Source organism: Cedecea selenatireducens, from assembly GCF_042138895.1.
In the GTDB taxonomy this organism is placed as follows: domain Bacteria; phylum Pseudomonadota; class Gammaproteobacteria; order Enterobacterales; family Enterobacteriaceae; genus Cedecea; species Cedecea selenatireducens.
The window spans coordinates 172,181-541,807 of record NZ_JBHIKW010000002.1; the positions used below are offsets into that span (position 1 = coordinate 172,181).

The 369,627-nt window shown below is 55.4% G+C and carries 343 protein-coding genes, 7 tRNA genes, 6 pseudogenes and 1 other annotated feature (1 of these 357 running past the window's edge); of the genes and pseudogenes, 143 read left to right on the forward strand and 213 right to left on the reverse strand.

Going from position 1 to position 369,627, the window contains the following annotated elements; genetic code table 11:
• The 6 genes in view from ACE38U_RS03625 to ccmA are tightly spaced (at most 30 nt apart) and all read right to left on the reverse strand, a layout consistent with a single transcriptional unit that may run on beyond the window.
• Window positions 1-908 carry the beginning of a heme lyase CcmF/NrfE family subunit gene (locus ACE38U_RS03625; RefSeq protein WP_375529185.1) on the reverse strand. 1,048 nt of this gene lie to the left of the window's left edge, so only the first 908 of its 1,956 coding nucleotides appear in the window; the start codon lies at window positions 906-908; the stop codon falls past the left edge of the window.
• Complete coding sequence (ccmE, locus tag ACE38U_RS03630) at window positions 905-1,384, reverse strand: cytochrome c maturation protein CcmE (protein WP_375529186.1); 480 nt, start codon at window positions 1,382-1,384, stop codon at window positions 905-907. Before ccmE ends, ACE38U_RS03625 begins: the two co-directional genes overlap by 4 nt.
• On the reverse strand, window positions 1,385-1,597 hold the full coding sequence (ccmD, locus tag ACE38U_RS03635) for a heme exporter protein CcmD (RefSeq protein WP_038480676.1): 213 nt from the start codon (window positions 1,595-1,597) through the stop codon (window positions 1,385-1,387). It abuts the gene before it with no gap.
• Complete coding sequence (locus ACE38U_RS03640) at window positions 1,594-2,334, reverse strand: heme ABC transporter permease (protein WP_038480673.1); 741 nt, start codon at window positions 2,332-2,334, stop codon at window positions 1,594-1,596. Before ACE38U_RS03640 ends, ccmD begins: the two co-directional genes overlap by 4 nt.
• Before the next feature lie 30 nt (window positions 2,335-2,364).
• Window positions 2,365-3,024, reverse strand: a complete 660-nt coding sequence (gene ccmB, locus ACE38U_RS03645) for a heme exporter protein CcmB (RefSeq protein ID WP_038480670.1) — start codon at window positions 3,022-3,024, stop codon at window positions 2,365-2,367.
• Complete coding sequence (ccmA, locus tag ACE38U_RS03650; RefSeq protein ID WP_038480666.1) at window positions 3,021-3,626, reverse strand: cytochrome c biogenesis heme-transporting ATPase CcmA; 606 nt, start codon at window positions 3,624-3,626, stop codon at window positions 3,021-3,023. The genes ccmB and ccmA overlap by 4 nt, the downstream gene beginning before the upstream one ends.
• A gap of 212 nt (window positions 3,627-3,838) precedes the next feature.
• Between ccmA and ACE38U_RS03655 the strand changes: the two genes are divergently transcribed.
• The 9 genes and pseudogenes from ACE38U_RS03655 to ACE38U_RS03695 form a co-directional block, all read left to right on the forward strand.
• Window positions 3,839-4,771: a formate/nitrite transporter family protein gene (locus tag ACE38U_RS03655; protein ID WP_375529304.1), complete on the forward strand. Its 933-nt coding sequence runs from the start codon at window positions 3,839-3,841 to the stop codon at window positions 4,769-4,771.
• A 110-nt stretch (window positions 4,772-4,881) separates the two neighbouring features.
• Window positions 4,882-5,733, forward strand: coding sequence for a MurR/RpiR family transcriptional regulator (locus tag ACE38U_RS03660; protein ID WP_176982653.1), 852 nt, complete (start codon window positions 4,882-4,884; stop codon window positions 5,731-5,733).
• 221 nt (window positions 5,734-5,954) lie between these two features.
• Window positions 5,955-6,386 (forward strand): PTS sugar transporter subunit IIA, encoded by a 432-nt coding sequence (locus ACE38U_RS03665; protein ID WP_375529187.1) that lies wholly within the window; start codon window positions 5,955-5,957, stop codon window positions 6,384-6,386.
• Window positions 6,387-6,397: 11 nt separating this feature from the next.
• A complete protein-coding gene (locus ACE38U_RS03670) occupies window positions 6,398-6,871 on the forward strand; it encodes a PTS sugar transporter subunit IIB (RefSeq protein WP_375529188.1) in 474 nt (157 codons plus the stop codon).
• 96 nt (window positions 6,872-6,967) lie between these two features.
• On the forward strand, window positions 6,968-7,756 hold the full coding sequence (locus tag ACE38U_RS03675; RefSeq protein ID WP_375529189.1) for a PTS mannose/fructose/sorbose/N-acetylgalactosamine transporter subunit IIC: 789 nt from the start codon (window positions 6,968-6,970) through the stop codon (window positions 7,754-7,756).
• Window positions 7,753-8,604 (forward strand): PTS system mannose/fructose/sorbose family transporter subunit IID, encoded by an 852-nt coding sequence (locus tag ACE38U_RS03680; RefSeq protein ID WP_375529190.1) that lies wholly within the window; start codon window positions 7,753-7,755, stop codon window positions 8,602-8,604. The genes ACE38U_RS03675 and ACE38U_RS03680 overlap by 4 nt, the downstream gene beginning before the upstream one ends.
• An 11-nt stretch (window positions 8,605-8,615) precedes the next feature.
• Entirely contained in the window at window positions 8,616-9,677 is a 1,062-nt protein-coding gene (locus ACE38U_RS03685) for a tyrosine-protein phosphatase (RefSeq protein WP_375529191.1), read from the forward strand.
• 123 nt (window positions 9,678-9,800) lie between these two features.
• Window positions 9,801-9,875, forward strand: a tRNA-Arg gene (locus ACE38U_RS03690).
• Between the two features lie 177 nt (window positions 9,876-10,052).
• Window positions 10,053-10,397: pseudogene (locus ACE38U_RS03695) on the forward strand (IS66 family transposase); the annotation flags it as partial.
• Window positions 10,398-10,510: 113 nt separating this feature from the next.
• Here the strand turns inward: ACE38U_RS03695 and ACE38U_RS03700 are convergent.
• The 32 genes from ACE38U_RS03700 to ACE38U_RS03855 form a co-directional block, all read right to left on the reverse strand.
• Complete coding sequence (locus ACE38U_RS03700) at window positions 10,511-11,938, reverse strand: protein kinase family protein (protein ID WP_375529192.1); 1,428 nt, start codon at window positions 11,936-11,938, stop codon at window positions 10,511-10,513.
• Between the two features lie 74 nt (window positions 11,939-12,012).
• Window positions 12,013-12,837: a DUF1460 domain-containing protein gene (locus tag ACE38U_RS03705; RefSeq protein ID WP_375529193.1), complete on the reverse strand. Its 825-nt coding sequence runs from the start codon at window positions 12,835-12,837 to the stop codon at window positions 12,013-12,015.
• Between the two features lie 108 nt (window positions 12,838-12,945).
• Window positions 12,946-13,995, reverse strand: a complete 1,050-nt coding sequence (locus ACE38U_RS03710; protein ID WP_375529194.1) for an EscU/YscU/HrcU family type III secretion system export apparatus switch protein — start codon at window positions 13,993-13,995, stop codon at window positions 12,946-12,948.
• Window positions 13,988-14,761 (reverse strand): EscT/YscT/HrcT family type III secretion system export apparatus protein, encoded by a 774-nt coding sequence (locus tag ACE38U_RS03715; RefSeq protein ID WP_006820312.1) that lies wholly within the window; start codon window positions 14,759-14,761, stop codon window positions 13,988-13,990. The genes ACE38U_RS03710 and ACE38U_RS03715 overlap by 8 nt, the downstream gene beginning before the upstream one ends.
• Window positions 14,758-15,024 carry an EscS/YscS/HrcS family type III secretion system export apparatus protein gene (locus ACE38U_RS03720; protein WP_038480631.1) on the reverse strand — a complete coding sequence of 89 codons (267 nt, stop codon included), beginning with the start codon at window positions 15,022-15,024 and terminating at the stop codon, window positions 14,758-14,760. Before ACE38U_RS03720 ends, ACE38U_RS03715 begins: the two co-directional genes overlap by 4 nt.
• Entirely contained in the window at window positions 15,021-15,668 is a 648-nt protein-coding gene (sctR, locus tag ACE38U_RS03725; RefSeq protein WP_038480628.1) for a type III secretion system export apparatus subunit SctR, read from the reverse strand. The genes ACE38U_RS03720 and sctR overlap by 4 nt, the downstream gene beginning before the upstream one ends.
• Before the next feature lie 59 nt (window positions 15,669-15,727).
• Window positions 15,728-16,732 (reverse strand): YscQ/HrcQ family type III secretion apparatus protein, encoded by a 1,005-nt coding sequence (locus tag ACE38U_RS03730; protein WP_038480625.1) that lies wholly within the window; start codon window positions 16,730-16,732, stop codon window positions 15,728-15,730.
• Window positions 16,713-17,078, reverse strand: a complete 366-nt coding sequence (locus tag ACE38U_RS03735; RefSeq protein WP_176982646.1) for a Secretion system apparatus protein ssaP — start codon at window positions 17,076-17,078, stop codon at window positions 16,713-16,715. The genes ACE38U_RS03730 and ACE38U_RS03735 overlap by 20 nt, the downstream gene beginning before the upstream one ends.
• Window positions 17,068-17,439, reverse strand: a complete 372-nt coding sequence (locus ACE38U_RS03740; RefSeq protein WP_375529195.1) for a hypothetical protein — start codon at window positions 17,437-17,439, stop codon at window positions 17,068-17,070. Before ACE38U_RS03740 ends, ACE38U_RS03735 begins: the two co-directional genes overlap by 11 nt.
• Window positions 17,439-18,752: an EscN/YscN/HrcN family type III secretion system ATPase gene (locus ACE38U_RS03745; protein ID WP_370527402.1), complete on the reverse strand. Its 1,314-nt coding sequence runs from the start codon at window positions 18,750-18,752 to the stop codon at window positions 17,439-17,441. The genes ACE38U_RS03740 and ACE38U_RS03745 overlap by 1 nt, the downstream gene beginning before the upstream one ends.
• Window positions 18,748-20,808, reverse strand: coding sequence for an EscV/YscV/HrcV family type III secretion system export apparatus protein (locus ACE38U_RS03750; RefSeq protein ID WP_304515776.1), 2,061 nt, complete (start codon window positions 20,806-20,808; stop codon window positions 18,748-18,750). The genes ACE38U_RS03745 and ACE38U_RS03750 overlap by 5 nt, the downstream gene beginning before the upstream one ends.
• Complete coding sequence (locus ACE38U_RS03755; RefSeq protein ID WP_375529196.1) at window positions 20,796-21,161, reverse strand: type III secretion system protein SsaM; 366 nt, start codon at window positions 21,159-21,161, stop codon at window positions 20,796-20,798. The genes ACE38U_RS03750 and ACE38U_RS03755 overlap by 13 nt, the downstream gene beginning before the upstream one ends.
• Window positions 21,162-21,216: 55 nt before the next feature.
• Window positions 21,217-22,200, reverse strand: a complete 984-nt coding sequence (locus tag ACE38U_RS03760; RefSeq protein ID WP_375529197.1) for a TyeA family type III secretion system gatekeeper subunit — start codon at window positions 22,198-22,200, stop codon at window positions 21,217-21,219.
• The gene (gene sctL / locus ACE38U_RS03765; RefSeq protein WP_176982644.1) at window positions 22,187-22,861 is read right to left on the reverse strand and encodes a type III secretion system stator protein SctL; all 675 of its coding nucleotides are present in this window, start codon (window positions 22,859-22,861) and stop codon (window positions 22,187-22,189) included. The genes ACE38U_RS03760 and sctL overlap by 14 nt, the downstream gene beginning before the upstream one ends.
• Window positions 22,843-23,529 carry a type III secretion system domain-containing protein gene (locus ACE38U_RS03770; RefSeq protein ID WP_375529198.1) on the reverse strand — a complete coding sequence of 229 codons (687 nt, stop codon included), beginning with the start codon at window positions 23,527-23,529 and terminating at the stop codon, window positions 22,843-22,845. Before ACE38U_RS03770 ends, sctL begins: the two co-directional genes overlap by 19 nt.
• Window positions 23,430-24,149 (reverse strand): EscJ/YscJ/HrcJ family type III secretion inner membrane ring protein SsaJ, encoded by a 720-nt coding sequence (ssaJ, locus tag ACE38U_RS03775; protein WP_038480603.1) that lies wholly within the window; start codon window positions 24,147-24,149, stop codon window positions 23,430-23,432. The genes ACE38U_RS03770 and ssaJ overlap by 100 nt, the downstream gene beginning before the upstream one ends.
• Window positions 24,146-24,421 (reverse strand): type III secretion system inner rod subunit SctI, encoded by a 276-nt coding sequence (gene sctI, locus ACE38U_RS03780; protein ID WP_038480599.1) that lies wholly within the window; start codon window positions 24,419-24,421, stop codon window positions 24,146-24,148. Before sctI ends, ssaJ begins: the two co-directional genes overlap by 4 nt.
• A gap of 18 nt (window positions 24,422-24,439) precedes the next feature.
• Window positions 24,440-24,655, reverse strand: a complete 216-nt coding sequence (locus ACE38U_RS03785; RefSeq protein WP_235212886.1) for an EscG/YscG/SsaH family type III secretion system needle protein co-chaperone — start codon at window positions 24,653-24,655, stop codon at window positions 24,440-24,442.
• Window positions 24,656-24,681: 26 nt separating this feature from the next.
• A complete protein-coding gene (gene sctF / locus ACE38U_RS03790) occupies window positions 24,682-24,897 on the reverse strand; it encodes a type III secretion system needle filament subunit SctF (RefSeq protein ID WP_006820327.1) in 216 nt (71 codons plus the stop codon).
• A 56-nt stretch (window positions 24,898-24,953) separates the two neighbouring features.
• Window positions 24,954-25,700 carry a pathogenicity island 2 effector protein SseG gene (locus ACE38U_RS03795; protein ID WP_375529199.1) on the reverse strand — a complete coding sequence of 249 codons (747 nt, stop codon included), beginning with the start codon at window positions 25,698-25,700 and terminating at the stop codon, window positions 24,954-24,956.
• A complete protein-coding gene (locus ACE38U_RS03800) occupies window positions 25,694-26,503 on the reverse strand; it encodes a hypothetical protein (protein WP_038480590.1) in 810 nt (269 codons plus the stop codon). Before ACE38U_RS03800 ends, ACE38U_RS03795 begins: the two co-directional genes overlap by 7 nt.
• 29 nt (window positions 26,504-26,532) lie before the next feature.
• Window positions 26,533-26,967 carry a SycD/LcrH family type III secretion system chaperone gene (locus ACE38U_RS03805; protein ID WP_052049021.1) on the reverse strand — a complete coding sequence of 145 codons (435 nt, stop codon included), beginning with the start codon at window positions 26,965-26,967 and terminating at the stop codon, window positions 26,533-26,535.
• 17 nt (window positions 26,968-26,984) lie between these two features.
• Window positions 26,985-27,416, reverse strand: a complete 432-nt coding sequence (sseE, locus tag ACE38U_RS03810; protein ID WP_375529200.1) for a type III secretion system effector protein SseE — start codon at window positions 27,414-27,416, stop codon at window positions 26,985-26,987.
• A gap of 17 nt (window positions 27,417-27,433) precedes the next feature.
• Window positions 27,434-28,072: a type III secretion system translocon protein SseD gene (gene sseD / locus ACE38U_RS03815; RefSeq protein ID WP_235212885.1), complete on the reverse strand. Its 639-nt coding sequence runs from the start codon at window positions 28,070-28,072 to the stop codon at window positions 27,434-27,436.
• 9 nt (window positions 28,073-28,081) lie between these two features.
• The gene (gene sctE / locus ACE38U_RS03820; RefSeq protein WP_235212884.1) at window positions 28,082-29,542 is read right to left on the reverse strand and encodes a type III secretion system translocon subunit SseC family protein; all 1,461 of its coding nucleotides are present in this window, start codon (window positions 29,540-29,542) and stop codon (window positions 28,082-28,084) included.
• The gene (gene sscA, locus ACE38U_RS03825; protein ID WP_038480581.1) at window positions 29,523-30,032 is read right to left on the reverse strand and encodes a CesD/SycD/LcrH family type III secretion system chaperone SscA; all 510 of its coding nucleotides are present in this window, start codon (window positions 30,030-30,032) and stop codon (window positions 29,523-29,525) included. Before sscA ends, sctE begins: the two co-directional genes overlap by 20 nt.
• The gene (sseB, locus tag ACE38U_RS03830) at window positions 30,032-30,631 is read right to left on the reverse strand and encodes a type III secretion system translocon protein SseB (protein WP_006820335.1); all 600 of its coding nucleotides are present in this window, start codon (window positions 30,629-30,631) and stop codon (window positions 30,032-30,034) included. Before sseB (ACE38U_RS03830) ends, sscA begins: the two co-directional genes overlap by 1 nt.
• Before the next feature lie 18 nt (window positions 30,632-30,649).
• A complete protein-coding gene (locus ACE38U_RS03835) occupies window positions 30,650-30,934 on the reverse strand; it encodes a hypothetical protein (protein ID WP_038480576.1) in 285 nt (94 codons plus the stop codon).
• The gene (locus ACE38U_RS03840) at window positions 30,921-31,163 is read right to left on the reverse strand and encodes an EscE/YscE/SsaE family type III secretion system needle protein co-chaperone (RefSeq protein WP_038480573.1); all 243 of its coding nucleotides are present in this window, start codon (window positions 31,161-31,163) and stop codon (window positions 30,921-30,923) included. The genes ACE38U_RS03835 and ACE38U_RS03840 overlap by 14 nt, the downstream gene beginning before the upstream one ends.
• 12 nt (window positions 31,164-31,175) lie before the next feature.
• Window positions 31,176-32,366 (reverse strand): type III secretion system inner membrane ring subunit SctD, encoded by a 1,191-nt coding sequence (sctD, locus tag ACE38U_RS03845; RefSeq protein WP_176982640.1) that lies wholly within the window; start codon window positions 32,364-32,366, stop codon window positions 31,176-31,178.
• On the reverse strand, window positions 32,359-33,843 hold the full coding sequence (locus tag ACE38U_RS03850; RefSeq protein ID WP_038480568.1) for an EscC/YscC/HrcC family type III secretion system outer membrane ring protein: 1,485 nt from the start codon (window positions 33,841-33,843) through the stop codon (window positions 32,359-32,361). The genes sctD and ACE38U_RS03850 overlap by 8 nt, the downstream gene beginning before the upstream one ends.
• Before the next feature lie 7 nt (window positions 33,844-33,850).
• Entirely contained in the window at window positions 33,851-34,225 is a 375-nt protein-coding gene (locus ACE38U_RS03855; RefSeq protein ID WP_038483291.1) for a pathogenicity island protein, read from the reverse strand.
• Between the two features lie 259 nt (window positions 34,226-34,484).
• On the opposite strand from ACE38U_RS03855, the gene ACE38U_RS03860 reads away from it, so the two are divergent.
• The 5 genes from ACE38U_RS03860 (at window position 34,485) to ACE38U_RS03880 (ending at window position 41,966) form a co-directional block, all read left to right on the forward strand.
• Window positions 34,485-37,235 carry a two component system sensor kinase gene (locus tag ACE38U_RS03860; protein ID WP_375529201.1) on the forward strand — a complete coding sequence of 917 codons (2,751 nt, stop codon included), beginning with the start codon at window positions 34,485-34,487 and terminating at the stop codon, window positions 37,233-37,235.
• Between the two features lie 42 nt (window positions 37,236-37,277).
• Window positions 37,278-37,913, forward strand: coding sequence for a two component system response regulator (locus tag ACE38U_RS03865; RefSeq protein ID WP_038480562.1), 636 nt, complete (start codon window positions 37,278-37,280; stop codon window positions 37,911-37,913).
• 111 nt (window positions 37,914-38,024) lie between these two features.
• Window positions 38,025-40,580, forward strand: coding sequence for a hypothetical protein (locus tag ACE38U_RS03870; protein WP_375529202.1), 2,556 nt, complete (start codon window positions 38,025-38,027; stop codon window positions 40,578-40,580).
• 350 nt (window positions 40,581-40,930) lie between these two features.
• Entirely contained in the window at window positions 40,931-41,470 is a 540-nt protein-coding gene (locus tag ACE38U_RS03875) for a DUF2058 domain-containing protein (protein ID WP_038480556.1), read from the forward strand.
• A gap of 145 nt (window positions 41,471-41,615) precedes the next feature.
• The gene (locus ACE38U_RS03880; RefSeq protein WP_038480553.1) at window positions 41,616-41,966 is read left to right on the forward strand and encodes a hypothetical protein; all 351 of its coding nucleotides are present in this window, start codon (window positions 41,616-41,618) and stop codon (window positions 41,964-41,966) included.
• A gap of 691 nt (window positions 41,967-42,657) precedes the next feature.
• On the opposite strand, the gene ACE38U_RS03885 is transcribed toward ACE38U_RS03880, so the two are convergent.
• On the reverse strand, window positions 42,658-42,885 hold the full coding sequence (locus tag ACE38U_RS03885) for a hypothetical protein (protein ID WP_071842988.1): 228 nt from the start codon (window positions 42,883-42,885) through the stop codon (window positions 42,658-42,660).
• A gap of 221 nt (window positions 42,886-43,106) precedes the next feature.
• Window positions 43,107-44,297 carry an MFS transporter gene (locus ACE38U_RS03890; protein WP_375529203.1) on the reverse strand — a complete coding sequence of 397 codons (1,191 nt, stop codon included), beginning with the start codon at window positions 44,295-44,297 and terminating at the stop codon, window positions 43,107-43,109.
• A gap of 104 nt (window positions 44,298-44,401) precedes the next feature.
• Here ACE38U_RS03890 and ACE38U_RS03895 point away from each other — a divergent pair, with 104 nt between their 5' ends.
• Window positions 44,402-45,310: a LysR family transcriptional regulator gene (locus ACE38U_RS03895; RefSeq protein WP_038480547.1), complete on the forward strand. Its 909-nt coding sequence runs from the start codon at window positions 44,402-44,404 to the stop codon at window positions 45,308-45,310.
• Between the two features lie 132 nt (window positions 45,311-45,442).
• Window positions 45,443-45,688 (forward strand): DUF2543 family protein, encoded by a 246-nt coding sequence (locus tag ACE38U_RS03900; RefSeq protein ID WP_038480544.1) that lies wholly within the window; start codon window positions 45,443-45,445, stop codon window positions 45,686-45,688.
• A gap of 24 nt (window positions 45,689-45,712) precedes the next feature.
• Here the strand turns inward: ACE38U_RS03900 and ACE38U_RS03905 are convergent, their stop codons facing one another.
• From ACE38U_RS03905 to ACE38U_RS03925, 5 genes are all read right to left on the reverse strand, one after another.
• Window positions 45,713-46,411, reverse strand: a complete 699-nt coding sequence (locus ACE38U_RS03905) for an RluA family pseudouridine synthase (RefSeq protein WP_375529204.1) — start codon at window positions 46,409-46,411, stop codon at window positions 45,713-45,715.
• A gap of 116 nt (window positions 46,412-46,527) precedes the next feature.
• Window positions 46,528-47,730, reverse strand: a complete 1,203-nt coding sequence (locus ACE38U_RS03910; RefSeq protein WP_176982635.1) for a cytochrome c — start codon at window positions 47,728-47,730, stop codon at window positions 46,528-46,530.
• Between the two features lie 6 nt (window positions 47,731-47,736).
• The gene (locus tag ACE38U_RS03915; RefSeq protein ID WP_375529205.1) at window positions 47,737-49,641 is read right to left on the reverse strand and encodes an NAD(P)-binding protein; all 1,905 of its coding nucleotides are present in this window, start codon (window positions 49,639-49,641) and stop codon (window positions 47,737-47,739) included.
• 156 nt (window positions 49,642-49,797) lie between these two features.
• Window positions 49,798-50,271, reverse strand: a complete 474-nt coding sequence (locus ACE38U_RS03920) for an ester cyclase (RefSeq protein ID WP_375529206.1) — start codon at window positions 50,269-50,271, stop codon at window positions 49,798-49,800.
• An 11-nt stretch (window positions 50,272-50,282) separates the two neighbouring features.
• Window positions 50,283-51,710: a gamma-aminobutyraldehyde dehydrogenase gene (locus ACE38U_RS03925; protein WP_038480530.1), complete on the reverse strand. Its 1,428-nt coding sequence runs from the start codon at window positions 51,708-51,710 to the stop codon at window positions 50,283-50,285.
• A 236-nt stretch (window positions 51,711-51,946) separates the two neighbouring features.
• On the opposite strand from ACE38U_RS03925, the gene ACE38U_RS03930 reads away from it, so the two are divergent.
• Both ACE38U_RS03930 and ACE38U_RS03935 read left to right on the forward strand, forming a co-directional pair.
• Entirely contained in the window at window positions 51,947-52,666 is a 720-nt protein-coding gene (locus ACE38U_RS03930) for a FadR/GntR family transcriptional regulator (protein ID WP_038480527.1), read from the forward strand.
• Window positions 52,667-52,693: 27 nt separating this feature from the next.
• Complete coding sequence (locus ACE38U_RS03935) at window positions 52,694-53,401, forward strand: cache domain-containing protein (protein WP_038480524.1); 708 nt, start codon at window positions 52,694-52,696, stop codon at window positions 53,399-53,401.
• Window positions 53,402-53,462: 61 nt separating this feature from the next.
• Here ACE38U_RS03935 and ACE38U_RS03940 read toward each other — a convergent pair whose 3' ends face one another.
• From ACE38U_RS03940 to ACE38U_RS03965, 6 genes are all read right to left on the reverse strand, one after another.
• Complete coding sequence (locus ACE38U_RS03940; RefSeq protein WP_375529207.1) at window positions 53,463-54,944, reverse strand: APC family permease; 1,482 nt, start codon at window positions 54,942-54,944, stop codon at window positions 53,463-53,465.
• Between the two features lie 166 nt (window positions 54,945-55,110).
• Window positions 55,111-56,097 (reverse strand): Fic family protein, encoded by a 987-nt coding sequence (locus ACE38U_RS03945; protein ID WP_375529208.1) that lies wholly within the window; start codon window positions 56,095-56,097, stop codon window positions 55,111-55,113.
• 95 nt (window positions 56,098-56,192) lie between these two features.
• A complete protein-coding gene (locus tag ACE38U_RS03950) occupies window positions 56,193-57,923 on the reverse strand; it encodes an acetyl/propionyl/methylcrotonyl-CoA carboxylase subunit alpha (RefSeq protein WP_375529209.1) in 1,731 nt (576 codons plus the stop codon).
• Window positions 57,904-59,511: a 5-oxoprolinase subunit B/C family protein gene (locus tag ACE38U_RS03955; protein ID WP_375529210.1), complete on the reverse strand. Its 1,608-nt coding sequence runs from the start codon at window positions 59,509-59,511 to the stop codon at window positions 57,904-57,906. The genes ACE38U_RS03950 and ACE38U_RS03955 overlap by 20 nt, the downstream gene beginning before the upstream one ends.
• Window positions 59,512-59,543: 32 nt before the next feature.
• Entirely contained in the window at window positions 59,544-60,314 is a 771-nt protein-coding gene (locus tag ACE38U_RS03960; RefSeq protein WP_038480512.1) for a LamB/YcsF family protein, read from the reverse strand.
• Between the two features lie 10 nt (window positions 60,315-60,324).
• Window positions 60,325-61,566 carry an NRAMP family divalent metal transporter gene (locus ACE38U_RS03965; protein ID WP_375529211.1) on the reverse strand — a complete coding sequence of 414 codons (1,242 nt, stop codon included), beginning with the start codon at window positions 61,564-61,566 and terminating at the stop codon, window positions 60,325-60,327.
• Window positions 61,567-61,923: 357 nt separating this feature from the next.
• On the opposite strand from ACE38U_RS03965, the gene ACE38U_RS03970 reads away from it, so the two are divergent.
• The gene (locus ACE38U_RS03970; protein ID WP_038480506.1) at window positions 61,924-62,586 is read left to right on the forward strand and encodes a GntR family transcriptional regulator; all 663 of its coding nucleotides are present in this window, start codon (window positions 61,924-61,926) and stop codon (window positions 62,584-62,586) included.
• A 5-nt stretch (window positions 62,587-62,591) separates the two neighbouring features.
• On the opposite strand, the gene ACE38U_RS03975 is transcribed toward ACE38U_RS03970, so the two are convergent.
• Complete coding sequence (locus tag ACE38U_RS03975) at window positions 62,592-64,088, reverse strand: MDR family MFS transporter (RefSeq protein WP_176982624.1); 1,497 nt, start codon at window positions 64,086-64,088, stop codon at window positions 62,592-62,594.
• A 548-nt stretch (window positions 64,089-64,636) separates the two neighbouring features.
• Here ACE38U_RS03975 and ypdK point away from each other — a divergent pair.
• Window positions 64,637-64,696, forward strand: a complete 60-nt coding sequence (ypdK, locus tag ACE38U_RS03980) for a membrane protein YpdK (protein WP_154188806.1) — start codon at window positions 64,637-64,639, stop codon at window positions 64,694-64,696.
• A 202-nt stretch (window positions 64,697-64,898) separates the two neighbouring features.
• On the opposite strand, the gene alaC is transcribed toward ypdK, so the two are convergent.
• Window positions 64,899-66,131, reverse strand: coding sequence for an alanine transaminase (alaC, locus tag ACE38U_RS03985; RefSeq protein WP_038480498.1), 1,233 nt, complete (start codon window positions 66,129-66,131; stop codon window positions 64,899-64,901).
• Between the two features lie 241 nt (window positions 66,132-66,372).
• Here alaC and ACE38U_RS03990 point away from each other — a divergent pair, with 241 nt between their 5' ends.
• From ACE38U_RS03990 to ACE38U_RS04000, 3 genes are all read left to right on the forward strand, one after another.
• Window positions 66,373-67,614, forward strand: coding sequence for a DUF1479 domain-containing protein (locus ACE38U_RS03990; RefSeq protein WP_038480495.1), 1,242 nt, complete (start codon window positions 66,373-66,375; stop codon window positions 67,612-67,614).
• A 633-nt stretch (window positions 67,615-68,247) separates the two neighbouring features.
• The gene (locus ACE38U_RS03995; RefSeq protein WP_176982465.1) at window positions 68,248-69,954 is read left to right on the forward strand and encodes a LytS/YhcK type 5TM receptor domain-containing protein; all 1,707 of its coding nucleotides are present in this window, start codon (window positions 68,248-68,250) and stop codon (window positions 69,952-69,954) included.
• Complete coding sequence (locus ACE38U_RS04000) at window positions 69,951-70,682, forward strand: LytR/AlgR family response regulator transcription factor (protein WP_038480489.1); 732 nt, start codon at window positions 69,951-69,953, stop codon at window positions 70,680-70,682. Before ACE38U_RS03995 ends, ACE38U_RS04000 begins: the two co-directional genes overlap by 4 nt.
• 39 nt (window positions 70,683-70,721) lie before the next feature.
• On the opposite strand, the gene glk is transcribed toward ACE38U_RS04000, so the two are convergent.
• Window positions 70,722-71,687, reverse strand: coding sequence for a glucokinase (gene glk, locus ACE38U_RS04005; RefSeq protein ID WP_038480487.1), 966 nt, complete (start codon window positions 71,685-71,687; stop codon window positions 70,722-70,724).
• 202 nt (window positions 71,688-71,889) lie between these two features.
• Here glk and ACE38U_RS04010 point away from each other — a divergent pair, with 202 nt between their 5' ends.
• Complete coding sequence (locus tag ACE38U_RS04010; protein WP_375529212.1) at window positions 71,890-73,122, forward strand: ion channel protein; 1,233 nt, start codon at window positions 71,890-71,892, stop codon at window positions 73,120-73,122.
• Here the strand turns inward: ACE38U_RS04010 and ACE38U_RS04015 are convergent.
• Complete coding sequence (locus ACE38U_RS04015; RefSeq protein ID WP_375529213.1) at window positions 73,119-74,780, reverse strand: alpha-keto acid decarboxylase family protein; 1,662 nt, start codon at window positions 74,778-74,780, stop codon at window positions 73,119-73,121. The two genes, ACE38U_RS04010 and ACE38U_RS04015, sit on opposite strands and share 4 nt — an antisense overlap.
• A gap of 169 nt (window positions 74,781-74,949) precedes the next feature.
• Between ACE38U_RS04015 and mgrA the strand changes: the two genes are divergently transcribed.
• Window positions 74,950-75,939, forward strand: coding sequence for an L-glyceraldehyde 3-phosphate reductase (gene mgrA, locus ACE38U_RS04020; RefSeq protein ID WP_375529214.1), 990 nt, complete (start codon window positions 74,950-74,952; stop codon window positions 75,937-75,939).
• 154 nt (window positions 75,940-76,093) lie between these two features.
• The gene (locus ACE38U_RS04025; RefSeq protein WP_038480475.1) at window positions 76,094-76,420 is read left to right on the forward strand and encodes a DUF2502 domain-containing protein; all 327 of its coding nucleotides are present in this window, start codon (window positions 76,094-76,096) and stop codon (window positions 76,418-76,420) included.
• Between the two features lie 56 nt (window positions 76,421-76,476).
• Here the strand turns inward: ACE38U_RS04025 and ACE38U_RS04030 are convergent, their stop codons facing one another.
• Complete coding sequence (locus ACE38U_RS04030) at window positions 76,477-77,733, reverse strand: Nramp family divalent metal transporter (protein WP_326979646.1); 1,257 nt, start codon at window positions 77,731-77,733, stop codon at window positions 76,477-76,479.
• 345 nt (window positions 77,734-78,078) lie between these two features.
• On the opposite strand from ACE38U_RS04030, the gene ACE38U_RS04035 reads away from it, so the two are divergent.
• Window positions 78,079-79,266 carry a NupC/NupG family nucleoside CNT transporter gene (locus ACE38U_RS04035; RefSeq protein WP_038480468.1) on the forward strand — a complete coding sequence of 396 codons (1,188 nt, stop codon included), beginning with the start codon at window positions 78,079-78,081 and terminating at the stop codon, window positions 79,264-79,266.
• A gap of 40 nt (window positions 79,267-79,306) precedes the next feature.
• Here ACE38U_RS04035 and ACE38U_RS04040 read toward each other — a convergent pair whose 3' ends face one another.
• The 4 genes from ACE38U_RS04040 to ACE38U_RS04055 all read right to left on the reverse strand — a co-directional run bounded on the left by ACE38U_RS04040 (window position 79,307) and on the right by ACE38U_RS04055 (window position 83,606).
• Window positions 79,307-80,956: a diguanylate cyclase gene (locus ACE38U_RS04040; protein WP_375529215.1), complete on the reverse strand. Its 1,650-nt coding sequence runs from the start codon at window positions 80,954-80,956 to the stop codon at window positions 79,307-79,309.
• Window positions 80,957-80,988: 32 nt separating this feature from the next.
• Window positions 80,989-83,172, reverse strand: a complete 2,184-nt coding sequence (locus ACE38U_RS04045) for an EAL domain-containing protein (protein WP_375529216.1) — start codon at window positions 83,170-83,172, stop codon at window positions 80,989-80,991.
• A 237-nt stretch (window positions 83,173-83,409) separates the two neighbouring features.
• Window positions 83,410-83,485 (reverse strand) — tRNA-Ala (locus tag ACE38U_RS04050).
• Window positions 83,486-83,530: 45 nt separating this feature from the next.
• Window positions 83,531-83,606: transfer RNA gene (locus tag ACE38U_RS04055), tRNA-Ala, on the reverse strand.
• Between the two features lie 230 nt (window positions 83,607-83,836).
• Between ACE38U_RS04055 and ACE38U_RS04060 the strand changes: the two genes are divergently transcribed.
• Window positions 83,837-84,193: a YfeC-like transcriptional regulator gene (locus ACE38U_RS04060; RefSeq protein ID WP_038480459.1), complete on the forward strand. Its 357-nt coding sequence runs from the start codon at window positions 83,837-83,839 to the stop codon at window positions 84,191-84,193.
• A gap of 48 nt (window positions 84,194-84,241) precedes the next feature.
• On the forward strand, window positions 84,242-84,598 hold the full coding sequence (locus ACE38U_RS04065; RefSeq protein ID WP_038480456.1) for a YfeC-like transcriptional regulator: 357 nt from the start codon (window positions 84,242-84,244) through the stop codon (window positions 84,596-84,598).
• A gap of 45 nt (window positions 84,599-84,643) precedes the next feature.
• Here ACE38U_RS04065 and gltX read toward each other — a convergent pair whose 3' ends face one another.
• Window positions 84,644-86,059 carry a glutamate--tRNA ligase gene (gene gltX, locus ACE38U_RS04070; protein WP_038480453.1) on the reverse strand — a complete coding sequence of 472 codons (1,416 nt, stop codon included), beginning with the start codon at window positions 86,057-86,059 and terminating at the stop codon, window positions 84,644-84,646.
• 259 nt (window positions 86,060-86,318) lie between these two features.
• Between gltX and ACE38U_RS04075 the strand changes: the two genes are divergently transcribed.
• From ACE38U_RS04075 to ACE38U_RS04095, 5 genes are all read left to right on the forward strand, one after another.
• Window positions 86,319-86,394 (forward strand) — tRNA-Val (locus tag ACE38U_RS04075).
• 44 nt (window positions 86,395-86,438) lie between these two features.
• Window positions 86,439-86,514 (forward strand) — tRNA-Val (locus ACE38U_RS04080).
• A 33-nt stretch (window positions 86,515-86,547) separates the two neighbouring features.
• Window positions 86,548-86,623: transfer RNA gene (locus ACE38U_RS04085), tRNA-Val, on the forward strand.
• Window positions 86,624-86,625: 2 nt separating this feature from the next.
• Window positions 86,626-86,701, forward strand: a tRNA-Lys gene (locus ACE38U_RS04090).
• Window positions 86,702-86,960: 259 nt separating this feature from the next.
• A complete protein-coding gene (locus tag ACE38U_RS04095) occupies window positions 86,961-87,326 on the forward strand; it encodes a FlxA-like family protein (protein ID WP_176983332.1) in 366 nt (121 codons plus the stop codon).
• On the opposite strand, the gene ACE38U_RS04100 is transcribed toward ACE38U_RS04095, so the two are convergent.
• Window positions 87,323-88,252 (reverse strand): LysR family transcriptional regulator, encoded by a 930-nt coding sequence (locus ACE38U_RS04100; RefSeq protein WP_176983324.1) that lies wholly within the window; start codon window positions 88,250-88,252, stop codon window positions 87,323-87,325. The two genes, ACE38U_RS04095 and ACE38U_RS04100, sit on opposite strands and share 4 nt — an antisense overlap.
• Window positions 88,253-88,342: 90 nt before the next feature.
• Here ACE38U_RS04100 and ACE38U_RS04105 point away from each other — a divergent pair, with 90 nt between their 5' ends.
• Window positions 88,343-89,338, forward strand: coding sequence for a bile acid:sodium symporter family protein (locus ACE38U_RS04105; RefSeq protein ID WP_375529217.1), 996 nt, complete (start codon window positions 88,343-88,345; stop codon window positions 89,336-89,338).
• Here ACE38U_RS04105 and ACE38U_RS04110 read toward each other — a convergent pair.
• The 3 genes from ACE38U_RS04110 to zipA form a co-directional block, all read right to left on the reverse strand.
• Window positions 89,335-89,550 (reverse strand): DUF3820 family protein, encoded by a 216-nt coding sequence (locus ACE38U_RS04110; RefSeq protein ID WP_038480441.1) that lies wholly within the window; start codon window positions 89,548-89,550, stop codon window positions 89,335-89,337. The genes ACE38U_RS04105 and ACE38U_RS04110 overlap by 4 nt on opposite strands.
• Window positions 89,551-91,569, reverse strand: coding sequence for an NAD-dependent DNA ligase LigA (ligA, locus tag ACE38U_RS04115; RefSeq protein WP_038480438.1), 2,019 nt, complete (start codon window positions 91,567-91,569; stop codon window positions 89,551-89,553).
• A 66-nt stretch (window positions 91,570-91,635) separates the two neighbouring features.
• Complete coding sequence (gene zipA, locus ACE38U_RS04120) at window positions 91,636-92,601, reverse strand: cell division protein ZipA (RefSeq protein WP_375529218.1); 966 nt, start codon at window positions 92,599-92,601, stop codon at window positions 91,636-91,638.
• A 232-nt stretch (window positions 92,602-92,833) separates the two neighbouring features.
• On the opposite strand from zipA, the gene cysZ reads away from it, so the two are divergent.
• The 5 genes from cysZ (at window position 92,834) to crr (ending at window position 97,677) form a co-directional block, all read left to right on the forward strand.
• Entirely contained in the window at window positions 92,834-93,595 is a 762-nt protein-coding gene (gene cysZ / locus ACE38U_RS04125; RefSeq protein ID WP_176983327.1) for a sulfate transporter CysZ, read from the forward strand.
• 161 nt (window positions 93,596-93,756) lie between these two features.
• Window positions 93,757-94,728, forward strand: a complete 972-nt coding sequence (gene cysK / locus ACE38U_RS04130) for a cysteine synthase A (protein WP_061275148.1) — start codon at window positions 93,757-93,759, stop codon at window positions 94,726-94,728.
• 372 nt (window positions 94,729-95,100) lie between these two features.
• The gene (ptsH, locus tag ACE38U_RS04135) at window positions 95,101-95,358 is read left to right on the forward strand and encodes a phosphocarrier protein Hpr (protein WP_002913505.1); all 258 of its coding nucleotides are present in this window, start codon (window positions 95,101-95,103) and stop codon (window positions 95,356-95,358) included.
• A gap of 44 nt (window positions 95,359-95,402) precedes the next feature.
• Window positions 95,403-97,130, forward strand: a complete 1,728-nt coding sequence (ptsI, locus tag ACE38U_RS04140) for a phosphoenolpyruvate-protein phosphotransferase PtsI (protein WP_038480424.1) — start codon at window positions 95,403-95,405, stop codon at window positions 97,128-97,130.
• Between the two features lie 43 nt (window positions 97,131-97,173).
• The gene (crr, locus tag ACE38U_RS04145; RefSeq protein WP_008459580.1) at window positions 97,174-97,677 is read left to right on the forward strand and encodes a PTS glucose transporter subunit IIA; all 504 of its coding nucleotides are present in this window, start codon (window positions 97,174-97,176) and stop codon (window positions 97,675-97,677) included.
• 51 nt (window positions 97,678-97,728) lie between these two features.
• Here the strand turns inward: crr and pdxK are convergent, their stop codons facing one another.
• The 10 genes from pdxK to ACE38U_RS04195 form a co-directional block, all read right to left on the reverse strand.
• The gene (gene pdxK / locus ACE38U_RS04150; protein ID WP_375529219.1) at window positions 97,729-98,580 is read right to left on the reverse strand and encodes a pyridoxine/pyridoxal/pyridoxamine kinase; all 852 of its coding nucleotides are present in this window, start codon (window positions 98,578-98,580) and stop codon (window positions 97,729-97,731) included.
• A gap of 19 nt (window positions 98,581-98,599) precedes the next feature.
• Window positions 98,600-99,511 (reverse strand): cysteine synthase CysM, encoded by a 912-nt coding sequence (cysM, locus tag ACE38U_RS04155; protein WP_038483286.1) that lies wholly within the window; start codon window positions 99,509-99,511, stop codon window positions 98,600-98,602.
• Window positions 99,512-99,582: 71 nt separating this feature from the next.
• Complete coding sequence (cysA, locus tag ACE38U_RS04160; protein WP_176983329.1) at window positions 99,583-100,668, reverse strand: sulfate/thiosulfate ABC transporter ATP-binding protein CysA; 1,086 nt, start codon at window positions 100,666-100,668, stop codon at window positions 99,583-99,585.
• Window positions 100,658-101,533, reverse strand: coding sequence for a sulfate/thiosulfate ABC transporter permease CysW (cysW, locus tag ACE38U_RS04165; protein WP_176983330.1), 876 nt, complete (start codon window positions 101,531-101,533; stop codon window positions 100,658-100,660). The genes cysA and cysW overlap by 11 nt, the downstream gene beginning before the upstream one ends.
• Entirely contained in the window at window positions 101,533-102,366 is an 834-nt protein-coding gene (cysT, locus tag ACE38U_RS04170; protein ID WP_038480414.1) for a sulfate/thiosulfate ABC transporter permease CysT, read from the reverse strand. Before cysT ends, cysW begins: the two co-directional genes overlap by 1 nt.
• The gene (locus ACE38U_RS04175) at window positions 102,366-103,382 is read right to left on the reverse strand and encodes a sulfate ABC transporter substrate-binding protein (protein ID WP_176983331.1); all 1,017 of its coding nucleotides are present in this window, start codon (window positions 103,380-103,382) and stop codon (window positions 102,366-102,368) included. The genes cysT and ACE38U_RS04175 overlap by 1 nt, the downstream gene beginning before the upstream one ends.
• Before the next feature lie 157 nt (window positions 103,383-103,539).
• Entirely contained in the window at window positions 103,540-104,439 is a 900-nt protein-coding gene (locus ACE38U_RS04180; protein ID WP_038480408.1) for a Dyp-type peroxidase, read from the reverse strand.
• A 119-nt stretch (window positions 104,440-104,558) separates the two neighbouring features.
• A complete protein-coding gene (locus ACE38U_RS04185) occupies window positions 104,559-105,134 on the reverse strand; it encodes an RpoE-regulated lipoprotein (protein WP_038480405.1) in 576 nt (191 codons plus the stop codon).
• A 64-nt stretch (window positions 105,135-105,198) separates the two neighbouring features.
• Window positions 105,199-105,636, reverse strand: a complete 438-nt coding sequence (locus ACE38U_RS04190) for a DUF2919 domain-containing protein (RefSeq protein ID WP_038480403.1) — start codon at window positions 105,634-105,636, stop codon at window positions 105,199-105,201.
• Window positions 105,637-105,656: 20 nt separating this feature from the next.
• A complete protein-coding gene (locus ACE38U_RS04195) occupies window positions 105,657-106,082 on the reverse strand; it encodes a GNAT family acetyltransferase (RefSeq protein WP_008459564.1) in 426 nt (141 codons plus the stop codon).
• 216 nt (window positions 106,083-106,298) lie between these two features.
• On the opposite strand from ACE38U_RS04195, the gene amiA reads away from it, so the two are divergent.
• The gene (gene amiA, locus ACE38U_RS04200; protein WP_038480400.1) at window positions 106,299-107,171 is read left to right on the forward strand and encodes an N-acetylmuramoyl-L-alanine amidase AmiA; all 873 of its coding nucleotides are present in this window, start codon (window positions 106,299-106,301) and stop codon (window positions 107,169-107,171) included.
• Between the two features lie 5 nt (window positions 107,172-107,176).
• Window positions 107,177-108,082, forward strand: coding sequence for an oxygen-dependent coproporphyrinogen oxidase (hemF, locus tag ACE38U_RS04205; RefSeq protein WP_038480397.1), 906 nt, complete (start codon window positions 107,177-107,179; stop codon window positions 108,080-108,082).
• Window positions 108,083-108,841: 759 nt separating this feature from the next.
• On the opposite strand, the gene maeB is transcribed toward hemF, so the two are convergent.
• Entirely contained in the window at window positions 108,842-111,121 is a 2,280-nt protein-coding gene (gene maeB, locus ACE38U_RS04210; protein ID WP_176983098.1) for an NADP-dependent oxaloacetate-decarboxylating malate dehydrogenase, read from the reverse strand.
• A gap of 256 nt (window positions 111,122-111,377) precedes the next feature.
• On the opposite strand from maeB, the gene tal reads away from it, so the two are divergent.
• A complete protein-coding gene (gene tal, locus ACE38U_RS04215; protein WP_375529220.1) occupies window positions 111,378-112,328 on the forward strand; it encodes a transaldolase in 951 nt (316 codons plus the stop codon).
• An 18-nt stretch (window positions 112,329-112,346) separates the two neighbouring features.
• A complete protein-coding gene (gene tkt / locus ACE38U_RS04220; protein ID WP_375529221.1) occupies window positions 112,347-114,347 on the forward strand; it encodes a transketolase in 2,001 nt (666 codons plus the stop codon).
• Between the two features lie 62 nt (window positions 114,348-114,409).
• On the opposite strand, the gene ACE38U_RS04225 is transcribed toward tkt, so the two are convergent.
• The 9 genes from ACE38U_RS04225 to napF form a co-directional block, all read right to left on the reverse strand.
• Complete coding sequence (locus ACE38U_RS04225) at window positions 114,410-115,453, reverse strand: DUF1176 domain-containing protein (protein ID WP_375529222.1); 1,044 nt, start codon at window positions 115,451-115,453, stop codon at window positions 114,410-114,412.
• A 144-nt stretch (window positions 115,454-115,597) separates the two neighbouring features.
• Window positions 115,598-116,173, reverse strand: a complete 576-nt coding sequence (gene nudK, locus ACE38U_RS04230; protein ID WP_375529223.1) for a GDP-mannose pyrophosphatase NudK — start codon at window positions 116,171-116,173, stop codon at window positions 115,598-115,600.
• A 511-nt stretch (window positions 116,174-116,684) separates the two neighbouring features.
• The gene (gene napC, locus ACE38U_RS04235; protein ID WP_375529224.1) at window positions 116,685-117,287 is read right to left on the reverse strand and encodes a cytochrome c-type protein NapC; all 603 of its coding nucleotides are present in this window, start codon (window positions 117,285-117,287) and stop codon (window positions 116,685-116,687) included.
• A gap of 3 nt (window positions 117,288-117,290) precedes the next feature.
• Window positions 117,291-117,740: a nitrate reductase cytochrome c-type subunit gene (gene napB / locus ACE38U_RS04240; RefSeq protein WP_038480379.1), complete on the reverse strand. Its 450-nt coding sequence runs from the start codon at window positions 117,738-117,740 to the stop codon at window positions 117,291-117,293.
• Window positions 117,737-118,600, reverse strand: coding sequence for a quinol dehydrogenase ferredoxin subunit NapH (napH, locus tag ACE38U_RS04245; protein WP_375529225.1), 864 nt, complete (start codon window positions 118,598-118,600; stop codon window positions 117,737-117,739). The genes napB and napH overlap by 4 nt, the downstream gene beginning before the upstream one ends.
• Window positions 118,587-119,282 (reverse strand): ferredoxin-type protein NapG, encoded by a 696-nt coding sequence (gene napG, locus ACE38U_RS04250; protein WP_038480373.1) that lies wholly within the window; start codon window positions 119,280-119,282, stop codon window positions 118,587-118,589. The genes napH and napG overlap by 14 nt, the downstream gene beginning before the upstream one ends.
• Window positions 119,283-119,288: 6 nt before the next feature.
• Window positions 119,289-121,775, reverse strand: a complete 2,487-nt coding sequence (gene napA, locus ACE38U_RS04255) for a nitrate reductase catalytic subunit NapA (protein WP_375529226.1) — start codon at window positions 121,773-121,775, stop codon at window positions 119,289-119,291.
• Window positions 121,772-122,035, reverse strand: a complete 264-nt coding sequence (gene napD / locus ACE38U_RS04260; RefSeq protein ID WP_038480369.1) for a chaperone NapD — start codon at window positions 122,033-122,035, stop codon at window positions 121,772-121,774. Before napD ends, napA begins: the two co-directional genes overlap by 4 nt.
• Window positions 122,025-122,516, reverse strand: coding sequence for a ferredoxin-type protein NapF (napF, locus tag ACE38U_RS04265; RefSeq protein ID WP_375529227.1), 492 nt, complete (start codon window positions 122,514-122,516; stop codon window positions 122,025-122,027). The genes napD and napF overlap by 11 nt, the downstream gene beginning before the upstream one ends.
• 353 nt (window positions 122,517-122,869) lie before the next feature.
• On the opposite strand from napF, the gene narQ reads away from it, so the two are divergent.
• The 3 genes from narQ (at window position 122,870) to acrD (ending at window position 128,504) form a co-directional block, all read left to right on the forward strand.
• The gene (gene narQ, locus ACE38U_RS04270) at window positions 122,870-124,579 is read left to right on the forward strand and encodes a nitrate/nitrite two-component system sensor histidine kinase NarQ (RefSeq protein ID WP_375529228.1); all 1,710 of its coding nucleotides are present in this window, start codon (window positions 122,870-122,872) and stop codon (window positions 124,577-124,579) included.
• Between the two features lie 19 nt (window positions 124,580-124,598).
• A complete protein-coding gene (narP, locus tag ACE38U_RS04275) occupies window positions 124,599-125,240 on the forward strand; it encodes a nitrate/nitrite response regulator protein NarP (RefSeq protein WP_375529229.1) in 642 nt (213 codons plus the stop codon).
• A gap of 153 nt (window positions 125,241-125,393) precedes the next feature.
• Window positions 125,394-128,504, forward strand: coding sequence for a multidrug efflux RND transporter permease AcrD (gene acrD / locus ACE38U_RS04280; RefSeq protein WP_038480358.1), 3,111 nt, complete (start codon window positions 125,394-125,396; stop codon window positions 128,502-128,504).
• 114 nt (window positions 128,505-128,618) lie between these two features.
• On the opposite strand, the gene ypfM is transcribed toward acrD, so the two are convergent.
• Window positions 128,619-128,678: a protein YpfM gene (gene ypfM / locus ACE38U_RS04285; RefSeq protein WP_115586383.1), complete on the reverse strand. Its 60-nt coding sequence runs from the start codon at window positions 128,676-128,678 to the stop codon at window positions 128,619-128,621.
• A gap of 202 nt (window positions 128,679-128,880) precedes the next feature.
• Here ypfM and ACE38U_RS04290 point away from each other — a divergent pair, with 202 nt between their 5' ends.
• Genes ACE38U_RS04290 through ACE38U_RS04300 form a run of 3 tightly spaced genes read left to right on the forward strand, consistent with a single transcriptional unit; the run spans window position 128,881 to window position 130,586 of the window.
• Window positions 128,881-129,237, forward strand: coding sequence for an ArsC family reductase (locus ACE38U_RS04290; protein WP_375529230.1), 357 nt, complete (start codon window positions 128,881-128,883; stop codon window positions 129,235-129,237).
• Window positions 129,238-129,241: 4 nt separating this feature from the next.
• Window positions 129,242-130,369 carry a succinyl-diaminopimelate desuccinylase gene (gene dapE / locus ACE38U_RS04295; RefSeq protein WP_038480353.1) on the forward strand — a complete coding sequence of 376 codons (1,128 nt, stop codon included), beginning with the start codon at window positions 129,242-129,244 and terminating at the stop codon, window positions 130,367-130,369.
• Window positions 130,370-130,397: 28 nt separating this feature from the next.
• Window positions 130,398-130,586, forward strand: coding sequence for a YpfN family protein (locus tag ACE38U_RS04300; protein WP_038480350.1), 189 nt, complete (start codon window positions 130,398-130,400; stop codon window positions 130,584-130,586).
• Between the two features lie 42 nt (window positions 130,587-130,628).
• On the opposite strand, the gene ypfH is transcribed toward ACE38U_RS04300, so the two are convergent.
• From ypfH to dapA, 6 genes are all read right to left on the reverse strand, one after another.
• Window positions 130,629-131,324 (reverse strand): esterase, encoded by a 696-nt coding sequence (gene ypfH, locus ACE38U_RS04305; RefSeq protein WP_375529231.1) that lies wholly within the window; start codon window positions 131,322-131,324, stop codon window positions 130,629-130,631.
• Window positions 131,325-131,396: 72 nt separating this feature from the next.
• Window positions 131,397-133,427: a tRNA(Met) cytidine acetyltransferase TmcA gene (locus tag ACE38U_RS04310; protein WP_375529232.1), complete on the reverse strand. Its 2,031-nt coding sequence runs from the start codon at window positions 133,425-133,427 to the stop codon at window positions 131,397-131,399.
• 3 nt (window positions 133,428-133,430) lie between these two features.
• Complete coding sequence (ypfJ, locus tag ACE38U_RS04315) at window positions 133,431-134,309, reverse strand: KPN_02809 family neutral zinc metallopeptidase (protein WP_038480344.1); 879 nt, start codon at window positions 134,307-134,309, stop codon at window positions 133,431-133,433.
• Between the two features lie 133 nt (window positions 134,310-134,442).
• Complete coding sequence (gene purC, locus ACE38U_RS04320) at window positions 134,443-135,156, reverse strand: phosphoribosylaminoimidazolesuccinocarboxamide synthase (protein WP_038480341.1); 714 nt, start codon at window positions 135,154-135,156, stop codon at window positions 134,443-134,445.
• A 218-nt stretch (window positions 135,157-135,374) separates the two neighbouring features.
• The gene (bamC, locus tag ACE38U_RS04325; RefSeq protein ID WP_176981041.1) at window positions 135,375-136,409 is read right to left on the reverse strand and encodes an outer membrane protein assembly factor BamC; all 1,035 of its coding nucleotides are present in this window, start codon (window positions 136,407-136,409) and stop codon (window positions 135,375-135,377) included.
• A gap of 16 nt (window positions 136,410-136,425) precedes the next feature.
• Window positions 136,426-137,304: a 4-hydroxy-tetrahydrodipicolinate synthase gene (dapA, locus tag ACE38U_RS04330; protein WP_038480336.1), complete on the reverse strand. Its 879-nt coding sequence runs from the start codon at window positions 137,302-137,304 to the stop codon at window positions 136,426-136,428.
• A gap of 146 nt (window positions 137,305-137,450) precedes the next feature.
• Between dapA and ACE38U_RS04335 the strand changes: the two genes are divergently transcribed.
• Together ACE38U_RS04335 and bcp are read left to right on the forward strand one after the other, a co-directional pair.
• Window positions 137,451-138,005, forward strand: a complete 555-nt coding sequence (locus ACE38U_RS04335) for a glycine cleavage system transcriptional repressor (protein ID WP_038480332.1) — start codon at window positions 137,451-137,453, stop codon at window positions 138,003-138,005.
• Window positions 138,006-138,020: 15 nt separating this feature from the next.
• Window positions 138,021-138,491: a thioredoxin-dependent thiol peroxidase gene (bcp, locus tag ACE38U_RS04340; protein ID WP_176981040.1), complete on the forward strand. Its 471-nt coding sequence runs from the start codon at window positions 138,021-138,023 to the stop codon at window positions 138,489-138,491.
• Between the two features lie 45 nt (window positions 138,492-138,536).
• Here the strand turns inward: bcp and ACE38U_RS04345 are convergent, their stop codons facing one another.
• Window positions 138,537-139,613, reverse strand: a complete 1,077-nt coding sequence (locus ACE38U_RS04345; protein ID WP_375529233.1) for an AI-2E family transporter — start codon at window positions 139,611-139,613, stop codon at window positions 138,537-138,539.
• A gap of 203 nt (window positions 139,614-139,816) precedes the next feature.
• On the opposite strand from ACE38U_RS04345, the gene bepA reads away from it, so the two are divergent.
• A complete protein-coding gene (bepA, locus tag ACE38U_RS04350) occupies window positions 139,817-141,280 on the forward strand; it encodes a beta-barrel assembly-enhancing protease (protein WP_375529234.1) in 1,464 nt (487 codons plus the stop codon).
• Window positions 141,281-141,291: 11 nt separating this feature from the next.
• Entirely contained in the window at window positions 141,292-141,648 is a 357-nt protein-coding gene (gene arsC / locus ACE38U_RS04355) for an arsenate reductase (glutaredoxin) (protein WP_061275226.1), read from the forward strand.
• A gap of 32 nt (window positions 141,649-141,680) precedes the next feature.
• Here the strand turns inward: arsC and opgB are convergent, their stop codons facing one another.
• The gene (gene opgB / locus ACE38U_RS04360; protein WP_375529305.1) at window positions 141,681-143,969 is read right to left on the reverse strand and encodes a phosphatidylglycerol--membrane-oligosaccharide glycerophosphotransferase; all 2,289 of its coding nucleotides are present in this window, start codon (window positions 143,967-143,969) and stop codon (window positions 141,681-141,683) included.
• 434 nt (window positions 143,970-144,403) lie between these two features.
• Here opgB and ahpC point away from each other — a divergent pair, with 434 nt between their 5' ends.
• Both ahpC and ahpF read left to right on the forward strand, forming a co-directional pair.
• Entirely contained in the window at window positions 144,404-144,967 is a 564-nt protein-coding gene (gene ahpC / locus ACE38U_RS04365) for an alkyl hydroperoxide reductase subunit C (RefSeq protein WP_008460202.1), read from the forward strand.
• A gap of 81 nt (window positions 144,968-145,048) precedes the next feature.
• On the forward strand, window positions 145,049-146,617 hold the full coding sequence (gene ahpF / locus ACE38U_RS04370) for an alkyl hydroperoxide reductase subunit F (RefSeq protein WP_375529235.1): 1,569 nt from the start codon (window positions 145,049-145,051) through the stop codon (window positions 146,615-146,617).
• Between the two features lie 81 nt (window positions 146,618-146,698).
• On the opposite strand, the gene cysS is transcribed toward ahpF, so the two are convergent.
• Entirely contained in the window at window positions 146,699-148,084 is a 1,386-nt protein-coding gene (gene cysS / locus ACE38U_RS04375) for a cysteine--tRNA ligase (protein ID WP_375529236.1), read from the reverse strand.
• 175 nt (window positions 148,085-148,259) lie between these two features.
• Here cysS and ppiB point away from each other — a divergent pair, with 175 nt between their 5' ends.
• From ppiB to mnmH, 5 genes are all read left to right on the forward strand, one after another.
• Complete coding sequence (gene ppiB, locus ACE38U_RS04380) at window positions 148,260-148,754, forward strand: peptidylprolyl isomerase B (protein WP_038480312.1); 495 nt, start codon at window positions 148,260-148,262, stop codon at window positions 148,752-148,754.
• Entirely contained in the window at window positions 148,754-149,476 is a 723-nt protein-coding gene (gene lpxH, locus ACE38U_RS04385) for a UDP-2,3-diacylglucosamine diphosphatase (RefSeq protein WP_375529237.1), read from the forward strand. The genes ppiB and lpxH overlap by 1 nt, the downstream gene beginning before the upstream one ends.
• A 139-nt stretch (window positions 149,477-149,615) precedes the next feature.
• The gene (purE, locus tag ACE38U_RS04390; protein WP_375529238.1) at window positions 149,616-150,125 is read left to right on the forward strand and encodes a 5-(carboxyamino)imidazole ribonucleotide mutase; all 510 of its coding nucleotides are present in this window, start codon (window positions 149,616-149,618) and stop codon (window positions 150,123-150,125) included.
• Window positions 150,122-151,192 (forward strand): 5-(carboxyamino)imidazole ribonucleotide synthase, encoded by a 1,071-nt coding sequence (gene purK, locus ACE38U_RS04395; protein ID WP_375529239.1) that lies wholly within the window; start codon window positions 150,122-150,124, stop codon window positions 151,190-151,192. The genes purE and purK overlap by 4 nt, the downstream gene beginning before the upstream one ends.
• A gap of 127 nt (window positions 151,193-151,319) precedes the next feature.
• On the forward strand, window positions 151,320-152,417 hold the full coding sequence (gene mnmH, locus ACE38U_RS04400; RefSeq protein ID WP_375529240.1) for a tRNA 2-selenouridine(34) synthase MnmH: 1,098 nt from the start codon (window positions 151,320-151,322) through the stop codon (window positions 152,415-152,417).
• Here mnmH and ACE38U_RS04405 read toward each other — a convergent pair.
• The 8 genes from ACE38U_RS04405 to ACE38U_RS04440 all read right to left on the reverse strand — a co-directional run bounded on the left by ACE38U_RS04405 (window position 152,407) and on the right by ACE38U_RS04440 (window position 160,540).
• On the reverse strand, window positions 152,407-153,615 hold the full coding sequence (locus tag ACE38U_RS04405) for an MFS transporter (RefSeq protein WP_375529241.1): 1,209 nt from the start codon (window positions 153,613-153,615) through the stop codon (window positions 152,407-152,409). The two genes, mnmH and ACE38U_RS04405, sit on opposite strands and share 11 nt — an antisense overlap.
• 475 nt (window positions 153,616-154,090) lie before the next feature.
• Complete coding sequence (locus ACE38U_RS04410; RefSeq protein ID WP_176981031.1) at window positions 154,091-154,639, reverse strand: hypothetical protein; 549 nt, start codon at window positions 154,637-154,639, stop codon at window positions 154,091-154,093.
• 225 nt (window positions 154,640-154,864) lie between these two features.
• Entirely contained in the window at window positions 154,865-155,170 is a 306-nt protein-coding gene (locus tag ACE38U_RS04415; protein WP_016537619.1) for a hypothetical protein, read from the reverse strand.
• Between the two features lie 297 nt (window positions 155,171-155,467).
• Window positions 155,468-156,001 carry a hypothetical protein gene (locus tag ACE38U_RS04420; protein ID WP_375529242.1) on the reverse strand — a complete coding sequence of 178 codons (534 nt, stop codon included), beginning with the start codon at window positions 155,999-156,001 and terminating at the stop codon, window positions 155,468-155,470.
• 270 nt (window positions 156,002-156,271) lie between these two features.
• Window positions 156,272-156,931: a methionine ABC transporter permease gene (locus ACE38U_RS04425; RefSeq protein ID WP_038480284.1), complete on the reverse strand. Its 660-nt coding sequence runs from the start codon at window positions 156,929-156,931 to the stop codon at window positions 156,272-156,274.
• A complete protein-coding gene (sfbB, locus tag ACE38U_RS04430) occupies window positions 156,924-157,940 on the reverse strand; it encodes a virulence-associated ABC transporter ATP-binding protein SfbB (RefSeq protein WP_038480281.1) in 1,017 nt (338 codons plus the stop codon). Before sfbB ends, ACE38U_RS04425 begins: the two co-directional genes overlap by 8 nt.
• A 56-nt stretch (window positions 157,941-157,996) precedes the next feature.
• Complete coding sequence (locus ACE38U_RS04435; protein WP_038480278.1) at window positions 157,997-158,833, reverse strand: MetQ/NlpA family ABC transporter substrate-binding protein; 837 nt, start codon at window positions 158,831-158,833, stop codon at window positions 157,997-157,999.
• A gap of 228 nt (window positions 158,834-159,061) precedes the next feature.
• Window positions 159,062-160,540 (reverse strand): MFS transporter, encoded by a 1,479-nt coding sequence (locus tag ACE38U_RS04440; RefSeq protein ID WP_375529243.1) that lies wholly within the window; start codon window positions 160,538-160,540, stop codon window positions 159,062-159,064.
• A gap of 117 nt (window positions 160,541-160,657) precedes the next feature.
• Between ACE38U_RS04440 and ACE38U_RS04445 the strand changes: the two genes are divergently transcribed.
• The gene (locus tag ACE38U_RS04445) at window positions 160,658-161,671 is read left to right on the forward strand and encodes a helix-turn-helix domain-containing protein (RefSeq protein ID WP_375529244.1); all 1,014 of its coding nucleotides are present in this window, start codon (window positions 160,658-160,660) and stop codon (window positions 161,669-161,671) included.
• 66 nt (window positions 161,672-161,737) lie between these two features.
• Here ACE38U_RS04445 and ACE38U_RS04450 read toward each other — a convergent pair whose 3' ends face one another.
• From ACE38U_RS04450 to ybbA, 3 genes are all read right to left on the reverse strand, one after another.
• On the reverse strand, window positions 161,738-162,889 hold the full coding sequence (locus ACE38U_RS04450) for a porin (RefSeq protein ID WP_375529245.1): 1,152 nt from the start codon (window positions 162,887-162,889) through the stop codon (window positions 161,738-161,740).
• A 220-nt stretch (window positions 162,890-163,109) separates the two neighbouring features.
• Window positions 163,110-165,524 (reverse strand): putative ABC transporter permease subunit YbbP, encoded by a 2,415-nt coding sequence (ybbP, locus tag ACE38U_RS04455; protein WP_375529246.1) that lies wholly within the window; start codon window positions 165,522-165,524, stop codon window positions 163,110-163,112.
• Window positions 165,521-166,207 (reverse strand): putative ABC transporter ATP-binding protein YbbA, encoded by a 687-nt coding sequence (ybbA, locus tag ACE38U_RS04460; protein ID WP_154187828.1) that lies wholly within the window; start codon window positions 166,205-166,207, stop codon window positions 165,521-165,523. Before ybbA ends, ybbP begins: the two co-directional genes overlap by 4 nt.
• On the opposite strand from ybbA, the gene tesA reads away from it, so the two are divergent.
• From tesA to ACE38U_RS04475, 3 genes are all read left to right on the forward strand, one after another.
• Complete coding sequence (gene tesA / locus ACE38U_RS04465; protein ID WP_169799401.1) at window positions 166,178-166,798, forward strand: multifunctional acyl-CoA thioesterase I/protease I/lysophospholipase L1; 621 nt, start codon at window positions 166,178-166,180, stop codon at window positions 166,796-166,798. The genes ybbA and tesA overlap by 30 nt on opposite strands.
• Before the next feature lie 77 nt (window positions 166,799-166,875).
• Window positions 166,876-167,646 (forward strand): SDR family oxidoreductase, encoded by a 771-nt coding sequence (locus ACE38U_RS04470; protein WP_176982577.1) that lies wholly within the window; start codon window positions 166,876-166,878, stop codon window positions 167,644-167,646.
• A gap of 58 nt (window positions 167,647-167,704) precedes the next feature.
• The gene (locus ACE38U_RS04475; RefSeq protein ID WP_176982576.1) at window positions 167,705-168,559 is read left to right on the forward strand and encodes a co-chaperone YbbN; all 855 of its coding nucleotides are present in this window, start codon (window positions 167,705-167,707) and stop codon (window positions 168,557-168,559) included.
• 45 nt (window positions 168,560-168,604) lie between these two features.
• Here ACE38U_RS04475 and cfa read toward each other — a convergent pair whose 3' ends face one another.
• Window positions 168,605-169,756 carry a cyclopropane fatty acyl phospholipid synthase gene (gene cfa / locus ACE38U_RS04480; protein ID WP_375529247.1) on the reverse strand — a complete coding sequence of 384 codons (1,152 nt, stop codon included), beginning with the start codon at window positions 169,754-169,756 and terminating at the stop codon, window positions 168,605-168,607.
• 243 nt (window positions 169,757-169,999) lie between these two features.
• On the opposite strand from cfa, the gene ACE38U_RS04485 reads away from it, so the two are divergent.
• Window positions 170,000-170,914 carry an SPFH domain-containing protein gene (locus ACE38U_RS04485; protein ID WP_038483272.1) on the forward strand — a complete coding sequence of 305 codons (915 nt, stop codon included), beginning with the start codon at window positions 170,000-170,002 and terminating at the stop codon, window positions 170,912-170,914.
• Window positions 170,911-171,357 (forward strand): NfeD family protein, encoded by a 447-nt coding sequence (locus ACE38U_RS04490; protein WP_061275271.1) that lies wholly within the window; start codon window positions 170,911-170,913, stop codon window positions 171,355-171,357. The genes ACE38U_RS04485 and ACE38U_RS04490 overlap by 4 nt, the downstream gene beginning before the upstream one ends.
• Here ACE38U_RS04490 and cueR read toward each other — a convergent pair.
• Complete coding sequence (gene cueR, locus ACE38U_RS04495) at window positions 171,354-171,764, reverse strand: Cu(I)-responsive transcriptional regulator (protein ID WP_038480251.1); 411 nt, start codon at window positions 171,762-171,764, stop codon at window positions 171,354-171,356. The genes ACE38U_RS04490 and cueR overlap by 4 nt on opposite strands.
• A gap of 107 nt (window positions 171,765-171,871) precedes the next feature.
• On the opposite strand from cueR, the gene copA reads away from it, so the two are divergent.
• The 3 genes from copA to ybaK all read left to right on the forward strand — a co-directional run bounded on the left by copA (window position 171,872) and on the right by ybaK (window position 175,969).
• Window positions 171,872-174,376: a copper-exporting P-type ATPase CopA gene (copA, locus tag ACE38U_RS04500; protein ID WP_375529248.1), complete on the forward strand. Its 2,505-nt coding sequence runs from the start codon at window positions 171,872-171,874 to the stop codon at window positions 174,374-174,376.
• 104 nt (window positions 174,377-174,480) lie between these two features.
• Window positions 174,481-175,281, forward strand: a complete 801-nt coding sequence (locus ACE38U_RS04505; protein ID WP_038480245.1) for a TraB/GumN family protein — start codon at window positions 174,481-174,483, stop codon at window positions 175,279-175,281.
• 208 nt (window positions 175,282-175,489) lie between these two features.
• Entirely contained in the window at window positions 175,490-175,969 is a 480-nt protein-coding gene (gene ybaK / locus ACE38U_RS04510) for a Cys-tRNA(Pro)/Cys-tRNA(Cys) deacylase YbaK (RefSeq protein WP_038480242.1), read from the forward strand.
• 3 nt (window positions 175,970-175,972) lie between these two features.
• Here ybaK and ushA read toward each other — a convergent pair whose 3' ends face one another.
• Complete coding sequence (gene ushA / locus ACE38U_RS04515; RefSeq protein WP_375529249.1) at window positions 175,973-177,625, reverse strand: bifunctional UDP-sugar hydrolase/5'-nucleotidase UshA; 1,653 nt, start codon at window positions 177,623-177,625, stop codon at window positions 175,973-175,975.
• Window positions 177,626-177,813: 188 nt separating this feature from the next.
• Here ushA and ACE38U_RS04520 point away from each other — a divergent pair, with 188 nt between their 5' ends.
• Both ACE38U_RS04520 and ybaL read left to right on the forward strand, forming a co-directional pair.
• Window positions 177,814-179,031, forward strand: coding sequence for an MFS transporter (locus ACE38U_RS04520; RefSeq protein WP_038480236.1), 1,218 nt, complete (start codon window positions 177,814-177,816; stop codon window positions 179,029-179,031).
• 217 nt (window positions 179,032-179,248) lie between these two features.
• Complete coding sequence (gene ybaL / locus ACE38U_RS04525; RefSeq protein WP_038480233.1) at window positions 179,249-180,925, forward strand: YbaL family putative K(+) efflux transporter; 1,677 nt, start codon at window positions 179,249-179,251, stop codon at window positions 180,923-180,925.
• A gap of 72 nt (window positions 180,926-180,997) precedes the next feature.
• Here ybaL and ACE38U_RS04530 read toward each other — a convergent pair whose 3' ends face one another.
• The 3 genes from ACE38U_RS04530 to adk all read right to left on the reverse strand — a co-directional run bounded on the left by ACE38U_RS04530 (window position 180,998) and on the right by adk (window position 184,254).
• Window positions 180,998-182,302, reverse strand: a complete 1,305-nt coding sequence (locus ACE38U_RS04530) for an inosine/guanosine kinase (protein WP_038480230.1) — start codon at window positions 182,300-182,302, stop codon at window positions 180,998-181,000.
• 64 nt (window positions 182,303-182,366) lie between these two features.
• Window positions 182,367-183,329, reverse strand: a complete 963-nt coding sequence (hemH, locus tag ACE38U_RS04535; protein WP_375529250.1) for a ferrochelatase — start codon at window positions 183,327-183,329, stop codon at window positions 182,367-182,369.
• Window positions 183,330-183,609: 280 nt separating this feature from the next.
• Window positions 183,610-184,254 carry an adenylate kinase gene (gene adk, locus ACE38U_RS04540; protein ID WP_038480225.1) on the reverse strand — a complete coding sequence of 215 codons (645 nt, stop codon included), beginning with the start codon at window positions 184,252-184,254 and terminating at the stop codon, window positions 183,610-183,612.
• A 400-nt stretch (window positions 184,255-184,654) separates the two neighbouring features.
• On the opposite strand from adk, the gene ACE38U_RS04545 reads away from it, so the two are divergent.
• A complete protein-coding gene (locus ACE38U_RS04545) occupies window positions 184,655-185,005 on the forward strand; it encodes a hypothetical protein (protein ID WP_038480222.1) in 351 nt (116 codons plus the stop codon).
• A 154-nt stretch (window positions 185,006-185,159) separates the two neighbouring features.
• Here ACE38U_RS04545 and htpG read toward each other — a convergent pair whose 3' ends face one another.
• From htpG to ACE38U_RS04560, 3 genes are all read right to left on the reverse strand, one after another.
• On the reverse strand, window positions 185,160-187,034 hold the full coding sequence (htpG, locus tag ACE38U_RS04550) for a molecular chaperone HtpG (protein WP_375529251.1): 1,875 nt from the start codon (window positions 187,032-187,034) through the stop codon (window positions 185,160-185,162).
• A gap of 110 nt (window positions 187,035-187,144) precedes the next feature.
• A complete protein-coding gene (gene recR / locus ACE38U_RS04555) occupies window positions 187,145-187,750 on the reverse strand; it encodes a recombination mediator RecR (RefSeq protein ID WP_375529252.1) in 606 nt (201 codons plus the stop codon).
• A gap of 103 nt (window positions 187,751-187,853) precedes the next feature.
• Window positions 187,854-188,723: a pirin family protein gene (locus ACE38U_RS04560; RefSeq protein ID WP_038480216.1), complete on the reverse strand. Its 870-nt coding sequence runs from the start codon at window positions 188,721-188,723 to the stop codon at window positions 187,854-187,856.
• 108 nt (window positions 188,724-188,831) lie between these two features.
• Between ACE38U_RS04560 and ACE38U_RS04565 the strand changes: the two genes are divergently transcribed.
• Window positions 188,832-189,737, forward strand: coding sequence for a LysR family transcriptional regulator (locus ACE38U_RS04565; protein WP_375529253.1), 906 nt, complete (start codon window positions 188,832-188,834; stop codon window positions 189,735-189,737).
• A gap of 40 nt (window positions 189,738-189,777) precedes the next feature.
• Here ACE38U_RS04565 and ACE38U_RS04570 read toward each other — a convergent pair whose 3' ends face one another.
• From ACE38U_RS04570 to ACE38U_RS04585, 4 genes are all read right to left on the reverse strand, one after another.
• Window positions 189,778-190,107, reverse strand: a complete 330-nt coding sequence (locus tag ACE38U_RS04570) for a YbaB/EbfC family nucleoid-associated protein (protein WP_008460260.1) — start codon at window positions 190,105-190,107, stop codon at window positions 189,778-189,780.
• Between the two features lie 86 nt (window positions 190,108-190,193).
• Window positions 190,194-192,122, reverse strand: a complete 1,929-nt coding sequence (dnaX, locus tag ACE38U_RS04575) for a DNA polymerase III subunit gamma/tau (RefSeq protein WP_375529254.1) — start codon at window positions 192,120-192,122, stop codon at window positions 190,194-190,196.
• Window positions 190,794-190,858: a sequence feature (DnaX frameshifting element), on the reverse strand. (Overlaps the previous gene by 65 nt.)
• 110 nt (window positions 192,123-192,232) lie before the next feature.
• Window positions 192,233-192,784, reverse strand: coding sequence for an adenine phosphoribosyltransferase (apt, locus tag ACE38U_RS04580; protein ID WP_038480207.1), 552 nt, complete (start codon window positions 192,782-192,784; stop codon window positions 192,233-192,235).
• Between the two features lie 151 nt (window positions 192,785-192,935).
• Window positions 192,936-193,313 carry a DUF454 family protein gene (locus ACE38U_RS04585; protein WP_038480204.1) on the reverse strand — a complete coding sequence of 126 codons (378 nt, stop codon included), beginning with the start codon at window positions 193,311-193,313 and terminating at the stop codon, window positions 192,936-192,938.
• Window positions 193,314-193,348: 35 nt separating this feature from the next.
• On the opposite strand from ACE38U_RS04585, the gene priC reads away from it, so the two are divergent.
• Window positions 193,349-193,885 (forward strand): primosomal replication protein PriC, encoded by a 537-nt coding sequence (priC, locus tag ACE38U_RS04590; RefSeq protein ID WP_038480201.1) that lies wholly within the window; start codon window positions 193,349-193,351, stop codon window positions 193,883-193,885.
• Window positions 193,886-193,905: 20 nt separating this feature from the next.
• Entirely contained in the window at window positions 193,906-194,064 is a 159-nt protein-coding gene (rsmS, locus tag ACE38U_RS04595; protein WP_071842853.1) for a pleiotropic regulatory protein RsmS, read from the forward strand.
• A 9-nt stretch (window positions 194,065-194,073) separates the two neighbouring features.
• Here the strand turns inward: rsmS and mscK are convergent, their stop codons facing one another.
• The gene (gene mscK, locus ACE38U_RS04600) at window positions 194,074-197,448 is read right to left on the reverse strand and encodes a mechanosensitive channel MscK (RefSeq protein WP_375529255.1); all 3,375 of its coding nucleotides are present in this window, start codon (window positions 197,446-197,448) and stop codon (window positions 194,074-194,076) included.
• A gap of 150 nt (window positions 197,449-197,598) precedes the next feature.
• Window positions 197,599-198,237 (reverse strand): multidrug efflux transporter transcriptional repressor AcrR, encoded by a 639-nt coding sequence (acrR, locus tag ACE38U_RS04605; protein WP_176982567.1) that lies wholly within the window; start codon window positions 198,235-198,237, stop codon window positions 197,599-197,601.
• Window positions 198,238-198,380: 143 nt separating this feature from the next.
• Between acrR and ACE38U_RS04610 the strand changes: the two genes are divergently transcribed.
• From ACE38U_RS04610 to ACE38U_RS04635, 6 genes are all read left to right on the forward strand, one after another.
• Window positions 198,381-199,580, forward strand: coding sequence for an efflux RND transporter periplasmic adaptor subunit (locus ACE38U_RS04610; protein WP_038480192.1), 1,200 nt, complete (start codon window positions 198,381-198,383; stop codon window positions 199,578-199,580).
• Window positions 199,581-199,602: 22 nt separating this feature from the next.
• Window positions 199,603-202,752 carry a multidrug efflux RND transporter permease subunit AcrB gene (gene acrB, locus ACE38U_RS04615; protein WP_038480189.1) on the forward strand — a complete coding sequence of 1,050 codons (3,150 nt, stop codon included), beginning with the start codon at window positions 199,603-199,605 and terminating at the stop codon, window positions 202,750-202,752.
• Window positions 202,753-203,316: 564 nt separating this feature from the next.
• Window positions 203,317-203,691 (forward strand): Hha toxicity modulator TomB, encoded by a 375-nt coding sequence (gene tomB / locus ACE38U_RS04620; RefSeq protein ID WP_008460297.1) that lies wholly within the window; start codon window positions 203,317-203,319, stop codon window positions 203,689-203,691.
• A gap of 28 nt (window positions 203,692-203,719) precedes the next feature.
• Window positions 203,720-203,935: a hemolysin expression-modulating protein Hha gene (hha, locus tag ACE38U_RS04625; RefSeq protein WP_008460299.1), complete on the forward strand. Its 216-nt coding sequence runs from the start codon at window positions 203,720-203,722 to the stop codon at window positions 203,933-203,935.
• Between the two features lie 253 nt (window positions 203,936-204,188).
• On the forward strand, window positions 204,189-204,740 hold the full coding sequence (maa, locus tag ACE38U_RS04630; RefSeq protein ID WP_176981979.1) for a maltose O-acetyltransferase: 552 nt from the start codon (window positions 204,189-204,191) through the stop codon (window positions 204,738-204,740).
• Between the two features lie 125 nt (window positions 204,741-204,865).
• Complete coding sequence (locus ACE38U_RS04635; protein ID WP_038480183.1) at window positions 204,866-205,342, forward strand: YlaC family protein; 477 nt, start codon at window positions 204,866-204,868, stop codon at window positions 205,340-205,342.
• A gap of 3 nt (window positions 205,343-205,345) precedes the next feature.
• Here ACE38U_RS04635 and ykgO read toward each other — a convergent pair whose 3' ends face one another.
• From ykgO to ACE38U_RS04650, 3 genes are all read right to left on the reverse strand, one after another.
• Window positions 205,346-205,486: a type B 50S ribosomal protein L36 gene (gene ykgO, locus ACE38U_RS04640; protein WP_003859006.1), complete on the reverse strand. Its 141-nt coding sequence runs from the start codon at window positions 205,484-205,486 to the stop codon at window positions 205,346-205,348.
• Between the two features lie 3 nt (window positions 205,487-205,489).
• Window positions 205,490-205,750, reverse strand: a complete 261-nt coding sequence (locus ACE38U_RS04645) for a type B 50S ribosomal protein L31 (protein ID WP_008460319.1) — start codon at window positions 205,748-205,750, stop codon at window positions 205,490-205,492.
• A gap of 124 nt (window positions 205,751-205,874) precedes the next feature.
• Complete coding sequence (locus ACE38U_RS04650) at window positions 205,875-207,779, reverse strand: methyl-accepting chemotaxis protein (RefSeq protein WP_375529256.1); 1,905 nt, start codon at window positions 207,777-207,779, stop codon at window positions 205,875-205,877.
• Window positions 207,780-208,157: 378 nt separating this feature from the next.
• On the opposite strand from ACE38U_RS04650, the gene ACE38U_RS04655 reads away from it, so the two are divergent.
• The 6 genes from ACE38U_RS04655 (at window position 208,158) to ACE38U_RS04680 (ending at window position 214,372) form a co-directional block, all read left to right on the forward strand.
• Window positions 208,158-209,195: an isopenicillin N synthase family dioxygenase gene (locus tag ACE38U_RS04655; protein ID WP_038480174.1), complete on the forward strand. Its 1,038-nt coding sequence runs from the start codon at window positions 208,158-208,160 to the stop codon at window positions 209,193-209,195.
• Window positions 209,196-209,223: 28 nt separating this feature from the next.
• Window positions 209,224-210,030 carry a MetQ/NlpA family ABC transporter substrate-binding protein gene (locus ACE38U_RS04660; RefSeq protein ID WP_375529306.1) on the forward strand — a complete coding sequence of 269 codons (807 nt, stop codon included), beginning with the start codon at window positions 209,224-209,226 and terminating at the stop codon, window positions 210,028-210,030.
• Window positions 210,027-210,818: a methionine ABC transporter ATP-binding protein gene (locus tag ACE38U_RS04665; RefSeq protein WP_081948198.1), complete on the forward strand. Its 792-nt coding sequence runs from the start codon at window positions 210,027-210,029 to the stop codon at window positions 210,816-210,818. The genes ACE38U_RS04660 and ACE38U_RS04665 overlap by 4 nt, the downstream gene beginning before the upstream one ends.
• Complete coding sequence (locus ACE38U_RS04670) at window positions 210,815-211,474, forward strand: methionine ABC transporter permease (protein WP_375529307.1); 660 nt, start codon at window positions 210,815-210,817, stop codon at window positions 211,472-211,474. The genes ACE38U_RS04665 and ACE38U_RS04670 overlap by 4 nt, the downstream gene beginning before the upstream one ends.
• Window positions 211,475-211,674: 200 nt before the next feature.
• The gene (locus ACE38U_RS04675) at window positions 211,675-212,925 is read left to right on the forward strand and encodes an oligosaccharide MFS transporter (RefSeq protein WP_038480165.1); all 1,251 of its coding nucleotides are present in this window, start codon (window positions 211,675-211,677) and stop codon (window positions 212,923-212,925) included.
• 4 nt (window positions 212,926-212,929) lie between these two features.
• Window positions 212,930-214,372, forward strand: coding sequence for a glycoside hydrolase family 32 protein (locus ACE38U_RS04680; protein ID WP_176981976.1), 1,443 nt, complete (start codon window positions 212,930-212,932; stop codon window positions 214,370-214,372).
• Here ACE38U_RS04680 and ACE38U_RS04685 read toward each other — a convergent pair.
• Both ACE38U_RS04685 and ACE38U_RS04690 read right to left on the reverse strand, forming a co-directional pair.
• Window positions 214,367-215,362 (reverse strand): LacI family DNA-binding transcriptional regulator, encoded by a 996-nt coding sequence (locus tag ACE38U_RS04685; RefSeq protein ID WP_375529257.1) that lies wholly within the window; start codon window positions 215,360-215,362, stop codon window positions 214,367-214,369. The genes ACE38U_RS04680 and ACE38U_RS04685 overlap by 6 nt on opposite strands.
• Before the next feature lie 43 nt (window positions 215,363-215,405).
• Window positions 215,406-216,806 carry a PTS transporter subunit EIIC gene (locus ACE38U_RS04690; protein ID WP_038480157.1) on the reverse strand — a complete coding sequence of 467 codons (1,401 nt, stop codon included), beginning with the start codon at window positions 216,804-216,806 and terminating at the stop codon, window positions 215,406-215,408.
• Window positions 216,807-217,097: 291 nt separating this feature from the next.
• On the opposite strand from ACE38U_RS04690, the gene ACE38U_RS04695 reads away from it, so the two are divergent.
• Complete coding sequence (locus tag ACE38U_RS04695; protein WP_038480155.1) at window positions 217,098-218,297, forward strand: enolase C-terminal domain-like protein; 1,200 nt, start codon at window positions 217,098-217,100, stop codon at window positions 218,295-218,297.
• On the opposite strand, the gene ACE38U_RS04700 is transcribed toward ACE38U_RS04695, so the two are convergent.
• On the reverse strand, window positions 218,294-219,007 hold the full coding sequence (locus ACE38U_RS04700) for a GntR family transcriptional regulator (RefSeq protein ID WP_038480152.1): 714 nt from the start codon (window positions 219,005-219,007) through the stop codon (window positions 218,294-218,296). The two genes, ACE38U_RS04695 and ACE38U_RS04700, sit on opposite strands and share 4 nt — an antisense overlap.
• Window positions 219,008-219,114: 107 nt before the next feature.
• Here ACE38U_RS04700 and pdeB point away from each other — a divergent pair, with 107 nt between their 5' ends.
• Window positions 219,115-220,674, forward strand: a complete 1,560-nt coding sequence (gene pdeB / locus ACE38U_RS04705; RefSeq protein WP_038480149.1) for a cyclic di-3',5'-guanosine monophosphate phosphodiesterase PdeB — start codon at window positions 219,115-219,117, stop codon at window positions 220,672-220,674.
• Here pdeB and ACE38U_RS04710 read toward each other — a convergent pair whose 3' ends face one another.
• Window positions 220,675-221,145 (reverse strand): 2TM domain-containing protein, encoded by a 471-nt coding sequence (locus ACE38U_RS04710; RefSeq protein WP_038480146.1) that lies wholly within the window; start codon window positions 221,143-221,145, stop codon window positions 220,675-220,677.
• Between the two features lie 124 nt (window positions 221,146-221,269).
• Complete coding sequence (norR, locus tag ACE38U_RS04715; RefSeq protein ID WP_375529258.1) at window positions 221,270-222,790, reverse strand: nitric oxide reductase transcriptional regulator NorR; 1,521 nt, start codon at window positions 222,788-222,790, stop codon at window positions 221,270-221,272.
• Window positions 222,791-223,012: 222 nt separating this feature from the next.
• Between norR and norV the strand changes: the two genes are divergently transcribed.
• Window positions 223,013-224,464, forward strand: coding sequence for an anaerobic nitric oxide reductase flavorubredoxin (gene norV, locus ACE38U_RS04720; protein ID WP_176981972.1), 1,452 nt, complete (start codon window positions 223,013-223,015; stop codon window positions 224,462-224,464).
• Entirely contained in the window at window positions 224,461-225,597 is a 1,137-nt protein-coding gene (norW, locus tag ACE38U_RS04725; protein ID WP_038480138.1) for an NADH:flavorubredoxin reductase NorW, read from the forward strand. Before norV ends, norW begins: the two co-directional genes overlap by 4 nt.
• Window positions 225,598-226,199: 602 nt before the next feature.
• Here norW and ACE38U_RS04730 read toward each other — a convergent pair.
• Window positions 226,200-227,279 (reverse strand): oxidoreductase, encoded by a 1,080-nt coding sequence (locus tag ACE38U_RS04730; RefSeq protein ID WP_375529259.1) that lies wholly within the window; start codon window positions 227,277-227,279, stop codon window positions 226,200-226,202.
• A 176-nt stretch (window positions 227,280-227,455) separates the two neighbouring features.
• On the opposite strand from ACE38U_RS04730, the gene ACE38U_RS04735 reads away from it, so the two are divergent.
• The 4 genes from ACE38U_RS04735 to ACE38U_RS04750 are packed head-to-tail and all read left to right on the forward strand — an operon-like array spanning window position 227,456 to window position 232,295.
• A complete protein-coding gene (locus ACE38U_RS04735) occupies window positions 227,456-228,961 on the forward strand; it encodes a sugar ABC transporter ATP-binding protein (protein ID WP_375529260.1) in 1,506 nt (501 codons plus the stop codon).
• Window positions 228,958-229,953, forward strand: a complete 996-nt coding sequence (locus tag ACE38U_RS04740) for an ABC transporter permease (protein ID WP_038480125.1) — start codon at window positions 228,958-228,960, stop codon at window positions 229,951-229,953. The genes ACE38U_RS04735 and ACE38U_RS04740 overlap by 4 nt, the downstream gene beginning before the upstream one ends.
• Window positions 229,954-229,980: 27 nt before the next feature.
• A complete protein-coding gene (locus ACE38U_RS04745) occupies window positions 229,981-231,045 on the forward strand; it encodes a sugar ABC transporter substrate-binding protein (protein WP_375529261.1) in 1,065 nt (354 codons plus the stop codon).
• 11 nt (window positions 231,046-231,056) lie between these two features.
• On the forward strand, window positions 231,057-232,295 hold the full coding sequence (locus ACE38U_RS04750; RefSeq protein ID WP_375529262.1) for an LVIVD repeat-containing protein: 1,239 nt from the start codon (window positions 231,057-231,059) through the stop codon (window positions 232,293-232,295).
• Window positions 232,296-232,411: 116 nt separating this feature from the next.
• Here the strand turns inward: ACE38U_RS04750 and mtnK are convergent, their stop codons facing one another.
• The gene (mtnK, locus tag ACE38U_RS04755) at window positions 232,412-233,611 is read right to left on the reverse strand and encodes an S-methyl-5-thioribose kinase (protein ID WP_375529263.1); all 1,200 of its coding nucleotides are present in this window, start codon (window positions 233,609-233,611) and stop codon (window positions 232,412-232,414) included.
• A 107-nt stretch (window positions 233,612-233,718) separates the two neighbouring features.
• On the opposite strand from mtnK, the gene mtnA reads away from it, so the two are divergent.
• The gene (mtnA, locus tag ACE38U_RS04760) at window positions 233,719-234,744 is read left to right on the forward strand and encodes an S-methyl-5-thioribose-1-phosphate isomerase (protein ID WP_375529264.1); all 1,026 of its coding nucleotides are present in this window, start codon (window positions 233,719-233,721) and stop codon (window positions 234,742-234,744) included.
• Between the two features lie 628 nt (window positions 234,745-235,372).
• On the opposite strand, the gene ACE38U_RS04765 is transcribed toward mtnA, so the two are convergent.
• A complete protein-coding gene (locus ACE38U_RS04765; protein WP_038480110.1) occupies window positions 235,373-235,915 on the reverse strand; it encodes a 1,2-dihydroxy-3-keto-5-methylthiopentene dioxygenase in 543 nt (180 codons plus the stop codon).
• The gene (gene mtnC / locus ACE38U_RS04770) at window positions 235,912-236,595 is read right to left on the reverse strand and encodes an acireductone synthase (protein WP_038480107.1); all 684 of its coding nucleotides are present in this window, start codon (window positions 236,593-236,595) and stop codon (window positions 235,912-235,914) included. The genes ACE38U_RS04765 and mtnC overlap by 4 nt, the downstream gene beginning before the upstream one ends.
• Window positions 236,596-236,744: 149 nt before the next feature.
• Between mtnC and ACE38U_RS04775 the strand changes: the two genes are divergently transcribed.
• On the forward strand, window positions 236,745-237,905 hold the full coding sequence (locus ACE38U_RS04775) for a pyridoxal phosphate-dependent aminotransferase (protein ID WP_176981965.1): 1,161 nt from the start codon (window positions 236,745-236,747) through the stop codon (window positions 237,903-237,905).
• A 31-nt stretch (window positions 237,906-237,936) separates the two neighbouring features.
• Here ACE38U_RS04775 and ACE38U_RS04780 read toward each other — a convergent pair whose 3' ends face one another.
• The 3 genes from ACE38U_RS04780 to upp form a co-directional block, all read right to left on the reverse strand.
• Complete coding sequence (locus ACE38U_RS04780) at window positions 237,937-238,638, reverse strand: DnaA inactivator Hda (RefSeq protein WP_218167095.1); 702 nt, start codon at window positions 238,636-238,638, stop codon at window positions 237,937-237,939.
• Between the two features lie 97 nt (window positions 238,639-238,735).
• Complete coding sequence (gene uraA, locus ACE38U_RS04785) at window positions 238,736-240,022, reverse strand: uracil permease (RefSeq protein ID WP_375529265.1); 1,287 nt, start codon at window positions 240,020-240,022, stop codon at window positions 238,736-238,738.
• A gap of 84 nt (window positions 240,023-240,106) precedes the next feature.
• Window positions 240,107-240,733, reverse strand: a complete 627-nt coding sequence (gene upp / locus ACE38U_RS04790; protein WP_038480095.1) for a uracil phosphoribosyltransferase — start codon at window positions 240,731-240,733, stop codon at window positions 240,107-240,109.
• A gap of 224 nt (window positions 240,734-240,957) precedes the next feature.
• Here upp and purM point away from each other — a divergent pair, with 224 nt between their 5' ends.
• From purM to ppx, 4 genes are all read left to right on the forward strand, one after another.
• Complete coding sequence (gene purM / locus ACE38U_RS04795; protein ID WP_038480093.1) at window positions 240,958-241,995, forward strand: phosphoribosylformylglycinamidine cyclo-ligase; 1,038 nt, start codon at window positions 240,958-240,960, stop codon at window positions 241,993-241,995.
• Window positions 241,995-242,633, forward strand: coding sequence for a phosphoribosylglycinamide formyltransferase (gene purN / locus ACE38U_RS04800; RefSeq protein WP_038480090.1), 639 nt, complete (start codon window positions 241,995-241,997; stop codon window positions 242,631-242,633). The genes purM and purN overlap by 1 nt, the downstream gene beginning before the upstream one ends.
• A 174-nt stretch (window positions 242,634-242,807) precedes the next feature.
• Complete coding sequence (gene ppk1, locus ACE38U_RS04805; protein ID WP_038480087.1) at window positions 242,808-244,868, forward strand: polyphosphate kinase 1; 2,061 nt, start codon at window positions 242,808-242,810, stop codon at window positions 244,866-244,868.
• A 23-nt stretch (window positions 244,869-244,891) separates the two neighbouring features.
• Window positions 244,892-246,433: an exopolyphosphatase gene (gene ppx / locus ACE38U_RS04810; protein WP_176981964.1), complete on the forward strand. Its 1,542-nt coding sequence runs from the start codon at window positions 244,892-244,894 to the stop codon at window positions 246,431-246,433.
• A gap of 4 nt (window positions 246,434-246,437) precedes the next feature.
• Here the strand turns inward: ppx and ACE38U_RS04815 are convergent, their stop codons facing one another.
• Window positions 246,438-248,696 carry a sensor domain-containing phosphodiesterase gene (locus ACE38U_RS04815; protein ID WP_375529266.1) on the reverse strand — a complete coding sequence of 753 codons (2,259 nt, stop codon included), beginning with the start codon at window positions 248,694-248,696 and terminating at the stop codon, window positions 246,438-246,440.
• Window positions 248,697-249,054: 358 nt separating this feature from the next.
• On the opposite strand from ACE38U_RS04815, the gene ACE38U_RS04820 reads away from it, so the two are divergent.
• The 4 genes from ACE38U_RS04820 to ACE38U_RS04835 all read left to right on the forward strand — a co-directional run bounded on the left by ACE38U_RS04820 (window position 249,055) and on the right by ACE38U_RS04835 (window position 251,792).
• Window positions 249,055-249,228 (forward strand): YfgG family protein, encoded by a 174-nt coding sequence (locus ACE38U_RS04820; protein ID WP_038480078.1) that lies wholly within the window; start codon window positions 249,055-249,057, stop codon window positions 249,226-249,228.
• A gap of 164 nt (window positions 249,229-249,392) precedes the next feature.
• Window positions 249,393-249,812: a VOC family protein gene (locus ACE38U_RS04825; protein WP_375529267.1), complete on the forward strand. Its 420-nt coding sequence runs from the start codon at window positions 249,393-249,395 to the stop codon at window positions 249,810-249,812.
• A 188-nt stretch (window positions 249,813-250,000) separates the two neighbouring features.
• Window positions 250,001-251,002 carry a fatty acid desaturase gene (locus tag ACE38U_RS04830; RefSeq protein WP_176981961.1) on the forward strand — a complete coding sequence of 334 codons (1,002 nt, stop codon included), beginning with the start codon at window positions 250,001-250,003 and terminating at the stop codon, window positions 251,000-251,002.
• Window positions 250,995-251,792: a phosphate/phosphite/phosphonate ABC transporter substrate-binding protein gene (locus ACE38U_RS04835; RefSeq protein ID WP_176981960.1), complete on the forward strand. Its 798-nt coding sequence runs from the start codon at window positions 250,995-250,997 to the stop codon at window positions 251,790-251,792. Before ACE38U_RS04830 ends, ACE38U_RS04835 begins: the two co-directional genes overlap by 8 nt.
• 520 nt (window positions 251,793-252,312) lie before the next feature.
• Here ACE38U_RS04835 and ACE38U_RS04840 read toward each other — a convergent pair.
• Genes ACE38U_RS04840 through ACE38U_RS04860 form a run of 5 tightly spaced genes read right to left on the reverse strand, consistent with a single transcriptional unit; the run spans window position 252,313 to window position 256,981 of the window.
• Window positions 252,313-253,644: an NtaA/DmoA family FMN-dependent monooxygenase gene (locus ACE38U_RS04840; RefSeq protein ID WP_375529268.1), complete on the reverse strand. Its 1,332-nt coding sequence runs from the start codon at window positions 253,642-253,644 to the stop codon at window positions 252,313-252,315.
• Window positions 253,645-253,689: 45 nt separating this feature from the next.
• Window positions 253,690-254,589 (reverse strand): ABC transporter substrate-binding protein, encoded by a 900-nt coding sequence (locus ACE38U_RS04845; protein WP_038480063.1) that lies wholly within the window; start codon window positions 254,587-254,589, stop codon window positions 253,690-253,692.
• 37 nt (window positions 254,590-254,626) lie between these two features.
• Window positions 254,627-255,295, reverse strand: coding sequence for an ABC transporter permease (locus tag ACE38U_RS04850; RefSeq protein WP_375529269.1), 669 nt, complete (start codon window positions 255,293-255,295; stop codon window positions 254,627-254,629).
• Window positions 255,295-255,924 (reverse strand): ABC transporter permease, encoded by a 630-nt coding sequence (locus tag ACE38U_RS04855; protein WP_038480057.1) that lies wholly within the window; start codon window positions 255,922-255,924, stop codon window positions 255,295-255,297. The genes ACE38U_RS04850 and ACE38U_RS04855 overlap by 1 nt, the downstream gene beginning before the upstream one ends.
• The gene (locus tag ACE38U_RS04860) at window positions 255,917-256,981 is read right to left on the reverse strand and encodes an ABC transporter ATP-binding protein (RefSeq protein ID WP_375529270.1); all 1,065 of its coding nucleotides are present in this window, start codon (window positions 256,979-256,981) and stop codon (window positions 255,917-255,919) included. The genes ACE38U_RS04855 and ACE38U_RS04860 overlap by 8 nt, the downstream gene beginning before the upstream one ends.
• Before the next feature lie 257 nt (window positions 256,982-257,238).
• Here ACE38U_RS04860 and ACE38U_RS04865 point away from each other — a divergent pair, with 257 nt between their 5' ends.
• A complete protein-coding gene (locus ACE38U_RS04865) occupies window positions 257,239-258,255 on the forward strand; it encodes a S66 family peptidase (RefSeq protein WP_038480052.1) in 1,017 nt (338 codons plus the stop codon).
• On the opposite strand, the gene ACE38U_RS04870 is transcribed toward ACE38U_RS04865, so the two are convergent.
• Complete coding sequence (locus ACE38U_RS04870) at window positions 258,249-259,169, reverse strand: LysR family transcriptional regulator (RefSeq protein WP_038480049.1); 921 nt, start codon at window positions 259,167-259,169, stop codon at window positions 258,249-258,251. The genes ACE38U_RS04865 and ACE38U_RS04870 overlap by 7 nt on opposite strands.
• A gap of 185 nt (window positions 259,170-259,354) precedes the next feature.
• On the opposite strand from ACE38U_RS04870, the gene ACE38U_RS04875 reads away from it, so the two are divergent.
• Complete coding sequence (locus ACE38U_RS04875) at window positions 259,355-259,972, forward strand: LysE family transporter (protein ID WP_375529271.1); 618 nt, start codon at window positions 259,355-259,357, stop codon at window positions 259,970-259,972.
• 49 nt (window positions 259,973-260,021) lie between these two features.
• Here the strand turns inward: ACE38U_RS04875 and ACE38U_RS04880 are convergent, their stop codons facing one another.
• Complete coding sequence (locus ACE38U_RS04880) at window positions 260,022-261,227, reverse strand: M24 family metallopeptidase (RefSeq protein WP_038480042.1); 1,206 nt, start codon at window positions 261,225-261,227, stop codon at window positions 260,022-260,024.
• 227 nt (window positions 261,228-261,454) lie between these two features.
• Here ACE38U_RS04880 and ACE38U_RS04885 point away from each other — a divergent pair, with 227 nt between their 5' ends.
• A complete protein-coding gene (locus ACE38U_RS04885) occupies window positions 261,455-261,697 on the forward strand; it encodes a type II toxin-antitoxin system CcdA family antitoxin (RefSeq protein WP_038480039.1) in 243 nt (80 codons plus the stop codon).
• A gap of 2 nt (window positions 261,698-261,699) precedes the next feature.
• Window positions 261,700-262,011 carry a CcdB family protein gene (locus ACE38U_RS04890; protein ID WP_176981953.1) on the forward strand — a complete coding sequence of 104 codons (312 nt, stop codon included), beginning with the start codon at window positions 261,700-261,702 and terminating at the stop codon, window positions 262,009-262,011.
• Window positions 262,012-262,135: 124 nt separating this feature from the next.
• Here ACE38U_RS04890 and ACE38U_RS04895 read toward each other — a convergent pair whose 3' ends face one another.
• Both ACE38U_RS04895 and ACE38U_RS04900 read right to left on the reverse strand, forming a co-directional pair.
• On the reverse strand, window positions 262,136-262,441 hold the full coding sequence (locus ACE38U_RS04895; protein WP_375529272.1) for a helix-turn-helix domain-containing protein: 306 nt from the start codon (window positions 262,439-262,441) through the stop codon (window positions 262,136-262,138).
• Between the two features lie 271 nt (window positions 262,442-262,712).
• Complete coding sequence (locus ACE38U_RS04900; RefSeq protein ID WP_375529273.1) at window positions 262,713-262,964, reverse strand: helix-turn-helix domain-containing protein; 252 nt, start codon at window positions 262,962-262,964, stop codon at window positions 262,713-262,715.
• A 105-nt stretch (window positions 262,965-263,069) separates the two neighbouring features.
• Between ACE38U_RS04900 and ACE38U_RS04905 the strand changes: the two genes are divergently transcribed.
• From ACE38U_RS04905 to ACE38U_RS04925, 5 genes are all read left to right on the forward strand, one after another.
• Complete coding sequence (locus ACE38U_RS04905) at window positions 263,070-263,300, forward strand: helix-turn-helix domain-containing protein (RefSeq protein ID WP_375529274.1); 231 nt, start codon at window positions 263,070-263,072, stop codon at window positions 263,298-263,300.
• A gap of 94 nt (window positions 263,301-263,394) precedes the next feature.
• The gene (locus tag ACE38U_RS04910; RefSeq protein ID WP_375529308.1) at window positions 263,395-263,616 is read left to right on the forward strand and encodes a helix-turn-helix domain-containing protein; all 222 of its coding nucleotides are present in this window, start codon (window positions 263,395-263,397) and stop codon (window positions 263,614-263,616) included.
• Between the two features lie 152 nt (window positions 263,617-263,768).
• Window positions 263,769-264,293 (forward strand): hypothetical protein, encoded by a 525-nt coding sequence (locus tag ACE38U_RS04915; RefSeq protein ID WP_375529275.1) that lies wholly within the window; start codon window positions 263,769-263,771, stop codon window positions 264,291-264,293.
• Between the two features lie 398 nt (window positions 264,294-264,691).
• On the forward strand, window positions 264,692-265,684 hold the full coding sequence (locus ACE38U_RS04920) for a hypothetical protein (RefSeq protein WP_375529276.1): 993 nt from the start codon (window positions 264,692-264,694) through the stop codon (window positions 265,682-265,684).
• A gap of 57 nt (window positions 265,685-265,741) precedes the next feature.
• Window positions 265,742-266,605 (forward strand): bacteriophage abortive infection AbiH family protein, encoded by an 864-nt coding sequence (locus ACE38U_RS04925; RefSeq protein WP_375529277.1) that lies wholly within the window; start codon window positions 265,742-265,744, stop codon window positions 266,603-266,605.
• Window positions 266,606-266,995: 390 nt separating this feature from the next.
• On the opposite strand, the gene guaA is transcribed toward ACE38U_RS04925, so the two are convergent.
• Entirely contained in the window at window positions 266,996-268,573 is a 1,578-nt protein-coding gene (gene guaA, locus ACE38U_RS04930) for a glutamine-hydrolyzing GMP synthase (protein ID WP_172569206.1), read from the reverse strand.
• Between the two features lie 67 nt (window positions 268,574-268,640).
• The gene (guaB, locus tag ACE38U_RS04935) at window positions 268,641-270,107 is read right to left on the reverse strand and encodes an IMP dehydrogenase (protein WP_038480030.1); all 1,467 of its coding nucleotides are present in this window, start codon (window positions 270,105-270,107) and stop codon (window positions 268,641-268,643) included.
• A gap of 170 nt (window positions 270,108-270,277) precedes the next feature.
• On the opposite strand from guaB, the gene xseA reads away from it, so the two are divergent.
• Entirely contained in the window at window positions 270,278-271,663 is a 1,386-nt protein-coding gene (xseA, locus tag ACE38U_RS04940) for an exodeoxyribonuclease VII large subunit (protein ID WP_375529278.1), read from the forward strand.
• 5 nt (window positions 271,664-271,668) lie between these two features.
• On the opposite strand, the gene ACE38U_RS04945 is transcribed toward xseA, so the two are convergent.
• A complete protein-coding gene (locus ACE38U_RS04945; protein ID WP_038480024.1) occupies window positions 271,669-271,890 on the reverse strand; it encodes a zinc ribbon domain-containing protein in 222 nt (73 codons plus the stop codon).
• Between the two features lie 258 nt (window positions 271,891-272,148).
• Here ACE38U_RS04945 and ACE38U_RS04950 point away from each other — a divergent pair, with 258 nt between their 5' ends.
• The 3 genes from ACE38U_RS04950 to biuH are packed head-to-tail and all read left to right on the forward strand — an operon-like array spanning window position 272,149 to window position 275,600.
• On the forward strand, window positions 272,149-273,597 hold the full coding sequence (locus ACE38U_RS04950; protein WP_375529279.1) for an amidase: 1,449 nt from the start codon (window positions 272,149-272,151) through the stop codon (window positions 273,595-273,597).
• Complete coding sequence (locus tag ACE38U_RS04955) at window positions 273,590-274,900, forward strand: purine-cytosine permease family protein (protein WP_038480018.1); 1,311 nt, start codon at window positions 273,590-273,592, stop codon at window positions 274,898-274,900. Before ACE38U_RS04950 ends, ACE38U_RS04955 begins: the two co-directional genes overlap by 8 nt.
• On the forward strand, window positions 274,893-275,600 hold the full coding sequence (gene biuH, locus ACE38U_RS04960) for a biuret amidohydrolase (protein ID WP_375529280.1): 708 nt from the start codon (window positions 274,893-274,895) through the stop codon (window positions 275,598-275,600). Before ACE38U_RS04955 ends, biuH begins: the two co-directional genes overlap by 8 nt.
• A gap of 57 nt (window positions 275,601-275,657) precedes the next feature.
• On the opposite strand, the gene der is transcribed toward biuH, so the two are convergent.
• From der to ACE38U_RS05010, 10 genes are all read right to left on the reverse strand, one after another.
• Complete coding sequence (der, locus tag ACE38U_RS04965) at window positions 275,658-277,163, reverse strand: ribosome biogenesis GTPase Der (protein WP_038480012.1); 1,506 nt, start codon at window positions 277,161-277,163, stop codon at window positions 275,658-275,660.
• A gap of 123 nt (window positions 277,164-277,286) precedes the next feature.
• Complete coding sequence (gene bamB / locus ACE38U_RS04970) at window positions 277,287-278,468, reverse strand: outer membrane protein assembly factor BamB (protein ID WP_038480010.1); 1,182 nt, start codon at window positions 278,466-278,468, stop codon at window positions 277,287-277,289.
• Between the two features lie 10 nt (window positions 278,469-278,478).
• Window positions 278,479-279,099 carry a YfgM family protein gene (locus ACE38U_RS04975; protein ID WP_038480009.1) on the reverse strand — a complete coding sequence of 207 codons (621 nt, stop codon included), beginning with the start codon at window positions 279,097-279,099 and terminating at the stop codon, window positions 278,479-278,481.
• 35 nt (window positions 279,100-279,134) lie between these two features.
• Window positions 279,135-280,409: a histidine--tRNA ligase gene (hisS, locus tag ACE38U_RS04980; RefSeq protein ID WP_176981948.1), complete on the reverse strand. Its 1,275-nt coding sequence runs from the start codon at window positions 280,407-280,409 to the stop codon at window positions 279,135-279,137.
• Between the two features lie 115 nt (window positions 280,410-280,524).
• Window positions 280,525-281,646 (reverse strand): flavodoxin-dependent (E)-4-hydroxy-3-methylbut-2-enyl-diphosphate synthase, encoded by a 1,122-nt coding sequence (gene ispG / locus ACE38U_RS04985; protein ID WP_038480003.1) that lies wholly within the window; start codon window positions 281,644-281,646, stop codon window positions 280,525-280,527.
• Window positions 281,647-281,684: 38 nt separating this feature from the next.
• Window positions 281,685-282,674, reverse strand: a complete 990-nt coding sequence (rodZ, locus tag ACE38U_RS04990) for a cytoskeleton protein RodZ (protein ID WP_375529281.1) — start codon at window positions 282,672-282,674, stop codon at window positions 281,685-281,687.
• Window positions 282,675-283,097: 423 nt separating this feature from the next.
• Complete coding sequence (gene rlmN, locus ACE38U_RS04995; RefSeq protein ID WP_038479997.1) at window positions 283,098-284,261, reverse strand: dual-specificity RNA methyltransferase RlmN; 1,164 nt, start codon at window positions 284,259-284,261, stop codon at window positions 283,098-283,100.
• Window positions 284,262-284,439: 178 nt separating this feature from the next.
• Complete coding sequence (gene ndk / locus ACE38U_RS05000) at window positions 284,440-284,871, reverse strand: nucleoside-diphosphate kinase (RefSeq protein ID WP_038479994.1); 432 nt, start codon at window positions 284,869-284,871, stop codon at window positions 284,440-284,442.
• Window positions 284,872-285,039: 168 nt separating this feature from the next.
• Entirely contained in the window at window positions 285,040-287,367 is a 2,328-nt protein-coding gene (gene pbpC / locus ACE38U_RS05005; RefSeq protein WP_375529282.1) for a peptidoglycan glycosyltransferase PbpC, read from the reverse strand.
• An 11-nt stretch (window positions 287,368-287,378) separates the two neighbouring features.
• Entirely contained in the window at window positions 287,379-292,346 is a 4,968-nt protein-coding gene (locus ACE38U_RS05010) for an alpha-2-macroglobulin family protein (RefSeq protein WP_375529283.1), read from the reverse strand.
• Between the two features lie 239 nt (window positions 292,347-292,585).
• Here ACE38U_RS05010 and sseA point away from each other — a divergent pair, with 239 nt between their 5' ends.
• On the forward strand, window positions 292,586-293,431 hold the full coding sequence (gene sseA, locus ACE38U_RS05015) for a 3-mercaptopyruvate sulfurtransferase (RefSeq protein ID WP_176981944.1): 846 nt from the start codon (window positions 292,586-292,588) through the stop codon (window positions 293,429-293,431).
• Between the two features lie 51 nt (window positions 293,432-293,482).
• Here the strand turns inward: sseA and sseB (ACE38U_RS05020) are convergent, their stop codons facing one another.
• The 11 genes from sseB (ACE38U_RS05020) to trmJ form a co-directional block, all read right to left on the reverse strand.
• Window positions 293,483-294,259: an enhanced serine sensitivity protein SseB gene (gene sseB, locus ACE38U_RS05020; RefSeq protein ID WP_038479982.1), complete on the reverse strand. Its 777-nt coding sequence runs from the start codon at window positions 294,257-294,259 to the stop codon at window positions 293,483-293,485.
• A 130-nt stretch (window positions 294,260-294,389) separates the two neighbouring features.
• A complete protein-coding gene (gene pepB, locus ACE38U_RS05025; RefSeq protein ID WP_038479979.1) occupies window positions 294,390-295,676 on the reverse strand; it encodes an aminopeptidase PepB in 1,287 nt (428 codons plus the stop codon).
• Between the two features lie 66 nt (window positions 295,677-295,742).
• A complete protein-coding gene (iscX, locus tag ACE38U_RS05030) occupies window positions 295,743-295,943 on the reverse strand; it encodes a Fe-S cluster assembly protein IscX (RefSeq protein WP_038479976.1) in 201 nt (66 codons plus the stop codon).
• Between the two features lie 11 nt (window positions 295,944-295,954).
• A complete protein-coding gene (gene fdx / locus ACE38U_RS05035) occupies window positions 295,955-296,290 on the reverse strand; it encodes an ISC system 2Fe-2S type ferredoxin (protein WP_008459424.1) in 336 nt (111 codons plus the stop codon).
• Window position 296,291: 1 nt separating this feature from the next.
• Window positions 296,292-298,142 carry a Fe-S protein assembly chaperone HscA gene (gene hscA / locus ACE38U_RS05040; protein ID WP_375529284.1) on the reverse strand — a complete coding sequence of 617 codons (1,851 nt, stop codon included), beginning with the start codon at window positions 298,140-298,142 and terminating at the stop codon, window positions 296,292-296,294.
• A 35-nt stretch (window positions 298,143-298,177) separates the two neighbouring features.
• Window positions 298,178-298,693 carry a co-chaperone HscB gene (gene hscB / locus ACE38U_RS05045; RefSeq protein ID WP_375529285.1) on the reverse strand — a complete coding sequence of 172 codons (516 nt, stop codon included), beginning with the start codon at window positions 298,691-298,693 and terminating at the stop codon, window positions 298,178-298,180.
• Window positions 298,694-298,777: 84 nt separating this feature from the next.
• Entirely contained in the window at window positions 298,778-299,101 is a 324-nt protein-coding gene (gene iscA / locus ACE38U_RS05050; RefSeq protein WP_038479966.1) for an iron-sulfur cluster assembly protein IscA, read from the reverse strand.
• 75 nt (window positions 299,102-299,176) lie between these two features.
• Window positions 299,177-299,563 (reverse strand): Fe-S cluster assembly scaffold IscU, encoded by a 387-nt coding sequence (gene iscU, locus ACE38U_RS05055; protein ID WP_038479961.1) that lies wholly within the window; start codon window positions 299,561-299,563, stop codon window positions 299,177-299,179.
• A gap of 42 nt (window positions 299,564-299,605) precedes the next feature.
• On the reverse strand, window positions 299,606-300,820 hold the full coding sequence (gene iscS / locus ACE38U_RS05060; RefSeq protein ID WP_038479958.1) for a cysteine desulfurase: 1,215 nt from the start codon (window positions 300,818-300,820) through the stop codon (window positions 299,606-299,608).
• Between the two features lie 115 nt (window positions 300,821-300,935).
• The gene (iscR, locus tag ACE38U_RS05065; RefSeq protein WP_038479956.1) at window positions 300,936-301,424 is read right to left on the reverse strand and encodes a Fe-S cluster assembly transcriptional regulator IscR; all 489 of its coding nucleotides are present in this window, start codon (window positions 301,422-301,424) and stop codon (window positions 300,936-300,938) included.
• A gap of 129 nt (window positions 301,425-301,553) precedes the next feature.
• Window positions 301,554-302,291 (reverse strand): tRNA (cytosine(32)/uridine(32)-2'-O)-methyltransferase TrmJ, encoded by a 738-nt coding sequence (gene trmJ / locus ACE38U_RS05070; RefSeq protein WP_038483263.1) that lies wholly within the window; start codon window positions 302,289-302,291, stop codon window positions 301,554-301,556.
• Window positions 302,292-302,410: 119 nt separating this feature from the next.
• Here trmJ and suhB point away from each other — a divergent pair, with 119 nt between their 5' ends.
• A complete protein-coding gene (gene suhB / locus ACE38U_RS05075; protein WP_144244060.1) occupies window positions 302,411-303,217 on the forward strand; it encodes an inositol-1-monophosphatase in 807 nt (268 codons plus the stop codon).
• Between the two features lie 102 nt (window positions 303,218-303,319).
• Here suhB and ACE38U_RS05080 read toward each other — a convergent pair whose 3' ends face one another.
• Both ACE38U_RS05080 and ACE38U_RS05085 read right to left on the reverse strand, forming a co-directional pair.
• On the reverse strand, window positions 303,320-304,300 hold the full coding sequence (locus ACE38U_RS05080; RefSeq protein ID WP_038479949.1) for a nickel/cobalt transporter: 981 nt from the start codon (window positions 304,298-304,300) through the stop codon (window positions 303,320-303,322).
• Window positions 304,291-304,902 carry a DUF1007 family protein gene (locus ACE38U_RS05085; protein ID WP_071842985.1) on the reverse strand — a complete coding sequence of 204 codons (612 nt, stop codon included), beginning with the start codon at window positions 304,900-304,902 and terminating at the stop codon, window positions 304,291-304,293. The genes ACE38U_RS05080 and ACE38U_RS05085 overlap by 10 nt, the downstream gene beginning before the upstream one ends.
• A 160-nt stretch (window positions 304,903-305,062) precedes the next feature.
• On the opposite strand from ACE38U_RS05085, the gene csiE reads away from it, so the two are divergent.
• The gene (csiE, locus tag ACE38U_RS05090; protein WP_038479943.1) at window positions 305,063-306,343 is read left to right on the forward strand and encodes a stationary phase inducible protein CsiE; all 1,281 of its coding nucleotides are present in this window, start codon (window positions 305,063-305,065) and stop codon (window positions 306,341-306,343) included.
• On the opposite strand, the gene ACE38U_RS05095 is transcribed toward csiE, so the two are convergent.
• From ACE38U_RS05095 to ACE38U_RS05110, 4 genes are all read right to left on the reverse strand, one after another.
• Complete coding sequence (locus tag ACE38U_RS05095) at window positions 306,340-307,494, reverse strand: 3-phenylpropionate MFS transporter (protein ID WP_038479940.1); 1,155 nt, start codon at window positions 307,492-307,494, stop codon at window positions 306,340-306,342. The two genes, csiE and ACE38U_RS05095, sit on opposite strands and share 4 nt — an antisense overlap.
• 103 nt (window positions 307,495-307,597) lie before the next feature.
• Complete coding sequence (locus ACE38U_RS05100) at window positions 307,598-308,419, reverse strand: aldose 1-epimerase (protein WP_038479937.1); 822 nt, start codon at window positions 308,417-308,419, stop codon at window positions 307,598-307,600.
• On the reverse strand, window positions 308,419-309,858 hold the full coding sequence (locus tag ACE38U_RS05105; protein WP_038479935.1) for a sugar porter family MFS transporter: 1,440 nt from the start codon (window positions 309,856-309,858) through the stop codon (window positions 308,419-308,421). The genes ACE38U_RS05100 and ACE38U_RS05105 overlap by 1 nt, the downstream gene beginning before the upstream one ends.
• Before the next feature lie 65 nt (window positions 309,859-309,923).
• Entirely contained in the window at window positions 309,924-313,196 is a 3,273-nt protein-coding gene (locus tag ACE38U_RS05110) for a DUF5107 domain-containing protein (protein ID WP_375529286.1), read from the reverse strand.
• Between the two features lie 115 nt (window positions 313,197-313,311).
• On the opposite strand from ACE38U_RS05110, the gene ACE38U_RS05115 reads away from it, so the two are divergent.
• The 8 genes from ACE38U_RS05115 to ACE38U_RS05150 all read left to right on the forward strand — a co-directional run bounded on the left by ACE38U_RS05115 (window position 313,312) and on the right by ACE38U_RS05150 (window position 322,191).
• A complete protein-coding gene (locus ACE38U_RS05115) occupies window positions 313,312-314,505 on the forward strand; it encodes an ROK family protein (protein WP_375529287.1) in 1,194 nt (397 codons plus the stop codon).
• Window positions 314,506-314,607: 102 nt separating this feature from the next.
• Window positions 314,608-315,030 (forward strand): DoxX family protein, encoded by a 423-nt coding sequence (locus ACE38U_RS05120; protein WP_375529288.1) that lies wholly within the window; start codon window positions 314,608-314,610, stop codon window positions 315,028-315,030.
• Window positions 315,031-315,412: 382 nt separating this feature from the next.
• A complete protein-coding gene (locus ACE38U_RS05125; RefSeq protein ID WP_038479923.1) occupies window positions 315,413-316,396 on the forward strand; it encodes an autoinducer 2 ABC transporter substrate-binding protein in 984 nt (327 codons plus the stop codon).
• Between the two features lie 108 nt (window positions 316,397-316,504).
• Window positions 316,505-318,004 (forward strand): sugar ABC transporter ATP-binding protein, encoded by a 1,500-nt coding sequence (locus ACE38U_RS05130; RefSeq protein ID WP_176981933.1) that lies wholly within the window; start codon window positions 316,505-316,507, stop codon window positions 318,002-318,004.
• Window positions 317,997-318,986: an ABC transporter permease gene (locus ACE38U_RS05135; protein ID WP_375529289.1), complete on the forward strand. Its 990-nt coding sequence runs from the start codon at window positions 317,997-317,999 to the stop codon at window positions 318,984-318,986. Before ACE38U_RS05130 ends, ACE38U_RS05135 begins: the two co-directional genes overlap by 8 nt.
• 1 nt (window position 318,987) lies before the next feature.
• On the forward strand, window positions 318,988-319,941 hold the full coding sequence (locus ACE38U_RS05140) for an ABC transporter permease (RefSeq protein ID WP_038479914.1): 954 nt from the start codon (window positions 318,988-318,990) through the stop codon (window positions 319,939-319,941).
• A gap of 16 nt (window positions 319,942-319,957) precedes the next feature.
• The gene (locus ACE38U_RS05145; RefSeq protein ID WP_038479911.1) at window positions 319,958-321,595 is read left to right on the forward strand and encodes an FGGY-family carbohydrate kinase; all 1,638 of its coding nucleotides are present in this window, start codon (window positions 319,958-319,960) and stop codon (window positions 321,593-321,595) included.
• Complete coding sequence (locus ACE38U_RS05150) at window positions 321,592-322,191, forward strand: SIS domain-containing protein (protein ID WP_375529290.1); 600 nt, start codon at window positions 321,592-321,594, stop codon at window positions 322,189-322,191. Before ACE38U_RS05145 ends, ACE38U_RS05150 begins: the two co-directional genes overlap by 4 nt.
• 43 nt (window positions 322,192-322,234) lie before the next feature.
• Here the strand turns inward: ACE38U_RS05150 and glyA are convergent, their stop codons facing one another.
• On the reverse strand, window positions 322,235-323,488 hold the full coding sequence (glyA, locus tag ACE38U_RS05155) for a serine hydroxymethyltransferase (protein WP_038479905.1): 1,254 nt from the start codon (window positions 323,486-323,488) through the stop codon (window positions 322,235-322,237).
• A 14-nt stretch (window positions 323,489-323,502) separates the two neighbouring features.
• The gene (locus ACE38U_RS05160) at window positions 323,503-323,706 is read right to left on the reverse strand and encodes a hypothetical protein (RefSeq protein WP_144244059.1); all 204 of its coding nucleotides are present in this window, start codon (window positions 323,704-323,706) and stop codon (window positions 323,503-323,505) included.
• Window positions 323,707-323,816: 110 nt separating this feature from the next.
• On the opposite strand from ACE38U_RS05160, the gene hmpA reads away from it, so the two are divergent.
• Window positions 323,817-325,007, forward strand: a complete 1,191-nt coding sequence (hmpA, locus tag ACE38U_RS05165) for an NO-inducible flavohemoprotein (protein ID WP_038479902.1) — start codon at window positions 323,817-323,819, stop codon at window positions 325,005-325,007.
• Window positions 325,008-325,100: 93 nt separating this feature from the next.
• Here the strand turns inward: hmpA and glnB are convergent, their stop codons facing one another.
• The 5 genes from glnB to purL all read right to left on the reverse strand — a co-directional run bounded on the left by glnB (window position 325,101) and on the right by purL (window position 333,507).
• A complete protein-coding gene (gene glnB, locus ACE38U_RS05170; RefSeq protein WP_002438074.1) occupies window positions 325,101-325,439 on the reverse strand; it encodes a nitrogen regulatory protein P-II in 339 nt (112 codons plus the stop codon).
• Window positions 325,440-325,504: 65 nt separating this feature from the next.
• Entirely contained in the window at window positions 325,505-326,842 is a 1,338-nt protein-coding gene (gene glrR / locus ACE38U_RS05175; protein WP_038479897.1) for a two-component system response regulator GlrR, read from the reverse strand.
• The gene (qseG, locus tag ACE38U_RS05180; RefSeq protein ID WP_038479894.1) at window positions 326,839-327,591 is read right to left on the reverse strand and encodes a two-component system QseEF-associated lipoprotein QseG; all 753 of its coding nucleotides are present in this window, start codon (window positions 327,589-327,591) and stop codon (window positions 326,839-326,841) included. The genes glrR and qseG overlap by 4 nt, the downstream gene beginning before the upstream one ends.
• The gene (locus tag ACE38U_RS05185) at window positions 327,584-329,020 is read right to left on the reverse strand and encodes a sensor histidine kinase (RefSeq protein WP_375529291.1); all 1,437 of its coding nucleotides are present in this window, start codon (window positions 329,018-329,020) and stop codon (window positions 327,584-327,586) included. The genes qseG and ACE38U_RS05185 overlap by 8 nt, the downstream gene beginning before the upstream one ends.
• A 599-nt stretch (window positions 329,021-329,619) precedes the next feature.
• Complete coding sequence (gene purL, locus ACE38U_RS05190) at window positions 329,620-333,507, reverse strand: phosphoribosylformylglycinamidine synthase (protein ID WP_038479888.1); 3,888 nt, start codon at window positions 333,505-333,507, stop codon at window positions 329,620-329,622.
• Between the two features lie 248 nt (window positions 333,508-333,755).
• Between purL and mltF the strand changes: the two genes are divergently transcribed.
• Window positions 333,756-335,306 (forward strand): membrane-bound lytic murein transglycosylase MltF, encoded by a 1,551-nt coding sequence (mltF, locus tag ACE38U_RS05195; protein WP_375529292.1) that lies wholly within the window; start codon window positions 333,756-333,758, stop codon window positions 335,304-335,306.
• Here the strand turns inward: mltF and tadA are convergent.
• Window positions 335,197-335,667, reverse strand: coding sequence for a tRNA adenosine(34) deaminase TadA (gene tadA, locus ACE38U_RS05200; RefSeq protein ID WP_218167090.1), 471 nt, complete (start codon window positions 335,665-335,667; stop codon window positions 335,197-335,199). The genes mltF and tadA overlap by 110 nt on opposite strands.
• Before the next feature lie 96 nt (window positions 335,668-335,763).
• Complete coding sequence (gene yfhb / locus ACE38U_RS05205) at window positions 335,764-336,402, reverse strand: phosphatidylglycerophosphatase C (protein WP_038479880.1); 639 nt, start codon at window positions 336,400-336,402, stop codon at window positions 335,764-335,766.
• Window positions 336,403-336,611: 209 nt separating this feature from the next.
• Here yfhb and ACE38U_RS05210 point away from each other — a divergent pair, with 209 nt between their 5' ends.
• Window positions 336,612-337,460 carry a MurR/RpiR family transcriptional regulator gene (locus tag ACE38U_RS05210; protein WP_176981927.1) on the forward strand — a complete coding sequence of 283 codons (849 nt, stop codon included), beginning with the start codon at window positions 336,612-336,614 and terminating at the stop codon, window positions 337,458-337,460.
• Between the two features lie 648 nt (window positions 337,461-338,108).
• On the forward strand, window positions 338,109-338,618 hold the full coding sequence (locus ACE38U_RS05215) for a DapH/DapD/GlmU-related protein (RefSeq protein WP_176981926.1): 510 nt from the start codon (window positions 338,109-338,111) through the stop codon (window positions 338,616-338,618).
• Window positions 338,619-338,660: 42 nt separating this feature from the next.
• On the opposite strand, the pseudogene ACE38U_RS05220 reads toward ACE38U_RS05215, so the two are convergent.
• The 11 genes and pseudogenes from ACE38U_RS05220 to ACE38U_RS05270 all read right to left on the reverse strand — a co-directional run.
• Window positions 338,661-339,002, reverse strand: a pseudogene (locus ACE38U_RS05220) (tail fiber assembly protein); the annotation flags it as partial.
• Between the two features lie 30 nt (window positions 339,003-339,032).
• Window positions 339,033-339,453, reverse strand: a pseudogene (locus tag ACE38U_RS05225) (phage tail protein); the annotation flags it as partial.
• Window positions 339,454-339,740: 287 nt separating this feature from the next.
• A pseudogene (locus tag ACE38U_RS05230) lies at window positions 339,741-339,881 on the reverse strand (DUF2612 domain-containing protein); the annotation flags it as partial.
• Window positions 339,877-340,022, reverse strand: a pseudogene (locus tag ACE38U_RS05235) (tail tube family protein); the annotation flags it as partial. The pseudogenes ACE38U_RS05230 and ACE38U_RS05235, both read right to left, overlap by 5 nt.
• Window positions 340,023-340,061: 39 nt before the next feature.
• Window positions 340,062-340,472 (reverse strand): annotated as a pseudogene (locus tag ACE38U_RS05240) (phage neck terminator protein); the annotation flags it as partial.
• A 45-nt stretch (window positions 340,473-340,517) separates the two neighbouring features.
• Entirely contained in the window at window positions 340,518-341,396 is an 879-nt protein-coding gene (locus ACE38U_RS05245) for a lipase family alpha/beta hydrolase (RefSeq protein WP_375529293.1), read from the reverse strand.
• 50 nt (window positions 341,397-341,446) lie between these two features.
• The gene (locus ACE38U_RS05250; protein WP_375529294.1) at window positions 341,447-341,899 is read right to left on the reverse strand and encodes a lysis protein; all 453 of its coding nucleotides are present in this window, start codon (window positions 341,897-341,899) and stop codon (window positions 341,447-341,449) included.
• On the reverse strand, window positions 341,896-342,387 hold the full coding sequence (locus ACE38U_RS05255) for a lysozyme (protein WP_375529295.1): 492 nt from the start codon (window positions 342,385-342,387) through the stop codon (window positions 341,896-341,898). Before ACE38U_RS05255 ends, ACE38U_RS05250 begins: the two co-directional genes overlap by 4 nt.
• Window positions 342,387-342,686, reverse strand: coding sequence for a hypothetical protein (locus tag ACE38U_RS05260; protein WP_375529296.1), 300 nt, complete (start codon window positions 342,684-342,686; stop codon window positions 342,387-342,389). The genes ACE38U_RS05255 and ACE38U_RS05260 overlap by 1 nt, the downstream gene beginning before the upstream one ends.
• A gap of 57 nt (window positions 342,687-342,743) precedes the next feature.
• Window positions 342,744-343,079 carry an antitermination protein N gene (locus tag ACE38U_RS05265; protein WP_375529297.1) on the reverse strand — a complete coding sequence of 112 codons (336 nt, stop codon included), beginning with the start codon at window positions 343,077-343,079 and terminating at the stop codon, window positions 342,744-342,746.
• 286 nt (window positions 343,080-343,365) lie between these two features.
• A complete protein-coding gene (locus ACE38U_RS05270) occupies window positions 343,366-344,112 on the reverse strand; it encodes a LexA family transcriptional regulator (RefSeq protein WP_375529298.1) in 747 nt (248 codons plus the stop codon).
• Window positions 344,113-344,374: 262 nt separating this feature from the next.
• Here ACE38U_RS05270 and ACE38U_RS05275 point away from each other — a divergent pair, with 262 nt between their 5' ends.
• Window positions 344,375-344,635, forward strand: coding sequence for a YfhL family 4Fe-4S dicluster ferredoxin (locus tag ACE38U_RS05275; RefSeq protein ID WP_038479813.1), 261 nt, complete (start codon window positions 344,375-344,377; stop codon window positions 344,633-344,635).
• Here ACE38U_RS05275 and acpS read toward each other — a convergent pair.
• The 12 genes from acpS to rseD all read right to left on the reverse strand — a co-directional run bounded on the left by acpS (window position 344,632) and on the right by rseD (window position 354,256).
• Window positions 344,632-345,012, reverse strand: coding sequence for a holo-ACP synthase (acpS, locus tag ACE38U_RS05280; protein WP_038479810.1), 381 nt, complete (start codon window positions 345,010-345,012; stop codon window positions 344,632-344,634). The two genes, ACE38U_RS05275 and acpS, sit on opposite strands and share 4 nt — an antisense overlap.
• Window positions 345,012-345,743 (reverse strand): pyridoxine 5'-phosphate synthase, encoded by a 732-nt coding sequence (gene pdxJ / locus ACE38U_RS05285; RefSeq protein WP_038479807.1) that lies wholly within the window; start codon window positions 345,741-345,743, stop codon window positions 345,012-345,014. The genes acpS and pdxJ overlap by 1 nt, the downstream gene beginning before the upstream one ends.
• A gap of 74 nt (window positions 345,744-345,817) precedes the next feature.
• A complete protein-coding gene (recO, locus tag ACE38U_RS05290; protein WP_038479804.1) occupies window positions 345,818-346,555 on the reverse strand; it encodes a DNA repair protein RecO in 738 nt (245 codons plus the stop codon).
• Between the two features lie 4 nt (window positions 346,556-346,559).
• Entirely contained in the window at window positions 346,560-347,468 is a 909-nt protein-coding gene (era, locus tag ACE38U_RS05295; RefSeq protein ID WP_038479801.1) for a GTPase Era, read from the reverse strand.
• Window positions 347,465-348,145 carry a ribonuclease III gene (gene rnc / locus ACE38U_RS05300; protein ID WP_008459505.1) on the reverse strand — a complete coding sequence of 227 codons (681 nt, stop codon included), beginning with the start codon at window positions 348,143-348,145 and terminating at the stop codon, window positions 347,465-347,467. The genes era and rnc overlap by 4 nt, the downstream gene beginning before the upstream one ends.
• A gap of 172 nt (window positions 348,146-348,317) precedes the next feature.
• Window positions 348,318-349,292 carry a signal peptidase I gene (gene lepB, locus ACE38U_RS05305; RefSeq protein ID WP_038479796.1) on the reverse strand — a complete coding sequence of 325 codons (975 nt, stop codon included), beginning with the start codon at window positions 349,290-349,292 and terminating at the stop codon, window positions 348,318-348,320.
• 14 nt (window positions 349,293-349,306) lie between these two features.
• Window positions 349,307-351,106: a translation elongation factor 4 gene (gene lepA, locus ACE38U_RS05310; protein ID WP_038479793.1), complete on the reverse strand. Its 1,800-nt coding sequence runs from the start codon at window positions 351,104-351,106 to the stop codon at window positions 349,307-349,309.
• Window positions 351,107-351,300: 194 nt separating this feature from the next.
• Window positions 351,301-351,783 (reverse strand): SoxR-reducing system protein RseC, encoded by a 483-nt coding sequence (gene rseC, locus ACE38U_RS05315; protein ID WP_038479790.1) that lies wholly within the window; start codon window positions 351,781-351,783, stop codon window positions 351,301-351,303.
• Window positions 351,780-352,745: a sigma-E factor regulatory protein RseB gene (rseB, locus tag ACE38U_RS05320; protein ID WP_375529299.1), complete on the reverse strand. Its 966-nt coding sequence runs from the start codon at window positions 352,743-352,745 to the stop codon at window positions 351,780-351,782. The genes rseC and rseB overlap by 4 nt, the downstream gene beginning before the upstream one ends.
• On the reverse strand, window positions 352,745-353,392 hold the full coding sequence (gene rseA, locus ACE38U_RS05325) for an anti-sigma-E factor RseA (RefSeq protein ID WP_176981916.1): 648 nt from the start codon (window positions 353,390-353,392) through the stop codon (window positions 352,745-352,747). Before rseA ends, rseB begins: the two co-directional genes overlap by 1 nt.
• 31 nt (window positions 353,393-353,423) lie before the next feature.
• A complete protein-coding gene (rpoE, locus tag ACE38U_RS05330) occupies window positions 353,424-353,999 on the reverse strand; it encodes an RNA polymerase sigma factor RpoE (RefSeq protein ID WP_016537822.1) in 576 nt (191 codons plus the stop codon).
• Entirely contained in the window at window positions 353,996-354,256 is a 261-nt protein-coding gene (gene rseD, locus ACE38U_RS05335) for a rpoE leader peptide RseD (protein ID WP_038479781.1), read from the reverse strand. Before rseD ends, rpoE begins: the two co-directional genes overlap by 4 nt.
• A gap of 176 nt (window positions 354,257-354,432) precedes the next feature.
• Here rseD and nadB point away from each other — a divergent pair, with 176 nt between their 5' ends.
• Window positions 354,433-356,049, forward strand: a complete 1,617-nt coding sequence (nadB, locus tag ACE38U_RS05340; RefSeq protein ID WP_176981915.1) for an L-aspartate oxidase — start codon at window positions 354,433-354,435, stop codon at window positions 356,047-356,049.
• On the opposite strand, the gene trmN is transcribed toward nadB, so the two are convergent.
• Entirely contained in the window at window positions 356,034-356,771 is a 738-nt protein-coding gene (trmN, locus tag ACE38U_RS05345; RefSeq protein WP_375529300.1) for a tRNA(1)(Val) (adenine(37)-N(6))-methyltransferase TrmN, read from the reverse strand. The genes nadB and trmN overlap by 16 nt on opposite strands.
• A 121-nt stretch (window positions 356,772-356,892) precedes the next feature.
• Between trmN and srmB the strand changes: the two genes are divergently transcribed.
• On the forward strand, window positions 356,893-358,230 hold the full coding sequence (srmB, locus tag ACE38U_RS05350; protein ID WP_154187941.1) for an ATP-dependent RNA helicase SrmB: 1,338 nt from the start codon (window positions 356,893-356,895) through the stop codon (window positions 358,228-358,230).
• A 29-nt stretch (window positions 358,231-358,259) separates the two neighbouring features.
• On the opposite strand, the gene ACE38U_RS05355 is transcribed toward srmB, so the two are convergent.
• Window positions 358,260-359,144 carry a LysR family transcriptional regulator gene (locus ACE38U_RS05355; protein WP_375529301.1) on the reverse strand — a complete coding sequence of 295 codons (885 nt, stop codon included), beginning with the start codon at window positions 359,142-359,144 and terminating at the stop codon, window positions 358,260-358,262.
• 104 nt (window positions 359,145-359,248) lie between these two features.
• Here ACE38U_RS05355 and eamB point away from each other — a divergent pair, with 104 nt between their 5' ends.
• Window positions 359,249-359,836 (forward strand): cysteine/O-acetylserine transporter, encoded by a 588-nt coding sequence (gene eamB / locus ACE38U_RS05360; protein ID WP_375529302.1) that lies wholly within the window; start codon window positions 359,249-359,251, stop codon window positions 359,834-359,836.
• Between the two features lie 50 nt (window positions 359,837-359,886).
• Here the strand turns inward: eamB and grcA are convergent, their stop codons facing one another.
• On the reverse strand, window positions 359,887-360,270 hold the full coding sequence (gene grcA, locus ACE38U_RS05365; protein ID WP_016537828.1) for an autonomous glycyl radical cofactor GrcA: 384 nt from the start codon (window positions 360,268-360,270) through the stop codon (window positions 359,887-359,889).
• Window positions 360,271-360,589: 319 nt separating this feature from the next.
• On the opposite strand from grcA, the gene ung reads away from it, so the two are divergent.
• Window positions 360,590-361,279 carry a uracil-DNA glycosylase gene (gene ung / locus ACE38U_RS05370; RefSeq protein WP_038479765.1) on the forward strand — a complete coding sequence of 230 codons (690 nt, stop codon included), beginning with the start codon at window positions 360,590-360,592 and terminating at the stop codon, window positions 361,277-361,279.
• A 57-nt stretch (window positions 361,280-361,336) separates the two neighbouring features.
• Here the strand turns inward: ung and ACE38U_RS05375 are convergent, their stop codons facing one another.
• On the reverse strand, window positions 361,337-362,407 hold the full coding sequence (locus ACE38U_RS05375; protein WP_038479762.1) for a tRNA/rRNA methyltransferase: 1,071 nt from the start codon (window positions 362,405-362,407) through the stop codon (window positions 361,337-361,339).
• A 207-nt stretch (window positions 362,408-362,614) separates the two neighbouring features.
• On the opposite strand from ACE38U_RS05375, the gene trxC reads away from it, so the two are divergent.
• The 4 genes from trxC to pssA all read left to right on the forward strand — a co-directional run bounded on the left by trxC (window position 362,615) and on the right by pssA (window position 367,975).
• Window positions 362,615-363,034: a thioredoxin TrxC gene (trxC, locus tag ACE38U_RS05380; protein ID WP_038479759.1), complete on the forward strand. Its 420-nt coding sequence runs from the start codon at window positions 362,615-362,617 to the stop codon at window positions 363,032-363,034.
• Between the two features lie 76 nt (window positions 363,035-363,110).
• Window positions 363,111-363,812 carry a tRNA-uridine aminocarboxypropyltransferase gene (locus ACE38U_RS05385; protein ID WP_038479756.1) on the forward strand — a complete coding sequence of 234 codons (702 nt, stop codon included), beginning with the start codon at window positions 363,111-363,113 and terminating at the stop codon, window positions 363,810-363,812.
• A gap of 32 nt (window positions 363,813-363,844) precedes the next feature.
• Entirely contained in the window at window positions 363,845-366,505 is a 2,661-nt protein-coding gene (locus tag ACE38U_RS05390) for a bifunctional acetate--CoA ligase family protein/GNAT family N-acetyltransferase (protein WP_038479753.1), read from the forward strand.
• A gap of 114 nt (window positions 366,506-366,619) precedes the next feature.
• Entirely contained in the window at window positions 366,620-367,975 is a 1,356-nt protein-coding gene (pssA, locus tag ACE38U_RS05395; protein WP_176981910.1) for a CDP-diacylglycerol--serine O-phosphatidyltransferase, read from the forward strand.
• 34 nt (window positions 367,976-368,009) lie between these two features.
• Here pssA and ACE38U_RS05400 read toward each other — a convergent pair whose 3' ends face one another.
• Entirely contained in the window at window positions 368,010-369,308 is a 1,299-nt protein-coding gene (locus ACE38U_RS05400; RefSeq protein ID WP_038479747.1) for an MFS transporter, read from the reverse strand.
• Window positions 369,309-369,627: the final 319 nt, after the last annotated feature.

Below are 369,627 nucleotides of genomic sequence, written 5' to 3' on the forward strand. Positions count from 1 at the left end.
TGCACCGACACCAGCACGCCGGAGCGCACCAGGAACGTGCCCAGCAGGCAAAGTGAGAAGGCGCTAATCGCCAGCAGCACGGTCCAGGCCTTAAAGCTGCCGCGCTTTTCGGTGACCGAGAGCGAATGGATCAGCGCCGTGCCAGCCAGCCACGGCATAAACGAGGCGTTTTCCACCGGGTCCCAGAACCACCAGCCGCCCCAGCCCAGTTCGTAATAGGCCCACGCCGAGCCAAGCACGATCCCGACGGTTAAAAAGGCCCATGCCGCCAGCGTCCACGGGCGAGTCCAGCGCGCCCAGGCGCTGTCCAGCCTGCCGCCCAGCAGGGCCGCAATCGAGAAAGCAAACGCCACGGAAAAGCCAACGTAGCCCATATACAGCAGCGGCGGATGCACAATCAGGCCGATGTCCTGCAGCAGCGGGTTTAAGTCGCGCCCTTCCAGCGGATAGTCCGGCAGCGTGCGGATAAACGGGTTAGAGGTGAAAATAATAAACAGCAGGAAGCCGAAGTTAATCATCCCCATTACCGCCAGCACGCGGGCATGGTCTTCTTTTGGCATGCTGCGCCCGGTGAGCGAAACGGCAAAAGTCCAGCCGCTCATCATCAGCACCCACAGCATCAACGACCCTTCGTGCGCGCCCCAGGTTGCCGCCACGCGATACCAGACCGGCAATTCGGTATTGGAGTTATTGGCGACATACAGCACGCTGAAGTCGTTCACCACAAAGGCGTTAACCAGGATCAGGAATGACGCGCAAAGGGTAATAAACAGCGCCCAGCTAAACGGCCGCGCGGAGGCCATCAGCCGCTTGTCGCCACGCGCCACGCCCCAGAGCGGGTAAATGCTTAGCAGCAGGGACCAGCCGAGCGCAAGGCTTAGCAGAAAACCTCCGATTTCCGGCATCATGGGGCGTTATCCTTATACACTTCCGGGGCCTGCTGGTGATTCTGCTCCATCGCCGCTTTCACTTCCGGCGGCGTGTAATTTTCATCGTGTTTCGCCAGCACCTCTTTAGCGTGGATAAGCGTGGAACCTTCCATCACGCCCTGCGCCACCACGCCCTGCCCCTCGCGGAACAGATCCGGCAGAATCCCCTCGTAGGTCACGTCCACCACGCCACGAGCATCATACAGCTTGAAGCTGACCTTCAGGCTTTGGCCGTCTCGCTTCACGCTGCCCGGCATCACCATGCCGCCGATCCTCAGGCGCTGCCCGGTTTCCGGCATCAGGTGGCTTTCACCTTTGCCGTAGATAATTTCGCCGGGGGTATAAAACAGGTCGATATTGCTGCGCAGGGCATAAAGCACGAGCGTGATGGTCAGCCCAAGCCCCGCCAGTACCGCTACGGCCAGATAAAGCCGATTTTTACGACGCGGATTCACTTAGACTTCCTCCTGGCGCTGGCGAGCGACGCGGATACGCTGCTCTCTGGCCTGCTGGCGAGCCACCGCCCGCAGAATCGCGCGGTGCTGGTAGCGGGTATGGAAAATCAGCCCGAGCAGCGGCAGCAGCGTAAAGACCACCGCCAGCCAGACGTAAAAGGCGTAGCCGCCCATGGCGAAGAACTCGCTCCAGTGAGTGAACGCCCACGTCATGATTTTGCTCCTCTGCCGTTAGCAAGCGCTAACACCCACGGACGGCGGCTTTCCTGCAGCAACAGCAGGTTACGCAGGCGCATCAGGGTGAGCGTGATAAACAGCGCCAGGAAGCCGAAAATGGTCCAGCGCAGCGGCGTGCGCATCGAAGGGTCGATGGATTGCTGCATATTGGTAGAGCCCTGGTGCAGCGTGTTCCACCACTCCACCGAGAAATGAATAATCGGCAGGTTCACCACGCCGACCAGCACCAGAATGCCGGCGGCACGGCCCGCAAGGCGGCGGTCGTCAAACGCGCTATACAAGGCAATCGCGCCCACGTAGAGGAACAGCAGCACCAGCTCGGAGGTCAGCCTCGCGTCCCAAATCCACCAGGTGCCCCACATCGGCTTGCCCCAGGCGGAGCCGGTAACCAGCGCAATAAAGGTAAACGCCGCGCCGACGGGCGCCATCGCCATCACCGCCAGATCGGCAGTTTTTATCTGCCATACCAGGCCAATAAAGGCGGCAATCGCCATGCTGGCGTAAATGCCCATCGACCACATGGCCGCCGGGACGTGCAGGTACATGATCCGGTAACTTTGCCCCTGCTGGTAGTCTGCCGGGGCAATACCAAAGCCCCAGACGCAGCCAACCACCAGCAGCACCGCGCTGAGAATAGCCAGCCAGGGCAGTAAACGGCCACAGAAGTGGTAAAGCCGCTCCGGTTTAGCAAGCTGATGTAACGTTTTCCACATAGGTTTTGCTCACAAAACAAAAAAATAAAGTTACGCAACGCTGACCCGCAGCGCCGCCGCCGTAGCGAACGGGCTTAGCGTGGCGCTGCCGGCCAGCAGCGCGCCAAGGATTGCCATATAGCCCTCCACCGGCAGATGCATCGAGGCGGCATCCATCGCGGCGGTGGCAAAAATTAATAACGGGATGGTTAACGGCAGCACCAGCAGGCTGAGCAGCACCCCGCCCCGCTTCAGACCGACCGTCAGCCCCACGCCGGGCGCGCCGAGGAAGCTCAGCGTCGGCGTCCCCAGCAGTAACGTGGCGGCCATCACCTGCCAGCCATAAAAATCCAGCCCCAGCAGCAACGCAGCCAGCGGCGAAAGCAGCAGCAGCGGCAGCCCGGTGACCACCCAGTGAGCGGTCACTTTCGCCAGCACCACCAGCGGCAAAGGCACCGGCAACAGCATCAGCTGTTCCAGCGAACCGTCCTGAAAGTCATCCCGGAACAGCCTGTCCATCGCCATTAAAGAGGCCAGTAAAGCCGCGACCCAAATAATCCCCGGCGCAATACGCGCCAGCAGCTGCGGCTCCGGGCCAATGCCGAGCGGGAAAAGCGTAATCACAATCAGGAAGAACCACAGCGGGTTAGCGATTTCTGCCCCGCGACGAAATACCACCTGCAGCTCACGCCAGAAAATGCGCCTTATCATGAATGGGCTTCCTGCAGATGAATCTGGCGAACTGCACAGCTCAGCGGCTGGTGGCTGGTGAGGATAACCATTCCGCCCGCTTCCGCGTGGTGCAGCAAGCGCTGAGTTAAGCGTGCAATACCGGCGGTATCCAGCGCGGTAAACGGCTCATCGAGCAGCCACAGCTTTGCCGTGGAGAGCCACAGGCGCGCGAGCGCGGCACGGCGCTGCTGCCCGGCGGAAAGCTGGTTGACGGGTAAATCTTCGAAGCCGGGCAGCCCGGTTTGCTCGAGCGCGGCCCACAGCTGCTCTTCAGCAACATCGGCATGAAAAAAGGTGAGATTTTCAAAAGGCGTGAGAACGGCTTTGATGCCCGGCTGATGACCAATCCACAACAGGTCACCGTGGAAGTTGTCGCGCTGGCGGCGCAAAGGCTGGTTTTGCCAGAATACCTCGCCCTCATCGGCCTGCGCCAGCCCCGCCAGAATGCGCAGCAGCGTGGTTTTTCCCGCGCCGTTTTTGCCCGCCACCTGCACCATTTCCCCCGGCTCAACGCTAAACGACAGCGCGTCGAACAGCGTGCGTTCATCACGCTGGCAGGTCAGTTGTCGGGCTTCTAGCATCAGGAGGCGCTCCTTGTCTCGGGTGACGCTAAGCATATCATACCGCCTCGTTTTCTTCAGGTTGCCCCCGACGGCTTAGACTACTCCATTAGGGTTAATCCGCTTACTCAGATCAAAGCCGGGGCGATTATTCCCATTCGGCAAAAACGTGGGAGAAAAACCGCTACGCTTAAGTGAACGCTTTCTGACCTGGAACCGCCCTGATGGACAAAATCGAGCCTGACAAAATAGCCAAAAAAGATGAACTGGAAGTCGACAGCGACGAAAAGTCGAGCGGCAAGCAAATCGAGGTGGATGAAGACCGTCTGCCCTCCGGCGCGATGGCCATTCACGAGCACATTCGCCAGGACGGGCAAAAAGAGCTGGAGCGCGACGGCATGGCGCTGTTCTGGTCAGCCGTGGCGGCGGGTTTATCAATGGGGGCCTCGCTGCTGGCGAAAGGCATTTTTCACGTTAACCTGGTCGGCGTGCCCGGCAATTTCCTGCTGGAAAATCTCGGCTACACCTTCGGCTTTATCATCGTCATCATGGCTCGCCAGCAGCTGTTTACCGAAAACACCGTTACCGCCGTGCTGCCGGTGATGCAGCATCCGACCACGAGCAACTTCGGGCTGCTGATGCGGCTGTGGGGCATTGTGCTGTTCGGGAATATCGTCGGCACCGCGCTGGCGGCGCTGGCCTTTGAATATATGCCGATATTCGACGAAGCCACCCGTAAAGCCTTCGACGACATCGGCATGAAGGTGATGGCAAACCCGCCCGGCGAGATGTTCGCCAACGCGATTATCTCCGGCTGGATCATCGCCACCATGGTGTGGATGTTCCCCGCCGCGGGCTCGGCAAAAATCTTCGTTATCGTGCTAATGACCTGGCTGGTCGCGCTGGGTGATTTAACCCATATCGTGGTTGGCTCGGTTGAAATTCTCTATCTCGTGTTCAACGGCACGCTGCACTGGAGCGAGTTCTTCTGGCCGTTCGCCCTGCCCACCCTGGCCGGGAATATCTGCGGCGGAACGTTTATTTTCGCGCTGATCAGCCACGCGCAGATCCGCAACGATATGAGTAACAAGAAGAAGGCCGAGGCTAAGCGAAAACAGGCAGAACTGAGCCAAAATTCAGCGGAGAGCGGAAAACATGACGGGTAAATTGTTCATGATCCAGGCAAACGAACTAAGCCAGCACGTATTTGATAACCCCAGTGCGAGATTGTACTATGAGCGACGAAATAACATTCTTATCCGATGAAAGGTGTTAGATGTTTGACCTAAAATTGCGCGAAGTAAATGACGGATTATCCGCTAAAGAGCGCGGCGTCGCGGCTTTCATTATTGCGAATAAGCAATCATTGAAAAATATGAGTATCCAGACGCTGGCGAAAGCCAATGAGGTCAGCACTACCACTATTCTGCGTCTGTGTCATAAATTAGGCTACCAGGGTTTTAGCGATCTTAAAATTGACTTAATGACATCTTCGGCGGCAAAACATCATGAGTCCGTTTTACAAGAAGATATTAATATTGATGATTCGCTGGAAGCGGTAAACGCAAAAATTCATCTGATTGAAAAATCATCCATCGATGAAACCCACGCGATGATGAATCCAGAGCAGCTCGATCGCGCCTGCCGGTTAATCCGGAAAAGCCATAAAATTGCTATCTACGGGGCCGGAAGCAGCGGTCTGGTCGGTAAAGAGCTGGAATATCAGCTGATAAAAATAAAGAAAGATGTCAGCTGCCACCTCGATTACAGTATTCAATTCAATATCGTGAATACTTTAGATCAGGACGATCTGCTGATTATTATTTCGCACTCCGGTGACAATCACGAAGCCGTAAAACTCCTGACGCTGGCACAGCAGCTTGGGGTTCCCTCTATAGCCGTTACCCGCATGGGGCAAAGCCGCGTGTCCGCCCTGGCGGAGGTCATCCTGCATACCATTTCTACCGAGAGCATTTCCCGACTTATCCCAATTCGCTCCAAAATGTCACAGCTTTCGGTGATCAACATGCTGGTGACCAACCTGTTTATCCAGCAATACGACGAACGCTTACTAAAACAGATCCAAACGCGAGCCGAACGTTTCTACAACCTGAACAACAAGCCATAGCCCGCCAACGCTAAGGCTTTACGCCGCCCTCCTGTTTTCCCGCTACAGCACGATGCTCTGGCGGATCTGAAACGCTGTCGATATTTAAAAAGTGATCGGTTTCCCAAAACGAAGACGACGCGCTTCTCATTCCGCTCCTTTCTCGATAAAAGTAACAACATTACCTAAAACAAATATATTTTAAGTAACATTGTAACTAACACCTATTACAGGGAGAAATAATGCCAGCCGAGATCCCCGTCATCTTAGTCAGCCATGGCCCCTTTGCTCAGGGGGCGCTGACCTGCGCCGAAATGCTCGTGGGCAAGCAACCCCACGTCGCGGTGGTATCAATTCAGGAAGATACCCCGATTGATAACGCTCGCACCTCGCTACGAGAAACCTACCAGTCGCTTAATCAGGGTAATGGCGTACTTATTCTGGTCGATATGATGGGCGGGTCACCGTGTAATTTAGCCAGCGAACTCCTGTTAACCCAGGATGATATTTTTTTATTCTGCGGTTTCAATATTCCTACCCTGCTGGAAATTTTTAATAATCGAGATTTACCGCTAAATGAAATCGCAACCCTCGTCGAAGAAATGTTTCCTGATAGCGGCTTCAACGTCGGCAATTTATTAAAGGTCGAACGAGAATCATCAACCGAACTTTGAAAGGACAGAATATGCCTATTAATCTCGCCAGAATCGATGACCGCCTTATTCACGGTCAGGTTATTACCACCTGGGTTAAAAATCACGACATTGAACAAATACTGATCGTCAACGATAAGGTGGCAAACGACACCGTGCAGCAGTCTGTTATCAGCATGTCGGCGCCTCCAGAATTAAAAGTCCAGATTTTCGCCGTGCAAAAATTTATTGATATCCTGAAAAAAACCGAGATTAAAAGACGGACAATGCTGCTGTTCACCAACAGCGTCGACGTAAATGCCCTGGTCGAAAATGGCCTGGATATTAAGAAATTAAACGTCGGCGGCATGAGAATGCATGAGGGGCGAAAAAGCCTGTCGCGCGCCGTCGCGGTTACGCCAGAAGAAGAGCAGGCCTTTAAATCACTGATTGCCAGGAATATTGCAGTAGAAATACAAATGGTGCCCAAAGACACCATTGTCGAACTTAAATCATTATTGGGTTAATTGCATCACGCAACGCCCTGAAATCGTTCAATTGCAGTTAACAGCCCTGCAATTTTAGGTATGACGGGTATAGCGCCATCACCGGGAAATAACACTATGTTAATTGAAGCCATTCTGGTCGCCATCTGGGCAGGTATCTGCTCAATGGACGACGTGGGGCCGCAAATGCTACGGCGCCCCCTCCTTACAGGGACCGTAGCCGGTATTATTATGGGCGATATGGTTCAGGGACTTGCCATCAGCGCTACCCTTGAACTGGTCTGGATGGGCATCGGCAACGTGGGGGCCTACTCCGCGCCAGATATTATTGCCGGCTCAATCATTGGCGTCGCGCTGGGTATTGCCTCCAAAGGCGGGATAGCCGCCGGAATAGCCCTTGCCGTGCCGGTTTCGATTTTGTGTCAGCAGCTCTTGATTATCTGGCGTTCTTTTGCCAGCTTCTTAAACGTCTGGGCTGAAAAATCGGTCCTCACCGGAGATTATCGTGGGCTGGTTAAAATTCACTATTTCTCTACCCCGCTTTGGTTCCTGATAAGAGCCATCCCCTGCTTCCTCGCCATCTATTTTGGCAGCGACCTGGTCAGCAAAGTATTAGATGCCATTCCAGCCAGTATTTTAACCGGTATGGGCGTCGCCTCTAAGATGATCCCCGCTATCGGGGTCTGTATTTTATTACTGATGCTGCTAAAAGGGAGAATGTGGTTCTTTTTCCTGCTCGGTTTTATGTTAACCACTTATTTAAAATTGCCAATTATTCCAATCACCTTTATCGCCCTGGCCTTCGCCGTGCTTTACGACATGGCCTGGGCCAATGGCATCAACAATAAACAGGCTGAAAATAATAAACCGGCTAACATCGAAACCGAAGAGGAGTACGACCTGTGAGTGAAATAACATCCTACAATAGCGTTGAGCGTACGACCTCGGATAAAAAACTGACTAAAACCGATCTCAACCGTATTTTCTGGAATATTCAAAGCATGTCCTTTTCATATAACTATGAAAAGCTGCAAACCATCGGCTTTGCGCACTGCATGATCCCCGTGCTCGATAAGCTCTATGAAAACGCAGACCCGGAAACCCGCGCGCGGGCCATGCAGCGACATTTAAAGTTCTATAACTCCCAGATCAATACCGGGGCACTGATCCTGGGCGTAACGGCCGCGCTGGAAGAAAAAACCACGGAAGAAGAGAAGGATGCCGTTATTTCCGTCAAGGCCGGGCTAATGGGCCCGCTGGCAGGTTTAGGCGATAGCCTGTTGAAATTTACCTGGCTGCCTATATGCGGCAGCATCGGCGCGGCGTTTGCACTTCAGGGGAATATCATTGGGCCGATACTGATGTTCATTCTGTTTAATATCGTGAATATTGGCTCTAAATACTTCTTTATCCATTATGGCTACAACAAAGGCGTTGACCTCATCGAGCAGTCAAAGAACTCGAATATTATTCAGCGTATTTCAAATGTTGCCAACGTTGTCGGCGTGATGGTACTTGGCTCGCTCATTGCCACCACGGTAAAGATTTCGACGCCGCTGGTTATTGCCGTAGGCGAGCAGTCGATTCCGGTGCAGGAGATGTTTGATAAGGTCGCCCCCAACCTGCTAACCCTACTCTTCTCACTGGGCGTGTTCTTCCTGGTGAAAAGGCTCAAAGGGAAATACACGGTGTCTCTCATCATTGCCATGATGGTCTTCGGCGTTATTTGCTCAGCGTTTGGCATATTAAGTTAAAGGAACGATGAATGAACACTCAGATACAGTTTTCCGTAAGCAGAAAAAACCAGACGCAGATTGAAATTCATTTTTCTGCCGTCGAAGGGCCAATAGCGTTGTACTGGACTCGCGATAACGATGTTAATACCTCAGCCCGAACGTTAATTACCAGCCACGCCGTTAGCCCCTGCCAGTTTGATGACCCGCTAAATGCCAGCCAGCGCATCTACTTTGTTATTGAATGCAACGGCCAATCCCAACTTTTTGCGGAGAGAACATTGCCGGTTTCCGGGCTTAATAACTTCCGGGATTTCGGCGGCTACACGGGCGCAGGGGGGAAAAGAATAAAATGGGGGATGCTGTATCGCTCCAACCATTTGCATCAGCTTAATGCCCAGGCCGAGGCCTACATTCAATCGCTGAACATTCAGACAATTATTGACTACCGCAGCGCCAGGGAAATCGCCAAAAGCCCCAATACTTATGTCGGCGAAAAACAGACCGTTCACCTGGATGCCGTGGCGCAAACCGCAGAGCTGGCGGCACAGTTTTCGGCGGACTCCAGCCACGAAGATCAAATGCTGATTGAGAGCGTGATACAAGACATTCCCACTGAACTGGTCAACGGCCACGGCGAGCAGGTGCTGGAGCAATACCGAAACTTTGTCACCAGCGAGAAGTCCAGACACGCCTTCACAGCAATGATCCGCACCGTACTGGATAAGGAAAATAGCCCGCATATCCAGCACTGCCGTGGAGGCAAAGACCGTACAGGTTACGGCGTGGCGCTGATTTTGTTTATGCTCGGCGTCTCAGAAGAGGATGTCATTGCCGACTATATGCTCACCCAGGCCAACCGGCTGGAGCGCAACGAAGTTAAAATGGCGGCCTACCGCCGTATCACCGACGACGACAACGTGCTGGATTACCTGCACACGCTGATTGATACCCGCGAAGCATTTATTATTGCGGCTATCAACGCCATGAAAGCGCAGTCGGGCAGCGTGACCGGCTACATTAAAGAGGCACTGGGCTTCACCGACGCCGACTTTGTGACGATGCAGAATAATTTTTTAACCGACCCCCTCTGAACCATCAGGGCCGGATGCAGGCGCTTTAACAGCATAAAATCAGCAAAAAACGCTTAGATTCCAGGCAAACGGCCCGCCAACCCCTTAACCTGCCTCGAAAAGCGGGTATACTACGCCCGCCTCGTTCCCTTAGTTAAATGGATATAACGAGCCCCTCCTAAGGGCTAGTTGCAGGTTCGATTCCTGCAGGGAACGCCATATACACATCTCCTGACATCTACCAAATTCAATAAAACCCTCTTCTAATCAGTGACAAACTCTCTATTCTGGCTATGCGACGTCAACTGATGTCTACCCATTTCAACGTGAATCAATCAACGTTTGGGGGCCTTAGTGGGAGCGTATCCTGTTCAATGAAAAATGAGCCCCCAAAAGGCAGAGCAGCGGCTTGCTGAACGTCAGCTAAAAACGAAACCGCTGTTGAAATCCCTGGAAAGCTGGCTGCGTGAAAAGATGAAAACCCTGTCGCGACACTCGGAGCTGGCAAAAGCGTTCGCGTACGCACTTAACCAGTGGCCGGCACTGACGTACTATGCGGACGATGGCTGGGCCGAAGCAGACAACAACATCGCTGAAAATACCCTGCGGACGGTCACTCTGGGTCGTAAAAACGTCCTGTTCTTCGGTTCTGACCATGATGGTGAGCGGGGAGCACTGCTCGTCGCTGATGCAGGAGATTTTCCAGGGCTCAATGAATATGGACCTGCCGCGCACCAACGGGGTGCAAATATGAAATGACCGCCACATTGCTGAAAATGCGCTGAAGCCTGGCGATCTGGTTTTCTTCAAAACCTCCTCTCTATCAATTCAAAGGCTGAATGATAAAACCAAAGCTACCTTTTCCTTTTACTCCACTCCATTGCTTTCTTGACCAAAAAACTATTCTCACGCTCTGGCATCCTGAAACTATCTCTGGAAACAAATTCCATCACAGCTTCGCTGTTATCACAGCATCGTGATTCAACCGTGGTATTCATTAAATCATTATGTTCTTCGAGAAGGCTGGAATAATATTCAATATCTTTCTGGTTGTTACTCCTCTGAGCAGCATGAAGCCTGAATTCATAGCTGGTGCGAATCTGCTGCTCAAGCGCTTCAGTAGCCGATGAAACCCGGCGTTCCCGGCGTTTCTCCTGCGACAAAACGATTTGGTCGCCATCGACAAAGAAAAGCTCGCCGTCTTTAATCAAGATGTTGCCAAGGATATTCAAATCATGCATATAAAGACCACGATCCTCCAGTAGGCTGTCGGCGCGCTCATAATTGGCATCAGTTCGAATATCAAACTCTTTTCCATTGATATACTTTGAAACCAGAACCTCCATTTTTTTATTGTTAAACACAATTTGCATATGCCGGGAAAAATCGGGGTCGTTGTTAGCAAGGTTTAAATAATAGCTCACGCGTTCTGAATGAGCGTTTCGGTGCTCGGCAGAATGGGTATCTATCATGTTCCCTGTGCTATTGACGGGGATCTTCACAGCGTATTTTCCTTCAAACAAATAGACGCTTCCGTAGCTACCGCTGCCGATAAACTTGTGTTTTGCCAAACTCTCTTTCGTTATACTGCCTTCGGCAACCATTTTCTCAATAAATCGATCGATATCTGCCGGTGCAGAGTTATCCAGTTCATCTCGCTGAGCGACCTGCTCACTGACGAGCGTATTGAAATGCGTCAGATCTTCCACATACGTTGACAGATGTTTTTCTAACCGAAGCTGAAAGTCCGAATAAAACCGCAATCCCCCTGTTCCTACGTGCCCTTCTTCTGTTGTGTCACACCGGATTTCACCGTTGTTATCATTGAAGAGGCAGGTCTTTAAGAACGCCAGGTTATCTGCAGAACAATCGGCCTGCGCCAGTACGATCCCGTCAAATTTCATATTAATGACGGATACCCCATCATCTCGTTGCCGTACGTCGATTGAATATTGACTGACAGCTTCAGGTTTTGAGTTATCGATCAATTTAACAAAGCCAATGATCGGTCTCCAATGGGTAACATCACCACCGAGTGGATTTTTCTCTACTGATAATGATATTGGTCGCGATATTTGTCGATTATCTTGGTATTGATACAATAAATGGTGTATCTGATAATATTCAGAAATAGTGCTTTTTCCCGTAAATACGTGTCGAAAATAATCGATGAACTTTTCAAAAAGACTAAACTGATAAACATCTTTACCCTCTAACAGGTTTGACATCTGCTCGCTGGAAATATGGCAAATATCGTTAACAAATGGAATAGCAACCGACATAGTTCCCTCCAGTGCTTGATTGCAAATTAGCCTGAAACAAAATCATTAACGGGTCAGGTATCTCTGAGCTACATCTAATTCGCCCGCAGTACAACGATACCGGGTTTTGAGCGCATATAATTGAGGAAGGGAGTATCAACAACCTTGCGGTTTACAGACAGCGAGGAAGCATTACGGAACCAGACGGCATCACCCGAACGAATAACAATCCCCGTATGAGAAACATCCAGCCCCTGCATGGGTGAATAAACACCGACATAATCGCCATTGTGCAGACGTTCGAGTACCGAGCGGTCGATAGCGTATCCCGGTATATAGTTTATCTTTCTGGTAATAATACCCAGTCCCGGGATGTATTCCCCTCCCCCCTGTTTAAGATTGAGGTGCTTTTCAGCCGTAAGATAATGGGGACTAATCTCCGGCGTAACATCCCGCGCATTATGTGGTGACGTAGCGAACCAGTCAGACAGAAAATGACGGCGGGTCAGGTAGCTCACTTTACCATCAACATAGCGCGTTTTTACCAGTTGCCGAAGAAACGCTTTACGCGTATCGCTTTTCGTCAGGGCCTGAACATAGTCCACCAGGGTAAAACAGTCGACGCCCCTGAGATTGACAACCAACTGTTCCGGCGTACTTTGAGAACCGATCAACGTTTCACTCAGGTAGGGAGTCTGCAGGAACGTCGATGAAACAAGGCCTATCAAATCCCCCTGCTTTGCTTTGGCGTTCGGTAACACTTCGCCCTGGATAACCTCATCCACTTTTCGCGCGCTATCCGCGTCGATGACGGTTTTGTATTTAGCCACATCGGCCATTGCGTATGACGTAAAACAGAGTGATGCCAATAAAAATCCGTATCGCAACATAACTTTCTCCTGATAAAAACTGCTCATCATTATTACCGATTCATCTATTCAACACGTGCCGATAGTAAACCGGTCATTGAGTCGCAGATATCAGGGTATAACCTGATAAAGATGGCTGAAGGCCACAGTGATATTCCGTTACACATGAGCGTCGTAATCGAGCTCCAGTACCATACGCAGCAAAGCAGCAACGGGTTCAAACAGGGATTCAGGAATCACCTCACCCGCTTTGACGCTAAAAAATAGCTGGCGCGCCAACTCAATATTCTCCACCACAGGAACAGACTCCCTGATGGCGAGAGCGACAATATGTTCTGCCCTCGCCTCTACGCCTTTTTCGAACACCGTTGGGATCGGCGTGTCGACAGGATCGTAGCCCAGGCAAATGGCGATATGCGTAGGGTTGCGAATAACCACCGCAGATTGCTTCACGTTCTGCGCTAAACTGCCGCTTTGCATTTCGCGTTGTACTTCACGCCGCCGTTTTTTAACCTGCGGATCGCCTTCAATATCTTTAGTCTCCTGTTTGACATCCTCCTTACTCATTCGCTGCTGTTTCATCGTGTTGTGCGTCTGGAAGGCATAATCAACAACGCCCAGCACCACGTAAGACATCAGCAATGCATACCATATCCAGCGGATCATAATCGTGAAAAGTGGGATCGCGCAGCTCGCGTCACAGTACGGCAGTGCCTGAAACGTTGTCGAAAAATAGAGGAAAAGAGAGATGAAAATCAGACACAATAAAAGGACTTTCAGACAGGACTTAAACAACTCCACCAGACTGTGCACGGAAAAAATCTGTTTAAAATTATTGACTGGGTTAATTTTGTCGCCTTTGACGCCAACCGCCTTCGTGGCAAGCATAAAACCGACCTGCGCAACCAGACTTGCGATAGTTGCCGCCGCCAGCATACCGCCGAACAAGGCAAAAAATTCGCCTCCTGCACGCAGCAATGCCTGCGTCAACAGGCTTAAGGCATAGTCAAAGGGTTGATTGATGAGTCGTGAAGCCAGCAACATCAGCTCAGCAATCTGGTGCACGACCTCATCGGCAAAAAAATGAAAAAAAGCCAGTATAGCGAGCAGCTGGATGCCGGAGGTTATCTCCAGACTTTTGATAACCTGTCCTTCCTGGCGGCTATCGCGCTTCTTTTTCTCGGTAGGCTGTTCGGTTTTTTCACTCATGGCTGGCTAACCACTGGCTCACATGCCGGTAAAGCGTTTCACTCTCAAGCTGATAGTGGTGGAAGGCGTACGGCAAGGAGAGCAGTAATAGCAAGAGCGCCAGCGCACTTTTCACCGGCATGGATAAGAAGAACACGTTGAGCTGCTGAGCGGACCGATTGAGCAATCCGAGCGCGAGGTCCGCAAGCATCATGCAGAGCACCGCAGGCAAAGAAAAGCTCAGACACAGCTGGTACAACACGCGCCACTGCGCCAGCAAAAAGTGTAAAAATGGTACATTGAAAGCCAGCGCCTTGCCGGGAGGTAAATAGTGGTAAGAACCGTATAACGCCGTCAGGAGTTGACTGAATCCCCCGGTAATAAAGAAAAGCGCACACAGAAACTGGCTAAACAGCAGGCCGAAAATCGATGTCTGTACCGACATCGCCGGGTTGAACACGGTTCCCATGGTGGCACCGCGTAGGGTGTCAATCAGGAATCCCGCCATGTCCACGGCCCAGAAAGGGATCGCGGCGCAAAATCCCAGCATCAAACCAATGACCAGTTCGCCCGGGATCACCCTCAGCCAGGACCATCCCTGGTGAATCACCGGTTGGGTATAAAAAACCGGTAGTACCGGCAGTACTATCGCCAGCAGCACCCCGTTGCGGATTAGCGTCGAGCCGAGGTTACCGGTCTGCAACAGCGGAAAAAGCAGCGTTAGCCCAAGCGGTCTCATCATCGCCAGCGCCACGGTGACCAGCCCGTCACTGAGTGAGAGCGTCACCCGTGCATACCCATCTGCAAAAACACCTGACGGGTATAGGCCAGAAGTAGCCCCCCCAGCCAGTGATAGGTCGCCATAATAACCAACGCCACGGCAAGCAGCTTGATCATGAACTGCAGCGTCTGATCCTGAATCTGGGTCAGCGCCTGAAGGAGACTCACCGCAATCCCGACGACCGATGCGACCAGCACCACCGGCAATGAGGTCATGAGCACCAGCCACAGCAGCTCTGTAACGAAATGAGTTAGGTTGGCATCCGTCATCTAAAGCTCTGCACCAGTTGAGAAAGGATCAGGTCCCAGCCGCCAGCTAACAGAAAAATCAATAATTTGAACGGCAAAGAGATGGTCATCGGTGACATCATCATCATCCCCATCGCCAACAGGACGTTGGATACCAGCAGATCGATGGCCAGAAATGGCAGATAGATAAGCAGACCGATGCGAAACGCCTGCGACAGCTGGCTGACGGTAAAGGCGGGCAGCAGGATCAACAGTGAATCCGGCTTCACGCGACGCCGGGCCTCTTCCGGCCAGGTGCTGGCTATCAGATGACGAAAATAATGAGCCTCTTTTTCATCGGAATTTTTTTGCAGAAACTGACGGTAGGGGCCAAGCGCATGGCTGTCCCAGCCCTGTAACCAGGGTAAGGTCGCCTCTTCTTTCGCCGGATGCCACTCGGCTTTTACCGCCATCACCGTCGGCGCCATGATAAAGAGCGAGAGTACCAGCGCCAGGCCATAGAGCGCCATATTGGGCGGCACCTGCTGAATACCCAGCGCATTACGTAAAATCGAAAACACCACCGCCAGCTTCAGGAACGAGGTCCCCATCACGATGGCAAGCGGTAGCAGAGAGAGTAAAAACAGCAGCGCTATCAGCTGCCAGGGAGAGTCAGGTAAAGGCATGGTCTGTCCTGTTTATACGGCGATAAATCAGTTATAGCCACGCCATGTCGCGCCCTCTATCAGGTATTCACCGTATCCTCCCCAATGCTCTGAGCGTCAGACGGATGCACAAACCATTGGGTGACTCGCACCAGAAAACTCTCCCCGCAGGCGATGAGTTCACCCTCGCCTATCACGCGGCCATTGAGTCTTAGCTTCACGTCGGGTGAGAGCCTGGCTTCGGTCGCAATAAGGTCCCCTTCGCGTAATGTCCGCAGCGTGCCAAGGGCGATATCAATTTGACCTACCTCTACCAGCAGCTTTTGCGGCAGGGCGTCAAGGTGATACGACAAGGGCGAGGCAGGACCCGCACGATCGCTGTCCTCGGCCAACAAGCTTTCCATATCATTGACCAATGCTTCAATTTCCACGTCTCCCCCCTCTTCGATTCGGATACGCGCTGCACTTCCCGTCGCCAGTAGTACAACCAATTCACCCTCGCGCGGACGGCCAAAAGGGCTCATCCGCAACCCTGTACCCGGGCCAATGCTTGCCATCTCGTGCATCGAGGCCTGACACCAGCCGACGTAACAGGCGAACGCCACCGGCGGCAATAAACGCACTGGCCGGACACCGGGGCTTACCTGCCGGGCAATGGTGCGAAACCAGGTGGTGGGCCAGCCAAACAGCACACAGCGGAACGCGTAGCCGTCAATCTGCCAGGCAAATACCAGCGCAACGTACTGGTTGAGCATGCTACAGCGGCGCGGTTCTCCCGGCCCGTTGTGTAATATCGCGCCGCTTGCCTGCAACAGCGGCGATAGTCCCCATTGCGCAACTCCCGCCAGCAGTTGGGCGTCGACTTCTTGCGCTGAAGCGGTCCCCAGGGTCCCTTCACACCACCGCTGCCAGTCGCTTTCGGCTAACCAGATGCCGCACGGCGTATCTTCGGCAGTGACTGAAAACAGTCTCCCCTGCGGGCTGTCAGTCCAGCGCTGCGCCGCAACATGGAGCGCCCCAAGCTCAATCCCTTCCGTTTGCAACATCCCGGCAAGGTTGCTCTCCTCAAAAGAGATCAGCGTCATACACCACCTCCAGCGCAACGTTGTGCCCGGCCGCCAGCAGCCCGGCATTCAGCCAGGCAGAAAAGTGCTTCAGCTGACGGCATAAATCGCGCCGGGGCACCAGAACCGTAAAAAAGGTTTTACCTTCCCGCGTTTCCATCTCGCAAATCACCCCCGCTAATGAACCGTTCACCAGCCGAAAGCGTTGTTTTTGCTGCCTCAGCGCAGACTTTCCCTCTCTGCCGTCAGGCATTTCCACCACCTGCACCATCAGCTGAATAAATCGGGTGGTTTCAGTAGATGGCCGTTTCTCCTGTTCAGTCAGCCAGGTATGCCAGAGGCAACCTTCCGTTCGGTTAACGTTCATCGCTCAGCAGACTCCTCAGTTTTTCTTTTTTCTTCATCACGCTCACCAGCTCTCGCTGCAGCTTGCTAAGCTGCTCCTGCAACCGTTTTTGCGCGTCCGCAAGCAATCGCTGCTGCTGCGCCAGGCCGTATTCCTCATGAAATAAATGATTCATGGCCTGTTTCTGCGCCATCAGTTCGCGTGAGGGCGACGTACCGGACCAAAGAAGGAGCTGATTGAGCGCCTGCGCCAGGTCTTTACGACGGCTCTGGCACTGAAAATCCAACTGCTCCGTTTGCTGAAGCTGCAGCGTTAACTCCGTCATTTGCCGTCGCAGGCGATCCTCGCCACGGTCCTTGATCCTGAGTAAACAATTCAGCATCAGATGTCCGTCAAAAAACGCATTTGCGCCAGCAGTTCGTCGAGATTGCATGGTTCATTACTCTGTTGTTGCAGGAAATGACAAATGTCGGAATAGCGGTCTACCGCCCGGTCGGCACGAGGATCTTCTCCGCGCACGAACTCACCTATCCGCACCAGAAGCTCCACGTCGCGATACACCGACAGCAACTGCCGGATCGCGTTCGCCAACGCCCGGTGTTCACCGCTGGCCACCATCGGCATCAGGCGGCTAAGGCTGGCTAACACGTCAATGGCAGGAAAGTGGGCCGCTTCTGCCAGGCGGCGTGACAGTACGATGTGGCCGTCGAGTAACGATCTCACTTCATCGGCCAACGGTTCGTTCATGTCGTCGCTTTCCACCAGTACGGTGTAAAACGCGGTAATGCTGCCGAGGGTGCCCTTACCCGCCCGTTCGAGCAGCCGTGGTAATGCCGCAAAAACGCTGGGAGGATAGCTGCCGGAAACTGCAACTTCGCCACCGGCGAGCGCTATCTCGCGGGCGGCGCGGGCGTAGCGGGTTAAGGAATCGGCAAACAGCAGTACGCGCTTGCCGCGATCGCGAAACGCTTCGGCGATGGTGGTCGCCACCCATAGCGCCCTCATGCGTTCAAGCGCGGGCCGGTCGGACGTTGAAACCACCATCACGCAGCGCCGTCGTGTCTCTTCACCCAGCGTTTGCTCAATGAATTCACGCACTTCTCGACCACGCTCACCGATAAGCACCAGCACGTTGATGTCGCTATCCGGGCTGCGGCACAGCATCGACATCAGGGTGCTTTTCCCCACCCCCGCCGCTGCAAAAATCCCCATACGCTGTCCTTCACCACAGGTCAAAAGCCCGTCGATGGCGTGGATCCCCGTAAGCATCGGCCTCTCAATCAGCTGGCGCAGCAGCGGCGAAGGTGGCGGTGCATCGTAATCTCTCCAGGGCCCCTGCGGGGCGGGGCCATCATCAAGAGGTAATCCCATACCGTCCAGCACTCGCCCTAAGAGATCTTCCCCCACCGGAACACGATGTCGCCGCCCCAGGGATCGCACCTTCTGTCCACAGTACAGGCCTGTGGTAGTGGCAAAAGGTGAAAGCTGCGCCGTCGCGCCGTCGATACCAACAACCTCCGCCAGCGCACCTTCTGGCAACACGCAACACACCTCACCCATAAAAACGCCTGGCAGATATGCGTTGAGCAGCGTCGCGCCAACGTGCAATAAGCGCCCGGTTTTCAGATAACCTTGTGGTACGTCCCGCAGTGGCGTCAGCGATTTTTCAATGGCGGCCTGCACCTCGGCTTTAATCATCGTCACCGGCAAGCTCCTGTGGTGTGAGATCGATACTGTGCACAACCTGTACCGAACAGTTTTCTCCCAGCTCCTGCCAGGAGAGTACGGGAACATTAAACAGCCCCGTTTCCGTTATTTTGCGCAGAAAGCGGCGAGCATCGACGGAGGTAACAATGTTCAACTCACCGTGCTCTGCCAGTGCCTCCTGAATTAAGCTCAGAATGCGCGAACTTTGCCCAAGGCTCAGGGCCGCATAGGTCCCCATCGAGGTCTGACGGATAGACTCGCGGATCAGGTTTTCGATTCCTTCCCCCACTCGCAGGACGCGCAGCGCCTCACCGTTCGGTTGTAGCCGGTGCAAAATATGCCGACGCAGCGACATGCGCACATATTCGGTCAGCATCAGCACATCTTTCTCACGCGGCGCCCATTCAATCAGGGTGCCAAAGACCGTGCGTAAATCACGGATCGAAATACTTTCCGCCACCAGCCTCTGGAGGGTTTCCGTAATCTTGCTTATCGGCAGCTGCCGCTGCAGCTCTTTAACCAGCTCAGAATAGCGCTTCTCCATGGCATCCATCAGATATCGGGCCTCCTGCACCCCGATAAACTCCGCCATGTGACGTAACAGGACCTGGCGGAGCAATGCCGTGATGCGCTGGGTTCCCTCGGCAACCGCTAGCCCCATGCTCTGCGCTTTTTTTCCGGCCTCCGCTGCCAGCCAGCCGATACTTCCCATCCCGTCCGGCAGCGGTTGTACTTCGCACCCCGGCTGTTTATCTGGCTCCAGTAGCAGATATGCGTTCTCGGGGATGGCGCATGAAAAGACCGGCTCCTGGTAAATCAGCACCGACATCCCCTGCACGTAGTCCCTGCTATCTGGCCTGATAATGATTTCCGGCAGCGGCACACCGTACTCTTCGAAAAGCATCCAACGTAAGGCATCAATATCCCGGGCCAGCGTGCCGGTATTGAGCGATGGCATCACGTGCAGCGTTAACGGCATGGCACCAGGCTGCATCCGGTCTTCACTCATCTCTCCCGTCTGCGGTATATCGTGTTGTGGGTGCCTGGAGCGACGCCAGAATAAAAAGAACGGCAGCGCGGTGAACGCCGCCAGGACAAAAAAGTCCAGAAAGGGAAAGCCGGGGATCAGGGCGAATAATATCAGGACCGCGGCCGTCAACATCAGCGCCTGCGGCTGTCGACCAAGCTGGGTGGTTAATTCACTGGCAAGATTCTGTTTCTTCTCCCCTGGCACGCGGGTGACGATAATTCCGGCGCTCAGTGAGATAAGCAGTGAAGGGATCTGTCCGCACAGCCCATCGCCAATCGATAACACGCTGTAGGTTTGTACCGCATCACCCAGCGGCATGTCGTACTGCACCACGGCGATGATGATGCCACCGATAATATTGACCAGAACCACAATAATTCCGGCGATCGCATCGCCTTTAACAAACTTCATGGCTCCATCCATGGCGCCAAGAAAGCGGCTCTCCTGCTGAACCTGCTGGCGAAGGTGCCGCGCCTGAACCGCGTCAATCACTCCGGCCCGCAGATCACCATCAATGCTCATTTGCTTTCCAGGCATACCGTCGAGCGAGAAGCGGGCGCTGACTTCGGCCACGCGCTCGGTCCCTTTCGTGATGACGATAAACTGGATGATGGTGATTATCGTAAAAATCACCAGCCCCACCGTCAGGTTGCCCCCCACCACAAAATGGCCGAAGGCGTCCACAATGTTGCCCGCATCGTGCTGCAGCAAAACCAATCGCGAAGTGCTGATGGTCAATGACAGCCGGTACAGAGTGGTAATCAGCAGCAAAGAAGGGAAAACCGACAGTTCCAGCGGGTCATTGATGTAGATTGCAATCAGCAGCAAAATGACCGAAAACGCGATGTTAACAGCGATCAGAATATCCACCATGAACGTCGGTAACGGCAGGATCATCATCACGATAGCAATCAGCAGCACCACGGCCAGAATAATGTCCTGACGGCCGGCGCAGGCGGCGAGCCCCTTCTGTAGACCTCGCATACTCATGCTTTTCATCATTAAGATTTGCATAGCGACTCCAGAAAAGCTTGCTGCCGGTGATGCACCCGCAGCCACAGTTCCGCCGCACTATCGACTGCCGGACAACAGTTCATCGCCAGGCAACTGCGCAGCTGAAAAATACGCTGTGGAATTCCGGCAAAGTCAGCGGGCTTCCAGCGCTGAAGCGCCAGTAACAGCAGGTTGTCATCATAGGGAGCCAGCGGCATACACTGGCTAATCTGGAGTCGGTCATCCTGCCAGCTAAGCCAGGTTTGAAACCGCTCGCCCTGCCAGTACATCCCAGCGGCGGCTGGCTGCGCGGGCAGTTCGGCTAGCTGCATAAACAGCAGAATATTAAGCTCTGTCACTCGGTCTAACGCCATACGACCTCCTGCTTGCGTAGGGCTACAGAGTTCCAGATAAGGCGCGCGCAGGTAATCAGGTGATAGCCCGATCTCCCTTCATACTGCGCAGTACGGCGAGAATTTGTTCACGCTGATCGTCATCGTTAAAACAGGGTTCGGGCATCAGCGAGAACAGCGCATCCAGATGTTGTAAAAGTCGGTTGTATAAACGCGCAGACGCGGCCCGCTGCGCCAGGCGTGGCGCGAGCCATTCATCAAACAGCCAGCTTTCATTGATCATCTCGATAAGCAACGGAAGCAGCGTTCCTGAAGCCATCTCGCACGCGGATTCGGTTCGCAAGCACTCCTGCTCAAGCCCTAAAAACAGCAATAATCGGCGCAGGCGTACCAGCACCCCCGCCAGCCGCTGTTGTTGGGAACCGACAACACAGGCGGAAAGCTCAAAGGCCATCATGCGCAGCAGCACCCTCAGCCGCTGGCGACGGTCCGGCCAGTCCATGATGCGCTGAAACCACTCGGCTAATGAGGCAACCTCCTCGTCCATTGCCTGCTGGAATAGACGATTGATTTGCGCCAGCGCGCCTTTGCTCACCTGTCCCAGCTCCAGCATGCCAAACAGCGATATTTCCCAACCCTGCTCGCTCATCAGTTCAGCAAGCTTGTCGCTCAGCGCTTTACGTCTTTTGCTATTTGGTTTTTCAGCGAGCAGTAACGCCGCAACGCCCAACAGCTGTTGACCGAGGGGCGAACCGGAATGTGGTTGCGTCAGTTGAGCGGGGATACCGCCCGCCTGCTCCTGCATCCGCTGTACCATCCGCAACAAGGCCTGCTGTCGTTGATCAAGCCGTTCTTTGAGATCTGCTTGCTGTAAATCTTTGAGCCGTCCGCTCAGCGCCATTCCCATGTCTTCGAGCGTTTCTATTAGCGCGCTGCCGGAGGTTTCTTCAAGCTCAATAAGCGCCTGCGCCATCGGTGATGGTGCATCTTCCACCGGCACCTGCGGCTCACGCAGGCTGGCGTCATGATTCTGTAGTGCGGTCGTCTCAGAGACTTTCATCCTGCTCTCCTGTCTCTGGGCAACCCGGGCGCAGCCATTGCAACAATTGTTGAAAATGGCCTTCGAGCGAGAACGCCACCGACAGCTGTGACGACGCTAAAACCACGCTGTCCCGGGGTAGCTCAGGGGCCGCAAGCAGCACAAAGCGCGAGCCGAACGCCTCCCGCATGCTCTGCTGAAGGTCAGGATGGCACTGCAGGGTCAACACCCCCTCATTCGCCATCTGTTCTGCCTGCAAAGCGAGCCGGGCGCACAGCGTTTTATCCGGGGGTTGCTGTTCGAACCAGGCGCTTAATACCTGCTCAAGACAGTGATGGATGCGGCCCGATACCGCGCTGACCAGCGCCTGCTCCTGGGCTTCATCACCCAACAGGCGAAAGACGTGCTTTCGCAGCCAGCGGGATTCCAGGCGCCTGAGCGTATCGCGTTGCAATGCGCTGAACTCACGCTGCCTGGAGGCCTCCATTTCGCGGCAGTTTTTCTTCGCTTGCTGAATGAGGCCCTCGGCTTTGCGCCGGGCCGCATTGACTATCCCTTTTGCCTCAAGGTCCGCACGACGTATGCAGGCGGCCTGTTGCAGCAGCGCCGTTAACTGTACTGCCGGGATAATGCGCCCGCCCGGCAGTGGCGCAGCAAGTTCAATCAGCGGAAGTCGGCACATAGCGTTCGCTCCAGTAAATTCATCGCCAGCGCCGGTACCGGCAACCATAACGCACGTTCACAGGGCGCAAGCGTAATCAGCAGCGCATACAGCACAGGATCGTTTTGTGCGGCGCGGGTCAGTACGGCAGTACCCAACTGCAATGCAATTTCAACCGTTTGTGTCGGCGAAAATAGGGCACGGTGGTTTCCCTGGCAAAGTCCGAACAGTTGCCAGATAAGCACGTCATCAAGCAGGTGTAATAGCGCCCGCCGGTAGTCCGGTAGCAGAAAATAGTCGTTGCAGCCGAGTACCAGCAGTCCCGTTGCCAGCGCAAATGCCTGAAGACGAGGAGCAAGCTGAACCATGCGCTGCTGCCGGAGGCTAAGCGTGACAGGAAGACGCGGCGTTCCTCTGCGTACCTGCAGTGCCTGATTCAGACACCGGTCGAGCGGTGGGTTGGCCCCGTAGCGCCACTTCGCCGCAGGGGCAAAGCCAAGCCGTGTCAGCCAACGAGAGTGGGCGTAGCGCGCGGGTGTCCACAGATAACGATGCATCCGTAACAGGGCTTCATCGGGGATCCGGGGGGCTAGCCTCTTTTGCGCCAGACTATCAACATCAGAGAAATCAGCAGCAGCATTGCCAGCAGCAACGGAGGCATCAAAGCCCAGCGATGTAGATTTATCCACGCGATTGCCCTCCACGGGGTGGCCGTTGGCATGTTAGCCACGCTCAGCATACGAAATTCGGCTGGCTGCATCAGAATGCCAATATGCTCTTTCTGCACGCCGGGGATAGACTTTTCAACCAGGTTGCTTATCTGCACCCGGAAAGCTTCAAGATTGACCTGCGGTGAATACTTGATAAATACCGCCACGGAAGCCGGTCCAACGGACCCGTCGTCATTCGCACGACCATAAGCAATGGTCACATCAGCGTGGATCACCCCGTCCATCTGACTCAGCATCCGCTCAATTCTCTGCTCGTTGAGGAAAACAATTTTTTGCTGCTCCTCTGCGGGCGATACCACCAGTTGATTTGGGGGAAACATGGTTTCCGCAGAAACGTAGCTGCGCCGTGGAAAACCGTTCAGACGCAGCAGTTCAACAGCGTTGATAAACTGCGATTGTTCCACCCGCAGCGTAACGCCCCCGGCCTTGGGCTGCTTATCGGCATCGATATTGTGCTGCATCAGGATCGCCAGCATCTGATTGGCATCGTCCTCGGGCAGCGCGCTGTAGAGCTCAACGCGGCAGCCCGTCAGCAGTAACGCCAGCCCGAGGATCAGAGCCAGACGCAGATACTTCATGTCATATTAGCCAGTTTATTAACTGACTGGGAAACTGCACCAGCCACCTTAGCGCCCAGGTCCACGCCCACGGTAGCCCCGAGCGTCGTGGCCTGCTGCACAAGCATCTGAGAGGGTGTCAGACTGCCTACATCCCCCTGCGGCGTACCGGCAAAGAGTAATTTATTGAAGGCGGCTATTTGCTCGCCATCCGGCGCGGGTACGACAGTTGCTGATGGCGCTGCGGCCATGGTGGCAACGTCCATCGCGGTTACGCTGTTAATCGCACTCATCAGTCACTCCTGTTAAGATTATTTAAGCCAGGTTTTCACTGTTTCAGCTTCTGGAAGGGCAACGTCTGCAAGCGCCTGGCGTGCCAGGGCGGACTCGTTCAAACCGGCCAGCAGCACCGCGCGGCATAACGCCTGCAGGCTGGTGTTCTCAACCAGCAAAGGTAGCGCTGGCAGAATGGCATGGACTTGTCGTTGCAGACCGTGGTTTATCCCGGCAAAGGCCGCCTCGACCACCAGCCGCCTCTCCTTCTCTGTCAGCATCATATTTTGGTGATAATGCCACTGAGCATATCTTTGATAGTTTTGATCATCGCACTCTCGTAGTTAATAAAAGTGGAGTACTGCTGTACGGCAAACTGGGCTTTGAGCATGGCTTCCGGATTTGAGATGTCCTGGCCGTTCATTTTGTCCTCAATCGCCTGCCCGGCCTGATGTGCCAGGCGCGATAAGCTGTCAACAAGCTGCTCAACGTTCATTGCTACCTCCGATTACGCGAGCCTTTACGCGTTCAATTATGACCGCCGTGGTGCAGTTACCTATCAGGTGATGGCCTGAAAGTGACGGCAGATTTTGCAGGGTTATCCGTTGGCGGAAACAGACGAGCCAGTAGGCGGAAAAAGGGTACGCTCACCTGCTGTCCGGTTACCGGACAGCCTGCTGCCCCGAAGCGCAAAAATGCCAGCGTTCCCCAGGCGGCATTGCTCACCGGGCAAAAGACCGGGAAGCTCAGGCCGACGGAAGTCATCATAAACGGCTGACCGACGACCGCCGCCGTGAGTAATGCACGTGACCCCAGAGACACCATTCCGGCAATACTCTGGCTCTTGCTCGCGTCATAAAAACGGTGCGCAATGAGGTTCACCGCGTTGGCGATGCTGTCGTGCCCCATCGGCAAGCCATGTTTGTAGTGATAAATCAGGCAGGCAATGTCGGCAATGGCAATGGCCAGGCCAAACCCGGCGAGCAGCAGCAGCGGTGCCGAGCCACCGCTGAATACCGCCAGCACGATCCCCGTACCACAGCACAAAATCTGCCCTCCCAGCACCACGCTCTGCCAGCTGAAAAAGCTTGCGGGGATCATGTCTGCCGCCCGTTCAGTCAGTCTGGCGAGCATACTCTTCTGCCCCTGTTTGCAGGCGTCTTCAGCCTCCTTATTCGCGGCATCATGCTGCGGAGCGGGTAAAACCGGAACCGTCAACCCCTCGACCATTTCCCGCACCATCTGCCGCACTTCAGCACTGACCTCCACGCCATGACCAATACGACCAATATCTACCATGCCGGGATGACCGTGGTTGCGTGCCGCTGCGCCCGATAACGTTCATAGCAGGCAACCACTGAATCAACCATTCTCTGGAGCTCTTCCTGACTGGGTGTAGTGCTCTTTTCGTCGGCCTCAAGTACGGCGGGCGCAGGTTTGGCTGATGGGGTAATACTGCCCTGCATGCGCTCAACCCGTGCTGTGTAAATGTCAATCCCACCGCCTGCGACGGTAAGCACCGCCGTGATACCCGACGAAATACTGGAGAGCGTATGGGCGGTGCTTCCCGGCAGATGTGCGGATGCTAAAAAGACAGAGGAGAGCGCAATGCCAATGCGGAATGCACAGGAAGCGACGTCACCGACGGTTTCCGCATGTGAGTCGCTCATACCGCAGGTTGTCATCAGCATCTTCGTCGCTAACACGATAGAATCATTTCCCGTTTTCAGCGGTTCGCGGTCGTTACGCACCTGAATCAGGTTATACAGCGCGCAACAGGCATCCCCTGCTGCAACAAGCATGGCGGTACCGGCCACGACGGCAAGAGGGATCCCGGCGCCGCCGGACAGCACCGCCGCCGCTAACGACAGCCCGAATGAGACGCTGGACATGGTAAAACGCACCAGGTGTTGAATAAAATATCCGGTATAAGCCTGTCGCTTCAGTTGGCTTTCCTCACTCAGCGGCGTCGCGAGAACCGGTCGCGTAGCACCTGGCGGAAGCAACACAGGGCGGGTAACGTCGGCATCATGGCCCTCGGAATCGTCACTGTAAGCGCTTGTCAGTGAAGGCAAGCGGGAATAGTTATCTACTCTTAGCATGTTGTTCCCCGTCGATTCATCCGGGTACGCTACGCCAGAAGCTGACTCAGCATCTGCTCTGCATTGGCGCGCACCGTGCTATAAGAAGGATCTTCGTAGCTCATCGTCAACGCGGTCTGCAGCGCGACTCTGGCTTCAGAAAATTCACCCATCGCTTTCAGACAGACCGCTATCTGATACACCGGCTCGGGATGGCAGGCGTCCAGCATCAGCGCGTAGCCGTAGTAGTTCATCGCCAGCACGTATTCCTTTTGCATCATCAACACGCCAGCAAGCGCGATATGCGCGCGCCAGCTCCAGGGCTGAGTCATCACCATCCAGGAAAAATCCACCAGCGCACGATCGTAATCCCGCTGCTGCCAGGCGGCATAACCTCTGGCATAAACCTCATCCGGGGAGAGTTCCAGCGCCTTTTTGATAACCGGGTCGTGCCACAGCGTCTGCTCAAGAGATGTCGGTTCCATATTCTTCTCCAGCTCATTCAGTAGTGGGATGAACGTCGCTTTCTATGGTTACGTAGCGTATCGGCGGTTATTTCCAGCCAATTCTCGCCGTTGTGAAACACCATGACCGCCCCTAGCTTGTACAACAGCCGCACCAGTTGATGGCGCTGCATCGCCAGCAGGCGATCCCACACATCGGTTATCACCAGCATTCTGACGGCACGCAGCCACGAGACTTGTTGAAACAGACAGCGGAGGATCCTCCATAGCGCCACCAGCGATGAAGGCTGGGGCTGGCTGTCCGGTACGCGATGAAAACTGCACAAGATCAGGTTATCTTCATCGATACGGTAGACGAGACGGTAGGGATACCGCTCCACCTGTTGCCCAAGCAGCAACCCGCAGCCGGGCAAACAGGCAGAACGCGGAACCAGTCCCTCCTTACGCAGCAGTCGCGCTATTTCGTCCATACGATATCCTCCGGCATTTAGCGCGAAATCGCGCGCAGGACCTGACTAAACACCTCGACGAGATTGCGGCCCATCTCCATCATTTGCTGCATAATTTCGCGGGCCTTCATTAACGTGTCGTCCAGCGTTTTGGCATACGACTGCGCCCCTTTGTTCTGCAGCTCGGCAATGGCTTTTTCCGCATCCGCTTTGCGGGTTTCACTTCCCGAGGCCCAGCTACCAATACCGTTGGCCACCTGCCCCATGGCGTTGCCTACCGTCATCCCGGCCTCGCCGAAAAAGGCTCCGCCGACCGTCAGCACCCCGGCAAACATTCCGCCAATCGCCCCGGCCTTAGCGGCACCATAGCTATCGTCGATGGCTTTAACACTTTGCTGCAGGGTGTTGATCTCAAGCCCCCAGCTCAGCTCCTGTTTCTTTTGGTTATAGAACTGCATCGTGTCGCGCAGTTGCTTCGCAAGCATCAGCAGCTTGCTCCAGATTTCATCGAACATAGCGAAAAAATCGTTCGCATCGAGCGTTCCTTTACCACTGCCCTGAACGTTAACGCTGTCGTTAACAGATAACGTCCGATTTGCAGGGTTCCCGGTCTCCTCAATGGTCGGGCTAACATCCAGAAACACCATTGAATTTTCAGAAATAACTGCTCTGGCCATCTCTCCTCCTCAGGCCCGTTGTCCGGCAATATTTGCCAACACCGTGCCGCTGTTATCGATAATTTCTGAGGCAATTCTCAGCGCGTTGGCGCCATCCTGATACGCTTCATTGAGCCGCTTTTGCTGCGTTTTCTTGCGGTCTTCCGTCCAGTTCTGCATAAAATCGATATAGCCCTGCTGCACAATCAGCCGTTCAATATCTCTTTGCAGTTTTGCGCTGGTGGCGGCCACGATGGATGCCGAAATACGATTTGCCCCGCCGGCCGTAGCCCGTGTGATAAGCAGGGCTTTGTGGGTACAATCGCTAATAACGGTTTTTACAATGCTGCGGCGGAGCTTTTGCAAAATGGCGTCGCGAAGTTTCTTCGCCACCACCTCTTCGCTTTTTTTCAGCAGATCCTTACCGGCGCCTTCGATAGCCGTTTCCACAAGCTTCGCAACGCCTTCGCGGGTAAAACTTTTACTGATGCCGCGTACCATGTTCGATTCTGCCTCCAGCTCATGAGCTGCGGCTTCTATCGCCATATCGCCAACCTCAACCATCTCGCGCTCAAGCGCCATGCCAAAGTCTTTGCCCATCACCCGGCTGACTTCCTGCCCCGCTTTCTCCGCCAGTGTCTTCAGTTCACTCTCTGCGCCTTTGGCAACGGCATCGATGAGAGCTTTACCCACCCCCGAGTCCAGCACCTCTTCTGTGGCTTTGGTGATAGCGCGAGCGGCGCTAATACCGCGGCCGATCTGCATAATATCCAGCGCCAGCGCCACGCCTTCACAGGCGGTTTGCACCGTCCCTGCCGCATTGATGATGTCGTTGCAAACCGACTTATCGGCCCCCAGCAGCAGCGCGGTCTCTGCGCCCGCTTTAACCATTCCGGCCACCCCTGCCGAGAAATATGCCGCACCATCGGCAATCGCCAGCGGATCGGCCGTTAAAACGCCTTCAACCATCTTCAGTACGCCGACCACGGCCTCAACGCCGCTGATTATCCAGTCAAAAACCGCGCTGAAGATCCCGGCTTTCCGCGCCTGGTCGGCCTGCTCAATCGCTTTATTGATTTGTTCCTGATATTCCGCAACCTGCTTATTACGCAGTGCTGCCTGAACCTCAGTTGCACGTTCCAGCTGCTGGCACAGAGCATTGGCGTTGTTACCAGAAACTTTCAACACTAGCTGCGTCATCATCATGGATAACATCATCGGGTCCATTTCCAGCACGTCGCGCACCGTAGGGCGTTTCGCACCTTCAGAGTGAGCGCCCATGAGCGTGCGTAGAGCGTTATCCGCCTCCTGCAGGCTCACGCCTCCCCAGCGTTTCACGCCCTTATCTTCGTCAGCAAACAGCGCCAGCGCGTGGAGGTGTTCGCCTAATGCCCCGCTGGTGATGTGGGGGGTCTGTACCCGAGCGGTGAGAGGTCGATGGAAAACCTCATCGCTGGCGGTTGGAGCACCGTTAATTTGCATCCGACTCATGATCTTCTCCTGTTTTGCTCAGGCCCGCGCGCGCACGTCGGCGTATATCCGCCACATCTTTGTTCTCATGGTTATCTCCCTGATGCTCTACGCCGCATACCAGCAACGCTGCCCGAAAGGCTTTGGCCGCCTGCGGTAAATTGCCGCAGGCGAGATAACACTCCCCGGCGTCGCAGGGTACCTGCGCCTCCGATACTCTTATTTTCGCGGCACGCCCATAGGCGTAGATGGCATCACTCCAGGCAGCATCGGCCCGGCAACAGGCGCCCAGTTCAAACCAGTACTCAAAAGACCACGCGTCATAGATGGTCAGTACCTTAAAGATCCGGGCTGCTGCACCGTATTCCCCTGCGTTTGCCAATTGCCGCGCATAACGCTGCAAAACATCCAAATCAGCACTGATATCCGTAGCAAAAAGCATCCGCAACGCGCCGCCCTGTTGAAAAAAACGCAGCACGATTTCTGAATCCCGACCGTCCGTTTTCATCATCAGTACATCTTCTGTGCAATCATGCTGAGTAAATCCCCCCATTTGCTGAGTAATCCGGTCATCTGAGTGACAACCGCATTGATCTCCTGGGTCATTTTCTGAATGCTGAGTTGCCCCTGAGTCATCAGGTCGGTATCGCGGTTCGCACTGTTATCAAGAGCCGCTTTGACCGCCTGCAGCGAGCCCTTATCCAGGCCATCTGTACCACCATGCTTACTGATGTAATCATCAATCGACATACCATCGACGAGAATGCCGTTATCGCGCATATATTTGACGACCTCATCGGGTACCGGTTTACGCGTTTTATCATCACCTTTTGCGGCGTCAGCAATAACCTCATCCATTCGATTAGACATATCCTGTGTATTGCGTGCACGATCGGTGCTGGTATTTATTTTGCCAAAAAGTGCATTGGCAATTTTTTGCAAAACCAATTGCAAATTATCAAGAACCGAAAAACCGTAGGCGAATGGATTATTAATATCCTGATCATCCGCAACGGTATTATCATCGCCTGCGCCCAACTTGATATTCGACGTTGTTAAACCCGGGGTGTTAAAGTCAAAACGATGACCTACTGATAGATTTCCACTCATATTTTCACCTCAGTAGCATTATTGGTTATTAACCATATTTTTAAGTCGCGATTGCAGTTGCTTTAGGGCAACGTTCAACGCTTGCATATCCTTCCCGGCCTGACGTTCCAGCCCCGCAATACCCTGAGGCATCAGAGCCTGCAGGTCATTAAGCTTTTTCGCGGCGGCAGGGTCAGTTGCGGCACGCGCCACGAGTTCAGCCATCGCCAGCTTCAGCCTGGTGAAGTTTGAATAGCACTGACACAGTCGGGAATATTCACGCTCCATTCTTCTTTGTTCAGCCGCAATATTAGTTTTCATCATCAGGTTTTACAGGTTGATTGTGATAGCGATATGCGATCACCTTGATAATATCTTCGGCCTGAATCACCGCTTCCAACAATAAGGTGAACTGCTGATATTGTTCCTGGGTGGCCGGTCCTTTCATCGAGTGCAGCAATCTTATTTTTGCTGCCTGCAATATTTTTAATCTGTCCTGCGCCTGATTAATCGAATCGCGCACACTATCTTCTAAATAAGTCAGCGTTGGCATCGTGTTATAGGCTCAAAAATTGAAAGAATAGTTAATCAATGCGTCAGGAAATCTGAGCGCCACCGCCGCGTCGGTCAGGGCAACGACTTCGCCTCCCTGCGGTAGCTGGCTCCCCGCCCTCAGGCGCTCGCCATCTTCCAACAGCAGGTAAATCCCCTGCTGACCATGGACAATAGCGGCAATCGGTGAGGGGAAGCGCTGGCTGCCCTCCCCGGACGACGCCACATTCTGGTAGCTCATCGCAATCCCGGGGAATTGCTGGCGCAATTGCGCCAGCAGATGGTTTAAAGATTGCTGCTCATTCATATTCAGTACGCCGCTGATAACGAACGCCTGACCGACTGAGGTTACGCTAACTTTTTCCGCCAGCCTTTGCTGCAACAGGCTGGCGATCAATGCGTTGATTTGGGTTTCATGACGGTTGTCGATATGCAGATGTTTCAGGCCGGGGATCGTCGTCAGCTGCTGCTGGATACCCGCCCAGCGCTTGCCCATCATGATATCGGCGTTAATGCTAATCTCGCCCGGTGCGTGGCTTGTGAGTTCTACCTCGTCATACCCCGCCTGGGTCAGGACATCTCGCACCTGCCTGATAAGCTGATCGGTGCACACCACATTGTCCTGATACAGCACTCCCCATGTGCCCAGCTTCAGGCGCACGCTTTGCAGCCTGTCGCTCTTTTCACAGTAGCCAGAGAGCCGAAGCGTGCCATCCTTTTCCCAGGCTGCGGCGATCTGCGTCAACCCATTTTGCTGCAGCAGTTCTGCCACCCGGGAGGTCATCGGCGGCGGCGGCGGTGGGTTCCCGCTACAAAGCAGGACCAATACGGTGGCCCCCATCAGTATCAGGCAAGCAAGCACCATCCCCCAGAGCAGGGCTGGACTTGTTCGACGAAGCGGATAGCGAGATAAATTGGCGTGGTGCTGGCCAAACGCCATCGTCAGCCCCAGAGCATGCACCACGCCCTCTTCGGGTAATGGCTTGTCGGGCTGATGCCGCCGACCATTGACCCGCACCGGAGCCCCCCCGGTATTGATCAATAGTCCTTCCGGTGTTGCGGTGAATTCCAGTCTGTCGCCGCCGCACAGCGGAATACAGAGATCGCAGCCGCGCTCTCCGACCGAAAGATGCCCATCCGCCAGCCAGACTTCACGGCCGTGCAGTACCCCGCCGAGTAAACGGATTTTCCACTCGCTATCCATGGCTGCTGTCGCTATTGGCTACGGTGGCTTTGATGAGAAACAGACGGATAACGCTATGGGTCTGGTTAAGATCGTTGCGGAACAAATGCCCAATAATCGGAATATCGCCAAGCAGCGGGATCTTGTTCTGCGCCTGCATCTGTTTATCCTGCTTAAAGCCCCCCAGCAGCAGACTCTGCCCGGGATGGAGGGTGGCCTGAGAGGCTATCTCTGAGTTCTGTACTTCCGGTAAAGGTTCATCCTGACTCAACGGCGGGTTTTGCTGCCCGTCCTGGATATTGAGACTCAGCATGATATTCTGCTTGCCCTGCTCCTCCAGCAGCCGTGGGGTGACCCTGAGGAGCGACCCCGTGGTGATGGATTCAAGTTTTGCGACTTTGTCGCCCTGCAGTTTGGTGTAAAACGTGATGTTTTTATCCAGCACCGCCTGAATGTTATTGAGCGTCACCACCGACGGTTGCGACAAAATATAGGCGTGGGAATTCTTCTCGAGCGCCACCAGCCGCGCCATAAAGCTGGGCGTGTTGCTAATGACGGTGGAGAATCCCCCCCCGGCGCTACTGTCCGGGCCGTTAAAGGAGATGGAACCGCCGCCCAGAGAAAGCGCTGCGCTCCAGTCAATACCGAGCTGGCTGACGTCCCCGGCATCAACATCAATAATCGTGACCGAGATTTCTATCATCTGAGGCCTTCTATCCAGCTCACCGATGAGTTTGCGGTAACCCGCCATATTGACCGAGCGATCCCGCACAATGACGGCATTTTGTCGCGGATCGGCAGAAAACATCGGTAATCCCTGCGTCGCAGCAGAACTGCTGCTCGTGGTCGGCGCACTACCTCGGCTCATATCGCGAAGTACGCTGACAATCCCCGGGACAACGACATTTTGATCGCGATACTGGTAATGGTCATCCACTGCGGTGGCATATTTGAGTGGGTACACCACAAGGCTGACCGCATCATCCCGGCGGTGGGTCATCTCTCCATCCAGCATGGACGCCAGCTGGGTAATGCGCGCGGTGCAGGCGGGGACACCGCTAATATCGATGGCATTAACACCCGGGATGGTGCGGGCTTCGCAGCTACTTTTTTCTGGCACGTCTCGTTTACGCAGATAACGAATAAAGGTGCTGGCAGGCAGCGTGTTTAGGGTAATGACGCGATGCGCCACGCGTGATGCGGGGTAGACAAACAGCGTATTGCCATCAAGCCAGGTCACCAGGTTATATTGCGTGGTTAATCTATTCAGAATTGCAACAGGAGAAGCTGGAGGGATTTCACCGCTAAATGTTTCCACAATGGCCGGATCGATGACCACTGGCGTGTCATAGTTCTCTGCTAAATTTTGCAAGACCGCTGCCAACGAGATTTTCCGGGCACGCAGCGAAAAGTCGGCCCCCTTCCAGGCGAGCGTTTGCGCATGAGCACACAGACAAAAAAAAAGCGCAGGAAATACCACCATTCTTTTTATTCTCATATTGGCCTCACATCTTACTGTTTTTTTGACTAACAATGATGTTTGCCAAATATCGTGTCAGAGCCAGATGCTTTTCAATTTCAACGGCCATTTTTTCAGCTGACATATTTTTGTCATAATAACAACACAACCATCCTCCATCAGGTATTAACTGCAAGGCGTAATCGTGAATTTCCGGGCAGGCAGCAAGTAACAGAGTGATATACCTCACGGTTTCAAGAGGAAAATTATCGATACTGTCAATAAAAATAGCCAAAACTAAAGACAGCGTACACAAATATCCACGCGCCATTCTGCCATCTAATTTCATCAGCATGATTGCACTATCAGATGAAATACGTAAGTTCTCTACCGTAGGGATTTTTTTTAATTTATCAAACATAGTCAGGGCCTCCTGAATAGCGTTCATATTCGTTCAGGATCCCCTGGGTGTACATCAGTAAAAGACCTGATATCTTTTCCTCAGCGTCTTGCCATCATACTCACTTACAAATTAATACAATGGTTTTTCGCGGCATTTATTAAGCTTTATATTAATTAGATTTTTTATCTGAATCGAGAATAAGGCCGATAATTTTGTATTCTGACATCACTAAGCCTGATGACGTCACGCATTATAAAACCACCTAAGGATAACAATAATGAAAAATCAGCACTCCCTGGTGGGGAAATTAACACTACTGATATCTGTTGGCCTGCTAATCATTTGGTTGATTATTATATTCACCACAACCTATATTTCACTAAATCAAAATCGTCGACGGATAATTGAAAATTTATCCCATATGTCGCGCCTCCGGGTGGGGCTAAGCAACCATCGATTTGAAGGTGCTGAGCGAGATGCGCTGGCGCTCGCCCAGAGCTATGGCCTCTACCACTATGTCCCTACGGGCACGCATCCTGTGGCAAAAAGCGAGGGTCGCTATTTCCCCGTCGATGCCAGCATCTGTACGCCGCAGGACAAACAGGCCCAGGATCTGAATTTCATTCAGGTTTATGGCACCGCAGGACAGACATACTATCTTGATAGTTTTATCCTTGACCGACGCTATGGTATTTCTCTTTTGCCCCCGCTCGATCATTCGCCCGATTATTTTATTCGCCGGGAAAACGAGCTGTGGCAATTTCCACGCCGTGCCACGCACGACAACCTGTTCTGGGGTAAACCAGAATACATCCCCGGCACCGGCTGGAGCGTCTCTATCGCGGCAGCAGGTTCTCATGACATCCTGATTGGTTTAGCGGTTAAGCTTAACGACCTGCTTTCCTATGGCCACAACGTCTCGGACAGCGATATCAATCTCTGGCTTGATAAGCACAATCAGATCCTGCCCTTCTCGGACCTTGCGGAAAGTAACAGCGAAACGCTACAAAAAATGTTGCTGAACCTGCCTCTCCACGACGGATGGCAGCAGATCCCAGGCTATCTGGTACTTCGCAGCGAACTTAAAGGCCCCGGCTGGCAGCAGATTATCCTGTACCCGACCAGCGGGGTGCTAAAACGTGCGCTTAACATCGTGGCGGAGCAGCTACCTTTTGCCCTGACGACCCTGCTACTGCTGGCGATGATGCTGTTCTGGCTGCTTCACCGCCATCTGGCCCGCCCGCTGTGGGACTTCGTCAACATCATTGAGAAAACCGGGCCAGACACCCTCTCCGCCCGGTTACCGGAAAACCGCCACGACGAGCTGGGAAGCATTGCCCGCGCCTATAATTTGCTGCTTGATACCCTCCACGAGCAGTATGACAACCTCGAAAATACCGTCGCCGAACGCACCCGCGAACTGACGATCGCCAAGCAGCACGCCGAGCAGGCCAATAAGCGTAAAAGTAGTCATCTGACGACGATAAGCCACGAACTGCGAACGCCTTTAAGCGGGGTGCTGGGGGCTCTCGAACTTCTGCAATTAACTCCCATGAGTGAAAAACAGTCGCAGTTGTCCAATACGGCCAGTCAGTGCACCCTTTCGTTACTCAGCATCATCAATAATCTGCTCGACTTCTCACGCATTGAATCCGGACAGCTCTCGCTCCACGTCGAGGACACCGCGATACTCCCGCTGTTGGATCAGGCGATGCATACCATCCAGGGCCCCGGGCAAAGCAAAGGGTTAACACTGAAAACCTTTGTTGGTCACCGGGTACCGTTAATATTCGAAGTGGATGGGACTCGCCTACGGCAGATCCTGGTCAACCTGCTGGGCAACGCCCTCAAATTTACCGATAAGGGCGCGATTTGCCTTAGCGTTAAACGTAGCGATGATTTTCTTATTTTCGCCGTGAGCGACAGCGGGCGAGGCATTAGCCTTGCCGATCAAAAAGCCGTATTCGAGCCTTTTTTCCAGAGCCAGGGGCACTGTCAGGGAACGGGGCTCGGCCTGACGATTGCCTCGACCCTCGCAAGAATGATGGGAGGATGGCTTGAGTTACGCAGTACGCCAGGATTTGGCACTTGCCTCTCGCTGTTGCTGCCGCTTGGCAAATATCAGCCTCCCGAACCGCTGTCGGGCGAGATTGCCGCACCGCTGGTTCTGCATCGCCAGCTCTGCACCTGGGGGCTAACGTGCGAAATCGCCAGACAAGAGAGCGTATTTAACGCCGATGATCTGTGCTTTCTGCCCGGAAAGCTGCGTGAGACCGTACTCCACGCGCTTTCTGGCGTGGCGAGTGAGTGCGCCGACCTGCTTCCGGTACAACCCTGGAGGTTACATATATTGCTGGTTGATGACGCGGCTATCAATCGGGATATTTTTAGCATGATGCTGGCTTCTCTTGGCCAGGAATTTACCCTCGCGGCGAGCGGTGAAGAAGCGCTGGCGCTGGGTCGGCAGCAGCGGTTTGATCTGGTGTTGATGGATATTCGTATGCCGGAGATGGACGGCATGACGTGCGCCCGGCTCTGGCGACGGGACGCACTGAATCACGACGCCCGGTGCATGATTATGGCACTCTCGGCGAATACGGCCCCGGAGGAGATAAGCCGCTGCAAAGAGGCTGGTATGCAGCATTATCTGACCAAACCCGTCTCTCTCAATCAGTTAGCCAATGGGATCTCCATTGCCTCGGAGTACCAGTTGGAACGCGATATCGCTCTCCAGGAGCAGGATCACAGCGTCGAGCACGCGCTGCTTCCACTGGACGATGCGGCCATGCGCCAAAAAATACGCCACTCGCTGCATTTGTTGCTTTGTGAACTCGAACATAACCTTGGCTCCCTGCCAAAAACCAGCACCCTGCTGCATACCCTAAAAGGGTGCCTCGGCCAGGCGGGGTTGAGCCCTCTGGTTTGTAGCGTCATCGATATGGAAAATCGCGTGCAGCATGGCCTGGCGCTGGCTGCAGAAGAAATTACCGAACTTCGCCACACCCTGAACGTAGCACTGGACGCTTAAACCAGCCCCGGACAACAAGGCCGTCTATCAAGAGGTAATACAATGCACGATCATAGAATCCTGCTGGTCGACGACCACGAACTGATTGTTAATGGAATCATTAACCTGCTCTCTCCCTACCCACGCTTTCACGTGGTCGCACAGATTGATGATGGGCTGGAGGTTTACAACGCCTGCCGCATCCATGAGCCGGATATCGTGGTGCTCGATCTGGGCTTACCCGGAATTAATGGACTGGATCTTATCCCGCAGCTACTTCGTCGGCTGCCGCAAATGGCGATTCTGGCCTATACCGCCCATATGGAAGAGACGATGGCAATACGCACGCTAAGCGCGGGTGCGCTGGGTTATGTATTGAAAAATAGTAGTCGCCAGGTGCTGCTGGCAGCATTACAAAGCGTCGCGGTGAAAAAATGTTATATCGACCCGGCGCTAAACCGGGAAGCGATTAACGCCGCGCTTCGCGTCAAAAATGACAGCGCGGAAATACTCACGCCGCGCGAACGGCAAATTCTCAAACTTATTGCCGATGGTTTTACCAATCGGCTTATCGGCGAGCGACTGTGTATTAGCGTTAAAACTGTAGAAACGCATCGATTAAATATCATGCGAAAACTCAACGTCCATAAAGTCACCGAATTACTTATCTGCGCACGGCGACTAGGTTTAACAGAATAACGCCGTTCCCCGTCGGGCATATAACAGGATGTATCCCGCTTTCACCCGATAGTGATTAACAGGGAGGGCTCATACGATGAACTTCTCACCAACAAAAAGAAGGAAACGCTCATGAGTATGACTATCGGAACCACCTCTGGTGTTAATGAATTACAATTACAGGCCATGCTGACGGGACAGTTGAAGGAAGCTACCCATCTTGAAGGCTGGGAGGCATTCAAAAATTTCTTTATAAAATTACTCAACCACCTGCCAGGGATGAACTTAGAGGATAAAGAAAAGAACCTGCGCGATATTTACAACATGATTTACGGCGAAAAAACGGCGGCTGCGAGCGATAAGACCCATTCAATAGAAACGCTCTGGCCGGCAATTGAAAGGCTTATTCACCTGATGGAAGGTGACGACGTTCGCGCAATGGAATTTGAACTGATAAGCCATAACGTTTCCGGTATGACGGGTCAACTTCATACACCTGGCCACCTGACTCTGGTCATTCGCGTAGATGACCATACGCTACCCGAGATAGCATTATCGAATTCAGATATGCATCATGAGATGCTTTCAAACGTACTCACCCACAACATGACCAGTAAGGATGGTGCGCCTGGGCTGTACCAGTTAGATCAGGAAAAGTTGATTTCCCGGGGCAGCAGCGTTGAGTTAGCCCCCGCTGCCGTGATGTCTACCAGCCATGGCTTCGAGGTGGCCAGAGCACTGGAAGCATCGCGCGTACTGGTGCAAACGTCCGTCAAGGAAATAAGCAACCTGGACGAGCAGATAGCGCAGTTAGACCACTATCAAAAACTGATAGCGGACCTGACGCAGTTAAGATCCGTTCAGGATCCGGACGTTCGCACCGAGTTACACAGCGAATTTATCGACAATGAACTGGCAGCGCTGAATACCCACAGACAGCAGCAGCTGGAAAGTCATCAACGGCTGAACCATGAGTTTGTTGACACTCTCGTTGAGGAATGCGCCGATGACCTGCTACAGGGAGGCCTTCTCTGCAAGGACGCCATCAATACAAAACAGTCCCTTCTTTCCACGTTTACTCCACACATGGATACACTGTTCCATGAGGCAGATAACCATCGTTTGCAACAAATACAGTCCCAGCTGAGTTTGGCTTACAAGGTCGCCGATCTGCAAGCGCAGCTCCAGTCCTCCGAATCCTTCCCTCAGGAGCCGTTTTCGAATCTGCAGGTCGCAATGAGGCAGGCTGAGACGGGGCCACTGACAACGCTATTGAATACCGCTCTCAATGCCATTCGGCAAATCGCCCCACACAACATTGCCAGAGAAGAGATCGAGGCTCAGGCACGGCATGCCTCCGGGAGGTTGCTCCAGCCTCTGGAAGAGGCAGAGACTACCATGGCAAAACTCCTGAGTGATCCAGGTATCCGGTCAGATATGGATAGCAAAACGACCGAGAAAATGGTGACACAAGCTACCCGTCTGCCCCCGTTCACACCCGACAAAATGACACTTATCAGTCGCGCTGAAACCGTCCATCAGCAAAATGTCATCATCAGCAAAATTGACAGACTCCTGAGTGAAGGACTGACGCTTGCCGATCATAATGTTTTAGATTTTCCGCGGGAAAGGGTCATTTATGAATTGCAAACCCTGAACACTCAGTTGCCAGAAAGTCAAAGAAAGTCGAGTTATCAACTGCAAATTGATGAACTTGATGAGGGGCTTTTACGCCGTAAGGTCGATATCTGGCAAGAACGCGTCGGGAGTATGCCGGAGGCAGGACGAAGCCCGGCGTCAGGGAATGCTGTTCAGGCACTTACAGCATTAAAAGACAAAGTACAACAACTCACTATTTCTGGACAGGGCAAGAGTGAATTCAAAGGATTCATTGCTAGCCTGATTACCCAGCACCAGGTCATGGAGTCTGTCGAAGCCACATTACGCCATTATATAGAAGGTAATAAGTACGCCATTAAGGATGTTGTCAACGACCTTGCCGGGAAAATGAGCGCCATCGGCGATTGTCCACGCAAGCATGCACTGATGGAGCATATCACTGCGTTGCAGACAAAGAACAACGAGCTGGATACTATTTATAAGGAATTTGCTGATGTGCAGCAGAAGATTACTGCAGTTGCCAGATTTCACGCCACCTGGTCAGAAGACCTGGTGAAAACCTTCAGCAACCTGAAAACTCAGGCGCAGGACTTACCCGGCGGAGAACCGAAAAAAACCCTGCTACGTAATATGGCCGCCACTGAAATTAAACTCCTTGAAGTTCAACATCTGGAGAGAATATTTTCAGAACCAGGACCGCTGTTAGCAAAGGCAACGGAGGCAAATGGCACCCCCTCACCGCACTGGCCGCAAGTCTTCCCTCTACTGGACCAAGCCGCAGCAACACTTAAACAACTCCCCGAGAGTACCAGAACGAGTGGTCTGGCAACACGTTTAGGTAACGATACAAATAATGCGCTTAATCTGCTTAAAGGGATGATTGCTGCAGGTCCCGAGGGGGATAAAAAATATATGGCTGCAAGAGAAGATGAATATAAGCATCTGCGAGACTTTATCAGTTCCATGGCAGGTTATCTGCCTAACGGCAACGTACTCACCAACGCAGTCAAAGATATCAAACACGAAAATAACTTCAGTAGCAGAACGCTCCGTGAAAGGTTCGCATAGCCACTCGCGTAACCTGAGCGCATAGTCGCAGGCGGGATTCTACTGCCTGGTGCATAAAGAGGGTGACTTTACGTCACCCTCTTTTCTACATGCGCATAGTATTCAACGGGAAGAATATGAGCAGCGATTCAATGTAAGCAGAGGCGCAAATTAATCCCTGAATCAATTTTCAACCGCGGGGGACGATCAGTACATAAGATTTCGCTCCTCCTGTCTCCCGTTCCCACAAATTCTTTATGAAATAAGCCTCGCAGAATCAACACCGTAAGCTTTACACGTCCTCAGCCTGGAATCACCCGGAGCATTAAGGATATAATCCCTGCAACGATCCCTCAGCCGTCGAAAAGAACATGACAAAACTTACGTTACAAGAGCAGATGCTCAAAGCTGGCCTCGTCAGCAGCAAAAAAGTGGCCAAAGTGCAGCGCACCGCGAAGAAATCACGCGTTCAGGCCCGCGAGGCAAGAGAAGCCGTTGAGGCCAACAAGCAGGCTCAGGTTGAGCGCGACAAAGAGCTAAGCGAGCAGCAAAAGCAGGCCACTTTAGCCAAAGAATATAAAGCGCAGATCAAACAGCTGATTGAAATGAACCGTATCGTGATATCAAGAGGCGATATCGGCTATAACTTCACGGACAATAACTTAATTAAAAAAGTTTATGTCGATAAAATCACTCAGGCTCAGCTGACTAACGGCCGCCTGGCTATCGCCCGCCTGATGTCGGATAAAAACCCTGAAGGGGAATATGCGATCATCCCTGCAGGCGTTGCCGACAAAATTAAACAGCGCGATGCCAGCTTCATTGTGTTGAGCAGCGAACTTACCCAGGAAGCAAAAGACGAAGACGATCCGTACGCGGACTTCGTCGTGCCTGACGATTTGATGTGGTAAGGATTTATTGAGTTCAGGTGGCCTGGTGTTACTGGGCTGCCTGGAATGTAAGCCCTCATCAGTTATTTTTCTCGCAATTATATTGAAATAACGGGTTAGCGTTCTGATGTGGGTATAAGAAATTTTTTACCGGCAATGAGATAATATGAAACTAACATCTTTAGCCTCACTTCTTATTTTAACTACAATACCCGTTACTGCGGCACCGGGAATCAACTTTCCTTACCAGAAACATTATGCGTGTACGTGGCTGCTGACTGGTACACCTCAGCCAGCCCCCGATCTTTACACGGCAGTTAATGCTCGCTCTGGTGCAATGACTTTACAACGTGCTGGTTCGCAAGTTTATTATGCAAAGAAAATCGATAATGGTATTTGGCAAGAGCTAAACCCCGAGCCAAATCAGGCTGAAGAATATATCAGAGTCAGTCCTGACGGTATGTTAGACACCTATCAGGCGAACATCCAAATGAGTACATGCATTGAGGTAGAGTGAGCCAGTTGTTAACTAATATGGGGCTATTAAAGCCTCTTCCCTTCTAAACACAGCTGCCATCATATCCCCATTAAACGTTTCTTCTAATGCGCCACTCCTGAACAAAAAGAATAATCGCGACAATCATAAGAATGCTATAAAAGCTAATGTGCGCGAAGTCGTAATTAAAAATAGTGGTGATGCTATCATTATTGTATAAACGATTGTGCCGGTAAGAATACGTGGTATAAATACTATTGAATACTTCCGAAAATGACATAACGGCTAACAGCGCGAACATAAAAATACCTTTGGCTCTGACCTTATTATTCCTGCGCCTTCTGGTGAATATGAAGAAACCAATTAATATTACGATCGTAAAAGAAACTAAGTCACTGACCGTGAGTGCTGATAAATGATCCATCAATTAAGTTCTCCTCGTGCCCAGGCAGAGCTGATTGCCGTTATAGCAGCGAGACAGAGCGCCTGGGGGTAAGTCCGCTATTCATCTAGCCACGAATCAACCGATATAGGCTTCTTCGACATTAACGACCTGCCGGAGCTGTCGTTGACGCGTATCGTGCCGGAAGAGCTGGTTGTCAGCATGGAGATTGCCACCAGCGATCGCCAGCCCTGGTATGACTGACAGATTAACGAGCGGGTTCAGGCCCGCTATCGTTGTGAAAGTCGGGCCTATAAAAGCGGAGTAAGGCTATAAATTTGCGCCGCGCAGTGCGGTGCAAAAGGCGCAGTTACACCCGGCGATGGGGATAATTTTGGTGATGTCGTAGTTGGCTTCCGAAGGAATGGCATGCCCATTGGAGGCGTTATTGCTGGTGTTCGCGGTCTGCTCGGGGTGAACAGAGGAACTGGAAACGAATGCTGCTGCATGGAATGATGTCGCTAACAACGTTGCGCCGACGATACTTAATACTTTCATTTAATCACCCACCTTTGAGAGCCAGAAAAGTAATCTAGCGTGAGCGGATTTTGAACACCAGATGTCTCAGCTGAAAAAGTGTGCACATTTATGTCTAAGGGCAGAGAGAGAGAAAACAAAATTTCATTCAAAATAAAGTAATTAAATATCAAAAGGATAGATATGTACTTTAAAGCGATATTTTTACTGGCAGGCGTTCTTAGCTTTCTATGATGACGGAGTCAGGCTGGACAAGTGCGTTCAGCCAGTTTCTTCTGAAGTATGATCACCACAACAGGAAATACAGAGGCGACTAATGCACTGACCACCAGCAGCCTGTTTATATTTTGCGCTGTGATGCCCTGCTCAGGAAGCAATAAGGCAGACAGGAAGAAGGCGAGCGTTGTTATCAGGGACATCATTGCAGCCTGTAGTGAAGAAAAGCCGGCTCGTTGTGCATCCTCAGGATACTGAACCACAACCGACGAAGCGGAAACAAGTCGGCTATATGAGGCCCCAAGAAATAAGGTTATGAACAGAACTGCATTATGATATCCCATCGCAGGAATCAGTAAGCTTGCCACAAATAACAGCGTTGAAATTGTTGCCAACGTCATTGCGGATAAACGTGATGTCAGGACACCTGTTATTTTTGTAGACAGATAACCTGCAATCCCTCCACTTAAGAACAATAAAGGTAATAGATTTTGTTGGGCTCCCATATGCTGGGTCATTAATGGAACCAGAATGGGAATAATCAGCATTGGGCTAAATTGTACTATTGCAGGGCAAGAGGCGAAAAATAAGGTTTGAGAATCAAGAGATAGCTTCCTCTTCACGCCTGTTGGAACCGTATCCCTGGGAATAATAAAGACTATCAACGGTAAAGACAGTAGGCAAAGTGAACTGATTAACCACAGCGCAGTCTGCCAGCCATAGTGCGTGCACAAAAATAATACCGCTGGCATGCCAACAATACTCACCATCGAAAATGAGGCAATCACCGTTGCCAGCATTTTTCCACGTAAGTTAGCCGGAGCATAATTTATCAAAATGCTTATTCCCACCCCCATTGTCGTACCCCCAACCAATCCTGCGAAAAATCGCAGTGCGAGTAGAGTGTCAAAGTGACTAGTGAGCGTGGTCAAAAATGTTAATGCTCCCAGCAGCACCATATTCATGGCCAGGAATCGTTTTTTATTGAACCGGTCGATCAAATAAAAAGCCGTAATTCCGGAAAGGACAGCTCCCAGGGTGTACATACCAGACACATAGCCAGAACATGAGACAGGAACCGAAAATCCGTCGGCCATAAAAGCAAAAACAGGTGTTAACGCCATATACTCCAGCGCATTAGTGAACTGGATAAAAGCCATGACAATGGCTATCCGCATGAGGGATTTATGATTAAACGTTTTTGTGGGCTGTGGCATAGCAAGCAACCTGTGGAGATAAGATGTCCTGAGTTTAACTGCTATCAATGACATATATTATATGGTAGAAATGGCATTCATTGTTATCAAATATGGGATGATTGATGCGTCCGGCTCTTGATTTTAATACCCTGAAAGTGTTCACCGCGGTGGTTGAAAGAGAAAGCTTTGTGGGGGCAGCGAAAGTCCTTGAGATGCCGGCCTCAAATGTGAGTCGTTGTATTTCTCAGCTAGAAGAAAAACTGAACCTTCAGCTTATTGAACGCAGCACCCGACACATGAAACTCACCCAGGCGGGGCACCTGCTCTATACCCGAGCGAAGCCATTACTGGAGGCGCTTGAGCAAACTGAGACAGAATTAACGTTGCGGCAAATGCAGCTCAAGGGGCCATTACGCATCTGTATTCCCAATGAAATAGGTCCTGCATTGCTGGGGTCTGTTATTGCCGATTTCGCCTGTCTTTACCCGGCGCTGGAGATCGGCTGTGTCACAAATTTGTCAGGCCTCGAATCACTGCGAGACGACCTGGATTTAGCGGTAATTATTACCCGTGGTCAGATGGACGACAGTGACTATATAGCCCGTCATCTGATGACTATCCCTTGCACCATTGTTGCCGCCCCCTCCATCATTCAGCGTTATGGCACCCCCACTCATATTCAGCAATTTGAAGAATTACCCTGCATTACAACGGTAAGTGCGCTGAAAGGTGCTCCCTGGCAGTTTGTAAATATCAAAGGGGAATTCGAGACAATTAAGGTTAATGGACATTACCGGGTTAACAGCGGGGAGATGGCCGGGCGAGCGGCGATAGCAGGTGTCGGATTTGCAATTCTGGCGAAACAGGCCTGCCAACCCTATATCAGCGATGGGCGGTTAATCGAGGTGAAGTTCGAACAATCGGCAGCCCCATTGCAACTGTTCGCCCTTTATTCAGACCGGCGTTACTTACCCGCTAAAACAAGAGCGCTCATCGATTTCATGCAGCAGAAATTGAGCAATACGCCCTGAGCAACATCGCGGGCTAGAGAGAGGACGTACCGACGCAGGCTTATCCGCGAGTATTTCCGTCACGCCTTAACGCGCAGAATTCCGCGCAAAAATGTTATTATCCCGGCCAGGCTAACAAACCCAGAGATAACCATGAATAACGAAATCGACCTGAAATACTATGACATCGCGGACGAGTACTCGACAGAGGCGGCTAAGCCCGTTGCCGAGGATGAGCGTGATGCCGTGGCGCGCTATTTCCAACTGCTGGTCACTCGCTTAATGAACAACGAGGAAATCAGTGAAGAAGCACAGGGCGAGATGGCCGTTGAGGCTGGCCTTGCCGAACAGCGTATTGACGAAATCGCCGAGTTCCTGAACCAGTGGGGCAACGAGTAATTTCTGCCGCGAAGCGTTTCCCCGTCAGAACGGGCTGTCGCAACGGGCGGCCATTGGCTCACCGCTGATGGGGTGAACAAAATCCAGCTCGCTGGCGTGAAGCATTAGCCGTGGTGCCCGTTCGGTGCCCGGCAGTGCGAGGCCGCCATACAGGTCGCAGCCCAAAATAGGATGCCCCAGATATTGAGCGTGTATGCGTAATTGATGGGTACGCCCGGTTTCCGGCGCAAGCTGCACCCTCGTTAACGGCAGCAGCGTTCCATCCTCCAGCTCACGATAAAAACGCTCAATAACCTTGTAACGCGAGCGAGCGGGCTTGCCGCTGACGGAGCAAATCGACATCAGCGGAAACAGCGCCGGATCTTTGGCAATCGCCGCGTCTATTATCCCTTCATCATTCTCCAGATGCCCGCAAAGCAGCGCGGTATACACTTTTGCCACCGAACGCTGGCTGAACTGCTGGCACAGCGCGGCATTAATCGCCTTATTAAGGGCAATCACCATCAGCCCGGAGGTGCCAAAATCCAGGCGATGCACCAGCGTGCAGCCGGGGAATATTTGCACCAGCCGGTGATGTACCGAGTCGAGGTTCTGAGGATTTTTCCCCGAAAGGCTCAGCAGCCCGCTGGGTTTATTGATTAACGCCAGATGCTCGTCCTGATAAAGAACGTCTATCTCATCAAAGCAAGGCGGGGCAATAAAAGTATCAATAATCGTAGACATCAGGCTGCCCGGCTGGAGAGTGGAGGCGGATGATAGCGAATTTCAGGATATCAGGCGAATTTAGCGCAACAAAACTGGGGCCATAAAGGCCCCCGTTTACGGCTTATCTGACGGCGCTATTTGCCTTCGCCGGTAATCTTCTTCACCTCAGTTTCGGTCGCCGCAGGCGCGCCGTTGCCCCAGGAACCACGCACGTAGTTCACCACGTCGGTCATCTCTTTATCCGACAACACGCCTTTGTAGCCTGGCATCATGAACGGAATAGTACCCTGCGTTTGCGGCGTATGCGCCCCGTCGGCGATCACGCGGATCAGCGACGACGGATCTTTTGCCATTACCGCCGGGTTGCCCACCAGCGAAGGGACGTTATAGTCGGTGCCCTTCCCGTCCGGGCTGTGGCAGGTTGAGCAATAGCGCATGTAAAGCGTTTTACCGTCAGATGGCTGAGCGAGCACGGCGGCATTCACCGGCATGGCCACGGTTTTTTGCGGCTTGAAGTTGGCGATATACAGCGCGATAGCTTCCAGGTCGGCATCCGTCAGATACTGGGTACTTTGAGTCACCACTTCGCCCATCGGTCCGGCAATAGCGTGATGCTGGCTGCGGCCTTTGCTCAGCAGATCTTTCACTTCCTGTGTCGACATATTCATGCCGCGCAGAGAAGGCGCATACCAGCCGTCGATCATCGCCCCGCTCAGGAATTCCGGGCTGGAATCATCGTAGCCTTTCTCCTGCATCGCCATACCGCGCGGCGTATGGCAAGCGCCGCAGTGGCCTGGCCCCTGTACCAGATAGGCACCACGTTTGATTTTCTCGGCGTTATCCCCGCTGACGTCAACCACCACTCCGCCGGATTTTACGTCATCCACGAACAGGCCGTTCCATACGCGTAGAGGCCAGCGGGCAGACAGCAGCAGCGGAATGTCGTTCTCTTTATTGGCGGTCGCCGCCGGGGTGACTTCTTTCATAAAGTAGTCGTACAGCGCCTTCACGTCCTCATCGGTCATTTTGGCGTAGGAAGGATAAGGCATCGCCGGGTAGAGCGCGTGGCCATCCTTGGCAATGCCCTGGCGAACAGCCTTCTCGAAATCTTCGTAGCTGTAATCACCGATGCCGTGGGTTTTGTCCGGCGTGATGTTGGTGGAGTAAATATCACCCACCGGCGTGGCAAATTTCTTGCCTCCGGCCATCGCCTGGCCGCCGTCCACGGTATGGCAGGCAACGCAGTCAGACGCGCGCGCCACGTACTCGCCCTGCGAAACAGCAGCATAGCCGCTGGCAGAAAAGAGGATTGAGATAGCCGCTAAAATACGTTTCATGTCTGGTTACCCCATCGCCACAAGTTCGTTCACCGCACGCCATGCCTGGTCAATCGCCGCATGAGCATAAGCACTCCAGTCGGAGTCAGAGTTAGCAATCGTGATGCGGCCTATCGGCTGGCGAGCGCGGTTGATAATCTCGGGCATCTTTTCCATATCATCGCTCAGGGAGTTAGCGTAATAGGCATAGCCGTGCGCCCAGCGGTTGACCGTAATCGCCGCGATATCGCGCTCGTGGTCAAAACCGGTATGGCCCAGCATCTCCTGCAGCTGGGAGCGAATCATCTGCTCATGGGCTTCAAAGGTGGAGCCCAGCAGGAAAGCGCGCCCCCGGCGGAACTGCTCGCGCGGAGACATGTTGCTGCCCGGATAGGTCGGGACGTAAACCATGTGGATACACATCGGATCATCCGGCGTCTGCGGGTGATGGTAATCGCCCATGCTTACCGGGTAGTCGAGCTTCACGCGGCTGTACGGCGCGGCCGGGGAATAGAACTCATGCACGCCTGTGTTCTTAAAAGCACGCCAGTTGTTCACCACCACGTTGGTGTAAACCAGCGGCGCTTTCACGTTGAGGCGCAGATCTTCTTTTTGCTGCTCCGGCGTCTCCGGCACGATATACGGGATCATCATGTTGTAGCCCGCCATGATGGCGTTGCGGCTCTTCACGCGGTGCAGCTTGCCGCTCTGGTTGTTGATGTAGCTCACCACCACGGCGTTATCGGTATTGGCGGCGTTAATCACGCTGCTGTTGAGGCGAATGCGGGTGCCGTTTTCCGGGCGATCCAGCAGCTCATAGTGCAGCCTGGCGGTGACGGAATCTTCCATCGTGCTGCCCGGCAGCGCTTCAGGGATCAGCTTGCGAACCATCAGCCGCGTCAGCCCGGCGTTGCCGTCCGGGAAGTGATAGGTGTAAGGCTCTTCAAGGTCGGCCAGCGCCTCGCCATCCAGCGGCGGCAGGCCCATCGCCTCCATCCCCGGAAGCGCACAGGCACGCGCATCGCCGCAGCTCACGCCTTCAATGCCAATGGCGAAGAAGTCGTTGGTGCGTTGCTGGAAGTACATCAGCGCCATTTTGCTTAAGCCGACTTTCTTCTCGAGGAATTCATGGTAACTGTGATTATCCAGCCATTCGGTTTTCTGCTCGACCGTCATCCCCTGCAGGTAATCGGCAGGGTTGACGTGCAGATCCAGCAGCGCCTTGCGGTCTGCTTCACTCAGCGGGAAGTCGTTGATAAAGGCTTCGATGCTGCGGCCATTCAGCCTGTCCGGCGGAATATCGTCCGACACCGCGCGGCCAGGGTCGCCGCTGACGATTTTGGTTTCGCCGAAGTTCTTTTTATCGAAGAACACGCCGCGGCTCAGGTGCTGGTCCGGGTAGAAGGTCGTGTCAAAGCTGCTCTTCATGCGCGTGATGCTAACGCCCAGGGAGTCCATCAGGCCTTGAACCACCGGGCTGAAGTTGCTGTTGGGCGACTGGAAAGACTCGCTGCCGCCGTAGCCAAGCAGGGTTTTGCCGCCAACGTTAAACTGGTTGCGCTTGGCGTGCCCGCCGAAGTCGTCATGGTTGTCGAGGACAAGAATTTTTGCCTCCTTGCCCATTTTTTCCTGCCAGAAGCAGGCTGCCGCCAGGCCGCTGATACCGCCGCCGACAATCACCAGATCGTACTCTTCTTCCGCTGGCAATTTGCCGAAGTCGAATTTTTCGTGCTCGCGGCCAAGGGCATGCGCCATTTCGAACGAGCCGGGGTGGTTGCCGCGCAGCCCGGTCAGGCCCGGCGGATAGTAATCAGCATTGATAACGGCGCTGCCGGGCGCTTTGCCGGTGGCCCTCACCAGTTCCAGAGGCGTTAAACCAGAGACAATTGCAATTGCCATCCCGTTAAGAAAGTCACGTCGGGTAATAGACATAGATAACCTTTTTTATCAGTCTTTTAGACATATTATTCACCAAATGATAACAAACTCCCTGCCGCTTCGCTACGCGATAAGCCTGTTAACGCTGGTGTCATTTCTGGTAACGGGGGCCTGAACGCCGCAGGCCGACCGGCAGCGGCGCGCAGTCGGCTATTGGCGCGGCTTTAACTCTTCGTCGAGTTTTTTCGAATCATAGTAGTCGCCCTGCCAGCTGATTTTGCCGTGGCTGACTTTGATGAAGCTCACGCCTTCAAACTTGATCGGGTTGTTGGTCGCCGGGCTGCCGCTCCATTCGCCGCTGTTGGTGCCGCTGAACGTCCAGCGGAAAGCGATGGTGTCTTTGTTGTAAACCGGCTCGCTGGTCATCTGCCAGTGCAGGTCCGGCACCGCTTTAATAAACGCGCCAATCACCTCTTTTTCCGCTTTTTCTTTCCCTTCCACCGGCGTGCCGACCGCCGCGTCGTAATACACCATGTCGCTGGCGAGGTATTCCGCCGCCTGCCCGGCTTGATGGGCGTTCCACGCGGCCATGTAGTTTTTCACCACCGTGAGCGGAGAGCTTTCGGCCAGCGCCAGGGTTGAGGACAGAACCAGCGACAGCGCAGCGGCATTGATTATTTTCATCTCAAAAATCCTTATTCAGTGATATCGCACATGATGTGTTTAAGGCGGGTGTATTCGTCGAGCGAATAGGAGGAAAGGTCTTTGCCGTAGCCGGACTTTTTAAAGCCGCCGTGGGGCATTTCCGCACACAGCGGGATATGGTTGTTGATCCACACGGTGCCAAAATCGAGGCGGGTGCTGAAGCGCTGCGCCCGGCTGTGGCTGCTGGTCCAGACGCTTGCCGCCAGGCCATATTCCACATCGTTAGCTCTGCTGAGCGCCTCTTCTTCGCTGCTGAAAGACTGGATGGTCATCACCGGGCCAAAGACCTCGTGCTGGATGGCCTCGTCGCGCTGCTTCAGCCCGGAAATAATCGTCGGCTCAAAGTAGAAGCCAGGGCCTGCGCCCTTTTTGCCGCCGGTTTCAATTTTTGCATGGGCCGGAAGCCGCTCAATAAAGCCCGTCACCTGCTCCAGCTGGTTGCGGCTGTTCAGCGCGCCGTACAGGGCCTGGCTGTCGTCCGGTTCGCCGAAGGTGATTGATTTGGTTTTCTGAATCAGCTTTTCGAGGAAGGCGTCATAGGCGGAGGCTTCCACGATAATACGCGTGGCCGCGGTGCAGTCCTGCCCCGCATTCGAGAAGCCTGCGGCGGTAATCACCTCCACCGCTTTGTTCATGTCCGCATCGGCAAACACCACCACCGGCGCTTTGCCGCCTAATTCAAGGTGCGCTTTGGTCAGGTTGGCGGCGGCGGAAGCGGCCACCTGCAGCCCGGCGCGAACGGAGCCGGTAATCGACACCAGCGAGGCTTCCGGGTTGGATACCACCAGCGAGCCCGTTCCCGCTTTGCCCAGCACCACGTTAAACGCGCCCTGCGGGAATAATGGCGCGGCAATTTCGGCGAGCATCAGGGTGCTGATGGGCGTGGTATCGCTCGGCTTAAGCACCACGGTATTGCCCGCCGCAAGCGCGGGGGCGATTTTCCACACCGCCATCATAAACGGGTAGTTCCACGGCGTGACCTGCCCGACGATGCCCAGCGGCTCACGGCGAATAGTGGAGGTAAACCCGGCCGCATATTCCCCGGAGGCTTTCCCTTCAAGGCAGCGAGCCGCGCCGGCGAAGAAACGGATGGCGTCGCAGGAGGCGGCGATTTCATCGCGCTCGATAAAGTGTTTCAGCTGGCCCGTTTCCTGGCTTTGCACCTCCACAATGCGCGCTGCGTTACGTTCAATTTCGTCGGCAAGCTTCAGTAACGCGCGCTGCCGCTCGGACGGCAGAGAATGCTTCCATACGGCGAACGCCGTCTTTGCCGCCGCGTAAGCCTGATTAACCTCTTCCGTGCCGCCGTCAGGCGATTGGGCATAAACCTCACCGTTGACCGGGCTTATCAAATCAAACAGCGTGTTTTGCTGGCCCGCCACGTACCGCCCGTTGATGAAATGCTTCAGGGTTTGCATCGCCTTCTCCTCAGATTAAACATAAACAATATTATGTAATATCTTTTGACTGATAGCTTTTCAATCCACACTTCACAGCAACATGATCGACCCCACAATTTAACAATGTTTTTACATGCGAACCGTTGAAGCGGCGGGAAAACCTCCGATTCTGGTAGCCTGCCGCTCCCTTTCTTAAAGGCCCGGGCTGTGCTATCAATAACCGTTGATTCAGGGAATTTTAATCAGAGAGCACTATGATTACTCACGCAGTAATATTCGCACCTATAGGACAGGCAAGTCGATCCGATCAAATTGTGCAGCGGCTTTCAAATGCAATTATTACTGGTTTGCTTGAGGCAAATGAACAGCTTCCAAATGAGGCCGATCTTGCCAAAATGATGGGCGTTTCCCACATTACGATACGCGAAGCCTTAAATACGCTGCGCGCCAACAATTTAATCCACACGGTTCGTGGGCGAAATGGCGGCAGCTTTGTTTGTGAAAATAGCGGTGAATTTCATACCCCGCTTCACCCTTTTAAGGCTATCAGCTCCGACTATATTTCTGACCTCGGCGAAATGCACTGCGCGATAATAAGCCACAGCGCAAAGCTTGCCTCCAGAAGAATGACCGGGGCGGATATCACCCGCCTGCGAGAATTTATTGAGGAGCTGAAGTCTGCCAGCACGCCGGAACTAAAAACGCAGGCCGATATGCGCTGCCTGCTGGCGCTCTCCGCCAGCTCTCAGTCAGCGAGGCTCGCCAACCAGGAGCTGCTGCTGCAGGCCGAATGGGCTTCGCTGGTGGCCATTCTTTATCGCGATGACGCCATTCACCGGGAAGTGATTGATGTTTATACCGAATTGATTGCGGCACTGGAAAGCCACCGCGAGCAGGAGGCGGTGCGGTTAGCCACGCAGCTTATCGACACCTTTACCTTCTACCTCATTGAAAGCAAATTAAAATATAAATAAAACCAACACAACAACACGGGCATCACTATGAATGTACCTGCAACCCTCATCCCATTTACCCGTAAAATTGACGACATTATTAGCACCACCATCGAGGCGACCATTGCCCTTGCCGGGCAGGTTGAGGCCGCGCTGGGGGAGTTCCAGGGCGACGACCATAAGCTGCTGCTGGATCCTGCGGTAAAAAGATCCATTCAGGAACACATCAAAGAGACGCTCAACCTGACGCCCTACTGCTCAGGTTCAGGCTTTGCCAGCCATATAGCGGGTAGCCACGACGAAAAAGAATACTGGCTGCTGGAGTGGTGGTACAAAAAAGCCGACGGCGTGAAAAAGGTTAACCTGGACCTGGATCAGGCCACCCAGCAGCGTCTGGATTTCAGGACCTTCGAGTGGTTTAAAGATGCGCAGGAAAACGGCAAGGCCTATATTCACGGCCCCTACGTCGACTACGTCTGCAATACATCTTATACCCTGACGTCAGCCATGCCGGTTTATTTTCATCAGCGTTTTATCGGCGTCGCCGCGATTGACGTGCTGGTCAGTGAAGTAGAGGAAGAATTACTTCCACTGTTTAATAACCACAAAGTTGTACTGACTAATTTAGATCAGCGGATTATTTTCTCCACTTATCCTAAATATCGCGTAGGTGAATTACTGAATGCCGCCGGGGCGGTTGAAGTTTATAAAACAGAATACTGCACGTTATATGAGTTGATTAAAAATGGGCCTTAAGGCCCTTAAACGCTGTGGATAAAATGCATCCCAACGAAAAGGGCCCGAGGGCCCTTTTTTATTAATATTCGCGAGAAAGATTTAGCCGTTTAGCGTATTCAATGGCGTCATTTTCTGGCGCATCAGAGTGGCCGAACGGCCTGGCTATCGACATATAGACCAGCCCCGAGCCAATGACCAGGGCCAGGCCAATCAGCACCGTCCAGCGGTCAAGAAAGGTTGCGCTGTCGGCAGGCTGGGCCAGCAGCCAGATGCCGCCAATGCCGTAGGCCAGCGCCAGCACGTTCACCAGCATGCCCCACGCCCCCAGCGTCCATTCTCCCGCAGGCTTCCAGCCTTTCAGCCGCTGGCGCAGTGCGGCAAGAATCACCATCTGGAACGAAACGTAGATGCCGATAACCGCAAACGCGGTGATTCTGGCCAGGTTATCCGGCTGGAAGTAAACCCAGACGCAAATCACCATCGGCAGCAGGCAGCTTATCAGCATCGCGTTGTCCGGCACGCTGTGCTTCGAGATCTTCGCCATCCACTCGCTGCCCGGCAGCATTTTGTCGCGTGAGAACGAGAAGATCAGGCGGCTCAGCGCGGCCTGAAGAGACAGAATGCAGGACAGCATCGCCACGATGGCAATCACGATAAACACGGTTGCGCCCTTCTCGCCCAGCGCGTCATTGAGAATCGCCGGGATCGGATCGGCAATTTTGCCGTTAACGATATTCATCAAATCCGGGGATGACAGCAGGTAGCCGAGGATAGAGATCACGGCGGAGATCGCGCCGAAGACAATGCTGAGGATCATCGCCACCGGGATCTTACGTCCTGGATTTTTGACCTCCTCCGCCACGTTGCCGCAGGCTTCGAAGCCGAAGAACATAAACAGCCCCATCAGCGACGCCGACATAAACGCCGTGCCGTAGCTGCCGTCTTTCGCCAGCGCGCCCATGGCGTCGAACACCACGGAGAACGGCTGGTTACGGTGGAAAATCAGCAGATAGATCCCGAGCGCGATCACGCTGATGATTTCGCACCAGAAGCCGAAGCGGGCAACCCTTGCCAGGTTTTTTGTCCCGGACATGTTCACGCCCATCATGATAGTCAGCAGCACCACGGAGGTCAGCAACATAGCCAGCGGCGTGTCGCCATAGTGGAACAGCGAGGCAACGAAGGTCGAGGTGTATTCGACGATGGAGGTAATGGTGACCACCAGCGCCCAGAGGTAAATCCACGCCGCAATCCAGGCATATTTTTTGCCCCATAGCCTTCTGGCCCACGGATAAAGCCCGCCGGTTATCGGGTATTGCGAAGCCACCTCGCCAAACACCAGGGCCACCAGCAGCTGCCCGCAGGCGGCAATCAGGATCCACCAGATGGCCGGCGGCCCGGCGAGCGTTATCGCCAGCGCAAACAGGGAATAAACCGCAGTGAGCGGCGAGAGATAGGTAAAACCAAGCGCAAAGTTGGACACCAGGCCGATGGAGCGGTTGAACTGCTGGCCCTTCTCCGGCTGCGTGTCGGTACTTTTTGTAGCAGATGTCTGTTCCATATGTCTTTCTCTTTAGGGGGCATAGTTGCAGGCAATGGCTACATTTTATAAAACATATTAAGTTATATGTATATTGTGCTTTGTCACAATTTTGTTAGATATAATGTTATCTTATTGTTAATCACATAAAGGTGGTGATGATGTCACATCCTTGAAAAATGTCGCTTCATTTCGCTAGCCAGTAGCCATTCCGTGCAGCGCCTATACGCTCCAGCCGCCCGTCTTGCTGAAGCGTTTTGAGATTACGCTCTATGGTGCGGCTGGTTAAGCCGGTGGCCTCCGCCAGTCGGGCTATGGTTATCGACGGTTCTGCCACAATTAAATTCAGGATTTGCCCGGCCGTTGCGCTCAACCGTCTGGCAAAAAATGGGGCTGGCTCTTCCTCCAGCCGGCTATGGGCCACGCCTTCTTGCAGTGCAATCTTCAGCATATCCAGCATAAACTCCACAAAAGCCGTGCAGTCGCTCTGGCGGTCACACTCTCTGAGCACCCGATAATAGGCTTCCTGGCGGTCGTGAATTAGCGTCTCAACCGGTAGCCAGGCAAGCTCGGCTCGCCACTCACTCAGGATCAGCGTCTGCCAAAGCCGCCCCATTCGTCCGTTGCCGTCGCTGAAAGGATGGATAAACTCAAACTCATAATGGAAGACAGAACTGGCAACCAGCGGGTGGAGATCTGTGCCATGAAGCCAGTCACACAGCTGATTCATCAGCCGGCCCACCTGGCTTGCCGGCGGGGCCATATGTATCAGCCTCCCCTCCCTGTAAACGCCTACATCGCCGCTGCGAAGCTGGCCAGGTATATCGACCAGACCCAGCATCAGCACCCGATGCGCTGACAATAGATTGTCAACATTGCCACTTTGCCAGCCGGAAAGCGCCTCATAGGCGAGAATGGCGTTGCGGACTTCCTGAATATCTTTTGCCGGGGCCAGGACCCGCTTGCCCTCCATAATCGCCGTCACCTGTTGGGCAGATAAGCTGTTGTGCTCTATTGCCAGAGAAGCCTGAATAGTGCGGATACGGTTTTCTTTGCGTAACAGCGGAGAGGTTCGTTGGGCATTCGATGACCACTGCCCAAGCAGCTCCCCAATTTCAATCGTGCGGCTGAGAATAGAGGAAGTCAGAGAAAAGGGAGGATGGTAGGGCTTCATCGGTTTACTCCGGGGAAAGTTTCTCCGACATTTATACCGACATTTACACCGACATACCAGCAGAGAAAAAGGCGGGTTCGGGCCCGCCTTAGATTTTAGCCAATTTCACCGAGAGGCTGGCCGGCCTCAAGAGAAGCGCCTTTTTCGACGCCTCGTTTGAGTCTGCCGCTGCGGTGCGCCACCACCTGAACCTCCATTTTCATGGCTTCCATCACACCAATAACCTCTCCCTGCTCGACGGCCGCCCCTTCGTCTTTCAGCCAGCCGTGAAGCACGCCGGAAATCGGCGCTTCGATGGCGGCTTCATTGATGATTTCAGGTATCGCCTGCGGGGCACGGCCCATATTCGACAGCGCAAGGCCGCCAAACAGGCTTGCTGGCAGCCCCAGCTGCACTCGACGCCCGTCCAGCTCTATCCAGCTGCGGGTCAGAACTTCATCGGCAACTGGCACCTGGCGCGGAGCAAACGCAATGCGCCCGGCAAAATCCGTTTCAATCCAGCGGGTGTGCACGGCAAAATTTTCGGTGAAATCAGGATCGTCCATCACGGCGCGATGGAACGGCAGCACGGAAGCCACGCCGTCAATCTCGAATTCACGCAGGGCCCGGCGGGCGCGGGCAATGGCCTGATCGCGGGTGCTGCCGGTGACGATCAGTTTCGCCATCAAAGAGTCGTAGCTGCCCGGCACTGAAGACCCGGCCTCCACGCCGCTGTCGAGGCGAATACCCGCGCCGGACGGTGCACGGAATATGCTAATCTTGCCCGGCGTAGGCAAATAGCCTTTACCGGCATCTTCGGCATTAATGCGGAACTCAAACGAGTGACCGCGTGGAACCGGCGTGGCCTGAATGCTCAGCGGCAAACCTTCGGCTATACGGAGTTGCTCCACGACGATATCAATCCCGGTCGTCTCTTCGGTAACCGGATGCTCTACCTGCAGGCGGGTATTGACCTCAAGGAATGACAGTTTTCCGTCGCGGCTGAGTAAGAACTCAACGGTGCCCGCGCCAACGTAGCCCGCGTGGGCACAGATATCGCGCGCGGCGTTATGGATTTCCTGTCTCTGCGATTCGCGGATAAACGGCGCGGGTGCTTCTTCTACCAGCTTCTGGTTGCGGCGCTGCAGCGAACAGTCGCGGGTGCCGAGCACCACCACGTTGCCGTGTTTGTCGGCAATCACCTGCGCTTCAATGTGCCGTGGGCAGTCGAGATACTGCTCGACGTAACATTCGCCGCGGCCAAAGGCGCTTAATGCCTCGCGCGTCGCCGACTGGTAAAGCTCTTCGACCTCGTCAAGCTGCCAGGCCACCTTCAGCCCTCGTCCGCCGCCGCCAAATGCGGCTTTAATCGCCACCGGCAGGCCATACGTCGAGGCAAAATCGACAACTTCGGCACCGCTGCTAACCGGATCGGCCGTGCCTTTTACCAGTGGGGCACCCACCTGCAGGGCAATTTTGCGGGCCTGAACTTTGTCCCCCAGCTTTTCAATTGTCTCCGGCTCTGGGCCAATCCAGATAAGCCCGGCTGCCTGTACCGCCCGGGCAAACTCGGCCCTCTCAGAGAGGAAACCGTAGCCGGGGTGAACCATGCTAGCTCCGCTGCGGCGAGCAATATCCACCAACAGCGGAATATTTAAATAGGTTTCGCTGGACTGAATACCGGGCAATGCCCAGGCTTCATCGGCCATGCGAACGTGAAGCGCATCGGCGTCTGCATCAGAGTAAACCGCCACGGCCTCTACGCCGTAATCACGGCAGGCACGAATAATGCGGACGGCAATTTCGCCCCGGTTGGCGATCAGAACTTTATGCGTCGCGGTGGTCACTGGTTTTACTCCCTGCTATTTCCAAAAAAGGTCGGATAACGTTGAAGCGAATCGAGGCGCCCGGCGGGATTTGCCCGGCCAGGTCGAGGTGATATTCAGCCACGGCGGCAATCACCGGATACCCGCCGGTGAGCGGATGGTCGTGCAGAAACAAAACGGGCTGCCCGCTGGCGGGAACCTGGATGGAGCCGCTGCAGGTGCCTTCGCTCGGCAGCTCCTGAGGCTGGCTGCGTGCCAGGGGCTGTTCCCCGGCCAGGCGTAAGCCAATGCGATTCGATTGCGGCGTCACCCGCCAGCGCTGCGCCGTCAGCAGTTCAACCGCCTGAGCGGTAAACCAGTCGGTACGCGGCCCGAGCACGATATCCAGCGTAACGGTGTCTTCTGGCGTGGGTAACGGCGACGCCGGCAGCTCAGTGAGCTGTACCGGGCCGGGATTTGAATGCGCCCCGGTCGCTAAAATATCGCCCACGCCCAGCGGTTCAGGGCCAACCTGCGCCAGGCTGTCGCGCGCTGCGCTGCCCAGGCTCTGCGGCACGATAAACCCGCCGCGAACGGCGAGGTAGCTGCGTAAACCTCGGGCTGGAGCCCCCAAGTGAATCTCGTCTCCGGTCGCCAGGTTTAGCGGCCGATAGCCGTCCACCGCATAACGCTCGCCCTGCGCCGTACGCAGCGTCAGCGGGCACTGCGCCCCGGTCACGCTGATGACCACATCGCCCGTCACCCTGGCGCGGAAGCCGCCCTGCGTAATTTCAAGACACGGCGAGTTGCCCGGATTGCCCACAATACGGTTTGCCGCATGCAGCGCGGATCTGTCCATCGCCCCGGACTCGGAAAGCCCCATACCGGCCTTTCCTACCCGGCCATTATCCTGCCACAGCGTTTGCAGCCCGGTAGCCAGCACCGTCAACGTTGCGCCAGCGCCTTCAGGAAGGCTTTGCGGGAGAACGCGCGCGGGCAGCGAGACGGTTTTGGTGCTTTTCGCCGCGTCGATAAAGTTAACCTGCGCGCCAGGCATCAGCAGCGCGGGCTGTTCGCGAGAGAGATCCCACATTTTCAGCCCGGTCTGGCCAATAAGCTGCCAGCCGCCGGGGCTGGCCTGCGGATAGATACCGCTAAACTCACCGGCCAGCGCAACGGAACCCGCAGGAATACGGGTGCGTGGCGTGCTGCGGCGCGGCGTTTGCCAGCCCCCGGCATCAGAAACCATGTAGGCGAAACCGGGCGCAAAACCGGTAAACGCGACGTTCCACACGGATTCCTGATGGCGGCGAATCAAAGCCTGTACCTCAATGCCCAGCAGTTCAGCCAAAGCGGGTAAATCTTCGCCATTGTAATGAACCGGGATCGTGACCTGCTGGCTGCTGCGCGCTGCGCGTTGGGTCAAAGAATGACGTGCTATTTTTTCGGCCAGCGGCGCCAGGCTGGTTTCTCGCGGGCAAAAACGGACCAGCAGGGTGCGGGCGGCAGGAATAATCTCTTCGATGCCTTTTTCAGGCGCGGCGCTCAGGGAATCAAAAAGCGCCAACGTTTCGTCGAGCGAACTGAGTTCCACCAAAAAACTGCTGAGATTAACGGCTAAGAATCTCACGTTATTTCCCCTAACATCGACATAAACACTCCTCAGTCGTGCGGGGCAAACGCGCGAATGGCGATGCCCTGGGATTCAAGCAGCTTGCGGATCTCCGCCGCCATCGCAATAGCGCCGGGGCTGTCACCGTGGACGCAAATTGAATCAGCCTGTATCGGGGTAAATTTCCCTTCGATAGAGTCCACGCCGCCTTCGGTGATTAACTGCAGCATACGCTGAGCGACCTGCCCGGCGTCGTGCAGCACCGACCCCGCCTCACGACGTGAAACCAGCGAGCCATCCGCATGGTAGGCGCGGTCAGCAAAAGCTTCGGCAATAGTTTTCAGCCCTTTTTGCTGCGCCAGCGCCAGCACCGGGGAGCCAGCCAGCCCCACGAGCGGCAGCTGCGGGTTAACGGCCAGAATCGCGTCGATCACCGCCAGCGCCTGACGTTCATGGTGGGCGATGGTGTTATACAGCGCGCCGTGCGGCTTCACGTATCGCACTTCCGTACCGGCCGCGCGGGCCAGCCCCTGCAGCGCGCCAATCTGGTAAATGACGTCCGCGGTGAGTTCGTCGCTTGCCACGTCCATATTGCGGCGGCCAAAGCCCACGAGGTCCGGGTACGCCACGTGCGCGCCAACCACCACACTTTGGGCCTTCGCGGCTTTCAGCGTTTCTAAAATTCCGGCGGGAGACCCGGCGTGAAAGCCGCAGGCCACGTTGGCGCTGCTGACCAGCGTGAGAATGGCCGCATCGTCACCCATGCTCCACTGCCCAAAGCTCTCACCTAAATCACTGTTTAAATCGATTGTTTTCAACATCTTTTGTTCCTTAGACAATCTTCAGGAAGTCAAATATCGCGCCGACGGAGAGCGCCCCCATATACCAGGTGAGCGCGCAGGTAATCAGCCCCGTCCACAGCAGCCAGAGCGGATAGCGATAACCCGCCATCAAATCGGCCCGTTTCCAGCCCACGTAGATAAAGAGCGTCATGCCGATCGGTAAAATCAGGCCGTTAAAGCCGCCGGCAAACACCAGCAGCGCCGCCGGAGCCGTGCCTAACATCAGGTAAATCACCAGCGAGACGGCGATAAAAATTACCGTCGCGATGCTGCGCTGGCGCTCGCCCATTTGTTTATTAAACACCGTCATAAAGGTCACTGAGGTGTAGGCCGCGCCAATCACGCTGGTAATCGCCGCTGCCCAGAAAATAAAGCCGAAGAGCTGCACGCCGAAGGAGCCCACCGCATGCTGGAATGCCTGCAGCGCCGGGTTTGCCACCTGGCTAGAAATATCCAGCGTGACGCCGCTGGCAACCACGCCCAGCACGGCGAGGAACAGGATATAACGCATTAACCCAACGACCAGTATGCCTTTTGTCGCGCCGGAGGAGACGGCCTGAATATTTTCCACGCCGCCCATGCCTTTATCCAACAGGCGGTGCGCGCCGGCGTAGGAGATATAGCCGCCGACGGTACCGCCGACGATGGTGGTAATGGTGGCAAAGTTGATGTGATCCGGCAGGACGCTCTGGTACAGGGCTTCGCCCACCGGCGGGCCGGAAACGAAAGCCACATACAGCGTGAGCGCAATCATCACCAGGCCAAGCACGATCATCAGGCGGTCAATGGCGGTGCTGGCGCGGCGGGAGGAGAAAATATAAATAGCCAGCAGCGCGCTGAGTAATCCGCCCCACTTTGGCGCCAGGCCAAACATGGCGTTCAGCCCCAGGCCGGCGCCGGCAATATTGCCGATGTTGAACACCAGCCCGCCAAAAATCACCAGCACGGAGAGCAGGTAACCGCTGCCCGGCAGCGTTTCGTTGGCAAGATCGGAGGCGCGCATTTTCGTGACCGTGACCACACGCCAGATGTTCTGCTGCACCACAAAGTCGATGACGATAGAAGCCATAATACCGAAGGCAAAGGCCGAGCCCATCGTCGCGGTAAAGGTGGCCGTCTGGGTGATAAAGCCGGGCCCAATGGCCGAGGTTGCCATCAGGAATATCGCCGCGATCAGCGATGAGCGTCGCTTCTGAACAAAGGATTGGTCTTCGGTTTCATGCGCTGCCATCTTACTCACTCCATTATTAGAATTATGACCTTGTCTGTTAAGCAATAAGCAGGCCATCGTTGGAGCAAATAGCCAGATTGTTAATCAAATATAAATTTATTGTTGAACAATAAGCTAATGAGTGTTGATTAAACAGACAAACAGAATCGAAAAGTGGATGATAAAAAACCAACGCCGATCACTTTTTGGTATCTTTTAACAACTTCACGCACCAAATCAGTGCATAAAAACGCGATGAATCACCAAAAAAGTGCATAACCTGCCGCTTATTTTGAAATAATCCTGCTCTGTCAACGTCTTGCTGCCCCCAGGCGAATATGTAAAGATTGCCGCTTACCGAATCACGCGCGGAAAATCATGAAAAAAGAGCTGCCTGCCCAGATGCTGAGCGAGAAAATCGCCGAAACCGTTCGCCATAAAATCATCATTGGGGAGCTTGTGCCTGGCACGCGTCTGTCTGAGGCCGCGCTCAGCGAGCAGCTGGATATTTCACGCAATACGCTGCGCGAGGTGTTCAGGATGCTGACCCAGGAAGGATTGCTGCGCTATGAGCCCAATCGGGGCGTGTACGTGGCGGTGCCGGATATGGCAGATATCCTCGACATCTACCGTATTCGCCGCTTAATTGAGTGCGACGCGTTAGCCCACGCCTATCCACTGCATCCCGCCGTGGCAAAAATGGAGGCAGCCGTGGAAGAAGCGCGGCAACACCGCCAGACCAGCGACTGGCGTAGCGTGGGAACGGCCAACATGAAGTTTCATACCGCGATTGTCGAACTTGCCGACAGCGAACGCCTGATTCGCCTCTACCGTAATATCTCCGCAGAGTTAAGGCTGGCGTTCGGCCATCTGAACGATCCGGAGATGCTCTACGCGCCTTATATCGAGAAAAATGCGCATATCCTCGCCCTGCTCAACGACGGCAATAACGCCCAGGCCGCCGCAACGCTCGCTGAATACCTGGAGCTTTCCGAGCGCACGGTGCTGGCGGCGTGGTCGCGGCATCAGCAGTCCCACTGATACCGCTATTTTCTTAGCGGCTCATTTTTCATAAACAGCGACAGGATAAAGCCGAGCACCACGACGCCCGCCGAAATCATAAATACGGAATGAATCGCCGAACCAAAGGCCTGCAGATAATCGTTACGGATCGCCGCAGGCAGCTGGTGTACCGCCTGCGCGCCAAGCTGGCGCGGCAGCTGAGTACCTTCGGGGATCAGCGTCTCAAGATTGCTGCGCAGCACGGAGGTGAACACCGCGCCGAACGCGGCCACGCCGATTGAGCCGCCGATGGAGCGAAACAGCGTCGCGCTTGAGGTCGCGACGCCGATGAGCTTGATTTCCACGCTGTTCTGCACGGCCAGCACCAACACCTGCATCACCATCCCTAGCCCAAGCCCCAACAGCCCTACGTAGAGATAGAGCGTAGTCAGCGGCGTATCCAGCTTTAGCGTCCCGAGCAGCGCCATGGCGATAAAACTCAGCAGCGTGCCAATAATAGGAAAGATGCGGTAACGGCCTATTTTACTGATGATGCGCCCGCTGATGATTGAGGTCAGGATAAGCCCGCCCATCAGCGGCAGCATTTGCATCCCCGCCTGGGACGGCGTGGAGAATTTCACCACCTGCAGGTAGAGCGGCAAAAAGGTCATCGAGCCAAACAGTGACATGCCGATGATAAACCCGACCAGGCAGCTCAGTAAAAAGGTGCGGTTACGAAACAGATGCAGCGGGATCATCGGCTCAATGGCCAGCCGCTCTTCATAGATAAAGCCGATGAGGGTCACGACAAAGAACGCAAAGATGCACCACAGCTGCGGGTCAGACCACGCCATAACCGTGCCGCCTTCGCTGGTGAATAAAATCAGGCAGGTGAGTGAAATTGTCAGGTAGCCCGCGCCAAGAAAATCAATCTGGTGGCGAATGCGTGCCGTCTGGGATTTCAGCACCGCGCCAATGACCAGCAGGGCAAAAATGCCCAGCGGCAGGTTGATATAGAAAATCCAGCGCCAGGAGAAATGCTCCACCAGAAAACCGCCTATCAGCGGGCCAATGACCGTCGCCAGGCCAAATACACCGCCAAACAGCCCCTGATATTTGCCACGCTCGGCGGGCGGGATCACGTCCCCTACCGCCGCCATGGTGACCACCAGCAGCCCGCCGCCGCCCAGCCCCTGCAGCGCACGCATTAAAATAAGCTGCGTCATGTTTTGCGCGAGGCCACACAGCGCGGAGCCGAGAAGAAAGACCACGATCGCCGTTTGCAGCACGATTTTGCGCCCGAGAAGATCGCCGAATTTACCGTACAGCGGCACCACTATCGTTGAGGCCAGCAGATATGCCGTTACCACCCAGGAGAGCCTGTCCAGCCCGCCCAGTTCCCCCACAATGGTCGGCAAAGCCGTAGACACGATGGTTTGATCCAACGCGGCAAGCAGCATTACCAGCATAAGAGCAGCGAACAGCAGGCGAACGGAGGTTGTTTGCGGCGTGCCAGATGAAGCAGTTTCGGTCGTTGTCATGGTCGTTTTCATTAAAGGGGAATAAGTTCGCCCGGGCGGTTTACTCAGAGTGTAAAGATACCTGCTTAACCGCCGCCTGAACTGCATCAAAACTCTGAAAAATGCTTTTAGTTTTGATGCATTCTTTCTCTTTTACTTCGCCCTTTGGGCAATAAAAACGGCGTCGTTTTTTCGCCAGGCTCACTGTCTTCTGAAATGTTAGCCGTGTACCCTTTTTGACGATAAAAAATCGTAAATTTTATTCTGTGTAGAAATACTTATTTTTAGACAAAAAATATCGTCAAAAACAAGATATATCCCCATGTTTTTAATGAAATAACCCAGCTACCAACCACACCCAATAAAAGTTCAAAAAATAGACAACTGTCACAATTTTGAGACACTTGTTTTCATTTTAGATTTGAGAGTACATTAGCGCCGTCCGGGTAAGGTTTTACCTCCGAATACCAGATGGAGCTGCACCCTAAAAGCCGTTTGCAGCTTCAGCTTATTATGTACCTGTTGAGATGCGCGTCAGCGCGGAGCGATGTGAAGTGAAATATTTTCTGATGGGTATTTCTGTGATTGTTGTGTTGTGGGCCGGCACCTTCTTCCTGATGGTTGAGTAAGCGGTCACAAGCAGCAGCGCAAGAGAACAGGAGCCAAAGGGCTCCTCAGATTGATGACAAACAGCCGAAAAACGTGGTTTTCGACTGTTTGGGGCAAACCAGAAAACATTATTCATTATTTTTATTAGACCCGGGTTCGGACTTTTTTAGAACAATGAACTTTGTCAGCAGTCTCAGGAGCCAAAAGGCTCCTGTTTTCGTTTTAGCTTTCAGTGACGTTTTTCGGCAACGGCGGCAGTAGGCCATCGGCGCGGAACATCGCTTTAATGCCGCGTACCGCCTGGCGAATACGATCCCGGTTTTCAATCAGCGCGAAGCGAACGTGAGTGTCGCCGTAATCGCCAAAACCAATCCCCGGCGACACGCAAACTTTTGCCTCCTGCAGCAGCTTTTTAGCAAACTCCAGCGAGCCCATGGCCGCGTATTGTTCCGGAATTTTTGCCCACACATACATCGATGCTTTTGGGCATTCCACCATCCAACCGGCTTCATGCAGGCCTTTTACCAGCACATCTCGGCGGCGCTTGTACTGCTCTGCGATATCGCGCACGCACTGCTGGTCGCCTTCAAGGGCTGCAATCGCCGCAACCTGCAGCGGCGTGAAGGTGCCGTAATCGTGGTAACTCTTGATGCGCGCCAGCGCGCTTACCAGCTCCTGGTTACCCACCATAAAGCCGATGCGCCAGCCCGCCATATTGTAGCTTTTTGACAGCGTGAAGAACTCAACCGCCACGTCGCGTGCGCCGGGCACTTCCATAATAGAAGGTGCCTTCCAGCCGTCATAAACAATGTCGGCGTAGGCCAGATCGTGAATGACCAGCACGTCGTACTGCTTCGCCAGCGCGACCACTTTTTCGAAAAACTCCAGCTCCACGCACTGCGCCGTTGGGTTAGACGGGAAGCCCAGGATCATCATCTTTGGTTTCGGGTAGCTTTCACGAATCGCGCGTTCCAGCTCGGCAAAGAAGTCCACGCCTTCCACCAGCGGCACCGAGCGAACCTGCGCCCCGGCGATGACCGCGCCATAAATATGAATCGGGTAGCTTGGGTTCGGCACCAGCACGGTGTCACCGTGATCCAGCGTCGCCAGCATCAGGTGCGCCAGCCCTTCTTTCGAGCCGATGGTCACAATAGCTTCGCTTTCCGGGTCGATGTCCACGTCGTAACGATCTTTGTACCAGCGAGAAATGGCGCGGCGCAGGCGTGGGATCCCTCGCGAGGTGGAATAACCGTGCGTGTCTTCACGCTGGGCCACGGTGCAAAGCTTCTCAACGATGTGCGGCGGCGTCGCCCCGTCCGGGTTGCCCATGCTGAAATCGATAATGTCTTCGCCGCGGCGTCGCGCAGCCATTTTCAGTTCGGCGGTGATATTAAAAACGTAAGGGGGCAAGCGATCGATACGCGAAAAACGACGTTTTGGACTGGAGTCAGCCATAAATTCCTCAGAGTAACGTGAGCGCCCGGACCGTCCGAGCGACGCTGCCACGCGATGTGGCCTGTTTTGAAAATAGCCTGAATAAAAATCACCTGTCGAGGGGGAAGTGAAAATATTTTTTCCGTGATATAAAACGGGAACTTTCGAATGAAAGTCATCTCTATTTCATTTTCCAAATCAGGCATACATTAACCAGGTAGCAACAACTCAGTAACCTACCCTCTGAAAGATGGAGCCACCTATGCACCTGGACATAAACGATCTGCCAAAAGCTATCCGTGAGATAAAACAAAAGCTGCGCCACGATCTACCTGATTATCAGTCGGTTTTCGCCGAACTTGAGGCCAATATTCGTCAACAGATCGAGACGATCCGCGCTGAAATGGATCGAGGTGAGAACCCTGTTCCTCAGCTCGAGGCCGACGACATTCTGCACGGCCGCGTCAGCGAGCAGCAAAAAGCGCTGATCCGCCAGCGCGGCTGTTGTACGGTGCGGGGCGTTTTCCCGCAGGAACAGGCCACCGCATGGAATGAAGAAATCGGCAATTATCTGCAACGTAACCACTTTGTCGAGCGCCTGAAAAATGCGGCAGAAGATAACTATTTCGGCACACTTGCTGACAGTAAGCCGCAAATTTACGGCATTTACTGGTCTAAGCCACAGACCGAAGCCCGCCAGCACGAACGCATGAAAGCGGTGCAGGTGTTCCTCAATAATCTCTGGCAAACAGAAAGCAGCGGCAGGCAGCATTTCGATCCAAACCGGGTCGTTTCTTACGCGGACCGTACCCGACGTCGCCCGCCTCGCTCAAGCTCGCTCGGGCTTTCCCCACACGTTGACGGCGGCTCGGTTGAGCGCTGGCTGGACGAAAACTTCCGTCACGTCTATCGCCACGTGTTTTCCGGCCAGTGGCAGGATTACGATCCGTTTGCCGCCGAAGGGCGTACTGAAGTCAGGGAGTTTCCGTCTCCCGCCGTCTGTTCGATGTTCCGTACTTTTCAGGGCTGGACGGCACTCACCCCGCAGCGCAAGCACGGCGGTACGCTGAATTTGCTGCCTGTCGCCAACGCCATGGCCTGGATCCTGCTGCGCGCGCTGCAGGATGATGTGCCAGAAGAATCGTTGTGCGAAGCAAAGCCCGGCAGAGCATTATCCATTAACAAAGAGTGGCATCCCCTTTTACTGACTGGGATTTCCTCAATTCCCGATATGGAACCGGGCGATACCGTTTTCTGGCACTGCGATGTGATTCATGCCGTTGAGAACGAGCACCTCGGCGAGTTCGACAGCAACGTGATGTACATCGCCGCCGCGCCGTGGTGCGAGAAGAACGCAGAGTACCTGCCGCGCCAGTGGGAAGCCTTTATCGAAGGGAAGACGCCGCCGGATTTCGCTGCCGACGATTTTGAGGTGGATTTTGTTGGCCGCGCGACCATGCAGGATTTGACCGCCGCCGGGAAGGAGCAGCTTGGCGGGAAGTGATTGCTCCTCACGCTGCCAGAGTTGTCACTTAGTCATAAACATCGACGATTATGCACGCCTGGCTAAGGTTCCGTTCACTTCCAGTCCTGTTTCATATGTCACCACAGAACTTGTGAACGACTCGGGGAAGTCACCGTCACTTCCCCGAGACCCCGGACTCCCGGCCAGATAAATCGACCGCTAAAGCGGCAGACCTCCGTTTTATCTCCCAGTCCTGGGTCGGAGAGAAAACGGAGGCGATTTAAGCCTGAACCGTGCCTCGCTTCTTATTTTTACCCTCACCCTAACCCTCTCCCTGGAAGGGAGAGGGAATAAAAAATGTTCCACGTTGGCTGTTTTCCCCCTCTCCCTCTGGGAGAGGGCCGGGGTGAGGGTCGAATTGCTCCCCGGCTCTCATCGATCCCGAATGTTTGGGTGATAGCCGGTGGGTTTACCGCTTCAGCGGCGATGAGCTCGCCGGGCGCAGGGAAAAATAGTTTTACGGGTGAACGGAACCTCAGCCGCCCCTGCATAAGAGTGGATGTTACTGGACGGCATAGGCGACGGTTCAAGCTGAGAACTAGCCCGCAACTGGAAACCCCCTCCAAATTTCCTTATCATTAGCGCTTCCCCTCTGAGCCACGCGAGTATCCCGTGCACGAAATTTTTACTATGTTGCTGGCGGTATTCGATCGCGCGGCGCTGATGCTTATTTGCCTTTTCTTCCTGATTCGCATTCGACTGTTCCGCGAACTGCTGCACAAAAGCGCCCACACGCCAAAAGAGCTGCTGGCGGTCACCGCTATCTTCTCGATGTTCGCCTTGTTCAGTACCTGGTCCGGCGTGCCGGTTGAAGGCTCGCTGGTCAACGTGCGCATTATCGCGGTGATGTCCGGCGGCATTCTGTTTGGGCCCTGGGTAGGCATTATTACCGGGCTGATTGCCGGGACCCACCGCTACCTGATTGATATCGGCGGCATTACCGCTATTCCCTGCTTTATCACCAGTATCCTGGCCGGGATAATCGCCGGCTGGATCAACCGCAAAGTGCCGAAAGAGAAGCACTGGCGGGTCGGGATCATAGGCGGCATGGTGTGCGAAACCATGACCATGATTCTGGTCGTGCTCTGGGCACCAAGCACCGCGCTCGGCCTCGATATCGTCTCTAAAATCGGCGTGCCGATGATCCTCGGCTCGGTGTCTATCGGCTTTATCATCCTGCTGGTGCAAAGCGTTGAGGGTGAAAAAGAGGCCAGCGCCGCCCGCCAGGCCAAGCTGGCGCTGGATATCGCCAACAAAACGCTGCCGCTGTTCCGCAAGGTCAACAGCGAGTCACTGCGCCAGGTTTGCAAGATTATTCGTCAGGATATCGACGCGGATGCGGTGGCCATTACCGATACCGAAAAAGTGCTGGCCTACGTCGGGCTGGGCGAGAATAACTACCACGAGAACGACCAGGCCTTCAGCCCTCGCACCCGTCAGGCGTTGAAAGAGGGGCGCATTATCATCCGTAACGATGACGAAGCCTGGCGTACCCCGGAGATTCACTCCCTGATAATCATTCCGCTGTGGGAAAAAGGCGTGGTGACCGGCACCCTGAAAATCTATTACCGCCACGCCCATCAGATAACGTCCACGCTGCAGGAGATGGCCGTCGGCCTGTCGCAGATTATCTCCACCCAGCTTGAGGTTTCCCGCGCGGAGCAGCTGCGTGAAATGGCCAACAAGGCCGAGTTGAGAGCGCTGCAAAGCAAGATAAACCCGCACTTCCTGTTCAATGCGCTGAATGCGATATCGTCCTCTATCCGCATGAATCCGGACACCGCCCGCCAGCTCATCGTCAACCTGTCACGCTATCTGCGCTATAACATCGAGCTGAACGACGACGAGCAGATTGATATCCGCAAGGAGCTTTACCAGATCAAGGATTACATCGCCATTGAGCAGGCGCGCTTCGGCGACAAACTGACGGTTATCTATAACATTGATGAAGAGGTCAACTGCCGCATTCCCAGCCTGCTTATCCAGCCGCTGGTGGAAAATGCCATCGTGCACGGTATTCAGCCCTGTAAAGGTAAGGGCGTGGTGACGATAAGTATTGAAGAGAGCGGCAACCGGGTGCGCATTGCGGTGCGTGATACCGGCCACGGCATAGATCCTAAGGTGATTGAGCGCGTGGAAAATAACGAGATGCCGGGCAATAAAATCGGCCTGCTGAACGTCCATCACCGCGTCCAGCTGCTCTACGGCGAAGGGCTGATTATTCGCCGCCTGGAGCCGGGCACCGAAATCGCCTTTTACGTGCCGCGCTCGGTTCCCCCCGCCGCCGCTCACCGCCCACTGGAAGGGAGAGAAGCATGAAGGTCATCATTGTAGAGGACGAGTTCCTGGCACAGCAGGAGCTTAGCTGGCTGATTAAAAACCATAGCGAGATGGAGATTGTCGCCTCTTTCGACGACGGCATGGACGTGCTGAAGTATCTGCAGCATCACGAAGTGGACGCCATTTTCCTCGACATCAATATTCCGTCGCTGGACGGCGTGCTGCTGGCACAGAACATCAGCAAGTTCGCCCATAAGCCGTTCATCGTGTTTATCACCGCCTGGAAAGAGCATGCGGTAGAGGCCTTCGAGCTGGAGGCCTTCGACTACATTCTGAAGCCGTATCAGGAGTCGCGCATTATTGGCATGCTGCAAAAGCTTGAGGCCGCTTACCAGCAGCAGACCTCACAGCCTGCGTCCAGTCATGAAAACCGCGATGCCACCACGATTAACCTGATCAAAGACGAGCGAATTATCGTTACCGACATCAACGATATTTACTACGCGGAGGCCCACGAGAAGATGACGTTCGTCTATACGCGCCGCGAGTCTTACGTCATGCCGATGAATATCACCGAATTTTGCAGCCGCCTGCCGGAGAGCCATTTCTTCCGCTGCCACCGTTCGTATGTGGTGAACCTGAGCAAAATCCGTGAGATAGAACCGTGGTTTAACAATACCTATATTCTGCGCCTGCGCGACCTGGATTTTCAGGTGCCGGTGAGCCGCAGCAAGGTGAAAGAGTTCAGGCAGCTCATGCGCCTGTAGAGAAGGGAATCTGGCGGGCACAACGTGCCCGCACAAAACTTACAGGACGTGCCCCAGCGTCTGACGCAGGTGCGCTCCGGCGCCCAGCAGTCCCGGATTATCGTGAACGATGAGATAAACGGGAATATCCTTCACGAACTCTTTGAAGCGGCCTTTATCTTCAAATCCGCCGCGGAAGCCTGAAGCCTTAAAGAATTCCAGGAAGCGCGGCACAATGCCGCCGGCGATATACACGCCGCCAAAGGTGCTCATGTTCAGCGCCAGGTTGCCGCCAAAACGCCCCAGGATCACGCAGAATAGCGACAGCGCGCGGCGGCAGTCGGTGCAGGTGTCGTCCACCGCTTTCTCGGTAATGTCCTTCGGCTGGTAGTTTTCTGGTTCGCGTCCGTCGGCCTTAACAATGGCGCGGTAGAGATTCAGCAGGCCCGGGCCGGAGAGAATACGCTCGTTCGAAACGTGTCCAAGCTCTTTGCGCAGCTGCTCCAGGATAATGCCTTCTTCTTCGCTGTTTGCCGCAAAGTCTGAGTGGCCGCCCTCGCCCGGCAGGCTTATCCAGCGTTTATCAACGTGAACCAGGTGAGAAACGCCGAGCCCGGTACCCGCCCCGTAAACCACCACCGGTTTGCCTGCGACAGGTTCGCCGCCGCCGAACTGGATCAGGTGCTCTTTTTTAAGCGCCGGAATGGCCATTGAAACGCCGGTAAAGTCGTTAATAATTTCCAGATGTTCGAAGCCGAGGTTTTTCTTCATTTCGGCGGTAGAAAACGCCCAGGTGTGGTTGGTCATTTCGACCCAATCACCGTTTATCGGGCAGGCAATCGCCACGCAGCCTGACTGCACGCTGATGTTATGTTCTTTGAGATAGTGCTGAATCACGGCTTCCAGGCTGGGATAATCAAGACCGGAGTAGGTCTTTGCCTGTGAAATATCACCCGTGCTCAAATCGCATAGCGCCAGACGTGCATTGGTGCCACCGACATCTCCCACCAAAGCATATTTTGTCATTCTCAAACAGCTCCGCTAAAGTCAGAATAAGTTCTGGCAACACTGTAAAATTAGCCAGCCGAAACAACAACGACCATCCTCCAGGTGCGGCCCGTTTGTTGAACCAGGTCACATTCTGGCTTTACCGTTTCAGCCCTGTTTGCAATGCGGCTTGCGACTTTTTGTTTTTGAGCCGTCTGATACCCTATTGTAAGGATTGACTATGCTCCATCCGCGAGCCAGAACGATGCTGGTACTTTCCATCCCGGCTCTGATTATCGGCGTCTTATCCAGCCTGGTGTTAATTGTGGTGATGAAAATCGCCGGGGCGCTACAGGAGTATCTATGGGCCACGCTGCCTATGGAACAAGGTTACGATCCCCACTCCCCCTTCTGGATACTCTTGATACTGACCCTGACCGGCGTGGCGGTCGGGCTGGTGATACGTTTTCTGCCGGGCCACGGCGGGCCAGATCCCGCTACCGAGCCGCTCATTGGCGCTCCCGTACCGGCGATGGCCATACCGGGCCTGATTATGGCGCTGGTTATCGGCCTTGCAGGCGGCGTGAGCCTGGGGCCGGAACACCCGATCATGGCGGTGAATATCGCGCTCGCGGTGGCGCTGGGGGCCCGTGTGTTACCGAAAGTTAGTCCGCTGGACTGGACGATTTTGGCCGCAGCAGGAACCATCGGTGCGTTATTCGGCACGCCGGTTGCCGCCGCGCTTATCTTTTCGCAAACGCTCGGCGGGAATAACGAAGTGCCGCTGTGGGACAGGCTGTTCGCCCCATTAATGGCGGCGTCCGCTGGGGCGCTGACCACCAGCATTTTTTTCCATCCACACTTCGCCCTGCCGGTTGCCAACTACCCGGAAATGCACATTGAAGATCTGTTCAGCGGCGCGGTGGTGACCGCCATCGCCATCGCGATGGGTATGGTGGGCGTCTGGTGCTTACTGAGGCTGCACCGCCTGATGCATCAGCTAAAACAGCCGGTGCTTATTCTCGGCGTCGGTGGTTTTTTGCTGGGTCTGTTGGGGATAATTGGCGGCGAAATCACCCTGTTTAAAGGCCTGGACGAGATGCGCCAGCTGGCGGTTTCCGGCTTCTCGGTTTCATCGCTGCTGCTGTTTGCGGTGGTGAAGCTGGCGGCGCTGGTTGTCGCCGCCGCCAGCGGTTTCCGGGGCGGGCGTATTTTCCCGGCGGTATTTGTGGGCGTTGCCCTGGGTATGATGCTGCACCAGCACGTCGAGGCCGTTCCCGCCGCGATTACGCTGTCGTGCGCCGTCCTTGGCCTGGTGCTTGTGGTGACGCGTGATGGCTGGCTGAGCCTGTTTATGGCGATGGCCGTGGTGCCGGACGTCAAACTCCTGCCCCTGCTGTGCATCGTGATGTTACCCGCCTGGCTCCTGCTGGCGGGTAAACCATTGATGATGGCCGGGCGATCGAATCACTAGTGCTCCATTTCTGAATTGCCCTTGCCCAGCGAGCTGGTGACCGCTCGCAGCAGCTCGGGAATGTCCTGCTTTGGCAGTACCACTTCCACCAGCGCCAGCCTTTCCGGGCTGGCCAGTTTCTCCAACACGGCGGCAAGCTGCGCGGTTTCCGTGACTCGCCAGCACTCGGCGAGGCTGTCAACGTTCATCGCCTGCGGCAAACGGGTCCAGTCCCAGGCCGCAATGTCGTTGTAGCGCTGTTCAGGGCCATGAATAGCGCGTTCAACCGTGTAACCCTCGTTATTCAGCAGCAGGATGACCGGTTTCTGGCCGTCACGCTGCATGCTGCCCAGTTCCTGGATAGTGAGCTGGGCGGAGCCGTCGCCTATCAGCAGAAGTACACGCCTGTTCGGCCACGCGGTTTGCGCCCCAAACGCCGCTGGCAGCGTAAAACCAATCGATCCCCAGAGCGGCTGCACGATGAAGGTTACGCCTGCAGGCAGAGTCAACGCCGCCGCGCCAAAGGCCGCCGTGCCCTGATCGGCCAGAATGATATCCCCTGGCTGTAAGGCATTTTGTATTGCTTGCCAGAAAGCGTGCTGGTCCAGCTTGCCGCTTTCGCAGGCAGGGAGCGCTGGCGGCCTTTGCGTTGCCTCGGGCCAGGAGGCGGCCTGACGAGCGCACAGCGGCTGCAAAATGGCTATCGCCTGAGCCATTGAAATGCCGCTAAACCAGCGTTCCCCCACCCGCACCGCATTCGGCTGAACCTCAATCGTCTGCTGCAGGCTTAGCTTCTGGCTAAATCCTGCGGTGATGGTGTCGGTAAACTTCACGCCCACGCAGATAACCAGCCCGGCGCCTTCAATACCCTGTTTGACCGGCGGCTGGCTGGCCGCTCCGCTGTAGGTGCCGAGAAAACCGGGTTGGCTTTCATCAAACAGCCCCTTTCCCATCAGCAATGAAGCATGCGGCACGGGCGTGCTGTTCATCCATTGTTGAAGCGTTTTTTGCAGGCCGTAGCGCTGGGCAAGGAAATCTGCCAACAGGGCAACGCTGCGGCTTTCGGCAATTTTGGCCTGCGCGCAATGGCGGAAGGCTTCCAGAGTGGCCGGTTCAGCCGCCGTTTCAGTCGCAATCAGTCGTTTTGAGGGACGTGTCGCAGGCGCTTCTGCAACATCGCTCGGCAGTAACAGATAGCCGGGACGCTGATGCCTGAGGGCCTCGAGGATCACGCGATCAATTTCGCTACAGGCGTTGGCGGGCGTTAGCGAGGCCTGCGCCACCGAAACTTCTTCCGCGATGCGCAGAAAATGACGGAAATCGCCATCACCCAGCGTGTGGTGAAGCAGCTCTCCACGCTGCTGGGCGTGGCTATTTGGCGCACCAACAATATGAATGATGGGCAGGTGCTCTGCGTAACTTCCCGCCACGCCGTTAAGCGCGCTCAGCTCTCCGACACCGAACGTGGTCAGCAGCGCCGCCGCCCCCTTGCAGCGGGCATATCCGTCGGCAGCATAGGCCGCATTCAGTTCATTAGCACAGCCAACCCAGGCCAGCCTCGGATGGGCGATAACGTGATCCAGGAAAACAAGGTTGTAGTCACCGGGCACGCCGAAGAGGTGACCGATCCCCGCTTCGTTGAGCCGGTCGACAAGATAGTCTGCCACACAGTAGCGCATAGGATTTTCCTTCTATGAGGGCTTGCTGTGAGTATTGAGTAACCGGGATCGGTGTCGAGAATATATCCGATTTTAGGGGTGGAACGTGGAATTTACAGCGGGATACGGCGTATTCTGGATTGTGAAAGCGTATACACTAATTTCTCTGTTACCCATAAGGATGGCAATAATGACCTGGCAGCCTGACCCTGAACGCTATACATCTATGGAATACCGTCGCTGCGGCCGCAGCGGCCTGAAACTGCCCGCTATTTCCCTTGGCCTTTGGCATAATTTTGGCGATGAAACGCTGCTGGAAACCAGCCGCCAGCTGCTGAGAAAGGCCTTTGATCTCGGGATTACTCATTTCGACCTCGCCAACAACTACGGGCCGCCGCCGGGCTCGGCCGAGTCCAACTTTGGCCGCATTTTGCGGGAAGATTTCCATGCCTGGCGCGATGAGCTGATTATCTCCACTAAGGCGGGCTACACCATGTGGGACGGGCCTTATGGCGACTGGGGCTCGCGCAAATATTTGATTTCGAGCCTCGACCAGAGCCTGAAGCGCATGGGGCTGGAATACGTCGATATTTTCTATCATCACCGCCCGGACCCGGAAACGCCGCTGGAGGAGACCATGCGCGCCCTCGACCATCTCGTGCGCCAGGGTAAAGCGCTGTACGTGGGGATTTCTAACTACCCTGCAGACCAGGCGGAAAAAGCCATTGATATCCTGAACGATCTCGGCACACCCTGCCTCATCCACCAGCCGCGTTACTCGATGTTTGAGCGCTGGGTTGAAGGCGGCCTGCTGGATTTGCTGCAAAACAAAGGCGTCGGCAGCATCGCCTTTTCCCCTCTTGCCGGCGGCCAGCTCACCGACCGCTATCTGGGCGGTATTCCCGCTGATTCACGCGCCGCCAGCGGCAGTCGCTTCCTGAATCCGGACCAGATAACGGAAGAGAAACTGGCCAAAGTGCGCAAGCTTAATGCGCTGGCGGAAAAACGCGGGCAGAAGCTGTCGCAGATGGCGCTGGCGTGGGTACTGCGAGATGAGAAGATAACGTCGGTATTAATTGGCGCCAGTAAAACCAGCCAGATAGAGGATGCCGTGGGCATGCTCAGCAAACGAGGTTTCAGCGAGCAGGAACGCACTGCAATCGAGGCCATTTTGGTGTAAACGCTTACCTTCTCTCCCTGAATCAGCCGCTAGCTTGTGCAAAAAGTGCTGCCGTCGGTGATTTAGGAATTGTGTAGTTCATCGGACTGTTTGTCGGTTTGTAATATTGTGTTAACAAGCCGCAACACGGCTAAGAGAACCAGGGAGAGAAAGTATGTTCAGGTCATTAATGCTTGCCCTTGCCTTACTGGCCGCGGCGCCGATGGTGGCTAACGCGGGTGAAATTACCCTGCTGCCGTCGGTTAAGTTACAGATTGGCGACAGGGATTATCGCGGCAACTACTGGGACGGTGGCAGATGGCGGGACCGCGACTACTGGCACCGAAACTATGAATGGCGCGATCGCGGCTGGCATCACCACCGTGGCTGGAACAAAGGCTGGGATCGCGGTCGCAACAGCTACGAACGCGGCTATCGCGAAGGCTGGAGAGATCGAGACGACCACCGTGGCAGAGGCCACGGCCACGGTCACCGCCACTGATAAAAAAGGGCTGGATTATCCAGCCCTTTGCATTTTATCCGCTTTACCCGGCAAGATTAATTGCCAAATAGCGTGCCGAAAATCAGCCACAGGTTCAGCGCCACCACCACCGCCACAATCGCCCAGCCGACAAGCTTCACCCAGCGCACGTTAACCAGGTCACCCATCAGCTTTTTGTCGCTGGTAAAAATCAGCAGCGGCACCAGCGCCAGGGCAATCCCGAAGCTCAGCAGAACCTGGCTCATGACCAGAATACGGGTAGGATCGAGCCCCATCATGATGACCACGAAAGACGGCGCCATGGTAATAGCCCGGCGTACCCACAGCGGGATATAGAAGCGCACAAAGCCCTGCATGACGACCTGCCCGGCGAGCGTCCCGACGACCGTTGATGACAGACCTGCCGCGACCAGGCTAAGGCCGAAAATCGTGGCCGCCGAATGGCTCAGCAGCGGCTCCAGCGTTTTATAGGCATCTTCCAGCTCGGCAACGCCGGTGTGCCCGGTAAAGTGAAACGCCGCTGCAGCGGTCGCCATCATCGCCAGGTTGACGAAGCCGGCAATCGTCATGGCTATCGCCACGTCCCATTTGGTCGCGGAATAGCGCTCTGCCCGGTTGCCCGCATGCAGGTGCTGGGTCAGCGAAGAGTGCAGGTAAATCACGTGCGGCATGATAGTCGCCCCCAGCACGCCGGCGGCAAGATAAACCGCCTCGGACGTTGGCAGGCTTGGGATCAACATTCCTTTGCCCAGCTCCGCAAACTTCGGCTGGGAGAATATCAGCTCAACGATGTAGGCCGCGGCCACAAACAGCAGCAGCCCGCCAATGACTTTTTCCAGCGGCTTTTGCCCGCGGCTTTGCAGCATCAGGATCAGGAAAGTGGCGATCCCGGTCAGCACCGCGCCCTGCAAGAGCGAAACGCCAAGGATCAGCTTAAAGCCGATGGCCGCCCCGATAAACTCGGCGAGATCCGTCGCCATCGCAATGATTTCCGCCTGAACCCAGTAAATCCACACCAGAGGACGCGGATAATGGTCGCGGATTTGCTCCGCGAGATTTTTGCCGGTGGCAATCCCCAGCTTGGCGGAAAGCACTTGAATCAGCGCCGCCATCAGGTTGGCCCACACCACCACCCACAGCAGCTGGTAGCCATAGCTCGCCCCGGCCTGAATATTGGTCGCGAAGTTACCGGGATCGATGTAGCCGATAGCGGCGATAAACGCTGGCCCCATCAGCGCCAGCCGCAGCTTGCGCGCGGTACGCCCGGTGTTGCTGTCAATGCGACTGCTTGTCATCTTCTGCCTCTGAGATATAGCCTTTGCTATGTTTCATGCTATCAAAGTGAGAATGATTATCAAGTTCATTTAATGCGGGGAAATTGATTTCTCTGATAGCTGAAAACGATAGGCAGGAGGCGTGAGATGGCGATTCTGGATGCCGGTTAACGGATTAACATTCAACCAACGTGTAAGCTGTTAGCCAGTTATCCTAACGTAACTTTTAGCTTCTTTACTTAACATAGCAGAAATGTATGGTGGATCACTATTTTTGCGTTCCGTCACAGCTCATCACTATAGTGTGGAATTGATCTCGTTTTCTTATTGCTTGTTACATAGAATGTGCAACGAAATTAAACCTGCCTCATATTTGGAGCAAATATGTCCCGCGTTTTGCACTTTGTTTTAGCGCTTGCTGTGGTCGCGCTGCTGGCTCTGCTGGTCAGCCCTAACCGCAAGCAAATTCGTATTCGCTTTGTCATTCAACTGTTAGTGATCGAAGTTTTACTGGCCTGGTTCTTCCTGACCTCAGACGTCGGCCTGGGCTTCGTAAAAGGTTTCTCCGAGATGTTCGAGAAACTGCTCGGCTTCGCTAACGAAGGGACAAACTTTGTCTTCGGCAAAATGAACGACGAAGGCCTGGCGTTCTTCTTCCTGAAGGTGCTGTGCCCAATCGTGTTCATTTCTGCGTTGATCGGTATTCTGCAGCATATCCGCATTCTGCCGATTGTTATTCGCGCCATCGGTACCGTGCTTTCTAAAGTCAACGGTATGGGTAAGCTGGAATCCTTTAACGCCGTAAGCTCGCTGATTCTGGGACAGTCAGAAAACTTCATCGCCTATAAGGATATTCTCGGCAAGATGTCGCGCAACCGCATGTACACCATGGCGGCAACCGCGATGTCTACCGTGTCCATGTCAATCGTGGGCGCGTACATGACCATGCTACAGCCAAAATACGTGGTTGCCGCGCTGGTGCTGAACATGTTCAGTACCTTTATCGTGCTGTCGCTTATCAACCCGTACCGCGTGGATGAGAAAGAAGAAGACCTGCAGATGTCTAACCTGCACGAAGGTCAAAGCTTCTTCGAAATGCTCGGCGAGTACATTCTGGCAGGTTTCAAAGTGGCGATTATCGTTGCCGCTATGCTGATTGGCTTCATCGCGCTGATTTCTGGCCTGAACGCGCTGTTCGCGGCCGTGCTGGGCATCTCCTTCCAGGGCATTCTGGGCTACATCTTCTACCCGGTTGCATGGGTGATGGGCGTGCCGTCCGGCGAAGCGCTGCAGGTCGGTAGTATCATGGCGACCAAACTGGTTTCTAACGAATTCGTTGCCATGATGGATCTGCAGAAGATTGCTGGCTCCCTGTCTCCACGTGCGGAAGGTATCCTGTCCGTGTTCCTGGTTTCCTTCGCTAACTTCTCTTCTATCGGCATCATCGCGGGCGCGATTAAAGGCCTGAACGAAGAGCAAGGTAACGTGGTTTCCCGCTTCGGCCTGAAGCTGGTTTACGGTTCTACGCTGGTAAGTATCCTGTCCGCGTCCATCGCCGCGCTGGTTATCTAATTTTTGCGTATGAAGAAACCGGTGCCATGCACCGGTTTTTTTATGCCCGCGATTCGGCGGCTACCTCTGCGCCCCAGCACACTCTGTTACGCCCCTGCTGCTTAGCCAGATAAAGCCGAATATCGGCCTGGCTCTGTATCTGCTCCAGCGCGCCGTCCGGCGCCTCTTCATGGGAAGCAACGCCCAGCGAAGCCGTCACCAGCAGCGTGGATTCATCCTCAAGCTTAAGCGGCGTGTTCACCAGCATCTTGCGTACCCGCTGGGCGACGGCAATAGCCGCATGCAGGTCGGTATCAGGCAGGTAGAGACAAAACTCCTCGCCGCCGATACGCCCGACGATGTCCTGGTTACGAATTGCCTGCTGAATACAGCGCGTGGCGTGAATCAGCACGCGGTCCCCGACCTGGTGCCCAAAGCGGTCATTCACCTTTTTGAAGTGATCGAGATCCAGCTGAATCAGGGAGTAATCCACATACTGCGGGCTTATGCGTCCGGTCGTCTCAAAGAACCCACGCCGATTAAGGACGCCGGTCAGGTCGTCATGGAGCGCGTGTCGGTGCATTTCCTGCTGCAGCTGCCCCATATTACGAATCAGCCGGCAGATCATACGGTGCGAGCCAAGCAGGATAAGAATGACGGTCAGCCACATCAGCATCAGCAGGATGCTGAAGCGCCCAAAATCCTCATGCAGTCCCTGCCTGACGGTCTGGATACTCACCAGAATGGCTCCTGTCCCGGTCACTTTACCGAAGGTGGCGTAGGCGTAGCCAAAGCGTAATGTTCCCCGAGACTCACCGGTCAGTTTTGCAAGAATAGCCAGCCGCTGTTTTTCGCTGAGCTGATAGCCATTTTGCGAGCCAACCGGGCGTGTTAACGGGTTCATCTTTTTATCAAAAAGCAGATAGGTGCTGTGGGTGTCTTCTGGTAAAGCGCTGGAGAGAAACAGCCGCATCGTATCCGTGGTGACGGCAATGCCAAACAGCCCAATCCACCGATCGTCAAAATCAACGGGGAGCGAGCCGTTAATCAGCGTTTTACCCGTATCAGCGATGTTTTGCCGCGTCCAGAAAGGCTCCCGCCGGGGATTAAGCATCGGTGAACCCAGCACAAACGAGCCCTGTATTTCCCTCGGGTTAGCGCTTTGGATAAGCAGTTTGTTCACATCTGGCGACAGGGAAGCAATAAAAGCGCCGGAGCGCGACATGTAATAAATGCTGGAGGACAGCCGGTTGCTCCCACCGGCCAGCGGGAAGAGATCCTGAATGTCGCGCAGCGCCTGGTATTCGCGCCGCGTTAAGCTTGCTCTCTCTTCTTCAGTCTGATTTTTAAAGGGCCGAACGCTATCGGGGATGGCTAAGCTTTGAATACGCAGCGGCGACAGCGTCTCTTTGTTGCTGGCCCGGGCAGCAAGCTGCGACAGCGGCGTGAACTGAGGCTCATGCAGCGTTTCAATAAACATACGTCGCAGGTAGCGCAGGTTGTCCATCTGATATTGAGATTTGCTTTCAAGCCTGGCGATAACGCTTTCAAGATGGCTGAGCTGGCTGGTGCGATACCCGTGGTTAAACAGCTCGCCCTGCTGCCAGAACATGAATGTTATCAGCAGAAACAGCGACAAAAAGCACACATGGGTTATGCGTAGTGTCTTGACCATCGGCAGATGGAAATAGCTCATCAACGACGTGCTCACGGTGATTCCTTTTTAGGGCGCAAAGGAGAGCGTCAGGGCTTCAACTGCTGCAGAGGTTCGGGTTTCCCCACCAGATAGCCCTGCAGGAACTGGACGCCAAGCTGCAGCAGGATTTCGCGCTGCTCTTGCGTTTCGACATACTCCGCCACGACGGCCAGCGGTTTAGCCGCCGCCAGTTTGCAAATGGACTTCACGATGAGTTTATCCATCACGTCGGTGGTAATGTCGCGAACAAAACATCCATCAATCTTGATGATATCTGCCTGCAGCTTCTTCAGGCGCTCATAGTTAGCGTAGCCTGTCCCAAAATCATCGATAGCAATCTTAAAGCCTTTCTCGCGCAGCAGGGCAATATTTTGGTTAGACGTTTCCGAGTTAGAGAACGCCTGTTCCTCCGTGACTTCAATGACCACCGCGCTGGTGGGCACTTTATAAGCTTTAAACTGAGCAACAATCTGCTGGGCAATCTCTTTTTGCATGAGCGTGAGCGGCATCAGATTGACCGAGAATCGAATCTGGTGGGTATCGTCGGGGTGCTTCGCAAGCCAGGCCAGAAGCATCTTCACGACCATCATGTCAAAGCGTGTACTGAGGTTGAACTCGGCAATGACAGGAATAAATTTATCCGGCGTGATGTTCTGGCCGTCAATCACCAGACGGCTGAGGATTTCGTGATAGCCCTTCCCTTCGCGGTTCACAATAGGCTGCGCATAAAGCTGAAACGCCTCTTCGTCTATCGCCCGCTTAATCTTTTGCAGCAGCAAGACGCGCTCGGTGGTTTGCCCCGACACCGCCTCCAGCCTTGAGTCCAGGCCAAGCACACGCTGCACGTCGCTGGCTTTTTCGGCCAGATAACTTAATTGCCCCAGCGTACGCTGCAGCTCCTCCGGTGAATCCACAATCCCCCAGGAAGCCCCGTATTCAATTTCAAGCGAGGTGTTATTCCACGGGATTTTCTTATTATTCAATTGCTCAACGAAATAGGTTAACCGTGCTTCAGTTTCCCCGCCGCGTAAAAATAAAAGTAACTCACTGCCGGGAAGCTGGAATATTTTCTCGCCCTCAAGCAGCCACGGTTGTAATTCTCTGGCGATGGTTTTTTTACAGTATATGCGCATCATCATGCCGTAATGTCGGCTAAGAAACTCAAAGTTAGCCATTCTCAGGCAGCAAAGTGCGCCCGTAGGATAAAGGCCAATATGCTCTTCAAGCGCGCGTAAATTAGGTAATGTGGTTAAAGGATCGGTCTGCGCCTGCAAATGATAAATGCGCTTCATCCATTCATTTTTATGGTAGGAGGCGGCCATGTACAGCAGGCAGACGGTAAAGGAGATAAAGACCGAAAGAATAAATGACAGCGAGTATTGCGTATTCACGCCCTGTAAAAAGCCAGTGTTATAGGTCAGCAAGACCCATGCCGAAATGCCCCACAGCAGAGAAGATAACCTGCCGCCCAGGCGACGAATACCAAGGGTAAACAGCACAAATACAACGGGAACCAGGTAGCCGGAAATCAGCTCACTATGCCACGGCGAGCACATCAGCAGCAGGTACAGTACCCAGGCCGCCAGCCAGCACGCCGTATAAAAGCGGTGCTTATCCCGCCTGTAATGCCTTACGCAGCGCCGCCAGAAGCCTACGGCAAAATGCGGGTTCAGCAACATACGCAGCGGGTAATAGAACAGCGGTGTGAAAATCAATGAAGCCACGACCAGGTTCAGCACATCGACAATCATGTAGATAACCGAGCCGCCGCCGAAGAACGGCGCAAGCTCAGGCGGGTACTCAACGACATTGCCCGAGAGATACATCAGCAGCTTGATGGTAAACGGCGCGACAAACCCAAGCCAGAAAATGCGCGGCCCCATCCCCTTATTGGGTAAGCCAAAGCGCCAGCGGCGGCCCGAATAGTAATGGGTAATCAGACTGGCAATAAGCAAAGGGAATAACAGACAGAAAATAAATACAACGAGAGGAAACGGCGGTAAATCAAGAAGCCAGGTATAAATAATCAGCGACCCTGCTGCCAGCGGCAAAATCGCCTGTCGCCCGTAAATAATAATCATTGCCATAATAAAGCTTAACGGCAGATAGGCGAGATAGGTTTTATGCCCGTCAACAAACGTTGTCGGTGAAATATAACGAGAAAAGGGAATGAGGAGTAAACACAACGTCAGGGCAATCGCTATTTTTCTTATCGTCTTGTAAATAATCATAGGCCATTGTGTTAACTTTATGTAATTGCTGAAATATTATTTTTTCGCCGGCAAGAGTACGTTTATTTATTGAGCGAATCAAGTTTCTGAAATGCTCAAAAACAAAATCTTACCTTACAGCAGAAAGAATAGAACAAGCCGACCTAAAGGGAGCGTTTTTTACCGGACGGGCGTTTGGGGAGGCGTGTCTGAAGAGACAAAAACAAAAACCCCCGCCGAAGCGAGGGTTTCAAATTTTGGTGGAGCTAAGCGGGATCGAACCGCTGACCTCTTGCATGCCATGCAAGCGCTCTCCCAGCTGAGCTATAGCCCCAACGGACAGGTGCTGATTTTACGGTACCAATCTGCTGGTGAAGATTGGTGGAGCTAAGCGGGATCGAACCGCTGACCTCTTGCATGCCATGCAAGCGCTCTCCCAGCTGAGCTATAGCCCCAAACCGTAAAGACCTTGTCGTGTTGACGGGCGGCATAATATGAAACCCCACATAGCGTGTCAACGGCAATTTGTTCTTCCGCGATCAATCGCCTAAAAAGCCATCGCATCAGGCAATTCCAGGTTGCATAACATCCCGTTGTAGTTAATTCTGTCACAGTTTCACGTTAGGCAGTTCAATAAAATGAACCACTAATAAAGCCCTTTCGGCCGCAATGAAAAGGAATCACTGTGCTCAAGGAAAGAATGACACCTGAAGAATTAGCCGTTATTACCGGCTACAGCCGCCAGACCATTAACAAGTGGGTTCGCAAAGAAAACTGGGAGACCTCACCTAAACCCGGCATTCAGGGAGGCAAAGCGCGGCTGATTCACATTGATGAGCAAGTCCGGGAGTTTATTAACAGCACCCGACGAGTGACGGAGAATCCCGCGCGCTATAACGCTGCCGATGCCTCGCTTGAAAATCTGCTGGTGAATTCGGTGCAGCAAATGTCCGACAGCGAGCAACAAAAGATGTCCGCGATGCTGCTCCGCGACGGGATTGCAGGTTTACTTAAACGTCTGGGCATTAGCGATAACGAGTAATTACGCCTGTTATTTCCTGCCGGCGTTAGGGAAAGTAAAGGAATGCATATGTTCAAGGAAAAAATGACCGCCGCTGAACTGGCGGAGATGACGGGTTACACCCGCCAGACGATCAATAAGTGGATACTGAAACATAACTGGGAAACCTGTAAAAAAAAAGGCGTACCGGGAGGTAAAGCAAGGTTCATTTATATCTCCGAGCAGGTGAAAACGTTTATCTACAACACCCGCTATATGAGCGACAGAGTAGCCTCTTATCGCGTCCTTCGAACGCCGCTGGAACAGCTGATGCTGAACGCCCTGCGTACCTTATCCGAAGATGAACAGCATAAAATGACCGCGATCCTTGAGCGTGAAGGAAGTGAAGGTCTGCTCAAACGCCTCGGAATTCAAAAGAATAAATAAAAAAAGCCGGTGACTCAGCACCGGCTTTTTACATTCGATGAATGCTTACTGCTGCGCTTCACGCTCGCTGATGAAATCGAGCGCTTTATTGATGCGCGCCACGGAGCGCTGCTTGCCAATCGCATGCACGGTCACATCCAGGCCAGGAGACTGCCCAGCCCCGGTCACGGCCACGCGCAGCGGCATGCCGACTTTGCCCATCCCGACTTCCAGCTCATCGGCCGTCGCCTGAATAGCATGGTGAACGTTTTCTGCCGTCCAGTCGCTCAGCGCTGCCAGCTTGTCACGCACCACTTCCAGCGGCTGACGCGCAACCGGGCGCAGGTGTTTCTTCGCCGCATCGGCGTCAAACTCGCTGAAGTCTTCGTAGAAGTAGCGGCAGGTCTGCGCCATTTCTTTCAGGGTTTTGCAGCGCTCACCCAGCAGCTTCACCAGCTCTGACAGCTGCGGGCCATTGCGGGTATCAATGTTTTCCTGCTCGATGTGCCACTGCAGGTGGGTCGCCACGTACTCTGGCTCCAGCGTATTAATGTAGTGGTGGTTCAGCCACTGCAGCTTTTCAGTATTGAAGGCGCTGGCTGACTTGCTTACCGCGTTCAGGCTGAACATCTCAATCATCTCTTCACGCGTGAAGATCTCCTGGTCGCCGTGAGACCAGCCCAGACGCACCAGATAGTTCAGCAGCGCTTCCGGCAGGTAGCCGTCGTCGCGGTACTGCATGACGCTTACCGCCCCGTGACGCTTGGAAAGCTTTTTGCCGTCGTCGCCGTTGATCATGGAAACGTGCGCATAAAGCGGAACCGGCGCGTTCAGCGCTTTCAGGATGTTGATCTGGCGCGGCGTGTTGTTGATATGGTCTTCACCACGGATAACGTGGGTGATCTCCATATCCCAGTCGTCCACGACCACACAGAAGTTATAGGTTGGAGATCCGTCGGTACGGCGGATGATCAGATCGTCCAGTTCCTGGTTGCTGAATTCGATCGGGCCACGAATCTGGTCGTCAAAGATAACGGAGCCTTCCTGCGGGTTGGCAAAACGCACGACGCACGGTTCGTCATCGGCATGATGCTCGTGGCTGTGGCGGCAAAGGCCGTCATAACGAGGCTTCTCGTTATTAGCCATTTGCTCCTCGCGCAGCGCCTCAAGGCGTTCTTTAGAGCAATAGCATTTATACGCCGTCCCCGCCGCCAACATTTCGTCGATAGCCTGGTTGTAACGATCAAAACGCTTGGTCTGATAGTACGGGCCCTCATCCCACTGCAGGCTCAGCCAGTTCATCCCGTCCATGATGGCTTCAATGGCTTCCGGGGTAGAACGCTCGAGGTCGGTGTCTTCTATACGCAGCACGAACTCGCCTTTGTTATGACGAGCAAAAAGCCAGGAATAGAGAGCAGTACGGGCACCGCCAACGTGCAGATAGCCTGTTGGGCTTGGCGCAAAGCGAGTTTTGATTTTCATTAAACGGCCTTAGTTACACATATTTGCCGGCAAAGCGGCAATTGCCAGGGAAAATTAACAGGCAACATTCTATCACTGTGCGCTAATTCCTCAATGTTGATGCCTGTAGATAGCAGGAAAGCGAAGAATTTGATGATAAATCAAACGCCAATGCATGTTTCTTGATCGCATCGTTTAATTTTAAGACGAACGAACAAAAACTTTAGAAAAGGCGTTGACTCATTTTCAACTGTCCCTATAATGCGACTCCACAAACCGGGGGTGATTAGCTCAGTTGGTAGAGCATCTCCTTTACACGGAGGGGGTCGGCGGTTCGAGCCCGTCATCACCCACCACTCTTTAAGAGTGACCCGGAATGTACAGTAAGAGATTTAGAGATGGGTGATTAGCTCAGTTGGTAGAGCATCTCCTTTACACGGAGGGGGTCGGCGGTTCGAGCCCGTCATCACCCACCATCTCCTCTTACAGAATTAGCAGTACCGAAGTTTGGGTGATTAGCTCAGTTGGTAGAGCACCTCCTTTACACGGAGGGGGTCGGCGGTTCGAGCCCGTCATCACCCACCATCGGGTCGTTAGCTCAGTTGGTAGAGCAGTTGACTTTTAATCAATTGGTCGCAGGTTCGAATCCTGCACGACCCACCAAATTCAGACTAAAGCGCCTTCAGGGCGCTTTAGTTGTTTCTGGAGCACAGGCTATTACGTGCAGGATAACGTCGTCGTTTGCGACGACGGCCCGAAGGGCGAGCACAGCGAGTCATCCTGCACGACCCACCAATGTAGAAAGGCGCCCTAAAGGCGCCTTTTTGCTATCTGCAATACCTTAAAACCCCTTCGTAAAAAATCATCAACTTCCCCGTTGCCGGGCCGATAACTCCTTTACCATTCCATCAAAGGAGTTATGATGACTACAATATCCAGCAATGCGCTTCAGGGCGGTCAATTAACGACCGGCACGGCCACTGGCTCTTCCTCTGCATCCGGTAGCTCGGACAACAGCACGGCAGCGCAGATTGCCCAAATCAGCAAAAAAATATCTCAGTTGACTGAAAAACTAAAAGAAGTTTCCAGCACTGCGGATCGCCCTGCCGCAGAGAAGAAAAAACAAGTCGAGATCCTTCAGGCCGAGATCAAAATGCTGCAGGCCCAGCTGGCCCAGCTCCAGCGCAAACAGGCTGAAGAAGCCCAGCAGAAACAAGAACAGCAGCAAATAAAAGCGACCGGCGTGAATAAACCTTCCGACGACCACCAGATTGATATTTATATCTAGTCGTCAATAAATAGCGGATCGCCCCTACGGGCCAGGGTTAACAGCCTGGCCTGCTCCCGCACTTCCTGCCAGATAGCTTCCGCCGCCCGTGAAAGCGAACGATTTTTCCGCCTGACCAGCATCAGCTGTCGGTTTACCACCGGCGTTAATCGCTTAACCATCAGCGGCCTTCCCTGGGGCAGCGGCAACGCCAGCGCAGGCAAAACGCTTAAGCCAATACCGGCTTCGACCATCGGGTAAAGCGTGGTCGGGTGGCCGATTTGCTGGACAACATTCACCGCTATCCCCTGGCGGATAAAAGCCTCATCAATCAACGGGCGGCTGCCGGAAGCATAATCCTGCAGCACCATGTTTTGCCCCTGCAGCGCCTGCCATTCCACCCGCTCACTTTTTGCAAAAGGATGATCGCTGCGGCACAGCAGGAGAAAAGGTTCAGACAGCACTGTTTCACACTCCAAATCGCTCGCCTGCACGGGATCGATAACCACGCCAAAATCAACCTCACCCTGACGAATGCTCTGCAGCACCCACTGCTGGGAGGCGTCATGAAGAACAAAACGAATATTCGGGTAGGCCTCTGCGCTGGCGGCAATAGACTGCGGCATAAGGTGCGCGGATAACGTCTGGCTGGCGGCCACGCGGACCGTGCCGCTAAGCTGATGCCCCACCACGCGAGCGTCTAGCAGCGTGGTGGTTAACTCCTCCAGCAAGCGCTCCAGACGCGGAGCCAGCTGCTCGCCCGCCGGCGTTAACACCACTTCCCGTGTCGTGCGATCGAGCAGCTTAACCCCTAGCTCGGCCTCCAGCTCCTTCAGGCTGTGGCTCACGGCGGACTGGCTGAGGCCAATGCTTTCCCCTGCCCGGCTAAAGCTGCCGGCATGGGCTACGGCGACAAACACGCGAAGCTGACGCAGGGAATAATTCATCTAATTTCTTCATCAATGCATTCAATAAATCAATTTTATTTCTGAAACCAGCGGAAACACAATAGCGCCATTCACCTTTGAGGAATGGCTATGAAATTGCTGCGAATTGTCGACCCTTTTACCTTAACGCTGGTTTGTACCGTGCTGCTGGCCTCTTTCTTCCCGGCGGAGGGAAGCTTTGTGGGTTTCTTTGAGGGGCTGACCACGGCCGCTATCGCCCTGCTGTTTTTTATGCACGGCGCCAAACTTTCCCGCGAGGCGGTGATTTCCGGCAGCAGCCATTGGCGGCTGCATCTGTGGGTAATGTGCAGCACGTTCGTTCTGTTCCCGGTACTTGGCGTGCTGTTTAGCTGGTGGAAGCCGGTCAACGTCAGCCCTGAGCTGTACAGCGGCTTCCTCTACCTGTGCATTTTGCCCGCCACGGTGCAGTCGGCCATTGCTTTTACCTCCATTGCCGGGGGCAATGTGGCAGCGGCTATTTGCTCCGCCTCTGCGTCTAGCCTGCTGGGTATTTTCCTCTCGCCTTTGCTGGTCGGCCTGGTGATGCACGTTCAGGGCGCAAGCGGCAGCCTGCACCAGGTGGGCAGCATTATGCTGCAGCTGCTGGTGCCGTTCGTGGCCGGGCATCTGATGCGGCCGTGGATTGGTGCCTGGGTGGCGAAGAACAAGAAATGGATCGGCAAAACCGACCAGACATCAATTCTTCTGGTGGTCTATTCGGCCTTTAGTGAAGCCGTCACGCACGGTATCTGGCATAAGGTCGGGGCAGGTTCGCTGCTGTTTATCGTCGTCTCCAGCATCGTGCTGCTGGCGATTGTGATGACGGTGAATATTTTTGTCGCGCGGCGCTTTGGCTTTAGCAAAGCGGATGAGATTACCATCGTGTTTTGTGGATCGAAAAAGAGCCTGGCGAACGGGATTCCGATGGCCAACATTCTGTTTCCGGTTGCCGCCGTGGGAATGATGGTGCTGCCGCTAATGATTTTCCACCAGATCCAGCTGATGGTGTGCGCCGGTATGGCCCGACGTTACCAAAGAAAAGCGGCTGCAGCCGGTGAAAAGCAGACTGCAGCCGTCAGAACCTAGTGCCGCTTGAGGGGCCGAACCAGGTTGTCCAGCCCTTCAACTTTGATAAGCAGCGTCAGGGCCATTAACTCACCGAGATGGCCCTGCGGAAACTCCCCTTTGCGGGAAAACCACAGCAGATACTCTTCCGGTACATCAATCAGCATCCGGCCTTTGTATTTGCCAAACGGCATTGCCGTATTGGCTATCTCAATGAGCTGTTCTTTGTCCATTTAGTCACCCAACAGACGAATCATTTCCGCTTCGTCGATAACCTGAATGCCCAGCTCCTGCGCCTTGACAAGCTTGGAACCGGCCGCTTCACCGGCGATAACCAGGTCAGTTTTTTTCGACACGCTGCCCGCCACTTTTGCCCCCAGCGCCGTCAGCCTGTCTTTGGCTTCATCACGGGAGAGAATGCTCAGCGAACCGGTCAGCACTACGGTTTTTCCGGCAAACGGGCTATCAATCTCTTCGGCTTTGACCACCACGGGATCCGGCCAGCGAACGCCCGCCTCTTCTCTCAGCTGACGAATAACCTCCCGGTTACTCTCCTCCGCAAAGAAGTTAAAGGTGTGCGTGGCGACCACAATGCCGACGTCCGGCACTTTTTGCAGATCGTCGATGCTGGCCGCCGCCAGTGCATCCAGGGTGCCAAAATGTGCAGCCAGCCCTGCGGCGGTAGCCTCCCCGACTTCACGAATGCCTAAGGCATACAGGAAGCGTGCAAAGGTCGTTTCTTTGGCTTTTTCCAGTGCATCCACCGTATTCTGCGCGGACTTAGGCCCCATGCGATCCAGCCCGGTCAGCTTGCCCGCCGTCAGCTTAAACAGGTCGGCAGGCGTGTGGACGTACTCTTTTTCCACCAGCTGATCGATGATTTTGTCGCCCATGCCGTCAACGTCCAGCGCCCGGCGAGAAACAAAGTGCTTGAGGGCTTCTTTACGCTGAGCACCGCAGATAAGGCCGCCGGTACAGCGCGTCACCGCTTCGCCTTCTACGCGCTCAACGTCTGAGCCACAGACAGGGCAGTGCGTTGGGAAAATGATTTCCTGAGTATCTTCAGGACGTTCTGACTCAACCACGCCCACAACCTGCGGAATAACGTCGCCAGCGCGGCGGATAACAACCCTGTCACCAATGCGCAGGCCAAGCCGCTCGATTTCATCTGCGTTGTGCAGCGTGGCGTTGCTGACCAGCACCCCGGCAACCTGCACCGGCTCCAGACGAGCCACCGGCGTAATCGCGCCGGTACGACCTACCTGGAATTCCACGTCACGCACGGTGGTCATCTGTTCCTGTGCAGGGAATTTAAAGGCCACGGCCCAACGCGGCGCTCTCGCCACAAAGCCCAGCGTTTCCTGCAGCGCAAGCGAGTCAACTTTGATGACCACGCCGTCAATATCAAAGCCCAGCGTGGGGCGATCGGCCTCTACCTGATGGTAAAACGCCAGCACTTCTTCAGGCGTACTGCACAGACGGATGCGGTCGCTGACCGGTAAGCCCCAGGCTTTAAACTGCTGTAAACGAGCCATGTGGCTTGCCGGAAGCTCACCGCCTTCCAGCAGGCCTACGCCGTAGCAGAAGAAGGTCAGCGGGCGTTTAGCGGTGATTCGCGGATCCAGCTGGCGCAAGGAACCGGCAGCGGCATTGCGCGGGTTGGCAAAGACTTTCCCACCGGTGCGGCGAGCTTCTTCGTTAATTTTCTCAAACCCGGCCTGCGGCAGAAACACTTCGCCGCGGACCTCGACACGGCGAGGAATATTCTCTCCCGTCAGCTTGAGAGGGATCGCGCGGATGGTACGAACGTTTGCGGTAATATTTTCGCCTGTAGTGCCGTCGCCACGCGTTGCGGCCCGCACCAGAACACCGTCCTCATACAGCAGGCTTACCGCCAGCCCGTCGAGCTTCAGCTCACAGCAAAACGTCAGGGCATCGGTGCTTTTCAGCCTGTCCTGCACGCGCTTGTTAAACGCCAGGTAGCTTGCTTCGTCGAAGACGTTATCCAGCGACAGCATCGGAACTTCGTGACGTACCTGGGTAAACTCACTGAGCGGCGCCGCGCCGACGCGCTGGGTCGGGGAATCCTGGGTAATCAGCTCCGGATGAGCCTCTTCAAGCTCGCGCAGCTCGCGCATCAGCCTGTCGTATTCGGCGTCCGGAATTTCGGGATTATCCTGCACATGGTACAGATATTCATGATGGCGAAGCGTGGTTCGCAGGTGGTTGAGTTGTTGTTCGATTGAGTCCATATCGCACCATCAATGATAAAAAACCCCCGACAGGCGGGGGTTCAGGAGGAAGATTCAGGCCAGGGTTCAGGCGTTGGCTTCAAGAACCTCGCGGATCCTGTCCTGATACTCGCGCAGCTTTTGCGGAGTCATCATGCGACGCTGATCGTCCATCACCACGCCGCCGACTTCATCGGCGATGTGCTGCGCAGACTGCAGCATCAGCTTAAAGTTTTGCACTGCATCACCGTAGGACGGAACCTGCATAAAGATGGTCACGCCTGGGGTGGCGAAATCAGCCATGTTCTCAGGGTCAAAAGAGCCTGGTTTGACCATGTTCGCAAGGCTAAACAGAACCGGGCCGCTGCCGTCCGGGCTAAGGTGGCGATGGAAGATATTCATCTCACCAAATTTGAATCCAGCCTGCTGAATGCTGTTTAACAACAGCTCGCCGTTGAGCATAGTCCCGGCGTGGGCGGCCACGTTCATCACGATCACCGTCTCTTTCTTCACCGGTGCAGGCTGAGGTGCCGGTTCGGCAACAACAGGTTCTGGCGTTGGCTCAGGTTCAGCGGTGAACGGCTGTGGCGCAGGCTGAACTGGCACAACAGGCTGTTCAGGCACAGGTGCAGCCGGAGCAGGTACCGGAGGCGCTACAGGGCGCACAGGTTCAACGTATTGAGGAACGGGTTCAACGTGGCGCGGAGCAACAGGCTCAGGCTGACGTGGCGGTGCAGCAGGACGAGGTTCTGCTGACGCGTACGGCGGCTCGTAGTTGTGCTGAGGTGCCTGAGGCTGACGCGGCGCACTTGCTTCGCGCGAGACGGACTCCGGCGCAGGGGCAGTACGACGCACTCGCACCTCACCGACGCCTTCCTCTTCTTCATCGTCCTCTTCTTCGTAATCGTCACGCTTCGACTTCATACGTTTCAATGGGCGATCGCGGAACACGGAAGAGCGTTCCTTACGACTGGTCCACAGACCGTGTACCAGTAAGGCTATTATGGCGATTGCGCCAACAATGATTAATATCAGACGCAAATCCTGCATCATTATATTCTCTGTTGTTCTAACACCTTGCCACCGCGGCAAACATTTACTCACTAAGAGTATTTGCCCATCTGCCCAAGTGCAAGTGCGAGCACGGTTTTCTCACCATAAAGATAGCTCAAAGGCACCTTTTCGCTGTTTTTTCGAACAATTCCTGGTGAGTTTTTCTGAATGCAGTCAGTTATGATAGCCACGCAGCTAACTGCATCGACCTTATAAGGAGTCTGCACAGATTATGGTTTCATCTTCCGGAGCCGCGCCGCGCAGTGGCGTTTATTATTTTTCCCAGGGCTGGAAACTGGTCCGCGAACCCGGCATCAAGCGCTTCGTGCTGCTGCCGCTGCTGGTCAATATTATTTTGATGGGCGGCGCTTTCTGGTGGCTATTTACCCGGCTTGATGTCTGGATCCCAGCCATGATGAGCCACGTGCCGGACTGGCTGCAGTGGTTAAGCTACTTGCTTTGGCCGCTGGTAACGCTCTCCGTGCTGCTGGTATTTGGTTACTTCTTTTCGACTATCGCAAACATCATCGCCGCCCCGTTTAGCGGGTTGCTGGCGGAGCAGCTTGAAGCCAGACTTACGGGCGCAACGCCGCCGGATACGGGCGTGCTGGGCATCATGAAGGATCTGCCGCGCATCATGAAGCGTGAATGGCAAAAGCTGGCGTGGTATTTGCCGCGCGCGATAGTCCTGCTGCTGCTCTACTTTATCCCAGGTATCGGCCAGACCGTCGCCCCGGTGCTGTGGTTCCTGTTCAGCGCCTGGATGCTGGTCATCCAGTATTGCGATTACCCGTTCGATAACCACAAGGTACCGTTTAAGCAAATGCGGGTGGCGCTTCGCGAGAAAAAGGTCGTCAACATGCAGTTTGGCGCGCTGGTAAGCCTGTTCACCCTGATCCCTGTCCTGAATCTTTTTATCATGCCGGTTGCCGTATGCGGCGCGACGGCAATGTGGGTGGACTGCTACCGGGCAAAACACGCCATGTGGAAATAACCACCCTCCGGAAGGGGAAGCCGCTTATGCCATTGCTTATTCCATGTTGCATTGGCTTATTCCCCTTCCACCTATAGATATGCTATTTCCTTACTTCCGCATATTTCCTGAGCGGGTATGCTGGACCGGTATCCCAAAATTCAGACAGTTAAGGACGAGCCATGAGCAAAATTTATGAAGACAACTCCCTGACAATCGGCCACACGCCGCTGGTTCGCCTGAACCGTATCGGCAACGGACGCATTCTGGCTAAGGTGGAGTCCCGTAACCCAAGCTTTAGCGTTAAATGCCGTATTGGCGCCAACATGATTTGGGATGCCGAAAAACGCGGCGTGCTGAAACCAGGCGTGGAGTTAGTTGAACCGACCAGTGGCAACACCGGTATCGCTCTGGCCTACGTCGCGGCAGCGCGTGGTTATAAACTGACGCTAACCATGCCGGAAACCATGAGCATTGAGCGCCGCAAGTTGCTCAAAGCCCTGGGCGCAAACCTGGTGCTGACGGAAGGCGCGAAAGGCATGAAGGGCGCTATCCAGAAGGCCGAGGAAATCGTGGCCAGCGATCCGGCTAAATACCTGCTGCTGCAGCAGTTCAGCAACCCGGCTAACCCAGAAATTCATGAAAAAACCACCGGCCCGGAAATCTGGGAAGATACCGATGGTGAAGTGGACGTGTTTATTGCAGGTGTAGGTACCGGCGGTACGCTGACCGGCGTCAGCCGCTACATCAAAAACACCAAAGGCAAAACCTCGCTGATTAGCGTGGCGGTAGAGCCAACGGATTCTCCGGTGATTACTCAGGCGCTGGCCGGTGAAGAGCTGAAGCCGGGCCCACATAAAATACAGGGTATCGGCGCGGGTTTTATCCCCGGTAACCTGGACCTTAAGCTTATCGATAAAGTCGTTACCATCAGCAATGACGATGCTATTTCTACCGCTCGCCGCCTGATGGACGAAGAAGGTATTCTGGCCGGTATTTCTTCCGGCGCCGCCGTTGCCGCTGCGCTGAAACTTCAGGAAGACGAAGCCTTTACCAACAAGAATATTGTGGTTATCCTTCCGTCCTCCGGGGAGCGCTATTTGAGTACTGCTTTGTTTGCCGATCTGTTCACTGAGAAAGAACTGCAACAGTAATGCCAGTATTTGATATATGCTTAAAAAAGCACCCGCGAGGGTGCTTTTTTGTGGCATACATCAAACTTTCACCCTCATCGGCATTGCGCTTACCCCCGCAGGTCTGGTATTTAACCAGCAATTATTTTGATGCGCGAAATTAATCAAGCTGTGAGTCAGGTCTGCTGAATCGATTTAACGATTTGGTGCATATTCGCTTTTCACGGCATAATGGTTATGAATCGGCGAAACGCTATTGGCGTCTTTATTCGCGATTCCTATGCATCCAGTGCTTCGTTTCAACAACGGTGGCGCTAACGATACAGGCTAAAGTTTGGCCGCCAGGCTAGACTTTAGTTCCACAACACTAAACCTATAAGTTGGGGAAATACAATGTTCCAGCAAGAAGTAACTATTACCGCTCCGAACGGTCTGCATACCCGCCCTGCTGCTCAGTTTGTTAAAGAAGCTAAAGGCTTCACTTCCGAAATCACCGTGACTTCTAACGGCAAAAGCGCTAGCGCTAAAAGCCTGTTCAAGCTGCAAACTCTGGGCCTGACTCAGGGTACCGTAGTGACCCTCTCCGCCGAAGGCGAAGATGAGCAGAAAGCCGTTGAACATTTAGTAAAACTGATGGCTGAACTCGAGTAAGTTCTGGGTTCTTCGTAAATATCAGTCACAAGTAAGGTAGGGTTATGATTTCAGGCATTTTAGCATCCCCGGGTATCGCTTTCGGCAAAGCACTTTTGCTGAAGGAAGATGAAATTGTCATCGACCGGAAGAAGATTTCTGCCGACAAAGTTGAGCAGGAAGTTGAACGTTTCATTAGCGGGCGCGCCAAAGCATCCGAGCAGTTAGAAGCGATCAAAATTAAAGCTGGCGAGACCTTCGGTGAAGAAAAGGAAGCTATCTTCGAAGGCCACATTATGTTGCTGGAAGACGAAGAGCTCGAGCAGGAAATCATAGCCCTTATCAAAGACAAGCTGGTCACGGCGGACGCTGCTGCGTACGAAGTGATTGAAGGCCAGGCCACGGCTCTCGAAGAGCTGGATGACGAATACCTGAAAGAGCGCGCGGCCGACGTGCGTGACATCGGTAAGCGTCTGCTGCAGAACATTCTCGGCCTGAACATTATCGATTTAAGCGCCATTAAGGATGAAGTTATCCTGGTTGCTAAAGATCTGACGCCGTCTGAAACCGCACAGCTGAACCTGAAAAAGGTGCTGGGTTTCATCACCGACATCGGCGGACGTACCTCCCACACCTCTATCATGGCCCGCTCCCTTGAGCTGCCAGCGATTGTGGGCACCGGTAGCGTGACCTCCGACGTGAAAAACGACGACTATCTGATCCTCGATGCGGTTAACAACAAAGTTTACGTTAACCCGACCAACGAGCAGATCGAAGAGCTGCGCGCCGTTCAACAGCAGGTTGCCTCTGAAAAAGCAGAGCTGGCCAAGCTGAAGGACCTACCGGCTATCACCCTTGACGGCCATCAGGTCGAAGTGTGCGCCAACATTGGTACCGTGCGTGATATCGACGGTGCTGAGCGTAACGGCGCAGAAGGTGTAGGTCTGTATCGTACCGAATTCCTGTTCATGGACCGTGACTCACTGCCGACCGAAGAAGAGCAGTTTGCCGCGTACAAAGCCGTGGCTGAAGCCTGTGGCTCTCAGGCGGTCATCGTCCGCACCATGGACATCGGCGGCGACAAAGAGCTGCCGTACATGAACTTCCCTAAAGAAGAAAACCCGTTCCTGGGCTGGCGTGCAATTCGTATCGCCATGGATCGCAAAGAGATCCTGCGTGACCAGGTTCGTGCCATTCTGCGCGCCTCTGCTTTCGGCAAACTGCGCATCATGTTCCCGATGATCATCTCCGTTGAAGAAGTGCGTGCGCTGAGAAAAGAGATTGAGATCTACAAACAGGAACTGCGTGACGAAGGGAAAGCGTTCGATGAATCTATCGAAATCGGCGTGATGGTTGAAACGCCTGCGGCAGCGACGATTGCTCGTCACCTGGCCAAAGAAGTTGACTTCTTCAGCATCGGCACCAACGATTTAACTCAGTACACCCTGGCAGTTGACCGTGGTAATGATATGATTTCACATCTTTACCAGCCAATGTCGCCGTCCGTACTGACTCTGATTAAGCAAGTTATTGATGCTTCTCATGCAGAAGGTAAATGGACCGGTATGTGTGGTGAGCTTGCGGGCGACGAACGTGCTACACTTCTGTTGCTTGGGATGGGCCTGGACGAATTCAGTATGAGCGCCATTTCTATCCCACGTATCAAGAAGATTATTCGTAACACGAACTTCGAAGATGCGAAAGTGTTAGCAGAGCAGGCTCTTGCTCAACCGACAACGGACGAGTTAATGACGCTGGTTAACAAGTTCATTGAAGAAAAAACAATCTGCTAATTCACGAGATGCTGCCCAAATTACTGCTTAGGAGAGAAGGCTAATGGGGTTATTTAGTAAACTGTTCGGTGATAAAGGCAATAGCGACACCGGAACCATTGAGATCGTTGCTCCACTGTCTGGCGAAATCGTTAACATTGAAGACGTGCCTGACGTCGTTTTTGCTGAAAAAATCGTTGGTGATGGTATTGCTATCAAACCAACCGGCAACAAAATGGTTGCACCGGTTGACGGCACCATCGGTAAAATCTTTGAAACCAACCATGCCTTCTCTATCGAATCCGATAGCGGCATTGAGCTGTTCGTTCACTTTGGTATCGACACCGTTGAGCTGAAAGGCGAAGGCTTCAAGCGCATCGCTGAAGAAGGCCAGCGCGTGAAGAAAGGCGACGTGGTTATTGAGTTCGACCTGCCGCTGCTGGAAGAGAAAGCCAAGTCTACCCTGACGCCGGTTGTTATCTCCAACATGGACGAAATCAAAGAGCTGATCAAACTGACTGGTAGCGTAACCGTTGGCGAAACCCCGGTTATCCGCATCAAGAAGTAAGATTCAAGCAGAGAAAAGGCACCTCAGGGTGCCTTTTTTATTGGCCGCCGTTTAGCGCGGAAGAATCAGCTCATCCGAGCGCTGAGCCTGGGTCCAGGCCATCACTTCAAACACCCTGTGCGCCGCCTCACCTGCCGCCACCGCAACCCGCTTCCCTTCCAGAATACGGCTGACCAGCTCGGCACAGAACAAATCCCCGGTTCCCTTCAGGTCGGTTACCACACGCTCATGGCTGGTCACATCTACCGCATCGGCGGTCACAGTCACCACGGAAATCGTATCAGCGCTATTCCCCGGCGCACTGGTAATCACCACCCAGCGCAGGGTGTCAGACAGCAGGCTTCTGGCAGCAATCACCGCCAGCTCCAGCGTGTCGCACGGCATCCCGGTCAGAATATGTAGCTCAAAAAGATTTGGCGTCAGCCCCTGGGCATGCGGCAACAGATCAGTGCGATAAGCTTCGGGAATACCCGGTTTGACATAAATACCGCTGTCCGTATCACCGATAACCGGATCGACGAGGATCAGCAAATCAGGATGGCTTGCGCGCCTTTCACGCAGCCAGTCCGCCAGCAGATGAATCTGTTCCGCACTGCCCATATAACCGGTCGTCACCGCTTTTAGCTCGCGTAAGGCGTCACGCTCTTCCAGCGCCCGCAGGTAACCGCGGAACCACTCTGCCGGGATCACGCCGCCGTAAAACGTATCGTAATGCGGCGTATTGCTGAACAACACAGTCGGCACCGCCATCACCCGCCAGCCGTGCTGCTGAATCGCCGGTACCGCGATGCTGTTGCCGACGCTGCCGTAAACCACCTGAGACTGTACCGCGACAATATCGGTCTGCAGCGCCCTGCCCGAGTCGTGAAACAGTACCGACTGTATATCGTTATCCTGAGCCATCTTCCCTTCCTCCGGCGCGTCAGATACCCGCCCCCTGAACGTAGCTTTCCTCGCCAAACACGCCGGTAGAGAGATAGCGGTCACCCCTGTCGCAGATAATCGCCACTACCACGGCTCCTGGATTTGCTTTCGCCACTCGTAACGCACCGGCCACTGCGCCACCGGAACTTACGCCGCAAAAAATCCCCTCTTCCATCGCCAGGCGGCGCATGGTCTGCTCGGCTTCCGTCTGCGCCATATCGATGACTTCATCCACCAGCGTAGGGTTGAAAATCTTCGGCAGCCACTCTTCAGGCCAACGGCGAATGCCCGGAATACTGCTGCCCTCTTCCGGCTGCAGACCGACGATTGTCACCGGCTTGCTTTGCTCGCGCATAAAGCGGCTGACGCCGGTAATCGTGCCCGTTGTGCCCATGCTGGAAACAAAGTGAGTTATACGCCCTTCGGTCTGACGCCAGATTTCCGGCCCGGTGGTGGCGTAATGCGCCAGCGGGTTATCCGGGTTATTAAACTGGTCGAGAATTTTTCCTTCGCCGCGATCGGCCATCTGCTGGGCCAGCTCTCGCGCGCCTTCCATGCCCTGTGCCTTGCTGACCAGAATCAGCTCTGCGCCGTAGGCCTGCATCGCCGCCTTGCGTTCCATGCTCATGTTGTCCGGCATCAGCAGCTTCATGCGGTAACCTTTGAGCGCGGCGATCATCGCCAGCGCGATGCCGGTATTGCCGCTGGTCGCTTCAATGAGCGTGTCACCGGGCTTAATGTCCCCGCGCTTTTCCGCCTGAACAATCATCGACAGCGCCGCACGGTCTTTTACCGAGCCAGCGGGGTTGTTGCCCTCAAGCTTGACCCAGATTTCGCTGCCGTTGGTCAGCCCGCTGCGCTGCAGTCGAACCAGAGGAGTATTGCCAATTGTGCTTTCTAAAGTGATCACTTGCCTGCCCGCAATAAAAGAAAAAAGCGGCCACATTGGGCCGCCTGTGCGTGTCCTGTCGGGGTAAATTATCAGGCAGACTGCGCCAGGTCTACACCCTGAATACGGTTGACGCCTTCGTACAGGCGAGCGTTTTGTAATCCCACAAACAGGCGCTCGCCGCGCTGCGGGATTTGCTGCTCTTTCAGAACCACCGTCAGCGGTTCGTTATACCAGCCAAGCGGCTGCACCACCAGCTGCATAAAGTGCCCGCGCGGGCTGACTTCCAGCACCTGCACCGGCAGCGGCGAATCAAGATTGGTACGGCGGCTTACGTCTACTTCCCAGGGGCGCAGGAACAGATCGACATCGCCCTGATAGGCCGGCGTGAAGCCCAGCGGCCAGCGGTGTGCACCCACGTGGAACTGGCTCCCGCGAATCACGCCCTTCAGGCGATTAACCTCGCCCAGGAACTCCAGCACAAAGCGGGTTGCCGGTTCACGCCAGACGGTTTCAGGGGTATCCACCTGCTCGATATTCCCCTGGCTCATCACCACCACGCGGTCAGCAACTTCCATCGCTTCTTCCTGGTCGTGGGTCACAAACACGCTGGTGAACTTTAATTCTTCATGCAGCTCGCGCAGCCAGCGGCGCAGCTCTTTACGCACCTGAGCATCCAGCGCGCCAAACGGCTCGTCCAGCAGCAGAATCTGTGGCTCAACCGCCAGCGCTCGCGCCAGGGCCACGCGCTGCTTCTGCCCGCCGGAAAGCTGCGCCGGGTAGCGGTCAGCAAGATGGGCAAGCTGCACCATCTCCAATAGCCTGGTGACCTTCTGCTTGATGCCAGCGGCGGAAGGACGCTCGCGACGAGGCAAAACGGTTAAACCAAAGGCAATGTTGTCGAAAACCGACATATGGCGGAACAACGCATAATGCTGAAACACGAAGCCCACTTTACGGTCACGAGCGTGCATGCGGCTCACGTCGGTGCCGTTAAAGCTAATGCGGCCGCTGTTCTGATGCTCCAGCCCGGCAATAATACGCAGCAGCGTGGTTTTACCGGAGCCGGACGGCCCAAGCAGCGCCACCATCTGACCAGAAGGGATATCCAGCGAGATATCGTTCAGCACCTGGGTGCGTCCAAAAGACTTCTTAATATTGGCAATATCAATGCTCATGATTTTCCTCCTGCTTCAGGCGTTTTTCCTGATTATTCAGGCGCCACTGCACTGCACTCTTTAAGAACAACGTCAAAACCGCCATCAGGGTTAACAGCGCGGCGGCGGTAAACGAGCCGACGGTGTTGTAATCCTGTTGCAGCAATTCAATCTGTAACGGCAGCGAGAACGTCTCGCCGCGAATCGAGCCGGACACCACCGACACCGCGCCAAACTCACCGATAGCGCGGGCGTTAGTCAGCACCACGCCATAAAGCAGCGCCCAGCGGATATTGGGCAGCGTCACGCGGCGGAACATCTGCCAGCCTGAAGCGCCGAGCAAAATCGCGGCTTCATCTTCCTGGCTGCCCTGGCTTAGCATCACCGGCACCAGCTCACGCACCACAAACGGACAGGTGACGAAGATAGTCACCAGCACCATCCCCGGCCAGGCAAACATAATCTGCAGGTTGTGAGCGTCAAGGAAGCCCGCCAGCGGGCCATTAGAGCCGTAAAAAAGCAGGTAAACCAGGCCCGCAACCACCGGGGAAACGGCAAACGGAATATCCAGCAGCGTCAGCAGCAGCTGGCGGCCAGGGAAGTTAAAGCGCGTCACCAGCCAGGCAAGCAGCGTGCCGAACACCAGGTTTACCGGCACGGTAATCAGGGCAATCATCACCGTCAGCCAGATGGCGTGCAGCATGTCCGGGTTAGCGATATTTTGCAGCGCCGGCATCAGCCCTTTGGAAAAGGCCTCCACAAAAATTGACGCGACCGGCACCACCAGAATCAGGAAAGAGACCAGCACGCCGATGGCGATAAGCGCCCATTTTTCCCAGTTAATGCGGGAACGTTTGTAGCTTTTCAAAGCAGTTACGTCCGTCATCAGTGACCTACCACGCGCCGACCAAAGCGACTCTGCAACGTATTAATGGTGAACAGCAGCAGCAGTGACGCCGCCAGAATAACCGAGGCAATAGCGCTGGCTGCCGGGTAATCAAACTCTTGCAGGCGCACGAAGATCATCAGCGAGGTCACCTCGGTCTTCCAGGCGATGTTTCCGGCGATAAAGATAACCGCGCCGAATTCACCCAGGCTGCGGGTGAAGGAGAGCGCCACGCCCGCCATCAGCGCCGGAGACAGCTCAGGCAGCACCACGCGGCGGAAGCTCTGCCAGCGCGTAGCGCCGAGCGTTTCAGCGGCCTCTTCGTATTCTGGCCCCAGCTCTTCCAGCACGGGCTGAACGGTACGCACCACGAACGGAATGCTGGTAAAAGCCATCGCGACGGCAATCCCCAGCCAGGTGTAGGTCACTTTGATGCCGAACTGCGCCAGCCACTCGCCGTACCAGCCGTTCACGGAAAACAGCCCTGCGAGGGTTAAACCTGCCACTGCGGTCGGTAATGCAAACGGTAAATCCATCAGCGCATCAAGCAGGCTACGGCCAGGAAACTGGTAACGGGTCAGGATCCACGCCATTAACAGGCCGAATACGCCGTTGAACACCGAAGCCAGCGCGGCGGAAAGCAGCGTGACTTTATAGGCGGCGACCACCTGCGGATTGGTGATAACTTCCCAGTACTGGGACAACGACATTTGTGCCAGCTGCATCACCAACGCGCTCAGCGGCAGCAGCAGGATCAGGCAAACGAACAGCAGGCTGGTGCCGAGGCTAAGCGTAAACCCCGGCAGCACGCGTTTTGAGCGACTGGCAAACATCAACTACGCCCCGCCGCCAGCAGCTTGTCCAGCTCCCCGCCGGTAGCGAAATGCGTTTTCATCACGTCAGGCCAGCTACCGAACGCATCTTCCACGCGGAACAGCTCGGTCTGTGGGAATTTGTCTTTCAGCTTGCCCATTACCTGCGGGTTATTCACGCGGTAGTAGTAGTCAGTGATGATGGTCTGAGCCTGCGGGCTGTAGAGATAATTCAGGTAATCCTTCGCCGCTTTTTCGGTGCCGTTGGCCTTTACGTTCTTATCTACCCAGGCGACGGGGAATTCGGCCAGGATGTTCACCTTCGGCACCACGACCTCATAACCGTCTTTGGCGTACTGGTTGCGAATGTTATTCACTTCTGACTCAAAAGAGATAAGCACGTCGCCCAGCCCACGCTCGACGAAGGAAGTCGTCGCGCCGCGGCCGCCGGTATCAAACACTTCGACGTTCTTCAGGAATTGGGTCATGAACTGCTCGGTTTTGGCTTTATCGCCGCCGTCAGCTTTGTCTGCCGCACCCCAGGCCGCCAGATAGGTATATCGGGCGTTCCCGGAAGTTTTAGGATTTGGGAAAATCAGTTTTACGTCGGGGCGCACCAGGTCGCTCCAGTCGTGGATGTTCTTCGGGTTGCCCTTGCGCACCAGGAAAGCCATGGTGGAGTAGAAAGGCGAGCTGTTGTTCCCCAGACGGCTTTGCCAGTCAGCCGGGATCAGGTTGCCTTTATCGTGCAGGATCTGCACATCGGTCACCTGGTTATAAGTTACAACGTCGGCTTTTAAGCCCTGCAAAATCGCCAGCGCCTGTTTTGATGACCCGGCATGAGATTGTTTTATCGTCAGCTTATCGCCGTTATTTTCCTGCGCCCACTGTTTCTCAAACGGCGGGTTTAGCGCGGCAAAAAGCTCACGCGACACATCATAAGAGCTATTCAGCAGCTCTGTTGCATGGGCAGAGCCTGCCAGCAGCAAAGAGACAGCGAGCGCGTTCCATACTTTTTTGACTGACCTGATTGCCATGCTTCGCCCTTATAAATGTGATGATAGTCATGATTAACTGACGTTCAGTGTATTTATAACGAGCGATAAAGCTGTAACGCTTTTATATACCGTTTGGCGATTTACAAGAAGAAAGGGATATAAGAAAGCGGCGTAGCAAACGCTACGCCGGAGGGGATTACAGGCTCAGTAATTTATCGAGCGAAGGCGCGAAGTAGTAGCCGCCGGTGACCGGCTTAGTGAAGCGCAGCATACCGTCGCGCTTGCCGTCTGTGTCGCCGAACATGCTCAGCAGCTGCTGCTCAATGTTATGCAGACGCGCGCAATAGGCGATGAAATAGAGGCCGTGCACGCCGCTGGCGGTGCCGTAAGGCAGGCTCTGGCGCACAATCTTCAATCCTTTGCCGTCTTCTTTCAGATCGACGCGGCTCAGGTGAGAAGTGGCCGGACGCGCGTCGCCGTCGATCTCTTCGTTTTCCTGTTTGGTGCGGCCAAAGATCATCTCCTGGTCGTGGACGCTCAGGCGATTAAGCTGCTTCAGGTTATGTTCCCAACGCTGCACCAGCACGTAGCTGCCGCCGGCATCCACGCCTTCGTTGATAACGGCAACCAGGCGGCGATTTTCTTCACCTTTTGGGTTTTCGGTTCCGTCCACAAAGCCGCTCAGATCGCGCTCTTCCACCCAGCGGAAGCCGTGAATCTCTTCTTCAATTTTCAGCGCATCGCCGAACGCGGCCAGCGCGGCCTGAGCCACGGAGAAGTTCACGTCATGGCGCAGAGAAAGAATGTGGATCATCACATCGTGCTGGGTAGCTGGCGCCAGGCCTTTGCCCAATGGCGTAAAGTTTTTCAGCTCTGCGGCACCTTCGCCTTTGCTGAGGTCACGCCACAGATCGTGCCCGAAACCGATGGTGGCCCCGAGCATTGCGTCAGGGAATTTTTCCTGGAAAGCATTCAGCGCATCAATAAAGGTTTTGCACCCTGCGCTCAGCGCGCTGAAGTCGCCCTGGACAGAAGCTTCCAGCCAAACGGCGGCACGACAATGTTCCGGCAGAATGCCGCTTTGAACCCGAGACATGATTCCTCCTGAAAAAATGCCACCGTCTGGTGGCACATAAATATGATGCCACCAGACGGTGGCATTTATCGGGCTATTTTAACCTGATTCATTCACGCCGACTTGCGGCGGCGCAAATTTTATCGACGCCAGATAATTTTGTTAAGCGTCCATTTCTTCAGCGTATCATCCGACGGCATTAACCCTTCCGGCCCGTGCCACTCGCCCTTAAACAGGTAGCTAATATGCTGGCTGTTCGGTGCCTGACAGATAACCCCTTCCGCATCGTCGCCGGTGCCCTTTTCGCAGGCCCCGAACGCTTTGTCATAAAGGTCGCTGAAAGGCGTGCCAATTTTTACGCCGCTGGCGGTTTTAACGTCCTCATCCATGACATCAACCTGACTGACGCTGCCTTTTTCGCCGTTCACCACCAGCTTGACGTCTTTGTCTTTCATCGCCTCAAAGTAACGCACGATGGTGCCATTTTCGGTTTTCATGCCGCTGCGCAGGCGATAGTTATCGTTTAATCCCTCGCTCACGGCCTTCTCATCCATCGCGGTAGCGGAGGTCAGTTTGCCCACGCCCTGCTCGCTCACTTCAACGGAAGATCCAAACCAGTTCCACGGATAAGCGGAAGACCAGTTAACGGCAGACAGCGTGGAACAGCCGCTCAGAACCAGCGGCAGGCCTAACAGCATCAGGCGCAGAGATTTCATTGATGATTCCTTTTCAAAAAATGGTAACGGCCTTTGGAGTCCGGGGAAGGTAAAAAGTGCCGCCTTAATCGTTTTTCAGGGCAAAGTAATCCCGCAGCCGGCGGTTAGCCAGCAGCCACCAGAGCGCAAAAAGATCGGCCGCCAGCAAAACAATTGTGGTGCCGGTCAGCGCTTCGTCCCCGGCCAGTAACGCAAGCTGCCATACCAGCAGCCCAACCTGAGCGGCGACCAGCAGCCAGCGGAACGCCCGCCAGAATCCCGGCCACAGGTGGCGTCGCCCGCTGAGCATAAAGGCCAAAGCGGCCGGAATGCCGGGGATCAGCCCTAGCCAGAAATTATCTCGATCGGGATAAAACAGGCCCAGTAGCGCGTCGCCCTGTTGACGAGAAGCCCCGGCAAGCACCAGCAAAACCCAGGTACGGGCCTGTAATAACAACACCGCCCAGAACAGCAGCGGTGCTTTTAGGTTGCCTTGTGAGTCGTAATCAGCAGGCGGATACATGGCATAAACACATCTGAAAATTAATATTCCTGATCTTCAATCAGCCGCTTGCCGAGCAAAATGGTGTCCTGGTGCTCATAGTCGAGCTTTTCATAGAGGCCGATAACCAGATCGTTCTCTTCGCGCACCATGATGTGGATTTTCGGGCAGCCACGGGCAATCAGCTTCTTTTCCAGCCGGTTTAGCAACGCGTTAGCAATGCCCCGGCCCCGAAACTCCGGATGCACGCCCAGGTAATAAGCAGAGCCACGATGCCCGTCATAGCCGCCCATCAGCGAGCCGACGATTTCGCCGCCCACTTCCGCGACCAGAAACAGATCCGCATCGTGGTGCAGCTTACGTTCAATGTCCATTTCAGGGTCATTCCATGGGCGCAGTAAATCGCAGCGCTCCCAAAGGGTGATGACCTCTTCGAAATCTTCCTGGCGAAAAACGCGAATTTCCATGGTATTAGCCACCTTAAGCCGTAAAAGGTTGATTATGGCGTTAACCGTCCGTTAAGCCAATAACTGCCGCAAAAGCGCGAAAAAAATGGCATAATCTCCGACCAGTCACGAAATGAAACGAATGGATATACATTTCTGACTCCAGAGTGTCGTTTGCCTGGTGCCGATACGTTATAACTTCCCATCTGGACTCCATAAGATAAATAATTCATCCGCATGAGCAAAATTAAATCGCTAACGCAACTTACGACGCGCCGCCAGGTCCTGCTCACGGGTTTAGCGGCGTTAACGCTAACCGGTATGAACAAAGCGCTGGCAAAGGAAGAAGCCAAAACGCTGAAAACCACTAATTCCCACAGCAAAGTGGCTAAAAAATCCGGGGCGAAGCGCATTGTGATGCTCGACCCGGGCCACGGCGGCATCGACACCGGGGCTATCGGCCACGGCGGGTCGAAAGAAAAACACGTGGTCCTGGCCATCGCCAAGAACGTACGCAGCATTCTGCGCAGCAACGGAATAGACGCCAGGCTGACCCGCACAACGGACGAATTTATTCCGCTGTACGACCGGGTAGAAATAGCCCACAAGCACGGTGCTGACCTGTTTATGTCTATCCACGCGGATGGTTTCACCAGCCCAACCGCCGCGGGCGCATCGGTCTTTGCTCTTTCCAACCGAGGCGCAAGTAGCGCCATGGCAAAATATCTTTCCGACAAAGAGAACGCCGCGGATGACGTGGCGGGCAGCAAAGTGAAAGACAAAGATCACTACCTGCAGCAGGTTCTGTTTGATTTGGTCCAGACCGACACCATTAAAAACAGCCTCACGCTCGGCTCACACATTCTGAAGCAGATTAAGCCGGTGCATAAGCTGCACAGCCGCAGCACCGAGCAGGCCGCCTTCGTGGTGTTGAAGTCTCCGTCTATTCCTTCGGTGCTGGTGGAAACCTCGTTCATCACCAACCCCGGCGAGGAAAAGCTGCTCGGCACCACGGCCTTCCGCCAGAAAATTGCCACAGCCATTGCCTCCGGCGTGATGAGCTATTTCAACTGGTTTGATAACCACAAAGTCCACGGTAAGAAGCGTTAATTTTTATGACTCAGCCCGATATCCACGCCGTAAAACAGTTCCTGCTTTCCCTGCAGGACACCATCTGCCAACAGCTTTCCGCCCTTGATGGCTCCGCCTTCCAGGAGGATAACTGGCAGCGCGAAGGCGGCGGCGGCGGGCGAAGCCGTGTTCTGCGCGGCGGCGCGGTGTTTGAACAGGCTGGCGTAAACTTCTCCCACGTGCATGGCGATGCCATGCCTGCGTCAGCCACGGCTCACCGCCCGGAGCTGGCGGGAAGAAGTTTTCAGGCCATGGGCGTTTCTCTGGTGGTGCACCCGAACAACCCGTATGTGCCAACCAGCCACGCCAACGTGCGCTTCTTTATTGCTGAAAAGCCGGGGGCCGAGCCCGTGTGGTGGTTCGGCGGCGGCTTCGACCTGACGCCTTATTACGGCTTTGAAGAAGATGCGGTTCACTGGCACCGCACGGCACGTGACCTGTGTCAGCCGTTTGGCGAAGACGTTTTCCCGCGCTATAAAAAGTGGTGTGATGACTACTTCTTCATCAAACATCGCAACGAGCAGCGCGGCATTGGCGGGCTGTTCTTCGACGATCTGAATAAGCCAGGCTTCGACTATGGCTTCCGTTTTATTCAGGCCGTGGGGCAAGGGTATCTGGACGCTTATCTGCCGATTGTTGAACGCCGCAAAGAGACGTCGTTTGGCGAGCGCGAGCGCGACTTCCAGCTTTACCGCCGTGGGCGCTATGTAGAATTTAACCTGGTGTGGGATCGCGGCACGCTGTTTGGCCTGCAAACCGGCGGGAGAACAGAATCGATTTTAATGTCGATGCCGCCGCTGGTGCGCTGGGAGTATGACTACCAGCCGGAAGAAGGCAGCCCGGAGGCTGCCCTGTATCGTGATTTCCTGCCGGTGAAGGAGTGGGTGTAGCTTTTTTACCCTCACCCTAAGGGGCGGTCTCTTAGTCACAAACTTGGTTATGTAGGATCGGCTAAGGTCCCGTTCACTTCCAGTCCTGCTTTATCTGTCATCACCGAAGCGGTGAACGACTCGGGGAAGTCACCGTCACTTCCCCGAGACCCCGGACTCCCGGCCAAATAAATCGCCGCAAGCGGTAAACCTCCGTTTTATCTCCCAGTCCTGGGTCGCCTGAGATGCGTTCCCGACGCTCTCAGCCTCCGGCCGTTCCCGACGCCCGGACCCTGGCCAGTCGGAGAGAAAACCGAGGCGATTTAAGCCGGAACCGAGCCTCGCTTCAAGCTCATAGCCATGCTGAACATAAAGTTGCTGCAAGTCCCACAGCCTCGCCCTTGTTCCCGGCTCTCATCGCCCCCGGTTATGACCCAACTCAGGCGGGGTTGAGCTGCCGGGAGCAGCGAAAGAGAGCGATCGTCGGGAACGAATCGCGAACGACCCCAAATGTTTGGGTGATAGCCGGTGGGTTTACCGCTTCAGCGGCGATGAGCTCGCCGGGCGCCGGGGCTGTCCGGGGGATGGCGTTATCCCCCGGACACGTTCACCGTACTCTGAACGTGCAGGGGGAAACTGATTTACGGGTGAACGGAATGACTGCGGAGAGAAAGATATCTCCCGGAAGATTTGAAAGGAAAATGTGACTAAGAGGCAGCTGAGGGAGAGGGGAGCATTAGTGCTCGCTTCACCCCGTTGTCGGGGTGAAGCGAAGCTCAATTACAGCGGTGCGGTTTGCGCCTCCACGACCGCCAGCGCCACCATATTCACGATACGGCGTACAGAAGCAATCGGCGTCAGCACGTGAACAGGCTTCGCCACGCCCATCAGCACCGGCCCAACGGTTACCCCTTCAGAGCTTGAAACACGCAGCAGGTTATAGCTGATGCGCGCGGCCTCAACGTTCGGCATGATCAGAATGTTGGCCGAACCTTTCAGCGGGCTGTCCGGCATGCGCTCATGACGGATACTTTCGACCAGCGCCGCGTCCCCGTGCATCTCTCCGTCAATTTCCAGCTCCGGCGCGCGCTCGCGAACCAGTTCCAGAGTTTGGCGCATTTTGCAGGCCGCTTTGCTGTTCGATGAGCCGTAGTTGGAGTGGGACAGCAGCGCAACCTTCGGCTCAATGCCGAAGCGGCGCACCGTTTCCGCCGCCAGCAGGGTGATTTCCGTCAGCTCTTCCGGCGTTGGGTCATCGTTCACGTAGGTGTCGGCGATAAAGGTGTTGCCGCTCGGCAGCAGCAGCGCGTTCATTGCCCCGGCCGCTTTCACGCCTTCGCGGTAGCCGAACAGCTTCTCGACCACGTCAAAGTGCTCGTGGTACTCGCCGATAGTCCCGCAAATCAGGGCATCCGCCTCGCCGCGATGCACCATGATCGCCCCGATCACCGTGGTGTTGCTGATCACCGCGCGCTGCGCCTGTTCCTGGGTGATCCCCCGGCGTTTCATGATGTTGTAGTACTCGTGCCAGTACTCTTTAAAGCGCGGATCGGATTCGTTGTTCACGATCTCAAAATCTTTGCCCGGCTGAATTTGCAGCCCCAGCTTTTTGATGCGCATTTCGATAACGCTTGGGCGACCAATCAGGATTGGTTTCGCCAGCCCCAGGGTGATGAGTTCCTGCGTCGCGTGCAGCACGCGAGCTTCTTCCCCTTCGCTTAACACCACGCGCTTCGGCTCTTTGCGCGCCTGGGAGAAAATAGGCTTCATAAACAGGTTTGTTTTGTAGACAAACTCTTCCAGCTTCTCGCTGTAGGCGTTGAAATCCTGAATAGGACGTGTGGCCACGCCAGAGTCCATCGCCGCCTTCGCCACAGCCGGTGCAATCTTGACGATCAGACGTGGATCAAAAGGCTTAGGAATGATGTATTCCGGGCCAAACGTCAGCTCCTGCTCGCCGTAGGCGGAGGCGACAACGTCGCTCTGCTCGGCGTGAGCCAGCTCGGCAATCGCGTGAACCGCAGCCAGCTTCATCTCTTCGTTAATCGCCGTCGCGCCAACGTCCAGCGCGCCACGGAAGATGAACGGGAAGCACAGCACGTTGTTCACCTGGTTCGGGTAGTCAGAACGGCCGGTACAGATGATCGCTTCAGGGCGCACTTCTTTTGCCAGCGGCGGCAGAATTTCAGGCTCAGGGTTAGCCAGCGCCAGAATCAGCGGCGCCTTGCCCATCTTCTTCACCATATCCTGGGTCAGCACTTTCGGGCCGGAGCAGCCGAGGAAGATATCCGCGCCCTCAATCACGTCGTCCAGCGTGCGCTTGCCGCTGTCTTCCACGGCATAGGCGGCTTTGGTTTCCGCCATGTTCTCTTCGCGGCCTTTATAGATAACGCCCTTCGAGTCGCAGACCACGATGTTGTGTTTCTGCATGCCCAGCGCAACCAGCAGGTTCATACAGGCGATAGCGGAAGCTCCCGCGCCTGATACCACCAGCCGCACGTCGGAAATGTTCTTTTCCACTACGCGCAGGCCGTTAAGCACCGCCGCGGTACAAATAATCGCGGTGCCGTGCTGGTCGTCGTGGAATACCGGAATGTTCATCCGCTCGCGCAGCTTCTGCTCGATGTAGAAGCACTCAGGCGCTTTGATATCTTCCAGGTTGATGCCGCCAAAGGTTGGCTCCAGCGCGGCAACAATGTCGACCAGCTTGTCCGGATCCATCTCATCAATTTCGATATCGAAGACGTCGATACCGGCAAATTTTTTAAACAGAACGCCCTTGCCTTCCATCACCGGCTTGCCCGCCAGCGCGCCGATGTTGCCTAACCCCAGCACCGCGGTGCCGTTCGAGACGACACCAACGAGGTTGCCACGCGCGGTGTACTTGTAGGCGGCGAGCGGGTCCTTTTCAATTTCAAGGCAAGGTGCCGCTACGCCAGGTGAGTACGCCAGCGCCAGGTCGCGCTGGGTGGCCAGCGGTTTGGTCGGAGAAACCTGGATTTTCCCCGGGATCGGAAATTCATGGAAATCGAGGGCACTTTGCTTCAGTTGTTCATCCATTGCATCGTTCCTTTTTGGCTCTTCTTTATTGTTACGTCAGCCACGTAGTATCCCGCGGGCACGTTTCGCAAACTTTGAAGGTAGCCATACTATTAAGATTAGGCGTAATTATTGTTAGCTAACTATAGAACCAATGTTAGCGGCCGCCCCGTCATCGCCGCCCATCTGCTATGCTTTTGGGTTATGCAAAGAATGAATTTTCACGGCGAGCGACACGGAACGCTCAGGTAAGACGTTGCTTTTCAAGGAGATAGTAATGAATCAGCTAGACAGCATTAAGCAGTACACCACCGTGGTTGCCGACAGCGGTGATATCGACTCTATTCGCCACTACCAGCCTGAAGACGCCACCACCAACCCTTCACTGTTGTTGAAAGCCGCAGGACTTGAGCAATATCAGCCGCTTATTGATGACGCGCTGGCCTATGGCAAGCAGCGCGGCGGCGGCAGGGAGCAAATTGTGGCGGAAGCTAGTGACAAACTGGCGGTCAACGTGGGTGCGGAAATTCTGAAAAGCATTCCGGGGCGCGTGTCCACCGAAGTGGATGCCCGTCTGTCCTATGACAAAGAAAAAAGCATCAGCAAGGCTCGTCGCCTGGTTGAGCTGTACGCCGAGCAGGGGATCGACAAGTCCCGCATTCTTATCAAGCTGGCTTCAACCTGGGAAGGGATCCGCGCGGCGGAAGAGCTGCAGAAAGAAGGCATCAACTGCAACCTGACTCTGCTGTTCTCGTTTGCTCAGGCACGCGCCTGCGCAGAGGCTGGCGTCTTCCTGATTTCCCCGTTCGTGGGACGCATTTACGACTGGTATCAGGCACGCAAGCCGATGGATCCTTATGTGGTAGAAGAAGATCCGGGCGTGAAATCCGTGCGCAATATCTACGACTATTTCAAGCAACATAACTATGAAACCATCGTCATGGGCGCCAGCTTCCGCCGCACCGAGCAAATCCTTGCGCTGGCGGGCTGCGACAGGCTGACCATCGCGCCAAACCTGCTGCAAAAGCTGCAGGACAGCGAAGAAGAGGTTGTGCGTAAGCTGATCCCATTCTCACAGGGCTTCCGCCGCCCGGCCCCACTGAGCGAAGCTGAATTCCGCTGGGAACACAATCAGGACGCTATGGCCGTCGAAAAACTGGCCGAAGGGATCCGCCTGTTCGCCATAGACCAACGCAAACTGGAAGACCTGCTCGCCGCCAAACTTTAACAAGACCTGGAGTGAAACATGTCATCACGTAAAGAGCTTGCCAACGCCATTCGCGCCCTCAGTATGGATGCGGTCCAGAAAGCCAATTCCGGCCACCCCGGCGCGCCCATGGGCATGGCCGACATCGCCGAAGTGCTGTGGAATGACTTCCTCAGCCACAATCCGTCTAACCCGCACTGGGCCAACCGCGACCGCTTTGTGCTGTCGAACGGCCATGCGTCGATGCTGCTTTACAGCCTGCTGCACCTGAGCGGCTATGACCTGCCGCTGGAGGAGTTGAAAAACTTCCGCCAGCTTCACTCCAAAACGCCGGGCCACCCGGAAGTCGGCTATACCCCCGGCGTAGAAACCACCACCGGCCCTCTTGGCCAGGGGTTAGCTAACGCCGTGGGGATGGCCATTGCCGAGCGCACGCTGGCCGCGCAGTTTAACCAACCCGGCCATGACATCGTGGACCACTACACCTACGTATTCATGGGCGACGGCTGCCTGATGGAAGGAATTTCCCACGAAGTCTCTTCGCTGGCCGGTACGCTGGGCCTGGGCAAGCTGATTGGCTTCTACGACCACAACGGAATTTCCATCGACGGGGAAACCGACGGCTGGTTTACCGACGACACGGCCAAACGCTTCGAGGCCTATCACTGGCACGTGGTCCATGAGATAGACGGTCACGACCCGGAAGCGCTGAAAAAAGCCATCAAAGAAGCGCAGAGCGTGAAGGACAAACCTTCGCTGATAATCTGCCGCACCGTGATTGGTTTTGGCTCACCAAACAAAGCGGGCAAGGAAGAGGCTCACGGCGCGCCGCTCGGTGAAGAAGAAGTTGCCCTGGCGCGGAAGCAACTGGGCTGGAAATACCCGCCGTTTGAAATCCCTAAAGACGTTTATCATGCCTGGAATGCCAAAGAGGCGGGTGAAAAAGCCGAAGCGGCCTGGAAAGAGAAATTTGCCGCCTACGCCAAAGCTCACCCTACCCTGAGCGCCGAATTTAAGCGTCGTACCGAAGGCAAGCTGCCGGATAACTGGCAGAAAACCGCCCAGAAGTACATCGAACAACTGCAGGCCAACCCGGACAAAATTGCCACCCGTAAGGCTTCGCAAAATGCGCTCAACGCCTTCGGCCCGTCCCTGCCGGAACTGCTGGGCGGTTCCGCCGACCTGGCCCCGAGCAACCTGACCATCTGGAAAGGCTCAAAGTCGATTAAAGAAGATACCGCCGGGAATTACATCCACTACGGCGTGCGCGAGTTCGGCATGACCGCCATCGCCAACGGCATTGCCCTGCACGGTGGCTTTATCCCTTATACCGCCACCTTCCTGATGTTTGTGGAATACGCCCGTAACGCCGCACGTATGGCGGCGCTGATGAAAGCGCGGCAGATAATGGTGTATACCCATGATTCTATCGGCCTTGGGGAAGATGGCCCGACGCACCAGGCCGTTGAGCAGCTTGCCAGCCTGCGCCTGACGCCAAACTTCAGCACATGGCGCCCTTGCGATCAGGTTGAGGCAGCCGTGGCGTGGAAAACCGCGCTTGAGCGCCAGACCGGGCCAACGGCGTTAATTCTCTCTCGCCAGAACCTTGCCCAGATGGAGCGTACGCCCGAGCAGCTGAAGGCCATTAGCCGCGGGGGCTATATTCTGAAGGACAGCGACGGCAAGCCGGATATCATCCTGATTGCTACCGGCTCAGAGGTCGAGATAACCGTCGAAGCCGCTGCGGTGTTGAGCCAGGAGGGGCATAAAGTTCGCGTGGTATCTATCCCGTCCACCGACGTTTTCGACGCCCAGGACGAGGAGTATCAGGAGTCCGTTCTGCCTTATGAAGTGCGGGCTCGCGTGGCGGTAGAGGCTGGTATTGCCGATTACTGGTACAAATACGTTGGCCTTAAGGGCGGTATTGTCGGCATGACAACCTTCGGCGAGTCCGCCCCTGCCGGGAAGCTGTTCCCATTCTTTGGCTTTACGGTAGAGAACATCGTGGCCACGGCGAAAAAATCGCTGGCGAGAAAATAGTCCTGCTCTTGCAGCCCTCTTCTTTCGGGGAGAGGGCATTCTTTTAGATCAATGCATCGACCCTATTTGGTAACCCACAGCGTGGGCCAGCCGCCCGCTTTATGCCAGCCGTCACAGGCCGGCTCTTCGGCATAGCGAACGAGACGAAAACGCTGCCCGTCGTAGCGCCAGCGCGTTGCCACGCCGCAATCCCCCAGCCCACGCCCCTTAGCCAAAGTCGTTAACTCTTTGCCGTGCTCGTCAAACCCCGCGTTCATTAATTCCAGGTCGGTGCTGCCGCTGTCCGGCATAAAGGGCAGGCGCAGGCGAATCGCTCTGGCCACAAAAGGCTTCTGCCGGGAAACAACCCAGGCCAGGTACACCACGTTATAGGCTCCGGCCTCGCAGCTGGTGAGCATCAGCGCTTTGTCGTCGGTCAGAGGGAAAACGCGCACTTCACGGCGCAGAGGATCGAGAGAGCACTGGCTGTTATTCATCCGCCATGTGCCGTAATCCAGCAGATCGTTAAGCTCATCATGTGAAAGCGGCCCTGCCGCGACCATTGAGGCAGTAACTTCTTTTAGCGGCGGAGCCGGAGGTACGCTCAGCGGCGGGGCGTCACCTTTCTTAATCCAAGCAGTTTCACTGCCAGTGCGTTTTTGCTGGCTGTCGATAAACAACAGCGCCGCTTTGAAACCGCTGAGAGAAATCACCCCGGCACCGTCAGCAAGCGTGACCTTATCGCCGTTACCGATGGCGTTTAGCAAACCGTTAATGGCATCCGCGCCGTTGGTCATCAGATGGTGAGGAGAGATTTTCCACTCATTTTGCTGGAGCACAATAGGTTCCCCGTCCAGCCTTAAGCGTGGTTCAACGGGCGGGACTTTAACGTCCGCACTCTCCAGATTTCCGAGGTCGATGCGCAGGTTAACGTCGTTGCGCGCCCCCGCGCCGCGAGAAAGCGTCATCACCAGCCCCTGATGCAGCCCGGTATTACGGGCGCTACAGAAATTTTGGTTATTGCAGGTCACCTGCCAGTCGGAAAACTGCTTTTGCGCCGGCGCGGCAAACGCAGCATTAGCCACCAGCAGCGCAAACATAAGCAAAGGGGATATCCGATAGAACATTGAAGGCTGGCCCTAAAAAGCGAAGCGTGAAAAACGTACGATGGTGGCACGTATCTTCGGCTCACGAGTCGGCCTGCTCAATCGGATTTGTCGGATAGATTTATAGCAATATTAAAAATCGCAATAAGCTGATTTTAAGGCGCTTTATTCCATCACATTGCGTAACTGCAGCTGCTGCAGCAGTATCACCGTCTTACCGTCACGAATTTCACCGTTTTGTACCATCGCCATCGCCTGGCTGAAGGGGATTTCCAGCACGTCGATATCTTCATCCTCCACGCCACCGCCGGCCCCTTCTCGCTGCGCATCGCTATACTCTGCCAGATAGAAATAGACGATTTCGGTCACGCCGCCGGGAGACATATACAGCTCAAAGACTTTCTCGACGTCTCCGACCTGAAAGCCGGTTTCCTCCATCGCCTCTTTGCGGGCACAGACTTCCGGCTCGTCGGCATCCAGCAGTCCGGCGCAGGCTTCAATCAGCATGCCATCTTCATTGCCGTTGACCCAGGTTGCGACGCGGAATTGCCGGGTAAGCACTACGGTTTGCTTTTCACGGTTGTAAAGCAGGATGGTCGCGCCGTTGCCCCGGTCATAAACTTCGCGTTTATGACGCACGCTTTCAGCCCCGTTACGAGACAGGTCATAGGTAATATTGCGCAGGATGAAGTAGTTATCAGACAGGACTTTATCTTTGATGACTTCAATACGTAACGACATACGGTCTCCACAAGGCGGTAAGGGAGCCGATAATCATATGACGTTCTGTGAGCGTTGTCGCGTGGCGTGAGGTGTGTTTTGTCTTTCGATGCAGACGATAAAAATGTTCTCTATGCAGGCCGGAGGCTGTTCCCGACGTCCGGACCCTGGCCAGTCGGAGCGAAAACGGAGGCGATTTAAGCCGGAACCGAGCCTCGCTTCTTATTTTTACCCTCACCCTGACCCTCTCCCTGGAAGGGAGAGGGAATAAACAATGTACCCCATCGTCTGTTTTCCCCCTCTCCCTCTGGGAGAGGGCTGGGGTGAGGGGAAGATTGGTTCCCGGCTCTCATCGCCCCCGGTTATGACCCAACTCAGGCGGCGATGAGCTCGCCGGGCGCCGGGGGTTGTCAGGGGGCATGGCGAAATGCCACCTGACACGTTCACCGTGCTCTGAACGTGCAGGGAAAATCGATCTACGAGTGAACGGAAATATGCCTGGCTTACAGAAGTGAGAAATCCAGAACAGTGATCAATACCCCGCCTCAACCTCTCTCATATCCGGCAGCTTATGCGCTATCCCCTTATGGCAATCAATGCAGGTTTTACCGTCTTTGATCGCTTCATCATGCATTTTGGCGGCCACGGTTTTCTGTGCCGTAAAATCCATATAGTCGAAGTTGTGGCAGTTTCGACACTCCTGCGAGTTGTTGTTCTTCATGCGTCGCCACTCGTTTTGCGCCATCGCCAGGCGGTGATCGTCGAACTTCTGCGGCGTGTCTATCAGGCCAAAAGCTTTGGCGTACAGCTCTTTGCTGGCCTGAATTTTACGGATCATTTTCGGCACCCACTCATGCGGCACATGGCAGTCCGGGCAGGTGGCGCGCACGCCGCTGCGGTTGTTGTAATGCACCGTGCCCATGTACTCTTCATACACGTTGTTGCGCATTTCGTGGCAGCCTATACAGAACTCTTCGCGGTTGGACATTTCCATTCCGGTGTTGAAACCGCCCCAGAAAATTATCCCGGCGGCAAAACCGATAAGCAGCAAGGTGCCGAGCGCCAACCGGCTTGGCCTGCGCCACCACTGCCACACGCGCTTAATCACGCCGGGTTTACGAGTTGATTTATCCATAACTTATTTCCCAAACCCTTTGGATGGCGTGAAGGTATTTTCAACAATCGGCGCGGCGTCCGCCTGCGGCACATGGCACTGCAGGCAGAAATAGCGGCGCGGAGCCACGTTCGACAGAACTTTACCGTCGCTGTCTAAAAAGTGCGTGGGGCTGACGCGCGGCGCGCCCGTGGCGCGATAGCTTTCAACGCCGTGACACTGCAGGCAGCGGTTGCTGGTCGTCGTGACCTGGTAGCCGTCCACGCTGTGCGGGATCATCGGCGGCTGGTTAACGTAGTTCAGCGCCATACGCTCCTGCTGCTTCGGCATACGCACCGCGCCTTCCGGCGTGCCAGAAACTTCCGGCGACTGGTTAAGGTCTACGCCGTTTGCCGCCCAAAGCGCGCCGCTGACGACCAGAGTTAATGCCGCTCCCCATTGAAATAACGCCTTTGTCAGGCCATGGCTTTTCATGATTTAGCTCCTGAGCTCCATCGTGTTGTTATTTTGAAAACATCCTCCGGGCAGATGTCGATGCAACGACCGCAGTTCAGGCAGTCGCGGCTCGTGACCCGCGCCGGGCTGTGCTTATCCAGTACCGGCGCGCGCAGCACCTGCGGCTCCGGGCAAACGTGAAAACAATCCATACAGCGGGTGCAGCGCTCCCGCCCATCGGTGCTAACTTCAAGAGCACCTTTGCTGCCGACTGCGCCATAGAGCGCCCCAAGCGGGCAGAGATGGCCGCACCAGCCGTGTTCAACCAGCAATAAATCGAAGAGAAACAGCGCAACCAGCAGCCAGATTCCGGTTCCAAAGCCGAATATCAGCCCTCGCCCCATCAGTGAAACAGGATTCACCCATTCCCAGAGAAGCGTGCCGGTAAGCGCGCTGCCCGCCAGCACCATCAACAGCAGCAGGTAGCGCAGCCAGCGCGGCAGCGAAGCCGAAGCGTTGAAGCCCGTTTTTCGCCTCAGCCAGGCAGCCAGATCCGTTAACGGATTGAGTGGACAGACCCATCCGCAAAACATCCTTTTGCCCAGCAGCGCGTACCCGGCCACCACAATTCCTGCTCCAATTAGCGCCAAAGCTGAAGGCAAGTGGCCGCCCAGCAGGCTTTGCAGCACCAGCAGAGGATCGCTCAGAGGCACCGTGTCCAGCAGCAGGCTGCCGCTGTAATTGCCATGCAAAACCCACACGCCGAAAAGCGGACCGCAGAGAAATAAACTTAAAACCAACGCCTGCGAAAAACGGCGCATCAGCAGCCATTTTCGGCTATGCCACCAGCCCTTTTTCGCTGCGGCATCGTGCCCTGCATCCTGCTTATGGTTTGCCATCGGTCGCCTCCAGCCAGCCAAAACGGTAATGCTTGCCTAACTCCCCTTTTGCCAGCGAGCGTGGCAGCACTTTGATTGCCGCCAGGTCCAGCACGCAGGCCTGCTCACACCTGCCGCAGCCGGTGCAGGCATCGCTGTGTACCGTCGGCAAGAAGCGGGCGTGTTTGCCGGTACGCAGGTTGCGCTCCATCTCAAGGGTGATGGCCCGGTCGATAGACGGACAAACGCGATAGCAGACGTCGCAGCGCAGCCCCTGATAGTTCAGGCAGTTTTCGTGATCCAGCAGAACCGCCAGCCCCATTCGCGCGTCGTCGATCGAGGCGATATCCGCGTCCAGCGCGCCGCTTGGGCACACTTTGGCGCACGGCACGTCTTCGCACATTTCACAGGGCACATCCCGCGCAACAAAGTACGGCGTGCCCGCCGCAAGCCCGGAAGCAAGCGTGGCCAGCTTCAGGGTGTCGTAGGGGCAGGCCTGCACGCACTGCCCGCAGCGAATGCAGGCGCGTGAAAACGCCTCTTCATCCAGCGCGCCCGGTGGACGCAGCCGCACGCCCTGCGCTCTGGAAGTTTGCTGCTGCAATCCCAGAACCACGGCGACGGCCGTCAGCCCTGCCGCCGCCCGCGCAACATCACGCAAAAAGCGGCGGCGTGCCGGTTGAGTTTTGTCGGCGCGGGACATTGCGCGTTACACCTTCGCCAGCTTCACGGCGCACTTCTTGAAATCCGCCTCTTTAGAAAGCGGATCTGTAGCGTCGAGCGTCAGGTTGTTCACCAGCTGCGCGGCGTCGAAGAACGGCATGTAAACCAGGCCCCGAGGCGGTTTGTTACGGCCACGAGTTTCAACAATAGAAATCACTTCGCCGCGGCGAGAGATCACTTTCACTTTGTCACCGCGGCGCAGGCCACGCTCCTGCGCATCCAGCGGATGAATAAACGTTACGGCTTCCGGGAAAGCACGATGCAGCTCCGGCACGCGGCGCGTCATGCTGCCGGTATGCCAGTGCTCAATGACTCGCCCGGTAGAGAGCCACAGGTCGTATTCTTGATCCGGCGCTTCCGCCGCCGGCTCGAACGGCAGCGCAAAGATCACCGCTTTCCCGTCCGGCTTGCCGTAAAACTTGTAGCCTTCCCCGGCCTTAACGTAAGGATCGTGGCCTTCGCTGTAGCGCCACTGGGTTTCTTTCCCGTCCACCACCGGCCAGCGCAAACCCCGCGCTTTGTGGTAGTCATCAAACGGGGCGAGATCGTGCCCGTGCCCGCGTCCAAAGCTGGCGTACTCTTCGAACAGGCCTTTTTGCAGGTAGAAGCCCAGCTCGCGAGACTCGTCGTTTAGCTGCTTATCTGTCAGTTCAGTCAGCGGGAACTTGCGAACCGCGTCGCTGGCAAACAGCACGTCGAACAGAGTCTTGCCCCGGTACTCAGGTTTCTTATCGATAAGGTCGGCAGGCCAGACATCTTCTACCTTGAAGCGTTTTGCGAAGGTCACCAGCTGCCAGAGATCGGACTTTGCCTCACCCGGCGCGCTAACCTGCTGGCGCCAGAACTGCGTGCGGCGTTCGGCGTTACCGTAGGCGCCCTCTTTTTCCACCCACATGGCGGTCGGCAGGATCAGGTCGGCCGTCAGCGCGCTGATGGTCGGATAAGGATCGGAGACGATGATGAAGTTGCGCGGATCGCGCCAGCCCGGCATACGCTCTTCGTTAATGTTTGGCCCGGCCTGCATGTTGTTGTTGCACATCACCCAGTAAACGTTGAGCTTGCCGTCCTTCAGCGCCCGGTCCTGGGCAATCGCATGCAGACCGACTTTGGCTGGAATAGTCCCGGCCGGCAGCTGCCACGTTTTTTCGACGATTTCGCGGTGCTTTTCGTTGGTGACGACCATATCTGCCGGTAAACGGTGGGCGAATGTCCCCACCTCGCGCGCGGTGCCGCACGCGGACGGCTGCCCGGTCAGAGAGAAAGGCCCGCAGCCCGGCTGGGAGATTTTCCCGGTCAGCAGGTGCAGGTTATATACCAGGTTGTTAGCCCAGACGCCGCGCGTGTGCTGGTTAAAGCCCATCGTCCAGTAGGAAATTACTTTCTTGTTCGGGTCGGCATAAAGCTTCGCCAGCGCCTCAAGCTGATCTTTTGGCACCCCGCTCATCTCAGCGGTTTTCTCCAGCGTGTATTCCGCGACGAACGCCTTGTACTCGTCAAAGCTCATCGGCTCAGAGGCATCCGACCCCGGATTCTTCGCGGCTTTCTCCAGCGGATGGGTCGGACGCAGGCCGTAGCCAATATCCGTGACGCCCCGGCGCAGGTTAACGTGCTGTTTGAAGAACGACTCGTTAACCGCGTTGTTCTGGATAATGTAGTTGGCGATGTAGTTCAGAATGACCAGGTCGCTTTGCGGCGTGAACACCATGCCGTTGTCCGCCAGCTCAAAGCTGCGGTGCTGGAAGGTGGAGAGCACCGCCACATTGACGTTCTCGTCAGACAGACGGCGGTTAGTGATGCGCGACCAGAGGATCGGGTGCATTTCCGCCATGTTGGAGCCCCAAAGCACGAAGGCGTCCGCCTGCTCGATATCGTCATAGCAGCCCATCGGCTCGTCCATGCCGAAGGTGCGCATAAAGCCCACCACCGCCGACGCCATGCAGTGACGCGCGTTCGGGTCGATGTTGTTAGAGCGGAAGCCCGCTTTGAACAGCTTCGCGGCGGCGTAGCCTTCCCAGACCGTCCACTGGCCGGAGCCGAACATGCCGATGCCGTCCGGGCCTTTCTCTTTCAGGCTGGCCTTGAATTTTTCTTCCATCACGTCGAAGGCTTTATCCCAACTGACCGGCTGGAATTCACCTTCTTTGTGGTACTGCCCGTCTTTCATGCGCAGCAGCGGCTGGGTCAGACGATCTTTTCCGTACATAATTTTTGGCAGGAAGTAGCCTTTAATGCAGTTCAGACCGCGGTTGACCGGCGCTTCCGGGTCCCCCTGACTGGCGACTACGCGACCGTTTTGGGTGCCCACCAGCACGCCACAGCCCGTACCGCAGAAGCGGCAGGGGGCTTTGTCCCATTTGATGGCATCCTGCTTGCCCACCACCGCACGAGCCACGCCCGGTACGCTTAGGCCCGCCGCCGCGGCAGCTGCGGCAACGGCATTCGCTTTCATAAAGCTACGACGACTGAGTTTCATGGTGCTTCCTCACCTTGTTCATTCTGCTGGTGGTAAACCAGCGACACCGCCAGCACGCCAGAGATATTGCGTGCCCGCTCAATTTGTTCGAGCAGCGTGCTGCTCTCGGCTGCCTCGATAACCACCGCAAGCTTGCCGCTGTCGGTATCGTCGACCGCAACCTCGCTGCCCGGCAGGGCATTAATCGCGCTGCGAACGGCAGCAACGTGTTCAGGTTTGGCCTGAACCACCAGGCCGCATACGTGCCAGTCAGTGTGCATCTTGTGGCCTCAGGGTTATGGCTGACGTCGGGCACCCGGCAACGCAGGCGCCGCAGCCGTGACAGGCAGACGAAGAAATCTGTGGACGGGAAACGCCCTCAAGAGTGGGTAAAAAACGAATCGCCCGCGGCTCGCAGGCATCTTCACAGCTGCGGCATTCCACCTGATGCAAGGCAAGGCAGGTTTCGGCCAGCTGTAAGGTCAGTGCCCAGGGTTTGGAGGATTGCGGCGCAAAAAGCTGCTCAGGGCAGGCTTCAGCACACGCGTAGCAGAAAGTGCATTCGCCCGGGCTGAAGTCGATTTCAGGGTAGCCGCCCTGCCCACTGCGAAGCACCCGACTTTGACAGACGGTAATGCAGGTATCGCAGCGCGTGCAGTCCAGCAGAAAATGCGTTTCATCGCCGCTCCAGGGAGGACGAATTACAGGGGTAAGGCTGTGCCAGCCACCGGTCAGCAGGCCGCGACGGGTCAGTTTAGCCATTGGGCAGATCCTTGCTCAAAATACCCGGTCGGGTCACCTCCGGGTAAAAACGTTCTTCTTTTTATCCGCGTATTTACTGCGGTTTTTTTTACCGTGTTTAAGGTATGTGACGGAGGGTTACAAAAGCATCCCCCTAAAGGGGTAAATGCCGTTGTCGGATCAAAGAGGCGGCGAGTCAGGCGCAATAAGTCGCACCCCGTTAGATGTAAGAAGGGCGTTATAATGTGGCAAAGCGTGCGTTAAATGAGACGCCATTTTTAGCGCCAGAGCGAAAAAGTCGCCGCCAGGCGTTTGCCTGTAAGGCAGATTCTGGTAGGTTTCGCCCACCATATGCTTTAAGGGGTTATTACGCAGTGACAGTCAAACGCTCGGTCTCCACCAGCCTCGCCCGCGCTTTCTTTTCGATTGTCCTGCTGTCGTTGCTCTCCACCGGCATCGCGATGCTGACGCTCGCCAGCAGCCTGAAGGATGCGGAAGCGGTCAATATTGCGGGCTCGCTGCGCATGCAGAGCTACCGTCTTGGCTACGATCTGCAGGGTGATCCCAAAGCTATTGCGGCACATTTGCAGCAGTACCAGCAGTCGCTGGATTCCCCCACGTTGCAGCAGCTCAACCGCTTTTGGGTGCCCGACGAGGTTAAGACGCGCTATAACTCGCTGCAGGATGCCTGGCAGCAAATGCAAAAGCACATTCAGAACGAAGATACCGACTGGTACCGCTACAACATCGCCGCCTACGTGGAACAAATCGACCTGTTTGTGCTGGCGCTGCAACACTATGCCGAGCGAAAAATGATGCAGGTTGTCGCGGCTTCGGTTATCGGTTTTATGGCAATTTTCACCCTCATGTTTTTCACCTTACGCCGTATTCGCCAGCAGGTGGTCGCGCCTCTGAATACGATGGTCGAAGCCAGTCAGGCCATTGAGCGCGGTGAGTTCAGGCTACCGACGCTCGACCGCTCCTTGCCCAACGAGCTGGGTTCGCTGGCGCAGGCTTTTATCCGCATGGCGGACGAGTTGCAAAAACTCTATCGTTCTTTAGAGCAGCAGGTTGAGCAAAAAACCCTGCGCCTGCAAGAAGCGAACCGCATGCTCGAGGTGCTTTACAGCTGCTCTCAGGCGCTGAACGTCAGTACCATCAACCGCGATTGCTTCGTGCAGATTTTGAAAATAATTCACCAGCACGAGGCGGTCAGCGCGCTGGAAATGCAGGTCGGAGAAAACTGGTGCCTGACAGAGGGCTCTCCGGCGGCAGACGAAAAATGGCATGCCCTGCCGCTGGTTCAGCAGGACAGCGCGCTCGGGACGCTGCGCTGGCAGTCTCAGGGTGAAGAACCCTCCCCTCAGTTGATGAAAAGCGTTGCCACCATGCTGGGGCGAGGCGTTTACTTTAATCAGGCGCAGAAGCACTACCAGCAGTTGCTGCTGATGGAAGAGCGAGCCACCATTGCCCGGGAACTGCACGACTCGCTGGCTCAGGTGCTCTCTTATCTTCGCATCCAGCTCACGCTGCTAAAGCGCGCGGTGCCGGAAGACAATCTGCCCGCTCAGCGGATTGTCGGGGATTTTTCCCAGGCCTTAAATGACGCCTACCGCCAGCTACGCGAGCTGCTCACCACCTTCCGCCTGACGCTGCAGCAGGCAGATTTGCCCGCCGCGCTACAGGAACTGCTTGAACCACTGCGCGAGCAAACCCGGGCAGAAATTAGCCTGAAGTGCAGCATGCCGACCCAGGCTTTGGATGCTTCCCAGCAAATACACCTGCTGCAAATCATTCGTGAAGCGTCGCTAAACGCCATTAAACACGCGAATGCGGGCCGCATTGAGATCGTTTGCCGCTCGACGGCAGGCGGCGAGCATTACGCTTCGGTGTTTGATAACGGCCACGGCATTGCCAGTCTGGAAGAGCCCGAGGGGCATTACGGGCTGAATATCATGCACGAGCGCGCGGGCCGCCTTGGCGGGGAACTAACAATATCTCGTCCGCCGCAGGGCGGAACGCTTGTGGAGGTTCATTTCACCTCCACTCCCCCGGCGGATGCCGACGGCCATAACAATAATTAGCTTTATTCAGGAGTTAGCAATGTCAGAAAAAACGGTATACCAGGTTTTAATCGTCGACGATCATCCGCTGATGCGGCGCGGGATCCGCCAGCTTCTTGAGCTGGACGACACTTTTTCCGTAGTGGGAGAAGCCAGCGGCGGCGCAGAAGCCATCAGTTTAGCTAACCGGCTCGCACCGGACCTCATTCTGCTTGACCTGAATATGAAAGGGCTGAGCGGCCTTGATACGCTCAACGCCCTGCGCCGGGACGGCATTAGCGCGCGGGTGGTGATCCTCACCGTTTCCGACGCCCGCAGCGATATCTTTACGCTGATTGATGCCGGGGCCGATGGCTACCTGCTGAAAGACAGCGATCCGGACGTTTTGCTGCAGGAAATTCATCACTGCCTGAAGGGTGAAAAGGCGTTCAGCGAGCAGGTTCGCGAGTATCTGAATAACCGCGGCAGCGAGCGGCAGAATAGCGATCCCTTTGCTATCCTCACCGAGCGCGAGCTGGACGTGTTGTCTGAGGTGGCTCGCGGCCTGTCGAACAAGCAAATCGCCAGCGGCCTGCATATTTCCGAAGAGACGGTAAAAGTGCATATTCGCAACCTGCTTCGTAAGCTGCAGGTCAGGTCTCGCGTTGCGGCCACCGTACTTTTTTTGGAAAATAAGAGTTAAATCGACCCAATAAAAGGTACGGTTACAAATCCTGCCAATTACAAAGCTTATTTACACGATCTCCTAAATTTCTCCACGTTTGGCTACGCGGTTAAAGCTACAGTGATGCGGTTATTGATAACAATTAGAAGCTTTTAAAGGGGTCCTGACCGCATGGCGAATTTTTTCATATCTCGCCCCATTTTTGCCTGGGTACTGGCAATTTTACTTTGCCTGACCGGGGCATTGGCTATTTTTTCGCTGCCCGTTGAGCAATATCCCGACCTCGCGCCGCCAAACGTGAGGATCACCGCGAACTATCCTGGCGCCTCCGCCCAAACCCTGGAGAACACGGTTACCCAGGTCATAGAACAAAGCATGACCGGCCTGGACAATATGATGTACATGTCCTCCCAGAGCAGCAGCGCCGGTCAGGCCACCATCACCCTGAGCTTTAAGGCCGGGACCGACCCGGACTCTGCGGTCCAGCAGGTGCAAAACCAGCTGCAGTCAGCGGTGCGAAAATTACCGCAGGATGTGCAGACTCAGGGCGTTACGGTGAATAAAACCGGTGATACCAACATCCTGATGGTGGCGTTTGTGTCCACCGACGGCAGCATGGATAAGCAGGACATTGCCGACTACGTCGCCAGTAACGTGCAGGACCCGATGAGCCGCGTGAACGGCGTCGGCAGCGTGGATGCCTACGGCTCGCAGTATTCCATGCGCATCTGGCTGGATCCGAACAAGCTCACTAACTACCAGATGACGACCCAGGACGTGGTCACCGCCATCAAATCCCAGAATGCGCAAATTGCCGTCGGCCAGCTCGGCGGCACTCCGGCGCTGGATAAGCAGGCGCTAAACGCCACCATTAATGCCCAGTCGCTCCTGCAAACGCCGCAGCAGTTCAAAGACATTACCCTGAGGGTGAATCAGGACGGCTCGCTGGTCACCCTGGGGAATGTGGCAGACGTTGAAATGGGGGCGGAAAAATACGATTTTCTGAGCACCTATAACGGCCAGGCCGCTTCCGGGCTGGGCATTAAGCTGGCCTCCGGTGCCAACGAGATGGAAACCGACAAGCTGGCCCGCGCCAAAATTGAAGAGCTTTCGCAGTTCTTCCCGCACGGCCTTGAGGCCAAAATCGCCTATGAAACCTCCCCGTTTGTGAAAGCCTCGATTACCGACGTGGTGAAAACGCTGCTGGAAGCGATTCTGCTGGTGTTCCTGGTGATGTACCTGTTCCTGCAAAACTTCCGCGCCACGCTGATCCCGACCATTGCGGTGCCGGTGGTTCTGCTCGGCACCTTCGCCGTGCTGTATGTCTTCGGCTACAGCATTAACACGCTGACGATGTTCGCCACCGTGCTGGCCATCGGCCTGCTGGTGGATGACGCCATCGTGGTGGTAGAAAACGTCGAGCGTATTATGAGCGAGGAAGGCCTCTCCCCTCGGGAGGCAACCCGCAAATCGATGGGCCAAATCCAGGGCGCGCTGGTTGGCATCGCCATGGTGCTGTCCGCCGTGTTTGTGCCGATGGCCTTCTTCGGCGGCACCACAGGCGCAATTTACCGCCAGTTCTCGGTCACTATTGTCGCCGCCATGGTGCTGTCGGTACTGGTCGCGATGATCCTCACGCCAGCCCTGTGCGCCACGATCCTCAAGCCGCTGCACAAAGGCGAGCATCACGGCCAGAAAGGCTTTTTCGGCTGGTTTAACCGCACCTTTAACCGCAGCGCCGAACGCTATGAAAATGGCGTAGCCAGAATTCTCGCCCGCAGCGTGCGCTGGATGTTGATTTATGTCCTGCTGCTCGGTGGCATGGTGTTTCTGTTCCTCAAGCTGCCAACTTCGTTCCTGCCGCAGGAAGACCGGGGCGTGTTCACCACCTCCGTGCAGCTTCCCAGCGGAGCAACCCAGCAGCAGACCACAAAAGTGGTGCAGCAGGTTGAGCGCTATTACCTGACCGAAGAGAAAGACAACGTCGTTTCGGTGTTCTCAACCATCGGCGCGGGCCCCGGCGGGAACGGGCAAAACGTCGCCCGGATGTTTATCCGCCTGAAGGACTGGGACGAGCGCAGCGCGGACGGCAGCTCGTTCGCGATTATCGAACGGGCGACCAAAGCCTTTAATAAGATTAAGGAAGCACGAGTCATTGCCAGCAGCCCGCCAGCGATTAACGGCCTGGGCAACGCAGCTGGTTTTGATATGGAGCTGCAGGATCACGCCGGTGCCGGGCACGACGCGTTAATGCAGGCGCGTGACCAGCTGCTGGAAATGGCCAGTAGTGACCCACAGCTCACCCGCGTGCGCCACAACGGCCTGGACGACAGCCCGCAGCTGCAAATCGATATCGACCAGCGTAAAGCCCAGGCGCTCGGCGTCTCTATTGACGATATCAACAACACCCTGCAAACCGCCTGGGGCTCAAGCTATGTGAACGACTTTATGGATCGCGGGCGCGTGAAAAAGGTATATGTCCAGGCTGCGGCCAAATACCGCATGCTGCCGGACGACATCAACAGCTGGTACGTGCGCAATAAAACCGGCGGCATGGTGCCTTTCTCCGCCTTTGCGACCTCCCGCTGGGAAACGGGCTCACCTCGCCTTGAGCGCTACAACGGCTATTCCGCGCTGGAAATTGTGGGGGAAGCCGCGCCGGGATTAAGTACCGGCACCGCCATGGACATCATGGAACAGCTGGTGAGCAAGCTGCCAAACGGCTTTGGTCTCGAGTGGACGGGCATGTCCTACCAGGAACGCCTCTCCGGCGCGCAGGCCCCTGCCCTGTATGCCATCTCGCTACTGGTGGTGTTCCTGTGCCTTGCCGCGCTGTATGAGAGCTGGTCGGTGCCGTTCTCCGTCATGCTCGTCGTTCCGCTTGGGGTGATCGGCGCCCTGCTCGCCACCTGGATGCGCGGCCTGGAGAACGACGTTTATTTCCAGGTCGGGCTGCTGACGGTGATTGGGCTTTCGGCGAAGAACGCCATTCTGATCGTCGAATTTGCCAATGACCTGAACGCCAAAGGCCAGGACCTGGTCGCCGCCACGCTTGAGGCCTGCCGCCAGCGCCTGCGCCCTATTTTGATGACTTCACTGGCGTTTATTTTCGGCGTGCTGCCGATGGCGACCAGCACCGGAGCGGGCTCCGGCAGCCAGCATGCGGTAGGCACGGGCGTCATGGGCGGGATGATCTCCGCCACCGTGCTGGCCATCTTCTTTGTGCCGCTGTTCTTTGTGCTGGTGCGCAGACGCTTCCCGCTGAAAGAGCATCACGACTAAGCGCCGCAGATCTTCGGCCACAAAAAAGGCGACCTCTAAAGGGTCGCCTTTTACTGATGTTCGCTGAGTATTCAGTAACAGAATATCGCGCCGTTGCTTTTTATGCCGGAACGCTTATTTGCGCAACATATCTTCGATGAAGTCTTTCCACTGCCCTAATTCGTGCTCGATCATAACCGCCTCTCTTGATGTTGGCGCAATTATACGCGGATATATTCTGCGATTGAACCCTTTTTGAGCGGCTAAGTCTTGAGCGCCTTCACAAATATATTGTTAGCAGAATAATGATTTAGCCTGAAATCGCGGCTCGATAATTCCCCGCACCTGCGGCAAAATGGTTGCCCTCTGAAAAATTAAAACGGGACCGACCGCCACCATGATCACCATGTACGGCATTAAAAACTGCGACACCATCAAAAAGGCGCGCCGCTTTCTGGAAGCTCAGGACGTGGATTACCAGTTTCACGACTACCGCGTTGACGGGCTGGACGCTGCGCTGCTGAACGGGTTTATTGCAGAACTCGGCTGGGAAGCGCTGCTTAATACGCGCGGGACCACCTGGCGCAAGCTGGATGAAGCCCATCGCGCATCCATCACAGACGCACAAAGCGCGGCGGCGCTGATGCTGGAGATGCCGGCAATCATCAAACGCCCATTGCTCTGCGCGCCCGGTCAGCCTATGCTGCTGGGTTTCAACGAAACTCACTATCAGCAGTTTATCAACGAGGTATAGTCTTATGTCCTGCCCGGTTATTGAGCTGACGCAACAGCTTATTCGTCGCCCTTCCCTGAGCCCGGATGATGCCGGTTGCCAGGCGCTGCTGATTGAACGCCTGCGCGCGATTGGTTTTACCGTTGAACACATGGATTTCGGCGATACCCAGAACTTCTGGGCCTGGCGTGGACAGGGCGAAACGCTGGCGTTTGCCGGACATACCGACGTGGTCCCGTCAGGCGATGCCGACCGCTGGATCAACCCACCGTTTGAACCCACCATTCGCGACGGGATGCTGTTTGGCCGCGGTGCCGCAGACATGAAAGGTTCGCTGGCCGCGATGGTGGTGGCCGCAGAGCGTTTCGTCGCCCAGCATCCAAACCATAAAGGCCGCCTGGCGTTTCTCATCACCTCCGATGAAGAAGCCAGCGCGACCAACGGCACGGTTAAGGTCGTTGAGGCGCTGATGGCGCGTCGCGAACGCCTGGACTACTGCCTCGTAGGCGAGCCGTCCAGTACTGAAATCGTCGGCGACGTGGTGAAAAACGGCCGTCGCGGCTCTCTGACCTGTAACCTGACTATTCACGGCGTGCAGGGCCACGTTGCCTACCCGCATCTGGCGGATAACCCGGTGCACCGCGCGGCCCCGATGCTCGCAGAGCTGACGGGGATTGAGTGGGACAAAGGCAACGAGTTCTTCCCGGCCACCAGCATGCAGATTGCCAACGTGAAGGCCGGGACCGGCAGCAACAACGTTATCCCAGGCGACATGTTCGTCCAGTTTAACTTCCGCTTCAGCACCGAACTGACCGATGAAGACATCAAGCAGCGCGTTATCGCCCTGCTGGATAAGTACGAACTGCGCTATACCGTCGAGTGGTGGCTTTCCGGCCAGCCGTTCCTGACCTCACGCGGTAAGCTGGTGGATGCGGTAGTGAACGCCGTTGAGCACTATAATGAGATTAAACCGCAGCTGTTAACCACGGGCGGTACATCTGACGGGCGCTTTATCGCTCGCATGGGGGCTCAGGTTGTTGAGCTGGGGCCGGTGAATGCCACCATTCATAAAATCAATGAATGCGTAAACGCCGCCGACCTGCAGCTGCTGGCCCGGATGTACCAGCGCATTATGGAACAGCTTGTCGCCTGACGGGCAGTCAACTGAACGAGGTATCAGCATGGAATGGCTATCGCATTACTGGTGGATTATCGTCCTGGTGTTATTGGTGGGGATGTTTATTAACGTCATTAAAGACCTGAGCCGGATAGATCCGAAGAAGTACATGGCAGACAAACCTGAGCTTCCGCCGCATCGTGATTTTAACGATAAGTGGGACGACGAGGACGACTGGCCTAAAAAGAAATAGCCAGACGCCTCACTCCGGGCGATTCCGGAGTGAGGCGCATATTTACAGTAGCTCAATCAGATCATCATCTTTCGGTGCTCCGCCGCCGCTCAAAGCCTCATCAAAATAGTGCTTCGGCACGGTGTAGCGCAGGTGATCCAGCGCCGCCTTCATGCTGCGGTCGTCGATCGCATGCCCCAGGGAATCAATCAGATCCAGCGTGACGTCCCCACCCAGGCTAAGTAATTTCTCGGCGGCATCTACCGAATGCGTCGCGTGGATCACTTTGTCATTATCGCCGTGAATCAGGTGAATCGTGGTGCTGGTAGACGCCTGCTGCGGCAGCTCCGCGTAACGCCCGCTAAAGGCGATGACGCGTGCCGCAAGGCCTGGCTGCGCTTTAATGCTTTCCAGTGCCATGATGGCCCCCTGCGAAAAGCCGATCAGCGCGGTGCCCGTTGGCGGCACGCCGCTTTGCTGCTGCCAGTAGCGCACGGTTTCAATAAAGGCTGGCATCACGGCATCCACCCGCTGCTGGCGGTTTTCCTCCGTCACGCCCGCCACGGAGAACCACTCCCGGCCAGCGCCGCTTTGGTCCGGGCCGCTAATACTGACCACCAGTGCGTCAGGAAATTCCGGAGCAAACCAGCTGCCGATTTCGCCCATCGCTTTCGCCGTGTCACCCACGCCGTGGAACAGCAGTATCAGTTGGCTGGCCGGTGTGGCTGGGCTTTGGACAACAAAATGGTCATGTTTCATGGTTTTCTCCTGGTTGATGGAGACAACTATACGCCGCCGTCAGGGGATGACCATGCCGTTTCATTGAACAAGTTAGTGGAATTTTTGCAATTGCAAAATACCGTTTCGCAGCGCCTCTGTCCTTGCCTGATCCAGGTTTTCCAGCGCGCTTCGAGCTTCCTCACGCATCAGCGCAAGCAACGCTTTTTTGCCAGAAAGCCCCAGCCGCTGGCTAAGGACTTCGCTGCTTTCACGCCGCTCGAGGCGACCGCGCAGGGCGTGAAGCGGTAAAGGGCTCGCCAGCAGAAGGCGATTCAACGCGCCCAGGCAGGCTTCCAGCGGACGATGCGCGAAAGCAAAGCCGGACAGCTCTTCCCAGTCTGCTGCCAACAATTCTGTTGGGCTATCCGTGGTCAGCGGCAAAGACAATTCCAGCCAGTTTTTTTGCCATGGCCAGTCTCGCTGTAGCCGCTGCCGCTCATGGCTTGTTAACGCCTCGCCTTCCGGCGTGAGCGGCAATAGCGCCATCGCGCTGTAGCAGCCGCTGCTGGCTTCTTTATGACTGCCGATACGCACCAGCTCAAACCCGCAGCGCTGCCAGAAGCGCCATAGCTCATCGGTGTAGCCGAAGCTGACCGAGAGATAGTCATATCGGGCCTTCGCGGCCTGCAGAGCAAGCTGAATCATGCTGGCGCCAATATGTTCGCGCTGGCGCTGAGGATGAACGGCAATGCGGCTGATGCGCAGCCCACGCAGCGTAGCGGCAAGCGGGCTGCCACCATGCGCCGCCAGCGATTGCGCCACCAGATTGCCTTTGGGGCGACGGAATCCGGCCCACACGTTCCGGCTCAGGTTTTCATCCAGCCCGCCCTCTTCGACCATCCATAATGCCCCTGCGCATAGATCTCCTGCGCTGGCCGCGATGAAATGCTGGCCGGGAGCATCAAGCATGCGCCTCCAGTCGAGGGGGGAGGTACGGTAATGTGCGCCGGAGAGCAGCCGGTACATCTGCTGCAGCTGTTCCGGTTTTTGCGACCAGTCAGCCTGATCCACGACCTGTAATACCGGATCGCCCTGCGGGAAGCGCTCAAGATCCGGCTCATCGAACAGCATGATCCGGTCAACGACATGTTCCAGCGGATCGTTTTGCGCCCAGCGGATCGGCGTATCAAGCGTGAAGCGCCTGAGTGACGGCAGCGTTGCGCAAAACTTCAGTAAAAAACCGCGCCCCGTTCCCTCGTACCCTTGCACGGTCGTGGTCAGCAAAACGCGCGGGAAGCGTTCGATCAACTGGCGTAATAGCGGAGCTGGAATCGCAGCCGCCTCATCAACAACCAGCCAGTCATACGCCGGCAGATCGTGTTCGGCAGCCAGCACGTCCGGAGCCATAAACTGGAAGGATCCTCCCGCATAGCGAGCCAAAACGTCGGTGGCGGCCTTTGCCGGAGCGGTGACCAGAGAATCGCCTGGGCTGCGGCCAACCAACATACCGGCCAGAGCAGACTTGCCCCGCCCTCTGGCCGCCGTCACCACCGCCACGCCCTGTTGCAGATCCGCCAACTCGGCAAGAATGGCAGCCTGCTCCTGCTCAGGCGCACCGCTCGCGGGCTGCCAGTCAGGACGAAAAGCAAAACGATTCAGGACTACCGGCTCATGCTGCTGCCACAGCACGGACTCTGAGTCCTGCCGCATGCAGCGCTGCAGATGGGAAACAAAATGAGGCACAGGGATCGCCCGGGGAGTATCGCTCCAGCGGCAGGAATCTTCATCGGGAAGCGAAGGCCAAAGCGGCCAGTCTGGCGTCAGCAACAGCAGCCAGCTGCCCGCTTTAAGCATGCCGGAAAGCGCCGCGAGCGCGGCGGCATCCAGCCCGAGCCTGGCATCGAATACGGCATGCTGGAACTCACGTCCCAGCATGCTACGCACCGCCGAGGGGACACAGTGAAAAGGCAGCTCAGGCGAAGGGCCAACCCACAGCCAGTCTCCGGGTAAAGAAGCCGACAGCGTGGCAACCTGCTGGCTGCTCCATTCACTTTCGCCGGCCAGCAGCATCAGCCGACGAATGCCCGTTTGCTGCATTTGCGTCGTCGCCAGCTGCAGCTGCTCTATCGTCCCTGCGGTCATTGATTAACGGAGCGCATTGCCGAAGGTGTTGCACTGGGACGGATCGCCGCCGTCAAAACCACGCTTGAACCAGGTGTAGCGCTGCTCTGAAGTGCCGTGGGTAAAGCTGTCCGGCACCACGCGCCCCTGGCTTTGCTGCTGCAGGCGATCGTCCCCGATGGCTTCGGCAGCGTTGAGCGCCTCTTTCAGATCGCCCGAGTCGAGCACCTGCTGTTTCTGCATACTGTTACCCCAGACGCCGGCGAAGCAGTCGGCCTGAAGCTCCATTTTCACCGACAGGCGATTGCCTTCGGCCTGAGACGCATTCTGCTGGAGCTGGCGCACCTTCGGCTCAATGCCCAGCAGCTTCTGCACGTGGTGACCCACTTCGTGAGCAATCACGTAGCCCTGGGCAAAGTCGCCGCCTGCACCTAGCTTATTGCGCATATCGTCGTAGAAAGAGAGGTCGATATAGACGGTACTGTCCGCCGGGCAGTAGAACGGCCCCATCACGGACTGGCCGGTACCACAGCCGGTACGCGTTGCCCCGCGATACATCACCAGCTTAGGTTGCTGGTAGGTGCGGCCCATTTTCTGGAAAATTTCACCCCAGGTATCTTCGGTTGTCGCCAGAATTACCGAGGTAAACTTAGCGGCCTCGTCGTCTTTCGGACTGATGGTACGCTGCTGGGAAGATTGCTGGGAGACTTGCGGCTCGCCGGACAGGAAGGAAGTAAGATCGACGCCGTAATAGCTTGCCACAATAACCACGACAAGCAGCACCAGGCCACCTTTACCCCGAGGTATGCGGAATCCGCCGCCGCCCATGCTCATGCCGGGGCCGGAGGCGTCATTGCGCCTGTCCTCTACGTTGTCGCTTTCGCGACGTCCTTGCCAACGCATACGTTCATCCTCATTCACAACTTGTAATGGATAGATCGTAGGTGGTTACCGGCAGGATTACCATAAGAACAGGCAGCGAAAAAACAGGGTGCGCAAAAACGCACCCCATTGCGCAACGTAAACGATTGCGTGGTTAGTCTAATTTAACGCCGAGACGGTGAGCAACTTCCTCATACGCTTCAATCAGGCCACCCAGGCTCTGGCGGAAACGGTCTTTGTCCATCTTATCAAGCGTTTCTTTGTCCCACAGGCGGCTGCCGTCCGGGGAGAACTCGTCGCCCAGCACCACTTCGCCTTTGAACAGGCCAAACTCCAGCTTGAAGTCCACGAGGATCAGGCCAGCGTCATCAAACAGCTTGCTCAGCACGTCGTTAGCTTTGTAGCTCAGCTCGCGCATGCGGGCCAGATTCTCTTTGCTCACCCAGCCAAAGGTTTCGCAGTAAGATTCATTGACCATCGGGTCGTGCATGGCGTCGTTTTTCAGGAACAGATCGAACAGCGGTGGGTTCAGCTCGATACCTTCTTCAATGCCAAGGCGCTTCACCAGAGAACCCGCGGCGCGGTTACGAATCACGCACTCCACCGGCACCATGTCGAGCTTCTTCACCAGCACTTCGTTATCAGACAGCAGCGCTTCCATCTGGGTCGGAATACCCGCCTCTTCCAGTTTGGCCATAATGAAATGGTTAAACTTGTTGTTTACCATGCCTTTACGATCGAACTGCTCGATGCGTGCACCGTCACCTGCTGACGTATCGTTACGGAATTCGAGCACCAACAGATCCGGGTTTTCCGTACTGTAAACGGTCTTCGCTTTGCCGCGATACAACTCAGCTTGCTTTTGCATCTTTCTTACTCCAGGTATAGCGATCGCTTGCGCAATCGGAGGGGTTTACCCGTCATACTTCAAGCTGCATGTGCGTTGGTTGCTCCTGCTCACTCCGGTCACATAGTTAGCTATGCTCCCGGAGATTTCCAGGCTTACCGCCTTCCTGCAGCTCGAATTATTTAGGGTATCTACATAGGCCTAAATAACAAGGGCCGGAATTAACCGGCCCCTCAGTGTTACTTGCTGAATGCTGCCTGGAAGACAGCGACCAGCGCATCGTTCTGAGACTGCGTCAGCGGATGCCCTTTCGGGTCGATGAACTGCAGGCTGCTGCGGTTATCGAGGTCGCCAACCTGCAGCTTATAATCACCGTTCACCAGACCCGGATCTTTCGCCCCGAGGTCGCTCCAGCTGCCGTCAGACAACGCCTTGTAGGTCACCGCGATACTGCCCTGAGAACGGGTGGTATCGGTCACCTTCATGCCTGCTTTTTCAAGCGCGGCCGGCAGGCGGGTCCACACGACGTTGAACGGCGCACGCACCACCAGCATTGGCAGGCCGGTGTCATCCGCGGCGCTCTGCACGTCAAGCTGGGCAGAGCTGCGGTTTTCCTGCGCATTCTGACGCGAGGTTTCAGACTTATCGAGGCCGGCACTGATGGTGTTCAGCATTTGCGCGCTGTAGCGCTGCAGAGCCGAAGCATCCGCGACCGGTTTGCCGCCCTGCTCAAGGTTCAGCAGTTTGACAACGACCGACTGCTGGTAGCCCTGCGGCTGCACGCTAATCTGGTAACGTCCACGGTACTGCACGTCTTCGTCAGCGCGGTTCCACTGTACCCAGTCGGTAGTCAGGGTTTGGCCGGCATCGTTACGTTGAGCGATCGCGTAGTTCTCGGACTGCAGAATGCTCACCACCTGAGACCACAGGCCGCTCGCCTTGTTGGCTTCAACCTGCAGCGTGGCGGTATCACCGGTGAACTGGGTGCGAGCCCCGTTCACCAATGCCAGAGCCTGTGCCGGTGGGCGAATATCCAGCTGCTTGCCTACTCCACCACTGCCGTTAGTGACCGGAATGTTGTAATCGCCATTCTGAATCGGCAGGATCATCCCCGCCGGAGCGTGGATTTCCGCAAGTGGGGTTGCATCCAGGTAGGACTCATCGCCGCTAACCTGACGCTTGTAACGCTGATCGGAACTGCACGCCGCTAACAGCATGGCGAGCGAAACAACAGCAACTTTTGCCACCGTCGACTTCTGTACTGAGTAAGCCATCAAATCTCCCTAAGCTTTACAGCAGACCGGCATGCTTAAGCGCGCTAATAATCACCGGGCGACTTGCGTCGGTCAGCGGCGTCATCGGCAGGCGTAAGGTATCGGTTGCCACAAGACCCAACTCCCTGGCGGCCCATTTCACCGGGATAGGGTTGGGTTCTACAAACAATTTATGGTGCAGCGGCATCAGACGCTGATTAATTTCGCGAGCCTGTGCAAATTGCCCTGAGGTGGCCAGTTTACACATTTCCGCCATCTCACGCGCGGCTACGTTTGCGGTCACGGAAATTACGCCGTGGCCACCAAGCTGAATAAAGTCCAGCGCGCTGGCGTCATCGCCGCTCACCAGGATGAAGTCATCTTCAACCAGCTCTTTGATCTGGTTTACGCGACTTAAGTTCCCGGTGGCTTCTTTGATACCGATAATATTTTTGATTTTCGCCAGGCGGCCAACGGTTTCAGGCAGCATGTCGCAGCCGGTACGAGACGGCACGTTATACAGCATCTGCGGCAGATGGGTGCTTTCAGCAATCGCTTTAAAGTGCTGGAACAGCCCTTCCTGGGTAGGACGGTTGTAATAAGGGGTGACCGTCAGGCAGCCCACAATGCCGCTGTCCTGCAGGTGATGCGTCAGGGAAATCGCTTCGGAAGTCGCGTTAGCACCGGTACCGGCAATAATCGGGATACGCCCGTCGGCCAGTTCAACGGTAAGCTTCACTACGTCGACGTGTTCGTCGTGGCTCAAAGTAGCCGATTCGCCGGTAGTCCCTACCGAGACAATCGCCGATGTTCCGCTGGCGACATGGTAATCAATCAGTTTTTTCAGGCTGGACCGGCAGACATTACCTTTCTCATCCATCGGCGTAATTATCGCGACAACACTTCCCGTAAACATTAGCCACCCTCTGTGCAAACATGTTCTCCAATGTTACGTTTGGTGCCATAGCAAAAGCAAGCCGCCAGAAGGCGCTAAGCGGTTGGCAGCTTACTTTTTTTATGCTTTCCTAATGTGAATCTCACCGATTGACAGGAAGAACACGCTTGACACCCTCATCACACCATTATTTGGTTATCACAGCCCTGGGGGCGGACCGTCCTGGTATCGTCAATACTATTACCCGCCACGTGAGCAGTTGCGGCTGCAACATCGAAGACAGCCGGCTTGCCATGCTGGGTGAAGAGTTCACCTTTATCATGCTGCTTTCCGGCAGCTGGAACGCGATAACCCTGATCGAATCTACCCTGCCGCTGAAGGGCGCGGAACTCGATCTGTTAATTGTGATGAAACGCACAACCGCCCAGGAAAGACCGGCCACCCCGGCCACGGTTTGGGTACAGGTTGAAGTGGCAGACTCGCCGCACCTGATTGAGCGATTTACCCACCTGTTTGACACCCATCAAATGAACATTGCCGAGCTGGTTTCCCGCACTCAGCCTGCTGAGAACGACGTGGGGCCGCGTCTGTATATCCAGATAACTGCCCACAGCCCAGGTTCACAGGATGCGACAATTATCGAGCAAGCGTTTAAAGCCCTATGTACAGAACTGAAAGCAGAAGGCACTATTAACGTGGTTAACCCACAGCAAGATGATTAAAGACGGAGAGTAGTGATGAGCCCACTGAAAGCCGGTGATAGTGCACCGAAATTTAGCTTGCCCGATCAGGACGGCGAACAAGTAAATTTAACCGACTTCCAGGGACAGAGAGTTCTGGTTTATTTCTATCCAAAAGCGATGACACCAGGCTGCACCGTGCAGGCATGTGGTTTGCGCGACAACATGGATGAGTTGAAAAAGCGTGGCGTGGAAGTGCTGGGCATCAGCACCGACAAGCCGGAAAAACTTTCCCGTTTTGCCGAGAAAGAGCTGCTTAACTTCACCCTGCTTTCTGACGAAGACCATCAGGTCTGCGATCAGTTTGGCGTGTGGGGCGAGAAATCTTTCATGGGCAAAACCTATGACGGCATTCACCGTATCAGCTTCCTGCTGGACGGCGACGGTAAAGTGGAAAAGGTCTTTGATGATTTCAAAACCAGTAACCACCACGATATCGTTGTGAACTGGCTGACAGAAAACGCCTAAGAACACACAAAAAAGCCGACGTCTCAGTCGGCTTTTTTATTCCCGTTATTCCCGGCTGACCGCGTCATCCACCAGCGAAGCATCCGGCCAGGCATGAACGACGGCTTTAATCAGCGTTGCCAGCGGGATAGCGAAGAACACGCCCCAGAATCCCCACAGCCCGCCGAAAATCACCACCGACAGAATAATCACCAGCGGATGAAGGTTGACCGCCTCCGAGAACAGCACCGGCACCAGCAGGTTGCCGTCGAGCGCCTGAATAATCAGGTACACCCCAAACAGCGTCCAGAACTCGGTGCCGAGGCCAAACTGGAACAGCGCCACGCAGATAACCGGAATGGTGACCACAAACGCGCCGATGTACGGAATAAGCACCGAGAAGCCCACCAGCACCGCCAGCAGCAGCGAATAGTTCAGCCCGAAGACAATAAAGCCGATATAGGTCGCCACGCCAACGACGATCATTTCCAGCACTTTGCCGCGAATATAGTTGGTGATTTGCTGGTTCATCTCCAGCCAGACCTGCCCCGCCAGGCCACGGTTGCGCGGCAGAACGCGGCGCACGGCGTTCAGCATCTGCTCTTTATCCTTCACCAGGAAGAACACCATCAGCGGAACCAGAATCAGATAGATAGCCAGCGTCAGCAGCCCAACCAGCGACGCCAGGGAGAATTTCACCACCTGGTCGCCCATGCCTGACAGCCGCCCGCGCACGTTTTCGGCCATGGCGTCGATAATGCCCGCGTCCACCAGCGCCGGGTAGCGCTTCGGCAGCGTGGCGGCAAAATCAGAAAGCTTGTTGAGCATTCCCGGCATATCGCGAATCAGGTTGATCCCCTGCTGCCAGGCGACGGGGGCCACAAACAGCACCATCAGCAGCAAAATGCCGACAAACAGCACCAGCACGATAGTCGTCGCCCACGTTCGGGAACAGCCGACACGCTCCAGGCGCACCGTCGGCCACTCAAGCAAATAGGCCAGAACAATAGCCACCAGCAGCGGCGCCAGCAGGCCATGAAGGAAGAACAGAATGCAAAAGCCCGCCACAAGAATAACCAGCAGCGCAATCGCCTCCGGATCGCTGAAACGACGGCGATACCACTGCAACAACATGTCGAGCATACATCCCTTCCGTGAAGTTTTTTTTGATGGCGAATTGTATCGAAATGTCACCGTAAAGACTTTGCTTTTTACGGCGGATTACAAAGGGATAATCAACCAAATAAAATCTTCGCAGCTTCAACGCCCTACAGTACACTTCTTTAAGCGAACAAACTTGTACTCATCGTGTCAAAATCTGACAACGACTAAACGGGACAGTAGTTATGGTTAGGCAGTTGAAAAAGACCCTGATTGCAACACTTACGGCCGCACTGCTGGCGGGAAGCGCACTCCCTGTAAACGCGGATGTGACTGACCAGCTTCCCGACATGGGAACATCCGCAGGCAGCACGCTGTCTATCGCCCAGGAAATGCAGATGGGCGATTTTTACGTCCGTCAGCTGCGAGGCAGCGCCCCGCTGATTAACGATCCATTACTCACGCAGTACATTAACTCGCTGGGGATGCGGCTGGTCAGCCACGCTAACTCGGTGAAAACGCCTTTCCACTTCTTCTTAATCAACAACGACGAAATTAACGCCTTCGCCTTCTTTGGCGGCAACGTGGTGCTGCATTCGGCGCTGTTCCGCTATGCCGACTCAGAAAGCCAGCTGGCTTCGGTTATGGCTCACGAGATTTCCCACGTGACCCAGCGCCACCTGGCGCGTGCGATGGAAGACCAGAAGAAAAATGCGCCGCTGACCTGGGTGGGCGCGCTGGGCTCGATCCTGCTGGCGATGGCGAGCCCACAGGCAGGGATGGCCGCGCTGTCCGGTACGTTGGCCGGGACTCAGCAAGGCATGATCAGCTTTACCCAGCAGAACGAGCAGGAGGCAGACCGCATTGGCATTCAGGTGCTGCAGCGTTCGGGCTTTGATCCACAGGCAATGCCGGGCTTCCTCGAAAAACTGCTCGACCAGGCTCGCTACTCTTCTCGCCCACCTGAAATTCTGCTGACTCACCCGCTGCCGGAAAGCCGCCTGGCGGACGCCCGCAACCGTGCCAACCAAATGCGCCCGGTAGTTGTGCAGTCCTCAGAAAACTTCTATATGGCAAAGGTTCGCACCCTCGGGATGTATAACTCAGGACGGAATCAGCTGACCCCGGACCTGCTGGATACCTGGTCAAAAGGCAACGTGCGTGAGCAAAGCGCGGCGCAGTACGGGCGAGCGCTACAGGCTTTACAGGCGGATAAATATGACGAAGCAAGAAAAGCGCTTCAGCCGCTGCTCACCGCCCAGCCGGCAAACCCCTGGTATCTCGACCTGGCGACAGATATCGACCTCGGTCAGCACAAGGCAAACGACGCTATCAACCGGCTGAAAAACGCCCCGGACCTGAAGAACAACCCGGTGCTGCAGCTGAACCTCGCCAACGCTTATCTTGAAGGCGGGCAGCCCGCCGAAACGGCAACGCTGCTTAACCGCTACACCTTCGCCCATCCAGACGATACCAACGGCTGGGATCTGCTGGCTCAGGCGCAGGGCAAACTAGGCAACCGCGATCAGGAGCTGGCGGCGCGCGCCGAAGTCATGGCGCTAAACGGCCGCCTGGATCAGGCCATTTCGCTGCTCGGCAGCGCCAGCTCGCAGGTGAAGCTCGGCAGCCTGCAGCAGGCCAGGTACGACGCCCGTATCGATCAGCTGCGCCAGCTACAGCAGCGCTTTAAACCTTATATGAAGATGTAACAGGAGTCCGTATGTCCAAGAAGGTCGAAATTTACCACAACCCACGCTGCTCCAAGAGCCGCGAAACGCTGAACCTGCTAAAGGAAAACGGCGTCGAGCCGGAGGTGGTGCTTTATCTGGAAACCCCACCGGACGCAGCGACCATCCAGTCGCTGCTGAAGAAGCTGGGCTTCACCAGCGCGCGTGAACTGATGCGCCGCAAAGAAGACCTGTACAAAGAGCTAAAGCTGGATGACGCCAGCCTCAGCGAGGAAGCGCTGATTAACGCCATGATTGAGCACCCGAAGCTTATCGAGCGCCCTATCGTTCTCGCCAACGGGAAAGCCCGTATTGGCCGCCCGCCTGAGCAGGTGCTCGAGATCCTCTAACCTGCCCCGCCCGTTCCCTTCCCGGGAACGGGTTAGCCGCTCACCGGCACAATTTTCAGCTCAGCTAGCCCCACGCCAAGCTTACGCGGATCGTGCCCCAGAATATTGCCCTCGTTGGACAGCTGCGGCTTCGGTGGCTCAATGGTCAGCACCTTGCTGCCTTCAGGGTTATCAAAGCGCAGCGTGACGGTAGAGAGCTGGTCGCCAAAGGTGATGATCTGCTCTTCATCACCGACCTTCACCGAAATCGGCTCGCCGACGTTCGGGCCGAAGGCTTTCGCCACCAGCACCAGATCGAACGTTGCCGGCAGCGGATCCTGATACTCAATCGTCACAGCCGGAGCCATGTTGGCGTTTGACCAGCGGCCCCAGGCTTCCGGGCGCGAAATGCCGCTGAACTGCTTCACGCTTTGCGGCGCACCGGCCACGTTGAAGATGAAGCTGTCCGCCTGGTAGCGAATGCTGTTTTCATCCGCCTTCAGCAAGGCAACGTTGTTTTTAAAACGCTCGTTACTCAGCGTTTGCCCGTCAAACTGCACGTTGTACTCGTCCAGCGGCTTGTCCACCCGCCTTACCGTTGGCTCGCCGCCCAGCTGCCCCTGAGCCACACAGAGCCCGGTAGAAAGCGCGAGCTGTGGCTCCCACAGGCGCGCCATTTTGTAGCAGCGGTCGGCCCAGATAAACCTATCGTCACTTTTAAAATCAGCCAGCTGATAGCGCAATGGGGCGGAATATTCACTTTCCGGCAGCGGCTCAATTTTACCTTTACCGATCTTCAGCAGCAGCGGCAGCTTGAAGTGCGCGCCGGAGTAGCTGAACGTGTTTTTCTTCTGGTCGATGCTGTAGCGGCTGATGGTTTTCGGGAAGTTCCACAAATCGATCACGTCCGGCTTCCACTCGGTGACCTTCTCTTTCAGGTTGGTAAAGACCATCGACAGCGACTCGCCGGACAGGCTGCTGCGCCCCAGGCCGATGTAGTTCCCGCCGCCGAGAATATCCAGCACCGTGGCGCCGTTATCCATCGTGTTGCGCTTCACGGCTTTTATTTCCGCCTGCGGTTTGTCGCCGCGAATCACAAAGAACAGGTTCTGCCTGTCCTGCTTGGTCAGGTATTTATACGCCGTGTTGTTCATCGCCAGATGATCGGAAGAAACCACGATCACCGTATTACGGAAATAAGGCGAGGCTTTGATTTTGTCTATTAGCGCCGCGATATGCTCCTGGCTACAGGAGACGGCGCTAAAAGAGCGGTTTTCTTTGCCATCGTAGCTGTAGCTGCGGCGGTTACAGGTGCGCGAAATAAAGCCGTCCGGGTGATGGGTGTCGACCGTCAGCGTAAACAGCGAGAAGCGCTTCCCGGCCTTAGAAAGCTCGATAAACTTGTCATAAGCTTCGTCCAGCACCGTATCATCGTAAAAGCCCCAGTTATTCTTGTAATTCGGGTCGGCCACCATCCCCTTCAGCTCCTGCGCGCCGTACATATGCTCGAAGCCGTGGGACTGCAGGAAAATGTCTTTGCCGGCAAAGCGCAGGTCCGCGCCCTGAATAAAGTAGTTTTGATAGCCCGATGCCTTAAGAATATCGCCGAGGCAGATGTTCTTCGGGAAGAAGCTCGACATCGACGCCGAAGAGTTGCCCTCAAACGGGGCAAACAGCGGGACACCGCACTGCGAGGCCACAATACCCGCGATGGTGTAATCCATGCCCGCCATCTGGCTGGTGTGGCTGAAATCTATAGCCTGGCTTTTCAGGGCGTTCAGCTCGGGCGCTAAGTCAGGAAACGCCTGCTCATCAAAATAAGTGCGCTCCAGGCTTTCGCCGTAGATATAGACGAGGTTCAGCTTCGGCTGCTTGATGGTAGCTTCCGGCACTTTATACCAGTCGGCAAAGTCAGACGTGCCGGTACGGGTCTGGGATTTAATCAGCGACACCACCTGCTGATAAGCGGGCGTTGTTTTTATCGAAAACAGGGCTAGGAACAGCGCCAGGGCGCTGTAGCCCAAATGATGAGGATGGTTCTTTCGGCGTAAAATCCAGGTCAGACCGCCAAAAATAGCAACCAACCCGACGGCCAGGCCCAGCCCGGGCAGAATGTATTTGCCGACGCCAGCGCCGGTCATGCTGCTGGTGAGCGTGTAGAGCACCGCATCGTTAATGCCCTCGCCGGTAAAATAGTTACTGGCCAGCAGGGTCACGTTGAGCACGATAAACAGGCCGAGCATCAGCAGGATGATCGTCAGCCACCAGATATTTCGACCAGCTTTAACCGCATACACGGCAATAGCCGCCAAAAACAGCATCAAAGAAAGCAATTCGGACAACGCCAGTACCTCAGTCATCGCGCAGCCCGGCGCGATTTTTCATGCAGAAAAATAACAGCCGGTAATTTAACCTCACTGTCACATGGCTGCAATTCACCTGACATTACTTTGCGCACGACGTCGGGTTTTCAGCAACTGAGGTGCATTTTAGGACTAACGGCCTTTAATAGTTTCCAGCTATTACAACCATCGCTACTACAACGGACCGGGGAATTGACCTTTTTGGCGCTAAAATGCTGTAATTTCGCCGCTGTTATAATTTTTTAAAGTGGAATTGTAACGCGCAACACCGGCCACCCTCGCAACGGGTGGCCTTTTTTATGCCCGCAGAAAACGCTGTTAGGTATTACCTCTTGATTCAATAAAACCTACCCATTAGAGCGCCGGGCTAAAATTCGGTACCTTTCTCCCATCGCAAAACGGAGGAAGTTTAGATGTCTTTAATTAATACCAAAATCAAACCATTCAAAAATCAGGCTTTTAAAAACGGCGAATTCGTTGAAGTCACGGAAAAAGATACCGAAGGCCGCTGGAGCGTTTTCTTCTTCTACCCGGCTGACTTTACTTTCGTTTGCCCGACCGAACTGGGCGACGTGGCTGACCATTACGAAGAACTGCAGAAGCTGGGCGTAGACGTTTATTCCGTCTCTACCGACACTCACTTCACCCACAAAGCGTGGCACGGCAGCTCTGAAACCATCGCTAAAATCAAATACGCGATGATCGGCGACCCAACCGGCGCGCTGACCCGTAACTTCGAAAACATGCGTGAAGACGAAGGTCTGGCAGACCGCGCAACCTTCGTTGTTGACCCACAGGGCATCATCCAGGCTATCGAAGTGACCGCCGAAGGCATTGGCCGTGACGCTTCTGACCTGCTGCGCAAAGTGAAAGCTGCCCAGTACGTAGCTTCTCACCCAGGCGAAGTTTGCCCGGCTAAATGGAAAGAAGGCGAAGCGACTCTGGCTCCATCTCTGGACCTGGTCGGCAAAATCTAAGTTTTACCCGCGTTACCCTCTTTTATTTTACGGCTACTCCTTTTAGTAGCCGTTTTTTTCTCGCCACCAGGGAGACTGACCATGCTCGACACAACAATGAAAACCCAGCTCAAAGCCTATCTTGAGAGACTAACCAAACCTGTTGAGTTGATTGCCACGCTGGACGACGGCGCGAAATCATCTGAAGTAAAAGAACTGCTGGCAGAAATAGCTGAGTTATCTGACAAAGTTTCTTTCAGCATTAATAACGACCTGCCGGTGCGCAAACCGTCGTTTTTAATCACTAACCCAGGCTCAAACCAGGGCCCGCGCTTTGCCGGCTCCCCGCTGGGTCACGAATTCACTTCCCTGGTGCTGGCCTTGCTCCAGGTCGGCGGTCATCCGTCCAAAGAGTCTCAGGATCTGCTGGCGCAAATCCGTGAGATCGACGGCGACTTCCACTTTGAAACCTATTATTCCCTCTCCTGCCACAACTGCCCGGACGTTGTGCAGGCGCTGAACCTGATGAGCGTGCTGAACCCGCGCATCACCCACACCGCTATCGACGGCGGCGTTTACCAGAATGAAATTCAGGCACGCAACGTGATGGGCGTGCCTGCCGTATATCTTAACGGCAAAGAGTTTGGCCAGGGCCGCATGACGCTGGCTGAAATCGTGGGCAAAATTGACACCGGCGCAGAAAAACGTGCGGCACAAGCGTTGAACCAGCGTGAAGCTTATGACGTGCTGATCGTCGGCAGCGGCCCTGCGGGCGCGGCGGCGGCGGTGTATGCGGCGCGTAAAGGCATCCGTACCGGCCTGATGGGCGAACGCTTCGGCGGCCAGGTGCTGGATACCGTGGATATCGAAAACTACATTTCCGTACCAAAAACCGAAGGCCAGAAGCTGGCGGGCGCGCTGAAAGCCCACGTGGACGACTACGACGTAGACGTGATCGACACCCAAAGCGCCAGCAAGCTGATCCCGGCCAAAACCGAAGGCGGCCTGCATCAGATTCAAACCGCGTCCGGCGCAACCCTGAAAGCGCGCAGCATCATCGTGGCCACCGGCGCCAAATGGCGCAACATGAACGTGCCGGGCGAAGATCAGTACCGCACCAAAGGCGTGACCTACTGCCCGCACTGCGACGGCCCGCTGTTTAAAGGCAAGCGCGTGGCGGTGATCGGCGGCGGTAACTCCGGCGTGGAAGCGGCCATTGACCTGGCGGGCATCGTTGAGCACGTGACCCTGCTGGAATTTGCCCCAGAAATGAAGGCCGACCAGGTTCTGCAAAACAAAGTGCGCAGCCTGAAAAACGTCGACATCGTACTGAACGCCCAAACGCTGGAAGTGAAAGGCGACGGCAGCAAAGTGACCGGCCTGCAGTATAAAGACCGCGTGACCGAAAGCGTGCATGACGTTGCCCTGGCCGGCATCTTCGTGCAAATCGGCCTGCTGCCGAACACCACCTGGCTGGAAGGCAGCGTGGAGCGCAACCGCATGGGTGAAATCATCATCGACGCGAAATGCGAAACCACCGTAAAAGGCGTGTTTGCCGCGGGCGACTGCACCACCGTGCCTTACAAACAGATCATCATCGCGACGGGCGAAGGCGCGAAAGCTTCCCTGAGCGCGTTTGATTACCTGATTCGCACCTCAGCCCCAGAATAAAGCACCTGCCAATAAGGCCGCGCCACAGCGGCCAGCCATAAAAAAAGCGGCTCATTGAGCCGCTTTTTCACGTTCTGAATCTTACTTACGACGCCAGGTCGTTCCGGCCGCGCCGTCTTCCAGCACAATGCCCATCTCGTTCAGACGATCGCGCGCCTGGTCCGCCAGCGCCCAGTCCTTCGACTGACGCGCATCGTTACGCTGCTTGATCAGCGCTTCGATCTCCGCCACTTCGCCGTCGTCCGCCTGCGCGCCGCCCTGCAGGAACTGCTCCGGATCCTGCTCCAGCAGGCCCAGAATTGCGGAGAGCTTACGCAGCGCCGCCGCCAGTCCGTTGGCCGCCGCAAGATCTTCCGTTTTCAGGCGGTTCACTTCACGGGCCATATCAAACAGCACGGAATAGGCTTCAGGGGTGTTGAAGTCGTCGTCCATCGCTTCGCGGAAGCGGGCTTCGAAGGCTTCTCCCCCGGCTGGCGCCACGCTGCTGTCCGTCCCGCGCAGCGAGGTGTAAAGACGCTCCAGCGCCGAGCGAGCCTGTTTCAGGTTCTCTTCGCTGTAGTTGAGCTGGCTGCGGTAGTGGCCGGACATCAGGAAGTAACGCACGGTTTCCGCGTCGTAATACTTCAGCACGTCACGCACGGTGAAGAAGTTGCCCAGCGATTTGGACATCTTCTCACGGTCAACCATCACCATCCCGGAGTGCATCCAGGTGTTGACGTACTCGCCGTCGTGGGCACAGGTAGACTGCGCGATTTCGTTCTCGTGGTGCGGGAACATCAGATCGGAGCCGCCACCGTGAATGTCAAAGTGGTTGCCCAGCTCTTTGCAGTTCATGGCGGAACATTCGATATGCCAGCCCGGGCGGCCTTCGCCCCACGGAGAAGTCCATGCTGGTTCGCCCGGCTTGGACATTTTCCACAGCACGAAGTCCATCGGGTTGCGCTTCACGTCAACCACGTCAACGCGCGCCCCCGCCTGGAGCTGATCCAGATCCTGGCGAGACAACAGGCCGTAATTCGGGTCGGTGACCACCGAGAACATTACGTCGCCGTTCTCAGCCACATAGGCGTGATCGCGGGCCAGCAGCTGTTCAACAATTTCGATGATTTCCGGGATATGTTGGGTCGCACGCGGCTCGCTGTTCGGGCGTGAAATGTTCAGCGCGTCGAAATCTTTGTGCATTTCCACGACCATGCGGTCGACCAGCGCCACAAAATCTTCGCTATTTTCCTGCGCGCGCTTAATGATTTTATCGTCAATGTCGGTGATGTTACGCACGTAGTTCAGCTCATAGCCCAGGGAACGCAGGTAGCGCGCCACCACGTCAAACGCAACAAAAGTACGGCCATGGCCGATGTGACAGAGATCGTAAACGGTGATACCACACACGTACATGCCTACCTTTCCGGCATGAATAGGTTTGAATTCCTCTTTTTGGCGAGTCAGGGTATTAAATATTTTTAACATCAGGGGATTCCATGTAAGCGTGTGGAAGAATACTCCCTGGTATCTTACCCGATAATTTTCCCCGGCGGCAGTCTGCTTTGCATTACTGACTATGATGTAGCGTTATGCTATAACAGCGTGCTGGTACGACGGCACCGTTCGCCGCCGTACTCTCTGACACTCATAGGATGCAAGCATGGTTACTTTTCACACTAATCACGGCGATATCGTCATCAAAACTTTTGATGATAAAGCGCCTGTTACCGTTAAAAACTTCCTGGACTACTGCCGCGAAGGCTTCTACAACAACACCATTTTCCACCGTGTGATCAACGGCTTTATGATCCAGGGCGGCGGTTTCGAACCGGGTATGAAGCAGAAAGCGACTAAAGACACCATTCAGAACGAAGCGAATAACGGCCTGAAAAACACCCGTGGTACGCTGGCAATGGCTCGTACCCAGGCTCCGCACTCTGCCACCGCACAGTTCTTCATCAACGTGGCCGACAACGACTTCCTGAACTTCAGCGGCGAAAGCCTGCAGGGTTGGGGCTACTGCGTGTTCGCAGAAGTGGTTGAAGGTATGGACGTGGTTGAGAAAATCAAAGGCGTTTCCACCGGCCGCAGCGGTATGCACCAGGATGTACCGAAAGAAGACGTTATTATCGAAAGCGTAACCGTAAGCGAATAATGTCGACGCTGTTTATTGCAGATTTACACCTCTGCTCAGAAGAACCGGCGATCACCGCCGGTTTTCTGCGTTTTTTGGCCGGTGAAGCCCGCCAGGCGGATGCGCTTTACATCCTCGGTGACCTGTTCGAAGCGTGGATTGGCGATGACGACCCTGAACCGCTGCACCAGCAAATCGCCACCGCGATCAAAGCGCTGGTTGATTCAGGCGTGCCCTGCTACTTCATTCACGGCAACCGCGACTTCCTGCTCGGCAAACGCTTTGCCAGAGCCAGCGGCATGACGCTGCTACCCGAAGAAAAGCTGCTCGACCTGTATGGCCGCAAAGTTCTTATCATGCACGGCGACACGCTGTGTACCGACGACGAAGGCTATCAGGCGTTTCGCCGCAAGGTTCACCAGCCGTGGCTTCAGGCGCTGTTTCTTGCCTTCCCTCTGTTTATACGTAAACGCATTGCCGCCCGGATGCGCGCCGGTAGCAAGGCCGCCAACAGCAGCAAGTCTATGGCCATCATGGACGTTAATCCGCAGGCCGTGGTCGATACCCTCACCCGCCACAATATTCAATGGCTGATTCACGGGCACACTCACCGCCCGGCAATCCATGAGCTTACCGCCAACGGGCAACCCGCTTTCCGCTGCGTATTAGGCGCATGGCATGAAGAAGGGTCGATGATAAAAGTGACGATGGAAAACGTCGAGCTGATCCACTTTCCTTTCTGATAATAAAGCCCGCTTTTTTGCCGATTCGCTAACCACGCAACCGTTTTCCTTGCCGGAAGTTCGTGCTATTCTCTGAGCCCTTCTGAGCGGGCGCCCGACGCCCGATGATGTCTGCACACCCACAGGAGTTTTGAGACGCATGTCTTCTGAGCACACCCCGGCGCGTATCGCCATTGTTATGGGTTCCAAAAGTGACTGGGCCACCATGCAGTTCGCCGCTGAAATCCTTACCGCCCTGAATGTCCCTCACCATGTCGAAGTCGTCTCCGCCCACCGCACGCCGGACAAACTGTTCAGCTTTGCCGAACAGGCCGAAGCCAACGGCTACCAGGTGATCATTGCCGGAGCCGGTGGCGCTGCGCACCTGCCGGGCATGCTGGCCGCCAAAACCCTGGTCCCGGTGCTGGGTGTGCCGGTCCAAAGCGCCGCCCTTAGCGGCGTGGACAGCCTTTATTCTATCGTCCAGATGCCGCGCGGCATTCCGGTCGGCACGCTGGCCATCGGTAAAGCCGGGGCCGCCAACGCCGCCCTGCTGGCCGCGCAGATCCTGGCCCTGCATGACGCAAACCTGAGCCAGCGCCTGGCGACCTGGCGTCAGACCCAGACCGACGAAGTGCTGGACAATCCGGACCCACGGAGCGAAGCATGAAGCGCGTCTGTGTCTTAGGTAACGGCCAGTTGGGGCGCATGCTCCGCCAGGCCGGTGAGCCGCTGGGCATCGCCGTTTACCCTGTCGGGCTGGACGCCGAGCCGGAAGCCGTACCGTTCGCTCAAAGCGTGATCACCGCCGAGATTGAGCGCTGGCCGGAAACCGCGCTGACCCGCGAACTGGCGCGTCACAACGCCTTCGTTAACCGCGATATCTTCCCGATCATCGCCGACCGCCTGACGCAAAAACAGCTGTTCGATAAGCTCGGCCTGGCCACCGCGCCGTGGCAATTGCTCTCCGGCAGCCACGAATGGCAGGACGTGTTCAGCCAACTGGGCTCTCTGGCTATCGTGAAGCGCCGCGTCGGCGGCTATGACGGCCGGGGCCAGTGGCGCTTGCGTGCCGATGAAACCGACCAGCTGCCGGAAGAGTGCTACGGCGAATGCATCGTCGAGCAGGGCATTAACTTCTCCGGCGAAGTTTCTCTGGTGGGCGCGCGCGGCCATGACGGCAGCACGGTGTTCTATCCGCTGACCCACAACCTGCATCAGGACGGCATTCTGCGCACCAGCGTTGCCTTCCCGCAGGCCAATGCCGAACAGCAGCGCCAGGCCGAAACCATGCTCACCGCCATCATGCACGAGCTGGGCTACGTCGGCGTGATGGCGATGGAGTGCTTCGTCACGCCAGCCGGCCTGCTGATCAACGAGCTGGCTCCGCGCGTGCACAACAGCGGGCACTGGACGCAAAATGGCGCCTCCATCAACCAGTTCGAACTGCACCTGCGCGCCATCGTGGATTTACCGCTGCCGCAGCCTGTGGTGAATGCGCCGTCGGTGATGGTGAACCTGATCGGCACCGACCTGAACTATGCCTGGCTGAAGCTGCCGCTGGTGCACCTGCACTGGTACGACAAAGAAGTTCGTCCGGGCCGCAAAGTCGGTCATCTCAACCTGAACGACAGCGATACCGGCCGCCTGAGCGCCTCGCTGGAAGCCCTGGTTCCCCTGCTGCCGGTGGAATACGCCAGCGGTATTGCCTGGGCGCAGAGCAAGCTGGTGAAGTAAAACCGCGTCGCGTCTGACCCTCCTTTTGTTTTTAGAGGGTCAGACCAATTTCCCCCTTTCCCTTTCCTTTGCCCGACCAGAAGCGCACAATCCCCCACGTTACGCCGCTTCAGACTAAGGTTATGCCATGGAAAAACGCCCTAACGCGCAGGACTACGACCGCCTGCTGCTCAACGACATTCCGCTGATAGACGTTCGCGCCCCGGTAGAGTTCGCTCAGGGAGCGATGCCCGCTGCCCATAACTTACCGCTGATGCTCGACGATGAACGCGCGCAGGTCGGGACATGCTATAAGCAGCAGGGCCAGCAGGCCGCCGTCGAACTGGGGCACCGGCTGGTCAGCGGCGAGCGAAAAGCCAGCCGGGTCGAACGCTGGCTGGAGAGCTGCCGCCGGCAGCCTGAAGGCTATTTATGCTGCGCCCGGGGCGGGATGCGTAGCCACATCGTACAGCACTGGCTACGGGAAAACGGCCTCGAATACCCGCTGGTCACCGGCGGCTACAAAGCCCTGCGCCAGCATGCCATGCAGGTAATCGACACCCGTTCGCAGTGGCCGATGATTATCGTCAGCGGCAACACCGGCTGCGGCAAAACCATCCTTATCCGCTCGCAGCCGACGGGCGTTGACCTTGAAGGCCTGGCGCATCATCGCGGCTCGTCGTTTGGCCGCACGATTGTGGCGCAGCCTTCTCAGGCCAGCTTCGAAAACAACCTCGCCGTCACCCTGCTCAAAATCAGCCCGGCCGGGCCCAAAACGCTGGTTGTGGAAGATGAAGGCCGGATGATTGGCTCCCGCCATATCCCCGAAGCCTTCAGAGAACAGATGCTGCGCTCGCGCATTGTGGCGATCGACGATCCGTTCGAACTGCGGCTGGAGCGCCTCAAAAACGAATACTTCGAGCAGATGATCGAGGCATTTTTATCCGTCAGCGATGAAGAAACCGCGTGGCGCGATTACGCCGAGTACCTGCACCACGGCCTGTTTGCCATCCGCCGCCGTCTGGGCATGGAACGCTTCCAGCAGTTCACCGCCAGGCTGGACGAGGCGCTGCTCACCCAGCGGAAAACCGGCTCCTGCGAAGGCCATCTGGCCTGGCTGTCGCCGCTGCTGAAAGAGTATTACGACCCGATGTATCGCTACCAGCTCAGCCAGAAGGCCGACCAGATCGTCTTCCGGGGGGATTACCAGCAGGTCGAGTCCTGGCTGCGCAGCATTAACGGTTAGCCGATTTATCCCCCGCGGAGAGCACCAGCCCCAACCCGGTTACCGCCAGCAAGACCAGAGGAATGCCCACCGCCCACGGCAGCGTAAACGACATCGCGAACAGTGCCGTGCCGGTAGCCGGCCCCACAGATCCCTGCAAATCGCTCACCACCGAAAGCGCGGCCATGTAGGTCGCGCGCAGCCGCGCCGGGGCTAACTTGTTCACCGCCGTCGGGATCAGCGGGCCGGTCATCATCTGGGACAGCGAATAGAGGCAGACCGCCATCACCAGCGTCACGACGTGAGGATAAGCCAGCAGCAAAACAAAGGCGGTGATAAGCGAGGAGCCTGCGCTGAGGGTGATAAACAACGGCGAGCGTCGGGCAAACAGCTTCGTTAAGGCGAGCTGGCCAAGCGTGTTAATCCCCGCGCCAAACGCGAACAGATAACCGATACTGGCCGCACTCATTCCCATCTGATTGCTCGCGTACAGCGGCATGACGGCCTCCACCCAGCTCCCGGCCACGCCCAGCAGCAGCACCCACATTAGCAGCACGGCCAGGCGACTATCCCGGAACGCGGGCAGCAGCGCGCTAAACCCTTCATCATCATCATCCTCACCGCCCTCATCAGCGGCTAACGAACGTGTTTCCGACAGGCAAATCGCCAGCATCAGACCGCCCGCAGCCATCACCGAACCTCCGGCCAGAAAGACGTAGCCCAGCCCCTCTTGCACCAGCACCGTGCCCAGCAGCGGCCCGGCTATAGCGCCCGCACCTGAGCACACTCGCATCAAGCTAAACTGGCGGCGGTGCTCCGCAGCTGGCGTGGCGTCGGCCACAATGGTGTAGATGGTCGGGTGCAGCACCGACTCAAACAGGCCGATGACGATCAGCACTGCGGCGGCGGCAAAGACGCCGTGCGCAAAAAACAGCGCGATAAAGCCCGCCCCGACGCCGGTCGCCGAAATAATCAAAACGGGCCTTCTGCCCACGCGATCGGCAATCCCGCCGATAAACTGCGCGGCCAGCAGCTCGCCCCCGGCATAGCAGCCGAACAGCAGGCCAATAAACTCCACCGGAATAGCGGCAGACTGCTGCGCCCACAGCGGGAAAAAGGGCACAATCGCGCCGTCGACCAGGCCGACAATGAAATAGAGGATAAAGCCCAGAACGTGGGGCTTGCGGTACGAAACAAGGGGGGATGCAAAAATTGCCATGATATTACCCAAGTACAATTACCCCGAATGCCGGGGAGAATATGTACGTTGGATAACGTTAACGTTTACGACTTACGAGAAGCTGGCCCGATACTAGCCAATCGCCGGGAAAAGGGCAACTGTGAGATTTGGGGGCTGGTGGTGAGTGGGGGATTTGGGTAGTTTTTTCTGTCTGCTTAGTGCCAGAAGCGGACGTTGCGATGCCTATTGTGTAGCAAACAATCGGGCATGTTTTATACCACCCTAATACATCTTAAATTCTATATTTCATCTTAAATATAGAAAACACCGCTCACTTCATTTGACAATAATTCATATTTCAAAGGTTTTTTGATTTCTAAATTAATCTATACCCACCTTGTTTATAGCCTAAACTGTTTGCAGATTATCGTGAGTCATTTTGAACCGCTGTGGCACCAGGAATTGTAAAACATGCTCTGCTTTGATGTATAGCATTATGTAGCAACCAGATTAATCAACCCTGCCTTTTCCAGACCGTAATATCACTGCTTGTTGCCGATATAATTAACTCACCATCCCATGAGAAACCAACACAGCGAAAGTAATCATTTGCAAGCCTGAGACACCCTTCTCTATGGGAGGCAATTAATGCACTCTTACCCGGTGGACACCAGATTAACATTTCCAAAGGCCACTCTGGGGATACTCGCTCTAGTGCCTCATCATACCGATTATACATTGGTAAGCCACCACCACACAGACCAGCAATGGAAAGAATCTCACCACTCAGTGGTCCTATACCTTCACATGTAAGGCCAACTGAGTCGTACCAGTTTCCATACTCTTCATAATCTCTGGCAATAACTTCGCCACTCAGGCAATCAAGCACCCCTCTTCCGGAAGAGGAAATTATCAGGAGCAAGTGGTTATAATTGCGTGAAAAAGCGACTTCGGTTAAACCACCTACCGCCATCTCGATACAAGGTGCCCAATTACAATCAGGAACATTTTTCAGTAGCAATTTAAGGCTATTTTCATGGTTCTTTGGCTGCCAAATAGACATCTGAACTCCTTATCAGTGTTGATCGTCATTAAGCATCTCATAACGAGGATAAATGCTATTTTAACAGCATAGGATGAAGTGTCATAAACAGTTGTCTGCCCCCCTTCGTTCAAGCTCATATAGATAAGTATTGACCAACTCCCCGTGCACTAACATGGTCTGCTCCTCGCTAAAATCTGCCTGTCGATATCTGGTACGCAGTTCATTACAGGCGGCTTTGGGCCATTATCTGACGTTGTATTTTTTTATGCTAATACCATTGATATTGTATATACCTGTTCGCTTAATCCGCTTGCCCTTTTTGTCCGTAATAGTGGCTGTAAGCGTGCTGCAGCGAATGGAATGATGTTCATCAATCACCAAACGAATTGCTTCTGAAGAGTCCTCCACCTCGACGAGGTCATCAGTCTTATCCAGGCCGAATGGTACAAGGTGGAATGCGGTTTTTCCCGATGATTTTCTGGTTACCTTTACAGGGTAAAGCACATCACCACTTTTATGGATCAATTCAAGGCGTTCAGTGTAAATCATGGCAATTCTCCTTAGTTTGTCTGCATGAATGTACAAACTGAAGATAGGAGATACAACAGAAAAGACAGGTAAAGATAAAATAGCCTAACTCTCCACATAACTCATTGAATTAAATATCTATTTTTGCAAGGTGCAGGTAAAACTGAAATATTGATTAACCTTAGAGCCAGTTAAAGTGATCTACTCCCTATAACTCAAGACACTCTGATTTAAATATTAATTCCGAACTTCCGCTTTTCGCTCAAAACAGCCCTCCCCCCACCAGGGGGAAGGCGGCAATTTAATACCAACTTTAAATCAATGAACCAAATTCAAAACCCCGCCCGGAATCATCTCCAAACCACCATCCAACGCGCGAACAAACCTCGGGGCTTTTAAATCTTCTGCCAGCACGGTGATCAGCTCATACAGCAGCCCGATCATCTGTTGCCTTTGCTCGGGGAATTCTTGCTGATTCAGCAGGACGATGGTTAATGCCGTGCAGTATTCGCGGAGCGGTTCGGAGTCGGTGGCTAGCGGGTTATAGCAGATGCGGGCCTCGCTCTCTTTGAGCGTCAGCTTCTCTATCAGGTGGTCCGGCAGCGGGGCTTTGAGCGTGCTTTTTAAGACTTCCAGCCCGGCGAGCAGGCGGCCGCAGAGCGCCATGCGTTCCGTTTGATTTTTATTTTCAAGCAAATGTTCGGCGTACTGCTCGCAGATATCCAGCACCTGGAAGAGATCCATCGCTGCGCCCTGCGGCTTTTCTAGCAGGGTTGCGATATCGCCCGCAAATGCCGGGTCGTGTGGGGTGATTTCAGGGCGAGCCTGTGTGTTACTATCAACGTTAGCCATAGCTGTTACCTCGTATAACGGTTGTGGTCAGCCCCCGTCTGGTGTTCCACCACCATTCGGGGGCGCTTCTTTTTCCGGCTTTGACCGGGTTTATCTCTTGCTCATCCCTCCGATCATACTGGATGGTTGCACAGTAACCCAGATGAAAAACCAGGCAGATTGGCAAACTTCGAGGCGGCTCGCAGGAAATGATGAAACGCTTGGGGGAATTGCAGCTTGGGGCTTATCAGGAAGAAAACAGGCCGAACAGACGCCCGGCCAGAAAGAAGATTAATGCCTGTCGCGCTTATCCGCGCGTTTGGCGAGATAGTCGCCAAACATTTGCACGATCTGCACCAGCACAATCAGCGCCACAACCGTGACCACCATGACCTGGGTTTCGTAGCGGTAATAGCCGAAGCGGATCGCGAGGTCCCCCACGCCGCCGCCGCCGACAATCCCCGCCATCGCCGAGTAACCGATCAGGCTGACCAGGGTTATCGTTAACCCACGCAGCAAACCGGCGCTGGCTTCCGGCAACAGCACGGTGCAGATGATGCGCATCGGGCTGGCGCCAAAGGCCTCCGCGGCTTCAATAATGCCTTTGTCCACTTCCCGCAGCGCGCCGTCCACCAGGCGGGCATAAAACGCAATTGCCGCCACCGACAGCGGCACGGAAGCCGCAATCGGCCCGATGGTGTTGCCGAGCAGGAACTGCGTCAGCGGCAACAACAGCACCAGCAGAATAACGAACGGCACCGAGCGCACGATGTTCACCACCACCGAGCTGAAGATGTTCAGCGCGCGGTTCTGCCAGAACAAATTGCGGTCGGTAACGAAGATCAAAAAGCCCAGCGGCAGGCCGCCGATAATCGCCAGCAGCGTGGAAATGCCCAGCATCTGGAAGGTTTCGCCAAAGGCAATCGTCAGGTCCGCGACTAAATCATCCATTCAGCACCTCCACACAGGCCGTATTTTTCCGAATATGATCGATGGCATCGCCCACCGCAGCCGGGTTGCCGGGGGCGGTAATCGCCACCACCAGAATGCCCAGCGCCCGGTCGCTGATGTACTCGATTTTGCCGTGCAGGATGTTCACGCCGACCCCGAACTTCACCGCCGCGAAGGAGAGCACCGGCTGTTCGGCCGAGTCGCCAACGAACATGATTTTCAGCAGCGCGCCGCGCATGTTGTCCAGCAGGCGCACCGGCAGCGTGAGGTTCAGCGTGTGGGACACCAGCTGGCGGGTAAATTCATGCTGCGGATGCGCGAAGATATCGAACACCTCTCCTGATTCCACCACTTCGCCGCCGGACATCACCGCCACGCGGTCGCAAATCGTTTTGATCACGTTCATCTCGTGGGTGATCAGCACGATGGTGATCCCCAACTGCTGGTTGATCTTTTTCAGCAGCGCCAGAATGGTGGCGGAAGTTTCCAGATCCAGCGCCGAGGTCGGCTCATCACAGAGCAAAACATCCGGATGGTTAGCGATGGCTCGCGCAATGCCCACGCGCTGTTTCTGCCCGCCGCTCAGCTGCACCGGGTAGCGGTTGGCTTTGTCGGCCAGGCCCACCAGCTCAAGAATTTCATCCACGCGCGGGCCGATTTTACTGCGTTCCCAGCCCGCAGCTTTGAGGCTGAAAGCCACGTTCTGCCTGACAGTCCGGGTGTGCATCAAATTGAAGTGCTGGAAAATCATGCCGATGCGCTGGCGCGCTTTACGTAGCTCGGCGCCCTGCAGCGCGGTGATCTCGGTTCCACCGATTTTTACGCTACCCTCACTTGGGCGCTGGAGCGCGTTCAGAGTGCGTAATAAGGTACTTTTCCCGGCACCGCTGGTGCCAACAATGCCAAAAATCTCACCGGCCCCAATGTGCAGCGAAACATCGTTCACCGCCCGGCTGGTCTGGTTCCGGCCCGTGGGGAAGTCCACACAGACCTTTTCAATCTCAATCATGACAACCTCAAATCAGCGATAAAGAGCAGGCATCCCGCCTGCCCGCTTTGCTCTGGTTACTTTTTATCGGCGGCAACCATCCAGTCCGGTTTCTGGAAGGCGTTGAAAATATTCTGCGGATCGTCGATCGCTTTTTCGTAGGCCGGGGACTTCACGGTCTCCACGATGTCTTTGGCGAACGGTTTATCCGCATCTTCGGCACGCACCGCGATGATGTTTTTGAGGTTCTCGTCCAGGTGTTCCTGTTTGAGCGCAGAGGAGAGTTTCAGCCCGGCCGCAATGGCAAAGTTACCGTTGACCAGCGCGGCGCTGGCGCTGTCCAGCGTGCGCGGCAGCTGCGCGGCTTCCAGCGATTTAAACACCAGGCCTTTCGGGTTGGTGGCGATATCGCGCTCGGAGGCTTTGGTCGGGTCAATGTTCTCTTTGATGGTGATAAGCTCCATCGACTGCAGGAAGCGCAGCCCACGGGCCAGGTTGGTCGGGTCGTTAGACAGGGTGACAATGTCGCCTTTCTTCAGCTCGTCCAGGCTTTTGACCTTATGGGAGTAAATGCCCATCCCGGCGGTTGGCACGGCGATCAGCTTCGCCAGCTTGAGGTTTTTGTCAGCGGTGAATTTGTCGAAGTACAGCGAGTGCTGGAACAGGTTGGCGTCGATGCTGCCGTTCGCCAGCGCCATGTTGGGCTGCACGTAGTCACTGAACTCGCGCACCACGACTTTATAGCCTTTCTCTTTTAACGACGGGGCGATGGCCTGTTTGACCATGTCGCCGTAAGGCCCCGGCGCCACGCCGAAGACGATAGTGTGCGGGTCGCTGTTGGCCTGAGCAAACTGCAGGCCGCTGGCCAGAAGTAAAGCGCCGGTCGCCACGCGCCAGCCGAAACGATTTCCCATGGGTATTCTCCCTTACAGAATGATGTGTGGTGTCCTGAGGCGAGCCTCTTTCACGGGCCGCTTACTAAGTCGTTGATCCAACTGGACAGAATAAGATGGCACATTCCGCTAACAGGGGTAATTGAAAATATTTCATCTTGCGCGCGGGAGAGGGCGCGGCGGGCATAAAACGGGCTTTTGCGAATAACAAAAAAGCAAAGCGGAAAACCCGCTTTGCCTGGGATGAACTTAATCAGGGCAGGATGCCGCCCGTTTGCGCTTAAGGTTTGTTTTAAAATTGAACAGCAAATAACTCGCCAGCGACAAACAGCCCACACCTACTGCGCCGTAGGCCAGCACGCCAGAAAAACCGGCATTCAGCGCCTGAATAATGAGATCGCTACTGAGCGAGCCTCTGGTCCCGCCAGCTATTTGTTCTGCCAGGGCATACCTTTCGCTCACGCTGTCGATATGGCTCTGTAAACTTTCGGCTATCCCCGCCACCAGGAGACTCCCCATTAAGGCAATATTGATGGCGAGGGTAATTAAGCGCGAACTGATATCAATCCCGGAAGCCATGCCCACGCGGTTAGCGGCGACGGAACTCGTGGTGGTGTTGGTGACCGGGGTATTGATTAACCCCAGCGCCATCCCCGAAAGTATCGCGCCGGGTAGCAAACTGACCTGATAGATGACGGCTAGTCTCATCAGGACAAATCCCAGGCCGATAGTAAGCAGCCCCAGCGGGATGAGGCGCGCGGCACCAAAGCGCAGCACAAGCTTCTCTCCGACTGGCGGCATTAACAATGTGGGCAGGGTGTAGGCCAGCAGCGCCATACCAGTCTCCATAATGCTGTAGCCCTTCCCTATCTGGTAATAAACCGGCAGATAAATCATCAGCGGCCAGAAGCTGAAATTCATCCCCACGGACCCCATCAGCGCGCCGGAGAAAGGTCTGATCCGAAAGACTGAGAAATCAAACATAGGATGCGGGTGGCGTAGCTCAATTATGACGAACAGCGCCAGGCTGATAAAAGTGCCCAGCAAGGTTAACTGGGCTTCACGGCTGGTCCACCCGATATTCCCGCCCTGAGTGATGAGCCAGGTCGCCCCCACCACTCCTATGCTCAACGTCACCAGGCCCGCGACATCCAGCGGTTTCGTGGTGTTTTCCCGCGACTCGATAACATTTCTCAGGGTCAGAGCCAGGGTGAGCAGCGCAATAATGCCGTGGACCAGAAATACCCATTGCCAGCTAAACCACGCCTCCAGCACGCCGCCGATGACGGGGCCAAAGCCCAGCCCAAAACCAAATGTGATCCCCCAGGCGGAAAACGCCCTGCTGCGCGCTTTTCCCTCCGGAAACTGGACCGACAGGATGGCAATCAGGCTGGTTAACATCGCCCCGCCGCTCAGTCCCTGCAAAAAGCGCCCTACAATAAGCCATTCCGGCGTCCGGGCCAGGCCACAGAGAACCGACGTCAGGCCAAACCCAATAATGCTGATAATAAAAATACGCTTGCGGCCATATTTATCTGCCAATGTTCCCGTGGCCATCAGCACCGCCGTACAGGAGAGGGTATAAGCGTTCATAATCCACTGCAGTTCGCGAAAATTGGCCTGCATCTGCTTTTCCAGCACCGGCAAAATAACCGGGACGCTGGATATTTCCAGGCCCGACATTAACGCGGCCAAACAGACCGCCATCAGCGCTAATAGGTTTTTCATACTGATTTCCTGCAAAACGTTAAGAAGGTGCCAGCATGAAAGATTCGGGGTGGAGTAGAAATCGACGCCCAGGTCAGTTATCGTCAAGATCGTGCCATTTTTAGAGACAGAACGACCATGCCAGTCACCTATTCAGATCAAGACCGCGCTTTTACACCGAAAAATCGACGGCTGGTTGTGCTGGCCTATCAGTGTCTCTGCACTTTTGAGTTCGGGATTGCCGTCGAAGCTTTTGGCCGTGTGGATGAAGTGCTTGGGCAGCCTCTCTATGATTTGCGCGTCGCGTCGTTAGAAAAGGGCGTTTTTGACGCTCAGGGCGGCGTGCGTTTAGTCGTGGACGGAGGACTGGAGCTGCTCGAGGATGCCGGAACAATTGTCATCCCCGGCTGGCGAAATGTTTTTGAACCGGCCCCGGAGCCGCTGATTGCCGCCTTGCAAAGTGCCCATCAAAAGGGTTCCCGCATAGTGTCGATTTGCGCTGGCAGCTTTATTCTCTGCGAAACAGGATTACTGGACGGCAAGCGGGCCACCGCCCACTGGAACAGCACGGAGATCCTCGCGGACAGGTTCCCTGCGGTGCAGGTGGAACACAGCATGATCTATGTCGATGAGGGCAGTCTGATCACCTCCGCAGGCGGCGCCGCCGGGGTCGATCTTTGCCTGCATCTTATCCGCCGTGATTACGGGATTGAAATCGCCAACCGGACTGCACGACGCATGATTACGCCCCCGCTACGGGAAGGCAGCCAGGCACAGTGGGTCGAGCAGCCCGTTCCTAAACGCCGCAGCAAAAGCCTGGCGCCCTTGCTGGACGACTTGCGCCATCATCTGAATACGCCCCTGGTGATTGAGCAGCTAGCCAGGCAAGCGGGCATGAGCCGCCGGACCTTTATCCGCAGGTTCAAAGATGCCACCGGCACCACGCCGGGCGAGTGGATGCTCAGCCTCCGGCTGGAAAAGGCTTGTGCGCTGCTGGAAAGCGAGAAACTCAGCATTGATCAGGTTGCGGAACAGTCTGGATTTGGCTCAGCGGAAACGCTCCGGCATCACTTCCGGCTGCGATTTAAAACCACGCCCACACAGTGGCGCAAGGCCTTCAATGCCAGAACATGCATACCCGTTTCTGAATAGGTAAAAAATAAGGCAGGAAACGCTAAATAAGGCGGGCAGCAGCGCTGCCACCCGCCAGAGGCACGATTAGAAATCGTAGCGCAGACGAACCAGGTTCATGTCGCCCAGGTTGTCGGTGCTGGAGGTGAAGACGTGCTCGTAGTCCACCTGGAAGCCGTAATCCAGCTTGAAGCTCACGCCCACACCGTTGTCGATGCGCTGGTAGCTGCGGCCGGTCACGTATTGCAGACGGTCACCCATGAAGTATGGCTGTACGGATTTCAGCGCGTACTGACCCACCGGGATGGTGTAACCGGCAAAGTACTCGATGCCCCACGCGTCGCCGGAGAAGTAGTTGTTGACGTCTTTCAGCTTGGTGGTCAGGAAGTTCTGGTACCAGCCGCCGCCGAAGCTGAACGTCCAGTTGTCCGGTTTCCAGCTCAGCGCGGTCCCGTAGATGTTCTGGTTGTAAGACTTGCTATCGCCGTCGTTCGGGTTACGCATATCGGCACGGGTGTAGTTCCATGCGGTGCCCCAGGTCAGGTCTTTGGTGATGTGGTAATCCACGCCCAGAGAGCCGCCGCCTTTACGCTTGTAGCGCATGCCGGTGGTGGCACGGATGTCGTTATCTTCAAACAGGTAAGAAGCGTAAACGTCCGCATCGCCGAAGGTGTTTTTATACTTCAGCATGTTACGGGAACGGTAAGAGCCGTCGTAGTCGCCGTTGATGCCGTTACCCGGAGCCTGACCGATCATGTCGTAGTCCCAGATATCGGTTTTCGCGCCAACCACGTCATAGTAAACGCTGTTCTGCTGCCCGTAGGTCAGCTGACCCCAGGTTTTGCTTTTCAGGCCGGTGTACAGCATACGGCGAGTAGTATTGTTCGCGCCGTCTGCATAGTGGTTGTCCCACTCGAAGACCGCCGGAATATTCACGCCCAGCTCGTAGAAGCTGATCCAGCTAATATCATCGAACAGATAATAATCAGCCGCGAAGCGGAAACGGGTGCCGCCGTCAAAGCCGTTACGTTTGTAAGAGCCTTTATCGCCGTCGCCGGACATCATATTAAACTGCGGACGAATACTGCCGCCCACGGTGAAGTTGAGGCGGCTCAGCGGGTTACCGGCCTGCGGGTCCTGCTTCAGGACGGTGATTTCCGCGTTAGCGGCGAAAGACGCCATACCTGCAAGCAGGCCGGCCCCAATCAGTAATGGTAAAGCGCGCAAATTTGCTTTCATGTGGATCCTTAGTAACCGTATTTATTATAAGCGCGGGCATATTAACGCTTATTAAGTCCGATTTCTGAGGGATTTTTATTAATTCGTGCGGTTATCTATCAGTCTTTTCTTAATAGATATTAAAAAAACATCAAAAAATGCAGAAAATATGTTCTGACGCAATAAATATCGAAATATAATAAATTTTATAACGGTAGCCGGGCGTCCCTGCCCGGCCTCCTCAGACGACAAACTGGCGGAACAGCGCCTTCCCTTTCAGTAAACGAACGCCCAGCCAGCCGCCGCAAAGCGACAGCAATATCGCCCCGGTAACAGGCAGCACGATCCACAGACGCAAATCAGGCTCCCACGGGAAGTCGAACACCCGGGTTTGCAGCACGCCAAGCGCCGTTTCGGCCCCGATGGCCGCCACCAGGCCGGACACCAGCCCCAGCACGGCGAACTCGCACCATAGCGTGGTTCTGAGCAGCTTTTTGCCCGCGCCCAGCGTGCGGTAAACCACCAGTTCCTGATGGCGCTGGCGCATGCCAACCTGTACCTGAGCCAGCAACAGCAGCAGGCCGCAGGCGGTCACCAGCACCACCATCACCTCCAGCGCGCGGCTGACCTGCTCCAGCACCTGCCCGATTTGTTTCAGGATAGCCCCGATATCCAGCAGGCTGACGGTCGGGAATTCGCGGTTAAGCTGGGTCAGCAGGCCGTTACTTCCCTCCCAGCGGAAGCTGGTGAGCCAGCTCTGCGGCTGCCCGTCGAGCGCCCCCGGCGGGAAGATAAAGTAGAAGTTTGGCCGCAGGCTTTCCCAGTCCACTTTGCGCAGGCTGGTCACCTTCGCGGTGAAGTCCTGGGTATCTCCCATGAAGGTCACGCTGTCGCCGAGTTTAATGTTCAGCCGCTTCGCCACGCCGTCGTCCATCGACACTTCCCCGGCCTTCGGCGGCCAGCTGCCCGCAAGGATCGGGTTGTGATCAGGCTTCTGGCTCTGCCAGGTCAGATTCAGCTCGCGGTTCAACGCTTCGTCCGGGTTGCCCTCGGTGGACTGGCCGTTAATCGCCGTCATGCGCGCCCGAACGATGGGGTAAAACGAATCCGGGATCACCTGATGGTCGGCGAGGAAGGTTTTCACCGGCTGAACCTGCTCCGGCGCAATGTTCACCAGGAAGTAGTTCGGGCTTTCCGGCGGCAGCTGCTGCTGCCATCTGTCCAGCAAATCGCCCCGCAGCACTAGCAGCAGCGCCAGCAGCATAAAGGAGAGCGAGAACGCCGCCAGCTGGCTGAGCGTCGCCCACGGCTGGCGAAGCAGGCGGTTAACCGCCAGGCGCAGGGCCAGGTTTTTTAGCGTCAGCTTCTTAAGCAGCTTCAGCACGCCCCAGCCAACGAGGCCGCACAGCGCCGCCAGCACCAGCGTGCCCGCCAGCACCGCCCAAAGTAGCGAACTTCCGCCCATGAGCAACGCCAGCAGCAGTACCACAACGACGCTAATCACCGGCAGATAAATTTTCAGCGGCCAGACGCTGGCCACGGCGTCACGGCGCAGCACGCGCAATGGCTGAGTCGCCAGCAAAAGTCGATACGGACGCAGTCCCACCAGCACGGAGATTGTTACCATCGAGCCGATAGCCCACACCCACGGCCAGAGGCTCGCTGGCGGCAGCGCGGCCGGCAGCACCGGCTTCAACAGCTGCATCAGTGCGGCTTCAAACAGCAGCCCGACGGCGCCCCCGGCAATCGCCGAAAGCAGCAGCACCATCAGCCACTGGCCGATAATCAGCTTACGCAGCGCCGCCCTGCCCGCGCCCAGCGTTTTCAGGATGGCCACCAGGTCGTAGCGGCTGCGGCAGTAGTGGCTCATCGCCACGGCAATCGCCGCCACGGCCAGCAGCAGCGTCAGCAGGGCAGAAAGCAGCAGGAACTGCTGAGAACGCTCCAGCGACTTGCCCAGCGCGCCTTCGTCCTGCTCCATGCCGATCCAGCGCTGCTCCGGCTTCAGCTTCGGCAGCAGGAAGTTTTCAAACTGCTGCAATTGCTGTGCGTCGCCGCCAAACTTGTAGCGCCAGCTAATGCGGCTGCCGGGCTGTACCGCCCCGGTTTTCTCGACGTCGGCCAGGTTCATCATCAGCCGGGGCGCAATCTGGAACGGGTTAAACCCGGCGTCCGGCTCCTGAATCACCTGCCCGGCAATACGCAGCGTGGCATCGCCCACGTCAATATTGTCGCCCACTTTCAGGTTGAGCAGAGCCAGCAGGCGAGGCGCAAGCAGCGCGGTGCCCGGCTCTGGTTTCAGGCCCGGCGGGTTAGTTTCCAGCTCGCCGTACATCGGGTAAACTCCGTCGACCGCTTTCACATCCGCCAGCTGCGGCGTGTCGCCGGCAAAGGTCATGGTGGTGAAGCTCAGCTGTTTGCCGACCGTTAAGCCATCGCTTTGCGCCTGAGTCAGCCATTCATCCGGCACGGCGCGGGCGCTACGCAATGTCCTGTCGCCCGCCATATACTCGCGGCTTTGCTGGCTGAGGCCTTTTTCCATTCTGTCGCTGATGCTGCCGAGCGCCAGCACGCAGGCCACCGCCAGGCTCAGCGCCAGCCAGACAATCAGCAGCGAGGGAGAGCGCCACTCGCGCCAGAACCAGCGGGCTATCATGCTTCCTCCCACAGTTTGCCTTCGCGCAGCCGCAGGCGGCGGTCGCAGCGTGCCGCCAGCTGCTCGTCGTGGGTGACGAGGATCAGCGTGGTGGAGAAATCGCGGTTAAGGGAAAACAGCAGGTCGGCAATGCGGTCGCCGGTTTGCCTGTCGAGATTACCGGTAGGCTCATCGGCAAACAGCACGCCCGGTTTGCCGTTAAACGCCCGAGCCAGCGCCACGCGCTGCTGTTCCCCGCCGGAGAGCTGTGCTGGCAGGTGATCCAGGCGTTTGCCTAAGCCCAACTGCTCCAGCAGCGCTTTGGCCTGAGCCCGGCTGGCCGAGCTGTTTTCACCGCGTAGCAGCGAGGGAAGCTCTACGTTTTCGAGGGCATTCAGGGTGGGCACCAGCATAAAGGACTGAAACACAAAGCCGACGTTCCTGGCACGCAAGGCCGCTCTCGCCTCTTCATCCATGCTGTGCAGCGGCTCGCCGCAAAGGTGGACTTCGCCGTCCGTGCCGTCATCAAGCCCGGCCAGAATCGCCAGCAGCGTGGACTTGCCCGAGCCTGACTCGCCAATCAGGGCGATGGTTTCGGCCGGTTTGACAACCAGCTCAACTCCGGTAAGGATGGAAAGCTCGTGTTCACCCTGACCCACGGACTTACTAAGATGATGAACTTCAACAATGTTTTCCGCTGGCATTTGCCCTTCCTGTTTCTGGCTTTGATGACCTTCCGCGCCGCCGCGGCGGACACGTTATTGATTTTAGGCGATAGCCTGAGCGCCGGTTACCGTATGGCAGCCACCAGCGCCTGGCCCGCTCTGCTGGATGCCAAATGGCAGCCGCAGAATACAAAAGTCGTGAATGCGAGCATCAGCGGTGATACCGCTGCGCAGGGCCTGTCTCGCCTGCCCGCGCTGTTAAAGCAGCATCAGCCTCGCTGGGTTTTAGTGGAGCTTGGCGGCAACGACGGCCTGCGTGGGTTCCAGCCTCAAGAGGTAGAAAAAACCCTTAAGCAGGTTATCACCGACGTGAAGGCCGCCAATGCCCAACCGCTGCTGATGCAAATTCGCCTGCCCGCCAACTACGGACGCCGCTATAATGAGGCGTTTAGCGCTATTTATCCGCAGCTTGCCAAACAGTTTGATATCCCTTTGCTTCCGTTCTTTATGGAAGAGGTGTATCTGAAACCGCAATGGATGCAGGATGACGGCATTCACCCTAACCGTGATGCTCAGCCGTTTATCGCCGACTGGATGGCGACGCGGCTGACTCCGTTACTCTCTAAATAACCGGCGCAGCAGCGCCAGGCATGACGAGATAGTTAAACACGACTGATAAATAATCGGGGCACCCTTCGGGTAAAGTTATGCAAAAATCCGTTTTAATTACAGGCTGCTCCAGCGGGATTGGCTTAGCCAGCGCGCAGGAGTTACAGAAGCTTGGCTACAACATTCTCGCCGCCTGCCGTAAACCGGAAGACGTAGAGCGCATGAATCAGCTCGGTTTTACCGGCGTTCAGCTCGATCTTGATGACCCGGAAAGCGTCAAACGTGCCGCCGCCGAAGTGATTGAAATTACCGGCAATCGCCTGTTCGGGCTGTTTAATAACGGCGGTTATGGCGTGTATGGCCCGCTGAACGCCATTTCCCGCGAACAGCTTGAACAGCAGTTTTCCACCAACTTCTTCGGCACGCACCAGCTCACCATGCTGCTGCTGCCCGCCATGCAGCCTCACCACGAAGGCCGCATCGTGATGACCAGCTCGGTGATGGGGCTGATTTCCACGCCGGGGCGCGGGGCCTATGCCGCCAGTAAATATGCGCTGGAAGCCTGGTCAGACGCGCTGCGCATGGAACTTCGCCACAGTGGGATTAAAGTCAGCCTGATTGAGCCCGGCCCAATCCGCACCCGCTTTACCGATAACGTCAATCAAACCCAGAGCGACAAGCCGGTAGAGAACCCTGGCATTGCCGCAAGGTTTACCCTCGGCCCGGAAGCGGTGGTGGCGAAAGTGCGCCATGCCTTTGAAAGCCCAAGGCCGAAGCTGCGCTACCCGGTGACCGTGGTGACCCACGTGATTACCGTGCTGCGCCGCCTGTTGCCGGCATGCGCAATGGACAAAATTTTACGCAGCTGAGTTGAAGTCCCGGCCTCAGCCCCCATGTAAAAAACAAATGCTTAACAGAGAATCGCCCATGTCCGCAGAAAACATTATCAACATTACCGAAGCGAACCTGCACCAGACGCTGGAACAGTCCGTGGCTAAACCCGTGCTGTTTTATTTCTGGTCTGCCCGCAGCCAGCACTGCGAACAGTTAACGCCGGTTCTGGACAGGCTCGCAGCCCAATACAACGGCCAGTTTATTCTCGCCAAAGTTGACTGCGACGCAGAGCAGATGGTGGCTTCGCAGTTTGGCCTGCGCTCCATTCCTACCGTGTACCTTTTCCAGAATGGTCAGCCGGTGGACGGCTTCCAGGGGCCGCAGCCGGAAGAAGCGATTCGCGCCCTGCTCGACAAAGTGCTGCCGCGTGAAGAAGAGCTGAAAGCCCAGCAGGCAGTGGAGCTGATGCAGGAAGGCAAACACGCCGAAGCGCTGCCGCTGCTGAAAGATGCCTGGCAGCTGTCCGACCAGAACAGCGAGATTGGCCTGCTGCTGGCGGAAGTGCAGATCGCCCTGAACCGCAGCGAAGACGCCGAAGCGGTGCTGAAAACTATTCCTCTGCAGGATCAGGACACGCGCTACCAGGCGCTGATTTCCCAGATTGAACTGCTGAAACAGGCTGCCGACACGCCGGAGATTCAGCAGCTGCAGCAGCAGGTACAAAACGAGCCGGACAACGCCCAGCTCGCCAGCCAGCTCGCATTGCAGCTTCATCAGGTCGGCCGGAACGAAGAAGCGCTGGAGCTGCTTTATACCCACCTGAAAAAAGACCTGGGCGCAGCAGACGGCCAGGCGCGTAAAATGATGATGGAAATTCTGGCCGCGCTGGGCACCGGCGACGCGCTGGCGTCCAAATACCGCCGTCAGATTTACGCCCTGATGTATTAAGACTTCTGCGTAAAAAAACAAAGGCCGGATATTCCGGCCTTTAGCTTATCTGTAAACGCGGATCCCGCCGTCCACGCCATTCGGACTGAACAGCACCTGCCAGAGCTGAATATTTCGCGCACGGAATGCGCCCGCACAGGCGTTTAAATAGTAGGTAAACATCCGTTTAAAACGCTCGTCATAATTGCGTGAAATATTAGGCCAGCAGCGGAGGAAATTATCGTTCCAGGCCATCAACGTTCTGTCGTAATCCGCGCCGATATTGTGCCAGTCTTCCATAATAAAATGTTTTTCACTGGCGCTGGCAATATGGCGCACGGACGGTAAACAGCCGTTGGGGAAAATATATTTATTGATCCAGGGATCGACGTTTAAATCCGTTTCATTCGAACCGATGGTGTGCAGCAGAAACAGGCCATCGTCTTTAATATTGCGGGCGGCAACCTCAAAATAGGTGCTGTAGTTTTTCGGCCCGACGTGCTCGAACATGCCCACGGAAACAATGCGATCAAATTTGCTGTTGAGGTCGCGATAATCCTGCAGCAGGATCTCGACGTCCAGGCCCCGGCAGCGATCCTGCGCCATTTTTTGCTGCTCCGCCGATATCGTTACGCCGACCACCGACACGCCGTATTCCTGTGCCGCATACTGCGCCAGACCGCCCCAGCCGCAGCCGATATCCAGCAGCGTCATGCCCGGCCTGAGCTGCAGCTTTTCGCAGATCATGTGCAGCTTATTACGCTGGGCAGAGGCAAGATCCGTGGCGTCTTTCCAGTAGCCGCAGGAATATTGCATATACGGATCGAGCATCGCGGCAAACAGATCGTTGCCGATATCGTAGTGCTCCTTGCCGACTATCCAGGCACGCTTACGGGACTGCAAATTAAAGACTCTGGCCCCGGCAATACGCAGCAGGTCAGAGAAATGCTTCGGCATTTTGCTGTCCAGGCCGTGGCGCAAAATATGGGTAAATAAAATATCCAGCCTGTCGCAGTCCCACCAGCCGTCCATATAGCTTTCCCCCAGGCCGAGAGAACCTTCCTGTAATATTCGCTTGAAGAAGTCTGGATTATTCACCCGAATATCTGCCGGGCCGTTGCCGTCAATATCAATCGCCATGGGTGAAATTAATTCTTCCACGATTTTCTGCCAATGGCTGTTATTGGTCCGATGCTGCTCAGCTATTATTGTCCCCATTGCTTCCTCACCGGGATAAGTGCTCTTGCCAAATACCGCCCGCCCAATAGCGCGAGCTGCCGAAGCATCCGATATTACGCCTGCGCACACCATGCGTGAAATGAACTTACTCCATGAAAATCATTCCATTTAGGAATAATTAAATGATAAGCAGCAATTAATTCTCAACGGGCGCCGGACTGTTGCTGAATGTTTCAGGTTAAGCAGTTAGACTGAATGCAAAACAAACAGGAGGTTTTTTTAATGCTTATCGTGATCCCCGTATTAATTCTCGTGGCGCTGGTGGTTGTAGCGGCCGGGGTAAAAATCGTGCCTCAGGGCTTTCAATGGACCGTCGAACGCTTTGGCCGCTATACCAACACCCTGATGCCGGGCCTGAATCTTGTGGTACCGTTTATGGATCGCGTGGGCCGCAAAATCAACATGATGGAACAGGTGCTCGACATCCCTTCCCAGGAAGTCATTTCCAAAGATAACGCCAACGTTTCCATTGACGCCGTGTGCTTTATTCAGGTGGTTGACGCCCCGCGCGCCGCCTATGAAGTCAGCAACCTTGAGCTGGCGATCATCAACCTGACGATGACCAACATCCGTACCGTGCTGGGCTCAATGGAGCTGGATGAAATGCTCTCCCAGCGCGACAACATCAACACCCGCCTGCTGCACATCGTGGACGAAGCCACCAACCCGTGGGGCATTAAAATCACCCGTATCGAAATCCGCGACGTGCGCCCGCCGGCTGAGCTGATTGATGCCATGAACGCCCAGATGAAAGCCGAACGTACCAAGCGCGCCTACATTCTTGAGGCCGAAGGGATCCGCCAGGCGGAAATCGTCAAAGCCGAAGGTGAAAAACAGTCGAAAATCCTGAAGGCCGAAGGGGAACGCCAGTCAGCTTTCCTTCAGGCAGAAGCCCGCGAACGTAGCGCCGAAGCGGAAGCCCGCGCCACGCAAATGGTGTCCGAAGCTATCGCCAAGGGGGATATTCAGGCGGTGAACTACTTCGTCGCCCAGAAATACACCGACGCGCTGCAGCAAATCGGCTCGGCCAATAACAGTAAGGTGGTGCTGATGCCGCTGGATGCCTCCAGCCTGATGGGCTCCATCGCCGGGATCAGCGAACTTATCGCCCAGAGCGGCAACGAGCGTAAAAAATGATCGACAGTATTCTCGCGCACCCACACGTCTTCTGGCTTGCGCTAGGCGGACTGCTGCTGGCGGCGGAGATGCTCGGCGCTAGCGGCTATTTGCTGTGGAGCGGCGTGGCGGCGGTCATCACCGGGCTGCTGGTCTGGCTGCTGCCGCTCGGCTGGGAAACGCAGGGCGTCTGTTTTGCCCTGCTGACGCTGGTCGCCGCCTTTCTCTGGTGGCGCTGGCTGTCCAGCCGCAAGCAGCAAATTCCGGGTGAAGTGCTCAACCAACGCGGCCAGCAACTGGTTGGCCGCCGTTTCCGTCTGGAAACCGCGCTGGTCAACGGCCGGGGGCATGTTCGCGTGGCAGACAGCAGCTGGCCGGTGACCGCCGATGAAGATTTACCGGCGGGCTGTGAGGTTGTGGTGCAGGCCGTGGAAGGCATTACGCTAAAAATTAAAGCGGTTTAGTTTATCTCGTGGCGATGGCAGCAGCCGGAAAGGTTGTCGATGATCGGGCAGTCGGCGCTTTCATCGCCAGGGCACGCTTCTGCCAGCGTCAGCAAATGCTGACGCATATTTTGTAGCTCAATAATATGCCGTTCGATATCCGCGACCTTCTGTAAGGTGCGGGCTTTTACGTCCGCGCTGTGCCTCGCCGGATCGTTAAACAGGCTCACCAGCTCCTTGCACTCTTCCAGATTAAACCCGACCTGGCGGGCCTGGCGCAGCAGCGTCAACTCATCGAGATGCTTTTGCGTATAGCTCCGGTAGCCGTTGTCGGCGCGAAACGGCGGCGTGACCAGGCCTTTCTCTTCGTAAAAACGAATCGCCTTGCTGGTTAGCCCGGTTTTTTTCGCCACATCGCTAATATTCATTTTTGCTCCTTGACCTTCCCCTTGATGGAAGGTTTAACCTTTCTCATAGTTAACCGAATCATCCTTTCGGTCAATATTTCACCTCACCATCATACAGGAGTCTTGCGATGTCACACATTGTGGATCTGAATCTGGATGGCCTGACCTGCGGCCATTGTGTTAAACGCGTGAAAGAAAGCCTCGAGCAGCGTGCAGACGTTGAGCAGGCTGAAGTCAGCCAAACCCACGCCCGCGTCACCGGCAGCGCCACGCCGGAAGCACTGGTAGAAACCGTGAAGCAAGCGGGATACGGCGCAGAAGTCGCCAGCCACCCAAAGGCTGAACCGCTGGCAGAGTCATCAACTCCGTCGGAAGCACTGACAGCGGTCGCCCCTTCGCTTCCGGCAGCGTCTACCGACGATGACAGCCAGCAGCTGTTGATCAACGGTATGAGCTGCGCCAGCTGCGTCTCCCGGGTGCAAAATGCCTTACAGAATGTCCCGGGCGTCAGCCAGGCACGGGTTAACCTTGCGGAGCGCAGTGCGCTGATAATGGGCACCGCCTCCGCTGAATCGCTGGTCAAAGCCGTGGAAAACGCAGGCTATGGCGCCGAAGCGATTGAAGACGACCAGAAACGCCGTGAACGCCAGCAGGAAACGGCCAACGCCGCCATGAAGCGCTTCCGCTGGCAGGCGATTGTCGCCCTTGCCGTCGGGATCCCGGTGATGGTCTGGGGCATGATCGGTGACAACATGATGGTCACCGGGAGCAACCGCTCGCTGTGGCTGACCATCGGCATTATCACCCTCGCGGTGATGGTTTTTGCCGGCGGCCATTTTTACCGTAGCGCCTGGCGCAGCCTGATGAACCGTGCGGCCACTATGGATACGCTCGTCGCCCTCGGCACCGGCGCGGCCTGGCTCTACTCAATTACCGTGAACATCTGGCCGCAGCACTTCCCGATGGAAGCCCGCCACCTCTACTACGAGGCCAGCGCGATGATCATCGGCCTGATAAACCTCGGCCATATGCTTGAGCAGCGTGCACGTCAGCGCTCCTCCAAAGCCCTTGAACGTCTGCTGGACTTAACGCCGCCGACCGCGCGAGTAGTGACGGATGAAGGCGAAAAAACCTTACCGCTGGCGGAAGTCACCGCCGGAATGACGCTGCGCCTGACCACCGGCGACCGCGTGCCCGTTGACGGCGAAATTACCCAGGGTGAAGCCTGGTTCGACGAAGCAATGCTGACCGGCGAACCGATCCCGATGCAAAAATCAAACGGCGACGGCATTCATGCCGGTACCGTGGTGCAGGACGGCAGCGTGCTGTTCAAGGCTACCGCAACCGGCAGCCACACTACGCTGTCCCGTATTATCCGCATGGTTCGCCAGGCGCAGAGCAGCAAGCCGGAAATCGGTCAGCTTGCCGATAAAATTTCTGCCGTGTTTGTGCCTGTCGTGGTAGCCATTGCGCTGATTAGCGCCGCTATCTGGTACTTTGTCGGCCCGGCGCCGCAAATCGTTTACACCCTGGTCATTGCCACCACGGTACTGATTATCGCCTGCCCTTGCGCCCTGGGGCTTGCCACACCGATGTCGATTATTTCAGGCGTGGGCCGCGCCGCCGAGTTCGGCGTTCTGGTACGCGATGCCGATGCCCTGCAACGCGCCAGCACGCTGGATACCGTGGTATTTGATAAAACGGGCACGCTGACCGAAGGCAAACCGCAGGTGGTTGCCGTGGAAACCCGTTCGGGGGTGGATGAAGTACAGGCAGTACGCCTTGCGGCCGCGCTTGAGCAAGGTTCAAGTCATCCGCTGGCTCGCGCCATCATTGAAAAAGCAGGCAGTTCGACGCTGCCGGAAGTCACCTCGTTCCGCACTCTGCGCGGGCTTGGCGTCAGCGGTGAAGTTGACGGGCATAAACTGCTGCTGGGCAACAAAGCGCTGCTTGATGAACAGGGTGTGGACACGCAGCCGCTTGTCGACAGCATTGATACGCAGGCACGTTCAGGCGCCACGCCGGTTCTGCTGGCGGTAGACGGCCAGCTTATGGCGCTGTTAGCCATACGCGATCCGCTTCGCAGCGACAGCGTAAGTGCGCTGCAACGCCTGCATCGCAACGGCTATCGTTTAGTGATGCTCACCGGCGATAACGCCGTGACCGCCAACGCCATCGCCAAAGAAGTTGGCATTGACGAGGTGATTGCGGGCGTGCTGCCGGACGGCAAAGCTGACGCCATCAAACAGCTGCAGCAGCAGGGCCGCCAGGTGGCGATGGTCGGCGACGGCATCAACGATGCTCCGGCGCTGGCTCAGGCAGAAGTGGGGATTGCGATGGGCGGCGGCAGCGACGTCGCGATTGAAACCGCAGCCATTACCCTGATGCGTCACAGCCTGGTCGGCGTTGCCGACGCGCTGGCCATTTCTAAGGCAACGCTGCGCAATATGAAGCAAAACCTGATGGGCGCCTTCGTGTACAACTCGCTTGGCATTCCGATTGCCGCTGGCGTGCTGTACCCGCTGACCGGCACGCTGCTCAACCCGGTGGTTGCCGGAGCCGCGATGGCGCTGTCTTCCATCACCGTGGTCAGCAACGCCAACCGTCTGCTGCGCTTTAAACCGAAAGACTAACCTCTCTGCGGCCTGCCGTTCTCCTTTTGAGCGGAAGGCCGACTTTTTACTTTCCCCTTCCAGCCCAGGGCGTTAGCATGGCTTTTTAGCCAGGGAATCGCGATATGGGTTTGTTCCAACGTCTTAGCTCACTGCTTTCCAGTCTGACGGCCTCCACTTATCCCTGGCCTGCCCTTGATATCACGCTCCCCGGCAAGCGCTATCTGCACCTCGTGGGCAGCATTCATATGGGCACGCGCGACATGGCTCCGCTTTCCTCGCGGCTGGTGAAAAAGCTGCGTGAGGCAGATGCCCTGATTGTCGAAGCGGATATCCGCACCGGTGATTCGCCGTTCAGTGAAATCGCGGAGGACATCGAGCTGGAAGCGCGTATGGCACCGGACGATTACCAGCAGGTGCTGAGCCTTTGCAGCGAACTGGGTATCTCGCTAAGCAGCCTTGAACGCCAGCCGGCCTGGCAGGTGGCGCTGATTTTACAGGCACACCAGGCGCAGCGGCTTGGTCTCCGCCCTGACTACGGCATTGACTATCAGCTCCTGGAAGCCGCGCAGCGCTATAACGTGCCGGTCACCGAGCTTGAAGGTGCGCAAAGCCAAATCGAGTTACTGAAGGGGCTGCCTGAGGGTGGGATGCCGCTGCTGAACGACACGCTGGAGCACTGGCACACCAACGCCCGCCTGCTGCAAATTATGATCGGCTGGTGGCTGGAAACGCCGCCGCAGCAGGGCAATATTGCTCTACCCAACACCTTCGGCGATGCGCTTTATGACGTATTAATGCATCAGCGAAACCGCCAGTGGCAAGCGTTTCTGCAGCAGTTGCCCGCCGGACGCTACGTGGTTGCGGTCGGCGCGCTGCACCTTTACGGCGAAGGTAACCTGCCGGAAATGCTGAAAAAAGGGTAAAAAAATGGCCAATATTTCTATTGGCCCGTCAAAGAGGAATTTCATTTATTATTCTGTTTATCCCGGCTGCCGAAGCAACCGAAGCTGAATTGTCGCTCAATGTGATGGTTTACGCCATCACTATTGTGTAGCGCTATATTACTCGTCAAGTATATCACTACGATTACTATTTTGTGCGTTTTCAAAACAACGAATAAAGAAGGAAACCATGACTCCCGCGGTAAAACTCCTCGAAAAGAACAAAATCAGCTTTCAAATTCATGCCTATGAGCACGATCCGCTGGAAACCAACTTTGGTGACGAAGTGGTTCGCAAGCTGGGGCTGAACGCTGACCAGGTTTATAAAACGCTGCTGGTGGCGCTGAATGGCGATATGAAACACCTGGCCGTGGCGGTGACGCCGGTTGCCGGGCAGCTTGACCTGAAAAAGGTCGCGAAGGCGCTGGGCGTGAAGAAGGTTGAAATGGCGGACCCGATGGTCGCGCAGCGGATCACCGGCTATCTGGTCGGCGGCATCAGCCCTCTCGGGCAGAAAAAGCGCTTACCGACGGTGATTGATGCTCCGGCACAAGAGTTTGCCAGCATCTACATTTCCGGCGGCAAGCGCGGGCTGGATATCGAACTCGCGGCAAACGACCTGGCAAAGCTGCTGGATGCCAGCTTCGCTGATATCGCCCGCCGCGATTAACGCTTAGTTCCAGCTCACCTCACCCTTAGGTTGGTAAGCATTTACGTCCAGCGGAGAGTTCTGCTCGATGTACTGTTTCAGGACTTCCGCATCGACAAAGCCGGTGTTGACGTAACCCGGCTTTTTATCGATTTCCGGGTAACCGTCGCCGCCGGTGCCGTTGAAGCTCAGCGTCGCCATGCGGTAGGTTTTCGCCGGGTCAATCGGCTGGTCTTTGATTTTCAGATTGCTGAGCTTGCCGCCGGTTGAGGTGAAGCTCACGTTTGAGAACTGCGGATAGGCGCCGGAGTCCGGCGTTTTCTGCGCCACCGCCGTCAGATACGCCTCAACGTCTTTGCCACTCATATCGATGTAGGCCACGGTGTTGCCGAACGGCTGCACCTTAAGCACGTCTTTATAGGTAATATCCCCGGCTTCAATGGAATCACGCACGCCGCCGCCGCTCATCACCGCAAAGTCAGCGTTGGTTCGCGCCATCTGTGCCGCCAGCAGTACGCGCGCCAGGTTAGTTTGTACGAAACGCACCTTGCTGCGGTCCCCTTCCAGATGCCCGTTCACGCTGCCTACTTTGACCTTCAGCGCGGCCTGGCCTTTGTTCTGGAACGGCGTCAGCAGGGAAAGCATCTGCTGGTTTTCAGCGATTTCAGGCGTGTAGAGTACGCGCTCACTTTGCCCGTTGTCGTAGGTGATTTTCTTTTTCAGGTTGATAGGGATCAGCTGATAGTGCACCAGCTTCATCTCGCCGTTGCGGAACTCAAAGTCCGCCCGTCCGACGTATTTCCCCCACTCGTGCGCCTGCACAATCCAGGTGCCGTTTTGTCTGTCCGGCGCGCAAGGCGTGCCCGGCATATAATCCTTCTGCTTCTGGTTTTCCTGCGCCATGCAGACCGGATCCTGTGAGTGACCACCCACAATCATCGTTAGCGCCCCGGCAGGCAGGCTTCTGGCCATTTCGACATCGCCCGGCGCATTCGAGCCGTGGTTGCCATTATCGTAATGGCCCATATGGGTTGCGGCGATAATCACGTCAGGTTTTTCGGTGCCCTGCAGCTCCTGAATCACCAGTTTGGCTTCCTCCGCAGGCTGGCGGAATTCGATGTCGGTGAAGTATTCCGGGTTACCGATTTTTGCCGTGTCGTCGGTGGTCAGGCCGATAACCGCCACCTTGATGCCCTGGGGTTTAAAAATCGCATAGGGCTTAAACAGGCGCTCGCCGGTGCTTTTCTGGTAAATATTGGCGGACAGCAGCGGGAACTTCGCCCATTTTTCCTGCTGGCGCAGGACGGAGAGCGGGTTGTCGAATTCGTGGTTGCCGACGGCCATCGCGTCATAGCCAATCAGGCTCATGCCGCGGAAGTCCGGCTCGGCATCCTGCAGGTCTGATTCCGGCACGCCGGTGTTGATATCACCGCCCGACAGCAGCAGCACGCTGCCGCCTTCGGCTGCAACCTCTTTACGCACGCTGTCTACCAGCGTTTTTTGCGCCGCCAGGCCGTATTCCGAGTACTCATTGCGCCAGAAGTGGCCATGATGATCGTTGGTATGAAGAATCGTAATTTTGTAGGTCTTGTCTTTTTCCCAGGCCAGCGCGGAAGCGCTGGTTAAGCTCAATGCCACCAGCAGCGCCGTGGTTATTGTTTTAGTAGCAAAACGCATTGTCCATCTCCATGTCAAAATGTAACTGCGCAGGAATACCAGATAGCGGCCAGGATAGACAACTAACTTTTCCGAAATGCGACTTTCTTCAAATCCCCCGCACGAGTATGTTAGCAGGGTAAGAATTTCTTCCGGGCGATTTCCTGCGTCGCCCGCTCTAAAAACAATAACCGTTCGTACAGGTAATTATGGCAAGCTCTCAAACCCTCACGCAGCCGGGCACGCCCCCGGAGCAAAAAAAAGCGCGCACCGCATTTGGGATCCTCGGCGCTATAAGCCTTTCCCATCTGCTTAATGACATGATTCAATCGCTGATTCTGGCTATCTACCCTCTGCTACAGGCCGAGTTTTCCCTGAGTTTTATGCAAATCGGGATGATAACCCTGACCTTCCAGCTCTCTTCATCGCTGCTGCAGCCGCTGGTGGGCTACTACACCGACAAATACCCGATGCCGTGGTCGCTGCCGATTGGCATGTGTTTTACCCTTTGCGGCCTGGTGCTGCTGGCGCTGGCGGGCAGCTTCCCGGCGGTTCTGGTAGCTGCGGCCTTAGTGGGCACCGGCTCGTCGGTATTCCACCCTGAGTCCTCGCGCGTGGCGCGTATGGCGTCCGGCGGCCGTCACGGGCTGGCGCAGTCGCTGTTCCAGGTGGGCGGCAACTTCGGCAGCTCTCTGGGGCCATTGCTGGCGGCAGTCATTATTGCGCCTTACGGTAAAGGTAACGTGGCGTGGTTCGTGCTGGCAGCGCTGCTGGCAATTGTCGTCCTGCTGCAAATCAGCCGCTGGTATTCCGCTCAGCACAAAATCGCGAAAAGCCGCCCTGCCGTGCCGGTGGTCAACCCGCTGCCGCGCAACAAAGTTATCCTGGCGGTCTCTGTTTTGCTGCTGCTGATCTTCTCTAAATACTTCTATATGGCGAGCATCAGCAGCTACTTCACTTTCTACCTGATGCAAAAATTCGGATTATCGGTACAAAACGCCCAGATTCACCTGTTCGCCTTCCTGTTTGCCGTCGCGGCGGGGACGGTTATCGGCGGGCCATTAGGGGATAAAATTGGGAGAAAATACGTGATTTGGGGCTCAATCCTCGGCGTCGCGCCATTTACCCTTGTTTTACCCTATGCGTCGCTTTACTGGACCGGCGTGCTGACGGTGATCATTGGCTTTATTCTGGCCTCGGCTTTTTCGGCAATTTTGGTGTACGCCCAGGAGCTGCTTCCTGGCCGTATCGGCATGGTTTCCGGGCTGTTTTTCGGATTTGCCTTTGGAATGGGTGGCCTGGGTGCCGCGGTGCTTGGGCTTATTGCCGACCATACCAGTATCGAATTGGTCTACAAAATATGTGCCTTCCTGCCGCTCCTCGGTATTATGACAATATTCCTACCCGATAACCGCCATAAAGCGTAGGTTTTAGCGGCCAAAGTATTGCTTTGGCCGCTTCCCACCCCCATACCCTCCTGGTTGCTGCCCCACATAACTGAGTTAAATGCTACTCAGAGCCTTTTTTTTATCGAAATGCGCCTTTTATTCAAAATTCAACAATTATTCATAAACGCCGATAAGGAAATTGTCATAAACTGTGTAACAGAACGTTTTGGAACATCGGCCAACCAAAGGAGACGGAATGCATCACGCCACACCGCTTATCACCACCATTGTTGGTGGTCTCGTGCTCGCTTTTTTACTCGGTATGCTGGCTAACAAGCTGCGCATATCTCCGCTGGTGGGCTATTTATTAGCCGGCGTGCTGGCGGGACCTTTTACTCCAGGTTTTGTTGCTGATACCAAACTTGCCCCCGAGCTGGCGGAATTAGGCGTGATTCTGCTGATGTTCGGCGTCGGGCTGCATTTTTCATTGAAGGACTTGATGGCGGTAAAGGCCATCGCCATCCCCGGTGCGATCGCGCAGATTGGCGTTGCAACGCTGCTGGGCATGGCGCTTTCCTGGCTGATGGGCTGGTCATTGATGACCGGCATCGTCTTCGGGCTGTGTTTGTCGACGGCAAGTACAGTCGTGCTGCTGCGGGCGCTTGAAGAGAGGCAGTTAATCGATACCCAGCGAGGGCAGATTGCCATTGGCTGGCTGATTGTAGAAGATCTGGTGATGGTGCTGACGCTGGTGCTGCTGCCGGCGGTGGCCGGGATGCTGGAAAAAGGCGACGTTGGCCTGGCTTCCCTAAGCCTGGATATGGCTATCACCATCGGTAAGGTCGCCGCCTTTATCGCCCTGATGATGCTGGTAGGCCGTCGCCTTGTGCCGTGGATTCTGGCACGCAGCGCCGCCACCGGCTCCCGCGAGCTGTTTACCCTTTCCGTCCTCGCGCTGGCGCTCGGTATCGCCTTTGGTGCGGTGGAGCTGTTTGACGTCTCCTTTGCGCTGGGGGCCTTCTTTGCCGGTATGGTGCTGAATGAGTCCGAGCTAAGCCACCGTGCGGCGCACGACACGCTGCCGCTGCGCGACGCCTTTGCGGTGCTGTTCTTTGTTTCCGTTGGGATGCTGTTTGACCCGCTGATCCTGATTCAGGAGCCGCTGGCGGTGCTGGGCACGCTGGCTATCATCATCTTTGGTAAATCACTGGCGGCGTTCCTGCTGGTACGCATGTTCGGCCACTCCCAGCGTACCGCGCTGACCATCGCCACCAGCCTCGCGCAGATCGGTGAATTTGCGTTTATTCTGGCAGGCCTCGGCATGGCGCTGAACCTGCTGCCACAAACGGGGCAGAATTTAGTGCTGGCGGGCGCAATCCTGTCGATTATGCTGAACCCGATTCTGTTCGCCATTCTTGAGCGCTACCTCGAAAAAACCGAAACGCTGGACGAGCAGACGCTGGAAGAGGCTATCGAAGAAGAGAAGCAAATCCCGGTGGATATCTGCAACCACGCGCTGCTGGTGGGCTATGGCCGCGTCGGCAGCCTGCTGGGCGAGAAGCTGCTGGCCGAAGGCGTGCCGCTGGTGGTGATTGAAACCTCCCGCAGCCGCGTGGATGAGCTGCGCGAGCGAGGCATCCGTACCGTGCTGGGCAATGCCGCTAACGAAGAGATCATGAATCTGGCGCATCTGGACTGCGCGCGCTGGCTGCTGCTGACTATCCCTAACGGCTACGAGGCGGGTGAAATCGTCGCGACGGCCAGAGCAAAATGCCCGGATATCGAAATCATCGCCCGTGCCCACTATGACGACGAAGTCGATTACATCACCGAACGTGGGGCTAATCAGGTCGTGATGGGAGAAAGAGAGATTGCCAATACCATGCTGGGGCTGCTGGTGCCGCCGGTGGCTCAGGAAGTGGTGACAGGTTAGTACGCTTATAGGGCAGGTTTAGCGCCTGCCCGCTTCAAAAAACAGAGCCTTCTTCAGGCTCTGCTCTGCTGCTTAACGTTCCCAGTAAGATTCTTCGAGACTGTCTTCCCGCTCGGGCAGGCCGCGCGTCAGGCGTGGAGAATGCTGATTCAACACCTGATAGCTAACGCGGTTAGCGTATTTGCACACCTGCGCCAGCGAGGAATAGGTCAGCCAGGTCAGTTTGTGCTTGCTGGAGTTCGGCACGTTGCTGCGGTGATAGTTGTTCGCGGTAATATCATGCAGCAGCGCCGCAAGCGCGCCGTCACCCGCCCCGTTGGTGTTCATTATCTTCTCCGGGCCGCCCATGTAAGGAGCGATGTGGGAGTAGATACGCAGCGGTTCAGCACAATCTTTCAGGCGCATCGCGCGGCTAAATTCGTACTGGTTAAATTCCGCAATAGCCCCCGGCAACAGAGGATGTTGGGTATTACGTTTCGCGGTTTCTTCCGTGTAGCCCGCCATATAAAGCCCGACCGGCCCGGCGGTGCACAGTACCAGGTCAACCCAGTCCAGCGCCTTGTCGGCGGCCAGCAGCGGATCGCTTTCGCCGGTTAGCGCCTCGCCTTCTTCTTCGTTCATCGCCAGGATAGAAACGTGTTCGCGCAGGAAGGCCTGCCACCAGGCCGGGTTCTCGGCAATCACGTATTTAGTGCCCAGGGTCAGAACCACCGGCACGTTGTGTTTCTTCGCCCAGGCAATGGCCTGCATGGTGGCGTCCGGCATCGGCTCGCCCGGCTTGCAGCGCACCAGATAAGAAGTCAGCACCAGTGCGGACGCCCCGGCAATCACCTCTTCAGGAATGCTTTCAGCGCGCAGCTGGTTCATGTGGCCAGGGCTGATGGCGAACGTACGCTCACCCTGGTCGCCAATCAGCGTAAAGCAGCGGCCAATCGCGCCGTCAACGCCCTGCAGGTAGTTAAGATCGGTCCGGCTGGAGGTGTTGCAGAGATAGCGGTAGGCGTAGCTGCCAATTTCGACATTGCGGCACATCACGCCGAGCAGCACCGAGCGGTCATCGGCCAGCACAGAGTAGTTGTGCATGGTATTGCCGATGGTGCCCCCGGCAAACTGGTGGGTAATCAGGTTGCTGTCGACCAGTTCTTTGTAGAGCGCGTCGGCCACATCATCCTCAATCACCAGGGAATGACCGAAGCTCAGCCCGTAGCGCTGTACAAATTCGTCGTCCACTTTGGCCTCAATGTCGACCAGCGTTTGATCGATGCCGACCACCCAGGAAGCGCCGCTTTCGGCTTCAGGCTGAGTTTGCTGCAGGAGCGGATCGCGGGCGTTGACGGGGAAGTAGTGTTTGGATTTGCGTTTACCGGGAAATTTCATGGTGTCGTTACGGGGCTGAATAATAAGGCGGAGAATAGTAACATTCCCCGCCTCAGGATTCTATTTAGCGATACCGATCCACCAGATTGACCATCATTGCGATATGGGCCGGATCGTCGTTCAGCGCCGGGATGTACTCGTACTTCGTCCCGCCCGCTTCGATAAACACTTCCCGGTTCTGCACCGCCATCTCTTCGAGGGTTTCCAGGCAGTCGGCGGAGAAACCGGGGCACATCACCTGAATATGCTTCACGCCCTTTTCGGCCAGCATTTTCAGCGTTTCGTCGGTGTACGGCATCAGCCACGGTTCGCGGCCAAAGCGTGACTGGTAGGTCATCATCACTTTTTCCGGCGGCAGCTCAAGGGCGCTCAGCAGCTCACGGGTGGTGTCACGACAGCGCTGCGGGTAATCATCGCCTTCGTTCGCGTAGCGCTGCGGAATGCCGTGATAGGAAAGCAGCAGCACGTCCGGCTCGCCGTGTTCGGCAAAAGAGCGTTTAACCGAGGCCGCCAGCGCGTTGATGTACGCGGGATCGGTCGCATAGTCACGAATCAGGGAGATAGAAGGCAGGCTGCGATAATCGGCGAAGATCCGCCCCAGTTCGTCCCATACCGCCGCAACGGTAGAGCAGGAAAACTGAGGGTAAAGCGGCAGCACCACAATGTGCGTCACGTTCTGCGCCAGCAGCTCCTCAACGGCGCTTTTCAGCGACGGTTCGCCGTAGCTCATCCCCAGCGCAACCGGCGTGTCCGGCAGCTGCTGCGCCAGCGCTTTCTCCTGCCGACGGCTGTAAACCATCAGCGGCGAGCCCTCTTCCATCCAGATGGACTGGTAGAGTTTGGCGACGCGCGGCGAACGCAGCGGCAGAATGACGCCGCGCAGCAAAGGCCACCACAGCAGGCGAGGCGTATCCACCACGCGCTTATCGCTCAGGAACTGACGCAGATAGCGGTTGACCGCCGCCGGAGTCGGGGCGCTCGGCGTGCCAAGGTTAGCCAGTAAGATGCCAATTTTTTCCTGATTCATTCCCACCCCTTATCTATAAATTGCCGTCAATTGTAACGTAAAAGAGCGAAACGAGAACCGATTACAGCAAAAGGGGAAAATGAGGGCAAAAAAATACCAGGGCATGCCCTGGTACTCACTTCTGACAAAGTCCATTGCCCTGAAAAATCTGAACACCGATCTTATAAAAACAATGAATGATGTTCTCTGATTTACCCCAAACAGTCGAAAACCACGTTTTCGGCTGTTTGTCATCAATATGACCAGGGCATGCCCTGGTATTGATTGTCGCGGCTGGAAATTATCCGAGGATTTTTTCCAGCTCTGCGCGAACGTCAGCCACGGCCTGAGTGCCGTCGACTTTAGCGTATTGGGTGTTACCCGCCTGCGCTTCTTTAGAGTAGTAGCCGATCAGCGGCGCGGTCATCTGATGGTATTCCACCAGACGTTTACGCACGGTTTCTTCCTGATCGTCTTTACGGGTGCTCAGCTCTTCGCCGGTCACGTCATCTTTGCCTTCAACCTTAGGTGGGTTGAATTTGATGTGGTAAACGCGGCCGGAAGCAGCGTGTACGCGGCGACCCACGATACGGTCAACGATCAGCTCGTCCGGAACGTCGAACTCCAGCACGAAGTCAACTTTGATGCCCGCTTCTTTCATGGCGTCAGCCTGCGGGATAGTGCGTGGGAAACCGTCCAGCAGGAAACCGTTACGGCAGTCTTCCTGCGCAATGCGTTCTTTAACCAGGGCGATAACCAGCTCATCGGTCACCAGCTTGCCAGCATCCATGATGTCTTTGGCCTGTTTACCCAGTTCTGAACCAGATTTGACCGCGGCACGCAGCATATCACCGGTGGAGATTTGCGGAATGCCGTATTTCTCCATGATGAACTGAGCCTGAGTCCCTTTACCTGCGCCCGGCGCGCCGAGCAGAATGATACGCATTGCGTAATTCCCCATACGTTTAATTATTCAATCGAATTTGAGGCCAAAACCATACCACTAAAGGCGGTATCATCACAAGGAAGGGAGGCACTCAGGCTGAGGCTCCGGGCCTGGATTCCGTCCGGATCTCGACCCATTTTTTGCTGCGGCCGAAGTCAGAATCGCTTCAGCCAAACAGCGTTTTTATTTTTACAGCAGCTTACTTATCCCCTGTATCACCAGGGATAAATTAGGTCTTCGTCTGCTGGTTTATGAACTGCCAGACTTCCTGAAAAGGGTGCGCTATATAGATTACGTTTATATACAGCAATTATAATGACGCCCAACACTCCTGCCGATTCTGTATGGCGTCAGGCTGTTAATCAGGAGATCTATTTTGCTAAGAGGAAGAGCGCCCGCCATGAATAAGACTTTACTCCCCCTCATCTGTTGTTTGCTGCTCAGCGGATGCACATCACAGTGGGTAAAAACTCGCAGTAACGCGCAGGAATACACCAGCGCCCGTGCAGCCTGTGAAACCCAGTCCCAGCAGGCTTTCCCGGTGAGGAACGAGGTTGCACAACGGACTAAGTACACCACTTACTATGAAGCCTGTACCAAAAAAGATGATTGTGACGGCGAGAAAACCAGGGCGGTAAAAAAGCCTGAAATAGAAAGCTATGTGATGGACGTGAATAGCGAAAGCCGCGATCGGTTGTTTAATCAGTGCATGGAACTTAAAGGCTGGGAAAGCAAAATAAAGTGGCTGTAATAGCTGAAATTCAATATCAGACACTCGCATGACGGCAGTAAAATAACCTTACTTTTATATCATTTATTTTTAAGGTGATTACCATGCCCCCAAATTTAAGCGAAAAAAAACCACCTGCCTGTGCAGGTGGTTTTTGTCAGTCTTTCAACCCGACTTAAGAAACCAGCAATTGGTTCATACGGCGGATGAACTGGTTAGGATCTTCCAGCTGACCACGCTCGGCTAACAGCGCCTGGTCCAGCAGCAGCTCGACCCACTCGCCGAACTGAGCGTCGTCCTGCGTATCCGCCGCGCGTTTCACCAGCGCATGCTCCGGGTTAAGCTCGAAGATGTACTTCACGTCCGGCACTTCCTGGCCCGCAGCGGCAAACAGTTTCGCCATCTGGGTGCTCATGTCGTTGCTGTCGGTGGTCACGATCGCCGGCGTATCGGTCAGGCGGTGAGTCAGGCGCACTTCCTTCACGCGCTCGCCCAGCAGGGTTTTCACGCGGTCCACGAACGGCTCCAGGGCTTTCTCGGCCTCTTTCGCTTCTTCGGTCTCTTCGTCCGTCAGCTTATCCAGCGATTCGTCGGTTTTGCTCACAGACTGGAACGCTTTGCCGTCGAACTCGGTCAGGTAGCTCATCATCCACTCATCGATGCGGTCGGAAAGCAGCAGAACCTCGATGCCTTTCTTACGCAGCAGTTCCAGATGCGGGCTGCTCTTCGCCGCCGCGTAGCTGTCTGCGGTGATGTAGTAGATCTTCTCCTGGCCTTCTTTCATGCGGGAGACGTACTCTTCCAGCGACACGGTCTGGGCTGAAGAATCCGTGTGCGTGGTCGCGAAGCGCAGCAGCTTAGCGATAGCTTCCTGGTTCGCGTTATCTTCCGCCGGGCCTTCTTTCAGCACGAGGCCGAAGTTTTTCCAGAAGGTCTGGTACTTCTCGGCATCGTCTTTCGCCAGCTTATCCAGCATCTGCAGCACGCGTTTGGTCAGCGCGCTACGCAGGTTCTGGGTCACGCGGCTGTCCTGCAGGATTTCACGGGAAACGTTCAGCGGCAGGTCGTTAGAATCTATCAGGCCGCGAACAAAGCGCAGGTAGTTCGGCATGAACTGCTCCGCGTCGTCCATGATGAACACGCGCTGTACGTAGAGTTTCAGCCCGTGTTTATGGTCGCGGTTCCACATATCCCACGGTGCCTGTGAAGGGATGTACAGCAGGCTGGTGTACTCCTGCTTGCCTTCTACACGGTTATGGCTCCAGGAAATAGGATCGGTAAAATCGTGGGCGATATGCTTGTAGAACTCTTTGTATTCGTCTTCGCTGACTTCAGACTTGCTGCGGGTCCACAGCGCCTGAGCCTTGTTGATTTTTTCCCAGCTGATAACGGTTTCGCCGTCTTTCTCTTCACGCTGTTCAATCTCAACCGGCAGTGCGATATGGTCGGAATACTTACTGATGACGGAGCGAACGCGCCAGTCGTCCAGGAATTCATCTTCGCCTTCGCGCAGGTGCAGCGTGATTTCGGTGCCGCGATCGGCTTTATCAATGTCGGCCACGGTGTATTCACCCGCGCCTTCAGATTCCCAGAACACGCCCTGATCCGCGCTGGCACCGGCGGCGCGAGTGCGAACGGTAACTTTGTCAGCCACGATAAACGCAGAGTAGAAGCCAACGCCAAACTGACCAATCAGCTGGCTGTCTTTCGCCTGATCGGAGCCCATGGACTCGAGGAAAGCTTTGGTGCCGGATTTAGCGATGGTACCCAGATGATCAATGACCTCATCTCGGGTCATACCGATGCCGTTATCGGCGATGGTCAGGGTGCGATTCTCTTTGTCAAAAGAGACGCGAACGCGCAGCTCACCGTCGCCTTCATAAAGGCTGGCGTTCGACAGCGCGCGAAAGCGCAGCTTGTCTGCCGCATCAGAGGCGTTGGAGATCAGCTCACGCAGGAAGATTTCTTTGTTTGAATACAGAGAGTGGATCATCAGGTGCAGAAGCTGTTTTACCTCTGACTGAAAACCGCGGGTCTCTTGTCCTTTCATGGTCATGGATACCTCAACAAAATCATACGGGATGAAGAAAACGTTGAGGGGGATATGGTAGCGATTTGTGCCTTTTCAAGCAGGAGGAGGCAAAAACCTCCTCCGGACGGCTAAAAATTAATCTTATGGCGGCCAACCAGCGAGTGAGAAAGCGTGGTGCCGTCCACCATTTCAAGCTCGCCTCCTACCGGCACACCGTGCGCGATACGGCTGGCTTCAACGCCATATTGGGCGCACAGCTCGGCAATATAGTTGGCGGTAGCCTCGCCTTCCACCGTCGGGTTAGTGGCGAGAATAACCTCTTTCATCGACTCGCTCGCAAGGCGATGCTCAAGGCGATCCAGGCCGATGTCATTCGGGCCAATGCCGTCCAGCGGCGAAAGGTGCCCCATCAGCACAAAATAGCGGCCGGAGAACTGCCCGGTTTGCTCGATGGCGTGAATATCCGCCGGGCTTTCCACCACGCATATCTGGCCGTTTTCCTGGCGGCGCGGGTTGGAGCAAATGGAGCAAATCTCCTGCTCGGTAAAGGTACGGCAATCCGAACAGTGGCCAATCTCGGACATCGCGCGGGTCAGTGCCTGAGCCAGACGCATACCGCCGCTGCGGTCGCGCTGCAACAGCGCAAACGCCATACGCTGGGCGGATTTGGGGCCAACGCCGGGCAGGCAGCGCAGGGATTCCATAAGGGCTGAGAGTAAAGGACTGGTTTGCATCGCTCGGGCTTGTGAGAAAAAGTGGGGTATAGCCTAACATTAGCCCCGAGGATGGGTATAGGAAAAGATATCCCCCGCACGATAGCTCGCCGGGGGATAAAATTTACGCGATGTCTTTGCCGAAACGGCCCTGGTTAAAATCATCGATGGCCTGATGAATTTCCTCTTTGGTGTTCATCACGAACGGACCGTAACCCACAACCGGCTCATTCAGAGGCTCGCCGCTGAGCAGCAGAACCACCGCGTCATTGTTGGCTTCAAGGGTCACCCTATCGCCTTTGGCATCCAGCACCACCAGCTGCGCTTCACGAGCCACCTCTTCACCGTTGACCAGCACCGTGCCTTTCAGCACCACCAGCGCCGTGTTCCAGCCGTCTTTAACCGCCAGCTGAGTGACGCCCTGCGGGTTCAGGCGCAAATCCCAGATGCTCATCGGCGAGAAGGTCCTGGCCGGGCCTTTGGTCCCGTCAAACTCACCGGCAATCACGCGAACCTTCCCGGCATTGTCCGGCAAATCGACCACCGGAATATCGCCGTCGGTAATCGGCTGATAGCCAGGCGCGGTCATTTTGTCTTTTGCAGGCAGGTTAACCCAAAGCTGGACCATTTCGAGGCTGCCGCCCGCTTCGCTAAACGCCGGGGAATGGTACTCTTCATGCAGGATCCCGCTCCCGGCGGTCATCCACTGCACGTCGCCCGGACCAATCACGCCGCCGTTGCCCGCGTTATCGCGGTGCGCCACTTCGCCTTTGTAGACGATAGTCACGGTTTCAAAGCCGCGGTGAGGGTGCTGATCCACGCCGCGCTGCCCTTTGTTGCTCGGCTTAAACTCCGCCGGGCCCGCGTAGTCCAGCAGCAGGAACGGGCTAAGCTGCCCGGCAAATTTAGAGTACGAAAACATCGAACGAACCGGGAAACCATCGCCCACCCAGTGGGAAGCCGGTGCGGTATAGACGCCAAGAATTGATTTCATGATTCTCTCCACAAGGGTTGTTTCTGATGGGATAAAGCTTACCCGTCAGACACCCAGTCCGGTAGAGTGCTAAAGTAGACTCAGTGTTCCATAAACAGGACAATAGAAATGCAGGACCTCAACGATCTGTGGTATTTCGTGCAGGTGGTCGACAACGGCGGTTTCTCCCCCGCCAGCCGGGCGATCGGCATTCCGAAATCACGCCTGAGCCGCCGCATTGCGCTGCTAGAAGAGCGGCTTGAAACCCGCCTGTTACAGCGCTCGACGCGTAGCTTCACCGTCACGGAGGCCGGGCAGATCTTCTATCGCCACTGCAAGGCGATGATGATTGAAGCCGAAGCGGCACAGGAGGCCATCGACACGCTGAAATCAGAGCCGCGAGGGCTGATTCGCCTCACCTGCCCGATTGCGCTTTTGCATGTCCACATCGGCGATATGCTGGCGCGCTTTATGCGCCTCTATCCGCAGATTGTGATTCAGCTTGAGGAAACCAACCGGCGCGTGGACGTGCTGAACGAAAACGTCGATCTGGCTATTCGCGTGCGGCCCCTGCCGCTGGAGGATAGCGATCTGGTGATGCGCAAGCTGGCGACGCGCAGCATGTGCCTGGTCGCCAGCCCGGAGCTGGTAGCCCGTCAGGGTATGCCTGCCGCGCCAACAGATCTCGCCCACTGGCCAAGCCTGGCGCTGGACAGGCCGCAGCAAACCTACCGCTGGTGCCTGTTTGGCCCCGAACAGCGGGAAGTGATTGTCCACCATAAACCCCGCTTTATTACGACGGATATGATTGCGCTGCGAACCGCGGCGCTCAACGGCATTGGCGTTGTGCAGCTCCCGAAGCTGATGCTTAACGGCGCGCTGGAACAGGGCAAGCTGGTTCACGTTCTGCCTGAATGGCGGGCAAGAATGGAGGTAGTGCACGTGGTGTTCCCTTCCCGGCGTGGGCAGCTGCCGGCGGTACGGGCGTTGATTGATTTTCTGGCAGAGAGTTATCAGGCACTGAACGAGGAGTGAGAAAACGGCCTTCTCCCGGGCAGGAGAAGGCGGGAATGCATCAGAATGGCATTTTGAAGCCCGGCGGCAGCTGCATGCCGTTGGAAACCCCGGCCATTTTTTCTTTCTGCGCTTCACCGATACGGCGAGCGGCATCGTTGAAGGCTGCGGCAACCAGGTCTTCAACCATTTCTTTGTCATCTTCCATCAGGCTTGGATCGATTTCGACGCGGCGGCAGTTATGCGCCCCGTTGATGGTCACTTTCACCAGGCCCGCGCCGGACTCGCCGGTGACTTCCATGTTGGCGATTTCTTCCTGAGCCTGGGCCATTTTTTCCTGCATCTGCTGGGCCTGCTTCATCAGGTTACCCAGACCGCCTTTTCCAAACATAATCTTCTCTCTTTCATCGGGCCAGCCTCGCGGAATGCGAGAGTGGCTATCGGGGTTTCACACTATGCCGCGCAAAACGAGGCATATCAAACAGGGCGAATACTATCTTCATCCAGCTCTGCGTCAAAGAACCTTTGCAGAGTCTGAATATTGCTGTCGCTGTTCATCGATTCGCGCGCCTGCGCCAGCTTCTCTTCGTAGATGGCCTGACGCCACTCAAGCGGCGTGCGGCGAGCCAGATTCTCATCTTCAATAATAGTCAGTTCTATCGCCTCGCCATGGAACGTGCTCATGGCATCTGAGAGCGTTTTTTGCGCCGAGGGCGAATTCAGGTGGCGCTGGCCCGGACGCAAATGCAGGCAAACCCGGTTGCCTTCCGCCTCTTTCCAGGCATTGAGCGCCAGCTGTTGCACCAGTTTTGGCAGCATCAGCTGATTGATTTCCGCCGCCCACTCGTCGCGCTCGATAGCCTCTTCGGCCAGCTTCTGCGCTAGTTCCGGCGTTTTTTCATGCTCGAGCGCTTTTTTCAGCGCCTTTGGCGTCGCAACCGGCTCGGGCGCCGCTTCAATCGGATTTTGTGATTTCCAGCGATAGGCTTCTGGCTTCGCCGGTTTTTCCGGCACCGATGGCGCAGGCCGTGCCTGAACGCGTTCGGTCACCGAGGCCAAACGTTCCAGCGCGGTGCTTTTTGCCGGCCGCGCTAGTCGTTGCGCTGCCGGCTCATTCTTTTTTGCTTTGTCAGTCTCCTGATGGCGCATCAGCTGGCTGCGCGCCTGAAGGATCTGGCTGGTAGCATCCGGCAGCGGAGGGGCTTCCCTGTCCGGCGGCGGAGCCGCCTGCTGCTGCCTTGCTGCTGGCTGATGCGACGCCGGGTTAATCACCGGAATGCTTGCCGCCTGGCGTGGTACTTCCGGCTCGGGCAGCGGTTTGCGCGGATGGAAGGCCAGCGCACGCAGCAGCGTCATTTCTACGCCCATGCGGCGATCCGGCGCCCACGGCAGCTCTTTGCGGCCAATCAGCAATGTCTGGTAGTAAAGCTGTATGTCGGCGGGTGGGACAACGCGCGCAAGTTCACGCATACGCTGTTCGATAGCCGCCATATCGCTGCCAAGTGCGGAAGGAGAAAGCTGGACCATCGCCACGCGGTGCAGCAGCGCGGACATTTCCACCAGCAATGCTTCCCACTCAACGCCACGTGCCGCCGCGTCGTTCAGCAACGCCATTACGCGCTGCCCGTCGGCATGCACCACCGCTTCAATCAGCGACAGCGCCTGGTCATCATCAAGGGTGCCAAGCATGGTGCTGACGGCCGACGTCGTGACCTGGCCGTCGCCGCTGGCAATCGCCTGGTCGGTCAGGCTCAGCGCATCACGCAGGCTGCCGTCTGCCGCCCGGGCTAACAGCTGCAGCGCGCGGGGCTCGCTAACAACCTTCTCCTCACCAAGAATGTGTTCCAGCTGATGGCGGATTTGTTCGACGTCCAGCGCTTTCAGGTGGAACTGCAGGCAACGGGAAAGAATCGTCACCGGCAGCTTTTGCGGATCGGTGGTGGCCAGCAGGAATTTTACGTGCGGAGGCGGCTCTTCCAGCGTCTTAAGCAGCGCGTTGAAGCTGTGGCGCGAGAGCATGTGCACTTCATCGATAAGGTAGACCTTAAAGCGGCCACGCGCGGGGGCGTACTGAACGTTGTCCAGCAGGTCGCGGGTGTCTTCCACTTTGGTACGCGAGGCAGCGTCTATCTCAATCAGGTCGACAAAGCGGCCTTGTTCTATTTCGCGGCAGTTATCGCAGACGCCACAAGGGGTCGCGGTAATGCCGGTTTCGCAATTCAGCCCTTTCGCCAGCAGACGGGCGATTGAGGTTTTCCCCACCCCTCGGGTGCCGGAAAAAAGGTACGCATGGTGGATGCGGCCCAGCGACAAACCATTAGCCAGCGCGGTCAGTACGTGTTGCTGGCCGACAACATCAGCAAAAGTTTGTGGGCGCCATTTGCGGGCTAAGACCTGGTAGCTCATCTGGAGTTAGGCTCTGGTTCGCGGGAAAGGTGAATTGAGGGGGTAATGCTAACATATGCCTCGCCCGATGGGCGAGCGAGGCTTGTCACTGTATGGCAATACGGTCGAACTTAGTGACCCGGGAAAGGCACCAGGCAGAAGCTTTTCACGCCCATTTTTTCCAGGCGCTGCTCGCCGCCAAGGTCAAACAGGTTAATCACGAATGCCGCATCGGTCACTTCGCCACCCAGGCGACGAATCAGTTTTACCGTCGCTTCAATGGTGCCGCCGGTCGCCAGCAAATCGTCCACCACCAGCACTTTATCGCCCGGCTTGATGGCATCTACGTGGATTTCAAGGCTGTCGGTGCCGTATTCCAGCTCATAGCTTTCGGCGATGGTTTCACGCGGCAGCTTACGAGGTTTGCGCACAGGAATGAACCCAACGCCCATCTCCAGCGCAACCGGGGCGCCAAACAGGAAGCCACGCGCTTCGGTGCCCACCACTTTGGTGATCCCTGCGTCTTTAAAACGAGAAACTAAAAGGGCAATGCTGGTGGCATATGCTTTCGGATCTTCCAGCAAGCTGGTGACGTCACGGAACAGAATTCCTGGTTTTGGGTAATCAGGAACGCTTTTAATGCTGTTTTTGAGATATTCAAGCTGCTGCGCAGTCGCGGTCATCGGTTTATGCCTGCAAAAAACATGATACTAAACAGAGTACATGTGGGTTCGAATGTGAACCACTGGTTAACGGTTAACCAGCTGTACCCGTGCTCGAAAACGCTCGAATTTACTGGCTGGGCGCGACAATTGCAACAGCTTCTGCTGCGCTTTATCGCTTTTGTTGTGCTTCATCAACCACCGGAATGCGCCACATAAAAGCAAGCAGCGCACAAAGAATCACCAGCAGCAAAATTCTAACCCACACTATCTTCACCAGCCACAGCGAAATCGCGAAAGTGGCGAGAATAAACAGAATCGCCTTTGGCTTCGCCCCTCGGGGCATCGCCCGATGCTGCTGCCAGTAGCGCAAATAGCTGCCAAACCACGAACGGTAGAGCAGCCAGTGGTGAAAGCGCGGCGACGAGCGGGCAAAACACCACGCGGCCAGCAGCAGAAAAGGCGTGGTCGGCAACAGCGGCAATATCACACCCAGCGTAGCAAGCACTACCGCCAACCAGCCGATGATGATTAGAATAAGACGCTTCATGCCGTAACCTCTGACAACCCCTGGAGAGCCATTTTGTGAAAACCGCTTCGCTGTTACAAGCCCTTGAAGCTCGGGTCGTCGAGCTGGCAGCCGCCGTTGAGCCGGTCGCCCTGCTGCGGGCAAGCCAGGCGCGCTTTGACCGTAAGCTCTTCCATACCCACAGCACGCAGCTGAAAGATTATCTTCAGGAAGCCCAGGCCAATCTCGCCCAGCTTCAGCTTAGCGTCAGCCACGGTAAAACCGATCAGGTGGCGTTTATCGCCGAAAAACTGGTCGCACAGATTGCCGCACTGCAGCGGGAATTAGCCACCGCGCATTTACGCAAAAGCGAGCCGCAGCACAAGGTGCAGGAAAATCTGTACGAAAAACTGTCCACCCATCAGGATTATGAACGGCGCCTGCTGGCGATGGTGAGCGATCGCGAAACCCAGCTTACGGTGCAGGCCACGCTCGCGGGTCAGCAAAAGCTACAGCGTGAACTCGCCGCGCTGGAAGGCCGCCTGCAGCGCTGCCGCCAGGCGCTGGCCCGCATAGAAAAAGCCATCGAAAGACGTGAACGCGGGCTGAGTTAACCCCAAAATAAGGAGCAAGAATGTCGCTGGATAACGCCCCGGACGAGGTCAAACTGGCCGTCGATTTAATTATGCTGCTGGAGCAGCACCAGATCCCAACGGACACCGCGCTTGCGGCGCTGGACATCGTTCGTGAGGATTTTCTACGCAAACAGCGGGAAGAAAAGGCTTCCCGCTGATTGTCACGCTTAGAGAGACGGCGGCAGCAGACCGCCATTTTTGCCCAAATCGCGCTTCACTTCCGTTAGCTCATCGCCCTTTTCGTTATGCAGATGCACTTCAAGCTGATTGAAGGCGATATTGATATTGTTTTCGCGGCACAGCCTGTCGATGGCGCGGTTCAGCTCATCAACGGTGATGCTGCGGTCACGCAGCTCACGGACATACAGCCGCAGTTCGTGGTCGAGCGTACTGGCGCCAAACGTCGTGAAGTACACCGCAGGTTCCGGGTCGTGCATCACGCGCGGATGATCCATCGCCGCTTTGAGCAGGATCTCTTTCACTTTGTCGAGATCTGAGCCGTAAGCCACGCCGAGCTTGATAACCACGCGAGTGATGGTGTCCGTCAGCGACCAGTTGATCAGGCGTTCGGTGACAAACGCTTTGTTCGGGATGATCACTTCTTTACGGTCAAAATCGGTGATCGTCGTCGCACGGATACGGATCTTGCTGACGCTGCCGGAGAACGTCCCGATAGTGACGGTATCGCCGATACGCACCGGGCGTTCGAACAGGATGATCAGACCGGAAACGAAGTTACCGAAGATCTCCTGTAAGCCAAAGCCCAGGCCTACCGACAGCGCCGCCGCCAGCCATTGCAGCTTGTCCCACGACACGCCGAGCGAGCCGAATACCGTCATCGCGCCAATCACGATAATGGCATAGTTGAGAATAGTGGTAATGGCGTAAGACGCGCCCTGGCGCATTTTCAGGCGTGACAGCACCAGCACTTCCAGCAGGCCAGGCAGGTTTCGAATCAGCGCCCAGGCTACCATCGCGGCCACCACGGCAAACAGAATGCTGCCCATGGTGACGTTTTTCATTACCGCCGCGCCGGCTTCGCTGCCGGTGTAGTGCCACAGCACGATGCTATCGAGGTAGGCAAAGACGGTGATTAAATCCGACCAGATGGCGTAAAACACCACGGCGAACAGGGCGAACATCAGCAGCATGGTCAGGCGCATCGTCTGCTGGTTAATCTGATCCAACGCCAGCGGCGGTTCTTCAACCGGCTCAGCGCCTTCCGCCCCTTCTTTCACCATATTCTGGCGACGAGCCAGCGCACGGCGATAGGCAATACGGCGTGCCGCAACGCTCAGGCCACGGATCACCGTCTGGTGAATCAGGTTCCAGATAATCACCAGATAGACCGTGTCTATCCAGCGGTTCGCCAGCCGCAGCGTGGTGTAGAAGTAGCCGGTTGCCGTCAGCACCAGCAGCGCCACCGGCACGACAGACAGCACGGTAATGGTCAGCAGACGCAGCGGATGCGACTCTTTATCGCGCCAGTTGTCACGGCACATCGGGATAATCAGGCAGGTTATCAGCAGCAGGTTAAGGAAAATCATAAACTGCCCGAGCACGTCGTCCATCAGGTGCAGCGGCGACAGCTCGCCGACTACGGACCAGAACAGCAGCGGCAGCAAGGCAAAGCTGATGCGCACAATCTGACGGCGATAATGGCGGGTAAGATGTTCCGGCATGTTAAACCAGATAACGGCCAGGCCACGGCTGCTCAGAATGCGCCACGCCATGCCGAAGACCAGCCAGAACAACGCCAGCTCTTTGGCAAATGCCCACAGCAGTTCGCTGATATTGAGCTGCATAAACAGCAGCACTAAACCTACCGAAAGAATCGCCATCGTCAGCGGCAGTACTTTCAGGAAGTTCAGCAGAATTGCCTTCGGCGTGTTGAGCTGAGTGTCGGTGCGCAGCTGCCCCACTTCAGAAGCAAGCTTAGCCAGCTGCCTGTCGATCCATTTGTAACGCCAGCGCAGCAGGCCGGCCAGCAGCATCAGCGGCAGCGCGGTGAACAACGACATGAACAGCCCGTCCAGCACCTTGTGCCAGCTGATGTCCAGCTTCATAGCTTTGATTTGGTCGTGCAGCGCGCCCGGGAAGGATTTGATCCACTCCCAGTTCATCGGCTTGTTGCTGTTTACCCAGAAGATTTGCTGGGTCAGCATTTTCTGCAGGCTGGTGCTGACGCTCATCAGCTGCTGCTGGTTAATTTGCAGGTTAATCGCCATCATCAGCTGGTTGCCCAGCTGCTTGTTAAGCTGGTCGAGCAGCTCGCGGCGCATATCCACCACCTGCAGCAGCGCATCGTGAACCTCGTCGTTAACCTCGTTCTTGTGGCCCTCTTCAATCTTGCCGACGTAGCTGTCGCTCTGGAACATCGCATCACGCTGCTGGTTAATGTCGAACTGCTCAAGACGCAGGTCAGCAATGCGGTTGGTGAGGTCTTCAAGGTCATCGGCGGACGGCAGCGTCTGCTGCTGCTGATAAAGGATACGCGACAGCAGGAGGCTGCCCTTCAGCACCGAGATTTGTTCTTTCAGGTTACGTTCGGACTGAAGCGCACGGTCCAGCCAGTTTTTGACGCGGATATTGCGCTGTACCAGCTCGTTTCCGCTTTGCGTGGCGTTAATCAGGCGCTGGCTGAGCTGGTGATTGACGTCCAGCTCCTGGCGCACCAGCGGGTTATTCTGGATAGCGCTGGTGTCGGCATCGTCAGGCGTGACGGCTTCCTGGGCGGTTTTTTCCGTCAGCGTTAAGCGTTTGCTGTTCACCGCCTCCTGCAGCAGCTGAAGCGAATGCTCAAGCTGGCCAATATTGGCGTTGGTGTAGTCACGCTGTTTCTGCAGCGCATCCTGCAAGACGGTGTTGCCTTCAAGGCTCTTACGCTGCTGCTCAATCTGCGTGTTGAGCAACGCCTGCTGCACCAGCAGCAGATTTTGCTGGCTCGGCCGCAAAGTGGCTTCGCCCGGCGTGGTGCCATTCAGGCGGTTGCGCACCTGCAGGAGCTGCTGCGAAGCGCTGTACATCGCATTCTGCACGCGCTCGGGCTGAGTTTGCAGCGACACCAGTTGGCTATTCAGGGTAGACAGGTCGTTATTCGCCGACTGCAGCTGATCCAGCACGCTGGTCAGGCGGGCTTCCAGCTGGCGCAAAGAGAGCGTACTCAGCGTTTTGCGGGTCGCGTCGTCGTCGGCTGGCGTACTGAGCGAGTTGAGCGCCTCGGTGGCCTGCTTCAGCTTATCCGGCGCCTGGGCAACCGTGGTTTTAAGCTGAGCCGTCTCCTGCTTCACCCGGTCAAGCTTGTCCAGCATCTCAAGCGTTTCGGTGAGATCTTTCTGGGTGAGCTTATCGTCGGCGGTCAGCGTTTTTTGCTTGTTCAGCGTGTCCAGCTGCGACTGAACCTCTGCTCTTGCAGGCAGATCGCCATTATTTTGCGCCGCCTGAGCCAGCGAAAACGGCAACAGAGTGGAGACAAACAGAAACAGGGAAAGAATGAATGCGGAACGGGACGTCCGCGACAGAGCGTTGTGCTGCGTAGTCATGGTTGAGTCATTACGGTGCTGCGCATGTAAGTGCCAGCTAAAAGTAAAAGGCCACGGAAGATGCGCAGAATAGCACGGCTTCAGGGCGTAGAATAGCAATCGCCCTCGGAGGAATCTCAAATGATTTTCAGGGTGAAAGTAAGCCGAAAATTACGCCGGTTTGTTCAGCGTTGGGCTCAGTTGGAACATCTCCAGAAGCACGGCGATAAAGTCCGGCGCTTTGGCATGAAGATCGAAGGTTTCCGGCGCTACCAGCCAGTTTTCAATCAGGCCGGTAATGTAGCTGCGCATCAGCGTAACGGCGAGGGAGAGACGCAGGCTCGAAGGCAATTTTCCGGCGTCGATACAGCGCTGTAAGGCGGCCTCAATACGTTCATTTCCTTCCATATAGAGCGTGCGTCTCGCCTGCTGCAGAACTTCAAGTTCGCCGACAAACTCGCATTTATGGAAAATGATTTCGGTCATCAGGCGGCGGCGTTCTTCTGTCACCGTTGCCTGTAAAATATAAATGAGTAATTCTCTTATCACAGACAGTGGATCGTCTGGATATTTTGCCCGATACTCAATCTCTAAGTCACCGATACTGGATTCGGTTAGCTCCCAGATCTCACTAAACAATTCCGACTTATTTTTGAAATGCCAGTAAATCGCACCACGTGTTACCCCGGCAGCCTGAGCGATATCCGCAAGCGAAGTCGCAGAGACGCCCTGCTGTGAAAACAGGAGAATCGCAACGTCGAGGATGTGCTGGCGGGTTTCAAGCGCCTGAGCTTTGGTTTTTCGTGCCATAAGTGGGTGAATTTACTTTAGTCAGATTTACATACATTTGTGAACGTATGTACCATAGCACGACGATAATATAAACGCAGCAATGGGTTTGTGGACATTTGATCCATTGAACAACTTTGAAATCGGACACTCGAGGTTTACATATGAACAAAAACAGAGGGTTTACGCCTCTGGCGGCCGTTCTGATGCTCTCAGGCAGCTTAGCGCTTACAGGATGTAACGAGAAAGAGACTCAGCAGAGTGCGCCGCACGCCCCGGAAGTGGGTGTAGTGACTCTGAAAAGCGCGCCATTACAGATAACTACTGAGCTGCCAGGGCGTACCAACGCTTTTCGCATTGCAGAAGTTCGTCCTCAGGTTAGCGGCATTATTCTGAAGCGTAACTTCACCGAAGGCAGCGACATTCAGGCCGGTGTCTCGCTGTACCAGATCGATCCTGCAACCTATCAGGCTGCGTACGACAGCGCGAAAGGCGACCTGGCGAAAGCCCAGTCCAGCGCAAATCTTGCACAGTTGACCGTCAAGCGTTATCAGAAACTGCTGGGTACCAAGTACATCAGCCAGTCTGACTACGACACCGCCGCAGCAACCGCACAGCAGGCAAACGCTGACGTTGTTGCAGCCAAAGCTGCTGTAGAAACCGCACGTATCAACCTGGCGTACACCAAAGTGACCTCGCCTATCAGCGGCCGCATCGGTAAATCCGCGGTCACCGAAGGTGCGCTGGTCACCAGCGGGCAAACCACCGCCCTGGCAACCGTTCAGCAGCTCGACCCTATTTATGTGGACGTCACCCAGTCCAGCGATGACTTCCTGCGCCTGAAGCAGGAGCTGGCCGACGGTAAACTGAAACAGGAAAACGGCAAGGCGAAGGTCAAGCTGATGACGAACAACGGTGTAGCCTATCCTCAGGAAGGGACGCTGGAATTCTCTGAAGTGACCGTTGACCAGACCACCGGGTCAATCACCCTGCGCGCTATCTTCCCTAACCCGGACAAAACCCTGCTGCCAGGGATGTTTGTTCGCGCCAGTCTGGAAGAAGGCGTTAACCCGAACGCTATCCTGGTTCCGCAGCAAGGGGTGACTCGTACTCCGCGCGGCGACGCCTCAGCGATGGTTGTCGGCAAGGATGACAAGGTTGAAGTGCGCCAGCTGCAAACCAGCCAGGCGATCGGCGACAAATGGCTGGTGACCGGTGGCTTAGAAACCGGCGATCGCGTCATTGTTACCGGCCTACAGAAAGTAAAACCGGGTGTTCAGGTAAAAGCGCAGGAAGTTGCGGAAGACAATAAAGGCCAACAGCAACCCGCCGCAGGCGCGCAGCCAGAACAACCGAAGTCTTAACTTAAACAGGAGCCGTTAAGACATGTCTAAGTTTTTTATCGATCGCCCCATCTTTGCCTGGGTAATCGCCATCATCATTATGTTGGCGGGTGCGCTTGCGATCATGAAATTGCCTATCGCGCAGTATCCAACGATCGCGCCACCGGCCATTCAGATCTCGGCAAACTACCCGGGTGCAGATGCTAAAACGGTACAGGATACCGTCACGCAGGTTATCGAACAGAACATGAACGGTATCGATGGCCTGTTGTACATGTCCTCTACCAGTGATTCCTCTGGTACCGTTCAGATAACCATTACCTTCGACTCCGGCACCGATGCCGACATCGCACAGGTTCAGGTTCAGAACAAGCTGCAGCTGGCGATGCCGCTGCTGCCGCAGGAAGTGCAGCAGCAGGGTGTTAGCGTCGAGAAGTCCTCCAGTAGCTTCCTGATGGTTCTCGGTATGATCAATACCGACGGCACCATGAACCAGGAAGATATCGCGGACTACGTTGGCGCCACCATCAAAGATCCGGTCAGCCGTACTCACGGCGTCGGTGACGTGCAGCTGTTTGGTGCCCAGTACGCGATGCGTATCTGGATGGATCCGAACAAACTGAACAACTACCAGCTGACGCCTGTTGACGTGATTAACGCCATCAAAGCGCAAAACGCCCAGGTCGCAGCCGGCCAGCTCGGCGGGACTCCGCCGGTTAAAGGCCAACAGCTGAACGCCTCCATCATTGCGCAGACCCGTCTGAAATCCGCAGACGAGTTCAGCAAAATCCTGATGAAGGTTAACCCGGACGGCTCTCGAGTCCTGCTGAAAGACGTGGCGAAAGTTGAGCTTGGCGGCGAGAACTATGATGTTATCGCGCGTTATAACGGCCAGCCTGCTTCCGGCCTGGGGATTAAGCTGGCAACCGGTGCTAACGCCCTGGACACCGCCGAAGCGGTACGTGCTACGGTTGAAAAACTGGAGCCGTTCTTCCCGGCAGGTCTGAAAGTTGTTTACCCGTACGACACCACGCCGTTCGTTAAAATTTCCATTAACGAAGTGGTAAAAACGCTGGTGGAAGCCATCGTGCTGGTGTTCCTGGTGATGTATCTGTTCCTGCAGAACTTCCGGGCAACGCTGATTCCAACCATTGCCGTACCGGTGGTACTGCTGGGTACGTTCGCCATTCTTGCCGCGTTTGGCTACTCGATAAACACCCTGACGATGTTCGGCATGGTGTTGGCGATAGGCCTGTTGGTGGATGACGCCATCGTCGTGGTAGAAAACGTTGAGCGCGTTATGGTGGAAGATGGACTGCCACCGAAGGAAGCCACGCGCAAATCCATGGGCCAGATTCAGGGCGCCCTGGTGGGGATCGCGATGGTGCTGTCGGCGGTATTTATCCCGATGGCGTTCTTCGGCGGCTCTACCGGCGCAATCTATCGTCAGTTCTCGATTACTATCGTTTCCGCGATGGTGCTGTCGGTGCTGGTGGCCATGATCCTGACCCCGGCGCTCTGTGCGACCATGCTTAAGCCAATCCCGAAAGGTCATCACGATGACAAGAAAGGGTTCTTCGGCTGGTTCAACAGAATGTTCGACAAGAGTACGCATCACTATACCGACAGCGTCGGTAACATCCTGCGTAGCACCGGTCGTTATCTGGTCTTGTATCTGCTGATTGTGGTTGGCATGGGGCTGCTGTTCATCCGCCTGCCAAGCTCGTTCCTGCCGGACGAAGACCAGGGCGTACTGCTGGCGATGGCTCAGCTGCCCGCGGGGGCGACCCAGGAACGTACGCAGAAAGTCCTGGATGAAGTGAACGACTACTTCCTGACCAAAGAGAAAGCGAACGTTAACTCGGTGTTTACCGTTAACGGCTTCGGCTTCTCCGGTCGCGGTCAGAACACCGGCCTGGCGTTCGTTTCACTGAAAGACTGGAGCGAGCGTTCGGGTGAAGAGAACAAGGTTCCGGCGATTGCTGGCCGGGCCATGGGCACCTTCTCGCAGATTAAAGATGCGATGGTATTTGCCTTCAACCTGCCGGCGATTGTCGAGCTGGGTACCGCTACCGGCTTTGACTTCCAGCTGATTGACCAGGCAAACCTTGGCCACGAGCAGCTGACTCAGGCTCGTAACCAACTGTTCGGCATGATTGCTCAGCATCCTGACCTGCTGGTTGGCGTGCGCCCGAACGGCCTGGAAGATACGCCGCAGTTTAAAATCGATATCGACCAGGAAAAAGCACAGGCGCTGGGGGTATCCATCAGTGATATCAACACCACGCTGGGTGCAGCCTGGGGCGGCAGCTACGTCAATGACTTCATCGACCGTGGCCGCGTGAAGAAAGTGTATGTGATGGCTGAAGCGCCATACCGTATGCTGCCAAGCGATATCGGCAACTGGTACGTCCGTGGCTCTTCCGGCCAGATGGTACCGTTCTCCGCGTTCTCCACATCGCGCTGGGAATACGGCTCACCTCGTCTGGAGCGTTACAACGGCTTGCCATCCATGGAAATCCTCGGCCAGGCCGCACCGGGTAAAAGTACCGGTGAAGCAATGGATATGATGGAACAGCTGGCGGCGAAACTGCCAACCGGCATCGGCTTTGACTGGACGGGGATGTCCTATCAGGAACGTCTGTCCGGCAACCAGGCCCCTGCCCTGTACGCCATCTCGCTGATTGTGGTGTTCTTGTGTCTGGCGGCGCTGTACGAGAGCTGGTCGATTCCGTTCTCGGTCATGCTGGTTGTTCCGCTTGGGGTATTCGGTGCACTGCTGGCAGCCACCATGCGAGGCCTGACCAACGACGTTTACTTCCAGGTAGGCCTGCTGACAACCATTGGGCTGTCGGCGAAGAACGCGATACTTATCGTGGAATTCGCCAAGGATCTGATGGAGAAAGAAGGCAAAGGCCTGATAGAAGCGACGCTGGATGCGGTCCGTATGCGTCTGCGTCCGATTCTGATGACCTCTCTGGCATTTATCCTCGGGGTAATGCCGCTGGTCATCAGTACCGGGGCAGGCAGTGGCGCACAGAACGCCGTAGGTACTGGCGTAATGGGCGGGATGGTTACCGCTACCGTGCTGGCTATCTTCTTCGTACCGGTGTTCTTCGTGGTGGTACGCCGCCGCTTCAGCCGCAAGAATGAAGATATTGAACATGCGCATACGGTAGAGCATCACCAGTAAGCCATTAAATAACTTAACAAAAGGCCGCTTAAAGCGGCCTTTTTTATTAACAGAGAAACCGGTTTCAGCGAGCTTATTTCAGCGTCGTTATTTCCACTTTTATTTCCGTCCTGGCCGTTATCCACAACATAAGCCCCTCCTCATTTCGGGAAAAATAACGTTTAAATGCTCGTTAATCCATGATTAACGAAACAACAAAAACCGATGTGTGGCATTAACCTGGGAATATTCTTATAAATTAACGTCTGTGCCTTAACCGGATGCAGAATAGTCTTATAGCTTGATTAACCAGCTGAAAGTTATAAATATTGCCTGGTGCTCTTTAATCCACACCTGAGCATTTAAGTTAAAATTCATACTAAAGTCTTAATTCACATTTAGTAACGTATTCTCCTTTTTTAACTTAATTGTAATTTTTCGTTAGAGCAGCATGAAATTCAGGCGACATTGATTTATAGTTACAGCACATGCAATAATCGTGGCAACAGTTCTTCACCTCTTCAGGTGTGTCCACCCCAACCCGTTGTGTTTATCATTTGTTTTACCGATAAAGGGGGCAGCACTATGGACGAATACTCACCAAAGCGGCATGATATCGCGCAGCTTAAGTTCCTCTGTGAGAGTCTGTATCACGATTGTCTGACCAATCTTGGTGAGAGCAATCATGGATGGGTTAATGATCCGACCTCGGCCATTAATCTACAGCTGAATGAATTGATTGAGCACATTGCCGCGTCGGCGCTTAATTATAAGATTAAGTATCCGGACGAGAGCAAATTGATTGAACAGATTGATGAATACCTGGACGATACTTTCATGTTATTTAGCAATTACGGCATTAACGCACAGGATCTGCAGCGGTGGCGTAAATCAGGGAATCGCTTGTTCAGATGTTTCATCAGCGAGAGCCGCGCTAACCCAGTAAGCCACTCGTTCTAAAAAATATTAAAATACTTAAGGCGAATTTATGACTACCAAACTTACCAAGACCGATTATTTGATGCGTCTGCGACGTTGTCAGACAATTGATACGCTGGAGCGCGTAATAGAAAAAAACAAATATGAATTATCAGATAATGAGTTGGCGGTATTTTATTCAGCGGCCGACCATCGTCTTGCTGAACTGACGATGAATAAACTGTATGACAAAATCCCACCGTCTGTGTGGAAATTCATTCGTTAATAACAAATTTCATTAAATAATATTAAAAATCATATTTTATCTCCCGTTATTGTCTGGTTTGTCTCAGTCGTTGTCTCACAGGTCAGGATTAGCGTCAGTTAACCGGCCGGCTAAATACCGCAAGCCCTCATCAATAGTTGCCTTAACGCACCGTGGCCCGGCAACGTGAGCTTCGTCACGCTCAGGGAACGATCCCCGCTCTTTTCTCTCTAAACTTAGGTAGTCTTGCAGGCCACAAAAGAGGGAGTATTTGATGAGCGAAGAGAAGCGTAAAATGATTGCCGGTGAGCTTTACCGGCCCGGCGATGACACCCTGCAGCGTGAAAGCCACAAAGCGCGTCAGCTGCTGCATCGCTACAACCACAGTTCTCCTGATGAACAGGTCTACCGCGATGAAATCCTCGCCGAGCTGCTGGGCCAAAGCGAAGGGGCTTACATTGAGCCCACCTTCCGCTGCGATTACGGCTACAACATTTACCTCGGTAAAAACTTTTACGCCAATTTTGAGTGCGTGATGCTGGACGTTTGCCCGATTCGCATCGGCGACAACTGCATGCTGGCGCCGGGAGTGCATATTTATACCGCGACCCATCCCCTTGATGCCGAAACGCGAAATAGCGGCGTAGAGCTGGGCAAGCCGGTCACAATCGGTAATAACGTCTGGATTGGCGGACGCGCGGTAATTAACCCGGGCGTCACCATTGGCGATAATGTCGTGGTAGGTTCAGGCTCGGTTGTCACTAAAGATATTCCGGCTAACTGCGTGGTTGCGGGTAATCCTGCTCGTATCATTAAGATGCTGTAACGCGGCCAGCCCCGTTAACTGTTATGGTTATTTTTGGCTTATCTGTTACTTTTTTGCCGGACCCGCAGTTCTTAAAATAGTCTGGTCATGCGTACAACCGAAACAGAGAACTTAGAAGGCACACCATGTCAGAAATTCAGCGCCTGCTCACCGATACCATCGAACACCTGAATGAAACTGAAAAGCGCGATAACCGCCCGCGCTTCAGCATCAGTTTTATCCGTAAACATCCCGGGTTATTTATCGGGATGTATATCGGCTGGTTTGCCACTATGTGGGTAATGCTGGAATCAGAAACCCTGGCGGGCTCAGTATGGCTGCTGGTTGTTCTGTTCGCGCTGATGAACGCGTTTTTCTTCTTCGACGTCAATCCTCGCTATCGCTACAGCGATATTGACGTACTCGACCTGCGCGTTTGCTACAACGGCGAGTGGTATAACACCCGCCACGTGCCAACCGCGCTCATCGATGACATCCTCAGCTCCCCGAGCGTGGATGAAGAGCAAAAATCTTTGCTGCACAAAATGCTCAGCCGCAAAGGGGAGCTGTCGTTTTACGACGTCTTCTCGCTGACCCGCCAGCAACCTGCTGCCGGGCGCTAAGCACTAACGGCGTTTCTTACGTCCCTGCACCGCTTTAAAACGCGGGTTAGATTTGCAAATCACATACAGCCGCCCCTTGCGCTTAACAATCTGGCAATCAGGGTGGCGCTGTTTTGCACTGCGAAGTGAATTCAATACCTGCATTTCTTAAGACTCCTTGCCGCCAAAGAATTTACCAAAGCGCTGCTGGAAGCGCGCCGGGCCGCCTTCATTGACGAAGACTTTCTGTTTGCCGGTGTAGTGAGGATGCGAAGCGGAAGAGACTTCGATCGTCACGTAAGGGTAAGTCACCCCGTCCAGCTCAATCTCGCGGTCGGTTTTGATCGTCGAGCCCACTTTAAAATACTCATTCACGCTGGTGTCGTGGAACACCACGGTCCGGTAAAACGGATGGATATCGCGCTGCATAAAAATCATTCCGATATGTTATAACGTAACAATAAAATAAAAGATGATCGGATAAATTGCAAGCGGGGTTTAAAACGCAGAGGGAGTCAAAAAGAAGCGGGCACCGCGTGGGTGCCCGACAAGATTAGAGTTTAAAACCGGCAACCACGCGCTCAAGCTGGGTGGATTGCTCCGCCATAGAGTGCGACGCGGAAGAGACTTCCTGAACCAGCGCGGCGTTCTGCTGCGTGGTGCTATCAAGCTGATTAATCGCCAGATTCACCTGCTCAATGCCGGTGCTCTGTTCGCGGCTGGAAGACATAATTTCAGCCATCAGCGTCGTCACGTTGCGTACGCCCTGGGTCAGCTCCTCCATGGTGCTGCCCGCCTGATGAACCAGCTCCGTGCCGAGATTTACGTTGCTGACTGACGTTTCTATCAGCGCTTTAATTTCCCGCGCCGACTGGGCTGAGCGCTGAGCCAGGCTGCGAACTTCAGAGGCCACCACCGCAAAACCACGTCCCTGCTCACCGGCACGAGCGGCCTCAACGGCGGCGTTAAGCGCGAGGATATTGGTCTGGAAAGCGATGCTATCAATGACGCTGATAATATCGACCACTTTGCCAGAAGAGGTCTGAATGGCGTTCATCGTGCTGACAACCTGCTTGACCACTTCCCCGCCCTTCACCGCCACGCTTGAGGCTTCACGCGCCAGTTCATTTGCATGGGCGGCGTTATCGGCGTTCTGACGAACGGTGCTGGTCAGCTCTTCCATCGACGCCGCAGTCTGTTCAATGGAGCTGGCCTGATCTTCCGTTCGGGCAGAGAGATCCTGATTCCCTGTCGCAATCTGATGGGAAGCCGAAGAGATGGCTCGCGCGCTGTCTCCTACCTGCCGCAGCATGGTTTGCAGATAGTTAATCACACCGTTGAAGCTGTCGATAATGGCGTTAAATTCCGGGCTGCTGGTCGGGTCCAGACGCTGCGTCAGGTCAGCGCCGCCGGCAGAAAGACGGCTGATGTTGTGGTTCAGGTCACTCAGGCGACGCATCATGTTGCGGATAAACAGCACCAGTATGCCAAGCAGCACGATAGCCATAGGGATCTGCACCATACCGAGGCGCAGTAAAATAGCGTCCGTTTGTTTGGTCAGCAGTGCGGTGGGTAAATCCACCGCCAGGATCCACGGGCTGCCTTTTACCGTCTGTAAAATAACGGTATGTGAAGTGCCATCGTTGTCGTACTCATTTTCACTCCCCTGGCGGGCGTTAAAACCAGGCAGCATTTGCTGGACCGCTTTCGCCATTGGCAGCGTGCCGCTCAGATCGGAAAGATTTTTTAAGCCCGCCGTTTTGCCAATCTGATCCGCATTGCCCACCACCTTGCCGTCGGCTTCAATAATCAGCACCTGCCCTTTCACCGCCTCGCTCATCTGCTTAGCGAGCTGATTAAAGAAGCCCAGGGTCACATCGATGGTCGCCACGCCCCAGGGCTGGCCGTCTTTAGTAATCGCCATCGCACAGTTAGTACGAGGCTGCGGGCTGGCATCATCCTGGTAAGCGTTCGCCCAGGCACACTGCCCCGCAGGAGAAGCGAGTCCGGCTTTGTACCACACCTGTTCGTAGTAATCAGGCGCCGCGTCTGAGTTCCAGTAGGTGTTTTCTTCCAGCTTGTTGCTGCCGTTGCGGGCAAAGAAAGTACTGAATTTATTGCGCCCCGCCTCGCGTTTTTCCGGCAGGGGCCAGATGCCGCCGCCAAACACGTTCACGTCCTGGTACTGATCCACCAGCGTCGGTAATAGTTTATTAATATCATCGCTTTGCATCGCCGCGACCGACTGGGTAATGCTGCGCATTTGCGCCTGTACCCGGTTCATCTGCTCGGTGATATTCACCGCAACGTTGTCCACTTCAAAGCGAATCAGCTGGGTTTCATTTTGTTTGAGTTGCGGCGTCACGAAAAAGTGAATCACCAGCGAAGTTACCACAATTAACAGCATGAAAAACAAAGATAAAGAGGTAATAAATCGAGATTGTGTAGTTTTTAGCATGATGGGACACCTGGGGGTAGAAAGCGAAACGCTTAGCAACCTCTTCGGCATAAAACCCATAAACTTAACTGTCGCCATAATTTAATCATTCGTTAACTATTTCCAAATGTAATTAACTCTCAGTTAAATCCATAAGTTACCCCCGATCATTGAAACATTTTGCAATGATTAGACTTTTCTCGTTTCCGCAAATGCTTAGAACCCCGCCGGGTCATAGCTTAGAAGATAACAATATTGGGCGAGGCTTTTTGATTCCGGCAAGGTGAGAACCAACGCTACCCGACCGTATTCAGAAGGACATTGCCATGATGCTGTGCCGCTGTTGTGCCGAACTCAACCCGACCGCCTTTTCTAAGACTATGATGACCGGAGTAAACTATGAGCACCAATCCAGGCCTGGCACTGCCGATTCTTGACCTTTCCCAGCTTAACGGCAGCGAGACTGACCGTTCGGCCTTCCTCAGCCAGCTGCGCTACGCCGCACGAGAAATTGGCTTCTTCTACCTGATAAACCACGGCATCAGCCCTGAACTGCAGCAGGCGGTCCAGGACGAAGCCCGCAGCTTCTTTGCCCTCCCCGACGATGAAAAACAGCAGGTGGCGATGATTCGCTCGCCGCATTTCCGTGGCTATAACCGCGCGGCCAGCGAACTTACCCGCGGCCAGCCCGACTGGCGCGAACAGTTCGATCTCGGCGCCGAGCGCCAGGCACTACCGCCGGACGAATATGCACCCGCATGGCGTCGACTTCAGGGGCCAAACCTCTGGCCTACGGCGTTGCCCGAACTCAAACCCACGCTTTTACAGTGGCAGAGCGAAATGACCACCGTAGCCCTAAAGCTGCTGCGTACCTTCGCCGAAGCGCTTAGCCTGCCGGCCGATGCCTTCGACTCACTCTATGGCAGCCTGCCAAACGAACACATCAAGTTGATTCGCTATCCTGGACAGTCGGCCACGCAAAGCAGCCAGGGCGTAGGCGCTCACAAAGACTCAGGCTTCCTGAGCTTCCTGCTTCAGGACGATAAAAAGGGCCTGCAGGTGGAAGTTTCGCCGGATAACTGGGTCGATGCTCAGCCGCTGCCCGGCAGCTTTGTGGTCAATATTGGCGAACTGCTGGAGCTGGCTACCAACGGCTACCTGCGCGCGACCGTGCACCGCGTAGTGTCTCCGCCGCAGGACGAAGAGCGCCTGTCCATCGCCTTTTTCCTGGGCGCACAGCTCAACGCCGTGGTGCCGGTTTATCAGCTTCCGGAAACGTTAGCCCGCGAAGCGCAGGGCCCGGAAAGCGATCCACAAAACCCACTGCTGAGAGACGTGGGCTGGAACTACCTGAAAGGCCGCCTGCGCTCCCACCCCGACGTGGCGGAACGCTACTACGCGGATGTCCTTCGTAACAGCAGTGAACTAATCGCTTAATAACTTATTAAAAATAAAGGAATTGATGATGAAAAAGACCGCTTTTAAACTGGCTGGTGTCGCTCTGTCACTGTCTCTGGCTTTCGCGGCGCAGGCCGCAGACGCGCTGCGCGTAGCGGCTGACCCGGTCCCTCATGCAGAAATCCTCGCCTTTGTGCAGAAGCTCGACCCTACCCTCAAGCTGAAGGTCGTCGAGCTGAGCAACGGCGTTAACGCTAACGAACTGCTGGCCAACGGCGACGTTGACGCCAACTACTTCCAGCATGTGCCTTATTTACGTGACCAGGAAAAAGCGCTTGGCAAAAAATTTGTCGTTGCCGCAACGGTACATATCGAGCCGCTGGGCATCTACTCGCACAAATACAAAGACCTGAAGTCCGTGCCGGAAGGGGCGACCATTGCAGTGCCGAACAACGTCACCAACCTTAGCCGCGCGCTGTATCTGCTGCAGGACAAAGGGCTGATCACCCTCAAACCGGAGTTTAAAGACGCCTCCGTCAACCAGGCAACGCCGAAAGACATCGCCGAAAACCCGAAAAAGCTGAAGATCCTGGAAGTTGAATCGCCGCAGATCCCACGCTCTCTGGACGACGTGGGCCTCGGGGTGATCAACGGTAACTATGCGCTGGAAGCCGGGCTTAGCCCGGCGAAAGATGCGCTCGGCCTGGAAAGCGCCACCCATAACCCGTATGCCAATATCCTGGTCACCAACCCGAACCTGGAAAACGATCCGCGCATCAAACAGCTGACGAAGGATCTTGAATCCCCGCAGGTGGCCGAGTTCATCCGCAAGCAGTACAACGGCTCGGTGATCCCGGTAGAGAATAAATCATGATCTCCCTTGAGCGGCTGAGCAAAGTGTACGCCGGAGAAGGCCGACCGGCACTGGATGATATTAACCTTGTGGTCCCGGATGGCGCGATTTACGGCATTCTGGGCCGCAGCGGCGCCGGGAAAAGTACGCTTATTCGCTGTCTCAACCTGCTGGAGCGGCCCACTTCGGGCCGCATTATCATGAACGATCGCGACATCACGACCTTTAATCAGCGCGAGCTTCGTCAGCACCGGCAGCGCACCGGCATGGTGTTCCAGCACTTCAATCTGATTCATGCCAGAAACGTGGCAGACAACGTTGCCGTGCCGCTGGAAATATCCGGTATGCCACGCGAAGCTCGCCAAAAACGCGTCGCGGAGCTGCTCAGTCTGGTTGATCTGAGCGACAAAGCCAAAGCGTTTCCGTCCCAACTTTCCGGCGGGCAAAAACAGCGCGTCGGCATCGCCCGTGCGCTGGCCGCTCATCCGGAGATCCTGTTATGCGATGAAGCAACCAGCGCGCTGGATCCTGAAACTACTGCATCAATCCTGGCCCTGCTGGCGAACATCAACCGCCAACTTGGGCTGACCATTGTGCTCATCACCCACCAGCTCGAGGTCGTCAAAGCTATTTGCGATCACGCGGCGCTGCTGGAGCACGGCAGATTAATAGAGAGCGGCCCACTGTCCGAAAGATTAGTCGACCCGTTCTCAAAATTACGCACCTCGCTGCTGCATGACGAAGAAGCTGAACGCGAGTTCTTACGCCGCCACGGCGTCGAAGGGAGAGTCTTATGCGAAGTAGCATGAGTTGGGATGATTTGTGGCCGCTGCTGCTGGACGGCACCCTGGATACGCTTTACATGGTGGGGCTTGCGGCGCTGTTTACCGTACTGATTGGCCTGCCGCTCGGCGTGCTGCTGTTTCTCACCCGCCGCGACGGGGTATTGCCCGCCCTACGACTAAATCAAGTGCTCGGCAGCATCATCAACATAGGACGCTCGCTGCCGTTTATCGTCCTGCTGATAGCGCTGATCCCATTGACCCGAATTATCGTCGGCACCACGCTCGGCAGCACCGCGGCGGTTGTGCCTATCACCATCGGCGCCTTTCCTTTCTTCGCCCGCGTCGTGGAAAGCGCGCTTGATGAGGTGGACAAAGGCCGCATTGAAGCCATTCTGTCGATGGGCGGCAACGCCTGGCACGTGGTGAGCAAAGTGCTGCTGTCGGAAGCCTTACCTGCCATCCTGGCGGGGATCACGCTCACGGTAGTGATGCTGATTGGCTTTTCTTCGATGGCCGGCGTCATCGGCGGCGGCGGTCTGGGAGACCTGGCCATTCGCTACGGCTACCAGCGCTTCAATAACCAGGTCATGGTCGGGACCGTTATCGTGCTGATTGTGATGGTGCACCTTGTACAAAGCCTGGGCGACCACTTAGTCCGTCGCCTCGCCCACCGCCGCTGATGTTGTTCAAAGCCCGGTGTCCTGGCCGGGCTTTGAACATGCCTGTCTCGTCCCCTTCTCGTTATCCGCGCTGGATCACAAAATCAAATTGTTAACGTTAACTATTGCGATTAACATCACATTTATGGCGGTTACTCTCTTCTCGCGACAAATAGTTAACGTTAACAATATTGCCATTCAAGCACTCAGAGACTGCACACATGGCACTGACAAAACGGAATAAACACCACTATCTGATCCTGAGCGGGCTGCTGTTTACCTTTTTCTGGACCTGGTCATCGGCGTTTTCGCTGATCTCACTTTGGCTAAATCAGAAAATCGGCCTGAAAGGCGCGGAAACCGGGCTGATCTTCTCGATAATAGCCTTCACCGCGCTCTGCGCCCAGCCGCTGTATGGCTTCATCCAGGACAAACTCGGGCTGCGCAAATCCCTGCTGTGGGTTATTGGCGGGCTGCTGCTAGTCAGCGGGCCCTGGTTTATCTTCGTTTGCACCCCGCTGCTTCAGGTGCATATCGTCGCAGGGGCAATCAGCGTCGGGCTTTACGTCGGCGCCACCTTCTTTGCCGGTATCGGCGCGCTGGAGTCCTATACCGAACGCGTCAGCCGTATCGTAGGCTTTGAATACGGAAAATCACGCATGTGGGGCTCTTTAGGCTGGGCCGGTGCCACGTTTTTTGCCGGGCTGCTGTTTAACCTCAATCCACAGCTGAATTTCTGGATGGGTAGCGTCTCTGCCTGCCTGTTCCTGCTCCTCCTGTGGCGCATGCGTGATATGCAGCCTAACGCCCTCAGCGAGCTGGAATACGGTAAAGCCAGCGCGCTGACGCTGGCCGATGCCTTCGGTCTGCTCAAGCTCCCTCGCTTCTGGGCGCTGGTACTTTTTGTTTGCGGCGTCAGCGTTTACAACGTTTACGATCAGCAATTCCCCGTCTACTTCGCCTCGCTGTTCAACGACGTGCAGCGCGGCAACGAAATGTTTGGCTTTCTCAACTCCTTCCAGGTCTTTCTCGAAGCGGGCGGGATGTTCCTGGCCCCGATGCTGGTAAACCGCATCGGCGCCAGGCGCGGGCTGCTGCTCAGCGGCCTGATCATGGCTATGCGTATCTTTGGTTCAGGCATGGCAAGCGACCCGCTGACCATCTCCTTCATGAAGCTCCTGCACGCCGTCGAGTTGCCTATCCTTTTGATTTCAATGTTTAAGTACATCACCACGCAGTTCGATCAGCGGCTCTCCGCCACGCTCTACCTTGTCGGCTTCCAGTTTATTACCTCTATCTGCGCCACCGTACTCTCTCCGCTGGTCGGCCGCGGATACGACCAGCTCGGCTTTGCCGACACCTACATGATTCTGGCCGGGCTGGTGCTGGCACTGACGCTGGTTTCCGCTTTGCTGCTCAGCGACTCGGCCCCGGATAACACACACCCTTCTTTAAATCTGACCACCAGGTAACGCTATGACTACCCCACTTATCAAGGCACAAGCAGCCTTAGAAACGCTGCAGGCAACGCGCGGGAACGCCTTTTATCCTCTTTATCATCTGGCGCCGCCCGCGGGCTGGATGAACGATCCTAACGGCCTGATTTATCACAACGGGCTGTACCACGCCTTCTATCAGCACCATCCGTTTGATGAAAACTGGGGGCCGATGCATTGGGGACATGCCACCAGCCGGGATATGGTGCGCTGGGAGCACCAGCCTATCGCTCTGGCTCCGGGTAACGAATGGGACAGAGATGGCTGCTTCTCCGGCAGCGCGGTTGACGATAACGGCGTGCTCTCGCTGATTTACACCGGGCATATCTGGCTTGAAGGTGCGGGAAATGACAGCGCTATACGCCAGGTACAATGCCTCGCGACCAGCGAAGACGGTGTTCACTTTAAGAAACAGGGCGTCATTCTTACCCCACCGCCCGGCATCATGCATTTCCGCGATCCGAAGGTCTGGCAACAGGACGGCAACTGGTGGATGGTACTCGGCGCACGCGACCAGCACGATCGGGGCAAAGTACTGCTTTATCGCGGCAATTCACTGCGGGAGTGGCGGTTGGATCGTATCCTCGCGGAAGCCGACGCGGGTATGGGCTATATGTGGGAATGTCCGGATTTCTTCCCGCTCGGCAACAGTCAAATCCTGATGTTTTCCCCTCAGGGCATCCCGGCACAGGGCTTGAAGTATCAGAATCTGTTCCAGAGCGGCTATCTGCGCGGGAGATGGCAACCGGGGGAAGCATTCAGGCTCTGTCAGCCGTTTGAAGAGATGGATCACGGGCACGACTTTTACGCGCCGCAGTCCTTTGTCGCCGCCGATGGCCGCCGCATCGTGATGGGCTGGATGGACATGTGGGAATCCCCCATGCCCTCTAAAGGCGAAGGCTGGGCGGGCAGCCTCAGCCTCCCCCGGGAAGTGTGCATTATGCCAAACGGAAAACTCTATCAGAATCCGGTGCACGAACTGGCCACGCTGCGCACCCATGAACAGCTGGTTCTGCCCTGCGTGCTGGATAAACTTAACCAGAGGCTGCTGCCCGATGCGCAGGCGGTTGAGCTGGAGATAGCCTGGGAGTGTGGGCAAAGCACGGCTGAGCGCTACGGCATCCGTCTGGGGCAAGGCTGCGAACTGTTTGTCGACTCTCAGGCGCGGCGCCTGGTGCTGTCACGCAGCTATCAGGATGAGCGGCTTTGCGGGGATCGCAGCGTGCCGTTATCGGAAAACGGCGATCTTCATCTGCGTATTTTTATCGATCGTTCTTCTATCGAAGTTTTTGTTAACCAGGGCGAATACTGCCTCAGCAGCCGTCTCTACCCGCGGTCGGGAGAACGCCAGCTTGAGCTGTTCGCCAGCCACGGAAGAGCCTTATGTCGTGGCGGCACCCTGTGGCAGCTGAACGCGCTATAACGAGACGCGCTTAACCAGCGGGCAAGGCAGCCGTTTCACACCGCCGCTGGTCAGACCGTCAATCAAATGCAGTGCCGCCTGGCGACCGATTTCGTCATGCGGCAACTGGACCGTCGTCAGCGGTGGCAGGAATAAATCGCCGACCCCGACCAAATTATCAAATCCGAGTACCGCTACCTGCTCAGGAATAGCAATTCCCCGCGCCAGCAGCGTCTGGTAGGCGACAAAAGCGATACGGTCGTTACCACAAATCAGCACATCGAAATCCGCTTTCCCCTCTTTACAATGCGCGGCAACGCGCTCGGCCAGTTCGGGATAGTGGGCATCTCCCCACTGCATGTGATACTGCGTCACCGCCTCAAGCTCTAACCCGGCTTCACGCCAGGCCTGCTCGAATCCGTCCCGGCGTGGGCGGCTGGCGAGGGCTTCACCGGGCAGCCACAGGCACAGCGGGCGACGGTATCCTCGTTCAATCAGATAGCGGGTCGCCTGATATTGGCCGTTAAAATCATCGGGGATATAGCTCGGTAAACCAGCCTCGTCGCTCAAACAGTTAGCCAGCACCACGCGGTGGTTTTTTAAGACTGCGGGTAGCTCAACGTGCCGCAGGCCCATCGTGGTAAAAATAATGCCGTCGGGCCGCTGGGCTAATAGCTGATTAACTGCCCGCTCGGCGTCATCGGCAGAAAGAATATTAATCAGGAAGCTGTTCCAGCCCCGCTCACGTGCGGTTTGCTCAATGGCCAGCAGCATTTCTACAGAATAGGGGGTGGTTGCCGTATCCAGCGCAAGGATGCCTATTGTCGAAGCTTTAACGCCTTTGCTGCGTATCTTTCGGGCAGAATAGTCCGGCACATAATTAAGCTCGTCAATGGCTCGCTGCACCCGCTCCCGGGTTACCGGGCTAACGTGTTCAGCCTGATTAATAACCCTGGAGACGGTCATTAACGACACGCCCGCCAGGGTTGCTACGTCTTTCAGAGAAGCCATATCCAGCCATTCACCGCAAAAGAAAAACCGATAGTAGCGTTTTTTAAGCGTTTTTTCTCGACGAGAATGACTCTGCGCCTTTTTCCCGCACCAGCACCGTGGTCAGTACGAAAGACAGCCCCAGCGCCAGCGCCACCCCCAGCAGAGCAAAGATAAAGTACGGGCCAATATAGGCCGGCAGGCTAAAGATACTCGACAGGATATAGCCGTACAGCCGCACGCCGAAGAAGGCAATGAACGCCGAGGCAAGCGAACTGGCTATCGTGGCGGCAATAAACGCTTTCTTATAGCGGGTTAACACGCCGAACAGCGCCGGTTCGGTAATGCCCAGCAGCGCAGAAATCCCCGCCGACAGGACCACTGAACGGTCCGCTTTCGACTTGCTCTGGCGCCAGATGGCAAAGGTGGCCCCGGCGATGGCCATGTTGGCCATAAACATCATCGGCATCAGCATGTCATAGCCCCGGTCGGTGAAGTTTTGCAGCGCAATCGGCGTCATGGCGTGGTGCATCCCGGTCAGAATCGCAATCGGGCGAATCGCCCCCACCACCAGCCCGGCAAAGCTCGCTGAAACACCAAACAACCCTTCGATAAACCAGGCCAGCGCTTTCCCCAAATAAATGCCCAGCGGGCCAATCACCACCAGCGCAACCAGCGCGGCGATGAACAGCGTCAGCGTGGGGGTAAACACCGTTTTCAGCACCTCGGGCATGATGCTATCGACCCAGCGGTGGATATAGCTCAGCGCCAGCACCGAGAAAATCACCGGAATGACGCTGGAAGCATAGTTGAAGACTGAAACCGGGATCACGTTAAGAAAATAGAAAGCATCAACTGCCCCAGCCTGATGTGCGGCCAGCGCCTTCGCCGCTTCAATCAGCGACGGATACATTAAACAGGCCGCCACCGCCGCCGCGAGATATTCGTTAGTTTTGAAAATTCTGGCGGCGGAAATCGCCAGGAAAAACGGCAGAAAATAAAACACGCCGCTGGCGATGAGATCGATAACTATCACCGTATCGCTTTTGGCTGAGATCAGCTTGAGCGCAACCAGCCCCGCCAGCAGGCCTTTTATCATCCCTGCCCCGGCAATCGCCGGCACAATCGGGCCAAAAACGCCGGAAACCGTGTCCATAAACATCGACACCAGGCTTTTACGCTCTTTCTTGCCAGCGGGCGCAGCCGGGGCCTCTTTCGCGCCGCCAAGCAGAGCGTTCAATTGTTCGTACCAGCTGTTCACCTGCGGGCCGATGATTATCTGGAACTGATCGCTTTGCGTCTGCGCCCCCAGCACGCCGGGCAGCTTTTTGATCTCCGCCTGGTTCACTTTATTATCATCAATTAAATCGAAACGCAGACGCGTCATGCAGTGCCAGACTTTATTAATATTATCCGTCCCGCCGACCAGACGAATAATAGAAGCAATGACGTCACGACTCCCCATGAATAACTCCCCGGTGTTGGTTTATTGTTATGTTTTACTGCCGCTGATGGTAGAGAATCAAAAAACAAAAAACAAACCAATGAAACATGACCCGCATCACAATTAGCCACCACAAAGCAAACAAAACGAGAAAGACAAACAATTGGTACGGTTTTATTGCATTTATAGGTGAAATAGCTGACCAATAAAAAAGAGTCAAAAAAAGCGTTTACCGGCGGGGAAAAATAGGGTGATAGTAATAGCAGAACTTAATTTACCGCGTTTACATCAGCCTGATGGTGGAGCTATCTCGTGCTACCCACAATTATCGAAAATATTGAATGCTTTATTACTAAGCCGGACCGACACAACCTGGTGACGGTGCGGGTCACAACCGACAAAGGCGTTACCGGCCTCGGCTGCGCGACATTCCAGCAGCGGCCGCTGGCGGTAAAAACCCTGGTCGATGAATACCTCAAGCCGCTGCTGATTGGCCGCGATGCTAACCACATCGAAGACCTGTGGCAGATGATGACGGTCAACGCCTACTGGCGAAACGGCCCGATCATGAACAACGCCATCGCCGGCGTGGATATGGCACTTTGGGACATCAAAGGTCAATTGGCCCATATGCCGCTTTACCAGCTTTTAGGCGGCAAATCGAAGGACGCCATTGCGGTTTACAGCCACGCCGCCAGCGAAACGCTCGAAGGGCTCTATCAGGAAGTGGAAAAGCTTCTGGCGCAAGGGTACAGGTACATTCGCTGCCAGCTGGGGTTCTACGGCGGCACGCCGCAGGGCATGCACCAGACTAAAACCCCCACGCCTGGCGCGTACTATGACCAGGATGAATATATGGCCAACACGGTGGAAATGTTCCGCGCGCTGCGTGAGAAATACGGCCATCGGTTCCATATCCTGCACGACGTTCACGAACGGCTATTCCCGCAGCAGGCCATTCAGTTGGCTAAGGCGCTGGAACCGTATCAGCCGTGGTTTATCGAGGACATTCTGCCGCCGCAGCAAAGCGCGTGGCTGGAACAGGTGCGTAACCACTCTTCCGTGCCGCTGGCGATGGGCGAGCTGTTCAATAACCCGGCGGAATGGCACGATCTTATTGTGAATCGACGCATCGATTTTATCCGCTGTCACGTCTCGCAAATCGGCGGGATTACTCCGGCGCTCAAACTGGCGGTACTCTGCCAGGCCTTTGGGGTACGCCTGGCCTGGCACGGGCCGCCGGACATGACGCCCATCGCCGTAGCGGTGAATACTCACCTGAATATTCATCTGCATAACGCGGCGATTCAGGAATTTATTCCCGTCAAAGAGAATACCGCCGCCGTGTTCCCTGGCGCACCGATCGCGGAACAAGGCTACATGTACCCTCTGGAAAAACCGGGTATTGGCGTGGGGTTTGACAGGGAACAGGCGGAACGTTTCCCGGTAGAATATCGCCCGCATGAATGGACACAAAGCCGTCTGCCCAACGGCGCAATACATACGCCCTAAGAGGATTTACGGCGAACCAGATTATCGTGGTTAAAGGGGATGACGTAGGTGCAGGAATAATCGATATCGACAATATCGCTGATTTCAAACACCCGTCCCCCTTCAAGGATCCCACGGTTGCTTATCTGCATTGCGGGCAGCCCCTTCTTGCACTCCAGCAGCTGCGCCTGCTCTTTATTAACCGCTATGGCCTGGTAGCGGGTCAACAAATGCGAAATCCGGTATCCCTTGCTTAAAACATATTGCTGCAGGGAGCTTTCAATCGCCTTCTGGTTAAGGTCGGGGAAATCTTTGGCCGGCATGCGCGACGTTTCAATCTGTACTTTCTGATTATCCACCAGCCGCAGCCGGCAAAACTGCCAGATAAACTCCTCGGGCCCGAGGCCAAAGATCTGCTGATCGTCGCGATCGGGAAGCTTTTTATGCAGGCTGACCAGGCGAAAGGTAATGCGATCGAAGGGCTTTTCGGTGATAGAGTTATAAACCAGCGGGCTATTGCGGGCCTGTTCGTTAATCCAGATCCCGGAACCCTGGACGATGGACACCACGCCGATACTGACCAGTTTTTCCAGCGCCTGGCGAATCGTGAAGCGCGAAACCCCGTACTCTTCTGCAAGCTGGCGCTCAGGCGGCAGTTTGCGCGGCCCAGGCGTGCTGTGCTGATAAATTTTGCTCAGTAAGTCCTGGGTCACAAAGTCTTTCTTTTTCATCGCGCGCTCCTAAGCTTTGCGCTGAAACATAACATTACTGCGCCGGCTGAACTATGCTGGCAGGTAAATTACCTCTAACGTTTACCTCCTTACGCCGGAACCCACCTATGACAAGCAAAAAAATGGTCAGTCTCGTCAATGGCGTACTGATCGTGGCGGTGCTGCTGCCGGTCTTGCTTAGCATCTATCTGGCGCACAACAAGGCCGAGAAAACCTTCCATAGCGAGCTGGAAAACTACGCCGACCGGGCGCTGTTACGCAGCGAAAGAGTCATCAACCAGGCCACCGCCGCGCTCACGCAGATCAACAGCTTCAGCGGCCAGTACTGCTCCCGCGCCCACCTGGATGCGATGCGTCGGGTCGCTTTCAACTATCGCTACATCCAGGAAGTGGTCTATCTCGCCAATAACCGCACCGTTTGCTCTTCGCTTGAAGCCACGCACGACGGCGCGAAGCTTGGCCCTCCCGATACCAAAGGCACCAAAGGCTTCTTCGCCTGGTACACCGACGTGACCGACCTCGGCTTCGAACGCCCGATGATGTATATCGGCAAATTACAGCACGTGGTGGTTATAGACCCGATAGCCTTTATCGACGTGATCCCCTTCGGCCACAACCCGGTTGACGTCGCGATGGTTGGCATGGAGCACAACCGGCTTATCGCCAGTAACGCAAAGCTGCCTGATGACAGCTGGGAAAGCCAGATTGGAAAAGGCGTGGAGGAGTTTTCTGACGGGCAAAATGACTATGTCATTCGCCGCTCATCGGCGTTAGGGCTGGCAATGATAGCCTGGGCACCCAGCGCCCCGCTGCAGGCGGCCTGGTACAAACAAATGATCATCTGGCTGCCGATTGGCATTCTGTTTAGCCTGAGCGCGGGCTGGTTCATCACTCGCCTGCTGCGGCGCCTTGAGTCCCCCCAGGCACGCATTCAGGATGCCATTCGCGACCGGGAGTTCACCCTTGAATATCAGCCTATTGTTGATTTAAACACCGGAGAAGGCGTGGGGGCGGAAGCGTTAATCCGTTGGCGTCTGCCGGACGGCAGCTTTATCAGCCCGGACGTCTTTATCCCCATTGCCGAGCAGGCCGGGCTTATCTCGCAGATAACCGAACTGGTGATTAAAAAGACCTTCGCCGATCTCGGTGACTGGCTGCACGCTCACCCTCACCACCATGTCTCCATCAACCTCTCACCGAGCGACGTGCTTAACGACAAGGTGTTGCAGGTCATCAAACCTCTGCTGCTGAAGTATCAAATCAAAGCGGAGCAAATCGCGCTGGAGATTACCGAGCGCGGCTTTGCCAACCCGAAAGTTAGCGCCCCTATCGTGGCGGAATACCGCCAGGCGGGTCACCCTATCTACCTGGATGATTTCGGCACCGGCTACTCGAGCCTGAGCTACCTGCAGGATCTGGACGTCGATATTATCAAAATCGACAAATCGTTCGTCGACGCGCTGGAGTACAAAAACGTCACGCCTTACATCATTGAAATGGCGAAGACCCTGAATCTGGCGACCCTCGCCGAAGGGATTGAAACCGCTTCACAGGCCGCGTGGCTGCGCGAGCACGGCGTGGCCTGGGGGCAGGGCTGGCTTTACAGCAAAGCCCTGCCTAAACAGGCCTTTATCGACTGGATTGCACGCAATCGCGCTATTGGCTAACTACTTGCGCAATATCTGCTGCAGGCGCTGCTGCTGGCGTTTTTCCAGCCAGCCCTTCAGCAGGAACAGGCGCAGGCCGCCCATCACCAGCAGCGCGCCCCAAATCAGCGTCGGCCACAGGAACCAGTATTGGCCCGGCGAAGTCAGCAAATTAATCACCGCCAGACCGGCACACACAATCGCCCACACCAGCAGCGAACGGTAATAGCGATACTCACGGGCAACACGCTTTTTGGCCTCAATAATCCGCGTATTGAGCGCATCTTCCGGCTCGCCGTCCGGCTCATTATCGTCGTACAAATCCGTCACGTTGAGATCGAACGCGGCGGCAATCGCGCTCATGGTTTCCAGGCTTGCCTGCCCCCCGTTCTCAATACGCTGAATCGTTCTGACGCTCAGGGAAGAGAGTTCGGCCAGCTGCTCCTGGGACCAGGCGCGGGATAAACGCAACGCTTTAATGTTGTTACTCATGGCTGAGATCCTCGAATGATTTAACCCGCCCTGACTATGGCCTGGCCCGCACCACTTCAACACGACAGCAACACGACATCAAGCCGACAGCAACCTGACACCCTGCCGTAAAGGCTTACAGGGGTTACTTCACCCCCAGCCGCTTCGCCAGCCGATGCAGGTTGGCAACGTCGACGCCCAACTGCCGGGCGCTAGCCGCCCAGTTATTACCGTTGCCCGCAAGCGCTGCAATAATTCTGACGCGCTGAAACTCATCGGTAGCTTCGCGCAGGCTGGCAGAAGGAGGCGTTTGAGTTAAGGTTTCCGGCTCGTGGAATGCACCATCCGCCCGGCCGGAAAGCTGGAAGTGCTGGGGCAGCAGGACAAGCTCTCCCTGCGGATGACCTGCACGAGCCAGCACAATAGCGCGGTAAATGGCATGCTCCAGCTCGCGGATGTTCCCCGGCCAGCCGTAGTGTGCAAGCTGCACGCGCGCCGCTTCGCTCAGCACCACCTGCTTGAGCCCCATTTTCACGCGACTTTGCTCGCAGAAAAACCCGGCCAGCAGCGCAATATCGCTGCCTCGCTCACGCAGCGGCGGAACGTGCAGAGGAAAGACGCTCAGGCGGTGGAACAAGTCTGCGCGAAACGCCCCGGCAACCACCTGCTGGCGCAGATCGCGGTTAGTGGCGGCCAGCACCCGGACATCCACCCGCTGGCTGCGGTCATCGCCCACGCGCTGGATATCGCCGTACTGAAGCACGCGCAGCAGCTTGGCCTGCAGTGCCAGCGGCAGCTCACCTATCTCGTCCAGGAACAGCGTGCCGTTATCCGCCATTTCAAACTTACCGGTACGGTGGTGAATTGCGCCGGTGAAAGCGCCTTTCACATGGCCGAACAGCTCGCTCTCCGCCACGCTTTCCGGCAGTGCGGCGCAGTTAAGATAAACCAGCGGGTTCGCCGTTCTTGCAGAACCGGCATGAATCGCCCGCGCCACCAGCTCTTTCCCGACGCCCGTTTCGCCGGTGATCAGCACGTTAAGATCCGAGGCGGCAACAATCCCGATCTCTTTTTTCAACTGGATGATGCCCGGCGAGCGGCCAATCATCTCCCCCACCACGCCGCGCGCAATGGCGGGCTGCACCGTGCCTTCCGGCGTTTGCTTCTCAAGCTGTTCGAGCAGCAGGGCGTTATTCAGCGCCCCGGAGGCCAGCACGCCAATCAGCCTGAGTTCCTCATCGCTGAAGCCGTCGAACTGGTGGGGGTCCATGCCGTCCACGGTCAGCGCCCCGATAAGATTCTGGTCGGCAAACAGCGGCAGCCCCAGGCAGGCATGAACCTTGAGGTCTTCGTGTTCGGGAATAAGGCCGTCGTACGGGTCGGGCAGCTCGCTGTCGGCCGGAAAACGCACCACGTCACCTGCGCGGGCGATAGCCTCCAGGCGTGGGTGAGCGTCAACGGCAAAGCGCCGCCCCAGCACGTCGACAGCCAGGCCGTCAATCGCCAGCGGGTAAAAATGGCGCGACTCGTAGCGCAGCAGCGCCGTGGCATCGCCGCCGAGCAGCTTTCGCAGCGTGCGGATGACGCGAGAAAAGCGATCAGAATGGCTGATGCCGCTTTGCAGTTCGATAGCAATGGCGGCGAGAGAAGACATCGACAGGCTCATGATGAGGCTCCGGGGAAAACGGGGAGTTCAGCTTACGCCTGAGTAGTCAAAATGACAAACAACAGTGTCATAATGACCAAAATCAATAATGTCATTATGACAATGAAAAACGGCAAGATAAATAATAAAACAACTAAAATCAATAAGTTAAAAAGTTGGCACGATACTCGCTATAGAACAGTCATTGAAGCACTTAACGCTATGACATCAATGAGGTTCTCAATGGCTATTCAGGTTAAAAACAACATTCAGTGGGTTGGGCAACGTGACTGGGAAGTGCGTGATTTTCACGGTACCGAATACAAAACGCTGCGCGGCAGCAGCTATAACAGCTATCTCATCCGTGAAGAAAAAACCGTCCTGATCGACACCGTCGACCATAAGTTCAGCCGTGAGTTTGTGCAGAACCTTGAGCGTGAGATCGACCTTAATACGCTCGATTACATCATTATCAACCATGCGGAAGAAGACCACGCCGGGGCGCTGACCGAGCTGATGTCACGCATCCCGAACACGCCCATCTACTGTACGGCAAACGGCATCGATTCTATTAACGGCCACCACCATCACCCGGAGTGGAACTTTAACGTGGTGAAAACCGGCGATAGCCTGGAGCTAGGCAATGGCAAACAGCTTATCTTCGTCGAAACGCCAATGCTGCACTGGCCGGACAGCATGATGACCTACATGACCGGCGACGCGGTGCTGTTCAGCAACGACGCCTTCGGCCAGCACTACTGCGACGAGCACCTGTTTAACGACGAAGTGGACCAGACCGAGCTGTTCGAGCAGTGCCAGCGCTACTACGCCAACATCCTGACGCCGTTCAGCCGCCTGGTGACGCCGAAAATTACCGAAATCCTCGGCTTCAACCTGCCGGTGGATATGATTGCGACCTCCCACGGCGTGGTGTGGCGCGAGAATCCAACCCAAATCGTTGAGCTGTACCTGAAATGGGCTGCGGATTACCAGGAAGATCGCATCACGCTGTTCTACGACACCATGTCGAACAACACCCGTATGATGGCCGACGCTATCGCCCAGGGGATCCACGAAGTTGACCCACGCGTGGCGGTGAAAATCTTCAACGTGGCCCGCAGCGATAAAAACGAAATCCTGACCAACGTGTTCCGCTCCAAAGGCGTGCTGGTCGGCACCTCCACCATGAACAACGTGATGATGCCGAAGATCGCCGGGCTGGTGGAAGAGATAACCGGGCTGCGCTTTCGCAACAAACGCGCCAGCGCCTTCGGCTCCCACGGCTGGAGCGGCGGCGCGGTAGACCGCCTTTCTACCCGCCTGCAGGACGCAGGCTTTGAAATGTCCCTCAGCCTGAAGGCGAAATGGCGCCCGGACGGCAATGCGCTGGCGCTGTGCCGCGAGCATGGCCGCGAAATTGCCCGCCAGTGGGCGCTCTCCCCGCTGCCAGTGACCCACAGCGCTATGACCGCCGCACCAGTAGTTTCAGAAGCTGCGCCAGTATCCGACAGCGTCGACCTCGGTCCCTGCATGCAGTGCAGCGTTTGCCAGTGGATTTACGACCCGGCCCTGGGCGAACCGATGCAGGCCGTTGAACCTGGCACCCCGTGGAGCGAAGTGCCGGACAGCTTCCTGTGCCCTGAATGCTCGTTGGGCAAAGATGTCTTCGACGAACTGGCAACGGAGGCCAAATGAACAACGGCATCGCGATCATCGGCTCGGGCTTTGCCGCCCGCCAGCTGGTGAAAAATATCCGTAAACACAGCGCAGAGGTGCCTATCCGGCTGATTGCCGCCGACAGCGCCGACGAGTACAACAAGCCGGATTTGAGCCACGTGATGAGCTTAAATCAGCGTGCCGAAGCGATGACCCGCCAGCAGGCCGGTGCGTTTGCAGAGCAGTTCAACCTGACGCTGCACGCCAACAGCTGGGTCAGCAGCATCGACCCGAAAAACAAGCGGGTGAAATGCGGCGAGCAGCAATGGCACTACGACAAACTGGTGCTGGCGACCGGCTCCGCCGCCCTTTTGCCACCAATAGCAGGCAAAGAGCTAATGCTAACACTGAACAGCCAGCAGGAATACCTGGCCTGTGAAACGCGGCTGCGTGGCGCCCGGCGGGTGATGATCCTCGGCGGTGGGCTGATCGGCAGCGAGCTGGCGATGGACTTCTGCCGCGCAGGGAAAGAGGTCGTGCTGGTGGATAACGCCAGCCATCTGATGGCTTCCCTCCTCCCGCCGGAGGTCAGCGGCCGCCTGCAGTCTCGCCTGACGCAGATGGGCGTCGAGCTGCTGTTTAACCAGCGGCTCGAGGCGGTAAACCAGACGGAGCCGGGGCTATGTGCCACGCTCAATAACGGCCGTAAACTGTATGTTGATGCGGTGGTTTCCGCCATCGGCCTACGTCCGAACGTTGGCCTGGCGCAGCACGCGGGGCTCGACGTTAACCGTGGCATCAAGGTGAACAGCCAGTTGCAAACTTCTGACACGGATATTTACTCCCTTGGAGACTGCGCGGAAATCGACGGTAAAGTGCTGGCATTCCTGCAGCCCATTCAGCTCTGCGCCATGACGTTGGCGAAAAACCTGCTCGGCGCGAAAGACGCACTTTCCCTTCCGGCGATGCTGGTCAAGGTGAAAACGCCGGAAATGCCGCTGCACCTGGCCGGCGAAACCCAGCGTCACGACCTGACCTGGCAGATTACCGCCAGCCAGCAAGGGCTGATAGCCAAAGGGACGGACGCCGCGCAGCAGCTGAGGGCGTTTATCGTCAGCGAGGAGCATATGAAGCAGGCGTTTAGTTTGGTGCGGGAGCTGCATTTAGGCTGAAGCCTCTCTCCCAGAGGACTACCGCTCAAAATATTGAGGGAGAACTCTTGGCTCTGTCGTTGTTACGTTCACCTGTAGATCAATTTCCCCTGCATGTTCAACGCACGGTGAACGTGCCAGAGAGAAAGCGCCATCTCCCTGGCAACCCTGGCGCCCGGCGAGCTCATCGCCACTGAAGCGGTAAACCCGCCGGTTATCACCCAAACATTCGGGGTCTTTCGCGATTCGTTCCCGACGCTCGCTCTCTTTCGCTGCTCCCGGCAGCTCAACCCCGCCTGAGTTGGGTCATAACCGGGGGCGATGAGAGCCGGGGACAAATCTTCCCCTCACCCCAGCCCTCTCCCCAAAGGGGCGAGGGAGAAAACAACAGCTATGGGAAACATTGTTTATTCCCTCTCCCTTCCAGGGAGAGGGTCAGGGTGAGGGTAAAAATAAGAAGCGAGGCTCGGTTCCGGCTTAAATCGCCTCCGTTTTCTCTCCGACTGGCCAGGGTCCGGACGTCGGGAACGGCCGGAGGCTGAGAGCGTCGGGAACGCATCTCAGCCGACCCAGGACTGGGAGTGAACGGAATATTCACCGCACCTGTATATTCGAAATGCCCCCTACAACCTCTCCACTTTCTCCAGCGCCGCCAGCAAAATCTCTGGCGACAGCGCCACCGGCAGGGCGTGAATAGATTCACCCGCCTGCAAAGTGCGGGCAATCACCTTATCCAGGTCGGCACGATTTTGAATATCGACATCCAGCTGCGCCAGTTTTGTGGGCAAATTGAAACGCTTATACGCCTGCGTGAGCTGTGCCAGAACGTCGTCCTGCCCCAGCAATGCGCTCTGCACCAGGATTCCGTAGGCCACCTTTGTACCGTGCAGGAAACGATCGGTTTGCGGCAGCGTCGTCAGGCCGTTATGTACGGCATGTGCGGCGGCAACGCGGGTATAGCGCTCGCCCAGGCCCCCCACCATACCGCCTCCGGCAATAATCGCCTCGACCACATCCAGAAACGCCTGGCTTAGCTCACCGCGGTTTTGATCTTCCAGCGCCTGCCCGCTGCTCTGGAGCAGAACGTCGCGGATAGCCAGCGCGGCCCCAATGCCGAGGCGCACCGTGAGCGCCAAATTTTCCGGCTGCGGGCTAAGCACCACCGCTTCATACCATTTCGCCAGCGTGTCGCCGATCCCCGCCAGCAGGTACTCCTGCGGCGCGCGCAGGATAATTTCAGGCTCCACCAGCACCAGATGGTTTGCATCGTTGAAAATCTCGAAGCGCAGCGCCTGCCCGGCGTCGTTGTACCACACGGACAGCGGCGTCCAGGCCGCGCAGGTTGCCGCGATGGTCGGAATAGCCACCACCGGCGCATTCAAACGGCGAGCCACCACTTTTACCGTATCCAGCAGCGCGCCGCCGCCGATACCAATCACCACCTGTCGCTCACCGGACTCGGCTACCAGCTTCTGCACATCGCTTTCGCTGCAGTGCCCACCAAACTGAATATGCTTTGCACCCGGCAGCGAAAAGGCTTCCGGCAGGAAGGGACGAGCCGCCTCAAAGGCACGCTGGCCATAAATCCATACCGCGTTGTTCAGCTGCTCTTCGCTGTAAAACTCGGTCAGGCGGGCCAGGCTGCCGGGATGTGAATAGTAGTTAGCGGGGCCGGTAACCACGCGGATAGCGGTGCTGGTCATGATGCATTTCCTTTTCTTCGCTGGCGGGATATATTCTATGCTGATGATATGTCCAGACATCTGGACGGCTAATATCATTTTGCTTTATCTTATGTCTTTTCGTTCATTGCCCGCAACCCAGAAGGCCGCTAAAAATTCGACAGATCAATTCATTAAACCCGGAAGCCGCCGACGCTATGACTACGCCTGACCGCCTTGAGATGCGAGAAATCTCTATCGCCTTCGCGGGCTTTAACGCGTTGAGTCGGGTGAACTTCCGGCTGGATGGCGGCTCGGTACATGCTTTGACCGGCGCAAACGGTGCGGGGAAATCCACGCTGATGGCGGTGCTTTCCGGTGCCCACGACCATTATCAGGGCGAGATCCTGATCGACGGTGAAGCGGTAACAATCCGCAGCCCGCATGACGCCAAACTTCTGGGGATCCATCTGGTTCAGCAGGAGGTGGATGTTGCGCTGGTACCCGGCCTCAGCGTGGCGGAAAACATCATGCTCGATAAGCTGGCGGAGGCGGGGCATGTCTATCGCTGGTCGAAAATTTATCAACAGGCTCGCGCCGCACTGGCACAGCTCGACGTGGCGATAGACGTCAAAAAACGCATTGAGCAATGCACCCTGGCGGAAAAACAGCAAATCCTGCTGGCGCGGGCGCTCTCTCATCACTGCCGTTTTCTGATCCTCGATGAGCCCACTGCCCCATTAGACAGCCAGGAAAGCGAACATCTTTTCCGCGTCGTGCAGAGGCTGCAGCAAGGCGGCATCGGCGTGGTGTTTATCTCCCACCGCATCCACGAGCTGAAAGCGATTTGTGACCAGATGACGGTTCTGCGCGACGGCAAACTGGTGGACAGCGGCCCGATGGGGCACCTCAGCGGCGAAGAGATTGTCGAGAAAATGCTGGGCCACCAGCTCGAAGATATTTATCCCCCTCACCGCCCGCCGGTTGAGGGCGACACGCTGCTGGCGGTGGAAGGTCTGCATGACGATTCGCTGCTGCGCGACATCTCGCTGCGGCTGCGCAAAGGCGAAATTCTGGGCATTGCTGGCCTGGCAGGCGCCGGGAAAACGGAGCTTTGCAAAGCGCTGTTTGGCGCCACCCGTAGCACGCTTGAGCGCGGTGAATTAAAAGGCAAGAACTGGCGCCCGACTGACCCGGCAGACTCGGTTACTCGCGGCATCGTGCTGGTGCCGGAAGAGCGCCGCAAAGAAGGCATTTTTATCGACGAGTCGGTCACCATGAACCTTGCCGTCAGCTCAGATAGCCAGTTTACCCGCTGGGGGCTGTTCAACCACCGTAAAGCAAAACGCTGGGCAGAAGAGACGATTAAGCAGTTGGGCGTTCGCACCAGCGGCCCGACGCAAACGCTGCGTCGCCTTTCCGGCGGCAATCAGCAAAAAGTGGCCATCGGCAAATGGCTGCGCAACGAAGCCGACGTGCTGATTTTTGACGAGCCGACCAAAGGCGTGGACATCAAAGCCAAAACCGATCTCTTCGTGCTGATTGACCAGCTGGCTCGCCGTGGAAAAGGCGTGATTTACGCCTCTGGCGAATTTGCAGAGCTGGTCGGGCTGTGCGACCGCATCTGCGTCCTGTGGGACGGGCGTATCGTCGCCGAGCTGGACGGCCATCAGGCCAGCGAAGAAACCTTATTACTCTACTCCACCGGAGGAACCCCCGCGTGAGCAAAGCATTATCCCTTAAGGCCAGCGCTTCAGGCCGCCAGCAGCTTTTTGACTTTCTCTACAAATGGGGGATGTTGCTCACCGTGGTCGCCCTGGTGGCGCTATTCGGCATCGCGTCCGACAGCTTCCTCGAGCCCAACAACATCATCAACATTTTGCGCTCCATCGCCATTGTCACGGTGATTGCCATCGGCGTGTCTATCTCGCTCACCGTGGGCGGGTTTGACCTGTCCGTGGGCTCGACCGCCTCGCTGGCCAACGCGCTGGTGATTTCGCTGTTCGTCTGGCACGGCTTCGGCACCACCGAGGCCATTCTTATCACCCTGGTCCTGTGCACGCTGGTCGGGCTGTTTAACGCCTTCCTGATCGTGGTGCTGAAAATTCCCGACATGCTCGCCACGCTGGCCAGCCTGTTTGTGATTCAGGGCGTGGCGATGACCTACAGCTACGGCGGCTCGATTACCGAAAATATGGTGCTGCCGAGCGGTGACATGGCCGAAGGGACTATTCCCGCCGCCTTTGGCCTGCTCGGGCAGGTGCCGACCATCGTTATCATCATGCTGGTGGTCACTCTGGTTGCCCAGCTTGCGCTGTCTCTGACCAAACATGGCCGCCGGATGTACGCCATCGGCGGTAACCCGGAGGCGGCTCGTCTGTCCGGCATACGTACCACTCGCTATCGCGTGGCGGCCTACGTGCTGGCCTCGCTGCTGGCGGGCTTAGGCGGCATTCTGCTGGCCTCGCGCATCGGATCTTCACAGGTCAACGCCGGTGGCGGCTACCTGATGGATGCCGTAGCCGCGGCCTGGATTGGTTTCTCTCTGGCAGGCTCTGGCAAACCTAACGCGCTCGGCACGCTGGTCGGCGCGGTGATTCTGGGCGTGCTGCAAAACGGGCTGGTGATGCTCTCCGTGCCCTACTACGCCATGGATATTATTAAAGGCCTGGTGCTGGCTGCAGCGCTGGCGATTACTTACATACAACGACGCTAAAACAACACTTCACACAGGGTAACGACCATGAAAAAACTGACAACTTCACTGCTGGCGCTTAGCCTGCTCGCCGCGCTGCCTGGCCACGCCGCAACGCCTACGCCGGTTCCGGAAAAAATCGCCGCGCACGACGGTCCTGTCCGCATCGCCGTGATTCGTAACCTCGGTTCCGACGATAACACCACGCAGTTTGTCGCCGGGGCGGTTCAGCAGGCCAAAAAGCTGGGCTTCAAGGTCAGCACGTTTCTGAGCAACGGCGACGACGCCCGCTTTCAGGACTTTGTGAACCAGGCCATTAGCCAGAAGTATGACGGGATTATTCTTTCTCAGGGCCGTGACCCTTACTCTACCGAACTGGTAAAAAAAGCCGTGGCTGCTGGCATTGCGGTGTCGGTGTTTGATACCGCGGTTAACGGCACTATTCCTGGCGTGACCGTGACCCAGCAGGACGATGCTTCGCTGACCGGCCTCTCCTTCGGCCAGTTGGTTAAAGACTTCAACGGCAAAGCCAACATCATCAAGCTATGGGTCGCCGGTTTCCCACCGATGGAACGCCGCCAGGCCGCCTATCAGGAACTGCTGAAAGCCAACCCGGGCATTAAAGAACTGGAGTCCATCGGCGCGGTTTCCTCCGACGTACAGGGCGATACCGCCAACAAAGTGGGCGCGGTACTGGCGAAATACCCAAAAGGTAAAATCGACGCCATCTGGGGCACCTGGGACGCCTTCAGCCAGGGCGCCTATAAAGCGCTGCAGGAGAACGGCCGCACCGAAATTAAACTCTACAGCATCGACGTTTCTAACCAGGATATTCAGCTGATGCGTGAAGCCAACAGCCCGTGGAAGGTCAGCGTGGCGGTGGACCCGAAGCTGATTGGCGCCACCAACGTGCGCCTCGTCGCGTACAAAATTGCCGGGGAGCAAACGCCTGCAACCTACGACTTTAAAGCGGCCGCTATTCCTCAGGCGCTGCTGGCGAGCCAGCCTGGCCCGGTCAACGTCGCCTCGCTGAGCAAAATTATTCCGGGCTGGGGCCAGACCGACGACTTTATCGCCCCGTGGTTTGCCACACTCGAAGCGAAAAATAAATAAGGAGTCGCGCAATGGCACTGCCACAACCCGAATACAGCCGCAATATGCGGCTTATCGGCCATAGCGATCAGGGTGGAAAACCCGACGGCGTGCAGCTGATGGTGCATCGGGGCTATGCGTACATCGGCCATATGGTGTCTCAGGGTTTTTCGATTGTTGACGTCCGCGACCCCAAAAACCCGAAAGCGGCGGGCTTCGTGCCCGCGCCGCCGGGCACCTGGAATATTCACCTGCAGGCACACGACGACCTGCTGCTGGTGATTAACGCCCGCGACCTGTTCGCCGACGTGCGCTTCGCCGATGAAAAGGTTTACTACACCAAATCGGTTGGCGAAACGGTTCGCGACGTGCAGGACAAAGGCTGGAGCGCCGGATTACGCATTTTTGATATCTCCACGCCTGACAAGCCTAAAGAAATTAGCTTCCTGTCGCTGAGCGGCATCGGCATTCACCGCTGCTGGTACGTGGGCGGCCGCTGGGCCTATGTTTCCGCACTGATTGATGGTTTTAGCGATTACATTTTCCTGACTATCGACCTCGCCGACCCACTCAACCCGCAGGTGGCGGGCAACTGGTGGCTGCCGGGGATGAACACCGCCGCAGGTGAACAACCGACCTGGCCGGAAGGGAAACGCTATGCGTTACACCACGCGATTATCAGCGGCGACACGGCGTATGCCAGCTGGCGCGACGGTGGCCTGACGCTGCTGGACGTGTCTGACCGCTCGAAGCCACAGCTCATCAGCCACCGCAACTGGAGCCCGCCGTTTGGCGGCGGTACTCACACGGCGCTGCCGCTGCCGAACCGGGATCTGCTGGTGGTGCTCGACGAAGCGGTGCTGGACAACCAGGAAGACGGCGAGAAGCTGATTTGGCTGTTTGATATTCGTGACCCGGCAAACCCGGTCAGCATCTCCACGTTTCCGCAGCCGGATGAGATTGATTATGTGGCGAAAGGCGCGCACTTCGGCCCGCATAACCTGCACGAAAACCGCCCCGGCAGTTTTATCAGCGATACGTTGATTTTCGCGACTTATCAGAACGCGGGCGTGCGTGCCTACGATATTTCGAACCCATACCGCCCGGTAGAAACCGGTGCGCTAGTGCCAGCCGCCCCGGAAAGAATGATGGATACCCGCCCTGGCCGCCCGCAGGTAATCCAGTCATGTGATGTATTTGTGGATGCGCAAGGGATTGTGTACAGCACGGATTATAACGGTGGGTTGTCGATTATCGAGTATTTGGGGTAGCCCTACGATTTAGAGGCAATTTCTTTGTGAGCGCTGATTTTCATGTGGATATGGATGAAATTCCGTTCACCAGACCCGCATAGTCCTTGATTAAAGCGAACATGACAGAAGAAAACTCACCCCTTCTGCCGAACTCTCGCAATAAACTCATCCACTGAATTCACCTGGTCGGCAATCAGAATCAGGAATTTGCCCAGCTCAATCGCGTGGCTGACACAGGCCAGGCGAGTCGCCTCATCTTCAATACTTTCCAGATCGGCCACGTGCGACAGCCCGACAGTGCGGCGAATCAGCTCGGTGCCACAGAAGCCTACCGCATCTACCCAAATTTTTTGCAGATAGTGTTCGGCATATCCTTCCGTCGCCAGCGCTGCGTCGCGCGTTTTAGCACGTGCAAGCGTTATAAAGCGCCCGGAGAAGCTCAGCCAAATCTCCTGAATATCTTTCAGCCGTTGCTCGCGCTGGCTGGCCGCATCACGTGGGCCAAAATGCCCCGGCAGCGCGCAGTAGTTCAGCAGCAGGTTGCCGATGGCGGTGCCAATATCAAACCCAATAGGGCCAACGTAGCCAAACTCGGCGTCGATGGCTTTCAGGCTGCCTTCCGCCACGAAAATTGAGCCGCTGTGGATATCACCGTGCAGCAACGCTTCGGCGCTGGAGAAGAATTTATGTTTTAGCTGAGCCACGGCCAGCTTTAGAGCGTTATCGCTACGCAGCGCGGCGATCTGCTGCTCCAGCGCGGCCGGGTAGTTATTACGCTCATGGATCTGATACGGGTCGTTAAAGAACAGATCCTCGGTGATTTCACACATTTCAGCATTGATAAAACGGGAAACCAGCGCCTTCTTATCATGCGGATGCAGGTAGAAATCCGAGGTGTGGAACAACGTCTTTGCCAGATATTCCCCAAGCTGGCTTGCCGCCTGAGGATAATAAACGCCCTTCACCAGCTCGCCGCGCCAGATGCGATGGCTGGAGAGATCTTCCATCACCATCACCGCCAGCGCCGGGTCGTAATGCACCACGTTCACCGTGTGCTCAGGGCTGTGCTGATAGTGCTCCACCAGGGTTTGCGCCTCAAGACGAGCACGATCCAGCGTCAGCGGCCAGGACTCGCCCACGCAGCGCACATACGGCAGCGCCTGCTTCACGATCGTCCGGCTAACGCCCTGGGTATCAAAGATTTTAAACACCAGATTAAGGTTGCCGTCGCCCACTTCCTGCGCCTCCACCAGCTCAGACGGCGTCTGCAGCCCGCCAAACTGTTGAGCATAAGCCACTGCGTCAGCGGCGGTAAAAGTGCGGTATTGCGACATGGCGATCCTCTCAGAAAATAAAGTAAATTAAGACGTTTGGACGTCTATACATCTGGAAGTCATGTTGGCACAATATACCGCAACAACGCAACATGGAATTAACACGAATGCATAATTTAAAAACCACCAGCCTTGAAGTGCGTGATAACCAGCTTTGGATCCTCGACCAGCAGGCGCTGCCGCAGCAGAAAAACTGGCTCCCGGCCCATACCGTTGGCCAACTGGTCAGCCATATTCATGCTCTTAGCGTGCGTGGTGCGCCGCTGATCGGTCTTTCCGCCAGCCTGCTGCTGGCGCTGCTGGCAGAGCAAGGACTTACAAAGCCCCAGCTCGCCGGGGCGCTGGAAACCCTGCGCGCTTCCCGCCCGACGGCGGTTAACCTGATGAATAACCTCGACCGCATGAAGCAGGCGCTGGCCCAGGAAAACTTTGTTGCAGCCCTGGGGGAAGAGGCTCTGCGGCTGGTGGCAGAAGATAAAGTGCTGTGCGACAACATAGCCCGTGCAGGCGCAGCGCTGGTGAAACCTGGCAGCCGCCTGTTGACCCACTGCAACACCGGCGGCCTTGCTACCGCAGGCGTAGGTACTGCGCTGGGCGTCATCCAGCGCGCGTTTAATGAAGGCCACGTCGCCAGCGTCTGGGTAGATGAAACGCGCCCGCTGCTGCAGGGCGGCAGGCTCACGGCATGGGAGCTCGGTGAACTTGGCATTCCTTACCGGCTGATTTGCGATTCAATGGCCGCCAGCCTGATGGCGAAAAAGCAGGTGGATGCTATCTGGGTAGGCGCTGACCGCATCGCCGCGAACGGTGACGTGGCGAATAAAATCGGCACCTATAGCCTGGCCGTGCTGGCGCATTATCACGGTGTTCCGTTCTACGTTGCCGCCCCGCATACCACGCTGGACAGAAACTGTCCGAACGGCGAGGCCATTCCTATTGAGCAGCGAGCGGCAGGTGAAGTGACCGGCGTAACGGGCAGTTTTGGTAGCGTGCAGTGGGCACCTGAAAACGCCACGGTGTACAACCCGGCATTCGACGTAACGCCGGCAGAGTTAATTAGCGGCTGGATTCTGGATACGGGCGTAGTGACGCCGGAGCAAGTCCGGGATGGGGTATTTTTGCCTCAAAAATAATGCCCCTCATCCTGGCCTTCTCCCCACAGGGGAGAAGGGATAAAAAAGGGGATGTTGCCCGTGCAGGGGGGTAGCCTTTTACCTATCTTTCTTTCAAAAAATTCAAGGGTGACTCTTTAAATCAGTCGTTATTCCGTTCACCCATAGATCTGTTTTCCCTGCACGTTCAGATAACGGTGAACGTGTCCGGGGGATCACGCAATCCCCCGAACAGCCCCGGCGCCCGGCAAGGGCGTGGCTGTGGGACTTGCAGCGCCTGCGGCTTTCAGCGTGGCTGCGGATTTGAAGCGAGGCTCGGTTCCGGCTTAAATCGCCTCCGTTTTCTCTCCGACTGGCCAGGGTCCGGACGTCGGGAACGGCCGGAGGCTGAGAGCGTCGGGAACGCGTCTCAGCCGACCCAGGACTGGGAGATAAAACGGAGGTCTGCCGCTTTAGCGGTCGATTTATTTCGCCGGGAGTCCGGGGTCTCGGGGGAATGACGGTGATTCCCCCGAGCCGTGAACCGGTACGGGGGCTTCATATAAAACAGGACTGGAAGTGAACGGAATGTTTGCCGCTCCTACATCGTCGCGGGAATTTGTGACTAAGTTACAGCCCTTCCAGGGAAAAACTCAACTCAACTCATCAACTACGGCAACCGTGGATAAGCATCCGCAATCGCATCACCAGTAAAGTGAGCCACCCAGCCTTCCGGATTATCGAAAATACGAATCGCGGTAAAGTGCGGCTCTGACCCCATATCAAACCAGTGCGGCGTTCCGGCCGGGACGGAAATCAAATCATTCTTCTCGCACAGGATCTGATACACCTTGTCGTCCAGATGCAGGCAGAACAGCCCCGCGCCTTCTACAAAGAAACGGACTTCGTCTTCGCCGTGGGTATGCTCGGACAGGAACTTGGTCCGCAGCACGTCTTTCTGTGGGTTGTCCGCCCGCAGGCTGATAACGTCCCAGCTCTGATAGCCCTTCTCCGCCACCAGCTTGTCGATAGCGTGCTGGTAGGCCCCGATCACCGTCTCCGACGTCGGATTAGCCCCTAAATCCTGGTTCGCTTCCCAGCGCTCAAAACGCACGTCTTTTGCGTTCAGCTGCTCGCGAATTTCTTGCGCGTCCGTGCTGTGCCATACCGGCTCCTTTGCTTCGGTATCGGTAAAAATGGTCAATGCGCTCATGAAGAAAACGACTCCGGATTAATGTGGTCGAAACGGTTTACCTGGCGATGGCTGCTTGTTTCATCGGCCTCGCCGCGAATCAGCTGCACGGTTTGCCAACCAGCTTCCCGCGCAGCATCCAGCTCCTGGTGAATATCGGACAAGAACAGCAGCTCTTCTGGCGCCACGCCGGCCTGTTCCGCGATGTTGCGGTAGGACTGCACTTCTCGCTTGGCCCCAACGTGGGTATCAAAATAGCCGCTGAACAAATCGGTAATATTCCCGGCGTCGCTGTAGCCAAAGAGCAGCTTCTGCGCCGCCACCGAGCCAGACGAATAGACATACAGGGCAATGCCCTGCTGTTTCCAGGCCTTTAGCGCGGGCAGAACGTCATCATAGAGATGGCCGGTGAAGTCTCCATTCACGTAGCCATCGCGCCAGATGAGGCCCTGCAGCGCTTTAAGCGCGGTAGATTTACGATCTACATCCATGAAGCTAAACAACGTCTCAATCAGCCGATCAATATCCGCCTGTGGTTCATTAATTTCCGCCCGCAGGTCGTTGAGTATTGGGGCAATTTCATTCTGTTGCGCGCGAACAAAACCTGCGAGGCGTTCGCGGGCATACGGGAACAGGATGTTGTGCACAAAGCGAATGTCGCTGGTGGTGCCTTCAATATCGGTAACAATGGCGCGAATCATTATCTCTCCAGCCGTTAGCGCTGCTTTATGTTTGCAACTGAGGTCATTATTATTTAGACGTCTAAGCGTCTTGATTGCCAAATCTTAACATCGTGTTATAGTCCCGGCAACACAGGGAAACACACGCATCACGTTAAGGTCGAAGAATAATGAGCCACTCCCCTTTGATTCCAGAAAGCAAACTGCCCGCGCTCGGCACCACCATCTTCACGCAAATGAGCGCCCTGGCGCAGCAGCACAAGGCGATTAACCTCTCCCAGGGCTTCCCTGATTTTGACGGCCCGCGCTTCCTGCAGGAACGCCTGGCGTTTCACGTAAGCCAGGGCGCGAACCAGTATGCCCCGATGACAGGTGTCCAGCCTCTACGTGAAGCCATCGCCGAGAAAACCGAAGCCCTGTACGGCCACAAGCCGGATGCCAATACCGATATTACGGTCACCGCTGGCGCGACCGAAGCGCTCTACGCTGCCATCACCGCGCTGGTTCGCCCGGGCGATGAGGTGATTTGCTTCGACCCAAGCTACGACAGCTACGCCCCGGCCGTGACGCTTTCCGGCGGAATTCTCAAGCGTATTTCGCTCCAGCCGCCTCACTTCCGCGTTGACTGGCAGGCGTTTGCTGCGCTGCTGAGCGACAAAACTCGCCTTGTTATTCTTAACACACCGCACAACCCGTCCGCGACCGTCTGGCGAAAAAGTGATTTTGCCGCGCTGTGGCAGGCCATCGGGCAGCACGAAGTTTATGTGCTGAGCGACGAAGTGTACGAGCATATTTGCTTCGACGAACAAGGCCACGCCAGCGTGCTGGCTCACCCGCAGCTGCGCGAGCGCGCTATCTCTGTGTCCTCTTTCGGCAAAACGTTCCATATGACGGGCTGGAAGGTGGGCTACTGCGTGGCACCGGCGGCCATCAGCGCGGAGCTGCGTAAAGTGCACCAGTACCTGACGTTTGCGGTGAATACCCCGGCGCAGCTTGCGATTGCCGATATGCTGCGCGCCGAGCCGGAGCATTATCGCGAACTGCCGGAGTTTTACCGAGCACGCCGCGACCGCTTTGTTGAGGCGCTGGCGGACAGCCGGTTCGAAATTCTGCCGTGCGAAGGCACCTATTTCCTGCTGGCAGACTACAGCGCCATTTCCGATCTCGACGACGTGAGCTTCTGCCAGTGGTTAACCAAAGAAGTGGGCGTGGCGGCAATCCCGCTGTCGGTGTTCTGCGCGGATGCCTTCCCGCACAAGCTGATTCGCCTGTGCTTTGCCAAACAGGAAGCGACGCTGGACGCAGCGGCAGAAAGATTACGTAAGGTGTAATAAAGCGTTCCCCGTCGCAGGACGGGGAAAATTACAGGCTGAGGATTTCTTTCACGAACGGAATGGTGAGCTTGCGCTGGGCGGTGATTGATGCGTGATCGAGCTGATCGAGCGTCATGAACAGAGTGCGCATTTCACGATCGAGGCGTTTTAACAGAAAGCGCCCCACGTCTTCCGGCAGTTCAAACCCTCGCAGCCGGGAACGCAGCTGGAGCGCCTGTAGCTTGTCATCATCGGAAAGCGGCTGCAGCTTGTAGATTTGCCCCCAGTCCAGGCGGGAAGCCAGGTCCGGTAGCTGCAGATTGAGCTGGCGTGGTGGCCTGTCACCGGTGATCAGCAGGCGCGTTTTCCCTGACTCCAGAATACGGTTGTAGAGATTAAAAATCGCCATTTCCCACGGTTCATCCCCGGCTACGCACTCAATATTGTCGATGCAAACCAGCGAGAGCTGCTCCATTCCATCAAGCACTTCCGGCACAAACCAGGTGCGCTTATCCAGCGGCACGTAGCCCACAGCTTCGCCACGCTGGGAAAGTTCCGCGCAGGCTGCATGCAGCAAATGGCTGCGTCCGCCGCCTTCACGCGACCAGAAATAGATATACCCGCTGTGATCCTGACGGAGTACCGACTGCAGTGCGGCTAATAAAGAAGGGTTGTCACCCGGCCAGAAACTCGCAAAGGTTTCATCGTCGGGAAGATAGAGTGGCAGTGAGAGCTGTGCCGGCGTATTCAGAAGTACCTCAACCATAACAGGCAGAAAATCGCGATGAGTCTATCACAGTTTTGGGGCAGGATAGAACCGGGCGAGGATCCGCCCGGTGGCTAAACGATCAGTGCTGAGCGTCGTTCTCTTTCGCATCCAGCACCACTTCTTCCGGGCGCAGTATGCTGATTAGTTTGAAAATAAGGCTCAGGCCCACGCCGACGATGGTCGCCAGCGCCATGCCTTTCAGCTCCGCCGCACCGATGTGCACCTTCGCACCGCTCACGCCGATGATCAGGATAACGGAGGTCAGGATCAGGTTTTGCGCTTTGCTGTAATCCACTTTGGACTCGATCAGCACGCGAATACCGGATGCGCCGATTACGCCGTACAGCAGCAGAGATACGCCGCCCATTACCGGCACCGGGATGATTTGAATCGCCGCCGCCAGCTTGCCGACGCAGGAAAGCAGAATCGCGATAATCGCCGCGCCGCCGATAACCCAGGTCGAGTAAACGCGGGTGATAGCCATCACGCCGATGTTTTCACCGTAGGTGGTGTTTGGCGTGGAGCCGAAGAAGCCGGAGAAAATAGTCGAGATACCATTGGCGAACATCGAGCGGTGCAGGCCTGGGTCACGAATCAGATCTTTTTTCACGATATTGGCGGTAACCACCAGGTGGCCCACGTGTTCGGCAATCACCACCAGCGCAGCCGGCAGAATGGTGAAGATAGCAAACCACTCAAAGCGCGGCGTATAGAAGGTTGGCAGCGCAAACCAGTGCGTTTCGCGGATTGGCGTGACGTCCACCACGCCCATAGCGAAGGAGAGCGCATAGCCCGCCAGCACGCCGATAAGAATCGGGATAATCGCCATAAAACCGCGGAACAGCACCGAGCCAAACACCGTCACCGCCAGCGTTACCAGTGAAATGATAATGGTGGTGGAATCCGGTGAAGCCCCTTCCGCCGGCAGCAGCCCGGCCATATTCGCCGCCACGCCCGCCAGCTCAAGGCCGATAACCGCCACAATAGCGCCCATTGCCGCCGGAGGGAACATCACGTCCAGCCAGCCGGTTCCGGCTTTTTTCACGATCAGCGCCACGATGCAGAACAGCACGCCGCACATAATAAAACCGCCGAGCGCCACTTCGTAACCTAGCGGCAACAGCAGCAGCACCGGGGAGATAAACGCGAAGCTGGACCCGAGGTAAGCCGGGATTTTACCCTTACAGATAAACAGGTACAGCAGCGTGCCGATACCGTTGAACAGCAGCACCGTCGCCGGGTTGATGTGGAACAGAATCGGCACCAGCACGGTCGCGCCGAACATGGCAAACAGATGCTGCAGGCTTAACGGAATCGTTTGCAGTAAGGGCGGGCGTTCACTTACCCCAATAGCGCGGCGGGTCATGTTGTTTTCCTCTACGTGTTATTTTTAACGAACGGTGTTTGCTGCAATCAAAAAAAAGCCGACTTTCGAAGTCGGCTAATTTTATTATTTAGTACCAAATATCTTATCGCCCGCATCACCGAGGCCAGGAATAATGTACCCGTGCTCGTTGAGCCCCTGATCGATAGAGGCGGTGAACAGCTCTACGTCCGGGTGTACTTTTTCAAGCGCGGCAATGCCTTCCGGCGCGGCAACCAGTACCAGCACCTTAATGCTGGTGCAGCCCGCTTTCTTCAGCAGGTCGATGGTAGCAATCATGGAGCCGCCGGTTGCCAGCATTGGGTCAACCACCAGCGCCATGCGCTCTTCTATATTAGAAACCAGCTTCTGGAAGTAAGGCACCGGCTGCAGCGTTTCTTCATCACGGTAAACGCCCACCACGCTGATGCGCGCGCTCGGGACGTTTTCCAGAACGCCTTCCATCATGCCAAGGCCGGCACGCAGAATAGGCACAACGGTAATTTTCTTGCCTTTGATCTGGTCAACTTCCACCGGGCCGTTCCAGCCTTCGATGGTGACTTTCTCAGTCTCCAGATCCGCAGTGGCTTCATAAGTCAGCAGGCTGCCCACTTCAGAGGCGAGTTCACGAAAGCGCTTGGTGCTGATGTCTTGCTCACGCATCAGGCCCAGCTTGTGTTTGACGAGTGGGTGTTTCACTTCCACGATCTTCATACTCTTTCTCCCCCGAGATAGTTGGCTACCACAAAAAAAATCGCCGGATTATACCGCTTTTTTGCCGCTGCGCTACAGCTAATGGGATGATCGAGATCAACCAGACTGGATTGATTCTATCTCAGGAATTCTTTTCTTGCCGATGATAAGAGGCTCGCAAACGTTTGCCTGCACTGTTAGAATTGCCGCGTTTTTTTATATCTACCACCCGTGGGGAACGAGCAGTGACCGATAAAACCTCTCTCAGCTATAAAGATGCCGGTGTTGATATTGATGCTGGTAACGCTCTGGTCGACAAAATCAAAGGCGTAGTGAAAAAGACCCGCCGCCCGGAAGTAATGGGTGGACTGGGCGGTTTCGGTGCGCTGTGCGCGTTGCCTCAAAAATATCGCGAACCTGTTCTGGTTTCCGGCACCGACGGTGTGGGCACCAAGCTGCGTCTGGCGATGGACTTAAAACGTCACGACGCTATCGGCATTGACCTGGTGGCCATGTGCGTGAACGACCTGGTGGTTCAGGGCGCCGAGCCGCTGTTCTTCCTCGACTACTACGCCACCGGCAAGCTGGACGTGGATACCGCCGCCAGCGTTATCACCGGCATCGCCGAAGGCTGCCTGCAGTCAGGCTGCTCGCTGGTTGGCGGCGAAACCGCTGAAATGCCGGGCATGTACCACGGTGAAGACTACGACGTGGCCGGGTTCTGCGTTGGCGTGGTTGAGAAGTCTGAAATCATCGACGGCTCCAAAGTGGCCGACGGCGACGTGCTGATTGCGCTGGGTTCCAGCGGCCCGCACTCCAACGGCTATTCGCTGGTACGCAAAGTGCTGGAAGTGAGCGGCACCGACCCGCTGACCACGGATCTGGAAGGTAAACCGCTGGCGGATCACCTGCTCGAACCGACCCGTATTTATGTGAAAAACATCCTTGAGCTGATTGAAAGCGTGGACGTTCACGCCATCGCCCACCTGACCGGCGGCGGCTTCTGGGAAAACATTCCGCGCGTTCTGCCGGACAATACTCAGGCCGTTATCACCGAATCTTCCTGGCAGTGGCCGGCGGTATTCAACTGGCTGCAGCAGGCCGGCAACATCAGCCGCCACGAAATGTACCGCACCTTTAACTGCGGCGTGGGCATGGTCATTGCCCTGCCGGCAGCAGAGGCGGATAAAGCCGTTGAGCTGATGCAGGCCAAAGGTGAAAAGGCGTGGAAAATCGGTATCATCAAGGCATCTGATTCCGAAGAGCGCGTGGTTATCGAGTAATGAAACACATTGTGGTGCTGATTTCCGGCAACGGAAGCAATCTGCAGGCAATCATTGATGCCTGCCAGCAAAAAAAGATTAACGGCACCATCAGCGCGGTGTTCAGCAATAAGGCCGACGCGTTCGGCCTTGAGCGAGCCCGCGAAGCCGGTATCCCCGCCCATGCTCTGGCGGCAAGCGAATTCGCCAGCCGTGAGGCCTTCGACCGCCAACTGATGCAGGAGATCGATGCCTGGGCGCCGGACGTTGTGGTGCTGGCCGGCTACATGCGTATTCTCAGCCCGGCTTTTGTGGCCCGCTACAGCGGTCGTTTACTCAATATTCACCCTTCCCTGCTGCCGAAATACCCCGGCCTCCATACGCATCGCCAGGTGCTGGAGAACGGCGACGAAGAGCACGGCACTTCCGTGCATTTTGTCACCGACGAGCTGGACGGTGGCCCGGTTATTCTGCAGGCCAAAGTGCCGGTGTTTGAAGGGGATGACGAGGACGAAATCACCGCCCGCGTTCAGCATCAGGAACACGCTATTTACCCGCTGGTGGTGAGCTGGTTCCTCGACGAACGTTTAAAAATGCGCCACAACGCCGCCTGGCTTGATGACGTGCAGCTGCCCCCGCAGGGCCACGCTGCAGAGTAATATGAGATAAAAAGGGCTTCGGCCCTTTTTTTGTGTCTGTCTCTCATAAAGTTGTCATGGTCAGATGAGAGAGTTTCATCTGCATAGTTGGACATTCTCCGCTAAAGCTCGCCATAATAACTGACGTGACGGTGACGGCATTGCCACGTCCACGAAAACGGAGTGTGAGGACTAATGGGTCAGGATAAGCTGTATATCGAAAAAGAACTGAGCTGGTTGTCTTTTAACGAACGCGTTCTGCAGGAAGCGGCGGACAAGCTCAACCCGTTGATTGAAAGGATGCGTTTTCTCGGCATCTATTCCAATAACCTCGATGAATTCTATAAAGTGCGTTTTGCGGAGCTAAAACGCCGCATTTTAATCAGTGAAGAACAGGGTTCCCCCTCCAACCAGCGTCACCTGTTGAATAAGATCCAGGCCCGGGTGCTAAAGGCCGATCAGGAGTTCGACGGCCTGTACAACGACCTGCTGCTGGAGATGGCGCGCAATCAAATCTTCCTGATCAACGAACGCCAGCTTTCCGAAAACCAGCAAAGCTGGCTACGCAGCTACTTTAAGCATCAGCTTCGCCCGCACATCACGCCGATTTTGATCAACCGCGATACCGACCTGGTGCAGTTCCTGAAAGATGATTACACCTATCTGGCGGTAGAAATTATTCGCGGCGACAGCATTCGTTACGCGCTGCTGGAAATCCCGTCTGATAAAGTACCGCGTTTTGTGAACCTGCCGCCGGAAGCGCCGCGCCGCCGTAAGCCGATGATCCTGCTGGATAACATCCTGCGTTACTGCCTGGACGATATTTTCAAAGGGTTCTTCGACTATGACGCGCTGAACGCCTATTCGATGAAGATGACGCGTGACGCCGAGTACGACCTGGTCACCGAAATGGAGTCCAGCCTGCTGGAGCTGATGTCTTCCAGCCTGAAGCAGCGCCTGACCGCCGAGCCGGTGCGCTTTGTTTATCAGCGCGATATGCCGGATGCGATGGTGGAGATGCTGCGCAACAAGCTGACCATCTCCAACTACGACTCGATCATTCCCGGCGGCCGCTACCACAACTTTAAAGACTTCATCGGCTTCCCGAACGTCGGAAAAGCCAATCTGGTGAACAAGCCGCTGCCGCGCCTGCGCCATATAGGATTTGATAAGTTCCGGAACGGCTTCGATGCCATCCGCGAGCGTGACGTCCTGCTTTATTACCCGTATCACACCTTCGAACACGTCCTTGAGCTGCTGCGTCAGGCCTCGTTCGACCCAAGCGTGCTGGCGATAAAAATCAATATCTACCGCGTGGCGAAAGACTCGCGCATTATTGACGCCATGATCCACGCCGCCCACAACGGCAAGAAAGTCACCGTGGTGGTAGAGCTGCAGGCACGTTTTGACGAAGAAGCGAATATTCACTGGGCGAAGCGCCTTACCGAGGCGGGCGTCCACGTTATCTTCTCCGCGCCGGGCCTGAAAATTCACGCCAAGCTATTCCTTATCTCGCGTATGGAAGGCGAAGAGATTGTGCGTTATGCGCACATCGGGACCGGTAACTTTAACGAGAAAACCGCCCGGCTCTACACGGATTACTCGCTATTAACCGCCGATGCACGCATCACCAACGAAGTGCGTCGCGTGTTTAACTTTATTGAAAACCCGTACCGGCCGGTGACCTTCGACTACCTGCTGGTGTCGCCACAGAACTCGCGCCGCCTGCTGTATGATTTGGTCGATCGCGAAATTAAGAACGCTCAAAACGGGCAGCCTGCGGGCATTACGCTGAAGCTGAATAACCTGGTGGACAAAGGCCTGGTGGACCGGCTTTATGCTGCGTCCAGCGTGGGCGTGAAGGTTAACCTGCTGGTGCGCGGGATGTGTTCTTTGATTCCAGAACTCGAAGGGATCAGCGATAATATTCGCGTGCTGAGCATCGTTGACCGTTACCTCGAGCACGATCGGGTGTATATCTTTGAAAACGGCGGCGATAAGAAAGTCTTCCTCTCTTCTGCCGACTGGATGACCCGTAACATCGACTACAGAATTGAAGTGGCCGTGCCGGTCCTCGATCCGCGCCTGAAGCAACGCATGCTCGATATCATTGATATCCAGCTTAACGACACGGTGAAAGCGCGTATCATCGACAAAGAACTGAGTAATCGCTATGTACCGCGCGGCAATCGCCGTAAAGTGCGTTCGCAATTGGCGATCTACGATTATATTAAATCTCTGGAACAACCTGACTAACGCTCTCAGGCGAAGATAAAATTATGCCGATATCAAACCATGCTCCACGGCCGCAGGAGTTCGCTGCGGTCGACCTCGGCTCTAACAGTTTCCACATGGTCATAGCCCGTGTGGTGGATGGCGCCATGCAAATCATTGGTCGCCTGAAGCAGCGCGTGCATCTTGCGGACGGCCTTGGCCCTGATAACAAATTAAGCGAGGAGGCCATGGAGCGTGGCCTCTCCTGTCTGGCGCTGTTTGCCGAACGCCTGCAGGGATTTGCAGCGGACAACGTGTGCATTGTGGGCACCCACTCGCTTCGCGAGGCCACCAACGCCGCCGAGTTTCTGAAACGCGCTGAAAAAGTCATCCCCTACCCGATTGAAATTATTCCCGGGAACGAGGAAGCGCGCCTGATTTTTATGGGCGTGGAACACACTCAGCCGGAAAGAGGCCGCAAGCTGGTAATTGACATCGGCGGCGGCTCCACCGAGCTGGTTATCGGTGAAGATTTTGAGCCAATGCTGGTCGAAAGCCGCCGTATGGGCTGCGTCAGCTTTGCGCAAAACTTCTTCCCCGGCGGGGTCATCACGCCGGAAAGCTTTAAGCGCGCCCGCATGGCGGCAATTCAGAAGCTGGAAACGCTTGCCTGGCAGTATCGCCTGCAGGGCTGGAAAGTAGCGCTGGGCGCCTCTGGCTCCATCAAGGCGGCGCATGAAGTGCTGATTGAGATGGGCGAGAAAGACGGGACTATCACCCCGGAACGCCTGGAAATGCTGCAGCAGGAAGTGCTGAAGTTTAAAAACTTCGACGCCCTGAGCCTGCCTGGCCTGTCCGAAGAACGTAAAGCGGTGTTTGTGCCGGGGCTCGCGATTCTGTGCGGCGTTTTTGACGCGCTCGCCATTCGTGAACTGCGTCTTTCAGACGGTGCGCTGCGCGAAGGCGTGCTGTACGAAATGGAAGGCCGTTTCCGCCATCAGGATATCCGTATTCGCACCGCGCAAAGCCTGGCGGAGCAGTACCATATCGACAGCGATCAGGCTCGCCGGGTGCTGGAAACCGTAGAGCTGCTTTATCAGCAGTGGGAAAAGCAGAATCACAAACTGGCTAACCTGCAGATGGCCGCGCTGCTGAAGTGGGCCGCGATGCTGCACGAAGTTGGGCTCAGCATCAACCACAGCGGGATGCATCGTCACTCGGCCTATATTCTGCAAAACAGCAACCTGCCCGGCTTCAATCAGGAGCAGCAGATGCTGATGGCTTCCCTGGTGCGCTACCACCGCAAGGCCATTAAGCTGGACGATCTGCCGCGCTTTACGCTGTTTAAAAAGAAACAGTTCCTGCCGCTTATCCAGATTATCCGTCTTGCTGCGCTGCTGAATAATCAGCGGCAGGCCACCACCACGCCGCCGACGCTGGTGCTGGAAACCGACGATAATCACTGGACGCTGCGCTTCCCGCACGACTGGTTCAGCCAGAACACGCTGGTGCAGCTTGATCTGGAACGCGAGCAGCAGTATTGGGAAAGCATGACCGGCTGGAAGCTGACCATCGAGGAAGAGGCCGAAGCGGCGCTCTCCGCCTGACGCCCTACTCCAGCCCCTTTGCGTCTTCCGGCGTAGAGGGGCTTTGTTCTTCTACAAGGCTCTCCAGCGGCTGAGGGCGACCAATCAAATACCCCTGAACATAGTCCATGCCCATCGCCCGCACGGCATCCTTCAGCTCCTGCGTTTCAACATACTCCGCCACGACCTGCATCTTCTTCATTCGTGCCAGTTGGCATATCGAACTCACCACCTGATAGTCCAGGCTGCTGGTCAAAATATTACGGATAAAGCTGCCGTCAATTTTCAGGATATCGGCGCTAAGCTCTTTCAGGCGCGCATAGCTGGCATAGCCGGTACCAAAATCGTCGATGGCAATCCGGCAGCCCATTCTTTGCAGCATCTTCAGCGTCACGTTGGCCTGTTCAAGGTTGGTTAACGAGTGGCTTTCCGTCACCTCAAAGACCAGTTGCCACGGTTCAATGCGGTACTTCGTCAGCAAATGCTGAACCTCTTCCGGAAGCTGGGACTGGCATACCGAGGCGGGCGTCAGGTTAATGGCAAGCCTGCACCCCGGCAGGCTGTCGCGATGCTTATCCATAAACCGCAGGGCGGCATTCAGCACCCAGCGGTCAATGCGGGATGAAAGGCCAAACTCATGGGCAACGGGCAAAAAGAGATCCGGCGACAGCAGCTCGCCGTTGTCACCGCGCATTCTCAGCAGCACCTCATGATAGGCATCGCCCCGCAGCCCTTCGATACGCTGCGCCATCAGCACAAAACGGTCTTCGTCGAGCGCACTTTGCAGGCGGTTCATCATCTCAACTTTGCGTTTTACCGCATTTTGAATGTGGTTTGAGCCCTTTTGCTGCAGGCTTTCGGGCTGCTGGGTGGAGAGCGAAACCCCGGCCATGGTGCTTAACTCACCGAGCAATAAATAGAGATGGGAAACCGGATGGCGCACAAAACAGTAGCTGATGCCGATTTGCGGCTGCAGCGGCATCCCGTCCCACATGAAACGGAACCGCCTGGCGTGTTCGTACAGGGACTCAATTTTTTCCTGATGTGATTCATAGTTAAGGCGCAGGGCAAGATCGTGTCCCGAAAGGTTATACACCCTCTCGCCGGGCGACAGCTGACCGCGCAGATACTCAGCCAGCTGCTGTTTATATTGGATCCGCAGCAGGACGCCATAATTACGCCCAAGCAGCTCCAGCTCGGGAATAGAAACAAACCCCAGCGCCGACCACGGAGCGTTCCCAAGGTCACGACATAACGCGCGTAGATTCGGCATCTGCATCATCGGGTCGATAAACGCGACGCGCCTTGCCTTGTAATGCAGAAAACGCTGCCGGGTGGTCACCGCCGCCATCAAATAAATGGTGATAGAAAAGACGGCATAGCAGGATGAGGCAATTGCCAGATGCAGCTGGAAGCCCATATCCGGCGGTAAATAGTTGTGGAACCCACTGCACAGAATAATCAGCACCACGGTCCAGACGTTGGTGATAAACAGGAAGCCAAAGCGCATCGCTCCCCACAGCATAATGGGCAGGATAAGCGTCAGCGTATAATCGGTATTGAAAATGGTTTTGCTCTGGCTGATCGGGTACAGCAGCAGCCAAATAAGCAGACCAACGACCGCTCCCCACAGCAGCATTTCAGTCTGCGTAACGCCTTTTTGCCGCTGGGCACGCATTCGGGACCAAAAGCTTTTGATAAAGCGCGGGTGCACAATCATCCGCAATATAAAATAAAAGAACGGCAGCCCGGTTAATCCCCCAACCAGCACGGCCTGGAAATTAATTAATGTCCGGGTGCTCCACGGCGTGGTGGAAAGAATAGAAAAGCTGCGGTCGTACCAGCCGAAGAATAACGCCAGCTCATAGAACACCAGAAATAGCGCGGCATTCACCAGCACCAGCCAAAACATGCGCTGGGCGGTAAGTTGAATCATGCCGAAGGTGACCGCACTGCGCCGCGGCACAAAGTAGCGGTAACAGCCCCAGCTAATCGCGATCGGCACGATGAAGTGTAAAACGGCCAGCAGTGAAATCCACCCGCCTTCTGAGGGCAGGTAGCGAATCAGCAGAGCCAGAATGATGCCCGGAAAGGCAGCACGTCCAAACAGCAAGAGGCTGGCGGTGAGCAGCGGGAGCGACATATACAGCAGGAAAACTCGCCCACCGTCCAGTACCGTTTGCGCGTTGAAGGTGACCACCAGCGGCAGCAGCAGGCTGGGGAGAATCAGGGGCAACGCCCACCACTTATTTTTTGAGTTTTTATACCAGCTAGCTAATTGCATACATCTTCGCCAAAATCCCTGTTCCTCTTCGGGTTTCTTCCGGATATCCTTTCCGGTTCGTTATTGCCCATCTCACTTCGGAGCGAAGGGCAAATTTTAGTTAGCTAAAATCAAGAATAATTGATGCAGATCAATATCAATCAATTGAATCACCGCTAATGGTGAAATTCAGACTTTGCCCGCTATAGCTTAGTTCACAATAAATTCATCCCACGCAGTGAATGCCCACTAATCATTCAACTGGCCCATTTTTACATGATGAATAATTGACCTGCGTTGTTCAGTGTGACTAAATACCCCCGTCGCCCGCAGCTGCCGGGCTAATCTCAAGGACCCTTGCGTGACACAGGTTACGACTATGCAGAGACGAAACCGTTTTAATAATCGCATGACCCGCATTATTCTGCTCATCAGTTTTCTGTTCTTTTTTGGTCGCTTTATTTATTCCTCAATTGGCGCGTGGTATCACCATCAGGATAAAAAAGCGGAACCCCAACAAAGCAGCCAGCAGGTGGACAGCGCTAACCGCTAGCCCGTGCGCCTCTCCAGAGCTTTGCCTTCTTTTCAGCGATCGGGCTGCCCGTTAAGACTTGTTCAAACATGCTCAAGCCCCGGTTCATAAGCGTCCTCACCTTGACCTTAGGTTAACTTTAGGTTGTAAAGTCGCGCCATCAAAAATAGCTGATTAGGCGAACTATGGAACACATTGATGTTGGCTTTACCCACGTCGCATTTATGGTGAAGGACCCGGATAAAAGCGTTGATTTCTACCTCCGCTACACCGCCATGAAGGTGATTCACCACCGCGAACCCAACCTGCCTGATGCGCGCAAGGTCGCCTGGCTAAGCGATCGTACCCGGCCTTTTGCGCTGGTTCTGGTGCAGGCAGATAACCACACCGACACGCCGCTGGGAAGCTTTGGTCACCTGGGCGTGGCCTGCGCGACGAAAGAAGAAATCGATTTAAAAACGGACATGGCAAGAGCCGAAGGCGTGCTGCGCAGAGAGCCAGAACAGCTGGGCGACCCGGTCGGATACTTCGTGTTCTTTGCCGATCCTGACGGCAACACGCTTGAACTCTCTTACGGCCAGCGGGTAGGACTTGAATCAATGTAACGCGCTCTGGGCGGTAGAAAATCGCCCTTTTTGTTCCTTCTCACCATCCCTTATTTCCCCGCTTATCAGCGCCTTGTCTTAAAGCATTTTCTGTTCTAAGCATAGCAATTTATATTCCTATGGGGTTTAGCGGCGAGGATTTACTCTCTGCTCAATTCAACGGTTAATTGCGGGCAGTGATTGGTTAAATGAGTGGAAAATCCTCAGTCTATTTGCATGAAGAACAGCGGGAATTTGTCAGTAAACTGCGGCGTTCCTGGCTTTGGCGCACGGAGTTGCCAACCTGGCTGCTGATTATCACCATTTATGGCGGATGGTTTGCCACCGTTGCCTGGTGGAAAACGATTGGCCTGTTCCCGGCCACGCTGCTGCTCATCTGGTTTGCCACCTGGTACATGTCGCTGCAGCATGAGCTGCTGCACGGCCATCCGACCCGCTTCCCTCGCCTTAACCAGCTGTTTGGGCTGATGCCGTTTTCTATTTGGTATCCGTACGGCACCTATCGTGACCTGCATCTTAAACATCACCAGGATGAAGACCTGACCGTGCCGGAAACGGACCCGGAAAGTTACTACTTTACCCGTCGCCGCTGGCAGCATTTTAGCGGCGTTCAGCGCCTGCTGGTGCGCCTGCGTAACACCTTCCCCGGCAGGCTAATGTTAACGCCGGTGCTGACGATGCGCTGGACGGTGGTCAATATCTGGGACTCTTTTCGCAGCGGCAACCGCCCGGCGATGGTCATGTGGACGGTGCATCTTCTGCTGCTTATCCCGGTTCTTGGCTGGCTGGTAAAACATGATTTCTCGGTGGTTTATTACCTTTTGGTGGTGACCTGGCCGATGCTGGCGATGACAAAAGTTCGTTCTTTCTTTGAACATCGCGCGGCGGAAGATCCTGAAGCGCGTACCGTAATTAACGAAGCGGGGATGTTCTGGCGCCTGCTGTTTTTAAACCTTAACTATCACTCCGTGCACCACGATTTACCCGGTATCCCCTGGTACGGGCTGCCAACGGTTTACCGCGCCTATAAAGAAGAGTACCTGAAGCGCAACCAGGGCTTCTTTGTGAACGGCTACGGCGAGCTGATGCGTGAACACCTGATTAAGCCGATTCAGGTAGAGATTAACCCGTTCTTCCCGGACGGCCGCCTGGCGCAGGACAGCGTGCAGCAGGAGAAAGCCCATGAGTAAGCTTATCTCTCTGCCGATGTACGACGTGCACCATCCCGATACCGAAGCGCTGTTAGCCGCGCTGCGACAGCTGCTGAGTGAAGAAGGACTGGACGGCGACGGCCTGCTTTATAGCGAGCCCGAAGACCGCCTGAGCCACTGGCAGGATCCCCAACTGCTGCTCAGCCAAACCTGTGGTTATCCGCTGCGCGCCCTGCTGCCCAATGTACAGGTCGTCGGTACATTTCATTATCAGGCCGCAGGCTGCGAAGGATTTAACTACAGCAGCCAGCTGATTGTCCGGGCATCTGACGCAGGAAAAACGCTGGCAGATTTTCGTGGCAAGCGGGTCGTCTGCAACAGCGACGATTCCCAGTCCGGCTATCATGGCCTGCGCAGCCTCGTCGCACCGCTGCAGAGAGACGGTAAGTTCTTCTCGGACATCGCGTTTAGCGGCAGCCACCGCCAGTCGCTGGCCGAAGTTCAGGCCGGCACCAGCGATATTGCCGCCATTGATGCAGTGACCCTGGCCCTGGTTGCTCGCCATGAGCCGGAACGCGTAGCAGGCCTGGTTTCTATCGGCACAACCGCGCTGGCTCCGGGTTTACCAATGATCACCTCGGCGCAAACCTCCGCCGTGGAGCTGGAGCAGTTGCGTGGCGCGTTGCAGCGGCTGGTTAGCGAACCTGAGTGGCAAGCCGTGCGAGAGGCGCTGCTGATTGAGGATTTTACCGCGACGCAGCGTGAGGATTATCAGCCTATTAGCGATGCCGCGCAGAAAGCAGCGGCGAGTGGCCTGGTGAGGCTTTAGAGTACCAGGTTTTACCTTCTCCCATAGAGAGCCATGCCGCAAACACAAATACCCATGATTATATAGGGGCTACTAAGGTTCCGTTCACCTCAAGTACAGTTTCATATGCTGTAACCGCTCCGGTGAACGTCTTAGGAGAGCCACCGTCGCTCCCCTAAGAACCCGGACTCCCGGCCAAATAAATCGACCGCTGAAGCGGCAGACCTCCGTTTTATCTCCCAGTCCTGGGTCGGAGAAAAAACGGCGGCGATTTAAGCCGGAACCGTGCCTCGCTTCTTATTTTTACCCTCACCCTGACCCTCTCCCTGGAAAGGAGAGGGAATAAAAAATGTTCCACGTTGGCTGTTTTCCCCCTCTCCCTCTGGGAGAGGGCCGGGGTGAGGGTCGAATTGCTCCCCGGCTCTCATCGCCCCCGGCTATGACCCAACTCAGGCGGAGTTGTATGGACTTGAGGTGAACGGAATCTCATCCAATCCTCATAAACAATATTTATAAGGAAGAAACAAAGAACCCCTTATCATCACCCACGCTTAAACTGATTCCCAACCGGCGGCAACCCTAGCTTCTCACGCAACGTACCTGGCCGATAAGCCTGCTGCATCACCCCGCTTTCCTTCAAAATTGGCGCGACCTGGTCGACAAAGTTATCGAAATCCACCGGCAGGAACGGGAACATCAGGTTGTAGCCGTCCACGGCTCCGGCATGAAACGCCTCGCTCAGGGTGTCGGCGACTTCCTTTGCGGTGCCGATAACCAGCCAGCTATCCGAACTTTGAAGCAACAATCTGCCCAGTTGCAGTACCGTCAGCTTCGGATCGTAGCCTTTGATTATCTGCAGCGCGGTTCTCAGCCCGTCAAAGCCCTGTTCGTCCGGCAAAGGCGGCAGCGGCGCATCAGGATCGTATTCCCCCATATCCATTCGCAGGTAGGTGCTCAGGAGATCCAACGCCATCTGGTCGTTCATCAGCGTCTGGATAAGCTGTCGACGCTGCTCTCTTTCTTCCGGAGTATTCACCACCACCGGCAGCACTCCGCCGAGGATCTTAAAGTGTTCCGGGTCTCGCCCCAGTAAGCGCAGGCGCTGGTTCATATCCGCGCGGTAGGCCAGCCCTTTCTCGATGTTGCTCATAAACACAAAGTGAATATCTGCCTGAGCGGCAGCCAGCTGTTTGCCGGACTCAGAAGAACCAGCCTGCACCACAATCGGGTGCCCCTGCGGCGGGCGCGGCACGTTCAGCGGGCCGCGCACCTTAAAGAATTCCCCACGGTGATTCAGCGGATGCACAAGCTCGGGGTCCGTAAAATAGCCGCTTTGCTTATCGATAAGCACGGCTTCGTCTTCCCAGGAATCCCAAAGCTTGCGCACCACGTCGATAAACTCTGCGGCACGCTCATAGCGCCTGCCGTGCTCCGGCAAGGTGTCCAGCCCGTAGTTAGCTGCTTCTTCCGGCAGCCAGGACGTAACAACGTTCCAGCTCGCTCGTCCCCCGCTCAAATGGTCAAGCGAGGCAAAGTAGCGCGCCAGGTTATAAGGCTCGGTGTAGGACGTTGAGGCCGTCGCCATCAGGCCAATATTTTCTGTCACCGCTGAAAGCGCGGCCAGCAGCGTGATCGGTTCGAGTCGAGGGTTAGCGTAATGCGGGAGTCCGCTCGGCACCGTGTCCCAGATAGCAACGTGGTCGGCGATAAAAATGTTATCCAGCGCGGCGGCTTCGGCCCTGCGCGCCAGGTCGGCGTAGTGCTTAAGGGTAAAAATCTCTTTGCCCGGCGCATCTGGATGACGCCATGAGAAGCGATAGTCACCCTGTGGGTTGAAGAAAAACAGATTAAAAATGGCGGTAGCTTGCGGCATGTCGGCATACTCGTTGTGAAATGGCCCTCCCTGGCCGGGGACTCTTTATTTAGCGGCCAGTTTCTCTTTCACCCACTGGTCGGCAACTTTAGCCGGATCTTTATGATCGACGTCGACCAGCTTGTTCAACTGGATCAAATCTTTGGTGGTCAACTTCGCAGAGATATTATTGAGAACCTCTTCGACCTTCGGTGAAACGGCGCCTTTATGCACCAGCGGCACCAGGTTCTGAGCCGGCTGTTCGTGTTTGTCATCCTCCAGCACCACCCACTTCTCTTTCAGCAGATCGCCCTGGGTAGATACCAGCGTCGCCACGTCGATTTTGCCGGAGTTAAGCGCCAGGCGGCTCAGCGGGCCACCGATATCCAGCGACTTAAAGGATTTGAATTTGATGCCGTACACGCGTTCCAGGCCCGGCAGGCCAAGGGCGCGGGTCGCCACTTCAGGCGGGCCGCCGACGACCAGTTCAGGGGCAACTTTTGCCAGGTCGGACAGCGTTTTCAGGTTGTATTTTTTGGCGGTCTCTTCGCGTACGCCCCATGCGGTGATGGAGGCCGCCGAGGACGGTTTCAGCAACGCTAAATCCGCGGGCAGCGCCTGCTGCAGTTCGGCAGAAACTTCCTGTTCGGTCGTCGCTTTACTGCCGCCGTGATAGTAGTTCAGCAGCGCGCCGAGGTACTCAGGCACCACGTCCAGTTCGCCGGTTTTGAGCGCCGGAATGATAATTTCGCGGTTGCCCAGGTTGAGGCGAGTTTTGACCTCAATGCCCTGCTGTTTCAGCGCGCTGGCATAAATATTGGCCAGGATCGTTTGTTCTGAGTAGTTTGCCCCGCCAATCGTGACGGTTTCGGCATGCGCCGCAAACCCTACGCTTGCCAGCCCTGCCGCCAGTAAAGTCAGCCGGAATCCCTTGCTTGCCGTCGTCAGCCAGTTTTTCATCATCATCACCCTTCTCTCTTTTATGTTGTGTTGTGCGCAGGGGTTAGCCCGCGGTTGGTATTGCAAAATTGAGCCAGCGTTTTGCCACCTGCGACATCAGCAGCTCGCAGCCCACCGCCAGCAGGGAAATCACCACCGAACCGGCAATCACCTGCGGGTAGTCACGCTGCCCCAGGCCGTCAATCAGGAAGCGCCCAAGGCCATCCAGCCCGGCATAGGCGGCTACCACCGCCGTGGCGATAAGCTGGAGCAGCGAGGTGCGGATACCGGCAAAAATCAGCGGCATCGCCAGCGGAATGCGGACTTTGAGCAGGCTTTGCAGCGGCGTCATGCCCATCGCCTTTGCGGCATCGCACAGCGTTTGATCGGCGTGGCTGATACCGACGTAGGTGTTGGTCAGCATCGGCGGAATGGCCAGCGCCACCAGGGCGATAAACACCGGCACGTCGTTAAAGCCGAGCAGCATGATGCACAGCAGGATTATCCCCAGCGAAGGGAACGCCTGGCCGATGTTGAACAAGTTGATGGCGAAAAACGCCCCACGTCGCCAGTAGCCCAGCAAAACGCCGAGCGGCTGGGCAATCAGCGCGCCAATCACCAGGCTAATCAGCACGTAGTAAAGGTGCTCGCCAAAGCGGTGCCAGATACCGAGATCGCCGCGCCAGTGGTCGGCCTGTAAAAACCAAAGCCAGGTTTGATGCACGATGTCCATTAGCGTGTCCACCCCGTCAGGCTGTAACCGAGGCGCGCAATCAGCAGGTCAAGCACCAGCGACAGCACAAGGCTCAGCGCCAGGCTGACCAGAATCGGCGTTAAAAAGTTTTGGTTAAACCCAAGGATCATTAATTGCCCCAGCCCGCCCTGGCCTATCAGCGCGGTCACGATAACCAGGCCCACCAGCGTCACGGAAGCGATGCGCAGCCCGGCAAACAGCGCGGGAAGGATCAGAAACAGCTCCACTTCGATAAATCTGCCAAAGCGCGTGTAGCCCAGCGCCCTGCCCGACTCCAGCACGTCAGCGGGCAGTTTTTGCATACCCGCCAGCACGTTACGCAGCAGGATCAGCAGCGAATAAAGCGTCAGGCCGATAACCGCCGTGGTAACGGACAGCCCGGTCCACGGCAGCAGCAGAATAAACAGCGCCAGCGACGGAATGGTAAAAAGCACCCCACTCAGGGAAATCAGCGGGCCGGAGAGCGCGGGCCAGACGATGGACAGCAAAAGCATCGCGGCGGTCAGCAGCGTGCCCATCGCCAGCGAGATCAGCACCATCTGCAAATGCTGCAGCATCAGCTCGCCTATCATCTCGAGGTTGTCGGTCACCCATTGCCAGTCAATCATTACGGTGCAGCTCCTGATGGCGGTTAAGCGCATCGCTGAGCAGGCCGCTATCAACGGCGCCGGCGTAATGCCCTTCATCCGTTACGCGCACCAGCACGCCCTGCGGCACGTCCAACAAGGCGCTGTAAACGTGACGCAGCGACTCGCTCTCCCGGGCAATACGTATCGCTGTCTGCTGACCGTTTTCCTGCCAGTGCTGAGGGCGCCCGTCGGCATCCAGCACCAGCGCACGCTGGCTGACATCGGAAAGTTGTGGCTCGCCATGAGTTACAACCGGCACATCGCGGCGCGGTAGATCGCCCACGCGCATCATGCCGAGGCGCTTAAGATTGGGTTCAGGGCCAATAAAGTCGCGAACAAAGTCGCTGGCGGGCCAGGAAAGAATATTGTCCGGGGTATCGAACTGCTCGAGGTGCCCGCCTTCACGGAAAATGGCAATGCGGTCGCCAAGGCGAATCGCCTCGTTGATATCGTGGGTCACCAGAATAATCGTTTTATGCAGCCGGGCCTGCAGCGCCAGCAGCTCGCCCTGCAGCCTGTCCCGCACGACCGGGTCAATGGCAGCAAAGGGTTCGTCCATCAGCAAAATAGGCGGATCGGCCGCAAGAGCGCGGGCGATAGAAACCCGGCTTTGCTGCCCACCCGAAAGCTGATGCGGATAGCGCTTGAGCACCAGCGGGTTCAGCGACATCAGCGCCACCAGCTCGTCTATGCGGCGGGAAATGGCACGCTTGTCCCACCCAAGCAGGCGAGGCACGGTGGCGATGTTTTCCGCTACGGTGCGATGGGGAAACAGCGCCGGGCTTTGCATAACAAAGCCAATCTTGCGGCGAACCTGAATGATATCGGCGCGGGAAAGCGGCTGGCCCTGAATATAGACTTCGCCGCTGTCCGGGATGTCCAGGCGGTTAATCATCCGCAGCGTGGTGGTTTTCCCGCAGCCGCTGGGGCCAACAAAGGTGCAAAACTCCCCTTCGTTGATGGTCATATTCAGCGAGTTGATCGCGTGCTGCACATTGCCCGGATAGATCTTATTGATGTTTTCTAGTTGAATCATGATGCTTCTGCACTTCCTCATACCGCGCAATTTTTGCCCTTCAGGCTTATACGTTTCAGCACACGTCAGGGCAGTATTGCAGAGGGAAATGCGTTCACAAATTCAACATGATGCTAAGAATTGCCGGAAAATAACTATCAGCAATCATCGGGTTATTTCATATAAAAACAACAAATAAGGTAGCTATTTAAAATCATTTCTACGCGCTACTATCGGCGAGCATGCTCCAAAGCGATGATCAACAGGGAGAAGACGCCATGCCACAGATTTATGCTCGTCCTTTAGCCGTCGGCGATACGATCGCCGTGTTTTCCCCTTCCTCGGCGGCCACCGCGTTTGCCCCGCTGCGTTATCAAAGGGCGAAGGCTTTTATTGAGTCAAAAGGGTTTTATCTGCAGGAAGGTAGCCTGACGGGCAAAAAGGATTTCTGGCGTTCTGGCTCCATTCGCGAGCGGGCGGATGAGTTTAATGCGCTGCTGCATGACCCTAACGTGCGCTGCATTATTTCGGCCATCGGCGGCTTAAACAGCAACTCGCTGCTGCCTTATATCGACTACGCACAGCTGATGAAAGATCCCAAAATTATCATCGGCTATTCGGACGTGACCGCGCTGCTGGCGGGCATCTATCAGAGAATTGGGCTGATTACTTTTTATGGCCCGGCGGTAGTCGCTTCTTTTGGTGAACTCCCTCCCCTTGTCGACAGCACGTTTGACTATTTCCTCAGTATTCTCAGCAGACAGCAGGCGCTTCCGTATGCGCTAAGCCCGCCCGCTGCATGGACCGACGAGATGATCAACTGGGAAACTCAGTCCCGAGCCAAAACGTTGACGCCGGGTAGCTGGCGCTTCGAGGGCACGGGCAACGTAGAAGGCCGCGTCATTGGCGGCAACCTGAATACGCTTTACGGCATCTGGGGCAGCGAATACATGCCCGATATCAACCGGGGCGATATTCTGTTTATTGAGGACAGCCTGCAAAGCGCGGCGGAGCTGGAGCGAGAGTTTTCCCATCTTTTGCTGTGCGGCGTGTTCGACCGCATCGCCGCCATTGTGCTCGGCAGGCACGAGCTATTTGACGATCAGGGAAGCGGAAAAACGCCGCTGCAGATCCTGAGGGAAGTGCTGAACGACCGCGAGATCCCAGTCGTGTCCGATTTCGACTGCTGCCACACGCACCCAATGCTGACGCTCCCGCTCGGCGTGCGGATGCGCATCGACTTTGACTTTCAGACCATCTCACTGACCAGCCAATGGCTGGAAGCCGATCAGTAATCGAAAGCCAGCATGCCCGAGCGCCAGACGCTGGTCGTGCGGATCAGCGCCTTATCGCGCAGGAAATTAATCAGCGTGGCGATCACTTTGTCATGGCGCAGTTCCGGGCGCGTGACGATAAACAGATGGCGGCGCAGAGGCTGGGGCAAATCCAGAATGCGCATATTCTCCGGCACCGGCAGCACCGAAAGCCACGGCATAATGGAGAACCCCAGGCCCTGATTTACCAGCCCGACAATGCCGCTGTCGCTCGCCAGCTTATGCACCACCTCGTTACGTAACCCCATCTCACGACAGCGTTCCACGGCGGGGCTTAACGTGTTGGCGTTCGGTTGAATAAACGGCAGGTTTTCCAATTGATGCCAGCTAAAAGGCTGCTGCAGACGGAAACTGCGGGGCAACATCAGCACGTAAGGGTCGCTGATATACGGCACGCCGTGCAGCGAGTCCGGGTAGCCCTGAATGGTAATGCCGATGTCCGCCCGCCCGGACACCACCGCGTCGTTGAGGTGATGGTATTCCGTCGCGCTGTCATCAATATCCAGATGGATATCAGGCAAGGCCGTGGCGAGCGCCTCAAAATACGGCGGCAGCAGGTTCGCCGTCGCACTGCGGAAGCAGGCCACCCGCACACGCCCGGCAAGTTGGGGCGCTTCCGCCGCCGTCTGCTCAATACCATCCAGCAGCTGCATGATTTTTTTAGCATCTTTGAGGATTTGCGAGCAGGCAGCAGTCGGAATACAGCCGCTGCGCGAGCGATGCAGCAGACGCACGTTCAGGTGCTGCTCCAGCTCGGCAATGGCATGGCTGATGCGCGACTGCGTACAGCCCATTGCTGCGGCTGCGGCGCTGAAACCATTGTTTTCAACTACGGCTATCAGCATTTCCAGCTGATTAAGCTTTATTCCGGCCATATTTTCAGTCAGTTATTGGATGTACCGTGTTTCGACAAATCGAATTTCTTCATAGATAAGGAAAACATATCACGGTTTTCGGTTGCCGCCTACCAGCCTTCCTTCCCATCATAAAGCCAGCCAGTACGGCGCATAAAAGCAAAAACGTACCACCTGAACCAAGCACTTTTAAGGAAAACCTGAGCATGCCCGGCATCATCCATTACGGCACCTTTGTCGTCTCTTTCATCCTGCTGTTAATCATTCCCGGCCCCGGCAATCTGATCCTGATCACCAGCGCCAGCAAAGGCGGGGCGCGCAGCGGCTATCTCTGCCTGATGGGAATATTGCTGGGTGACCAGGTGCTGCTGTGGTTGGCTATCGCGGGCGTGGCGGCGCTGCTGGAATCCTCGCCGCATGTTTTTCAGGTCATCAAGTGGCTGGGCGCAGCTTACCTGCTGTGGATGGGCGCGCAGCTGCTGCTGAAGGCGAAAACCGGCGCTTCGCCGCCGCCGGTAACGGGCAAAAGAACGCCGTTTTTACAGGGCATGGTTATCACCCTGATGAACCCCAAACCCATTCTGTTCTACGTGATGTTCCTGCCGCTGTTCATCGACCCGGCTCGCAGCCTTGGGATCCCGACGTTCGCTATTCTGGCTGGCACGGCGGCTGCACTGACCTTTATCTACTGTTCGATAATGATCTTCCTGACGACTTCGCTTGCCGAGAAGGTTCGCACCCGTCCCGGCATGGTTTATCTGCTGGAAAAAGCCACCGGCCTGTTCCTGGCGCTGTTTGCTTTTAAGCTGGCGTTTTTTAGCTGAGATCGATAATTAAGCAAAAAAAGGGGCAACTCAATGCCCCGGATTAAGCTTACTCAAAACGCTGTAACGTTCTGGGTAACTGGCTAAACAGCTCATAGCCGTCATCGGTGATGAGCAGCATATCTTCCAGCATGATCGCCCCTACCCCGATGCCGTAGTAAGGCGTTTCCACGCTAAAAACCATGCCCGGCTCGAAGGTTTCGGTTGCCGCAGCGCTCACGAATGGCGCTTCTTCCAGGCCTAAAAACAGCCCGTCACCATGGCCTAAATGACCCCGGTTATAGTGCGGTAAGCCATTGGCTTTGATTTTGCTCATCGTGTCGTTAAACACGTGGCTGAGCTTCACGCCAGGGCCAATCAGGCTCAGCATATGCTCATGGCCCTGCAAAATCGTTTGGTAGATTCGCTCCGCCATCTCCGTTGGCTGGCCGAATACCACGGTACGCGCCAAATCCGCGCCGTACCCGGCGACGTCCACGCCGCAGTCAAATTTGATTAAGTCGCCCGATTTAACGGGTTCACGGCTCGGGATGAGCTTGGGGGCAAAATCATCCCCTACCGAGATCAAATGGAAGCGCGAAAGGTTCGTTTCCGGGTGCTGCATAACGGCCGCTTTATAGGCGGCAGTGAGATCCCACGCAGAACAGCCCTCGCCAATCGCCTTAAAGGCTTCGCCGATCCCATACTCGGTAATCTGCGCGCTTTTACGCAGGAAGGCTATCTCCCACGGGCTTTTGACCATTCGTAGCTCATTGAAGATTGCCGTGGAATCCACCAGCCGTAAATTCGGGAGCACCTTATCCAGCGTCTGCTTGCCGCCATTGCTCATCGCATTCAGCTCGATAGCGATGTTTTTATCCAGCACGCCGGCGTCCGCTAAAGTGGATTTGAGCAGCGTGAAAACAGCTTCAACCGGTGGGCCAATCGGCCGTTCTTTAATCACCCGCTGCGGGTTGAAAGGCTCATCGACATCGACCCAAACCGGAAATGTCTTCAGCTCATAGTTCGCCAGCTCAAACTGCAGGCCTGCCGCCTCAAACTCGTTCATCACAACCAAAGATGGCAGCTTTTCATCCCGGAAAATGACCGCCAGCGCCGCGCCGGTATGGCGGAAGGTGTACATAAAGAAACTGGCAAACCCGGTGACATGGCAAAAGTTGTCCGGGGTGGTCACCACCAAGGCCTCAATATTGTTCCGGGCCATGATTGCTCTGGCTTTGGCCGTGACCGCCTGGAGATGATCTGCTTTATTCATGGTGCTCATTACCTCAGTCTTGTTTAACTTTTGCCGTAGTCGGATCGCCAGATGTTTTAGCAGATCAATCGGGATTTATATAGCGGCTTACGGCGTGAGGCTTTGCTAACGAAGGCAGGAAGTCGATTTTTAGCCAAAGATATTTTGATGATATTTTCGCCATACTGTATATGTGCTACCGTATGTGTTAATTGCACATAGAAATGCGCAGATATTGAGGAGGAGCCATGCCCGCATCAGCAAGTATACGAGTGAAAAAAACGGTCACTGTCACACTGGAGCCAGAGCTGATTCAGGAAGCCAGGGCCGCAGGAATCAACTTGTCACAAACGTTGCGTAATGCTCTAAAAGCCGAAATCAAGGAGATTGAAGCCGCTCGCTGGAAGAAAGAAAACGAAGCCGCAATCGACTATCTGAATCAGCTCACGGAAGAAAACGGGCTTTTATCCGACACCTACAGGACTTTCTGATCATGCAATTCACCGTCTACAAAAATACGGGCAAGCCCACGGCTTACCCGTATTTATTGAATGTTCAGAGCAACATCATTGGGCGCAGAAACACCCGAGTCGTCATCCCTTTATTTCCAGCTGAAAACTATAAAGGGCCACGCACGGACAAACTCACCCCATCCATTAACCTGGCCGGTGAGGATTTTATTGTGATGACTCATGAACTCGCGAGCATCCCTGAACGAGTCCTGGGCGCAGAACACTGCAGCGCGGCTGAACATGAAAATACAATAAAAGCGGCGCTTAACTTCCTTTTCTATGGCATCGAGTAGCCGGATCCCCTATGTACGCGCCATGTTTTCCACCGGGCATGACGAAGCTATAGAGCTAGCTCCCCGACCGTTATGCCTTCTTTCAGCACGGTCAACGCTTCTACGTGTTTTAATACCTTCGCCATTATTTCATCCCCCGCTTGCGCCTGGCATTCTTGAGTTCTTCAATAGAATGCGGATGCTCTGGTTTGAAAAGTCTGGTCACGGATGGCAACTCATCCAGCGCGGTAGCGAGCAGGATCATCGCTTCCAGAGTAATCACCCCGCTAGTTTCGAATCGCTTGATAGTAGACTCTGAGACACCCGCTTTTTCAGCAAGCGTCTTTCGGGAAAGATTTTTCGCAAGACGAAGCGTTTTTGCGTTACTCCCCACCTGCTGAGCCACTTCTGTCGGGGTATAAAGCAGATGCATAAAAGACATTTTTTGCATTCAAAATATAACGGCCATATATGGACCATTATAATATTAAAAGACCTTAAAAAGGCCGTAAATGAACACTTTTAACAAAATAAACAAAAGGTCATTTACGACCATTTAAATTGATAAATTACAACTAAAAGATCTTATTTAACCCATTAAATATCAATGAACTGAAGGTGGTGTAACTTATTGATTTAAATATAAATAAGAGCAATGATATCGTCATTACCCTTAAGTTGCAGGGACAAACTTCGAATAGCAAAGTTCAAGCATATCCAGGCTAGATATTCCCCTGCCCGCCCTGCTCCACCGCACCAGTATTCAAGACCGGATAGCGCGAAGGCCAAATCTCTTGAGGCTGCTTGCCCAGCGCTTCGGCAATAAGCCTCTCCCCCTTCGGCCAGCGCCGGGTTAAGGCATTTGCCAGCGTCGAAGACGCCAGCCCGGAATCCCTGGATAACGCCGCCAGCGACGTACCTTTCTTCCTGATACCAGCGATGATATCCGCCGGATGCCAGTCCTGTGCTTTCATACAACCTCCTTTTATGTTGACTATAAGTCACATCATAGCACATAAATTAACGCATGTGACTAATAGTCCGTGGACTTATAAGCATCAAAACAAGATGCTGATCACATGAAAACATCCAATTCAATCCAGGCCCAGCTGGGACAACGTGTTAAGCAACTGAGATTGCAAAAAGGTCTCTCTCAAGAAGCCCTTGCAGAAAGGTGCGGTCTAGATCGTACTTATGTCAGTGGAATTGAACGTGGCGTTAGAAACCCCACTTTGGAAGTACTCCATATCATTGCTAATGGTTTAAACATCGATCTTGCCAGTCTGTTTGTATTTTCCGATCCCATCTAATCTTTAAATCTCAGATCTCATAACAGCAAAACAACCCCCATATGTGACTAATAGTCCGTGGTCTGATAAGCAACGAAGGATAATGCTTATCCGCATGGAAAATACAAAAAACATCACAGCTCAATTTGGGCAAAGAGTCAGAAAACTTCGCTTAGAGGCGGGGTTATCTCAGGAAGCCTTTGCGGATAAGTGTGGCTTAGATCGTACTTATATCAGCGGGATCGAGCGCGGAGTCAGGAATCCGACTTTGGAGGTGATTGCGGTGATAGCAAAGGGGCTATGCCTAAATTTGAATAGCCTCTTTGAGAACTTATAAAATGGTAGATTTGCACTCACTATGAAGTATAAAAAAACATAAAATATTATATATCCCCCCTCCCTACCAAAAATGGTATATGGAGAAAAAAACATATCACATTAAAATATCTTAGATTAAGTTATAAATTTTTATAATGTAAGGATATTAGAATGACAGATGAATTCATAGATGCATACTCTGATGATCAAATATATTTAGAGATAATAGAAAAGTTAATAAATGAACACCCCACTGAAGGTAATGTTCCGGATAATATTAAGTACTCCTCATATAGCAGACTTTGGATTGTTATGATGGTTGGAAGTATTGAAATGATGATAAAAAAATGGGCGATTCCAGAACCTATGATGCATGATATTGCATCATATTTTAACGATGGCTCAAATGAAGGTCGACTCGAGCATCTTTACAAAGCATTTGAGCTCCGTGGATTATCTCCTAAACGCGAGTGCTTTGATGACTATTTGGCATGTAAGTACATTCGTAATGCTTATGTTCACGGTGAGTGGAATGAAAATCAACGTAAATATGTTGAAAGTAAAGGGTTGCCTTCTACCATAATGAGATTCTCTCCAATCCATTATAAAAGAGTAAAAGATTCATACTATCATCTAATGAACTTATTGGGTATAGCAAAAGCTACAAACGAGATGTCAAAATTAAGACACTTATAAACACCATATAAATTTAAGATGAAGGTAAATAAGGCGTAAATAGTAGCCTGATAACTAATGTTAGTGGTCTTTCCAATCGCAGCTCATTGTGATTGGAAAGACATTTGGAATAAAATTGGTTTCGGATACACTAGATTCACTTCAGACGGGCACTTGGACAAATCTCATACTCTATCTAACAAGGACTATGAGTGGGATAGCTAAAAAAATATCTATAGAGCCGCCGTTATGAGCTTCATAACTAGTCTCGTAAAGAGATGATATTACTAGGTATATCTATATTTTTCTGTATTTTTATAATTCAAAACAATCTCCTATTAAGATAGGTTATAAACTTAGAGAGTTATTTTTATAAAAATGACATATTCCTGCCACCATAATCATTAGTTTAAAATAAAATGAATAAATCATTAGAGTCGTTGCTTATACTAGCATGCTTAGAACTTGAAGGTACATCAAGAACAGTTGTTACTGATGCGTTTTCTGAAACTATGAGTATTTTTTTAAACAACCTAGAATTATTTGAAAAGCTACCAGAAACCGTTATAAAAAAATCGAGTTCTCTACAAAAACAAGAAGAACAGGCTGGCTCCACTGTTGGTCTTTGGAAAGACTTAGCTTCAAATTTCGGGGAGGATATTGAAGAAACATTAGTATACTTTGATAAAAAAGCGCTCTTGATATATGACGGTATTGAAGCATCTGCTTTTGGACGCATGAGCTATATTTATCGTTCTAAAGGAATCAGGTTGTATCTATTTTCCTCGGGTGAATTAAGCATACTAACTCCGTATAGTTATATAGATCATAATGGATTTCAATTAAAAAACGAAATTTTGAATTCATTTGGCCCAGATTTTATGGAAATGTCTATCGACGATGTCAGAAGTATAATTCATTATACTTCTGAAGATTTCAACGTAAGAGATCACAATCAATTTGTATGTGGTGAACTTCTCAAAATGTTATGTTCAGTAAAAAAACAATTCCGCAAAGATTACTACTTAGAATATCTTTTAACACCACCAGACGTTGATAAACCATCAGTGTTCTCGTCAAGAGTTAAAGATCAACTATGGGACATTTGTTTATCTGATTCATTTCGTGAGAAATGGGGTACACAATTTCAATATGCATCAATGAACATTTTATCCTCTATTGGTATTCCACCTTCTTCAGGACAGCTTGTTAAATTTATTAAATCGCCCAAAAATGGAAGTATTGATTTGAGCAATATCATGATGAAACTTGATGAAATACAAGATAATATAGTTAGAATAAAAGAGTCAAATGGTGTTGATATGCTAGAAATAAAACCTAACTTTTTTGGAGTCGGATTGAATGTTAACGAAATTTATAAACGTATTAAAAACACCATGAATAATCCATAAAACATCTTATGGAATTTATAAAGTGAAATCATAATTATATGTCTGGAGACTATAAACATGGCTAAATTGTATGTAATCGGTAATGGGTTTGACCTTTGGCATAATTTACCTACGAGATATAAAGATTTTTATGATTACGCTAAAAATACTCTTGATGAATTCGATAATTACTATTGCTTTGATTTAAATAATGATAAACCATGGTATGATTTTGAAAATGCTCTTGGTGCTTTTGATGCAGATGCGTTCCTAGATTTCCACAATGAAATAGATGCTATGGCAGATGATTTTAGACCAAGTTTTATTTATGGTCTAGAAGACGAAATTACTGAACAAACCAATGCTCATGTTTCAACTATAAAAGAAACATTTACTAACTGGATTAATCAACTTGACATCAGTCAAGTTGAAAAAAAGATGACTTTTACTAAAGATTCTTCATTCATCACATTCAATTACACATCAACATTACAATCTGTTTATGAAATCGATGATCAACGTATACTTCATATTCATGGCAGCGCTGAGATGCTCGATGATTTGATTTTTGGACATGGAGACGATATCAATGAACCTCCTGAATTCGATGATAATGGTGATAGTAATCGTCATATATTTTCAGATGCTCAAAGTATTTCTAGATATCCACTTTACGCTCTAAAAAAACCAGTTTCAAATATCCTTAAAAAAAATGAGGAATATTTTTTACAACTTGGTGACATTCATGAAATAGTGATTATCGGGCATTCTTTGAATAAAATTGATCAGCCATACTTTCGTCGTATTGCGATAAAGTTAGAAAACTCACTTTGGAAAATTTGTATCTACCATAAAGATGGTCAAGAGGACTATAAGCAAAGGCTTATTGATTGTGGAATAGAGAAAAGCAGAATAGAGATCATCACATACGAAAACCTTTAATTCTTTTCAGAAAAAAATAATGATATAGAATATTCTAGGGAGCTGCATCTTTACTTTTCCATCCTTAAGAGTAATTAGGCTAAGTTAATGATATTTTTCATCATGTTTATTAGCAATGTTAACACTCAAATATTAGACCATTAATTTTAAAAATATCGATTCGAGATCCATATAGCGTTTTTTTTAACTTTCTTACAACATGGAGAAAAATATACATATATAGCTGATGTATGAAAACGTAAGATGATAAAAATAATTAGTATGCCTATAACATCTGAAAATGAACGATTAACTTTATCGAAATAATTATAATTTAAAAGACTAAAAAAAGCCCATTTTACATGGGCCTATATCGTAAATTTGCAGCTAATACCTGCTACGATTGAGTGATTATTCCCACTCAATCGTAGCCGGCGGTTTACCTGAAATATCGTAAACCACGCGGGAGATGCCGTTCACTTCGTTGATGATGCGGTTGGACACGCGGCCGAGGAAGTCATACGGCAGGTGCGCCCAGTGCGCGGTCATGAAGTCGATGGTTTCTACCGCACGCAGGGAAACAACCCAGTCGTACTTGCGGCCATCGCCCATTACGCCCACGGAACGGACCGGCAGGAACACGGTGAACGCCTGGCTCACTTTGTTGTACAGGTCGGCTTTGTGCAGCTCTTCGATGAAGATAGCGTCGGCGCGGCGCAGCAGGTCGCAGTACTCTTTCTTCACTTCGCCCAGCACGCGAACGCCAAGGCCCGGGCCCGGGAACGGGTGGCGGTAAAGCATGTCGTACGGCAGGCCCAGCTCGAGGCCGATTTTACGCACTTCATCTTTGAACAGCTCACGCAGCGGCTCAACCAGGCCCATCTTCATCTCTTTCGGCAGGCCGCCCACGTTGTGGTGAGATTTGATGACGTGTGCTTTGCCGGTCGCGGAGGCCGCAGACTCGATAACGTCAGGGTAGATGGTGCCCTGCGCCAGCCATTTAACGTCTTCCAGCTTCAGCGCTTCTTCGTCGAACACTTCCACGAACACGCGACCGATGATCTTACGCTTGGCTTCCGGGTCGTTCTCGCCCGCCAGCGCGGTCAGGAAGCGCTCTTCGCCCTCAACGTGAACGATGTTCAGGCCGAAGTGGTCGCCGAACATGTCCATTACCTGAGCGGCTTCGTTCAGGCGCAGCAGGCCGTTATCCACAAATACGCAGGTCAGGTTTTTGCCGATGGCGCGGTGCAGCAGCATCGCGGTCACGGAGGAGTCAACGCCGCCGGACAGGCCGAGGATAACTTTGTCGTTACCGACCTGCTCGCGAATGCGGACGATCGCATCTTCGATGATTTTTGCCGGGGTCCACAGCGCTTCGCAGCCGCAGATTTCCAGTACAAAACGCTCCAGCAGACGCTGGCCCTGACGGGTGTGGGTCACTTCCGGGTGGAACTGCACGCCGTAGAAGCGTTTTTCTTCGTTGGCCATAATGGCAAACGGACAGGTTTCGGTGCTGGCAACGGTCACGAAGTCGGACGGGATGGCGGTGACTTTGTCGCCGTGGCTCATCCAGACGTCCAGCAGCGGTTGACCTGCTGCGCTCAGGGAGTCTTCGATGCCGCGAACCAGCGCGCTGTCGGTTTTCACTTCAACCTGCGCGTAGCCAAACTCACGCTCGGTAGAGCTTTCAACGTGGCCGCCCAGCTGCATGGCCATGGTCTGCATGCCGTAGCAAACGCCGAACACCGGTACGCCGGCGGTGAACACATACTCTGGCGCACGCGGGCTGTTTTCTTCGGTGGTGCTTTCCGGGCCGCCGGAGAGAATGATGCCGCTTGGGTTGAACTCACGAATTTGAGCTTCGGTAACATCCCATGCCCACAGTTCGCAGTAAACGCCCAGCTCACGGACGCGGCGCGCCACCAGCTGAGTGTACTGAGAACCGAAGTCGAGGATCAGGATGCGATGTTTATGAATGTTTTCCGTCATTGACGTTAATTCCGAGGCAAGTGAAACGAGAATATAAAGAGCCCGGCGCGTGGCCGGGCTAGTGAAATCAGGAGCCCATGCGGTAGTTCGGAGACTCTTTAGTGATGGTCACGTCGTGGACGTGGCTTTCCTGGATACCGGCACCGCTGATGCGTACGAATTCCGCTTTGGTACGCAGCGCGTCGATAGTACCACAGCCGGTCAGGCCCATACAGGAACGCAGGCCGCCCATCTGCTGGTGAACGATCTCTTTCAGGCGGCCTTTATACGCTACGCGGCCTTCGATACCTTCCGGCACCAGTTTGTCTGCTGCGTTGTCGGTCTGGAAGTAACGGTCGGAAGAGCCTTTGGACATCGCGCCCAGAGAACCCATGCCGCGGTAGGATTTGAAAGCACGGCCCTGGTAGAGTTCGATTTCGCCCGGAGACTCTTCGGTACCTGCCAGCATGCCGCCAACCATTACCGCAGCTGCGCCAGCGGCGATAGCTTTAGCGATGTCGCCGGAGAAGCGGATCCCGCCGTCGGCGATGACCGGAATGCCGGTACCTTCCAGCGCTTCAACCGCGTCGGCCACAGCAGTAATCTGCGGTACGCCAACGCCGGTAACGATACGAGTGGTACAGATGGAGCCAGGACCGATACCGACCTTAACCGCGCTGCAACCAGCGTCCGCCAGAGCACGTGCGCCAGCGGCGGTTGCTACGTTACCGCCGATGATTTGCAGGTCAGGATATTTAGCACGGGTTTCACGAATACGTTGCAGAACGCCTTCGGAGTGGCCGTGAGAGGAGTCAATCAGCAGAATATCAACGCCAGCGGCGACCAGCGCGTCAACACGCTCTTCGTTGCCTGCGCCTGCGCCAACCGCAGCCCCAACACGCAGACGGCCCTGCTCGTCTTTACAGGCGTTAGGTTTACGCTCTGCTTTCTGGAAGTCTTTAACGGTGATCATGCCCAGCAGGTGGAACCCGCCGTCAACAACCAGCGCTTTCTCAACGCGTTTTTCGTGCATTTTAGACAGCACGACGTCGCGCGCTTCGCCTTCTTTCACGGTAACCAGACGCTCTTTCGGGGTCATGTACACGCTAACAGGCTGGCTCAGGTCGGTCACGAAGCGCACGTCACGGCCGGTGATGATGCCGACCAGTTCGTTTTCTTCGGTCACTACCGGGTAACCGGCAAAGCCGTTACGCTCGGTTAATTCTTTCACTTCACGCAGGGTGGTCGTTGGCAGCACGGTTTGCGGGTCAGTTACGACGCCACTTTCGTGTTTCTTAACGCGCTTTACTTCTTCTGCCTGGCGTTCAATCGACATATTTTTGTGGATGAAACCAAGACCGCCTTCCTGCGCCAGGGCGATAGCCAGACGCGCTTCCGTCACGGTATCCATCGCTGCGGACAGCATAGGGATATTCAGACGAATAGTTTTGGTCAGTTGGGTGCCGAGATCGGCCGTGTTCGGCAGAACAGTAGAGTGAGCTGGAACGAGGAGAACGTCGTCAAACGTCAGTGCTTCTTTAGCGATACGTAGCATGGCAATATCTCAACCTGGGGGTGAATGAGAACAGATAAAATATTGCCGCGGCATTATACAGAGCGTAAGCGATTGCATCCACACTTTTTTCGCAAAACTCCTTGCTAATAGCGCACCGGGCTGTAGTATCGACCTATTAACCTGCTGATTTAGAATTTGATCCAGCTCACATGTCGACACTGAATCCCCCTTCAATTTTTACCGTTTCTCGCCTGAATCAGACGGTGCGTTTGCTGCTGGAGCAGGAAATGGGGCAGGTCTGGATCAGCGGTGAAATCTCCAACTTCAGCCAGCCCTCTTCGGGCCACTGGTACTTCACGCTAAAAGACGACACCGCCCAGGTTCGCTGCGCGATGTTCCGTAACAGCAATCGCCGCGTGACCTTCCGCCCGCAGCACGGGCAGCAGGTGTTAGTGCGCGCTAACATCACCCTTTACGAACCACGCGGCGACTATCAGATTATTGTCGAAAGCATGCAGCCCGCCGGTGAAGGGCTGTTGCAGCAGCAGTACGAGCAGCTCAAGCAGAAGCTGAGCGCTGAAGGTCTTTTCGACCAGCTGCACAAGCAGGCCCTGCCCGCTCCGGCTCGCCAGGTCGGCGTTATTACCTCTAAAACCGGCGCGGCCCTGCACGACGTTCTGCACGTATTACAGCGCCGCGATCCGTCCCTGCCGGTCATCATTTACCCGACTGCCGTTCAGGGCGCAGACGCCCCGCTGCAAATCGTGCGAGCTATTGAACTTGCTAACCTGCGCAACGAGTGTGACGTGCTAATTGTCGGGCGCGGCGGCGGCTCGCTGGAAGATTTGTGGAGCTTTAACGATGAGCGAGTTGCGCGGGCAATTTTCGCAAGCAAGATCCCGGTCGTTAGCGCCGTAGGGCATGAAACTGACGTCACGATCGCCGATTTTGTCGCTGATTTACGGGCGCCTACGCCTTCCGCCGCGGCGGAAATCGTCAGCCGCAATCAGCTCGAATTACTGCGCCAAATCCAGTCTCAACAGCAGCGTATGGAAATGGCGATGGACTATTACCTCGCCCAGCGCTCGCGGCGGTTTACCCAGCTGCATCATCGCCTGCAGCAGCAGCATCCTCAGCTACGTTTAGCTCGCCAGCAAACCACGCTTGAACGCCTGCGCCAGCGCCTGAACGTGGCCATCGACGGCAAAATGCGCCGGGCAACCCAGCAGCAGCTACGCCTTAGCCAGCGCCTTAACCAGCAGCAGCCTCAGGCACGCATTCACCGCGCCCAGTCTCGCTTACAGCAGTTGGAATACCGCCTGTCGCAGTTAGTGAGCGCTCAGCTCAGCCAGACAAAACAGCGCTTCGGCACCGCGCTCGCCCAACTGGAAGCCGTCAGCCCGCTGGCGACGCTCGCGCGCGGCTACAGCGTGACGACCGCCGAAGACGGCAAAGTGCTGAAGAAAACCAAACAGGTGAAGTCCGGGGACACGCTGACCACGCGCCTGGATGACGGCTGGGTTGAAAGTCAGGTGACGGGCATTAAACCGGTGAAAGCGCCGCGTAAGCGTAAGCCAGCGGCGAAAGACGAATAAGCCGTTCAGAGCGCAGTGGAAATAAATTCCACGCGCTTTTTAGAAATCAGCCCGTGGCCGTTCTGGCAGAAATAATCCACCGCCCCACACGCCTTCAGCACCTGCAACGGTTTATGGCAGTCCGGGCAAAGTGCCTCCAGACGGAAATCTTTGCCGCAGGCATCACAGTGCGCGCCGCCGTCCGTTTGTCTCAGTTCGTTTCTACACTCGGGGCAATTAAGCATCATCCTTCCCTCCCGCTAAGTCATTAATGGGCCCCATTATATACCCATAACGTTCAGATGGATTCACTTCGCTATTGTGCAAAAGGCTGGCAAGTTTAGCGCATTAATGCACCGTTTTTGCCCAACCTGTTCCCTCGCTGATTAACGCTTGTATCCAGACTGGTATCCCAGACGGCGCTGCTGCTGAACCTTCAATTTTTTGAAGTCATTGGCATGATAATTGAATCACTCCCTTTACGTGGTCAATCGGGGAGGATTTTCATGTTTGATGAGCTGTTAGATAAAGATGCCACTGCGCTTGCCGCACTGATTCGCTGTGGCGAGGTTTCAGCCCGGGAAGTTACTCAGGCAGCCATCGATCGCCAGCAGGCGCGTGAGCCCTTAATTCAGGCGTTTTGTACCCCAACGCCGGAACTCGCTCTGGCTCAGGCGAAAGCCGTCGATGCCAGGCGTGCCAGCGGGCAAACATTAGGTGCGCTGGCGGGCGTTCCCCTGGCGGTGAAAGACCTGATTTGTACCGCCGGAGTGAAAACCACCTCAGGCTCTGCCGCCTACCAGGACTTTGTGCCGGAAGAGGACGATATCGCCGTGGAGCGCCTGCTGGCTGCGGATGCCATCCTGCTGGGTAAAACCACCGCCCCCGAATTTGGCTACAGCGGCGTGGGGCACAATCCTCTGTTTCCTTCCCCACGTAACCCCTGGGATCTGAGCAAAACGCCCGGCGGCTCCAGCGCAGGCTCAGGTGCAGCGCTCGCTGCCCGGATGTGCACGATTGCGCTAGGCAGTGACGGCGGAGGCTCGGTGCGCATTCCGGCCGCTCACTGCGGCGTCTATGGCCTGAAAGCTTCTATGGGGCGTGTGCCACTTTGGCCCGGCTGCCGCGACGAACGTTATCCGGGCGTTTCCAGCTGGGAGTCTTTGGAGCACATTGGGCCGATGACCCGCACCGTGCGGGATGCTGCGTTGATGATGTCACTGCTGGCCGGCCCGGATATGCGCGACCGCCACTCTATTCCCAGCTCTGACGTTGACTGGCTTACCTCGTTAGATAAGCCCTTGAGCGGCCTGCGGATCGCCTTTAGCGCCGATTTTGGTTACGTCGCCGTGGACAGCGAAGTTCGCCGGATAACGACGGAAGCTGCGCGTCGTTTCGCGCGTGAGCTGGGCGCGGAGCTGGAAGAAGTTGACCCCGGCATCGCCGATGAAGTCTCGACGTTTGCCGCTCTGGTTGCCTTTGAAAGCGATCTGACCGGCATGCGAAAAATGCAGGCCGAACTGGGGCCGCGAATGTCGCCGCACCTGAGCGCCATGCTGCATCACACGTGGCGGGCCGAAACATTCACCGACGCGAATACCCGGCGTAAAAAAATCTGCAATCAGCTTTGGCGTTTTATGCAGCGCTATGACCTGCTGCTTTCCCCAACGCTCGCCGTGCCGCCGTTTCCGCTCAACATGCAGGGCCCGGAGGTCATCGACGGGCGCATGGTGAGAAGCGACCACTGGCTGTCGTTCTGCTTCCCGTTCAACTTTACCGGCCAGCCGGCTGCTTCGGTGCCCGCAGGCTTTACCGCAGACGGCCTGCCCGTCGGGCTGCAAATCGTGGGTCGTCACCTGGACGATGGCCTGGTGCTCGCGGCAAGCGCCGCTTTCGAGCGCATTCAACCATGGAATCACATCAGCCCTGCTTCACTCGGAGTTGTCCATGAATAAGAAATCGTCCCCTGCCCTGGAGCAGGAATTTGAGCACGAGCCCGTGCCGCTTAGCCATCGCCATTCTACAGGCTCCGTCTCGGCGGTGTGGTTTGGTTTCCCTATGATCCTCACCAATGCGCTGTTTGGGGGCATCATCACCTGGTCTCTCGGCTTCTGGCCGGCCATTATTGCCATTCTTCTGGGCAACCTGGTGCTGTTTGCCTATGTGGGCTCCCTCAGCTGGTTTGCCGGGCAGACGGGCATGAACTTCGCCTTACAGGCAAAACGAACCTTCGGCACCAAAGGCTACATTTTGGTTTCTGGTTTTCTTTCCACGGTGGTGATTGGCTGGTATGCCTTCCAGACCGGCCTTACCGGCACGGTGATTAATCAGACCTTCGGCTGGAACGCGCTGGCGGTGACGGCGTTCGCCATCGTGCTCTACACCGGCGTCACGTTCCTGGGCGTTCGCGCGCTGTCGATTCTGGGCATGGTTGCTGCCCCGCTGTTTGTGGTGCTTGGCCTGGTGGCGCTGTGGCTGATTAGCCAGCAGCATGATTTCAGCGCTGTCGTTCAGTGGCACGGCAGCCCCGCCGCTGTGGGCACCATGAGTATGGGCACTGCCGTTACCATGGTGGTGGCGGGCTTTGCTGATTCAGGTACCATGACCGCCGACTTCACCCGGTGGTCAAAAAACGGTAAATCCGCCGTGATTGCCGCCTTCTCGGCATTCCCCGTCGCCAACGTCATTTCTTATCTTTTTGGCGTGGTTATCGTGGCGGTGGGCGCGGCCGTCGACCCGGCGACCAACGGCGGGAACTTCCTGCCGATACTGATGGGGCACGGCGCTTTGCTGTCGGCCATCGCCTGCCTGTTCGTTTTTATCAACCTCGGCTCCGTCTGTACGCACTGCCTCTACAACGGTGCCGTGGGCTACAGCCATCTTTTCCACAGCAAAATGCGGCTCTGGACGCTTATTCTGGGCGTTGCGGGCGGCGCGCTGGCGTTAGCGGGCGTGTGGTCTTACTTCCTTGAATGGCTGAGCCTGCTCGGCATTGTCGTGCCGCCGTTTGGCGCCGTGATGATCGTCGATTTGATTTTTATGGCCAAAATTAGCGAAACCCGTAAAACAAGCCGCATGCGTGGCAGCGCCTTTGCGGCCTGGGCTATCGGTAGCCTTTGCGCAGTGGTCGCTCACCTGCTGTTCCCGCAGTTTGGCGAAGCGGTCATTGGCCTGGTCACCGCAGCAATCAGCTACACCCTGATAATGAAAATTAAAAATGAAGCCCCGGCGAGCATCATGGAGGGAAAAAATGCCTGATTACACCGTTAACTCAACGCCGTACGCCTGGCCCTTTGACGGCCACTACAGCGCCCACGACACCGCGCTGATCGTCATCGATATGCAGACCGATTTTTGCGGCAAAGGTGGTTACGTCGACAGTATGGGCTATGACATTGCGCTGACGCGGGCACCGATAAAACCGCTCCAGCAGGTACTGGCCCGCCTGCGCGAGCTGGGCTTTCCGATTATTCATACCCGCGAGGGACATCGCCCTGATTTAAGCGATTTGCCGGCGAATAAGCGCTGGCGTTCAAAACGTATGAACGCAGAAATCGGCGCGGCGGGCCCTTGTGGCCGCATTCTGGTACGCGGGGAGCCTGGCTGGGAAATCATTCCGGAACTGGCCCCGCTCGAAGGGGAAGTGATTATTGATAAGCCTGGAAAAGGGTCGTTTTACGCCACCGATCTGGAACTGATTCTACGCAGCCGGGGGATCCGCAACCTGATACTGAGCGGCATTACGACGGATGTTTGCGTGCATACCACGCTGCGTGAAGCCAACGACAGAGGCTTTGAATGCCTGGTACTGACCGATTGCTGTGCGGCCACGAAACGGAAACACCACGAAGCGGCATTAAGCATGATTCATATGCAGGGCGGGATTTTTGGTGCAGTGGCGAGTTCAGAGGTTTTACTGGAAGGGCTTGCCAGCAAAACATCCGCGCTGGCAGTTTAACCTTTAAACCGATGAGCTCCCCTTCTGCCGGGGAGCTCATCGGCTATCAATCAGGGCTTACTTGCCCTTTTTGATATGTTTAATCAGACGCTTACGCTTACGCATCTGGTTTGGCGTCAGGGTGTTGCGTTTCCCGGCGAACGGGTTCTCCCCTTCTTTGAACTGAATACGGATTGGCGTACCCATTACGTCCAGCGATTTGCGGAAGTAGTTCATCAGATAGCGCTTGTAGGAGTCCGGCAGGTCTTTTACCTGGTTGCCGTGAATCACCACGATTGGCGGGTTATAGCCACCGGCGTGAGCATATTTCAGCTTAACGCGACGACCGCGAACCAACGGCGGCTGATGGTCTTCTGCCGCCATGTTCATGATGCGGGTCAGCAGCGCGGTGCTTACGCGGCGCGTGGAGCTGTCATAGGCTTCACGAACGGATTCGAACAGGTTACCTACGCCGCTGCCGTGCAGGGCAGAGATGAAGTGCACGCGGGCGAAGTCGATAAAGCCCAGACGGTAGTCCAGCGTCTCTTTCACCTGCTCGCGAACTTCATTGCTCAGGCCATCCCATTTGTTGACCACGATAACCAGTGAGCGCCCACTATTCAGGATGAAGCCCAGTAGCGAGAGATCCTGATCGGAAATGCCTTCGCGGGCATCAATAACCAGCAGCACCACGTTCGCGTCTTCAATTGCCTGCAGGGTTTTGATTACCGAGAATTTTTCTACCGTATCGGTAATTTTCCCGCGCTTACGTACGCCCGCGGTATCAATCAGCACGAATTCACGCTCATCACGCTCCATCGGGATGTAGATACTATCGCGAGTGGTGCCCGGCATGTCGTAAACGACCACGCGTTCTTCACCGAGAATACGGTTAGTTAGCGTGGACTTACCTACGTTAGGGCGACCAACGATAGCGAGCTTAATCGGCAGATCCTGAGGGTTGAAGGCTTCTTCTTCCTCTTCTTCCTCAAGCTCTTCGTCATCGGAAACAATGCCGTTTTTAGCGTTAAACGCGGCCCAATAGGCTTCGTCTTCGTCGATTTCTTCCGGCTGTTCACGCGGGTCGACGTCGTCCATCCACGGCACCAGAACGTGCTCCAGCAGGCTGGTTACGCCGCGACCATGGGAGGCAGCAATCGGGTGGATTTCGCCGAGGCCCAAGGAATAGAAGTCGATAACCGCCTGGTCCGGGTCAAGACCATCGGTCTTGTTCGCTACCAGGAAAGTAGGCTTCTGACGAGAGCGCAGGTGCTTAGCGATGGCTTCATCGGCAGGCATCAGGCCCGCGCGCGCATCCACCATGAACAGCACAACATCTGCCTCTTCAATCGCCAGTAGCGACTGCTCGGCCATACGCGTTTCCACACCGTCTTCGGTGCCGTCGATACCGCCGGTATCAATGCAGATAAACTCACGGCCTTCGACTTCCGCACGACCGTACTTGCGATCGCGAGTCAGCCCCGGAAAATCCGCAACCAGCGCATCGCGGGTACGCGTTAAGCGGTTAAACAGGGTCGATTTACCGACGTTAGGGCGCCCAACAAGCGCGACCACAGGTACCATTATAAAAGCCTCATTACTCAAAATTTATTAGCAAAACGGCGTCAATTTTCGGCCGTTTTAAAAAAACCAAAACGGCTCCCGGACTAAGGGAACCGTTTCAAACGTGACGATTATCCGACAAATTTAGCGTTTGATGGCGTACAGCGTGCCGTCTTTTGCCTGGATAAGCAGTTTGTCGCTGGCAACAACCGGCGTCGTCTGGAAGCCGGAGCTGTCCACTTTCTGCTGGGCAACAAAGCGCCCGTCATCATTGTTGATCCAGTGCATGTAGCCTTCGCTGTCGCCGACCACCAGATAGCCATTGTACAGCACTGGCGCGGTCAGGTTGCGGTGCAGCAGATCGCTTTGCGTCCACAGGGTCACGCCGCCGTCCACGTTCAGGGCAACAACGCGGTCGTTCTGATCCACCAGATAAATGCGGTTACCGTCAACGATGAAGTCGTTCACCGAGCCCATCTCACGTTTCCACATGATCTGGCCGGAACGCAGATCCAGCGCGGTCAGGTTGCCGTTATAAGCCAGAGCATAAACCACACCGTTAACAATAACCGGAGTAGTATCAACGTCGCTCAGGCGGTCGATTTCCGTCGCACCGGTTGCCTGGGAGATACGCTGCTGCCAGATAATCTGGCCCTGCTGCATCAGCACGGCGCTAACGCGGCCGTTATCACCGCCGACGATAGCTGCGCCAAAGGCGGTTGCCGGAGCCGATTCACCGCGCAGAGACAGCGAAGGCATATCGAGGTTAACGCTCCATTTTACCGCGCCGTCAGCTTCGTTCAGCGCCTGCAGCATACCGTTGCTGGTATGAATCAGCACAACGCCATCGCTCACAACCGGGCGAGAAAGCGCTTCACCCGCCACTTTCGCCTGCCAGGCAATGCTACCGTCCGAGGTATTCAGCGCGAAGACTTTCGCTTTTTCGCTGCCCACATAAACGTGCCCACCGTCAACGGTCAGACCGCCGGACAGCAGAGCAGGAATATTGCTGGAGAAGAAGCCGGTTTTCTCAGAGAGATCGACTTTCCACTCTTCTTTACCGTCATCCGCATTCACGGCTTTTACGGTACCACGGCGGTCAGCGGCATAGATGGTGCTGCCTTCCCATGCCGGATGCAGGTTAGAGTAGAAATCACCGATTCCATTACCCACGGACGTGCTCCACGCTTTCTCCGGGGTGAACTGGTTTTCCACCGTTGGCAGCGGGGACATTTTAACCACATCTTCTTCGCCGCTGAACAGAGAGCAGCCGCTGAGCAGCGTCAAAGAGAGCAGCCCAGGCACAAATAGTTTACGCAATTGCATCGGGTCCCTCTTAGCTGGACAAATTATTGATTTTCATCTGCATCATTTCACGCAGGGCAGGAGAAGCATTGGTTTGAGAACCTTTGCTCCACGCATCACGTGCACCCTGCTTATCCCCTTTACTGAGCAACGCCTCACCGCGCAGGTCGGCAACCATCGCTACCCAGCCTTCGCCTTTCACGCTATCCAGGGTTTTCAGCGCGGCATCAGCCTGCTTCTGCTGGATCTGAACGCGAGCCAGACGCAGGTTAATCAGCGCCTGCATGTTCGCGTCTTTGGTGCTGCTAAGGCCGTTTTGCAGCTGGGTGGCCGCCTTGCCTAAATCGTTTTTATCAACGAACTGCTGAGCCAGCTCTAACGCCGCCAGCGCACCGTAGGTGTTTTTGTTGTCAGCAGCGAATTTTTCTACCGCTTCCAGCGTTTGGGGCTGGTCTGCTTTCACCGCGCTGGTGACGTTCTGATAAGCCAGAGAAGCGTCACGCATGGAGTCGTCCTGATGGCCGTTCCAGTAACGCCAGCCCACCAGAGCGCCGATACCCAGCACAACCCCGACTACCAGCGCTTTGCCGTTTTCTGCAAAGAAGCGTTTTACCGCTTCCATCTGATCGTTTTCGTTCTCGTAAACTTCCACGCAGTCCTTCTCCTTAACGAATAATCACCGGGTGATTAACCCAGTAACGCCTGCAGATGGGCGGCAGCGTCGGCCTGTGCGACGTTTTGTTGCTCACCTGTGCGTAAATCCTTAACCACGACTTCGCCTTTAGCGACTTCATCTTCACCCAGCACCAGTGCAACGCGAGCGCCCCACTTGTCGGCACGAGCGAACTGCTTCTTGAAGTTACCGCCACCGTAGTTAGTCATCAATTTCAGTGCCGGCACCTGGTCACGTAGCTTTTCAGCCAGCAACATTGCCGCGCCCTGCGTTCCCTGACCCGAGGAGATCAGGTACATATCGACAACGGATTCTGCTTTAAATTCAGGATTAATCGCCTGAACCAGTAAAACAAGGCGCTCAAGGCCCATGGCAAAACCAACCGCCGGCGCCGCGCGCCCGCCAAGCTGCTCAACCAGACCATCATAGCGGCCACCTGCACACACGGTGCCCTGAGAGCCCAGGCTGTTGGTAACCCACTCAAATACGGTGCGGTTGTAGTAGTCCAGGCCGCGAACCAGACGCTGGTTTACGGTGTAGGCAATGCCTGCAGCATCGAGGAACTGGCACAGACCAGCGAAGTGCTCACGAGACTCTTGATCAAGGTAATCACCCAGCTGAGGCGCATCGTTCAGCAGAGCCTGAACGTCCTGATTTTTGGAGTCCAGCACGCGCAGCGGGTTGCTGTACATGCGGCGTTGGCAGTCTTCGTCCAGCTTCTCTTTATGCTGCTCCAGGAAAGCAACCAGCGCATCACGATAGTTAGCGCGAGCTTCCAGAGAGCCGATAGAGTTCAGCTCCAGGCTCACGTGCTGGTCAATACCCAGCGCGCGCCACCAGCGAGCGGTCAGCATGATAAGCTCGGCGTCGATATCCGGGCCGTTCAGGCCAAAGACTTCAACACCCAGCTGGTTAAACTGGCGATAACGCCCTTTCTGAGGACGTTCGTGGCGGAACATCGGCCCGATGTACCACAAGCGCTGTTCCTGATTGTACAGAAGACCATGTTCGATACCGGCACGCACGCAGCCCGCGGTGCCTTCAGGACGCAGGGTCAGGCTGTCGCCGTTGCGATCCTCAAAGGTATACATCTCTTTTTCAACCACGTCGGTGACTTCACCGATAGCGCGTTTGAATAACGGGGTCTGCTCTACAATCGGCAAACGGATTTCGCTGTAACCGTAGCTCGCGAGCACCTGCTTAAGAATGCCTTCAATACGCTGCCAAATGGCGGTTTCGCCCGGCAGGTAATCGTTCATGCCGCGAATGGCTTGAATGTTTTTTGCCACGTTTTTTCTCTGCTTTATATACAAAAAATGAACCCGAAATCAGGCCATTCACTCAGGTAAACGGCCGTGCGGGTTCAATCATACACGGGAAGCCCTGTGCTTCCCATGCTTCGCATTATTTTTCCAGCTGTTGGATATCAATACGCTGCTTTTCATCCAGCATGCTGGCCTTGGCACGAATACGCGCTTCAAGCTGCGCAATCATGTCATCGTTGTCCATACGATCTCGCTGGCGAACGCCATCTTCGTAGAAACCACTTTTCTTATTACCGCCGGTCACACCAAGCGTGGAGACCAGCGCTTCGCCCGGCCCGTTAACCACGCAGCCGATGATGGAAACGTCCATCGGGGTAATAATGTCTTCCAGACGCTGTTCGAGCGCGTTAACCGTCCCGATAACGTCAAACTCCTGACGAGAACAGGTTGGGCAGGCAATAAAGTTGATCCCACGGGAACGAATACGCAGCGACTTAAGGATGTCAAAGCCGACTTTGATCTCTTCAATCGGATCCGCAGCCAGAGAGATACGCAGCGTGTCGCCGATCCCTTCAGAAAGCAGCAGGCCCAAGCCGATCGCTGACTTTACTGCACCAGCACGTGCCCCACCCGCTTCGGTGATCCCGAGGTGCAGCGGCTGATCGATCTGTTTAGCCAACAGGCGATAAGACTCAACTGCCAGGAAGACATCAGAGGCTTTTACGCTGACTTTGAATTGATCAAAGTTGAGACGATCGAGATGATCTACATGGCGCATAGCGGATTCGAGCAGCGCCTGAGGCGTTGGCTCACCGTATTTTTCCTGCAGATCTTTTTCCAGGGAACCGGCATTAACGCCGATGCGGATAGGAATATTTTTATCGCGCGCGCAGTCAACCACGGTGCGAATACGCTCTTCGTTGCCGATGTTGCCGGGGTTAATACGCAGGCAGTCGACGCCGTATTCTGCAACTTTGAGCGCAATGCGGTAATCGAAGTGAATATCGGCCACCAGCGGAACGTTGACCTGCTGCTTAATCAGCTTAAAAGCCTCGGCAGCATCCATCGTTGGCACGGATACGCGAACGATATCGGCGCCTACGCGTTCTAATGCTTTGATTTGATTAACCGTGGCTTCCACATCGGTGGTACGCGTATTGGTCATCGACTGAACGGCGATAGGGGCACCATCGCCGATTGGCACATTACCGACGTAGATCCGCCTGGATTTGCGACGTTGGATGGGTGCGGCATTATGCATGGTAAATCTCCACAATTACGCGTCTGGACTGGCGCTGATTATTCAGCACCGACGGTCAGACGTGCAACCTGGTTAGTTCTGATAAAACGACTCAGGTCCACAGGTTTGCCCTGATATTGAACCTGTACTGCCGACGGTGCGCCAATTTTCAGTTTATAAGGCGCTTTGCCCGCTAAATTCAGCTTCGCATCTTTGCGCTGCAGGCCGCTAAACAGCTTTTTACCGCTGGCGTCTGTGACTTCCAGCCAGCAGTCAGCGGTGAAGTTCAGCGCCAGACCTTGAGCGGCATCCGCCGCCTGATTCACACCAGCCTGATCGGTTGGCAGCTGCCCGGCAGTCACTGCTGGCGTAGTCTGTGCGTTATCAATTGGTGCCTGGCCTGGCGCAACCACGGCCGGCTGCTGAGTGGCATCCGCAGCGGCAGTTTGCTGAGATGGCGCCGGAGCCACGCTATTTGCAGCAGGCGCAGGCTGTTCAACGGCCGCTGCGGAAGGCGAGGTCGCCGCCGCATCGGTAGAGGTATCACTGCCGGTATTCAGCGGCACAGACTGGCCGCCGCTGGTAGAAAGTTCAGTGGTTGACTGGTCGGCCATCGTAGACAGCTCTTCCTGCTGCGCCTTGTGGTTTTGCCACCACCATGCGCCCGTCAGGCCAATGACAACGAACAGAATCAGCCAGGTAAAACTCATCAGCCAGCCGTCGCGCTTTTTACGGCGCTTACCGAGTGAGAAGCTTTGCATAGGCTCAACTTTGGCCGCCTTAATCGGGGCCTGTTTCGCCATCATCGGCAACAGCTCTTCTTCAGGAATACGAACCAGTCGCGCATAAGAGCGGATATAGCCACGCAGGAATGTAGAGGCCAGCTCGGCAGGCGCCTTGTCGTCTTCTATATCCCTGACGGTGGAAACTTTCAGGCACAGGCGTTCAGCCACAGCCTGCTGGCTGAGACCCATCTGTTCACGCGCGTTACGTAAACGCTCACCTGTTGTTTGTGCTGCATTTGATTCGTTAGTGGCTTCAGTATTCATTAGCTACAACTGCTGGTACTGTTCAAATTAAAGAATTTGGCACGAGTCCTGTACCGCAACGTCTCCGCTACGTCAGATTGACTCGCACCGCGAAACAAATCTGATACCTGAAGGCAAACCCTCAGCAAAAATACCCGGTGTCAGCAGCGTAATTCACGCTGAGCTGGCGTTTTCCAGGGCTACCGGACCAGCCGGTGAGTTAACCATAGCTACCCTTCGGCAAGCTGTCCGTTAACTTTACGAAATGGGAACAACTAAACTGTTGTTGTGCGGCTACATACTGCCTTAAAGCCGCCCGAAACGCACCGTAATTATTATGCTGAATGATGTATTAGGCCACGTTATTGACTGCCCATACACTTTTGCCCGTTTTTTATACCGCGCAGAGCACCCTCGCCCAGCGCGGTAAATAGCCATCTATTATCAGACGGCCTTCACGGCAATAGGTTCACCCTGCATACGCTTACGCATAGTACGCTTGGTACGGTCGATAACTTCACCGGCCAGCTGGCCACATGCTGCATCGATATCGTCGCCGCGGGTCTTACGAACAATGGTAGTAAAACCATAGCTCATCAGTACTTTAGAGAAGCGATCGATACGGCTGTTAGAACTGCGGCCATAAGGTGCGCCCGGGAACGGGTTCCATGGAATCAGGTTGATTTTGCATGGCGTATCTTTCAGGCATTCGGCCAGCTGATGCGCGTGATCTGTACCATCGTTGACGTGATCCAGCAGCACATACTCCACCGTCACGCGGCCCTGGTTGGCGTTGGATTTCTCCAGGTAACGACGAACGGCCGCCAGGAAGGTTTCGATGTTGTATTTTTTGTTGATCGGCATGATTTCGTCACGAATATCATCGGTAGGCGCGTGCAGGGAGATAGCCAGCGCGACGTCAATCATATCCCCGAGCTTGTCCAGCGCTGGCACAACGCCAGAGGTGGAAAGCGTTACGCGACGTTTAGACAGGCCAAAGCCGAAGTCGTCCAGCATGATTTCCATTGCCGGAACCACGTTGTTCAGGTTCAGCAGCGGCTCGCCCATGCCCATCATTACCACGTTGGTGATAGGACGCACGCCGGTTTTCTTCTGCGCACCGATAATCTTCGCCGCACGCCAGACCTGACCAATAATTTCTGACACGCGCAGGTTACGGTTAAAGCCCTGCTGCGCGGTGGAACAGAATTTACACTCCAGCGCACAACCTACCTGTGAAGAGACGCACAGCGTAGCGCGGTCTTCTTCCGGGATGTATACCGTTTCAACCAGCTGATCGGCAATTTTGATTGCCCATTTGATGGTGCCATCGGCAGAACGTTGCTCTTCTGCAACTTCCGGGGCACGAATCTCGGCAATCTCTTTTAGCTTGTTGCGCAGCACTTTGTTGATGTCCGTCATTTCGTCGAAGTCATCACTGCAATAGTGATACATCCACTTCATGACCTGGTCGGCGCGGAACGGCTTTTCACCCAGCTCGGCGAAAAACTCGCGCAGCTGCTGGCGGTTAAGATCGAGCAGGTTAATTTTTTCGGCTTTATTGGAAACAACAACAGGTGTCGCTTCAGGCGTGTTCATTTCAGACATAATGTTTTCCGGCCTCGTTGTTACACGTTATGGCCCCTGGAGGGTTAGAAAAAGAAACGCCCCGGTGAGCTGGCTCTTCCGGGGGCGTTGCATTGTACAAATTCTAGGGCATAGATGCCACGACTGAAAGCGAACAACGGAGATATTAAGTGTAAATTCGCTTACAGATTTGGAAATATCAACGGGTGCGTGGGCACACTTCGCCTTCGGCGAAGAAGTAAGCGATTTCACGGGCTGCGGATTCTACGGAGTCAGAACCGTGGGTGCCGTTTTCGGTGAAGCTGTCAGCGTAGTCTGCACGCAGAGTACCTGCCAGAGCGTTAGCCGGGTTAGTTGCGCCCATCAGGTCGCGGTGACGCTGTACTGCGTTTTCGCTTTCCAGAACGGAAACCACGATTGGGCCGGAGGTCATGAACTCAACCAGACCGTCGAAGAACGGCTTACCGTCGTGCTCAGCGTAGAAACCACGAGCCTGCTCAACGGTCAGATGCAGCATTTTTGCGCCAACGATTTTAAACCCTGCAGATTCAAAACGAGCATAAATGTTACCAATAACGTTTTTTGCCACCGCGTTTGGTTTGATGATGGAAAAAGTACGTTCAATAGCCATGATTACCTCTGTAGATGTTCTGTGTGTCCGGGAAACCCGGTTATGAAATTGGCGCAGATTATAAAGAGCAAGTTTGCCGTTGCCTATGGATGGAGATAACATTTTTTTAAAATAAGATTAGTTTTGGCAACACAATCGATGCAGCAGGCGGTATTTCATCTTTTGCCGTTACTGTAGAATGAAATTCACACTGGCTACCTGCCCGGATTCATCCATCACAAGCACCTGATATTCTCCTGGTTTATTAAGCATTAACGCCAGCCCATCGCCCTGACTCTCTTCACTTTGTCCGTTAATAAACCACCAGCGCTGGCCTTGCCCCCCCTGGCTGGAAAGCCGTAGAGGAAGCTGCATTTGCCCCGGTAAACGTTTCAATATCGTGCCGTTTCGTACCCCCAGCAGTAATAATGGCGTTACGCTCTCTTTCTGCAGCGGAGGGCAGTTTTCAGAAGGCGGCGGAAGACGCTCCGCCCTGCGTTCAGCCTGTGGCAGCCACGGCTCAAGAGGCAGCGGCCAGAGTGCAACAGTCTGCTGACGAGCCCCCGGGCAATCGGGTGCCACTCGCTTACCCTGCGCATCAACCCAAATAAGCTGACGCGTGCCCTGCGCACCTTCCTGCCCCGGAGCCAGCAGCGTGGGCGGCTGAGCATCATCCAGAAGCCAGGTCGTCAGGCGTCGGCGGCAATTACTATCCCCCGGCGGCAATGCCTGCCCGCCGGGCCAGCAGATCTCTGCGGCACTGACCGAGGCCGGGCGAGGATCCGTCGGCAAATGAAGCTGCTGCACGCGTGAATTAGCCTGCAGCAGATTGTTTACCTGATTAAGCAGCGGTACGGCACTCCCTAAGCCAAACTGCCCCGCCACCGGCGTGCTATCAGGCCTGCCGGTCCAGATGCCAATCAGGTAACGCGAGTTGATGCCGATGGCCCAGGCATCACGATAGCCGTAGCTGGTCCCGGTTTTCCACGCCAGAGGGACGACGGGAGGTAAAGAAGCATCAGGCTGAGGCTGGGCTTCTCCGGCAAGAATTCGGCGGATAATCCAGGCCGAACCCGACGACATCAACGGACGCTCCCGCAGCGCATCATTCGCCAATACCCGCAGCTGAGCGGCTTTGCCATGACGGGCAAACGCGCTGTAGGCCGCAACTATCTGGTCCAGCCTCGCACCACCGCCGCCAAGTATAAGCGAGAGGTTGGGCTCGCTTCCCTGAGGGAAGCGAAGGTTGAGCCCCACATTACCCATCTGCCCGGCAAAACGCTTCGGCCCGTAGGCCTCGAGCACCTGAACAGCGGGCAGGTTCAGCGAACGCACCAGAGCATCGCTCATGCTTACCGGCCCGTGAAAACCCGTATCAAAGTTTCCCGGACGATAGTCACCGAACCGACGCGGCACGTCCTGCAGTAAAGAAGCCGGATGAATTAATCCTTCGTCCATCGCCATGCCGTAAACAAAGGGCTTCAGCACGGAGCCTGGCGATCGAACGGCGGTGACCATATCGACATGCCCGAATCGGCTGTCATCGTTGATATCCGCCGAGCCAACCCACGCGCGAACCTGCATCGTGGTATGGTCAACCACCAGCATGGCCAGTGAAGATCGAGGTGGTAAACGTGATTTCCAGCCCAGGGCCAGCTCTTCCAGCTGACGCTGCAAAGAAGCATTCAGCGTGGTAGAGATCAGCCTATCTTTAGTGCGCGATGCCAGAGACCGGGACAGCAGCGGGGCGAGCTGCGGCATCTGACGGGGTGCCAGCCAGACTGGCTCCTGCAAAGACTCTGTAACCTGTTTCTGTGACCACACGCCCTGTTCCGCCATGCGACGGAGTACCTTATCCCGTGCTAGCTGCGCGCGTTCAGGCCAGCGGTCAGGCCGCAGGCGGCTTGGTGCCTGCGGAAGTACCGCCAGCAGCGCAGCTTCTGAATAACTTAGCTTTTCAGGGGCTTTCCCGAGATAGGCCCAGCTTGCCGCGCCGACGCCCTGTAGCGTGCCGCCGAAGGGAGCACGGTTGAGGTAGAGGGTCAGGATCTGCTTTTTGGAAAGATGCCATTCGAGCTGGAAGGCGCGCCAGACCTGGCGAACTTTACCGCCGAAAGTACGAGGATGAGGATCCAGCAGGCGCGCAACCTGCATCGTCAACGTGCTGCCCCCGGAGATCACTTCTCCATGACGCAGATCCTGCCAGGCCGCTCTCAAAATCGAGAAAGGATTTACGCCGGGATGATCCCAAAACCAGCGATCCTCATAGCCAATAAGCGCTTCAAGGTAACGAGGAGAAACCTGATTTAGCTCCACCGGATAACGCCAGATCCCTTCCGCATCCGCAAATCGCCATAGAGGAGTACCGTTTTCAGCGACCACTACGCGAGCCGGGTTGACCTCATGTAAAGGCAGAGGCCAGAGCTTATCCGCCAGCCAGATAAAAGAGGCAACCAGCAGCGGCACTATCAACCAGAGATAGCGCCGCCGCCAGCGTAGCCTTGATCCGTTAAGCACCGACGCTCTGCTTACGGCACAACGGTCAACGTGCCGGTACTGTTACCGGTTGCCCGCCACTGCGGGACGTACATTGATTCCACCTGCGGGACAGGCACGGTGTAGCTTCCCGGCGTAACGGCTCGAGCCAGATAGATAAGGGTTGCATGCTGGCCCTCGTTCAGCGGCAGCGCGGCCACAAAGCGGTCATCCCTGAACTCCATATGCTGTATGTCCTGCTGCTGCATTTGGTTCAACAACGTCTGTACTCCGCTCGCGCTGTCGCTCAGGCTGGCGCTGCTGTTCGCCAGATTCTGGTTTTCCAGCTCCAGCCCGGCAGGCAGTAAATCCACCACTAGCGCATCCGGCACGTTTTTGTCAGCCCAAACGTCCAGCCACACCATCACCAATTCCCCGCTTTTCAACGATGAAAGTGACCGTGTATTGCCTTTCGCATCAAGGAAGTGACGTTCAATATGCAGCACGTTGCTGTAGGCAGCCGGCGCCTGCTGCGGATACCCAGCGCTGTCCAGGCGTAAATAGAGGCTGGACATCCCGGTGTTGGTCAGCTGCAGGCCAGAAAGCTGCTGTGCGGTCAGATTACGCGTTACCGCCTGGCTGGAAGCCAGCGGCCCCGCGCCCAACGATGTCTGCGCCTGCCAGTCACCTTTCACGTTTTGCAGACCGTGGCCGGCAATGAACAATGCGTTCGTTTCCTGAGTGGATAACCAGCGCTGGCTCCAGGCCATATCGGACAGCTCAAGCAGCAGCTGATTCTGGCTATCCGGCAACAGCTTGTTCTCTTCCAGCAGGCTCAGCATCATTGCTTTATCCCGCAGCTCGCTGCCGTAATCCGCCATCCATACCTGTTTATCGCTGCGCTGAGTTTTCAGCCCCAGAGCAATCGCCTGCTGGCTACGCGGCTCATCGCCCATAAGCTTCAGGGCAATACCCAGCTGCACCAGCGGCAGTCCGGCACGAGCCTGTTCGTGACGCTGCCACAGTTCACGCAATGCCCCAAGCGGCGCTTTTTGTTGACCAGCCAGCACCAGCCCGGCATAGGCCTGAACCGCGAAGCGGCTGGCCGGAGCATCGTCGGTATAGCGCAAGGCAATCATGCCCGGATCCTGAAGATAGCGCAGCAGGCGCTGATTAGCCTTGCCGAGCGCGTCGCCATTAACGCTGTAGCCCTGCTCGCTGGCCCGAACCAGGAAGTCTGTAACATAGGCCGTCAGCCAGTATTCTTCCGGCCCTGATTTATCCCACAGCCCGAAGCCGCCATTGTCGCTTTGCATTTCCTGCAGGCGGGCAATGCCCACATCAATGGCAGCGCGACGCTGAGAATCGGTTATCCCTTTGATACCCAATGCGTTAAGTTCAGCTTCGTTAGTGTACAGCGACGGGAACAGGCCGCTGGTCGTCTGCTCCAGGCAGCCGTACGGATAGGCTTTTAGCTCGCGAATGTAGCGCGCCAGGTTCAGAGGCGGGCGCCCGCTCAGCAGCAGTTGACCTTCCAGCGTCGAAGCAGCAATCCCTGACAGATGCGCAGGTGGAAGCGTCCAGACTTCGCCCGGTTTAACCACCGCGCCACTGTTCACCGTCTGCGCAGGGAACGCAGGACGAACGCCGATTTTCCACTGTTTATCCGGGGTCGCCAGCGTCTCGCCCGGCAGTGAAAGTCCGTTAATCACGGCTTTGATTTCACCGTCACCAAAACCTTCCAGCGCGCGAACAGGGATGAACAGCGTGCCGCGAGCACCAGGGGCCAGCTTCACGTCCATCGTCGACGCTCCGTTTAGCGCTAACAGTCCCTGAGCGCTGAGCGCCACGCTAAGCTGCTGGGGTCTGTCCGTCAGGTTAGTGAGATCCAGCGCCAAGCGGCTGGTATCTCCACCGGCCATAAATCTCGGCGCGGCCAGCTCGCTCACCAGCGGCGCGGCAACCGTGACTTTTTCTTCGCTATTACCAAAGCGATCGTCGGTCCAGGCCTGCGCCATGACCCGCAGTTCACCGTTGAAATCACCAATGGGCAGCGTCACCGTTCCTTCACCGTTTTCATCTAGCGCTACGGGCTGAGCCTGTTGCGCGATGATGGTCACGTGGTTTACCGGCTTTTTACCACCACGGCTTAGCTCATCACCTTCATCTCCGTCACCGCCAAAGCGCAGCGCAGCCAGCCGCCCTTCGCCTTCAATCACCTGGCCGTAAATGTCGTAAATGTCAGCGCCATAGCGCTTGCGCCCAAAGAAGGCATCCCACGGATCCGGCGTTTTGTAATCGGTGATGTTAAGCACGCCGCTGTCCACGGCGGACAGCAGCACGTTGATCTGCTTCGGCACTTCGCCATTTTTCACGCTGGCCTTCACCTTAACCGTCAGGTTCTGGTTGGGGCGCATTTTGGCTGGATTTTGCAACGTAAGATCGAGGCGGCGACTCTCGTCTCCTAGCGGCAGGTGAAGGATCCCGACAGCGCGCTTAGGCGTGGCGGAACGAGCCTTGTCTCCGGGGCGAATAACCACGGTACTCAGGTAAAGATCGTGACGCTGCCAGCTTTTATCCACCGGGATAGCGAGATCCATGCCGCTTGCCGGAACGTCTATTTCTTTCCACCACAGCGGCCCATCGCTGGACTCCACCAGCGCATACCCTTTACCCGCTGCAGGTGCGGCGATATGTAGATTGATGGTATCGCCCGCTTTATAGGAAGGCTTGTCTATTTTTAGCGTCACCCGGTCCGGGCGTACCGCCCCGGTTCCGTCGCTGTTATCCTGCCAGCTATAGCCTGCCCAAAAACGCAGGCTGCTGACGAGATTACTTTGTGGGTCACGGACTTCCAGGCGGTAGGAGCCCCACTCTACGGGGAAGGCCAACTTGCCCGTTTCCCCTGCGGTAAGGGTTAGCTTCTGCTCCGCTTCCACCAGATCTTTTTGGTCATACTGAGACTGCCAGCCTTCGCTTTCTTCCCAGCTCCAGTAGTAATCCCTACGCTCGCGAATCAGGCGCACGTCCAGGTCACTTACCGCCAGCTTCTCTCCCTGTGCATCTGCATAGACAATGTCAAAGCCTGCGCTGCTGTCTTCATCAACGATCGGCTGCGTGCGGGTAGTGTCGGTCCGGTAGTCATAGACCTCTTTACTGGCAAACTGAGGGCGGATCCCCGGCAATGCCTGAGCGGGCCAGATGGCCTGCTCTACGCGGCGTGTCACCGGACGACCGCCGGACTCCAGCAGGCTGGCCTGCAAAATCAGGCGAAGCGGAGAATGCACGTCTCCCCACTGGCTTTCCGCGCTGACGGTCGTATGCCCTTTCTCATCAAGCGTTAGCTCAACGGCATCCAGGCTACGGGCAAGGTTTTGCTCATTAATATCGCCAAACTGGAACCCCGGAAGCCCGGCAACGGCCTCACGTAAAGGACGCAGGAAGAGCTGCCCCTGAAGGCTGTTACCCGCGGCTGGCGCCCCATAGAGATAGCGCCCGGCAACGTCAAAGTTGACGGTATCTTCAGGAGATATCGGCGCACTCTGCGCCGTGAGATTCAGCGCCATACGCTCCGGCATAAAGTCTTCAACTTTAAACGTCCAGCTGCGAGGCTGGTTATCCCCGGTGTTGACCCGCATTTGCCAGTTACCGGTTGCCGCGCTGTCGCTCAGAGGCCAGGTAAATTGATAAAGCCCGTTGGCCGACTGCCAGACTTCGGTGCGGGCAACCTGACCATCTGGTTTCACCACCTCAAGCTTCACCGGCTGCGGCGGCAGCGGTTTGCCGTCTCCGTCCCTGAGCAGGGCATTAACGATGACCGACTCTCCCGGGCGATAGAGATCTCTTGGGCCAAACATAAAGAACTGTTTGCTGTAGCCCTGTTCACCGGCGATATCAAACTCGGCCAGGTCCAGCGCCGGGCGGCTGAGATCCAGCAGCGTGGTTTGCTCGCCATTGCGCGCCAGCAGTAACGTGCCTTTATTCAGCTTCTCAAGCGTGGCGTGCCCGTCACCGTCGCTTTTACCTTGCCCAACCGTCTGCCCTTTTTCGTTCAGCAGCACAATTTCAACGCCCGACTGCGCGGCACCGTTTTCCAGGCTCTGGGTAAAGACGTCCAGCCTGTCGTGATAGCGATGCACCGAAATGCCCACATCGCTCAGCGTGAAGAGCGTCGCGGCATTACTGTAGGCGTAATGACCTGCCTGATTCATGATCGCCAGATAAACGCCGGGCTGCTGCAGGGGCTTGATATCGCCCAGCGGCAACATCAGCTTCTCGCGGGTGTTGCGTGCAGGGTTGAGGTCAAAACGACCGGTGTAAACCAGATCGGCCAGTTTCAGAAGATTGTCGGACTCCCAGTTAGAGACCGAGTTGCGATACTGCCATTGGCTGACAAACGCGCTGAGCGAGCTGTCCTTAATGCGGTAGAAGTTGACGTCAATTTTATCGACGTTGAGCGCCATAACAGGCAAACCCGCAATCACTTTGGTCGGCAGTAACGAGCCTTTGCTGGCAAAGCCTACGCTCGGCTGCACGTCACGCGTGGCGATCTGTTTTTCGAAGCTGGCGTCCAGCGTCGCTTTATTCAGTGCAAGCAGGCCACTTTCTACGGTCACGATCAGCGTGCGCTTTGGCTCAAGGTGGCGCAGGCGTAGCTCTTTCAGGTCGCGGGAAAGCTCCCAGGCACCGTCCACTTTGCCGCTGGTTTTATCCACCAGATGGGCGACTTTATTGAAGTCCTGATTGGGATCGAGCGGAATGGAAAACGTCAGCACTAACGTGCTGGCACCGTCCAGCTGAACTTCGGAGGCATCAAGCAGTTTCAGCGGCTTCCCTGCGGACTGCTGCGCCAGTTTTTCTAGCTGGGCGGTATCCGGTTTAGTTTCAGCTTTACTGCTTTGTTCCGCCGCCGCAGAGGCGGTGGGCTGAACGGTTTGCTGATTGTTTTTATCGTCACAGCCCGAAAGCGCCAGCAGGCCGCAAACCAGCGCGGCGAGGCTCGTCAAACGTAGTGCATTCATTCTTTCATCCCTGGCCAATAAGGGCCGCTAAACATTACGTAGAGCAAGTATTATGCGGATTAGCCAGAAAAGCGAAAGTAGGAATCCTCTGCCTTGCGAGATGTCTCGCAGGCAACGGTAAATTAGCGACTGCATTCAATAAGTTTTACGAAGTATCTCGCGATGTCAGGCAAGGCTGCTTGCCGGGTTCTGGAAAAACACCGACAATCCGATTTTCTTTGATGAACCGGAGGCTCACTATGTCCACCTCTTTCTTCGTCGCGAGCGACTGGCTCGCAGAACACATTAACGATGACGATATCCAGATTTTAGATGCCCGTATGGCACCGCCAGGGCAGGAGCACCGCGACCTGCCGGGCGAATACCGGGCCGGGCATCTGCCACGTGCGGTCTATTTTGACATCGAGGCGCTCTCCGATCACACCAGCCCCCTTCCCCACATGATGCCGCGTGCCGAAGCATTTGCCGTTGCTATGCGCGAGCTGGGCGTCAGCAGCGATAAGCACCTGGTGGTCTACGACGAAGGTAATCTGTTCTCCGCGCCTCGTGCCTGGTGGATGCTGCGCACCTTCGGCGTCGAAAGAGTGTCGATTCTGGCCGGTGGGCTGGCGGAATGGCAACGTGAAGCGTTGCCGCTGGAACAAGGGGACGTGGAGCTGCAGGAAGGTGAGTTCGAGGTTAACTTCGATCCGCTGGTGATCAAACGCCTTACCGACGTGCTGCTGGTCAGCCACGAAGGCACCGCTCAGATTGTGGATGCTCGCCCGGCACCACGCTTTAATGCACTGGCAGATGAGCCGCGCCCAGGCCTGAAACGCGGCCATATCCCAGGCGCACTTAACGTGCCGTGGGTGGACCTTGTGGAAAACGGCCAGTTGAAGACAACGGACAAACTGAGCGAAATCTTCGAGCGCCAGGGCGTAAGCTTCGAGCGGCCAATCATTGCCAGCTGCGGCTCCGGCGTCACGGCTGCCGTCGTGGTGCTGGCACTGACGACGCTGGGCGTGAACGGCGTGTCGCTTTACGATGGTTCGTGGAGTGAATGGGGCGCTCGCCCTGACCTGCCGGTTGAGCCTGCGCAGTAAAACAAAAAGGGAGGCATAAGCGCCTCCCTTCAAATTGATGGCAAACAGCCGTCAAATAATACGGTTTTGCTTAAAGTCGCGCAGGAAGCTACCCCAACGGCGTTCGTAGAACGGGGTTATGTGGGCAATCATAAAGTGGCTGATGCCCTTCTCACCCTCCACGACCAGGCAGATATCAACCGGCTCATCGCCCGGTAACGTATCGGTTGCCACGCTCCCGGCCTGGCGAATGATTGCCTCGATGTCGCCGTCAGCCTCAATACCGATCAGCAGGTTTGGTTCTTCGTCTGCCTGTTCCTTGATGGAGCAGATAAACGCCCGTTTAACCGTTTTCAGGTTTTTAAACAGCGTCGTCAGCGAGTCGACCATCTGTGCTGGCGGCTCGGCAACTTCTGAAAGCAGCAGCGAGGTGCCGCCCTCCAGCACTTTCTGCTGGCTCAGAGGGTCACTCTCTGCGCTGACCAAATGGTTGATTTCGTTTGGCGTAAATTCTTTGCCGGTCGGCAGTTTGGCGTTAAGGAACAGAGATTCGCCCAGCGTCATTTCAAACAAAGTGCGCACGGGCATCACCACAAACGCCTGCTCATGGCTTACAGCTTCCTGCAGAGCTTCCAGGGATGTGAAGAAAGGGATCACCGAAGTACCATCTTCTTTTTCCCAGTGCTGCAGTTCAACCGCACTGTCGGCGTCGATAGCTTCACCTTCCGCCGCGTTGCCCGGCACCCAAACGGTGGATTCCAGCAGGGTACGGAAAAATGCCGGGCGGTGGGCCGGCTCGGTTGCCGCCTGCTCAAGCAGGGTTTCTAGTTCATTTTTTGTTTCTGACATTGTGATTCCGGGGTAAAGCTTAAGAGGTTTTACCCTCACCCTAACCCTCTCCCTGGAAGGGAGAGGGGACAGTTCAGGACCGTCCTTCCCCCTCTCCCCTATGGGGAGAGGGCCGGGGTGAGAGGCAGTATTACTTAGCTAACAGCAGATTGGCGATCGCACGTACGCCCAGACCGGTGGCACCGGCAGACCATTGCTCAACCGCGCCCTTACGGTAGGTTGCAGAACAGTCCACGTGTACCCAGCCCTGGTGGTAGTTTTCCACAAAGTGAGACAGGAAACCTGCCGCAGTGCTTGCACCCGCCGGATAAGAGGCGTTGGCGGTATTGTTCAGCTCGGCGAAGTTAGACGGCAGCTGGCTGCGGTGGAATTCCGCCAGCGGCAGGCGCCAGAACGGCTCGTTTTCTTCGGCGGCGCTGGTCAGCAGGCGAGCGGCCAGCTTTTCGTCAAAGCTGAATACCGCGTGGTAATCGTTACCCAGCGCCGTTTTCGCCGCACCGGTCAGGGTGGCGCAGTCGATAATCAGCTCTGGTTTCTGAGCGGCAGCGTCAATCAGGCCATCGGCCAGCACCAGGCGCCCTTCGGCGTCGGTGTTCATCACTTCAACGGTTTTACCGTTACGGTAGGTGATGATGTCACCCAGCTTCATTGCATTGCCGCTGATCATGTTATCCGCGCAGCACAGGAACAGCTTCACGCGCTTGTTCAGGCCACGGGTGATGGCCAGAGCCAGTGCGCCGGTAATAGTCGCTGCACCGCCCATGTCGGATTTCATAGAATCCATGAACGCGGTCTGTTTGATGCTGTAGCCGCCGGAGTCAAAGGTGATGCCCTTCCCGACCAGGCTTGCGTAAACCGGCGCGTCCGGGTTACCGGTTGGGTTGTAGTCCAGCGCCAGCAGCACGGGTGCACGGTCAGAGCCACGGCCAACGGTGTGGATCCCGGCATAGTTCTGCTCACGCAGGTCTTCGCCCTTGGTAATACGGTAAGAAACGTGGTCACAGGCAACGTCACACAGCAGGTCAACGGCGCGGGAAGCAAGCTGCTCCGGGCCCAGCTCTTCTGCCGGGGTGTTGATGGTGTGGCGAACCCAGTCAATCACTTTCAGGCGGCTATCCAGCTCTTTCTGCTCGGTTTCGCTCAGCACGGCCCAGTCAATTTTGCGGGTGCCTTTTGGTGCGCGATAGCCCTGCCAGAAGGCCCAGCTCTTCTCTACGTCCCAGCCTTCGCCAGCCAGCTGAACGTGCTTCAGCCCCTGGCCATCAATTTTGCGCGCTGCGCGCTGGATAAGACCGAGATCGTCTTTGCCGGTCAGGTGTAGGGTAATGCCGTCATTGTTAATGCTATACGTCGCCTTTTCGCCCCAGCGTGCGTCCGCTGGCTGCGTGGAAAGGGTGATTTTCATGGCTTCAGTCATTTTCCAATCCTTCATTGTTCAGCACAGGCAAAATGCAAAAACGGGCCGCCCAAGGCAGCCCGCGTATCATTCAGCTTCATCTAACCAGACAAGCAAAATCGCTTCCAGTACTTTCTCGTTAGAAGCGCTCGGATCGTCATCAAACTCTTCCAGCTCGCAGATCCACTGGTGCATATCGGTGAAACGCACCGTCTTAGGATCGAGATCCGGACGGCTGTCGTACAGCGCTTCACCGATTTCGCGGCTGTCGGTCCACTTCAGTCCCATGGCGACTCCCGTTAGTGTTCGCGTGCGTGGTTAATGGTGTAACGCGGCATCTCAACCACCAGGTCTTCGTCGCTGACGCGAGCCTGGCAGCTCAGGCGGCTTTCCGGCTCCAGACCCCATGCTTTATCCAGCATGTCGTCTTCGTCTTCGGTGCTTTCCGCGAGTGAATCAAAACCTTCACGCACAACGCAGTGGCAGGTGGTGCAGGCACAGGACTTCTCACAGGCGTGTTCAATCTCAATACCGTTGCGCAGCGCAACGTCGAGAATGGTTTCACCTTGCTTCGCTTCCAGAACTGCGCCATCCGGACACAGGTCCTGATGAGGCAGAAAAACAATCTTTGGCATATTAAACCTCGTCCACGGAATGGCCGGTCAACGCTTTACGGATCGATTGATCCATACGGCGCGCGGCGAATTCCTGGGTTTGCTTGTCTACGTTTTTGATTTCATTTTGAATAGCGTGGGCATCGTCACTCGCGGCGGCAGCGCTTAACGCGGCCATCGCGGCATCAATGTCGGCACGCTCTGCGGCGCTTAGCAGCGCGGCATCCGCCGTCAACGCGCTGGTCAAACTCTCCAGCACGCGGGCAGCTTCGACTTTTTGCTCGGCCAGCATACGTGCTTGCACGTCATGCTCGGCGTAACTCATGGAGTCCTGAATCATGCTGGCAATTTCGCCATCACTCAGGCCATAAGAAGGTTTCACCTGGATTGAGGATTCAACGCCGGTGGATTTTTCCATTGCCGTTACGCTCAGCAGGCCATCGGCGTCTACCTGGAAGGTGACGCGAATATGGGCCCCGCCAGCGGACATGGCTGGAATGCCGCGCAGCGTAAAGCGAGCCAGCGAACGGCAATCCTGAACGAGTTCACGCTCGCCCTGCAGCACGTGGATAGCCATAGCGGTCTGGCCGTCTTTGAAGGTGGTGAATTCCTGCGCACGCGCTACCGGGATGGTGGTGTTACGCGGGATGACTTTCTCAACCAGCCCGCCCATCGTTTCCAGGCCAAGCGACAGTGGGATCACGTCCAGCAGCAGCATTTCGCTGTCCGGCTTATTCCCCACCAGAATGTCGGCCTGGATTGCCGCGCCGATGGCAACGACTTTGTCCGGGTCGATGGACGTTAGCGGCGTGCGACCAAAGAATTCCCCTACGCGCTCACGCACCAAAGGTACTCGGGTCGAACCGCCGACCATCACCACTTCCAGCACTTCTTCTGCTTCAACGCCCGCGTCTTTTAACGCGCGACGGCAGGACAGCAAAGTACGTTTAACTAGCGAAGAGATAAGGTCGTTGAACTGCTCGCGAGTCACTTCCCCCTGCCAGCCCGCCACTTCGACGCGGGCGGTTGCGGCATCGCTGAGGGCGATTTTGGCGGCGATGGCTGCGTCCAGGAGCTGGCGCTGTACGCGGTCGTCGCTGCGATCGGCAATACCGGCCTGTTCGCGCAGCCAGTCGGCCAGCAGGTGGTCGAAGTCATCGCCGCCAAGCGCGGAATCACCGCCCGTTGCCAGCACTTCAAACACGCCGCGGCTCAGGCGAAGAATAGAGATATCAAAAGTACCGCCACCCAGATCGTAAACGGCAATGACGCCTTCTTTACCTGAATCCAGACCATAGGCAATAGCCGCCGCGGTAGGTTCGTTCAGCAGGCGCAGAACGTGCAGGCCAGCGAGGCGTGCGGCATCTTTGGTACCCTGACGCTGTGCGTCATCAAAATACGCGGGAACCGTGATAACCACGCCATCAAGCTCCCCTTCCAGCGTTTCAGTGGCGCGGGCAGAGAGTGATTTCAGGATATCGGCAGAAATGCGAATCGGGTTAAGCAGGCCGGCGGGCGTTTCGATCATCGGCAGGCCGTTTTCACTTGCCTGCAGGCGATAAGGAAGATGAGGATAACGCGTCTGAATGTCCGCCAGAGAGCGGCCCATCATGCGTTTTACCGAGCTGATAGTGTTAGCAGGATCCTGAGCGGCGAGCGCGCGCGCGTCAAAACCGACCAGATGTCCCTGCGGCTGGTAGTGAACGACAGAAGGCAGCAGGTGGCGGCCTTCGTGGTCAGCAAGGGTTTCAGCCTGGCCGCTACGAACGGTAGCCACCAGCGAGTTGGTGGTGCCAAGGTCGATGCCTGCGGCCAGCCTGCGCTGGTGCGGCGCAGCCATCATGCCGGGCTCGCTAATTTGTAATAAGGCCATGTATCGCTTCCAAAAATCGGGCCTGAGTTCAGGCGTTAAAAGTCGAGCAGCTTTTCTTCTAGTTGTTCAATTTGGCTCTGTAATTTATCGAGGAAACGCAGCTTGCGAACGGTGTCCGCCGCCTGTTCCCACTGCTGGTCATCCAGCTGCTGTACCATCTGCGCGCTGCGGTTTTTCACCATCGTTTTTACGCGAGAGGCAAAGCTTTCAAGCCTGTCACTGTCTTTAGCCTGGTCGATATCATCCAGCTCTTCGCGCAGATCCAGCTGTTCCATCAGGAACGCGGTGTCGCGCACGGTATGCTGTTCATTAGCCAGATCGAAGCCGTTCAGGGACAGGATGTATTCGGCGCGGGCAATCGGATGACGCAGCGTCTGCCAGGCCTGGTTGATGGTTGCGGATTGGCTAACGGCCAGAAGCTGTTCCGCCTGAGGGCGGCTGGCGTATTTGTCCGGGTGGAACTGGCGCTGCAGCTCCTGGTAACGGCTAGCCAGAAGCTCGGTGTTCAGGGTATAGCCTGGCGTTAGCCCAAACAGGGTAAAATAATCCATAACAGACTCGGGTTCATGTCAGGTAAATGCTGGGTGGTAAAGCAAAATCCCCACGGGCCAAAGCCGGTGGGGAGATGCGCAGGATCAGACGTGGAAGCTTTCGCCGCAGCCACACTCGTCCTTCACGTTAGGGTTAGTAAACTTAAACCCTTCGTTAAGGCCTTCTTTCACGAAGTCGAGCTCTGTCCCGTTTAAAAATTGCAGGCTTTTACCATCGACAACCACCTTCACGCCTTTGTCTTCGAACACGGTGTCATCCACCAGCGGTTCGTCTACAAATTCGAGAACATAAGCCATCCCAGAGCAGCCTGAAGTGCGCACGCCCAGACGCAAACCAAACCCTTTACCACGGTTGGTCAGGAAGGCATTTACACGGGCAGCAGCGCTGTCGCTAAGGGTAATCGACATACAACAACCTCAATCAGATATTTAACTCGTCATACTTCGAGCCGCTGCCGGGCAGCAAGCTCGAATTAGTTAGAGTTATTTTGTTTCACGTTTGCTTTTGTAATCCGCGATAGCCGCTTTAATTGCGTCTTCTGCAAGGATTGAGCAGTGAATCTTCACCGGCGGCAGTTCGAGTTCGTCTGCGATGTCGGTGTTTTTGATCGCCTGCGCTTCGTCCAGGGACTTGCCCTTCACCCACTCGGTCACCAGCGAGCTGGAAGCAATCGCCGAGCCGCAGCCGTAGGTTTTGAAACGCGCGTCTTCAATGATACCTTCATTGTTGACTTTGATCTGCAACTTCATCACGTCGCCACAGGCCGGTGCACCCACCATGCCGGAACCAACGCTATCGTCGCTGTTGTCGAAAGAACCGACGTTGCGTGGGTTTTCGTAGTGATCAATTACTTTTTCGCTGTAAGCCATTTTTACTTCTCCAGAATCTGAAATCGACGTCCTGACGAACGATCAGTGATGAGCCCATTCGATGGAATTAATATCCACGCCCTGCTTGAACATTTCCCACAGCGGAGAAAGGTCGCGCAGACGGCCGATGGATTTACGTACCAGCTCGATGGTGTAATCGATCTCTTCTTCAGTGGTAAAACGACCCAGAGAGAAACGGATAGAGCTGTGAGCCAGTTCATCGCTCATTCCCAGCGCGCGCAGCACGTAGGATGGCTCGAGGCTAGCGGAAGTACAGGCAGAACCTGAAGAAACCGCGAGGTCTTTCAGCGCCATGATCAGCGACTCACCTTCAACGTAGTTAAAGCTGACGTTCAGGATGTTTGGCGCGCCGTGCTCCAGGTCACCGTTCAGGTAAACTTCTTCCATATCTTTCACGCCGTTCCACAGACGGTTACGCAGCGTGCGCAGACGGGCCATTTCGGTCTCCATCTCTTCTTTTGCGATACGGTAAGCTTCGCCCATGCCGACGATCTGGTGCACAGGCAGCGTACCGGAACGCATACCGCGCTCGTGACCACCGCCGTGAATCTGTGCTTCGATACGGATACGCGGTTTACGACGCACGTACAGCGCACCGATACCTTTCGGCCCGTAAATTTTGTGGCCAGAGAAGGACATCAGGTCCACTTTAAGCTGGCTCAGGTCGATAGGCAGTTTGCCCACGCTTTGGGTGGCGTCAACGTGGAAGATAATGCCACGGGAACGGCACATTTCGCCGATAGCCGCGATATCCTGCACCACGCCGATTTCGTTATTCACGTGCATGATGGACACCAGAATAGTGTCTTCACGCATGGCGGCTTCCAGCTGCTTCAGGTCAACGATACCGTTGCTCTGCGGCGCCAGATAAGTCACCTCAAACCCTTCACGCTCAAGCTGGCGACAGGTGTCCAGCACGGCTTTGTGTTCGGTTTTTACGGTGATGATGTGCTTGCCTTTCTTCTGATAGAAGTTGGCGGCACCTTTGATAGCCAGGTTGTCTGACTCGGTCGCACCGGAGGTGAAAACGATTTCACGCGGATCGGCACCAACCAGCTCAGCGATTTGGTTACGGGCGATATCAACGGCTTCTTCAGCCTGCCAGCCAAAACGGTGGGAACGGGAGGCCGGGTTACCGAAGGTTCCGTCCATCGTTAAAAACTGCATCATCTTCTCAGCAACACGCGGATCAACCGGCGTGGTTGCGGAATAGTCGAGGTAAATCGGTAATTTCATTGCTCTTAAGCTCCGTACATCACTTCAATGCGAAGAATCAGGCTTAAAATATGCTGCCGTTATAGACAGGGAGCACCGCTCCCCCAACCTGATTCTAAAATTCTTGTTCTTCTGCTTATGCGCGCAGTTTGACGTCAATCGCGTCTTGAGAACGGGTGCTGCGATGGTTTTCATTGTGCTGACGGTCGGCCACGTCCAGAACTTCCTGGTTATTCACCAGTTCACCGAGGGTGATGTTGTTCAGGAAGCCGGTCAGGCGGTCGCTCAGATCGCGCCACAGCGCGTGGGTCAGGCACTTATCGCCGCCCTGGCAGCCACCTTTACCCTGACAACGGGTAGCGTCTACGGACTCATCAACGGCGCTGATCACTTCGCCCACGGCGATGCTGCCCGCGTCTTTACCTAACAGATAACCACCGCCAGGACCGCGCACGCTGGCTACCAGGCCATTTTTACGCAGGCGGGAGAACAGCTGCTCCAGGTAGGAGAGTGAAATACCCTGACGTTCAGAAATATCAGCCAATGGAACCGGGCCCGATTCAGAGTTCAGCGCAACGTCAAGCATCGCGGTTACGGCATAGCGCCCTTTTGATGTCAGTCTCATGTCTTACTTAACCTCAAATAGCCCCTCGACCCGGGGGTTTTTAAAAGTGTGATTGTCACATAGCAGGACGCAAGTCTGACATTCCTGAGTAAAATGGTCAACTATTTAACCTACCATTTTACTCAAGTATTATTGGCCCGATTTTTTCGGGTTTTCCAACGACGCCAGCATGCCGCGCAGGATGTTTAATTCCTGACTTTCCGGGCGTGCGCGGGTAAACAGACGACGCAGTCGGCTCATCACCTGCCCCGGATGGGTTGGGCGAATAAAACCGCTTTCCTGCAGCGCTTTTTCGAGATGCACGTAGAAACGCTCCAGGTCATCCACTAATGGATAAGGCGCGTCTTCGTCTTCTTTAGGGGCTTCCGGCTGCTCCTGGGTAGCAAGCCAGGCGATACGCACTTCATAGGCGAGGATCTGCACCGCCATAGCCAGGTTAAGCGAGCTGTATTCCGGGTTTGCCTGAATGGCGACGTGGTAATGGCACTTCTGCAGCTCTTCGTTGGTCAGGCCCACGCGCTCGCGGCCAAACACGATAGCGACCGGGGCATGCTGCGCTTCGCTGATGCTTTTCAGGCCGCATTCGCGTGGGTCAAGCATCGGCCACGGCAGCGTACGGGAGCGCGCGCTGGTGCCGACTACCAGGCTGCATCCTGCCAGCGCCTCATCGAGGGTATCAACAATCTGAGCATCACCAATCACGTCGCTGGCACCGGCCGCCAGGGCGATGGCCTGGGAGTCAGGTTTTACCAACGGATTGACCAGCCAAAGGTTAGTTAAGCCCATGGTTTTCATAGCACGAGCCACGGAGCCCATGTTGCCGGTATGGGAGGTTTCAACCAGCACGATTCGTACGTTTTGCAGCATTATCATTCACAGCCTGGGAAGAATATCGCAATATCTTATCATATACCTGGGACATATTCCGAACGCTCTGCTATACTCCGCCGCGATTTCCGTTCTTTAACATCCAGCGAGAGAGACCGATGCAACATCCTATGTTGACCATCGCCGTGCGTGCTGCGCGCAAGGCGGGTAATGTAATTGCCAAACACTACGAAACACCAGACTCCGTAGAAAGCAGTCAGAAAGGCAGCAATGACTTTGTGACTAACGTCGATAAAGCCGCGGAAGCGATTATTATCGAAACAATCCGCAAATCTTACCCGCAGCACACCATCATCACCGAAGAAAGCGGTGAACATGCAGGCGAAGATAAGGACGTGCAATGGGTTATCGATCCGCTGGATGGCACCACCAACTTCATCAAACGTCTGCCACACTTCTCCGTTTCTATCGCTGTTCGTATTAAAGGCCGCACTGAAGTTGCCGTTGTTTACGATCCAATGCGTAACGAACTGTTCACCGCTACCCGCGGCCAGGGCGCTCAGCTTAACGGCTACCGTCTGCGCGGCAGCAACGCTCGCGACCTGGACGGCACCGTACTGGCGACCGGCTTCCCGTTCAAAGTGAAGCAGCACGCTCCTTCTTACATCAACATCGTTGGCAAACTGTTCACCCAGTGTGCAGACTTCCGTCGCACCGGTTCCGCTGCGCTGGACCTGGCCTACGTTGCCGCTGGCCGCGTGGACGGTTTCTTCGAAATTGGCCTGAAGCCATGGGATTTCGCCGCAGGCGAACTGCTGGCTCGTGAAGCGGGCAGCATCGTGTGTGATTTCACCGGCGGCCATAACTACCTGACAAGCGGCAACATCGTGGCAGGTAACCCGCGCGTAGTGAAAGCCATGCTGGCAACCATGCGTGATGAACTGAGCGAGGCGCTGAAGCGCTAAGCTTTTTTGCCTCCCCTTCGTTATCAGATAAGAGGCAAAAACAAAAATCCCCTCAGCCTTTGCGGCGAGGGGATTTTTTTATGCCCTTATTCTCAAGTACGGTCAGAAAGGCCGGATGCCTCTCGCCATCGGCTGAACGCTCAGCCACATGATAAGCGCCGCCACCACCAGAATCACGCCGCCCGCCAGCGCCAGCGTTGACCAGCCCACCTGCCGCCAAAGTACCGGCGCCCGATTGCCGCTTAACCGAACCGCCAGCGAGCGGAAGCTGTGCACCAGCAGCGCCAGGCCGGAAATCGTGATTGAGGTGCCCGCCGCCATCACCAGCGCAGAAAGCACGCCCCAGCTAAAGACTCCGATAACCTTGCTGAACAGCAGCACCATAATCGCGCCTGAACAAGGACGCATGCCCATGGACAGGACGATCATCAGCCTGGCCCGCCAGTCGCTCCCCGCTGCCAGCTGTTTTTCATCCGGGACGTGCTGATGCCCACAGCCGCAGTTAGCGTCATGCACATGATGCGGCGTAAACGAGGTAAATTTAGGTTTGCGGCGCAGCTGAACGCGTAAGCGGCGTAAAGCACGCCAGCTCAGCAAAACGCCCAGCGCGCCAACCAGCAGATAGCTACCTTTCTCAAGCCAAAAACTGCTGAGATGAAGCTGGCGCGACGGCAGGGCCAACACGCCCAGCACCACAACCACCAGCACAATAGCCACCAGCCCCTGTAATAAAGAGGCGGCAAAAGTCAGCCCCAGACTGCTTTTGAGCTTTGAAGGGTGCGTAGCAAGCCAGGTCGTAATAACAATTTTTCCGTGTCCCGGCCCCAGCGCATGCAGCACGCCATACACAAAGCTGAACGAGAGCAGCGACAGGCCCGCCCGGGCAGGGTTTTCGGCCACCTGGCGCAGCAGCCCGCTCAATTCCTGATTGATTGAGCGCTGCCAGCCGGCGGAACTAAGCAGGATTTGCGGCCAGTAGAGCCACAGGGCGTAAAGCCCGGCGGCGGCAAGCAGAATAAACAGCGCCAGCGGCCACAGATGGGCCCAACGGCGGACGGGAGAAGATACGGCAATTACTGACATGTTAGCGTCACCTCCTGAGCAAACTGCTTGCCAAGGTCCATGTCCTCCGGCGGCGCATCGGCTTTATCCAGCGACTGCGCGAACAGCAGCGTCTCTTCGCTCGGTTTCGGCGTATGAACGGAAATTTTACAGCTTGAGGCCAGCGTCTGCGGCAAATGCACGTCCGTATCGTGGTCGTAGCTCATGTCGACAAAATAGGTCGGATCGAAGGTCGAGAAGCGATAAGTCTGCCCTTTCAGCGGCTGCGGGTGCGCCAGCGGCAGCACAAACGTCAGCACCGCCTGATGATTGCTGCGGCTCAGGCCATACTGCGGCGGCAAATTGCCAAACTTCACCTTCTCTTTGTTATGCCAGAACTCGGTAAAATAGTGCTGCCCCAGCACGTTGGCCATCACCTCGGCGGCCAGCTTTTTCCACACCGGAGAATCCGGTTTAGCGTCACCGGCGTCATACAACAGATCCGCTGAAGTAATGTCGTCCATCGTCCACTGCATTTTTAGCCCCGTCAGCTGTCCCTGCTCAACCACCGGCGTGGTAATGATAGAGATAAAACTGTGGGGATGTGCCTGCACGCCCGCCGCCGAAAGCCCTACCACCAGCATGGTTACTCCCTTCAGGCTGATTCTTTTGTCGCTCATGCTTCCCTCAAGATTTAAATTCTGTGAGCCAGCCTAAATTCCGTGATGAAAAACTAAAAAGGTCGATATATGCGTCGAAACCTTTAGCTATTCTTAACTTCTGACACCACATTGGGACAGCCAGATGATGACTTTACTGACGCCGCCACCCTCTGTGCTCTCCAGTTCGCAGCGCCGCTGCCACCTGCTTCTGATGCTCTATCTTCCGCAACAGATCGTTACGCCGGAGGTGATTGCCGGCGTTAACGGCGTGGACCAGACGCAAACCCTGCAAGATATAGCCGACACGGGCCACGAGATCCAGAGTTATCACCGTCTCTCCCTGACTCAGCAGCAGGACGGCAGCTATCGGATTGAAGGCACAGCCCTCGACCGCCGCCTCTGCCTGCTGCACTGGCTGCGGCGCTCGCTGCGCCTTTGCCCTCAGTTTGTGCAGCATCACTTCAGCCCGGCGCTCAAGTCTGAGCTAAATCAGCTGGGGCTTATCAAGGCGTTGTATGACGAAACCAATTTACGGGCGCTGGTTAATCTGTGCGCCCGGCGTTTAAAAAGGCAGTACGACAGCCGGGACAGTCAGTTCCTGACGCTTTTTTTACAGTACTGTCTGCATCAGCATCATTCCGGCAACGCCCCCATCCTGACGCAGCAGCAGCGCGAATGGAGCCAGCTGCGGCCTGAATTTGTTGTCGCGCAGGAAATAGCGCGCCACTGGAAGCGCCGGGTAATGCGTCCGGCGGACGTCGACGAACAGCATTTCCTGGCGCTGCTGTTTCAGCTGCTCAGGATCCCTGACCCGATTAATGATGAGCACGAACAGGATGCGCGTTTACACAACGAGATAGCGCGGATGATTGAGCGGTTTCGCCAGCAGGCCGGGCTCTCTTTTAGCGACGAGCAGGGGCTGAGCGACCAGCTTTATATTCACCTCGCCCAGGCGCTTAATCGCAGCCAGTTTAATATCGGCATCGATAGCAATCTGCCAGAAGAGATAACGCGCCTCTACCCGCGCCTGATGAGAACCTCGCGAGAGGTACTTGCCGAATTTGAACAGCATTATGGGATTCACTTTTCCGATGCGGAAACGGGCCTGGTGGCGGTAATTTTCGGCGCCTGGCTGATGCAGGAAAGTGATATTCAGGAAAAGCAGGTGCTGCTGCTGACCGGGGACGATGTCGATCTGGAGCAAAAAATTGAGCAGCAGTTGCGCGAGCTGACTCTGCTGCCGTTGAACATTAAGTACCTTGCGGTACAGCAGTTTCAAAGCCAGGGCGCGCCGCGTGAGGTGGTGCTGGTGATTACGCCCTATTCCACTTCCCTGCCGCTGTTTTCCCCTCCGCTCATTCACGCCACGCTGCCGCTGGGAGACCACCAGCAACAGCGTATAAAAGCGCTGCTCGAAGCTTAGCTTTCCGCAGCGGAATTAACTGCGGTCACTTTTGGCCGCAGGAACAGCGCCGGTACCGCCACCAATGCCATGATCCAGAACATTCCCCCCTGCAGGTGCTGGTAGAGGAAGCCGGAGAAAATCGTCATCACCGCGATACCGCCGCCCATCGCCACCGCGGAATAAACGGCCTGCAGGCGAATCACTTCGCCGCCTTTTCGGGCTGAGATATAGCGCATCGCCGCGAGGTGGCAAATGGTGAAGCTGCCGCAGTGCAGGATCTGCGCGACAATCAGCCACGGAAGTTCGGTAGTAGTAGCCATCAGGCTCCAGCGGATAATGCCGGTGACGGTAGACAGCAGCAGCAGGTCGCGGGCGCTCCAGCGGCGGAACAGTTTGTTACTGAGGGCGAAAATAACGATTTCCGCCACTACGCCAAGCGACCATAAATAGCCCACCACCGAAGCGGAATAGCCCGCCCCCTGCCAGTAAATGGCGCTGAAGCCGTAATAGGCCGCATGCGCCCCCTGCAGCAGGGAAACGCAGGCCAGGAAACGCCACGCGCTGATAATCAGCCCTTTCCAGGCCGGCCAGCCTGCCGACGTCTGATGACGGACTTCCCCCTGCGGCATGATTGAAGGCCGCAGCATCATGCCAATCAGCATCGACGCCGCGCCGATGGTCAACAGCACCAAAATAGCCTGAGAGCTGAACTCGCTCACCAGCTTGCCGGTAACGGCCGAGCCGATGACAAACGCCAGCGATCCCCAGAGGCGCACCCGGCCATAATCCAGCGGCATTTGCCGCTGCCAGGTACCCGCCAGCGCATCGGTTAACGGCACCAGAGGCGAGAAGAACAGGTTAAAGCCAATCATCGTGAGCAGCAGCCATAATGCGGTATGACCCAGCCAGAAACCGGCGGCAAAAATCAAGGTGGCAAGGGCTAACAAACGGAGGGCAAAAACAAGACGGGAAGGATCGGTCACGCGTGGAGCTAATAACAAACTGCCGAGGAAACGGGCGATTAACCCTGAGCCTAACAGTAATCCGATGGTTTCAGGGGGAAGCCCGACGCCTTTGAGCCAGACGCTCCAGAAGGGCAGAAACACGCCATAGCTAAAGAAATAGGTAAAGTAGCTGAGCGCCAGCCAGCGCGTGGAATGCAAAACCATGATCCCTCCCGTTTTGGAGGCGATAGTGTCGGGGATAGCCGGCCGGCATGCAAGCAAACATTAACAGAGCAATAACACACATCAAAATAATGGATATTGCGCGCTAGCTCACCTCAACCTCCATCGACAGGCTCGTTGACTGACCTTGCTCCAGCATCACTAAACCGGGCATTCCCGCCTGATTATGCGCGTTGACCGGGTGCGTTTGCGGCTCCAGGCAGATAAACGGCTGGTCCGCCATTCTGAACACCATTAAATAAGGCGTTGGGCTGCGCAGGCAAACTCGCATGTCCGAATGCTCAATCAGAGCTAGCCCGCTCCAGCCGGAGTACCCCACGTTAAGCCACTTGTTCTCCGGCGTTTTGGCGCGGGAAAAATCAGTTTGAGCGGTGAACGTTCCTTCCCAGGCCAAAGGCAGATGCTGCTCGCCTTCAGGCCAGAAGCCGCTGGCGGAAAACTGCACCCGGCTGCCCGGCTCCAGCGCAAAATACGGATGCAGCCCAAGACCATAAACCATCGGCTTCTCGCCTACGTGCGTTAACTCAAGCTGGGTTAACAGCCTGTTGCCCGCCAGCCGCCAGGTCAGCTTCGCCAGGTAGTGAAAGCCGCAGGCATGCTGACTACGCAGGCTTAACGTCAAACGCTCTTCATCGTGATGCTCTACGTCCCAACGCTTTAGCCAGCCGTCTCCGTGCAGAAAGAAATGCTCATCGACAGGGCTGTCAGGCAACAAAACTCGCTCGCCGTGCAGTTGAAAGGCATTTCCGGCCACCCTGTTCGCCAGCGGCAGCATAGGAAACAGAGCCGGTTCAGCGGGATGAAAGACCGCTTTTCCGTGCGTCAGAGATTCAAAGCTGAGGACTGACGCCCCTTGCGGGGCGACGGCTAAACGGAGAAAAGCATTTTGCAGATGCAGCGCGTCCATTAACGCAGCGCCTTTGCCGCAGGCGCTGGCGAGGCATGCACTCGCCCTTCGGCCAGCTGCTGTTCCAGCGCTTCAAGGCTCACGCCTTTGGTTTCCGGCACGAAACGGCGCACGTAAATAAAGCCAGCGGCGCAGATTACGCCATAAAGCAGGAAGCTACCGGATGCGCCCAGGCCTGCATTCAACAGAGGGAAGGTGTAAGTCAGCAGGAAACAGGCCACCCATAGCGCTAATGTGCCCAGCGACATCGCCAGCCCGCGAACGCGGTTGGGGAAAATTTCCGACAGCAGCACCCAGGTCACCGGCGCCAGCGTCAGGGCATAGGTAGCGATAGCGGCCAGCACCAGAATCAATACCGGCAGGCCCAGAATGCCAAGGCCGTAAGCCGCGCCAATCAGCGCATAGATAATGGTCAGCCCGGCGGCACCGAACAGCATCAGTTTACGACGGCCGATTTTGTCCACCAGCGGCAACGCGGCAATGGTAAACACGAGGTTAATCAGGCCGGTAGCCACAATCGATTTCAGCGTGCTGTTAATATCAAATCCGGCAGAGGCGAAAATCTCCTGCGCGTAGTTGAAGATAACGTTAATCCCGCACCACTGCTGGAACACCGCCAGCACCATACCAATCACGATGATCGGGCGAACCTTTGGCTCCCACAGCGTCGACCACGATACTTTTTGTGTGTCCTTGCTTAACGTTTCCTGAATATCTTTCAGCGTTTCATCGGCATAGCTTTTACTGCCGATGCGGCTCAGCATCTGGTGAGCACGTTCGCTTTTCCCGGCTCGCACCAGCCAGCGCGGTGATTCAGGGACAAAGAACATCAGGATCAAGAACGCCGCCGCAGGCACTACGCCCGAGCCAAACATCCAGCGCCAGCCCGCCTGCCCGTTCCAGCTCGCGCTGATTTCCTGCATCGTTGCGTGGCTGGCCACCGGTTCGGCAATCATCAGGTTGATAAGCTGAGCCGCCAGCACTCCGATAACAATGGTGAGCTGGTTGACCGCGACAAAGCGCCCACGCTGCGCGGCCGGGCTAATTTCTGCGATATACATCGGGCTAAGCGCCGAAGCAAGGCCAATGCCTACCCCGCCGACAATACGCCATGCAACAAACAGGTCGAAGTTGCTGGCAACCGCCGTGCCCCAGGCTGAGACGGTAAACAGCAGCGCCGCAATAATAAGGGGAATTTTTCGGCCAAACTTATCGGCGCACCAGCCGGAGAGCAGCGCCCCGATGACACAGCCCACTAACGCTGAACTCATCGCCCAGCCGGAAACGGCCGGATCGGTAATCGAGAAATAGGCTTCGTAAAAAGGTTTTGCCCCGCCGATAACCACCCAGTCATAACCAAACAACAGCCCGCCACAGGCGGCCACCAGACAGATGGTCCAGACGTAACCCATGCGTAATTGCGATTGCATACGTTCCATGGTCGATCCTCATCTTGTATTTGTAGGGTAAAGAGCGGGCACTCATCGTCGCCCGCGAATTATGGTTAGAACACGCCGGAGCTAAGGGCCTGACGCAGCAGATGCGCTTTGTCATGGGCCGGGTTAAGCGCCAGTAACTCCTCAACCAGCTGATTGAACGTGGCTATATCCCCCAGGCCAAGCTGTCCAAGCGCCTCAACAAAAAGGCAGTGCTGGCGATGCTGCCTGCGCGAATCCCCGTTAAGCGCAATCAGGTCAGGCAGAGAAACGGCGAAGAAGTCGGCCTCAACAACGTCTTCCCTGTGATCCCGAGCCCAGTCGATAAACGCCCTGAACTGCTGGTGAGCCGCTTCGAGTTCCCCCAGCTGCTTGCGGGCCATGGCCTGATAGAAGAGGTAATCCACCGGCTGATCGTTGTAATAGCGCCCAGCGGCTAACGAAGTGCCGCCTTTCAACGCCTCGCGGTAGCAGGATTTGGCCAGCTCTTTACGCTGCTGAAGCTGGGCGCAGCGGCCAAGCAGATACCAGATATCGTTATCGGTTTGCCCGACCAGGCGGCCTTCACCAAGGTTTTCCGGGTAACGCAGCGCCTGCTGAAGCAGCTCCTCCGCCTGGCCATATTCGCCGTCAGCCATATTTGCCAGGGCACGACGCTGCTGGTTGATCAGATACTGCCCCGTCACTTTGCCTTCGCCGCCTTCCCACGGATGGAACTTGCGCTCCGCCAGGACCTTAGCGGCTTCGTCATGCTTGCCGTGAAGGTTCCACAGGCTGAGTAATTCAGCGCTCAGATCGTCACGTTTCAGCGCCACCTCACGTTTCGCCTCAAGGCGGGCCAGACGCTCATCCGACGAGCGGCCGTTCAGCTTCAGCAGGAAATCGAGTTCGAACAGGAAGCGGGCATTCTCGGGTTCGAGATCCACCGCACGCTGCAGCAGAGTTTCAGCTCGCTTAGCATCCTGTTCTTTATTCCAGGCATGAATGGCCAGCACGCGCTGCACGGAGGCGAACTCCGGCACTTGTTCGGCGCAGAACGCCCAGCAGCCAAGGGCTTCGTCGTAGCGGCGCTTGCTGTACCAGAAGCAGCCCAGCAGATACTGCGCAAAGCCATCCTGCGGCAGGCGCATCAGCATCTGCACTTCATCCAGCGTGTTAGGGAAACGAACGCGGGCGGTGAATTTTTCGCGAGCCTGAGCCAGGTAGCCCTGTTGGCGCTGAGGATCAGCTTCCAGCGAGGCCTGCCACAGCAGCGGCATTGCTTCCTGGGCGTTGAGCACCGCCAGCAGCTCACGAGCAGCGGTTTCTGCGCCAAAGCTCATCAGCCATCCGGCCAAAACGCTGGCGTTAGTGCCACGCTGCCCGGTGACCTGCAGCAGCTTTTGCTTGTCGCCTTCGTTTTGGGTAATGGCCCAGCGGGCATAATGCAGGGCATAGCTCAGCGGCCAGACGGCAAGCTGCTGCTCAGTCCACGCCAGCGCGGTGGCTTTTTCACCCTGCTGATGCAGCGCCAGCGCTTTTAGCGCCATGGCCAGGTTATTGGAGGCATTGAACTGCAGGCTTTGGGACACCAGCGTTAATGCCCGAGCGGTTTCCCCTTTGCGCATCGCCAGGCGTGCCAGGGCATAAAGGGCCGCATCCCGGCAGTTGCCGCTCCAGCTCGCCTTGTAGTAATCGTCGAAGGCTCCTTCGTAGTCGCCCAGACGCTCTTTCGCCGAGCCGCGCAGCTGGCTGGCATCGCCGTTTTGCGGGTTTTTGTTCAGGCGATGGGCGCGTTTTAGCGCCGCATCAGCATGCTCTTTGGCTTTTTGCCAGTTACCCCGGTTAAATTCGAGCGTCCCCAGCGCGACGTTGCTGCGGTAATCGAGCGGGTCAATGTCCAGCGCTCGCTGGTAATAATCGAAGGCCGAACGGCTGGCGTGCAGATACTGTTCCAGATGCTGCCCGATGAAATAAAGCTCATCGCAGTTATCAATCTGTTCGGGCTTAGCCGGAGCCTGCGCCGCCTGCGGCAGAGGCAGCTCTTCAGGGATGTGCTCAAGATAGCTCAGCAGCGCTTCACCACGTTCGTTAAGCAGAGTCAGCGTCAGACGCTGCGGCCAGTCGTCCGCCAGCTGATGTTGCCAGGCTTCCGCCGGCTTCAGGCTCAACGGAGATTGCCACAGGATTTGACCGTCGCTTTCAAGGCGCAGCGTGGCCTGCTCCAGCGGTGAAATCGCATAGACGCCAAGCGCTAACTTCCCTTGCTGGCGTTCGAGCTTGATTGCAGCCTCGGTATTGGCATTTTGCAGCGTGCCCAGCTTGCTGTAAGGCAGGAAGTTTTGCACAAACACTTTTTCTTCAAACGGCGCCAGCCAGGTGAAGTCCGGCTGGTTGTCGGTGAACACGCCGGTCATTAGCTCAATGTAAGGGCCGTTGCTGTCGGTAAGGTTGCGGTCCCAGGCCAGGCCAAAGTCACAGTTGCCCCAGGTCCACTGCTTCTTGCCCGGTGACACATGGTGATCGGCAATGTGCAGCAGCCCCCCCTGCTCGCCGTGATGATAAGCCCCCACGAAGTCGTAATCGGACTTATCGGCCATGAAGGACGTTGGCACGGGAATATTTTTGTAGCGGGAGATATCCACGCCTGCGGAGTAATCCACCTTGTAATAGGTGCCGTGGGCAATCGGGAAAGCGGAAACGTCGCGTTTGCCGTGGTCAAACACTGCGGTAACGTCAGGCGGGAACACGCTTTGGTGCTCGTCACCGCCCTTCACCGCCGGGTTAGCCCACCACAGGAAGTGGCGCGGCGTGGCGTTGCCGTTAAAGACTTTACCGGTAATTTCAATCAGCGCTTTTTCAGGGTAAAGCGTAAAGCCGGTCATCACCTGCAGACCGCGCATAGGTTCAACTTCACCCAACCAGACGGTTTGCGCCCCGCTTTCGTGCTGCTGGAAGGTGACGTCCACCGGCATGAAGGTCGTCGGGCGGTGGTGCTGCGGCCAGTTAAATTCGATCCCGCCGGAAATCCACGGCCCGACCAGGCCCACCAGCGCGGGTTTAACCACTTCGTTGTAGTAAACGAAGTCGCGCTCCATCACTTTGTCCCAGGCGCGGTGAATACGTCCGCCCAGCTCCGGCAGCAGCATGACGCGAATAAAATCATTCTCCAGCCATACCGCCTGATACTCACGCATTTCGCGCTTGCCGGTCAGCGTATCAATCACGCCATAAGGGTAAACCGCCCCGGAAGAGCCCTGGTAGACGCGATGCTCGAGGAACATCGGGTTAGGGTCTTCTGCGCCGGTGGTCCATGTGGGGAGTGAAAGGGTTTCCTGCCAGACTTTTACCGCTCCGTACATAGCAACTCTCCAGTAAACAAATAACAGTGAATTGGGTGTTGCCAACAGTTTGAAACAGCCGTTTATGATTTAATCGCTTAATGCTCACGCAATACAGTTAACGAGGTTTAGTGAAATGCAGGAGTCAGGTCTCAACAATCAGCGGGTGCGCCAGCTTAACCGGCAAACCCTGATGAAGCTGGTATGGCGGCACAAGCGGCTGAGTAAATCGCAGTTTGCTCAGCACACAGGGCTGTCGATTCCGGCGGTCAGCAACATTCTGGAAGAGCTGGTGGCAGAGGGAAAACTCAGCCATTCCAGCGAAAACCTCAGCAGCCGGGGGCTTAACGGCGGCAGCTATCAGATCCCGCCGGAAGGGAATTACATTCTTTGCATGAACGTCACCCCCACCAGCATTGAAAGCCAGCTGTGCAACGCGCAGCTGTCGCCGATAGAGGAGTTCGAGCGCCGCTCAATTTCCGCCCCGTCTCCCCAGGCTTTATTAGCCGCCATTGAAGCCATCTGGCATCAGCGGCGCAAAAGCTGGCCGAAGAAAACCATCAACCTCGCGCTGGGGATCCACGGGCAGGTCGATCCCGTGACCGGCGTGTCGCAGACCATGCCCCAGGCGCCGTGGCGCGAAGCGGTGGAAATTAAGTATCTGCTGGAAGAAAAGCTCGGCGTCACGGTGCTGCTGGATAACGACTGCGTGATGCTTGCGCTGGCGGAAAAATGGCAGAACGCCGGGAATCGGGAAGACTTTTGCGTGCTCAACGTCGATTACGGCATCGGCTCTTCGTTCGTTATCAACGGGCAAATTTATCGCGGCAATCTCTACGGCAGTGGGCAGATTGGCCACACCATCGTCAACCCCGACGGCATGGCTTGCGACTGTGGGCGCTACGGCTGCCTGGAGACCGTGGCCTCATTAAGCGCGCTAAAAAAGCAGGCGCGTATCTGGCTTAAAACACATCCTGAGGCGCAGCTTCACGATCCAGAAAAGCTAACTTCCCGGCAGCTGGTTCAGGCGCTGCATGCGGGCGACGAAAGAGTGGCTCGCTGGGCGGAAGATTCGGCCAATGCTATTGGGCTTAGCCTGTATAACTTCCTTAATATTCTCAACATTAATCAAATCTGGTTTTACGGCCGCAGCTGCGAGTTTGGCGAGAACTGGCTGAACTCTATTAAACAGCGCATCGGTTTTAATCCGTTCGACCATGGCGACGCCTTAAAAAGCAACGCTACGCAAATAAACTTCGGCCAGCTAACACGCGCCCAACAGGTCATGGGGATTGGTTATTTATATGTCGAGGCCGGGCTGGTAGCGTAAAACATTCACTAACACAAACAGCGTGGTAGAGGCGCAGCGGCAATGGCAGGCTCGGATGTTGTGTATTAACTTTAAATTGAGTCCACTACAGGCGAGCCCGCTATGAACACACTACGCTATTTCGATTTTGGTCAATCTCGTGCCCTGATCCTGCTTATTGCCCGTATTGCGTTGATTCTGCTGTTCATTATTTTCGGCTTGCCGAAGATCAGCGGATTCAGTGGCACCGTGGCGTATATGGAGCATCTTGGTACTCCCCTGCCAACGCTTGCGGCGGTGATTGCGGTGTTTATGGAAGTTGTTGCCGCTATCCTGGTCATCATCGGGTTCTTTACCCGTCCGCTGGCCATTTTGTTTGTGTTTTATACCCTCGGCACGGCGCTTATCGGCCATCACTACTGGAATATGACCGGCGATGTGGTGATGCCGAATATGATAAACTTCTATAAAAACATCAGCATAGCTGGAGGATTCCTGCTGTTGGCGGTCACTGGCCCTGGCGCTATTTCCGTCGACAAGCGCTAAATCCCTTCCTCACTCGGAGGCCGCGTATGCGGCCTTTTTCATCTGTCTCCGCGTCCATCCCGTTTGACTCGCTTCAGCTCACAAATTCGTAACATTCTTTTGCTGACTGACGGCTTTTCTTTCCTCCCACACGCCATCTTTAAGCCAAATTGTTTTATTTTTGTTAATTTATAGTTGCCAAATGGCGTTTAATTAACACCAACAAACCCGACCAGTATAAAAAAACATCATATATTTAACCATTTTTTAACCAAAAAAGATCCAAAAAAAAACATTAATGGGCACCAATCACATTTAGAAAAACTGCGATTCATTATCTCTTCCCTTCGTTGCTAGTCTCCTCTCCGTGACATGCCTCAGTCCCTCATAAAAAGGTACACCTATGAAATTCAAACTCGCATTACTCAGTGCAACCCTGATTTCTGCATGCATGTTGTCCGGTACGGCCGTTGCGGCGGATAAGTATGAAATCGCAGTGGTGGCGAAAGTCACCGGGATCCCATGGTTCAACCGGATGGAAACCGGCGTCAATGAAGCAGCGAAAAAACTCAACGTTAACGCGTACCAGACCGGTGCCGCTACGCCCGATCCCGCTCAGCAGGTCAAGGTGATTGAAGATCTGATCGCCAAGAAAGTGAACGCCATTATCGTGGTGCCTAACGACGCTAAAGTGCTGGAGCCGGTGCTGAAAAAAGCGCGCGATCAGGGCATCGTGGTGCTGACGCATGAATCCCCTGATCAGCAGATCGGCCAGTGGGATATCGAAACCATCGACAGCGAGAAATACGCTCAGGCCAACATGGATGAGCTGGCGAAGGACATGGGCGGCAAAGGCGGCTACGCGATTTACGTCGGCTCGCTGACCGTGCCTTTGCATAACGCCTGGGCAGACTCCGCGATTAAGTACCAGAAAGAAAAATACCCGGATATGTTTGAAGTAACTTCGCGCCTGCCGGTGGCTGAGAGCATCGACAAATCCTACTCCACCACGCTCGACCTGATGAAAACCTACCCGCAGATGAAAGGCGTGATCGGCTTTGGTTCCCTCGGCCCAATCGGCGCGGGCCAGGCGGTTCAGAAGAAACGCGCGAAGGATAAACTGGCGGTAGTTGGCATCGCGATGCCGGGCCAGGCCGCGCCTTACCTGATGCGCGGCGACATTAAAAAGGCGCTGCTCTGGGATCCTAAAGATGCCGGTTATGCGCTTGTCACCGTGGCCGACCAGCTGCTGCAGGGCAAAGCCGTCACCAAAGACCTGACCATTGACGGTCTGGGCAAGGCCGATGTCGACATGGATAAGAAAGTGATCCGCTTTAACAAGATCCTCGAAGTCACCAAAGATAACGCTCAGTCACTCGGTTTCTAAGGCACTTAAGCCAACACCAGGGAAACCGGAACGCCGGTCAATTGGCCGGCCTTCTCCAACAAGATTATTTTGTCGCGCCCACGTCGGGCGCAGGCAGGGGCATTACCCATGACCGACACTTCCGCATTTATCACTCTTGAGAATATCAGCAAGGAATTCCCGGGCGTGCGGGCGCTGGATAACGTCAATCTGACGCTCAAAAAAGGCGAAGTCCATTGCCTGGCCGGACAAAACGGCTGCGGTAAAAGCACGATTATTAAAGTGATTTCCGGCGTCTATCACCCGGAAAAAGGAGCGCAGATTGCCCTCGACGGCAAACTGTTCCACAGCCTGACGCCCACGCTGTCCGCTCATTACGGCATCCAGGTGATCTACCAGGATCTCTCTTTGTTCCCCAATTTCAGCGTGGCCGAGAATATCGCCGTGCACCGCTACCAGCCCGGCGGCAGCCTGTGGGTTAACCGTAGCGCGATGAAAGCCCAGGCGCTGGCGGCCATGAAACGCATCGGCGTGTCGCTCGATCCTGACAAAAAGGTGGAAAAGCTGTCGATAGCCGACCGCCAGCTGGTCGCTATTTGCCGCGCCATTGCCGCCGATGCCCGGCTGGTTATCATGGACGAGCCGACAGCTTCTCTGACTCGCCTGGAGGTTAACGGCCTGCTGCGCGTGGTGAATGAACTCAAAGCGGACGGTATCTGCGTGGTGTTTGTCAGCCATCGGCTGGACGAGGTGATGGAAGTCGCCGACCGCATCAGCGTGATGCGCGACGGGAAGCTGGTCGGGACCTGGCAAGCCAGCGAGCTGGACAGCAATGAGCTTGCCTTCCTGATGACCGGGCAGCGCTTCCACTACAGCCCTCTCCCGGAAAAGCCACCGACAGAAAAACAGCCGATGCTGGAGCTGCGTGGCCTCAGCCGCAAAGGCAAATACCACAACATTAGTCTGGCGCTGCGCAGCGGCGAGATTGTCTCCATCGTCGGCCTGCTCGGCTCTGGCCGTACCGAATTGTGCATGAGCCTGTTCGGCATGACGCAGCCGCAAAGCGGTGAGATGCTGATCGACGGCGTGCCGGTGAGGTTTCGCAACAATCACGATGCGATAAAACACGGCATCGGCTACGTCTCTGAAGATCGCCTGACCCAGGGACTGATCATGGAACAGTCGATCTACGACAATACCATCGTGACGGTTTTCGATCGGCTCCATACCCCCGCCGGGCTGCTCGATCACGCCAAAGCCCGAACCCTGGTGGCCGATCTCATTCGCGAACTGAACATTAAAGTCTCCGATGCCGGGCTACCGGTAAAAACACTTTCAGGCGGCAACGCCCAGAGGATCGCCATCGCCAAATGGGTGGCGACTAATCCACAAATATTAATTCTCGACTCACCCACGGTGGGGGTGGATATCGCCAACAAAGAAGGCATTTACCAAATCGCACGCGCCCTGGCAGAACAGGGGCTGGCGGTACTGATGATTTGCGATGAAATCCCGGAGGCGTATTACAACAGCCACCGCGTGCTGGTGATGCGCCGGGGCGAACTGGTCGCAGAGTTTACTCCTCATCGCTGTAGCGAACAGGACATTGCTGAGGTGGTCAATGAATAACCCTCGTTTCTCCCGCCTGCTCGGGCAACATGAATTCTGGCTTGGGCTGCTGGTGATTGCGCTGGCCGTTGGCCTGAGCATCAGCACCGATGAGTTTTTGTCGCTCGGTAACCTGACCGACGTCGCCACTAGCTACGCCATTCTCGGCATTCTGGCCTGTGGGCTGTTCGTGGTGCTTATTTCCGGGGGGATTGATATCTCGTTCCCGGCGATGACCGCGATTGCCCAATACGTCATGGCAAGCTGGGTTATCGCCCACGGCGGCAACTTTGCGCTGGCGCTGGTGATGTCTATCGCCGTCGGGCTGCTGCTCGGGCTTATCAACGGCTTCCTGGTTTACTGGCTGCGGGTGCCGGCAATCATCATCACCATCGCCACCCTAAACGTTTACTACGGCCTGCTGGTTTACCTCACCAAAGGCACGTGGCTGTACGGCTTCCCGGACTGGTTTATGAATGGCATTAACTGGTTCTCTTTCACCGCCAAAGACGGTTATCAGTATGGGCTAACCTTGCCGCTGCTGTGCCTGGCCGCGGTGATTATCTTCACCGCCGTGCTGATGAACTACACCCGCCTTGGCCGCCAGATTTATGCCATGGGCGGCAACCGCGAGGCGGCGTCCCGTCTGGGGATGAACCTGCTTAAGCTGCATTTTTACGTCTACGGCTACATGGGCATTCTGGCCGGCATCGCCGCCGTGGTACAGGCGCAGATTACCCAGTCCGTCGCCCCTAACTCGCTGCTGGGCTTTGAGCTGACGGTGCTGGCGGCGGTGGTTCTCGGCGGGACAAGCATGAGCGGCGGGCGCGGGACGCTCACCGGCACCCTGCTCGGGGTTATCCTGCTGGCCTTCTTACAAAACGGCCTGACGCTGCTGAGCGTGTCCTCTTACTGGCACGCCGTATTCAGCGGCGTGATTATCCTGGTCAGCATCAGCGCCACGGCCTGGAATGAAAAACGCAAACTCGCAAGGGAGCTTTGAGATGAAAACCTTCGCCAGATTTTTACCCGGTGATGCCATCATCCGGCTGCAGTGCGTGATTATTGTGGTGGTTGCCGTCGCGTTTTCGCTACTGCTGGGCGGGCGTTTCTTTAGCCTCGCCAACTTCCAGTCCATCGGCTCTCAGTTGCCTGTTCTTGGCATGCTGGCGCTGGGCATGGGAATGACGATGCTGACCGGCGGCATCAACCTGTCGATCATTGCAGGGGCGAACGCCTGCTCGCTGGTGATGGCGGCGATTATCGTCAGCCACCCGGATAACCCGCTGTTCTTCGCGCTGGCTTTGCTCGCTGGTATTGCCGTGGCGGTGGCAATCGGCACGCTGAACGGCGCGCTGGTCGCCTGGGTCGGCGTTTCGCCTATCCTTGCCACCCTCGGCACCATGACGCTGATTTCCGGCCTCAACATTTTGCTGTCTAACGGCACGGTGATTTCCGGCTTCCCGGCGGCGATTCAGTACCTGGGCAACGCCACGCTGCTCGGGATACCGGTCGCGCTGCTGCTGTTCCTGCTGGTTGCCGTTTTACTCTGGGTGCTGCTGGAGCACACCACGCTCGGGCGCAGTCTCTACCTGGTTGGCTCCAACGAACAGGCGACCCGCTACAGCGGCGTCAACACCGTGCGAGTGCAGATATCGGTGTACGTTATTTCCGCCCTGCTCGGCTGGGTGGCCGCCATTCTGATGATGGCTAAATTCAACTCGGCCAAAGCCGGGTACGGCGAGTCTTACCTGCTGGTGACCATCCTTGCCTCGGTGCTGGGCGGCATTAACCCGGACGGCGGTTTTGGCCGCGTTATCGGCCTGGTGCTGGCGCTCATCGTGCTGCAAATGCTGGAAAGTGGCTTTAATTTGCTGGGGATTAGCAGTTATCTGACCATGGCGCTCTGGGGCGCGGTGCTGATCCTCTTTATCGCATTACAGAATCGTAAAGCCTGAGTTCAGGAGAATCATTATGGCGAGTTACTTCATTGGGGTGGATGTAGGGACGGGGAGCGCCCGCGCGGGCGTCTTTGATCTGAATGGCAGAATGGTAGGCCAGGCCAGCCGGGCAATAGAGCTTTATCGCCCGCAGGCGGATTTCGTCGAGCAATCCTCGGACAACATCTGGCAGGCGGTCTGCAACGCGGTGCGGGATGCAGTAAACCAGGCCGATATTAACCCGATTCAGGTTAAGGGGCTGGGCTTCGACGCCACCTGTTCTCTGGTGGTGCTGGATAAAGAAGGCAAACCGCTGACCGTCAGCCCTTCCGGGCGCAGCGAACAAAACATCATCGTGTGGATGGATCACCGCGCCATTACCCAGGCCGACAGGATTAATGCCCTGCACCACCGCGTGCTGGATTACGTGGGCGGGATTATTTCCCCGGAGATGCAAACGCCAAAACTACTGTGGCTCAAGCAGCACATGCCGAATACCTGGTCGAACGCGGGCTACTATTTTGACCTGCCGGATTTCCTGACCTGGCGCGCCACCGGGGATGATACCCGCTCGCTCTGCTCCACCGTTTGTAAATGGACCTATATGGGCCACGAAGACAAATGGGACAGCAGCTACTTCCGTCAGATTGGGCTGGAAGATTTGCTGGAGCATGATGCGGAAAAAATTGGTCGCTATGTGAAAACCATGGGCGAACCGCTGGGCCACGGCCTGACCCAGCGTGCCGCAAGCGAAATGGGGCTGATTGCCGGTACCGCCGTCAGCGTTTCTATTATCGATGCTCATGCGGGCACGCTCGGCACACTCGGCGCCTGCGGCGTTTCAGGTGAAGTGGCAGACTTTGACCGCCGCGTGGCGCTGATCGGAGGCACCTCTACCGGCCATATGGCGATTTCAAAAGAGGCGCGCTTTATCAACGGCGTTTGGGGGCCGTATTATTCTGCGGTGCTGCCGGGTTACTGGCTCAACGAAGGCGGCCAGTCGGCTACCGGGGCGCTGATCGACCATATTATTCAGTCTCACCCATGCTATGAAACGCTGCTTGCCCAGGCGAAGGCTCAGGGCCAGACTATTTATGAACAGCTGAACGCCCTGCTGCGCAAAATGGCCGGTGAGCCGGAGAACATCGCCTTCCTGACGAAGGATATGCACATCCTGCCCTACTTCCACGGCAACCGCTCACCGCGCGCTAACCCGACGCTGACCGGCGTCATCAGCGGGCTGAAACTTTCCCGCACGCCGGAAGATATGGCCCTGCAATACCTGGCCACGATTCAGGCCATCGCGCTCGGCACCCGCCATATTATCGAAACCATGAACCACAGCGGCTACACCATCGACACCGTCATGGCGAGCGGCGGCGGCACCAAAAATCCAATCTTCGTTCAGGAACACGCCAACGCCACCGGCTGCGCCATGCTGCTGCCGGAAGAGAGCGAGGCGATGCTGCTGGGCAGCGCAATGATGGGCACCGTGGCGGCAGGCGTGTTTGACTCCTTCCCCGAAGCCATGTCGGTGATGAGCCGCATCGGTAAAACGGTCACGCCGCAAACCAACCGCATCAAGCAGTACTACGACCGCAAATACAAAGTGTTCCACGAGATGTATCTCGACCACATGAAGTATCGCCAGCTGATGCAGGAGGATGCATGAGCGCCTCCTGGCAACAGGCCGTCAACGCGTGGGAAACCTGCAGCCGCGAACTTGCGGCGCTGGAACACCATCTGGATGAGCCGCAGTGGCTCGCCTTGCTGGCCGAACTGAGAAACTGCAAAGGCAAGATTGTGGTCACCGGCGTAGGCACCTCCGGCATCGCGGCGAGAAAAATTGCCCATATGCTCGCCTGCGTGGAGCGCCCGGCGATTTATCTCAGCGCGACGGATGCAGCCCATGGCGATTTAGGTTTTTTACGTGAAGACGATCTGATGATTATGCTTTCGCGCGGCGGAAACTCTGATGAGCTAACGCGCCTGCTGCCGGGGCTGGAAACCCGAAAAGTACCGCTGATCAGCGTCACTGAGAATCCGAACTCGGCCATCGCCAAAGCGGCCAGGCTGGTGATATCCACCGGCGTGAAGAAGGAAATGGATCCGCTGAACATGCTGGCGACCACGTCGATAATCCTGGCGCTGGCGATTTTTGATGCCGCCTGCGCCTGCCTGATGAGCGAGAGCGGCTACTCGAAAGAGACGCTGCTGGCGGTTCATCCCGGTGGAGACGTCGGGCTGACGCTCAGCCAGCGGAAATAAAAAAGGCTCCCAATCGGGAGCCTTCTACATTTCAGCTTAACGGTTATGCGTAAACCGGGAAGCGGGCACAGATATCCAGCACTTTACCTTTGACGCGCTCGATCACCGCTTCGTCATTGATGTTGTCCAGAACGTCACACATCCAGCCAGCCAGCTCTTTCACTTCTGCTTCTTTGAAACCGCGGCGAGTGACAGCCGGAGAACCGATACGGATACCGGAAGTCACGAACGGGCTCTTCGGATCGTTTGGCACGCTGTTTTTGTTCACGGTGATGTTGGCGCGGCCCAGGGCAGCGTCAGCTTCTTTACCGGTCAGGTTTTTGTCCACCAGATCCAGCAGGAACAGGTGGTTTTCAGTCCCGCCGGAGACCACTTTGTAGCCACGGTTCAGGAACACTTCCACCATCGCTTTGGCGTTTTTGGCAACCTGCTGCTGGTAAACCTTGAACTCTGGCTCCATGGCTTCTTTCAGCGCCACGGCTTTGGCCGCGATAACGTGCATCAGCGGGCCGCCCTGCGCGCTTGGGAATACGGCAGAGTTCAGTTTCTTATAAAGATCTTCGTCGCCGCCCTTCGCCAGGATCAGGCCACCGCGTGGACCCGCCAGGGTTTTGTGGGTGGTGGTGGTCACAACGTGAGCGTGTGGCACCGGGTTCGGGTAAACGTCTGCGGCAATCAGACCCGCAACGTGTGCCATGTCAACGAACAGGTAAGCACCGATGCTGTCTGCGATTTCACGCATTTTTGCCCAGTCAACCACGCCGGAGTAGGCAGAGAAGCCGCCGATGATCATCTTCGGCTTGTGCTCTTTAGCCTGCTTAGCCATGTCTTCGTAGTCAATTTTACCGGACTCATCAATACCGTAAGGAATGATGTTGTACAGTTTGCCGGAGAAGTTAACCGGGGAGCCGTGAGTCAGGTGGCCGCCCTGCGCCAGATTCATACCCAGCACGGTATCGCCCGGCTGCAGCAGCGCGGTGTATACCGCGAAGTTAGCCTGGGAGCCGGAGTGCGGCTGCACGTTCGCATAGTCTGCGCCAAACAGCTCTTTGGCACGGTCGATAGCCAGCTGCTCGACGATATCCACATATTCGCAACCGCCGTAGTAGCGCTTGCCTGGGTAACCTTCAGCATATTTGTTTGTCAGCTGAGAACCCTGAGCCTGCATCACGCGCGGGCTGGTGTAGTTTTCGGAGGCGATCAGTTCAATGTGCTCTTCCTGACGTACTTTCTCTTGCTCCATGGCCTGCCACAGCTCGGCATCATAATCGGCAATGTTCATTTCACGCTTTAACATTCGCATCTCCTGACTCAGCTAACGGTAAAAATTTTACTGCAATGAGGGGGCCCTTTTGGGCGACGGGCAACAGTGTAAACCGAAACCCTTCCCGGTGATAGGGCTTGACAGAGGTTTTTACGCAAACGATTACCCAGGCATGAAATCAGGCTTTCAGGCAATAAAAGAAGCGCTTTTTTGCCGGATATTTCTTCATCAACGAGATGCGTATTTTTCATGTTCTGTGACCTCAGTCGTTAACAACGATAACCCATTTACAACATAAGGCCATTTCTATAAGATGCATTTAAAATGCAATTTATACACTACGCTGTTTATGGAGACCGCCATGCTAGACGCACAAACCATCGCCGTTGTTAAGTCGACTATCCCTCTGCTGGCCGCCACCGGCCCCAAGCTCACCGCCCACTTCTACGAGCGTATGTTCAGCCATAACCCTGAGCTGAAAGAGATTTTTAATATGAGCAACCAGCGCAACGGCGACCAGCGTGAAGCGCTGTTCAACGCTATTTGCGCCTATGCGGCAAACATTGAAAACCTGGCCGCGCTGCTGCCTGCCGTGGAGAAAATCGCCCAGAAGCACACCACCTTCCAGATCCAACCCGAGCAGTACAACATCGTGGGCGGCCACCTGCTGGCAACCCTGGACGAGATGTTCAGCCCGGGGCAGGAAGTGCTGGACGCGTGGGGTAAAGCCTACGGCGTGCTGGCTCAGGTCTTCATTAACCGCGAGTCGGAGATTTACCAGGATAACGCCGCTAAGCAGGGCGGTTGGGAAGGCACTCGTCCCTTCACCATCGTTGAGAAAAAGGAACAAAGCTCGCTGATCGCCAGCTTTGAACTGATTCCGCTCGACGGCGGCCCGGTGGCAGATTACCAGCCAGGACAATACCTTGGCGTCTGGCTGAAGCCCGCCGGTTTCCCGCATCAGGAAATTCGCCAGTATTCTTTGACCCGCCAGCCGAACGGTAAAAGCTACCGTATCGCCGTGAAGCGTGAAGATAAGGGCATGGTCTCAAACTGGCTGCACAATCACGCTCAGGCCGGGGATCGGGTGCATCTTGCCTCGCCGGCAGGGGATTTTTTCATGGACGTTAAACCAGAAACGCCGGTGACGCTGATCTCCGCAGGCGTGGGCCAAACGCCAATGCTTGCGATGCTGGATACGCTGGCGAACAGCGGCCATCAGGCACAGGTAAACTGGCTGCACGCTGCCGAACACGGCGGGGTCCACGCGTTCAACGAGGAAGTGAAAGGGCTTGGCGCTAAGCTGCCGAAGTTTGAAAGCCACGTCTGGTACCGCGAGCCGTCCGCAGAGGATCGTGAACTGGCGCGCTTTAACCGCACGGGGTTGATGAACTTGCTGGAAATTGAAGGGAAATTAAGCGACCCGGCGATGCAGTTTTATCTCTGCGGCCCGATCAACTTTATGCGTTTTGCCGCAGAACAGCTGGTGAAGATTGGCGTGGATAAAGACAGCATTCACTATGAGTGTTTTGGCCCGCACAAGGTGATGTAGTTCAGTACGGATGCCCCTCACCCCAGCCCTCTCCCCAAAGGGGCGAGGGGGTAAAGGACAGATTCTGCCCAAGGGTGAGGGTAAAAATCTACATCAAATCGCCGCGTCGTCTTCTTCACCGGTACGGATACGCACCACGCGCGCCACATCGAAGACGAAAATCTTGCCGTCGCCGATCTTGCCGGTCTGAGCCGTACGAATAATGGTATCCACGCAGGTATCAACGATGTCGTCGGTGACCACGATTTCAATTTTTACTTTCGGCAGAAAATCCACCATGTACTCGGCACCGCGGTACAGTTCGGTGTGCCCTTTCTGACGGCCAAAGCCTTTAACTTCCGTCACCGTCATGCCGGTGATGCCTACTTCAGCCAGCGCTTCACGCACATCGTCCAGTTTGAAAGGTTTAATAATCGCATCAATTTTTTTCATGGTATTACCGGTATCCCCGCGCGGCGTTTTTACTATTAGTAATCGGTTGCTCACACTATCACAGCCTACTCTTTAAAGTCATTGGCCTCGAGTTCATGCCTCGCCAGTAATTTATAGAATTCGGTTCGGTTACGCCCCGCCATACGTGCAGCATGGGTGACATTCCCCTTGGTAATTTGCAGCAGCTTACGTAGATAGTTTAGCTCGAACTGGTTGCGGGCTTCGACAAATGTCGGCAAGGCGGTGTTTTCACCTTCCAGCGCCTGCTCCACCAGCGCTTCGCCAATCACCGGGGCTGAGGTTAGCGCCACGCATTGCTCAATGACGTTCACCAGCTGGCGCACGTTACCCGGCCAGCTCGCCGTCATCAGGCGCTTCATGGCATCGGTCGAGAAACTACGAACGAACGGCTTATGCCTGTCGGCGGACTGACGTAATAAATGATTCGCCAGCAGCGGGATATCTTCAGCACGTTCGTGCAAGGCAGGGATTTTCAGGTTCACGACATTAAGGCGATAGAAGAGATCTTCACGAAACTCGCCGCGCTCCATCGCTTTAGGCAGGTCCCGGTGCGTGGCGGAGATAATGCGCACGTCAATGTCCAGGTCGCGGTTGCTGCCCAGCGGACGAACTTTCCGCTCCTGCAGGACACGCAGCAGCTTAACCTGGAGCGGAATCGGCATATCACCGATTTCATCGAGAAACAGGGTTCCGCCTTCCGCCGCCTGGAACAGCCCTTCACGGCTGCTGACCGCGCCGGTAAACGCCCCGCGCGCATGACCAAACAGCTCGGACTCCAGCAGCTGCTCCGGCAACGCGCCACAGTTAATGGCGATAAAAGCTTTTTTACTGCGTGGGCTGGCGTTGTGTATCGCCTGAGCCAGGATCTCTTTCCCGGTCCCGCTTTGCCCGTTAATCAACACGCTGACGTCCGACTGCGCCACCATGCGAGCCTGTTCGAGCAGGCGCTGCATAATTGGGCTGCGGGTCACAATGGTATCCCGCCACATGTCATCTCCGGCAATGACCGTATGCTCCAGCGCATTGTCGATGGCCTGATAGAGCGCATCTCTGTCTACCGGTTTAGTCAGGAAGCTGAACACGCCCTGCTGGGTCGCCGCCACGGCATCCGGAATGGAACCGTGGGCGGTCAGAATGATCACCGGCAATCCCGGCTGACCTTTTTGGATCTCCGCGAACAGCGCCATGCCGTCCATTTCATCCATTCTGAGATCGCTAATCACCAGATCGATTTTTTCTCGCGCAAGGACCTTCAGCCCTTCGGCGCCGCTTTCCGCCGTGGTGACCGTATAGCCCTCGCTCGAAAGGCGCATTCCCAGCAGCTTGAGCAGGCCAGGATCGTCATCCACTAACAATAAGCGCGCGGGTTTCCTTTGCGTCATGGTTTTGCCTCCGGCTGCGATTTGTTTGAAGCGTCGTCATCGTTGTCGTCCGAACTGTGCGTGTCCGGCACTAAATTGCTTCCCGGCTTGCGGCTTGAAAGCTGACGTTCAATATCGGTAAGGTTTTCCAGCTTGCGCGTGGTGAGGTCAAGCTGGCTGCGCAGGCGCTGCTGCTGCTCGCGCAGCGTATCCAGCTCGCCGTCGGTTGATTGCTGAAGCTTGCTGTAGCGCGTGCGCTCATCCGAGAGTTTGAGCAAAGAAGACTGGCCGTCGCGCCAAATCTCAAACAGAGAACGGACCTGCACCGGCACCTCATGGGTCATGGTGTCGAGCTGGGTCATGTAGCGGCGGCGCTCGGTCGGGGTAATTTTAGCCGTAGAGAGCAAAATGCCGCGCTTGAACGTATCCTGCCAGGTTTCTGCCGGCCACTGCCGAGCTTCCGCCCTGGCTTCTGCCGGCGGCAGGCGCTGGGCGCAGTCCATGCCGCGCAGCCAGTAAAGTGGATTGCTGCTGACGTCATGCCCCGTCAGCGCCCATATTTCGGCGCAGTCCGTGGACAGGTAATCAGGAATTTGTTGTTCCGGGATATGCGGTTTGTGGGCCTCGTCAAGGCTGCTGGAAACGCTTTTGGCCACGCAGCCCGTCAGCAGTGCGGCACCTGCCAGTGCGCCGGATACCCAGCAAATGAGGCGAGGCAAAGCCCCGCGGCGTGGCTCACGCAATAAAAGTACTTTCATCGTTTTAATCATTCTCAGGGAAAACCGGTAATTCGATACGGAAACAAACTTCCGCGCTGTTAGCGTTAATCAGGCTAAGCTTTCCGTGCATGCGTCGAATGCAATCCCTGGCGATACTCAGTCCCAGGCCACTTCCCTTTACCGAACCCTTCCGCTGGTGACTACCCTGGAAGAAAGGCTCAAAAATCATCTCTTGTTCCGTCGCCGGAATCGGTTCGCCGGTATTCGCGACCTCAATGTGCAACATCGCGCCAACCTGCGAACTACGGAGATAAATGGTACCGGATTCACTGCCATAGTGCACCGCATTGGAGTAGAGATTATCCAGCACGCTCATCAGCAGAGTCGTTTCTGCCAGGCAGGCTTTCGGGCTTAGCTGAATCTCGGTATGCATCATTTTAGCTCTCGCCGGCAGGCTGTGCGCAGAGATAACCATTTCTAGCAGCGGGGCCAGCTCGACCTTTTCCAGCGTTATCGCGGCGTCCGCCAGCTTGCGGTTATAGTCCAGCAGCTGTTCAATCAGCCTTTGCAGATGGCGGCTGCTGCTGTCGAGTATGGCCACAACCTCTTTCTGGTCGGCATTTAGCGGCCCGGCAACCTGATCGGCAAGCAGTTCCGTCCCTTCCCGCATGCTGGCAAGAGGCGTTTTTAATTCATGGGAAAGATGGCGGAGAAATTCATGCCGCTGGGATTCAAGCCAGGCCAGGCGCTCGCTAAGCCAGACAATGCGCTGCCCCACGGAGCGTAGCTCTCTTGGCCCTTTAAACACCTCGCTATTGCCAAGCGTACGCCCTTCCCCCAGCCGATTGATCATCCGTTCAATGCCTTTGACCGGGCCGATAATCATACGGGTGAAGATGATAACCAGGCCAAGGCTCAGCAGAAACAGCACCAGCGCCTGCCAGCCGAAGAACTGGCCTCGCTCGGCGATTTCCTGCTGAAGCTGTTGCCCACGGGAGAACACCACCGTCCTGGTCGCCTGAACCATTTCGGCATTGGCCGAAGCAAACTGTTCAAGCTGGTTCGCCGCCGCGGCTTCTGGCCCGCTGTTTTTACATTTTAGTTCGGTAAGGTCGCTCAATGACTGACTGAGCGATTGATAAAGCCTGGGATCGGGTAGAACAGATGAATGGGCTTCGAGCATTTGAGCATAGCGCTGGCGCTGGCCCTGATACAGTTGAGCAAGGCGGGAGTCATCCAGCACGCAGTATTGCCGGTAGCTGCGCTCCATTTCCAGAGCAATATTGGTCATCGCCTCGCTGCGGCGAGCGTCAATCAGCGTGGTGCGGTTAGTCAGCGCGGCCTGGGCGCTTAGCGCGTTCAGGCTTTGCCAGGCCTGCCAGGCAAGCACCAGCAGCGGTACCAGCACTAATAAGAAGGCCATCATGACAAGCTGGCGCAAAGATCGAGGGAAAAAATGCCACTGGTTCAATAGCTTCATCTCACATTACCTGTATGACACGATGCTAGCCGCGATTGCGCGTGGTGGAAAGATGAGTTTGCCAGAAACAATAAAGGCAGGGTCAAAAACCCTGCCTTTACTTAGGAATTAGGTGGTGCCTTACTCAACGTTTCGCCCGGAGCATGATAAGCCCGAAGGCATTTATCAAATATTGGACGGCAGGCACCTTTTTGTGCGTCATTCGGCGGTTTATGTAGTCTGTCTGAGAAGACGCTGACATAAGAGATTGAATGAGCCACTGGCTGTTATTAAGCAGGTATCGTGCCAACTTTAACTAAATGAAACTAACATATTGTTTTAATTGATATTAATTGATTAACGCAAAGAATATATTGTGACTGTTTTTTATTCTTAGTGTCGCCATTTTGCAACACTCTTTAACAACAACCACCAAACCAATAAATATCAATGACTTAAACGTCTCCTTTTGGAGACACATTAAAAGTGGATATGTCGGGATTTAGTGACAAAAAAGCCCCTCACCCTGGCCCTCCCCCCAGAGGGGCGAGGGAAACGGATCGGAGCCTTTCAACTTTTTTCCCCCTCTCCCTTTTAGGGAGAGGGCGGGGTGAGGGTAATCAGCCCAGCTGTTTACGCGCGTTACGGAAAATGCGCATCCACGGGCTGTCTTCGCCCCACTCTGCCGGGTGCCAGGAGTTGCTCACGGTGCGGAACACACGCTCAGGGTGCGGCATCATGATTGTCACACGGCCGCTTTCGTTACTCACTGCCGTTATCCCGTTCGGTGAACCGTTCGGGTTAGCCGGATAGGTTTCCGTCACGTTCGCGAAGTTATCCACGAAGCGCAGCGCCACCAGCCCTTTGCTCTCAAGCGCGGCGAGATGAGCGGCATCACGGACTTCCACGCGACCTTCACCGTGAGAAACCGCGATAGGCATATGCGAACCAGCCATGCCCTGCAGCAGCAGCGATGGGCTTGAAGTCACTTCAACCAGGCTGAAGCGCGCTTCAAAGCGATCGGACTGGTTACGCACAAAGCGCGGCCACAAATCACTGCCTGGAATCAGTTCACGCAGGTTGGACATCATCTGACAGCCGTTACAGACGCCAAGCGCCAGCGTTTCCGGGCGATGGAAGAAGGTTTCAAACTCATCGCGCACGCGAGCGTTGAACAGGATGGACTTCGCCCAGCCTTCCCCTGCACCCAGCACGTCGCCGTAAGAGAAGCCGCCGCAGGCCACCAGCGTGTGGAAACTTTCCAGACCGGTGCGGCCCGCCAGCAGGTCACTCATGTGAACGTCAATGGCGTCAAAGCCAGCACGGTGGAAGGCGGCAGCCATCTCAACGTGGGAGTTAACGCCCTGCTCGCGCAGGATAGCCACTTTAGGGCGCGCGCCGGTTGCGATGAACGGCGCGGCAATATCTTCTTTGATATCAAAGTTCAGCTTCACGTTAAGGCCAGGATCGTTGTCGTTAGCCTTCGCGTTGTGCTCTTCGTCGGCACAGGCCGGGTTATCACGCAGGCGCTGCATCTGCCAGGTGGTTTCTGCCCACCACATACGCAGCGTGGTACGACTTTCGCTGAACACCGCATGACCGTCAGCGCTGATGGTGAACCGGTCACCTTCAACGGCCTTACCGAGATAATGCACGCAATCCGCCAGGCCGTGTTCGGCCAACAGCGCCTCCACGCCCTCACGATCTTCGGCACGAACCTGGATAACGCCACCCAGCTCTTCGTTAAACAATGCGGCCAGGCGATCGCTGCCGAGGCCTGCGATGTCAACATCCACGCCGCAGTGGCCGGTAAAGGCCATTTCCGCCAGGGTGACCAGCAGGCCGCCGTCGGAGCGGTCGTGCCAGGCCAGCAGTTTGCGATCTGCAACCAGCGCCTGCATCGCGTCCCAGAAGCCTTTAAGCTGCTCAACGCTGCGCACGTCCGCTGGCTTGTCACCCAACTGGCGGTAAACCTGAGACAGCGCGGTGGCGCCCAGCGCGTTGTGGCCTTTGCCTAAATCGATCAGCAGCAGGGCGTTATCTTCGGTGCCAAGCTGCGGAGTCACGGTGCCACGCACGTCTTCCACGCGGGCAAACGCGGTAATCACCAGCGACAGCGGAGAAGTCATCTCGCGCTGCTCGTTACCTTCCTGCCAGCGGGTTTTCATCGACATGGAGTCTTTGCCAACCGGGATGGTTATCCCCAGCGCCGGACAAAGCTCTTCGCCAACGGCCTTAACCGCTTCATACAGACCAGCGTCTTCACCAGGGTGACCGGCTGCGGCCATCCAGTTTGCAGACAGTTTGATGCGCTTCAGGGAACCGATTTGGGTTGCCGCGATGTTGGTTAATGCTTCGCCTACGGCCAGGCGACCGGAAGCCGCAAAGTCCAGCAGCGCAACTGGCGCACGTTCGCCGATAGACATCGCTTCGCCGTAGTAGCTATCCAGGCTGGCGGTGGTGACCGCGCAGTTTGCGACCGGGATCTGCCACGGGCCAACCATCTGATCGCGGGACACCATACCGGTTACCGTACGGTCGCCGATGGTCACGAGGAAGGTTTTTTCAGCCACCGTCGGCAGATGCAGAACGCGTTTCACCGCATCGGCAATGGAGATCTCGCTGCTGTTGAAGACTTCACCTTTGGCTTTCAGCGTCTCGACGTTACGCTCCATCTTCGGCGTTTTGCCGAGCAGCACGTCCAGCGGCATATCAATAGGCTGATTATCAAAGTGGCTGTCGTTGAGCGTCAGGTGCTGTTCGGTGGTGGCTTCCCCAATCACCGCATACGGCGCGCGCTCGCGGCGGCAAAGTTCGTCAAACAGCGGCAGCTGCTCTGGCGCAACGGCCAGCACGTAGCGCTCCTGGGATTCGTTACACCAGACTTCAAGCGGGCTCATGCCCGGCTCGTCGTTAAGAATGTCGCGCAGTTCAAAGCGGCCGCCGCGGCCACCATCGCTGACCAGCTCAGGCATGGCGTTAGACAGGCCACCCGCGCCAACGTCGTGGATAAACAGAATCGGGTTGTCTTCGCCCATCTGCCAGCAGCGGTCGATCACTTCCTGACAGCGGCGTTCCATTTCCGGGTTATCACGCTGAACGGAAGCAAAATCTAAATCGGCATCGGACTGGCCGGATGCCATAGACGACGCTGCACCGCCGCCGAGGCCGATGTTCATCGCCGGGCCACCCAGCACAATCAGCTTAGCGCCAGGGGTGATTTCGCCCTTCTGCACATGGTCGGCCCGGATGTTACCGATGCCGCCGGCGAGCATGATAGGTTTGTGGTAGCCGCGCAGCTCTACGCCGTTGTGGCTGTTAACCTGCTCTTCGTAGGTACGGAAGTAGCCGGTCAGCGCCGGACGGCCAAATTCGTTGTTGAATGCCGCCCCGCCCAGTGGGCCTTCGGTCATGATATCCAGCGCGGTAACGATGCGGTCTGGCTTACCAAAATCCTGTTCCCACGGCTGTTCAAAGCCTGGAATACGCAGGTTGGAAACGGAGAAACCGACCAGGCCAGCTTTTGGCTTGGCACCGCGCCCGGTAGCGCCTTCGTCACGGATTTCACCGCCGGAACCCGTTGCTGCACCCGGCCACGGGGAGATAGCGGTCGGGTGGTTGTGGGTTTCAACCTTCATCAGGATATGCGCCTCTTCCTGATGGAAGTCGTAGCGCCCCGCCTCACGATCGGCGAAGAAGCGCCCCACGGCTGAACCTTCCATGACCGCCGCGTTGTCTTTATAGGCAGACAGCACGTAATCCGGCGTTTTCTCGAAGGTATTTTTGATCATCTTGAACAGGGACTTCGGCTGCTTCTGCCCGTCGATAATCCAGTCGGCGTTAAAGATTTTATGGCGACAGTGTTCGGAGTTCGCCTGAGCAAACATGTACAGTTCGATGTCGTTCGGGTTGCGGCCAAGCTTGCTGAACGCATCCTGCAGGTAGTCGATTTCGTCTTCCGCCAGCGCCAGGCCCAGACGGATATTCGCCTCCACCAGCGCGTTACGCCCTTTGCCGAGCAGGTCAACGCTCTGCACCGGAGCGGGCTGCTGCCGGGTAAACAGCTGCTGCGCATCGTTCAGAGAGGTAAACACGCTCTCCATCATGCGGTCGTGCAGCAGCGCGGCAACGTCCTGCAGCTGTTCGGCGGTCAGCGTGCTGCCGGTAACGTACCAGGCCACGCCGCGCTCAAGGCGCTTAATCTGTGGCAGATCGCAGTTGTGGGCAATGTCGGTGGCTTTAGAAGACCAGGGGGAGATGGTGCCAGGGCGCGGGGTGACCAGCAGCAAGGTTCCTTCAGGCGCATGTTCTGCGAGAGTTGGACCATACTTCAACAGCCGCTGCAGGCGAGCAAGCTCATCAGCGTTCAGCGGAGCTTCGAGGTCGGCAAAATGAACATACTCGGCATAAATGTCGCTTACCGGGAGGTTAGCATCGTTAAAACGGGCCAGGAGTTTGTTAATACGAAATGCCGAAAGAGCAGGCGAACCACGCAGAATTTCCATCATTAAAGATCTCTCGTCTTCAGGGCGAAGGGGGGAAAACGGGCGTCATTATAGAGAATCCTCCGCCGTGACGAAACCGTTTGCGTAGAAATAACAGCAGAAGTTTTTATTGCACGAAAAGTAAACGATATATTCTTAAAAGTTGCTTACTGGCGTTTTCTTACGCAAAATGCGCCTCATTCACTCACGGGGTTCAGACAAATCATGTTTATTGTTGGCTAAGGCTTATCCTGCTGCAGAATGTTATCTATTTGAAAAGAATAAAGATTAATTATCTGCTTATCGGTATCGTCACCTTGTTGCTGGCAGTGGCATTATGGCCCTCCATTCCAGGTTTCAATCAGGCCGAAAACCGTATCGCCGCGATAAAAGCGCGGGGGGTTCTGCGCGTCAGTACCATTTCATCGCCGCTCACCTGGACGATGATTAACGGCAAGGCGACCGGACTTGATTATGAGCTCGCCAGCGAGTTTGCAGATTACCTGGGCGTGAAGCTCAAAGTCGTGGTACGGCCAAACATCAACGCGTTGTTCGACGACCTGGACAATGACAAAGCCGACCTGCTTGCCGCCGGGCTGGTGTATAACTCGCGCCGCAGCAGCGATTACCAGGCAGGGCCAACCTATTACTCGGTTTCGCAGCAAATGGTTTACCGCGTGGGCAGCCCACGTCCGAAGTCACTTGGCGGCGTCAAACCTTCGCAGCTGGTGCTCTCTTCCGGCCAGGCTGTGGTGAGCGATCTGCAAAAGCTAAAGGAAAGCCAGTATCCCGATCTTAGTTGGAGCATTGACGCCAAACAGACCAGTAATCAGCTTCTGCAGCAGGTGGTGGACGGTAATATCGCCTTTACTATCTCTGATAGTATCGCCATCAGTATTTTCCAGCGCGTACATCCTCAGCTGGCCGTCGCTCTGGACGTGACCGATGAACAGCCTGTTACCTGGTTTTCGGCGCGTGACGGCGACGACAGCATGAGCGCCGCCCTGCTCGATTTCTACAATCAGATTAGCAGCAACGGCACACTGGCAAGGCTTGAGGAAAAATATCTCGGCCATATCGGTGATTTTGATTACGTCGATACCCGAACCTTCCTGAATGCGGTGGATGCAGTTCTGCCGGACCTTCAGCCGCTGTTTGAAAAATACGCCGACGAAATCGACTGGCCGCTGCTGGCCGCAATCTCCTATCAGGAATCCCACTGGGATACCCACGCTACTTCGCCAACCGGCGTGCGCGGGATGATGATGTTGACGAAAAATACAGCACAGAGTCTTGGGGTCGTCGACAGGCTGGATGCAGAGCAAAGCATCAGCGGCGGCAGCCGTTATCTGAAAGATATGATGAGCAAAGTGCCGAGCTCAGTCCCGGAATACGAACGCATCTGGTTCGCGCTGGCGGCCTACAACATGGGCTATGCCCATATGCTCGATGCTCGTCAGCTGACGGCAAAACAGAAAGGCAACCCGGACAGCTGGGCCGATGTGAAGACACGCCTGCCGCTGCTTAGCCTTAAGCCTTATTACAGCAAAACAACCTATGGATATGCTCGTGGACACGAGGCTTACGCGTATGTGGAAAACATCCGCAAGTATCAGCTTAGTCTGGAAGGGTATTTACAGGAGAAAGAGAAAAAAACGGCTCAGGTGGACAAATTTGCCGAGGCTTACCCTGCGGTCGCCCCGATAGAGCTGGCTAATCCGACCTATGGGCCTTTTCCTTTAGGGCCTTTTTCTCAAGACGACGAGCGCGAAAAAAATCGCTCAGCATGGCTGAGCACTCTGACGCGAGCACCCCTTCACTGACCTGCACCTGATGGTTCATCCCGGGATGGCCGAGTACGTCCATCAGCGAACCAATTGCGCCCGTTTTGGCGTCACGCGCGCCAAACACTAAGCGGCCAATGCGGCTGTGCACCATCGCCCCTGCGCACATGACGCAAGGTTCAAGCGTGACGTAGAGCGTGGTATCCAGCAGACGATAGTTTTGCAGCACCAGTCCGCCCTGGCGAAGCGCCATAATTTCAGCATGGGCCGTAGGGTCGTGACGGCCTATAGGGCGATTCCAGCCTTCACCAATGACCTGGTTGTTATGCACCAGCACCGCGCCGACGGGCACTTCACCTTCATCCCACGCCCGCTGAGCGAGGGTCAGGGCATGACGCATCCAGTGTTCATGGGTAAATTCTGTCTCTGACACAACGCTCTCCGCGGCATAAGTGGGCGGCGCATTATACACACCGCTTAACGGATTCAAAACGCCCTACTCGAGCTGCTGCAACTCTCCCTGCGGCGTGACGCGCCAGCGATGCTCGCAGAAATACAGCAGCGGATTGTCCTGATGGCTGTCGCTGTAGCCGCTGTAAAGCCGCAGCGGGGCTCCTATGTGCTGCTCCAGCTGAACCACTTTTTCATGGCCGAGGCAGCGAAGGGTAACAATCCACCCTCCATAGCCTCGTGCAATCTGCGTGGCAATCACCTTCACCTCCGGCAGCCACGGCGTATCAAAATAGACCTTCTCAACCAACGGCTGAGGCGAGCCTGTAATCAGCCAGACGTCAGCATTCGCGCTGTGCAAATAGTCCGTCAGCCGCTGCTGGACAACGGGAAATGCCTTCACCTTCTTGCGAAACCAGACTGCGAAATCGCTCTGCAGTTGCTGCAGGCGAGCCTCACTTCGCCCAAACGTCGCGCCCCACAGCAGCAGGCTCATCGGCTGGCGGGCAGCGCTACCTTGAATAAGCATCATGCCTCCGACCAGAGGCAGCAGTAAAACCACCAGCAGCGCGTTCAACGGCAGACGGCGCAGGAGGTAAAACAGAAAACTGCCGAACATGTCCTGCTGATGTAAGGTGCCATCCAAATCAAAAAAGACGACGCGGCGCGGGTGGTGGGTAGTCAATACGGGCTCCTTTAAGACTCGCGTTCACAAAATTATGCTCCCTTAAAGCCTAACAGATAGCCTCATGGTTTTCCGCGAGCAATCCTGGCCCGCAGCCCACGACACATCAGAATATTTAATTCGGTAACATTGCTCTATAATGGAATTTATAATTCGCTCAGATGCTTATACAGGCAAGTCGTTATCGGAATTGCCGTCCCGGAGGTGAAATGAACTGTTTACTGCGCATTCGAAGCCGTTACGCCATGCTGGCCCAGAGTGACCGCAAGCTGGCCGACTTTCTGCTCGCCGAGCCCGATCGTGCACGCCATCTCAGTTCACAGCAGCTGGCGGAAGAAGCCGGCGTCAGCCAGTCCAGCGTCGTAAAATTCGCGCAGAAGCTCGGGTTCAAAGGCTTTCCAGCGATGAAGCTGGCCATCAGCGAAGCGCTCGCCAGCGGCCAAAATCCTAACTCCGTGCCGGTGCATAACCAAATTTTAGGGGATGACCCGCTGCGGCTTGTTGGGGAGAAGTTGATTAAAGAGAATATCGCGGCGATGCACGCCACGCTGGATATCAATGCGGAAGAGAAGCTGCTGGCGAGCGTTTCACTGCTGCGCAATGCGCGGCGCGTGATGCTGGTGGGAATAGGCGCCTCTGGCCTTGTAGCGAAGAATTTTTCGTGGAAGTTAATGAAGATTGGCATTCACGCCGTCGCCGAGCAGGATATGCATGCCCTACTGGCAACCGTACAGGCAATGACGCCGGAAGACGTGCTGCTCGCCATTTCCTATTCGGGCGAGCGCCGGGAGATAAATCTGGCCGCCGATGAAGCGCTTAACGCAGGCGCGAAAATCCTCGCCATTACCGGATTCACGCCTAACGCTTTACAGCAACGCGCCAGCCTGTGTCTCTACACCATCGCAGAAGAACAGGCGACGCGTAGCGCGGCCATCTCCTCCACTAGCGCCCAGATGATGCTGACAGACCTGCTATTTATGGCGCTGGTGCAGCAGGATCTGGAAAACGCGCCGGAGCGGATTCGCCAGAGCGAGGCGTTGGTGAGGAAGCTGGTTTAGGGAGAAATTGACACAGGGATAGAACTCCCGGCAATCAATAATACTATTGGATGATAATATCACCCAATGTTTCCGGCTACTCAACATCAGAGCTGTTAATTCTCAATCTACGATCACATATAAAAAACCTTCGTTTTAGGTAACATCCATAGCGCTATCGTTAATCACATAAGGAAGGTAGAAAAGCCACAACCAAACCCGAAAGGAAGAAGGATGAGCACAAACGATCTGACCACCGTTGAACTGGGAAAAATTCGTGCCGAAATCGCAAAGCGGTTAGCATCAACCTCAAAGCTAAACAGAAAATCAGCGTGGTACCAATTGTCATGCAGCCGTAACGGCCTTCCTGCTCAAACCGATTTGACACGGAGTTCTTTCGGGGGCTTTTAAGAGGTTAATTATACGGCTAGTCGAAGAATACTCGCCCCACTCCAGCACAACTTTAAGCGCGAGAAATCGAGCCAGGATACTCTTGTAACCAAATAGCAGATCTGGCAGGTGTTGCTAGCAAAAACTGCTGGGGAAAATACACAGATGGCGCAAAACCGCGTATCATATCCCTCCACATCCTCTTCTTCATAGATACTCAGTGGGCTCGAAAATACTGGGAAAAATGCACGATATTGGTGCTAAGGTTTAAACACAAAAATGATTAGATATTATTTTTACTTGCTCAAGAAAAAATTAGAACCCAAAAAAGCCAGGTTATTTTTCAATACATCATATTCGTCTCGGAGAAAGAAAAACAAGATACTCTCTAAGGCCGGAATTAAAATTGATAATAAATCATCTATAGTAGCGCCTTTTTATTTTGAATTTGGAAATATACATTTTTCCGGTGAAGTGCTTGTTAATGTTGGATGTAACTTCCTTGATAATGAGATGATAACAATAAAAACAGGAACCATGATTGGCCCCAACGTAACGTTAACCACGGTCAGTCACCATGTAGAACCGGCTTTGCGACATGGTGTAAACATTCTAGCTCCGATAAACATAGGGGAAAACGTATGGATCGGCGCAGGTGCCGTCGTGTTGCCCGGCATAACTATTGGAGATAACAGCGTTATTGCTGCGAACAGCGTTGTAACAACAAATGTTCCCGCTAACTCCATGTATGCTGGAACACCTGCTATATACAAAAGAGATCTAAGCTAATGCTGGATAGCCTATCCAACATTAATTTTTTACGCTGAAACACCAGGCCTTACCATTCCATTTCTGATAGACCCCATCGGGAGATAAAGAGGTTGAGTGGTCAGGTAAAGGGCCAATTTCTGTGACAGTGATTGCATTGCCTGTTCTGGTGTCATAAACAGTTTTGCTCCGATGATCCTCTACCAGAGTCCAGAGCAATTTTTTTTCATCAAAAATCGCCACATGATTATCTGGAATTTTCGGCGGTTCAATGTCTGTGCAATATGCTGGTAACCCAGTATGTGGCGCTATATAAGCATCACCAGCACCGATAAACTCTTGGGTATCTGCACGCAGATTATAAATTTTAATAGTTTGTGCTGCTTCATTCATTTTAAATGACATAATTATTTATCCAGATTTATAACCGGAAAATTATGCAAGCTTCACAATGTAGTTAAATGCCATATTTTTTACGGTGTTTTCTGTATTACCGACAGCATCAACAGTGACGGTATGGCCATGGCTACCGGCAGCATCCGTTGAAGATACTGTGGTATTTATTCCCATCATAAATCCCGTTATTCACTGGTACCTTCCATTCATAAGCTGGGTAATTTTGAATAGCATGAGAATGCTGACCTTGCGCATCTGTTCCTTTAGTTCCCAAGTCGGTAGCCGCTGCACTCGCCGTGTGGTTATGCAATTTAATACCGTCAGCTTCAGCGCAGAGGACAGCACGCCCGTTAACGGGCTTACCTTTTATCATCTGCCCACGCATATCTGGGATAACGGCGTTGGGATAGGCAATCGCAAGGTTGGGATATTGCTCCGGGTCAAATGGCCGGCCTGAAAGCGTAACGGTGGCTTGTTTTGCCACCTGGGTGACCGCATTTTTCAATATGCTGGCAAAATTGTTAATGTCGCCGTCATCCAACACATCTGCATCGGCTACTTCTGAGATAAATTGTGCTAACCCAGCCGCGCAAAATGTTCCCTGGCGCAACGCTTTATTCACCTGAGCGCTGCTGGCCTTACCGCCGGCAAAGCCGCTTAACAGCGCGGGCAAATTTTCCCATTCATTTTACGGCGTGACGTTGGCGTCAGGCCGGGTTGTAAAAGGTTTACACTGATTTGTAGCCATTAGAGTTTCCTCTCCCATGCGCCGTCGTCAAAACCGGCGATATAGTGATTGTTGATATCAAAACCAAAGAATTTGCCGCCCTGAGACGGCGCTTCAACCGAAGGTGTCTGAATATCCCCCGCCCAGACTCCCGCCGCTTGCCGAAACCAGGTCACCAGATGACGTATTGCGCACCACAATAGTGTTCCGTCCCCACATCGCGGAAGAGAGCGTTTGAGCGTTGTAGGCCTGCATCAGCTTTTGTTCACCGGGGAGGTTTTCATCAGCGTCACGGTGAGGGTGTAGCGGCGTAGCCACTGGTTGTTGATAAATTCAGGGTCCGGCGTGATTTCACCGCACTGCAAAAATGTGAGATCCAGCCTGTTCAGCTCGGCGTTGTTTTGCGGCACGTTCAGGCCATCGCGAAATAGAGCAGCCACCGCCTGGGCTCCTGGACCATAAAAGCTGCAGGTGACGTCAACGGATTCGGTGCTTTGCAGCACGCTCTGGTCGCTGTCCTGCGAATGGAAGAAAGGCGTTTCAGCCTGCTTCACGTTGGTAAAAAAGTCACACCAGGTAATGCCAGCTTCCGGCGTGGCGGGCGGTGGATCGCTCCACTTCGCCATCACCATTTCCGGCGGCAGGCCTGATACGCCGACTATCCAGCCTGTAAGATCCGCATCGAGTGCATCGTCGTAGTGTGGCGATGCCCCCAACGGCGTCAGAAAGCCTGGACGCGTGGTGTCATTCATTGATTTCTCCAAAGAAAAACCGCCCGCAGGCGGTTAGGTTCAGGCTTACAGTCCCTTCGCTTGCAGGCGAGCCAAATGGTCGACGTACAGTTTCACTGGGTCGGTGTTGTTGGCGACCACGCCGGCCAGCTGGTTAATGGCATCAACGTGATCCATTGAATAATCCGAGCCAATCACCTTGCCCAGATGGCTGCTGTAGCGGCCGACCAGGCCGTCGTTCTGGAAACGTTCGTTGGTAAACAGGATGGAAAATGCCAGCATGGCGACGTGCAGCGGGTCCAGGTTGTTCATCCCCTGATGCAGCGGGTTGTAGTCGATAATCCCGCTCCATGAGTAGTAGTAAACGCCGTTATCCAGCTCTTTACCCTGGCCGCCCCACTCTGCCGGAAGCCCCTGCGGGTACTTCTTGTTAAAGGCCGCCACCCCTTCGCTGGTCAACGCATCCAGAGCGTCGACGCCGGATTGAGGCAGGCGAGGCTCACCGGCCAGGGCAGAAAGCAGCTGGCCAAAGGCCGACAGCGCTGCATTGGCGATAGACTCCGGCAAGCGCCCCGGCTTCAGCGCCAGGCGAACCAGGTCTGCGACTTCAGAGCCGTGGTTAACGCCGTTCACGGAGGTCACCGAGGCGATAAGATCCGGATGGGTCGCCGCGACGTAACGACAGGCCAGCGGGCCCTGGCTGTGGCCGATCAGGTTAACTTTCGCCGCACCGGTTTCGGCCTGCACTTTACGAACAAACTCAAGCAGCTGTTCACCGCGCATCTCATTGCTGTTCAGCGCGGAAAGCGTGGCGATGTAAACCTTAGCCCCGGCCTTCTCCAGCGCCTCTTTGATGCCGTAGAAATAGGGATAGATCCCGCCGATTTTGTCGAAACCCAACAGGCCGTGAACCAGAACAATCGGGTACTTCAGGGATGTAGACATAGGAATGACCTCTTTGACGTAGGAATAAAAAAGCCTCGAAAATTCGAGGCTTATCTCAGGCACTGATTGCGGATGTACTCCTGCAGCCCCGCTAGCTGCTTGTTGCTCGTTTCGATACGCTCCCGGAGACGGAAATAATCCCGTTCAGCGGCGTCAGTAAGTCCGGGGGAGGCTGCATCATCCAGCCCGGAGGTGGAGGTGGGGCGAGGCACTGTTTGGCAGGTGGCGCTGACGCGCAGCCGCCGAGCACCAGCGGCCACATCACGCTGCAGATTTTCAATGGTGAGCCTGGCATGGGTTAACTCCTCGCTATAGTGAGCATCAAGCCCGGCGACAGCCCGCTGGCGTTGCACAAGGTTTTGCAGTTCAGTTTTCTGTTGAGCAAGCTGCTGCAAAGCTGACTCAGCCCTTTGCTTTTGAGCGTCATAGCGCTGATGAAACCACCAACAGCTCGCGATAAGCAGAGCAAAAACCACCAGCACAATCGGGGTGACCGGCTTCATTTTTCCGCCTCCGGCCAGCGACAAAGCTGGTACTCGACTTCGCGACGGTTGATTAGCCCTTGCCACTGTTTGCCGCCCGCCCAAATCCATTTTTTCAACCCGGCGCAGGCCTGCCCGTAATCTCCGGCATTTAACGCCCTTAGCACGGAGGAGCGCAGGAAGGCGGTGGTCCCAACGTTATAGGTAAAGCTGATTAATGCCGCGCGTTGGTACTCACTAACCGGAACGGTTACCGCTTTTGATACCGCCTGTGCTGCGGGGCGGAGATCTTTATCAAGTAAGGTCTGGCACTCTGATGGGCTGTACGTTTTATCGGGAATAATGTCATTGCCGGTATGGCCGTAACAGACCGTGAGCACCCCGGCGACATCGTAATACGGCCTGTAGCTCACGCCTTCAAGCTCGGGCAGTAGCGTGCCGGCGATGGTCAGAGCGCCCGCCCCTGACAATCCGAATAATGCTTTTCTGAGTCCGGGAGAAAGAGCCATTAGCTGCCTGCCTTTTTCAGTACCTTGCTGACTGCCCTGACAATCTCAATCTGCTCGGCTCGGTTTCGGTTCTGCAAGTCATCCACCAACGTCTGGAGGATGCGGGTGCGCTTTTGGTCTTCAAGGCGCTGTCGGCGAGCATCCAGCCTGCCTCCCAGCCACGAAGCCAGTGAAATCAGTACGCTAAGCAGTCCGAATATCATGTAGACCATATCCTGTGTCGTGATACCCAGACCGGCGGCAAGCGCCGCCAGCCACGCAAAAGACTGCGTGACCAGATTTGCGGGTTGGTCATTCATGGGGGAACCTTCGGTTGAAGTGTCGAACTGCCGTTGGGGTAAAGAAGGACTGCGGTATTAAATCAGCGGGATAGATTTCCCACGTCGGGTTTGCCTGCCGGAAGCCTGCGGTAAGCCGGACTCCGTCATCGGCGCGGCCTGATAAACACTTCTCTGCCTGGCGTCCAGCTTCTGACGCAGCCGGGAATGGTATTCAGCCTGCTGGATGATTTGCAGACCATAAATGTTAATGACCTCCAGCGCCTTATCAGGCCGGGGCGTAGGTTTGCGGGTTAACGAGAGAATGGGCCTTACGTCAGGTTTTGCCCTCACCCCAACGAAAAGCGGGTTAGCGGCTTTCCAGGCGGCCTGCTTAGCTTCGCGGCGCTGGCGGCGGCGTGTCTGTGCGTCCATACAACCTCCTGTCAATCAACTTTGGTGATATCTCTGCGATATCCCAAAGCTTCTTGCTTTGGTGTATGTGCCCTTTTTCAGGGCCTGATGTTAAGGAGCGTTCACTTGCCTTGTGAGTCGGTGCGTCCTGCCGATGAATTGATATTGAACCAATGGTACAAATCAGTCAAGAACCAAAAGTACGAATTATAGATAAAAAAATGCAAAAGTAAGCTAACCATCTAAAATACAAAGTAAAAAAAACCCGCTTGCGCGGGATTCGAAACATCAGCAGGAGAGAAAGGATTCATGCGTGACGGCGAATCGAATGGCTATACATCACCCGGCCAATGATTTTGAGATTCTGTTCGTTCTCTTCGCTGATGCGCCAGTCGGCATATTTGGGGTTGTCCGAACGCACCAGCAGGCAGTCGTGGGTCATTTGCAGGCGCTTCACCAGCAGTTGCCCTTTATAGAGGAACACGTAAATCCCGTCCCCGTCGAAATAATCTTTGCCGATGTCCACAAAGATATAGTCGCCCAGTTCGATGGTGCCGGACATGCTGTCGCCGGTGACGGTAATCACCTTGATCGTCGAGGCCGGGCGGTGACCAAACAGTTCCAGCGCCTCCTGGCTGTCGTAAACGATATGGTTGATTGTCTCAGTCACTTCGCTGGAAATCAGCCGCCCCGGCCCGGCGCTGGCTTCTATATCCAGCACATCGATGCGGAACCCCTGCTCTTCGCGCGGCTGGAAATCGTAGATTGCCGTCTCTTCTGAATGGGCGGCATTTTCACGCCCTTCGGCAACATAGCCACTTTCGCTGCCGTGCTGGAGCCACAGAACATCGGCCTGGAGAAAGGTCGCCAGTTCGTACATCTTGTCCTGCCTGGGCATAGCTTCAGCGTTAAGCCACTTGCTGACGGCCTTGGAGGAAACGCCCAGCGCGCGCGCTATTGCCATACCGCGCCCAAACTCATCGAGGTTTGCTTCGCTGCAGGCCTGCGCCAGCCTGCGGGAGAATGCTTCGCGCAGTTGCTCTCTCTGTACCATAAGTACGATCCTGTCGTGTTTATCGTGACCAATAGTTCAATGATAACACGTACTGAAAGTACACAAAGCACAAAACTTAAAGGCTCAGTGTCATTGGGGATGATTTGCTTTTGTGGTAAAGTGCGCGCCATCGAAACTTCCTTGCTTAAGCAGCTTCGTTTAACCAAATTTAATACTGGTTAAATATACATGCTTTTGCAATTTTTCGAGCGCGAAATGTGAATATATCTTTTAGATCGGCGGGTTCAGGTAACAGGTTGAAATGGCGTTATTAATTACGAAGAAGTGCATCAACTGCGATATGTGCGAGCCGGAGTGCCCGAACCAGGCTATCTCGATGGGAGATTCTATCTACCAGATCGATACCGACCGCTGCACGGAATGCGTTGGCCACTACGAAACCCCGACCTGCCAGAAAGTTTGCCCCATTCCAGGGACGATTATCAGCGACCCGGCGCACAAAGAAAATGAAGAGCAGCTGTGGGATAAGTTCGTGCTGCTCCACCATGCGGATAAACTCTAGCTTTCGATTATCACCGTCGCACAGGCGTAATGACGTTCGTCCGCCAGCGTAACGTGCACCGAGCGCACGCCCATTTTTTCCGCCAGCCGCTGCGCCTCTTCCCAAAACCGCAGCTGAGGCTTGCCAAGCGGGTCGTTAAACACTTCGAACTGATTAAACGCCAGCCCGTTGCGAATGCCGGTGCCAAACGCTTTAGCCGCCGCCTCTTTTACCGCAAAACGCTTAGCCAGAAAACGCACCGGCTGCTGATGAGCCTGATACTGAGCCCATTCGTTCTGGCTCAGCACGCGTTTCGCCAGCCTGTCGCCCGAGCGGGAGATTACGCTCTCAATGCGCGCAATCTCCACGATATCCGTGCCGAGGCCCAGAATCGCCATTAGCGACGCGCTTCCTGCATCAGGCGTTTCATTTCAGCCACGGCTTCTTTCAGACCGCTCATCACCGCACGCCCGATAATCGCGTGGCCAATGTTCAGCTCATGCATTTCAGGAATACGAGCAATGGCCTGGACGTTGTGGTAGGTCAGGCCATGGCCAGCATTGACCTTCAATCCTTTAGCAGCAGCATAGCTCGCGGCTTCGGCGATACGCGCCAGCTCTTTGGCCTGAGTGGCTTCATCCTCTGCATCCGCATAGCAGCCGGTATGAATTTCAATGTAAGGCGCGCCTACGGCAACCGCGGCGTCAATCTGCGCATGGTCGGCATCAATAAACAGGGACACCAGAATGCCCGCATCGGCCAGACGCTGGCAGGCATCGCGCATTTTGTCTAACTGACCGGCGACGTCAAGGCCGCCTTCGGTGGTCACTTCCTGACGCTTTTCCGGCACCAGGCAGCAGAAATGAGGTTTAGTCTGGCAGGCAATACCGATCATCTCTTCGGTGACCGCCATTTCAAGGTTCATGCGAGTATCGAGGGTTTCACGCAGGACGCGAACGTCACGGTCGGTGATATGGCGGCGATCTTCGCGCAGGTGCACGGTAATGCCGTCGGCTCCCGCCTGCTCCGCGATAAACGCGGCCTGAACCGGATCCGGGTACGCCGTACCGCGCGCATTGCGCAGGGTAGCGATGTGATCGATGTTGACGCCTAACAGTAATTCAGCCATGACAATCCTCAGAGTTCGCAGACAGATGCCGGGCAGTGTACACCTGCCGGGGAAAGCCTGGCTACGTTCTGTGATTACTGTGAGCTATCCGAAGGTTTAGGTGGCGTTTTTTTAGGCACAAACTGGCGGAACAGCTCGCGGCTTTTGAGGGGCTTGCCCTGCAGATAAGGCTTGAGGGCCATGCGGGTGAAGCGTTTGGCGGCACGCAGCGTGTCGGCGTCCGGAAATTCGCGTTCGGCAAGTGCTCTGAGCTGGCGGCCGGTAAAGCTGCTGTTACCAATCACCACGCTGGCAATGAAGCCTTTTTCTTCGCGATAAGTGTAGGTCATGGTGTCGTCCACGCTCTCCCCGCTGCCGGCACAGTGCAGGAAGTCCACGCCGTAACCCAGATGCCCCAGCAGCGCCAGCTCAAAACGGCGCAGCGCAGGCTCCGGCGTGCCGATGGCTCCGGCTAAAGCCTGAATACAGTGGAGATAATCAAAGAACAGCTCGGAAAAGCGGGTTTCTTGCTCAAGAACGCGAGCCACCAGCTCATTCACGTACAAGCCACTGTAGAGCGTGATACCGCTAAGGGGGAGTGCCAGAGAGACCGCTTCGGCGCTGCGCAGCGTTTTAACTTCGCCACGGCCGCCCCAGCGAACCAGCAGAGGGGTAAAAGGCTGTAAAGCACCTTTCAGATTAGAACGTTTGGAGCGCGCGCCTTTAGCTATCAGGCGGACGCGTCCGGACTCTTCGGAGAACAGGTCGAGCAGAAGGCTGGTTTCGCTCCAGGGGCGACTATGCAGGACAAAAGCCCGTTGCCAGCCTTCCATTAGGTTAGCTCAGGTCGTCGGTATAACCGAGGCTGCGCAGCGCACGCTCGTCGTCGGCCCAGCCGGATTTCACCTTAACCCACAGTTCGAGGTGCACTTTGGCTTCGAACATCTCTTCCATGTCTTTACGGGCTTCGATGCCGATGGTTTTGATTTTGGCACCTTTGTTGCCAATCACCATCTTCTTCTGCCCTTCACGCTCAACGAGGATCAGCCCGTTGATGTCGTAGCCGCCGCGCTCGTTAGTCACAAACTGCTCAATTTCCACGGTCACGGAGTACGGCAGTTCAGCGCCCAGGAAACGCATCAGTTTTTCACGGATGATTTCAGATGCCATAAAGCGCTGGGAACGGTCGGTAATGTACTCTTCCGGGAAGTGATGAAGAGCTTCCGGCAGGTGCTTACGAACGATCCCGGCGATGGTATCGACGTTCATTCCGGTTTCCGCAGAAATCGGCACGATATCCAGGAAGTTCATCTGGCTGCCGAGGAACTGCAGGTGCGGCAACAGAATGCTTTTATCCTGTACGTTGTCGACCTTGTTAACGGCCAGAATCACCGGCGCACGGCTGTCGCGCAGTTTGTTCAGCACCATTTCGTCATCCGGCGTCCAGCGGGTGCCTTCGACAACGAAAATGACCAGCTCAACGTCACCGATAGAGCTGCTCGCGGCACGGTTCATCAAACGGTTGATGGCGCGTTTTTCTTCCATGTGCAGCCCTGGGGTATCGACGTAAATCGCCTGATACGGCCCTTCGGTATGGATGCCCATGATACGGTGACGCGTGGTCTGCGCCTTACGCGAGGTAATAGAGACTTTCTGCCCAAGCAGCTGGTTTAGCAGCGTGGATTTGCCGACGTTCGGACGGCCAACGATGGCCGCAAAGCCGCAATATGTTTTTTCTTCGCTCATTCCAGCTCCAGCTTTTTCAGCGCCTGCTCAGCTGCAGCCTGTTCCGCTTTACGGCGGCTTGAACCTGTCCCTACGACCGGCTCAGGCAGGCCACTCACCTGACAGTGAATGGTAAATTCCTGATCGTGCGCTTCGCCACGCACCTGCACCACCAGATAGGACGGCAGCGGCAGATGGCGGCCCTGCAGATACTCCTGCAAGCGCGTTTTCGGATCTTTTTGCTTGTCGCCTGGACTGATTTCGTCGAGACGGGTCTGATACCACGAGAGAATCAGACGCTCAACGTTCTGAATATCACTGTCGAGGAAGACGCCACCAATCAGCGCCTCCACGGTATCGGCAAGAATCGACTCCCGACGGAAGCCGCCACTTTTCAGCTCACCTGGCCCAAGGCGCAGGCACTCGCCCAGTTCGAACTCACGGGCGATTTCCGCCAGCGTATTGCCACGCACCAGCGTCGCGCGCATGCGGCTCATATCACCCTCGTCTACGCGAGGAAAACGGTGATACAGCGCATTCGCGATAACATAACTGAGAATGGAGTCACCCAGAAACTCAAGACGCTCGTTGTGTTTGCTGCTGGCACTGCGGTGCGTTAATGCCTGTTGCAACAGATCCTGATGTTGAAAAGTGTAGCCCAGCTTCCGCTGCAGCCTATTTATTACGATGGGATTCATGCGATACCAAAATTAATGAATGCGTCAACTATTCAGCACACGGAACAGACCTGAAAAAAGGAAACCAACGCTGTTTCGTGTGCCGTGGCTCCCTTTCGGGAGCCAATCTTTAAAGGCGGGAATATTCTATACACAACGACAGGGGATGTCGTTAGTTTGTGGGATTAATTGTTTAATGAATGCCGCCAATGCGGTTCAAACGAACACCCGTTGGCCATTCACCTTCTTGTTTCTCGAAACTCATCCAGATCGCTGTCGCTTTACCGACCAGATTTTGCTCCGGAACAAAGCCCCAATAGCGGCTATCTGCGCTATTGTCGCGGTTATCACCCATCATGAAATAATGACCCGGTGGAACAATCCACGTGGCCAAAGGCAGACCGGACTGCTGGTAGTACATGCCTACCTGATCCTGGGCAATTGGCACCGTCAGGATGTTATGCGTGACTTCGCCGAGCGTCTCTTTACGTTCGCTCAGACGAACGCCGTCATCACGGGTCTGGTCTTTCGGCATCTGGAAGAAACCGGAGGTCGCTTCGCTGCCGTTGCGGCGGGCAAATGTCTGCACAAAATCACTGGCTTCCACGTTGGAATAGGTGATTGGCAGCGCATTGTCACAGGCCTGGCCGGAACTGCAGTTTGGCTGAACGGTGACTTCTTTCGACTGCGGATCGTAGCTTACGCGGTCGCCCGGCAGCCCTACAACGCGCTTAATATAATCCAGGCGTGGATCCTCAGGATATTTAAATACCGCAATATCGCCGCGTTTAGGGTGCCCGGTTGCAATTAAGGTCTTCTGATAAATCGGATCTTTAATTCCGTAGGCAAACTTCTCTACCAGAATAAAATCGCCGATTAACAGCGTCGGCATCATCGAACCAGAAGGGATCTGGAAGGGTTCATAAATAAATGAACGCACCACCAGCACGATCGCCAGCACCGGGAACACGGACGCGCCCGTTTCCAGCCAGCCCGGTTTCGGGCCCACTTTTTTGAGCGTTTTTTTGTCCAGTGCATCACCGGTGGCAGCCTGCGCTGCCGCCTGTTTTTCACGACGCTTAGGTGCAAAGATAAACCTATCCAGACACCATAAAATGCCCGTCACCAACGTGGCTACCACGAGGATCAAAGCAAACATATTCGCCATGCCAACTCCTTAGATTATTTGCCGTCTTTGCCGACATGCAGAATGGCGAGGAACGCTTCCTGAGGCAGCTCGACGTTACCGACCTGCTTCATACGCTTCTTACCGTCTTTCTGTTTCTGCAACAGCTTTTTCTTACGGCTCACGTCACCGCCGTAGCATTTTGCCAGTACGTTTTTACGCAGCTGTTTCACCGTTGAACGCGCGATGATGTGGTTGCCAATGGCCGCCTGAATCGCGATATCAAACTGCTGGCGAGGGATAAGCTCTCTCATCTTCTCAACCAACTCACGCCCGCGATACGGCGCGTTATCGTTGTGTGTGATAAGCGCCAGCGCATCAACGCGATCGCCATTGATCAGTACATCAACGCGCACCATGTTGGAAGCCTGGAAACGTTTGAAATTGTAATCCAGCGACGCATAGCCGCGGGAGGTAGACTTCAGACGGTCAAAGAAGTCGAGCACCACTTCTGCCATTGGGATTTCATAGGTCAGCGCAACCTGGTTGCCGTGATACACCATGTTGGTCTGCACGCCGCGTTTTTCGATACACAGCGTAATCACGTTCCCGAGGAACTCCTGCGGCAGCAGCATGTGACATTCAGCGATTGGCTCACGCAGCTCTTCAATGTTGTTTAACGGCGGCAGCTTGGACGGGCTGTCGACATAGATAACCTCTTTGCTGGTGGTCTGCACTTCGTAAACTACGGTCGGCGCGGTGGTGATCAGATCGAGATCGTATTCACGCTCCAGGCGCTCCTGAATGATCTCCATGTGCAGCAGGCCCAGGAAGCCACAGCGGAAGCCGAAGCCCAGCGCCGTTGAGCTTTCTGGCTCGTAGAACAGGGAGGCGTCGTTCAGGCTAAGCTTGCCGAGCGCATCACGGAAGTTTTCGTAGTCGTCGGAGCTAACCGGGAACAGGCCAGCATAAACCTGCGGCTTCACTTTTTTAAAGCCTGGCAGCGCTTTATCCGCCGGATTACGGGACAGGGTCAGGGTATCGCCCACCGGCGCGCCCATGATGTCTTTAATTGCGCAGACCAGCCAGCCTACTTCCCCGCACTTCAGCTCGGTACGGTCAATTTGCTTCGGCGTGAAGATGCCAAGGCGGTCGGCGTTGTACACCTGCCCGGTACTCATGACTTTGACTTTGTCGCCCTTACGCAGGGTGCCGTTTTTCACGCGGATCAGGGAAACAACGCCCAGATAGTTATCGAACCAGGAGTCGATAATCAGCGCCTGCAGCGGCGCATCCGGGTCACCTTCCGGTGGCGGGATATCACGCACCAGGCGTTCTAATACGTCCGGTACGCCAACGCCGGTTTTCGCGGAGCAGCGCACGGCATCGGTGGCGTCGATGCCCACGATGTCTTCAATTTCTTCGGCCACGCGTTCTGGATCGGCTGCCGGCAGGTCAATTTTGTTCAGAACTGGAACCACTTCCAGATCCATTTCCATCGCGGTGTAGCAGTTGGCCAGGGTTTGAGCTTCAACACCCTGCCCGGCATCAACCACCAGCAGCGCGCCTTCACAGGCCGCCAGCGAGCGGGAAACTTCATAAGAGAAGTCAACGTGCCCCGGGGTATCGATGAAGTTGAGCTGGTAAGTTTCACCGTCACTGGCTTTATAGTCGAGGGTGACGCTCTGCGCTTTGATGGTGATACCACGTTCGCGTTCCAGATCCATGGAGTCGAGGACCTGCGCGGCCATTTCACGGTCGGACAGGCCGCCGCAAATCTGGATGATACGGTCAGACAGCGTCGATTTACCGTGGTCGATGTGGGCAATAATAGAAAAGTTACGTATATTCTTCATAGTTAGAGGTTTTATGCCTTACAAATGGCCTGTGAGCTCGGCGCTTCGCGCTGTACGGAGCAGGATGTCAGTGACTGTCTTCTGCCTGAAACGCCGCATTCTACACTACAACCAGAAAGTGAGGAAACTGCTCATCCTGCAAGCTTCGGTAAGCCATACGCAGGATGTGCAAAGAGAGGTCAGTCGAAGGGAATTTACTGATTTTCAGCCGGGGGCGAAGCGGTGTCGACGCGCAGGGCATCCGGGCCAAGCGCAACGCTAAGAATCACCGGTTGCCAGCTCTCACGACGGCTGAAATGTTGGGAAAAACCGCGCGCGAGCAGAAAGCCGCCAACACCGCCGAGCAAAGCACCGCACATCGCAGCCAGGTTAGTCCCAAACAGAGTCTGGAACAGGCCGGAACACAGAAATAGCCCGACCAGCGGCGACATATAAACCAGAAGAGCCGAACCTAACAGGCTACCTTCCGCAATGCCCAGCTCCACTTTTTGCCCCGCCACCAGCGGCTGTTCGCTTGGAACAGTCAAAAGATGGCTGGTCTGCGGCCCCAGCTTATTCAATACGCGAGTGCCGCATCCCGAGCGAGAAGCGCAGCTGTTACAAGAGGCTTTCACATCACAGTGCAGTAACGCTTCACCGTTTTGCCATGAGACGACCGTCGCCCACTCTTTGATCATTGCGCAGCTCCGTTGAACTTGACGCTATCGCCAATGCGCTTTGCCGTTTGCGGAGGTAGTTCGCCGACAACCGTGATTTCGGTTTTATCGCGAATTTCCGTGCTCACGGTACGGCGGCCGGTGCGTACCAGCTGCTCGCCGTTGGTGCCCTGCGACGGCGCCTGGCTAATATTCACCGAGAAGCTGAACAGGCCGTCAGAATAGAGGCGAGATTCAATAGGCACGCCGACGGTTGGCAGAGGCCTGCGGCTGCTCGAAACCTCGTTAAACCCTTGCGGCAGCCATGAAGGCGCCCAAGAGAACTTCGCTTTTTCCGCTCCCGGCACGGACAGCAGCGGCGGTAATGTCGCCTTCGCTAAATTCTGCATCAGGCCGCTCGCCTGATCGCCCACGGAAAAAGAGACAACCCGGAACTGTTCAAGGGTTTCGCCGTCGCGATCCAGTAAATCAACGCGCAGCGGCAGCTTGGTTTCGGTATCGATCCAGACAATATAGTTGTAGCGCGTACCATCGCGGGCCACGACGCGAATCACTTCGCATAGCCTGTCGGCAATACGCGTCCGCCCGACGGAAATAAAGTCGTAGTACGGCGTCAGGCGCTTGAAGTCGGTATAAACGATGGAGGGCAGAGAATCGACAATGTAATCCCCGGTGAGCGTAAATGGCTCAAGCCCAGGTTCAAAGTAGCTGATTTCGTTGCCGCGCTGCACGACCTCACGACGCGGGCCGTCCATTTGCAGGAATTGAGCAAGCGGGCGATTATCAAGACGTGCGTGGCGATAACTAAGAGACTCAATCCCTTGCTTGCTGATATTGATAAACGCCAGCTCATAGTTGAGTGACTGACTCGCCTGGTTCATCTGCTGCAACAACGCCCCGGACGAAACAGTGTCCGCCGAGGCGTTGGAGGTGAACAACAGGCCGCCTGCCACGAGAGACAGGGCACACCAAAGTTGCTTCATTACTGCGATTGCGTTCCTAAAGTTTGGTTTCCTGGCACCTGCACAGCGGCCTGCTGGGTTTGCGCCTGTTCAAACTGGAGCTGCTCGGAGTGTAAACGACGCTGCAATTCATAATCCTGCAGCATAGCGTTAATACGACGACGCTGTTCCTGTACTTGCTGACTGCTGTTGCTCGCCGTGGTCTCAGACGGCACGCCCAGGCTTACCGGACTGGCTTTGCCCATCATCGGCAAGGTGTTAAACACCGGCGTTTCCGGCTGAGCTGAGCTGTCAGATTGACCATTATAGTGCTGCACGCCCACAATAACCGCAAGCGATACGCACGCGGCAACGCCCATCTGCGTCAGCTGGCTTGCCCACGGACGCACCTTATGCCAGAACGGCATTTTCTGCCATTGCTGAGGCTGCGGCTGTGATTCAGTAATGAGCGGCGCGACGTTACGCACTGGTTCATTCGCGATAGCCGCCATCACGTTGGCAGAAATATCGAAATGAAGCACTTCGCTGGTATCTCCGCGCATCGTGTCGCGGATCAGATGGTAACTCTGCCAACTTTGCTGCAGTTCGCTGTCGTTAGACAAACGGTTGAGCAGCTCGCTATCGAGAGATTCGCCATCCATTAAAGCGGAAAGTTGTTCTTTCTGCATGCCTAAATACCCTTCCAGTAATCCGCTATCGTCAACGCCTGATAAGCGGTTGAACTTTATTATCAATAGCTTCCCTTGCGCGGAAAATACGAGAACGCACAGTACCTACCGGGCAATCCATAATGGCGGCTATCTCTTCATAGCTCAGGCCATCCAACTCCCGCAACGTGATTGCCATGCGTAAATCTTCCGGGAGCGACTCAATAGTACGGAAAACTATCTGTCTCAGTTCCTCAGACAACATTAAGTTCTCAGGGTTCGAAATTTCTTTCAATGCGCTGCCACTTTCGTAGTTTTCCGCATCGATAGCGTCCACATCACTTGAAGGTGGACGGCGCCCCTGAGCAACCAGATAATTTTTTGCCGTGTTGACCGCAATGCGATACAGCCACGTATAAAAGGCACTATCGCCACGGAATGAATCCAGTGCGCGATACGCTTTGATAAAAGATTCCTGCACCACGTCGGGAACATCACCCGAAGGTACATAACGGGAAACCAGGCTCGCAACCTTATGCTGGTAGCGCACCACCAGTAGGTTAAATGATTTCTGATCTCCCTTTTGGACCCGTTCGACGAGGACCTGATCCGTTAACTGCTCGCTCATCCGAGGTAATGTCTCCCCAAACCCAATTTCCACGCGTAATCGAAATGCCACTCGAACCCTGCATTTTTGAGCAAGCTTTGAGTTGGAGTGCCCGAGGCCAGCAAAGTTCCGTTACGCCTTTGTTTTTCTGTCATGTTTAGCGGATTGCATCTTTTCATTATAAGTTCCGCTTCGCAAAACGGTAACGCCGATTCTTCTGAATCAATGCTTAAAAAGTTAGCGAGCAGAGTATCGCATGAATCAAGGTATTTCATCATTTAATCTGCCGTTTACCGCACCTATGGGGGATTTATTTATAGAATTTGACTCATCTCTCCCCGAGAGATTCATCGGCTGCTTTGTTTAGTTAACACAACGCTCAAACAAAAAAAGAGTGTTCATGCTCCCACCCGGTGCTATGCTGCGGCCATTCCTGTTTAGTAAATTAAACATCATGAACTCAAATAGCGATCTGGTCTGTGACGTATTAATCGTCGGTAGCGGCGCTGCCGGCCTCTCTCTCGCGCTACGTCTGGCTGAAACCAGCAACGTCATCGTGTTAAGTAAAGGTCCAATCAGCGAAGGTTCTACCTTTTACGCTCAAGGGGGGATCGCCGCCGTTTTCGATGAAACCGACAGCATTGCTTCCCACATCGACGATACGCTGATTGCCGGAGCCGGAATCTGTGAGCGCGATGCGGTAGAGTTTGTCGCCAGCAATGCGAAGCACTGCGTTCAGTGGCTGATTGACCAGGGCGTCATGTTCGATACCCACACCCTGGCCAATGGTGAAGAGAGCTACCATTTGACGCGGGAAGGCGGCCATAGCCATCGCCGTATTCTTCATGCAGCCGATGCAACCGGCAAAGAAGTTGAGACCACGCTGGTCAGCAAAGCCCTTAATCACCCAAACATTCGGGTCATCGAGCGCAGCAACGCCGTCGATTTAATTATCTCTGACAAGATTGGCCTGCCGGGCACACGCCGTGTGGTCGGAGCCTGGGTCTGGAACCGGAATCTTGAAAAGGTCGAAACCTGCCGGGCGAAGGCAGTAGTTTTGGCCACCGGCGGCGCCTCGAAGGTTTATCAATACACCACCAACCCGGATATAGCCTCTGGTGACGGTATTGCTATGGCATGGCGTGCGGGCTGCCGCGTTGCCAACCTTGAATTTAACCAGTTTCACCCGACTGCGCTGTTCCATCCCCAGGCCAGAAACTTCCTGCTTACGGAAGCGTTACGTGGGGAAGGCGCATACCTGAAGCGCCCTGATGGCTCACGATTCATGCCGGAATTTGATGAGCGCGCAGAGCTTGCCCCCCGAGATATCGTCGCCAGAGCTATCGATCACGAAATGAAACGCCTGGGTGCAGACTGCATGTACCTCGATATCAGCCATAAGCCAGAAGCGTTTGTTCGCCAGCACTTCCCTACTATTTATGAAAAACTGCTTGGGTTGGGCATCGATTTAACCAAAGACTCAGTTCCCATCGTACCTGCCGCACATTATACCTGCGGTGGCGTGATGGTTGATGAGCATGGGCGTACCGACGTTGACGGGCTGTATGCTATCGGCGAAGTAACCTATACCGGGCTGCACGGCGCAAACCGAATGGCGTCAAATTCACTGCTTGAATGCCTGGTCTATGGCTGGTCCGCCGCAGAAGATATTCTCAAGCGCTTGCCGTATGTCCGTGAAAGCAAAAACCTTCCCGCCTGGGACGACAGCCGCGTAGACAACCCTGATGAACAGGTCGTCATCCAGCACAACTGGCATGAGCTGCGGCTATTTATGTGGGATTACGTCGGCATCGTGCGTACCACCCGTCGCCTCGAGCGAGCGCTGCGGAGGATTACTATGCTGCAGCAGGAGATTGATGAGTACTATGCCAACTTTCGGGTTTCAAACAACCTTCTCGAGCTAAGAAACCTGGTGCAGGTTGCCGAACTTATCGTGCGCTGCGCCATGCAGCGTAAAGAGAGCCGTGGCCTGCACTACACGCTTGATTATCCGGAACAGCTGGCTGAATCCGGCCCAAGCGTACTCTCGCCGCTTTACATAAACAGATAGAAATCCTGGGTCAGACTACAATAGCCTTCAGAGTAGGCCTGGTCTGGCCCTCGAATCACCAGGCGGTCGTTGTAGTATTCTCCGCCCGTTGGGGAAAGTGCGAGCATTACCCGATGCGGCAGGCGGGTTTCATTGTCGGCCACGTCGGTGCGATAGCGTACATGCCAGCCCTGTGATTTCGCCAGCTCGCTGAACGCCGTACCTGCGGTTTCCGGCATAATCACACAGAAAAAACCATCCTCGGTGATCAACTGTTCAGCGCTGCTGAGGAGTGCCTGATGATCCAGGGTCGTCGTGTAGCGAGCCTGGGCGCGTTCCGCAGACGCACAGTTGCTGCCCTGCTCAAAGAAGGGTGGGTTGCTGACTATCAGCGAGTAGCGCTGGGTTGCCTGCTGCGCCCATTCACGAATATCGGCACAGTGCACGTTAATACGCGAAGCCCAGCGGCAGCCTTTCGCGTTTTCTGCCGCCTGCCCGGCGGCCACCGGATCCAGTTCAACGGCTTCAATCGTGACGTCATCGGCGGTTCTTTGGGCCAGCATCAGCGCCAGCAATCCGCTGCCAGTGCCAATATCCAGAACGCTTTTCACGTTCACCACCGGCACCCACGCGCCAAGTAGCGTCCCATCGGTCCCCACTTTCATCGCGCAGCGATCGTGTGCCACAAAGAACTGTTTGAAAGTGAAACCATCCCGACGTAATACCGCTTTTTGATCCGACATCTTATCTACCTTGCAAAGAAACCGCCGTAGCATAAGTGAAACGAGCGACCACGGAAAGACACAAACAGATGAAGATCGCGGGCATAACGTCTATAATCGGCGTCCCAAATAGAGGTAGACCATGACTGTAAGCACTTTTTCCGAACTCGAACTTGATGAAAGCCTTTTGGACGCGCTCCAGGAGAAGGGCTTTACTCGCCCGACAGCAATCCAGGCTGCGGCCATTCCTCCTGCACTTGAAGGGCGCGATGTGCTGGGTTCAGCACCAACGGGTACCGGTAAAACCGCAGCTTACCTGCTGCCAGCGCTACAGCATCTGGTCGACTTCCCACGTAAAAAATCCGGCCCGCCGCGAATTCTTATCGTGACGCCGACCCGTGAACTGGCGATGCAGGTTGCCGACCACGCGCGTGAGCTGGCAAAGCATACCCATCTGGATATTGCGACCATCACCGGCGGCGTGGCATATATGAACCACGCTGAGGTTTTCAGCGAGAACCAGGATATTGTGGTCGCCACCACCGGCCGACTGCTGCAATACATTAAGGAAGAGAACTTCGACTGCCGCGCGGTTGAAACCCTGATCCTTGATGAAGCGGACCGCATGCTGGACATGGGTTTTGCTCAGGATATTGAAACCATCGCGGCAGAAACCCGCTGGCGCAAGCAAACCATGCTGTTCTCCGCAACCCTGGAAGGCAACGCGGTTAAAGACTTTGCTGAGCGCCTGCTGGAAGATCCGGTGGAGGTTTCCGCCACGCCTTCCACCCGTGAACGCAAGAAGATCCATCAGTGGTACTACCGCGCTGATGACGTTGAGCACAAAACAAAATTGTTGGTTCACTTGCTGAACCAGCCTGATACCACCCGCTCTATCGTCTTCGTACGTAAGCGCGATCGTGTGCATGAGCTGGTTGCCTGGCTGCGCGAAGCGGGCATCAACACCTGCTATCTCGAAGGCGAAATGGTGCAGGCCAAGCGTAACGAAGCCATCAAACGTCTGACCGACGGCCGCGTTAATGTCCTGGTTGCCACCGACGTCGCTGCCCGTGGGATCGATATTCCTGACGTTAGCCACGTATTCAACTTTGACCTGCCACGTACCGCGGATATCTACCTGCACCGTATCGGCCGTACCGGTCGTGCTGGTATGAAAGGTACTGCGATTTCACTGGTTGAAGCACACGATCATCTGCTGCTGGGTAAAATTACCCGCTACATGAAAGAGCCGCTGAAGTCCCGCGTCTTCGATGAACTGCGCCCAACCACGCGCGCGCCAAGCGAGAAGCTGACCGGTAAGCCATCGAAGAAAGTACTGGCCAAGCGCGAAGAGAAGAAGAAAGAGAAAGACAAAGAGAAGCCGCGCGTTAAAGTACGTCACCGTGACAAGAAAAACGTCGGCAAGCGCCGCAAGCCAAGTGCGGCTGCTGCGACAGAATCGACAAAAGTCGACGAATAACATCCACGCCGGGAAAACCCCGGCGTTTTTTATTGCCCCGACTCAGCGTTCTCCTGCAGGCATTCCATAAAAATCTTCATCGCCGGGCTGATCACCTTCCCCGCATGATGCGCACAGATCGCATTGATCGTCAGCAACGGTTCGCTGAACGGCAGCTCCACTAGCTCCCCGGACAAAAGCTCTTTCTCAACGGTAAAACGAGGCAAAAAGCTCACACCGAGATTCGCGGCCACGCACTGCTTAATACTTTCAATGCTCCATAGCTCAATGGTGTTTTCCAGCGTGATCCTGCGCTTTCTCAACTGTTCTTCAAAGATCTGCCGGAACACGCACTGCGGCTCGTTGATCACAAAACTGACCGGGATGTGCATGTCCGTATGTCGGAAGTCAATCTCCTGGCGTGCCGGCGACGCCACCAGCACCAGCGAAGGCTCACTAATCGCCTGCATATGCAACGCTTCGTCATTCCCCACGCGGTAGAACACGCCGAGATCGACCCGATCGTCCAGAAGCGCGTCGCGAATCGTGTAGCAGTTCAAAGACTGCAGAGAGAGTTTGACTCGAGGCGCCCTCTCCTTAAAACGCTGTAGCACGCGCGGCATCTTGTACGCCAGCAGCGTTTCACCACTTGCGACCCTGAGTTCACCCTCTGGCTCAGAGCCCTGCCTGGCGGCCTGCCTGATGGTATCGATGACGCGCGTCAGCTCATAGACGTGAGGCATGAGCTTTTTGCCGCTTTCGGTTAAACGCATCCGTCGGCCAATTTTTTCAAACAGCTGCAGCGAAAGCTCCTGTTCAAGCTGCTGAATATGAAAAGTGACCGTCGACTGCGTGCAGCATAGCTTCTGGGAGGCCAGCAGGAACGAGCCTTCCTCAACCACCGTTTTTAACGTGACAAACCGACGTAAATCCATTCAGCCTCCATTACATCGAAACCATCGAACTCTGAGTATAGAAACATTCATTTTTTTAAAGCTTCCGGTTTGCGTACTCTCAGCGAAAACACAGGAGAACTCAAGTGGTCGCCATTTTCTTTAGCGCTTTCTGGACGTACACCCTCATTACCGCCCTGACGCCAGGGCCCAACAATATTCTGGCGTTAAGCACCGTCACCAGCCACGGGCTGCGGGAAAGCACCCGCGTGCTGGCGGGAATGAGCCTTGGATTTCTGATTATCATGCTGCTGTGTGCGGGCATCGCCTTCTCACTCGTCAGCCTCGATCCGCGGTTTACCCGCGTGCTTAGCTGGGTGGGCGCGGTTTACATTTTGTGGCTGGCGCTGAAGATTGCCACCAGCCAGCCGCCGGGCTCGACGACTGAAGCTCAGCCGGTCGGCTTCTGGGCCAGCTTTGGCCTGCAGTTCTTAAACGTAAAAATTATTCTTTACGGCATCACAGCCCTGTCGACCTTTGTTTTGCCGTATACGGCGGAGATAAGCGGCATCGTGGGAATGAGCGTGGTGCTGGCGGCAATAGGGTGTTTGGGGAATCTTTGCTGGGCGCTGGCTGGCCATCTGTTCCAGAAGGTCTTTCAACGCTTTGGACGTTCGCTGAATATTATTCTGGCGTTGATGCTGGTTTACTGTGCGGTGCGGATTTTTTACTAACGTAAAAGAGCGCCAGAAGGCGCTCTTTATTTATTACGGCGGGAACTGAATTACAGGCTTTCAGTGAAAGTACGGGTGATCACGTCGCGCTGCTGTTCCGGGGTCAGAGAGTTAAAACGAACCGCATAGCCGGAAACACGAATTGTCAGCTGCGGATATTTTTCCGGATGCTTAACCGCATCTTCCAGCGTTTCACGACGCAGAACGTTAACGTTCAGGTGCTGACCACCTTCTACGCGAACTTCTGGTTTTACTTCCATCGGAATTTCACGGTATTCAAACTGACCCAGTTTGCTGACCGCAACAACTTCATCTTCTGCAAAACCCGCTTTCGCGCATACGCAGCGAGCTTCACCTTTTTCATTGTCGAGCAGCCAGAAAGAATTCAGAAGTTCGTCATTTGCCGCTTTTGTAATTTGGATACCAGTAATCATTTTATTTCTCCCTTAGGGTAATGTGCTGATTCTTTGGGCCAGCTCTCTGGCTCATTGGTAAAACCTTTGTTGCTTTGTTGTTCTTATATCAGCCCGCCAGGCGCGATTCTTTGATTTAAATCAATTAAATCCACACCACAAAAAAGGGTTTTACTGGTTTTATTTGTTTTACATCAACTTAGACGTACGGCGTGTCATTAAAATTTTTGTAAATTTTCAACTTTATTTAGTACCGTAGCCCATTGATGCAACGCACTATTTTGCTCATGGGGCAGAAGCAGTTAAGCTAGCGGACATTACAGATTCGCGGGAGAGCGAGATGACTACCCACCTCACCTGGCACGACGTGCTGGCAGAAGAGAAACAGCAGCCCTACTTTATCAATACGCTCAGCGCCGTTGCCGCAGAGCGCGCTGCGGGCGTGACCGTTTATCCCCCGCAGAAGGATGTGTTTAACGCTTTTCGGTTTACCGAGCTGGGCGATGTCAAAGTCGTTATCCTTGGCCAGGATCCCTATCACGGCCCAGGGCAGGCGCACGGGCTTTCTTTCTCCGTGCTTCCGGGCATTGCACCGCCACCTTCCCTGGTCAATATGTACAAAGAGCTGGAAGCCTCAGTGCCGGGCTTTACCCGCCCAGCCCACGGCTATCTTGAAAGCTGGGCGCGCCAGGGCGTTTTGCTGCTCAACACGGTGCTGACCGTCGAGGCAAGCAAGGCGCATTCCCACGCCAAATTTGGCTGGGAAACGTTTACCGATAAGGTTATCGCTCTCATTAATGAACACCGTGAAGGCGTGGTGTTTCTGCTGTGGGGGGCTCACGCTCAGCGCAAAGGCAGCATTATCGATCGCCAGCGTCACCACGTGTTGACCGCGCCACACCCTTCCCCGCTTTCGGCGCATCGCGGTTTCCTGGGCTGTGGGCATTTCGTTAAGGCAAATGAATATCTTGTAGAGCGCGGGGAAAAGCCCATCGACTGGATGCCACAGCTGCCACAGGAAAATGGCTAAGTTCTGGACGAAAAAAAACCAGCAATTAAGCTGGTTTTTTTATAACAGGAGAACGGGTTACGCCTTATTCTGGCGCCACCATTCACCCAGCAGTACGCCGGTTGCTACGGATACATTGAGGCTTTCAACATTGCCGGTACCTTCAATGGCTACGCTCATATCAGCATTTTCAAAGGTGGTGTCGGAAACGCCATCGCGCTCCTGGCCCAGCACCAGCACCATTTTCTTAGGTAGCTCAGCTTTATACAGCGGAGTACCCTGATGGCTTGAGGTCGTCACGATGGTGTAGCCTGCTTTACGGAAAGCTTCCAGCCCATCACCAAACGTCTCGCCGCTGATCGCCACAACGTGCTCTGCACCGCCTTCTGCGGTACGAATTGCCGCCCCGGACTCCAGCAGAGAAGCATCCTGAATCAGTAAACCTTTCACACCGAAGTGCGCACAGCTACGCATGATCCCGCCAAGGTTGTGAGGGTTACCCACATCCTCCAGCGCCAGTACGCAGTCTTCTTCCCCGGCTTTATTCAGCCAGCTCTGCACGCTGATGCCGCTACGCTTTTTAATAATGAAGCAAACACCACCGTGGTGTTCCGTGCCGGAGGCTTTTGCCAGCTCGGCGTCATCCACAACGTGGTAAGCCTTGCGGTTAGCCGCCATCCAGCGCAGCGCTTCTTTAAAGCGAGGCGTAACGCTCTGGATAAACCAGGCACGCACGATGCTTTCCGGGCGGCTCTGGAACAGCGCCTGACAAGCATTCTCACCGTAGACACGGGCTTCTTCGGCGCGCTGGCGACGAATCACTTCCGGATCAACGATGTGCTTTGTTGCACCTTCATTGTCAGAAGCCGACAGTGAAGTGTCTACCGGGGCACGGGAAACCGTGCGCCATGGGGACGCCGCTTCACCGCGATCGCCTCTGTCGCTACGTTCATTACGATCGCGCCCGCCGCGAGGTTTATCATCGTGACGAGCCGGACGGCGACCGCCGCCTTCACCACGTGACGCACCGGCAGGACGCCCACCACCTTTCCCGGTACGCGGGTTTTGGCTGCGTTTTTCGCTATCGTCGTCACCGCGGACATACATCACTTTGACCTTGCCGCTTTTACCTTTAAATTCGTCGTTCATTTTTCCTCCACCTGGCTGAGCGCGAAGCGCGCAGATTACCTGATGTGGCATGGGTTAGCCATTAACTTTGCTTAAAAGCTAATAACTATTGTACTCATCGAATAAATCACTTTGTTGGCCTCCCCATCTTCGCCGATAATATGTAACATATTTGAAACATCCACGGTGCATGACACCGATTTTCAACCATTCTCTTTGAGGTTAGTTATGAATACCGTTTGCGCCGACTGCCAGGCCATTAACCGCATTCCTGACGACCGTATTGATGACGGCGCAAAGTGCGGTCGCTGCGGTCATGAACTGTTTGACGGAGAAGTCGTCAATGCGACTACGGCTACGCTGGATAAACTTCTGAAAGACGAGCTGCCGGTCGTGGTGGACTTTTGGGCTCCGTGGTGCGGGCCGTGCGTTAACTTCGCACCAATATTTGAGGATGTAGCCGAAGAGCGCAGCGGCAAAGTCCGTTTTGTTAAGGTCAATACCGAGGCTGAACAGGAGCTCAGCGCCCGTTTTCGTATTCGCAGCATCCCAACCATTATGATCTTCAAGAATGGCCAGGTCGTTGACATGCTGAATGGTGCGATGCCAAAAGCCCCGTTCGATAGCTGGCTGGACGAAAATATCTGATCCTGCGGGGGCATTTTTTAGCCCCCTCTTTTATATCTACGTTAGAATAGCGTTTTTAGCTAAGCTGCCTTAATTAATGACAGAAAACGCCGTTCTCCGCCTTCGTGCTGCTCGCCTGGCCCGTGCAACTCGCCCATTTCTTGCCCGTGGTAATCGCGTTCGTCGCTGCCAGCGTTGCCTGTTGCCGCTGAAAAACTGCCTGTGCGAGACGCTTCAGCCGCAAAATGCGCGCAGCCGCTTTTGCCTGGTCATGTTCGACACTGAGCCCATGAAGCCCAGCAACACTGGCCGGCTAATCGCCGATGTTTTGCCGGACACAGAGGCGTTTCAATGGTCACGCACGGAGCCACCAGAGGCGCTGCTGGAACTTGTCGCTAATCCGAACTATCAGCCGATGGTCGTTTTTCCCGCTTCCTATGCTAACGGAGAGCGGGAAGTTCTGACCACGCCGCCAGTCACCGGGAAACCACCGCTGTTTATTATGCTTGACGGTACCTGGACCGAAGCGCGCAAAATGTTCCGTAAAAGCCCTTACCTCGACGCGCTGCCGGTGATTTCCGTTGACCTGAGCATTACCTCTGCTTATCGCCTGCGAGAAGCGCACGCCGAGGGCCAGTACTGTACCGCAGAAGTCGCCGCAGCCTTGCTTGAACTGGCGGGGGATACCGATGCATCTGAAGGGCTAACGCAGCACTTTACCCTTTTCCGTGAGCGTTATCTGGCGGGGAAACCGCATCATCAGGGCAGCGTCACAGCAGAAGTTGAAGAAAACGTTTAGACTCTCCTGAACATCACTCAGGGGAGAGAGTCGTGAGTCAACGAGGCCTGGAAGCGCTGCTGCGTCCAAAATCGATTGCCGTCATCGGCGCTTCGGCAAAGCCCGATCGCGCCGGTTATTTAATGATGCGTAATTTGCTTGCCGGCGGGTTCAACGGCCCGGTCATGCCGGTCACGCCAACCCATAAAGCCGTTTGCGGGGTGCTGGCCTGGCCGGATATCGCCAGCCTGCCGCTTGCGCCCGACCTCGCGATTATCTGTACCCATTCAGGCCGTAACCTGACGCTGCTAGACGAGCTGGGAAGCAAAGGCTGCAAAGCCTGCATTATCTTATCAGCTCCCCCCGAGCAACTGCCTGAATTGCTGGCCTGCGCGGCACGCTGGCAAATTCGTCTGCTAGGCCCCAATAGCCTTGGTCTTTTAGCGCCCTGGCAGGGGTTGAACGCTAGCTTCTCGCCGGTACCGATTCAAAAGGGCAAACTGGCGTTTATTTCCCAGTCCGCCGCAGTTTCAAACACCATTCTGGACTGGGCGCAGCAACGTGAAATGGGGTTTTCCTGGTTTATCGCCCTCGGTGATAGCCTGGATATCGACGTGGATGAGCTGCTTGATTACCTCGCAAGAGATACCAAAACCAGCGCCATTTTGCTTTATCTTGAACATCTTAGCGATGCCCGTCGCTTTGTCTCTGCCGCGCGAAGTGCCTCACGTAATAAACCTATTCTGGTCATCAAAAGCGGACGCAGCAGCAAAGCTCAAACCCTGCTGAAAACGCATCCTGGCCTGGATGCCGCCTGGGATGCGGCAATTCAGCGGGCTGGTTTACTGCGTGTTCAGGACACGCATGAACTGTTTTCCGCCGTTGAAACCCTCAGCCATATGCGCCCTCTGCGCGGCGAACGACTGATGATTGTCAGTAATGGGGCGGCTCCTGCGGCGCTGGCGCTGGATGAACTATGGCTGCGAAACGGCAAGCTGGCGACGTTAAGCGAAGAAACTACAAAGGCGCTTGCAGCAGTGCTTCCTTCAGGTGTTGAAGCCGGAAATCCGATAGATCTCCGTGATGACGCAACGCCCGGCCGTTATCTGCTGGCCGTAGAAAAATTGCTGGATAGCCATGATTTTGATGCTCTAATGGTGATTCATTCTCCCAGCGCCGCCGCTCCCGGAACCGCAAGCGCTCTCGCGTTGATCGATTTGCTACAGCGGCACCCTCGCGGGAAATACCTGACCATTTTTACCAACTGGTGCGGTGAGTTCTCCTCCCAGGAGGCCAGACGCCTGTTTAGCGATGCCGGGATCCCTACCTACCGAACCCCAGAAGGGGCGGTAACGGCGTTTATGCATATGGTGGAGTATCGCCGTAATCAGAAGCAGCTCCGCGAGATCCCCGCGCTACCCGCTAACCTGACGGCTAACACCGGCGAAGCTCACCACCTGATCCAGCAGGCGCTGCATCAGGGAGCAACCACGCTCGATACTCATGAAGTCAGGCCCGTACTTGAAGCCTATGGCTTAACGACGCTGCCAACATGGATTGCAAGTGACAGTGCGGAAGCCGTGCACATCGCCGAGCAAATTGGCTATCCCGTGGCGTTAAAACTTCGCTCACCGGATATTCCCCATAAGTCGGAAGTTCAGGGGGTAATGCTTTATTTACGGACGGCCAGTGAGGTTCAGCAGGCAGCAGAAGCCATTATTGACCGTGTAAAAATGACCTGGCCACAGGCGCGGATTCATGGCCTGCTGGTGCAAAGTATGGCAAACCGCGCGGGGGCACAGGAGCTTCGGGTTGTCGTTGAGCACGACCCGGTATTTGGCCCATTGATCATGCTGGGGGAAGGCGGCGTAGAATGGCGGCCCGAGCGACAGGCTGCCGTGGCTCTCCCTCCTTTAAACATGAATCTTGCCCGCTATCTTGTTATTCAGGCGATTAAAAGCGGCAAGATCCGCAGCAGGAGCGCATTACGCCCGCTGGACATCGCCGGCATCAGCGAGGTTCTGGTGCGGGTCTCTAACCTGATCATCGATTGCCCGGAGATAGTACGGCTTGATATCCACCCGCTGTTAGCCTCCGGCAGTGACTTTACTTTGTTAGATGTCACACTTGAGTTAGCCGAATTTACCGGAGATGCGGATTCCCGCCTGGCCGTTCGTCCTTATCCTCATCAACTGGAAGAGATTGTGCAGCTCAAAAATGGCGATCGCTGCCTGTTCCGCCCGATCCTTCCTGAAGATGAACCTCAGCTGCAGCGCTTTATTGCCCAGGTAACAAAAGAAGATCTCTACTATCGCTATTTCAGCGAGATCAATGAATTTACCCACGAAGATTTAGCCAATATGACGCAGATCGACTACGATCGGGAAATGGCGTTTGTTGCCGTTCGTCGAATGAAAGGCAGCGATGAGATCCTCGGCGTCACGCGTGCAATTTCCGATCCGGATAACGTGGATGCCGAGTTTGCCGTGCTGGTGCGCTCCGACCTGAAAGGGCTTGGGCTGGGCCGCCGCCTGTTGGCTAAACTCATCGACTACACCAGACAACACGGTATTCAGCAGCTAAATGGCATCACGATGCCGAATAACCAGGGCATGATTGCTCTGGCCCGTAAACTGGGTTTCAGCGTCGATATTCAGCTGGAAGATGGCATTGTGAGCCTGATGCTCCCACTGGGCGAAAGCGCAGATTCGTGAGTAAGGTACTGGAAAACATACTCACTTTGCGTGGCAGTAGTGGTATTATCAGCAGGTTCTGACGTCTGGATTTTGCAGAAGGCCATCCAATGAAAAGAGAAGATAAGCACTGTGATGTTGTCTAAATTTAAACGTAATAAACATCAACAACACCTTGCCCAGTTACCGAAGCTTTCTCAATCAGTTGATGATGTAGAAACCCTGTTCTCCCCTGCGGACTTCCGCGAAACGCTGCTGAAAAAAATAGCGGGCGCAACGCAACGCATCTGCATCATTGCGCTGTATCTTGAGCAGGATGACGGCGGCAATGGGATCCTGTCCGCGCTTTATCAGGCTAAACAGCAGCGGCCGGACCTGGAAGTTACCGTGCTGGTTGACTGGCACCGTGCTCAGCGCGGACGTATTGGTGTTGCCGCAACCAACACCAATGCGGACTGGTATCACCGCATGGCAGAGCAGTTTCCGGATGTAAATATTCCGGTCTACGGCGTTCCCGTCAATACTCGCGAAGCGCTTGGCGTGTTGCATTTCAAAGGTTTTATCATTGATGACAGCGTTTTCTACAGCGGTGCCAGCCTCAATGATGTCTATCTGCATCAGCATGATAAGTATCGTTATGACCGCTATCAGGTCATCCGCAATCGCTCGTTAGCGGACATTATGTATGGTTGGGTGAACCAGAATCTGGTGAATGGCCGCGCGGTTCATCGACTGGACGTCGCCGAACGCCCAAAAAGCCCGGAAATCAAAAACGACATTCGCCTGTTCCGTCAGGAGCTGCGGGATGCCAGCTTTATCTTCCAGGGTGATGCGGACAACGATCAGCTGTCGGTTACGCCGCTGGTTGGGCTGGGGAAATCCAGCCTGCTGAATAAAACTATCTTCCATCTTATGCCGTGTGCCGAGCAAAAGCTCACTATCTGCACGCCGTATTTCAACCTGCCTGCGGTGCTGGTGCGTAATATCATTCAGCTACTGCGAGATGGCAAACAGGTTGAGATTATCGTTGGCGACAAAACGGCCAACGATTTCTATATTCCCGAAGATCAGCCGTTTAAGATTATCGGTGCCCTGCCTTACCTCTACGAGATTAACCTGCGCCGCTTCCTTAGCCGCCTGCAGTATTATGTGAATACCGGGCAACTGATTGTGCGTTTGTGGAAAGACGGGGATAACAGCTATCACCTGAAAGGAATGTGGGTGGACAACGAGTGGATGCTGCTGACCGGGAATAACCTTAACCCGCGCGCCTGGCGTCTGGACCTGGAGAATGCCCTGCTGATCCACGATCCGAAAAGAGAGCTGGAAGGCATTCGTACCAGAGAGCTGGAGCTTATCCGCACCCATACGACGGTCGTTCAACATTATCGCGATCTGCAAAGCATCGCCGAATATCCGGTGAAAGTTCGTAAGCTGATTCGCCGCCTGCGTCGTATCCGTATCGACCGATTGATAAGCCGCATTCTTTAAATGTTTAAGCCCTGCACTGCAGGGCTTTTTCTTTCTAGAGTTTGATGCCTTTTCCTTTGCGGTGCAGCAGCAAAGAAACCACAAACGCCAGCGCTCCCATCCCGGAAACATACCAGAAGAAGATAGTTTCACTGCCGATCGATTTTAGTGACAGAGCGACATATTCCGCAGAGCCGCCAAACAGAGCATTAGCAACCGCATAGGAGAGCCCAACGCCCAGGGCACGGACTTCTGGTGGGAACATTTCAGCCTTCAGAATGCCGCTAATTGAAGTGTAAAAGCTGACAATGATCATCGCCGCCATCACCAGTGCAAAGGCTGCATACGGCGAGCTAACATTTTGCAAAGCCGTCAAGATAGGCACAGTCAGCACCGCCGCTAACCCGCCAAAACATAGCATTGAGCTACGCCGTCCGATTTTATCCGATAGCGCGCCGAAGAACGGCTGGATCACCATGAAAATAAACAGAGCAAAGGTCATCAGCGCGCTGGCCGTATTGGCATGCATCCCCGCCGTATTTACCAGGTACTTCTGCATATAAGTGGTGAAAGTATAAAAAGCCAGGGACCCGCCGGCAGTAAAGCCGAGCACCATAATGAACGCTTTACGGTTCTTCCATAGCCCGGATAGCGTTCCGGCATCTTTGTGCGCACGAGTCGCTTTATCTGACGTTTCATCCAGCGAACGACGAAGATAAAGGGCAACAATGGCCAGTACGGCGCCAATCGCGAATGGGATCCGCCATCCCCAGCTTCGTAAATCCTCATCGCTCAGCACTTGCTGCAGGATAACCACAACCAGCAATGCAGTAAGCTGCCCACCAATGAGCGTCACATACTGGAATGAGGCGTAAAATCCTTTACGGCCTTCAACCGCCACCTCACTCATGTATGTCGCGCTGGTTCCATACTCTCCTCCCACAGATAAGCCCTGAAACAAGCGAGCCAGAAGTAATAACGCAGGAGCCCATGTACCGATAGTGGCGTATCCTGGCAGGCAGGCAATTACCAACGATCCAAAACACATCATGCAGACGGAGATCAGCATGGAGTTTTTACGTCCATGTTTGTCAGCGATATAGCCAAACAGCCAGCCGCCAATCGGCCGCATCAGAAAACCAGCGGCAAAGACCCCAGCCGTTTGCAACAGTTGGGTAGTAGTATTTCCCGTAGGGAAAAAGATGTGTGCGAAATAGAGCGAGCAGAATGAGTAAACATAAAAATCAAACCACTCAACCAGATTCCCTGATGAGGCGCCGACAATGGCCCAGACGCGACGACGGGTATCCGCAGCCGTTAGCGCAATACTCTCTTCACTTGTTGATTCAGTCATTATATTTTCCTGTCTTCCTGAACGAGCGTAATAACCCAGGATCCAGTAAAGCAGGAGAAACAAAATTCGTGAGGTGAAGTTTCTTGTTGCGCAGTTGTTACAGTGTTTTTTGTGAGCAGGCTAAGCTTTTCGCAAATTGTTACTACTGGAAAAACAAAAAACCCCAGCCGTCAGGCTGAGGTTTTCTGTTTTATTTGATGCCTGGCAGTTGTATGCCGGGCTGTCCTGCCCGTCACCCTGCGGGCAGCCTGCGGCTGTGCAAAATCGTTCCCGATGATTTTGTCATGCTCTCTGAGAGTAGAAAGCAGCAGAAACCAGA

Excerpts from the sequence above, each read along its gene's own strand:
- ccmD (WP_038480676.1), bottom strand. The coding sequence starts at position 1,597 with ATGACGTGGGCGTTCACTCACTGGAGCGAGTTCTTCGCCATGGGCGGC.
- ACE38U_RS03640 (WP_038480673.1), bottom strand. The coding sequence starts at position 2,334 with ATGTGGAAAACGTTACATCAGCTTGCTAAACCGGAGCGGCTTTACCAC.
- ccmB (WP_038480670.1), bottom strand. The coding sequence starts at position 3,024 with ATGATAAGGCGCATTTTCTGGCGTGAGCTGCAGGTGGTATTTCGTCGC.
- ccmA (WP_038480666.1), bottom strand. The coding sequence starts at position 3,626 with ATGCTAGAAGCCCGACAACTGACCTGCCAGCGTGATGAACGCACGCTG.
- ACE38U_RS03660 (WP_176982653.1), top strand. The coding sequence starts at position 4,882 with ATGTTTGACCTAAAATTGCGCGAAGTAAATGACGGATTATCCGCTAAA.
- ACE38U_RS03665 (WP_375529187.1), top strand. The coding sequence starts at position 5,955 with ATGCCAGCCGAGATCCCCGTCATCTTAGTCAGCCATGGCCCCTTTGCT.
- ACE38U_RS03670 (WP_375529188.1), top strand. The coding sequence starts at position 6,398 with ATGCCTATTAATCTCGCCAGAATCGATGACCGCCTTATTCACGGTCAG.
- ACE38U_RS03675 (WP_375529189.1), top strand. The coding sequence starts at position 6,968 with ATGTTAATTGAAGCCATTCTGGTCGCCATCTGGGCAGGTATCTGCTCA.
- ACE38U_RS03685 (WP_375529191.1), top strand. The coding sequence starts at position 8,616 with ATGAACACTCAGATACAGTTTTCCGTAAGCAGAAAAAACCAGACGCAG.
- ACE38U_RS03700 (WP_375529192.1), bottom strand. The coding sequence starts at position 11,938 with ATGTCGGTTGCTATTCCATTTGTTAACGATATTTGCCATATTTCCAGC.
- ACE38U_RS03705 (WP_375529193.1), bottom strand. The coding sequence starts at position 12,837 with ATGATGAGCAGTTTTTATCAGGAGAAAGTTATGTTGCGATACGGATTT.
- ACE38U_RS03710 (WP_375529194.1), bottom strand. The coding sequence starts at position 13,995 with ATGAGTGAAAAAACCGAACAGCCTACCGAGAAAAAGAAGCGCGATAGC.
- ACE38U_RS03720 (WP_038480631.1), bottom strand. The coding sequence starts at position 15,024 with ATGACGGATGCCAACCTAACTCATTTCGTTACAGAGCTGCTGTGGCTG.
- sctR (WP_038480628.1), bottom strand. The coding sequence starts at position 15,668 with ATGCCTTTACCTGACTCTCCCTGGCAGCTGATAGCGCTGCTGTTTTTA.
- ACE38U_RS03730 (WP_038480625.1), bottom strand. The coding sequence starts at position 16,732 with ATGACGCTGATCTCTTTTGAGGAGAGCAACCTTGCCGGGATGTTGCAA.
- ACE38U_RS03735 (WP_176982646.1), bottom strand. The coding sequence starts at position 17,078 with ATGAACGTTAACCGAACGGAAGGTTGCCTCTGGCATACCTGGCTGACT.
- ACE38U_RS03740 (WP_375529195.1), bottom strand. The coding sequence starts at position 17,439 with ATGCTGAATTGTTTACTCAGGATCAAGGACCGTGGCGAGGATCGCCTG.
- ACE38U_RS03750 (WP_304515776.1), bottom strand. The coding sequence starts at position 20,808 with ATGCAAATCTTAATGATGAAAAGCATGAGTATGCGAGGTCTACAGAAG.
- ACE38U_RS03755 (WP_375529196.1), bottom strand. The coding sequence starts at position 21,161 with ATGGCGTTAGACCGAGTGACAGAGCTTAATATTCTGCTGTTTATGCAG.
- ACE38U_RS03760 (WP_375529197.1), bottom strand. The coding sequence starts at position 22,200 with ATGAAAGTCTCTGAGACGACCGCACTACAGAATCATGACGCCAGCCTG.
- sctL (WP_176982644.1), bottom strand. The coding sequence starts at position 22,861 with ATGTGCCGACTTCCGCTGATTGAACTTGCTGCGCCACTGCCGGGCGGG.
- ssaJ (WP_038480603.1), bottom strand. The coding sequence starts at position 24,149 with ATGAAGTATCTGCGTCTGGCTCTGATCCTCGGGCTGGCGTTACTGCTG.
- sctI (WP_038480599.1), bottom strand. The coding sequence starts at position 24,421 with ATGAGTGCGATTAACAGCGTAACCGCGATGGACGTTGCCACCATGGCC.
- sctF (WP_006820327.1), bottom strand. The coding sequence starts at position 24,897 with ATGAACGTTGAGCAGCTTGTTGACAGCTTATCGCGCCTGGCACATCAG.
- ACE38U_RS03795 (WP_375529199.1), bottom strand. The coding sequence starts at position 25,700 with ATGGTAGATATTGGTCGTATTGGTCATGGCGTGGAGGTCAGTGCTGAA.
- ACE38U_RS03800 (WP_038480590.1), bottom strand. The coding sequence starts at position 26,503 with ATGCTAAGAGTAGATAACTATTCCCGCTTGCCTTCACTGACAAGCGCT.
- ACE38U_RS03805 (WP_052049021.1), bottom strand. The coding sequence starts at position 26,967 with ATGGAACCGACATCTCTTGAGCAGACGCTGTGGCACGACCCGGTTATC.
- sseE (WP_375529200.1), bottom strand. The coding sequence starts at position 27,416 with ATGGACGAAATAGCGCGACTGCTGCGTAAGGAGGGACTGGTTCCGCGT.
- sseD (WP_235212885.1), bottom strand. The coding sequence starts at position 28,072 with ATGGCCAGAGCAGTTATTTCTGAAAATTCAATGGTGTTTCTGGATGTT.
- sctE (WP_235212884.1), bottom strand. The coding sequence starts at position 29,542 with ATGAGTCGGATGCAAATTAACGGTGCTCCAACCGCCAGCGATGAGGTT.
- sscA (WP_038480581.1), bottom strand. The coding sequence starts at position 30,032 with ATGATGAAAACGGACGGTCGGGATTCAGAAATCGTGCTGCGTTTTTTT.
- sseB (WP_006820335.1), bottom strand. The coding sequence starts at position 30,631 with ATGAGTGGAAATCTATCAGTAGGTCATCGTTTTGACTTTAACACCCCG.
- ACE38U_RS03835 (WP_038480576.1), bottom strand. The coding sequence starts at position 30,934 with ATGATGAAAACTAATATTGCGGCTGAACAAAGAAGAATGGAGCGTGAA.
- ACE38U_RS03840 (WP_038480573.1), bottom strand. The coding sequence starts at position 31,163 with ATGCCAACGCTGACTTATTTAGAAGATAGTGTGCGCGATTCGATTAAT.
- sctD (WP_176982640.1), bottom strand. The coding sequence starts at position 32,366 with ATGGATAGCGAGTGGAAAATCCGTTTACTCGGCGGGGTACTGCACGGC.
- ACE38U_RS03850 (WP_038480568.1), bottom strand. The coding sequence starts at position 33,843 with ATGAGAATAAAAAGAATGGTGGTATTTCCTGCGCTTTTTTTTTGTCTG.
- ACE38U_RS03855 (WP_038483291.1), bottom strand. The coding sequence starts at position 34,225 with ATGTTTGATAAATTAAAAAAAATCCCTACGGTAGAGAACTTACGTATT.
- ACE38U_RS03860 (WP_375529201.1), top strand. The coding sequence starts at position 34,485 with ATGAAAAATCAGCACTCCCTGGTGGGGAAATTAACACTACTGATATCT.
- ACE38U_RS03865 (WP_038480562.1), top strand. The coding sequence starts at position 37,278 with ATGCACGATCATAGAATCCTGCTGGTCGACGACCACGAACTGATTGTT.
- ACE38U_RS03870 (WP_375529202.1), top strand. The coding sequence starts at position 38,025 with ATGAGTATGACTATCGGAACCACCTCTGGTGTTAATGAATTACAATTA.
- ACE38U_RS03875 (WP_038480556.1), top strand. The coding sequence starts at position 40,931 with ATGACAAAACTTACGTTACAAGAGCAGATGCTCAAAGCTGGCCTCGTC.
- ACE38U_RS03880 (WP_038480553.1), top strand. The coding sequence starts at position 41,616 with ATGAAACTAACATCTTTAGCCTCACTTCTTATTTTAACTACAATACCC.
- ACE38U_RS03885 (WP_071842988.1), bottom strand. The coding sequence starts at position 42,885 with ATGAAAGTATTAAGTATCGTCGGCGCAACGTTGTTAGCGACATCATTC.
- ACE38U_RS03890 (WP_375529203.1), bottom strand. The coding sequence starts at position 44,297 with ATGCCACAGCCCACAAAAACGTTTAATCATAAATCCCTCATGCGGATA.
- ACE38U_RS03895 (WP_038480547.1), top strand. The coding sequence starts at position 44,402 with ATGCGTCCGGCTCTTGATTTTAATACCCTGAAAGTGTTCACCGCGGTG.
- ACE38U_RS03900 (WP_038480544.1), top strand. The coding sequence starts at position 45,443 with ATGAATAACGAAATCGACCTGAAATACTATGACATCGCGGACGAGTAC.
- ACE38U_RS03905 (WP_375529204.1), bottom strand. The coding sequence starts at position 46,411 with ATGTCTACGATTATTGATACTTTTATTGCCCCGCCTTGCTTTGATGAG.
- ACE38U_RS03910 (WP_176982635.1), bottom strand. The coding sequence starts at position 47,730 with ATGAAACGTATTTTAGCGGCTATCTCAATCCTCTTTTCTGCCAGCGGC.
- ACE38U_RS03915 (WP_375529205.1), bottom strand. The coding sequence starts at position 49,641 with ATGTCTATTACCCGACGTGACTTTCTTAACGGGATGGCAATTGCAATT.
- ACE38U_RS03920 (WP_375529206.1), bottom strand. The coding sequence starts at position 50,271 with ATGAAAATAATCAATGCCGCTGCGCTGTCGCTGGTTCTGTCCTCAACC.
- ACE38U_RS03925 (WP_038480530.1), bottom strand. The coding sequence starts at position 51,710 with ATGCAAACCCTGAAGCATTTCATCAACGGGCGGTACGTGGCGGGCCAG.
- ACE38U_RS03930 (WP_038480527.1), top strand. The coding sequence starts at position 51,947 with ATGATTACTCACGCAGTAATATTCGCACCTATAGGACAGGCAAGTCGA.
- ACE38U_RS03935 (WP_038480524.1), top strand. The coding sequence starts at position 52,694 with ATGAATGTACCTGCAACCCTCATCCCATTTACCCGTAAAATTGACGAC.
- ACE38U_RS03940 (WP_375529207.1), bottom strand. The coding sequence starts at position 54,944 with ATGGAACAGACATCTGCTACAAAAAGTACCGACACGCAGCCGGAGAAG.
- ACE38U_RS03945 (WP_375529208.1), bottom strand. The coding sequence starts at position 56,097 with ATGAAGCCCTACCATCCTCCCTTTTCTCTGACTTCCTCTATTCTCAGC.
- ACE38U_RS03960 (WP_038480512.1), bottom strand. The coding sequence starts at position 60,314 with ATGTTGAAAACAATCGATTTAAACAGTGATTTAGGTGAGAGCTTTGGG.
- ACE38U_RS03965 (WP_375529211.1), bottom strand. The coding sequence starts at position 61,566 with ATGGCAGCGCATGAAACCGAAGACCAATCCTTTGTTCAGAAGCGACGC.
- ACE38U_RS03970 (WP_038480506.1), top strand. The coding sequence starts at position 61,924 with ATGAAAAAAGAGCTGCCTGCCCAGATGCTGAGCGAGAAAATCGCCGAA.
- ACE38U_RS03975 (WP_176982624.1), bottom strand. The coding sequence starts at position 64,088 with ATGACAACGACCGAAACTGCTTCATCTGGCACGCCGCAAACAACCTCC.
- alaC (WP_038480498.1), bottom strand. The coding sequence starts at position 66,131 with ATGGCTGACTCCAGTCCAAAACGTCGTTTTTCGCGTATCGATCGCTTG.
- ACE38U_RS03990 (WP_038480495.1), top strand. The coding sequence starts at position 66,373 with ATGCACCTGGACATAAACGATCTGCCAAAAGCTATCCGTGAGATAAAA.
- ACE38U_RS04000 (WP_038480489.1), top strand. The coding sequence starts at position 69,951 with ATGAAGGTCATCATTGTAGAGGACGAGTTCCTGGCACAGCAGGAGCTT.
- glk (WP_038480487.1), bottom strand. The coding sequence starts at position 71,687 with ATGACAAAATATGCTTTGGTGGGAGATGTCGGTGGCACCAATGCACGT.
- ACE38U_RS04010 (WP_375529212.1), top strand. The coding sequence starts at position 71,890 with ATGCTCCATCCGCGAGCCAGAACGATGCTGGTACTTTCCATCCCGGCT.
- ACE38U_RS04015 (WP_375529213.1), bottom strand. The coding sequence starts at position 74,780 with ATGCGCTACTGTGTGGCAGACTATCTTGTCGACCGGCTCAACGAAGCG.
- mgrA (WP_375529214.1), top strand. The coding sequence starts at position 74,950 with ATGACCTGGCAGCCTGACCCTGAACGCTATACATCTATGGAATACCGT.
- ACE38U_RS04025 (WP_038480475.1), top strand. The coding sequence starts at position 76,094 with ATGTTCAGGTCATTAATGCTTGCCCTTGCCTTACTGGCCGCGGCGCCG.
- ACE38U_RS04035 (WP_038480468.1), top strand. The coding sequence starts at position 78,079 with ATGTCCCGCGTTTTGCACTTTGTTTTAGCGCTTGCTGTGGTCGCGCTG.
- ACE38U_RS04045 (WP_375529216.1), bottom strand. The coding sequence starts at position 83,172 with ATGATTATTTACAAGACGATAAGAAAAATAGCGATTGCCCTGACGTTG.
- ACE38U_RS04065 (WP_038480456.1), top strand. The coding sequence starts at position 84,242 with ATGTTCAAGGAAAAAATGACCGCCGCTGAACTGGCGGAGATGACGGGT.
- gltX (WP_038480453.1), bottom strand. The coding sequence starts at position 86,059 with ATGAAAATCAAAACTCGCTTTGCGCCAAGCCCAACAGGCTATCTGCAC.
- ACE38U_RS04095 (WP_176983332.1), top strand. The coding sequence starts at position 86,961 with ATGACTACAATATCCAGCAATGCGCTTCAGGGCGGTCAATTAACGACC.
- ACE38U_RS04100 (WP_176983324.1), bottom strand. The coding sequence starts at position 88,252 with ATGAATTATTCCCTGCGTCAGCTTCGCGTGTTTGTCGCCGTAGCCCAT.
- ACE38U_RS04105 (WP_375529217.1), top strand. The coding sequence starts at position 88,343 with ATGAAATTGCTGCGAATTGTCGACCCTTTTACCTTAACGCTGGTTTGT.
- ACE38U_RS04110 (WP_038480441.1), bottom strand. The coding sequence starts at position 89,550 with ATGGACAAAGAACAGCTCATTGAGATAGCCAATACGGCAATGCCGTTT.
- ligA (WP_038480438.1), bottom strand. The coding sequence starts at position 91,569 with ATGGACTCAATCGAACAACAACTCAACCACCTGCGAACCACGCTTCGC.
- zipA (WP_375529218.1), bottom strand. The coding sequence starts at position 92,601 with ATGATGCAGGATTTGCGTCTGATATTAATCATTGTTGGCGCAATCGCC.
- cysZ (WP_176983327.1), top strand. The coding sequence starts at position 92,834 with ATGGTTTCATCTTCCGGAGCCGCGCCGCGCAGTGGCGTTTATTATTTT.
- cysK (WP_061275148.1), top strand. The coding sequence starts at position 93,757 with ATGAGCAAAATTTATGAAGACAACTCCCTGACAATCGGCCACACGCCG.
- ptsH (WP_002913505.1), top strand. The coding sequence starts at position 95,101 with ATGTTCCAGCAAGAAGTAACTATTACCGCTCCGAACGGTCTGCATACC.
- ptsI (WP_038480424.1), top strand. The coding sequence starts at position 95,403 with ATGATTTCAGGCATTTTAGCATCCCCGGGTATCGCTTTCGGCAAAGCA.
- crr (WP_008459580.1), top strand. The coding sequence starts at position 97,174 with ATGGGGTTATTTAGTAAACTGTTCGGTGATAAAGGCAATAGCGACACC.
- pdxK (WP_375529219.1), bottom strand. The coding sequence starts at position 98,580 with ATGGCTCAGGATAACGATATACAGTCGGTACTGTTTCACGACTCGGGC.
- cysA (WP_176983329.1), bottom strand. The coding sequence starts at position 100,668 with ATGAGCATTGATATTGCCAATATTAAGAAGTCTTTTGGACGCACCCAG.
- cysW (WP_176983330.1), bottom strand. The coding sequence starts at position 101,533 with ATGACGGACGTAACTGCTTTGAAAAGCTACAAACGTTCCCGCATTAAC.
- cysT (WP_038480414.1), bottom strand. The coding sequence starts at position 102,366 with ATGTTTGCCAGTCGCTCAAAACGCGTGCTGCCGGGGTTTACGCTTAGC.
- ACE38U_RS04175 (WP_176983331.1), bottom strand. The coding sequence starts at position 103,382 with ATGGCAATCAGGTCAGTCAAAAAAGTATGGAACGCGCTCGCTGTCTCT.
- ACE38U_RS04180 (WP_038480408.1), bottom strand. The coding sequence starts at position 104,439 with ATGTCTCGGGTTCAAAGCGGCATTCTGCCGGAACATTGTCGTGCCGCC.
- ACE38U_RS04185 (WP_038480405.1), bottom strand. The coding sequence starts at position 105,134 with ATGAAATCTCTGCGCCTGATGCTGTTAGGCCTGCCGCTGGTTCTGAGC.
- ACE38U_RS04190 (WP_038480403.1), bottom strand. The coding sequence starts at position 105,636 with ATGTATCCGCCTGCTGATTACGACTCACAAGGCAACCTAAAAGCACCG.
- ACE38U_RS04195 (WP_008459564.1), bottom strand. The coding sequence starts at position 106,082 with ATGGAAATTCGCGTTTTTCGCCAGGAAGATTTCGAAGAGGTCATCACC.
- amiA (WP_038480400.1), top strand. The coding sequence starts at position 106,299 with ATGAGCAAAATTAAATCGCTAACGCAACTTACGACGCGCCGCCAGGTC.
- hemF (WP_038480397.1), top strand. The coding sequence starts at position 107,177 with ATGACTCAGCCCGATATCCACGCCGTAAAACAGTTCCTGCTTTCCCTG.
- maeB (WP_176983098.1), bottom strand. The coding sequence starts at position 111,121 with ATGGATGAACAACTGAAGCAAAGTGCCCTCGATTTCCATGAATTTCCG.
- tal (WP_375529220.1), top strand. The coding sequence starts at position 111,378 with ATGAATCAGCTAGACAGCATTAAGCAGTACACCACCGTGGTTGCCGAC.
- tkt (WP_375529221.1), top strand. The coding sequence starts at position 112,347 with ATGTCATCACGTAAAGAGCTTGCCAACGCCATTCGCGCCCTCAGTATG.
- ACE38U_RS04225 (WP_375529222.1), bottom strand. The coding sequence starts at position 115,453 with ATGTTCTATCGGATATCCCCTTTGCTTATGTTTGCGCTGCTGGTGGCT.
- nudK (WP_375529223.1), bottom strand. The coding sequence starts at position 116,173 with ATGTCGTTACGTATTGAAGTCATCAAAGATAAAGTCCTGTCTGATAAC.
- napC (WP_375529224.1), bottom strand. The coding sequence starts at position 117,287 with ATGGATAAATCAACTCGTAAACCCGGCGTGATTAAGCGCGTGTGGCAG.
- napB (WP_038480379.1), bottom strand. The coding sequence starts at position 117,740 with ATGAAAAGCCATGGCCTGACAAAGGCGTTATTTCAATGGGGAGCGGCA.
- napH (WP_375529225.1), bottom strand. The coding sequence starts at position 118,600 with ATGGCAAACCATAAGCAGGATGCAGGGCACGATGCCGCAGCGAAAAAG.
- napG (WP_038480373.1), bottom strand. The coding sequence starts at position 119,282 with ATGTCCCGCGCCGACAAAACTCAACCGGCACGCCGCCGCTTTTTGCGT.
- napA (WP_375529226.1), bottom strand. The coding sequence starts at position 121,775 with ATGAAACTCAGTCGTCGTAGCTTTATGAAAGCGAATGCCGTTGCCGCA.
- napD (WP_038480369.1), bottom strand. The coding sequence starts at position 122,035 with ATGCACACTGACTGGCACGTATGCGGCCTGGTGGTTCAGGCCAAACCT.
- napF (WP_375529227.1), bottom strand. The coding sequence starts at position 122,516 with ATGGCTAAACTGACCCGTCGCGGCCTGCTGACCGGTGGCTGGCACAGC.
- narP (WP_375529229.1), top strand. The coding sequence starts at position 124,599 with ATGTCAGAAAAAACGGTATACCAGGTTTTAATCGTCGACGATCATCCG.
- acrD (WP_038480358.1), top strand. The coding sequence starts at position 125,394 with ATGGCGAATTTTTTCATATCTCGCCCCATTTTTGCCTGGGTACTGGCA.
- ACE38U_RS04290 (WP_375529230.1), top strand. The coding sequence starts at position 128,881 with ATGATCACCATGTACGGCATTAAAAACTGCGACACCATCAAAAAGGCG.
- dapE (WP_038480353.1), top strand. The coding sequence starts at position 129,242 with ATGTCCTGCCCGGTTATTGAGCTGACGCAACAGCTTATTCGTCGCCCT.
- ACE38U_RS04300 (WP_038480350.1), top strand. The coding sequence starts at position 130,398 with ATGGAATGGCTATCGCATTACTGGTGGATTATCGTCCTGGTGTTATTG.
- ypfH (WP_375529231.1), bottom strand. The coding sequence starts at position 131,324 with ATGAAACATGACCATTTTGTTGTCCAAAGCCCAGCCACACCGGCCAGC.
- ACE38U_RS04310 (WP_375529232.1), bottom strand. The coding sequence starts at position 133,427 with ATGACCGCAGGGACGATAGAGCAGCTGCAGCTGGCGACGACGCAAATG.
- ypfJ (WP_038480344.1), bottom strand. The coding sequence starts at position 134,309 with ATGCGTTGGCAAGGACGTCGCGAAAGCGACAACGTAGAGGACAGGCGC.
- purC (WP_038480341.1), bottom strand. The coding sequence starts at position 135,156 with ATGCAAAAGCAAGCTGAGTTGTATCGCGGCAAAGCGAAGACCGTTTAC.
- bamC (WP_176981041.1), bottom strand. The coding sequence starts at position 136,409 with ATGGCTTACTCAGTACAGAAGTCGACGGTGGCAAAAGTTGCTGTTGTT.
- dapA (WP_038480336.1), bottom strand. The coding sequence starts at position 137,304 with ATGTTTACGGGAAGTGTTGTCGCGATAATTACGCCGATGGATGAGAAA.
- bcp (WP_176981040.1), top strand. The coding sequence starts at position 138,021 with ATGAGCCCACTGAAAGCCGGTGATAGTGCACCGAAATTTAGCTTGCCC.
- ACE38U_RS04345 (WP_375529233.1), bottom strand. The coding sequence starts at position 139,613 with ATGCTCGACATGTTGTTGCAGTGGTATCGCCGTCGTTTCAGCGATCCG.
- bepA (WP_375529234.1), top strand. The coding sequence starts at position 139,817 with ATGGTTAGGCAGTTGAAAAAGACCCTGATTGCAACACTTACGGCCGCA.
- arsC (WP_061275226.1), top strand. The coding sequence starts at position 141,292 with ATGTCCAAGAAGGTCGAAATTTACCACAACCCACGCTGCTCCAAGAGC.
- ahpC (WP_008460202.1), top strand. The coding sequence starts at position 144,404 with ATGTCTTTAATTAATACCAAAATCAAACCATTCAAAAATCAGGCTTTT.
- ahpF (WP_375529235.1), top strand. The coding sequence starts at position 145,049 with ATGCTCGACACAACAATGAAAACCCAGCTCAAAGCCTATCTTGAGAGA.
- cysS (WP_375529236.1), bottom strand. The coding sequence starts at position 148,084 with ATGTTAAAAATATTTAATACCCTGACTCGCCAAAAAGAGGAATTCAAA.
- ppiB (WP_038480312.1), top strand. The coding sequence starts at position 148,260 with ATGGTTACTTTTCACACTAATCACGGCGATATCGTCATCAAAACTTTT.
- lpxH (WP_375529237.1), top strand. The coding sequence starts at position 148,754 with ATGTCGACGCTGTTTATTGCAGATTTACACCTCTGCTCAGAAGAACCG.
- purE (WP_375529238.1), top strand. The coding sequence starts at position 149,616 with ATGTCTTCTGAGCACACCCCGGCGCGTATCGCCATTGTTATGGGTTCC.
- purK (WP_375529239.1), top strand. The coding sequence starts at position 150,122 with ATGAAGCGCGTCTGTGTCTTAGGTAACGGCCAGTTGGGGCGCATGCTC.
- mnmH (WP_375529240.1), top strand. The coding sequence starts at position 151,320 with ATGGAAAAACGCCCTAACGCGCAGGACTACGACCGCCTGCTGCTCAAC.
- ACE38U_RS04405 (WP_375529241.1), bottom strand. The coding sequence starts at position 153,615 with ATGGCAATTTTTGCATCCCCCCTTGTTTCGTACCGCAAGCCCCACGTT.
- ACE38U_RS04410 (WP_176981031.1), bottom strand. The coding sequence starts at position 154,639 with ATGTCTATTTGGCAGCCAAAGAACCATGAAAATAGCCTTAAATTGCTA.
- ACE38U_RS04415 (WP_016537619.1), bottom strand. The coding sequence starts at position 155,170 with ATGATTTACACTGAACGCCTTGAATTGATCCATAAAAGTGGTGATGTG.
- ACE38U_RS04420 (WP_375529242.1), bottom strand. The coding sequence starts at position 156,001 with ATGGCTAACGTTGATAGTAACACACAGGCTCGCCCTGAAATCACCCCA.
- ACE38U_RS04425 (WP_038480284.1), bottom strand. The coding sequence starts at position 156,931 with ATGGATGATTTAGTCGCGGACCTGACGATTGCCTTTGGCGAAACCTTC.
- sfbB (WP_038480281.1), bottom strand. The coding sequence starts at position 157,940 with ATGATTGAGATTGAAAAGGTCTGTGTGGACTTCCCCACGGGCCGGAAC.
- ACE38U_RS04435 (WP_038480278.1), bottom strand. The coding sequence starts at position 158,833 with ATGGGAAATCGTTTCGGCTGGCGCGTGGCGACCGGCGCTTTACTTCTG.
- ACE38U_RS04440 (WP_375529243.1), bottom strand. The coding sequence starts at position 160,540 with ATGAAAAACCTATTAGCGCTGATGGCGGTCTGTTTGGCCGCGTTAATG.
- ACE38U_RS04445 (WP_375529244.1), top strand. The coding sequence starts at position 160,658 with ATGCCAGTCACCTATTCAGATCAAGACCGCGCTTTTACACCGAAAAAT.
- ACE38U_RS04450 (WP_375529245.1), bottom strand. The coding sequence starts at position 162,889 with ATGAAAGCAAATTTGCGCGCTTTACCATTACTGATTGGGGCCGGCCTG.
- ybbP (WP_375529246.1), bottom strand. The coding sequence starts at position 165,524 with ATGATAGCCCGCTGGTTCTGGCGCGAGTGGCGCTCTCCCTCGCTGCTG.
- tesA (WP_169799401.1), top strand. The coding sequence starts at position 166,178 with ATGAACTTCAACAATGTTTTCCGCTGGCATTTGCCCTTCCTGTTTCTG.
- ybbA (WP_154187828.1), bottom strand. The coding sequence starts at position 166,207 with ATGCCAGCGGAAAACATTGTTGAAGTTCATCATCTTAGTAAGTCCGTG.
- ACE38U_RS04470 (WP_176982577.1), top strand. The coding sequence starts at position 166,876 with ATGCAAAAATCCGTTTTAATTACAGGCTGCTCCAGCGGGATTGGCTTA.
- ACE38U_RS04475 (WP_176982576.1), top strand. The coding sequence starts at position 167,705 with ATGTCCGCAGAAAACATTATCAACATTACCGAAGCGAACCTGCACCAG.
- cfa (WP_375529247.1), bottom strand. The coding sequence starts at position 169,756 with ATGGGGACAATAATAGCTGAGCAGCATCGGACCAATAACAGCCATTGG.
- ACE38U_RS04485 (WP_038483272.1), top strand. The coding sequence starts at position 170,000 with ATGCTTATCGTGATCCCCGTATTAATTCTCGTGGCGCTGGTGGTTGTA.
- ACE38U_RS04490 (WP_061275271.1), top strand. The coding sequence starts at position 170,911 with ATGATCGACAGTATTCTCGCGCACCCACACGTCTTCTGGCTTGCGCTA.
- cueR (WP_038480251.1), bottom strand. The coding sequence starts at position 171,764 with ATGAATATTAGCGATGTGGCGAAAAAAACCGGGCTAACCAGCAAGGCG.
- copA (WP_375529248.1), top strand. The coding sequence starts at position 171,872 with ATGTCACACATTGTGGATCTGAATCTGGATGGCCTGACCTGCGGCCAT.
- ACE38U_RS04505 (WP_038480245.1), top strand. The coding sequence starts at position 174,481 with ATGGGTTTGTTCCAACGTCTTAGCTCACTGCTTTCCAGTCTGACGGCC.
- ybaK (WP_038480242.1), top strand. The coding sequence starts at position 175,490 with ATGACTCCCGCGGTAAAACTCCTCGAAAAGAACAAAATCAGCTTTCAA.
- ushA (WP_375529249.1), bottom strand. The coding sequence starts at position 177,625 with ATGCGTTTTGCTACTAAAACAATAACCACGGCGCTGCTGGTGGCATTG.
- ACE38U_RS04520 (WP_038480236.1), top strand. The coding sequence starts at position 177,814 with ATGGCAAGCTCTCAAACCCTCACGCAGCCGGGCACGCCCCCGGAGCAA.
- ybaL (WP_038480233.1), top strand. The coding sequence starts at position 179,249 with ATGCATCACGCCACACCGCTTATCACCACCATTGTTGGTGGTCTCGTG.
- ACE38U_RS04530 (WP_038480230.1), bottom strand. The coding sequence starts at position 182,302 with ATGAAATTTCCCGGTAAACGCAAATCCAAACACTACTTCCCCGTCAAC.
- hemH (WP_375529250.1), bottom strand. The coding sequence starts at position 183,329 with ATGAATCAGGAAAAAATTGGCATCTTACTGGCTAACCTTGGCACGCCG.
- adk (WP_038480225.1), bottom strand. The coding sequence starts at position 184,254 with ATGCGTATCATTCTGCTCGGCGCGCCGGGCGCAGGTAAAGGGACTCAG.
- ACE38U_RS04545 (WP_038480222.1), top strand. The coding sequence starts at position 184,655 with ATGAATAAGACTTTACTCCCCCTCATCTGTTGTTTGCTGCTCAGCGGA.
- htpG (WP_375529251.1), bottom strand. The coding sequence starts at position 187,034 with ATGAAAGGACAAGAGACCCGCGGTTTTCAGTCAGAGGTAAAACAGCTT.
- recR (WP_375529252.1), bottom strand. The coding sequence starts at position 187,750 with ATGCAAACCAGTCCTTTACTCTCAGCCCTTATGGAATCCCTGCGCTGC.
- ACE38U_RS04560 (WP_038480216.1), bottom strand. The coding sequence starts at position 188,723 with ATGAAATCAATTCTTGGCGTCTATACCGCACCGGCTTCCCACTGGGTG.
- ACE38U_RS04565 (WP_375529253.1), top strand. The coding sequence starts at position 188,832 with ATGCAGGACCTCAACGATCTGTGGTATTTCGTGCAGGTGGTCGACAAC.
- ACE38U_RS04570 (WP_008460260.1), bottom strand. The coding sequence starts at position 190,107 with ATGTTTGGAAAAGGCGGTCTGGGTAACCTGATGAAGCAGGCCCAGCAG.
- dnaX (WP_375529254.1), bottom strand. The coding sequence starts at position 192,122 with ATGAGCTACCAGGTCTTAGCCCGCAAATGGCGCCCACAAACTTTTGCT.
- apt (WP_038480207.1), bottom strand. The coding sequence starts at position 192,784 with ATGACCGCGACTGCGCAGCAGCTTGAATATCTCAAAAACAGCATTAAA.
- ACE38U_RS04585 (WP_038480204.1), bottom strand. The coding sequence starts at position 193,313 with ATGAAGCGTCTTATTCTAATCATCATCGGCTGGTTGGCGGTAGTGCTT.
- rsmS (WP_071842853.1), top strand. The coding sequence starts at position 193,906 with ATGTCGCTGGATAACGCCCCGGACGAGGTCAAACTGGCCGTCGATTTA.
- mscK (WP_375529255.1), bottom strand. The coding sequence starts at position 197,448 with ATGACTACGCAGCACAACGCTCTGTCGCGGACGTCCCGTTCCGCATTC.
- acrR (WP_176982567.1), bottom strand. The coding sequence starts at position 198,237 with ATGGCACGAAAAACCAAAGCTCAGGCGCTTGAAACCCGCCAGCACATC.
- ACE38U_RS04610 (WP_038480192.1), top strand. The coding sequence starts at position 198,381 with ATGAACAAAAACAGAGGGTTTACGCCTCTGGCGGCCGTTCTGATGCTC.
- acrB (WP_038480189.1), top strand. The coding sequence starts at position 199,603 with ATGTCTAAGTTTTTTATCGATCGCCCCATCTTTGCCTGGGTAATCGCC.
- tomB (WP_008460297.1), top strand. The coding sequence starts at position 203,317 with ATGGACGAATACTCACCAAAGCGGCATGATATCGCGCAGCTTAAGTTC.
- hha (WP_008460299.1), top strand. The coding sequence starts at position 203,720 with ATGACTACCAAACTTACCAAGACCGATTATTTGATGCGTCTGCGACGT.
- maa (WP_176981979.1), top strand. The coding sequence starts at position 204,189 with ATGAGCGAAGAGAAGCGTAAAATGATTGCCGGTGAGCTTTACCGGCCC.
- ACE38U_RS04635 (WP_038480183.1), top strand. The coding sequence starts at position 204,866 with ATGTCAGAAATTCAGCGCCTGCTCACCGATACCATCGAACACCTGAAT.
- ykgO (WP_003859006.1), bottom strand. The coding sequence starts at position 205,486 with ATGCAGGTATTGAATTCACTTCGCAGTGCAAAACAGCGCCACCCTGAT.
- ACE38U_RS04645 (WP_008460319.1), bottom strand. The coding sequence starts at position 205,750 with ATGCAGCGCGATATCCATCCGTTTTACCGGACCGTGGTGTTCCACGAC.
- ACE38U_RS04650 (WP_375529256.1), bottom strand. The coding sequence starts at position 207,779 with ATGCTAAAAACTACACAATCTCGATTTATTACCTCTTTATCTTTGTTT.
- ACE38U_RS04655 (WP_038480174.1), top strand. The coding sequence starts at position 208,158 with ATGAGCACCAATCCAGGCCTGGCACTGCCGATTCTTGACCTTTCCCAG.
- ACE38U_RS04660 (WP_375529306.1), top strand. The coding sequence starts at position 209,224 with ATGAAAAAGACCGCTTTTAAACTGGCTGGTGTCGCTCTGTCACTGTCT.
- ACE38U_RS04665 (WP_081948198.1), top strand. The coding sequence starts at position 210,027 with ATGATCTCCCTTGAGCGGCTGAGCAAAGTGTACGCCGGAGAAGGCCGA.
- ACE38U_RS04670 (WP_375529307.1), top strand. The coding sequence starts at position 210,815 with ATGAGTTGGGATGATTTGTGGCCGCTGCTGCTGGACGGCACCCTGGAT.
- ACE38U_RS04675 (WP_038480165.1), top strand. The coding sequence starts at position 211,675 with ATGGCACTGACAAAACGGAATAAACACCACTATCTGATCCTGAGCGGG.
- ACE38U_RS04680 (WP_176981976.1), top strand. The coding sequence starts at position 212,930 with ATGACTACCCCACTTATCAAGGCACAAGCAGCCTTAGAAACGCTGCAG.
- ACE38U_RS04685 (WP_375529257.1), bottom strand. The coding sequence starts at position 215,362 with ATGGCTTCTCTGAAAGACGTAGCAACCCTGGCGGGCGTGTCGTTAATG.
- ACE38U_RS04690 (WP_038480157.1), bottom strand. The coding sequence starts at position 216,806 with ATGGGGAGTCGTGACGTCATTGCTTCTATTATTCGTCTGGTCGGCGGG.
- ACE38U_RS04700 (WP_038480152.1), bottom strand. The coding sequence starts at position 219,007 with ATGAAAAAGAAAGACTTTGTGACCCAGGACTTACTGAGCAAAATTTAT.
- pdeB (WP_038480149.1), top strand. The coding sequence starts at position 219,115 with ATGACAAGCAAAAAAATGGTCAGTCTCGTCAATGGCGTACTGATCGTG.
- ACE38U_RS04710 (WP_038480146.1), bottom strand. The coding sequence starts at position 221,145 with ATGAGTAACAACATTAAAGCGTTGCGTTTATCCCGCGCCTGGTCCCAG.
- norR (WP_375529258.1), bottom strand. The coding sequence starts at position 222,790 with ATGAGCCTGTCGATGTCTTCTCTCGCCGCCATTGCTATCGAACTGCAA.
- norV (WP_176981972.1), top strand. The coding sequence starts at position 223,013 with ATGGCTATTCAGGTTAAAAACAACATTCAGTGGGTTGGGCAACGTGAC.
- norW (WP_038480138.1), top strand. The coding sequence starts at position 224,461 with ATGAACAACGGCATCGCGATCATCGGCTCGGGCTTTGCCGCCCGCCAG.
- ACE38U_RS04730 (WP_375529259.1), bottom strand. The coding sequence starts at position 227,279 with ATGACCAGCACCGCTATCCGCGTGGTTACCGGCCCCGCTAACTACTAT.
- ACE38U_RS04735 (WP_375529260.1), top strand. The coding sequence starts at position 227,456 with ATGACTACGCCTGACCGCCTTGAGATGCGAGAAATCTCTATCGCCTTC.
- ACE38U_RS04745 (WP_375529261.1), top strand. The coding sequence starts at position 229,981 with ATGAAAAAACTGACAACTTCACTGCTGGCGCTTAGCCTGCTCGCCGCG.
- ACE38U_RS04750 (WP_375529262.1), top strand. The coding sequence starts at position 231,057 with ATGGCACTGCCACAACCCGAATACAGCCGCAATATGCGGCTTATCGGC.
- mtnK (WP_375529263.1), bottom strand. The coding sequence starts at position 233,611 with ATGTCGCAATACCGCACTTTTACCGCCGCTGACGCAGTGGCTTATGCT.
- mtnA (WP_375529264.1), top strand. The coding sequence starts at position 233,719 with ATGCATAATTTAAAAACCACCAGCCTTGAAGTGCGTGATAACCAGCTT.
- ACE38U_RS04765 (WP_038480110.1), bottom strand. The coding sequence starts at position 235,915 with ATGAGCGCATTGACCATTTTTACCGATACCGAAGCAAAGGAGCCGGTA.
- mtnC (WP_038480107.1), bottom strand. The coding sequence starts at position 236,595 with ATGATTCGCGCCATTGTTACCGATATTGAAGGCACCACCAGCGACATT.
- ACE38U_RS04775 (WP_176981965.1), top strand. The coding sequence starts at position 236,745 with ATGAGCCACTCCCCTTTGATTCCAGAAAGCAAACTGCCCGCGCTCGGC.
- uraA (WP_375529265.1), bottom strand. The coding sequence starts at position 240,022 with ATGACCCGCCGCGCTATTGGGGTAAGTGAACGCCCGCCCTTACTGCAA.
- upp (WP_038480095.1), bottom strand. The coding sequence starts at position 240,733 with ATGAAGATCGTGGAAGTGAAACACCCACTCGTCAAACACAAGCTGGGC.
- purN (WP_038480090.1), top strand. The coding sequence starts at position 241,995 with ATGAAACACATTGTGGTGCTGATTTCCGGCAACGGAAGCAATCTGCAG.
- ppk1 (WP_038480087.1), top strand. The coding sequence starts at position 242,808 with ATGGGTCAGGATAAGCTGTATATCGAAAAAGAACTGAGCTGGTTGTCT.
- ppx (WP_176981964.1), top strand. The coding sequence starts at position 244,892 with ATGCCGATATCAAACCATGCTCCACGGCCGCAGGAGTTCGCTGCGGTC.
- ACE38U_RS04815 (WP_375529266.1), bottom strand. The coding sequence starts at position 248,696 with ATGCAATTAGCTAGCTGGTATAAAAACTCAAAAAATAAGTGGTGGGCG.
- ACE38U_RS04820 (WP_038480078.1), top strand. The coding sequence starts at position 249,055 with ATGCAGAGACGAAACCGTTTTAATAATCGCATGACCCGCATTATTCTG.
- ACE38U_RS04825 (WP_375529267.1), top strand. The coding sequence starts at position 249,393 with ATGGAACACATTGATGTTGGCTTTACCCACGTCGCATTTATGGTGAAG.
- ACE38U_RS04830 (WP_176981961.1), top strand. The coding sequence starts at position 250,001 with ATGAGTGGAAAATCCTCAGTCTATTTGCATGAAGAACAGCGGGAATTT.
- ACE38U_RS04835 (WP_176981960.1), top strand. The coding sequence starts at position 250,995 with ATGAGTAAGCTTATCTCTCTGCCGATGTACGACGTGCACCATCCCGAT.
- ACE38U_RS04840 (WP_375529268.1), bottom strand. The coding sequence starts at position 253,644 with ATGCCGCAAGCTACCGCCATTTTTAATCTGTTTTTCTTCAACCCACAG.
- ACE38U_RS04845 (WP_038480063.1), bottom strand. The coding sequence starts at position 254,589 with ATGATGATGAAAAACTGGCTGACGACGGCAAGCAAGGGATTCCGGCTG.
- ACE38U_RS04850 (WP_375529269.1), bottom strand. The coding sequence starts at position 255,295 with ATGGACATCGTGCATCAAACCTGGCTTTGGTTTTTACAGGCCGACCAC.
- ACE38U_RS04855 (WP_038480057.1), bottom strand. The coding sequence starts at position 255,924 with ATGATTGACTGGCAATGGGTGACCGACAACCTCGAGATGATAGGCGAG.
- ACE38U_RS04860 (WP_375529270.1), bottom strand. The coding sequence starts at position 256,981 with ATGATTCAACTAGAAAACATCAATAAGATCTATCCGGGCAATGTGCAG.
- ACE38U_RS04865 (WP_038480052.1), top strand. The coding sequence starts at position 257,239 with ATGCCACAGATTTATGCTCGTCCTTTAGCCGTCGGCGATACGATCGCC.
- ACE38U_RS04870 (WP_038480049.1), bottom strand. The coding sequence starts at position 259,169 with ATGGCCGGAATAAAGCTTAATCAGCTGGAAATGCTGATAGCCGTAGTT.
- ACE38U_RS04875 (WP_375529271.1), top strand. The coding sequence starts at position 259,355 with ATGCCCGGCATCATCCATTACGGCACCTTTGTCGTCTCTTTCATCCTG.
- ACE38U_RS04880 (WP_038480042.1), bottom strand. The coding sequence starts at position 261,227 with ATGAATAAAGCAGATCATCTCCAGGCGGTCACGGCCAAAGCCAGAGCA.
- ACE38U_RS04885 (WP_038480039.1), top strand. The coding sequence starts at position 261,455 with ATGCCCGCATCAGCAAGTATACGAGTGAAAAAAACGGTCACTGTCACA.
- ACE38U_RS04890 (WP_176981953.1), top strand. The coding sequence starts at position 261,700 with ATGCAATTCACCGTCTACAAAAATACGGGCAAGCCCACGGCTTACCCG.
- ACE38U_RS04895 (WP_375529272.1), bottom strand. The coding sequence starts at position 262,441 with ATGCAAAAAATGTCTTTTATGCATCTGCTTTATACCCCGACAGAAGTG.
- ACE38U_RS04900 (WP_375529273.1), bottom strand. The coding sequence starts at position 262,964 with ATGAAAGCACAGGACTGGCATCCGGCGGATATCATCGCTGGTATCAGG.
- ACE38U_RS04905 (WP_375529274.1), top strand. The coding sequence starts at position 263,070 with ATGAAAACATCCAATTCAATCCAGGCCCAGCTGGGACAACGTGTTAAG.
- ACE38U_RS04910 (WP_375529308.1), top strand. The coding sequence starts at position 263,395 with ATGGAAAATACAAAAAACATCACAGCTCAATTTGGGCAAAGAGTCAGA.
- ACE38U_RS04915 (WP_375529275.1), top strand. The coding sequence starts at position 263,769 with ATGACAGATGAATTCATAGATGCATACTCTGATGATCAAATATATTTA.
- ACE38U_RS04920 (WP_375529276.1), top strand. The coding sequence starts at position 264,692 with ATGAATAAATCATTAGAGTCGTTGCTTATACTAGCATGCTTAGAACTT.
- ACE38U_RS04925 (WP_375529277.1), top strand. The coding sequence starts at position 265,742 with ATGGCTAAATTGTATGTAATCGGTAATGGGTTTGACCTTTGGCATAAT.
- guaA (WP_172569206.1), bottom strand. The coding sequence starts at position 268,573 with ATGACGGAAAACATTCATAAACATCGCATCCTGATCCTCGACTTCGGT.
- guaB (WP_038480030.1), bottom strand. The coding sequence starts at position 270,107 with ATGCTACGTATCGCTAAAGAAGCACTGACGTTTGACGACGTTCTCCTC.
- xseA (WP_375529278.1), top strand. The coding sequence starts at position 270,278 with ATGTCGACACTGAATCCCCCTTCAATTTTTACCGTTTCTCGCCTGAAT.
- ACE38U_RS04945 (WP_038480024.1), bottom strand. The coding sequence starts at position 271,890 with ATGATGCTTAATTGCCCCGAGTGTAGAAACGAACTGAGACAAACGGAC.
- ACE38U_RS04950 (WP_375529279.1), top strand. The coding sequence starts at position 272,149 with ATGTTTGATGAGCTGTTAGATAAAGATGCCACTGCGCTTGCCGCACTG.
- ACE38U_RS04955 (WP_038480018.1), top strand. The coding sequence starts at position 273,590 with ATGAATAAGAAATCGTCCCCTGCCCTGGAGCAGGAATTTGAGCACGAG.
- biuH (WP_375529280.1), top strand. The coding sequence starts at position 274,893 with ATGCCTGATTACACCGTTAACTCAACGCCGTACGCCTGGCCCTTTGAC.
- der (WP_038480012.1), bottom strand. The coding sequence starts at position 277,163 with ATGGTACCTGTGGTCGCGCTTGTTGGGCGCCCTAACGTCGGTAAATCG.
- bamB (WP_038480010.1), bottom strand. The coding sequence starts at position 278,468 with ATGCAATTGCGTAAACTATTTGTGCCTGGGCTGCTCTCTTTGACGCTG.
- ispG (WP_038480003.1), bottom strand. The coding sequence starts at position 281,646 with ATGCATAATGCCGCACCCATCCAACGTCGCAAATCCAGGCGGATCTAC.
- rodZ (WP_375529281.1), bottom strand. The coding sequence starts at position 282,674 with ATGAATACTGAAGCCACTAACGAATCAAATGCAGCACAAACAACAGGT.
- rlmN (WP_038479997.1), bottom strand. The coding sequence starts at position 284,261 with ATGTCTGAAATGAACACGCCTGAAGCGACACCTGTTGTTGTTTCCAAT.
- ndk (WP_038479994.1), bottom strand. The coding sequence starts at position 284,871 with ATGGCTATTGAACGTACTTTTTCCATCATCAAACCAAACGCGGTGGCA.
- ACE38U_RS05010 (WP_375529283.1), bottom strand. The coding sequence starts at position 292,346 with ATGAATGCACTACGTTTGACGAGCCTCGCCGCGCTGGTTTGCGGCCTG.
- sseA (WP_176981944.1), top strand. The coding sequence starts at position 292,586 with ATGTCCACCTCTTTCTTCGTCGCGAGCGACTGGCTCGCAGAACACATT.
- sseB (WP_038479982.1), bottom strand. The coding sequence starts at position 294,259 with ATGTCAGAAACAAAAAATGAACTAGAAACCCTGCTTGAGCAGGCGGCA.
- pepB (WP_038479979.1), bottom strand. The coding sequence starts at position 295,676 with ATGACTGAAGCCATGAAAATCACCCTTTCCACGCAGCCAGCGGACGCA.
- iscX (WP_038479976.1), bottom strand. The coding sequence starts at position 295,943 with ATGGGACTGAAGTGGACCGACAGCCGCGAAATCGGTGAAGCGCTGTAC.
- fdx (WP_008459424.1), bottom strand. The coding sequence starts at position 296,290 with ATGCCAAAGATTGTTTTTCTGCCTCATCAGGACCTGTGTCCGGATGGC.
- hscA (WP_375529284.1), bottom strand. The coding sequence starts at position 298,142 with ATGGCCTTATTACAAATTAGCGAGCCCGGCATGATGGCTGCGCCGCAC.
- hscB (WP_375529285.1), bottom strand. The coding sequence starts at position 298,693 with ATGGATTATTTTACCCTGTTTGGGCTAACGCCAGGCTATACCCTGAAC.
- iscA (WP_038479966.1), bottom strand. The coding sequence starts at position 299,101 with ATGTCGATTACCCTTAGCGACAGCGCTGCTGCCCGTGTAAATGCCTTC.
- iscU (WP_038479961.1), bottom strand. The coding sequence starts at position 299,563 with ATGGCTTACAGCGAAAAAGTAATTGATCACTACGAAAACCCACGCAAC.
- iscS (WP_038479958.1), bottom strand. The coding sequence starts at position 300,820 with ATGAAATTACCGATTTACCTCGACTATTCCGCAACCACGCCGGTTGAT.
- iscR (WP_038479956.1), bottom strand. The coding sequence starts at position 301,424 with ATGAGACTGACATCAAAAGGGCGCTATGCCGTAACCGCGATGCTTGAC.
- trmJ (WP_038483263.1), bottom strand. The coding sequence starts at position 302,291 with ATGCTGCAAAACGTACGAATCGTGCTGGTTGAAACCTCCCATACCGGC.
- suhB (WP_144244060.1), top strand. The coding sequence starts at position 302,411 with ATGCAACATCCTATGTTGACCATCGCCGTGCGTGCTGCGCGCAAGGCG.
- ACE38U_RS05080 (WP_038479949.1), bottom strand. The coding sequence starts at position 304,300 with ATGTCAGTAATTGCCGTATCTTCTCCCGTCCGCCGTTGGGCCCATCTG.
- ACE38U_RS05085 (WP_071842985.1), bottom strand. The coding sequence starts at position 304,902 with ATGCTGGTGGTAGGGCTTTCGGCGGCGGGCGTGCAGGCACATCCCCAC.
- csiE (WP_038479943.1), top strand. The coding sequence starts at position 305,063 with ATGATGACTTTACTGACGCCGCCACCCTCTGTGCTCTCCAGTTCGCAG.
- ACE38U_RS05095 (WP_038479940.1), bottom strand. The coding sequence starts at position 307,494 with ATGGTTTTGCATTCCACGCGCTGGCTGGCGCTCAGCTACTTTACCTAT.
- ACE38U_RS05100 (WP_038479937.1), bottom strand. The coding sequence starts at position 308,419 with ATGGACGCGCTGCATCTGCAAAATGCTTTTCTCCGTTTAGCCGTCGCC.
- ACE38U_RS05105 (WP_038479935.1), bottom strand. The coding sequence starts at position 309,858 with ATGGAACGTATGCAATCGCAATTACGCATGGGTTACGTCTGGACCATC.
- ACE38U_RS05110 (WP_375529286.1), bottom strand. The coding sequence starts at position 313,196 with ATGTACGGAGCGGTAAAAGTCTGGCAGGAAACCCTTTCACTCCCCACA.
- ACE38U_RS05115 (WP_375529287.1), top strand. The coding sequence starts at position 313,312 with ATGCAGGAGTCAGGTCTCAACAATCAGCGGGTGCGCCAGCTTAACCGG.
- ACE38U_RS05120 (WP_375529288.1), top strand. The coding sequence starts at position 314,608 with ATGAACACACTACGCTATTTCGATTTTGGTCAATCTCGTGCCCTGATC.
- ACE38U_RS05125 (WP_038479923.1), top strand. The coding sequence starts at position 315,413 with ATGAAATTCAAACTCGCATTACTCAGTGCAACCCTGATTTCTGCATGC.
- ACE38U_RS05130 (WP_176981933.1), top strand. The coding sequence starts at position 316,505 with ATGACCGACACTTCCGCATTTATCACTCTTGAGAATATCAGCAAGGAA.
- ACE38U_RS05135 (WP_375529289.1), top strand. The coding sequence starts at position 317,997 with ATGAATAACCCTCGTTTCTCCCGCCTGCTCGGGCAACATGAATTCTGG.
- ACE38U_RS05140 (WP_038479914.1), top strand. The coding sequence starts at position 318,988 with ATGAAAACCTTCGCCAGATTTTTACCCGGTGATGCCATCATCCGGCTG.
- ACE38U_RS05145 (WP_038479911.1), top strand. The coding sequence starts at position 319,958 with ATGGCGAGTTACTTCATTGGGGTGGATGTAGGGACGGGGAGCGCCCGC.
- ACE38U_RS05150 (WP_375529290.1), top strand. The coding sequence starts at position 321,592 with ATGAGCGCCTCCTGGCAACAGGCCGTCAACGCGTGGGAAACCTGCAGC.
- glyA (WP_038479905.1), bottom strand. The coding sequence starts at position 323,488 with ATGTTAAAGCGTGAAATGAACATTGCCGATTATGATGCCGAGCTGTGG.
- ACE38U_RS05160 (WP_144244059.1), bottom strand. The coding sequence starts at position 323,706 with ATGAAAAATACGCATCTCGTTGATGAAGAAATATCCGGCAAAAAAGCG.
- hmpA (WP_038479902.1), top strand. The coding sequence starts at position 323,817 with ATGCTAGACGCACAAACCATCGCCGTTGTTAAGTCGACTATCCCTCTG.
- glnB (WP_002438074.1), bottom strand. The coding sequence starts at position 325,439 with ATGAAAAAAATTGATGCGATTATTAAACCTTTCAAACTGGACGATGTG.
- glrR (WP_038479897.1), bottom strand. The coding sequence starts at position 326,842 with ATGACGCAAAGGAAACCCGCGCGCTTATTGTTAGTGGATGACGATCCT.
- qseG (WP_038479894.1), bottom strand. The coding sequence starts at position 327,591 with ATGATTAAAACGATGAAAGTACTTTTATTGCGTGAGCCACGCCGCGGG.
- ACE38U_RS05185 (WP_375529291.1), bottom strand. The coding sequence starts at position 329,020 with ATGAAGCTATTGAACCAGTGGCATTTTTTCCCTCGATCTTTGCGCCAG.
- purL (WP_038479888.1), bottom strand. The coding sequence starts at position 333,507 with ATGATGGAAATTCTGCGTGGTTCGCCTGCTCTTTCGGCATTTCGTATT.
- tadA (WP_218167090.1), bottom strand. The coding sequence starts at position 335,667 with ATGCGTCATGCCCTGACCCTCGCTCAGCGGGCGTGGGATGAAGGTGAA.
- ACE38U_RS05210 (WP_176981927.1), top strand. The coding sequence starts at position 336,612 with ATGAACTGTTTACTGCGCATTCGAAGCCGTTACGCCATGCTGGCCCAG.
- ACE38U_RS05215 (WP_176981926.1), top strand. The coding sequence starts at position 338,109 with ATGATTAGATATTATTTTTACTTGCTCAAGAAAAAATTAGAACCCAAA.
- ACE38U_RS05245 (WP_375529293.1), bottom strand. The coding sequence starts at position 341,396 with ATGTCTACATCCCTGAAGTACCCGATTGTTCTGGTTCACGGCCTGTTG.
- ACE38U_RS05250 (WP_375529294.1), bottom strand. The coding sequence starts at position 341,899 with ATGAAGCCGGTCACCCCGATTGTGCTGGTGGTTTTTGCTCTGCTTATC.
- ACE38U_RS05255 (WP_375529295.1), bottom strand. The coding sequence starts at position 342,387 with ATGGCTCTTTCTCCCGGACTCAGAAAAGCATTATTCGGATTGTCAGGG.
- ACE38U_RS05260 (WP_375529296.1), bottom strand. The coding sequence starts at position 342,686 with ATGAATGACCAACCCGCAAATCTGGTCACGCAGTCTTTTGCGTGGCTG.
- ACE38U_RS05265 (WP_375529297.1), bottom strand. The coding sequence starts at position 343,079 with ATGGACGCACAGACACGCCGCCGCCAGCGCCGCGAAGCTAAGCAGGCC.
- ACE38U_RS05270 (WP_375529298.1), bottom strand. The coding sequence starts at position 344,112 with ATGGTACAGAGAGAGCAACTGCGCGAAGCATTCTCCCGCAGGCTGGCG.
- ACE38U_RS05275 (WP_038479813.1), top strand. The coding sequence starts at position 344,375 with ATGGCGTTATTAATTACGAAGAAGTGCATCAACTGCGATATGTGCGAG.
- acpS (WP_038479810.1), bottom strand. The coding sequence starts at position 345,012 with ATGGCGATTCTGGGCCTCGGCACGGATATCGTGGAGATTGCGCGCATT.
- pdxJ (WP_038479807.1), bottom strand. The coding sequence starts at position 345,743 with ATGGCTGAATTACTGTTAGGCGTCAACATCGATCACATCGCTACCCTG.
- recO (WP_038479804.1), bottom strand. The coding sequence starts at position 346,555 with ATGGAAGGCTGGCAACGGGCTTTTGTCCTGCATAGTCGCCCCTGGAGC.
- era (WP_038479801.1), bottom strand. The coding sequence starts at position 347,468 with ATGAGCGAAGAAAAAACATATTGCGGCTTTGCGGCCATCGTTGGCCGT.
- rnc (WP_008459505.1), bottom strand. The coding sequence starts at position 348,145 with ATGAATCCCATCGTAATAAATAGGCTGCAGCGGAAGCTGGGCTACACT.
- lepB (WP_038479796.1), bottom strand. The coding sequence starts at position 349,292 with ATGGCGAATATGTTTGCTTTGATCCTCGTGGTAGCCACGTTGGTGACG.
- lepA (WP_038479793.1), bottom strand. The coding sequence starts at position 351,106 with ATGAAGAATATACGTAACTTTTCTATTATTGCCCACATCGACCACGGT.
- rseC (WP_038479790.1), bottom strand. The coding sequence starts at position 351,783 with ATGATCAAAGAGTGGGCGACGGTCGTCTCATGGCAAAACGGTGAAGCG.
- rseB (WP_375529299.1), bottom strand. The coding sequence starts at position 352,745 with ATGAAGCAACTTTGGTGTGCCCTGTCTCTCGTGGCAGGCGGCCTGTTG.
- rseA (WP_176981916.1), bottom strand. The coding sequence starts at position 353,392 with ATGCAGAAAGAACAACTTTCCGCTTTAATGGATGGCGAATCTCTCGAT.
- rpoE (WP_016537822.1), bottom strand. The coding sequence starts at position 353,999 with ATGAGCGAGCAGTTAACGGATCAGGTCCTCGTCGAACGGGTCCAAAAG.
- rseD (WP_038479781.1), bottom strand. The coding sequence starts at position 354,256 with ATGATGAAATACCTTGATTCATGCGATACTCTGCTCGCTAACTTTTTA.
- nadB (WP_176981915.1), top strand. The coding sequence starts at position 354,433 with ATGAACTCAAATAGCGATCTGGTCTGTGACGTATTAATCGTCGGTAGC.
- trmN (WP_375529300.1), bottom strand. The coding sequence starts at position 356,771 with ATGTCGGATCAAAAAGCGGTATTACGTCGGGATGGTTTCACTTTCAAA.
- srmB (WP_154187941.1), top strand. The coding sequence starts at position 356,893 with ATGACTGTAAGCACTTTTTCCGAACTCGAACTTGATGAAAGCCTTTTG.
- ACE38U_RS05355 (WP_375529301.1), bottom strand. The coding sequence starts at position 359,144 with ATGGATTTACGTCGGTTTGTCACGTTAAAAACGGTGGTTGAGGAAGGC.
- grcA (WP_016537828.1), bottom strand. The coding sequence starts at position 360,270 with ATGATTACTGGTATCCAAATTACAAAAGCGGCAAATGACGAACTTCTG.
- ung (WP_038479765.1), top strand. The coding sequence starts at position 360,590 with ATGACTACCCACCTCACCTGGCACGACGTGCTGGCAGAAGAGAAACAG.
- ACE38U_RS05375 (WP_038479762.1), bottom strand. The coding sequence starts at position 362,407 with ATGAACGACGAATTTAAAGGTAAAAGCGGCAAGGTCAAAGTGATGTAT.
- trxC (WP_038479759.1), top strand. The coding sequence starts at position 362,615 with ATGAATACCGTTTGCGCCGACTGCCAGGCCATTAACCGCATTCCTGAC.
- ACE38U_RS05385 (WP_038479756.1), top strand. The coding sequence starts at position 363,111 with ATGACAGAAAACGCCGTTCTCCGCCTTCGTGCTGCTCGCCTGGCCCGT.
- pssA (WP_176981910.1), top strand. The coding sequence starts at position 366,620 with ATGTTGTCTAAATTTAAACGTAATAAACATCAACAACACCTTGCCCAG.
- ACE38U_RS05400 (WP_038479747.1), bottom strand. The coding sequence starts at position 369,308 with ATGACTGAATCAACAAGTGAAGAGAGTATTGCGCTAACGGCTGCGGAT.